The 455017-nt window shown below is 66.8% G+C and carries 411 protein-coding genes, 6 tRNA genes, 1 other RNA gene and 2 pseudogenes (2 of these 420 only partly in view); 239 read left to right on the top strand and 181 right to left on the bottom strand.

The genetic code is table 11. The features are described from left to right. A protein-coding gene (locus KZX46_RS19615) for a PQQ-binding-like beta-propeller repeat protein (protein WP_219775363.1) crosses the window boundary here: on the top strand, positions 1-1248 show its 3' portion. The gene continues 657 nt to the left of window position 1, outside the view; the window shows 1248 of its 1905 coding nt (coding positions 658-1905); its start codon lies off the left edge, out of view; its stop codon occupies positions 1246-1248. Next, positions 1245-1571 (top strand): cytochrome c, encoded by a 327-nt coding sequence (locus KZX46_RS19610; RefSeq protein ID WP_219775362.1) that lies wholly within the window; start codon positions 1245-1247, stop codon positions 1569-1571. Before KZX46_RS19615 ends, KZX46_RS19610 begins: the two co-directional genes overlap by 4 nt. A 13-nt stretch (positions 1572-1584) precedes the next feature. Here KZX46_RS19610 and glcF read toward each other — a convergent pair whose 3' ends face one another. The 3 genes from glcF to KZX46_RS19595 are packed head-to-tail and all read right to left on the bottom strand — an operon-like array spanning position 1585 to position 5514. Then, on the bottom strand, positions 1585-2835 hold the full coding sequence (gene glcF, locus KZX46_RS19605; protein ID WP_219775361.1) for a glycolate oxidase subunit GlcF: 1251 nt from the start codon (positions 2833-2835) through the stop codon (positions 1585-1587). Position 2836: 1 nt separating this feature from the next. Further along, positions 2837-4036: an FAD-binding protein gene (locus KZX46_RS19600; protein WP_219775360.1), complete on the bottom strand. Its 1200-nt coding sequence runs from the start codon at positions 4034-4036 to the stop codon at positions 2837-2839. Continuing rightward, positions 4033-5514, bottom strand: a complete 1482-nt coding sequence (locus KZX46_RS19595; RefSeq protein WP_219775359.1) for an FAD-linked oxidase C-terminal domain-containing protein — start codon at positions 5512-5514, stop codon at positions 4033-4035. Before KZX46_RS19595 ends, KZX46_RS19600 begins: the two co-directional genes overlap by 4 nt. 156 nt (positions 5515-5670) lie before the next feature. Here KZX46_RS19595 and KZX46_RS19590 point away from each other — a divergent pair, with 156 nt between their 5' ends. Then, the gene (locus KZX46_RS19590; protein ID WP_219775358.1) at positions 5671-6402 is read left to right on the top strand and encodes a GntR family transcriptional regulator; all 732 of its coding nucleotides are present in this window, start codon (positions 5671-5673) and stop codon (positions 6400-6402) included. A gap of 32 nt (positions 6403-6434) precedes the next feature. Beyond that, positions 6435-7280, top strand: coding sequence for a fumarylacetoacetate hydrolase family protein (locus KZX46_RS19585; RefSeq protein WP_219775357.1), 846 nt, complete (start codon positions 6435-6437; stop codon positions 7278-7280). On the opposite strand, the gene KZX46_RS19580 is transcribed toward KZX46_RS19585, so the two are convergent. The 4 genes from KZX46_RS19580 to KZX46_RS19565 form a co-directional block, all read right to left on the bottom strand. Further along, on the bottom strand, positions 7268-7633 hold the full coding sequence (locus KZX46_RS19580) for a TPM domain-containing protein (RefSeq protein ID WP_255615170.1): 366 nt from the start codon (positions 7631-7633) through the stop codon (positions 7268-7270). The genes KZX46_RS19585 and KZX46_RS19580 overlap by 13 nt on opposite strands. Before the next feature lie 41 nt (positions 7634-7674). Continuing rightward, a complete protein-coding gene (locus KZX46_RS19575) occupies positions 7675-7812 on the bottom strand; it encodes a hypothetical protein (RefSeq protein ID WP_219775356.1) in 138 nt (45 codons plus the stop codon). Positions 7813-8018: 206 nt separating this feature from the next. Continuing rightward, positions 8019-8747: an SDR family oxidoreductase gene (locus KZX46_RS19570; RefSeq protein ID WP_219775355.1), complete on the bottom strand. Its 729-nt coding sequence runs from the start codon at positions 8745-8747 to the stop codon at positions 8019-8021. A 10-nt stretch (positions 8748-8757) separates the two neighbouring features. Continuing rightward, a complete protein-coding gene (locus KZX46_RS19565) occupies positions 8758-9561 on the bottom strand; it encodes an SDR family NAD(P)-dependent oxidoreductase (RefSeq protein WP_219775354.1) in 804 nt (267 codons plus the stop codon). Positions 9562-9764: 203 nt separating this feature from the next. Between KZX46_RS19565 and KZX46_RS19560 the strand changes: the two genes are divergently transcribed. Genes KZX46_RS19560 through KZX46_RS19530 form a run of 7 tightly spaced genes read left to right on the top strand, consistent with a single transcriptional unit; the run spans position 9765 to position 16997 of the window. Beyond that, positions 9765-11027 (top strand): MFS transporter, encoded by a 1263-nt coding sequence (locus KZX46_RS19560; protein ID WP_219775353.1) that lies wholly within the window; start codon positions 9765-9767, stop codon positions 11025-11027. Between the two features lie 10 nt (positions 11028-11037). Further along, a complete protein-coding gene (locus tag KZX46_RS19555; RefSeq protein ID WP_219775352.1) occupies positions 11038-11793 on the top strand; it encodes an SDR family NAD(P)-dependent oxidoreductase in 756 nt (251 codons plus the stop codon). A gap of 16 nt (positions 11794-11809) precedes the next feature. After that, on the top strand, positions 11810-12655 hold the full coding sequence (locus tag KZX46_RS19550; RefSeq protein ID WP_219775351.1) for a ThuA domain-containing protein: 846 nt from the start codon (positions 11810-11812) through the stop codon (positions 12653-12655). A gap of 4 nt (positions 12656-12659) precedes the next feature. Beyond that, positions 12660-13526, top strand: coding sequence for a c-type cytochrome (locus KZX46_RS19545; protein ID WP_219775350.1), 867 nt, complete (start codon positions 12660-12662; stop codon positions 13524-13526). Beyond that, positions 13523-15139 carry a PQQ-binding-like beta-propeller repeat protein gene (locus tag KZX46_RS19540; protein ID WP_219775349.1) on the top strand — a complete coding sequence of 539 codons (1617 nt, stop codon included), beginning with the start codon at positions 13523-13525 and terminating at the stop codon, positions 15137-15139. The genes KZX46_RS19545 and KZX46_RS19540 overlap by 4 nt, the downstream gene beginning before the upstream one ends. Further along, complete coding sequence (locus KZX46_RS19535; protein WP_219775348.1) at positions 15136-15990, top strand: MBL fold metallo-hydrolase; 855 nt, start codon at positions 15136-15138, stop codon at positions 15988-15990. Before KZX46_RS19540 ends, KZX46_RS19535 begins: the two co-directional genes overlap by 4 nt. Then, on the top strand, positions 15990-16997 hold the full coding sequence (locus KZX46_RS19530) for a beta-propeller fold lactonase family protein (protein ID WP_219775347.1): 1008 nt from the start codon (positions 15990-15992) through the stop codon (positions 16995-16997). Before KZX46_RS19535 ends, KZX46_RS19530 begins: the two co-directional genes overlap by 1 nt. A gap of 407 nt (positions 16998-17404) precedes the next feature. Here the strand turns inward: KZX46_RS19530 and KZX46_RS19525 are convergent, their stop codons facing one another. Next, on the bottom strand, positions 17405-20410 hold the full coding sequence (locus KZX46_RS19525; protein ID WP_219775346.1) for a TonB-dependent receptor domain-containing protein: 3006 nt from the start codon (positions 20408-20410) through the stop codon (positions 17405-17407). Positions 20411-20580: 170 nt separating this feature from the next. Between KZX46_RS19525 and KZX46_RS19520 the strand changes: the two genes are divergently transcribed. The 10 genes from KZX46_RS19520 (at position 20581) to der (ending at position 29442) form a co-directional block, all read left to right on the top strand. After that, on the top strand, positions 20581-21063 hold the full coding sequence (locus KZX46_RS19520; protein WP_219775345.1) for an SRPBCC family protein: 483 nt from the start codon (positions 20581-20583) through the stop codon (positions 21061-21063). 10 nt (positions 21064-21073) lie between these two features. Beyond that, positions 21074-21442 (top strand): winged helix-turn-helix domain-containing protein, encoded by a 369-nt coding sequence (locus tag KZX46_RS19515; RefSeq protein ID WP_219775344.1) that lies wholly within the window; start codon positions 21074-21076, stop codon positions 21440-21442. A 157-nt stretch (positions 21443-21599) separates the two neighbouring features. Continuing rightward, positions 21600-22265, top strand: a complete 666-nt coding sequence (gene modB, locus KZX46_RS19510) for a molybdate ABC transporter permease subunit (protein WP_219775343.1) — start codon at positions 21600-21602, stop codon at positions 22263-22265. Continuing rightward, positions 22262-22891 (top strand): ATP-binding cassette domain-containing protein, encoded by a 630-nt coding sequence (locus KZX46_RS19505; protein ID WP_219775342.1) that lies wholly within the window; start codon positions 22262-22264, stop codon positions 22889-22891. The genes modB and KZX46_RS19505 overlap by 4 nt, the downstream gene beginning before the upstream one ends. A 32-nt stretch (positions 22892-22923) precedes the next feature. Further along, a complete protein-coding gene (gene panB, locus KZX46_RS19500; protein WP_219775341.1) occupies positions 22924-23784 on the top strand; it encodes a 3-methyl-2-oxobutanoate hydroxymethyltransferase in 861 nt (286 codons plus the stop codon). 59 nt (positions 23785-23843) lie between these two features. Then, complete coding sequence (locus KZX46_RS19495; protein ID WP_219775340.1) at positions 23844-24560, top strand: tetratricopeptide repeat protein; 717 nt, start codon at positions 23844-23846, stop codon at positions 24558-24560. Further along, positions 24560-25888: a PQQ-like beta-propeller repeat protein gene (locus KZX46_RS19490; protein ID WP_219775339.1), complete on the top strand. Its 1329-nt coding sequence runs from the start codon at positions 24560-24562 to the stop codon at positions 25886-25888. The genes KZX46_RS19495 and KZX46_RS19490 overlap by 1 nt, the downstream gene beginning before the upstream one ends. Continuing rightward, positions 25888-27012 carry an acyltransferase gene (locus KZX46_RS19485; RefSeq protein WP_219775338.1) on the top strand — a complete coding sequence of 375 codons (1125 nt, stop codon included), beginning with the start codon at positions 25888-25890 and terminating at the stop codon, positions 27010-27012. The genes KZX46_RS19490 and KZX46_RS19485 overlap by 1 nt, the downstream gene beginning before the upstream one ends. Positions 27013-27155: 143 nt before the next feature. Continuing rightward, positions 27156-27956 carry a hypothetical protein gene (locus tag KZX46_RS19480; RefSeq protein WP_219775337.1) on the top strand — a complete coding sequence of 267 codons (801 nt, stop codon included), beginning with the start codon at positions 27156-27158 and terminating at the stop codon, positions 27954-27956. Positions 27957-28023: 67 nt separating this feature from the next. Beyond that, positions 28024-29442 carry a ribosome biogenesis GTPase Der gene (der, locus tag KZX46_RS19475; protein WP_219777108.1) on the top strand — a complete coding sequence of 473 codons (1419 nt, stop codon included), beginning with the start codon at positions 28024-28026 and terminating at the stop codon, positions 29440-29442. A gap of 130 nt (positions 29443-29572) precedes the next feature. On the opposite strand, the gene KZX46_RS19470 is transcribed toward der, so the two are convergent. Then, the gene (locus tag KZX46_RS19470) at positions 29573-29992 is read right to left on the bottom strand and encodes a PEPxxWA-CTERM sorting domain-containing protein (RefSeq protein ID WP_226896068.1); all 420 of its coding nucleotides are present in this window, start codon (positions 29990-29992) and stop codon (positions 29573-29575) included. Beyond that, positions 29989-30267, bottom strand: coding sequence for a hypothetical protein (locus tag KZX46_RS19465; RefSeq protein WP_219775335.1), 279 nt, complete (start codon positions 30265-30267; stop codon positions 29989-29991). The genes KZX46_RS19470 and KZX46_RS19465 overlap by 4 nt, the downstream gene beginning before the upstream one ends. 336 nt (positions 30268-30603) lie before the next feature. Here KZX46_RS19465 and maiA point away from each other — a divergent pair, with 336 nt between their 5' ends. From maiA to KZX46_RS19450, 3 genes are all read left to right on the top strand, one after another. Further along, a complete protein-coding gene (gene maiA / locus KZX46_RS19460; protein WP_216708585.1) occupies positions 30604-31248 on the top strand; it encodes a maleylacetoacetate isomerase in 645 nt (214 codons plus the stop codon). A 137-nt stretch (positions 31249-31385) separates the two neighbouring features. After that, positions 31386-32402, top strand: a complete 1017-nt coding sequence (locus tag KZX46_RS19455) for a low specificity L-threonine aldolase (protein WP_219775334.1) — start codon at positions 31386-31388, stop codon at positions 32400-32402. 4 nt (positions 32403-32406) lie between these two features. Further along, positions 32407-33342, top strand: a complete 936-nt coding sequence (locus KZX46_RS19450) for a DMT family transporter (RefSeq protein WP_219775333.1) — start codon at positions 32407-32409, stop codon at positions 33340-33342. Here KZX46_RS19450 and KZX46_RS19445 read toward each other — a convergent pair. Further along, positions 33339-34124, bottom strand: a complete 786-nt coding sequence (locus tag KZX46_RS19445; protein ID WP_219777107.1) for an SDR family NAD(P)-dependent oxidoreductase — start codon at positions 34122-34124, stop codon at positions 33339-33341. The genes KZX46_RS19450 and KZX46_RS19445 overlap by 4 nt on opposite strands. Before the next feature lie 87 nt (positions 34125-34211). On the opposite strand from KZX46_RS19445, the gene pepN reads away from it, so the two are divergent. Further along, the gene (gene pepN / locus KZX46_RS19440; protein WP_219775332.1) at positions 34212-36776 is read left to right on the top strand and encodes an aminopeptidase N; all 2565 of its coding nucleotides are present in this window, start codon (positions 34212-34214) and stop codon (positions 36774-36776) included. Between the two features lie 130 nt (positions 36777-36906). Here the strand turns inward: pepN and KZX46_RS19435 are convergent, their stop codons facing one another. Genes KZX46_RS19435 through KZX46_RS19420 form a run of 4 tightly spaced genes read right to left on the bottom strand, consistent with a single transcriptional unit; the run spans position 36907 to position 40559 of the window. Beyond that, on the bottom strand, positions 36907-37515 hold the full coding sequence (locus KZX46_RS19435; RefSeq protein WP_219775331.1) for an ABC-type transport auxiliary lipoprotein family protein: 609 nt from the start codon (positions 37513-37515) through the stop codon (positions 36907-36909). A gap of 2 nt (positions 37516-37517) precedes the next feature. After that, positions 37518-38492 (bottom strand): MlaD family protein, encoded by a 975-nt coding sequence (locus KZX46_RS19430; RefSeq protein ID WP_219775330.1) that lies wholly within the window; start codon positions 38490-38492, stop codon positions 37518-37520. A 1-nt stretch (position 38493) separates the two neighbouring features. Continuing rightward, positions 38494-39432 (bottom strand): ABC transporter ATP-binding protein, encoded by a 939-nt coding sequence (locus KZX46_RS19425; protein WP_219775329.1) that lies wholly within the window; start codon positions 39430-39432, stop codon positions 38494-38496. Continuing rightward, positions 39432-40559, bottom strand: a complete 1128-nt coding sequence (locus KZX46_RS19420; protein WP_219775328.1) for an ABC transporter permease — start codon at positions 40557-40559, stop codon at positions 39432-39434. The genes KZX46_RS19425 and KZX46_RS19420 overlap by 1 nt, the downstream gene beginning before the upstream one ends. Positions 40560-40659: 100 nt before the next feature. Here KZX46_RS19420 and KZX46_RS19415 point away from each other — a divergent pair, with 100 nt between their 5' ends. Beyond that, complete coding sequence (locus KZX46_RS19415; RefSeq protein ID WP_226896067.1) at positions 40660-41307, top strand: HAD family phosphatase; 648 nt, start codon at positions 40660-40662, stop codon at positions 41305-41307. A gap of 34 nt (positions 41308-41341) precedes the next feature. Here the strand turns inward: KZX46_RS19415 and KZX46_RS23070 are convergent, their stop codons facing one another. Then, a complete protein-coding gene (locus tag KZX46_RS23070; RefSeq protein WP_226896066.1) occupies positions 41342-42412 on the bottom strand; it encodes a trypsin-like serine protease in 1071 nt (356 codons plus the stop codon). Between the two features lie 94 nt (positions 42413-42506). Next, positions 42507-45215 carry an aconitate hydratase AcnA gene (gene acnA, locus KZX46_RS19405; protein WP_226896065.1) on the bottom strand — a complete coding sequence of 903 codons (2709 nt, stop codon included), beginning with the start codon at positions 45213-45215 and terminating at the stop codon, positions 42507-42509. A 158-nt stretch (positions 45216-45373) separates the two neighbouring features. On the opposite strand from acnA, the gene KZX46_RS19400 reads away from it, so the two are divergent. Beyond that, entirely contained in the window at positions 45374-45991 is a 618-nt protein-coding gene (locus KZX46_RS19400; protein ID WP_219775326.1) for a class I SAM-dependent methyltransferase, read from the top strand. Positions 45992-46145: 154 nt separating this feature from the next. Here the strand turns inward: KZX46_RS19400 and pal are convergent, their stop codons facing one another. The 9 genes from pal to KZX46_RS19355 all read right to left on the bottom strand — a co-directional run bounded on the left by pal (position 46146) and on the right by KZX46_RS19355 (position 52589). Next, the gene (gene pal / locus KZX46_RS19395) at positions 46146-46697 is read right to left on the bottom strand and encodes a peptidoglycan-associated lipoprotein Pal (protein ID WP_219775325.1); all 552 of its coding nucleotides are present in this window, start codon (positions 46695-46697) and stop codon (positions 46146-46148) included. A gap of 45 nt (positions 46698-46742) precedes the next feature. Next, entirely contained in the window at positions 46743-48062 is a 1320-nt protein-coding gene (gene tolB / locus KZX46_RS19390) for a Tol-Pal system beta propeller repeat protein TolB (protein WP_216708597.1), read from the bottom strand. Between the two features lie 173 nt (positions 48063-48235). Then, positions 48236-49075: a cell envelope integrity protein TolA gene (locus tag KZX46_RS19385; protein ID WP_219775324.1), complete on the bottom strand. Its 840-nt coding sequence runs from the start codon at positions 49073-49075 to the stop codon at positions 48236-48238. Between the two features lie 42 nt (positions 49076-49117). Further along, positions 49118-49552 carry a biopolymer transporter ExbD gene (locus tag KZX46_RS19380; protein ID WP_219775323.1) on the bottom strand — a complete coding sequence of 145 codons (435 nt, stop codon included), beginning with the start codon at positions 49550-49552 and terminating at the stop codon, positions 49118-49120. Then, complete coding sequence (gene tolQ, locus KZX46_RS19375) at positions 49552-50265, bottom strand: protein TolQ (protein ID WP_219775322.1); 714 nt, start codon at positions 50263-50265, stop codon at positions 49552-49554. Before tolQ ends, KZX46_RS19380 begins: the two co-directional genes overlap by 1 nt. Continuing rightward, positions 50265-50714, bottom strand: coding sequence for a YbgC/FadM family acyl-CoA thioesterase (locus tag KZX46_RS19370; protein ID WP_304610426.1), 450 nt, complete (start codon positions 50712-50714; stop codon positions 50265-50267). Before KZX46_RS19370 ends, tolQ begins: the two co-directional genes overlap by 1 nt. Before the next feature lie 75 nt (positions 50715-50789). Beyond that, complete coding sequence (locus KZX46_RS19365; protein ID WP_216708602.1) at positions 50790-51317, bottom strand: LptA/OstA family protein; 528 nt, start codon at positions 51315-51317, stop codon at positions 50790-50792. Then, positions 51314-51961 carry an LPS export ABC transporter periplasmic protein LptC gene (locus KZX46_RS19360; protein WP_219775321.1) on the bottom strand — a complete coding sequence of 216 codons (648 nt, stop codon included), beginning with the start codon at positions 51959-51961 and terminating at the stop codon, positions 51314-51316. Before KZX46_RS19360 ends, KZX46_RS19365 begins: the two co-directional genes overlap by 4 nt. A gap of 13 nt (positions 51962-51974) precedes the next feature. Beyond that, complete coding sequence (locus KZX46_RS19355) at positions 51975-52589, bottom strand: ribonuclease D (protein ID WP_216708604.1); 615 nt, start codon at positions 52587-52589, stop codon at positions 51975-51977. On the opposite strand from KZX46_RS19355, the gene KZX46_RS19350 reads away from it, so the two are divergent. Together KZX46_RS19350 and KZX46_RS23335 are read left to right on the top strand one after the other, a co-directional pair. Next, entirely contained in the window at positions 52582-52932 is a 351-nt protein-coding gene (locus tag KZX46_RS19350) for a hypothetical protein (RefSeq protein ID WP_219775320.1), read from the top strand. The two genes, KZX46_RS19355 and KZX46_RS19350, sit on opposite strands and share 8 nt — an antisense overlap. 170 nt (positions 52933-53102) lie before the next feature. Further along, positions 53103-53960 carry a cold-shock protein gene (locus KZX46_RS23335; protein WP_219775319.1) on the top strand — a complete coding sequence of 286 codons (858 nt, stop codon included), beginning with the start codon at positions 53103-53105 and terminating at the stop codon, positions 53958-53960. Positions 53961-54062: 102 nt separating this feature from the next. Here the strand turns inward: KZX46_RS23335 and ubiA are convergent, their stop codons facing one another. Then, entirely contained in the window at positions 54063-54992 is a 930-nt protein-coding gene (gene ubiA, locus KZX46_RS19340; RefSeq protein WP_219775318.1) for a 4-hydroxybenzoate octaprenyltransferase, read from the bottom strand. Positions 54993-55006: 14 nt separating this feature from the next. Here ubiA and KZX46_RS19335 point away from each other — a divergent pair, with 14 nt between their 5' ends. Then, the gene (locus KZX46_RS19335; protein ID WP_216708608.1) at positions 55007-55804 is read left to right on the top strand and encodes a 16S rRNA (uracil(1498)-N(3))-methyltransferase; all 798 of its coding nucleotides are present in this window, start codon (positions 55007-55009) and stop codon (positions 55802-55804) included. Between the two features lie 36 nt (positions 55805-55840). Further along, complete coding sequence (locus KZX46_RS19330; RefSeq protein WP_216708609.1) at positions 55841-56953, top strand: hypothetical protein; 1113 nt, start codon at positions 55841-55843, stop codon at positions 56951-56953. A 27-nt stretch (positions 56954-56980) separates the two neighbouring features. Here KZX46_RS19330 and KZX46_RS19325 read toward each other — a convergent pair whose 3' ends face one another. After that, complete coding sequence (locus KZX46_RS19325; protein ID WP_219775317.1) at positions 56981-58726, bottom strand: amidohydrolase family protein; 1746 nt, start codon at positions 58724-58726, stop codon at positions 56981-56983. Between the two features lie 101 nt (positions 58727-58827). Between KZX46_RS19325 and KZX46_RS19320 the strand changes: the two genes are divergently transcribed. Together KZX46_RS19320 and KZX46_RS19315 are read left to right on the top strand one after the other, a co-directional pair. After that, a complete protein-coding gene (locus KZX46_RS19320; RefSeq protein ID WP_219775316.1) occupies positions 58828-60213 on the top strand; it encodes a glutamate--cysteine ligase in 1386 nt (461 codons plus the stop codon). 14 nt (positions 60214-60227) lie between these two features. Further along, complete coding sequence (locus KZX46_RS19315; protein ID WP_219775315.1) at positions 60228-60710, top strand: DUF29 domain-containing protein; 483 nt, start codon at positions 60228-60230, stop codon at positions 60708-60710. Here the strand turns inward: KZX46_RS19315 and rlmB are convergent. From rlmB to KZX46_RS19290, 5 genes are all read right to left on the bottom strand, one after another. After that, positions 60707-61459: a 23S rRNA (guanosine(2251)-2'-O)-methyltransferase RlmB gene (gene rlmB / locus KZX46_RS19310; protein ID WP_219775314.1), complete on the bottom strand. Its 753-nt coding sequence runs from the start codon at positions 61457-61459 to the stop codon at positions 60707-60709. The two genes, KZX46_RS19315 and rlmB, sit on opposite strands and share 4 nt — an antisense overlap. A gap of 21 nt (positions 61460-61480) precedes the next feature. Then, positions 61481-62068 carry a DUF1989 domain-containing protein gene (locus tag KZX46_RS19305; RefSeq protein ID WP_219775313.1) on the bottom strand — a complete coding sequence of 196 codons (588 nt, stop codon included), beginning with the start codon at positions 62066-62068 and terminating at the stop codon, positions 61481-61483. Then, the gene (gene gntA / locus KZX46_RS19300) at positions 62065-62763 is read right to left on the bottom strand and encodes a guanitoxin biosynthesis heme-dependent pre-guanitoxin N-hydroxylase GntA (protein ID WP_219775312.1); all 699 of its coding nucleotides are present in this window, start codon (positions 62761-62763) and stop codon (positions 62065-62067) included. The genes KZX46_RS19305 and gntA overlap by 4 nt, the downstream gene beginning before the upstream one ends. A 108-nt stretch (positions 62764-62871) precedes the next feature. Continuing rightward, a tRNA-Gly gene (locus KZX46_RS19295) sits at positions 62872-62945 on the bottom strand. 30 nt (positions 62946-62975) lie between these two features. Beyond that, positions 62976-63061 (bottom strand) — tRNA-Tyr (locus tag KZX46_RS19290). Between the two features lie 367 nt (positions 63062-63428). Between KZX46_RS19290 and KZX46_RS19285 the strand changes: the two genes are divergently transcribed. The 18 genes from KZX46_RS19285 (at position 63429) to KZX46_RS19200 (ending at position 84172) form a co-directional block, all read left to right on the top strand. Beyond that, positions 63429-63504: transfer RNA gene (locus KZX46_RS19285), tRNA-Trp, on the top strand. A gap of 92 nt (positions 63505-63596) precedes the next feature. Then, the gene (gene secE, locus KZX46_RS19280; RefSeq protein WP_216708616.1) at positions 63597-63794 is read left to right on the top strand and encodes a preprotein translocase subunit SecE; all 198 of its coding nucleotides are present in this window, start codon (positions 63597-63599) and stop codon (positions 63792-63794) included. Continuing rightward, on the top strand, positions 63794-64336 hold the full coding sequence (gene nusG, locus KZX46_RS19275) for a transcription termination/antitermination protein NusG (protein ID WP_216708617.1): 543 nt from the start codon (positions 63794-63796) through the stop codon (positions 64334-64336). The genes secE and nusG overlap by 1 nt, the downstream gene beginning before the upstream one ends. Before the next feature lie 68 nt (positions 64337-64404). Further along, the gene (gene rplK, locus KZX46_RS19270; RefSeq protein ID WP_216708618.1) at positions 64405-64839 is read left to right on the top strand and encodes a 50S ribosomal protein L11; all 435 of its coding nucleotides are present in this window, start codon (positions 64405-64407) and stop codon (positions 64837-64839) included. 4 nt (positions 64840-64843) lie between these two features. Continuing rightward, positions 64844-65548 (top strand): 50S ribosomal protein L1, encoded by a 705-nt coding sequence (gene rplA, locus KZX46_RS19265; protein WP_370647492.1) that lies wholly within the window; start codon positions 64844-64846, stop codon positions 65546-65548. A gap of 354 nt (positions 65549-65902) precedes the next feature. Further along, positions 65903-66433 (top strand): 50S ribosomal protein L10, encoded by a 531-nt coding sequence (gene rplJ / locus KZX46_RS19260; RefSeq protein WP_216708619.1) that lies wholly within the window; start codon positions 65903-65905, stop codon positions 66431-66433. A gap of 57 nt (positions 66434-66490) precedes the next feature. Next, the gene (gene rplL, locus KZX46_RS19255) at positions 66491-66865 is read left to right on the top strand and encodes a 50S ribosomal protein L7/L12 (protein ID WP_216708620.1); all 375 of its coding nucleotides are present in this window, start codon (positions 66491-66493) and stop codon (positions 66863-66865) included. Between the two features lie 334 nt (positions 66866-67199). Then, a complete protein-coding gene (gene rpoB / locus KZX46_RS19250; RefSeq protein WP_219775311.1) occupies positions 67200-71333 on the top strand; it encodes a DNA-directed RNA polymerase subunit beta in 4134 nt (1377 codons plus the stop codon). Positions 71334-71483: 150 nt separating this feature from the next. Further along, the gene (rpoC, locus tag KZX46_RS19245) at positions 71484-75665 is read left to right on the top strand and encodes a DNA-directed RNA polymerase subunit beta' (protein ID WP_219775310.1); all 4182 of its coding nucleotides are present in this window, start codon (positions 71484-71486) and stop codon (positions 75663-75665) included. 173 nt (positions 75666-75838) lie between these two features. Further along, the gene (locus KZX46_RS19240; protein ID WP_219775309.1) at positions 75839-77047 is read left to right on the top strand and encodes a glycosyltransferase family 1 protein; all 1209 of its coding nucleotides are present in this window, start codon (positions 75839-75841) and stop codon (positions 77045-77047) included. A gap of 165 nt (positions 77048-77212) precedes the next feature. Then, positions 77213-77562: a transfer-messenger RNA gene (ssrA, locus tag KZX46_RS19235) on the top strand. A gap of 278 nt (positions 77563-77840) precedes the next feature. Next, positions 77841-78314, top strand: a complete 474-nt coding sequence (locus tag KZX46_RS19230; RefSeq protein WP_216708624.1) for an SspB family protein — start codon at positions 77841-77843, stop codon at positions 78312-78314. 63 nt (positions 78315-78377) lie between these two features. After that, on the top strand, positions 78378-79772 hold the full coding sequence (fumC, locus tag KZX46_RS19225) for a class II fumarate hydratase (protein ID WP_219775308.1): 1395 nt from the start codon (positions 78378-78380) through the stop codon (positions 79770-79772). Beyond that, a complete protein-coding gene (gene gmk / locus KZX46_RS19220) occupies positions 79769-80422 on the top strand; it encodes a guanylate kinase (RefSeq protein ID WP_219775307.1) in 654 nt (217 codons plus the stop codon). The genes fumC and gmk overlap by 4 nt, the downstream gene beginning before the upstream one ends. 60 nt (positions 80423-80482) lie before the next feature. Further along, positions 80483-81073 carry a DUF4893 domain-containing protein gene (locus tag KZX46_RS19215; protein WP_219775306.1) on the top strand — a complete coding sequence of 197 codons (591 nt, stop codon included), beginning with the start codon at positions 80483-80485 and terminating at the stop codon, positions 81071-81073. Between the two features lie 90 nt (positions 81074-81163). Continuing rightward, positions 81164-82600 (top strand): aldehyde dehydrogenase family protein, encoded by a 1437-nt coding sequence (locus tag KZX46_RS19210; protein ID WP_219775305.1) that lies wholly within the window; start codon positions 81164-81166, stop codon positions 82598-82600. A gap of 134 nt (positions 82601-82734) precedes the next feature. Further along, positions 82735-83169: an endonuclease domain-containing protein gene (locus tag KZX46_RS19205; protein WP_219775304.1), complete on the top strand. Its 435-nt coding sequence runs from the start codon at positions 82735-82737 to the stop codon at positions 83167-83169. Positions 83170-83218: 49 nt separating this feature from the next. Beyond that, a complete protein-coding gene (locus KZX46_RS19200; protein ID WP_219775303.1) occupies positions 83219-84172 on the top strand; it encodes a nitronate monooxygenase family protein in 954 nt (317 codons plus the stop codon). Positions 84173-84180: 8 nt separating this feature from the next. Here KZX46_RS19200 and KZX46_RS19195 read toward each other — a convergent pair whose 3' ends face one another. After that, positions 84181-84720, bottom strand: a complete 540-nt coding sequence (locus KZX46_RS19195; protein ID WP_219775302.1) for a (2Fe-2S)-binding protein — start codon at positions 84718-84720, stop codon at positions 84181-84183. A gap of 29 nt (positions 84721-84749) precedes the next feature. Between KZX46_RS19195 and KZX46_RS19190 the strand changes: the two genes are divergently transcribed. The 14 genes from KZX46_RS19190 (at position 84750) to KZX46_RS19125 (ending at position 96472) form a co-directional block, all read left to right on the top strand. Further along, positions 84750-85568 carry a crotonase/enoyl-CoA hydratase family protein gene (locus KZX46_RS19190; RefSeq protein ID WP_219775301.1) on the top strand — a complete coding sequence of 273 codons (819 nt, stop codon included), beginning with the start codon at positions 84750-84752 and terminating at the stop codon, positions 85566-85568. A 123-nt stretch (positions 85569-85691) separates the two neighbouring features. Next, a complete protein-coding gene (coxB, locus tag KZX46_RS19185) occupies positions 85692-86744 on the top strand; it encodes a cytochrome c oxidase subunit II (RefSeq protein ID WP_226896063.1) in 1053 nt (350 codons plus the stop codon). An 11-nt stretch (positions 86745-86755) separates the two neighbouring features. Then, positions 86756-88402, top strand: coding sequence for a cytochrome c oxidase subunit I (gene ctaD / locus KZX46_RS19180; RefSeq protein WP_219775300.1), 1647 nt, complete (start codon positions 86756-86758; stop codon positions 88400-88402). Between the two features lie 113 nt (positions 88403-88515). Beyond that, positions 88516-89346 carry a heme o synthase gene (locus tag KZX46_RS19175; RefSeq protein ID WP_255615582.1) on the top strand — a complete coding sequence of 277 codons (831 nt, stop codon included), beginning with the start codon at positions 88516-88518 and terminating at the stop codon, positions 89344-89346. Continuing rightward, positions 89343-89480, top strand: coding sequence for a hypothetical protein (locus KZX46_RS19170; protein ID WP_219775298.1), 138 nt, complete (start codon positions 89343-89345; stop codon positions 89478-89480). The genes KZX46_RS19175 and KZX46_RS19170 overlap by 4 nt, the downstream gene beginning before the upstream one ends. Further along, on the top strand, positions 89477-90067 hold the full coding sequence (locus KZX46_RS19165) for a cytochrome c oxidase assembly protein (protein WP_219775297.1): 591 nt from the start codon (positions 89477-89479) through the stop codon (positions 90065-90067). Before KZX46_RS19170 ends, KZX46_RS19165 begins: the two co-directional genes overlap by 4 nt. Positions 90068-90070: 3 nt before the next feature. After that, positions 90071-90907 carry a cytochrome c oxidase subunit 3 gene (locus KZX46_RS19160; RefSeq protein ID WP_219775296.1) on the top strand — a complete coding sequence of 279 codons (837 nt, stop codon included), beginning with the start codon at positions 90071-90073 and terminating at the stop codon, positions 90905-90907. A gap of 4 nt (positions 90908-90911) precedes the next feature. Beyond that, positions 90912-91277 carry a DUF983 domain-containing protein gene (locus KZX46_RS19155; RefSeq protein WP_219775295.1) on the top strand — a complete coding sequence of 122 codons (366 nt, stop codon included), beginning with the start codon at positions 90912-90914 and terminating at the stop codon, positions 91275-91277. A 9-nt stretch (positions 91278-91286) separates the two neighbouring features. Beyond that, positions 91287-91928: an SURF1 family protein gene (locus tag KZX46_RS19150; RefSeq protein ID WP_219775294.1), complete on the top strand. Its 642-nt coding sequence runs from the start codon at positions 91287-91289 to the stop codon at positions 91926-91928. A 364-nt stretch (positions 91929-92292) separates the two neighbouring features. Then, positions 92293-93690, top strand: coding sequence for a threonine synthase (thrC, locus tag KZX46_RS19145; RefSeq protein ID WP_219775293.1), 1398 nt, complete (start codon positions 92293-92295; stop codon positions 93688-93690). Beyond that, complete coding sequence (locus KZX46_RS19140) at positions 93687-94919, top strand: pitrilysin family protein (protein WP_219775292.1); 1233 nt, start codon at positions 93687-93689, stop codon at positions 94917-94919. The genes thrC and KZX46_RS19140 overlap by 4 nt, the downstream gene beginning before the upstream one ends. Beyond that, entirely contained in the window at positions 94916-95776 is an 861-nt protein-coding gene (locus KZX46_RS19135; RefSeq protein ID WP_219775291.1) for a class I SAM-dependent methyltransferase, read from the top strand. The genes KZX46_RS19140 and KZX46_RS19135 overlap by 4 nt, the downstream gene beginning before the upstream one ends. 70 nt (positions 95777-95846) lie before the next feature. Beyond that, a complete protein-coding gene (locus KZX46_RS19130) occupies positions 95847-96128 on the top strand; it encodes a type II toxin-antitoxin system ParD family antitoxin (protein WP_219775290.1) in 282 nt (93 codons plus the stop codon). Beyond that, positions 96128-96472 carry a type II toxin-antitoxin system RelE/ParE family toxin gene (locus KZX46_RS19125; RefSeq protein ID WP_219775289.1) on the top strand — a complete coding sequence of 115 codons (345 nt, stop codon included), beginning with the start codon at positions 96128-96130 and terminating at the stop codon, positions 96470-96472. Before KZX46_RS19130 ends, KZX46_RS19125 begins: the two co-directional genes overlap by 1 nt. 2 nt (positions 96473-96474) lie before the next feature. Here the strand turns inward: KZX46_RS19125 and KZX46_RS19120 are convergent, their stop codons facing one another. Next, on the bottom strand, positions 96475-98013 hold the full coding sequence (locus tag KZX46_RS19120) for a M23 family metallopeptidase (RefSeq protein ID WP_219775288.1): 1539 nt from the start codon (positions 98011-98013) through the stop codon (positions 96475-96477). A 243-nt stretch (positions 98014-98256) separates the two neighbouring features. Here KZX46_RS19120 and KZX46_RS19115 point away from each other — a divergent pair, with 243 nt between their 5' ends. The 6 genes from KZX46_RS19115 (at position 98257) to KZX46_RS19090 (ending at position 103968) form a co-directional block, all read left to right on the top strand. After that, positions 98257-100803 (top strand): helicase-related protein, encoded by a 2547-nt coding sequence (locus KZX46_RS19115; RefSeq protein ID WP_219775287.1) that lies wholly within the window; start codon positions 98257-98259, stop codon positions 100801-100803. 54 nt (positions 100804-100857) lie between these two features. After that, positions 100858-101121 (top strand): S4 domain-containing protein, encoded by a 264-nt coding sequence (locus KZX46_RS19110; RefSeq protein WP_369426582.1) that lies wholly within the window; start codon positions 100858-100860, stop codon positions 101119-101121. A 32-nt stretch (positions 101122-101153) separates the two neighbouring features. After that, positions 101154-101495 (top strand): ferredoxin FdxA, encoded by a 342-nt coding sequence (fdxA, locus tag KZX46_RS19105; RefSeq protein ID WP_216708647.1) that lies wholly within the window; start codon positions 101154-101156, stop codon positions 101493-101495. Positions 101496-101726: 231 nt separating this feature from the next. Then, positions 101727-102227 carry a CarD family transcriptional regulator gene (locus KZX46_RS19100; protein ID WP_216708648.1) on the top strand — a complete coding sequence of 167 codons (501 nt, stop codon included), beginning with the start codon at positions 101727-101729 and terminating at the stop codon, positions 102225-102227. A gap of 182 nt (positions 102228-102409) precedes the next feature. After that, on the top strand, positions 102410-103204 hold the full coding sequence (locus KZX46_RS19095) for an SDR family oxidoreductase (protein WP_219775286.1): 795 nt from the start codon (positions 102410-102412) through the stop codon (positions 103202-103204). Between the two features lie 62 nt (positions 103205-103266). Then, entirely contained in the window at positions 103267-103968 is a 702-nt protein-coding gene (locus KZX46_RS19090; protein ID WP_219775285.1) for a head GIN domain-containing protein, read from the top strand. A gap of 558 nt (positions 103969-104526) precedes the next feature. On the opposite strand, the gene KZX46_RS19085 is transcribed toward KZX46_RS19090, so the two are convergent. Genes KZX46_RS19085 through KZX46_RS19075 form a run of 3 tightly spaced genes read right to left on the bottom strand, consistent with a single transcriptional unit; the run spans position 104527 to position 107362 of the window. Next, positions 104527-104940, bottom strand: a complete 414-nt coding sequence (locus KZX46_RS19085) for a DUF1489 family protein (protein WP_219775284.1) — start codon at positions 104938-104940, stop codon at positions 104527-104529. After that, positions 104937-106349 (bottom strand): magnesium transporter, encoded by a 1413-nt coding sequence (mgtE, locus tag KZX46_RS19080; RefSeq protein ID WP_216708652.1) that lies wholly within the window; start codon positions 106347-106349, stop codon positions 104937-104939. The genes KZX46_RS19085 and mgtE overlap by 4 nt, the downstream gene beginning before the upstream one ends. Further along, positions 106346-107362 (bottom strand): aldo/keto reductase, encoded by a 1017-nt coding sequence (locus KZX46_RS19075; protein WP_219775283.1) that lies wholly within the window; start codon positions 107360-107362, stop codon positions 106346-106348. Before KZX46_RS19075 ends, mgtE begins: the two co-directional genes overlap by 4 nt. Positions 107363-107508: 146 nt before the next feature. On the opposite strand from KZX46_RS19075, the gene KZX46_RS19070 reads away from it, so the two are divergent. Beyond that, positions 107509-108039 carry a GNAT family N-acetyltransferase gene (locus KZX46_RS19070; protein ID WP_219775282.1) on the top strand — a complete coding sequence of 177 codons (531 nt, stop codon included), beginning with the start codon at positions 107509-107511 and terminating at the stop codon, positions 108037-108039. A gap of 31 nt (positions 108040-108070) precedes the next feature. Here the strand turns inward: KZX46_RS19070 and KZX46_RS19065 are convergent. Further along, positions 108071-108157 (bottom strand) — tRNA-Leu (locus KZX46_RS19065). A gap of 156 nt (positions 108158-108313) precedes the next feature. Between KZX46_RS19065 and KZX46_RS19060 the strand changes: the two genes are divergently transcribed. Then, positions 108314-109318, top strand: coding sequence for an SDR family oxidoreductase (locus KZX46_RS19060; protein ID WP_219775281.1), 1005 nt, complete (start codon positions 108314-108316; stop codon positions 109316-109318). 316 nt (positions 109319-109634) lie between these two features. On the opposite strand, the gene KZX46_RS19055 is transcribed toward KZX46_RS19060, so the two are convergent. Further along, the gene (locus KZX46_RS19055; RefSeq protein WP_219775280.1) at positions 109635-110387 is read right to left on the bottom strand and encodes a hypothetical protein; all 753 of its coding nucleotides are present in this window, start codon (positions 110385-110387) and stop codon (positions 109635-109637) included. Between the two features lie 427 nt (positions 110388-110814). On the opposite strand from KZX46_RS19055, the gene KZX46_RS19050 reads away from it, so the two are divergent. Continuing rightward, entirely contained in the window at positions 110815-112224 is a 1410-nt protein-coding gene (locus KZX46_RS19050; protein ID WP_219775279.1) for a reverse transcriptase domain-containing protein, read from the top strand. Positions 112225-112375: 151 nt separating this feature from the next. On the opposite strand, the gene KZX46_RS19045 is transcribed toward KZX46_RS19050, so the two are convergent. The 6 genes from KZX46_RS19045 to KZX46_RS19020 form a co-directional block, all read right to left on the bottom strand. Next, entirely contained in the window at positions 112376-113050 is a 675-nt protein-coding gene (locus KZX46_RS19045) for a PEPxxWA-CTERM sorting domain-containing protein (RefSeq protein WP_219775278.1), read from the bottom strand. A gap of 151 nt (positions 113051-113201) precedes the next feature. Further along, a complete protein-coding gene (locus KZX46_RS19040; protein ID WP_219775277.1) occupies positions 113202-113876 on the bottom strand; it encodes a PEPxxWA-CTERM sorting domain-containing protein in 675 nt (224 codons plus the stop codon). Positions 113877-114005: 129 nt separating this feature from the next. After that, a complete protein-coding gene (bfr, locus tag KZX46_RS19035) occupies positions 114006-114494 on the bottom strand; it encodes a bacterioferritin (RefSeq protein WP_219775276.1) in 489 nt (162 codons plus the stop codon). A gap of 67 nt (positions 114495-114561) precedes the next feature. Beyond that, a complete protein-coding gene (locus tag KZX46_RS19030; protein ID WP_216708661.1) occupies positions 114562-114729 on the bottom strand; it encodes a bacterioferritin-associated ferredoxin in 168 nt (55 codons plus the stop codon). Positions 114730-114783: 54 nt separating this feature from the next. Next, the gene (locus KZX46_RS19025) at positions 114784-115392 is read right to left on the bottom strand and encodes a GNAT family N-acetyltransferase (RefSeq protein WP_219775275.1); all 609 of its coding nucleotides are present in this window, start codon (positions 115390-115392) and stop codon (positions 114784-114786) included. A 16-nt stretch (positions 115393-115408) separates the two neighbouring features. Beyond that, positions 115409-116926: an acetyl-CoA acetyltransferase gene (locus KZX46_RS19020; RefSeq protein ID WP_219775274.1), complete on the bottom strand. Its 1518-nt coding sequence runs from the start codon at positions 116924-116926 to the stop codon at positions 115409-115411. A 240-nt stretch (positions 116927-117166) separates the two neighbouring features. Here KZX46_RS19020 and KZX46_RS19015 point away from each other — a divergent pair, with 240 nt between their 5' ends. After that, entirely contained in the window at positions 117167-118681 is a 1515-nt protein-coding gene (locus tag KZX46_RS19015; RefSeq protein ID WP_219775273.1) for a sulfotransferase, read from the top strand. Between the two features lie 13 nt (positions 118682-118694). Here the strand turns inward: KZX46_RS19015 and KZX46_RS19010 are convergent, their stop codons facing one another. The 4 genes from KZX46_RS19010 to KZX46_RS18995 all read right to left on the bottom strand — a co-directional run bounded on the left by KZX46_RS19010 (position 118695) and on the right by KZX46_RS18995 (position 123987). Beyond that, complete coding sequence (locus tag KZX46_RS19010) at positions 118695-120680, bottom strand: serine hydrolase (protein WP_219775272.1); 1986 nt, start codon at positions 120678-120680, stop codon at positions 118695-118697. 157 nt (positions 120681-120837) lie between these two features. Continuing rightward, positions 120838-122058 (bottom strand): acyl-CoA dehydrogenase family protein, encoded by a 1221-nt coding sequence (locus KZX46_RS19005; RefSeq protein ID WP_219775271.1) that lies wholly within the window; start codon positions 122056-122058, stop codon positions 120838-120840. Positions 122059-122074: 16 nt separating this feature from the next. After that, positions 122075-123028 carry a 2OG-Fe(II) oxygenase gene (locus tag KZX46_RS19000; protein WP_219775270.1) on the bottom strand — a complete coding sequence of 318 codons (954 nt, stop codon included), beginning with the start codon at positions 123026-123028 and terminating at the stop codon, positions 122075-122077. Then, positions 123028-123987: a zinc-ribbon domain-containing protein gene (locus KZX46_RS18995; RefSeq protein ID WP_219775269.1), complete on the bottom strand. Its 960-nt coding sequence runs from the start codon at positions 123985-123987 to the stop codon at positions 123028-123030. The genes KZX46_RS19000 and KZX46_RS18995 overlap by 1 nt, the downstream gene beginning before the upstream one ends. A 394-nt stretch (positions 123988-124381) precedes the next feature. On the opposite strand from KZX46_RS18995, the gene serS reads away from it, so the two are divergent. The 4 genes from serS to rimO all read left to right on the top strand — a co-directional run bounded on the left by serS (position 124382) and on the right by rimO (position 129161). Further along, positions 124382-125662, top strand: a complete 1281-nt coding sequence (gene serS, locus KZX46_RS18990) for a serine--tRNA ligase (protein ID WP_219775268.1) — start codon at positions 124382-124384, stop codon at positions 125660-125662. A gap of 248 nt (positions 125663-125910) precedes the next feature. Continuing rightward, entirely contained in the window at positions 125911-126672 is a 762-nt protein-coding gene (surE, locus tag KZX46_RS18985; RefSeq protein ID WP_219775267.1) for a 5'/3'-nucleotidase SurE, read from the top strand. A gap of 2 nt (positions 126673-126674) precedes the next feature. Continuing rightward, positions 126675-127679 carry a M23 family metallopeptidase gene (locus tag KZX46_RS18980; RefSeq protein WP_219775266.1) on the top strand — a complete coding sequence of 335 codons (1005 nt, stop codon included), beginning with the start codon at positions 126675-126677 and terminating at the stop codon, positions 127677-127679. 153 nt (positions 127680-127832) lie between these two features. Further along, positions 127833-129161 (top strand): 30S ribosomal protein S12 methylthiotransferase RimO, encoded by a 1329-nt coding sequence (gene rimO / locus KZX46_RS18975; protein WP_226896062.1) that lies wholly within the window; start codon positions 127833-127835, stop codon positions 129159-129161. On the opposite strand, the gene KZX46_RS18970 is transcribed toward rimO, so the two are convergent. The 3 genes from KZX46_RS18970 to KZX46_RS18960 form a co-directional block, all read right to left on the bottom strand. Next, on the bottom strand, positions 129158-129880 hold the full coding sequence (locus KZX46_RS18970; RefSeq protein WP_219775265.1) for an LGFP repeat-containing protein: 723 nt from the start codon (positions 129878-129880) through the stop codon (positions 129158-129160). The genes rimO and KZX46_RS18970 overlap by 4 nt on opposite strands. Before the next feature lie 116 nt (positions 129881-129996). Then, positions 129997-130701: a PEPxxWA-CTERM sorting domain-containing protein gene (locus KZX46_RS23055; RefSeq protein ID WP_226896061.1), complete on the bottom strand. Its 705-nt coding sequence runs from the start codon at positions 130699-130701 to the stop codon at positions 129997-129999. Positions 130702-130833: 132 nt separating this feature from the next. Beyond that, positions 130834-132204 carry a hypothetical protein gene (locus tag KZX46_RS18960; RefSeq protein WP_219775264.1) on the bottom strand — a complete coding sequence of 457 codons (1371 nt, stop codon included), beginning with the start codon at positions 132202-132204 and terminating at the stop codon, positions 130834-130836. Between the two features lie 261 nt (positions 132205-132465). Here KZX46_RS18960 and KZX46_RS18955 point away from each other — a divergent pair, with 261 nt between their 5' ends. The 4 genes from KZX46_RS18955 to dksA all read left to right on the top strand — a co-directional run bounded on the left by KZX46_RS18955 (position 132466) and on the right by dksA (position 135761). Continuing rightward, entirely contained in the window at positions 132466-133866 is a 1401-nt protein-coding gene (locus tag KZX46_RS18955; protein WP_219775263.1) for a M17 family metallopeptidase, read from the top strand. 155 nt (positions 133867-134021) lie between these two features. Then, complete coding sequence (locus KZX46_RS18950; protein ID WP_216708886.1) at positions 134022-134354, top strand: MarR family winged helix-turn-helix transcriptional regulator; 333 nt, start codon at positions 134022-134024, stop codon at positions 134352-134354. Continuing rightward, positions 134317-135216 (top strand): NlpC/P60 family protein, encoded by a 900-nt coding sequence (locus KZX46_RS18945; RefSeq protein WP_219775262.1) that lies wholly within the window; start codon positions 134317-134319, stop codon positions 135214-135216. Before KZX46_RS18950 ends, KZX46_RS18945 begins: the two co-directional genes overlap by 38 nt. Positions 135217-135311: 95 nt before the next feature. After that, positions 135312-135761 (top strand): RNA polymerase-binding protein DksA, encoded by a 450-nt coding sequence (gene dksA, locus KZX46_RS18940; protein ID WP_216708675.1) that lies wholly within the window; start codon positions 135312-135314, stop codon positions 135759-135761. On the opposite strand, the gene KZX46_RS18935 is transcribed toward dksA, so the two are convergent. Beyond that, positions 135762-135920, bottom strand: coding sequence for a DUF465 domain-containing protein (locus KZX46_RS18935; RefSeq protein WP_216708676.1), 159 nt, complete (start codon positions 135918-135920; stop codon positions 135762-135764). Between the two features lie 198 nt (positions 135921-136118). Here KZX46_RS18935 and KZX46_RS18930 point away from each other — a divergent pair, with 198 nt between their 5' ends. Then, on the top strand, positions 136119-136316 hold the full coding sequence (locus KZX46_RS18930) for a YdcH family protein (RefSeq protein WP_216708677.1): 198 nt from the start codon (positions 136119-136121) through the stop codon (positions 136314-136316). A gap of 120 nt (positions 136317-136436) precedes the next feature. Next, positions 136437-137126, top strand: coding sequence for a hypothetical protein (locus KZX46_RS18925; protein WP_219775261.1), 690 nt, complete (start codon positions 136437-136439; stop codon positions 137124-137126). A gap of 44 nt (positions 137127-137170) precedes the next feature. On the opposite strand, the gene KZX46_RS18920 is transcribed toward KZX46_RS18925, so the two are convergent. Then, on the bottom strand, positions 137171-137656 hold the full coding sequence (locus KZX46_RS18920) for an Hsp20 family protein (RefSeq protein ID WP_219775260.1): 486 nt from the start codon (positions 137654-137656) through the stop codon (positions 137171-137173). A gap of 141 nt (positions 137657-137797) precedes the next feature. Between KZX46_RS18920 and KZX46_RS18915 the strand changes: the two genes are divergently transcribed. The 4 genes from KZX46_RS18915 to KZX46_RS18900 all read left to right on the top strand — a co-directional run bounded on the left by KZX46_RS18915 (position 137798) and on the right by KZX46_RS18900 (position 140874). Further along, complete coding sequence (locus KZX46_RS18915) at positions 137798-138118, top strand: DUF1465 family protein (RefSeq protein WP_216708680.1); 321 nt, start codon at positions 137798-137800, stop codon at positions 138116-138118. Then, complete coding sequence (locus KZX46_RS18910) at positions 138115-138525, top strand: VOC family protein (RefSeq protein ID WP_219775259.1); 411 nt, start codon at positions 138115-138117, stop codon at positions 138523-138525. Before KZX46_RS18915 ends, KZX46_RS18910 begins: the two co-directional genes overlap by 4 nt. Positions 138526-138552: 27 nt before the next feature. Next, a complete protein-coding gene (locus KZX46_RS18905) occupies positions 138553-139434 on the top strand; it encodes an alpha/beta fold hydrolase (RefSeq protein ID WP_219775258.1) in 882 nt (293 codons plus the stop codon). Positions 139435-139872: 438 nt separating this feature from the next. Then, positions 139873-140874, top strand: a complete 1002-nt coding sequence (locus tag KZX46_RS18900; protein WP_219775257.1) for a hypothetical protein — start codon at positions 139873-139875, stop codon at positions 140872-140874. 132 nt (positions 140875-141006) lie between these two features. Here the strand turns inward: KZX46_RS18900 and mfd are convergent, their stop codons facing one another. The 3 genes from mfd to KZX46_RS18885 form a co-directional block, all read right to left on the bottom strand. After that, the gene (mfd, locus tag KZX46_RS18895) at positions 141007-144603 is read right to left on the bottom strand and encodes a transcription-repair coupling factor (protein WP_219775256.1); all 3597 of its coding nucleotides are present in this window, start codon (positions 144601-144603) and stop codon (positions 141007-141009) included. After that, complete coding sequence (locus KZX46_RS18890) at positions 144603-144965, bottom strand: endonuclease domain-containing protein (RefSeq protein WP_255615147.1); 363 nt, start codon at positions 144963-144965, stop codon at positions 144603-144605. Before KZX46_RS18890 ends, mfd begins: the two co-directional genes overlap by 1 nt. Before the next feature lie 118 nt (positions 144966-145083). Continuing rightward, entirely contained in the window at positions 145084-145362 is a 279-nt protein-coding gene (locus KZX46_RS18885; protein WP_370647490.1) for a succinate dehydrogenase assembly factor 2, read from the bottom strand. 146 nt (positions 145363-145508) lie between these two features. On the opposite strand from KZX46_RS18885, the gene recG reads away from it, so the two are divergent. Together recG and KZX46_RS18875 are read left to right on the top strand one after the other, a co-directional pair. Next, complete coding sequence (gene recG, locus KZX46_RS18880) at positions 145509-147575, top strand: ATP-dependent DNA helicase RecG (protein ID WP_219775254.1); 2067 nt, start codon at positions 145509-145511, stop codon at positions 147573-147575. Between the two features lie 17 nt (positions 147576-147592). Then, positions 147593-148099, top strand: coding sequence for a hypothetical protein (locus tag KZX46_RS18875; RefSeq protein WP_219775253.1), 507 nt, complete (start codon positions 147593-147595; stop codon positions 148097-148099). A gap of 252 nt (positions 148100-148351) precedes the next feature. Here the strand turns inward: KZX46_RS18875 and clpA are convergent, their stop codons facing one another. Beyond that, complete coding sequence (gene clpA, locus KZX46_RS18870; protein WP_219775252.1) at positions 148352-150718, bottom strand: ATP-dependent Clp protease ATP-binding subunit ClpA; 2367 nt, start codon at positions 150716-150718, stop codon at positions 148352-148354. 150 nt (positions 150719-150868) lie between these two features. On the opposite strand from clpA, the gene KZX46_RS18865 reads away from it, so the two are divergent. Both KZX46_RS18865 and KZX46_RS18860 read left to right on the top strand, forming a co-directional pair. Further along, positions 150869-151129 (top strand): antitoxin, encoded by a 261-nt coding sequence (locus KZX46_RS18865; protein ID WP_219775251.1) that lies wholly within the window; start codon positions 150869-150871, stop codon positions 151127-151129. A gap of 5 nt (positions 151130-151134) precedes the next feature. Continuing rightward, the gene (locus KZX46_RS18860) at positions 151135-151533 is read left to right on the top strand and encodes a PIN domain-containing protein (RefSeq protein WP_219775250.1); all 399 of its coding nucleotides are present in this window, start codon (positions 151135-151137) and stop codon (positions 151531-151533) included. Between the two features lie 47 nt (positions 151534-151580). Here KZX46_RS18860 and lepA read toward each other — a convergent pair whose 3' ends face one another. After that, positions 151581-153389 carry a translation elongation factor 4 gene (lepA, locus tag KZX46_RS18855; protein ID WP_216709267.1) on the bottom strand — a complete coding sequence of 603 codons (1809 nt, stop codon included), beginning with the start codon at positions 153387-153389 and terminating at the stop codon, positions 151581-151583. 74 nt (positions 153390-153463) lie between these two features. On the opposite strand from lepA, the gene KZX46_RS18850 reads away from it, so the two are divergent. The 3 genes from KZX46_RS18850 to KZX46_RS18840 all read left to right on the top strand — a co-directional run bounded on the left by KZX46_RS18850 (position 153464) and on the right by KZX46_RS18840 (position 156584). After that, entirely contained in the window at positions 153464-154783 is a 1320-nt protein-coding gene (locus tag KZX46_RS18850; protein WP_219775249.1) for an FAD-dependent oxidoreductase, read from the top strand. A gap of 15 nt (positions 154784-154798) precedes the next feature. Next, a tRNA-Pro gene (locus KZX46_RS18845) sits at positions 154799-154875 on the top strand. 92 nt (positions 154876-154967) lie between these two features. Continuing rightward, positions 154968-156584 carry a diguanylate cyclase gene (locus tag KZX46_RS18840; RefSeq protein WP_219775248.1) on the top strand — a complete coding sequence of 539 codons (1617 nt, stop codon included), beginning with the start codon at positions 154968-154970 and terminating at the stop codon, positions 156582-156584. 37 nt (positions 156585-156621) lie between these two features. On the opposite strand, the gene KZX46_RS18835 is transcribed toward KZX46_RS18840, so the two are convergent. Then, positions 156622-157311: a pirin family protein gene (locus KZX46_RS18835; protein ID WP_219775247.1), complete on the bottom strand. Its 690-nt coding sequence runs from the start codon at positions 157309-157311 to the stop codon at positions 156622-156624. A 146-nt stretch (positions 157312-157457) separates the two neighbouring features. On the opposite strand from KZX46_RS18835, the gene KZX46_RS18830 reads away from it, so the two are divergent. After that, entirely contained in the window at positions 157458-158360 is a 903-nt protein-coding gene (locus KZX46_RS18830) for a UDP-2,3-diacylglucosamine diphosphatase (protein WP_219775246.1), read from the top strand. 105 nt (positions 158361-158465) lie between these two features. Here the strand turns inward: KZX46_RS18830 and KZX46_RS18825 are convergent, their stop codons facing one another. Then, on the bottom strand, positions 158466-158696 hold the full coding sequence (locus KZX46_RS18825; protein ID WP_219775245.1) for a BrnA antitoxin family protein: 231 nt from the start codon (positions 158694-158696) through the stop codon (positions 158466-158468). Next, the gene (locus tag KZX46_RS18820; RefSeq protein WP_226896060.1) at positions 158689-158958 is read right to left on the bottom strand and encodes a BrnT family toxin; all 270 of its coding nucleotides are present in this window, start codon (positions 158956-158958) and stop codon (positions 158689-158691) included. Before KZX46_RS18820 ends, KZX46_RS18825 begins: the two co-directional genes overlap by 8 nt. A gap of 192 nt (positions 158959-159150) precedes the next feature. On the opposite strand from KZX46_RS18820, the gene KZX46_RS18815 reads away from it, so the two are divergent. Continuing rightward, a complete protein-coding gene (locus KZX46_RS18815) occupies positions 159151-160212 on the top strand; it encodes a glycosyltransferase family 1 protein (RefSeq protein WP_219775243.1) in 1062 nt (353 codons plus the stop codon). A 184-nt stretch (positions 160213-160396) separates the two neighbouring features. Here the strand turns inward: KZX46_RS18815 and KZX46_RS18810 are convergent, their stop codons facing one another. Genes KZX46_RS18810 through KZX46_RS18795 form a run of 4 tightly spaced genes read right to left on the bottom strand, consistent with a single transcriptional unit; the run spans position 160397 to position 165859 of the window. Continuing rightward, on the bottom strand, positions 160397-160918 hold the full coding sequence (locus tag KZX46_RS18810) for a GNAT family N-acetyltransferase (RefSeq protein ID WP_219775242.1): 522 nt from the start codon (positions 160916-160918) through the stop codon (positions 160397-160399). Further along, complete coding sequence (locus KZX46_RS18805) at positions 160911-162440, bottom strand: class I adenylate-forming enzyme family protein (RefSeq protein ID WP_219775241.1); 1530 nt, start codon at positions 162438-162440, stop codon at positions 160911-160913. The genes KZX46_RS18810 and KZX46_RS18805 overlap by 8 nt, the downstream gene beginning before the upstream one ends. 38 nt (positions 162441-162478) lie before the next feature. After that, positions 162479-163504 carry a PHB depolymerase family esterase gene (locus tag KZX46_RS18800; RefSeq protein WP_219775240.1) on the bottom strand — a complete coding sequence of 342 codons (1026 nt, stop codon included), beginning with the start codon at positions 163502-163504 and terminating at the stop codon, positions 162479-162481. Positions 163505-163561: 57 nt separating this feature from the next. Next, entirely contained in the window at positions 163562-165859 is a 2298-nt protein-coding gene (locus KZX46_RS18795; RefSeq protein ID WP_219775239.1) for a PAS domain-containing protein, read from the bottom strand. 249 nt (positions 165860-166108) lie between these two features. Here KZX46_RS18795 and KZX46_RS18790 point away from each other — a divergent pair, with 249 nt between their 5' ends. Beyond that, a complete protein-coding gene (locus tag KZX46_RS18790) occupies positions 166109-167311 on the top strand; it encodes an MFS transporter (protein ID WP_219777098.1) in 1203 nt (400 codons plus the stop codon). A 140-nt stretch (positions 167312-167451) separates the two neighbouring features. On the opposite strand, the gene KZX46_RS18785 is transcribed toward KZX46_RS18790, so the two are convergent. Together KZX46_RS18785 and KZX46_RS18780 are read right to left on the bottom strand one after the other, a co-directional pair. Then, positions 167452-169836 (bottom strand): TonB-dependent receptor, encoded by a 2385-nt coding sequence (locus KZX46_RS18785; RefSeq protein WP_219775238.1) that lies wholly within the window; start codon positions 169834-169836, stop codon positions 167452-167454. Positions 169837-170089: 253 nt separating this feature from the next. Then, a complete protein-coding gene (locus KZX46_RS18780) occupies positions 170090-171169 on the bottom strand; it encodes a Gfo/Idh/MocA family protein (RefSeq protein ID WP_219775237.1) in 1080 nt (359 codons plus the stop codon). Between the two features lie 29 nt (positions 171170-171198). Between KZX46_RS18780 and KZX46_RS18775 the strand changes: the two genes are divergently transcribed. The 3 genes from KZX46_RS18775 to KZX46_RS18765 are packed head-to-tail and all read left to right on the top strand — an operon-like array spanning position 171199 to position 174572. Next, a complete protein-coding gene (locus tag KZX46_RS18775; RefSeq protein ID WP_219775236.1) occupies positions 171199-172113 on the top strand; it encodes an aldo/keto reductase family oxidoreductase in 915 nt (304 codons plus the stop codon). Then, positions 172110-173162: an LLM class flavin-dependent oxidoreductase gene (locus KZX46_RS18770; RefSeq protein WP_219775235.1), complete on the top strand. Its 1053-nt coding sequence runs from the start codon at positions 172110-172112 to the stop codon at positions 173160-173162. The genes KZX46_RS18775 and KZX46_RS18770 overlap by 4 nt, the downstream gene beginning before the upstream one ends. A gap of 57 nt (positions 173163-173219) precedes the next feature. Continuing rightward, positions 173220-174572, top strand: a complete 1353-nt coding sequence (locus KZX46_RS18765; RefSeq protein WP_219775234.1) for an FAD/NAD(P)-binding protein — start codon at positions 173220-173222, stop codon at positions 174570-174572. Between the two features lie 146 nt (positions 174573-174718). Here KZX46_RS18765 and KZX46_RS18760 read toward each other — a convergent pair whose 3' ends face one another. Beyond that, positions 174719-175432, bottom strand: coding sequence for a dienelactone hydrolase family protein (locus tag KZX46_RS18760; RefSeq protein WP_219775233.1), 714 nt, complete (start codon positions 175430-175432; stop codon positions 174719-174721). 103 nt (positions 175433-175535) lie between these two features. Here KZX46_RS18760 and KZX46_RS18755 point away from each other — a divergent pair, with 103 nt between their 5' ends. The 4 genes from KZX46_RS18755 (at position 175536) to bchO (ending at position 180310) form a co-directional block, all read left to right on the top strand. Further along, on the top strand, positions 175536-176345 hold the full coding sequence (locus KZX46_RS18755) for a DUF2189 domain-containing protein (protein WP_219775232.1): 810 nt from the start codon (positions 175536-175538) through the stop codon (positions 176343-176345). 235 nt (positions 176346-176580) lie between these two features. Then, positions 176581-177618, top strand: a complete 1038-nt coding sequence (gene bchI, locus KZX46_RS18750; protein ID WP_219775231.1) for a magnesium chelatase ATPase subunit I — start codon at positions 176581-176583, stop codon at positions 177616-177618. Then, the gene (locus tag KZX46_RS18745) at positions 177615-179447 is read left to right on the top strand and encodes a magnesium chelatase subunit D (RefSeq protein WP_226896059.1); all 1833 of its coding nucleotides are present in this window, start codon (positions 177615-177617) and stop codon (positions 179445-179447) included. Before bchI ends, KZX46_RS18745 begins: the two co-directional genes overlap by 4 nt. Next, positions 179444-180310, top strand: a complete 867-nt coding sequence (gene bchO, locus KZX46_RS18740; protein ID WP_226896058.1) for an alpha/beta fold hydrolase BchO — start codon at positions 179444-179446, stop codon at positions 180308-180310. The genes KZX46_RS18745 and bchO overlap by 4 nt, the downstream gene beginning before the upstream one ends. Before the next feature lie 110 nt (positions 180311-180420). Here the strand turns inward: bchO and KZX46_RS18735 are convergent, their stop codons facing one another. Both KZX46_RS18735 and crtD read right to left on the bottom strand, forming a co-directional pair. Further along, positions 180421-181128, bottom strand: a complete 708-nt coding sequence (locus tag KZX46_RS18735) for a hydratase (protein ID WP_219775230.1) — start codon at positions 181126-181128, stop codon at positions 180421-180423. A 185-nt stretch (positions 181129-181313) separates the two neighbouring features. Beyond that, positions 181314-182804, bottom strand: coding sequence for a 1-hydroxycarotenoid 3,4-desaturase CrtD (gene crtD / locus KZX46_RS18730; RefSeq protein ID WP_219775229.1), 1491 nt, complete (start codon positions 182802-182804; stop codon positions 181314-181316). Positions 182805-183070: 266 nt separating this feature from the next. On the opposite strand from crtD, the gene KZX46_RS18725 reads away from it, so the two are divergent. The 10 genes from KZX46_RS18725 to pufC all read left to right on the top strand — a co-directional run bounded on the left by KZX46_RS18725 (position 183071) and on the right by pufC (position 192835). Beyond that, a complete protein-coding gene (locus tag KZX46_RS18725; protein WP_219775228.1) occupies positions 183071-184132 on the top strand; it encodes a methyltransferase in 1062 nt (353 codons plus the stop codon). Positions 184133-184245: 113 nt separating this feature from the next. Next, a complete protein-coding gene (gene bchC, locus KZX46_RS18720; protein WP_219775227.1) occupies positions 184246-185175 on the top strand; it encodes a chlorophyll synthesis pathway protein BchC in 930 nt (309 codons plus the stop codon). Continuing rightward, positions 185172-186164, top strand: a complete 993-nt coding sequence (locus tag KZX46_RS18715) for a chlorophyllide a reductase iron protein subunit X (protein WP_219775226.1) — start codon at positions 185172-185174, stop codon at positions 186162-186164. Before bchC ends, KZX46_RS18715 begins: the two co-directional genes overlap by 4 nt. Positions 186165-186327: 163 nt before the next feature. Next, a complete protein-coding gene (gene bchY, locus KZX46_RS18710) occupies positions 186328-187671 on the top strand; it encodes a chlorophyllide a reductase subunit Y (protein ID WP_370647559.1) in 1344 nt (447 codons plus the stop codon). Next, positions 187668-189128: a chlorophyllide a reductase subunit Z gene (bchZ, locus tag KZX46_RS18705; RefSeq protein WP_219775224.1), complete on the top strand. Its 1461-nt coding sequence runs from the start codon at positions 187668-187670 to the stop codon at positions 189126-189128. The genes bchY and bchZ overlap by 4 nt, the downstream gene beginning before the upstream one ends. A gap of 123 nt (positions 189129-189251) precedes the next feature. Further along, the gene (gene pufB / locus KZX46_RS18700) at positions 189252-189479 is read left to right on the top strand and encodes a light-harvesting antenna LH1, beta subunit (RefSeq protein ID WP_216709295.1); all 228 of its coding nucleotides are present in this window, start codon (positions 189252-189254) and stop codon (positions 189477-189479) included. Positions 189480-189499: 20 nt separating this feature from the next. Further along, entirely contained in the window at positions 189500-189748 is a 249-nt protein-coding gene (pufA, locus tag KZX46_RS23530) for a light-harvesting antenna LH1, alpha subunit (protein WP_370647489.1), read from the top strand. A 74-nt stretch (positions 189749-189822) separates the two neighbouring features. After that, complete coding sequence (pufL, locus tag KZX46_RS18690; RefSeq protein ID WP_216709297.1) at positions 189823-190650, top strand: photosynthetic reaction center subunit L; 828 nt, start codon at positions 189823-189825, stop codon at positions 190648-190650. Between the two features lie 14 nt (positions 190651-190664). Continuing rightward, positions 190665-191636 carry a photosynthetic reaction center subunit M gene (pufM, locus tag KZX46_RS18685; RefSeq protein WP_219775223.1) on the top strand — a complete coding sequence of 324 codons (972 nt, stop codon included), beginning with the start codon at positions 190665-190667 and terminating at the stop codon, positions 191634-191636. After that, entirely contained in the window at positions 191633-192835 is a 1203-nt protein-coding gene (gene pufC, locus KZX46_RS18680; protein WP_226896056.1) for a photosynthetic reaction center cytochrome PufC, read from the top strand. Before pufM ends, pufC begins: the two co-directional genes overlap by 4 nt. A gap of 566 nt (positions 192836-193401) precedes the next feature. On the opposite strand, the gene hemA is transcribed toward pufC, so the two are convergent. The 14 genes from hemA to bchF all read right to left on the bottom strand — a co-directional run bounded on the left by hemA (position 193402) and on the right by bchF (position 208927). Continuing rightward, on the bottom strand, positions 193402-194622 hold the full coding sequence (gene hemA / locus KZX46_RS18675; protein WP_216709299.1) for a 5-aminolevulinate synthase: 1221 nt from the start codon (positions 194620-194622) through the stop codon (positions 193402-193404). A 20-nt stretch (positions 194623-194642) separates the two neighbouring features. Further along, a complete protein-coding gene (gene puhE, locus KZX46_RS18670) occupies positions 194643-195419 on the bottom strand; it encodes a putative photosynthetic complex assembly protein PuhE (protein WP_219775222.1) in 777 nt (258 codons plus the stop codon). Further along, positions 195419-196501, bottom strand: a complete 1083-nt coding sequence (gene acsF / locus KZX46_RS18665) for a magnesium-protoporphyrin IX monomethyl ester (oxidative) cyclase (protein ID WP_226896055.1) — start codon at positions 196499-196501, stop codon at positions 195419-195421. The genes puhE and acsF overlap by 1 nt, the downstream gene beginning before the upstream one ends. Beyond that, on the bottom strand, positions 196498-196788 hold the full coding sequence (locus KZX46_RS18660; RefSeq protein WP_216709301.1) for a hypothetical protein: 291 nt from the start codon (positions 196786-196788) through the stop codon (positions 196498-196500). Before KZX46_RS18660 ends, acsF begins: the two co-directional genes overlap by 4 nt. Next, a complete protein-coding gene (gene puhC / locus KZX46_RS18655; protein ID WP_219775221.1) occupies positions 196788-197300 on the bottom strand; it encodes a photosynthetic complex assembly protein PuhC in 513 nt (170 codons plus the stop codon). The genes KZX46_RS18660 and puhC overlap by 1 nt, the downstream gene beginning before the upstream one ends. Next, complete coding sequence (puhB, locus tag KZX46_RS18650) at positions 197297-197953, bottom strand: photosynthetic complex putative assembly protein PuhB (protein ID WP_216709303.1); 657 nt, start codon at positions 197951-197953, stop codon at positions 197297-197299. The genes puhC and puhB overlap by 4 nt, the downstream gene beginning before the upstream one ends. Next, positions 197950-198735, bottom strand: coding sequence for a photosynthetic reaction center subunit H (puhA, locus tag KZX46_RS18645; RefSeq protein WP_219775220.1), 786 nt, complete (start codon positions 198733-198735; stop codon positions 197950-197952). Before puhA ends, puhB begins: the two co-directional genes overlap by 4 nt. A 12-nt stretch (positions 198736-198747) precedes the next feature. After that, the gene (locus tag KZX46_RS18640) at positions 198748-200229 is read right to left on the bottom strand and encodes a BCD family MFS transporter (RefSeq protein ID WP_304610424.1); all 1482 of its coding nucleotides are present in this window, start codon (positions 200227-200229) and stop codon (positions 198748-198750) included. Beyond that, positions 200226-200945 carry a magnesium protoporphyrin IX methyltransferase gene (gene bchM / locus KZX46_RS18635; RefSeq protein ID WP_219775219.1) on the bottom strand — a complete coding sequence of 240 codons (720 nt, stop codon included), beginning with the start codon at positions 200943-200945 and terminating at the stop codon, positions 200226-200228. Before bchM ends, KZX46_RS18640 begins: the two co-directional genes overlap by 4 nt. Positions 200946-200950: 5 nt before the next feature. Further along, complete coding sequence (bchL, locus tag KZX46_RS18630) at positions 200951-201820, bottom strand: ferredoxin:protochlorophyllide reductase (ATP-dependent) iron-sulfur ATP-binding protein (RefSeq protein WP_219777093.1); 870 nt, start codon at positions 201818-201820, stop codon at positions 200951-200953. A 61-nt stretch (positions 201821-201881) separates the two neighbouring features. Further along, positions 201882-205643, bottom strand: a complete 3762-nt coding sequence (locus KZX46_RS18625; protein ID WP_370647488.1) for a magnesium chelatase subunit H — start codon at positions 205641-205643, stop codon at positions 201882-201884. Further along, positions 205615-207177 (bottom strand): ferredoxin:protochlorophyllide reductase (ATP-dependent) subunit B, encoded by a 1563-nt coding sequence (bchB, locus tag KZX46_RS18620; RefSeq protein ID WP_219775218.1) that lies wholly within the window; start codon positions 207175-207177, stop codon positions 205615-205617. The genes KZX46_RS18625 and bchB overlap by 29 nt, the downstream gene beginning before the upstream one ends. Before the next feature lie 2 nt (positions 207178-207179). Continuing rightward, positions 207180-208448: a ferredoxin:protochlorophyllide reductase (ATP-dependent) subunit N gene (locus KZX46_RS18615; RefSeq protein WP_219775217.1), complete on the bottom strand. Its 1269-nt coding sequence runs from the start codon at positions 208446-208448 to the stop codon at positions 207180-207182. Further along, a complete protein-coding gene (bchF, locus tag KZX46_RS18610; protein ID WP_226896054.1) occupies positions 208445-208927 on the bottom strand; it encodes a 2-vinyl bacteriochlorophyllide hydratase in 483 nt (160 codons plus the stop codon). The genes KZX46_RS18615 and bchF overlap by 4 nt, the downstream gene beginning before the upstream one ends. Before the next feature lie 263 nt (positions 208928-209190). Here bchF and KZX46_RS18605 point away from each other — a divergent pair, with 263 nt between their 5' ends. The 7 genes from KZX46_RS18605 to KZX46_RS18575 are packed head-to-tail and all read left to right on the top strand — an operon-like array spanning position 209191 to position 215611. Then, a complete protein-coding gene (locus KZX46_RS18605; protein ID WP_216709309.1) occupies positions 209191-210033 on the top strand; it encodes a B12-binding domain-containing protein in 843 nt (280 codons plus the stop codon). Further along, positions 209996-211447 (top strand): transcriptional regulator PpsR, encoded by a 1452-nt coding sequence (gene ppsR, locus KZX46_RS18600; RefSeq protein WP_219775215.1) that lies wholly within the window; start codon positions 209996-209998, stop codon positions 211445-211447. The genes KZX46_RS18605 and ppsR overlap by 38 nt, the downstream gene beginning before the upstream one ends. Then, entirely contained in the window at positions 211444-212352 is a 909-nt protein-coding gene (gene chlG, locus KZX46_RS18595) for a chlorophyll synthase ChlG (protein WP_219775214.1), read from the top strand. Before ppsR ends, chlG begins: the two co-directional genes overlap by 4 nt. Beyond that, positions 212349-213656 (top strand): BCD family MFS transporter, encoded by a 1308-nt coding sequence (locus tag KZX46_RS18590; protein ID WP_226896053.1) that lies wholly within the window; start codon positions 212349-212351, stop codon positions 213654-213656. The genes chlG and KZX46_RS18590 overlap by 4 nt, the downstream gene beginning before the upstream one ends. 3 nt (positions 213657-213659) lie before the next feature. Continuing rightward, complete coding sequence (locus KZX46_RS18585) at positions 213660-214859, top strand: geranylgeranyl diphosphate reductase (protein ID WP_216709312.1); 1200 nt, start codon at positions 213660-213662, stop codon at positions 214857-214859. A 21-nt stretch (positions 214860-214880) separates the two neighbouring features. Beyond that, entirely contained in the window at positions 214881-215369 is a 489-nt protein-coding gene (locus KZX46_RS18580) for a TspO/MBR family protein (RefSeq protein WP_226896052.1), read from the top strand. Next, on the top strand, positions 215366-215611 hold the full coding sequence (locus KZX46_RS18575; RefSeq protein ID WP_226896051.1) for a hypothetical protein: 246 nt from the start codon (positions 215366-215368) through the stop codon (positions 215609-215611). The genes KZX46_RS18580 and KZX46_RS18575 overlap by 4 nt, the downstream gene beginning before the upstream one ends. Positions 215612-215630: 19 nt before the next feature. Here KZX46_RS18575 and KZX46_RS18570 read toward each other — a convergent pair whose 3' ends face one another. Together KZX46_RS18570 and KZX46_RS18565 are read right to left on the bottom strand one after the other, a co-directional pair. Further along, complete coding sequence (locus tag KZX46_RS18570) at positions 215631-216050, bottom strand: cytochrome c family protein (protein WP_216709313.1); 420 nt, start codon at positions 216048-216050, stop codon at positions 215631-215633. A gap of 175 nt (positions 216051-216225) precedes the next feature. Next, on the bottom strand, positions 216226-217455 hold the full coding sequence (locus KZX46_RS18565) for an SGNH/GDSL hydrolase family protein (RefSeq protein ID WP_219775213.1): 1230 nt from the start codon (positions 217453-217455) through the stop codon (positions 216226-216228). Positions 217456-217518: 63 nt separating this feature from the next. On the opposite strand from KZX46_RS18565, the gene KZX46_RS18560 reads away from it, so the two are divergent. Next, positions 217519-217659: a hypothetical protein gene (locus KZX46_RS18560; RefSeq protein ID WP_219775212.1), complete on the top strand. Its 141-nt coding sequence runs from the start codon at positions 217519-217521 to the stop codon at positions 217657-217659. Positions 217660-217686: 27 nt separating this feature from the next. On the opposite strand, the gene KZX46_RS18555 is transcribed toward KZX46_RS18560, so the two are convergent. Next, entirely contained in the window at positions 217687-218979 is a 1293-nt protein-coding gene (locus KZX46_RS18555; RefSeq protein WP_219775211.1) for an Hsp70 family protein, read from the bottom strand. Positions 218980-219229: 250 nt separating this feature from the next. Here KZX46_RS18555 and KZX46_RS18550 point away from each other — a divergent pair, with 250 nt between their 5' ends. Continuing rightward, positions 219230-219463 (top strand): hypothetical protein, encoded by a 234-nt coding sequence (locus tag KZX46_RS18550; RefSeq protein WP_219775210.1) that lies wholly within the window; start codon positions 219230-219232, stop codon positions 219461-219463. A gap of 20 nt (positions 219464-219483) precedes the next feature. Here KZX46_RS18550 and KZX46_RS18545 read toward each other — a convergent pair whose 3' ends face one another. The 4 genes from KZX46_RS18545 to KZX46_RS18530 all read right to left on the bottom strand — a co-directional run bounded on the left by KZX46_RS18545 (position 219484) and on the right by KZX46_RS18530 (position 222917). Continuing rightward, positions 219484-220167 (bottom strand): hypothetical protein, encoded by a 684-nt coding sequence (locus KZX46_RS18545; RefSeq protein WP_219775209.1) that lies wholly within the window; start codon positions 220165-220167, stop codon positions 219484-219486. Further along, the gene (locus KZX46_RS18540) at positions 220167-221618 is read right to left on the bottom strand and encodes a PAAR domain-containing protein (RefSeq protein WP_219775208.1); all 1452 of its coding nucleotides are present in this window, start codon (positions 221616-221618) and stop codon (positions 220167-220169) included. The genes KZX46_RS18545 and KZX46_RS18540 overlap by 1 nt, the downstream gene beginning before the upstream one ends. A gap of 36 nt (positions 221619-221654) precedes the next feature. Continuing rightward, positions 221655-222086, bottom strand: a complete 432-nt coding sequence (locus KZX46_RS18535) for a DcrB-related protein (RefSeq protein ID WP_219775207.1) — start codon at positions 222084-222086, stop codon at positions 221655-221657. A gap of 111 nt (positions 222087-222197) precedes the next feature. Beyond that, positions 222198-222917, bottom strand: coding sequence for a metallophosphatase domain-containing protein (locus KZX46_RS18530; protein ID WP_219775206.1), 720 nt, complete (start codon positions 222915-222917; stop codon positions 222198-222200). Positions 222918-223042: 125 nt separating this feature from the next. On the opposite strand from KZX46_RS18530, the gene KZX46_RS18525 reads away from it, so the two are divergent. Then, positions 223043-223837 (top strand): esterase family protein, encoded by a 795-nt coding sequence (locus tag KZX46_RS18525; protein ID WP_219775205.1) that lies wholly within the window; start codon positions 223043-223045, stop codon positions 223835-223837. A gap of 134 nt (positions 223838-223971) precedes the next feature. On the opposite strand, the gene KZX46_RS18520 is transcribed toward KZX46_RS18525, so the two are convergent. After that, entirely contained in the window at positions 223972-226569 is a 2598-nt protein-coding gene (locus tag KZX46_RS18520) for a PAS domain-containing protein (protein WP_304610423.1), read from the bottom strand. 232 nt (positions 226570-226801) lie between these two features. On the opposite strand from KZX46_RS18520, the gene KZX46_RS18515 reads away from it, so the two are divergent. The 8 genes from KZX46_RS18515 (at position 226802) to KZX46_RS18490 (ending at position 239925) form a co-directional block, all read left to right on the top strand. Beyond that, positions 226802-228556 (top strand): DUF885 family protein, encoded by a 1755-nt coding sequence (locus KZX46_RS18515; RefSeq protein ID WP_219775203.1) that lies wholly within the window; start codon positions 226802-226804, stop codon positions 228554-228556. A gap of 100 nt (positions 228557-228656) precedes the next feature. Beyond that, positions 228657-229712, top strand: coding sequence for a DUF5694 domain-containing protein (locus tag KZX46_RS18510; protein WP_370647487.1), 1056 nt, complete (start codon positions 228657-228659; stop codon positions 229710-229712). A 459-nt stretch (positions 229713-230171) separates the two neighbouring features. Then, positions 230172-233345 (top strand): TonB-dependent receptor, encoded by a 3174-nt coding sequence (locus KZX46_RS18505; RefSeq protein WP_219775201.1) that lies wholly within the window; start codon positions 230172-230174, stop codon positions 233343-233345. 92 nt (positions 233346-233437) lie between these two features. Continuing rightward, the gene (locus tag KZX46_RS18500) at positions 233438-235591 is read left to right on the top strand and encodes a glycosyl hydrolase 115 family protein (RefSeq protein ID WP_226896050.1); all 2154 of its coding nucleotides are present in this window, start codon (positions 233438-233440) and stop codon (positions 235589-235591) included. Beyond that, complete coding sequence (locus tag KZX46_RS23040; protein WP_226896049.1) at positions 235588-236358, top strand: hypothetical protein; 771 nt, start codon at positions 235588-235590, stop codon at positions 236356-236358. The genes KZX46_RS18500 and KZX46_RS23040 overlap by 4 nt, the downstream gene beginning before the upstream one ends. Before the next feature lie 3 nt (positions 236359-236361). Next, complete coding sequence (locus tag KZX46_RS18495; protein WP_226896048.1) at positions 236362-238449, top strand: glycosyl hydrolase 115 family protein; 2088 nt, start codon at positions 236362-236364, stop codon at positions 238447-238449. After that, positions 238388-238972, top strand: a complete 585-nt coding sequence (locus tag KZX46_RS23035; protein WP_226896047.1) for a hypothetical protein — start codon at positions 238388-238390, stop codon at positions 238970-238972. Before KZX46_RS18495 ends, KZX46_RS23035 begins: the two co-directional genes overlap by 62 nt. A gap of 164 nt (positions 238973-239136) precedes the next feature. Beyond that, complete coding sequence (locus KZX46_RS18490; RefSeq protein ID WP_219775200.1) at positions 239137-239925, top strand: class III extradiol ring-cleavage dioxygenase; 789 nt, start codon at positions 239137-239139, stop codon at positions 239923-239925. A gap of 67 nt (positions 239926-239992) precedes the next feature. On the opposite strand, the gene KZX46_RS18485 is transcribed toward KZX46_RS18490, so the two are convergent. Continuing rightward, a tRNA-Gly gene (locus KZX46_RS18485) sits at positions 239993-240066 on the bottom strand. Between the two features lie 781 nt (positions 240067-240847). Here KZX46_RS18485 and KZX46_RS18480 point away from each other — a divergent pair. After that, positions 240848-241048, top strand: a complete 201-nt coding sequence (locus KZX46_RS18480; RefSeq protein WP_216709328.1) for a hypothetical protein — start codon at positions 240848-240850, stop codon at positions 241046-241048. A gap of 511 nt (positions 241049-241559) precedes the next feature. Here KZX46_RS18480 and KZX46_RS18475 read toward each other — a convergent pair. Further along, positions 241560-243002, bottom strand: a complete 1443-nt coding sequence (locus KZX46_RS18475) for a mechanosensitive ion channel family protein (RefSeq protein ID WP_219775199.1) — start codon at positions 243000-243002, stop codon at positions 241560-241562. Positions 243003-244039: 1037 nt separating this feature from the next. Here KZX46_RS18475 and KZX46_RS18470 point away from each other — a divergent pair. Further along, positions 244040-244516, top strand: coding sequence for a GAF domain-containing protein (locus tag KZX46_RS18470; protein WP_219775198.1), 477 nt, complete (start codon positions 244040-244042; stop codon positions 244514-244516). Positions 244517-244667: 151 nt separating this feature from the next. Further along, positions 244668-246083 (top strand): coniferyl aldehyde dehydrogenase, encoded by a 1416-nt coding sequence (locus KZX46_RS18465; protein WP_219777089.1) that lies wholly within the window; start codon positions 244668-244670, stop codon positions 246081-246083. Between the two features lie 84 nt (positions 246084-246167). On the opposite strand, the gene KZX46_RS18460 is transcribed toward KZX46_RS18465, so the two are convergent. Both KZX46_RS18460 and KZX46_RS18455 read right to left on the bottom strand, forming a co-directional pair. Then, positions 246168-247145 (bottom strand): cytochrome-c peroxidase, encoded by a 978-nt coding sequence (locus KZX46_RS18460; protein WP_219775197.1) that lies wholly within the window; start codon positions 247143-247145, stop codon positions 246168-246170. A gap of 5 nt (positions 247146-247150) precedes the next feature. Continuing rightward, positions 247151-247675, bottom strand: coding sequence for a homogentisate 1,2-dioxygenase (locus KZX46_RS18455; protein WP_216709967.1), 525 nt, complete (start codon positions 247673-247675; stop codon positions 247151-247153). 104 nt (positions 247676-247779) lie between these two features. On the opposite strand from KZX46_RS18455, the gene KZX46_RS18450 reads away from it, so the two are divergent. Continuing rightward, positions 247780-248370, top strand: a complete 591-nt coding sequence (locus KZX46_RS18450) for a TonB-dependent siderophore receptor (protein WP_219775196.1) — start codon at positions 247780-247782, stop codon at positions 248368-248370. A 228-nt stretch (positions 248371-248598) separates the two neighbouring features. Here the strand turns inward: KZX46_RS18450 and KZX46_RS18445 are convergent, their stop codons facing one another. From KZX46_RS18445 to KZX46_RS18435, 3 genes and pseudogenes are all read right to left on the bottom strand, one after another. Further along, positions 248599-250518, bottom strand: a complete 1920-nt coding sequence (locus KZX46_RS18445) for an AsmA family protein (protein WP_219775195.1) — start codon at positions 250516-250518, stop codon at positions 248599-248601. A gap of 504 nt (positions 250519-251022) precedes the next feature. After that, positions 251023-251270, bottom strand: a pseudogene (locus KZX46_RS23030) (winged helix-turn-helix domain-containing protein); the annotation flags it as partial. 63 nt (positions 251271-251333) lie between these two features. Next, positions 251334-251540, bottom strand: a complete 207-nt coding sequence (locus KZX46_RS18435) for a molybdopterin-binding protein (RefSeq protein ID WP_219775194.1) — start codon at positions 251538-251540, stop codon at positions 251334-251336. A gap of 289 nt (positions 251541-251829) precedes the next feature. Here KZX46_RS18435 and KZX46_RS18430 point away from each other — a divergent pair, with 289 nt between their 5' ends. Continuing rightward, complete coding sequence (locus KZX46_RS18430) at positions 251830-252651, top strand: AraC family transcriptional regulator (protein WP_219775193.1); 822 nt, start codon at positions 251830-251832, stop codon at positions 252649-252651. 11 nt (positions 252652-252662) lie between these two features. Next, the gene (locus tag KZX46_RS18425) at positions 252663-253685 is read left to right on the top strand and encodes a serine hydrolase (RefSeq protein WP_219775192.1); all 1023 of its coding nucleotides are present in this window, start codon (positions 252663-252665) and stop codon (positions 253683-253685) included. A gap of 71 nt (positions 253686-253756) precedes the next feature. On the opposite strand, the gene KZX46_RS18420 is transcribed toward KZX46_RS18425, so the two are convergent. The 4 genes from KZX46_RS18420 to KZX46_RS18405 all read right to left on the bottom strand — a co-directional run bounded on the left by KZX46_RS18420 (position 253757) and on the right by KZX46_RS18405 (position 257812). Continuing rightward, positions 253757-254221, bottom strand: a complete 465-nt coding sequence (locus KZX46_RS18420; RefSeq protein ID WP_219775191.1) for a MarR family winged helix-turn-helix transcriptional regulator — start codon at positions 254219-254221, stop codon at positions 253757-253759. 54 nt (positions 254222-254275) lie between these two features. After that, on the bottom strand, positions 254276-255142 hold the full coding sequence (locus KZX46_RS18415; protein WP_219775190.1) for an ABC transporter substrate-binding protein: 867 nt from the start codon (positions 255140-255142) through the stop codon (positions 254276-254278). Positions 255143-255227: 85 nt separating this feature from the next. After that, on the bottom strand, positions 255228-256394 hold the full coding sequence (locus KZX46_RS18410) for a glycosyltransferase family 2 protein (protein ID WP_219775189.1): 1167 nt from the start codon (positions 256392-256394) through the stop codon (positions 255228-255230). Then, complete coding sequence (locus tag KZX46_RS18405; RefSeq protein WP_219775188.1) at positions 256391-257812, bottom strand: hypothetical protein; 1422 nt, start codon at positions 257810-257812, stop codon at positions 256391-256393. Before KZX46_RS18405 ends, KZX46_RS18410 begins: the two co-directional genes overlap by 4 nt. Before the next feature lie 154 nt (positions 257813-257966). On the opposite strand from KZX46_RS18405, the gene metZ reads away from it, so the two are divergent. The 4 genes from metZ to KZX46_RS18385 all read left to right on the top strand — a co-directional run bounded on the left by metZ (position 257967) and on the right by KZX46_RS18385 (position 262094). Further along, the gene (gene metZ / locus KZX46_RS18400) at positions 257967-259172 is read left to right on the top strand and encodes an O-succinylhomoserine sulfhydrylase (RefSeq protein WP_219775187.1); all 1206 of its coding nucleotides are present in this window, start codon (positions 257967-257969) and stop codon (positions 259170-259172) included. Further along, complete coding sequence (apaG, locus tag KZX46_RS18395) at positions 259169-259573, top strand: Co2+/Mg2+ efflux protein ApaG (RefSeq protein WP_216709956.1); 405 nt, start codon at positions 259169-259171, stop codon at positions 259571-259573. Before metZ ends, apaG begins: the two co-directional genes overlap by 4 nt. 16 nt (positions 259574-259589) lie before the next feature. Next, entirely contained in the window at positions 259590-260378 is a 789-nt protein-coding gene (locus KZX46_RS18390; protein ID WP_219775186.1) for a LysR family transcriptional regulator, read from the top strand. Positions 260379-260447: 69 nt separating this feature from the next. Then, on the top strand, positions 260448-262094 hold the full coding sequence (locus tag KZX46_RS18385; RefSeq protein WP_219775185.1) for an inorganic phosphate transporter: 1647 nt from the start codon (positions 260448-260450) through the stop codon (positions 262092-262094). Positions 262095-262190: 96 nt separating this feature from the next. On the opposite strand, the gene KZX46_RS18380 is transcribed toward KZX46_RS18385, so the two are convergent. Then, positions 262191-262376, bottom strand: coding sequence for a hypothetical protein (locus tag KZX46_RS18380; protein ID WP_219775184.1), 186 nt, complete (start codon positions 262374-262376; stop codon positions 262191-262193). Between the two features lie 88 nt (positions 262377-262464). Here KZX46_RS18380 and KZX46_RS18375 point away from each other — a divergent pair, with 88 nt between their 5' ends. Next, positions 262465-262860 carry a DoxX family protein gene (locus tag KZX46_RS18375; RefSeq protein WP_216709951.1) on the top strand — a complete coding sequence of 132 codons (396 nt, stop codon included), beginning with the start codon at positions 262465-262467 and terminating at the stop codon, positions 262858-262860. A 43-nt stretch (positions 262861-262903) separates the two neighbouring features. On the opposite strand, the gene KZX46_RS18370 is transcribed toward KZX46_RS18375, so the two are convergent. After that, a complete protein-coding gene (locus KZX46_RS18370; RefSeq protein WP_219775183.1) occupies positions 262904-263740 on the bottom strand; it encodes an EamA family transporter in 837 nt (278 codons plus the stop codon). A gap of 868 nt (positions 263741-264608) precedes the next feature. Then, positions 264609-266585, bottom strand: a complete 1977-nt coding sequence (parE, locus tag KZX46_RS18365; protein ID WP_219775182.1) for a DNA topoisomerase IV subunit B — start codon at positions 266583-266585, stop codon at positions 264609-264611. Positions 266586-266857: 272 nt separating this feature from the next. Here parE and KZX46_RS18360 point away from each other — a divergent pair, with 272 nt between their 5' ends. Beyond that, a complete protein-coding gene (locus tag KZX46_RS18360; RefSeq protein ID WP_219775181.1) occupies positions 266858-268054 on the top strand; it encodes an outer membrane beta-barrel protein in 1197 nt (398 codons plus the stop codon). A gap of 60 nt (positions 268055-268114) precedes the next feature. Beyond that, positions 268115-268870 (top strand): TorF family putative porin, encoded by a 756-nt coding sequence (locus tag KZX46_RS18355; protein WP_226896045.1) that lies wholly within the window; start codon positions 268115-268117, stop codon positions 268868-268870. Here KZX46_RS18355 and KZX46_RS18350 read toward each other — a convergent pair. The 4 genes from KZX46_RS18350 to KZX46_RS18335 form a co-directional block, all read right to left on the bottom strand. Then, positions 268854-269351 (bottom strand): RNA pyrophosphohydrolase, encoded by a 498-nt coding sequence (locus tag KZX46_RS18350; protein ID WP_219775179.1) that lies wholly within the window; start codon positions 269349-269351, stop codon positions 268854-268856. The genes KZX46_RS18355 and KZX46_RS18350 overlap by 17 nt on opposite strands. Further along, positions 269348-269995, bottom strand: a complete 648-nt coding sequence (locus KZX46_RS18345) for a hypothetical protein (protein WP_219775178.1) — start codon at positions 269993-269995, stop codon at positions 269348-269350. Before KZX46_RS18345 ends, KZX46_RS18350 begins: the two co-directional genes overlap by 4 nt. Next, positions 269992-270999 carry an alpha/beta hydrolase gene (locus KZX46_RS18340; protein ID WP_226896044.1) on the bottom strand — a complete coding sequence of 336 codons (1008 nt, stop codon included), beginning with the start codon at positions 270997-270999 and terminating at the stop codon, positions 269992-269994. The genes KZX46_RS18345 and KZX46_RS18340 overlap by 4 nt, the downstream gene beginning before the upstream one ends. 653 nt (positions 271000-271652) lie before the next feature. Then, entirely contained in the window at positions 271653-272177 is a 525-nt protein-coding gene (locus tag KZX46_RS18335) for a hypothetical protein (protein WP_219775176.1), read from the bottom strand. 91 nt (positions 272178-272268) lie between these two features. Here KZX46_RS18335 and KZX46_RS18330 point away from each other — a divergent pair, with 91 nt between their 5' ends. The 7 genes from KZX46_RS18330 (at position 272269) to KZX46_RS18300 (ending at position 278115) form a co-directional block, all read left to right on the top strand. Next, the gene (locus KZX46_RS18330) at positions 272269-272610 is read left to right on the top strand and encodes a lysozyme inhibitor LprI family protein (protein WP_219775175.1); all 342 of its coding nucleotides are present in this window, start codon (positions 272269-272271) and stop codon (positions 272608-272610) included. A gap of 18 nt (positions 272611-272628) precedes the next feature. Further along, positions 272629-273588 carry a histone deacetylase gene (locus KZX46_RS18325; RefSeq protein WP_219775174.1) on the top strand — a complete coding sequence of 320 codons (960 nt, stop codon included), beginning with the start codon at positions 272629-272631 and terminating at the stop codon, positions 273586-273588. Between the two features lie 16 nt (positions 273589-273604). Next, positions 273605-275506 (top strand): 2-oxoacid:acceptor oxidoreductase subunit alpha, encoded by a 1902-nt coding sequence (locus KZX46_RS18320; RefSeq protein ID WP_219775173.1) that lies wholly within the window; start codon positions 273605-273607, stop codon positions 275504-275506. After that, a complete protein-coding gene (locus tag KZX46_RS18315) occupies positions 275503-276531 on the top strand; it encodes a 2-oxoacid:ferredoxin oxidoreductase subunit beta (RefSeq protein WP_219775172.1) in 1029 nt (342 codons plus the stop codon). The genes KZX46_RS18320 and KZX46_RS18315 overlap by 4 nt, the downstream gene beginning before the upstream one ends. A gap of 81 nt (positions 276532-276612) precedes the next feature. Then, complete coding sequence (locus tag KZX46_RS18310; RefSeq protein ID WP_219775171.1) at positions 276613-277176, top strand: sigma-70 family RNA polymerase sigma factor; 564 nt, start codon at positions 276613-276615, stop codon at positions 277174-277176. Further along, positions 277169-277606, top strand: coding sequence for a hypothetical protein (locus KZX46_RS18305; protein WP_219775170.1), 438 nt, complete (start codon positions 277169-277171; stop codon positions 277604-277606). The genes KZX46_RS18310 and KZX46_RS18305 overlap by 8 nt, the downstream gene beginning before the upstream one ends. Then, positions 277603-278115 (top strand): periplasmic heavy metal sensor, encoded by a 513-nt coding sequence (locus KZX46_RS18300; RefSeq protein ID WP_216709937.1) that lies wholly within the window; start codon positions 277603-277605, stop codon positions 278113-278115. Before KZX46_RS18305 ends, KZX46_RS18300 begins: the two co-directional genes overlap by 4 nt. A gap of 3 nt (positions 278116-278118) precedes the next feature. Here the strand turns inward: KZX46_RS18300 and KZX46_RS18295 are convergent, their stop codons facing one another. Then, positions 278119-278985: a D-amino-acid transaminase gene (locus tag KZX46_RS18295; protein WP_219775169.1), complete on the bottom strand. Its 867-nt coding sequence runs from the start codon at positions 278983-278985 to the stop codon at positions 278119-278121. A gap of 58 nt (positions 278986-279043) precedes the next feature. On the opposite strand from KZX46_RS18295, the gene KZX46_RS18290 reads away from it, so the two are divergent. The 4 genes from KZX46_RS18290 to KZX46_RS18275 are packed head-to-tail and all read left to right on the top strand — an operon-like array spanning position 279044 to position 282365. Next, positions 279044-280432, top strand: coding sequence for a deoxyribodipyrimidine photo-lyase (locus KZX46_RS18290; protein WP_219775168.1), 1389 nt, complete (start codon positions 279044-279046; stop codon positions 280430-280432). Beyond that, positions 280429-280845: a DUF1810 domain-containing protein gene (locus KZX46_RS18285; RefSeq protein ID WP_219775167.1), complete on the top strand. Its 417-nt coding sequence runs from the start codon at positions 280429-280431 to the stop codon at positions 280843-280845. Before KZX46_RS18290 ends, KZX46_RS18285 begins: the two co-directional genes overlap by 4 nt. Before the next feature lie 54 nt (positions 280846-280899). Further along, complete coding sequence (locus tag KZX46_RS18280) at positions 280900-282129, top strand: class I SAM-dependent methyltransferase (RefSeq protein ID WP_370647486.1); 1230 nt, start codon at positions 280900-280902, stop codon at positions 282127-282129. Positions 282130-282173: 44 nt separating this feature from the next. Further along, complete coding sequence (locus KZX46_RS18275) at positions 282174-282365, top strand: hypothetical protein (RefSeq protein WP_219775165.1); 192 nt, start codon at positions 282174-282176, stop codon at positions 282363-282365. Here KZX46_RS18275 and KZX46_RS18270 read toward each other — a convergent pair. The 11 genes from KZX46_RS18270 to pgmG all read right to left on the bottom strand — a co-directional run bounded on the left by KZX46_RS18270 (position 282362) and on the right by pgmG (position 292324). Beyond that, positions 282362-283579 (bottom strand): ABC transporter permease, encoded by a 1218-nt coding sequence (locus tag KZX46_RS18270; RefSeq protein WP_219775164.1) that lies wholly within the window; start codon positions 283577-283579, stop codon positions 282362-282364. The genes KZX46_RS18275 and KZX46_RS18270 overlap by 4 nt on opposite strands. Continuing rightward, positions 283576-283932, bottom strand: a complete 357-nt coding sequence (locus KZX46_RS18265) for a hypothetical protein (protein ID WP_219775163.1) — start codon at positions 283930-283932, stop codon at positions 283576-283578. Before KZX46_RS18265 ends, KZX46_RS18270 begins: the two co-directional genes overlap by 4 nt. A 59-nt stretch (positions 283933-283991) precedes the next feature. After that, complete coding sequence (locus tag KZX46_RS18260) at positions 283992-284342, bottom strand: hypothetical protein (protein WP_216709929.1); 351 nt, start codon at positions 284340-284342, stop codon at positions 283992-283994. Next, on the bottom strand, positions 284339-285160 hold the full coding sequence (locus KZX46_RS18255; RefSeq protein WP_219775162.1) for a DUF6402 family protein: 822 nt from the start codon (positions 285158-285160) through the stop codon (positions 284339-284341). Before KZX46_RS18255 ends, KZX46_RS18260 begins: the two co-directional genes overlap by 4 nt. Before the next feature lie 46 nt (positions 285161-285206). Continuing rightward, positions 285207-285941 (bottom strand): ABC transporter ATP-binding protein, encoded by a 735-nt coding sequence (locus KZX46_RS18250; RefSeq protein ID WP_219775161.1) that lies wholly within the window; start codon positions 285939-285941, stop codon positions 285207-285209. After that, the gene (locus KZX46_RS18245) at positions 285938-287089 is read right to left on the bottom strand and encodes an efflux RND transporter periplasmic adaptor subunit (RefSeq protein WP_219775160.1); all 1152 of its coding nucleotides are present in this window, start codon (positions 287087-287089) and stop codon (positions 285938-285940) included. The genes KZX46_RS18250 and KZX46_RS18245 overlap by 4 nt, the downstream gene beginning before the upstream one ends. After that, positions 287086-288477: a TolC family protein gene (locus KZX46_RS18240; protein ID WP_219775159.1), complete on the bottom strand. Its 1392-nt coding sequence runs from the start codon at positions 288475-288477 to the stop codon at positions 287086-287088. Before KZX46_RS18240 ends, KZX46_RS18245 begins: the two co-directional genes overlap by 4 nt. Positions 288478-288554: 77 nt before the next feature. Beyond that, positions 288555-289247, bottom strand: a complete 693-nt coding sequence (locus KZX46_RS18235) for an SDR family NAD(P)-dependent oxidoreductase (protein WP_219777088.1) — start codon at positions 289245-289247, stop codon at positions 288555-288557. Between the two features lie 164 nt (positions 289248-289411). Further along, complete coding sequence (gene clpS, locus KZX46_RS18230) at positions 289412-289762, bottom strand: ATP-dependent Clp protease adapter ClpS (RefSeq protein ID WP_216709924.1); 351 nt, start codon at positions 289760-289762, stop codon at positions 289412-289414. Between the two features lie 125 nt (positions 289763-289887). Beyond that, positions 289888-290865, bottom strand: a complete 978-nt coding sequence (phaP, locus tag KZX46_RS18225; RefSeq protein WP_219775158.1) for a phasin family protein — start codon at positions 290863-290865, stop codon at positions 289888-289890. Positions 290866-290947: 82 nt separating this feature from the next. Further along, positions 290948-292324 (bottom strand): phosphoglucomutase/phosphomannomutase PgmG, encoded by a 1377-nt coding sequence (gene pgmG, locus KZX46_RS18220; protein ID WP_219775157.1) that lies wholly within the window; start codon positions 292322-292324, stop codon positions 290948-290950. Positions 292325-292360: 36 nt separating this feature from the next. Between pgmG and KZX46_RS18215 the strand changes: the two genes are divergently transcribed. Next, a complete protein-coding gene (locus KZX46_RS18215; RefSeq protein ID WP_219775156.1) occupies positions 292361-292894 on the top strand; it encodes a pseudouridine synthase in 534 nt (177 codons plus the stop codon). A 218-nt stretch (positions 292895-293112) separates the two neighbouring features. On the opposite strand, the gene KZX46_RS18210 is transcribed toward KZX46_RS18215, so the two are convergent. The 3 genes from KZX46_RS18210 to KZX46_RS18200 all read right to left on the bottom strand — a co-directional run bounded on the left by KZX46_RS18210 (position 293113) and on the right by KZX46_RS18200 (position 295629). Next, positions 293113-294267, bottom strand: coding sequence for a cupin domain-containing protein (locus KZX46_RS18210; RefSeq protein ID WP_219777087.1), 1155 nt, complete (start codon positions 294265-294267; stop codon positions 293113-293115). A gap of 139 nt (positions 294268-294406) precedes the next feature. Beyond that, entirely contained in the window at positions 294407-294799 is a 393-nt protein-coding gene (locus KZX46_RS18205) for a molecular chaperone DnaJ (RefSeq protein ID WP_226896043.1), read from the bottom strand. Continuing rightward, positions 294796-295629 (bottom strand): division plane positioning ATPase MipZ, encoded by an 834-nt coding sequence (locus KZX46_RS18200; RefSeq protein ID WP_219775155.1) that lies wholly within the window; start codon positions 295627-295629, stop codon positions 294796-294798. The genes KZX46_RS18205 and KZX46_RS18200 overlap by 4 nt, the downstream gene beginning before the upstream one ends. A 101-nt stretch (positions 295630-295730) precedes the next feature. Here KZX46_RS18200 and panC point away from each other — a divergent pair, with 101 nt between their 5' ends. Then, positions 295731-296570, top strand: a complete 840-nt coding sequence (panC, locus tag KZX46_RS18195) for a pantoate--beta-alanine ligase (RefSeq protein ID WP_219777085.1) — start codon at positions 295731-295733, stop codon at positions 296568-296570. 285 nt (positions 296571-296855) lie between these two features. Here panC and KZX46_RS18190 read toward each other — a convergent pair whose 3' ends face one another. From KZX46_RS18190 to topA, 8 genes are all read right to left on the bottom strand, one after another. Further along, positions 296856-297992 carry a GNAT family N-acetyltransferase gene (locus KZX46_RS18190; RefSeq protein WP_219775154.1) on the bottom strand — a complete coding sequence of 379 codons (1137 nt, stop codon included), beginning with the start codon at positions 297990-297992 and terminating at the stop codon, positions 296856-296858. A 37-nt stretch (positions 297993-298029) separates the two neighbouring features. After that, positions 298030-298491 (bottom strand): RidA family protein, encoded by a 462-nt coding sequence (locus KZX46_RS18185; protein WP_219775153.1) that lies wholly within the window; start codon positions 298489-298491, stop codon positions 298030-298032. Further along, entirely contained in the window at positions 298488-299102 is a 615-nt protein-coding gene (locus KZX46_RS18180; protein ID WP_219775152.1) for an HAD family hydrolase, read from the bottom strand. Before KZX46_RS18180 ends, KZX46_RS18185 begins: the two co-directional genes overlap by 4 nt. Next, positions 299099-299377 (bottom strand): DUF3572 family protein, encoded by a 279-nt coding sequence (locus tag KZX46_RS18175; RefSeq protein ID WP_226896042.1) that lies wholly within the window; start codon positions 299375-299377, stop codon positions 299099-299101. The genes KZX46_RS18180 and KZX46_RS18175 overlap by 4 nt, the downstream gene beginning before the upstream one ends. A gap of 106 nt (positions 299378-299483) precedes the next feature. After that, positions 299484-299651, bottom strand: coding sequence for a 50S ribosomal protein L33 (gene rpmG / locus KZX46_RS18170; RefSeq protein WP_216709915.1), 168 nt, complete (start codon positions 299649-299651; stop codon positions 299484-299486). A gap of 180 nt (positions 299652-299831) precedes the next feature. Continuing rightward, on the bottom strand, positions 299832-302039 hold the full coding sequence (gene rnr / locus KZX46_RS18165) for a ribonuclease R (protein WP_219775151.1): 2208 nt from the start codon (positions 302037-302039) through the stop codon (positions 299832-299834). 94 nt (positions 302040-302133) lie between these two features. Then, positions 302134-302832, bottom strand: a complete 699-nt coding sequence (locus tag KZX46_RS23025; RefSeq protein WP_226896041.1) for a PEPxxWA-CTERM sorting domain-containing protein — start codon at positions 302830-302832, stop codon at positions 302134-302136. A 201-nt stretch (positions 302833-303033) separates the two neighbouring features. Then, positions 303034-305634, bottom strand: a complete 2601-nt coding sequence (gene topA / locus KZX46_RS18155; protein WP_219775150.1) for a type I DNA topoisomerase — start codon at positions 305632-305634, stop codon at positions 303034-303036. 440 nt (positions 305635-306074) lie between these two features. Here topA and KZX46_RS18150 point away from each other — a divergent pair, with 440 nt between their 5' ends. After that, positions 306075-306299 (top strand): type II toxin-antitoxin system ParD family antitoxin, encoded by a 225-nt coding sequence (locus KZX46_RS18150; protein ID WP_226896040.1) that lies wholly within the window; start codon positions 306075-306077, stop codon positions 306297-306299. A gap of 80 nt (positions 306300-306379) precedes the next feature. Here KZX46_RS18150 and KZX46_RS18145 read toward each other — a convergent pair whose 3' ends face one another. From KZX46_RS18145 to plsY, 3 genes are read right to left on the bottom strand one after another with little or no spacing between them, the layout of a single operon-like run. After that, positions 306380-306988 (bottom strand): hypothetical protein, encoded by a 609-nt coding sequence (locus tag KZX46_RS18145; protein WP_219775148.1) that lies wholly within the window; start codon positions 306986-306988, stop codon positions 306380-306382. Between the two features lie 18 nt (positions 306989-307006). Further along, entirely contained in the window at positions 307007-308092 is a 1086-nt protein-coding gene (gene dprA, locus KZX46_RS18140) for a DNA-processing protein DprA (protein WP_219777133.1), read from the bottom strand. Then, positions 308089-308769 (bottom strand): glycerol-3-phosphate 1-O-acyltransferase PlsY, encoded by a 681-nt coding sequence (gene plsY, locus KZX46_RS18135; protein WP_219775147.1) that lies wholly within the window; start codon positions 308767-308769, stop codon positions 308089-308091. Before plsY ends, dprA begins: the two co-directional genes overlap by 4 nt. Before the next feature lie 161 nt (positions 308770-308930). Between plsY and KZX46_RS18130 the strand changes: the two genes are divergently transcribed. From KZX46_RS18130 to thiL, 13 genes are read left to right on the top strand one after another with little or no spacing between them, the layout of a single operon-like run. Next, on the top strand, positions 308931-309929 hold the full coding sequence (locus KZX46_RS18130; RefSeq protein ID WP_226896039.1) for a catalase family peroxidase: 999 nt from the start codon (positions 308931-308933) through the stop codon (positions 309927-309929). A gap of 56 nt (positions 309930-309985) precedes the next feature. Then, the gene (locus KZX46_RS18125; RefSeq protein ID WP_219777082.1) at positions 309986-311641 is read left to right on the top strand and encodes an NAD+ synthase; all 1656 of its coding nucleotides are present in this window, start codon (positions 309986-309988) and stop codon (positions 311639-311641) included. A 57-nt stretch (positions 311642-311698) separates the two neighbouring features. Further along, positions 311699-312406 (top strand): GNAT family N-acetyltransferase, encoded by a 708-nt coding sequence (locus KZX46_RS18120; RefSeq protein WP_219775146.1) that lies wholly within the window; start codon positions 311699-311701, stop codon positions 312404-312406. Next, positions 312403-313755: a glutamate--tRNA ligase gene (locus KZX46_RS18115; protein ID WP_219775145.1), complete on the top strand. Its 1353-nt coding sequence runs from the start codon at positions 312403-312405 to the stop codon at positions 313753-313755. The genes KZX46_RS18120 and KZX46_RS18115 overlap by 4 nt, the downstream gene beginning before the upstream one ends. 6 nt (positions 313756-313761) lie before the next feature. Beyond that, a complete protein-coding gene (locus tag KZX46_RS18110) occupies positions 313762-314328 on the top strand; it encodes a hypothetical protein (RefSeq protein ID WP_219775144.1) in 567 nt (188 codons plus the stop codon). Beyond that, positions 314328-315323 (top strand): bifunctional diaminohydroxyphosphoribosylaminopyrimidine deaminase/5-amino-6-(5-phosphoribosylamino)uracil reductase RibD, encoded by a 996-nt coding sequence (gene ribD / locus KZX46_RS18105; RefSeq protein ID WP_219777081.1) that lies wholly within the window; start codon positions 314328-314330, stop codon positions 315321-315323. Before KZX46_RS18110 ends, ribD begins: the two co-directional genes overlap by 1 nt. A gap of 9 nt (positions 315324-315332) precedes the next feature. Next, positions 315333-315941 carry a riboflavin synthase gene (locus KZX46_RS18100; RefSeq protein WP_219775143.1) on the top strand — a complete coding sequence of 203 codons (609 nt, stop codon included), beginning with the start codon at positions 315333-315335 and terminating at the stop codon, positions 315939-315941. Positions 315942-315981: 40 nt separating this feature from the next. Next, the gene (gene ribB / locus KZX46_RS18095) at positions 315982-317256 is read left to right on the top strand and encodes a 3,4-dihydroxy-2-butanone-4-phosphate synthase (RefSeq protein WP_219775142.1); all 1275 of its coding nucleotides are present in this window, start codon (positions 315982-315984) and stop codon (positions 317254-317256) included. A 45-nt stretch (positions 317257-317301) separates the two neighbouring features. Beyond that, entirely contained in the window at positions 317302-317718 is a 417-nt protein-coding gene (gene ribH / locus KZX46_RS18090) for a 6,7-dimethyl-8-ribityllumazine synthase (protein WP_216709902.1), read from the top strand. A 42-nt stretch (positions 317719-317760) separates the two neighbouring features. Then, positions 317761-318681, top strand: a complete 921-nt coding sequence (locus tag KZX46_RS18085) for an aspartyl protease family protein (RefSeq protein ID WP_219775141.1) — start codon at positions 317761-317763, stop codon at positions 318679-318681. An 11-nt stretch (positions 318682-318692) separates the two neighbouring features. Beyond that, positions 318693-318896 (top strand): hypothetical protein, encoded by a 204-nt coding sequence (locus tag KZX46_RS18080; RefSeq protein ID WP_226896038.1) that lies wholly within the window; start codon positions 318693-318695, stop codon positions 318894-318896. Positions 318897-318927: 31 nt separating this feature from the next. Further along, positions 318928-319413 (top strand): transcription antitermination factor NusB, encoded by a 486-nt coding sequence (gene nusB / locus KZX46_RS18075; protein ID WP_219775139.1) that lies wholly within the window; start codon positions 318928-318930, stop codon positions 319411-319413. After that, positions 319406-320326 carry a thiamine-phosphate kinase gene (gene thiL, locus KZX46_RS18070; RefSeq protein WP_219775138.1) on the top strand — a complete coding sequence of 307 codons (921 nt, stop codon included), beginning with the start codon at positions 319406-319408 and terminating at the stop codon, positions 320324-320326. The genes nusB and thiL overlap by 8 nt, the downstream gene beginning before the upstream one ends. A gap of 1 nt (position 320327) precedes the next feature. Here the strand turns inward: thiL and KZX46_RS18065 are convergent, their stop codons facing one another. Further along, positions 320328-320819, bottom strand: a complete 492-nt coding sequence (locus tag KZX46_RS18065) for an outer membrane protein assembly factor BamE (RefSeq protein WP_219775137.1) — start codon at positions 320817-320819, stop codon at positions 320328-320330. Between the two features lie 92 nt (positions 320820-320911). Here KZX46_RS18065 and KZX46_RS18060 point away from each other — a divergent pair, with 92 nt between their 5' ends. From KZX46_RS18060 to KZX46_RS18030, 7 genes are all read left to right on the top strand, one after another. Continuing rightward, positions 320912-321427: a ubiquinol-cytochrome C chaperone family protein gene (locus tag KZX46_RS18060; RefSeq protein WP_219775136.1), complete on the top strand. Its 516-nt coding sequence runs from the start codon at positions 320912-320914 to the stop codon at positions 321425-321427. Beyond that, positions 321424-321957, top strand: coding sequence for a DUF177 domain-containing protein (locus KZX46_RS18055; protein ID WP_219775135.1), 534 nt, complete (start codon positions 321424-321426; stop codon positions 321955-321957). The genes KZX46_RS18060 and KZX46_RS18055 overlap by 4 nt, the downstream gene beginning before the upstream one ends. Before the next feature lie 9 nt (positions 321958-321966). Beyond that, positions 321967-322602 carry a YjbE family putative metal transport protein gene (locus tag KZX46_RS18050; protein WP_219775134.1) on the top strand — a complete coding sequence of 212 codons (636 nt, stop codon included), beginning with the start codon at positions 321967-321969 and terminating at the stop codon, positions 322600-322602. Positions 322603-322790: 188 nt separating this feature from the next. After that, on the top strand, positions 322791-323366 hold the full coding sequence (locus KZX46_RS18045; protein ID WP_219775133.1) for an OmpA family protein: 576 nt from the start codon (positions 322791-322793) through the stop codon (positions 323364-323366). A gap of 195 nt (positions 323367-323561) precedes the next feature. Continuing rightward, on the top strand, positions 323562-325370 hold the full coding sequence (locus KZX46_RS18040) for a ShlB/FhaC/HecB family hemolysin secretion/activation protein (RefSeq protein WP_219775132.1): 1809 nt from the start codon (positions 323562-323564) through the stop codon (positions 325368-325370). A 3724-nt stretch (positions 325371-329094) separates the two neighbouring features. Then, entirely contained in the window at positions 329095-339057 is a 9963-nt protein-coding gene (locus tag KZX46_RS18035; protein WP_219775131.1) for a hypothetical protein, read from the top strand. Continuing rightward, positions 339054-341846, top strand: a complete 2793-nt coding sequence (locus tag KZX46_RS18030) for a CHAT domain-containing protein (protein ID WP_219775130.1) — start codon at positions 339054-339056, stop codon at positions 341844-341846. Before KZX46_RS18035 ends, KZX46_RS18030 begins: the two co-directional genes overlap by 4 nt. Before the next feature lie 276 nt (positions 341847-342122). On the opposite strand, the pseudogene KZX46_RS23020 reads toward KZX46_RS18030, so the two are convergent. Beyond that, positions 342123-342395: pseudogene (locus KZX46_RS23020) on the bottom strand (histidine kinase dimerization/phospho-acceptor domain-containing protein); the annotation flags it as partial. A 527-nt stretch (positions 342396-342922) separates the two neighbouring features. Next, positions 342923-343519, bottom strand: a complete 597-nt coding sequence (locus tag KZX46_RS18025; protein WP_216709869.1) for a response regulator transcription factor — start codon at positions 343517-343519, stop codon at positions 342923-342925. Between the two features lie 131 nt (positions 343520-343650). Here KZX46_RS18025 and KZX46_RS18020 point away from each other — a divergent pair, with 131 nt between their 5' ends. The 10 genes from KZX46_RS18020 (at position 343651) to KZX46_RS17975 (ending at position 358135) form a co-directional block, all read left to right on the top strand. Further along, positions 343651-344643: a PEPxxWA-CTERM sorting domain-containing protein gene (locus KZX46_RS18020; RefSeq protein ID WP_219775129.1), complete on the top strand. Its 993-nt coding sequence runs from the start codon at positions 343651-343653 to the stop codon at positions 344641-344643. 514 nt (positions 344644-345157) lie between these two features. Continuing rightward, on the top strand, positions 345158-345247 hold the full coding sequence (locus KZX46_RS18015) for a potassium-transporting ATPase subunit F (RefSeq protein WP_216709867.1): 90 nt from the start codon (positions 345158-345160) through the stop codon (positions 345245-345247). A 16-nt stretch (positions 345248-345263) separates the two neighbouring features. Beyond that, positions 345264-346973: a potassium-transporting ATPase subunit KdpA gene (kdpA, locus tag KZX46_RS18010; protein WP_219775128.1), complete on the top strand. Its 1710-nt coding sequence runs from the start codon at positions 345264-345266 to the stop codon at positions 346971-346973. A 15-nt stretch (positions 346974-346988) separates the two neighbouring features. Continuing rightward, positions 346989-348998, top strand: coding sequence for a potassium-transporting ATPase subunit KdpB (kdpB, locus tag KZX46_RS18005; RefSeq protein ID WP_219775127.1), 2010 nt, complete (start codon positions 346989-346991; stop codon positions 348996-348998). Between the two features lie 11 nt (positions 348999-349009). Then, positions 349010-349600: a potassium-transporting ATPase subunit KdpC gene (gene kdpC, locus KZX46_RS18000; RefSeq protein WP_219775126.1), complete on the top strand. Its 591-nt coding sequence runs from the start codon at positions 349010-349012 to the stop codon at positions 349598-349600. Then, complete coding sequence (locus tag KZX46_RS17995; RefSeq protein WP_219775125.1) at positions 349597-352278, top strand: sensor histidine kinase KdpD; 2682 nt, start codon at positions 349597-349599, stop codon at positions 352276-352278. The genes kdpC and KZX46_RS17995 overlap by 4 nt, the downstream gene beginning before the upstream one ends. Next, positions 352275-352946, top strand: coding sequence for a response regulator (locus KZX46_RS17990; protein ID WP_219775124.1), 672 nt, complete (start codon positions 352275-352277; stop codon positions 352944-352946). The genes KZX46_RS17995 and KZX46_RS17990 overlap by 4 nt, the downstream gene beginning before the upstream one ends. Beyond that, positions 352943-353722, top strand: a complete 780-nt coding sequence (locus KZX46_RS17985; protein WP_219775123.1) for a kinase — start codon at positions 352943-352945, stop codon at positions 353720-353722. The genes KZX46_RS17990 and KZX46_RS17985 overlap by 4 nt, the downstream gene beginning before the upstream one ends. A 94-nt stretch (positions 353723-353816) precedes the next feature. Beyond that, complete coding sequence (locus KZX46_RS17980; RefSeq protein ID WP_219775122.1) at positions 353817-355493, top strand: tetratricopeptide repeat-containing sulfotransferase family protein; 1677 nt, start codon at positions 353817-353819, stop codon at positions 355491-355493. Between the two features lie 113 nt (positions 355494-355606). Next, a complete protein-coding gene (locus KZX46_RS17975; RefSeq protein ID WP_219775121.1) occupies positions 355607-358135 on the top strand; it encodes a TonB-dependent receptor in 2529 nt (842 codons plus the stop codon). A gap of 25 nt (positions 358136-358160) precedes the next feature. Here the strand turns inward: KZX46_RS17975 and KZX46_RS17970 are convergent, their stop codons facing one another. Together KZX46_RS17970 and KZX46_RS17965 are read right to left on the bottom strand one after the other, a co-directional pair. Then, positions 358161-358772: a TetR/AcrR family transcriptional regulator gene (locus KZX46_RS17970; RefSeq protein WP_219775120.1), complete on the bottom strand. Its 612-nt coding sequence runs from the start codon at positions 358770-358772 to the stop codon at positions 358161-358163. 168 nt (positions 358773-358940) lie between these two features. After that, positions 358941-360425, bottom strand: coding sequence for a glycosyltransferase family 39 protein (locus KZX46_RS17965; RefSeq protein WP_219775119.1), 1485 nt, complete (start codon positions 360423-360425; stop codon positions 358941-358943). Positions 360426-360599: 174 nt separating this feature from the next. Here KZX46_RS17965 and KZX46_RS17960 point away from each other — a divergent pair, with 174 nt between their 5' ends. Genes KZX46_RS17960 through KZX46_RS17950 form a run of 3 tightly spaced genes read left to right on the top strand, consistent with a single transcriptional unit; the run spans position 360600 to position 362689 of the window. Continuing rightward, positions 360600-361295, top strand: coding sequence for a class I SAM-dependent methyltransferase (locus tag KZX46_RS17960; RefSeq protein ID WP_216709857.1), 696 nt, complete (start codon positions 360600-360602; stop codon positions 361293-361295). Positions 361296-361298: 3 nt separating this feature from the next. Continuing rightward, complete coding sequence (locus KZX46_RS17955; RefSeq protein ID WP_219775118.1) at positions 361299-361685, top strand: GtrA family protein; 387 nt, start codon at positions 361299-361301, stop codon at positions 361683-361685. Continuing rightward, entirely contained in the window at positions 361682-362689 is a 1008-nt protein-coding gene (locus KZX46_RS17950) for a glycosyltransferase family 2 protein (protein WP_219775117.1), read from the top strand. The genes KZX46_RS17955 and KZX46_RS17950 overlap by 4 nt, the downstream gene beginning before the upstream one ends. A gap of 10 nt (positions 362690-362699) precedes the next feature. Here KZX46_RS17950 and KZX46_RS17945 read toward each other — a convergent pair whose 3' ends face one another. Continuing rightward, entirely contained in the window at positions 362700-364076 is a 1377-nt protein-coding gene (locus KZX46_RS17945) for a glutamine synthetase family protein (protein ID WP_219775116.1), read from the bottom strand. 18 nt (positions 364077-364094) lie between these two features. Then, a complete protein-coding gene (locus tag KZX46_RS17940; RefSeq protein WP_219775115.1) occupies positions 364095-364700 on the bottom strand; it encodes a LysE family translocator in 606 nt (201 codons plus the stop codon). A gap of 75 nt (positions 364701-364775) precedes the next feature. Here KZX46_RS17940 and KZX46_RS23015 point away from each other — a divergent pair, with 75 nt between their 5' ends. Continuing rightward, on the top strand, positions 364776-365228 hold the full coding sequence (locus KZX46_RS23015) for an Lrp/AsnC family transcriptional regulator (RefSeq protein WP_226896037.1): 453 nt from the start codon (positions 364776-364778) through the stop codon (positions 365226-365228). Beyond that, positions 365225-366382 carry a chromate efflux transporter gene (gene chrA, locus KZX46_RS17935; RefSeq protein ID WP_226896036.1) on the top strand — a complete coding sequence of 386 codons (1158 nt, stop codon included), beginning with the start codon at positions 365225-365227 and terminating at the stop codon, positions 366380-366382. The genes KZX46_RS23015 and chrA overlap by 4 nt, the downstream gene beginning before the upstream one ends. Before the next feature lies 1 nt (position 366383). Here chrA and KZX46_RS17930 read toward each other — a convergent pair whose 3' ends face one another. Continuing rightward, positions 366384-367271 (bottom strand): DMT family transporter, encoded by an 888-nt coding sequence (locus tag KZX46_RS17930; RefSeq protein ID WP_219775113.1) that lies wholly within the window; start codon positions 367269-367271, stop codon positions 366384-366386. 249 nt (positions 367272-367520) lie between these two features. Further along, the gene (locus KZX46_RS17925) at positions 367521-368981 is read right to left on the bottom strand and encodes an exopolysaccharide biosynthesis polyprenyl glycosylphosphotransferase (protein ID WP_216709849.1); all 1461 of its coding nucleotides are present in this window, start codon (positions 368979-368981) and stop codon (positions 367521-367523) included. A gap of 248 nt (positions 368982-369229) precedes the next feature. Here KZX46_RS17925 and pgm point away from each other — a divergent pair, with 248 nt between their 5' ends. Continuing rightward, entirely contained in the window at positions 369230-370813 is a 1584-nt protein-coding gene (pgm, locus tag KZX46_RS17920; RefSeq protein WP_255615094.1) for a phosphoglucomutase (alpha-D-glucose-1,6-bisphosphate-dependent), read from the top strand. A gap of 25 nt (positions 370814-370838) precedes the next feature. Here pgm and pyrC read toward each other — a convergent pair whose 3' ends face one another. Then, positions 370839-371855, bottom strand: coding sequence for a dihydroorotase (gene pyrC / locus KZX46_RS17915; protein WP_219775112.1), 1017 nt, complete (start codon positions 371853-371855; stop codon positions 370839-370841). Between the two features lie 27 nt (positions 371856-371882). Next, on the bottom strand, positions 371883-372830 hold the full coding sequence (locus tag KZX46_RS17910) for an IS110 family transposase (protein ID WP_219775111.1): 948 nt from the start codon (positions 372828-372830) through the stop codon (positions 371883-371885). A gap of 296 nt (positions 372831-373126) precedes the next feature. Here KZX46_RS17910 and KZX46_RS17905 point away from each other — a divergent pair, with 296 nt between their 5' ends. The 5 genes from KZX46_RS17905 (at position 373127) to KZX46_RS17885 (ending at position 379065) form a co-directional block, all read left to right on the top strand. Next, positions 373127-374413 (top strand): cytochrome P450, encoded by a 1287-nt coding sequence (locus KZX46_RS17905; protein ID WP_219775110.1) that lies wholly within the window; start codon positions 373127-373129, stop codon positions 374411-374413. Between the two features lie 14 nt (positions 374414-374427). Next, entirely contained in the window at positions 374428-374748 is a 321-nt protein-coding gene (locus KZX46_RS17900) for a 2Fe-2S iron-sulfur cluster-binding protein (RefSeq protein WP_219775109.1), read from the top strand. 273 nt (positions 374749-375021) lie between these two features. Beyond that, positions 375022-376650 (top strand): GMC family oxidoreductase, encoded by a 1629-nt coding sequence (locus KZX46_RS17895; protein ID WP_219775108.1) that lies wholly within the window; start codon positions 375022-375024, stop codon positions 376648-376650. 100 nt (positions 376651-376750) lie between these two features. Next, complete coding sequence (locus KZX46_RS17890; RefSeq protein ID WP_219775107.1) at positions 376751-377185, top strand: ABA4-like family protein; 435 nt, start codon at positions 376751-376753, stop codon at positions 377183-377185. Continuing rightward, positions 377182-379065 (top strand): NAD(P)/FAD-dependent oxidoreductase, encoded by a 1884-nt coding sequence (locus KZX46_RS17885; RefSeq protein ID WP_219775106.1) that lies wholly within the window; start codon positions 377182-377184, stop codon positions 379063-379065. The genes KZX46_RS17890 and KZX46_RS17885 overlap by 4 nt, the downstream gene beginning before the upstream one ends. A gap of 1 nt (position 379066) precedes the next feature. Here the strand turns inward: KZX46_RS17885 and KZX46_RS17880 are convergent, their stop codons facing one another. The 3 genes from KZX46_RS17880 to KZX46_RS17870 all read right to left on the bottom strand — a co-directional run bounded on the left by KZX46_RS17880 (position 379067) and on the right by KZX46_RS17870 (position 379852). Then, positions 379067-379315 carry a hypothetical protein gene (locus tag KZX46_RS17880; RefSeq protein ID WP_216709841.1) on the bottom strand — a complete coding sequence of 83 codons (249 nt, stop codon included), beginning with the start codon at positions 379313-379315 and terminating at the stop codon, positions 379067-379069. A 61-nt stretch (positions 379316-379376) separates the two neighbouring features. Next, the gene (gene infA / locus KZX46_RS17875) at positions 379377-379637 is read right to left on the bottom strand and encodes a translation initiation factor IF-1 (RefSeq protein WP_179870797.1); all 261 of its coding nucleotides are present in this window, start codon (positions 379635-379637) and stop codon (positions 379377-379379) included. A gap of 8 nt (positions 379638-379645) precedes the next feature. Further along, positions 379646-379852: a cold-shock protein gene (locus tag KZX46_RS17870; protein ID WP_179870798.1), complete on the bottom strand. Its 207-nt coding sequence runs from the start codon at positions 379850-379852 to the stop codon at positions 379646-379648. Between the two features lie 182 nt (positions 379853-380034). Between KZX46_RS17870 and KZX46_RS17865 the strand changes: the two genes are divergently transcribed. Continuing rightward, complete coding sequence (locus KZX46_RS17865; protein WP_219775105.1) at positions 380035-380346, top strand: DUF952 domain-containing protein; 312 nt, start codon at positions 380035-380037, stop codon at positions 380344-380346. Here the strand turns inward: KZX46_RS17865 and KZX46_RS17860 are convergent. Then, positions 380315-380926, bottom strand: coding sequence for a glutathione S-transferase family protein (locus KZX46_RS17860; RefSeq protein ID WP_219775104.1), 612 nt, complete (start codon positions 380924-380926; stop codon positions 380315-380317). The two genes, KZX46_RS17865 and KZX46_RS17860, sit on opposite strands and share 32 nt — an antisense overlap. A gap of 108 nt (positions 380927-381034) precedes the next feature. Between KZX46_RS17860 and KZX46_RS17855 the strand changes: the two genes are divergently transcribed. The 3 genes from KZX46_RS17855 to KZX46_RS17845 all read left to right on the top strand — a co-directional run bounded on the left by KZX46_RS17855 (position 381035) and on the right by KZX46_RS17845 (position 384912). Then, positions 381035-382513, top strand: coding sequence for a Do family serine endopeptidase (locus KZX46_RS17855; protein ID WP_219775103.1), 1479 nt, complete (start codon positions 381035-381037; stop codon positions 382511-382513). A 229-nt stretch (positions 382514-382742) separates the two neighbouring features. Further along, the gene (locus tag KZX46_RS17850) at positions 382743-383915 is read left to right on the top strand and encodes a hypothetical protein (RefSeq protein WP_219775102.1); all 1173 of its coding nucleotides are present in this window, start codon (positions 382743-382745) and stop codon (positions 383913-383915) included. Positions 383916-384015: 100 nt separating this feature from the next. Continuing rightward, positions 384016-384912 carry a transporter gene (locus tag KZX46_RS17845; RefSeq protein ID WP_219775101.1) on the top strand — a complete coding sequence of 299 codons (897 nt, stop codon included), beginning with the start codon at positions 384016-384018 and terminating at the stop codon, positions 384910-384912. A 28-nt stretch (positions 384913-384940) separates the two neighbouring features. Here the strand turns inward: KZX46_RS17845 and KZX46_RS17840 are convergent, their stop codons facing one another. The 4 genes from KZX46_RS17840 to KZX46_RS17825 all read right to left on the bottom strand — a co-directional run bounded on the left by KZX46_RS17840 (position 384941) and on the right by KZX46_RS17825 (position 390321). After that, positions 384941-385909: a LysR family transcriptional regulator gene (locus KZX46_RS17840; protein WP_226896303.1), complete on the bottom strand. Its 969-nt coding sequence runs from the start codon at positions 385907-385909 to the stop codon at positions 384941-384943. A gap of 401 nt (positions 385910-386310) precedes the next feature. After that, positions 386311-388329, bottom strand: coding sequence for a PAS domain-containing sensor histidine kinase (locus tag KZX46_RS17835; RefSeq protein ID WP_219775099.1), 2019 nt, complete (start codon positions 388327-388329; stop codon positions 386311-386313). Continuing rightward, on the bottom strand, positions 388326-389813 hold the full coding sequence (locus tag KZX46_RS17830) for an ATPase domain-containing protein (protein WP_219775098.1): 1488 nt from the start codon (positions 389811-389813) through the stop codon (positions 388326-388328). The genes KZX46_RS17835 and KZX46_RS17830 overlap by 4 nt, the downstream gene beginning before the upstream one ends. A gap of 169 nt (positions 389814-389982) precedes the next feature. Further along, positions 389983-390321 (bottom strand): hypothetical protein, encoded by a 339-nt coding sequence (locus tag KZX46_RS17825; RefSeq protein ID WP_219775097.1) that lies wholly within the window; start codon positions 390319-390321, stop codon positions 389983-389985. 215 nt (positions 390322-390536) lie between these two features. Between KZX46_RS17825 and KZX46_RS17820 the strand changes: the two genes are divergently transcribed. From KZX46_RS17820 to KZX46_RS17780, 9 genes are all read left to right on the top strand, one after another. After that, entirely contained in the window at positions 390537-392315 is a 1779-nt protein-coding gene (locus KZX46_RS17820; RefSeq protein WP_219775096.1) for an SLC13 family permease, read from the top strand. A 49-nt stretch (positions 392316-392364) separates the two neighbouring features. Further along, positions 392365-394125 (top strand): chloride channel protein, encoded by a 1761-nt coding sequence (locus tag KZX46_RS17815; RefSeq protein WP_219775095.1) that lies wholly within the window; start codon positions 392365-392367, stop codon positions 394123-394125. 542 nt (positions 394126-394667) lie between these two features. Then, on the top strand, positions 394668-394940 hold the full coding sequence (locus KZX46_RS17810; protein WP_219775094.1) for a hypothetical protein: 273 nt from the start codon (positions 394668-394670) through the stop codon (positions 394938-394940). A 510-nt stretch (positions 394941-395450) separates the two neighbouring features. Then, entirely contained in the window at positions 395451-396314 is an 864-nt protein-coding gene (locus KZX46_RS17805; RefSeq protein WP_219775093.1) for a helix-turn-helix domain-containing protein, read from the top strand. A 129-nt stretch (positions 396315-396443) separates the two neighbouring features. Then, the gene (locus KZX46_RS17800; protein WP_219775092.1) at positions 396444-396809 is read left to right on the top strand and encodes a cupin domain-containing protein; all 366 of its coding nucleotides are present in this window, start codon (positions 396444-396446) and stop codon (positions 396807-396809) included. A 26-nt stretch (positions 396810-396835) separates the two neighbouring features. Beyond that, the gene (locus KZX46_RS17795) at positions 396836-397660 is read left to right on the top strand and encodes an alpha/beta hydrolase (protein WP_219775091.1); all 825 of its coding nucleotides are present in this window, start codon (positions 396836-396838) and stop codon (positions 397658-397660) included. Between the two features lie 24 nt (positions 397661-397684). Further along, on the top strand, positions 397685-398146 hold the full coding sequence (locus tag KZX46_RS17790) for a carboxymuconolactone decarboxylase family protein (protein ID WP_219775090.1): 462 nt from the start codon (positions 397685-397687) through the stop codon (positions 398144-398146). Between the two features lie 75 nt (positions 398147-398221). Beyond that, positions 398222-398482 (top strand): hexameric tyrosine-coordinated heme protein, encoded by a 261-nt coding sequence (locus tag KZX46_RS17785; protein ID WP_219775089.1) that lies wholly within the window; start codon positions 398222-398224, stop codon positions 398480-398482. Between the two features lie 36 nt (positions 398483-398518). After that, positions 398519-399052, top strand: a complete 534-nt coding sequence (locus tag KZX46_RS17780) for a TolC family protein (RefSeq protein ID WP_219775088.1) — start codon at positions 398519-398521, stop codon at positions 399050-399052. A gap of 141 nt (positions 399053-399193) precedes the next feature. Here the strand turns inward: KZX46_RS17780 and KZX46_RS17775 are convergent, their stop codons facing one another. Genes KZX46_RS17775 through KZX46_RS17755 form a run of 5 tightly spaced genes read right to left on the bottom strand, consistent with a single transcriptional unit; the run spans position 399194 to position 405188 of the window. Next, positions 399194-400450 (bottom strand): TolC family protein, encoded by a 1257-nt coding sequence (locus KZX46_RS17775; protein ID WP_219775087.1) that lies wholly within the window; start codon positions 400448-400450, stop codon positions 399194-399196. Then, positions 400443-402872: an ABC transporter permease gene (locus tag KZX46_RS17770; RefSeq protein WP_219775086.1), complete on the bottom strand. Its 2430-nt coding sequence runs from the start codon at positions 402870-402872 to the stop codon at positions 400443-400445. Before KZX46_RS17770 ends, KZX46_RS17775 begins: the two co-directional genes overlap by 8 nt. 11 nt (positions 402873-402883) lie before the next feature. Next, positions 402884-403564, bottom strand: coding sequence for an ABC transporter ATP-binding protein (locus KZX46_RS17765; RefSeq protein ID WP_219775085.1), 681 nt, complete (start codon positions 403562-403564; stop codon positions 402884-402886). A 10-nt stretch (positions 403565-403574) separates the two neighbouring features. Next, complete coding sequence (locus tag KZX46_RS17760; protein WP_226896035.1) at positions 403575-404855, bottom strand: efflux RND transporter periplasmic adaptor subunit; 1281 nt, start codon at positions 404853-404855, stop codon at positions 403575-403577. A gap of 27 nt (positions 404856-404882) precedes the next feature. Continuing rightward, on the bottom strand, positions 404883-405188 hold the full coding sequence (locus tag KZX46_RS17755) for a UrcA family protein (RefSeq protein WP_219775084.1): 306 nt from the start codon (positions 405186-405188) through the stop codon (positions 404883-404885). 201 nt (positions 405189-405389) lie between these two features. Here KZX46_RS17755 and KZX46_RS17750 point away from each other — a divergent pair, with 201 nt between their 5' ends. Both KZX46_RS17750 and KZX46_RS17745 read left to right on the top strand, forming a co-directional pair. Then, entirely contained in the window at positions 405390-406775 is a 1386-nt protein-coding gene (locus KZX46_RS17750; protein ID WP_219775083.1) for a sigma-54 dependent transcriptional regulator, read from the top strand. Then, on the top strand, positions 406765-408099 hold the full coding sequence (locus KZX46_RS17745) for a PAS domain-containing sensor histidine kinase (protein WP_219775082.1): 1335 nt from the start codon (positions 406765-406767) through the stop codon (positions 408097-408099). The genes KZX46_RS17750 and KZX46_RS17745 overlap by 11 nt, the downstream gene beginning before the upstream one ends. Before the next feature lie 165 nt (positions 408100-408264). Here the strand turns inward: KZX46_RS17745 and KZX46_RS17740 are convergent, their stop codons facing one another. After that, entirely contained in the window at positions 408265-409035 is a 771-nt protein-coding gene (locus KZX46_RS17740; protein ID WP_219775081.1) for a hypothetical protein, read from the bottom strand. A 185-nt stretch (positions 409036-409220) separates the two neighbouring features. Here KZX46_RS17740 and KZX46_RS17735 point away from each other — a divergent pair, with 185 nt between their 5' ends. Genes KZX46_RS17735 through KZX46_RS17710 form a run of 6 tightly spaced genes read left to right on the top strand, consistent with a single transcriptional unit; the run spans position 409221 to position 415220 of the window. After that, the gene (locus KZX46_RS17735; protein ID WP_219775080.1) at positions 409221-409853 is read left to right on the top strand and encodes a hypothetical protein; all 633 of its coding nucleotides are present in this window, start codon (positions 409221-409223) and stop codon (positions 409851-409853) included. After that, positions 409850-411097: a DUF4350 domain-containing protein gene (locus KZX46_RS17730; RefSeq protein WP_219775079.1), complete on the top strand. Its 1248-nt coding sequence runs from the start codon at positions 409850-409852 to the stop codon at positions 411095-411097. Before KZX46_RS17735 ends, KZX46_RS17730 begins: the two co-directional genes overlap by 4 nt. After that, on the top strand, positions 411087-412043 hold the full coding sequence (locus KZX46_RS17725; RefSeq protein WP_219775078.1) for a MoxR family ATPase: 957 nt from the start codon (positions 411087-411089) through the stop codon (positions 412041-412043). Before KZX46_RS17730 ends, KZX46_RS17725 begins: the two co-directional genes overlap by 11 nt. Further along, positions 412040-413341 carry a DUF58 domain-containing protein gene (locus KZX46_RS17720; protein ID WP_219775077.1) on the top strand — a complete coding sequence of 434 codons (1302 nt, stop codon included), beginning with the start codon at positions 412040-412042 and terminating at the stop codon, positions 413339-413341. Before KZX46_RS17725 ends, KZX46_RS17720 begins: the two co-directional genes overlap by 4 nt. Continuing rightward, complete coding sequence (locus KZX46_RS17715) at positions 413338-414324, top strand: stage II sporulation protein M (RefSeq protein WP_219775076.1); 987 nt, start codon at positions 413338-413340, stop codon at positions 414322-414324. Before KZX46_RS17720 ends, KZX46_RS17715 begins: the two co-directional genes overlap by 4 nt. After that, positions 414321-415220, top strand: coding sequence for an RDD family protein (locus KZX46_RS17710; RefSeq protein ID WP_219775075.1), 900 nt, complete (start codon positions 414321-414323; stop codon positions 415218-415220). The genes KZX46_RS17715 and KZX46_RS17710 overlap by 4 nt, the downstream gene beginning before the upstream one ends. 199 nt (positions 415221-415419) lie before the next feature. Here the strand turns inward: KZX46_RS17710 and KZX46_RS17705 are convergent, their stop codons facing one another. From KZX46_RS17705 to KZX46_RS17685, 6 genes are all read right to left on the bottom strand, one after another. Further along, positions 415420-416316, bottom strand: a complete 897-nt coding sequence (locus tag KZX46_RS17705; RefSeq protein WP_219775074.1) for a glycerophosphodiester phosphodiesterase family protein — start codon at positions 416314-416316, stop codon at positions 415420-415422. Next, positions 416309-417106, bottom strand: coding sequence for a glycerophosphodiester phosphodiesterase (locus KZX46_RS17700; protein ID WP_219775073.1), 798 nt, complete (start codon positions 417104-417106; stop codon positions 416309-416311). The genes KZX46_RS17705 and KZX46_RS17700 overlap by 8 nt, the downstream gene beginning before the upstream one ends. Further along, the gene (locus KZX46_RS17695) at positions 417103-418386 is read right to left on the bottom strand and encodes an MFS transporter (RefSeq protein ID WP_219775072.1); all 1284 of its coding nucleotides are present in this window, start codon (positions 418384-418386) and stop codon (positions 417103-417105) included. Before KZX46_RS17695 ends, KZX46_RS17700 begins: the two co-directional genes overlap by 4 nt. A gap of 91 nt (positions 418387-418477) precedes the next feature. Further along, on the bottom strand, positions 418478-418606 hold the full coding sequence (locus KZX46_RS23275) for a hypothetical protein (protein ID WP_255615083.1): 129 nt from the start codon (positions 418604-418606) through the stop codon (positions 418478-418480). A 39-nt stretch (positions 418607-418645) separates the two neighbouring features. Further along, positions 418646-421198, bottom strand: a complete 2553-nt coding sequence (locus KZX46_RS17690) for a TonB-dependent receptor (RefSeq protein ID WP_219775071.1) — start codon at positions 421196-421198, stop codon at positions 418646-418648. Between the two features lie 235 nt (positions 421199-421433). Continuing rightward, the gene (locus KZX46_RS17685; RefSeq protein WP_219775070.1) at positions 421434-422291 is read right to left on the bottom strand and encodes a LysR substrate-binding domain-containing protein; all 858 of its coding nucleotides are present in this window, start codon (positions 422289-422291) and stop codon (positions 421434-421436) included. A gap of 235 nt (positions 422292-422526) precedes the next feature. On the opposite strand from KZX46_RS17685, the gene KZX46_RS17680 reads away from it, so the two are divergent. Both KZX46_RS17680 and KZX46_RS17675 read left to right on the top strand, forming a co-directional pair. After that, positions 422527-423417, top strand: coding sequence for a PEP-CTERM sorting domain-containing protein (locus tag KZX46_RS17680; protein WP_219775069.1), 891 nt, complete (start codon positions 422527-422529; stop codon positions 423415-423417). A gap of 312 nt (positions 423418-423729) precedes the next feature. After that, positions 423730-424053, top strand: coding sequence for a glutathione binding-like protein (locus KZX46_RS17675; protein ID WP_219775068.1), 324 nt, complete (start codon positions 423730-423732; stop codon positions 424051-424053). 199 nt (positions 424054-424252) lie between these two features. On the opposite strand, the gene KZX46_RS17670 is transcribed toward KZX46_RS17675, so the two are convergent. The 3 genes from KZX46_RS17670 to KZX46_RS17660 all read right to left on the bottom strand — a co-directional run bounded on the left by KZX46_RS17670 (position 424253) and on the right by KZX46_RS17660 (position 426711). Further along, positions 424253-424867: a rhomboid family intramembrane serine protease gene (locus tag KZX46_RS17670; RefSeq protein ID WP_219775067.1), complete on the bottom strand. Its 615-nt coding sequence runs from the start codon at positions 424865-424867 to the stop codon at positions 424253-424255. Positions 424868-425002: 135 nt separating this feature from the next. After that, the gene (locus tag KZX46_RS17665; RefSeq protein WP_219775066.1) at positions 425003-425986 is read right to left on the bottom strand and encodes an amidohydrolase family protein; all 984 of its coding nucleotides are present in this window, start codon (positions 425984-425986) and stop codon (positions 425003-425005) included. A gap of 11 nt (positions 425987-425997) precedes the next feature. Then, the gene (locus tag KZX46_RS17660) at positions 425998-426711 is read right to left on the bottom strand and encodes an SDR family oxidoreductase (protein ID WP_219775065.1); all 714 of its coding nucleotides are present in this window, start codon (positions 426709-426711) and stop codon (positions 425998-426000) included. Between the two features lie 471 nt (positions 426712-427182). Here KZX46_RS17660 and KZX46_RS17655 point away from each other — a divergent pair, with 471 nt between their 5' ends. After that, positions 427183-427542, top strand: coding sequence for a hypothetical protein (locus tag KZX46_RS17655; RefSeq protein WP_219775064.1), 360 nt, complete (start codon positions 427183-427185; stop codon positions 427540-427542). Positions 427543-427649: 107 nt separating this feature from the next. Continuing rightward, the gene (locus KZX46_RS17650) at positions 427650-427907 is read left to right on the top strand and encodes a glutaredoxin domain-containing protein (protein WP_219775063.1); all 258 of its coding nucleotides are present in this window, start codon (positions 427650-427652) and stop codon (positions 427905-427907) included. A gap of 132 nt (positions 427908-428039) precedes the next feature. On the opposite strand, the gene KZX46_RS17645 is transcribed toward KZX46_RS17650, so the two are convergent. Continuing rightward, positions 428040-431228 carry a DEAD/DEAH box helicase gene (locus KZX46_RS17645; protein WP_219775062.1) on the bottom strand — a complete coding sequence of 1063 codons (3189 nt, stop codon included), beginning with the start codon at positions 431226-431228 and terminating at the stop codon, positions 428040-428042. Positions 431229-431549: 321 nt separating this feature from the next. Here KZX46_RS17645 and KZX46_RS17640 point away from each other — a divergent pair, with 321 nt between their 5' ends. Next, positions 431550-432410 carry an alpha/beta fold hydrolase gene (locus KZX46_RS17640; protein WP_219775061.1) on the top strand — a complete coding sequence of 287 codons (861 nt, stop codon included), beginning with the start codon at positions 431550-431552 and terminating at the stop codon, positions 432408-432410. Between the two features lie 316 nt (positions 432411-432726). Continuing rightward, the gene (locus KZX46_RS17635) at positions 432727-433200 is read left to right on the top strand and encodes a BLUF domain-containing protein (protein ID WP_219775060.1); all 474 of its coding nucleotides are present in this window, start codon (positions 432727-432729) and stop codon (positions 433198-433200) included. Positions 433201-433284: 84 nt separating this feature from the next. Here KZX46_RS17635 and KZX46_RS17630 read toward each other — a convergent pair whose 3' ends face one another. From KZX46_RS17630 to hpnI, 4 genes are read right to left on the bottom strand one after another with little or no spacing between them, the layout of a single operon-like run. After that, positions 433285-434244 (bottom strand): lysylphosphatidylglycerol synthase domain-containing protein, encoded by a 960-nt coding sequence (locus KZX46_RS17630; RefSeq protein WP_219775059.1) that lies wholly within the window; start codon positions 434242-434244, stop codon positions 433285-433287. Continuing rightward, positions 434241-435038 carry a hopanoid biosynthesis-associated protein HpnK gene (hpnK, locus tag KZX46_RS17625; RefSeq protein ID WP_219775058.1) on the bottom strand — a complete coding sequence of 266 codons (798 nt, stop codon included), beginning with the start codon at positions 435036-435038 and terminating at the stop codon, positions 434241-434243. The genes KZX46_RS17630 and hpnK overlap by 4 nt, the downstream gene beginning before the upstream one ends. Before the next feature lie 4 nt (positions 435039-435042). Next, the gene (gene hpnJ / locus KZX46_RS17620) at positions 435043-436464 is read right to left on the bottom strand and encodes a hopanoid biosynthesis associated radical SAM protein HpnJ (RefSeq protein WP_219775057.1); all 1422 of its coding nucleotides are present in this window, start codon (positions 436462-436464) and stop codon (positions 435043-435045) included. Beyond that, entirely contained in the window at positions 436457-437653 is a 1197-nt protein-coding gene (gene hpnI, locus KZX46_RS17615; RefSeq protein ID WP_370647476.1) for a bacteriohopanetetrol glucosamine biosynthesis glycosyltransferase HpnI, read from the bottom strand. Before hpnI ends, hpnJ begins: the two co-directional genes overlap by 8 nt. Positions 437654-437798: 145 nt before the next feature. Here hpnI and hpnA point away from each other — a divergent pair, with 145 nt between their 5' ends. From hpnA to KZX46_RS17575, 8 genes are all read left to right on the top strand, one after another. Continuing rightward, positions 437799-438791, top strand: a complete 993-nt coding sequence (hpnA, locus tag KZX46_RS17610) for a hopanoid-associated sugar epimerase (RefSeq protein ID WP_219775056.1) — start codon at positions 437799-437801, stop codon at positions 438789-438791. Continuing rightward, positions 438761-440044 (top strand): glycosyltransferase, encoded by a 1284-nt coding sequence (locus tag KZX46_RS17605; protein ID WP_219775055.1) that lies wholly within the window; start codon positions 438761-438763, stop codon positions 440042-440044. The genes hpnA and KZX46_RS17605 overlap by 31 nt, the downstream gene beginning before the upstream one ends. Then, on the top strand, positions 440041-440844 hold the full coding sequence (hpnC, locus tag KZX46_RS17600) for a squalene synthase HpnC (protein WP_219775054.1): 804 nt from the start codon (positions 440041-440043) through the stop codon (positions 440842-440844). The genes KZX46_RS17605 and hpnC overlap by 4 nt, the downstream gene beginning before the upstream one ends. Then, on the top strand, positions 440814-441677 hold the full coding sequence (gene hpnD, locus KZX46_RS17595) for a presqualene diphosphate synthase HpnD (protein WP_219775053.1): 864 nt from the start codon (positions 440814-440816) through the stop codon (positions 441675-441677). Before hpnC ends, hpnD begins: the two co-directional genes overlap by 31 nt. A 19-nt stretch (positions 441678-441696) precedes the next feature. Next, the gene (gene hpnE, locus KZX46_RS17590) at positions 441697-442941 is read left to right on the top strand and encodes a hydroxysqualene dehydroxylase HpnE (RefSeq protein ID WP_219775052.1); all 1245 of its coding nucleotides are present in this window, start codon (positions 441697-441699) and stop codon (positions 442939-442941) included. A gap of 103 nt (positions 442942-443044) precedes the next feature. Continuing rightward, the gene (gene shc, locus KZX46_RS17585) at positions 443045-444988 is read left to right on the top strand and encodes a squalene--hopene cyclase (RefSeq protein ID WP_226896031.1); all 1944 of its coding nucleotides are present in this window, start codon (positions 443045-443047) and stop codon (positions 444986-444988) included. Positions 444989-444998: 10 nt separating this feature from the next. After that, positions 444999-445592 carry a phosphorylase gene (locus KZX46_RS17580; protein ID WP_219775050.1) on the top strand — a complete coding sequence of 198 codons (594 nt, stop codon included), beginning with the start codon at positions 444999-445001 and terminating at the stop codon, positions 445590-445592. Continuing rightward, positions 445589-447223 (top strand): amidohydrolase, encoded by a 1635-nt coding sequence (locus KZX46_RS17575; RefSeq protein WP_219775049.1) that lies wholly within the window; start codon positions 445589-445591, stop codon positions 447221-447223. Before KZX46_RS17580 ends, KZX46_RS17575 begins: the two co-directional genes overlap by 4 nt. A gap of 224 nt (positions 447224-447447) precedes the next feature. Here the strand turns inward: KZX46_RS17575 and KZX46_RS17570 are convergent, their stop codons facing one another. From KZX46_RS17570 to ispH, 3 genes are read right to left on the bottom strand one after another with little or no spacing between them, the layout of a single operon-like run. Beyond that, on the bottom strand, positions 447448-447807 hold the full coding sequence (locus tag KZX46_RS17570) for a hypothetical protein (RefSeq protein WP_219775048.1): 360 nt from the start codon (positions 447805-447807) through the stop codon (positions 447448-447450). Positions 447808-447817: 10 nt separating this feature from the next. Then, positions 447818-448963, bottom strand: coding sequence for an adenosyl-hopene transferase HpnH (gene hpnH / locus KZX46_RS17565; protein WP_219775047.1), 1146 nt, complete (start codon positions 448961-448963; stop codon positions 447818-447820). A 9-nt stretch (positions 448964-448972) separates the two neighbouring features. Next, entirely contained in the window at positions 448973-449956 is a 984-nt protein-coding gene (ispH, locus tag KZX46_RS17560) for a 4-hydroxy-3-methylbut-2-enyl diphosphate reductase (RefSeq protein ID WP_216708067.1), read from the bottom strand. Positions 449957-450151: 195 nt separating this feature from the next. Here ispH and KZX46_RS17555 point away from each other — a divergent pair, with 195 nt between their 5' ends. Continuing rightward, complete coding sequence (locus KZX46_RS17555; protein ID WP_219775046.1) at positions 450152-450748, top strand: ABC transporter substrate-binding protein; 597 nt, start codon at positions 450152-450154, stop codon at positions 450746-450748. A 3-nt stretch (positions 450749-450751) separates the two neighbouring features. Here KZX46_RS17555 and KZX46_RS17550 read toward each other — a convergent pair whose 3' ends face one another. Next, complete coding sequence (locus KZX46_RS17550; protein WP_226896030.1) at positions 450752-453301, bottom strand: MMPL family transporter; 2550 nt, start codon at positions 453299-453301, stop codon at positions 450752-450754. 217 nt (positions 453302-453518) lie between these two features. Here KZX46_RS17550 and KZX46_RS17545 point away from each other — a divergent pair, with 217 nt between their 5' ends. Continuing rightward, positions 453519-455017, top strand: the 5' portion of a protein-coding gene (locus KZX46_RS17545; RefSeq protein ID WP_226896029.1) for a transferrin receptor-like dimerization domain-containing protein. Its footprint extends 742 nt past the window's final position; 1499 of the gene's 2241 nt are visible here — the first part of the coding sequence; it begins with the start codon at positions 453519-453521; its stop codon lies off the right edge, out of view.

Below are 455017 nucleotides of genomic sequence, written 5' to 3'. Positions count from 1 at the left end.
GCTTGGGATGCGCGGACGGGGAAGCTGGTGTGGACGTTTCATTCGGTGCCGCGCGCGGGGGAGGTCGGGTTCGACACGTGGAAGAACGGGAGCGGAAAGGACCGCTCCGGTGTCAACGTCTGGGGCTATATGACGATCGATGCCGAGCGCGGCATCCTCTACATGCCGTTCGGCGCACCGAACAACGACCGCGTCGGAGTCGACCGTCCGGGCAACAACTTGTTCTCGAGCTCGATCGTCGCGGTCAGCGCCGACACCGGCAAATACCTCTGGCACTTCCAGGCGGTCCACCACGACATCTGGGACATGGACACCCAGTCGCCGCCGATCCTGTTCGACGTCCACCGCGGCGGCAAGACGATCCCCGCGGTCGCCACTGTCAACAAGAATGCGCTGATGTACATTCTCGACCGCACGACCGGGAAGCCGGTCTTCGGGGTCATCGAGCGCAAAGTGCCGCCGAGCGACGTCCCCGGCGAGCAGGCGTCCCCGACCCAGCCGTTCCCAGTCGTGCCCGAACCACTCGCGCAGAACACGCTGCGGCGCGACAATCTCTACAAGGGGCAGCCCGAGCATCAAGCGTTCTGCGAGAAGCTCGTCGACGACAATAACATGCTGCTTGCAGGTGAGCCGTTCATCCCGACACGGTACAATCGCTATACGGTGTCGCTGCCGGGAACGCAGGGCGGGGTCAATTATTACGGCGGTGCGTATGACCCCAAGCTTGGGCTATTCGTGACCAATATCAATAATCTGGCGCAGCCGATGCGGATCGTCCGCAACGCCGACGGCAGCTTCAGCAATTCGGGGCCGCTCGCCGGTCTGGTTCGCTTCTGGAACCCGGCGACGCATCTGCCGTGCGGGCCGACACCGTGGGGGCAACTCGTCGCGGTCGACGTCAACACCGGCAAGATTGCGTGGCGATCGACGCTCGGCGTGACGGATTCGATGCCCGCCGGGCAGCAGGCGACCGGGCGGCCGGGGTTGGGCGGGGCGATCGTCACCGCGGGCGGCGTCACCTTCGTCGGCGCGACCGACGACCGGCGCTTCCGCGCGTTCGAGACGCGAACCGGCAAGGAAGTGTGGACGTACACGCTCCCGGCATCCGCCGAGGCGACGCCGATCACCTATGCCGGGCAGGGCGGGCGGCAGATGGTGGCAATTGTCGCGACCGGCGGCGGCTTGATCGGTGCCAAGCTCGAGAGCGATGTGCTAGTCGTCTTCGCCTTGCCGGGAGCATCGCATTGATCCGTTTCGCCGCCGCCGCACTTGCGCTGATGATGCTCGCCCCCGCGGCGCTCGCGCTGGATGCGACGCCCGCTGCACCTCCCGCCGCGCCGGTTGCGGGCGATGCCGCGAAACTATTCCCCCCGGGGCCGGGGCACGACACGACGCTGCGGATCTGTTCGACGTGTCACTCGCCCGGAGTCGCGGCGCAGCAGCGGCTCAGCCCCGACGGGTGGAAGTCGATCGTCGAGCAGATGGCGGGCTTCGGCGCGCCCGGGACCGACGCCGAACTTGCTGAAATCACGGCGTATCTGGCGAAGTCGTTTCCCGAACCGGCGAAATAGTCAGGCCCCCCAGCTAAACTCCGACCGGGCGCGGGCCGCCGGTCGCCCAGTCTAGCAGTTCGACGGTGTGAACCATCGTTGCGCCACCTGACGCGAGGTGGCTGATGCAGCCGATGTTGCCGGTGGCGACGATCGCGGCGCCGGTCCGGTCGATCGCGGCGAGCTTGCGGTCGCGCAGCCGGGTCGACAGTTCGGGCTGGAGGATGCTGTAAGTTCCCGCCGAGCCGCAGCAGATATGCCCCTCGCCGATCTCGCGGACCGCGAACCCCGCCGCGGCCAGCAACGCGCGCGGTTCTGCCGTAACCCGTTGCCCATGCTGCATCGAGCATGCCGAATGATAGGCGACTGCGGTGCCGGAGGCGATCACCGGGGGCTGGAGCCCGACCGTCGCCATGACCTCGGTGATGTCCTTCGCGAGTGCGGCGACACGGGCGGCGCGCGATTGCCATTCGGCGTCGCCAGCGAACAAGTGCCCGTAATCCTTTATCGTCGTGCCGCAACCCGAGGTCGTCACGACGATCGCATCGAGGCCCTTGGCGATCTCCAACTCCCACGCGAGGATATTGGCCTTGGCGAGGCGGCGCGCGTCGTCGGACTTGCCCATGTGATGCGCCAGCGCGCCGCAGCAGCCGGTGCGGGCGATGACCACCTCGACGCCGTGACGCGTCATCAGGCGCACCGCGGCGTCGTCGATCGACGGCGCGAGGACCGGCTGGACGCACCCCGACAGCATCGCGACGCGGGCGACGCGCGGGCCGATCGCGGGGGAAACGCCGGGCCTGTCGGCGACGCCGCGGGGTGCGGCGCGGGCGGGGGCGGCGGCTGCCATCGCCTGGAGCTGGCGCGGCAGGACGCCGGCGAAGGGGCGGGTCAGGCGCGCCAGGCTTGTCGCGAAGCGAAAAATTCCGCGTCGGCTCAAGACGTTGGCGAGGAGGGAGCGGAGGAGGCGCTCGCCCGGCGGACGGCGGTAGGTCGCCTCGATATGCTCGCGGGCATGGTCGATCAGGTGCATGTAATCGACCCCCGACGGGCATGTCGTCGCGCAGCTCAGGCAGCTCAGGCAGCGGTCGATGTGCTTGACCGTCGACGGGGCCGGGGGCGCGTCCGACGCGAGCATGTCCTTGATCAGGACGATCCGACCGCGCGGGCTGTCGAGCTCGTCGCCAAGGAGGAGGTAGGTCGGGCAGGTCGCCGTGCAGAAGCCGCAATGGACGCACTTGCGGATGATGCCGGTCGCTTCGCGGGCTTCGGTTTGCGTCGTCATCTCAGGAGGTTGCCCATATCCGGCCGGGGTTGAGGACGCCGCCGGGATCGAACCGCTGGCGGACGCGATCGGACAATGCGGCGAGTGTTGGGGCAAGCGGCTGGAACGGCGCGACGGCGCAGCGGACGGCGTCGGGGGCGCGGACCAGCGTTGCATGGCCGTCGGCTCCGGCGGTCGCTGCGAGAGCGCCGCGTACCATCGCGGCATGGCCGTCGGCGGCATCGGGGAGAATCACCCAGACGAGGCCGCCGCCCCAATCGTAGAACCAGCGCGCGTTGCCGGGAGCGAGCGCGGCGGTGAAGGCGGCGGCGGTGGAGGGGGGCAGGACGACGCGCCAGACGATTTCGCCTGGCTTGGTGAAGCGTTCGATGCCCCCGATATCGCGCCAGATGGCCGCGACGTCGTGAATCGCCTCAGGGACGCCGAAATCACCCAATAGGTCCGTCAGATTTCGCGCATTTGCGGCCACCGCGACCGGAACGCCCGCAAGATGAAGCCGCGTCGCCGCGCGCACACGGTCCGCACATGCCCCGCACCCAGCGGGAACATGAGCAGCTGCCTGAAGCACCAATGGGCTGTTGAGTGCGCGGGTCATCGCCGTGATCGCCGCGCGGTCGTCGAGCCCGAACCACGTCAGCGTCGTCGCGGCGCGCGGCGCGGGGAGGATCTTGATCGTCACCTCGGTCAGGACCGCGAGAGTCCCGAGCGACCCGGCGAGCAGTTTCGGCAGGTCGTAGCCGGTGACATTCTTGATCACCTTGCCGCCTGCGGAGAAGTTTTCGCCGCGCCCGTTGACCGCCGCGAAGCCAAGGAAATGGTCGCGCGGTGCCCCCGCCGAGACGCGTCGCGAGCCGCCGAGGCCGAGGCCGAGCAGTCCGCCGAGGGTTCCGGCTCCCGGTTCGCCGCCCCACAACGGGGCGAGATCGGGGGGATCGAACGCGAGGTGTTGGCCGTGTCCGGCAACCAGCGCGGTGATTTCGGTGATCGGCGTTCCTGGGCGCGCGGTCAGGACGAGTTCGGCGGGATCGTAGTCGACGATGCCGCTGAGGCCCGACACATCGAGGACCGCGTCGGCATCGACCGGGCGGCCATAACCGCGGCGGCTGCCGGTGCCGACGACCTCGAGGCTCCGGCCCGCGGCATACGCTTCGCGCACCGCTTCGGCGACGGCGTCGGCGGTATCGGCATGGATCGTCGTCAAAAGCGCGGCAGCTCGGGGAAGCGCGTCGCGCCGCGATGGACGTGGACGCGGCCCATCTCGGCGCAGCGACACAGTTCGGGGAAGACCTTACCGGGGTTAAGCAAATTGCTGTCGTCGAACGCGCATTTGATCGCGGTCTGCTGCGCCAGATCGACGGCGGTGAACTGGCGGAGCATCAAGTCGCGCTTCTCGACACCGACGCCGTGCTCGCCTGTGAGGACCCCGCCGACGCGGACGCATTCCTCGAGGATCGCCGCGCCGACCGCCTCGGCGGCTTCGAGCTGGCCGGGGACGTCGCCGTCGTACAGGATCAGCGGGTGGAGGTTGCCGTCGCCGGCGTGGAAGACGTTTGCCACCGACAGCCCGCGCGCGGCGGCGATCCGCGTGATTGCAGTCAGGACGGCGGGCAGGGTGCGGCGCGGGATGGTCCCATCGACACAATAATAGTCCGACGCGATCCGCCCGACCGCGGGGAAGGCAGCCTTGCGCCCCGCCCAGAACAGGGTGCGTTCGATGTCGCTCGTCGATGCCTGGATCGTCGTCGCGCCGCCCACCAGCGCGAGCGTGTCGATCGTCGCGATCAGGTGATCGACTTCGGCCGGGGTGCCGTCGACCTCGACGATCATCAGCGCTTCGACGTCGAGCGGGTAGCCGGCGTGGACGAACGCCTCGGCGGCGTGGATCGCGGGGCGGTCCATGATCTCGATCGCCGCCGGGATGATGCCGTCGCCGATGATCGCCGCGACGCATTCGGCCGCCGCGACCATCGTCGGGAAGCCGAGGAGAAGCGCGCGCTGGCATTCGGGTTTCGGCAGGATGCGGACGGTGACCTCGGTGACGACGCCGAGCAACCCCTCCGACCCGCAGACGATGCCGAGCAAGTCGTAGCCGGCGCCGTCGAGCGCCTTGCCGCCGAGCCGGACGATCTCGCCGGTCATCAGGACGAGCTCGACGCCGAGCAGGTTGTTGCTTGTCATCCCGTACTTGAGACAGTGGACCCCGCCGGCGTTCTCGGCGACGTTGCCGCCGATCGAGCAGGCGATCTGGCTCGACGGGTCGGGGGCGTAATAGAAGCCGTCGCCCGCGACCGCGTGGCTGATCGCGAGGTTGGTGACGCCGGGCTGGACGACGGCGCAGCGGTTGGCGAGGTCGATGTCGAGGATGCGGTTGAACCGCCCGAGGCCGAGGACGATGCCGTCGGCGAGCGGCAGCGCGCCCCCCGACAACGACGTGCCCGACCCGCGCGGGACGACCTTGATCCCGACGGCGTGGCAATAGCTAAGGATCGCGGCGACGTCGGCGGTCGTGCGCGGCAGGACGACCGCGAGCGGCAGCTGGCTATATGCGGTGAGCCCGTCGCTGGCGTATGCCGCGAGCTCGGCGGGGTCGTCGATGACACCGTCGCTGACTTTGCGCAGGCCGCGGACCAGCGCGACACGGTCGGCGATCACGGCATCGTCGGGACACGGCATCTTCATCGCAGGCGGCAGGCTCCGGCTAATTAATCAATTCTGTATGCAGTTGGCGTCAAGCGGACAAGGGCTGCCGAAAGCGCCGACACTGTGTCAATGCAACGGCCTTAACGCCGTCACGGTACGGTTGGCGTCGGCACCACTGTATACTATACTCGGCGCATGACCGCGATGATCCCAATTGCCGATGCCACGCCGTCGACGCTGCGCAGCCATGTCGTTCGCAGGCTGCGTTCGGAAATCCTGTCGGGCAAGTACCGCCCCGGCGACCGCCTCAACGAGAGCCAGATCGCGCGCGAGTTCAACATAAGCCGGATTCCCGTGCGCGAGGCGCTGTCGCAGCTCCAGGAGCAGGGGCTGGTGATGAACCACGAGCGGCGCGGGATGTTCGTCATCAAGCTCGGCGACGACGAGGTCCAGCAGATCAACAGCCTGCGGATGGTGCTCGAGGCGGAGGCGATGCTGCTCGCGCGGGCGCGGATGACGCCGGCAATTCTTGCCGAACTGACCGCGCTGGTCGAGCAGATGGATGCGTGGGACGGACCGCTGCTCGACGCCGCCGACCTCGACCGGCGTTTCCACGCGGTGATCTGGCGCGCGAGCGGAAACCCGTATCTCGAACGCGCGCTCGACCAGCTGACGACCGCGCTGTTCGCCCACAAGGCGCTCGAACATTCGAGCCGCGAGATCCGGCGGTGGCGGCTCAATCATCATCGCGCTTTGCTCGACGTCGTCGCAAGCCCCGACGGCGGTGATCCGATGATGGCGCTGCTGACGCATCTGCGGATGGCGTATAGCGAGCCCGAGAAATTCTCGAGCCTCGCGGTGCGCTCGGCGCTGCCTGCCGCCGCCATTCCGGCGCGCGCGAAGGCGCCCGGCGCGATGCCCGCCTAACCTCCCAATCCGACTTACTCCAAGGAAACCCCATGAAATTGTTGCGTTACGGCCCGAAGGGGCAGGAGCGTTCGGGTATGCTCGACGCCGACGGCGGCATCCGCTGCCTCGCCGGGGTGATCGGCGATATCGATCCGGGCGTCCTCGGCACGGGGCTGGCGGCGCTCGCCGGGGTCGACGTCGCGAGCCTGCCGCGGGTCGATGCCGGAGTGCGCCTCGCCGAGCCGGTCGCGCGAGTCGGCAAGTTCATCTGCATCGGCCTCAACTACCGCGACCACGCCGCCGAATCGGGCCAGCCGGTTCCCACCGAGCCGATCATCTTCACCAAGGCGATCTCGGCGATCATCGGCCCGAACGACGACGTCGTCCTCCCGCCGACCTCGGCCAAGTCCGACTGGGAGGTCGAACTCGGCGTCGTCATCGGTAAGGAAGCTCGCTACGTTTCGGTCGAGGATGCGCTGGATCACGTCGCCGGGGTGTGCGTCGTCAACGACTTGTCCGAGCGCGAGTACCAGCTCGAACGCGGCGGGACGTGGGACAAGGGCAAGGGCTGCGACACCTTCGGGCCGTTCGGGCCGTACTTGGTCACGCTCGACGAGGCGGGCGACCTCAATGCGCTCGGCCTGTGGCTCGACGTCAATGGCGAGCGGATGCAGACCGGCAGCACGTCCGAACTGATCTTCGACGTGCCGTTCATCGTCAGCTACGTCAGCCGCTTCATGAGCCTCCAGCCGGGCGACATCATCAGCACCGGCACGCCTCCCGGAGTCGGCATGGGCAAGAAACCGCAGCGCTGGCTGACCGAGGGCGACGTGATCACCCTCGGCATCGACGGGCTCGGCGAGCAGCGGCAGGCGGTGCGGCGCTACGGGGCGTAGGTGCGCGGCCGGGCGGGCGGAACTGCAACCGGCCGGGGCTGGAAGACGGGGAGTCGTGTCGTCCCGATCTTGCCGATGATTGCTCTGATCCCTGCGGCGATCCCACCCGCATAGTCGAGCCTGCGGAAGCGCGGGATCATCGCGCCTGTGAGGAGTTGGTGGCACCACGCGTCGGGCAGGCTGGGTTCGAGGCCGTAGCCGACGCCGATCCGCACTTTGCGATCGGAGGCGACGACGAGGATGACGACTCCGTCGCTATATTTCCTGCGCCCGACGCCCGAGTCGTTGCCCAGTTGCGTCGTGAACGCCTTGATATCCTGTCCATGAAGCGACGGCACCGTGACGACGACCATCTCGTGCCCGGTCGCTTGCTTCCACGCCGCGAGCTGCCGGGTCAGCCGAGCTCGATCGGGGCAGGGAGTACGTGCGCGTCATCGGTGGCCCAGCCCGCGAGGACGAGGGCCGGGCGCGCGGCTGCCGGTCCGCTCGAGACGAAGGCGAGCAGCGCGAGGAGCAGGGGGATTTTTGTCATTGCGGACGGTGGTGCGGGGGCGGGCCTGTGGTCAACTGTCGGCACGGGGCCGAAACAATAACCCGAACAATAATTGTCATCCCCGCGAAAGCGGGGACCCAAGGTCACTGAGGGTGGCGACTTTGGGTCCCTGCTTTCGCGAGGATGACAGTCATAAAAGGGTGGGCACCCGTCAGTGAACCGCGAACCCGATGCGCGGTTACCCCCTAAAGGCTCATGCCGCCGTCGATGACGATGTTCGCGCCCGACATGAAGCGTGCCTCATCGCTCGCGAGCAGCACGGCGATCTCGGCGATTTCCGCCGGGGTGCCGAGGCGGCCCATCGGCTGGCGGGCGACGAATGCGGCGCGGGTCGCGGCGAGGTCTCCCGCCGCGCTCATCCGCTCGGCGAGTGACGGGCTGTCGACCGTCCCCGGGCTAATCGCGTTGCAGCGGACCCCGTCGGCGATGAAGTCGCGCGCGACCGACATCGTCAGCCCGATCACCGCCGCCTTCGACGTCGCGTAGGCGAAGCGGTTCGGCGCGGCTTTCACCGACGACACCACCGAGGCGATGTTGACGATCGACCCGGTGCCGCGCGCGCGCATCGGCGGGAGGAAGGCGCGGATCGTCGTCATCATCGAGACGACGTTGATGTCGAAGCTGCGCATCAGGTCGGCGGGATCGGCGTCGAGGATCGAGCCGTTCGCGACCCACCCCGCGCAGTTGACGAGGACATCGACGTCGTGGTGCGCGGCGGCGACGGCCCCGACTGCAGCGGCATCGGTGACGTCCATCGCCACCGCCGTGACGCCCTCGGCGGCAGCGATCGCGTCGGGGCGCAGGTCGGTCGCGATCACCCGCGCGCCTTCGCGGACGAACGCCGCGACGATCGCCGCGCCGATGCCCTGCGCCGCACCGGTCACGAGGCAGGTTTTCCCTTCGAGCCGTCCCATCGCCATCCCCTTACGCCGCGTACACGCCGTCGCCGCCGTCGACGCGGAGGACCTGGCCGCTGATGAACCCGCTTCGCCCGCCCGCGAGGAAGGCGACGACGCTGGCGATCTCGCTCGGCTGGGCATAGCGGTCGAGCGATGGCCCCTCGCCCATCATCCGCGGGTCGGTCGCGCGCGTTGCGAGGAAGCGCGCGCTCATCGTCGGCCCGGGGCTGACCGCGTTGATCCGGACGCCGGCGGCGCGGACCTCGAGCGCGAGGCAGCGGGTGTAATGGACGATCGCGGCCTTGGCGCAGCCGTAGATGACCTCGGGCGAGACCCCGTGATGGGCGTTAGTCGAGCCGAAGTTGACCACCGAACCGCGGTTGCGCGCGATCATTCCCGGCACGATCGCGCGGCACATGAGGACGGTGCCGATGAAGTTGCGCTGCATCACCGCGGTCGCGTCACTCAGGCTGATGTCGAGCGCGCCGTTGGGCGATGGCTTGGTCCCACCCGCGCCGATGTCGCCGCCGGCGCAGTTGATCAGGATCGACACCGGACCGAGCCGATCGGCGACGTCGGCGGCGATCCGCGCCACGCTCGCCTCGTCGGAAATGTCACCGGTGACCGCGATCGTCCGGACCCCCGGGGTGACGAGAGCGGCGGCGACAGCGGTCAGGTTCGCACCCTCGCCGTATTGCGCTGGGGCATCCTCGCTGATGTCATGGATCGCGACGTCGGCGCCCTGCGCGATCAGCGCCTCGACGATCGTCCGCCCGAGACCGCGCCCCGATCCGGTTACGAGCGCGACGTGCCCGGTCAATTCCCCCAATGCTTTTCCCCTTCTGCATACAGGACGGCAAGCAGCGCAATCGGTGTATCAGCGCCTCTCAATAGGCAGCGCGATGGCTGATTGACAAGCAACATATTGCATTTAGTATACAGACACCGATTACGAGTTCCGTAGATGACCGTCGGCGGTTGGGGAGACGATGTGCGCGACGGGAACAACCAGACGGTATCGGCGCGACGATTTTGAAGCCGACCCGCGTCCGCTACGGGGTCGTCGGCTTCGCGCTGTCGCTGGCGATCCTGTCGTATGTCCAGCGCGTCGCGATCTCGCAGGCGGCGGGGCCGATCTCGGCCGAACTTCATTTGTCGAAGCAGCAAATGGGGCTCGTCTTCGGGGCCTTCGGCCTGTCGTACGCGCTGTTCGAAATTCCGATGGGGCTGCTCGGCGACCGGCTCGGCGCGCGGCGGGTGCTCGCGCAGATCGTCCTCGCGTGGTCGGTTTTCACCGCGCTGACCGGGGCGGCGTGGAATGTCGGCTCATTATGGGTCATCCGCTTCCTGTTCGGCGCAGGCGAGGCGGGGTGCTTCCCCAATCTGACGCGGATGCTCAGCCAGTGGCTCCCGGCCGGCGAGCGCGTCCGTGCACAGGCATTGATGTGGGCGTGCGCGCGCTGGGGCGGCGCGGTGACGCCGCCGCTGGCGCTGCTCGCGATCAACCTGTTCGGCTGGCGGTGGAGCTTCGTGGCCTTCGCCGCGCTCGGCGTCGTCTGGTGCCTCGCCTTCCTTAGCTGGTTCACCGACAGCCCCGCCGACCATCCGCGCGTCAATGCCGCCGAGCGCGACCTGCTCCGCGATTCGCACGCGCTCGTCTCGCACGAGCTGCCGCAGCGCTGGTACCGCGTCATCCTTCAGCCGCAGGTCGCGCTGCTGATGCTCCAGTATTTCGCCTTCTCGTACGTCTGGTATTTCTACATCACGTGGCTGCCGTCGTACCTTCGCGAGGCGCGCGGGCTGAGTGCGGCGGCGTCGGCGGGTTACGCGGTGCTGCCGCTGCTCGCGGGCGGGTTCGGCTCAATCGTCAGCGGCAGCCTGCCGTTGCGCTGGTCGCGCCGGGTTATTGCGTTCGCCGGTTTCGCCGCGACCGCCGTCCTGCTGCTGTTCGTCCCGCATGTCGCGAGCGTCCAGGGCGCGATGGCGCTGATGGCGGCTGCGAGCTTCGCCAGCGACCTGACGATGCCAATTTCGTGGAACACCTGCGTCGAGATCGGCCGCCGCTATACCGCAACCGTCGCCGCGTCGATGAACATGCTCGGCAACCTCGCGGGGTTCGTCGCGCCGGTCGCGGGGGGAATGATCCTCGAGCGGACCGGAGGGAACTGGGCGCTGCTGATCTACACGATGGCGGGGTTCGCCGCGATATCCGCGCTGTGTTGGCTGTTCATCGACCCGGCGCGCGCCGAAAAGCGGGCTCCGGTGCTGCCGATCGAGGCCGCGCCGCAACTATGACTGGAGCACCATGAAGATCGACCTGAGCGGACGGACGGCGGTGATCGTCGGGGCGAGCGGCGGCCTCGGCGTCGCAATGGCGCACGCGCTCGCTGACGCGGGGGCGGCGATCGCGCTCGTCGCGCGCAACCGTGCCAAGCTCGACGTGCTTGCTGTTGATCTGACCGCCAAGGGCGCAAGTGCCGCCGCGTTTACCGCCGACGTCACCGACGAGGGCGACGTCGCGCGGATGGCGGCCGAGGTGCAGACGCGCTTCGGCCATCCGCAGATCCTGATCAACAGCGCGGGGATCAACATCCGCAAGAACCTCGTCGACTTCAGCCTCGCCGAGTTCCGCAGCGTCGTCGATTCGAGCCTGATCTCGACCTTCCTCGCGTGCCGCGCCTTCGTGCCCGGCATGATGGGGACGGGCTATGGCCGGATCATCAACCTGACCTCGATCATGGCGCACGTCTCGCTGCCGGGGCGGACGGCGTATTCGTCGGCAAAATCGTCGCTGCTTGGCCTGACCCGCGCGCTCGCGCTCGAACTCGCGGGAGAGGGGATCACCGTCAACGGCATCAGCCCGGGACCGTTCGGCACCGAGATGAACGCGCCGGTGATGAACGATCCCGTCGCCAACGCGCAATTCCTCGCGAGCCTGCCGGTTGGGCGCTGGGGCAAGGTCGAGGAGATCGGCGCGCTCGCGACCTACCTCTGCTCCGACCTCGCGGGGTTCGCGACCGGAAGCGACATCATGATCGATGGCGGCTGGACCGTCCGCTGATTCTGGGAGAGAGACGATGATCCGTAAGCTGGCTTTCGCGGCGACGCTGCTGCTCTCTACACCGCTGTTTGCGCAGGTGCCGGTCGAGGCGACGATGGCGGTGCCGCGGGTGCCGGGGCAGAACCCGAACGGGATGCACATCTACATCCGCGCCGGGTTGAAGACGCACCTCGCCGGCCAGCACGACTATCCGCAGTTCCTCGCCGACTGGAGCAAGCTGTTGACCGCGAAGGGAGCGGTCGTCGACGGCTCGCTCCATGCACCATCGGCGGAGGAGCTGGCGACGACCGACGTGTTGATCCTCGACCGCGGCGACACCGGCTTCACGACCCCGGTCGAGCGCGCTGCGCTCCAGGCCTACGTCAAGCGCGGCGGCGGCATCGTCGTCCTCCACGACGCCGAATGCGGCCCCGACCCCGCCGACATGGCGAGCCTCGTCGGCGCGGGGAAGAAGCACGGCGAGAAGAATTATACGCTCGAGGCGTCGGTCCCGTACACGATCGTCGACCGCGCCAACCCGATCATGGCGGGGATGACCGACCTGACGCTGACCGACGAGGCGTTCTTCAAGATGACGTGGGCGACGAACCCCGCGCCGCATATCCTCGCCACCGCGATCGTCGCCGACACGCCGAGCGCGGCGGGGCATGCGGGGGAGGTCGCGCCGCAGATCTGGACGTACGAGCACACGCTCCCGGGGGGCAAGCCCGCGCGCGCCTTCGTCTGGATGCAGGGGCATATCTACGCGAACTATGCCAACCCGCAGATCCAGGCGATGCTGCTGCGCGGGATCGCCTGGGCGGCGGGCAAGCCGGTCGACACGCTCGTCGACTATAAACCCGCGCCGCGTCCTGCTGGTTGAGCCGATGATTCGCCGCCTAATCTTCGTCACCGGTGTCGCGCTGACCGCCGCAGTCGCGGTCAGCCAGCCGGTGCCAACCCCGCCGCCTGCGGCTGCGTCGCTCGATGACGCCGGCGGAGCGGTCAAGCCGCGGCGGGGCCAGTCGGCGCAGGCGACGCGCGAGTTCCTCGGCCTCGGCGTCGCCCCCGATGCGGCGGCGGCGAAGCGCGGTGCGCCCATCTATGCGGCGAATTGCGCGGGGTGCCATGGGGCCGAGGCGCGCGGCGGGATCGGGCCGAGCCTGATCTATTCGAACCAGGTCCTCGACGACGATCACGGCGAGAAGCTCGTCGGGTTCCTGAAAGTCGGGCGTCCTGAAAAGGGCATGCCGTCGTTCGCCGAGTCGACCCCGCAGGAACTGACCGACATCGCCGAATTCCTCCATCTGCAGGTCGAGGCGTACGCCAACCGCGGCACCTACGAGAACAAGAACAACATCCTGACCGGCGACGTCCGGCGCGGCGCGGCGTATTTCGCGGCGAACTGCACCGCGTGCCACTCGGCAAGCGGCGACCTTAAGGGCATCGGCGCCCGGCTGCGCCCGCTCGACCTCCAGCGCACCCTGATCGTGCCGACACGCGAGGATCATCTGACGCGGGCGGTCACCGCTACGGTGACGAGCGCGGGGACCACGATGACGGGCCGCGTCGTCAAGATCGACGATTTCGAGGTGGTGATCACCGATGCCGCCGGGGCGACGCACACGATCGAACGCGGCCCCGGGGTCGCCGTTGCCCTGACCGACCCGCTCGCGTGGCACAAGGCGTTTGCGACGCGCGTCAAGGACCGCGAGATGACCGACCTCACCACCTATCTGGCGTCGTTCAAGTGATCGCGCGCTTCGCCGCCATGCTGCTGCTCGCCGCCGGAGCCAATGCCGCCGGGCTCGACCCGGCGACGCTCGGCAGCCCGCCGACCGACCAGTGGCCGACGCACCACGGCGACTATAGCGCGCGCCGCTATTCGCCGCTCAAGCAGGTCGACGAACAGACCGTCGGCGGGCTGGCGGTGGCGTGGTCGGCGCGCTTCAACGACATCGGAGCGCAGCGCGGGGCGCCGTCGCCGGTGGTCAAGGGCACCCCGCTGATGATCGGCGGTGTCCTCTACATGACCCTTCCCGACTTCGTTTTCGCGGTCGACGCGCACACCGGGAAGCGGCTGTGGACCTACCGCTGGACCGACAAGGGCGGGCATCTCGTGGCCAATCGCGGGGTCGGGATGTACCGCAACTGGCTGTATTTCATGGGCCCCGACAATTGGGTGATCTGCCTCGACGCGACGACCGGCAAGGAGCGCTGGCGCAAGGAGATCGCCGACGCGCGCAAGCAGTATTTCAGCACCTCCGCCCCGATCGTCGCCGGCCATCACGTCCTCGTCGGGGTCGGCGGCGACGCGATGGACATTCGCGGCTTTTTGAAAAGCCTCGATCCCGACACCGGCGAGGAGCAATGGACCTTTTACACCACCCCCGGCGCAGGCGAGCCCGGGGTCGAGACGTGGCCCGACGCGGCGACTTCGCTCCACGGCGGCGGGGGCACATGGATGCCGGGATCGTACGATCCGGCGCTCGGGCTGATCTATTGGGGCACCGGCAACGCCAACCCGGTCTATGCCGGGCAGGGTCGGCCGGGCGACAACCTGTACACCGCGTCGATCGTCGCGCTCGACGTCGAGACCGGCAAACTGCGCTGGCATTTCCAGCCGATGCCGCACGACACCCACGACTATGACGGGACCGAGATCCCGGTGCTGTTCGACCGCGTCGTCGACGGCAAACCTCGCAAATTGCTCGCCTTCGGGGCGCGCAACGGCTGGTACGTCACGCTTGACCGGATCACCGGCAAGGCACTCGTGTCGATGCCGTACATGGACGGCCTGCGCTGGGTGAAGGGGATCAATCCCAAGACCCGCGAGCCGATTTCCGACCGCGACAACGACCCCAAGGTCACCGGGTCGATCGGCAACAGCAACCCGACCAACTGGTACAACCCGGCATACAGCGAGATCAGCAAGCTCTTCTATATCAACACCGTCCGCGGCTTCGGCATCTATTACCTGCTCGACACCAGCCCGAAGCCCGCGGGCTACAGCGGCACCGTCGCCGGGGTCGGCGAGACTCAGCGCGTCCTGCTCGCGATCGATCCGCTGACCGGCAAGCACGCATGGGAGCATGTCTACCCGAGCGTCGGCAGCGCCGGAACGACGGTCGGCCCGGGGCTGATGGCGACCGCGGGCAACCTCGTCTTCACCGGCGACGACCAGAAAAATCTGATCGCGTATCGCGCGACCGACGGCGCGATCCTGTGGCACTACAAGGCGACCGCGAACCAGTCGAACGGGCCGATCAGCTATTTGCTCGACGGCAAGCAATATGTCGTGATGGCGGCTGGCGACACGCTCTACGCGCTGGCGCTCCCTGCGGGCGGAGCGGCGGCGGCACCGTGAGGCAGACCCTCTCCGCGCTCGCGCTGCTGTTCGCGAGCGCGGCGACCGCCCAGACTCCGCCGGTGCCGATCGCGCAGGTCCAGCCGCAGACGATCCGCCAGATCAAGCCGACCCTCTACGTCGTCGAGGGTGCGGGCGGGAATTCGACGGTGTGGGTCAGCGACCACGGCTTCATCCTCGTCGACGACAAGATCGCCGGGGCCGCCAATTTCGACAATCTCGTCGCGGCGATCCGCTCGGTGACGCCGCTGCCGGTGCGCGCGGTGTTCAACACCCACCATCACTTCGACCATGTCGGAAACAACGCCGCCTTCCTCGCCGCCGGGGTTCCGGTGATCGGCACCGACGCGCTCGCCGCCGCGCTGGCGAAGACCCCCGGCGCCGCGCCCCCCGACCTCGTCTTCGACCACGACTTCTCGATCGTCCTCGATACCGGCCGCGCCGACGCGCATCACTACCGCCCCGGGCATACCGGCGACGATGCGATCGTCTATTTCCCCGCGGTCAAGGCGGTCGCGATCGGCGGGCTCGCGGTCACGAGAACGCCGACTTTTGACTATGAGGGCGGGGCGAATATCGCTGGCTGGATCGCCACACTCGACGATGTCCTCAAGCTCGACTTCGACACCGCGATCCCCGGGCGCGGGCCGCCGATGACCAAGGCCGACATCCGCGCCTTCCGAGACCGGCTGGCGACGTTCCGCGGCCGGGCGCAGGCGGCGGTGCGGGGCGGGGCGACCAAGGCGACGTTGATGTCGGCGATCCGGGTCGACGATCTCGGCTGGGCACGGCACGCCGAATGGCCGGCGGCGCGGGTCGACGGACTGTGGACCGAAGCGGGAGGCAGATGATGCGGCGGGTTTTAGTTCTAGCGGCGTTCGCGCTCGTCACCGGTTTCGACCAGCCGCCGCCGCAGCGCGTCTTCGTCTCCGATGAAACCGGCAACCGCGTCGTCGTCTTCGATCCCGTCACGAAGAAGGTCGTCGCCAGCATCGACGCCGGCCGTCGTCCGCGCGGCATCCGGCTGTCGCCCGACGGCAAGTCGCTCTACGTCGCGGTCTCGGGGTCGGCGATCGGTGGCCCCGGGGTCGACGAGAGCAAGCTGCCCCCCGCCGACCACGCCGCCGACGGCATCGCCGTGATCGACACCGCGACCCTGAAGGTGCTCCGCGTCCTCCGCGCCGGGACCGACCCCGAGACGTTCGACGTCAGCCCCGACGGCAAGACGCTGTTCGTGTCGAACGAGGATGCCTCGACGGTGTCGGCGGTCGACGTCGCGGGCAAGCTGCACAGCCGCAGCGGCAAGGTTGGCGACCAGCCCGAGGGCGTCGCCGTCACCCGCGATGGCAGGCGCGTCTTCGTCGCGTGCGAGGGGGCCGACCAGGTGGTGATGCTCGACGCGGCGACGTTGAAGCAACGCGGCGCGGTCACGATCGCCGGGCGCACCCGCGGGCTGCTCGCGTCGGCGGACGGGAAATTCATCTACGTCACGGTCGAATTCGGCGGCAAGCTCGGCGTGCTCGACGCGGCCGACGGGCATCTGATCCGCGTCGTCGACCTTGCGCGCGGCGACGACAAGCTCCGCCCGATGGGCATGGCCGAGGCCCCCGACGGCAAGACGCTGTTCGTCACGACCGGGCGCGGCGGTGCGGTGCTCGAGGTCGATCCGTCGAAAGGGGAGATCGTCCGCCGGATCGACGGCGTCGGCGCGCGGCTGTGGGGCATCGCGCGGAGCGGCGGGAGCCTCGTCACCGCGAACGGCCCGTCGGGCGAGATCAGCGTAATCGACCGGGCAACGGGGAAAGTCGCCGCGCGGTACAAGGTCGGCGTCGGGCCGTGGGGCGTCGCCGCGCGCTGAGGCCGGGGGGAATTGAGCTGTCCTACACCCTGCCTGAAGGCATAGCGTCGCCCATTCGAATCGCCACCGGGCGAGGGGAGGGTACGTTTCTCGTCGTGATCGTCACGCGCGTCGGATTAATGTGACGTAATATTCTCATAGTTTGCGAAGATGAGACGCAAGTTCCAAGATGCGTTTAGTGTTACCCTCTGTTACCTTAGCTGCGTTGGCGTCGTTCTCGCCGCTCACAAATCGGAAGCTCACACAAGGCCGTCATCACCGCGAAGGCGGGGACCCATCACCCACATTGTCGGGGTGATGGGTCCCTGCCTTCGCGGGGATGACGAATTAGGAAGTGCGCTGTTCGGAGTGCGCTGTTCTGAGGGGTCGGCACACTGGCGGCTAGCAGCCCCCGACCCCCGCTACCCTCAGAACTTGAACCGCACCCCGCCCGCAACATACCGCCCGACGACATCGTACTGCGACTGGAACGATGGGTAGAACTCGGTCGGCTGGGCATTGACCTGCGGAGCGAAGGCGAACTTGTCGGTCAGGTTCTGCGCGGTCAGGTACAGCGTGATCGCATGGTTGGCGACCTTCATGTCGTACGAGATATTGGCATTGAGGTACGCGATCGCGGGCAGGCGGTTGTTGACGTAGAACTGGGTCGGCACCAGCGAGTAATGCAGGACGCCGATATATTGGACGTCCGCCCCGAAGCTCAGCGGGCCCTCGGTGAACTGCGCCGACACGGTGAACTTGTGGTTCGGCACGCCGGTTCCGGCGACCCCGGCGTTCTCGACCGGCAGGCTCTTGGGCCCGGCGGTCGACGTCAGCCGCGGCGTGTAGTTGCCGATCAGCCGCAGGTCGAGCTGCGCCGGATCGTCGTACAGCATACTGCCGAGGTGGATTCGGTAGTTGACCTCGTAATCTATCCCCTTGGTCACCAGCGACGCCTGGTTGAACGGCACCTGGCTGATGTTCGTCGGGAAATTGGCGATCGTGCGGTTGGCGAACGGGAACGGGCGGTTGATGAAGGCGCAGACCGCATCGGTGCCGCCACTGTCCTCGCAGCGCTGGTTGAGGTCTGTCGTGCTCAGCCGGGTGATCTGGTCCTTGATCTTGATGTAGAAGTAATCGACCGAGACGCTGAAGCCCGGCAGGAAAGTCGGCTGCCACACCCCGCCGACCGTCAGCGTCCGCGCGACCTCGGGCTTCAGCTGCGGATTGCCCTGCGTCAGCGTGATCGTGTTGGTGTTGAGGTTGGTGTGAATGTCGTTGAACAGCCCGCGGGTCGACGACACCCCGGCGAACAGCTCATACAGCGTCGGCGCGCGGATATCCTGCGAATAGGTCCCGCGGAAGCGAAGCTGCTCGACCGGAGTCCACGATGCGCCGCCCTTCCACGCCCAGATCCCGCCGGTGACGCTATAGTTGGTGTAGCGCGCGGCAGCGTTGAGATCGAGGCTGCGGAACAGCGGCTTGTCGCGGAGGATCGGGACCGCGACCTCGGCAAAGCCCTCCTCGACCGACTCGCTGCCGTTGGCCTTGCCGACGTTCGTGCTGTTGAAGGTCAGGTTGTACGGGCTCGTCTGGGCGCGCAGCCCGGTCAGGTCGATCGGGACCGATGGGTCGTTATTGCTCGACTCGTTGAGGCTCTGGTGGCGGAATTCGCCCCCAATCGCGATGTTGACCGTCCCCGCCGGCAAGTCGAATAGCCCGCCGCTGACCGAGACCGCGGCGTCGTCCTGCTTGGTCTTGACCCGGAAGGTCGAGTCGCGCTCGAAATAAGCGTACGACGCCTTCGACGGCGAGCCGTTGCCGAACAGGTTCCACGGCACGCACCCGTCCTGCAGCCCCGGATTGGTGATCGTGATACGGCAGACGATGTTGCCCTGCGGACCGCGGACGGCATCGAGCGCGGCGAACCAGTTCGATTGGTAGAAGTTACCCGAGTGGCGCGTCTTGAGGTCGGACTCGCCGTGCGAATAATTGACGTTCCACTTGAAATCGCCGAACAATTTGCCGTTGAGCCCGGTCAGGATCGTCAGCGCGCTGTTGTTGGTATAGGCGACCTTGGGCGTCTGGTCGGCCTCGACTCGGCCGCCGACGAAGCTGTTGACCCCCTGCGCGAGCATCGCGTCGCGGAAACTCGTCGGCAGGAAGGCGTTGTCGGCGAAGATCTGGAACGACCCGAGCTGGGTGCCCGACGCGACCGTCACATAGCGGGTGAAGGCGTCGGTATAGCTGCCCTGGACGAAGCCGTGGATGTCCGACCCGAAGTCGTAATCGGCGCGGCCGAACCCCTGCTTGGTGTTGACGAGGCTGGTCAGCGTCGTCCCGAAGGTGACCGCGGTGTCGGCACCGCCGATGTTGTAGTTGGTCGTGCCGGTGGGCGTGCCGAGGTCGGCCTTGTGGTAGCCCCCGTTGGCGTCGAACGTCGTACCGTTGAGGGTGAACGGCACCGTCGCTCCGGCGGCGTTGCGCGCCGACTGGACGAGGGTGCCATAGGTGCCGTTGGCGATCCGGACGTTGAAGTTGGGTGTATACGGATTGGTCGCCGAGCCGTTGCCGGTCTCGACCCAGCCGCCGCCGAAGTTGCCGCCGAACGGGCGCTGGTCGTTGGTCGTGATGCCTGGCTGGTAGAACAGGTCGAAGCTCGCCTCGACGTGGAGGCGGTTGTCGAGGAAGCTCGTGCCCGCCGCGAGGCCGAACTTGACCTGGTGATCGTCGCCGCGGCCCGAGATGCCGTATTGCGCCGAGCCCTTGAGGCCCTCGAATTTCTTGTCGAGGATGAAGTTGACGACCCCCGCGACCGCGTCGGAGCCATATGCCGCCGATGCGCCGCCGGTGACGACGTCGACCCGCTGGACGAGCGACTGCGGAATGATGTTGGCGTCGACGGTGCCGTCGAAGCTCGTCGGCGGCAGGCGCTGGCCGTCGAGCAGGAGTAAGGTCTCGATCGCCCCGAGCCGCCGCAGGTTGAGGTAGTTGCCCGCGCTCGGCGTCCCCGCCTGCGAACTCGTCACGTTGGCGCCGGCGGTCGCGGTGAACTGCGGCAGCTTGGCGAGGCCGGCAGCGAGGCTCTCGGGGGCTTTCTTGAGCAACTCGGTCGCGCTGATGACGGTGACCGGGGTCGGTGCCGAATAGCCGTTCGCGACGATCCGCGAGCCGGTGACGACGATGTCGCCCTCGGCCGTGTCCTTCGATCCACTGTCCGCTGTCGCCGCCGGGGCGCGTCCGCTCGATTCGAGCTGGCCGGCGGCGGTCGCGGCGGGGGTCGTCGCGTCGCCCGGGGTCGCAGTCGGGGCTGGCTGGCCGATCGCTGCTCCCGACGGTCCCGGACCCGCCGGAATCGCAACGGTCTGTGCGCTCGCCATCCCTGGGGCGCAACTCGCCAGCAGCAACGCGACACGCCGGGCATCGATGGCCATGATTTTCCTCCCCCAAATATCAGACGACGGGCCGTTATCCGGCCTCGATTGTCAGAACGTGAATACTGTATGCAGTTCCGCTTTTCACCTTGTCAATCCGTAGCGTACATTCGATTGCGGGCGTTGCCGCGATACATCACAAGGGGGGTCGTTAAGGGCGGGAGACAGACATGCGCGGGTTGCACGCCATCGCGGGCGCATTGCTTACAGTCGCAGCGGCACCCCTGCCTGCGGCCGACTTCGTCGTCATCCGCCAAACTCTTGACGTCGATCGCCCGGTCGATGTCGCGTGGCCCCGCGTCGGCGGCTATTGCGCGATCGCCGATTGGCTGAAGGTCACCTGCGAGTACACGCGTGGGAGCGGTGACGTCGGCACGGTACGTCGCCTCAACGCAGCGATCATCGAGGTGATGGTCGCGCAGACGCCCTACTCGTATACCTATCTCCAGACCGACGGGACGATGGCGGCGACGCGCTATCATGGCACGCTCGCGGCCGAGGCGGCGGGGTCGCGAACGCGGCTCGTCTACACTTTGGTCTACGATCAGGCCGCGCTAACGCCCGATGCGCTCCGCGCCTCCGAACATGCCCGGCTTGAGGCTCGCTTCGGCGGGGCGCTCGCGGCGATGAAGTCATTGATCGAAGCCAGATGAGCGTGCGGGCATGGTGACTGGTCTCAAGCTCAAGGCGCAGTTCGTCAGCGGTAGCGAATTCGCGATCGGCCCAGGCAAGGCCGCACTGCTCGCCGCGATTGCGTCAACGGGGTCGATCTCGGCGGCTGGCCGGGCGCTCGGGCTGAGCTATCGGCGGACGTGGCTGATGGTCGACACGATGAACCGCTGCTGGCGCGAGCCGCTGGTCGCAACCGCGCACGGCGGCAATCGTGGTGGGGGTGCCACGCTGACCGTGCTCGGAGAGACTATCCTGCAGCGATATCGCGACCTCGATGCGGCGCTGTCGGATGCGGCGGCGGGTCCGGCCGCGGCATTGCTCGCCGACCTGCTCGACGTGCCGCGACCGCCGAAGGGTTGATGCCGGACTGCGTAAACGATTTGCCGATTGCAGTCCTCGTTGTATCCGGCGACATACGTCGCGGAACGAACGCCCTTGTCTCGGCCCGGAGTAGATCGATGCACGCTTTGGTCCGCTACGCGCCGTCCGAACAGCAAGCGGACATGCTCAGGCCGTCATGAACCTCGTCGTCGCGACGACCGTCGAGCTTGCGCTCGTCACAACTGTCCTGCTCCTCCTGCTGGCGACGCCGCTGGCGTGGTGGCTGGCGCGGTCGCGAACGGGGTGGAAGGAGATTGCCGGGGCGCTGTCGGCGTTGCCGCTCGTTCTGCCGCCGACGGTGATCGGATTCTATGTCCTCGTCGCGCTCGGCCCGGCCAGTCCGCTGATGACGCTGCTCCACCCATTCGGCATCCGCTCGCTCGCCTTCACCTTTACCGGCCTCGTCATCGGCTCGATCTTCTACTCGCTCCCCTTCGCCGTCCAGCCGCTGCGGACCGCGTTCGAGGGCATCGGCGACGCAGCCCTCGATCTGGCCGCGACGATGGGGGCGGGGCCGCTCGACCGCTTCGTCACGACCGCGCTGCCGCTCGCCCGGCGCGGCTTCGTCTCGGCGGGCATCCTCGTCTTCGCCCACACGATCGGCGAATTCGGCGTCGTGTTGATGATCGGCGGCGCGATCCCCGGGCGGACCGAGGTGCTGTCGACCCGGATCTACAGCCTCGTCGAAAGCCTTCAGTTCGGCGCGGCGCACATCATTGCGGGGGCGTTGACGCTGTTTGCCTTCGTCACATTGCTCGCCCTGCTGCTCGTCGAACGGCGTCTCGGCGGGGTCCGTCCGTGATTGAGGCGGCGTTCACCGACCGGCTCGGCCCCGACTTCGCCCTCGACGTCGCCTTCGCCGTCCCATCGATTGGGGTCACCGCGCTGCTCGGCGCATCGGGGTCGGGCAAAACCAGCGTCCTGCGCGCGCTCGCCGGACTCGACTGCCGTCGCGGGACGCTGAGCGTCGACGGCAAGGTCTGGCAGAGCGCGACGGCGTTCGTCCCCGCGCACCGGCGGCGCATCGGCTATGTGCCGCAGACGCAGGGGCTGCTCCCGCACCTGACCGTCGGCGGCAACCTCCACTACGCCGCGCGTCGCGCCGGGGCGGTGGGCGACCGCGCCGATATCGTCGCGCGGACCGGCATCGCCAACCTGCTCGACCGTCGCCCGAAGTCGCTGTCGGGGGGCGAAGCGCAGCGCGCGTCGGTCGCGCGGGCGCTGCTTGGCCAGCCGCAAATGCTGCTGATGGACGAGCCGCTGTCGGCGCTCGATACCGCAGCGCGTGCTACGATGCTCGACCTTCTCGAAGGCGTCTTCGCCGCCGCGGCGATCCCGGTGTTCTATGTCACCCACGACGCCGCCGAAGCCGAGCGGCTGGCGGCGCGCACGATCCGGCTCGACCGCGGGCGCGTCGTGGCGGTATAGGGCGCGACCAACGGCGAAGGTGATCCCCCGAGTTGAGTGCCACCTACACCCTCGATACGTCGACCAGCCGGGCGACGCCGACGCCAGCGCCTATGAAACGGCTGACGGTGCCACAGATCGCCAAGCGCAAGGGTGGCGCGCCGATCGTCATGCTCACCGCTTATACCGCACGGATGGCGCAGCTGCTCGACCCGCATTGCGACCTGCTGCTGGTGGGCGACAGTCTGGGGCAGGTCATCTACGGCCTCGACACGACGGTCCGCGTGACGCTCGACATGATGTGTGCCCATGGCGCGGCGGTGGTGCGGGGATCGTACCACGCCGTCGTCATCGTCGACCTGCCGTTCGGCAGCTACGAGGAATGTCCCGAAATTGCATTCCGCTCGGCGGCGCGGGTAATGGCGGAGACCGGCGCGGCGGGGGTCAAGCTCGAGGGCGGCGTCGCGATGGCGCCGACCGTCGCCTTCCTCGCCCAACGCGGCGTGCCGGTGATCGGCCATGTCGGGCTGACCCCGCAGGCGGTCAACGTGCTCGGCGGCTACGGCGCGCGCGGTAAGAGCGACGCCGAATTCGCCAAGATTACCGACGACGCCAAGGCGATCGCCGACGCCGGCGCCTTCGCGCTTGTCGTCGAGGGCGTCGTCGAACCGCTCGCCCGCGCGATCACTTCGGCCGTCGCCTGCCCGACGATCGGCATCGGCGCGTCGCCCGCGTGCGACGGGCAGGTTCTCGTCGTCGACGACATGCTCGGGATGTTCGAGCGCACGCCGCGTTTCGTCCGCCGCTTCGACGACCTCGCTGTGCGGATCGACAGCGCAGCTGCGGCCTATGCCGCTGCCGTTCGCGAGCGGAGTTTCCCGGGCACCGAGCAGCTGTATGGGGCCCCCGCCTAACGCTTTGCGCTATCACGGGTGCGTCGCTATGGTCCGCCGCGCTTTCACTGGAGACTGACTTGGCGAAACCTGACGTGCGCGACGAAGCGTTCCTCCGCGAGGTCGACGACGAATATCGCCGTTCGCAGTTCGTCGGCTTCTGGCAGCGCTATGGCCGAATGCTGGCGATCGGCATCGTCGTCTTCCTCGTCGCGCTCGCGGCGTTCCTCTTCTGGCGGCAGGACCGGGCGCGTCGCGCCGGCGAGACCGGTGAACGGTTCAACCTCGCCTTGACGCAGGTCGAGGCGGGCAACTTCACCGGCGCGTCGGCGGTCTTCGCCGATCTCGCGAAGTCGGGCACGCCGGGCTATCGCGCATTGGCGCAGCTGATGCAGGCGGCGACCGCGGTCCAGTCGGGCGACATCCCCAAGGGCCTGACGATCTACCGCGCCATTTCGGCCGACACCGCGATCGCCAAGCCGTTCCGCGACCTCGCGACGATCAAGGCGACGCGGCTCGAATACGACACGCTCGCACCCGCGACGGTAATCGAGCGGTTGAAGCCGTACAGCGTCCCCGGCGACCCATGGTTTGCCGTCGCCGCCGAGATGACCGGCATCGCCGAATTGAAGCTCAATCACCCCGATCGCGCGGCGCCGTTGTTCGTCGCGATCGTTCGCGACCAGCAGTCGCCGCCGTCGATCCGCAACCGGGCGGCGCAGCTTGCGATCGCGCTCGGGACCGATCCCGCGAGCCTCATCGTTTCCCGAACTTCGACCAGCGGACTTGCCAAATAATGTCGCGTAACCCGATTATCACGTTGCTGGTCACCGCCGCGCTCGTCCCGGCGCTGTCGTCGTGCAGCATCTTCAAGCCGAGCAAGCCGAAAACGCCGACGACCGGTCCGCGCATCGCCGTGCTCGATTCGGAGACCAAGGCCACCGTCGATCCCGAGCTCAAGGATCTCGCCGTCGTCCTGCCGCCGCCAGCGGTCAACGCCGACTGGCCGCAGCCGGGCGGATCACCGGCAAAGTCGATGGGCCAGCTCGCGCTTCCCGATACGCTGTCGCAGGCATGGGTCGCACAGATCGGCAAGGGCAGCACCGCCACCCGTCGCCTCAATGCCGCGCCGGTCGTCGCCGGCGGCCGCATCTTCACGATGGACACGAGCGGCGACGTCAGTGCTTTCGATATCGCGACGGGCCGCAAGCAGTGGTCGGCAACGCTCAGCTACAAGAAGAAGGACAATGCTGCGTTCGGCGGCGGCGTCAGCGTCGCCGACGGCAAGGTCTATGCCACGACCGGCTTCGGCGTCGCCGCCGCGTTCGACGCCAATTCGGGCACCGTCGTTTGGCGCAAGGAACTGACGACGCCGTTTCGCGGCGCGCCGACCGTCGCCGGGGGGCGCGTCTATGCGCTGACGCAGGACAACCAGCTGTTCGCGCTGGCAGGCGATACCGGCAACACGCTGTGGACCGTCTCGGGCACGATCGAGGTTTCGGGCACGCTCAGTGGCGGTGCCCCCGCGGTCGCGCTCGACACCGTCGTCGTTGGTTATTCGAGCGGCGAGCTCAACGCGCTGCGCGTCGAGAACGGCCGGACGGTGTGGGCCGACGCGCTTGCCCGGACGGGCCGGACGACCGCGCTCAACGCGCTGACCGACATCGACGCCTCGCCGGTGATCGACAAGGGCCGCGTCTTCGCCATCGGCCACGGCGGGCGCATCGCGGCGCTCGAACTCGCCACCGGCCAGCGGGTGTGGGAGCGCAACTTCGCCGGCGTCAACACGCCGTGGGTCGCGGGTGACTTCATCTACCTCGTCACGCTCGACGGCGAGCTCGTCTGCCTGACGCGCGGCGAGGGCAAGGTCAAATGGGTCCGCCAGCTGCCGCATTACGCCAACCCGGCGAAGAAGACCGGCGCTTATGCTTGGTCCGGCCCGGTCCTCGCGTCCGACCGGTTGCTCGTCGCCGGGTCGAACCGGACCCTCGTGTCGGTGTCGCCGTATACCGGCAAGCTGATCTCGTCGGTCAAGCTCAAGCGCCCGGCGTATTTGCCCCCGATCGTCGCGGGTAACATGGTCTTCCTGATGACCGACGACGGCAAGCTGACCGCGTACCGCTAATGTCGGCCGGAGCGGCGAAAAGCGAGTATTTCGCCGGGCTCGACCTGCTCCGCTTCGCCGCCGCCGGCCTCGTCATCGCCGATCACTTCGGACTCTACGCCTGGGCTTACCCCTCGGCGACCGGACCGGCGCGCGACGCCGCGTTCGGCTTTCTCGAACCGATGTCGGCGATCGGCTCGATCGGCGTCGAGATCTTCTTCCTGATCTCGGGCTTCGTCATCGCGGCGAGCGCGGTCGGCAGCACACCCAACGACTTTGCGCTGCGCCGCGCGATCCGGGTATTCCCCGCGTTGTGGATCAGCGGCCTCGTCGCGGGCGTCGCGATGCTGTCGACCGGTGCCCCGCTGTCGTCGGTCGCCGCCGACTATGCCCGCTATGCCGTGCTCTCGCCGGTCGGGCCGTACATCGACGGCGTCGTCTGGACGCTGATCGTCGAGGCGGTGTTCTATGCACTGATCTATGCGGTGTTGTGGCGCGGGGGGACCGCCACCTTCGGCCGCGTCGCCAAGGTCCTCGGCGTCCTCAGCGCGCTGTACCTGATCGCGCTCGTCGCAGCTGAAAGCACGCCCGGCTCTGCTGCCGCGCACCTCGCCAGCCTCCTCGGCCGCTTTCCATTTAAAGTCTTCCTCCTCCGCCACGGCGTCCTGTTCGCGGTCGGCATGCTGATCTGGAGCGGCTTCGACCGCGGCTTCACCCGGTCCGGCAACGGCTGGATCGCGGTGCTGCTCGTCTTCTGCTCGCTCGAAATCTGCATCGACCGCCCCGGCCTCGCCGCGAACCTCGTCAGCCTCGCTTTATGGTGGGTGTCGCTCGGGGTGCTGCTGGTCAGCGTCGCGCGCAGCGGCTGGATCAAGCGCTACCCGCGCCAGGTGCCCATGATCCGCCGCCTTGGGCGCCTCAGCTACCCGGTCTACCTCAACCATTATACGCTCGGCCTCGTCGTCGTGCCCGCGCTCGCCGCGCTCGGGTGGTCGCGCCCGCTGGTGTTCGTCGTTGCACTGGCGATCGTGTTGCTCGTCAGCAGCCTGATCATGGCCTACCCCGAACGCATGCTCCAGACCGCGCTCAAGAACGCCATGCGCGGCTGGCACAACCGCCGCGAGGTCGCCGCGACGACGCCGTGACCGGGTCGCCGCCGATGCGGCCCCGAAACAATTTGCGCCCCACGGCAGTCACTGGCATGATCACAAATGTACGGTAATTGTGGCGTCAGCGTGGACCTATCCGGCTGGCGGATTGCCCCCCGGAGCTAATCGGGGGAACCACCATGAACCGTCTTGCCTGCATCGCCGTTGCGTCCGTCCTGCTCGCCGCCGTCGCGCCCGCCACTGCCGCAAGCAAGTTCGACGGGACGTGGAAATTCGACATCGCCAGCCAGCAGGTCTCGACCAAGCCGAGCGTCTATCTTTTGACCGGCGGCAGCTACACCTGCTCGACCTGCGTCCCGGCCTATACCGTCGTCGCCGATGGCGGCTTCCACCCGGTCGCGGGCAACCCTTATTACGACGAGGTTGCGGTCATGGTCGTCGATCCGCGGACGATCGGTTGGAAGTCGCGCAAGGGCGGCAAGCCCATGGTGGAATTCACCCGGGTCGTCGCCGCCAACGATGCGAGCCAGACCACGACCTTTACCGACATGACCGCGGCCAACGGCGTCGCGGTGACGGGCAAGTCGACCGACAAGCGCGCCGCCGCCGGTCCCGTCGGATCGCATGCCGCGTCGGGATCGTGGCTCGACACGACTGCGGCAGAGGCAGAGGTTAACGACGCTGCCGTATTGGTGACGTTGCACCTCGACGGCGAGGCGATGACGTTCAAGACCCCGACCGGGGTGTCTTACACGACGACGATCGATGGTCCGCAATCGCCGGTCGTCGGTGACGCCGGCTGGACGACGGTCGCGCTCAAGCGGACCGCGCCTGACACGCTCGTCGAGACCGATTATCGCGACGGCAAGGCGACCGGGGTCTTCACCTATGCGATGGCCGCCGACGGCAGGACGATCCGCGCCGACCAGCAGGACCTGCTTCACGGCACGACCTCGGCGGTGACGCTGATCAAGCAATAGCCGTTACTTTCACCGCGGTTCCTATGCGGTGGCCGGGAACGGGGGGCGGTGCTACAGCCCCCCAATGATTGCCCGCCACCCCACCGTCGTCATCATCGGCCGCCCCAACGTCGGCAAGTCGACCCTGTTCAATCGCCTCGTCGGCCGCAAGCTCGCTTTGGTCGACGACACGCCCGGCGTGACCCGCGACCGGCGCGAGGGCGACGCGATGCTGTACGACCTCAAGTTCCGCATCGTCGACACCGCGGGCCTCGAGGAAGCCGACGCGCTCAGCCTCGCCGGGCGGATGCGCGCGCAGACCGACGCCGCGCTGGTCGACGGCGACGTCGCGCTGATGGTGTTCGACGCGCGCGCCGGGATCACCCCGCTCGACCGGCATTTCGCGCAATGGCTCCGCGCCCACGACGTGCCGCTAATCCTCGTCGCCAACAAGGCCGAAGGGCGCGCCGGCGAGGTCGGGGTTGCCGAGAGCTATGAGCTCGGCTTCGGCGAGCCGGTCCAGATTTCGGCCGAACACGGCGAAGGCATGGCCGACCTCTACGAGGCGCTGATCCCGCACCTCGACCCGCTGATCGCCAAGGGCGAGGAAATCATCGCCGAGGAGACCGAGGAGGAGACCGAGGCGCGGCTGGCGAGCGAGCCGCTCAAGCTGGCGATCGTCGGGCGTCCGAATGCGGGCAAGTCGACGCTGATCAACCGGCTGCTCGGCGAGGACCGCCTCGTCGTCGGCCCCGAGGCGGGGATCACCCGCGACTCGATCGCGATCGACTGGGAATGGGAGCGCAACGGCATCCTGTGCCCGGTCCGGCTGGTCGACACCGCCGGGCTGCGCCGCCGGTCGAAGGTCACCGACAAGCTCGAACGGATGTCGGCGGTCGATACCAAATTCGCGGTCGACTTCGCCGAGGTCGTCGTCCTGCTGCTCGATGCGACGCTCGGGCTCGAGGCGCAGGACCTGCGGATCGCCGACATGGTTCTCAGCGAAGGCCGCGCGCTCGTCATCGCACTCAACAAATGGGACGCGGCGCACGACCTGTCGTCGCTGTTCCAGGGGGTCCGCAAGGCGCTCGACGACGGGTTGTCGCAGATCAGGAACGTGCCGCTCGTCGCGATCGCCGGGCTGACCGGGCGCAACCTCGACCTGCTGATGAAGGCGGCGTTCGACGCCCGCGAGGGGTGGAGTCGCCGCGTCTCGACGAGCGCGCTCAACCGCTGGTTCGAATCGGCGCTCGAACGCAACCCGCCGCCCGCCGCCGGGGGCAAGCGGATCAAGCTGCGCTACGCAACGCAGGTCGCGTCGCGCCCGCCGACCTTCGTCATCTTCGGCAACCGGACCGAAGACCTGCCCGCGAGCTATCACCGCTATCTGGTCAATTCACTCCGCGAGGAGCTTGGCTTCGACGGCGTCCCGATCCGCCTCAATTTCCGCGGCGGCAAGAACCCTTTCGATGCCTCGCGGCCGGTGGCGGGAGCGAAGACGCGCTAAGCGGCAGGCAAGCGTATTGATATGTTGCGACGACCCTCGAGCGGATAGATTGCCGGTCGTCGTCGCAATCGGCGCACGGGAGCAAGCGTCAGTGTCGCCTGACAGTTGGTCAGCCCGGCGACAGGAGTTCTCAGGCAGTTGCTCTAGCGGCACCGCGGCGTGCTGCCATTCCGATCAGGCCGAACCCCGTAATCATCATCATCCATGCAGTGGGTTCGGGAACGGCTGCGACAACGGGGGGAACGACGACGTCGGTGACGCTGATCGTGCTGGCCCCGCCGAATGTACCGGAGGCGTAGACACTCGCGCCGCCGATCTCGGAGCCGATTGTGGTGACAACGAATGAACCAAACGTGCTGCTGGACGACTTCGCCAAGTAAGTCGTCGCGAGGGACGATGGAGCATCGAAATAGGCTCCGATTGCAAGTGTATTGACGATCGCCAGACCGTGGGCCTGGTGCGAAGCGTTATAAGCGGTCAGGCCACCTCCGGTTCGGGCAATTCCGGTCGTGTCTGAAGCGAAAGCGACCGAGACGCCGTTGATCTTCAACGAAGCCGACAAGACTGGCGAAGCCACGGCGTAGTTCGAGCCACGTACTGCTCATCGTAGGTCGATCCGAGATGAACGCCCAGCGAGGTGTCATACGTAAACGTCGCGACGTACGAAACCCCGGCGAGATTGCCGGCTGCCGATCCAAAAAGTCCCTTCACATCGGACCCGGTGGATGCAGTCCCGATATAGGTCGCGACTTCGATCACCGCCGCCGCTGGAGCGGCGACAATCAAACCAGCGAGCGTAATCGCCGCAATTATAATATTTCGCATAAATATTGTCCCCGGCGGTCGAGGAAATCATGACCGACGTTTCGGATATGCAACGACTGTGCCGGTTGCTGTTTACAATAATTCTCAACACCTTACCGGGCGGCCTCGGCGTCTGATCACCCGATATGTAAAGAATCCCGACGCTGTGCAAACATCGCTAAAACGCTTGAACGCGCCCATTTGCCCGCTGGTGCGCGACCGCCGCTGCAGCACGAAAGAGATAACGCCGTCCGCCCTTCCGGGCGGGCCGTCGCGTTGTCCTCGACGCGCAAACGCGATACGCCGCTGCGTCACCGTCGCCGGTGAGCACCAGCTACCCGAAGCGAGCCCTCCAACATGACCACCCGCACCCTTTACGGCTATTGGCGCTCGTCGGCGTCGTACCGCGTCCGGATCGCGCTCGCGATCAAGGGGCTCGCGTACGATCAGGTCGCGATCAACCTGGCGAAGGGGGCGCAGTCGGGGATCGGGTTCAAGCTGCTCAATCCGCAGGGCTTCGTGCCGTATCTGATCGACGGCGACACCGGGCTCAACCAGAGCCTCGCGATCATCGAATATCTCGATGAGGTCTATCCCGAGCCGCCGCTGTTGCCGGGCGACCCGATCGGCCGCGCCCGCGTCCGTGGCGTCGCGCAGCAGATCGCTTGCGACATTCATCCGGTCAACAACCTGCGCGTTCTCAATTACCTGCGCGGCCCGCTCGCCCAGCCGCAGGAGGCGGTCGACACGTGGTACCGGCACTGGATCGAGGTTGGCTTCGAGGCGCTCGAGGAGATCGCCGAGGTCGCGACCGGCGAATATCTGTTCGGCGATACCGTGACGCTCGCCGACATCTGCCTCGTCCCGCAGATGTGGAACGCGCGGCGGCTTCAGGCCGATATTGCGCGCTTCCCAAAGCTGTCGGCGATCGATGTCCGGCTCAACGGGCTGCCCGCCGTTGCGGCGGCACGTCCCGAACGTCAGCCCGACGCGGTGAAATAGTCGCTGCAAACGCGGGCAGCGCACGCCGGTGCAGTTCGCGATGCGCGTCGGCGGGAGCACGGTGTCGCGACGGCGTGCGGTCGATGTGCGGGCTGTGTGCGGTTGACCCGTGCCGCGTCGCCGCCTAGCCCCAAACGATGAATTTCCAGTCCGACAACGCCGCCTCGGTGTGCCCCGAAGTCCTCGCCGCCGTCGTCGAGGCCAATGTCTCGACCACCGGGGCGTATGACGCCGACCCGTGGACCGAACGCCTCGACGCGGTATATTCAGAAGTCTTTGCAACGGCTTGCACCGTATTGCCGGTGTCGACCGGAACCGCCGCGAACGCTCTTTCCCTTGCCGCGATGGTGCCGCCGTACGGCGCGGTTGCCTGCCATGCGGAGGCGCACATCCACGTCGACGAATGCGGCGCGCCCGAATTCTTCACCGGCGGCGCAAAACTCCTGACTTGTCAGGGACTTGATGGAAAACTCAGCCCGGAATCGGTCGCCGCGAGCCTCGCTGCGCACCGCGGAGGGGTCCATCAAGTCCAGATCGGTGCGCTATCCATCACCCAAGCCACCGAATGCGGCACGATCTACACCCCCGACGAGGTCGCTGCGCTCTCGGACTACGCCAAATCGCGCGGCTGGAAAGTCCACATGGACGGCGCGCGCTTTGCCAACGCACTGGTTTCATTGGGCTGCCGTCCCGCCGACATCACCAGCAATGCCGGCGTCGACATCCTCAGCCTCGGCGTGATCAAGAACGGCGGCATGACCGCCGAGGCGATGGTCATCTTCGATCCGGCGCTGGTCGAGGCGATCCGCTTTCGCCGCAAACGCGCCGGCCAGATGCCGAGCAAGGGCCGCTTCAATGCCGCGCAACTCCTTGCTTATGTTGAGACGAATGCGTGGCTGCGAAACGCCGCGCGCGCCAACGCCGGCGCCGCCCGCCTCGCCGCTGCCCTTGGCGACCGGATCGCCTATCCGGCCGAGGCGAACGAAGTTTTTGCCGATCTCGGCCCCGGCGGCGCGGACAGTCTGCGCAACGCCGGCTTTACCTTCTACGACTGGGGCGATCCCGCCGACCACATCGCCCGCTTCGTCGTCGCCTGGGACACGCCCGACGGCAACGTCGAGGCCCTCGCGGCGGCGGTGGCCCGGCGCGCTTAACCCGTTGATCGCTCGGTACCTTTCCGCAATCTCGGCGAGAATTTCGGCGTTCGAGTTCGCCCTCGTCTCGCTGATCTGGGGCTCGACCTGGCTGGTCATCAAGGGGCAACTCGGCGTCGTCCCGGCACCATGGTCGGTCGCCTACCGCTTCACCCTCGCTTGTACGCTGATGGCGGTGTTCACCATTGCTACCGGGCGCTGGGTGCGGATGACCCGCGGCGGCCACGCCTTCGCCGCGATCGCCGGGACCGCGCAGTTCGCGCTGAACTTCAACCTCGTCTACGCCTCCGAACGCCATGTGACATCGGGGTTGATCGCCCTGGTCTTTGCGCTGCTCGTCGTGCCCAATGCGCTGCTGTCGCGCATCGTCCTCAAGACGCCGATATCGTTGAGGTTTTTGATTGGGTCCGCCATCGGCATCATCGGCCTTGGGCTTGTTGTCGCCGACGATCGGCACGACCCGGCTGAGTGGAGCACGACGCTCGACGGACTACTCCTGGCAGGCGGCGCGGTGCTCTGCGCCTCGACTGCGAACGTCATGCAGGCGGGCGGCTTCGCCAGATCGCTCGCGCCGTTCCCGACGCTGACGTGGATGATGTTCTACGGTGCGCTGGGCGACATCGCCTTTGCCGCGGCAACGTCTGGACCGCCGGTCCTCGATTTTCGAGCCGAATATGCCATCGGCCTGATTTACCTCGCTTTTGCGGCGTCAGTGGTGGCCTTTACGGTCTATTATCGCCTGATCCGCCGCATCGGTCCCGGCCCCGCCGCGTACAGCAGCGTCATCGTGCCGATCGTGGCAATGACGCTTTCGACCGTCTTCGAGGGCTATCGCTGGAGCTTTATAAGCGCCGCCGGGGCCGCGTTGGCGTTGACTGGCTTGGTCGTGGCGTTGGGCAGTCGGCGGAACAAAATACCGGTCCCAGCCGCGACCCGCTAAAGGCAAGCGCGCAATCCGCTGCGAAAATCTGGGTATGTCAGCCTGATCCCAAGCTCGCGGGTCATCTTGCCCGCCGCGACCTGACGCGATTCGGCGTAAAATCCGCGTGCCATCGGTGACATCCGCGCCTCGTCCAGCGATTCGAGCGGGGGATAGGTCATTCCGAGCAGATTGCAGGCATATTCGATGACGGCAGCGCTTGTGGCCGGCTCCTCGTCAGCGATGTTGAATACACCAGGAGCGCCGCGATCGAATGACGCCTCAACGCTTCGTACGATGTCATCCACGTGGACACGGCTGAAGCGGTGCAACGGCGCATCGATCCGCTGCGCTGCGCCGGCGCGCACCCGATCGATCACCGACCGTCTGGGCCCATAGATTCCGGGCAGGCGAAAGACTCGAACGTCGTCGCGGAGCTGTTGCCACGCGAGATCGGCGGCCATGCGCGCACTCCTCCGGCCGAAACCGACCGGGCTGGCTTCGTCGACCCACGCCCCACCAGCATCCCCATAGACACCGGTTGACGACAGGTACCCGACCCAGTGTGCGGGGGCAGCCGCAAGGCGTGCGCCGTAGCGGGTCAGGACGGGGTCGTGATCATCGACCGGTGGGACGGACGAGAGGATATGCGTTGCGGTGTCGATAGCGGCGGCGACGTCGTCGCTGTCGAAGGCAATCGCGTCGCCGTCGCCCTGCCGCCGTGTCGCGGTGACTTGCCAGCCATTGTCGACGAGGCGCCGGGCCAATCGCGTCGTCGTGTAGCCAAGTCCGAGGATGAGCATGTGCATCGCTGAAGCTTATGGCGCGATGCCACGCTTAACAAATCGGCTGTCGAGGCTTACCTCGATAGGACGCCCTGAGGAAATTATATGCTTGATGCCCCGATTGCTCCGCCGACGATCAGGCTTGCCGACTATAAAGTACCGGATTGGCTTGTTCCGAGCATCGCACTGCGCTTTGAGTTGGATGCGGTCCGGACACGCGTGCATGCGCGGCTGACGGTCGGCCGGAACGGGGCGCATGCGCGACCGCTGGTGCTCGATGGCGAAGACCTGGCGCTCATATCGCTCACGGTCGACGGGGTTGCGCGGGACGCAGTCGTCGCAGACGGCAACCTTGTGCTGACGATCGATGGCGACAGCGCGGTTGTCGACACCGTCGTCGAGATCGAGCCGGCAAAAAACACTGTGCTGATGGGGCTTTACGCCAGCGGCGGCAAGCTCTGCACCCAGTGCGAGGCCGAGGGCTTTCGCCGGATTACCTTTTTCCCCGACCGCCCCGACGTGCTGTCGAAATATAGTGTCCGGCTCGAGGCGGATGCCGCGCTCTATCCGATTCTGTTGTCGAACGGTGATCGCGGCCCGACAGGTGCATTGCCGGACGGGCGGCATTTCGCCGAGTGGAACGATCCGTGGCCCAAGCCGGCGTATCTCTTCGCGATCGTCGCAGGCGATTTAGGTGCGCTGCGCGATCGCTTTGTCACCGCATCGGGCCGTGATGTCGCGCTGGCAATTTGGACCGACGCCGCCGACCTGCCGCGCTGTACGCATGCGATGGCCGCTCTCAAGGCTTCGTTCCGTTGGGACGAAGTCAACTACGGGCGCGAATATGATCTTGATGAATTCAACATCGTCGCGGTGTCCGATTTCAACGCTGGGGCGATGGAGAATAAGGGGCTTAACATCTTCAATTCGAAGTATATTCTCGCCGATCAGGAGACTGCGACCGACGACGATTTCGACGCCGTCGCGGCGGTCGTCGCGCATGAGTATTTCCACAATTGGACCGGAAACCGCATCACCTGCCGCGACTGGTTCCAATTGTCGCTGAAGGAGGGGCTGACGGTGTTCCGCGATCAGCAGTTCTCCGGTGACCAGGGTTCGCGCGCAGTTAACCGCATTGACGATGTGCGGATGCTCCGCGGCGCGCAGTTCCCCGAGGATGCGGGTCCGATGGCGCACCCGATCCGGCCAAATGCGTATATCGAAATCGGCAATTTCTACACGTCGACAGTCTACAACAAGGGTGCCGAAGTGATTCGGATGCTCGCTACCATGTTGGGGGACAAGGCTTTTCGCGCCGGGACCGACCTCTACTTCGACCGCTTCGACGGGCAGGCGGTGACGACTGATGACTGGCTGTCGGCGATGGCTGAGGCGTCGGGGCGTGACCTTGGGTCGTTCAAGGAATGGTATAACCAAGCGGGTACGCCGCGTATCAGTGCCGAACTGGCTTATGACGCGGATGCGAAGGCGGCGACGCTGCGCTTGACGCAGGCGGTGCCGGCGACCCCGGGGCAGCCGGTCAAGGTACCGATGGCGATGCCGTTCCGCGTTGCGCTCTTCGGCCGCGGCAGTGGCGAGCGGCTTGGCGACGAGCGCGTTGTCACCGTCGACGGCGAAGCAAGCGTGCGATTCGAAGGCGTTAGCGAAGCGCCGGTGATGTCGCTCAACCGTGGCTTCTCGGCCCCGGTGATCGTCGATACGATGCAGTCGCGAAGTGATCTCGCCTTCCTCGCGGCACATGACGACGATCCGTTTGCGCGGTGGGAGGCGACGCAGCGGCTCGCGCTCGATGTTCTTTCAGGGGATGGCCCGGCGGACGACCTGGTGGCGACGGTTGCGGCGACACTCGACGCCGGGCTTGATCCGGAGTTCACCGCCGAGGCGATATTGTTGCCGACCGAAAGTGTGATCGGCGACCATGCGGCGATCGTCGAAGTCGATGCGATTCATCGGCGGCGAAAGGCTGCGCGGTCGGCGATCTCATTGACGCTCAACGATAAACTATGGTCGATCTATCGCTCGAACGGGGCCAATCGCTATGAATTGACCCCCGAGGCGAAGGGGCGGCGCGCGCTGAAGAATGCCGCGCTTGGTTACTTGATGGTCGGGGATGCGGCGGAGGCGGTAGCGGCGTGCTGGGCACAGTTCAACGATGCCGACAACATGACCGACCGGATGGCGGCATTGGCCTTTTTGGCTAATTCGTCGGCGCCCGAGCGTGACAAGGCACTCGCGGCTTTCTACGAGCGCTACCGGAGCGATCCGCTGGTGATCGATAAGTGGTTTTCGGTGCAGGCAATGTCGAGCCGTCCCGATACGCTCGACCGCGTGATCGAGCTGCGCGCCCATCCCGACTTCAATGCGAACAATCCCAACCGCTTACGGTCGTTGATCGGTGCCTTCGGGGTCAATCAGGTCCGCTTCCATGCGGTCGAAGGCGCTGGCTATCGTTTCCTCGGTGACGAGATCCTCGCGGTCGGCAAGACCAATCCGGGCGCGGCGGCGCGATTGAGTGTCCCGCTGGGCCGATGGAAGCGCTTCGATCCGGTTCGTTCGGCGCTGATGCGGGCTGAACTCGAGCGGATCATGGCGACGCCCGATCTTTCGAAGGACGTCTTCGAGATGGTCAGCAAGAGCCTCGCGGGTTAAATTTATACCCCACCTAGGTCGGTGGTTCTCGTGCGCACACGGCCCGCACAAGGATGAACGTCTGAGCACTTGCGATGCACTCGCGCGAGCACTTGCCGCGCGGGTAAGACCGGTTGGACGTGCCTAGCGGCTAACGCGCGACCCAGTCGGCGACCTGCCCGGCGACCGCATTCGCGGCGGTGTTAAGCGCGATCGCGACGTCGGCGGGGTTCTGCGTCGCGACCGGCTGGACCGCATCGAACCGCCTGAGCGCAAACGGCGTCTTGGCTGACGCACTCAGTGTCGCGTCATAGCGGACGCGGACGACGGGGGTACTGGGGTTGCGGACGTCAAGGCCGAACTCGAACAGTGTCCCCGATAGCGTCCGCCCCGGCGCGAGTGTGGCCTGATGAGGGTCGATCACCGCGACGCCGCGCGATGCGATCGTATCGGCAAGCACGTGCTGGAACTCGCGATTGGGCTGCTCTGCCCATGTCGCGCCAGTGAGATATGCAACCTCGGTGTCGGACGTCGCCACCGGCACGCGGAGCGTCTGCAGCGTGCCTGGTACCGTCGGCGTCTGCACCAGCAGCGTCGTCGCGCGATCGCTCGTCGTCGCGCCGGCGACCGGCGTGGCGGTCGCGCGGAGCGACATCAGCGCGACCGGCGCCTTGGCGTTGCCGCCGATCTGAACGAGCGGACCACAGGCGGCGAGGCTGCCCAGCGCGACGACGGCGGCGGCGAATGAAATCTGGCGCATCATCACTTCTTGCCCTTCTTCGGCGGCACATAGCCCGGCGCGGCATATTCGGGGAGCTTCCGCCCGCCAAGCAAGGCACCCGCGGGGTCCTCGTCGAGCTTGGCCGCGATCGCGCCGAGCTGCGCGGTGGCGTCACGGGCCTCGCGGATCAGCTGCGCGGTCTCGGGCAACGTCTGGTTCGTCAACGTGTCGACCCCAGGCTGGGCACTGGCAACGAGGCCATCGAGCTTCTGCAGCGTGGCATTGGCATGACCCGCGGTCTCGCGCAGGTCGTGCACCAGCGGCCCGGCGTCGGTCGTTAGGATGGTGTCGGCATGACCGGTCAGCCTGGTCAGTGCCGCCGCCGCATCGGTCGCCTGCTTGAGCGTCGCGCGTGTCTCGACGATCGTCGCGGCGATCTCAGGCCCGCGATCGGCGAGGCTGCCGGTCAACCGGTCGGTGTTCGCGAGGATATTGCCGAGCGACTTGCGGTTCGCCGGGTTGAGCAATTCGTTGAGCGACGCGGTCAGTGCCGAGACATTGTTGAGCAGTTCTGGCGCGCTGGCGAGCAACTGGCCCAGCGGTCCGGCGCGTGGCGGGATCACCGGTCGGCCGAACGGCCCGATCTCGGTTATCGGTGGTGCGCCGGCCATCGCGCCGGTCAACTGGATCTGGCTGACGCCGGTGAAGCCGACGCCTTCGATCGCGGCGGTCGTCCCCTGAAGGATCGGCACGTCGGTGCCGACCTCGATCCGCACGCGGACCGCGTCGGGGGTCTTCGGCAGCAGGGCGATTTCCTTGATCTGGCCGACCGGAACGCCCTTGAACTGGACCGGCGAGCCGATCGCGATGCCGCTGATCGACTGGCGGAAAAAGATGTCGAACTGGCGTTTGTCGGTCCCCGAGAATTTCGCGAGGTACAGGACGAAAACGAATAGCGCGACCGTCAGCGCGATGACGACGCCGCCGACAAGGGCATAGTTGCTCCGGGTTTCCACGTCAGTCCTCGTCCTCTGTCGCCCCGGTGCGTGTCGTGTCGGCGGCTTCCGCCCCCAGCTTTCCCTCACCGGCCTCGAGCGCGCGCGCCGCGTCGCGGTCGGCCTCGGTCGCCTTGTGCGGACCAGCGTCGGTTGCTGCTGCCGCTCGTCCGCGCGGACCCGAGAAATATTCACGGACCCACGGATGGTCAAACTCCAATAGTTCCGGAATCGTTCCGACCTTGAGCATGACACCGTCGCCGAGCACCGCGACGCGGTCGCAGATTGCGTACAGCGTATCGAGGTCGTGGGTGATGAGAAACACCGTCAGCCCGAGCGTGTCACGCATGCCCTTGATCAACTCGTCGAACGCCGCCGCTCCGATCGGGTCGAGCCCGGCGGTCGGTTCATCGAGGAACAGGAGATCGGGATCGAGCGCGAGGGCGCGGGCGAGCCCGGCACGCTTGCGCATGCCGCCTGACAGTTCCGACGGAAATTTCGGCCCGGCGAGTTCGGGCAGGCCGACCATCGCGATCTTATAGCTGGCGATTTCGTCCATCAGGCCCTGGTCGAGCTTGAAGAACTCGCGCATCGGCGCCTCGATATTCTCGGCGACGGTGAGCGACGAGAATAATGCGCCGCCCTGGAACAGCACGCCCCATCGGCGGCGCAAGTCCTTGGCGGCTTCGGGATCGAGGGTGGCGACCTCCTCGCCAAGGACGGTAATCTCGCCCGCGTCGGACTGCTGGAGGCCGATGATCGAGCGCATCAGCACCGACTTGCCGGTTCCGGAGCCGCCGACGACGCCGAGGATCTCGCCGCGGCGGACCTCGAGGTTGACGTCCTTGTGGACGACCTGATCGCCGAAGCTGTTCTGCAGGTGCGACACGCGGATGACGACGTCGTCGTCCTTGTCCTTGCCGGGGGCTGGCTTGGCGGGTGCGGGCGCTGCGGCGGCCATCAAACGTACCCCAGCGCGGTGAAGAAAACGGCGAAGAAAGCGTCGAGGACGATGACGAGGAAAATCGACTGGACCACCGATTGCGTCGTTCGTGCGCCGACCGACTCGGCGTTGCCGGTGACCTGCATGCCCTGGAAGCACCCGGTGACGGCGATGATGAAGCCGAAGATCGGCGCCTTGATCATGCCGATGACGAGGTCGGACAGCGGCGTCACTTCCTGGATGCGCTGGACGAAGCTCGCCGGCGAGATGTTGAGCGAAACCCAGCAGAACAGGCCGCCGCCGATGATCGCCATGATTGCACCGAAGAATGAGAGCAAGGTCAGCATGATGACCATCGCGATGACGCGCGGCAGGACGAGCACCTCAGTCGGCGACATGCCAATCGAGCTCATCGCGTCGACCTCCTCGTTCAGCTTCATCGAGCCGATCTGCGCGGCAAAGGCCGAGCCCGAGCGTCCGGCGACCATGATCGCGGTGAGCAGGATGCCGAGTTCGCGGATGACCGAGCGCCCGATCAGATTGACGACGAAGATCTCGGCACCGAACTGCTGGAGCTGGACCGCGCCCTGCTGCGCAAGGACGATACCGACGAGGAACGACAGCAGCCCGACGATGCCGAGCGCGTTGGCGCCGACGACCTCCATCTGGTGGATCACCGCGTTCCACCGCAGCGGGCGGCGCTCGAAGATCGTCTGAAACAGTGCGACGAGAGTCTGGCCGAGAAAGGCGAGGAATTCGCCGAGCGTGTGCGCGGCATGGACGACCGACCCGCCGATCATCTCGAGCCGCTCGATTGCGCGGTTGCCGTGGGGCGGGCGGCGCGTCGCGGGCTTATCGTTCGCGGCGACCTGGTCGATCAACCGCTTGGCATCGTCGGAGGCGTGATCGAGCGTCGCCGATTTCCCGGCTTTCTCCCAGTCACGAAGCAATTTGTGGACGATCCACGCGCCGGTGGTGTCGATCCGGTCGACGCCGCCAAGGTCGATCTTCAAATCGCGGTCGGGTTGGATCGCCGCCATTTCGGGCGCAACGCTACCGATCGACGCGACCGTCAAGGTACCGCTGAGGTGGAGCGTGCGTGCTCCCTCTCCGGCGTCGTCGAGCGTCATGGTGGCGTCGGTCATCGCATCCGAGTGTTGGGGGATCGATACGGTCCCGGCAAGAGGCAAACGCTGATGGAGCGGTTCGGTTGCGTCATGACCCGGGGTTGGGCATGGGCCAACGATGACCCGCGTGATCTATGACATGGACAAGACGATCACCCGGGCACCGACCTATACGCGGTGGCTGGTGTATTGGGCGTCGCGTGAAGCGCCGTGGCGACTCGGGTTGTTGCCGCTCGCGGGAATTGCCGGGATCGGGTTTCGGCTTCGGCTGATGTCGCGCGGGCGGCTCAAGGAGATCGCGCAATTCCTGTTGATGGGCGACGCTGCACCGCGTGACCGCGTCGATGTGCGGGCCGCCGGATTCGCCGCGACGGTCGTTGCCGGCGGGCTCATGCCGGGCGCGGTGGCTCAGCTCGCCGCCGACCGTGCCGATGGCCAGGAGATCGTCATCGCCACGGCGAGCTACGCATTTTACGCGCGGGCGATCGCGGCGGCGCTGGGGATCGAGCGCGTCATTGCGACCGGGTCGGTATGGGACGGCGACCATCTCCGGGCGCGACTCGCGGGGGACAATTGCTACGGCGCGGCGAAAGCGGCGATCGTGGCGGCGGCGTTCCCCGGCGAGCGCTTCGTCCGCGCCTATTCGGACCATGTCTCCGACGCGGCGCTGTTCGCGCTGGCGGACGAACCGGTCGCGGTCAGTCCGTCGCCCGCGCTACGGCGGCTGGCGACGGTCCGGGGGTGGCGCGTCGTCGACTGGCGTTGATGCGAGAGGGCGGAGCCGAGGCTCTGCCCTTTGCTTATGCAGCGGCGGTGGTGTTCCGCCGGCGACGCTGCATCGCTCCGATCAGGCCGAAGCCGCCGATCATCATCGCCCATGTCGCGGGTTCGGGAACCTGCGTCGTGATGTGGCTCGTGATGAAGTCGTAATAGCTCGACACGCGGGTATCGACGCCGATCTCGCCAAAGCTCGAATTGGTGCACGACGTCGCGCTGTGCGACGGGTCGAGGAAGCCCGCCCCGCACGCGCTCGCGCTGCCATATAGAAATGCCGAGCTGAGGCCGAACGAGGTTACGCCGACGATCTTGCCGTCCTTGAAGTGCGGCGCGCCCGAATCGCCCTCGGTCGCCATCGTGTCGTGATACAGCCCGTCAGCCGAGACATAGCCGAGGCCGGGCAGGCCGAGCGCGCCGAAGACATCGTTCGCTGCCAGCCCGGAATCGAAGTCGTACGCGAGCTCGCTGCCCTTGAGCGCGCCGAGCGCATCGGTCGGCCCGGTGGTACCGAAGCCGGCGGCGGCGAGGATCTGGTCGAACGTCGTCTCGTACTGATTGTAGCCAATCCGCTTGAGCCCATCGTTGGTCGTCACGTTCGTCCCTGTAGCCCCGATGCCGGTGTTGCCGAGTCCGACCATCATCTCGACCCCGAGGTTGCTTTCGACCGAGCCGTGGTCGAGCGGATAGATCGTCGTGCCGTCGGGAACATTCGCCCCGAGCTTGATCACCGCGATATCGGCGCCGCCCGATGCGCTGCCGCTGTAGATCGAGGGAACATAAAAAGCGGTCGCGTTGATCGTCACGCCGAGCGGCGTCGTCAGGTCGGGCAGGACGACGCGCAGGTGAGCCACGCCCGAGCCGTCGATGTTGAGGCAGTGTGCGGCGGTCAGGATCGTGCTGCGGCCGATCACGGTCCCGGTGCACGCCCCGGCATTGCCGGCGTTGGTCTGGACCTGAACGCCGACGACCCCGCTATACTGGCCCTTGGCGACGACCGAGTTCGCGAGGTCGGTCGCAGTTTGCGCGCTCAATGCGAAAGCAGGCTGAGCCGCCGCGAGAAGTGCCGCCGTGCCGAGATATGCCAAAGTCCCCATCGTGCCACCCCGTGCTGCCAAGAAGATCGTTAACGATCCGCTACATTGGGTAACAACGGGATAGCAAGCGAAGAAGCCGTGACAGGTACGTGGGTTAGGCGGCGAGCTTGCGCAGGACGTACGGCAGGATGCCGCCTGCGTAGAAATACTCGAGCTCCTGCTCGGTATCGATCCGGCACTTGGTGTCGAAGGTGCCGGTGGTACCGTCGCCGCGGGTGAAGGCGACCGTCACGACCTGGCGCGGGCGCAGCGATGCCATGCCGGTGATGTCGAAGGTCTCGTCGCCGGTCAGCCCGAGCGTCTTGCGGTCGACGCCATCGGCGAACTGGAGCGGAACGACGCCCATCCCGACGAGGTTCGAGCGGTGGATGCGCTCGAAGCTTTCGGCGATCACCGCGCGAACCCCCAGCAACGTCGTGCCCTTCGCCGCCCAGTCGCGCGACGACCCGGTACCGTATTCCTTGCCCGCGATAATGACGAGTGGCGTCCCGGCGGCGCGGTACTTCTCGGCCGCGTCGAAGATGTCGAGCTGGGCGCCGTGGCCATTGTTATCGCCGCCTTCACCTAGCATCCGGGTGATGCCGCCCTCGACGCCAGGGACCATCTCGTTCTTGATGCGGATGTTGGCGAAGGTGCCGCGCATCATGACTTCGTGGTTGCCGCGGCGCGCGCCGTAGCTGTTGAATTCGGCGCGGCTGACCTGACGGTCGTTCAGATAGCGACCGGCGGGCGAGGCTTCCTTGATGTTGCCGGCGGGCGAGATGTGGTCGGTGGTGACCGAGTCGGCGAAGATTGCGAGCGGGCGCGCCGCGACGATGTCATCGACCGCGTTCGGCGTCATCGTCATACCCTCGAAGTACGGCGGGTTGGCGACATAGGTCGACGCCGGGTTCCACTTGTAGGTGGCGCCGCCCTCGATCTTGATCGCCTGCCAGCGCTCGTCGCCGGCGAAGACGTCCGAATAGCGCGCGCGGAACATGTCTGCGGTGACGTTCGACATCACCATGTCGCTGACTTCCTGGTTGGTCGGCCAGATGTCCTTGAGGAAGACGTTGGTGCCGTCGGGGGTCTGGCCGATCGGGTCGGTGACCATGTCGTTGCGCATCGTCCCCATCAGCGCATACGCGACGACGAGTGGCGGCGAGGCGAGATAATTGGCGCGGACGTCGGGCGAGACGCGACCCTCGAAGTTGCGGTTACCCGACAGGACGCTGCACGCGACGAGGTCGCCGCTGCTGATCGCGTCGCTGATCGGCTCGGGCAGCGGGCCCGAATTGCCGATGCACGTCGTGCAGCCGTAGCCGACGAGGTTGAAGCCGAGATAGTCGAGGTCGTCCTGGAGCTTCGACGCCGCGAAATAATCGGTGACGACCTTCGACCCCGGCGCGAGGCTGGTCTTGACCCACGGCTTCGACGTCAGGCCGAGCGCGCGCGCCTTGCGGGCGACGAGCCCGGCGGCGACGAGGACGTTGGGGTTCGACGTGTTGGTGCACGACGTGATCGCGGCGATGACGACGTCGCCGTGGCCGAGCTGGTATTCTGCCCCCGAGACGTCGACGCGCTTGTGGCTCTCGTCACCCGACTTCTTGTAGCCGCTGGCGAGTTCGGTCTCGAACGCCTCGTCGGCCTGGCCGAGGAGCACTCGGTCCTGCGGGCGGCGCGGACCGGCGAGCGACGGCTGGACGCTGCCGAGGTCGAGGTGGAGCGTGTCGGTGAACACCGGGTCGGGGGCGGTCAGGTCGCGCCACATCCCCTGCGCTCGGCAATACGCCTCGACGAGCTCGATCTGATGCGGGTCGCGGCCCGACAGCTTGAGATAATTGAGCGTCGCCTGATCGACCGGGAAGAAGCCGCACGTCGCGCCGTATTCGGGGGCCATGTTGGCGATCGTCGCGCGGTCGGCGAGCGTCAGTGCGTCGAGGCCGGGGCCGTAGAATTCGACGAAGCGCCCGACGACGCCCTTGGCGCGGAGCATCTGGGTGACGGTCAGGACGAGGTCGGTCGCGGTGATTCCCTCGCTCATCGTGCCTTCCATCTTAAAGCCGACGACCTCGGGGATCAGCATGCTAACCGGCTGGCCGAGCATCGCCGCCTCGGCTTCGATTCCGCCGACGCCCCAGCCGAGCACACCGAGGCCGTTGACCATCGTCGTGTGGCTGTCGGTGCCGACGAGCGTGTCAGGATAGGCAACCATCGAGCCGTCGGCGGCTTCGCTCGTCCAGACGGTCTTCGCGAGATATTCGAGATTGACCTGGTGGCAGATGCCGGTGCCCGGCGGGACGACGCGGAAGCCCTTGAGCGCCGACGACCCCCAGCGGAGGAACTCGTAGCGTTCGATGTTGCGCTTGTACTCGAGGTCCATATTGTCCTCGAACGCCGCCGGGGTGCCGAATTCGTCGACCATCACCGAATGGTCGATGACGAGGTCGACCGGGACCTGCGGGTTGATCTTTGCCGGGTCGCCGCCAAGCTTGGTCATCGCGTCACGCATCGCCGCGAGGTCGACGACGCAGGGGACGCCGGTGAAATCCTGCATCAGCACACGCGCCGGACGATAGGCGATCTCGCGGTCGGACCGGCGGTCGTGCGCCCATTGCACCATCGCGGCGAGGTCGTCGTGGGTGACGGTGACGCCGTCTTCGAAGCGCAGCAGGTTTTCGAACAGCACCTTCATCGAAAAGGGCAGGCGGCTGATGTCACCCAAGGCCTCGGCGGCGGCGGGGAGGCTATAGTAAGAGTAGTCCTTCCCCTCGACCGTCAACGTCCGGCGGGTCTTCAGGCTATCCTGTCCAACGGCGGTCACGGGCGTCTCTCCTGAAATCACGATGCTGCGCTGCGTCGTAGCGTAGTTGACGCGCATGGCAACGTCCGCGGGCACATCTCGCCGCTGACCGGGCTTGCCGCTATCACGCGCGCGCGCTTTCGGCTACGACCCGCGCATCGTCCCCGGAGACCCGATCGATGCCGAACCAAGCCGTCGAGCGCAAGGCACAGAGCAAGCTGGCGCGGCAGGCGGCACGCGCCGATCTGCTGCCCTTCCTGCGCGCGTGGATCGCCGCGCCGCTGCGGGTTGCGGCGATCGCGCCATCGGGTCCGGCGCTCGCGCGGGCGATCACCGCCGAGATCAGCGCCGCATCGATGCCGGTGATTGAGTTCGGTCCCGGCACGGGGGTTTTTACCCAGGCGATCCTCGATGCGGGGGTGACCGCCGACCAGCTCATCATGATCGAGGCGGGGGCCGACTTCGCGGCGTTGCTGCGGACGCGCTTCCCGGCAGTGCGGATCGTCGAGGGCAGTGCGGGCGCGCTCCACGACATCCCGTTGTTCGGCGCGGGCAAGGTCGGCGCGGTCGTCAGCGGCCTGCCGATCTTGTCGATGCCAAAGCCCGTCGTCCTTGCCATCCTCGACACCGCATTCAGCGAGCTCCGCCCCGGCGGCGCGATGTATCAGTTCACCTACGGCTTCCGCTGCCCGGTCGCCGACAGTGTCCTCGACGCGCTCGGGCTTAAGGCCAGCCGTACCTCGACGGTGCTGGTCAATGCCCCGCCGGCGAGCGTGTATAAGATCGAGCGGAAGTAATCCCTCCCCCGTCTTCGGGGGAGGGAGACCATCGCCATTCGCGATGGTGGAGGGGGAAGTCCCATGCGGACGGTTCGTTGCGGAGCGCCCCCTCCACCACGCCTGAAGCGGCGCGGTCCCCTCCCCCGCAAGAGCGAGGGAGGATTTCTAAGGCTTACCTTGCGCCGCTGACGACGACCGTCACCGCCCTGCGGTTCTGCGCATAGGCAGCCTCGTCGGTGCCATCGGCGACCGGGCGCTCCTTGCCGTAGCTGATCGTCGCGATGCGGCTGGAATTGACGCCCTGCGCCGCGAGGAAGTTCTTGGCGGCGCTCGCCCGGCGGTCGCCGAGTGCGAGGTTGTATTCGCGGGTGCCGCGCTCGTCGGTGTGGCCCTCGACAGTGACCTTGACGCTCGGATAGCGCGCCAGCCACTCGGCCTGCTTGCCGAGGACCGCCTTGGCGGTGTCGTCGACGTCGTAGCTGTCATAGGCGAACAGGACGGTGTCCGAGCCGCTGGTCGCCTTGAAGTCGGCGATGCTGCCGGGGAGGTTCGTCGTGCCGACGCCGGTGTCGCCGCTGCCCGAGGTCGACGGCGGTGCCATGGTCGGCGCCATCGGTGCAGTCGCGGGCGGCGGCGGCGGCGGGAGGACCTTCTTCTTGGTCGAGCACGCGGCGGTGCCGACGAGGACGGCGACGATCGCCAAGGTTGATGCGCGATGCAGCATGAAGCAGCCTTTCGACGGTGAAGATGAACCGATAGCCGAAGCTTGTTACGGCAACAACGGCGACCACGCCGGGTCGGACCCATCGAGCGGCGTTTTTATCTGCCGCTCGTTCGCCCCCGACAGGTCGACCGAATGAAGATCGACCTTGCCGCTGCGTCCTGCCGCGGTGCGGAAGAACAGGATGACGCGCCCGTTCGGCGACCACGTCGGGCCCTCGTCCTGATAGGCGTCGGTCAACAGCCGCTCGCCGCCGCCGTCGGGGCGCATGACGGCGATGCGGTGCTTGGCCGACGTCAGGCGGGTGAAGGCGATCAGGTCGCCGCGCGGCGACCACACCGGGGTCCCGGCGCGGCCCTCGCCGAAGCTGATCCGCTGCTGGCCCGACCCGTCGGCGTTCATCGTATAGACCTGCTGGCCGCCGCTGCGGTCGCTCTCGAAGACGATCTTCGACCCGTCGGGCGAATAGCTCGGCGACGTGCTGATGCCGGGTCCGTTCGTCAGGCGGGTGACGCCGCGGCTGGCGAGGTTCATTTTGTAGATGTCGGTCGTGCCGTTCTGGCTGATCGAATAAACCAGTGTCGACCCGTCGGGCGAGAAACGCGGTGACGAGCTCATGTTGCCGGTGTCGCTGATCGCCTCCTGACGCCCCGACCCGATCGTGTAGATCCAGACCCGCGGGCGATTATTGGCGAATGACATATACGTCAGCGTCTGCTGGTTCGGGGCGAAGCGCGGAGTCAGCACAAGCGACTGGCCGTTGGTCAGGAAGCGGTGCCCCGCGCCGTCCTGGTCCATCACCGCGAGGCGCTTGATCCGGTGGGTCTTCGGTCCGGTTTCGGAGACATAGACGATGCGGCTGTCGAAATAGCCGCTCTCGCCGGTCAGCCGCGAATAGACGAGGTCGGCGCATTTATGCGCCGCGCGCCGCCAATTCGCCGCGGTCGTGACGAACCCCTGCCGCGCGAGCTCCTCCGACGAAAACACGTCATAGGCGTAGCAGCCGACGGTGATGCCGCCGTCGGGGTTGGCGGTGACGTTGCCGGTAATCAGCGCCTGCGCCGCGATCGTCCGCCACGCCGCGAACTGCGGCGCTGTGACGTCGGCGGGGGCGACGGTGGTGGTGAACGCGGCCGGGTCGAGCGGGCGGAACAGCCCCGACGAGCCGAGGTCGGCGGCGATGACGCTCGCGACCTGGGCCCCGAGCGCGGCGGTCGTCCCGGCCTCGGTTGCGACGGCCGACGCGGTGGCGAATGCGGGGACCGCGACGGGGAGCGGCTGGGCGGTGCCGGAGTTGATGTCGACGCGGATCACCGCGAGCGCCGGGGTGGTGACCAGCAGGGCGAGGAGGAGGGGGAGGGTACGCATCGGGACTCCTTACGCGTTTTCGATGACGGGGCGAAGGCGAAGAAGGGGTCGCGGCAAAGCTGCGCCGTCGGCCGGGTTCGGCGGGTAGTCCGCCGACCCGCCGCCCGCGTTCGCGCGTCTCCGCGCGCTGCTTACGGATCGAAGGCGATCAGTGCACTGCGCTCGGGCGCGCCTCACGTCATCTCACTCGGGTCGAAATTAATCTCGACCGCCTTCCACTGGTCGTACAATTCCGCCGGCAGCTTGAGCGGCGCGCAGCGGAGCACCGCACGGCGGGCGGTCTCCGCGAAGGCGCGGGCGTAGTCGGCATTGCCGGAAGTGACTCCGGTCTGGCTGACGATGCCGGGGCGCCCGACGATCGTGCCGTCGCGATTGATGTCGAGGTGGAGCAGCACCGTCATCTTCTTGACGTCGGCGCCGCCGATCGGCGGGTTCCAGCACGGCGCGACCTGCGAGCGGATCAGTGCGATCAGCGTTGCCGTCGCGCGCGGATCGACCCGCGCGGTCTTGGGCATCGCCTTCTCGATCGTCTTCGCCAGTGCCGACGTGTCGAGCGGCTTGACCTTCGCCTTGGGCAGGCTCTTGTCGAGCAGGTTCGACAGCGCCTCGGCGTCGAGCAGTTTCGGCGCGGGCTTGGCCTTTTCGGGCTTCGGCTTCTCCGGTTTCGGCTTTTCGGGCTTGGGCTCGGGCTTTTCGACCGGCTCGACCTTGGGCTTCGGCTTTTCCTTGACCGGTTCCGGCGTTGGCTCGGGGGTCGGCGCAGGTTCGGGCTTGGGTGTCGGCGGAGTCGGATCCGGCGGCGCGGTCGCCTCGACGGTCTTTTCGGGCGCGGCGGCCTTCGACGGCTTGGGCGGGGTCGGAATCTTCGGCACGTCGGCGAGCGCGACGACGTCGACGGGGATCGGGTCCTCGGCGGGCAGCGGCGGCGTCACCGACGTCAGCGCGAGCGACAGGACCGCGAGCAGGATAAGATGCGCGAGCCCGACGACGACGAGCGACTGGCGTTCCGTCATCGCGAGTTCCCGCGTTCGGTCATCGAGCCGACTCGCGTGCCGTCATTTCCGTTTCGGTGCGGGGGCGGGCGCGCTGACCAGCGCGACCTTGCGGAACCCCGCCGCCGAGACCTCGCCGACCACCGTCATCACACGGCCATAGTCGAGCGTCCGCGCAGCGCGGACATAGACGCGCGGATCGTCCGTACGCGCGTCGTGTATCGCGGTGAGCTTCGCAGCGAGCGTGTCGGGCGGGATCGTCGCGTCGTCGATGAACACCGCGCCGGTGCCGTCGAGCGAAATCTGGATCGGCTTGTCGTCGGCCTTGAGCGCGCTCGCCTTGCTGTCGGGCAGGTCGACCGGCACGCCGGTGACGAGCAGCGGCGCGGTGACCATGAAGATGATCAGCAGGACGAGCATGACGTCGACCATCGGCGTGACGTTGATCTCGGCCATCGGCGCGCGGCGGCCGCGACGGGATTGCATCCCCATCGCCATCAGCGTTCTTCCATGCCGTCGAGCTGCCGTGACAGCAGGCCGTGGAACTCCTCGGCGAACGCCGACAGCCGCGCCTCGAGCCGGCCGAGGCCGTGGAGCAGGCGGTTATAGCCGATCACCGCCGGGATTGCCGCGAACAGTCCGAGCGCGGTGGCGAACAGCGCCTCGGCGATCCCGGGAGCAACGACGCCGAGCGAGGTGTTCTGTGACGCCGCGATCGCCCCGAACGACCGCATGATCCCCCAGACCGTGCCGAACAGCCCGACGAACGGCGCGACCGAGCCGATCGTCGCGAGGACGCTGAGCCGGTCGCCGAGTTCGTCGATTTCGCGCGCGATCGCGACGCCGAGGATCGACGTCAGCCGCGAGCGGACGCCTTCGCGGTCGATCTTGCCGCGCGCGATGCTCCTCCGCCACTCGTTCATACCCGCGACGAACAGCCGGGCGGATGGATGCTTGGCCTTCGCAGCGGGGTCATACAGCGCGTCGAGACTGTCCGACTTCCAGAACCAGTCCTCGAACGCCTTGGCCTGCTTGTTGATCGCCGACAGCCGCCGGCTGCGCTCGACGATGATCGCCCACGACCATATGCTCGCGGCGATCAGCCCGAGCATGACGAGCTTAACGACGATGTCGGCCTGCAGAAACAGCGCCAGCGGCGACATGTCGATGGCGGTCTTGGCGAGGACGCCGGGAACGGTGACAGTGGGCATCAGTCTTGGGTCGCCTCGGTTAGCAGGTCGGTGAAACGCCGCGCCCAGTCGCGCGGTTGCCGTTGCGGGCGGCCATTCATGCCGAGCCACGCCGCAGTAACGCGCCCGCGGGTCAATTGGGTCGTGCCGCGCCAGACATCCTGCCCGATCACCGTCGCCGCGGCGCGGACCTGGAGAACGCAGCTTTTGACGGTCAGCACGTCGTCGAGCCGGGCAGGGGCCATGTACGTCACCGACAGGTCGTAGACCGAATAATAGCCGTCGCCCGCCGTCATCATCGCCTGCTGCTCGATCCCGAGCGCGCGGAGCATCTCGGTCCGGGCGCGCTCCATGAAGCGCAGGTAATTGGCGTGGTAGACGATACCGGTCAGGTCGGTGTCCTCGAAATAGACGCGTGTGGGCAAGCGGTGGACCCCGCGCTCGAAGCTGCCTGTGGAGGGGAGGGTCATGCCGACAGCGTGTAGGCGAGGGGCGACGACGCGGCTAGTCGCCCTGCCGCATCGGCGGCACGGATGGTCCCCGCGCTATTTCGAGTTACGCTGCGGAACGACGAAGCGGCCGGAGACGCGGCCGCCGGTCGTCGCGGGCTGGCCGGGGGCGGCGGCGGTGCCGGCCCCATCGAGCTTCGAACGCCCGGTCTCGAGGTCGATCGCTAAGCGCTGGCCGTGGAGGACCGACTCGCCGTGGGTCAGCGTCACGCCGCCGACGAGGGTGATGGTCTTTTGCGAGACGTCGTAGATGCCGTAGCGCCCGGTTGCGGTCTCGCTCGGGGTGACGAGCTTGACGTTGTTCTGCGCATCGAGGCGCTCGATCTCGGGGCTGCCACCCTTTTTCGAGCGGCTGTAGAACACTGTCACCGTGTCGGCATTGAGCTTCATGTCGCCCTGGGTGATGCGGACATCGCCGTTGAAGATCGCCTTGCCGTTGGCGTCGAGAACATCGATCGCCTTGGCGTCGACATCGATCGGCGCGTCGGCATTATGGCCCTTGAGCGCGCTTTGCGCCGCGAGCGGGGCCGCGACGAGTGCCAGAATCAACGCGAAACGCTTCATGCGGCTTTCCTGTGGGAAGCGGGGACGATGTGCAAGTGGGTGCCGCCGCCGAGCGTGACACGCTTGCCGCCGATGTCGGCGCGCAGGTTGTTGCCGCGAAAATTGCCGAGCGGGAGGGTGCCGGTGACCGGCAGGTCGCTCGCGACGGTCTGGTCGAGCAGGCTGACACGAACGTCGGCGCCGTTGAGCGTATAGCCTGCTGTGCTGTCCATCCGCACCGGTCCGGCGATGACGAGCAGGTCGTGGTCGATCTCGTAACGTCCCGATGGCGCGGTGACGCGGGCAGGACCGTCGTCGAGGGTGACGTCGGCCGACAGTCGGCTGAGCTCGATCACCGGCACCGCCGACGACCGCTGCACTGCGTTGCCCGCGCGGATTTCGAACGGCTGGTTGTTCGCCGTCAGGCCGCGATACATCGCATTGTCGGTCCGCAACCGCTCCTTCGACATCGCGACCTTGTCCTTGGCCAGCAGGAACGAGAATTCGCGCGCCGAGGTCAGCGGCCAGATGATGATCGTCGCCATCAGGACGAACGCCGCCGCGGGCAGCGCGACCTTGGCGACCGCGACGAAGCGGTCCCAGCCGCCGCCCGGCAGCGCCGCCCGCGCGCGAACTGCGGTCGCGGTCGCTGCGGTCGCGGTCATCGGCGGGTGCCCGTCATAGATGCGCGAAAATGTCCGATTCGGCCCAGCCGGCGAGATCGAGGTCGGCGCGCCAGGGCAGGAAGTCGAAGCACGCCTCGGCGAGCCCGGTGCGCCCCTCGCGCGCCAGCCGTTCGCGAAGCACCTCGACCGCGCGATGAAGGTAACGGACGTCCGATGCGGCATAGTCCTTCTGGGCGTCGTTCAGGACGGGTGCGCCCCAGTCCGATGATTGCTGCGCCTTCGACACGTCGACGCCGATCGTATCGCGCAACAGGTCCTTGAGCCCGTGGCGATCGGTGTAGGTCCGGACCAGCTTCGACGCGATCTTGGTGCAGAACACCGGTCCGGCGCGGACGCCGAGATACGCCTGGATCACCGCGAGATCGAATCGAGCGAAGTGATACAGCTTGAGCCGCGCCGGATCGGCAAGGATGCGCTTCAACACCGGCGCATCGTAATGGCCCGCCGCGAATCGGACGAGATGTTCATCGCCGTGGCCGTCGGCAAGCTGGATCAGGCACAGCCGGTCGCGCGCCGGATGCAGCCCCATCGTCTCGGTGTCGACCGCGATTGGGCCGGGAGCGAAGACGTCTTCGGGCAGGTCGCCCTCGTGCAGATAGATGGTCATCCGCAGCCGCCTAGCAGCGCGCGACGCTCAAGTCACCCGCGGGGATGCTGCTTACGCGGGCAAGCATTACCGCAGCGCAGCGTCAATTGATGATGCGCTGGCCACGATCGCGAGTCTGGCGCTCGAGCCGCCGGCCGTAGCTGCGAAGGACGATTCCCGCGAGCAACGAAGCGCCTCCCGCCACGAGGACGATGAGGTGTTCTATGGCAAAATCTTCGACCGGACCGAGCATGTCGCGACCCTCATTGTGCATCGCAGCATAACATCCATACGCGACGAATGGTATATATTTTCTTATCTTTCAGCTGTCTCCGCCGCAAAACTTCGCACGTGCGGTCGTTAAAGGCGGTTGTCTATAAACCGCTCGCGGCGCGCGCGAATTTCGTATAAGGATTCGCTTGGAGCAGCTTGGCTTGTCCTGCATCCGGGCGTTCGTGCGGCTCCGGGCGTGACCGGTGGGAAGCCCCGAAACGATAGACGACAACGCGAACAATTACGAAAGACTATTCGACGATGAGCTTTGATAAACGCGGGCGTGGCCCCGGCCGTGGTGGCTTCGACAAGCGTGAACGCGGTTTCGACCAGTTTGAAGGCGGCGGCGACCGCTTCGGTGGCGGTGCCGGTGGTGGCGACCGTTTCGGCGGTGGCGGTGGCGGCGGTGATCGCTTCGGCGGCGGCGGCGGCGGTGCCCCGCGCTTCGGCGGTGGTGCCGGCGGCGGCGGCGGCTTCGGTGGACGCCCAGCAGGCGGCGGCTTCGGCGGCCCGCGTCCGGCGCGCGACATGGGCCCCGGGATCAACCTCGGCACGGCCAAGGGTGTCGTAAAATTCTTCAACGGCCAGAAGGGCTTCGGCTTCGTCGTCCGCGATGACGGCGGCGAGGACGTGTTCGTCCACATCTCGGCAGTCGAGCAGGCCGGCCTGACCGGCCTCGCCGACGGCCAGCCGCTCGAATTCACCCTGACCGAGCGTAACGGCCGCGTCTCGGCGACCGATCTCGTCATCGACGGCGAGCCGATGCCGGTGACCGACCGTGCTCCCCCGCGCGAACCCCGCGCTGCGGGCGGCTTCGGTGGTCGCGACGACGGCCCGCGCGGCGGCGGCTATGGCGGCGCGAGCCGCGAGTTCGGCGGCGGATCGGGCGGCGCAGCCCCCGCTCCCGGCGGCCGCGTCGACGGCACGGTGAAGTTCTTCAACGGCACTAAGGGCTTCGGCTTCATCCAGCGCGAAGACGGCGGCCCGGATGCGTTCGTCCACATCTCGGCGGTCGAGCGTGCCGGCATGTCGGGCCTCGACGAGGGCCAGCGCGTGTCGTTCGAGCTCGAACTCGATCGTCGCGGCAAGCAGGCGGCGATCAACCTCACCGCGATCTAAACACTAACCATTTCGTAAGGCGGGGCTGCGGAAACGCGGCCCCGTTTCTGTGTGTGCGGATCACATCGGGCTGCGTCCGAATCGCGGGCCGACGAGACTGTTCTATCGAGTCGCGACGAACGCGCAGGCGGCGAAAATCAGGAAGCCTGCCTCGCGGTTGCTCCGGAACAGGCGAAGCGCGCGCGCCGAGTCGTGGTCGCTCAGCGTCGCGACCTGCCAGCCGAAGTGCGCGGCGGCCGGGAGCAGCGCAAGCAATCCCAGCGGTTCGGGCCGGGTGAGCCACAGCGCCGCTCCACCCAGCGCGATCGTCGCGGCGTAGAAGCCCGCGATTCCCGACCGCGCGCGCTCGCCCAGCGCACGCGCGCTCGACTTGATTCCGGCCAGCGCGTCGTCCTCGATGTCTTGGAGCGCGTAGATCGTGTCGTAGCCGAGCGTCCAGCACAGCCCCGCCGCATAGAGCACGACCATCGCCCACGACGGGTCGGCGACCGCGGTCCAGCCGACGAGGACGCCCCAGTTGAAGGTCAGCCCAAGCCACGCCTGCGGCCACCACGTGATTCGCTTCATGAACGGATAGGCGGCGACGAGGCCGAGCGAGCCGATCGCGACTCCCGCCGCAAGCGGGCGCAACGCCAGCAGCACCGGCAACGCACACAGCGCGAGCACGACGAGCCACACCCACCCGCGCTTGACCGAGATCGCGCCGCTCGCAATCGGCCGCGAGCGGGTCCGCGCCACCGAGCGATCGAGATCGCGGTCGACGATGTCGTTATAGACGCACCCCGCACCGCGCATCGCCACCGCGCCGAACAGGAACAGCGGCAACAGCCACCAGTGGGTGACGAGCCCGCCGCCCGCCGCGAGTCCCCAGCCGCACGGCCAGAACAACAGCCACGACCCGATCGGACGGTCGAAGCGCGCGAGTCGCGCATACGGGCGCGCGGCCGCGGGCAGCGCGTCGACCCACGTCGATGGCGCGCGTTCGGCGTCGGGGGAGGCGGTATCGGCGAGTTTCACGTCGGGGGTGCCCATGCTACGCGCCACCCATGAGCGACCCCGCCGATCTGTCAACCGCGTCCCCGTCGACGACTGGCCCGTCGACGACTGGCCTTTCGACGACTGGCCTGTCGACGACCCCGCGCCTGTTCGTCGACCTCGATCTCGCCGGGGGCTGCACGATCGTCCTGCCGCCGCCGGCCAGTCACTATCTGAGCGGGGTGATGCGCCGCGCCGCGGGCGACAGCATCCGGCTGTTCGACGATCGCTCGGGCGAGTGGCACGGCGTCGTCGTCGAGCCGCACCGCAAGGCGATGACGGTCCGCCTCGTTGAACGCCTGTCGCCGCGCGAGACGGTGCCCGACCTGTGGCTGTGCGCGGCGCCGTTGAAGCGCGGGCGGATCGACTGGGTGGCGGAGAAGGCGTGCGAGCTCGGCGTCGCGCGCTTCGTGCCGGTGCTGACCGCGCGGACGATCGTCGACAAGTTGAACCTCGACCGGCTCCGCGCCCACATGGTCGAGGCGGCGGAGCAATGTGGCCGGACCGCGCTCCCGCTTGTCGTCGAGCCGATGACGCTATCCGCGCTGCTGAGCGGGTGGGAGTCCGACCGCGCGCTGATCTTCGCCGACGAGACCGGCGGTGCCCCGCTCGCCGCGACACTGGCGCAGACCCGCGCGCCTGCCGCGATCCTGATCGGCCCCGAGGGCGGCTTCACCCCCGACGAGCGCGCCGCGATTCGCGCCCTTGCGGCAACCGTCCCGGTCAGCCTCGGCCCGCGCATCCTGCGCGCCGACACCGCCGCCGCGGTCGCGGTCGGGGTGTGGCAGGCGGTGGCAGGGGACGCCTGAAGCCGTTAAGCGGGCATATTAATCGGAGGGTGGGTTGTGGCCAAAGGTCTAATTTATATGGTGGACGCGGGCGGCGCTTTAACCGCGATGGCGCCATCCGCACCACGTAACGAGGACTCGATGCAAGCGCTGGTAGCTCGGCATCCTGAACTGATTAGTGACGAAGACGGAGACTTGCTCTTAGTCCGCCGTGAGCAACCTATCGCTGACAGCATCGACGGCGCGGGTCGGTGGTCGGTCGACCACCTTTTCGTAACACAAACGTCTGTCCCAGTTCTCGTCGAACTAAAGCGTGCCGCCGATCCGCGTCTTCGGCGCGAAGTCGTTGGGCAAATGCTCGACTATGCTGCGAATGCGACGGCCCACTGGCAAGCCGGGCGTATTGCCGACGCATTCGCCAAAACCGCCACGGCGGATGGTCGCGAGCCTGATCTAATGCTTGCTGACTTTCTCGGCGAGGGAATCGATCCTGGTAAATTCTGGTCGCAAGTCGACGACAATTTTCGCAGCGGACGGATCAAAATCGTATTTGTCGCCGACGTCATTCCGAACGAACTCGCGCGCATCGTGGAATTTCTAAATGATCAGATGAGGGCTGACGTACGCGCAGTCGAACTTCGCTGGTTCGAAAGCGCAGCGACGGGTGTAACTGCGCTCAGCCCTCGTATTATCGGTGACACCGAGCGGGGCATTGCGGCGAAGGCAGCGCGAAATGCTCCCCCCGCGATCGAGTGCGATGAGTGGATCGCCATGCGGCTTGCGCCGTTCGGGCAACCAGCCGTCGCAGGCGCCAATCAGTTCGTTGACCTAGTTCGAGTGCTTGGCGGGCGGGCCGAGCCGTCGGTGGCGCAAGCCTCGATTATCGCGAGCTTCGAGGCGCGCGGCAAAACGATCTACCCGATGTTCCTTGTCGGCACTGGCGGCGGCCAGGTCCAGCTGGCGTTGGGCTACCTCAAGAATCGCGAGCCATTCAAGTCGGAGGAGTCGCGCCAGACGCTACTCGACCGTTTAACAGCCATCGTGGGGCCGTTGACGCAGCGTCCGCTGCATGGATTCCCCGCTTTCCCGGTAAGCGCGCTTACCGACGCAGCGATCGTCCGCGACGTAACCGAATTCTTGCGAGAACTCATCGTGCAGAGTCGAGGCTAGGATAATCGCGATGAGTCAACTTGGGCTTCATTCCGCCGCGAGTCGTTCGGCCGCCGCCGCACCGCGCGGACCACGCACCAGCCGCCCCGGCCGCGCGCCGGTCGGGACGCCCTCGCGGAACGTCACCACCCCCGACTTAATCGTCGCGACATACCCTGCGGCGCGCTGGAGCAGCCGCTTGCCGCCGGCGGGCAGGTCGAACGCGATATACGGCTTGGCGAGCTTCAATCGCTTGAAATCGATGAGGTTGAGGTCGGCCATCATCCCCGGCTTGAGCATTCCGCGATCCCCCAGCCCGTACATCGCCGCGGTATCGGCGGTCTGGAGCTTGACCGCCGCCTCGATCCCCAGCCGCGCACCGCGATGCCGGTCGCGGACCCAGTGGGTCAGCATGAAGGTCGGCGACGCAGCGTCGCAGATGACCCCGCAATGCGCGCCGCCGTCGGACAGGCTGACGACCGTCGACGGGTGATTGAGGAGTTCGAGAACGTGGTCGAGATGCCCGTCGGCGTAATTGAGGATCGGCAGATAGATGAACCCGCGCCCGTCGTCGGCCATCATCGTGTCGTACGCGACGTCCTCGGGCGTGCGGCCTTCGCGGGCGGCGATCGCGGCGATGCTGTCGTCGGCGGCGGGTTCGTAGTCGGGCTCCTCGCCGAGCGGGAACTGGATCGTCCAGCCGTGGAGGAGCAGGTCGACGAGAGCGCTGTCGATCTCCGGACGCTCGGCCGGGTCGGCGAGGAGCTGCGCCCGAAACTTCGGGTCGCGCAGCTTCGCGAGTTGTTCATCCCACGGCAGGTCGGCGATCGCCCGCCAGCTCGCGCGGGTGACGAACGGGTGCGCCGTGCCGCGCCAGTTGAGCAGGACGCCGGTGCCGCGTAGCGCGACCTGCGCCGTGACGCGCGCGCCCTCGGCGTTCGCCGCGTCGGTGCGTGCCAGCTGGTCGCGCCAGCCCTCGTCGTCGAGCGGCGACTGGAGCAGCGCGAAGCTGACCGGCATGCCCGTCGCGATCGACACGTCCTTCATCCACGCGAATTCCTCGCCGCACGGATTAAGGTCGGACGCCATTTCGAAGACGCCGTGGCCGGCGCGCGCGATACCTTCGCCGATCCCCAGCAGTTCGGCGCGGTCGGCGTAGGTGCCCGGGACGACGGTGCCGTCGACTGCGCGGTGGAGGACGGTGCGGCTGGTGGTGAAGCCGAGCGCGCCAGCCGTCAGCCCCTCCTCGACGATCTTTGCCATTGCGACGATGTCGGCAGGCGTCGCCGCCTCGTTCGCCGCGCCGCGGTCGCCCATCACATAGGCACGAACCGCGCCGTGCGGCACCTGCGTGGCGATGTCGATCGTTCGCGGCATCGACTCGAGCGCGTCGAGATATTCGGGGAAGCTCTCCCACCCCCACGTCATGCCCTCGGCGAGCGCGGTCCCGGGAATGTCCTCGACGCCCTCCATCAGCCCGATCAGCCAGTCGTGCTTGTCGGGTGCGGCGGGGGCGAAGCCGACCCCGCAATTGCCCATGACGATCGAGGTGACGCCGTGCCACGACGACGGCCCGAGTTCGGGGTCCCACGTCGCCTGGCCGTCGTAATGCGTGTGGATGTCGACGAAGCCGGGGGTCACCAGCAGGTCGGTTGCGTCGATCTCCTCGCGACCCGGGCCGGTGACTTTTCCGACTGCGCTGATTTGCCCGCGGTCAATGGCGATGTCGCCTATAAAGGCCGGATCACCGGTGCCGTCGACGATCGTGCCGCCGCGAATGACCATGTCGTGCATCGTCGCTCTCCCAAGGCTTATTTTCCCGGCAGTATCCGCCCGAACGCGGGTTGAGTCACGATCAATTGCGCGCGCCCTCGCACCCCGCTAAGCGCCGCTCCATGAGCAATCACACCGCCTCCCTCGCCGGCGACGCGCCGATCGAAACCCGCGACCAATTGATCGGGGTCTTCGAAAGCGGCAGCAAGCCCGCCGCCGACTGGCGCATCGGCACCGAGCACGAGAAGTTCGTCTACCGGACCAGCGATCACGCCGCGCCGTCGTACGACGAGCCGAACGGCATCCGCGACCTGCTCAAGGGCATGGAAGCGTACGGCTGGGAGCCGGTGGTCGAGGACCATATCGACGGACCCAACGTCATCGCGCTCAAGGGGCCCGACGGCGCGATCAGCCTCGAACCCGCCGGGCAGTTCGAACTGTCGGGGGCGCCGGTCGACGACATCCACGCGACCTGCGCCGAGTCGAACCGCCATCTGAAGCAATGCCGCGAGATCGGCGAAAAGCTTGGCCTCGGCTTCCTCGGCCTCGGCTTCTGGCCCGACAAGACGCGTGACGAGCTGCCGGTGATGCCGAAGGGGCGTTACGCGATCATGCTCCGCCAGATGCCCAAGGTCGGCGGGCTCGGCCTCGACATGATGAAGCGCACCTGCACGATCCAGACCAACCTCGACTATTCGTCCGAGGCCGACATGGTGAAGAAGTTCCGCGTGTCGATGGCGCTCCAGCCGCTCGCGACCGCGCTGTTCGCCAATTCGCCGTTCACCGAGGGCAAGCCGAACGGCTTTCTCAGCTTTCGCTCGCACATCTGGACCGACACCGATCCGCACCGCACCGGCACGCTGCCGTTCGTCTTCGACGACGGCTTCGGCTTCGAGCGTTACGCCGACTATGCGCTCGATGTGCCGATGTACTTCGTCTACCGCGACGGCGGGTACATCGATGCGGCGGGGCTGAGCTTCCGCGACTTCCTCGATGGCCGCCTGACCCCGTTGTACGGCGAGAAGCCGACCGTCGCCGACTGGAAGGACCATCTCTCCACCGCCTTCCCCGAGGTCCGGCTCAAGGGTTATCTCGAGATGCGCGGTGCCGACGGCGGGCGCTGGGACCGGATCTGCGCGCTGTCGGCGCTGTGGGTCGGGCTGCTGTACGACTCGACCGCACTCGATGCCGCGTGGGACCTGTGCAAGGGCTGGAGTCACGCCGACCATGCCCGGCTGCGCGAGGAGGTTCCGCGGCTCGCGCTCAAGGCGGCAAGCCCGAACGGTGGCACGCTGCAGGACCTGGCGAAGCAGGTGCTCAAGATCGCCGACGCCGGGCTCGCGGCGCGCGCGCGGCTCAACGGGGCAGGGGACAGCGAACAGGGCTTCCTCGCGCCGCTCTTCGAGATCGCCACAAGCGGGCTGACCAACGCCGACCTGATGCTCGCCGCCTACCACGGCCGCTGGGGCGGCGACGTGGCGGCGGTGTATGCCGAGGAGAGCTATTAGGCTATGCTGGCGGCATGAACGAGCATGTCGCCTTGAGGCCAAGCGAAGCCGGGTACGACACCGACTTCTTTGAATGGTCGATGCAGCAAGCGGAGCTTCTTCGCGCCGGTCGGCTCGATCTCGTCGACCGGGAAAACATTGCCGAGGAAATCGAAGGTTTGGGCAACTCCGACAAGCGTCAGGTGGCGACGCGAATGGCGCGAGTGATCGAACATCTGCTCAAGCTGAGATTCTCGACGGCTCAAGACCCTCGTACCGACTGGCGGGTCAGCGCGACCTACCAGCGGCAGGACATCGAGCTAATCTTCGAGGACAGTCCCAGTCTTCGCGCTCGCCGTGATGATTCCCTGCCGCGCGCGTGGAAAATGGGGGTCAACCTCGCGCGGAAGGGTTTGAGCGAGGAAGTTGCAGCATTGGCCCAAATCGACCTTATCGCTGCCGATCCGATCTTCACCGTCGACCAAATTCTGGACGACGAGTTCTTCCCAGGCGACTAACCCCGCCGCGCCGCCGCGTACAACGCAATCGCCGCCGCGTTCGACACGTTCAAACTCTCCATCGCCGCCGTCATCGGCAGGCGCGCGACCTGGTCGCAGTGAAGCGCGGTGTTCGCGCGCATGCCCTCGCCCTCGGCCCCGAAGACCAGCGCCGGGCGCGTTTCGCCGAGTGCCGCTTCGATCGTGACCTCCGCCTTGCCGTCGAGCCCAATCCGCCAGAACCCGGCCTCGCCGATCTCGTCCATCGCGCGCGCCAGATTGACCACGCGCGTCCACGGCACGGTCTCGAGCGCCCCCGACGCCGCCTTGGCCAGCGCCCCCGACTCGGGCGGGGCGTGGCGGTCCTGCGTAACGATCGCCAGCGCGCCGAATGCGGCTGCCGAGCGCAGGATCGCGCCGACATTATGCGGGTCGGTGACCTGGTCGAGGATCACCAGCGGCCGCCGGTTGCCCTCCCCAGCGGCGAAGATGTCGCCGAGCCACGGATTCTCGAGCGGCTCGACCTCGAGGACGAACCCCTGGTGCGGTGCGTCGGCGGGAACCAATCGCCCAAGATCGGAGGCATCGCCGTACTGGACCGCGAGCCCCTTGGGGATGACGATTTCCTTCGCGACGTCGTGGGTGACGTAGAGTTTGCGGAACACCCGCTCGGGGTTGTCGAGCGCGGCGAACACCGCGTGGCGTCCGTACAAACGGGGGTAGCTGCTTTTTTGCCCTGCAGCGTTTCGGGGGTGCGGTCTTCGTCCCATCGCGAGGGACTTAGCCGCGTCCTAGTCGATGCGATAGTGGATCGGCTTGAATGCGTGGTTGTTCGACTGAAGCGCCGAGCACGCGGTCAGCCCGATGATCAGGTCCATGTCGGCCTCGAAGACGGTACTATCGCCCGCCTTGCTCAGTGGCGGCTCGACCGTCAGCGCGCCGGTGGCGGCATCGATCGGCACATTCATGAAGACGTTAAAGGCGGTCGGGATTTCGTCGGGGCCGATGCCGTACGGGGCGAGCGCGGCGGCGAGGTTTCCGAAGCAGCCGCGATGCGGCGCGGTATCGCCGTAGATGATGCGGAAGGTATCGGCCGAGCATGGCGTCAGCAGGAAATCGTGGCGTCCGACCATGTCCTCGACGATCCGCAGCATGATCCGCGAGCGGTTCGAATACAGCGGGTCGCCGGTCGTCAGATAAATCTTGCTCGCATAATCGAGCGTACGCCCCGACGAGATGACCTCGGCGACATCGTCACGGTTGTACGCGAGGAGGTCGGCGACCTGTTCGCCGCGCGGGTCGATTACCGTCAGCCGCTGGCCGCGGTCGAGGGTGAAGGCGACGCCCGACCGCGGCGCAATCTCGTGGACATCGCTCATGCCGCATCCCTTTCGCCGATTGGGCGGCTGTCGAACGGGCACTGCCAGTCGTTGCCGACCTCGCGCCCGCTATACTGACGTGCCTCCGACATCTCGCCGTGGCGCGCGAGCATCGGGTTGAGCGAGCCGGCGACGGCGACATCGCGGTCGAGGATCGCGGTCCGCAGCTTCTCGTAGCGTCCCTCCTCGCGGAGCCGGACGAACTGGTCGTGGAGGTTGAACACCATCGCCGGGCGTTCGAAGCGTCGCGCCGGACGGCTCGCGCCGGGATGGAGCCCGACGACGAAGAACGCCTGCCCGCCGAAGCTCAGCGAGAAATGCGGGTCGTCGGGGTCGCCGCTGACGCTGAGGTCTGGAGCCTGCGCGAACATCGCATCCTTGTCGGTCAGCGACTGCAGCCGCGCCCATAAAGCTGCTTCGAAGCTAGTCTCCGACAGGCCGTCGTCCTGCTCGAAGATGACGATGAGGGTCTGAAACAGGACCGGATCTTCGGCATAGCTTTTGGCGAGGTCGAGGATGCCGGGATAAATCCGGAGGTCGTCCCACGCCGAGCGAATGTCGCGCGCGACGACGATTCGCATCTGGCCGCGGGCGAGCGCCGACTTGGCGCCGACACATGGAAAATCCGCCGCACGGACAAATTCACGGAATCGTTCGGCCAGCGGGTGTTCGTCGTTGGTCGTTGGCGGCAGCATGGGGTCCCTGTTGGTCGTTTCGGGGACTCCATAACCTTACGATGAACCGATTGTTGCATCATGCGGTCACCTGACGCGCCGGCGGCACAGCCTGCCGGCCAAAAGCGATGGAGCGGGTAGCGGGAATCGAACCCGCATCACAAGCTTGGAAGGCTAGTGCTCTACCACTGAGCTATACCCGCGTAGCGCCACCTTAACACGATCGCGACGGCTGGTGGAGAGGGTTGGATTTGAACCAACGTAGGGTTGCCCCGGCAGATTTACAGTCTGCTGCCATTGACCGCTCGGCCACCTCTCCACACGCCGCAGCGACGTGCCCGCGGTCGAAACCGCGGAGCGCGGGGTAGTGGCGAAAGCGGTCGATGCTGTCAACGGCGCGGTTCACGGCAAGTGATCTGACGCACGCCATGAAATAAGCCTGTCCTACACGCCGACACTCTGCCTAGGCTCGGCGGATGAGCTTGACGACTGCCCCTTTCCGCCGCGCCATTCGACTGGTTCGAAGCGGGGAAGGTGCGTTTCATTCTTACGTGGCGTCAGGTTCATCAACTTCGTCAAGCTGGCCTGACACAATTTGCCGGGACGGGCATGTCCGACTCGGCCACGCCAATATCCCCTTGCCGCCGCGTCGCAGCTTCCGTATACGCCCGCCTCTCGGCACTCGCAGGAGTGTAGCTCAGTTGGTAGAGCATCGGTCTCCAAAACCGAGGGCCGGGGGTTCGAGCCCCTCCACTCCTGCCAGCCGGGGCGGTAGTTTCTACCAGTCGCAGGTCCGCAAACGGCGGGTTTGGGCTGGTCGTTTTTGTTTGTCGAAAAGGCGCTGAACGGTTCCGATGGCCAAGACTTCCCCAGCCGAGTTCGTGCGACAGGTGCAGGTCGAGACGGCGAAGATCGCCTGGCCGACGCGGCGCGAGACGATCACGACGACGATCATGGTCCTGATCATGACGACGGTGCTGTCGCTGTTCTTTCTCGGCGTCGACCAGGTCCTCGGGCGCGTCGTCAAGCTCCTCCTGAGCTTCGCCGTCTGATGTCATCGCGCTGGTACATCATTCACGCGTACTCGGGTTTCGAGAACAAGGTCCGCGACGCGATCGTCACCGAGGCAGCCCGCAAGGGCCTCGATGCGTTCATCGAGTCGGTCGAAGTCCCCGTCGAGAAGGTCACCGAGGTCCGCCGCGGTAAGAAGGTGACGTCGGATCGCAAGTTCTTCCCCGGCTATGTGCTGGCGAAGATGGCGATGAACGACGACATCTATCACCTCGTCAAGAATACGCCGAAAGTCACCGGCTTCCTCGGCCAGCAGAACAAGCCGCAGCCGATCACCGAGGCCGAGGCCGCTCGCATCCTGAATACCAAGGCCGAGGAACTCGTCTCGACCGCCAAGCCAAAGCTCAAGGTCAACTACGAGATCGGCGACCAGGTCAAGGTACTCGACGGTCCGTTCGCGTCGTTCAACGGCCTCGTCGAGGAACTCGATTTCGACCACGGCCGGGTCAAGGTTTCGGTGTCGATCTTCGGTCGCGCGACCCCGGTCGAACTCGCCTTCGAGCAGGTCGAGAAGCCCAAGTAATTTAGTCAACGCAGACTGTGGGAGGCGGGGCGACCCGCCGCATGCACCACATTTAGGAGAGTGCCACCGTGGCAAAGAAGATTACCGGTTACATCAAGCTGCAGGTCAAGGCCGGCAGCGCGACCCCGAGCCCGCCGATCGGGCCGGCGCTCGGCCAGCGTGGCGTCAACATCATGGAGTTCTGCAAGGCGTTCAACGCCCGCACCTCCGAGATGGAGAAGGGCACGCCGATCCCGACCGTCATCACCGTGTTCGCCGATCGCAGCTTCACCTTCGCGACCAAGACGCCGCCGGCATCGTTCCTGATCAAGCAGGCCGCCGGTCTCAAGGCTGGCGCGACGACGCCCGGCAAGGGCGCGTCGGCCGGGTCGATCACATCGGCGCAGATCCGTACGATCGCCGAGACGAAGATGGCCGACCTCAATGCCAACTCGATCGAGATGGCGATGAAGACGATCGAGGGCAGCGCGCGCTCGATGGGTCTCGAAGTGGTGGGGGGTTAAGATCATGGCTGCATCGAAGAAGCAGAAGGCGCAGGCCTCGACCATCGACCGCGAGAAGCTGTACGCGCTCGACACCGCGCTCGGCATCGTCAAGGCGAATGCCACCGCAAAGTTCGACGAGACGATCGAGGTCGCGATCGGCCTCAACGTCGATCCGCGCCACGCCGACCAGATGGTCCGCGGCGTCGTGACGTTGCCCAAGGGCACCGGCAAGACCGTCCGCGTTGCGGTATTCGCTCGCGGCGCCAAGGCCGAGGAAGCCACCAAGGCCGGGGCCGACATCGTCGGTGCCGAAGACCTTCTTGAGATCGTGACGTCGGGCAAGATCGACTTCGATCGCTGCATCGCGACGCCCGATATGATGGGTCTGGTCGGACGCCTCGGCAAGGTGCTCGGTCCGAAGGGTCTGATGCCGAACCCGAAGCTCGGCACGGTGACGATGAACGTCGCCGCCGCGGTCGAAGCGGCCAAGGGCGGCCAGGTCGAATATCGCGTCGAGAAGGCCGGGATCATCCACGGCATGCTCGGCAAGGCGAGCTTCCCGGCGGAAGACCTGCGCGCCAACTTCGACGCGCTGATGGATGCGGTCACCCGCGCCAAGCCGTCGGGCGCCAAGGGCAAGTACCTGCAGAAGGTTGCGCTCAGCTCGTCGATGGGTCCCGGGGTCAAGGTCGACACGACGACCGTTCCCGGGCACGGCATCGCTTAACGTTTAGACTGTCATCCCCGCGACAGCGGGGATCCAAGGTCCCAAGGTTCGTAACTTTGGGTCCCCGCTTTCGCGGGGAGGACAGCAAAGAGTTTTGGAGGCGCGTTGCCTCCGATTACCGTCCGAGATTGCAGGTGTCCGCGCCCTTAAAAGCAACGACTTAAGCCCCAAAGGCCTGCATGAGACGGGGATAGTTTTCCGAAAGGCCCGCCGTGCGGTGGCGAGCCTTTAGGGTCTGCCATTCTTGGCGGATGACGACCCCTCGGGCGGGCCAACGGATGGCCCCCGAAAGGCCATCCTTAGGCTCAACCGTGCGTCGGAATGGTCCGGCGCACTATTGGCTAAGGAGAGAGCATGGATCGCGCTCAGAAATCCGAGCAGGTATCCAACCTCGCCAAGACTTTGTCCGAGACTTCGGTTGTCGTCATCGCGCGCAACCATGGTTTGACGGTGGCCCAGGTCACCGACTTGCGGACGAAGATGCGGGCGGCGGGTGCCACCTTCAAGGTAACCAAGAACCGGCTCGCCCGGATCGCGCTGGAGGGTACGCCCTACCAGCCGATCGGGGAGATGCTGACCGGCCCGGTGGGCTTCGCGACGTCGACCGACCCGGTCGCCGCGGCGAAGGTCGCGGTCGACTTCGCCAAGACGAACGACAAGTTCGAACTGGTGGGCGGCGCGATGGGAACCACCGTGCTCAGCGTCGACGGCGTCAAGGCGCTCGCGTCGCTGCCGTCGCTCGACGAGCTGCGGGCACGCATCGTGGGCCTCGTCCAGGCGCCTGCGACCAAGCTCGCGCAGCTGGTCAATGCGCCGGCGGGCAAGCTCGCCCGGGTGTTCGGTGCCTATGCGGCCAAGGACGGCGACCTCGCGGAAGCCGCCTGACCGACCTTCGTTCAACAATCAGACTAGGGGCCACGGCCCCGTACATGGAGAACTACAATGGCTGACCTGCAGAAGATCGTCGACGAACTCAGCACCCTGACCGTGCTCGAAGCCGCCGACCTCGCCAAGATGCTCGAAGAGAAGTGGGGCGTCTCGGCCGCCGCTGCTGTCGCCGCCGGCCCCGCCGCCGCCGGCCCGGCTGCTGCTCCCGTCGAGGAGAAGACCGAGTTCGACGTCATCCTGACCGGCGACGGCGGCAAGAAGATCAACGTCATCAAGGAAGTCCGTGCCCTCACCGGTCTCGGCCTGACCGAAGCGAAGACGCTGGTCGAAAGCGCCCCGAAGGCGATCAAGGAAGGCGTCAACAAGGCTGAAGCCGAGAAGATCAAGGCGCAGATCGAAGCCGCCGGCGGCACCGTCGAGCTTAAGTAAGCTCAGGTCCAACGACGACTGGGAAAGGCGGCTCCGGCAACGGGGCCGCCTTTGCCATGTCGGCGGTAGGGATGGACTGCGGGCGAGATGCCCCCTTCCCAAACGCCGTCCGCTTCCCTATATCGCTCTCTTCACGACATTCAGGCACACCCATTACATGGGCGCGCCGCCTTCCCCGTCCCCGGGTGATCGTCCGCTTTGCTCACGGATTGATCGAGAATGGGGGCAGCGGACAGGACGAACGATGCTGACGGTGCGGTTCCCATCCGGGAATACGCACTTTTTCGCGTTGGGGCCATCCTCGGCGTGCGACAAAAAGGGACGGCACGGCTTTATGGCTACCCAGGCAGTTACCCCCACTGGCACGAGCTTCACGACGCGCAAGCGCGTCCGCAAGACCTTCGGCACGATCCGCGAAGTCGTCCAGATGCCGAACCTGATTGAGGTCCAGCGCGAATCGTACGAGCATTTCCTCCGCTCGCGCCCGGCCGATAATTATGTCTCGGGCCTCGAGAAGACGCTGCGGTCGGTGTTCCCGATCCGCGACTTCGCCGGAACTGCCGAACTCGACTTCGTCCATTACGAGCTCGAAGATCCCAAGTACGACACCGACGAGTGCCGCCAGCGCGGGATGACCTATGCCGCGCCGATGCGCGTCACACTCCGCCTGATCGTGTTCGAGGTCGATGCCGACACCGAGGCGCGGTCGGTTCTGGATATCAAGGAGCAGGACGTCTACATGGGCGACATGCCCCTGATGACGGGCAACGGCACCTTCATCATCAACGGCACCGAGCGCGTCATCGTCAGCCAGATGCACCGTTCGCCGGGCGTGTTCTTCGACCACGACCGCGGCAAGACGCACGCGTCGGGCAAGTTCCTGTTCGCCGCGCGGGTCATCCCGTATCGCGGTTCGTGGCTCGACTTCGAGTTCGACGCCAAGGATATCGTCAACGTCCGCATCGACCGCAAGCGCAAGCTGCCGGTCACGACCCTGCTGTACGCGCTGAACTACAACAGCGAGGAAATCCTCAACGAATTTTACGGTCGTGCGACCTGGGTTCGCGGCGACGGCGGCTGGATCGTGCCGTTCGAGAGCGAGCAGTGGCGCGGGACGAAGCCGAGCTTCGACGTTGTCAACGCCGAGACCGGTGAAGTCGCCTTCCCGCTCGGGACCAAGATCACCCCGCGTCTCGCGCGCAAGGCGCAGACCGACGGCCTCAAGTCGCTGCTGATTCCGACCGAAGAAATCTTCGGGCGGTATTCGGCGTTCGACCTGATCAACGACAAGACCGGCGAGATCTACATTGAGGCGGGTGACGAACTCACCGCCGAGAACCTCGCCAAGATCGACCAGTCGGGGCAGGCGTCGATCGAACTTCTCGACATCGACCACGTCAACGTTGGACCGTGGATCCGCAACACGCTGATGGCCGACAAGGTCGAGGAGCGTGACCATGCGCTCAGCGAGATCTATCGCGTCATGCGCCCCGGCGAGCCGCCGACGCGCGAGACCGCCGAGAGCATGTTCTACGGCCTGTTCTTCGACCCCGACCGCTACGACCTGTCGGCGGTCGGCCGCGTCAAGATGAATATGCGGATGGCGCTCGACGTTCCCGACGACATGACCGTGCTCCGCCGCGAGGATATCCTCGAGGTCGTCCGCACGCTTGTCGGCCTCAAGGACGGCAAGGGCGAGATCGACGACATCGACAACCTCGGCAACCGCCGCGTGCGTTCGGTCGGCGAACTGCTCGAGAACCAGTATCGCGTCGGGCTGCTGCGCATGGAGCGCGCGGTCAAGGAGCGCATGTCGTCGGTCGATATCGACACCGTCATGCCGAACGACCTGATCAACGCCAAGCCGGCGGTCGCCGCGGTGCGCGAGTTCTTCGGCTCGTCGCAGCTGTCGCAGTTCATGGACCAGACCAACCCGCTGTCCGAAGTGACCCACAAGCGTCGCGTGTCGGCGCTCGGGCCGGGTGGTCTGACGCGTGAGCGCGCGGGCTTCGAAGTCCGCGACGTCCACCCGACGCACTATGGACGCATCTGCCCGATCGAAACCCCGGAAGGGCCGAACATCGGACTGATCAACAGCCTCGCGACGTTCAGCCGGGTCAACAAGTACGGCTTCATCGAGACGCCGTACCGCAAGGTTGTCGACCACAAGCTGACCGACGACGTCGTCTATCTGTCGGCGATGGAGGAGGCCAAGCACACGATCGCGCAAGCCAACGCCGCGACCGACAAGGACGGCAGCTTCACCGAGGAACTGATCTCGTCGCGCGAAGCGGGCGAGTTCCTGATGGCGCCGCGCAACCAGATCACGCTGATGGACGTGTCGCCGAAGCAGCTGGTTTCGGTCGCCGCGTCGCTGATCCCGTTCCTCGAGAACGACGACGCCAACCGCGCGTTGATGGGCTCGAACATGCAGCGTCAGGCGGTCCCCCTCGTCAAGGCCGAGGCACCGTTCGTCGGTACCGGCATGGAGGGCACCGTTGCGCGTGACTCGGGCGCCGCGATCGGCGCGCGCCGGACGGGTATCGTCGACCAGGTCGATGCGATGCGTATCGTCATCCGCGCGACCGAAGACGTCCAGGCGGGCAAGTCGGGCGTCGACATCTACACGCTGATGAAGTTCCAGCGGTCGAACCAGAACACCTGCATCAACCAGCGTCCGCTGGTGAAGGTCGGCGACATCGTCACCAAGGGCGATATCATCGCCGATGGTCCGTCGACCGAGTTGGGTGAACTCGCGCTCGGCCGGAACGCGCTCGTCGCGTTCATGCCGTGGAACGGGTACAACTATGAAGACTCGATCCTGATCAACGAGAAGATCGTCAAGGAAGACGTCTTCACCTCGATCCACATCGAGGAATTCGAGGTCATGGCCCGCGATACGAAGCTCGGGCCGGAGGACATCACCCGCGATATCCCGAACGTCGGTGAGGAAGCGCTGCGCAACCTCGACGAGGCCGGCATCGTCTACATCGGTGCCGAGGTCGAGCCGGGCGACATCCTGTGCGGCAAGATCACGCCGAAGGGCGAATCGCCGATGACCCCGGAGGAAAAGCTTCTCCGCGCGATCTTCGGTGAGAAGGCGAGCGACGTTCGCGACACCTCGCTCAAGCTGCCCCCGGGCGTTGCCGGGACGGTCGTCGAGGTCCGGGTGTTCAACCGCCACGGCATCGACAAGGACGAGCGCGCGATGCAGATCGAGCGCGAGGAAATCGAACGCCTCGACAAGGACGCCGCCGACGAACGCGGCATCCTCGATCGCTCGACCTACGCGCGTCTGAAGGCGAGCCTGCTCGACCAGACCAGCGCGGCGACGCCGAGGGGCCTGAAGAAGGGCGCGGTGATCGACGAGGAGCTGCTGGCCAGCCAGCCGCGCCGCGAGTGGTGGAAGTTCGGCGTCACCGACGACGCCGTCCAGTCCGATCTCGAGGCGTTGAAGGCGCAGTGGGAGGAGGCGACGAAGTCGATCGAGGCGCGCCTCGACGACAAGCGCACCAAGCTCCAGGCGGGTGACGAACTGCCGCCGGGCGTGCTCAAGATGGTCAAGGTGTTCGTCGCGGTGAAGCGCAAGCTCCAGCCGGGCGACAAGATGGCCGGACGCCACGGGAACAAGGGCGTCATCAGCCGCATCCTGCCGCAGGAGGACATGCCGTTCCTCGCCGACGGGACGCCGGTCGATATCGTGCTCAATCCGCTCGGCGTGCCGTCGCGGATGAACGTCGGGCAGATCTTCGAGACGCATCTCGGCTGGGCCGCGCGCGGTCTCGGCAAGCAGATCGGTGCGATGCTCGAGGACATCTATGCCAAGGGTCAGGGTCTGGCGACGGCGGACACGAGCGAGCTTCGCGGCAAGCTTAAGTCGATCTACGGACCGCAGTACGACAGCGATATCGCCGACCTCAACGGCGAGCAGCTCGGCGAACTCGCGCAGAACCTGTCGCTCGGCGTGCCGATGGCGACCCCGGTGTTCGACGGCGCGCGTGAGGCCGACGTGTCGGGGATGCTCGAATTGGCCGGGCTCGATGCCTCGGGTCAGGTCGAGTTGTTCGACGGGCGTTCGGGTGACATGTTCGACCGTAAGGTGACGGTCGGCTACATCTACATGCTCAAGCTGCACCACTTGGTCGACGACAAGATCCACGCGCGTTCGATCGGGCCGTACTCGCTCGTCACCCAGCAGCCGCTCGGTGGTAAGGCGCAGTTCGGCGGGCAGCGGTTCGGTGAGATGGAGGTGTGGGCCTTGCAGGCTTACGGCGCCGCCTACACCTTGCAGGAGATGCTTACGGTCAAGTCCGACGACGTCATCGGGCGGACCAAGGTCTACGAAGCGATCGTCAAGGGCGACGACACCTTCGAGGCCGGCATCCCCGAGAGCTTCAATGTGCTCGTCAAGGAAATGCGCTCGCTGGGCTTGAACGTCGAGCTGCAGAACCACGAGAAGGTCGAATAGGACGGAGGTCCCTCTCCCCTTGAGGGAGAGGGACAGGTCGCCACTTGGCGACCAGGGTGAGGGCACGACTGTCCTCACCCGCACCCTGCCGCCGAAGGGCGGCTGTCCCTCTCCCTCAAGGGGAGAGGGAAGGATCGAGAAGGATCAGAGATGAACCAGGAACTGATGAACTTCTTCAACCCGGCAGCGAAGCCGGAGACGTTCGACCAGATCCAGATCAGCCTGGCGTCGCCCGAGCGCATCCGCTCGTGGTCGTTTGGCGAGATCAAGAAGCCCGAGACCATCAACTACCGGACGTTCAAGCCCGAGCGCGACGGCCTGTTCTGCGCGCGCATCTTCGGTCCGATCAAGGACTACGAGTGCCTGTGCGGCAAGTATAAGCGCATGAAGTACAAAGGGATCGTCTGCGAAAAGTGCGGCGTCGAGGTCACTGTCTCGAAGGTCCGCCGTGAGCGGATGGGCCACATCGAACTCGCTGCCCCGGTCGCGCACATCTGGTTCCTGAAGTCGCTGCCGTCGCGCATTGGCATGCTGCTGGACATGCCGCTCAAGAACCTCGAGCGCGTGCTGTACTTCGAGCAGTATGTTGTTCTCGAAGCCGGCATGACGCCGATGAAGAAGTTCGACCTCCTCACCGAGGACGAGCTTGTCACCGCGCAGGATGAATATGGCGAAGACGGCTTCCGTGCTGGCATCGGCGCCGAGGCGATCCGCGAACTTCTCGCTGAGATGGACCTCGAGGGCGAGATGGAGATCCTCCGCGAGGACCTTCGCACGACCAAGTCGGAACTGAAGCCGAAGAAGATCATCAAGCGGATGAAGGTCGTCGAGAGCTTCATCGAGTCGGGCAACAAGCCCGAGTGGATGGTGCTCCAGGTCGTGCCCGTCATCCCGCCCGAGCTGCGCCCGCTCGTCCCGCTCGACGGCGGCCGTTTCGCGACGTCGGACCTTAACGACCTGTATCGCCGCGTGATCAACCGTAACAACCGGTTGAAGCGTCTGATCGAGCTGCGCGCGCCGGACATCATTGTCCGCAACGAAAAGCGGATGCTGCAGGAAGCGGTCGACGCCCTGTTCGACAACGGCCGCCGCGGCCGGACGATCACGGGTGCGAACAAGCGTCCGCTCAAGTCGCTGTCCGACATGCTCAAGGGCAAGCAGGGTCGCTTCCGCCAGAACCTGCTCGGCAAGCGCGTCGACTATTCGGGCCGGTCTGTTATCGTCACCGGTCCGGAACTCAAGCTTCACCAGTGCGGCCTGCCGAAGAAGATGGCGCTCGAACTGTTCAAGCCGTTCATCTACTCGCGCCTCGACGCCAAGGGTCTGTCGATGACCCTGAAGCAGGCAAAGAAGTGGGTCGAGAAGGAGCGCAAGGAAGTCTGGGACATCCTCGACGAGGTGATCCGCGAGCATCCCGTGCTTTTGAACCGCGCCCCGACGCTCCACCGCTTGGGCATCCAGGCGTTCGAGCCGGTCCTGATCGAGGGTAAGGCGATCCAGCTGCACCCGCTGGTCTGCTCGGCCTTCAACGCCGACTTCGACGGCGACCAGATGGCCGTCCACGTCCCGCTGAGCCTTGAGGCGCAGTTGGAAGCGCGCGTCCTGATGATGTCGACGAACAACATCCTCAGTCCCGCGAACGGCAAGCCGATCATCGTGCCGTCGCAGGATATGGTCCTCGGGCTGTATTACCTGTCGATGGACCGCGAGGGTGAGCCGGGTGCCGGCATGGCGTTCGGCAACATGGCCGAAGTCCACCAGGCGCTCCACGCCAAGGCGGTGACGCTCCACTCGAAGATCGTCGCGCGCGTCGAGACGACCGACGAGGCGGGCAACATGGTCCTGCGCCGCGTCACCACGACCCCGGGCCGGATGCTGCTCGGCGAGACGCTGCCGAAGTCGCACAAGGTGCCGTTCGAGACGATCAACCGCCTCCTGACCAAGAAGGAGATCGCCGATGTCATCGACACCGTCTATCGCCACTGCGGCCAGAAGGAGACCGTGCTGTTCGCCGACGCGATCATGACGCTCGGCTTCCAGAATGCGTTCAAGGCGGGCATCAGCTTCGGCAAGGACGACATGGTCATCCCTCCCGAGAAGGAGAAGATGGTCAACGACACCCGCGCGATGGTGAAGGACTTCGAGCAGCAGTATCAGGACGGTCTGATCACGCAGGGCGAGAAGTACAACAAGGTCGTCGATGCGTGGGCACGTTGCGGTGACAAGGTCGCCGACGCGATGATGCGCGAGATTTCGGCACGTCCGATCGACGACGCCGGACGCGAGAAGCCGATCAACTCGATCTACATGATGGCCCATTCGGGTGCGCGTGGTTCGCAGGCGCAGATGAAGCAGCTTGCGGGTATGCGCGGGCTCATGGCGAAGCCGTCGGGCGAGATCATCGAGACGCCGATCATCTCGAACTTCAAGGAAGGCCTGACCGTCCTCGAATACTTCAACTCGACCCACGGCGCGCGTAAGGGCCTCGCGGACACCGCGTTGAAGACGGCGAACTCGGGGTACCTGACACGGCGCCTGGTCGACGTGTCGCAGGATTGCGTCGTCATCGAAGACGACTGCAAGACCGAGCGCGGCATGACGATGAAGGCGATCGTCGAAGGCGGAAACACGATCGTCTCGCTCAGCGAGCGCATCCTCGGCCGGACCGTGCTCGACGACATCGTCGACGCGAAGACCGGCGAGGTGCTGGCGCCCGCCGGCATGCTGCTCAGCGAAGTCGACGTCGCGCGGATCGAGAAGGCGGCAGTTGCCGAGGTCAAGATTCGTTCGCCGCTGCTGTGCGAGACCAAGGGCGGCGTCTGCGGCACCTGCTACGGGCGCGATCTTGCCCGCGGTACGCCGGTCAACATCGGTGAAGCTGTCGGCGTCATCGCCGCGCAGTCGATCGGTGAGCCGGGCACCCAGCTGACGATGCGGACCTTCCACATCGGCGGCGCGGCGCAGGTCAGCGAGCAGTCGACTCTCGACGCGCTCGTCGACGGCACGGTGCTCCTGCGCAACATGTCGACGATCAAGGACAGCCGCGGCCGCAACATCTCGATGGCGCGCAACGGCGAACTCGTCCTGCTCGACTCGGATGGGCGTGAGCGGTCGATCCACCGCATCGCCTACGGGACTGCGCTGATCCACCTCGACGGGGCGATCGTCAGCAAGGGCGACCGTCTGGCCGACTGGGATCCGTATACGCTTCCGGTCATCACCGAGAAGTCGGGTAAGGTGAAGTATCAGGACCTGATCGAGGGCCTGTCGATGTCGGAGAACGTCGATGACGCCACCGGCATCGCGCAGAAGGTCGTCCAGGACTGGCGCTCGGTGAAGCAGAAGGAAGAGCTTCGTCCGCGCATCACCTTGCTCGACGACACATCGGGCGAGAGCGCGCGCTACATGCTCGCGGTCGGCGCGATTCTGTCGGTCGCCGATGGTCAGGATGTCGAGGCGGGCGACGTCGTCGCGCGCATCCCGAAGGACGCCGCCAAGACGCGCGACATCACCGGCGGTCTGCCGCGGGTTGCCGAGCTGTTCGAGGCGCGTATCCCGAAGGACAATGCGATCATCGCCCGGATCAATGGGCGGGTCGAATTCGGCAAGGACTACAAGACCAAGCGCCGCATCAACATCCGCGGTGACGATGCTGAACTCGCCGAATACATGATCCCGAAGGGCAAGCACGTCTCGGTCCAGGAAGGCGACTATGTCCGTCGCGGCGACTATCTGATCGACGGCAACCCGAACCCGCACGACATTCTCGATGTCCTCGGGATCGAGCCGCTCGCCGAATATCTGTGCGCCGAAATCCAGGAGGTCTATCGTCTCCAGGGCGTGCGGATCAACGACAAGCACATCGAGACGATCGTTCGCCAGATGCTCCAGAAGGTCGAGATCACGAAGTCGGGCGACACGACGATGCTCGTCGGCGAGCAGGTTGACCGGCTCGAGATGGAGGAGCAGAACGCGAAGCTCGGCAAGAACGAAGCGGGCGCCGAGGGCAAGCCGGTCCTGCTCGGGATCACCAAGGCGTCGCTCCAGACCAAGAGCTTCATCAGCGCCGCGTCGTTCCAGGAGACGACGCGCGTGCTGACCGAGGCGGCGGTCCAGGGCAAGATCGACACGCTGACGGGCCTCAAGGAAAACGTCATCGTCGGCCGCCTGATCCCTGCAGGTACTGGCGCAGCGATGGCGCGGATGCGGGTGACGGCAACGTCGCGCGACGCCGCGCTGCGGGCCTCGCAGGCGGCGAAGCAGGTGGTGGCGGTGCCGCTGCCGGCCGAGGCCGACATCCTGTCGTCGCCGCTGGGCGAAGTCGCGGGCTAAGCCTCCGCCTTCGACACGACGAACCTGACGAAACCCCGCCGGAGCGATCCGGCGGGGTTTTTCGTGTCCCGTGTGCGTAACGATGCAGCCGGTAGCGTTTTTGTGCGTTGCCCAACCACGGTCATAATGCCCGCGTATCTGTTTGACCAACGCCCGATAGAGGATGCCGCCCAGTGCGCCAGAACGAACTCCGCGTCGCTCTCTTTTCCGGAAACTACAACTATCAGCGTGACGGCGTGAACAACGCGCTCAATCGCCTCGTTGGCTTTCTCGAGCGGCAGGGCGTGGCCGTCCGGATCTATTCGCCGACGAGCGACACCCCGGCGTTCGAGCCGACCGGGACGCTGATCTCGGTCCCGTCAGTCAAGATTCCCGGACGCGGCGATTACCGCTTCGCCTACGCGATGGACGGGGCGACGCGCCGCGACCTCGAGGCGTTCGAACCCAATCTGATCCATCTGTCGGTCCCTGACCGGCTCGCCTTCCACGCCAAGCGCTGGGGGCAGGCACATGGCGTGCCCGTCGTCGCGTCGGCGCACACTCGTTTCGACACCTATCTCGGCTATTATGGCCTCGCCTGGGTCAACAGCATCCTCGGCGACGTCATGCGCAACCTCTATACGGGGCTGCCCGAAGTCTATGCGCCGTCGGAGTCGTTCGCCGACCAGCTCCGCGCCGACGGCATGGCGGATAATATCAAGATCTGGAGCCGAGGCGTCGACGCCTCGGTGTTCACTCCCTCGCGCCGCTCGCTCGACTGGCGGCGCAGCCTCGGCATTGGCGACGACGAGCGCGTCATCGCCTTCGTCGGCCGGCTGGTAATGGAGAAGGGGCTCGATGTCTTCGCCGACACGATCGACCGCCTTGTCGCCGATGGCGTCGCACATCGTGTTCTGATCGTCGGCGACGGCCTTGCCCGCGAATGGGCCGAGTCGCGGATGCCGCAAGCGATCTTCACCGGCCAGCTTGCCGGGGTCGACCTCGCCCGCGCTTATGCGTCGTCGGACATGCTGTTCAATCCGTCGACGACCGAAACCTTCGGCAACGTCACCCTCGAAGCGATGGCGTGCGGCCTGCCCGTCGTCGGCGCGCGCGCGACGGGAACGTCGAGCATCGTCCACCACGGCATTTCGGGGCAGCTGGTAACGCCGGGCGACATCGACGGTTACGCCGCCGCGCTGACGACGTACCTGACCGACACCCGCGCCGCCGCAATGGCGGGGGAGGCGGGCCTCGTTCTCAGCCGCCGCTATGACTGGGACGAGATCAACCAGACGATGCTCGACCATTATATGCGGATCGTCCGTATCCCGACGGCGGTGCCGCAATCGGTGTTCGCCCCGCTGGTCGACCGGGTCGTGACGGCACTAAGGGCAGCGTAAGCCTTCCCTCTCCCCTTGAGGGAGAGGGACGATCGCGCGCTTTCGCGCGATCAGGGTGAGGGTGCGGGTGGCATTCAAGCCGCGCCTTCAATGCCATCCTCACCCGCACCCTGGTCGCCAAGGGGCGACCGTCCCTCTCCCTCGAGGGGAGAGGGAAGAGCAAGCCACCTTTTCAACCCGTCTGCAAACGCCTATATCACTCCTGCATCCCGGAAACGGGCGGCTATGGCGATAGAGGGTGTCGTGCAATAGACACAGCGGACCCGGGGGCGGTACCCGGCGGCTCCACCATTCCAACCCCGTTGTCGGGGGCGGCATGGGGCCGAAATAGGATCGACGTGTGTTCAAAGACGAAGACCTTCGCCCGGCCTGAATAAGCCGTTAAATGGTTCACAACCCAGAAATGCCAACGACAACGAGGCATTCGCAATCGCAGCGTAACCCGGTCCTAACGGACTAAGTTACACTGGCCGAAAGCGCGGTACGGGCCACACCGGGCAACAGAAGTGGACACCGGCGGTACGGGGAGCACCGAGCAACAGAAGCTCCCCACTTTTGGAGGCTGATCAATGCCGCGGCTGAGACCTTTCGCTCTCTGGTTCCGGCCGAAGGTGATCGGTTACGGTTTCTCGCCCGCAAGTTGGGAGGGATGGGTCTGCACCTTGGTGGCCGGACCGGCAATTCTCATTGCGGTCAAGCTGCTGTTCGACAGCTTTGTAAAATAGCTTCTCGGCCCATGGCTTGACCAAGCGAAGGTTGCGCGCCACCTATGCCGTCAACCCGGAGCCCTCGCGTGAACGATACGACCGCCGACAGTCTGATTCCGTACGACGAGATCGTGCAGACCGCATTGCGCTCGGTCGTGCAGCGGGTGCTCGAACGGATCGATGCCGAGGGCGGGTTGCCCGGGGCGCACCATTTCTACATCGCCTTCCGCACGCGCTACCCGGGCGTCGACATGCCGAAGCATCTGCTCGAGCGCTATCCCGAGGAGATGACGATCGTCATCCAACACCGCTACTGGGACCTCGCGATCAACGACGAGCGCTTCACGATCGGGTTAAGCTTCAACCAGGTCCCGGCAAAGCTGTCGATTCCGTTCGCCGCGGTGACCGGCTTCGTCGATCCCGCGGTCAACTTCGCGCTCCAGTTCGTGCCGAATACCGACGTTGCCGAGCCGGAACCCGAGCCGGTGGCACCGCCGCCGCCGCTGCCGATCGAGGACGGGTCGAACGTCGTCACGCTCGATCGCTTCCGCAAGAAGTAGCCGCGCTTCCAACTGCGGCCCTGCTCCGATAGACAGCGCGCACACTGCGTTCCGGAGCCAGACATGACCACCCGTACCGAAACCGACAGCTTCGGCCCGATCGACGTCGACGCCGACGTCTATTGGGGCGCGCAGACGCAGCGGTCGATCGGCAATTTCCCGATCGGCACCGAACGCATGCCGCTGCCGCTGATCCACGCGCTCGGCCTCGTCAAGCAGGCGGCGGCGCGGGTCAACGCGCGGCTCGGCGTGCTCGACGACAATCTCGCGCCGTGCATCGAGCAGGCGGCAGGCGAGGTCGCGAGCGGCAAGTGGGACGACCAGTTCCCCCTCGTCGTCTGGCAGACCGGCTCAGGCACGCAGTCGAACATGAACGCGAACGAGGTCATCGCCGGGCGCGCCAACGAGCTGCTCGCGGGTAGGCGCGGCGGCAAGACCCCGGTCCACCCCAACGACCACGTCAACGCCGGGGCGTCGTCGAACGACACCTTTCCGACCGCGATGCACGTCGCCGCCGCGATGGAGATCGACGCGCGGCTGATCCCGGCGTTGAAGCACCTTCACGCGGCGCTCGCGGCGAAGGTCGCGGCGTGGCACGACATCATCAAGATCGGGCGGACGCACCTCCAGGACGCGACCCCGGTCAGCCTCGGCCAGGAGATGTCGGGCTATGCGCGGCAGGTCGAGGACGGCATCGCGCGCGTCGAAGCGGTGCTGCCGCGGCTTCACCGCCTCGCACAGGGCGGGACCGCGGTCGGCACCGGGCTCAACACCCGCACCGGCTTCGCCGAGGCGATCGCTGCCGAACTCGCGACGCTGACCGGCATCCCTTTCGTCACCGCGCCGAACAAGTTCGAGGCGCTCGCGACCCACGACACGATGGTCGAGCTGTCGGGGGCGCTCAACGTCCTCGCGGTCAGCCTGACCAAGATCGCCAATGACTTCCGGCTGTTGGGGTCGGGCCCGCGCTCGGGACTCGGGGAACTCAGCCTGCCCGAGAACGAGCCGGGCAGCTCAATCATGCCGGGCAAGGTCAACCCGACGCAGGCCGAGGCGCTGACAATGGTTGCCGCGCGGGTGATGGGCAACCACGTCACGGTCACGATCGGCGGGCTGCAGGGGCACCTCGAACTGAACGTGTTCAAGCCGGTGATCGCCGACGCCGTGCTCCAGTCGATCCGCCTGCTCGCCGACGCCGCGGTCAGCTTTACCGATCGCTGCGTCGCCGGGACCGAACCAAACCGCGACCGCATCGCCGAACTCGTCGAACGCTCGCTGATGCTCGTCACCGCGCTCGCCCCCGCGATTGGCTACGACAACGCCGCGAAAATCGCCAAGCACGCCCACCATAGCGGCGGCACTCTGCTCGAGTCGGCGTTGGAACTCGGACTGATCGACGAGGCCCGCTTCCGCCGCATCGTCCGCGCCGACGCGATGCTCGGCCCCGACCCGGCATGACGCAATTCGCCACCCCCGCACGGACCGCCCCCGCCCGGCGAGGGCTGATGTTCGTCCTGTCGTCGCCGTCCGGAGCGGGCAAGACGACGATGTCGCGGCGATTGATTGTCGATGACCCCGAGATTGTCATGTCGGTGTCGGTGACGACGCGCCCGCCGCGCCCCGGCGAGATCGAGGGGCGTGACTATCGCTTCGTCGACGATGCTGGCTTCGATGCGTTGCTCACGGACGAGCAATTGCTCGAATGGGCGACGGTGTTCGGGCATCGCTACGGGACACCGCGCGGGCCGGTCGAGGATACGCTCCACGCCGGGCGTGACGTGCTGTTCGACATCGACTGGCAGGGGACGCAGCAGCTCCAGCAGACCGACGCCGCGAGCGACCTTGTCCGCGTCTTTATCCTGCCGCCGACGATGGCCGAACTCGAGCGTCGCCTGCGCGGGCGCGGCACCGACAGCGAGGAGGTCGTCGCGCAGCGGATGAAGCGCGCCGCGACCGAGATCAGCCACTGGGGCGAGTATAATTACATCCTGATCAACGACGATCCCGACGTTTGCCTCGGCGAAATCCGCGCGATCCTCAAGGCCGAGCGGATGCGGCGTAAGCGCCAGCTGGGGCTCGCGAATTTCGTCCGCGACATGCTGGCCTAAACCAAGATTCAGCGCACTGCCGCCGCGAACTTCATGCTACGGTAAGACATGCGCAGGGGTGTGCTCTTACTGACGATCGCCGCGCTGTGCGCGGGCACCGCCGCGCGTGCCAGGAACGCGACGACGTGGCGCGCCGTGATCCACCCCGACGATCGCGTCCGCCTGCTCGGATTGTGGCCCGCATGGACCAGCGCCAAGGCGAAGGCGATCGTCCACGGCGAGACCGCCGACTGGGCTGCGCTCGGTCGCCTCGCCGATCCTGCAGCGGCTCCCGATGGTGCGTGGCCCGCGGCGGGGACGTATCGCTGCCGCGTCGTCAAGCTCGGCGCGACCCTGCCGGGCCAGCCCGACGTCACCCCGCTACGCGACTTTCCGTGCACCGTGACCGACGACGACGGCGTCATCGGCTTTGCCGGGCATAATGCCTTCCAGTCGTCGACCGGGCGGCTGTATCCCGACGGCGAGCGGATGGTCTTCCTCGGCGCGATGACGTTGCGCGGTGACATGTCGCAGTTCGCTTATGGCGCCGATCCCGACCGCAATGTCGTCGGTGTGCTCGAGCGGATCGGCCCGGCGCGGTGGCGGCTGGCGCTGCCGTGGCCGCGCTTCCAGTCGACCCTCGACGTCGTCGATATCGTCCCCGCAAGCTGACCCGGCGACGGGTTCACCATAACGTAATCCTGCGCTGGCTTGAGCATCCGGCTCTGCTAGAGTGACTCCAGATCAAAAGGAGTCCTTGGGATGCGCGACTACACCAAATTCTACATCGACGGCGCGTGGGTCGAGCCGCTCGGCAGCGCCCGCCTCGACGTCATCAATCCGGCGACCGAGGCCGTCGCCGGGGTCATCGCGATGGGCACCGTTGCCGATGCCGATCGCGCGGTGATGGCAGCGCGCAACGCGTTCGATTCGTTCGCCGCGACGAGCCGCGAAGACCGCGTCGAGCTCCTCCAGAACATCCTCGCCGAATATCAGAAGCGCTACGCCGACATCGCCGCCGCGATCACCGAGGAGATGGGCGCGCCCGGCTGGCTCGCGATGCAGGCGCAGGCGGCGATCGGCGTCGGCCATTTGATGACCGGGATCGAGGTGCTCAAGAATTACCGCTTCGACGAGCTGCGCGGCGCGACGATGCTGTCGAAGGAGCCGATCGGCGTCTGCGCCTTCATCACCCCGTGGAACTGGCCGATCAACCAGATCGCCTGCAAGGTCGTCCCCGCGATCGCGGTCGGCTGCACGATGGTCCTCAAGCCGAGCGAGATCGCGCCGTTCAGCGCGCAATTGTGGACCGAGGTGATGCACGCCGCGGGTGTTCCGGCAGGCGTGTTCAACCTCGTCAACGGCGACGGGCCGACCGTCGGCGCGGCGCTGAGCAGCCACCCGCAGGTCGACATGGTCAGCTTCACTGGCTCGACCCGCGCCGGGATCGAAGTCGCGCGCAACGCCGCCCCGACGGTCAAGCGCGTCGCGCAGGAATTGGGCGGCAAGTCGCCGAACATCGTCCTCGACGACGCCGACCTCGACGCGGCGGTGACCCGCGGCGTCGTTGCGATGATGAATAATTCGGGCCAGTCGTGCAACGCGCCGTCGCGGATGCTCGTCCCGGCGGGCAAGATGGCGCAGGCCAAGACGATCGCCGCCGCCGCCGCCGAGAGCGTGACGGTCGGGCCGCCTGACGGCAACGCCAAGATCGGCCCGGTCGTGTCCGAGGCGCAGTGGCACAAGATCCAGGGGCTGATCCAGAAGGGCATCGACGAAGGCGCGACGCTCGTGTCGGGCGGCACCGGCAAGCCCGAGGGGCTCGAGACCGGCTATTACGTCAAGCCGACGGTCTTCGCCGACGTCACCAACGACATGACGATCGCCCGCGAGGAAATCTTCGGCCCCGTCCTGACGATGCTGGGATACGCCGACGAGGAGGAGGCGATCGCGGTCGGCAACGACACCGTCTACGGCCTCGCCGCCTACGTGCAGGGCGAACTCGGCCACGCCCATGCGGTGGCGAAGAAGCTCCGCGCCGGACAGGTGTTCCTCAACGGCACCGGCGGCGACCTGATGGCCCCGTTCGGCGGCTACAAACAGTCGGGCAACGGCCGCGAATGGGGCGACCACGCGTTCGCGGAATTCCTCGAGGTCAAGGCGGTGCTGGGTTGGGGCGCGAAGGAAGCGGCGGAGTAGGACGACCGTGCGGTAGAGCGCGGCCTCTCCCTCTCCCCTTGAGGGAGAGGGACGGTTGCGCCCTTCGCGCAACCAGGGTGAGGGCGAGTGGTGACGGGGGCGGCCCGAGTTGAGTGCGTGCGAGCGTCGATGCGATGGCTTCACCCGCGGCCATCGCCAAACATCCCGGCGGAACCCACATGCCGCATCAACCCGACTACGACGCCCTTACCCTCGTCCCCCGCGCCCGCGTCCTCCGCGCCGACGCCACCCCAGCAGAGCGCGACCTGTGGCAAATCCTTCGCGGTGGCAAACTAGGCGCCCGCTTCCGCCGCCAGCAGCCGGTCGGGCCGTTCATCGTCGACTTCTACTGCGCGGCGGCGGGGCTGGTGGTGGAGCTCGACGGGACGGGGCATTTCGCCAAGGCCGAGTATGACGTGCGGCGGACGGCTTGGCTGGGAGCTAAGGGGCTGACGGTTTTGCGGTTCGCGAATGCCGAGGTGATCGATCGGCCGCAGGCTGTGTTCGTTAAGATTATGACTGTGCTTCAGGGGCTTATCTCCCGCACTCACCCTCACCCTGGCGCGTGAAGAACGCGCCGTCCCTCTCCCTCAAGGGGAGAGGGAGGAAGGATTTTTTATGACCATCCCTACCCGCATCACCACCCTCCTCGGGGTCGAGCACCCCATCCTCCTCGCCGGCATGGGCGGCGTGTCGTACGCCGAGGTCTGCGCGGCGGTCAGCGAAGCCGGCGGGTTCGGTTCGCTGGGCATGGCGGGCCTCCCCCCGTCGGCGATCCGCTCCCAGATGCGCCGTGTCCGCGAGCTAACCGGCAAGCCGTTCGGGGTCGACCTCCTCACCGCCCAGCCCGAGACCCTCACCGCCTCGGTCGACGTCATCATCGAGGAAGGCGCCAAGGCGTTCATCGCCGGCCTCGGCGTGCCGGTCGCGATCATCGAACAGCTCAAGGCGGCGGGCATCGTCGTCATGTGCATGGCCGGGTCTGTCCGCCATGCGGTCAAAGCGGCAGAGGCCGGGTGCGACGTCGTCATTGCGCAGGGCACCGAGGCGGGCGGGCACACCGGCTCGGTCGCGTCGGTCGCGTTGTGGCCGCAGGTGGTCGACGCGGTCGACGTGCCGGTGATCGCGGCGGGCGGGCTGTTCGACGGGCGCGGGCTCGCGGCGGCGCTCGCGTTCGGCTGCGACGGCGTGTGGATGGGGACGCGCTTCATCGCCTCGACCGAGGCGCACGCCGCCGACGTCTACAAGGACGCGATCGTGAGGATGAGTGAAAGCGACACCGTCATCAGCCGCGGCTTTACAGGCAAGACGCTCCGCGCGATCGCCAACGACACGACCCGCGACTGGGCGGGGCGCGAGCCGCTGCCGTTCATGGCGCAGGTGGCGAATTCGGCGCGGCTTAACTTGCTCGGGCCGATCGCCGGGGTGGTCGATGACGTGAATCCGGTGACGCAGTGCCTCGCGGCAGGGCAGGGCGGCGGCGGGATCACCGAGATCCTGTCGTGCGCGGAGATCGTCGCGCGGACAATGGCGGAGGCGGAAGCGGTGATCGCGCGGCTGAGGCGCGGGTAGGGCGCGCGTCAGGCGACGCGCTTCGGCTCCGCGACCATCGATGGCGCGCGCCGTGCCGCCTCGCTCGGGGTCGTTCCCGGCGGGGCGATGCCGGCGTCGACGACCCCGGCGGCGGCGGCATGGATCGCCTTGCGAATGCGCGGGTAGGTGCCACACCGGCAGATGTTGGTGATGCCGGCGTCGATCTCCTCGTCGGTCGGGTGCGGCGTCGCCTTGAGCAGCGCCGCGACCGCCATGATCATCCCCGACTGGCAATAGCCGCACTGGGGGACCTGGCCCGCGATCCATGCCGCCTGGACGATGTGGCTGCGGTCGGCCGATAGCCCCTCGATCGTCGTGACGAAGCTGCCCTCGATGTCGCCGATGCTCGTCTGGCACGATCGCTTGGCGACCCCGTCGATATGGACGGTGCACGCGCCGCACAGCCCGGCACCGCAGCCGAACTTGGTCCCGGTCAGGTTCGACGCGTCGCGCAGCGCCCACAGCAGCGGCGTCTCGGGGGCGAGCAGATAATGGACGGGGTTGCCGTTGACGGTGAACTTGGTCATGCCATGGTTATACTCTGGGGAGAGAAATCGTGGAACTGGAGACTTTGGCGCTGGCGGTCGATGCCGGGATCGCCACCGTGACGCTGACCCGAGGGGCCCAGCTCAACACGATGACCGAGGCGTTCTGGACCGACGTTCCCGCCGCCTTCGCTGCGATCGACGCCGACCCGACCGTCCGCGCGGTCGTCGTCGCCTCGACCGGCAAGCACTTCACCGCTGGGCTCGATCTCAACTGGGCCGGGCAGACGCTCGTCGGGGCGGGGGCCGACGCCGGCCGCGCGCGCGAAGCCTTCCGTCGCCACGTCCACCATCTCCAGGAAACGTTCAGCGCGGTCGACCGCTGCCGGGTGCCGGTCATCGCCTGCGTCCAGGGCGGGTGCATCGGCGGCGGGGTCGACTTCGTCACCGCGTGCGACCTCCGCGTCGGGACAGCCGACTGCTTCTTCACCGTGCAGGAGATCAACATCGCGATCGTCGCCGATGTCGGCACGCTCCAGCGCATCCCCCACCTCCTGCCGCAGGGACTCGTCCGCGAGCTGGCGTACACCGGGCGGCGCTTCGGCGCGGCGGAGGCGAAGCACTATGGCTTCCTCAACCGGGTCGAGGCCGATCACGCCGCCGCGCTGGCATCGGCGCATGCCCTCGCCGCCGAGATCGCCGCCAAGTCGCCGCTCGCGATTACCGGGATCAAGGCGGTGCTCAATCACGGCCGCGATGCGACGATCGCGCAGGGGCTCGACTATGTCGCGACGTGGAATGCCGGGATGCTCCAGGGCGACGACCTTCGCGCAGCGATGACCGCGCAGGCGGCGCGGACGACTCCGGTGTTCGCCGACCTCGTCGCGTGAAGGCTTATGCCGCAGTGCGGCAGTTGTACGCTTGCCGCTAGAGACCCCGGGGCATATAGAGCGTGCCACGCGCCAAGGTCCCCGAACCGGGCGCGCTTTGACAAAGTCTTGCGAAGGGGCACGATGCGCGCGACCGTAAAGTTGGTATTGGCGATGACCGGGTTGCTCCCGCTGGCCGCCCGCGCGCAGGACGCCGCAGTCGCGGCCGCGCCCGTTGTGCCGGTAACGACGACGGCAATGCCGGCAGCGGCGACCGTCGCGCCGGTGCTCGGCACCCCCGGTATCGGCCAGCCCGGTGGCGGCTGGAACCTTCAGGAAGCGATGACCCCGATCGCGGTCGAAGCGCGCCATATGGCGACGACGATCCTCGATCCGCTGATGCTCGGCGTCTGCATCGTCGTCTTCGCATTGCTGTTCTACACGCTGTTCCGCTACCGCGCCGCGCGCAATCCGGTTGCGTCGCGGACCTCGCACAATACCGTCGTCGAGGTGATCTGGACCGTCGTGCCGGTGCTGATCCTCGTCTGGATCGCGGTGCCGTCGTTCCGCCTGCTCGCCAACCAGTATGAGCCGCCCAAGGCCGGGCTGACAATCAAGGCGACCGGCCACCAGTGGTATTGGGAGTATGAATACCCCGACCAGGGCGGCTTTAGCTTCGATTCGATCATCCTGTCCGACGCCGACGCGATCAAGAAGGGCGACCCCGCCAAGCTTGGCGTCGACAACCGCGTCATCGTTCCGGTCGGCACGACCGTTCGCGTCCTGACCACCGCCGCCGACGTCATCCACGCCTGGGCGATGCCGTCGTTCTGGGTCCAGATGGACGCGGTTCCGGGCCGCATCAACGAGACGTGGTTCAAGGTCGATCGCCCCGGCGTCTATTACGGCCAGTGCTTCCAGCTGTGCGGCACCAAGCACGCCTTCATGCCGATCGCGGTCGAGGTCGTCTCGAAGGAGCGCTTCGCCCAGTGGGTCGCGGCGAAGCAGAAGGAAAACGGCATCACGCCGCCGGGGGCGAAGACCGCCGCCGCGCTGACCGCCGGTGCCGTCGCCGGTGCCGAGACGCCTGCTCCAGCCGCAGGCAATGCCCCAGCAGAGGCTGCGACCGCCGTTGCTCCCGCCGTCCCGACCGAGACCGCTCCCGCCGCGCCCGCCGCGCCGGCCCCGACAAAGTAAGGGCTTTAGTAATGGCCACTTCCGCCTTCGACGCCGGGCTCGCCCACGACGATCATAGCCATCACGTCGAACTGTCGTTCGCGCAGCGCTGGCTGTTTTCGACCAATCACAAGGACATCGGCACGCTCTACCTGATCTTCGCGATCTTCGCGGGGACGCTGGGTGGGGCGATCTCGGGCATCATGCGCGCCGAACTCGCGCACCCGGGCATCCAGTATCTGACGTGGTTCACGCACGGCAATCTCGATGCGTCGTACCACCTGTGGAACGTCTTCATCACCGCGCACGGCCTGATCATGGTGTTCTTCACCGTCATGCCCGCGATGATCGGCGGCTTCGGCAATTGGTTCGTGCCGCTGATGATCGGCGCGCCAGACATGGCGTTCCCGCGGATGAACAACGTTTCGTTCTGGCTGCTCGTGCCGTCGTTCCTGCTGCTGCTCGGGTCGATGTTCGTCGAAGGACCTGCTGGGTTCAACGGCGTCGGCACCGGCTGGACGCTTTACGCCCCGCTCAGCACGTCGGGCCACCCTGGGCCGGCGGTCGATATGGCGATCCTGTCGCTCCACCTTGCCGGTGCGTCGTCGATCCTCGGCGCGATCAACTTCATCACGACGATCTTCAACATGCGCGCGCCCGGCATGACCCTCCACAAGATGCCGCTGTTCGTCTGGTCGGTGCTGGTGACGGCGTTCCTGCTGCTGCTCTCACTCCCGGTTCTCGCTGGCGCGATCACGATGCTGCTGACCGATCGTAACTTCGGCACGACCTTCTTCGACCCTGCCGGTGGTGGTGACCCAATCCTGTACCAGCACCTGTTCTGGTTCTTCGGCCACCCCGAGGTCTACATTCTCATCCTCCCAGGCTTCGGCATGATCAGCCAGATCATCTCGACCTTCTCGAAGAAGCCGGTGTTCGGTTACCTCGGCATGGCGTACGCGATGGTCGCGATCGGCCTGATCGGCTTCATCGTCTGGGCGCACCACATGTTCACCAGCGGCCTCGACGTGAACACCAAGATGTACTTCACCGCCGCAACGATGATCATCGCGGTGCCGACCGGCATCAAGATCTTCAGCTGGATCGCAACGATGTGGGGCGGGTCGCTGACCTTCCCGACGCCGATGCTGTGGGCGATCGGGTTCATCATCATGTTCACCGTTGGCGGCGTTACCGGTGTCATCCTGTCGAACGCCGGCATCGATACCTACATGCACAATACCTATTACGTCGTCGCGCACTTCCACTACGTGCTTTCGCTCGGGGCGGTGTTCGCGATCTTCGCCGGCTTCTATTACTGGTTCGGCAAGATGTCGGGGCGCCAGTACAACGAGACGCTCGGCAAGCTCCACTTCTGGATCTTCTTCATCGGCGTCAACGTCCTCTTCATGCCGCAGCACTTCCTCGGCCAGCAGGGAATGCCGCGGCGTATTCCCGACTATCCGGCGCAGTTCGAGCACTACAACTATATCTCGAGCATCGGCTACGGGATCATGGCGGTCGGCATGGTGTTCTTCTTCATCAACGTGATCTACTCGCTCTTCGCCGGACCGAAGGTTGGGGACAATTACTGGGGTGAAGGCGCAACGACGCTCGAGTGGACGCTGTCGTCACCGCCGCCGTTCCACCAGTTCGAGACGCTGCCGGTTATCAAGTAGCGGCGATGAGTGCCGCTGCCGTCCCTTTGCCTGACAGGCTGATCGTCGCCGCGCCCGAAGGGGTCAGCTTCGCCGATTGGCGCGACTATCTCGCACTGCTGAAGCCACGGGTGATGTCGCTCGTGATCTTCAGCGCGGCGTGCGCGCTGCTGACCGCGCCGGGGCATGTCCACCCGTTCATCGGCTGCGTTGCGATCCTCTGTGTCGCGATCGGTGCCGGGGCTTCGGGTGCGCTCAACCAATGGTATGAGGCCGACATCGACGCGCTGATGAAGCGCACCGCGAACCGGCCGCTGCCGGCGGGCCGGGTCTCGCCCGACGAGGCACTGGCGTTCGGCGTCGCGCTCGCGGTCGGGTCGGTCGCGGTGATGGGCCTCGCGGTCAACTGGCTCGCGGCGGGCATCCTCGCCGGGTCGATCCTGTTCTACTCGGTCGTCTACACTGTGTGGCTCAAGCGCCGGACGCCGCAGAACATCGTTATCGGTGGTGCCGCCGGTGCTTTCCCCCCGTTGATCGGCTGGGCGGCGGTGACCGGCGACGTCACCGCGCTGCCGTGGCTGATGGTCGCGATCATCTTCCTGTGGACCCCGCCGCACTTCTGGAGCCTCGCGCTATTCATGGAGGCGGACTACGCCAAGGCCGGGGTGCCGATGCTCCCCGTCGTCGCGGGCGAGACTGCGACGCGGCAGCAGATACTGCTCTACACGCTCGTCCTCGTGCCCGTGACGATCCTGCCGTGGGCGCTCGGTTTGACCGGCTGGGTTTACGGGAGCGTTGCCGCTGTCACCGGCGCGATCTTCATCGCCCGCGCAGTCGCGGTCTACCGCAACACCGCGACGCTCGCGGCGGAGATGGCGCCTGAAAAGCGCCTGTTCAAATACTCGCTCCTCTACCTGTTTCTGATCTTCGCCGCGCTCGTCGCCGACCATTGGCTCGTCGCGTGAACGTTGACTGGACCCCCGAGCAGACCGCCGAGTTCAACCGCCGCCGCCGCGCGCGTAACCTCGCGCTCGGCGTCGTCCTCGGCGTGCTCGTCATCCTGTTCTTCGGGATCAGCATCGTGAAGATGGTGCCATGAGCGGAGCCACTGCGAACCGGACGACCGCGCTGTGGGCTGCAGGCTTTGCTGTCTCGATGATCGGCCTCGCCTATGCCAGCGTGCCGTTGTACCGCGCCTTCTGCGCCGCAACCGGGTTCGCGGGCACGACGAGTCGCGCGATTGCGGCGCCGACGGCTCCGGTCGCCGGGCAGACGGTCAAGGTCCGCTTCGACGGCAATACCTCGCCCGGTATGCCGTGGCTGTTCAAGCCGGTGACGGTCGAGACGACGGTCCCGATCGGCGGGCGGCGGATGGCGTTCTTCCGTGCGACCAACATCAGCGGCGCGACGACGACCGGGCGCGCGGCGTTCAACGTCTCGCCCGACCTCGCCGGTAAGTATTTCAAGAAGATCGCCTGTTTCTGCTTCACCGAGCAAACGCTCAAGGCGGGTGAGACGGTCGACATGCCGGTGACCTATTTCATCGATCCCGCGATCCTCGATGACCCGCAGGCGCGCAAGATCGACGAGATCACTTTGTCCTACACTTTCTTCCCGGTCGACGCCGAAAAGGTGGACCGGGCGGGGGCCGATCCGGTAAGCCCCGCCGTACGAACCCAAGGATAGACCATGGCCGGCGCCAAGACCCACAACCACGACTACCACCTCGTCAACCCGAGCTCGAAGCCGATCCTCGGCTCGTTCTCGGCGCTGATTCTCGCTGCCGGCGCGATCGGCTGGATGCACAAGATGGCGTGGGGCCCGTGGGTGTTCTTCCTCGGCGTCGCGGCGGTCCTCGCGACCTTCTTCTTCTGGTGGTCCGACGTCGTCCATGAGGCGAATACCGGCGACCACACCCCGGTCGTCCAGCTTAGCCACCGCTACGGAATGATCCTGTTCATCGCGTCCGAAGTGATGTTCTTCGTCGCGTGGTTCTGGGCGTATTTCAGCTCGTCGCTCTACCCGAGCAGCGCCGCTGCGATCGGCGGCGTCTGGCCGCCGAAGGGGGTCGAGGTGCTCGACCCGTTCGCCTTCCCGCTGCTCAACACGATGATCCTGCTGCTGTCGGGAACGACCGTGACATGGGCGCACCACGCGCTGATCCACGGCGATCGCGAGGGGCTCAAGAAGGGCCTGTGGTTCACGATCATCCTCGGCGCGACCTTCAGCTGCATTCAGGCGTTCGAATATAGCCACGCCGCGTTCGGCTTCGCCGGCAACATCTACGGCGCGACCTTCTACATGGCGACCGGCTTCCACGGCTTCCATGTCTTCGTCGGCACGATCTTCCTCCTCGTCTGCCTCGTCCGCGCATATCGCGGCGACTTCACCCCGACCCACCACTTCGGCTTCGAAGCGGCGGCGTGGTACTGGCACTTCGTCGACGTCGTCTGGCTGTTCCTGTTCATCGCGATCTATTGCTGGGGCAGCAAGTTCGGCGCGCTGGTGACTGCGGCTGCGGGATAACGACATGACCCGCCCTTTGGCGCAGCCGGCGCTGCAGGGTGCGGTTCTCGGACTCTGCCCCCGCTGCGGCGCGCCGGGGTTGTTCAAGGGCATCGCCAGTTTCGCTTCTGCCTGCCCGAAATGTGGCCTCGACTATGCCGCGTTCGACGTCGGCGATGCGGCCGCTCCGTTCCTGATCTTTATCGTCGGCGCGGTCGTCGTCGTCGGCGCGATCTGGCTCGAACTCAGCCGGTCGCCGCCGTGGTGGGTCCATGTCATCATCTGGGTGCCGCTGACACTCGGGCTGACATTGGCACTGCTGCGGGTGGCGAAGGGTATCCTCCTCGCGCTCGAATATAAGAACGACGCCCGGCTGGGTCGCTCGGAATAGATGGGTCAAGTGAAGCGGCTTCCCCTCGGCGCGACGCTCCTGACGCTGCTGATGATTCCGGTCCTGATCGGCCTCGGGGTTTGGCAGCTTCAGCGGCGCGACTGGAAGCACCAGCTGATCGCCCGGCTTGAGGCGGCGAAGACGCTGCCGCCGGTCACCCCCCACGACTATTACCGCGCGATGATCGGCGTCGCCGACCTCCAATACCGTCATGCCGAGGTCGACTGCCGCCCCGGCCGCATCGCGCCGTACGACGTCAAGGGCGGGACAAGCGCGGGTGGTGATGACGGAGGGCAAGGCGGCTTCCTCGTCCTCGTCGACTGCAACGACCCGGCGCGGCACGCCAAGCCCGACCTCGTCGTCGTCGCCGGGTGGACGCTGCGCCCCGATACCGTCAAGCAGCTCGACCTCGACACGCATTTCAGCGGCACGCTGATCGAGCGGCCCTACGGCACCGAGCCGGGGCGGCCGCTGTTCATGCTCATTCCGACGACCGCCGCGCCCGGGCTGCTGCCGTCGCGCGTGCCGGTGCCCGACGACCTGCCCGACAATCATCTGAGCTATGCGATGCAGTGGTTCGCCTTCTCGGCGACGCTCGGGGTGATTTACGCGATCTATGTCCGGCAATGGCGGCGGCGGCAGCTGAGCTGAACTGAACTCCGGTCGAGGCGCGGCGCGAAGGGCCGGCCCGTCTGCGCCGCTTGAATTGGGTCTGTCCTACAGCCCCCGGCGTGTGTCAGGGTCGGATGCGTAACCGGCCCAAGGCAGCCGCATGTTCTTTCTCATTGCTGGTGACGACATGATTGCGGGCACTCCCCGCCGCTGCAAACTGGCAATTTTCGCCTGAGGCGCGTGCGGCGTGGCGCCTTGCTGAACGCAGGAGAAGGACATCGCGAAAGCAAATCCGATGTCCAAAACCGTGAACTTCGTGTGACCTTTCGCGACCGACGAGCCCGCGACACATCCCGCCCCCCGCCTTGCTCCCGCCACGCCCCGCCGCTAGACCGACGACCCGATGAACTATGTCAGCACGCGCGGGGCCGCGCCTTCCCTCGATTTCGAAGCGGTGACCCTCGCCGGGCTCGCTGCCGACGGCGGTCTTTATGTTCCCGCAGTTTGGCCGACGCTGTCGCGCGCCGAGATCGCTGGGCTCGCCGGGCTGAGCTATGTCGAGACCGCAGTCCGCGTCTGCACGCCGTTCGTCGGCGACGCGCTGAGTGAGGATGACCTTCGCCGCCTGCTGACGACAGCCTACGCCGGGTTCAGCCACGCCGCGGTCGCCCCGCTCAAGCAGCTCGACGACCGCCACTGGCTGCTCGAACTGTTCCACGGCCCGACGCTCGCGTTCAAGGACGTCGCGATGCAGGCGCTCGGGCTGTTGTTCGAGACCTTCCTCGGGCGGCGGACCGAGCATCTGACGATCATCGGCGCGACGAGCGGCGACACCGGGTCGGCGGCGATCCACGCGCTCGCCGGCCGCGCGCACCTCGACGTCTTCATGCTCCACCCGCTTGGGCGCGTCACCGATGTCCAGCGGCGGCAGATGACGACGGTGCAGTCGCCGAACGTCTTCAATATCGCGGTCGAGGGGAATTTCGACGACGCACAGGCGCTGGTCAAGGCAATGTTCAACGATCCGGGGTTCTCCGGTACATACCGGCTCGCGGCGGTCAATTCGATCAACTGGGCGCGGCTGATGCTCCAGATCGTCTATTATTTCTACGCCGCGGTCCGCCTCGGCGCGCCCGAGCGCAGCATCAGCTTCAGCGTTCCGACGGGCAATTTCGGCGATATCTTCGCGGGCTATGTCGCGGCAAAGATGGGCCTGCCGATCGGCAAGCTCATCGTCGCGACCAACACGAACGACATCCTCTACCGCGCGCTGAGCGCGGGCGACTATTCGGTCGGCCATGTCGAGGCGACCGCCGCGCCGTCGATGGATATCCAGGTCAGCTCGAACTTCGAACGGCTGTTGTTCGACCTGTATGGGCGCGACGGCGCGGCGACGGCGGCGGCGATGACCGGGTTCGAGGCGACCAAGCGACTCGACCTGACGCCGGCGATGCGCGCCGAAGCGGCGGCGCTGATGACCAGCGCACGGGTCGACGCCGACGGGATGGCGGAGGCGTTGCGCTGGGCAGCGTCGGAATGCGGCGAGCTGGTCGATCCGCATACTGCGATCGGGCTGGCGGCGGCGCGTGATCTGGCGGGTGAGATCGACGGCCCGATCGTGACACTGGCGACGGCGCACCCCGCCAAATTCCGCGATGCGGTCGAGCGCGCCTCGGGCCAGCGTCCGGTGCTGCCGCTGCGCGCCGCCGGGCTGTTCGACCGCGAGGAGCGCTTCGCCACGCTCCCCGCTGAATTGCACGCGGTCGAGGCGTATATCGCCGAGCGGGCGACGGCGCGATGACGACCCGGCTCACCACTCTCGCCAACGGCATCCGCGTCGTCACCCGGTCGATGCCGCACGTCGAGACCGTCGCGCTCGGGCTCCACGTCGACACCGGCGCGCGGTCGGAAACCGAGGCGACCAACGGCGTCGCACATCTGCTCGAGCATATGGTGTTCAAAGGCACCGCGACGCGGTCGGCGCGACGGATCGCCGAGGAGATCGAGGACGTCGGCGGGTCGCTCAACGCCTATACCGCGCGCGACATGACGGTGTTTCACGCGCGCCTGCTCAGCGCCGACACCCAGCTCGGCATGGAGATGATCGCCGACCTCGTCCGCGCCCCGCGCTTCGACGAGGAGGAGCTCGAGCGCGAAAAGGCGGTCGTTCTGCAGGAACTCGGCGAGGCGCGCGACACTCCCGACGACATTGTCTTCGACCATCTCCAGGCCGCCGCCTTCCCCGACCAGTCGATCGGCCGGTCGATCCTCGGCTCCGAAGCGAGCATCGCCGCGCTGACCTCGCGCGACCTGCGCGACTGGCTCGACGTCCAGTATCGCGGCGGATCGTGCATCGTCGCGGCGGCGGGCAAGGTCGACCATGACGCCTTGGTCACGCTGAGCGAGGCGTTGTACGGCGACCTTGGCCCCGGGGTCCGGCCCGGCACCGCCCCGGCGGTATTCGCCGCCGGCGTGATCCACGACCGGCGTAAGTTCGAGCAGGCGCACCTCACCCTCGGGCTCCCCGCTCCGGGGCACCATGACCCCGACTTCGATGCGATCGCGCTGTTCGTCACCGCGGCGGGCGGCGGGGCATCGTCGCGGCTGTTCCAGGAACTCCGCGAGGAGCGGGGGCTGGCATATTCGGTCTATGCCTCGACGACGCCCTACGCCGACGCCGGGCTGTTTTCGGTCTATCTGGCGACGGCGAAGAAGGACGCCGGGCGCGCAATGGACCTTGCGGTCCAAGTACTCGCCGACACCGCAAGCGGGTTGCGGCCCGACGAGCTTGCACGGGCGAAGGCGCAGGTCCGCGCGGGTGTCCTGATGAGCCTCGAATCGCCCGGCGGTTGGGCCGAATATCTTGCGCGGCAGTTGCTCGCACATGGGTACGTCAAGACGCCCGCCGACATCGTCGCGCGGATCGAGGCGGTCGACCTCGACACCGTCCGCGCCGCCTCGGCACGGATGGTCGCCGGGCCGTATGCGGTCGCCGATGTCGGCGCGGCGGCGGTGCGGCGGGCAGCGTGAAGCTCGATGTCCTGACTGCCGAGCCGTGGGCCGACTATGGACTGGTCGATTCGGGGCACGGGCGAAAGCTCGAACGCTACGGGCCGTACCGTTTCATCCGCCCCGAGCCGCAGGCATTGTGGTCTCCAGCGTTGCCCGACTGGCAGGCCAATGGCGAGTTTGTCGGCGGGTCGGAGGAGGACGGCGGCGGCCGGTGGAACCTCGACAGCACGGTGCCGCACGCGTGGCCGCTCGCCCGCGGCCCACTGAAGTTCCGCGCGAATAACACCCCGTTCCGCCACCTCGGCTTCTTCCCCGACATGGCGGTACATTGGGACTGGATGGCGGAGCGCGTCGGCGCCGGGTCGGAGGTGCTCAACGTCTTCGGCTACACCGGGGTCGGCACGCTGGCGTGCGCCGCGACGGGAGCGGGGGTCACCCACCTCGATGCGTCGAAGAAGGCGGTCTCGGCGGCGGTCGAGAACCAGCGGCTCAGCGGCCTCGCCGACGCGCCGGTCCGCTGGGTGGTCGACGACGCGCTCAAGTTCATGCGGCGCGAGGTCCGGCGCGCGCGGCGCTACGACGGCATCATCCTCGACCCGCCGAAGTACGGGCGCGGCCCGGAGGGCGAGGTGTGGGAATTGTACCGCGACCTGCCCGAATTGCTGGCGTTGGCGCGCAGCCTGCTCGACGAGCGGTCGGCGTTCCTCGTCCTGACGGTCTACGCAATCCGCATGTCGGCGGTGGCGATCGCCGAACTTGCGGGCGAGGCGTTGGCGGGACTGGGAGGGACGATCACCGCAGGCGAGATGACGATCCACGAGGAAGCCCGGGGGCGGCTATTGCCGACCGCGATCTTCGTGCGGTGGGAGCGTTAGGAGGCCATCTCTGCAGCTATTGGCGGTTGGCAAAAATTGCCAATGCTCGGGAAACGGGTAAGGTGTCGCCATGCCTACTCGCAATGTCAGCCTGACCGACTTCCACGATCGCTTCGTCGGTGAGATCGTCGCGAAAGGGCGCTTCCAGAACGCCAGCGAAGTCGTCCGTGAGGGCTTGCGGTTGCTCGAGAAGCGCGAACTGGAGGAGGCGGCGAAGCTCGCCCGGTTCGAGATGCTCGTGGCCGAAGGCGACGCTGCCTATGCCCGGGGAGAGTATGAGGAGGTCGCAACCGAAGACTTAGCCTCATGGCTGGCTGGCCTCGGTCGAACGGGCCGCGGTAAGACAGCTTGATGAAGCGGCGCATCAGCGTCGCGGCCCAACATGATATCGCAGCGATTCTCGATTGGAGTGCGGATCACTTTGGCGCTGCTGCGCGAGCCCGGTACGAGCGACTGATCGAACGCGCACTTACGATGATAACGATCCATCGCGATCCATCCGGGGGGCGCATCATCTCGGGCGTGTTTGCACGGCGCCTTTATCACTTACGGAACTGCCGCGCCGATAGTGTCGGCGAGACTGTTGGCAATCCGCGTCACGTTATCGTCTATCAGATAGTCGAACCCGATCTCGTGGTCGTTGCCCGCATCCTGCACGATGCAATGGACCTGCCCGCGCACTTCACCGACGGCTGATCTTACCCCCGCCGCCGCGCCTTCGGCTCGTCCGCAACCGCGACCTCGCTGCCCGCCGCGCGCAGTCCGCGCATGTGCTCCATCTCGCCACGGAAGCGCCCCATCTCGCTCGCGGCGAGCGTCGTGCCGCCTAGGAACTTGATGCCGGTCGGGTCGACGGGCTTTTCGTTGACCCAGACTTCGTAGTGGAGGTGGGGGCCGGTCGACAGGCCGGTCGAGCCGACGTAGCCGATCACCTGCCCCTGCGCGACGAGCGTGCCGGGCTTGACTGCGAATTTGCTCATGTGGGCGTAGGCGGTCATCAGCCCGGGGTGGTGGAGGATCTGGACGTAGTTGCCGTGCCCGCCGTGCCACCCGGCGAAGGTGACCTTGCCCGCCGCCGCCGCCATGATCGGCGAGCCCATCGCCGCGCCGAAGTCGGTGCCCTGGTGGAGCCGCGAGAAGCCGAGGATCGGGTGGAGGCGCATGCCGAAGCCGCTCGTCTCGTGGGCGCCATCGACCGGGGTCCGCATCAGGCCCTTCTTGGCGCTCTCGCCGTTGGCGCGGAAAAACATCGCCTTGCCGCCATAGGTCCAGCGCATCAGCTCGACCGGGTCGCCGTGTTCGGGGCGGAGTGCGGCGTACAGCAGCCCGCCGGTCTCGGTCTCGCCGGTCGCAGCGCGGCGGTGTTCGAGGACGACGTCGAAGCGATCGCGACGTCCGACCTGCCGCTGGAGGTCGAGGACATACGCAAGGTTCTGGCGATAGTCGGCGACCTGGCCTTCGGGGACCCCGGCGGCGCGGACCGCGCGGACGAGGTTGGTGCCGACGAGGCCGGTCACGCGGAGGGGCGTGCTGTCGACTGCGATCGGGATGCGCTTGAGGTCGAGCGACCCGTCGGCGCTCCGTCCGACTTCGAGGCGGAGGTCGAACGCGGCGCGGAAGCCGAGGCTGGTCAGCGGGCGCGGGACGGTGCGGGTCTCGCGGCGGCCGAGGACGAGGTCGATGCCGGTCCCGGGGGCGATGCCGTGGACCGCGCCGCCAACGAGTTGCGCGACGGTCGAGGCGTCGTCGGCACCAACCCCGGCACGGCGCAGCGCAGCACCGATGCCGTCACCGCGGCCGATGCGCGCGGTCGTCTCAATTTGCGGACGTTCGGGAATTTCGCTTAGCGCTTCGACGAGTTTGGTCGGCGGCGTCGTCCGGCCGGTCGTCGCGCCTGATGCCAAAGGCGCGATCGTGTCGGGGCGGGCGTCGTCGTACTGGACCGGGGTCAGCGTCGCGCGGACCGTCTGCGGCAATGGGGCAATGCGGTATCCGGCGACGAGCGCGGTCGCGCATAATGTCAGGACCAGCCCGAGGCCGAGCCACCAGTCACGGCTGCCAATCGCCTGCCCGAGGTCGACGCACAGGTCGAGGTCGGCGAAGCGGTCGAAGTCGAAGCGCGGCGCTTTGGGCCGCTCCGCCGTTGGGCGCGGCAGAAGGATAACGCGGCCCGGCCGTAATGCGACCGCGCCGCCACTGCCGGCACCGCCGAAGCTATTGATTCCCGGTTGATACAAACCGAACCCCCGCTCTGTCGCTCACCGTACCCGTGTGCCGCGATTAACCCCAAGTCAACGGCGGGGCGGACTGGCTGGTGCGACGATGCGGCGAAGCGATGACTTACAAGGTTCACTTGAATCGGCTTCGCAGCCATGGCATCAAGTCTCAGCCCATTATCCGTCAAAGGATGCAATGAGCCGAGCAGTGTTCCGCCGTACGCCCGTCTTGTATCCGGGCACCTCCGACCTCAGTTCGAGGTCATGAGCGGATTGCTTCGCACTTCGGAGAACGCCCGCGAGGTTGGGCCCCGGGTCACTGCGGTTCTCGGTCCGACGAACACCGGCAAGACCTTTCTCGCGGTCGAACGGATGTGCGGTCACGCCAGCGGCATGATCGGCTTTCCGCTTCGCCTGCTCGCCCGCGAGGTCTACGACCGCGTCGTCGCGATCAAGGGGGCGGGCCAGGTCGCGCTGATTACCGGCGAGGAAAAGATCGTCCCCGAGGGCGCGCGCTATTTCCTATGCACCGCGGAATCGATGCCCTTGGACCGTGAGGTGGCGTTCGTCGCGATCGACGAGGGTCAGGTCGGCGCCGATCCGGTGCGCGGCCACGTCTTTACCGATCGCATGCTCCATATGCGCGGCTATGCCGAGACGATGATCCTCGGCTCGGAGACGCTGCGGCCACTCATCCGCAAGCTGTTGCCGCGCGCCGAGATCATCACCCGCCCGCGTTTCTCGACGCTGACTTATGCGGGGCCGAAGAAGCTGTCGCGGCTGCCGAAGCGGACCGCGATCGTCGCCTTCACCGCGCAGGAAGTCTACGCGCTCGCCGAGATGCTGCGGCGGCACAAGGGCGGCGCGGCGGTCGTCATGGGGTCGCTCAGCCCGCGGACGCGCAACGCCCAGGTCGCGATGTACCAGTCGGGCGAGGTCGATTATCTCGTCGCGACCGACGCGATCGGCATGGGGCTCAACATGGATATCGCCCATGTCGCCTTCGCTGGCTTGAGCAAGTTCGACGGCAAGCGCCACCGGCGGCTGACGACGCCCGAGATGGCGCAGATCGCCGGGCGGGCGGGGCGCTTCCAGAAGGACGGCAGCTTTGGCGTCGTCCAACTTGGCCAGGACGCGGTGTCGACCTTCGAGGCCGAGGAGATCGCAGCGATCGAGGGGCACGTCTTTCCGCCGCTGACGCAATTGACGTGGCGCAACACCCACGCCGACTTCAACACGCTGCCGCGGCTGATCGGCTCGCTCGACGAACGGTCGCCGCGCGCCGAGCTTGTCCGCGGCGACGATGCGATCGACCTCGCGGTGCTCAAGCGGCTGGCTGGTGAACCTTGGGTGATGGAGCGCGCGCACGGTCGCGGGCGGATCGCGCGGCTGTGGTCGGCGTGCAGCCTGCCCGATTATCGCAAGACCGGGGCCGAGCAGCACACGCGGCTCGTCGGGCGGGTGTTCCGTCACTTGAGCGAGGGCGACGGGACGCTGCCGGCGGCGTGGATCGCGAGCGAGGTCGCCGCGCTCGACAATGTCGCGGGCGACATCGGCACGATCGCCGACCGGATCGCGGCGGCGCGGACGTGGACCTATGTCGCACATCGCCCCGGCTGGCTCGCCGACGGGACGCTGTGGGCCGACCGCACGCGCGAACTCGAGGACCGGCTGTCGGATGCGCTTCACGTTAAGCTGACGCAGCGCTTCGTCGACCGGCGAACCGCGGTGCTGCTCCGCGATCTCAAGATCAAGGGTGAGCAGCGCGTCGAGGTCGACCCAGATGGGTCGGTCGCGGTCGAAGGCGAGATTATCGGCACGCTCGATGGCTTCCGCTTCACGCCCGACCCGGCGGCGCGTGCGGGCGAGAAGCGGATGCTCCTCGCTGCCGCCGAACGCCATTTGCCGAAGGAGTTCGAGCGCCGCTGCACCGCGCTCGCCGCCGCCCCCGACGGCGAGTTCAGCCTGTCGTTCGACGGGGCGCTGCCGCCGCGCATCCTGTGGAACGGCGCGCGGGTCGGGTTGCTGCGGACCGGACGGGATGCGCTGAACCCGCGCGTCGAAACCGACCGCGCGTTAGAGGGCGTCGCCTTCGCCGATCGCCGCCGGGTCGCCGATCGGCTGACCGCGTGGTTCGCCGCGTCGCGCGACAAGCATCTCAGCTCGCTGATGTCGGTCGCCGCGCTCGTCCCCGAGGTCTCGCCCGCCGCGCGTGGACTGATCGTTCGGCTGGTCGAGACGATGGGCTGCCTGACGCGCGCGGCGGTCACCGCACAGGTCGACGCGCTGACCCGCGCCGACCGCAAGGCGCTGCTCGCCGCCGGGGTCAGGATCGGTGTCATCCATGTCTTCATCGCCGCCGCGCTGCGCCCTGAACCGACCCGCTGGCGCCTGGCGCTGTGGGCGGTCGCGGAGGGCATCGCCATCCTGCCCGCGCCGCCGGTGCCGGGCCTCGTCACCGTCGATGTCGCCCCCGGCATCCCATCCGCTTTCTACGACGTCGCCGGCTTCTGGAGCATTGGTACGCAGGCCGTCCGCATCGATATGGTCGATCGGCTGGCGCGCGCGATGCACGGCCAGCGCGATGGCCGCAGTCCGTTCGTGCCCGACGCCAACTGGATCGCCAGCGTCGGCATGAGCCGGGAGGGCTTCGCCCGCCTGATGCGCGCGCTCGGCTACCGGCCGAAGCTCGTCGACGGCACGGCGGCGTTTGCGTGGGGGGGCTCGCGGATCGAGCCTCGTCGCGTCGAGGTCGTCGACGATGCCCCCGATTCTCCCTTCGCGATCCTTCGGCAAATGAAAGGACGGTAGCTTTTGGTCCATGGTCAGGGTTTGCGGCTCGACAAATGGTTGTGGTTCGCAAGGTTGACGAAATCGCGCAGCGATGCGCAGCGGCTCTGCGAGAGCCGTCACCTGCGCCTCGATGGCCGGGTGATCGATCGCCCCTCGGCGCTGGTGCGCGCCGGGTCGGTGGTAAGTTTTCCCAAACATGACGATGTCGTCGTCGTCAGGGTGCTCGGGATTGCCGAACGGCGGGGGCCGTTCAGCGAAGCCCGCGAGCTCTACGCCGACCTGACGCGTAGTCGCGGGGCCGACCCACTGTTGACGGGAGCGCTTGCTGCCGTCTAGCAGGGGGTGGTTAGGCGACCTGGGGTTCGACAATGACGTACGTGGTGACCGAGGCTTGCATCAAGTGCAAGTACATGGACTGTGTCGAGGTGTGCCCGGTCGACTGCTTCTATGAAGGCGACAACATGGTCGTCATCAACCCGTCCGAATGCATCGACTGCGGCGTGTGCGAACCCGAATGCCCGGCCGAGGCGATCCTGCCCGATACCGAGGGCGGCCTCGACAAGTGGCTCGAACTCAACGCGACCTTCTCGGCGTCGTGGCCAAACATCACCGTCAAGGGCGCGACCCCGCCCGACGCCGAAGCGCACAAGGGCGAAGAGGGCAAGTTCGACAAGTATTTCTCGGACAAGCCCGGAACCGACGGCCAATAGGTCCGCCCCCCGTTTGGGGGAGGGTGCAGGGAACACAAAAGCGTGGAAAACCGCGCCTTTTTGTGTTACAACTTCGGTCGCGTCGCTCGTTCGTGACGCGGTTCCGGGTCGTGGCGCGGTGCGTCGGACCCGATTAGCGAAGGCACGCACGCAACCGTCCGCAGCCCCGATGTGATGCCGCCGTGTCCCCTCACGGATGGCCGCGCGACGCGGACCCAGAAAGGAACTTACATGGCAGCCAAGCCGCTCAATTTCGTCGTCGGCGATCACGTCGTCTATCCCAAGCACGGGGTTGGCCGGGTCGTCGAGGTGCAGAGTTCGGAGATCGCCGGGACTAATCTCGAGCTCTACGTCCTGCGCTTTGAAAAGGAGCGGATGACGCTGCGGGTCCCGACGAACAAGGCCGAAGGCGTCGGCATGCGCAAGCTGTCGAGCCAAGCGACGTTGCTCGAGGCGCTCACCACCCTCAAGGGGCGCCCGCGGATCAAGCGGACGATGTGGAGCCGCCGTGCGCAGGAGTATGAGGCCAAGATCAATTCAGGCGACCTCGTCTCGATCGCCGAGGTCGTCCGCGACCTCCACCGTGCCGAAGATCAGCCCGAGCAGAGCTATTCCGAGCGCCAGATCTACGAAGCGGCGATCGGCCGCCTGGCGCGCGAACTGGCGGCGATGGAGAACATCGACGAGCCGGCGGCACAGGCGAAGATCGAAAGCGTGCTGAAGGCAGCGTGAGCGACGGCGCGGCTGCGCGTAGCGAAACCGACGCCCTTCGCGTCGGTTAGCTGCGCGCAGACTCGCGCCGAGCCGGCCGGCGGGGCGGGCGGCGATGCCGTCCGAACCCGTCCGACGACGCGGGCTTTGCCCGCGTTCTATCCGAATTTCCCGCACGCGGCGGCCCGACAAAAGGACCGCTCATGCCCCGCCTCGCCGGCAAGATCGCGCTCGTCACCGGTGCCGCGCAAGGCATCGGCGCAGCGATCGTGCGCGCTTTCGTCGACGAAGGTGCGATCGTCTGGCTGACCGACCTTGCAATCGAACCCGCCGAGCGGGAGGCGGCATTAGTCGGCCACGGCGCAACTGCGGCAACGCTCGACGTCCGCGACGAAGCGGCGTGGATCGCGACCTACGCCCGCATTCTCGATCGCGACGGCCGGATCGACATCGTCGTCAATAACGCTGGAATCACCGGCTTCGACACGCCCGGCGCGCACGATCCCGAGAATGCGGCGCTCGATGATTGGCGCGCCGTCCACGCGACCAATCTCGATGGCGTTTTTCTCGGCTGCAAGCACGCGATCCGCGCGATGCGACCGGAAAGGCGCGGGTCGATCATCAACATGTCGTCGCGTTCGGGTCTCGTCGGGATCCCGGGAGCCGCAGCCTACGCTTCGTCGAAGGCGGCAGTCCGCAACCACAGCAAAAGTGTCGCCCTGTGGTGCGCGCAGCAGGGCCTCAACATCCGCTGCAACTCGGTCTACCCGGCGGCGATCATGACGCCGATCTGGGATGCGATGCTCGGAGACGAGCCTGGCCGCGACGCCCGGATGGCCAGGCTCGTTGCCGATACGCCGCTTCGCCGCTTCGGCACGGTCGACGAAGTCGCGGCGATCACGGTCTATCTTGCATCAGATGAGTCGACCTACACCACGGGGGCAGAATTCGTCATCGACGGAGGATTACTTGCGGGATCGGCGGCAAGCCCCGGATAGCGGCTGGACAGGCCGATCGCCCTGTGTATTATGCAAATAACACACAGTATGGGGATACTTCGATGACTCGCCTGCCAACGCTCTCCGTCATTGCCGCCGCAACTTTCCTCGCTGCCGCAGCGCCCTCGCTCGCCGCCGAGCGCGATTTTCCGGTCGGTAGCTTCGACCGTCTCGCGGCAGGCGGTTCGGCCAACATCACCGTGACCACCGGCGCGCGACCAAGTGTCCATGCGACCGGCGAGGCAGCGGCGCTCGATCATCTTGATATTCGGGTCGACGGCGAAACCCTCAAGATCGGCACCAAGCGCGACAGCATGTGGTCCGGATGGCGCGACCACGGGCGCGTCCAGATTGCGATCACCGTGCCGATGATCCGCGCGGTCGACCTCGCCGGTTCGGGAACGGTCACCGTCGATCGGATCAAGGTCCGCGACTTCGATGCCTCGATCGGCGGCTCGGGACGCCTCGACGTCGCCCTGCTCGACAGCGACACGGCCAAATTCGACGTCGCCGGGTCGGGTGACATGGCGATCGCCGGTCGCTGCGGTTCGGCCAAGGCGAGCATCGCGGGCTCGGGCGACCTCAAGCTGACCGGGCTCAAGTGCGCGACATTCAGCGCCAGCGTTGCCGGGTCGGGGCGGATCGATGCCTACGCCAGCCAGACCGCGACCCTGTCGACGATGGGGTCGGGCGACATCAACGTGTCGGGCGGCGCGCGCTGCTCGGTGTCGACCGCGGGCAGCGGTAAGGCGCGCTGCAGCTAACGGACGTGTGACGGCGGCATTCTAATCGGCCGGAATTTGCCGCTGTCCTACATGCCGCGGTATCGATTAGGCTCGGGTATCGTGTCGGCCAACGGGCCAATGTTTTGCTCTTTCTCATTGTCGGTATCGTCGTCGCCCGCGGGCCGGGCACTATCCCGCTCGCGCAGACCTTGTGGACTTCCGCCGAAATCGTCGCGATCGACGATGTGAAAAGCTGGTCGTTGCGTGGACTTGTGTCACCTTTCGCGCTTCGATCGAGCCGATCGGCCCGCGAACAACGGTGTGCAAAAGCCGGTCGTTGCGTGGACTTGTGTAACCTTTCGCGCAGCGGTCGAGGTGATCGGCCCACGAACAATGGGGTGCAAAAGCCGGTCGTTGTGTGGACTTGTGTAACCTTTCGCGCTGCGGTCGAGGTGGTCGGCCCGCAAAGAAAGGCGCGATTCAAATGTGCTTTTCCCTGACCTTATCGTGACCTTAGCGAAGAGTTGTACCGGATAGGCTAAATCCACTATGACGCTGTCCGCGTGCCGCAAAATCCTTGGTTAAAAATCTAGTCCCTCAAACCAGCCACAGCGCAGCAAGCTCGCGGAGCATCGCGGGCGGCACGGCATCGAGGTCGGCGTCGCCCGCATTCATGTCGCGCGGGGCGTCGTCGGGGTTGAGATAGCGCCACCCTTGATGCGCCCGGCGCGGCGTCGCCAGCACGGGCACCGGCTCGGTCGCCAGCGCGATCCGGCACTTCGTCCCCCACTCGGTCTCGACCATGTCGAGGCCGATGATCGCCTGCCGCGCGACGAGCGTGTGCTTGATGATCCAGAACAGCGACCCGCCGCTCATCTCGGCGGCGCGCTTCGGCATAGAGCGCGTCAGGCAATACGCCTGTCCCTCGCTCGCCGCACGCAGCGCATGGCGCTCGGCGAGCGCCTCGACGCTCGCGCAGCCGACCGCGACCTTGGTGAGATGGAGCGTCACGACAGGTGAAACAACGCCGCCAACCCGAGGAAGGCGAAGAAGCCGATGACATCGGTCATCGTCGTGACGAACACCGTCGAGGTTACCGCCGGGTCGATGCCGAGCTTTTCGAGCACGAGCGGGATGACGATCCCCGAGAGCCCGGCATTGACGTGATTGATCAGCATCGCACTGAACAGGACGAGGCTGAGCGCGCTGTCGTGGTAGACAAGCTGGCAGCCGACCGCCATCAGCGCGCCGAGCCCGAGGCCGTTCGCCAGCGCGATCCACAGTTCGCGGCGGATCATCCGCGCGGTGTTCGAGCTCGTCAGCTGGTTCATCGCCAGCGCGCGGACCGTCACCGCCATCGTCTGCGTCGCGGCATTGCCGCCCATGCCGGCGACGATCGGCATCAGCACCGCGAGCGTGACGAGGCGGCTGATCGTGCCTTCGAACGCCGCGACCACCGACGAGGCGAGGATCGCGGTGCCGAGGTTGATCAGCAGCCACCACATCCGCACCTTGATCGTCTCGACGATTGGCTCGTTGATGTCGCCGTCGCCCGCGCCCGACAGCTTGAGCGCGTCCTCGCCCGCTTCCTCCTGGATGATGTGGACGATGTCGTCGACGGTGATGACCCCAACGAGCCGCCCGCTGGCGTCGACCACTGCCGCCGAGATCAAGGCGTATTTCTGGAACTGGAGCGCGACCTCCTCCTGGTCCTCGTCGACCGGGATCAGCGTCTGGTCGCGCTGCATCACTGCGGCGACGAGCGCGTCGCGCTTCTGCGTCAGCAGCCACGACAGGCGGATCGTGCCGGTCGGATGGTGCGCCGGATCGACGACGAAGACTTCCCAGAAGTCGGTCGGCAGGTCGGGCTCGCTGCCGATAAAGTCGATGATCGCGCCGATCGTCCAATGCTCGGGAACCGCGACGAGGTCGCGCTGCATCAGCCGCCCGGCCGACTCCTCGGGATAACCCAGCGCAGCCTCGATCGCGGCGCGGTCGTCGGGGTCGAGCGCACGGAGCACCTCGCGCCGGTCGTCGTCGTCGAGTTCCTCGATAATCGACACGGCGTCGTCGGTGTCGAGTTCGGAAACGACCGCGGCGACTTCGACGGGGGTGCGGACGTCGAGCAGGGCCTCGCGGACCCAGTCGTTCATCTCGGCGATGACGTCGGCGTCGAGCTTGTCGCCGAGCGCCTTGGCGAGATCCTGGCGATAGTCGCCGGGGATCAGTTCGAACAGGTCGGCGATGTCGGCTTCGTGGAGCGGATCGACGAGCGCGCGGGTCGCGGCGGCGTCCTCGGCATCGAGGCTGGCGACGACCTTGGCGACGAAGCCGCGGCGCAGGCGGCCGTCGTCGTCGAACACGCCACGCGGCTCGCTCACCGCGACGGCGGGCGGCTCGAGGAGGTCCTCGGGGGTCACGCGGCCTCGGCGGCGGGATAGTCTTCGGTGTCGATCGCGGCGTTCATCGCCGGCGAATAGCGATGGCCGTGAACCGTCGACTGGTTGATCAGCGCGTCGAGCGCCGTCATCGTCGCCGGGTCGAGCACGATATCGCGCGCTGCCCAATTCTCCTCGAGATGCGGGACGCTCGCGGTGCCCGGGATCGTGACGAGATCGGCGTCCCGATTGATTAGCCATGCCAGCGACAGCTGCGCCGGGGTGTGCCCGAGATCGGCAGCCATCTGCGCAAACGCGGTGAACAACGCATTGTTCGCGGCGAAATTGTCGCCCTGAAAGCGTGGCATCGTCCGGCGAATGTCGCCATCGGTGAGCGCTGCCGGATCGGTGACGCCGCCCGCCAGGAAACCGCGGGCTACGGGAGAGAAGGCGACGAAGGTCGTGCCAAGCTCATGGCACGCCGCCAGCACGCCGAGTTCGGGATTGCGCGTCCACAGCGAGTATTCGGTCTGGAGCGCGGCGATCGGGTGGATCGCGGCGGCGCGGCGCAGCGTCGCGGCACTCACCTCGGACAGGCCGATGCTGCGGATCTTGCCCGCCGTGACCGCATCGGCGAGCGCCCCGACCGACTCCTCGATCGGCGTCTTCGGGTCGAGCCGGTGGAGGTAGTACAGGTCGATCGTGTCGACGCCGAGCCGCGACAGGCTTTCGTCGAGCACCGCCATCACCCCGGCGCGGCTGCCGTCGAGGACCCGCGGTCCCTTGATGCCACCCTCGCCGAGGCGGATGCTGCACTTCGACGCCAGGATGAATTCGTCGCGGCGCGACTTGAGCGCCCGCCCGATCAGCGTCTCGTTATGCCCGACGCCGTACAGCGCGGCGGTGTCGAGGAAGTCGTAGCCGAGGTCGAGCGCGCGGTGCAGCAGCGCCTCCCCCTCGGCATCGCCCGGCGGCGTGCCATAGGCATAGCTGAGCGACATGCAGCCGAGCCCGACGCTCTCGACCATGAACGGCCCGAGCTTGCGCTTTGCCATGTGCGGTCTCCTTCGATGTGATGTCGCTCCCCGATTGGCCGGGGACGGCCAGAATGCCAAGGGATTATTCACTTATCCGGACGAAGCATGGCTTTCGCCGCCGCCGTGCCTTGTCGCGGCCCGGCCACCGCAGCAGTATGCCACGTATGTTCACCCACCGCCTCGCCACCGAAGCCGACCTCGACACCCTGCGCGGGCTGATGCTGGCGGCGATCGAGACCAACCAGCGCGGCTTCCTCACCCCGGCGCAGGTCGCCGCGAGCCATAGCCTGATGGGCCTCGATACCCAGCTCGTCGCCGACCGCACTTATTTCATCGTCGAGTGCGATGGCCGCATCGCCGGCTGCGGCGGGTGGAGCTACCGCGCCGGGGTTTATGGCGGCGACCACAGCACTGCGCTGCGCAACGCGACCCCGCTCGACCCGGCGACCGATCCGGCGCGCATCCGGGCGATGTACACCCACCCCGATTTCGTCCGCCGCGGCGTCGGCCGCCTGATCCTCGAGGTGTGCGAGGCAGCGGCGCGGGCGGCGGGGTTCCGCCATGTCGTGCTGATGGGGACGCTGTCGGGCGAGCCGCTGTATCGCGCATCGGGCTATGCCGTCGCCGAGCATCGGGCGGACACCGTCGGCGATGTCGAGGTGCCGCTGATCCGGATGACCAAGCGGCTCGACTAGCCGGGGTCGGGGCCCCCGCTCAGGGGGCGATTGGTGCGGCCAAGAAGACTCGAACTTCCACGGCCTTTCGGCCACAACGACCTCAACGTTGCGCGTCTACCAGTTCCGCCATGGCCGCACGACCATCATGTCCGGGGCGTGCCCCAGCCGGTAGGAGGGCGCGATTAGCAGAGGCCGGTGGCGGGTGCAACCGGTGTCGCGCACCCGATGTCGCAGCCTGAACCTTTGACCGCAGCACGAGTTCGCCTCCCGACCCCAAATCAGGAGCGATCTCATGGACTCGAACGACAATGGACCCTCGCGCCGCCAGGTCGTCGGCGCCGCCAGCATCGGCCTCGCTGCGATGGCGGCGGCCCCCGCCGTCGCGCAGTCGAGCGGCAGCACCCCCGCCGGCCCGGCGAAGATCAGCGACCCGCGGACCAAATACCCCAAGCCGCCGTTCAAGGAGCAGAAGCAGCCGTGGCCCGGCCTCCAGTCGAAGATGGACCCGGTCCCCGACTGCGGCGAGACGAGCTACAAGGGCAACAACCGGCTGACCGGGCGCAAGGCGCTCGTCACCGGCGGCGATAGCGGCATCGGCCGCGCCGCCGCGATCGCCTTTGCTCGCGAAGGTGCCGACGTCGCGATCAATTACTACCCGTCGGAGGAATCGGATGCGCGCGAGGTCATCGACCTGATCCGCCGTGAAGGCCGCACCGCGGTCGCGATCCCCGGTGACCTCCGCGACGCCGCCTTCTGCCGCCATCTCGTCGCCGAAGCGGTCAAGGGCCTCGGCGGGCTCGACATCGTCGTCAACAATGCCGGTCGCCAGCAGAGCCAGAAGTCGATCCTCGACATAACCGACGAGGCGTTCGACGCGACGATGAAGACCAACATCTACGCGCCGTTCCACATCATCAAGGCGGCGCTGCCCCACCTGCCCCCCGGCGCGGTGATCATTGGCACGACGTCGGAGCAGGCGTACGACCCGAGCGAGGACCTGTACGACTATGCCCAGACCAAGGCGGCGACGATGAACTACGTCAAGAGCCTCGCGAAGCAGCTCGCGCCGAAGGGCATCCGCGTCGTCGGCATCGCCCCCGGGCCCTTCTGGACCCCGCTCCAGGTGTCGGGCGGCGCGCAGCCCGACAAGCAGATGTCGTTCGGCGGCAAGACCCCCGCCGGGCGTCCCGGCATGCCCGCTGAGATCGCCGGGCTGTACGTCCGCGCGGCCGAGGACGGCGGCAGCTACACCACCGGCAACGTGCTCGGCGCAGGCGGCGGACAGGGCCAGCCGTAGGTCGAGCCCGCCCCGGCCTCGCTCCCCGATGTCATCCCCGCGCCGGCGGGGGCCCAAGGTCACTGCCGATTGTGACTTTGGGTCCCCGCTTTCGCGGGGATGACAAGTTTTGACGGTCCGCCCAATCTGCCTCCTGCCGTCCTGTCCTCTCTCCCCTTTGTCATCCCCGCGTAGGCGGGGACCCAAGGTCACCACCCGACAGTGACTTTAGGTCCCCGCTTTCGCGTGGATGACAATGAATGAATGGTCACGCCTGCTATCTGCTCGACATCTCGCTAATCCTCCACGGCCGCACCGCCCTAAGTTCAAAATAAGTTCACACAAACGCCGGCGCTTTTTCGCTCCGCCCGCCGCCGGTCGTCCGCCCCCCGCGCTCCCAGCAATCCGCCGCGCACGACGTCCTGATATCCTCGTCGAGATCGGCCATCGACGCCGCGTCGTCGAGGTCCGCGCCGGTCAGCTCCTCGCCCACGACATCCAGCCAGCGGTCGGCGCGGCGTTCGTCGCGCATGAGCACCGCCGTCAGTTCGGCCTGCGTCGGCCCGTGGTCGGGTCCGGTGCCGTCGTCGACGCGCGGGGCAACCGGCTCGTCGCCGGTTTCGAGCGCGCCGGTATAGGCGTCGACCGTCGCGGCATAAGCGATGGCGGGGTCGGGCACCGGGCGGCGCGCGCCGTTCGCCGCAGGAGCGCCGGCGACCGGCTGCAGATGCTTGAGCAGCTCTTTCAGCAGGCGGTCGCTGAAGATCGCCCTGGTCCCGACGATTTCGCCGCGATACATGACCGGCACCGTCACCCCGCGCGTCACCCGCGCGATCGCGAGCTCGCGGATCGCATAATAGGCCATCGCCGAAGCCGCCCGCCAGCCGACCGCAAAGGCCCCCTCGGCATCGCGCGCGCGCAGGCGGTACGCCGACGAAGCCGACATATCGGCCGCCGCCGCCGCCTGCTCGACATTGCCGTGCGCCGCGAGTTCCTCGAGAAAGTCGAGCTGCCGCTCGGTCGTCCACCCGTCGCTGCGCGTCGCGCGTGGGGTGGGCGAGGTCGGCGTGGCGTCGTGTGTGTAGGACATTGAACCGCTCCTGTTTAGAACGGGAGATCAGTTAACCAAATAAGTCCTACAAGTCAAGGAGAGAATAAGGTCGCTGACGTCTGATAGCAGATCGAAGAGGTTGACGGATCGTTTAAGATCCGTTATGGTCTGGCATCCTTTAGCTTAAGCGACGGGAGTAGTTAGTTTATACCGTCAACAGCTAATTTCAGGTCGGTCGGGTGCATAGTCGCCTCGCTCGCTTGGATGAAGGTTGAGGTGTCAGCCGGGACGTGAGTCTCGACGATACACACTGTGACAGTATACTCGATTTCGTTCGAAAACGTCCCAATAGAGTGTAATCGACGCTCGATAGACAGCAGTGCTGGGGGAAGAACCTTTCCGTAAGGAATATTCCGCATGGGGCGCGGATGTTCTTCCCCCCTCTCGTGGAGGGAGGTGTCATGGATTGGGTTCCCAAGTTAAAGCACTATCGCACTTTGATAAATCAATTCGTTTAGTTGATATCAACAAACTGGTAGCTGATCCTATAGCTGTTGCTCGTAATAGCTTTTACCCGTTCATGCGCTTTGAGGAGCGGTGGCAGCCCTTTCGGGGACAGGAGGGGGGGAAGCCAGATAAGGACAAGCGACAACTGCGATTTGCGAGCAGACGCGACGCGTACATCTATTCATATTATAGGAACATTCTGCGTGAACCCTACGAGGCCGCGCTGGCGGCTCGGGGGCTTGCGGAAAGCGTCATCGCTTATCGGAAGCTCACGACTGCCGGTGGGAAGGGAAAGTCGAATATCGACTTCGCACTGGATGCCTTCAACGTCATTCGAGAATTTGGCAATGCGGCAGTTGTTACGCTCGACATCAGCAAATTCTTTGAGAGCATCGACCACGCATTATTGGTACAAAAGTGGTGCGGTATACTCGGCGTGACGAAGCTACCGCACGACCACCTTGCGGTCAGCAAAGCTATTACAAGATATTCGATAGTCGATCGCGACGCTGCCTATGAACGTCTCGGCTATTTGGCATGGCAGGCTAAAGGGTTAAGTAGGATTCCGATTTACACCACCGGGTTTAAGGATATGCCCCGCCAATTATGTACAAATAAAGATTTCCGAGAGAAAATTTGTGGCAAGAATGGTAAGTTTAATAGCCTAGTTGAGGTTAACAAGAACGATTTTGGTATTCCTCAGGGATCACCTATATCTGATATGCTAGCAAATATTTATCTAATTGACTTCGACAGCGCCATAAAAGAATATGTTAATAACATTGGTGGAGTTTTCTTTCGATACTCCGATGATATTATAATAATTATTCCTGGTAGTGAATCAGCTGCGCTCGCAGCACGGGATTTTGCGATATCGGAAATTACTAAGCATGGATCGAGAATCGTTATAAAGGCAAGTAAGACCTCGGTACTGAAATACTTTCCAGTTGATGGCGGGCAGTCCTTTGCAAAACTTCACGGGGATCTTGGCAAGAATGGGTTAGAATATCTTGGGTTTCGATACGACGGAAAGGCCGCTTACTTGCGTGATGCAACGCTGTCGCGCTTGTACCGAAAGGTGTCTCGCTCATTACGTGCTGAAGCCCGGGCGTTGGTGCGACGATATCCGGGAAAGGACAAAGCATATGTCGAGGATAGATTTGATGCGCCCAAGTTTCTGCAGCGTTACGGAAGGGTATCTGACTTTGATCCGAGTGCTACCTACGATTCATGGACTTTCTGGACGTACGCTAAACGTGCGATCGACGCATTCGGCCCGCTCGGACACACTATCGGCCATCAGCTGGCGAACTACGGACTTATAGTTCGTACGCGAATGAAGACTGAGATCGCCAACATTCTCTTATAAAATGACTAGTGGTAGTCGAGCGCCTGCGGCCACCGGTAACCGATGGTCCGGCGACGGTTAGTGGCGGCGATGATCTGGTCGCCCCTGAAGACGTCGTTTTGGGTACCAGTACGCGCCGGGCAAGGTCACCAACCCTGACGCTTGGTTCGCTCTACGCCGCAACGACCACGCGCCGCCGCCGAGCAGCCACGCCAACCACCCCGAAGCCGGCGATCATCATCAGCCACGATGCGGGCTCGGGGACGGCGACCGTGACCGAGTCGATGTTGAGAGTGCCCTGTCCTTCGGACTGATACTGGGCGTGATCGAAATCATAGACGGTATAGGAATAATACCCGGTCGACAGTGAAGCCGAGGCGGTCCGCGGGACATCCTCAAGGCTCGCCGAAGCACCAAGGCCGGTTCTGTTCGTGTAAATCCCGTAGGTCATCAAGGTGGATGAAGCAGACGTGTTGATGGCATAGGAGTTCAGGTCAAGCGCGCCACCGATGAGATATGCCGCCGAATCGACTGCGCTGCCGAAAGCGGTCTGCTTGACGCCGGCGACCGTGAAGACGGTCGTGACCGCCAACGTGGTACCGCTGTTGGGCCCGCCATATACCCAGTCATAGGCGGGCCCGGTCAGGCGATGGCCCTTGCCGGTGTCGACCGTGTACGTCGCCACGAACGACTGGCCGTTTTGAAAGCCGGATACCGGATTGGCGCTACCGCCAGAGCTGACGTTGCTCAGCGTCCCGGAGTAGGTGAGCGTGTAGATCGCTGCCGCCGATGGCGCCGCGACGGCGAGCGCAACGAAACTCGCGGCCCAGATGATGATCTTGCGCATACCGATACCCCGCCGCAGCCCGCACAGCGCATGACTAACGTTCCACTTATGTAACGATATCACCGGTGCGGCAATCCGCAATTTCGCGTCGGCCGACCCCGGGAGGCGGACCGGCGCGTCGCGGACTCAGGCGATCTGCGCGACTGCCGGTTTACGCCGTAAGGACCAGGCGGCGGCGGCGGGCGGTGACGCCGACGAGGCCGAAGCCGGCGATCATCATCAGCCATGACGCGGGCTCGGGAACGGCGACGGCGACCGAGTCGAAGATGAAATCACCCGTTGCGCGGGACACCGTGCGGTTCGTGTCGTAATTATAGGTATAATTGATGTAATGACCCGATGACTGCGAAGACAAGGCGCCCCGCGGGATCTGGTCGAGATTGGTCGCGGCGAGCGACGTGGTGGTCGCGTAAATTCCGTAATAGGTCGTCGCGGCCGACGATGCATAATCATCGACGGCGGCGACGTTCAGGTCGAGCTCGCCAGAGTAAAGCGCGACCGCCGAATCAACCGCACTGCCGAACGCGATCTGCTTGATGCCGTTGACGGTGAAGACGACCGTGGCCGCCAGCGCGTGCCCGTTCTCGGGCCCGCCATGGAGCGAGTCGTACCCGGGACTGGTCGAGCGGCTGCCGTTGCCGGTGTCGACCGTGTATTTCGCGACGAACGCGTCGCCGTTCGCAAAGCCGGACGAGGAATTCGCGGCACCGCTGAGCTGAACGTTCTGGATCGTGCCCGTGTAGGTCAGCGTGTAGATCGTCGCTGCCGACGGAGCGGCGACGGCGAGCGCGACGAGGCTCGCGGCCAGACTGATACTCGTGCGCATACTGATACCCCCCCAGGCCGCGCTAAAAACGCGGCCAACGTTTCGCCCATGCAACAATTCCGTCGCTGCGGCAAATACTATCGCAAGTTAGGGGTCGGCGGTCGCGGGCAGCGGGCCCGCGCTGGGGGGTCAGCTGATCTGCGCGTCGGCGGGCTTCGACTGGAGCTGGATGTAGTTGTGAATGCCCATCCGCGCGATCATGTCGAACTGGCGTTCGAGATAATCGACGTGCTCCTCCTCATTGTCGAGGATGCGCTTGAACAGGTCGCGGCTGATATAATCGCGGACGATTTCGCAGTGCGCGATCGCGTCGCGCAGCAGGGGGATCGCGTCGCCTTCGAGCGCGAGGTCGGCTTTCAGGACCTCCTCGACCGTCTCGCCGATCCGCAGGCGGCCGAGCGCCTGGAAGTTGGGCAGGCCGTCGAGGAACAGGACGCGCGCCGACAGCCAGTCGGCATGCTTCATCTCGTCGATCGATTCATGGCGCTCGAAATCGGCGAGCCGCTCGACGCCCCAATGGTCGAGCAGGCGGTAGTGCAGCCAATATTGGTTGATCGCGGTCAGTTCGTTGCGCAGCGCCTCGTTGAGGAACTCGATGACCTTGGGGTCGCCCTTCATGTGCCGTCCTTGCGCTGTTCGACCCCGGGTCTAGCCGAGGGTACGCTATCTGGCAAAGGCAACAGCTTCAGGCGGCGAGTTCCTCGGCGATGATCGCGCGGGCGAACGGGAGGCATTGGCCGCACTTCGGGCGGCGGCCGAGGCTGGCATAGGCGGCGCACGGCGTCGCGCAGCCTCCACGAGCGGCGGAGCGCACGTCGCGCTCCCGAATGGCATTGCACACGCAGACGACCATCGGCGACTCTCCCTCGCCGATCAACCTAGTGATGATGCGACTTAGTCGCAATAGCTATTGTGCGGGGAGCACCGCCGTTGACCACGGCGACACGACTGTCCAGCCGAGCGTGGTGTAAAGCGCCTCGCCGTCGGCAGTCGCGGTGAGAATTTCGCGCTCGCCCTCGCGCCGATGGCTGCCGAGCGTGGCCATGACGACGCGGCCGAGACCGCGGCGGCGGTGGGGCTCGGCGGTGACGATCTGGTCGTAGATGAAGACGCCGTCGTGCCGCGCTGATCGCCCGCTCGCGGCGATGCCGCCGTCGGGGGCGAGGATGCGGAGCACGACGACGGTGTCGCCGGGCTCGACCTCGATGCGATAGCCCGGCGGCAGCGGCGCGGTGCGGGGGGCCATCGGGCCGGCCATCACGCTCGCCACGCTGTCGATCCGCCACCGCGGCGGCAGCACCGCGAGCAGGGCTGCGGGGGTGTCGGTGAGCTTGACGAAGACGCGGGGCTCGGTCGTCGCCGCGCCGAGGTCGCGCAGCCCGGGGCCGATCGCGGTGAAGACGTGGCGGCGGGTCTCGCTCGCCGACCCCGTGTCGACCCGCCACCCGCCATGATCGGGCACCGGGAGCGGCAGGCCGCGCGAGAGCGACCGGGCGTGGAGCCATGCGGCGATCATGTCGGGCTCGACCACCTTAAGCGAACACCGCGCGGTTGACCGGATCGCCGGTGGTGACGGTGAAGCGACGTCCGACGACTTGCGTGTCGATCAGCGCCGCGAGTCCCTCGTGCGCCTGCGCGAGGAAGCGGCGGTTGTCGCTCGCCTGCCGCCCGACGATGATCGCGAAGGCGGGGACGCCCTTGTCGTGGACGACGGTGAACGCCTCTACCGTCGCGGCGCCGTCGGGAGTCTCGGTGAAGCCGGGGCCAGGCTCGGCGTCGATCTCGGCCTGATAGGTCGCGGGGTCGGTGCGGGTCCACGCGCCTTCGGTCGGGCGCGCCGAATAGACGCCGAAGCTCGACTTGGTCAGGTAGCCGCCGTTGGCGAAGACCAGCCCGTAGGCGTCGCGGTCCGACCGGCATCGCGCGACCATCTCGGCGATGCCGTGCATGCTGTAGTTATTCCCCGGGCCGCCGAAGTACGGCAGGCCGCCGGTCAGCGTCAGCCCGCGCGCGTCGTCGTGGGCGAGCCCGATCATGTCGGCGGCGATCTCGACCGCGACGGGGAAGCACGAATACAGCTCGATGGGGCCGAGGTCGGCGACCCCGATCCCGGCGTGGGCGAGGGCGTGGGCGGCGCCGATGCGGATCGACGGCGAGGTGCTCAGGTCGACGCGGTCGCTGACGAGGATATGCTCGTGGGTGTCGGCGCAGCCGTGGAGGTAGACGCGCTTCGCTTCCGGGACCCCGGCGGCGTCGGCGGCGGCGGTCGACATCATCACGACGGCGGCGGCCTGGTCGACGAACATGTTCGAATTCAGATACTTGGTGTACGGATAGGCGATGTAGCGGTTGGTCTCGGTCGGGGTGATGAGCTCGGCGGCGGTCCGCTCGACCGGTAGCGCGGCATGGGGGTTGGCGGCGGCGACGCGGGTGAACCCGGCCATCAGCGCGCCGATCCGCTCGCGATGCCCGACCGGCGTGTCGCCGTAGCGCGCCGCGACCGCGCTCTCGAACAACGGATAGACATTGACCGGCATCGCGACGCCGTGCGCCATCTCGTGGCGGCTGACGAGGTGGACCTCCTTGCCGAGCGTGTCGGGCGCGCCACCCGGATCGTCGGACCAGTCGAGCGTGATCTTCGCCTTCGCCGCGTGTGCCTGCGTCCGCAGCGCCTCGACCCCCGCGAGCAGCACCGCGTCGGCCTCGCCGTTGGCGATCCGTGTCGCCATCAAATTGACGAGCATCTGCGGCGTGTTGCCCCCGACCGGGCCGTACAGGCACGTACCGGGCGACACCCCGAGGCGGTTGGCGAGCGACTTCGGCGAATTGGCATAGCGCCCGAACGGAGACGCGAAGGCGGGCGACGAGTCGGCGAACAGCCGCACGACCGCGATCGTGTCGAGCGCGATGCCGCTGCCGCCCGCATCCGCGAGCGCCGCCGCCCCGACCCGCGCGAGCAGGTCGAGCGGCGACCCGGCGTCGGCGGGCGCGGAGTCGCGGTCGGTGAACTGCGCGACGCCGACGAGGACGGGGGTGCGGGGGTCGATCATGCGCGGGCTTCCGACAGGGACGATTGCGATGATGTATAGCGTTGCGGTCGGCTCGTCTCGCGCTGGCGGTGCGACAGCGCGGACACGCGTGCTGCCAGCGCCGGCGATTTGTCCGCTCCCGTAGCCGAATCGCCGCAACTATCTTCGGATCAATACGAAACGGTCTTTTTCAGCGCCGAAGCGCGAGGGCTTTGCCGCTGCCGAGTCGTTCCTTGCACAGACTTTAGTGCGGGTGAGTAGATGGCGACAGTGCGTGAGCAAGCGGCCAAGACCGCAGCTGCCGAGGCGATGAGCCTGTGTTTCAACGCGTACTGGCGGCAACAGGCGGGGGACCAGCCAGCGGCGCTTGCGCTGTTCGCGCGTGCGGTCGAACTCGCTCCCGACGACCCCAATATCCTGACGACTGCCGGCGATGCGCTGCGTTTTACCGGCCAGCTCGATGGGGCGCTGGCGTTGCTCGACCGCGCGATTGCGGTCGATCCGTCGATGGTAGCGGCGTGGTTCGGGCGTGCGCTTGCGCTCGACGCCAGCGGCCGGACCGAGGACGCGCGCGCAGGCTATGCGAAGGTCGCCGAGCTCTCGCCCGCGACCGCGCCGGGGTTCGCGGGCCTTGCGGCAATGGAATTCCTGCTTGGCGAGGTCGACGCCGCGCGCGACCATGCCGCGCATGCGTTGGCACTCGCGCCGGGCGACGCGATGACGGTGATGACCGTCGCGCGTTGCGACATGGCGGACGGGCGCCACGCTGCCGCCGCCGAGCGGCTGCGTGGGTTTATCAGGCAGACCGGTGTCACTGCCAACGACGCGATCGTCGCGCTCGGTCTGCTCGGCGACGCCTTCGACGCGATGGGCCGGACCGACGCTGCGTTCGACGCTTACTCTCGTGCCAATGCGCGCTTCGTCGAGAGTCATGGCGGCCACGACGCGGCAGCGCGGCACGAGGTCGAGGCGATCGACGCGGCGGTGGCGCGGCTCGCACCGGGGGCGCTAGCCGGGCCGGCTCCGGCGGTGGCGGGAGAGGCGGCGCGCCACATTTTCCTGCTGGGCTACCCGCGGTCGGGGACGACGCTGACCGAACAGGTCCTGGCGACGGTGCCGGGGGTGACGACGCTCGAGGAGACGCCGACGCTCGCTGCATCGACGGGGTATCTCGCGCCTGGCGGCATTGCGGCGCTCGCCCGCCTGAGCGCGGACGAAGCGGCGGCGTTGCGCGCCGATTACTGGGCGCGGGTCGCGGCGGCGGGGATCGACGTCGCGGGCAGCACCTTCGTCGACATGGACCCGTTCAAGGCCCCGGCGCTGCCGCTGATCGCGCGGCTGTTTCCCGATGCCAAGGTCGTGATCGTCCAGCGCGATGCGCGCGACGTCGTTTGGAGCTGCTTCCGCCGCAGCTTCGTCTATTCGCCGGTGACGATCGAATTCACCACGCTGCCGCGCGTGGCACAGCATTACGGCGCGGTGATGCGGCTGATCCGCCGTTGCCTCGACACGCTGCCGCTCGATGCGCACGTGTTGAATTACGAGGACCTCGTCCACGATTTCGACGGCGCGACGCAAGCGCTGTGCGACTTCGCCGGGCTGCCGTGGTCGCCGGGCCTGCGCGACTTCGCCCGCACCGCGAGCGCCCGCCCGGTCAAGACAGCGAGCGTCCACCAGGTCCGCCGCCCGCTGTTCGACGGGTCGGGGCAATGGCGGAAATATGCGGCGCAGCTCGAGCCGGTGATGCCGGTGCTGGCGGAGTGGGTCGCGGCTTGACCGGGGTCCGGCCCTAAAGCGGTGCCATGCCGTAGCTTGTCGCGAACAGGTCGCCCGGTCCCCAGGCGGCAGATTTCGCAATCGCCATGACGGTATCGTAATAGGGGTACCACGCCGCGTCGGCGGCGGACGGCGGCGATGCCCACGCCATCACCAATCCCCATTGCCCGTCGAACGACAGGACGTTGTTCGAGGTCTGCAGCGAGCCGCCCTTTTGTGCGCGATAGCCGCCACCGGCGAGTTTGGTGATCGCGTCGAAGCCATAGCCGGCGCGGGTCCCGGTTGCGTTGACCGCGGCGCCGGCGTCGAGCATCGCCATAACCGATGCCGCCTTGAGCATGGCGGTGTCCTTGCCGACCAGCAGTGCCGCGATCAGCCGCGCCTGGTCCACAGGTGACCCGCTGAGCCCGCCGCTACCATCGGCGATCGATAGCTGCTCGTCGCCATATTCGGAGGGAACCAGCGGCCGGTCGTTGGTCATGTCGCTCGTCGCGAGCGCCAGTGTCGCCGACTGATAGCGCGCCTCGCCGGGAGGTTGTGCCGTGACGAGGTTGCCCGCACGACCGATGTGCTGGATGCCGAGTGGTGCGAAGATCGTCTGCTGGAACGCGGCGACCGGCGTCGCCGTGCCGCGAAGCTTGGCGACGACGCGCGCCAGCAGATAATAGCCGCAGTTGTTGTACACCGCGGTCGCGCCGGGGGTCGTGTCGAGCGGCAGGCTGGCGACATAGGCATCGGTCTGCTCGGCCGTAACCGGGAGCGTGATCGAGTGCCCGGCAGCGGCGAACGCCGACTGGACAAGGTCGCCGGCGATAAAGTTGTTGGTTTTTACGCCGCTCTTGTGTTCGAGCAGGTGCTGGATCGTGATGCTGCCGAAGCGGCCGTCGGCGGGCGCTCCCCCGCCCGGCGTCTTGAGCTGGAGCTTGTCCTGCAGCTTGTCGCCGAGTTGGAGTTGCCCGGCGTCGATCAGCTGGCGGATCGCGATCGCCGTCACGGTCTTCGACACGCTCGCCATGCGGAATCGCGTCGTCGGCTGGGCGATCGGCCAGTCGGCTTCGGCGAAGGTGTAGCCGCGTGCATAGACCAGCCGCGTGCCGTGGGTGATCGCGAGGCCGGCGTGCTTGACCGGGCTGGCCTGCATCGCCGCAAGGATGATCGCATCGATCGCCGCGTTGGTGACCGGGCCGGTCGGGGTGAAAACGCGCGGGGTGACCGCCTCGGTCTTGACCCACAGCGCGGTGAAGCGGGCGTTCGCTGCCGACGTCCCCGCCGCCTGGACGCAGACCGGGTAGAAGCCCGCCTGCTTGTGCGCATCGAATTCGGTTTGATACCCCGCTGGCGTCATGTCGTGGCGCGCGATCCATGGCCCGGTCTCGCGATCGGTGAAGACCGAGAGATACCGGCTGCCGGCATCGAGCGTGACGAACGACGGGCGGCACCACGCCGAGGTCTGGGCGTTGAACCGCGCCTGATATTGGGCGGCGGTATCGGCAACGCCGTCGGCATTCCACAGGCTATGGTCGGTGACCGGCACCCAGATCGCGGCATAGCGCGGGTCGGCCGGGTCGCCGTACGATGCCGCCCAATGGAGCATCAGCCCCTGTTTGCGCGCGACGGCATTCATGCCCTGGATCGTGCCGGCGTCGGCGGGATCCCCCGAACGCAGCCCGCCGCGCGTCAGCGGTATCGGGTTCATTGGCTGGAACACCGCGGCGAAGCGCGGGTCGGCCGCCAAGCCGGTCGCCGCGATCATCACCGGCCCGTACCCGAGCTTCGCCTGGTCGTTGAATGTCTGCTGCCACTCGGCGCTGGTCATCAGGGGCCAGTCGCGCTGGGCGACGACCGTCGCTCGCTTGATCATGACCGCCGCGTAGACGGGCGATCCGACCGCGCCGTACAGGCTGAGCGACAGGAAGCGATACCCAGTCGCGGCGGCGGCGTCGCGCAACGCGACGTGCTCGGCGAACGACTTGCCATGCCATGCGGTAAAGTCGGTCATTGAAAGATCCCCCCGGTCACCGCCGCCGGAAGCGCTACGGCTTCTCGGCGACTTCGGATGACGCAAGGCAATCTACACGAAGACAGTTACGACGGAGTTACGACCTTCGTCATGACTCCGCCGCAACAACTACTCTCTCGTGTCCGGCAGAGCCGCTTTAGTTGTACCGCCGCAGTTCTTCCTTTGCGATCGAGGCGCGATGGACCTCGTCCGGGCCGTCCGCCAGTCGCAGCGTCCGCTGCTGGGCATAGCCGCTCGCCAGCCCGAAGTCCTGGCTGACGCCGCCGCCGCCGTGCGCCTGGATCGCCATGTCGTGGATCATGCAGCTCATGTTCGGCGCGACGACCTTGATCATCGCGATCTCGCGCTTGGCTGCCTTGTTGCCGACGGTGTCCATCATGTACGCCGCCTTGAGCGTCAGCAGGCGGGCCTGCTCGATGGCGATGCGGGCGTCGGCGATCCGCTCGTGCCAGATCGACTGCTCGCTGATCGGCTTGCCGAAGGCGACGCGCGACTTCAGGCGCTTGCACATCTTTTCGAGCGCGCGCTCGGCGGCGCCGATGCTGCGCATGCAATGGTGGATGCGGCCCGGCCCGAGGCGCCCCTGCGCGATCTCGAAGCCCGCGCCCTCGCGCAGGACGATGTTCGACGCGGGGACGCGGACGTTGTCGAGGATCACCTCGTAATGCCCGTGCGGCGCGTCGTCGTAGCCGAACACCTTCAATGCGCGGACCTTGACGATCCCGGGGGAGTCGAGCGGCACGAGGATCTGCGACTGCTGGAGGTGCTTCGCCGCATTGGTGTCCGACTTGCCCATGACGATCGCGATCGCGCAGCGCGGGTCGCCGACGCCGCTCGACCACCACTTGCGCCCGTTGACGACATAATCGTCACCGTCGCGGACGATGCTCGTCTCGATGTTGGTCGCGTCCGACGACGCCACCGCGGGCTCGGTCATCAGGAACGCCGAGCGGATTTCGCCGTCCATCAGCGGGCGCAGCCACTTCGCCTTCTGCGCTTCGGAGCCGTAGGTGCGGAGGACCTCCATGTTGCCCGTGTCGGGGGCCGAGCAATTGAACACCTCCGACGACCAGCCCGCGCGGCCCATTTCCTCAGCCAATGGGGCGTATTCGAGGTTGGTCAGGCCGGGGCCCTTCCACTCGGCGGTGTCGTGTGCGGAGATGTTGAGGAACAGGTTCCACAGCCCGGCGGCGCGCGCGACCGGCTTCAATTCCTCGATCACGGGCAGCACCTTCCAGCGCTCGCCCTCCGCCGATTCCTTCTCGTAGCGCGCTTCGTTGGGATAGATGTGTTCGTCCATGAAGCCGCGGAGCTTGTCGATCAGTCCCTTGGACTTGTCGCTGTAGTCGAACATCATGGCCGTCTCTCCCTCATTATGGTTGCGACCAGATGTCATGCGCGGCCGATCTAATCCAGCGCGAACACAGATATTTCGTACCGCGCGTCACCGGCGCCCCGGCGTGGCGGGTCATCGGGTCGGGGCGTCCGGCGGCGTCGAGGGTCTGGAACACGATTGCGTCACCGGTCCGCGGCGCGACGCTCAACCCGGTTTCGCTGAACACCGTCGCGCCGCCGTCGAAGCCGTCGTTGAGGTAGGTCAGCACCGTCACCGCGCGCTGGTTGGCGAGCCCCGGGATCGTGTCGAGGTGGGGGCGGTATTCGTCGCCGGGGTTGTAGCGGAGGACCGCGAGCGGCTCGACGCGGTCGATTCCGGTATTGCTCGCGGCGGCGATGCGCAGCCCGATCGCGCGGACGGCGAGGTCTTCGTCGAGCGGCCCGAAGCTCATCGCCCCGGCGCGGCGGACGGGGTCGGCAATCGGGCGTCCCGAGCGCGGGTCGACGACGAGCGACGGCGCGATTCCCGGCTCGGCGGCGGCGATCAGCCAGTCGCATTCGGCCTGGCTGAGCAGGCCGGGAAAGCGGACGACGTTGGGCGAGTCGGACAGGCGTTCGGGGGCGGGCAGCGGGCGGTCGAGGGCGCGGACAAGGGTGAGTTCAGCGCGCGACTTCGTATCGGTCGCGGCGGCGCGTTCGAGCAAGATGATCGCCGCGCCCCAGCCCGCCGGGCCGCACGCGCTGTTGCCGGTGATCCGCGCGAGCAAAGTCAGCGCGGGGAGGTGCCCGGCATCGGCGGCGCGGGCGAGCAGCGCCTTCGCCGCTCCCGGATCGCGCGGCCCATCCATCCCGAACAGCTTCCACGCCGCGGTCGCCATCATCGCCTCGGGGTCGCCGCGCGCGACCGCGGCGGCGACGAGCGCGTGCGCCTCGGCTTCGCGCCCGGCGTTCGCCAGGGCCTCGGCCTGCGCCATGACGGTCGACCCGGCCATCAGCGGGCGAAGGCGAGGTCGAGGCGCTCGGCGTTCGGCGGATAATTCGCCGCGGTCGATTCGAACGGGACCTCGTGGTGCGGCGGCAGCGACGTGACCGGCGCCGAGATCCGCCAGCGGTACGCGACCTTGCCCGCCGGATCGAGCAGCCGCGCCTCGATCGCCGGGACCGGCACGAAGTTCGCGGTCGGATTGACGATCCTGCCCGACAGGACGAGCACCGCGCCGCCATTTGCCAAATGCCGCCGCTCGCCCGCGACGGTCATCGTCAGCGGCGACGGCGGCGCGGCGATCGGATGGGCGATCGCGTCGAGCCGCGCGCCGACGATGGGGATCTTCGTCAGGTCGAGCGGCGGCAGGTCGAGCTTGGGCAGCGCCAGCTTCGGGAGGACGAGCGGCGGCAGGTCGAGCGGAGGAAGGTCGATCGCGGGCAGGCCGAGCGCCGCCGGGGCGGGCAGGCCGAGGCGCGGCGGGTTGAACGTCGACGCCGGGGCGAACTCGACCACCGCGACCGCGCCGAGCGCGATGATGACGAGCAGCAACGGCACGATCCATCGCCACCGCCGCGGGCCGCGATCGTCGGCTTCGGGCTCGGGGATGCGTTGGCGGTACGCGCCGATCGTCGCCGCGGGGGACTCGTCGATGATCGCGGCGCGGTCGGGTTGGGGGGCGAAGGCGCGGGCGGGTGCGACGGTACTGTCGCGAGCGGTTGCGCCTGCTGCTGCGGTCGGGCTGATCGCGGGACCGCCGATCGGGTCGGCTGGAACGGTCGGCGCGGCGAACGACGACGGCGGCGGCGTGAACGGCAGCCCCGGCTCGCGGTCGATGGCGGGCGGCGGCGCGGGGAAGGCGGTCCAGCCGTGGCCGCACGCGGCACAGCGCACGCTCCGCCCCTCGGGCGGGACCGCGTCGTCGGGCAGGCGGTAGCGTTTGCTGCACGCGGGACAGGTGGCGATCATGGTTGATGAGTAGCGCGAGGGGAGGGGCGGGGACAATGCCTCGCTTGATCGGCATCGCTTGCGGTGGGATGCGCCGGGCTTCACCTTCTTGATCCTCCCCGCCTTCGGGGAGGGGGACCGCGTCTTCGCGGTGGAGGGGCGGCGGAGCAGGCTTTAAGTGTGAGTTCGTTCCCCCGCCCCTCCACCATGCAAGGGCATGGTCCCCCTCGAAGGCGGGGAGGATCTAGAGCGTGCCCGCCCACCCGCGCTCACTGTCCCGTCATCCCCGCGCAGGCGGGGACCCATCAACACGAACGGTTGGGGTGATGGGTCCCCGCCTTCGCGGGGATGACGGGGAGGTTGCAGCGCCTCGCGCTTGCCTCCCGCCCGCCTCGCCGCCATAGCCTCCCGCATCATGCACGACATCAAAGCCATCCGCGCCGACCCGGCAGCCTTCGACGCGGGACTCGCGCGCCGGGGCTTATTCGCTAAGTCAGCGCAGATTACCGACGTCGATGCCACTCTTCGCTGGGTTAAAACCGAGTACGAAAAGGGATTAGGAGAGCGAAACTCAGCCTCCAAAATGATTGGTGAGGCGAAGGCGCTTGGCGATGAACTCCAAGCCCAAATGGCGATTTTCAAGGTCGGCGAACTCAAAGCACGATTGCCCGCTTTGGAAGCGCGCGAGACAGAACTTCAGATCGCCTTGGAAGTTGAATTATCGGGCCTCCCCAACCTCCCCGCCCAAGACGTCCCCGACGGCCTCGACGAGTCCGCCAACGTCGTCGTCCACACCCGCGGCACCCCCCCCACCTTCGACTTCACCCCCCGCGAACACGACACCCTCGCGCTCAAGTTCGGCTACGACCCCGATACCGCCGCGACCATCGCCGGTGCGCGTTTCGCTGTCCTCAAGGGTCCGCTCGCCCGCCTCCACCGCGCTCTCGGGCAGTTCATGATCGACCGGCATGTCGAGACCGGGGGCTTCACCGAGGTCGCGCCGCCGCTGCTCGTGCTCGAGAAAGCGGTGTTCGGGGCCGGGCAGCTGCCGAAGTTTGCCGACGATTTGTTCAAGACGACCGACGGCCGCTACCTGATCTCGACGGCGGAAGTGTCGCTGACCAACCTCGTCCGCGAGAAGATCGTCGACGCCGCCGACCTGCCGCTGCGCTTCACCGCGCTGACCCCGTGCTTCCGGTCGGAGGCCGGGTCGGCGGGGCGCGACACGCGCGGGCTGATCCGCCAGCACCAGTTCGACAAGGTCGAGCTCGTCGCGATCGTCGCCGATGCCGAGGCCGCCGCTGCCGAGCACGAACGCATGACCGCGCACGCGGAAGGCATCCTCGATGCGCTCGGCCTGCCGTATCGGCGGATGCTGTTGTGTGCGGGCGACATGGGGTTTTCGGCGCGCAAGACCTACGATCTCGAGGTCTGGCTGCCGGGGCAGGGCGCATATCGCGAGATTTCGAGTTGTTCGGACTGCGGCGACTTCCAGGCGCGGCGGATGGACGCCCGCTACAAGACGCGCGGCGAAAAGGGGACGAAATTCGTCCACACGCTCAACGGCTCGGCGCTCGCGGTCGGGCGGACATTGGTCGCGGTAATCGAGAATTATCAGCGGGCGGATGGCTCGGTCGCGGTGCCCGAGGTGTTGGCGCCGTACATGGGCGGGGTGACGGAGCTGGTGCCCGGTTGAGTGCTTCCCCTCCCCTTCAGGGGAGGGGCGAGAGACGGCGCGCTTGCGCCGGCCCGGGGGTGGGGAAAGCACGGGCTCGGTGCTCGCGGCGACTGCCCCACCCCCGACCCCTCTAAAGGGGAGGGCAGCAGAAAGAGCGACACCGTAGGGGCTACCGCGCCGCGCCGTCCGCCCGTAAAGCCCCCTCCACCATGCAAGCGCATGGTCCCCCTCCCCCGCAAGTGCGAGGGAGGATTTAAGGAAGCAGCATGCGCATTCTCCTGACCAACGACGACGGCATCGAGGCTCCCGGGCTCGTCGCGCTCGAGGCGATCGCGCGCGAATTGTCCGACGACGTCTGGGTCGTCGCGCCCGCCGAGGAGCAGTCGGGGACCGGGCATAGCCTGACGCTGACCGCGCCGATCCGGCTGCGGCAGCTCGGGGAAAAGCGCTTCGCCGTGCGCGGGACGCCGACCGACAGCGTGATGATGGCGATCGGCCATGTGATGAAGGACCACCGCCCCGACCTGTTGCTGTCGGGGGTCAATCGCGGGCCGAACATGGCCGAGGACGTGACCTATTCGGGGACCGTCTCGGCGGCGATGGAGGGGTGCCTTGCCGGCGTCCGCTCGATCGCACTGAGCCAGGCGATGGGCGACTATACCGTCGGTAACGAGGACTTCGCCCCGTCGATCAAGCACGGTGCGGAGATCATCCGGCGGCTCAACGGGACCGATTGGCCGGCGGGCGTTCTGATGAACGTCAATTTCCCGGCGGGCGAGGCGAAGGGCGTCCGCGTCGCCGAGCAGGGGTTCCGCGACTATGGCAACATCAACATCGTCGGACGGACCGATCCGCGCGGCTTCCCGTATTTCTGGTTCGGCTATGGCCGCGAGATCGAGACGCCGCGCCATGCGACCGACCTCGAGGCGGTGCGCGGCGGCTGGGTGTCGGTGACGCCGCTCCACCTCGACCTGACGCATTATCCGACGATGGCGGCGTTGCGCGAAGCGATGGCGGGGCTCGAATAGCGATGCGGCGCGCGGCGGTCCTTCTCACCGCCGGGCTGCTCGCCGGATGCGGCGGGCGGGTCGCGGCCCCGCGCTATGTCCCTGCGCCTACGCCACGCCCGATCGCCGCCCCTGCCGTCGCCCCCGCGCCGAAGCCGCCGTGGCAGGCGCACAGGGTCGTGACCGACGCGGTCGCGGTTCCCGGCGGGCGCATCCACACCGTCAAATACGGCGAGACCGGCATTGCCATCGCCAGGGCGTACGGCGTGTCGTGGAGCCGGATCATCGCCACGAACCATCTCAAGGCCCCGTACACGATCGAGATCGGCGACCGCCTGCTCCTGCCGAGCGCGAAGCAGGTCGCGGCGATGTCGGTCGAGGACCGCGCCAAGGCGTTCAAGATCGACATCGACGACCTGATCACCGGGGCCGAACCGGCAGGGGGCGACCCGGTGACCGCGAAGCCGCGGCCCCGGCCGCGCCCCGCGACGCGTGCGCCCGTCGCGCTCGCCGCCGCACCCGAGGCACCGTCAACCGCGCCGAAGGCCACACCCAAACCCGCCGCGAGCAGGCCGTTCGTTCCGAGACCGACCCCTGCGCCCGCAACCGCCGCGCTCGCCCCGCTCCCCGCGCTGCCGACCGGAACGCCGGTGTTCGCGTGGCCGATCGAGGGGCGCGTCCTGTCGAGCTTCGGGCCGAAGCCGGGCGGCCGCTACAACGACGGCATCAACCTCAAGGCGTCGCCGGGGACCGCCGTCCGCGCCGCCGCCGATGGGGTGGTGGCGTATGCCGGCGACGCGGTCGCGGGGTTCGGCAACCTGATCCTGATCAAGCACGCCGACGGCTGGGTCTCGGCGTACGGGCATAACGAGACGCTGCTCGTCGCGCGCGGCGCGAAGGTTGCGAAGGGTGACGTCATCGCGCGGTCGGGGGCGACGGGGGCAGTCGACGAGCCGCAACTCCATTTCGAGTTGCGGCGCGGGCGCGCGGCGACTGATCCGGTCAAGCTGCTACCGCCAAGGTCGTAACCCGCTCGTCACCCCGGCGTAGGCCGGGGCCCATAGTTGAGCAAGCGACGAACTGCGCGTTGCGGGGAGAGTTGGGCCCCGGCCTGCGCCGGGGTGACGGGTGCTGCGGGATGACGGCTCGAAGTTTTTCGATTTATCCCCTACAGGCCCCCGATGACCCTCATCCTCGAACCCGCGCCGAAAATCGGCATGGTCTCGCTCGGCTGCCCCAAGGCGCTGGTCGATTCCGAACGCATCCTGACCCAGCTCCGGTCGGACGGTTACCGCATGTCCCCCGACTATGCCGGGGCCGACGTCGTGCTGGTCAACACCTGCGGCTTCCTCGACTCAGCCAAGGCCGAGAGCCTCGCCGCGATCGGGGAGGCGATCGCCGAGAACGGGCGCGTCATCGTCACGGGCTGTCTCGGCCACGAAGCCGACATGATCCGCGCGGCGCACCCCAAGGTCCTCGCGGTGACCGGGCCGCAGCAATATGCCGATGTCGTCGCTGCGGTCCACGCCACCGCGCCCGCGCCCAAGTCGGCGTATCTCGACCTCGTCCCCGACATCGGGCTCAAGCTGACCCCGCGCCATTACAGCTATCTCAAGATTTCGGAGGGCTGCAACCACCGCTGCAAATTCTGCATCATCCCGTCGATCCGCGGTGACCTCGTCAGCCGCCCGGCCAATGCGGTGGTGCGCGAGGCGGAGAAGCTCGTTGCTGGGGGCACGAAGGAGCTGCTCGTCATCAGCCAGGATACGAGCGCCTACGGCGTCGACATCGGCCACGCGGTGTCGGTGCTGGGCGGGCAGCCGATCCGCGCGCATGTCGTCGATCTAGCGCGGGCGCTCGGGGCAACGGGCGCGTGGGTGCGGCTGCACTACATCTACCCGTATCCGCACGTCGATAATCTGATCCCGCTGATGGCCGAGGGGCTGGTGCTGCCGTACCTCGACATCCCGTTCCAGCACGCGTCACCGGCGGTGCTCAAGGCGATGCGCCGTCCGGCGAACGAGGCAAAGGTGCTCGACCGCATCCGGCGGTGGCGGAGCGTGCAACCCGATCTCGCGCTGCGCTCGACCTTCATCGTCGGCTTTCCGGGCGAGACCGAGGCCGACTTCGAGTACCTGCTCGACTGGCTGAGCGAGGCGCAGATCGACCGCGCGGGATGCTTCAAATACGAGGCGGTCGCGGGTGCGGCGGCGAACGAGCTGCCCGGAGCCGTGCCCGAGGAGGTCAAGTCCGACCGCTGGCACCGCTTCATGGCGCACCAGTCGGCGATCAGCGAAGCCCGCCTTGCGATGAAGATCGGGCGCACGCTCGACGTCCTGATCGATGCGGTCGACGAAGACGGCGGCGCATCGGGCCGCTCGAAGTACGACGCCCCCGAAATCGACGGCGAGGTCCACCTCCGCGACGCAGGCGGCCTCGCGGTCGGCGATATCGTCACCGTCCGGGTCGAGGACGCCGACGAGGTCGACCTGTTCGGCGTGCCGGTCTAGTGCGGCGCCGCCGCTGAGCTCAACGTCATCTGCGCGCCACTCGCCATCGACCAGTCGATCAGGCCATGCTCGAAGTCCTGCCGCCGAATTACCCCGGCCTGATATTCGTCGCTCGTCGGATAGCCGAGCGGGCCGACCTCCCAGCCGCTTTGTGCCCATTTGAGGCGGATCAGGCCCTGGATCGCATGTGGGCCGAGATCGGGTCGCCAGTAGATCGAGCGATCCTCGCGGAGGCCGTTCGGGTAGACGAACAGGAAGTGATTGAAGCGCCCGGCACCGTCGGGCGGGGTCAGCTCGTCGGTCGTCGGGTAGCCGAAGCTCGGGCCGCCGAGGTCGCGATATTTGTCGCGGATCGCCCCGTGCACGGTGAAGGCGGCGGTCGAGGGGTGCCAGTAGATCGAGCCGTTGGTGAAATCGCGCGCGCGGCCGCCGCCGGGGGCGTCGACTTCGGGCCCGGTCGCCGCGCCAAGGCTCTCCTTAAACGCGGGATCGCCGTTTAGGCGTGTCGCGATCGCCCCGGCCGGTTCGTCGGCCGACTTCGCCGCTGCCGGTCCATCGGGCAGGGTGGTTTCGATCGCCTGAGATGCCGGTGCGCGCGCTGATGGCGTACCGCCATGAAGCAGCGCGTAGGCCGCCACTCCTGCGGTGACCAGCGCCGCCATCCCGCTCAGGATGCCGGGCAATGTCGTCCAGAAGCTGCTGCCCTTGTCGTCGGCCATCGCCGGTCCCCCACCGCCAAGCCCGGGAAATTACCCGAAGCCGTGCGTGGTGTCATGTCGCTTCGCGGCAGGCTGGCGGCGGCGCCCGGAGGTTCCGGTCGCCGCCGCTTCCCCGCTCAGGCCGCGACGCTGACCGTGCCGGCACGGCGCCGCATGACGCCACCGATCAGGCCGAACCCGGCCAGCATCATTGCCCAGCTCGCCGGCTCGGGAACCGTTCCGCCGATCGCCGCGACCCCGGTCGCACGAACATTGTCGAGCCCGTAAAACTCGTCGCCGGTGCCCTGATTGGTGTTGCTGGTGAAGCTGATCTGCGTCGTCGCGCCATGGACGGCGAAGGTCTGCGAGAAGCCGTAGGTCGCGTCGCCCGAATTGCCGTAGCCGAGCGTGTTGATCGCGCTTGCCCCGCTCTGGTCGGGGCTGCCGACGACCGGATAGTTCTGCGTGTCGCCCGCGAAGTTGGCGAAGCTGTTGTTGAGCAGGCCGGGGCCACCGACGACACCGACGACGAACGAGTCGGGGTTGGCGACGCTGTTGCCGCCGAAGGGCCCGTCGCCATCGACTGTCATGATCGCGTACAGGTCGTACGACAGCGTCACCGACGTCAGGCCTGCAGTATTGAGGGTGAGTGTCGCGGTGCCGCCGTTGGCGAGCGGCCCGAGCAAATGCTGGCCCGACGGCGCGGCGACGATGCTGCCGGCTCCGGTGAAGCCCGTCGTGCTGACGTGCTCGAAATCGTTCGAATAGACCGACACTGCTCCGGCGGGGAGCGCCGATCCGATCAGCGCCATCGCGCCGCCAAGCAACCAAAGCTGTTTCATTGACTATCTCCTGTTAGCGATCTGCCGCCGTGCCGCCTCGGCACACAGGGTTAATGTCGCATTGACGAAGATTCGTATTCCGGCATGAACCGGCACGAGCCTGCATCTTGCTGCAGCGCCGCGTAATCAGGGTCAGACGGTGCCGTCTGCCCCGGTGGCGAGCGATGCGCGCCGCCGCATCGCGTCGAACATCGGGTCGCCCGCGAGACTGCGGAGCATGACCTCGCCCGGCAGGCCCGCGATGCCCGTCTCATGCGCAGCGGCTGCCGCACGCAATTCGGCGAGCGCGAAATCGCGGCGGCCCTGGAGCGCGGCGATCCGGGCGCGATCGAAATGCTGGCCGGTCGCCGCCATTCGTGACGCGATTTCCTCGAGCAGCCCGGCTTCGCCACCGCGTTGAAACGCGACGCGATCGCTCGCGAGCCCGGCGGCTTCACGAGCGTCGCCTTTCAAGCGGCACGCAATTGCTGCCTCGGCGAGATACGTCGCGCCGTCGCCGCGCGCGAGGGCGAGATCGGCAAGGTAGCGGTGGCTCGACATGTGCGACGGCGACCCCGCCGCAACCGCGTGCAATGCCGCGAGGCCTTCGTCGCGACGCCCGGCGAGGTAGGCGATCAGGCCATAGTCGGCGGCGATCGGGGTCGACTGCGGCTCGAGCCGCCGTGCCTCGCCAATCGCGTCCAATGCCGCCGCCGCCTCGCCGTTGGCGCTGAGCGCGGTCGCGTACCAGTGCCACGTCTGGGCGTCGCGGGGAGCGATCGCGCGGGCGCGGGCGAACTCGGCGCGCGCGGTGGCGAGGTCGAGGTTGCCCCAGAAGGCGACGAAGGCGAGGACGCGATGCGCCGCGAGCAGCCCGGGATCGAGCGCGACCGCCGCCCGGGCGGCAGCGGCGGCGGCACGGTACGCGGTATCGCTCGGGAACGCGGTGTACTCGCGGAGCATGAGGTAGGTCTCGCCGAGCGCCGCGTACGCCGGGGCGGCACCGGGATCGCGGGCGATGACCGCGCCGAACTCGCCGACCGCGCGGTTGAGGCTGGCCGGAGAGCGCAGGTCGAGGTCGTACGTTGCGGCGAGATAGTCGCGTTCGACGGCGGGATCGGCGAAGGCGGGGCGGGATGGAGAAGCGACCGGGGCACGCATCGAGATGACGATGGCCGCGACCACAGCGCCGGCAACGGCCACGGCACCGGCACCGGCATAAGCCAGTCGCCGCCGTCGACCCCCCCCGGCAGTGCCGACTGGCGCAGGGGGTGCGGCGATGTCGGTCGCGACCGGCGTGATGTCGGCAGGGGTCGCCAATGCCCCGCCCGGCCTCTCGCTCTGGAGCCACGCGGCGAGTTCGTTGGGCAGGGCATAGATCGACGAGCGCCCCGCGCCGGGCATCCGCCGCACCGGCAACCCGCGCTGCGCCGCCCAGCGCATCACCGTGCTCTGGTCGCGGCCGAAATAATCGGCGATCGACTTCCAGCCCTTGAGCGCGGTGTTTGGCGGCGAATCAGCCATTCTGCTTAGCGGCCCCCACGCCTGCACTGCGACGATCATTGTTACGGCGTAGCAGAGGGTTGCGCTACCCCAAGCGACGAACGAGCCGACCGCAGGCGCGCTGCATATTTCGCTGTCGCAAAACATGCGGCGCGGGTTAGCGTGTCGAATGAAGCCAATCAGCACCGCCAGCAGCACGCCGCGTACCCACCATTCGGCGGCAACTCACCGACCGTTGAGACATGCTGCGAGATTTACCGGTCGCCTTGCGATGGTGACCTCATGACCGACTTCACCTCGCTCCTCGTCGCCGACACCGGTCAACCCGCGCGGACGATCGCGCTCGTCGACTCGGCGGGCCTCGCAGACTGGCTGGCGGCGGCGAGCGACCGGGCGCGGGTGGCGGTCGATGCGGCGGGTTTCGTCGGCGGTGCGGGGGAGGTCGTGATCGTCGGCGGGGATGCTGCCGGCGACTGGTCGGTGCTGGCCGGCGTGGTCGATCGCCTCGATCCGTGGGCGCTGGCGGCGGCGGCGGAAAAATTGCCGGCAGGAACCTACCGGCTTGCCGACGCGGCACCGGGGCCGGCGGCGTTCGGCTGGCTGATGGCGCAGCATCGCTTCGACCGCTACCGCGCGCCAAAGGTGGCAGCCCCTCGCATCCTGTTGACACCCGACACCGCGAGCATCGACGCGACGGTCCAGCTCGCCGAGGCGACCGCGCTCGTCCGCGATCTCGTCGACACCCCGGCGGGCGACATGGACCCCGCCGCGCTTGCCGATGCGATCCGCGCCGAGGGCGAGCGCTTCGGCGCGATCGTCGACGTGATCACTGGCGACGACCTGCGCACCGGCTTCCCCGCGATCGATGCCGTCGGCCGCGCCGCCGCGGTTGGCCCGCGCTTGATCGACCTGACGTGGGGCGACCCGGCGCACCCGAAGCTGACGCTCGTCGGCAAGGGGGTGACGTTCGATTCAGGCGGGCTCGACATCAAGCCGGCGAGCGGCATGCGGTTGATGAAGAAGGACATGGGCGGTGCGGCGCATGCGCTGGCGCTGGCCCGGCTGGTGATGGGCGCGGGGCTGCCGGTGCGGTTGCGACTGATTGTCCCGGCGGTCGAGAACGCGATCGCGGGAAATGCCTTCCGCCCCGGCGACGTGCTGCGGACGCGCGCCGGAATTACCGTCGAGGTCGGCAATACCGATGCCGAGGGGCGGCTGATCCTCGCCGACGCGCTCGCGCTGGCGCAGGAAGATGCGCCCGACCTGCTGCTCGACATGGCGACGCTGACCGGCGCGGCGCGGGTCGCGCTCGGCCCCGACCTGCCTGCATTGTTCAGCCATAGTGATGGTATCGCTGCCGAAATCCTCGCTGGCGGCGTCACCGCGCGCGATCAATTATGGCGGATGCCGCTGTGGGCGCCGTATGCCGAGATGATCAAATCGGGCATCGCCGACATCGATAATTCGGGGGAGGGAGGCTTCGCCGGGTGCATCACAGCGGCGCTTTTCCTCGACCGATTCGTCGCGGCCGGAGTGCCATGGGCGCACGTCGACCTGTTCGCATGGAACCCGGTGGCCAAGCCCGGGCGGCCAAAGGGCGGAGCGGCAACGGGCTTGCGCGCCTTGTGGTCGATGCTCCAAAATCGTTTCGCCATAGACGAGTTTGGTACACCTTCGTACTGAACTGGTAAGAAATCATATCAGCGAGGAAACAAGTACCGACCTCAAACAGTTAATGACTTTAACGCCCGCGTCGGTGACGGCGCGCCCAGTGCGAGGATTGCCAAATGAGTGCTGCCGCCGACCATGATATGACTGGCGAACCACTCGCCGCCTGGATGGGAACGCTGATCGACTATGTTCAGTCGGCGCGACCTGACCTCACCAACCGCCAGATGGCGCTGCTTATGGTGGTCTATCTGCTCCCCGGGCCCCACACAGTTCGCGGACTTGCCGCCCGTCTTCACGTCTCGAAGCCGGTCGTGACGCGCGCGCTCAATACTCTGGGCGCGCTCGGCTACCTCCGCCGCCAGAAAGACGACAGCGACCTGCGCAACATTTTCGTCGAGCAGACGCCGACGGGCCTTGCCTTCCTCGAGGAGTTCGCCGAACTGATCGAGCGGACGGAGGGGCATGATCACAAGCGTACCGGACGGCGGACGTCGCATTAGACAGGCGCACCTCGCGGGCCCGTCGCGACGGCTCGACCCGCGAACCCATGCTGTCCGGCCCGATCTCGCCGACATCGGATTGGCGGGGATCGTCGTCGCGCCGCGCTTTGCCGATGGCGTCGTCATGCATGCCGTGGTCGCCGCGGCGATGCTACGGACCGCGCCCGAAGATAATGCGACCGCTGTCAGCGCCGTGTTGTTCGGCGAGAAGTTCACCGTATTCGACGTCGCGCATGGCTGGGCCTGGGGTCAATGCGACCACGATTCGTACGTCGGGTGGGTGCGCGCAAGTGCGATCAAACCGGGTATGGTGTCGCCGACGCACCGGGTCACCGCTCCGACTGCCGCGATTTTCGCCCGGCCCGACATCAAGACGCGGGTTGTGGGGTCGTTACCGCTCAACGCCCGGCTCGCGGCCAGCGCAGCCGGGGCGGACTTCGTCGCAGCGGGCGGAGGGTTCGTTCACCGCCGTCACGTCAGCGAACTGGGTAACCCGATAGCCGAGAGCCTCGATCCCGTGACGATCGCGCTCGGCTTCATCGGTACGCCATACGTTTGGGGCGGCCGGACACGCGACGGGATCGACTGTTCCGGCCTGACCCAAGCTGTTCTGATCGCACACGGAATCGCCTGCCCGCGCGATTCGGACCAGCAGCGCGACGCCTTCGCCCCGGTCGACCCCGCCAACCGGCGACGCGGTGATCTCGTGGTCTTTCCGGGCCATGTCGGGATTCTCGCCGACCCGCTCACGCTGGTCCACGCCAACGCCTATTGGATGGCGGCCGTCGTCGAACCGCTCGCCGATGTCGTCGCCCGGATCGAGCCGGTCGGATACCGGCGGTCAATGGTTGACGCCCGGTAATCTCAACCACTTGTTCCGCCGCATGATCCTCGCTACAGGCCGCGTCGGGGCGGTTTCGAATAGCGTTATGCGTTCCAGGCGGGAGTCGAGGGTCGATGTCAGGGTCACCGACAATTCAGATCGATGCCACGTTGTCGCCGCCGGACACGCGCTACGTGCCGTCGCCCGACGAGGCGTTCATGAATCCGCGCCAGCTCGCGTATTTCCAGCGTAAGTTGCTGGATTGGCGGGAGGCAATCCTTGCCGAGGCGCGCGAGACGCTCGCCACGCTGCAGGTTGAATCGCTCCGCGAACCCGATGTCACCGACCGCGCCGCTACCGAGACCGACTGGTCGATCGAGCTTCGCACCCGCGACCGCCAGCGCAAGCTGATCTCCAAGATCGAGGCCGCGCTGCGCCGGATCGATACCGGCGACTACGGCTGGTGCGAGGTCAGCGGGGAGCCGATCTCGCTCCAGCGGCTCGAGGCGCGCCCGATCGCGACGATGACGCTCGAAGCGCAGGAGCGTCACGAGCGCGCCGAGCGCGTTACCCGGGACGAGTAGCTACGCCGGCTGGACGAGCTGCTCCTTCAATCGCAGCTTTTCCTTCTTCAGCTTGGCCATCCGCAAGGTATCGGGGAGGGGGGCGAGCGCCTCCCGGGCAAGCTGGGCTTCGAGCGAAGCATGTTTGGTCGACAGCGATGCGCGGTGGACATTGGTCATGTCGTTCCCTTCGACTGGCTGGTGGGCAATGAAACAATCACGGGGCCGGGAAAAAGTCGCATCATTTTTCCTGTCGTGCGCCGGACTGCGTATTCTGGGCGGCGGACGGCGCGTACCTACCAGCGGTAGATTGCGGATAGCGCGGCGGACCAAGCTGCTATGCTGACCGGCGACGACTCGGGTGCGGGAGGACGGCGGATGGATGAGACGGAACTGCAGGCGCGGCTCCATATCCTGACGCAGGAGCACCGCGACCTCGACGCCGCGATCGATGCACTGCGTGGGTTGCCAGGACACGACCAGATTCAGCTGGCGCGGCTCAAGAAGCGGAAACTGCGGCTGCGCGACGAGATCGCGGTGGTCCACGACTGGCTCGTCCCCGACATCATCGCCTGACGCCGCTTCATCGGGACAGCACGGTTCTCACCATCGGCTTGCATCGGGCGCCGTCGCCAGGCCATTGTCCTCGACGGTCGGGGCCATCGCTCCCGCCTGCTGCCGGGGGGAATCGCGACATTGGCACGAACGGGGTCGGCCTACATCTTCTTCCTCGCCGGTTTTGCGGCGATCCTCGCCGGCTTTTGGCCGACCTTTTACGGCGACCCTGCGAGCAACGACGTCTGGCACACGCTTCACGGCATCGCCTCGACCTTGTGGGTCGTCCTGCTCGTCGCCCAGTCGCTGCTGATCGGCCGTCGCAATCACCGCCTGCACGAAAGGCTCGGCTGGCTGTCGCTCGGCCTGTTCGCGGTCCTGATGGCGACCAGCGGCTATATGGTCTGGGTTGAGCTCGTCGGGGTCGAGCCGTTTCCGCGCGACCTGCGGCTCAGCCTGTTGTTCCTCGACGTCATGCTGCTGCTGCTGTTCGTCGCGACCTATGGCCTGGGCCTCGCCTATCGGCGGCAGCGGCGGCTGCATGCGCGGTTGATGGGGTCGACGATCCTGATCGGGCTCGGGCCCGCGCTTGGCCGATTGTACGGCGAGCAGATCCCGGCGCTCCACGGCCTCGCCGGTGCCCTGCCGTGGATGTTTTGGACGATCGAAGCCGTCCTTGTGGTCGCGATCGTGCTCGACCTGCGCGGCGGGCGGCTGGCGTGGCCGTTCCCGGCGATGCTCGCTGCCTTCGTCGCGATCCAGCTCGGGAGCGACTGGGCGGCCGGGCCGACCTTCGCGGCGCTGGCCCGGACCGCCGGGGCGCCGATCTGAGCGACGTGTGACGGGGCCGGCGAACCGGCCCCGTCGATTGCGGCTTACGCGGCGAGCTTCGCCGGCTCGGCCTGGGCGTCGATCGCCGGCTGGGTCGCGGCGACATCGCCGATTTCAACCTTGCGCGGCTTCTTGTGCTCGGGGATCTCGCGGACGAGATCGATGTTGAGCAGGCCGTCGGCGTAGCTCGCGTTGGTCACCTTGATCGTGTCGGCAAGCTGGAAGCGGCGCTCGAACGCGCGCTTGGCGATCCCGCGGTGGAGATACTGGCGCTCAGGCGACGCGGCCTCCTCCGATGCGTTGCCGGTGACGATCAGCGTGTTCTCCTGGACGGTCAGGTCGAGTTCGTTGCGCGCGAAGCCCGCGACCGCCATAGCGACGCGGTAGCTGCCGTCGCCGGTCTTCTCGATGTTGTACGGGGGATAGCCGTTGTCGCTGGCATCGCCGCGCGAGGCGAGGTCGACGAGCCGGTTGAGGTTCTCGAACCCGACCGAGGCGCGGAGCAGCGGGGAAATATCGAACGTGCGCATGGTTCATCCTTTTAGCAAAGCAATGATCCTCCCGCCCGATGGGCCGGGAAGCGCCGCCCCCCGATAGGCGAGGCGACCCCCGGAATCTGGTGAGGCGCAGTGGGACTTCAAGGCCCTCGCAAACCATGCCATGCTCGAAAAATGGAGCCTGCCGCGGAAACATTATACGCCGAAGCGATGACGCTCGCGGCGCAGGCACGCCAGTATTTCGACCCCGGCGGGGAGGGGGACGCCGCGCGCGCCCGGCTGCGCCCCGAAAGCCGTCTTGCCGTCGCGACCGAATCGCTGCGGGTGACGTCGCGGCTGCTCGAGGTCGTCAGCGCGCTGATCGTCCGCGAGGCCGGGGGCACGCCGCTGGTCCGCCCGCGCGATTTCGCCCCCGTCCCCGAACGCATGGGCGGCCCCGGGCGGGCGATCGTCGCTGGCGTCCGCGACCTGTACATGAGGACCTTCGCCGAATGACGCCGCGCTTCCACCTCGCGTTTCCAGTCGACGATCTTGCCGCCGCGCGCGGTTTCTACGGCGGCGCGCTCGGCTGCGGCGAGGGCCGGTCGGCCGAGACGTGGGTCGACTTCGACCTCTACGGCCACCAGCTCGTCGCGCACCTCGCCCCCGGCTCGCTGATCCATCGGAATGCCGTCGACGGCGACGCGGTGCCGGTGCCGCATTTCGGGCTGGTCCTCGGCTGGGACGACTGGGAAGCCCTGCGCGACCGGCTCGTCGCGGCGAACCAGCAGTTCGAGATCGAGCCGCATATCCGCTTTAAGGGCGAGACCGGCGAGCAGGCGACGATGTTCCTGTTCGATCCGGCGGGCAACGCGCTCGAGTTCAAGGCGTTCAAGGACATTGGCCAGCTGTTCGCCCGTTAGCGGCCACGTCACGCCTGAGGAGCCCCGATGTTCGACGATTTCACCCGCGACACGTTCGACTCCGACGGCGTCGACATCGCCTATTGGACCGCCGGGAGCGGCCCGCCGCTGCTGCTGATCCACGGGTACCCGCAGACCCACGTCATGTGGCACAAGCTCGCCCCGGCGCTGGCCGAGCGCTTCACCGTCGTCGCCCCCGACCTGCGCGGCTACGGCGACAGCGCCAAGCCCGCGGGCGACACGGACCACGGCAACTACTCCAAGCGCGTGATGGCCAACGACCTCGCCGGGGTCATGGCGAGCCTCGGCCACGACCGCTTCGCCGTCGCCGGGCACGACCGCGGCGCGCGGGTCGCGTACCGCATGGCGCTCGATCACGGGGATTCCGTCGAGCGTGTCGCCGTACTCGACATCGTGCCGACCAAGAAGGTCTACGACGCCACCGACCGCGCGCTCGCGACGGGCTATTTCCACTGGTTCTTCCTGATCCAGCGGCAACCAATCCCCGAAAACCTGATCGGCGGCGCGGTCGACACATGGCTCGACATGGCGTTCGGCAACTGGGCCGGGGTAAAGGACGCCTTCACCCCCGAAGCCCGCGCCGAATACCGCCGCACCTTCGCCACCCCCGAAAGCGATCCACGCGACCTGCGAGTGCTACCGCGCCGGGGCAACGATCGACTACGCCAACGACTCGGCAACGATCGCCGCGGGCGACAAGATCGCCGCGCCGCTGCTGGCCTTGTGGGGCGAACACGGGCGGGTTGCGGCGCTCGACCCGCTGGCGACATGGCGCGACTACGCCGCCGACGTCCGCGGCCACAGCCTCGACTGCGGCCATTTCCTCCCCGAGGAGCGGCCCGAGGAGACGCTGGCCGCGCTGCTCGACTTCTTCGGATGAGGGGCTAAGGTAACAGAGGTAACACTAAACACGTGCTGGAAATTGCGCCGAACTCACTTAGCGCGAAATAATATGCCCGATTTGAAATGTTTGAGGCGGCACGAATGAACTCGCCACGCACGAGGTGGCAACGGCGGCAGGCTGGGCTGGGGAGAGGGTGCGGACATCGGGCGAGCCTGACGTATCTGCCAGGGTGTAGGACAGCGGTTTGTTTGTCGGGTGTGACGCGCACGTGTAGATTACGAACAGGCCTTAATAGGGAAAGTTGAGGCCGTTCTCAACGACGGGGGAGAGAAGCCGCCGACATTGCCTATGGGCGCGCGTTAGTGAATGCTGCCTCAATCTAATTGAGGTCAGTTTGCAACACGAACCTGCTCCACTTGTCCGAACGTTTATAAGAGGGATTCGGGTGGCGCATCCTGGAATAACGGCGATTAGGATGGGCTATGCAGTTCAAGTCTCGTAATCTCAGACTTATAGCCGAAATGGTAGTGGGAAACGAAAATCACAAATGGTTTCACTACAGAACTAGTCAATATATCACTCGTTTCTTCGAAGAATGTGAACTCGAATATTTCCACGATGGCTCATCAAGAGTGCCATGGACCGAAGCGGTGCTCGCTGAGCTGCTGAACGACTCACTGCCCGGGGCCAACCAGTTGCCCGAGCGTTTCGCTCTCGTGCTGCGTACGCTGATGGACAAAAGGGAAGCGCAAACGGGCGACGATGGCCGCATTCTAGCGCTGGCGGCCTTAAATGTTCCACTGAATCGTGAAGGATTCGAGGGGTACTACGGGGAGGACAGCATTTTCTATGTCCGCCACACTGAGACTAAGACCGTCTCAGTAACAGTAAATCTTTATCGACCGCTCACGCCCGCAGAGGTTGAGAAACGGGAACTCTTAATCGTGTATCTCGACAAATGCTCAGAGGACGAGCTAATTGAAGAAGTGCTTCTGCCGACGTTTCGATATCTTGGCTATCAGAGAATTACTAGCGTAGGTCACAAAGACAAGGCGCTCGAATATGGCAAAGACTTGTGGATGAGATACAAGATGCCAACTGAACACGTGATCTACTTTGGCATTCAGGCCAAGAAGGGTAAACTTGATGCGGCAGGTGCGTCGAAGGGTACGAACGCAAATATGGCCGAAATCTATAATCAGGTTCTTATGATGCTAGGACATGAGGTTTTTGACAGCGACACCAACAAAAAAGCGCTCGTGGATCACGCCTTTATAGTAGCTGGTGGAGAAATAACCAAGGCAGCGCGGAACTGGCTTGGCGGAGTATTGGATAAATCACAACGGAGCCAAATCATGTTTATGGATCGAGACCACATCTTGAATCTTTATATTGCGTACCGGCTCGAAGTGCCGAAGAAAGCCAAGCTCCCCAAGACAAATTATCCGTGGTCACTAGACGATGACGCCGACGTCCCGTTCTAAGTACATCTATCGGCCTGCGATGATGACTGCTGGGCCGCGGTGCGAGGCACGTACAGCTTGCAATGACAGCGACTTTCGGGCGAATGTCGTTGGTCCGGATACTAAGATGTTTATCCATCCTAACCTGCGACCCTACCGCCGCCCCTTCGCCTTGAACACGCTCGGCCGCGCCGGCATCGGCGCAGGCTTGCTCGCCAGTTTCGGCTTCGCCGCCACCGCCTTCGGTTCCGCCGGCTTGACGCTCGCCCCGCCCGCGATCCGTGCCAGCCCCTTCGCCAGCGCCATCGCGCCCTTAAGCCGGGCCGCGGTGTCACTCCATTCGCCGCCGACGAACAGCTTCTGGTCGGGGCGGAATTTGGCGCGGTCGCCGAGCCTCGCGACATAGTCCATCAGGCCGCCGCCGTTGGGGAAGTTGTCGTTCTGGAAGGTGACGAGCGCGCCCTTCGCCCCGGCGTCCAATTTGGCGATGTTGGCGCGGACGCAATATTGCTTGATCTCGATGACCTGGATCAGGTTGGCGACTTCCATCGGCAGCGAGCCGAAGCGGTCGATCATTTCCGCGGCGAAGCCGTCGATCGCGGCGCGGTCCTCGAGCTCGTTCAAGCGGCGGTACAGCGCCATCCGCAGGTTGAGGTCGGGGACATAATCCTCGGGGATGAGGATCGCGGCGTCGATCGTGATGGTGGGGGAGAAGCCTTCCTCGGGGACCTTGAGCCCCGCCGCGCCCGCGCGGGCCTCGACGATCGCGTCCTCGAGCATCGACTGGTAGAGTTCGAAGCCGATCTCGCGGATGTGCCCCGACTGCTCGTCGCCGAGCAGGTTGCCCGCGCCGCGAATGTCGAGGTCGTGGCTGGCGAGCTGGAAGCCCGCGCCGAGGCTGTCGAGGCTCGACAACACCTGCAGGCGCTTTTCGGCGGTCTCGGTGATGATCCGGTCGGCGGGGGTCGTCATGTACGCATACGCCCGCGTCTTCGACCGCCCGACGCGCCCGCGCAGCTGGTAGAGCTGGGCGAGGCCGAACCGGTCGGCGCGGTGGATGATCATCGTGTTCGCGCTCGGGATGTCGAGGCCGCTCTCGACGATCGTCGTCGACAGCAGGACATCGTAACGGCGGTCGTAGAACGCGCTCATCCGCTCCTCGACCTCGCTCGGCGCCATCTGGCCGTGCGCGGTGACGAAGGTGACCTCGGGGACCGACTTGCGGAGGAATTCCTCGATGTCGGGGAGTTCGGCGATCTTGGGGGTGACGAAGAAGCTCTGGCCGCCGCGGTAATGCTCGCGGAGCAGCGCCTCGCGCAGGACGACCTCGTCCCACGGCATGACGTAGGTGCGGACGGCGAGGCGGTCGACCGGCGGGGTGGCGATGATCGACAGTTCGCGCAGGCCCGTCAGCGCCATCTGCAGCGTCCGCGGGATCGGCGTCGCGGTCAGCGTCAGGACGTGGACGTCGGTCTTGAGGTTCTTGAGGCGCTCCTTGGCGGTGACGCCGAAGCGCTGCTCCTCGTCGACGATGACGAGGCCGAGGCGCTTGAACTCGATCGACTTGGCGAGGATCGCGTGGGTGCCGACGACGATGTCGACGGTGCCGTCGGCGAGGCCCGCGCGCGCCTCGTTCGCCGAGCCGGCGGTGACGAGGCGCGACAGTTGGCGGATCTCGACCGGCAGCCCGGCGAAGCGCTCCTTGAAGCCGGAGAAATGCTGGCGTGCGAGCAGCGTCGTCGGGCAGACGATCGCGACCTGCTGGCCGCTCATCGCCGCGGCATAGGCGGCGCGGAGCGCGACCTCGGTCTTGCCGAAGCCGACGTCGCCGCAGATCAGCCGGTCCATCGGGCGCCCCGACGCGAGGTCGCCCAAGACGTCGTCGATCGCCTTCATCTGGTCTTCGGTCTCGGTGTACGGGAAGCGGTCGGCGAACTCGGCATAGCCCTGCGGATCGGGGACGGCGGCGTCGGCTTCGCGGAGCGCGCGGGCGGCGGCGGTCTTCATCAACTCACCCGCGATCTCGCGGATGCGGTCCTTCATCTTCGCCTTGCGCGCCTGCCACGCGACGCCGCCGAGCTTGTCGAGTGCGACGCCCTCGGACTCCGACCCGTAGCGCGACAGGACGTCGATGTTCTCGACAGGGACGTACAGCTTGTCGCCGCCGCCGTAGCTCAGCATGACGCAATCGTGCGGCGCGCGGCTCGCCTTGGTCGCGCCGATGTCGACCGCGAACAGGCCTTCGTAGCGGCCGATGCCGTGGTCCTTGTGGACGAGCAGGTCGCCGGGCGACAGCATCGCCAGCTCGGCCATGAACGCATCGGCCTTCTTCGCCGAGCGGCGGCGGCGGACGAGGCGGTCGCCGAGCATGTCCTGCTCGGTGAGGACGGCGACGTCGCGCTGCGAAAAGCCGTGATCGAGCGGGAGGACGGTGAGCGCGACGCGGCCGTCGGCGGCGATCCCCAGCGCCTCCTGCCACGAATCCGCCGTCGCGACCTTTTCGACGCCGTGATCGCCGAGCAGCCCGCTCAGCCGCTCGCGCGAGCCGTTCGAATAGCTCGCGAGGATGATCCGGCGCTTTTCGACGCGGAGCCGGTCGATGTGCGTCTTGACCGCCTCGTAGACGTTCGATTGCGCGGTCCGCTCCGGGGTGAAGTCGCGCGGCGGGGTGGTCTCGCAGTCGATCGTCCGCCGGGTGCCGTCGGGGACGCCGAACGGCGAGGTCAGATGTGCGCGGCTCCCGGCGAGCAACCGGGTCCACTCGTCGCGCCCGAGATAGAGCGCGGCGGGTTCGAGCGGGCGGTAGCTGCCCTTCTTCGCCGTCAGCGCCGCCTTGCGGTTGTCGTGATACTCCTCGATCGCCTCGAACCGCGCGTCGGCGGCGGAGTCGGTCCCGGCCTCGCGGACGACGACCGCGCCATCGCCGAGATAGTCGAACAGCGTCGACAGGCCCGGCTCGAACAGCGGCAGCCAATGCTCCATCCCCGCCAGCCGCCGCCCGTCGGAGATCGCTTCGTACAAGGGATCGCCGGTCGCGGTCGCGCCGAACGCGTCGAGATAGCCCTTGCGGAACGCCTTGATGCTGTCGTCGCTGAGCAGCACCTCGTTGACCGGCAAAAGCGAGAAGCCCTTCGCGGTTTCGACGGTGCGCTGGGTGGCGGGGTCGAAGCGGCGGACGGTCTCGATCTCGTCGCCGAAGAAGTCGAGGCGCAGCGCGTAGGAGTCGCCCGCGGCGAACAGGTCGAGCAGTCCGCCGCGAACGGCGTATTCGCCCGCCTCGAACACCGTGTCGGTGCGGACATAGCCGTTCGCGGTCAGCATCGCCGCAAGCTTGTCGCGGTCGATCCGCGCGCCGGGCTTAATCTCGGCGGTCAGGTCCTTGATCCGCGCCGGGGGCAGGGTGCGCTGGAGGACGGCGTTGACCGTGGTGACGAGCAACTGCGCTTTGTCGGTCGGGGCGGCCAAAGCGGAGAGCGCCGCCAGCCGATCGCTCGACACGCGCATCGACGGCGACGCACGGTCGTACGGCAGGCAGTCCCACGCCGGGAAATACACCGTCTCGATCTCGGGGGCGAAGTAGGTCACCGCGTCGAGCATCCCGCGCGCCGAACTGTCGTCGGCAGCGATGAACACCGCGCGGCCCTTCGCGGCGCGCGCGATATCGGCCATTAGCCACGGCTGGTAACCTGCGACGCAGCCGGCGAGGGTGAGCGACTCGCGCGCGGAGATGAGGGATTTCAGGTCGAGCATTACTGCCCCCCCGCCCCTTCAGGGGAGGGGGCCGGGGGGTGGGGCAGGGGCCCGAAGCGAGGTGGCATCGCCCGCGCGGTCACGAAAATCGCGTCGAGGACACGATCGATGTCAGCGGAGACCTCCGCATTGCCGAAGCGCAAAACCTTGAAACCTTTTTGAAGTAAGTCGTCATCGCGGCGGATATCCTGTTCGGCGCGATGCGTCGCCCCGTCGAGTTCGACAACGAGTCCGACCAGCGGGCAGAAGAAGTCGACGATGTAAGACTCGATGACCGACTGCCGCCGGAACTTGTAACCCGTCTGCGACGCGCGAAGATGACTCCATAACACGGCTTCAGGCTTCGTCGGGTCGTTGCGCATGCTGGTCGCAAAGCTACGGAGGCGGGGGTCCAATCGGGCGGTCATTGCGTGGCGACTGCCCCACCCCCGGCCCCTCCCCTGAAGGGGAGGGGAGGCAGAAAGAGAGGGGAGGCCGCGCTCACCGCATCGACCGCGCGATATAATCGAGCTTCCGCATCTCCGCCATCTGCTCGCCCTCGAAGCGCTCGGGGGGCACGGCTTTCCCGATCGCCCATGCCATGATGTCGACATCCTGCTCCTCGAGCAGCGCCTCGAACCAGTCGATCTCCGCGATGCCCCACGACGCGGCGTGGCGGTCGGCGAACCCCCCGATCATCAAGTCGGCTTCGCGCGTGCCGCGGTGCCACGCGCGGAAGGCGAGGCGGCGCTGGCGGAATTCGAGATCGTTCATTGCCATTCCAGCCTCCACCAGCGGGCGCGAGCCCGGCACTCTAACACCGGGCGCAAGCCCGGCATCCTGACACCGGGCGCAAGCCCGAAACGCCAATACGCGCCCGCCGGTTCACCCCGCGAGCGCGTTCGTCTATGCGGTGTGACATAGCCATGCGCCCCGCCTTGCTCAACCCGCTGTTCGCCGAAGCCGGTGCCCTCAAGGGCGTCGGGCCGACGCTCGTGCGGCAATTGGCGCGGCTCAAGCTGACGCGGGCGATCGATCTCGTCTTCCATTTGCCCGTCATGGCGATCGAGCGAGTCCGGCTGGCGGCGCTCGACGAGGCGTATGTCGACCGGACGATAACCATCACCGTGACCCCGGTCAGCTACGAAAGCGGCGGCGCACGCGCGCCATTCCGCGTCCAGTGCGTCGATGCGGTGAACATGTACATCGCGCTCGTCTATTTCGGACAGGGCGGGGGCTATGCGCGCAAGCTGCTCCCGGTCGGCGAAGCGCGCGTCATATCGGGCAAGCTCGACCGCTACGGCCAGTGGCTGCAGATGGCGCACCCCGATTTCGTCGTCGCCCCCGAGGCGGCGAACACGATCCCGCCGCGCGAGCCGGTTTATGGGCTGACCGAGGGCGTGACCAACCGGCGGATGGCGTCGTTCGTCGAGACCGCGCTCGAACGTGCCCCCGAGCTCCCCGAATGGATCGAGCCGAGCGTGCTCACGCGGACCCGCTGGACGCCGTGGCGCGCGGCGCTGGCGGCGGCGCACGCGCTGCGCGACGACAGCAGCGCGCACGACCGGCTGGCGTACGACGAACTGCTGGCCAACCAGCTCGCGCTGCTGTTGGTCCGGGCGAGCACGCGGCGGCGGCGCGGGCGGGCGCTGCCGGGGACAGGGGCGCTGACCGGGGCGCTGGTCGCGCAACTGCCGTGGCCGCTGACAGGGGCGCAGCGCCGGTCGATCGAGGAAATTCGCGGCGACCTTGAGCAGTCGGCACCGATGCTGCGGCTGCTTCAGGGCGACGTCGGCGCGGGCAAGACGATGGTCGCGCTGGCGGCGATGCTGACCGCAGTCGAGAGCGGGAGCCAGGCAGCGTTCCTCGCGCCGACCGAAATCCTCGCGCGCCAGCACCACGCCAAGCTGACCGAGCTGCTCGGAGACCTGCCCGTCCGCGTCGCGATCCTGACCGGTCGCGACAAGGGGCGCGAACGCGCCGCGCTGCTCGAGCGGCTGGCGACCGGCGACATCGATATCTTGATCGGCACCCACGCGATCTTCCAGGAGGCGGTGGCGTACCGCGACCTCGGGCTCGTCGTCGTCGACGAGCAGCACAAGTTCGGCGTCCACCAGCGGCTGATGCTCAGCGCCAAGGCTGACACCCCGCCGCACCTGCTGGTGATGACCGCGACGCCGATCCCGCGGACGCTGGCTCTGACCGCGTACGGCGAGATGGACGTGTCGAAACTCGACGAGCTGCCCCCCGGGCGCCAGCCGATCGACACGCGCGTCGTCGCCGCGAACCGGATCGAGGATGTCGTCGCCGGGCTCGCGCGCCACGTCGAGGCGGGGGGGCAGGCGTATTGGGTCTGCCCGCTGGTCGAGGGAACGGAGACCGGCGACGAGGCGGCGGCGACGACCCGCGCGGCGATGCTCCGCGCGCGCTTCGGCGACACCGTCGGGCTCGTCCACGGGCGGATGAAGGGGCAGGAGAAGGATGCGGTGATGGCCGACTTCGCCGCCGATCGGATCAAGCTGCTCGTCGCGACGACGGTGATCGAGGTCGGGGTCGACGTGCCGAATGCGACGCTGATGATCGTCGAGGCGGCCGAGCGCTTCGGGTTGGCGCAGCTCCACCAGCTGCGCGGGCGGGTCGGGCGCGGGAGCGCGAAGTCGGTCTGCCTGCTGCTACGCGGCGACGTCGTCTCGGAAACGGCGAAGGCGCGGCTGGCGCTGATGCGCGAGACCAATGACGGCTTCCGCATCGCCGAGGAGGATTTGAAGCTGCGCGGCGCGGGCGAAATCCTCGGGACGAAGCAGTCGGGCGATGCCGCCTTTCGCCTCGCCGACCCCGAGCGGACCGCGCGGCTGATCGGCATCGCCCGTGACGACGCCCGGTTGCTGCTCGACCGCGACGGCGGGCTCGACAGTCCGCGCGGGCAGGCGGCGCGGGTTCTGCTGTATCTGTTCGAGCGCGATGCAGCCGTTGGGTTGTTGCGATCGGGCTGAAGGTTTAAGCCACCTGCATGCCGTTTATCTTCCTCCTCGCCGCCGCCGCGCTCGCCGTGTCGCCCGCGCCCCCTGCGTCGACCCCCGTCGCGACGGCGCTCGACGCGGGTATAGACGCGTATCGTGCCGGGAATTTTGCCGCGGCGCGAACCCAGTTCGCCGCGCTCGCCGACCGCGATTCGGCGGTTGCGGAGACGATGCTGGGGACGATGTACGCAAGGGGCGAGGGCGTTCGCTCCGACGCCGCGACGGCGGTAACCTATTATTATCGCGCGGCGCAGCGCGGCTATCCGCCCGCGCAGCTCGCGCTCGCGCAGGCGATGGCGGCGGGCAAGGGCATCGCCGCGGATCGCGACACGGCATGGCTGTGGGCGCGGCGAGCGCAGCAGCGCGGTGACCAGCGGACGATCGCGGCGGCAACGGCGGTCGCGGCGGCGCTCGCGGCGGGCCGATCGCCGACCGACCTGGCGGCGCTGGAGAATCGCCTTGACGGCTGGCGGCCGTGGGCGAGCGGGCGGGATTAGCCGAGCGGTTCAGAGTGCGCGATTTGGTAGCGGATTCATATTGTCATCCCCGCTTTCGCGGGGATGACAATATGCCGACACTGTGATCCAGCTGAAGGTCTAATTACATCCCAAACCGGCAGCGAGGGGCACGTCTGCTGGTGCAGGCCTCAGAGGCGCAGTGTCGCGTCGCATCGGCGGGCCGTTTCGCTCGCCGCGTACGGCGCCGATTCCCCCCCGCGCAACGGTCCGCCGCGCGGGGGAGACAGGTCTTTACGCTTCGACCAGCGGTTCGCCGGTCTCTGCTGCGGGGGTGGCATCCGGGCCGGCGCCCTTCTTGACCCGCTTCGGCTTAGGAGCCGCCTTGATGATCTCGAACGCGAGAGCATCGTCCTTGACATGGACCCGGACCTCGCCGCCGCGGACGAGCTTGCCGAACAGCAGTTCCTCGGCGAGCGGCTGCTTGATCTTCTCCTGGATCAGCCGTGCCATCGGCCGCGCGCCCATCGTCTTGTCGTAACCGCGTGCAATCAGCCATTCCTTTGCCGGCTCGTCGAGCGCGATGTGAACGTCGCGCTCCTGAAGCTGGAGTTCGAGCTGGAGCACGAACTTGTCGATGACGCGCATGATGACCGATGGCGGCAGGCTTTCGAATGGCACGACCGCATCGAGCCGGTTGCGGAATTCGGGGGTGAACATCTTCTTGATCGCCTCCTCGTCCTCGCCCTCGCGTGACGCCGCACCGAAGCCCAGCCCCTCGCGCGCCATGTCCGACGCCCCGGCGTTGGTCGTCATGATCAAGATGGTATTTCTGAAATCGACGGTCTTGCCGTGGTGGTCGGTCAGCTTGCCGTTATCCATCACCTGCAACAGGATGTTGAACAGGTCGGGATGCGCCTTCTCAATTTCGTCGAGCAGCAGCACGCTGTGCGGGTTCTGGTCGACCGCATCGGTCAGCAGACCGCCCTGGTCGAACCCGACATAGCCCGGCGGCGCGCCGATCAGCCGGCTGACCGAGTGACGCTCCATATACTCCGACATGTCGAAGCGCGTCAGCGGGATGCCGAGGATGTGCGCGAGCTGCTTCGCCACCTCGGTCTTGCCGACACCGGTCGGACCGGAGAACAGATAGTTGCCGATCGGCTTGTTCGGCTCGCGCAGGCCGGCACGGCTGAGCTTGATCGCCGACGACACCCGCTCGATCGCCTTGTCCTGCCCGAAGACGACGCGCTTGAGGTCGGCTTCGAGCGTACCCAACGCCTTCTTGTCGTCGGTCGAAACCGACTTCGCCGGAATCCGCGCCATCGTCGCGATGACCGCCTCGACCTCCTTGACCCCGATCACCTTCTTACGCTTGGCGAGGGGGACAAGCATCTGCGACGCGCCCGTTTCGTCGATCACGTCGATTGCCTTGTCGGGCAGCTTGCGGTCGTTGATATAGCGCGCCGACAGCTCGACCGCCGCCTTGATCGCCTCGGGGGTGTACTTGAGCTGGTGGTGCTTTTCGTAGCTCGACCGCAGGCCCATCAGGATCTTGATCGCATCCTCGACCGTCGGCTCGTTGACGTCGATCTTCTGGAAGCGCCGCAGCAGCGCGCGGTCCTTCTCGAAGTGATTGCGGAACTCCTTGTAGGTCGTCGAGCCGATGCAGCGGATTGCGCCGCTCGACAGCGCCGGCTTAAGCAGGTTCGACGCATCCATCGCGCCGCCCGACGTCGCCCCGGCACCGATGACGGTGTGGATCTCGTCGATGAACAGCACCGCGTGCGGCAGCTTCTCGAGCTCGTTGACGACGTTCTTGAGCCGCTCCTCGAAGTCGCCGCGATACCGCGTACCGGCGAGCAGCGCGCCCATGTCGAGTGAATAGATCACAGCGGGCTTCAACACATCGGGGACGTCGCCCTCGATGATCTTGCGCGCGAGGCCCTCGGCGATCGCGGTCTTGCCGACGCCCGGCTCACCGACATACAGCGGGTTGTTCTTCGACCGGCGGCAGAGGATCTGGATCGTCCGGTCGACCTCGGCATGACGCCCGATCAGGGGGTCGATCTTGCCGATCTTCGCCTTCTCGTTGAGATTGACGGTGAACTGCTTGAGCGCGCTCTCGGCGCCGCCTTTCTTCTCGCCCTTCGCCGGCTTCTCCTCGGGCTCTTCATCCTTGGCCGGACCGCTACCCTTGACCGCGCGGGTCTCCGACTGGCCCGACTTGGCGATGCCGTGAGCGATGAAGCTGACGGCGTCGAGGCGCGTCATGTCCTGCTGCTGGAGGAAGAATACCGCGTGGCTCTCGCGCTCGGAGAACAAGGCGACCAGCACGTTTGCGCCGGTGACTTCCTCGCGGCCCGACGACTGGACGTGGAGGATCGCGCGCTGGACGACGCGCTGGAAGCCCGCGGTCGGCGACGGATCGACCGAGGCGTCGGCCTTGAGGGCATTAAGCTCGGTGTCGAGATACTTGGTGACGTTCGAAGCCAGTTCCTCGACGTCGACCGAGCATGCCTTCATCACCGCGACGGCATGGCTGTCGGCGGCAAGGGCGAGCAGGAGGTGCTCGAGGGTGGCATATTCGTGATGACGGCGGCTCGCCTCGGCGAGGGCGTTATGCAGCGTGTGTTCGAGTTCGCGCGTGAAAGCGGGCATGGACTTCTCCCGGGGCGGCCGCTGAGGGGCAGCGCCGCCTGCCTCCACAATGTCATCCCGGTTAGGGCAGAGTGCAAGGGGGTGGTTTCGGGGGGGTGGTTTCGTCGCGGGGAGGGGGTATATACCGGCTATACCGAGGAGTCGCCGACTGTGACCGCAACCGTTCGAAGCAAGGTTTTTCGCAGCGGGAACAGCGTTGCCGTTCGCTTGCCGAAAGCGTTCGGGCTCGAGGAGGGTGCCGAGGTTGAAATCGAGCGACTTGGGCGTCAGGTGGTGATCCGCCAGGTGTTCGATGCGGCTGAGGAAAAGGCCAAGCTCACGGCATTCATCGCCGAACTACGGTCATTGCCAGCACCGGGCGTCCTCGAAATTCGCGATACCGACGAAATCCCCGAGCGGCCTAATATGTAGTGTCGATGTTTCTGATTGACACGAATATCGCGATCCATCTTCGCGACCTGCACGACGCGGTGACCGAGCGGGTCGCTTCGCTCGACAGCCTGCCGCTATTGTCGATCGTTTCGCGCGTCGAACTGGAGGGCGGCGTCATCCGCTTTTCCGAACTCCGCGAGTTCCGGCGATCGCGCGTCGACTCGATCACCCGCAATCTTACGGTTCTCGACTTCGGCGTTCCCGAACTCGCCGCCTATCGCCGGATCGTCGAAGTGGCGGGGTATTCGCGACCGCGCATCCTCGATCGGATGATCGCCGCGACTGCCTTGGTCCATGACCTGACAGTGATCACGATGAATGGCAGTGACTTCCGCGATGCCCCCGGCCTCAAGCTCGAAATTTGGCCGTCGCCGGCAGAATGATGCACCGCTGCGCAGTCAAGGTTGGCCAAGTGGACTAGCTTACGACCTCAGTTCGCATCCCCCATTCGCAGCGCCGCAATAAACGCCTCCTGCGGAATATCGACGCTGCCATACTGGCGCATCCGCTTCTTGCCTTCCTTCTGCTTGTCGAGCAGCTTCTTCTTGCGGCTGATGTCGCCGCCGTAGCATTTCGCCGTCACGTCCTTGCGCATCGCGGCGATGGTTTCGCGGGCGATGACCTTGCCGCCGATCGCCGCCTGGACGGGGATCTTGAACAGGTGCCGCGGGATGAGGTCCTTCATCCGCTCGCACATGTGACGCCCGCGCGCCTCGGCGGCGTCGCGGTGGACGATCATGCTGAGCGCGTCGACCGGTTCGGCGTTGACCATGATCGTCATCTTGACGAGGTCGCCCTCGCGGTAGCCGATCTGGTGGTAGTCGAAGCTGGCATAGCCGCGGCTGATCGACTTCAGCCGGTCGTAGAAGTCGAATACGACCTCGTTCAACGGCAGTTCGTAGATCACCTGCGCGCGCCCGCCGACATAGGTCAGGTTGGTCTGGATGCCGCGCCGGTCCTGGCACAGCTTGAGGATACTTCCAAGATATTCGTCGGGGGTAAAGATCGTCGCTTCGATCCACGGCTCCTCGATCAGCTCGATCGTGCTCGGATCGGGCATGTCCGACGGGTTGTGGAGCTCGATCAGGCTGCCGTCGCGGATAAGCATCTTGTAGACCACCGACGGCGCGGTCGTGATCAGGTCGAGGTCGTACTCGCGGGTCAGCCGCTCCTGGATGATCTCGAGGTGCAGCAACCCCAAGAACCCGCAGCGGAAACCGAAGCCGAGCGCCGCCGACGATTCGGTCTCGAAGCTGAAGCTAGCATCGTTCAACCGCAGCCGCCCAAGGCTGTCGCGCAATTTCTCGAAGTCCGCGGCGTCGACCGGGAACAGCCCGCAGAACACGACCGGCTGGACGGTCTTGAAGCCGGGCAGCGCGACCGCCGCCGGGCGCTTGGCGTCGGTGATCGTGTCGCCGACGTTGGTCTGCGCGACTTCCTTGATCTGCGCGGTGATAAAGCCGATCTCGCCCGGCCCGAGCGTGTCGAGCAATTCGATCTTGGGGCGGAAGACGCCGACGCGGTCGACGAGGTGCTGGGTGCCTTCGGCCATGAAAACGATCTGCTGGCCCTTGCGCAACGACCCGTCGATCACCCGGACGAGGATGACGACGCCGAGATACGGGTCGTACCACGAATCGACGAGCATCGCCTTCAGCGGCGCGGCGGGATCGCCCTTCGGCGGCGGGATGAGCCGGACGATCGCATCGAGAACGTCGTCGATGCCGATGCCGGTCTTGGCGCTGGTCAGCACCGCGTCGTCGGTCGAGATGCCGATGACATCCTCGATCTGTTGCTTGACCCGCTCGGGCTCGGCGGCGGGCAGGTCGACCTTGTTGATGACGGGCACGATGACATGGTCGTGCTCGATCGACTGGTAGACGTTCGCCAGCGTCTGCGCCTCGACCCCCTGCGCCGCGTCGACGACAAGCAACGCGCCCTCGCACGCGGCAAGGCTGCGGCTGACCTCATAGGCGAAGTCGACGTGCCCCGGCGTGTCCATCAAGTTGAGGACGTAATCGAGTCCGTCCTTCGCCTTGTAGTCGAGCCGGACGGTCTGCGACTTGATCGTGATGCCGCGCTCGCGCTCGATATCCATGTTGTCGAGGACCTGCTCGCTCATCTCGCGCGCGGTCAGCCCGCCGGTCTGCTGGATCAACCGGTCGGCGAGGGTCGACTTGCCGTGGTCGATATGCGCGATGATCGAGAAATTGCGGATGCGGTCGATGGGGGCGGTCATCGCCACGCTCTAGCAGAGGGGGCTTGCCAAAGAAACCGCCGCGCCGCCACATGCTGCTCAGGGGAGACACGCCGATGTTGCACGTCGCCATCGTCGGAGCTGGGCCGGCGGGTTTCTACACCGCCGAGGCACTGGCAAAGCGGCTCGGGACGGTCGCGATCGACATCATCGACCGGCTGCCGACGCCGTACGGGCTGATCCGCGCCGGGGTTGCGCCCGACCACCAGTCGATCAAGGCGGTCGACCGGCGGTATCAGGCGGTCCTTGCCGGGGGCGTCCGCTTCGTCGGCAATGTCGAGATCGGAGAGGACGGCGTTTCGATCGGCGAACTGACCGGGCTGTACGACGCGGTCGTCCTCGCCACGGGGGCACCGCGTGACCGCCCGCTCGGGATACCGGGCGAGGATTTGCCCGGCGTCCTCGGCTCGGCGGCGTTCGTCGGCTGGTACAACGGGCACCCCGATTTCGCCGATCTCGACGTCCCGCTCGGGCAAGCGGGGGCGTGCGTCATCGGCAACGGCAACGTCGCGATCGACGTCGCCCGGCTGCTCGCGAAGACCTCTACCGAGCTCGCTGCGTCGGACATCGCCCGCCATGCCCGCACCGCCCTCGCCGCGAGCGCGGTCCGCGACATTCACCTCATCGGACGGCGCGGGCCGTATCAGGCGAGCTTCACCCCGAAGGAGATGGGCGAACTCGGCCTGCTCGAACGCGCCCAGCCGAAGGTCGACGCCGCCGACCTGCCCGATGCCGCAGGCGATGCCGCGCTTGACCCGGGCTTGCGGAAAGTCGTCGGGCACTTGCGGAGCTTCGCCGCAGCACCGTGGGCGGGCAAGCCGATCGCGATCGACTTCGACTTTCTCACCCGCCCGGTCGCGATCGAGCGGCACGGCGACGCGTTGCGGCTGATCGTCGAGGCGACCCGGCTCGACGGCGATGTCGCGGTCGGCACCGGGACGATGCGGTCGATCGACTGCGGGCTGATCGTCGGCTGCATCGGCTACCGCACCGCCGAGATTCCCGGCGTGCCGTTCGACACCGCGCGCGGTCGCTTCGTCAACGATAACGGGCACATCGCGCCGGGGCTGTACGTCACCGGCTGGGCGCGACGCGGGCCAAGCGGAACGATCGGCACCAACCGCCCCGACGGCGGCGAGGTCGCCGAGGAAATCGCGACCGAGATCAGCCCCGGCAGCCGTGCCGGGGGCGGGGGCCTCGACGCGTTGCTTGCTGCGCGCGCGATCCGCCCGGTGACCTTCGCCGGCTGGCAGGCGATCGACGCCGCCGAGATCGCCGCCGCGACCCACCCCGCGCCGCGCGACAAGCACGTTACGCGCGCCGCGTTGCTCGCCGCCGCAGACGGCGGTTGCGCTGGCGGAACCACCCCGCTATAGCCTCGCGCCTTGCGTCGGGGCGTAGCTCAGCCCGGTAGAGCGCTGCCTTCGGGAGGCAGAGGCCGGAGGTTCGAATCCTCTCGCCCCGACCATGAATTTAACGATCTATTGCTTATTCCTCTCGCCTTTTTTGGCGATTGTTAAGCCGTCGTTATGGCTCATAACGTACAATCGCACGATGAATATGGAGAATGGGTCCAGTGCGACGCTGGTGGCGCTGTCGATATCCGTTGCGGTTTTCGGCTCGTTTACGGCACTGAACCTCGCGGGCCGCATCGCCACCGCCGAAGCGTCCGCCCGGCGCTGGTGGATATTCGCCGCCGCCACCGCGCTTGGGGGCGGCACGTGGGCGATGCACTTCGTCGGCATGCTGGCGATGGACCTGCCGGCGGTCTACGGCGTCAACCTCACCCTCGTTTCATTTCTGCTCCCGATCGTCGTAAGCGGCATTGGCCTCCATGTCGTCGCACGCTTCCCCGGGAACCGGGTCGCGCTCGCCTGTAGTGGACTGTTCGTCGGCTGTGGCGTCGCGACGATGCATTATACCGGCATGGCGGCGATGAAGATCCCGGGGGTCTTGGTTCGCTACGACGAGCGGCTCGTCGCCGCGTCGATCGGCATCGCCATCGCTGCCGCAACCCTGGCGCTGTGGCTCGCCTTTCGTGCACGCGGGAGTTTCCAGCGGCTCGTCGCTGCCGTGGTCATGGGCGCGGCGATTTCCGGCATGCACTATACCGGGATGGCGGCGGCGGAGTTCGTCGTCACGCATCAACCTGCTGCCGTTGCCGGCCCGGTCATCCCGCGCGCGGTCGTCGCCTTCATCGTCTCGGGTGCCGCGACGTTCCTGCTGCTGCTCGCGCTGGTGACCGCATTCTTCGATCGCAAGCTTGCCGCGCTGACGATTCACGAGGTCGAAGCGCTCAAGGAGAGCGAGACGCGGTACCGCCTGCTGATCGAAAACGCCTCCGACGTCATCGGCGTTCTCGATAGCAATGGGCGGTTTGTGTACGAAAGTTCGAGCGCATTGTCGGTGCTCGGCTATGCCACCGACGAGATCATCGGCCGCCATTTGACCGACTTCGTTCCCGTCGATAGTCGCGATGCGGCGCAGCGCTTCCTCGGCCGGGTGTTCGAGCGCCGCGACGGCCCGGCCACTTCGGAGCTACTGCTTTTTCAGAAATCGGGTGACCGCCGCGTTTTCGAGGTCGTCGCGACCAACCTGCTCGACACCCCGCCGATTTCCGGGATCGTCGTGAACCTCCGCGATATCACCGAGCGGACGCAGCTTGTCGCGCAGCTCGAGGCGCTGTCGGAGACCGATCTTCTGACGGAGACGCTCAACCGTCGCGGTTTCGGCCGGTGTGCCGAACGTGATTTCGAGCGGGCCCGGCGCGACGGCGAGATGCTCACCATCGTGATGATGGACCTCGACCATTTCAAACGGGTCAACGATCTCTACGGCCATGCGGCCGGCGACCTGGTGCTTGCGAAGGTCGCCAGCGCCTGTGCCGCGGAAATTCGGGGCGGCGACCTTCTCGGACGGATGGGCGGCGAGGAGTTCGCGCTGCTGCTCGCCGGCGGCGACATGGCTGCGGCGATACAGATCGTCGACCGTCTGCGAACCTTGGTCAGCGCGTGCACGGTCTCGACGATCCGCGGCTATGTTTCGGTCACCGCAAGCTTTGGAATCGCCCATGTCAGTCCGCCTATATCCGAGCTGAGCGACGCCCTGAGCCTCGCTGATGAAGCGCTGTACGAAGCCAAGAACGCCGGGCGCGATTGCATCAGGATACGAGCCTGACGGCCGGGGCGCTGCTCTCGCCCCGGCTCGCGCGCGTTTACGCCATGTCGAACACGAGCAGCTCGCCGTCGCCCGCGATCGCCAGCGCGGTCTCACCGGTAATCGCGGCTGCGTCGCCCGCGCTCAGGCCGACGCCGTTGATCGTCGCGTCGCCGCGCACCGTCTGGACCCAGACGCGGCGTCCGGCGGCGACGGGCAGAATGATCGGCGCGCCCTCGCCCGGGGTTGCGCGGTACAGGTCGACGTCCTGGTGGATCACCACCGCATTGTCGTGGCGCTGGCGCGACGCGATCAGGTCGAGTCCTCCGGGGCGCGGCGCGGCGATCGTCACCTGCTCATAGCCCGGCGTCAGGCCGCGGCGCTCGGGGAGGATCCAGATCTGGAACGAGTGGATCGCCTCGGTCCGGCTCGGGTTCATCTCGGCGTGGCGAATGCCGGTCCCGGCGGTCATCCGCTGGATTTCGCCGGGGCGGATGATCGTCGCGTTGCCCATCGAATCCTTGTGCGCCATCGCCCCCGAGACGATGTACGAGACGATTTCCATGTCGGCATGGCCGTGCTCGCCGAAGCCGGCGCCGCCGGCGATATGGTCCTCGTTGATCACGCGCAGCGGCCCGAAGCCCATGTGCGCGGGGTCGTAGTAATCGGCGAAGCTGAAGCTGAAGCGGGCGTCGAGCCAGCCGATGTTCGAATGGCCGCGCTCGGCGGATTTACGGACTTTGATCATGGGGGCGTCTCCGGTCGCGCGACGACGGTCGCACGCTTGCCGGTGCGATATGGGACGCCGGAGACGTGGCCGCAATCGGTGTGTCGCCAAACGGTAACAGACTAAATGTAGTGGGTGATCAGTATTGGCAGGCGGATGCTGGCCCGATGGTGACCCTTCCACTCAGAGCCTTCGCGGCGGGCGTCGCAGTCCCGGCGGAAGTGACGTCGGCGACGTCGCGCACATGGACCGCCGACGACGACGACGGCCACCCCAAGCGCAAGCTCAAGTTCCGCACCGTCTGGATTTCCGACACGCATCTCGGCACGTCGGGGTGCAACGGTGATCTGCTGCTCGATTTCCTCAAGTCGATCCAGCCCGAGACGCTGTATCTCGTCGGCGACATCATCGACGGCTGGCGGCTGAAGCGCGGTTGGTACTGGCCGCCGCGCCACAACGACATCGTCCGCCGCGTCCTCAAGCTGGCGAACAAGGGCGTCCGCGTCGTCTATGTCCCCGGTAACCACGACGAGGTGCTGCGCGACTACACGGGGCTGAGCTTCGGCGGGGTCGAGGTCGTGTCGGAGGCCATCCACACCACCGCCGACGGACGGCGGCTGCTCGTCCTCCACGGCGACGAGTTCGACGGCGTCGTGCTGTATGCCAAGTGGCTCGCGTTCCTCGGCGACTATGCCTACGCCGCGCTGCTCAAGTTGAACGTCGGCTTCAACATCGTCCGCCGCCGCTTCGGCCTGCCGTACTGGTCGCTGTCGGCGCACGTGAAGAAGAAAGTCAAGAACGCCGTCTCGTTCATCTCGCGCTTCGAGGAGGCGGTCGCCCACGCCGCCATCGAGCGCGGCGTCGACGGCGTCGTCTGCGGTCACATCCACTCGGCCGAGATCCGCCAGTTCGGCGGCGTCACCTATTTCAACGATGGCGACTGGGTCGAAAGCTGCACCGCGCTCGTCGAACACACCGACGGCCGAATGGAGATCATCGACTGGGCGAAACGGACCGCGGCGCGCCGTGTGGGGGCAGAGGCGAGCGAGCCGGAGTTGGAGCTGGTTTAGGGCGACAAAGCTTCGCAAGCTTCCTCCAACTGCCACAAATATTCGGCGGCCATGCAAAGCGAGAATTTGGTCGTACCGTGCCATCACGCGACGTACGGTCTGTCGTCAAATCTGGCCGTTCGCCACGAGTTGACCCAACACCGCATTGACGCGCGTCTGCCATCCCGGACCACTGCCACGTAGATACTCCACGGTATTCGCATCAAGCCGGATTTTTACCTCGACCTTGGGGGTATCCAATTTAGGGCGCCCGCGGCGGGAAGGCTTCATTCCCGCCAGAAAAGCCGCATCCATCGGTGGATTGTCATCGTGAATCTTTGAATCAAACTTATCCATGATAGAACCTCGTTTCATGCTTCTCTGCCGGGCGCAGGCTGATGACCCGCACCGCGTCGTCATCGGAGCCCTCCGTGAAGACCATCACGAAAAGCCGTGTATCGATCATCCCGATCGCGACAAAACGGACTTCTTCGTAGTTGAACCGGTCGTCTTCGCGCTCGAGTGCGGTGTCCCAATCGAAGCTGACTGCAGCGTGCAAGGAAACCCCGTGCTTGACCCGGTTGACGTCGTCCTTGGCCGGATCGAACTCTATTTTCACCTGTTTTATGTGCACCCAAAAAATATGCTGCGCAAGGCTGGACGGATAGCGGACCTTGAAATCCGCCCGACGGCGTAACGTCGCCGCCGCCAGAGAGTGCGGTGCCGCTGTTCTACACGGTGTTCGGTCGGGTAGGGGTGGGCGGCTCGATCACAAGGAAGCCGATCCGTTGACCCGCGCCACGACCCTCCCATGCGCCTGACCGTCGTCTCCGACGCGTGGACCCCGCAGGTCAACGGGGTCGTCCGCACACTGACGACGACCGTCGCGCAGTTGCAGGCGCGCGGGCATGTCATCCAGACGATCACGCCCGACCGGTTTTTCTCGGTGCCGTGCCCGACGTATCCCGAGATCCGGCTGGCGCTGACGACGCCGCGGCGGGTGGGGGTGATGATTGCAGAGTTTCATCCCGAGGCGGTCCATATCGCGACCGAGGGGCCGCTTGGCTGGCTCGCGCGGAATTGGTGCCTCAAGCGCGGGGTGCCGTTCACGACGTCGTTCCACACACGCTTCCCCGACTATGTCGCGGCGCGGACCGGCTTGTCGCCGGCGTGGCTGTGGCGCTGGCTGGTGCGGTTTCACGGCGCGGCACGGCACATCCTCGTCGCGACGCCGCGGCTGGCGGAGGAATTGCACGGCCACGGTCTCGCTGCGACGCGGCTGTGGTCGCGCGGCGTCGACCTCGCGCAGTTTAATCCCGGGGTGCCGCCGCCCGCAGCCTATGCCGGGCTCGCGCACCCGATCATGCTCAGCGTCGGGCGGGTCGCAGTCGAGAAGAACATCGCCTCGTTCCTCGATGCGAAAGTCGCGGGAACCAAGGTCGTCGTCGGCGACGGCCCCGCGCTCGCGGCGATGCGCGCGCGGTACAAGGACGTGGTGTTCCTCGGCAGTCTCCAGGGGGCCGCGCTCGCTGCTGCTTATGCGGGGGCCGATGTGTTCGTGTTTCCGAGCCTGACCGATACATTCGGGTTGGTGATGATCGAGGCGCTGGCGAGCGGGGTGCCGGTCGCGGGGTTCCCGATCGCGGGGCCGCTCGATGTCATCGGCGCGGAGGGGAGCGGGGTGGTGCCGGGGTTCGACGCGCGGGTCGGGGCGGTCGATGATGATCTGGCGACGGCGATCGCGGCAGCGCTGATGACGAACCGGGCGGATTGTGCGGCGTATGCCGCGAACTTTCGCTGGGAGGTGTGCGTCGATCAGTTCCTCGCGGGGCTGGCGGATATCGAGGGGCCAATCGATCTGACGCCGGTGTGAGGGTGAGCTTTCTAAATCCTCCCTCGCGGTTGCGGGGGGGACCGCGCCCTTCTTGGGGCGTGGTGGAGGGCGCGGTCCACGCCAAATTTTCGTTGCGGAAGACCCCCTCCACCATCGCAAGGGCGACCGTCCCCCTCCCCCTAAGGAGGGGGAAGATTTAGAGGATGCCCGCCCGATTAAGAGTTTACCCCGCCGCTCGCTCGTACTTCATCGTGATGCTCCCCTTGTACCGCACAGCCCCCGCCTCCACGAACCCGCAGCGGCGGGCGACGCGGATCGATGCGACGTTCTCGCGGTCGATGATGCATGCGGTCTTCGCAAAACCGTGGCCATCGCCCCACGCCAGCGCGGCGCGAATGCCCTCGCTCGCCAGCCCGCGACCGTGCGCGGCAGCGATGAACGACCAGCCCATTTCGGGGACTTCGATCGGCGGGGCGATTGCGCGCTCGAAATTGGCGAAGCCGAGCTCGCCGAGATAATTGCCGTCGTCGCGGTCCTCGACCGCCCAGAAGCCATAGCCGAACCAGTCCCAGTGCCCGGTGTAGCGGAGCAGCCGCGCCCAGCTTTCCTCGCGGGTGAACGGGCGGCCGCCGGTGAAGCGCGTGACGACGGGGTCGGCCCACTTCGCCGCCGCGGCGTCGAGGTCGCTCGCGCGGTGCCCGCGCAGCCGCAGCCGCGCGGTCTCGAGGACGGGCACGTCAACCACGCCAGCCGTCCCGCAACTCGCGCTTGAGCACCTTGCCGATCGCGCTGCGCGGCAGGGCGTCGAGCGCGACGATCGCCGCAAGCCGTTGGGTCTTGCCGAGCCGCTCGTTGGTCCACGCCCGCGCACCTTCGGGGTCGGCGCCGTCGCGCATCACGACGAAGCCGACCGGGGTCTCGCCCCAGGCGTCGGATGGGACGCCGACAACCGCGCCCTCGACGACTCCGGGTGCCTGCGCGAGGACGGCTTCGAGGTCGGACGGGTAGATGTTGAACCCGCCCGAGATGATCATGTCCTTCTTGCGGTCGAGCAGCGTCAGGAACCCCTCGTCATCGAAGCGCCCGACGTCGCCGGTGCGGATGAAGACCTTGCCGTCGGGACTGGTCCAGCGCGCGTCGGCGGTCTTGCCGGGCTGGCCGTGGTAGCCGGTCATCATCGCGGGCGAATGGCCGACGATCTCGCCGGTGGTGCCGGGGGGCACCTCGACGCCAGCGTCGTCGATCAGGCGAATGTCGTGCCCGGGCGCGGGCTGGCCGACGGTGTGGAGCTTGTCGGGATAGAGATGCGCGATGAGGATGCAGCTGCCGCCGCCCTCGGTCATGCCGAAATATTCGACGAGGCCGCCCGGCCAGCGCGCGAGGACGTCGGCCTTGAGCGCCGCCGCGAAGGGGGCGCTGGTGGCGAACTTCATCTGGTAGCGCGACAGGTCGAACGCATCGAAGTCGGGCAGCTCCATGATCCGGCGGTATTGGACCGGCACGAGCATTGCGTGGGTGACGCCGTGGCCGACAGACAATTCGAGCGCGCGGCGGGCGTCGAACTTCGCCATCAGCACCAGTGCGCCGCCGTTGGCCAGTGTCGGGATGACGCTGACGAGGGTGGTATTCGAATAGAGCGGGGTCGAGACGAGCGTGACGGTGTCCGCCGCATAGCCGAGCATCGTCCCGCGCCCGACGTGCGCCCAGCGCATCGCGTGGCTTTGGACGATGCCCTTGGGCGCTCCAGTCGTCCCGCTCGAGTAGATGATGTTGAACGGCATGTCGGGCGTGACGTCGACCGGGGCGGGATTGTCCGCCGAAAGCCACGCGGCGAAATCGGCGAAGCGGGTGACCGGGGCGGGGAGGCGGCGGTCGCCGATCGCGGCGGCGTTGTCGGCGTCGAGGAAGATCCGCGCCGCTCCGCTGTCGGTCATCATCGTCACCAGCGCGTCGGGCGTCGACGACGGCGCGAGCGGGGCGACTGCGACCCCGGCGCGCAACGCCCCCATGAACAGCACGACATAATCGGCGCTCGTGCCCGCAGCGATCGCGATCGACCCGCCGGGGCCGATGCCGTCGCGCTGGAGGCTCGCGGCGACGCGGTCCATCGCGGCGTCGAGGGCGTGGTAGGTCAGCCGCCGCTCGCCATCGACGATCGCGACGCGGTCGGGCGCGGCGGCGGCGTGGGCGGCGATCAGGTCGGCGAGGTGGCCGAATGGCTGGTCGAGGGCGGTGGCCGGGAAGGCGGGTGTGGCGGCGGAGGTCATGCCGCTTTCGTAGCGCGGATTTCGGGCGCTTGCTCCGCCTATTTCATCAATCCCGCCGAGCGCAGCGTGTCATGGATCAGGCCGGTCACATCGAACTTGGGGTGCCTGTGCGGGTTGGCCGGTTGCGGCCGGGGTTCGGCCTTGTGCGGGGCGTGTGCGCGTGGCGCAGCTGCTGCCGCCAAGCCCCAGAATGCCGCGATCCGGGCGCTCGAGCCGATCCCGACGTCGAGCATGAATGGCGCGGCGGCGCTGCCATCGAGCCCGTCGATCGGGGTGCCATGCCCCATGCCGTCGACCGTCACCATCTCGACCACCGCGACCCCTGCAGCATTGCGCCAGACATCGCCGTCGCGGGTTGCGCCATGGACATCCGCCCACTGGAGGGCGACCGCGTCGCCATTCCTGACGCTGACGGTGCGGTCGACGTCACCGTGCCACACCGAGACGATCGGCCAAGGCCCGGTAAACGTTGACGCGGCGCGGACCCGATTGCCCAACAGCCGGGGCGACGTTTCGGTCGGGCGGGCCATCGCCTGCATCGCTTCGGGAACGCCATGCGCCGCACCGAACGGCAGCCCGGCGATCACCGCACCACCGGCAAAGACATCGGGGTAGGTTGCCAGCATCACGCTCGCCATCGCCCCGCCCGCCGACAGGCCGGTGACAAAGACCCGCGCTGAATCGAGCCGGTGGTGCGCGACCATCGCTGCGACGGCATTGGCGATCGACGCCGCCTCACCGCTGCCCCGCCGGATATCCGACGACTCGAACCAATTAAAACAAGTGTTTGGATTGTTCGCCCGCGTCTGTTCGGGAAAGAGCAGCGCGAAGCCGTGGCGCTCGGCAAGCGTCGACCAGCCGCTCCCGGCGTCATAGCCCGCAGCGGTCTGGGTGCAGCCGTGGAGGACGACAACCAGCGGTGCAGTGTCCGGCAGCCCGGCAGGGACGAAGCTCAACATCCGCAAAGCGCCGGGGTTGTCGAACGATCCCGTAAACTCGGTCAGGGCGATGTTGACCGGCTCGGGCGAAGACGCGCGGCGTCGCGCGGGATTGGGTCGGGGCATCGAAACCTCGTTATGCTGCAATGCAACATAACACGCGAAGCCTTCATAAGTCTCGCTTCAGGCGCGTGCGAAAGCATCTTTTCCCATTGTCGCCGCGACGGCAGCAGCAAGATCGGATTGGTGAAACGGCTTTGCCAGGCGCGGCATCGTTGGGTCCAGCGTGTCGCCCTCGGCAAATCCGGTGATGATCAGCACCGGCAGCCCCGGGCGTTCGAGCCGCAACGCCGCAGCCAGCGCCGCGCCGTTCATCCCCGGCATCAGATAATCGGTGATGACCAGAGAAATGCTGTTTCGAACCAGATGCAGCGCCTCGGCGGCGGCGTCGGCTTCGACGACCTCATAGCCGAGGTCGACGAGCATCGCCGCAGTGACCGACCGCACCAGCGGCTCGTCGTCGACGAGGAGGATGCGCTGCCCGGTGCCGCGCTCCTTGCCACCCTCGTCGGCCGCGGGTTCGCCGTCGGCCGCGCGCGCTGCCGGCAGCCACAGATGCGCGCGCGTCCCTTCGCCCGGCGCGCTATCGAGTTCTAGCCAACCCCCCGATTGTGCGGCGAGCCCGTGCACCATCGACAGGCCAAGCCCAGTGCCGCGACCCACCGCCTTGGTGGTGAAGAATGGCTCGATCGCGCGGCGCCGTGTCGGTTCATCCATGCCGCTGCCGGTATCGGCGACGGTGATGCGGATATAGTCGGCGTCGGCGTGGCGCATCGGCGCAACCGCGATCGTCAGCGTGCCCACGCCGTTCATCGCATCGCGGCCATTGATCGCGAGGTTGAGGATCGCCAGTTCGAGCTGCGCCGGGTCGACTTCGGCAAAGCTGTCGTCGCCGGCGGTGATCGCGATCTCGATATCGGGGCCGAGCGAGCGCGCGAGCAGGTCGCGAACGCCGTCGATCAGCGCGACGATGTCGACCGACCGCGATGTCAGGACCTGACGGCGCGAGAAAGCGAGGAGCCGGTGCACCAGTGTCTTCGCGCGTTCGGCGGCGGTCAGCGCGCCGTCGATCAGCTTTGCCGCGCGGGGTTCGGGGGTCCGCCGCGAGAGCAGGTCGAGGCTGCCGATGATCGGGGTCAGCAGGTTGTTGAAATCGTGCGCGACGCCGCCGGTGAGCTGACCGATCGTCTCGAGCTTCTGGGCCTCATGCAGCTGGGCCAGCGCGCGCTCACGCGCCGTGACGGCTTCGGCGACGTTCGCCTTGAGCGCTTCGCCGGCGGTGCGTGCGTCGTCGATATCGGTGTGAACGCCGACCCACTCGCGAACTGTGCCGTCGGCAATAACCGGCAGCGCGCGTACCTTGAACCAGCGGTAACTGCCGTCGGCGACGCGGACCCGGTGTTCGAAGACGAACGGCGCGCGTGCGGTGACCGCGACGTTCCACGCATCGACCGTCGCCGCGGCGTCGTCCGGATGGATCGCGGCGGCCCAGCCATAGCCGCGATACTCGTCGGGGGCCTGGCCGGTCAGCGCGCTCCACCCGCGTTGCTCGCCGATCATCTCGCCTTCGGGCGAGTTGGTCCACAGGACGCCCGCCATCGCATCGACCGCAGCGCTGAACCGCGCGACGGCGGCACTCATCGCCTCGGCAGCAACGCGGGACTCGGTGAGGTCGAAGTTGATTCCGACGACGCGCTCGGGGGCGCCTGCAGCATCGCGGATGAGGCGTGCCCGCGCGCCGAGCCAGCGCCAGCCGCCCTCGACGCGGACCCGGAAGTCGGTCGAATATGTCGCGACGCCAACCGTTGCCGGCGACGGTTCGGCGGCCGCCAAGTCATCGGGATGAACTCGTGCGCGCCATTCATCATACGTCGGCGTCGGTGTGTCGGCCGGCAGATCGTAGAGCCCAAACATCTCGCGCGACCAGATCAGCCGCCGGTTGGCGAGGCGCAGTTCCCACGCGCCGGCGTTCGCCGCTTCCATCGCCAGCCGGTTCCGCTCGCGGTCGTCATGCGCGGTAACGGCAGCGGCGCGCGTGCCGGTCAGGTCGCGAATCAACGCAATCGAACGGCGGACGACGCCGTCGTGGTCGGGGACGCATGCCGATGCGACGCGTACCCAGACGATCCGCCCGTCCTTCGCCAGCAGTCGCCCCTCGTGGTTGGGCGAGCAGTCTTCGATGCGCTCGGCGTGAAACATGCTGCTCGTGACCGTGTCGGTCGGATCGATCAGCGAGTCCGTGGTGACCCCCGTCAGCGTCCCCGGTGCATAACCGACGATCGTGCAGAATTTGGCATTGGCGGCGATAATCCGATGCGTGTCGGTCGTGAACCGCACCATCCCGACGTCGGCGCTGCCGAACAACGCTCTGAAATCGCTGGCAAGGGTTGAGTCATCGGTGCCGCCAAAATCAGGTCTCATCCGCCGAAACGCCCTCATGTCCGCGAATGTGGCACGAATATTTCAAAAACGCGCAATGATCAGCCCGGTTCCGACATTTTAACAGCTGCGTAGCGATGCATCCGGTCGACGTGGTTTTACAAGGAGTTCGGGCGCCACCGATTGACCCGCCGCGCCGCTGCCGCCAGGGTCGACGTCAACGCGAGGGGAGAGACGATGCACGACGCCGTGTCGACCGACGACGCTGCCGTGCAGCCCGAGGCCGCAGCAATGCAGGCGCGCCGCCGCACGCTTATCGCGCTTTTGTTCGTCGCGATCACGCTCAATTACGTCGACCGGCAGGTGCTGGCGCTGCTCAAGCCGACGCTCGAGGCGGAGTTCCACTGGAGCGACCAGCAATACGCCCACCTCGGCTCGACCTTCCAGATCGCGGCGGCGGCGGCATTGCTGTTCGTCGGGCCGTTCGTCGACCGCGTCGGGGTGCGGCGCGCGCTCGGCATCGGCGTCGCATTATGGAGCCTTGCCGGGATGGCGCACGCCTTCGCGTCGTCGGTCCAGCAATTCGTCGTCGCCCGTGTCGTGCTCGCGGCGGCGGAATCGATCGGTACGCCGGCGGCGGTCAAGGCGGCGGCGGTGTATCTCCCGCTCAAGCAGCGATCGCTCGCGCTCGGCATCGGCAATATCGCGCCGAACATCGGGGCGATCCTGACCCCGCTGCTGATTCCGCCGCTCGCGCTCGCGTTCGGCTGGCGCGCGGCGTTCATCATGACCGGTGCGCTCGGCTTCGCGTGGCTAATCGCGTGGATCATCGGCACGCGGCGGCTGGTCCCCGTCGACGCGGTCCCGGCGGTGCGCCCGCGGGTCAATTGGAGCGAGATGCTGCGCGACCGGCGGACGTGGGCGATCGTCGGGGCGAAGGCGCCGACCGACTGCGTCTGGTGGTTCGTGCTGTTCTGGATGCCCGACTTCTTCCACCGCGTCTTCGGCATGAGCCAAGGTAAGCTTGGGCTGCCGATAGTGCTGATCTACGCGATGGCGGCGGCAGGGGCGCTGTCGTCGGGTTTGCTGTTCCCCCGGCTGCTCGACCGGGGGTTGAGCATCGACGCCGCGCGCAAGCGGTCGATGCTGTGCTTTGCGCTGCTGATCCTGCCGATGCCGCTTGCACTGTGGAGCAGCAGCCCGTGGGGCGCGGCGCTGGCGATCGGCCTCGCGCTGTTCGCGCACCAGGGATTTTCGACCAACATCTTCGGGTTGGCATCGGATGTGGTGCCGACCGCGCGGGTGGGGACGGTAATTGCGCTTGGCGCGGTCGCGGGAAATTTGTCGGGAAGCGCGATGCTCGAGCTGACCGGGTGGTCGCTGGGAGCGGGACAAGGGTATTGGCCGATGTTCGCGATCTGCGCGGGGGCGTATCTGGCGGCGACGTTGTGGGTGCATGTGCTGTTGCCGGTGATCCGGGTGGCGCACGCGTAAGAACGGCGCGGGCAAAGCCCGCGCTGTCGTCGGACGAGTTCGACTGCGGTCGTAGCCGCCGCCGTCCGGGCTTGCACGAGTCGTCGACCAGCTACCGAACGTGAAGGACGTTCGCCTCGCTGGTCGACGCCGCGCCGCGCCTAGAAGTTCACCCGGCCGGTCACCCCGTAATAGCGGTCCGCATCGCGCGGAATCTGGTACCGGTACGACCCGCCCGGCCCGCCGTTGGTGATCGCCGCGGCGAACGCCTTGTCGAACAGGTTCCGCACCTGGAACGTCAGCTTATACTTGTCGGCGTGGTCGGTGATCCCGGCCTGGAGGTTGACCAAGCCATACGCCCCGATCGTTCCCAGCCGGCGCTGAACCGCGTCGGCGGCGAACAATGCGAGCTCGCTCGACTGGAAGGACCCCTGCGCGCCGACGAAGAAGTCGACCGGCAGACTGTCGGTGCGGATACGATAGTCGGCGCCGAGGCTGCCCTTCCACTTCGGCGCGAAGCCGAGCGGGGTGCCCGGCGCGATGACCGCCGGGGCGGCGGCTCCGGGGGCGACGGCGGGGATCTTGAACTTGTCGACGTGCGCGTCGGTGTAGGCGAGGCCGCCGGTGACGCTGAGGTCGCGGACCGGGCGATACAGCAAATCGAGCTCGCCGCCGCGGGTCGAGACATCGCCCGCATTGGTGAAGCGCGTGACGACGACGCCGCCCGCGAGGTCGGGGTTGTTCGCCTGGAAGTTGTGATACTTGGCGAGGTAGCCGGCGAGGTTGACCGTCAGCTTGCCGCCGAGCAGCGTGTTCTTCAGCCCGATCTCATACGCGTTCGACGTCTCGGCCTCGATCACGTTGGTCCCGGTCGTCGTCAGGTTGTAGAATACGTTATACGCCGGGCCCTTGTAGCCGCGCGCGTAGGTCGCGTACGCCGTCGAGCCGTGGCTGATGTCGTACTGCACGCCGGCCTTTCCCGAGACATTGTCCTTCGACGTGCCGGTGCGGAACGGGACGCCGTTCGGTGCGCCGCCGGCGAACACCCCCGCATCGAAGCTCGGGTTGATCCCCGGTCCGGCGAGCGTTGTGACGCGCGTCTCGAAGACGTCGAGCTTGTCGTGGGTGTAGCGCAGCCCGCCGATCAGCCGGAGGTTGTCGAGCAGGCGGTACGTCCCCTGGCCGAACAGCGCGAGGTTCTCGAACTTCGAGCCGAAGTCGGCGGTCCCGGTCGGGAAAGTCGACGGCGCGGCGAGCGGGCTCGTGCATGGCGTCAGCACCGTCGGCGCGGGAGCGACGAGTGCGCCGCAGACCTGGTCGGTGCGGGTGAAGATCCGCTCCGACTTGGCGTTCGAATAATAGGCCCCGAGGACATAGGTCAGCGGCTTGTCGGCGGGCGACGTCAGGCGGAATTCCTGGCTGAACGTGTCCCCGGTCTGCGGCCCGTCGTCGTGGAGTTGGTTGAAGCCGATATACGCCGCGGGCAGGAAATCGCCGTCGCGGATCTCCTCGTTCTTGTAGTTGCGATACGCGGTGATCGACGTGACGACGAAATCGCCGAGGTTAAGGTCGCCCTGGAGCGAGAAGCCGTAGCCGGTCTCCTTCGTCCGGGTGACGAGGTTCTGGTCGATCGTGCGGCTGTTGACGCCGAGCGGGGCCGGCAGCACCGCGGTCGTCGGGTTGGCGATGACCTGCCCGGCGGCGTTCAAGGGCGGCGTGGCGATGACCTCGGCGCAGCAGTCGTCGTTGTTGCGGTGATAGTCGCCGATCGCAGTCAGCTTGAGGGTTTCGGTCGCGTCGCCCTCGACGATCGCGCGGACGCCGTAATGCTCGAAGCCGTTGACCTTGCGGTTCACCGTCGGCGCGACGTTGAAGATGTTGCCCTTATAGTCGTCGTAGAACCCGTTGACCCGGGCGCGAACGGTCGACGAGAACGGCACGTCGACCGCGGCGCGCAGGCGGTATTCGGCGGCGCTGAAATAGCTCGCCTCGACATAGCCGCCAAGGACGTCGCCGGGCTTGACCGAGACGATGTTGATCACGCCCGCGCTTGCGTTCTTGCCGAACAGCGTGCCCTGAGGCCCGCGCAGGACTTCGATCCGCTCGACATCGACGAGGTCGCTGAACGCCTCGCCGGCACGGCTGAGGACGACGCCGTCGAGGACGGTCGACACCGACGGCTCGCCCGCGATCGAGAAGGTCGCGGTGCCGACGCCGCGAAGGAACAGCGACTGGTTGAGCGTCGTCCCCGACTTGAGGAAGTTGAGCGACGGCACGAGATATTGCGCACCCTCTAGGTTGACCTTGCCGGTCGCCGCGAGCGCCGCGCCGTTGATCACCGACACTGCCACCGGCACGTCCTGCAAGCGCTCGGGGCGCTTTTGCGCGGTGACGATGATGTCCGCGCCGATGTCGTCGGCGGCGGCAGCCACCGCCGCCGTGGTGTCGACTGCCGGGGCAGGGGTCGCGGCCTGCTGTGCAGTCGCCGCGAACGGCAGCGCCACCGCCAGTATAGTCCCAGCCAGCATCAACGAGCGCAGCGACATTCAATATCCTCCCCGAAATAACCGGCGGTTTGCCGCCTGATTGCGTTGCCGCTTTGGTCGCCCCGGGTCGCGAAAGCAATTCGCTGTGGCGGTAAAGCGTGTCTTCGGACCGGATATGTAACTTTTGTGCCACGGTGGTCCGGTTCCAACCGTCACCCCGGCGCAGGCCGGGGCCCACCTCACCCCGCAACACGAAATCCGGCGCTTGCACGGCCATGGGCCACGGCCTGCGCCGGGGTGACGCGCGTGGGAGCTAAAGCCCCAACTCCCCCATCTCGACCACGCGATGCTCGCGCGCGCTGATCTCCGCCGCGATCCCGATCGCCACCGCCCGCAGCCCGTCGTCGGCAGTCACCGCGACCGGCCCGTCCCCTCGGACCGCAGCGGCAAAGGCCTGGTGCTGGTAGAAGGTCGCGCCGTGGTGCTGGCCCGCGCTGAGCGCCGCCGGGTCGACCGCGACGTGGCTGCGCTCGACGCGCTTGGGGTTCATAAATCCGACGCGGGGGGAGTAGACGATCTCGCCCGCCGGAATCAGGCAGTCGAGCCGCGCGGCGTCGCCGACCGCGACGATCTCCTCCTGGTTCTCCGCGCCATCGGCAAACATGCTGAGGTCGAGCATCGCGCGGACGCCGTTGGCGAAGTCGACCGTGGTGAAGCTGTTGTCGATGATGTCGGGGACCTCGCCGCCGTATGTCTCGTCGCGGTGGTTGACCCCCGCCGCGCCCGAACAGAACACGCGGACCGGCTCGCTTTCGACGATGACGCGCATCAGGTCGAAGAAGTGGCAGCATTTCTCGACCATCGTCCCGCCGGTGTTGCGGTTGAAGCGGTTCCAGTCGCCGACCTTGACGAGGAACGGGAAGCGATGCTCGCGGATCGACAGCATCTTCAAATGCCCGACGCGCCCGCGATGGACCTGCGCGATGAACTCGGCGGCGGGCGGCATGTAGCGATATTCCATGCCGGTCCAGAACACCTTGTCGTACCCCGCCACCCGCGCGGCGATGTCGCGGGCATCGTCGAGCGTCGTCGCCAGCGGTTTTTCACACAGGATGTTGAGGCGCGCATCGAGCAGCGGCCCGAGGACTTCGTGATGCGTGAAGTTCGGCGACGCGATCAGCACCGCGTCGACCGTTCCGCTCGCCGCGAGCGCCGCCGGATCGGCATAGACCGTGACGTCCGCCCCGATCGCCGCCTGCGCCCGCTCGATCGACGTCGCCACCGGATCGACCAGCGCGACGATGCTGCTTCCGGGTGTCAGCTTGAGGTTGGCGATATGCTCGATCGCCATCATCCCCGCGCCGACGATACCCCAGCGGATCGTGTCTCCCATTCGTCGCGTCCCTGTGCCAAAAGCCGGTGATGACCGAAATCATCCTTTCGTCCGAACCGCGCCTTCTGGGCAAGTCCGGGATGCTCGTCTCGCCCCTCGCATGGGGCATGTGGCGGTTTTCCGGCGACGACGTCGCTGCCGCGCGGGTCCGGGTCGAGGCGGCGTTCGAGGCGGGGATCACGCTGTTCGACACCGCCGACATCTACGGCCCCGACAACGCCGAGCGATTTGGCGCTGCGGAGGATCTACTCGGGCGCGTCTTCACCGAAGCTCCGGCGCTGCGCGATAAGATGGTGCTGGCGTCGAAGGGCGGGATCCGGCTGGGCGTGCCGTACGATTCGTCGCCCGCCTACATCATCGAGGCGGTCGACGCCTCGCTCAAGCGGCTGCGAACCGAACGCATCGACCTTTGGCAAATCCACCGCCCCGACCTGCTCGCGCATCCGGCTGAGACAGCAGCGACGCTCGAGGAGCTGGTGCTACAGGGCAAGATCGTCAGCGTCGGGGTTTCGAACCATACCCCATCGCAGACGGCAGTCCTCAAATCATATCTGAATATTCCGCTGGCCTCGACCCAGGATGAGTTCTCGCCACTTAGTCTCGCGCCGCTGTTCGATGGACGGATCGACCGGGCGATGAAATACGGGATGGCAGTGTTGGCTTGGTCGCCGCTAGGCAAGGGGCGGCTGGCGAGCAACGATGCCGCCGACGACCGGGTAACTGCAACCCGAGCCGCGCTCGACACGCATGCCGATAAATACAACGTGAGCCGCGCTGCGGTCGCCTATGCATGGATCATGGCGCACCCGGCCAAGCCGATTCCGATCGTCGGCAGCCAGAACCCGGCGCGGATCGTCGAGGCGGCGGACGCGTACAAGGTGCGCTTCGAGCGCGCCGAATGGTATTCGATCCTCGAAGCGAGCCTCGGCGAGCGCCTGCCATGAGCTGCGAAGTCAGCTGGTTCTCGGCATTGTGCGACGACGATTATGAATTCCTCGGGGTGCCGGACGCCAAGCTGAAGTCGAGCTGGGAGCATTGCCGCGACATCGTCCTCGGCGCGGAGACGGGCGGATTCGACAACGTCCTGCTGCCGTCGGGTTATGCGCTCGGGATCGACGCGACCGCCTTCGCCGCCGGGATCGCGGTGCTGACGCGACGGATACGCCTGCTCCTCGCGGTGCGGGTCGGGGAGACGTGGCCGCCGCAACTCGCGCGGCAGATCGCGACGCTCGACCGGATGCTTGGCGGACGGTTGACGGTGAATATCATCAGTTCCGACATGCCCGGTGAGACGCTGGCGAGCGCGCCGCGCTACGCCCGTACGGTCGAATTGATGAGCATTCTCAAGACTCTGCTCAACGGCCAGCCGCTCGATCATCAGGGCGAGCATTGGCAGCTCAAGCTCGATCCTCCCGCCGCGACGACGCTCAGCGGCAAGTGTCCTTTGCTGTATTTCGGGGGCCTGTCGCCCGACGCGCGCGAAGCCGCCGCCCGCCAAGCCGACGTCTATCTGATGTGGCCCGACACGATGCCTGCCGTGCAGGCGATTCTCGACGACATGCGCGCTCGCGCTGCGAACCACGGCCGCACGCTCAAGTTCGGCTACCGCGTCCACGTCGTCGTCCGCGACACCGAGGCCGAAGCGCGCGATGCCGCCTCCCGCCTGCTGTCGAAGCTCGACGCCGCGACCGGCGACGCGATCCGCGCCAAGTCGCTCGACTCGCATTCGGAGGGCGTCCGCCGCCAGGCGGAACTCCGCGCGAGCGCCGGCAACGAGGGCTATGCCGAGGATAATCTCTGGACCGGGATCGGCCGCGCGCGCTCGGGCTGCGGCGCTGCCATCGTCGGCGATCCCGATCAGGTGCTCGCGAAACTGCAGGCGTATGAGGCGATGGGGATCGAGGCGTTCATCCTGTCGGGCTATCCGCACGCGGCGGAGGCGGATCTGTTTGCGCGGCATGTGCTGCCGAGGATGACGCATGGGCCGCTCTGATTCTCCAAGCAGCACGGCGCTCCTTCTCCCCTCTCCCTCAAGGGGAGAGGGACGGCTATGATCTACAAATCGGTCGCGATCGTCGGCGCGGGCTTCTCCGGCTCGCTCCTCGCGATCAACATCCTCCGCCACGCCGGGCCGCAGGCGACGCTGATCGAGCGGCGCCCGGTGTTCGGGCGCGGGACTGCTTACTCCGCGCCGCACCCGTCGCACCTGCTCAACGTCCGCGCCGGCAACATGAGCGCGCTCAGCGACCGACCCGCGCATTTCGCCGAATGGTGCACCGCGCGCGGGCTCGGCGACGGCGGCAGCTTCGTCCAGCGCCAGCAGTACGGCGAATATCTCGGCGAACTCCTTGAACGCTCGTCGGCGCGCGCTGGCGACCGGCTTGTGCTGGTTCGAGACGAGGCCATCTCGGCGACGGTATCGGACGACGGGGTAATCGTCGGGCTCGCCGACGGGCGGAGCCTCCCGGTCGACGCGCTCGTCGTCGCGGTCGGCAACCTTCCGCCGCACGCGCCCCCGGGACTCGATCCCGACGCGTTGCCGGGCGACATCTACGCCCCCGACCCGTGGGACCCGGCGACGGTCGACGGGCTGACCGCCGACGACACGGTGATGCTGATCGGCACCGGGCTGACGATGGTAGACGTCGCGCTGTCGCTCGATGCGGCAGGATTCCGAGGCAAGATCGTCGCGCTGTCGCGGCGCGGATTGCTGCCGCGCCCGCACGTTCCGCCGGGGCCGGCGGGGGATCGTAACGAGAAGCCGACGACGGTCGCCTCGGCGCTCCTTGCCGAAATCCGCGAGCGCGCCGGCGACATCGGCTGGCGCGCGGCGGTTGACGAACTGCGTCCGTTTACGCAGGGCCTGTGGCTGTCGGCGAACGGAGACGAACGCGCGCGCTTCCTCCGCCACCTGCGCCCGTGGTGGGACGTCCACCGCCACCGCCTCGCCCCCGCTGTCGCCGCCAAGATCGACGCGATGGTCGCGCGCGGGCAGCTGAGCATCGTCGGCGGCAAGCCGTCGGCGTACGTCCCCGAGGGCACCGGCGTCGCGGTCACCTACCGCCCGCGCGGGGCCGACGCCGAAACCACATTGCATGTCCGCCGAATCGTCAATTGCACCGGGCCGCAGGGCGACCTCGCGCGGTCGTCCGAGCCGGTGCTGCGGTCGCTGATCGAGGCCGGGCACGCCCGCGCCGATCCCGCCCGGCTCGGACTCGACGTCGACTCGCAGTCGCGGCTGATCGGCGCGAACGGCGAGGCGCATCCGCGGCTGTTCGGCCTCGGCCCGATGACGCGCGGCGCGTTTTGGGAGATCGTCGCGGTCCCCGACATCCGCACGCAGGTTTGGACGGTGGCGCGGCGGCTCGCGCAGGCGCACTGGGTGGGCGGCGAGGGGCTCTAAAATCCTCCCCGGCTTCGGGGAGGGGGACCATCGCCCTTCGCGATGGTGGAGGGGCGGTGGAGCGGGTTCGATCTGCGAGCCCGCTCCACTGCCCCTCCGTCGCGCAAGCGCGCGCCACCTCCCCGAAGTCGGGGAGGAGCTAAGCCCTACCCGAAGACTTCCTCGAAATGCGTCGTCATCGCGCGCCATGACCGGCGGTTCGCCGCCTCGTTGAACTTGAGCGCGGGGTTGGCGCTGCCGTCCTGGTCGGGGCGGGTGAAGGCGTGGACGACGCCGGTGTAGGCGATCGTTTGGCAATCGGCGCCGGCGTCGCGCATCTCGCCGAGGAACCCCGACAGCGCGGCATAGTCGATCATCGGGTCCTCGGCGCCGTGGCAGATCAGCAAATGCGCGTGGATGCCGCCGGGGGCGACCTTGGTCGACGTCTGGAGCGCGCCGTGCATGCTGACCCCGGCCGCCATCAGCGGGTTACTCGCGCGCGCGAGTTCGAGCATCACCGCGCCGCCGAAGCAGAAGCCGACCGCGCCGATCCGGCCGTCGCAACGCGGGTGCGCCTTCAACGCCTCGAGCGCCGCTCCCGAACGGCCATTGAGCAACGGGATGTCGCCGCGCAGTTCGCCGATCCACTTGAGCCCCTCGTTGAAGTCGCCCGGAGTCCGCCCCTCGCCATAGACATCGGCGGCGAGCGCGACATAGCCGAGTTCGGCGGCGATCCGGTCGGCCCAGCCCTGGTTGTGCGGGCCGACGCCGTTGATGTCGTGGAACAGCGCGATGCCGGGGACGCGGGCGTCGCCGGCGGGGAGCGCGATGCCGCCGCGGCAGGTCGTTCCGGCGTGGTCGTAATCGAAGGCGACGGTCATGCTTGGTCTCCTGGAAAGGCCGCCGGTCCATGCCGCCGAACAAGCGACTCGACAAGTCTGCTGCGACGACGGACACTCGCGCCAATCTTTGGGAGGACGTGCCATGGCCGAAACCCTGACGACGCGCGGCGACCCCGAGCCGCAGAGCCGAACGACCAGCGAAGCCGAGCCACAGATCCGCACGGTCGGCACCGCCGACCTGACCGACTCGCTCCGCAAGGGGCTCGACGACTTCAAATTGATGCCGACGTATCTCGTCTTGCTGACGCTGATCTACCCCGCAGTCGGGCTGATCGCGGCGCGCGCGGCGCAGGGCAACGATGTAGTGCCGCTGATCTTTCCGCTGATCTCGGGCTTCGCGCTCGTCGGGCCGTTGGCGGCGGTCGGGCTGTACGAACTGAGCCGCCGTCGCGAGGCCGGGCTCGACACGCGCTGGACGCATGTCTTCGACGTCCTCAAGGCGAAGTCGATCTCGACGATCATTGGCCTCGGCGTGATTCTTGCGGTCCTGTTCGCCGCGTGGCTGGCGTCGGCGGTCGCGATCCAGCAGTGGGCGATGGGGGCGCAGAGCGCGGGCGACATCCCGACGTTCCTCCACAACGTCGTCGCGACCTCCGGCGGACACATGCTGATTGTCGTCGGCAACCTCGTCGGGCTCGTGTTCGCGGTGGTGACGCTGGCGATCGCAGCGTTCTCCTTCCCCCTCGCGCTCGACCGCGACGTCTCGCTGCCGACCGCGATCTCGACGTCGGTGCGGGCGCTCGTCGCGAACCCCGGGCCGATGGCGCTGTGGGGGCTGATCGTCGTCGGCGGGCTCGTGCTGGGGGCGATCCCGCTGTTCGTGGGGCTGGCGGTGGTGATGCCGATCCTCGGGCATGCGACGTGGCATTTGTACCGGCATGTCGTGGTCTAAATTCCCCCCCCTTGTCCTCCCCGTCTTCGGGGAGGGGGACCATCGCCCTTGCGATGGTGGAGGGGCGGTCGAGCGAACTCGAACTGCGTGTTCGCTCAACCGCCCCTCCACCACGCCTGAAGCGGCGCGGTCCCCCTCCCCGGAGACGGGGAGGATCTAGCTCCGACTCCGTGCCGCCGGGAGGGAAACGACGCACCCTCTAGCCGCCCGTCCCCCGCATGCTAAACCCAACGCCATGAGCAAATATTTCCCCTTCTCCGCGATCGTCGGCCAGTCGGAGATGAAGGCGGCGCTGCTGATCGCCGCGGTCGACCGCTCGATCGGCGGGGTGATGGTGTTCGGCGACCGCGGGACCGGCAAGTCGACTGCGGTCCGTGCGCTCGCCGCGCTGCTGCCGCCGATCCGCGTCGTCGCCGGATCGCGCTACAACGCCGACCCCGACCGCCGCGCCGATTATGCCGCCGACCCTGCGGCAGCGAAGGGCAAGGCGATCGACGGCCCGGTGCCGTTCGTCGACCTGCCGCTCGGCGCGAGCGAGGACCGCGTCGTCGGCGCGCTCGACCTCGAAGCCGCGCTAACGCAGGGGATCAAGCGCTTCGAACCCGGGCTGCTCGCGCGCGCCAACCGCGGCTTCCTCTACATCGACGAAATCAACCTGCTCGAGGATCACATCGTCGACCTGCTGCTCGACGTCGCCGCGAGCGGAGAGAATGTCGTCGAGCGCGAGGGGTTGAGCGTCCGCCACCCGGCACGCGTCGTCCTCGTTGGCAGCGGCAACCCCGAGGAGGGCGAGCTCCGCCCGCAATTGCTCGACCGCTTCGGCCTGTCGGTCGAGGTGCGGACCCCCGACAACCTCAAGGAGCGCATCCTCGTGGTCAAGCGCCGCGACGCGTTCGACCGCGATCCCGCCGCCTTTGCCGCCGAATGGGCCGCAGAGGACGCGAAGGTGCTCGACAGCATCGCCGCCGCGCGGGCGTTGCTGCCGCAAGTCACCGTCGACGACAGCGTGCTCGAAGCGTCGTCGCGGCTTTGCATGGCGGTCGGGGCGGACGGGTTGCGCGGGGAGTTGACCATGCTCCGCGCCGCGCGCGCGACCGCCGCGCTCGACGGCGATGCGCACGTCGACGAGGGGCATCTGATCGAGGTCGCGGCGATGGCGCTGCGCCACCGCCTGCGCCGCAACCCGCTCGACGATGCGGGCTCGACCGCGCGCATTGAACGCGCGCTCGCCGAGCAATTCGGTCTGGGCGAACGCACGAAATCGGCGGCGTGAGCGAGGCTGGCGGGTTGGGCGAGGGCGGCGGCGAGGTTCCCCCGGCCGCTCCCGATCGCTGGGCCGACGCGCTGCTTGCCGCGCGACTGCTCGCGGCAGACCCGGGGCTGGGCGGCATCGTCGTGCGGAGCGCCGCCGGACCCGCGCGCGATGCGTGGCTGGAGGCATACCGTGGCGCGCTGCCCTCCGAAGGCAGCGCCTCGATCATCCGCCGCATCCCGACGAGCATCGATGACGAACGCCTGCTCGGCGGCCTCGACCTCGCCGCGACGTTGAGCGCTGGGCGTCCGATCGTGCTGCGCGGGGTGCTCGCCGAGGCCGATGGCGGGACGATCGTCGTGCCGATGGCCGAGCGGATCGACGTGGGCCTCGCGGGGAAACTCGCGGCGGTGATCGACGCGGGCGAGGTCGCGGTCGAGCGCGACGGGGTCAGCTTGCGGCTGCCGGCGCGGGTGACATTCGTGCTGCTCGACGAGGGGATCGACGACGAGGCGGTGCCCGCGGCGCTGGCGGAGCGGTGTGCGTTCTGGGTGGATTTGGCGGGCGTGCGCGCCCCCTCCACCACGGAAACGGCGCGGTCCCCCTCCCCCGCAAGCGCGAGGGAGGATTTTTCAGGTCCTCCCCCGTCTTCGGGGGAGGGGGACCATCGCCCTTGCGATGGTGGAGGGGGTGTCGCGCTCCCCGACTCCGCACTTGAAACGCTTACCGCGACCGCACTCGCCTTCGGTATCCACTCCGCGCGCGCGACCTTGTTCGCGCTGCGTGCGGCGCGGAGCTGCGCCGCGCTCGCCGGGCACGCGGCAATGACAGAGGACGACGTCATCACCGCCGCGCGCCTCGTCCTGATGGCGCGCGCGACCCGCATGCCCGCGCCGCCGGAAGCCGAGGCGGAGCAAGCGCCGCCCCCGCTGGAGAAGAATGACGGCGAAGACACCAAAACCGACTCGCCCGACGACAACGAACTCACCTCCCAGACCGACATCGTCGTCGAGGCAGTCCGCGCCGCCCTCCCTCCCGGCCTCCTCGCCGCGCTCAGCGCGGGCACCGCCAGCGCGGGCAAGCGCGGCGGGGCAGGGGCGAAGCGCAAGGCGGCGACGCGCGGGCGCCCATCGGGCAGCCGCGCCGGAACCCCCGGCGCGGGGCAAAGGCTCGCGCTGATCGACACCATCCGCGCGGCCGCCCCATGGCAAAAGCTGCGCCGCACCGGTGCGGAGGGCTCGACCCGCGTCATCGTCCGCCGCGACGACTTCCGCATCCGCCGCTTCGTCGAGCGCGCCGAATCGACGACGATCTTCGCGGTCGACGCGAGTGGCTCGGCGGCGATCGCGCGGCTGGCCGAGTCGAAGGGCGCGGTCGAACTCCTGCTCGCCGAGGCGTACGTCAAGCGCACGCAGGTCGCGCTGATCGCGTTCCGCGGCACCGTCGCCGAGGTCGTCCTGCCGCCGACGCGCTCGCTCGCGCGCGCCAAGCGCTGCCTCGCCGACATGGCGGGAGGGGGCGGCACCCCGCTCGCCGCCGGGCTCAACGCCGCGATCGACCTCGCGCGCGCCGCGAAATCGCGCGGACGGACCCCGTTCGTCGTCGTCCTGACCGACGGCCGCGCCAACATCGCGCGCGACGGCACCGCGAGTCGCGAGCGCGCCGGGGCCGACGCGCTGACCGTCGCGCGCGGCTTCGTCGCCGAGCGGATCGCTGCGGCGTTCATCGACACCTCGCCGCGCCCGCGTCCCGAAGGCGCGGCGATCGCGGCGGCGATGGGCGCGCGCTATGCCCCGCTGCCTGCTGCCGGAGCGGCGGCGATGGCGGGCGTCGTCCGGGCGCTGTCGTGATTCCGCCGTCACGCTGGCGGACCGAGGGCGGCGACTGGCCGAACCGCGAGGCGAGCCGCTTCGTCGCGGCGGGCGGGGTGCGCTGGCACGTACAGGTCGCGGGCGAAGGTTCCGTCGTGCTGCTCCTCCACGGCACCGGGGCCGCGTCGCATAGCTGGCGCGATATATTTCCCGACCTGTCTCGTGATTACACCCTCGTCGCCCCCGACCTGCCGGGACACGGCTTTTCGAGCGGCATCGGCGCGCCGACCTTGCCCGCGATGGCGCGCGCCGTGGCGGCGTTGCTGGTGGAACTCGACCTCTCGCCCGCGCTGATCGTCGGCCATTCGGCGGGCGCGGCGATCGGACTGCGGCTGGCGATCGACGCGTACCCCGTCCCCGTCGTCAGCTTCAACGGCGCGCTGCTTCCTTTCCCCGGGATCGCGGCCAAGCTGTTCCCGGCGATGGCGAAGCTGCTGTTCGTCAACCCGCTGGTCCCGGCGATCTTTGCGCTCCAGGCGCGGGGCCCGGGGGTTGTGGCCGGCTTCCTCGAACGCGCGACCGGATCGAAAATCGATGCGCGCGGGGTCGACCTCTACGCCCGGCTATTCCGCCGCCGCGAGCATGTCGCGGGAGCGCTGGCGATGATGGCGAACTGGGACCTCGCCGCGCTCGCCGCCGACTTCGGGCGTGTCCGCGCCCCGGTGCAACTCGTCTACGGCGACCGCGACGCCGCGATCCCGCCATCGGTCGCGACCGAAGTTGCCAAGCGCATCACCGGATCGACGACGCTCGCAATGCCGGGCCTCGGCCACCTCGCGCACGAGGAGGACCCCGCTGCGGCGATCCGCATCATCCGCGACGCGATGGCGGGAAGGGACTGAGATCGTGGAAAATTACTACGGCGCGATCGAGGGCGTCATCTTCGCGGTGATCGTCCTCGGCCTCGCCTTCTGGCAGCTCTGGTCGCTCAGGGACCGCAACAAATAGGCCCTCAGCCCCGTCGCGGCATCCGGAACGGCAGCATCAGCCGCACTACCGGTGACCGGAAGCGGTCGAGCGACAGGCTCTCGTGCACCGCGTCGCACGCCTCGCCGAACAGGCGGGTGCGGAGCGCCGAGCGGACGTAGAACGGACTGTCCTCCCACGTCCGCGCCACCGTCGCCGTTTCCCCGGCATCGACCCGAGTCCCGCGCGCCATCCGCCACCCGCTCGTCGGCAGGCGGAAGCGTGGCGGCGCGTCGACGTGCTCGACCGTCCCGTCGGGGGCGATTCGCAGCGCGAGCGCGAAGCTCGACCCGTCGCGCCGCACCCCGTCGTACAGCACCACCGTGTCGCGGCTGAGGTGCGCGCGCGACCAGTCCCAGTCGGCGAACCCGTCCTCGAGCGCCTCGGTCCCGGCGTTGCTGTCGAGGTAGCCGGTCCCCGACCACGACACGCCGGGCCGCTCCATCGTCACCTCGACGCGGGCGCGCGGCGCGATCGGCCGCCAGCGGTGGCGGCCGCCGGGGTCGAGCGCGAGGCTGTCGGCGACAAGCGCCTGCGGGGTCAGCCGCACCGTGCCACGAACCCGCGACGGGATCGGCGCGCTGACTTCGTCGATCGTCGCGACGAGGCTATCGCCGTCCCAATGCAGAGAGCTCGGTCCGATACTCAGCGATCCGGCGTCGCGGTCGAGCGCCGCGCGTCCGCGCTCGGTCATCGTCCAGCGCTTGGTGCCGGGGCCATACAAAGCGACGTTGACCGCGACGTGATCCGCCGGGTCGCCGCGCCCGCTCCACGCGTAATAGGGTGAGAAAACGCTGCCGATGAAGGCGATCAGCGTCAGTCCGTGGCGTCCGTCGTCAGACAGAGCGTCGATGTACCACCAGCGATAACCGCCCGGTGCTACCGCCCCGTCGAACGCCGGGCCGACAACAAGGCTCGCGCCGCCAGCCGCCCCGACAACGCTGCCATCGGCACCCCCGCCCCCGGATGCGTCGCGCCGCCCGCGAGGTACAACCCGGGTATCCGCGTCGTCGACCCCGGGCGCTGGAACGACGCCCGCCAGCCGTGCGACGCCCGCCCGTACAGCGCGCCCCCCGTCGCCGGGAACAGCGCAGCGAAGTCCGCCGGGGTCGTCCGGACCGTCGCGTCCGCCGTCGGCGCGACCGTCAGCCCGCTGCGTTCGAGCATCGCGAAGGTCGCCTGTTCGCAAGCGTCGATCTCCCCGGGAGTCAGGCCCCGCGCGTCGGCGGTGGCGGGTGCGTTGACGATCATGTGCAGCCGTTCACGCGCGTGTCCAGTCGGCTTGTCACCGCGGTCCTCCGCGCAGATGTACACGCTCGGGGTCGCGGGGAGGCGGTGCTGGTCGAAGATCGCGTCGAATTCGGCGCTGTAATCGTCGGCGAAAAAGACATTGTGGTGGCTCAGCTCGAACCCCGACGTCTCGGCGACGATAGTCCACGTCAGCGCCGACAGCGACCGGTCGCGCGCCGGCATCTTGGCCACCGCACGCGATGCCGCCGGTCCGAAGCGGCCGCTCGCCAGCGCTTGCGGGTCGGCGTTGACGACGACCGCCGAGGCGTCGATTCGCTCGCCCGACGCGAGGACGACGCCCTCCGCGCCGCTGCGTCCGACGACGATTTCGGCGACCGGGGCGGCGTAGCGGAACGCGGCTCCGCGACTGACCGCGAGCGCTTCGAGCGCGCGGGCGATCCGGTGCATGCCGCCGTCGACCTGCCACACCCCGCTGTTCTCGACGTGGGCGATCAGCATGAGAGTCGCGGGCGCGAGGTACGGCGACGCCCCCGAATAGGTCGCATAGCGGCCGAACAACTGGCGCAATCGGGGGTCGTGGAAATAGCCGCCGAGTGCCCCCCACAAGGTCTCGAACGGGCGGATGCTGAGCAGGTCGCCGGGGCGCGACAGCCCGATCCGCGCGGTCAGTCCGAGCGGATTTGTCGCAGGCGCATCGAGGAAGCTCGACTCGAGCGTGGTGTAGGTCCGCTTTGCCTCGGCGGCGAAGGCGCGAAAGCGCGTCGCCTCGGCGGCTCCGGCAAAGTCGCCGATCGCGTTGGCCGAGGCGTCGATGTCGGCGAATAGGTCGAGTCGCGCGTCGGGTCCCCAGGCGTGACGCGCGAGCGTCGTCACCGGGCGCAGCGTCAGATAGTCGTCGAGGCTCGCCCCGGCCGCGGCGAAGATCGCCTCGAACACCCAGCGCATCGTGAACACCGTCGGCCCGGCGTCGAGCGCGCGCCCGTCGATCGTCAGCTCGCGGAGCTTGCCGCCCGGGGTCGCCGCCGCCTCGCAGACGACGACGTCCTCGCCGGCCGCCGCGAGCAAGGCCGCCGCGGTCAGCCCGCCGACGCCGGCTCCGATGATGACGATAGGGCGCATTGCGCGTTCATACGGCGAAGCGGCGGCTGACCGCAAAGCCCTGTCCTACACGCGACGATTCGGCCTAATCTCGCGGCTTCGGGTCTCTTTGGCGAGGCGCGTGCGGGAAAGGATCGTGTCGAGAATGCCAATCACAAATCGCACTGTCGCAAGATGATTACAATTTCGGCAAGATTTCAGCACTTTTCAAAATGCGTTTTGTGTGGACTTAGTGGACTTAGCCGGTTTGGTTCGCATTCGAACCGCCTCCCGACTCGGTTTCCGCAATGACTACCTTCCACGAGCGGTGGATCATCTGGCGCAACCGCCGCCTTGGCGATCCGGCCTTCCAGCGGTGGGCGGCGAAGTTCCCGCTGACCCGCCCGGTCGCCCGGCGGCGGGCTCGTGCGCTGTTCGATATCGTCGCGGGCTTCACCTATTCGCAGGTCGCTTACGCCGTCATCGAGGTCGGGCTGCTGCCGTTCGTCGAGGGCGCTAAGCGCTCGCTCGCCGAGGTCGCGGCGCATACCGGCCTGCCGCCCGTGGGGGCCGAGCGCCTGCTCAAGGCGGCGATCGCGCTCGACCTGATCGAGGCGGCGGGGGGCGGGTATCTGCTCGGCAGCGCAGGCGCGGCGATGCTCGGGAACCCGGGCGTGCCCGAGATGATCGCGCACCACCGCTACCTCTACGCCGACCTCGCCGACCCAGTCGCGCTGCTCCGCGGCGGGGCGGGATTGCTTGCGGCATATTGGCCGTATAGCGCGGCGAGCGACGAGCGGACGGCGGCGTATTCGGCGCTGATGGCGGCGTCTCAGCCGATGCTCGCGGGGCAGATCCTCGACGCGTATCCGCTGAGCGGGCACAAGCGGCTGCTCGATATTGGGGGCGGGGCAGGGGTGTTCCTTCGCGCCGCGGGCGCGCGGTTCCCCGCACTTAGGTTGACACTTTTCGATTTGCCCGCGGTTGCCGCGCGGCTTGCCGACCCGGCAATCGACGCTGTCGGCGGCAGCTTTGTCGACGATCCACTGCCCGCCGAGGCCGACGTCATCAGCCTCGTCCGCGTCCTCCACGACCATGACGATGCGGTGGTCGCGGCGCTGCTGGCGAAAGTCCACGCAGTGCTTCCGTCTGGAGGAACGGTGCTCGTCGCCGAGCCGATGGCGGAGACTCCAGGAGCCGCGCCTATCGGCGACGCATATTTCGGGATGTACCTGCTCGCGATGGGGTCGGGTCGCCCGCGGTCGGCGGTGGTGCTTCGGGCGATGCTGGATGTTGCCGGGTTTTCCGAGGTTCGCGAGCATGCGACCGCAATCCCGATGCTCGTCAGGGTGTTGACCGCTACCCGATAAATCCTTGTTGACACTCCCGACCGTCAACCTAGACTGACACTTATGAGCTGTCAGGACAGACTGACAGTCAGCGGCGGTTAAGGGGATCATCCCGACCGCCCCGGGGTTGGTCGATGCAGACGATGGCAGTGGTTTTGGAGGCTCCCGAGCGGTTATCGCTCCGGCCCCTGACCTTGCGCCCGGTCGAGGCGCACGACGTTGTCGTCGAGGTCGACCACAGCGGGATTTCAACCGGGACCGAGCGGCTGCTCTACACCGGCACGATGCCCGCCTTCCCCGGCATGGGCTATCCGCTCGTCCCCGGTTACGAGTCGGTCGGGCGCGTCGTCGCCGCCGGAGCCGAGGCGCAGGACCGCATCGGCGACACCGTCTTCGTGCCCGGGGCAAACTGCTACACCGACGCCCGCGGCCTGTTCGGCGGCGCTGCCCGCCGGGTGATCCTGCCCGCCGCCAAGGCGCTGCGCGTCGACCCGGCGCTCGGCAGCCAAGCCGCACTGCTCGCGCTCGCCGCCACCGCCTATCACGCCCTCGCCGGGGGCAAGCCCGCCGAACTCATTGTCGGTCACGGCGTCCTCGGCCGCCTGATGGCGCGGATCGCGGTCGCTACTGGAGGGTCGCCGACCGTCTGGGAAACCAACCCCGCCCGCGCCTCGGGGGCGATTGGCTACGCGGTCACAGACAGCGCCGCCGACGACCGCCGCGACTATGCCGCGATCTACGACGTTAGCGGTGCCGCCACCATGCTCGACCCGCTGATCGGGCGGCTGGCGAAGGGCGGCGAGGTCGTCCTCGCTGGCTTCTACGACCGGCTCGACTTCGCCTTTCCGCCCGCCTTCATGCGCGAGGCCACCATCCGCATCGCCGCCGAGTTCAAACCCGCCGACCTCGTCGCGGTCACTGCGCTGATCGCCGAAGGCCGCCTCTCGCTCGACGGGCTGGTGACGCACGTCGTCCCCGCCGCCGCCGCCAACGACGCCTATGTCACCGCCTTCGGCGACGCGTCGTGCCTCAAGATGGTTCTCGACTGGAGTGACGTCGCATGAGTTTGGATGTCCTCGACCGCGTCGATGTGCTCCGTGAGGAGGCCGCCCTCGAGCCCGATCCAGTCCACACCGGGGAAGTCACCAAGGAGACGCAGATCATCGCGATCTACGGCAAGGGCGGCAGCGGCAAGTCGTTCGCGCTGTCGAACCTCAGCTACATGCTCGCCCAGCAGGGCAAGCGCGTCCTGCTGATCGGCTGCGATCCCAAGTCCGACACAACCAGTTTGCTGTTTGGCGGCAAGTCGTGCCCGACGATCATCGAGACCAGCGCCAAGAAGAAACTCGCCGGGGAGGAGGTCCGCATCGAGGACGTCTGCTTCATGCGCGACGGCGTCTTCGCGATGGAATTGGGCGGTCCCGAGGTCGGTCGCGGCTGCGGCGGGCGCGGCATCATCCACGGGTTCGAACTGCTCGAGAAGCTCGGCTTCCACGACTGGGGCTTCGACTATGTCCTGCTCGACTTCCTTGGCGACGTCGTCTGTGGCGGCTTCGGCCTGCCGATCGCCCGCGACATGTGCCAGAAGGTCATCGTCGTCGGGTCGAACGACCTCCAGTCGCTCTACGTCGCCAACAACGTCTGCAAGGCGGTCGAATACTTCCGCAAGATGGGCGGTAACGTCGGCGTCGCGGGCATCCTGATCAACAAGGACGACGGCTCGGGGGAGGCGCAGGCCTTTGCCGAAGCCGTCGGCATCCCGGTCCTGATCTCGATCCCGGCCAACGAGGACATCCGCAAGAAGAGCGCCAACTACCAGATCATCGGTACGCCTGGCTCGCAGTGGGGCGGCCTGTTCGAGGAGCTCGCGGTCAACGTCGCCGAGGCCCCGCCGGTCCGCCCGACGCCGCTGACCGCCGACGGCCTGCTCGGGCTGTTCTCGCCCGAGGACACCGGCGCCAACGTCACGCTCCAGCCCGCGACCCAGGCCGCGATGCGCGGCGTCGCCTTCGTTCCCAAGGTCAGCCTCGAAGTGGTCTACGATGCTGTCTGAGGCTACCTTGCCTCTGGTTGCTGACGCTGGATCGGCTCCGGTCGAGGGTGGCTGCGCGTCGGGCAGTACGCTCGTTACCGCCGCTCGGGCTGCGGGCAAGTCGGAGGTCCTCGACCGCTATGCGGCGGACTATCCGAAGGGTCCGCACGACCAGCCGCAGTCGATGTGCCCGGCGTTCGGCTCGCTCCGGGTCGGTCTGCGGATGCGCCGCACCGCGACCGTCCTCTCGGGCAGCGCCTGCTGCGTCTATGGCCTGACTTTCACCTCGCACTTCTACGGCGCGCGCCGGACCGTCGGCTACGTCCCGTTCAACTCGGAGACGCTCGTCACCGGCAAGCTGTTCGAGGACATCCGCGACGCGGTCTTCGACCTTGCCGACCCCGCGCTCTACGACACGATCGTCGTCACCAACCTCTGCGTGCCGACGGCCAGCGGGGTGCCGCTCCAGCTCCTGCCGAAGGAGATCAACGGCGTCCGCATCATCGGCATCGACGTCCCCGGCTTCGGCATCCCGACCCACGCCGAGGCGAAGGACGTGCTTGCCGGGGCGATGCTCGCCTACGCCCGGCGGGAAGCCGAGGCCGGTCCCGTCGCCGCCCCGGCGTCGCGCCCCGACCTGCCGACCGTCACCCTGCTCGGCGAGATGTTCCCCGCCGACCCGATGGGCATCGGCGCGATGCTTGCCCCGATGGGCCTCGCCGCCGGTCCGGTCGTCCCGACCCGCGAATGGCGCGAGCTGTACAGCGCGCTCGATTGCGCCGTCGTCGCCGCGATCCACCCGTTCTACACCGCCAGCGTCCGCGAGTTCACCGCCGCCGGGCGGAGCGTCGTCGGCTCGGCCCCGGTTGGACGCGACGGCACAGCCGCATGGCTCGACGCGATCGGCGCGGCGACCGGCACCGCTCAGCGTCTGACCGACACCGCCAAGAACAAGGTGCTGCCCGCGATCGGCGTGGCACTGGCGAACGCCCCGATCAAGGGCCGGATCACCGTCTCGGGCTATGAAGGTTCCGAGCTGCTCGTCGCGCGGCTGCTCGTCGAGAGCGGCGCCGATGTCCAATATGTCGGTACCGCCTGCCCGAAGACGCCGTGGTCCGAGCCCGACCGCGCATGGCTCGAGGCGCACGGCGTCCCGGTCAAGTATCGCGCCAGCCTCGCCGACGACCTCGCCGCGGTGGATGCCTTCAAGCCCGACCTTGCGATCGGCACGACCCCGGTCGTCCAGCACGCCAAGGAGCGCTCGATCCCGGCGCTGTATTTCACCAACCTGATCTCCGCCCGCCCGCTGATGGGCGTCGCCGGAGCGGGCAGCCTCGCCACCGTGATCAACGCCGCGCTCGGCAACCAGGCGCGCTTCGACAAGATGAGCGCCTTCTTCGAGGGCGTCGGCACCGGCGACACCGCCGGCGTCTGGGAAGACACGCCGCGCCTCCGTCCCGAGTTCAAGGCCAAGTACGCCGGCCAGCGGATCGCTGCGGCGAAGGCCGAGGAGTCGGTCGGGTCATGACGCTGGTTCTCGATCATGACCGCGCCGGCGGATATTGGGGGGCGGTCTACGCCTTCACCGCGATCAAGGGCCTGCAGGTCATTATCGACGGTCCGGTCGGGTGCGAAAACCTGCCGGTGACGTCGGTCCTCCACTACACCGACGCGCTCCCGCCGCACGAATTGCCGATCGTCGTTACCGGTCTCGGCGAGCAGGAGCTCGGCCGCGACGGCACCGAGGGCGCGATGAAGCGCGCGTGGAAGACGCTCGATCCCGACCTGCCCGCGGTCGTCGTCACCGGCTCGATCAGCGAGATGATCGGCGGCGGCGTCACTCCCGAAGGCACCAACATCGCGCGCTTCCTGCCGCGGACGATCGACGAGGACCAGTGGCAGGCCGCCGACCGCGCGCTGACGTGGCTGTGGACCCAGTTCGGCGCGAAGAAGGTCGCCCCGCCGCGCCCGCTCAAGGAAGGGCAGAAGCCCAAGGTCAACATCATCGGGCCGCAATATGGCTGCTTCAACCTGCCGAGCGACCTCGCCGAGATCCGCCGCCTGATCGAAGGCATCGGCGCCGAAGTCCACATGGTCTTCCCGCTCGGCAGCCACCTTGCCGACGTCAAGCGGCTCCCCGAAGCGGCGGTCAACGTCTGCATGTACCGCGAGTTCGGTCGCGGCCTCTGCGAGACGCTCGAGCGGCCGTACCTCCAGGCGCCGATCGGCCTCGAGTCGACGACTTTGTTCCTCCGCAAGCTCGGCGAGCTGACCGGCCTCGACCCCGAGGCGTTCATCGAGCGCGAGAAGCACACGACGATCAAGCCGGTGTGGGACTTGTGGCGGTCGGTGACGCAGGACTTCTTCGGCACCGCGAGCTTCGCCGTCGTCGCCACCGAGACCTACGCCCGCGGCATCCGCGCGTTCCTCGAGACCGACCTCGGCCTGCCGTGCACCTTCGCCTTCAGCCGCACAGCAGGGGTCAAGCCCGACAATGCCGCGGTCCGCGAGGCCATCCGCACCACGCCGCCACTCGTCCTGTTCGGCAGCTACAACGAGCGGATGTACCTCGCCGAGCTCGGCGGCCGGTCGATCTACGTCCCCGCGAGCTTTCCCGGCGCGGTCATCCGCCGCCACACCGGCACGCCATTCATGGGCTATTCGGGCGCGACCTTCATCATCCAGGAAGTCTGCAACGCGCTGTTCGACGCGCTGTTCAACATCCTGCCGCTATCGACGACGATGGATGCGGCCCGCCCCGCTGCCGACGCGACGCTCTCGCGGATCCATAAGGAACTGGCGTGGGACGACGCCGCCCGTGCCGATCTCGATGCGCTCGTCGAGGCGCAGCCGGTCGTCGTCCGGATCTCGGCGGCCAAGCGGCTCCGCGATGCTGCCGAGCGCAGCGCGCGGGCTGCGGGCGAGACCGAGGTCACCCCCGCCCGCGTCGCATATGCCGCGCGCCTCGAGGCGCAGGCAGCATGAGCCACGGGCACACTCTTTCGGCCGCTACGGCCAACCCATTCTTCGCGGCGGCTGGCGCCGCGTTGAACTCCGCCTCGCCGGCTGGTCGGCGACCCTTTCAGGCGGGCATCAAGGAGGCGACGAATGATTGAAAAAGACGACGGGATCGGGGTGCGGACATACCTCACCGCCGAAGAGGCCAAAGACTTCCACAAGCTGTTCATGATGAGCTTCATCATCTTCACGGTGATCGCGATCATCGCGCACTTCCTCGTGTGGCAATGGCGCCCGTGGCTGCCCGGCCCGAACGGCTACGCAACGCCGACCACCACCGCGAGCGTCGTGACGCCCGCCGCTGCAACCCATAGCTAAGGGGACCGACCATGTGGAGAATGTGGCAGACCTTTGACCCGCAGCGCGTCCTTGCCGCGCTCGGTATCTTCCTGTTCGTGCTGGCGCTGTTGATTCACTTCATCCTGCTCAGCACCAACCGGTTCAACTGGCTCGACGGTCCGAAGGCCGGTCCGGCAGCGATGGGCGTCGCTGCACAGGCCGACCCCGCGGCCGCGACCCCGGCTGCAGTCGTTGCTGCCGATCCGGCCGCTGCACCCGCGGCTGCCCCGGCGGCGGTCTCGCAGTAGTCGACCAAGCGCGACGGGTGGGGACACGTTGGTCCCCACCCGCCGCTTAACCCTGAAGGGGTTGGAGATCAGGCATGGCACTGCTGAGTTTCGAGCGGAAATACCGCGTCCGTGGCGGGACGCTGATCGGCGGCGATCTGTTCGACTTCTGGGTCGGACCGTTCTTCGTCGGGTTCTTTGGCGTCACGACGATCTTTTTCTCGATCCTCGGTACCGCCCTGATCTTTTACGGCGCATCGATCGGCGACACGTGGAATCCGTGGCTGATCAATATTGCGCCGCCTGACCTGAAATACGGCCTGGCACTCGCACCGATGACCGAAGGCGGCATCTGGCAGATCGTGACCATCTGCGCGATCGGGGCGTTCAGCTCGTGGGCGCTGCGTGAGGTCGAAATCTGCCGCAAACTGGGCATCGGCTATCATGTGCCGTTCGCCTTTGCGGTTGCGATCTTCGCCTATGTCAGTCTCGAGGTGATCCGCCCGATGCTGCTCGGCGCATGGGGCTACGGGTTCCCGTACGGCATCTTCAGTCACCTCGATTGGGTGTCGAACACCGGCTACCAGTACCTCCATTTCCACTATAATCCGGCGCACATGCTCGCGGTGAGCTTCTTCTTCACCACGACGCTTGCACTCGGCCTCCATGGCTCGCTGATCCTGTCCGCCGCGAACCCCAAAAAGGGTGAAGTGATGAAGGCACCGGAGCATGAGGATACGTTCTTCCGCGACCTCATCGGTTACTCGGTCGGAACGTTGGGCATCCACCGTGTCGGTCTGTTCCTCGCCCTATCGGCGGGCTTCTGGAGCGCGGTTTGCATCATCATCAGCGGACCGTTCTGGTCACGCGGCTGGCCCGAATGGTGGACGTGGTGGCTCGATCTGCCGATCTGGCGCCAATAGGGGAGGACTGAGACATGGGTTATCAGAATATCTTTACCCAGATTCAGGTCCGCTCGGCGCCTGAGATGGGAGTCCCGCTGCCCAAGGGTGACTGGGCGCGTGACGGTCGGCCGGGCGAGTCTTATCTTATGGGTAAGCTCGGCGAGGCGCAGATCGGGCCGTTCTACCTTGGACGACTTGGCCTCGCGTCGCTGTTTCTCGGCTTTCTTGCCTTTGAAATCATCGGCCTCAACATGTGGGCCTCGGTCAACTGGGACCCTGTTCAGTTCCTGCGCCAGCTGCCGTGGCTCGCGCTCGAGCCACCCGCGCCGAAGTACGGCCTCAAAATCCTCCCGCCACTGGCGGAGGGCGGATGGTGGCTGATCGCCGGCTTCTGTATGACCGCATCGGTTCTCCTTTGGTGGGCACGCACTTTCGTCCGGGCACGCCGGCTCGGGTTGGGGACGCATGTGGCCTGGGCTTTCGCCAGCGCCATTTTCCTGATGCTTTCGCTGGGCTTCATTCGCCCGGTGCTGATGGGGAGCTGGTCGGAGGCGGTGCCGTTCGGGATTTTTCCGCACCTCGACTGGACCGCTGCATTTTCGATCCGCTACGGCAATTTGTTCTACAACCCGTTCCACTGCCTCTCGATCGTGTTCCTATACGGTTCGACCCTGCTGTTCGCGATGCACGGCGCGACGATCCTGGCGGTCGGGCGCTACGGCGGCGAGCGCGAGCTCGAGCAGATCACCGATCGCGGGACTGCGGCAGAACGCGCCGGGCTGTTCTGGCGCTGGACGATGGGCTTCAACGCGAGCTATGAGTCGATCCACCGCTGGGCATGGTGGTTCGCGGTGCTGACGACGCTGACCGGCGGCATCGGCATTCTGCTAACCGGGACGGTTGTCGACAACTGGTTCCTGTGGGCGCAGCAGCACGGCTATGCACCGCATTATCCGAGCACCGGGGTGGTCGACCCGGCGACGCTTCCGGGGGCACCGAAATGAGCAACGCGCGCGTGAAGACGGCGATCGGGATCGCGGCAGGAACGGCAGCATTGCTGTCGGCTTGCGGCGAAGCCCCGCCGATGAAGGGCGCCCAGCTCGGGTTTCGCGGCACCGGCCTCCAGCAGGTGTCGAACCCTCGGCTCGAAGCGGCGCTGCGCCCGGACAATCTGATCCCGGCCACGCCGTACGCGCTCGACCCCGACACCGGTGGCGAGCGCGCAAGCCACGCGTACCAGAACGTCCAGGTTCTTGGCGATCTGAGTACCGACTCGTTCAACCATCTGATGGCGTCGATCACCCAGTGGGTCGCGCCGCCAGCGCAAGGGTGCAACTACTGCCACAACCCTGAAAACATGGCGTCGGACGCGATCTACACCAAGGTTGTCGCGCGCAAGATGTTGCAAATGACGCGGAATATCAACGCCAACTGGACGAGCCACGTCCAGCAGGTCGGCGTCACCTGCTACACCTGCCATCGCGGCAATGCGGTGCCGAAGTATGTCTGGAACGAGGATCCCGACGTCGTCCGAAACGCTGGCCAGCTACGTGGCAACAGTCGCGGGATCGCCCGCGCAGGCCAGGCTTCGGTCAAGTTCGCTTCGCTGCCATACGACCCGTTCACGCCGTATCTGCTCGGGTCGTACCCGATCCGGGTTCAGTCGAAGGTGCCCGACGGCGGTCCCGAGGTGCCGATCAAGGCGACCGAGGCGACCTACGGCCTGATGATGCACATGGCAGGGTCGCTCGGGGTCAATTGCGACTATTGCCACAACAGCCGGGCATGGTCGGATTGGTCGCAGAGCCGGCCCCAGCGGGTCACCGCATGGTACGGCATCCGCATGGTTCGCAACATCAACAACGTCTACATCAACAAGGTCGCGTACGCGATGCCAGCGAACCGCAAGGGTCCGCTCGGCGACCCGTACAAGGTCAACTGCAACACCTGCCACCAGGGCGTGAATAAGCCCCTGTATGGCGTCAGCATGCGCAAGGAGCATCCGCAGCTCTGGGGTCCGGTAACGGCCGACACGAGCCACCAGATGGCTCCCGGCGTGCCCGCGGCTGCGGTACCGACCCCGACCGGGGCAGCGCCGAAGGTTGCTGCGGTAACCGCTCCGGCTAAGGCCGCGACGGCTGCCGCGACGCCGCAGGCGAATGGCAAGACCGCGTCGGCTCAGGGAGCTGTTCCGGCAGGCTGAGCCAAATGGTAACTATCCGGGCCGGTCCGCCGATATGGCGGGCCGGTTTTTTTGTGTCTGGAGGTTCCGCCGATTCTCCAAACCGGCTGCGAGCAGACGGTAGAATGTGCGCTATCGGCAGGTCGTGTAGCTTGGGCCGTCGCGCGCACATGGTGCCGCACATGCCCGCACATCGTCGCGATCGGCCTGCTCGCGCCAAGGCACATTTCGCGCGAGGCGATTTGGGTTAGGGCAGGGTTTCCTGAACCAGCGAGGCGTTATCGGAGCGATAAACGAATTTGCTAAGCGTGTGGGCTCCAAGACGGACCGGGTCCTGGCTTTCGCCTGGATGACGACGTCGTGTGAGTTCGTACGAACCGTCGCGGGCGTCGGATTCGAGCACGCCTCACGGACTTGCCTCCATCTGCGCAGCACGTCCAAGGCGCTAAGTTAGTATGTAGCGGTCATCCCGCGTAGGCGGGGACCCATCACGAATGTTGGAATTATGAGTCCCCGCCTTCGCGGGGGGGATGACGATTTATGGATTGCTTGTCGGGCCTCGTAGCGAACGGCAATCCGCCTCTACCTCACGCGGCGGCGGCGACCCGGGCCAGCGCGCACTGGCTCCAAATTTCCGACAGCGCGCGGACGAGCTTGTCGATGTCGTCGTCGCTGTGGACCGGCGACGGCGTGATGCGAAGCCGCTCGGTGCCCTTTGGAACGGTCGGGTAGTTGATCGGCTGGACGTAGATGCCGTGGTTGTCGAGCAGCCAGTCGCTGATCATCTTGCAGTGGCGCGGGTCGCCGACCATCACCGGGATGATGTGGCTGGGGTTGTCCATCACCGGGATGCCGATCGCGTTCAGGCGGCGGCGGACCTTGGCGACGCGCTCCTGGTGGGCAGTCCGCTCGGCGGACGACGCCTTGAGGTGGCGGACGCTCGCGGCGGCGCCGGCGGCGATCGCCGGGGGCAGCGCGGTGGTGAAGATGAAGCCGCTGGCGAAGCTGCGGACGAAATCGACCATCGGCTTCGACCCGGCGATGTAGCCGCCCATGACGCCGAACGCCTTGCCGAGCGTGCCCTCGATCACCGTCAGCCGGTCCATCAGACCTTCGCGATCAGCTATCCCGCCGCCGCGCGGGCCGTACAGGCCGACGCCGTGGACCTCATCGAGGTACGTCATCGCGCCGTGCATATCGGCCACGTCGCAGAGTTCCTTGATCGGGGCGATGTCGCCGTCCATCGAATAAACGCTCTCGAACGCAACGAGCTTGGGCAGCGACGGATCGAGCCGCGACAGGCGGCGGTCGAGATCCTCGGGGCTGTTGTGGGTGAAGACCTGGCGTTCGGCGCGGCTGTGGCGGATGCCCTCGATCATCGAGGCGTGGTTGCCGGCGTCGGACAGGACGACGCAGCCGGGCAGGCGCGCGGCGATCGTGCCGAGCGCAGCCCAGTTCGAGACATAGCCGCTGGTGAACAGCAGCGCCGCGTCCTTGCCGTGAAGGTCGGCAAGTTCGTTCTCGAGCAGGACATGGTGGTGGTTGGTGCCGCTGATGTTGCGCGTGCCGCCGGCACCGGCACCGCACTGGTCGAGCGCGGCGTGCATTGCGTCGAGCACGATCGGCGACTGGCCCATGCCGAGATAGTCGTTTGAGCACCAGACGGTGACCTCCGACTGCTCGCCATCGAGGTGGCGAGTCGCGCGCGGAAACTGGCCGTTTCTCCGCTCGAGGTCGGCGAATACGCGGTAGGCCCCTTCGCCGCGCAATGCGTCGAGCTGGTCCTGGAACAGTGCGTCGTAGTTCATCACAATCCCCATTCTTCTTCTTACTTGGCTTGTCCAGCCTTAGATGTCATCGCCCAACGCCAAAGTGCCGCATCGGGCAGCGGCAGCACCAGAAACCAGTGTTCGAGAATCGCCAACGCGACGAGCGCGAACAACAACGTCAGGCCGACGGCTTCGGCCCCGGCAGAGACCGCGCCGAACGCCGCTTCCGCCAGCCCGACGGCAACGATCGTCGACGCGACGATCGACACCGGGAACAGCCAGTTGAAGCGCTTGGTGCGGAAATAGCTTTTCAGATAGCCGAGGTGGTCGGGCAGGAAGTCGACCGTCAGGTTCGGCACGCCGATGAAGATGTTGAGCTTGGTCGACAGCCGCATGACGAACAGGATCGCGAAGGTCGCGGCGGCAGTCTGGTTCGGCCTGCCCCAGCTCAGCGCGACGAGCACGGCGGCGGTCAGGGCGAGCGCGATCTCGTGGTAGATCAGCGTCGCGGCGGCGAGCTTGAAGCGCGTCCAGCCGGTCGCATGCGGCGGGCAGGGGGCTTTGCGCGGGCCGGTGATGATGCCCATCAGGAAGCTCATCTCGTGCCAGCCCCAGACGGCGAGGGCGCAGGTGAAGCCGAGGTACGCGCCCATCGCGCTCGGGTCGGCGGCGCTGCGGGCGACGCCGAACAGCGCGGCGACGGCGACGACGCTCGCGGCGGCGAAGCTCCAGCGGAAGGTACGCTTCGGCAGCCCGTCGAGCCAGATGATGACCCCGGTGCTGACGAACCAGATCAGCAGCGCGTAAAGCACGGGAAGGCCGTCGCGTGCGGCCATCAGTAGGCCGGCTGCAGGCGGATGGTGGCGGGAAGCGGGTTCTCGACGCTGCGCGAGGTCATCAGCCGGACGAAGGCGGCCCCGGCCGCGAGCATCCAGCCGGCGCGCTTGACCGCGCCGCCGATCCCGCCCTGCGCCTTGGCGCGGCCGAGACCGTCCGACGCACGGAGCATCGCGTCGAGCCCGGCGCGGAACGCGGGAGCGTCGGCGTCGAGCGTGATCGGGAAAACCTGGCGGCTGATCTCGGAGGTCACGCGGAAAACCTTATAGTCGTAATCGTCGATATCGACCCCGAGTGCCGTGTGGAATGCCGTCCGGCCATGATCCCGGACAAACATCGTCGCATAAACCGAGACGAGGAAAAAGCGCACCCAGAAGCGGTTGAACCCGGTCAGCAGCTTGGGGTCAGCGCGCATCAGCAGGGCGAAGGCGTCGCCGTGGCGGAACTCGTCGTTGCACCACCGGTCAAAGAACTTGAAGATCGGGTGGAAGCGATGCTCGGGGTGCTGCGCGAGGTGGCGGAAGATCGTGATGTAGCGCGCATAGCCGATCTTCTCCGACAGATAGACCGCGTAGAAGATGAATTTCGGCCGGAAGTAGGTGTATTTCTTCGTCTTGGTGAGAAAGCCGAGGTCGACGCCGATGCCGGCGTCCTTGAGCGTGTCGTTGAGGAAGCCGGCGTGGCGGGCTTCGTCGCGGCTCATCAGCTTGAACAGGTTGCGGATGTCGGGGTTGGTCACGCGCTTGGCGATCTCGGCGTAAAGGATGCAGCCCGAGAACTCCGACGTCATCGACGAGACGAGGAAGTCGATGAATTCCTTGCGGAGTTCGGGCTCGAGATTGTCGAGGACGCCGTCGAATTCGGGGGTGCGGCGGAAGTGGCGCTTGTTGGTGTCGGTCCGCATCTCGGCGATCAGCGAATCCCATTCGTGGCGGACCGGCTCGACGTCGATCCGGTCCATCGCCGCGAAATCGGTCGTGTAGAAGCGAGGGCTGAGGACGGTGTCCTCGGTCGCCATGCCGAACGTGTCGGTGACGCGGGAGCCTTTGGCGGCACCGTCGATCTTCGTGTGGGCGTTCACAGGCCCCTCCCGGTAAAGCTGACTTCGTAGAGTTCGCTCATGCCGAAATGCCCGGCGAAGCGCGTCCAGGCGCGGAGCAATGCCCCGGCGCGAGTGAGCGTGGCGTCACGGCGGACGACGATCTTCTCGCCGAACGCGACGCGGATCGCCGCGCCGTGGACAAGGACGCGGTCGCCCGGGCCGATCGCCGGGTTGCCGTCGAGCGCGACATGCGCGTGAAGGCTTTCGTTGCTGTGCTCGACCTCGACGGTGCAGGCGATCGTCTCGGCGGTGCTGAAGACGCCCATCACAGGTCGACCTTCCCGAGCTCGGCTTCCTTGCTCGCGACCGGGCGGTGGGTCAGCAGCAGGTCGGCGAACGACTGCTTGTTGGTCGGGCCGAACGAGCCGAGCTCGACGTTGCGCCCGGTCGACGGGTCGAACAGGGTCAACGCGCCGTCGCTGAACAGGGTCAGACGGAACGGCGGGCTCTTGCCGATGCCGCGGAGCAGCCGGTCGCGCGCCATGCCGCGAAGGACGCCGCGGATGAAGCCGTTGTTGGTGCCGTGCGGCAGGACCGCGGCGACGGTGCCGCGGGTCGTGTCGTCGATCACCAGCGCGCCGTCGGTGCGATCGGTGAAGCGCAGGTCGCGGGTCTCGACGACGGTGACGTGATGCGCCGCGCGCTCGGTCGTCGCGGTCTGGATCGGCGGCAGATAGCCCAGCCGCGGGCCGGCGGCGAACAGGATCGTCACGCCGACGAGAAGCCCGGCACCGATCAGCGGCGCCTTGGGAAATGGCTGGGAGTCGATCTCGCTCATGCCGCCAGCGATCCCTTCGACGCAGCGGGAGCGAAGACCTGCGCGGCAGTCGGCTCGGCGAAGCTGCCGCGGCGGCCGGGGACGGCGGCGGCGAGCGCCTCGCCGAGGATGCGGGCGACGGCACGCGGCTCGGGGAGCGAGCGCAGCATCGGCTCGGGCTTGCCCACCCGCCACGGGCGGACGTGCGGCCAGAGGTGGATGTAGCCGAGGCGGGTCTCCTTGACCGCGAGCGGCAGGTCGCCGGTGCCGTCATTGTGGATCTCGAGCCCGGCGGCGGCGATCTGGGTGAAGGGCAGGTTGACGCATTTCGGCAGCGCGATGCCGAAGCGCAGGACGACGCGCTTGTTGGTGATCGTGTAGACCGTCGCGCGCGCAGCCATCCAGCCGAGCAGCGTCAGCAGGCTGAACGCCGCCGCACCGACGCCGAGCGTGATCTCGAGACCGGGCAGCGCGCTCGCGAAGGTCTTGTGTCCGGTCGCGACGTTGAGCAGGCTCCACGCGATCAACACCGCGAAATAGCCGCCGACGAGGTACGTGTGCATCGCCTTGCGCGCGAGCGACCGCCACGCCGGGCTGCCCTGCCAGACGATATGCTCGCCCGGCGGCAGCAGCCCCGGCAGGCCGCGGATCGGTTCGTTGGCGTATTCGCTCACAGGAACGGCTCGATGCGCGAACGCTTGGAATAGAGGTACCCGCCGCCGAAGTAGCCGATCACGCGCTCCTCTTCGTTGAAGGTGATCTGGCTATCGCTGGCGAGCGCGGGCGCGGCGGCGAACTGGTCGGCGCGGATCGCATCGACCTTGACCGTGCCGCGCCGCGAACTGACCTGGCACATCGCCATCGGCGCGGTGACGGTCCGTCCGGCGCCGCCGGCGTCACCCATCAGCCGGACCTCGATGTAGCGGATGACCCGCTCCATCTGGTCGACCCAGACGTTGCTGACGACACCCGCCATGACGTTGTCGCAGCCGAACACCGGCATCCCGATCGGGTTGCGGTCCTGCCGGGCGATCCAGAAGCCGTGGCTTTTGTCGAGCGGCACGATCTTGGGGCTACCGTCGAGCATGATGTCGGGGGCATGTGCGCGCTCGGCCCACGCCGCCGGGCCGACGCCGTCGATCAGCGGGTTGCCGGTCGGCTCGATCGGCGCACCTTCATACGGCGACATCCGGCGGGTCTTGGGGTTGGGGGCCTCGAAGACGCGCTTGCCAGGGGCGTGGACGACGCCGCGGCCGTTCGACAGGACGAAGGTCTTGTCATCGGGGCGGAACAGCCAGCCGGGGTTTTCGAGGCGGCCGGTGACATCGCTTTCGAGCGGATAGCCCTCGCGCCGGTCTTCGCGCCGCAGGTAGATGATCAGCCCGATGAAAAACAGGAAGAAGGCCCAGAGCGCCAGTTCGGCAAGGTCGGTGTTACCGACGAGATAATAGTTCACGGGCGTCTCCCCTCAGGCTGGAAGTTCGGACATGCCGAACTTCCGGTTTGCATTTTGCGGCGAATAGTTCGGCAACGCCAGCGGTCCGATCGCCGCAAGCGTTGCAAACAACAGAATAATCTCGATACCGTACAAAAGTCCGTAGGCGCTCGCCGGGCCGGTCAGCGCGGTGCCGAGATCGCCGCGCATCGCCATGCCGGTGACAACGTCGCGGAAGATGCCGGCAAGCGCGATCGCGACTCCGGCGCACGATGCCTGCACCGCGCCCCATGCGCCGATCGCCAGCCCCGATTGACCATTTGTCGACAGCGCCATCGCTGCGGTCAGCGTCCCCACCGAGAACAGCCCGCCGCCGAGGCCGATGCCTGCGACGCCGATCGCGAGCAGCCAGGGCGACCCGAGCGGCCCCGACAAAGCGACCGCAGCGAACGCGATCAACCCCGGCACGACGCCGTAGCCCGCGAGGCGGCTCGGATCATACTGACGGCCGAGCAGCCGCGCGGCGATGCCCAGCCCGATCAAGGTGCCGAACGCCCACAGCGCGGTCAGCGCGGTCGTCTCGCCGACGGTCATGTGGAGGACTTCGCCGCCATAGGGTTCGAGCAAAACGTCCTGCATGTTGAACGCCGCCGCGCCGAGCCCGACCGCCACCAGTAGCCTGACGGTACGCGGCTGGGCGATGAAGTCGGCCCATGCCCCTGAAAACGCCTGCGCCTCGCCGACCGTGTCGACGCGGGTCGCGGCGGGGTTGCGTGCCTCCTGCTTCCACAGCGCGATCAGGTTGACCACCATCGTCAGCGCGCCCGCACCCTGGACGACCTTGACCAGCTTGAGCGCATCGAAGTGGTGGAGCAACGCGCCGATCACGAGGCCCGAGATCAACATGCCGATCAGCAGCATGACGTACATCAGCGCGACGACCCGCGGCCGCGAATGTGCGGGAGCGAGGTCGGTGGCGAGGGCGAGGCCGGCGGTCTGGACGGTGTGCATCCCCGCGCCGGTCATGAGGAAGGCGAGCGCCGCGCCGATCTCGCCGACCACCGGCGAACCGTGGGTGTCGCCCGACATGATCAGCAATGCGAACGGCATGATCGCGAAGCCGCCGAACTGGAGCAGCGTCCCGAACCAGATGTACGGCACGCGCTTCCAGCCGAGGATCGAGCGGTGGTTGTCGGACTTGTGGCCGATCAACGCGCGGAGCGGCGCGAAAACCAGCGGCAGCGACACCATCATCGCGACGAGCCACGACGGGACGTGGAGCTCGACGATCATCACGCGGTTCAAGGTGCCGACGAGCATCACTGCGGCCATGCCGACGGTGATTTGGAACAGCGACAGGCGGAACAGACGGGCGAGCGGGAGTTCTTCGGTCGCGGCGTCGGCGAACGGCAGGAACTGCGTCCCCATCCGCTGCCAGAACTTGCCCTTCGGTGCCGCGCCCTCGCCAAGCAGCGGCATCGGCGGAACGCCGGGGAAGGACGAATGCGCGGTCACGGGCGGACCAGCTCGAGCGCCTGGCTCTTGTAGAAGCCGCCCGAGATGCGCTCGCACCGCGGCTGGCCCCAGCCCGGCAGCGCGGCATCGAAGCGGCGGCTCAGGTCGTCGGCTCCGGCGGGGATAATCGCCGGCGCGCGATCCGAGCGCGGCAGCAGCTTGCCGACATTGTGCATGACCGTCAGCGCCGGGGTGCGCGGGGCGAAGGTGAATTCGACCGAGCGGTGCGTCCGGGCGGCGAGCGCGGCGACCGTCGCGACGATGTCGACGACCGGGTAGTGGATCAGCGAGTCCATCGCGACGACATGGTCGAAGCTGCCGAGCGCGGGGTCGAGCATGTCGCCGACGCGCCAGTCGATGCTGCCTTCGCCAAGATCGGCGGGTGCGCGGTCGCGGGCGATGCCGACGAGCTGCGCCGAAATGTCGATCGCGGTGACGCGCGCGCCGCGAAGCGCCGCCTCGACCGCGAGCGCGCCTGTGCCGCAACCCGCGTCGAGCAGCGTCAGCCCGGTCATGTCGCCCGGTAGCCAGTCGAGCAGCATCGTCCGCATCGCGTCGCGCCCGGCGCGGACGGTGGCGCGGATGCGGCTGACCGGGGCGTCGGTCGTCAGCGTCTTCCACGCGTCGAACGCGGTGCGGTCGAAATACGTTTCCAGGCGGCCGCGGTAACGGTCCCAGTTGGCGCTTGGAGCGGGGGTGGGGGCGAGGCTGGCCATGCTGTTCACTCGAATCCGAGGAACTCGAAGATGTCGCGGTCTTTCATCGGCATCGCGTCGAGCGGCTCGGTCCCGGCGTAGAGCGTTGCCGCAAGGCGCATATATTCGAGCTTCACCGCCTCGAGTTCGGGGGTCGAGTCCATCTCGAATACCGTGCACTTCTTGAGCCGCGAGCGGCGGATCGCATCGAGGTCGGGGAAATGCGCGAGCCGCTTGAGCCCGGTGGCGGCGTTGAAGCGGTCGATCTCGTCGGTCGCGGCGCTGCGGTTGGCGATGACGCCTGCCATGCGGACCTCGTAGTTCTTCGACTTCGCCTTGATCGCCGCGACGATGCGGTTCATCGCGAAGATGCTGTCGAAGTCGTTCGCGGCGACGACGACGGCGCGCTCGGCGTGCTGCAGCGGCGCGGCGAACCCGCCGCAGACGACATCGCCGAGGACGTCGAAGATGACGACGTCGGTGTCTTCGAGCAGGTGGTGCTGCTTGAGCAGCTTGACCGTCTGGCCGACGACATAGCCGCCGCAGCCGGTTCCCGCCGGCGGGCCGCCCGCCTCGATGCACATCACGCCGTTGAAGCCCTCGAAGCAATAATCCTCGGGGCGGAGTTCTTCCGAGTGGAAGTCGACGGTTTCGAGGATGTCGATAACCGTCGGCATCAGCTTCTTGGTCAGGGTGAAGGTACTGTCGTGCTTGGGGTCGCAGCCGATCTGGAGGACGCGCTTGCCCATCAGCGACAGCGCCGCCGACAGGTTCGAGCTCGTCGTCGACTTGCCGATCCCGCCCTTGCCGTACACCGCGAAGACCTTCGCCGCGCCGATCGTGTCGGCGGCATCAAGGTGAACCTGGACGCTGCCGTCGCCGTCTGCCCCGCGCATCGCCTTGAGCAGCGACGAGGAAACCGGGCGTTCGAGTTCGATGACTGCCATAATCTAATTCCTAAGCCGCGAGCGCGTGGGCTGGGGCGGCGGTGATGCCTTCGAGCCGGTCTTCGAGGTCGTCGCTCGCGGCACGCAGCGCGGCGAGGGTGGCCGCATCGGGCGACCAGAAATTGCGATCGTGGGCTTCGAGCAATCGGTTGGCGACGCGCATCGCCGCCTTCGGGTTGAGGGAGGCAAGCCGCTCGCGCATCGTGTCGTCGAGGACGTAGGTCTCGCTGATCCGCTGGTAGACCCACGGCGCGACGTCGCCGGTGGTCGCCGACCAGCCCATCGTGTTGGTGACATGGACCTCGATCTGGCGAACGCCTTCGAACCCCGACTTGAGCATGCCCTCGGTCCACAGCGGGTTGAGCATCCGGGTGCGGGTTTCGAGCGCGACCTGCTCGCCAAGCGTGCGAACCTTGCCCTCGCCCTGCGTCTGGTCGCCGATATAGACCGGGGCCGCCGACCCCTTGGCGCGCGCGATCGAGCGGCTGATCCCGCCGAGGCTGTCGACATACTGATCGACCGAGGTCACGCCGAGTTCGACCGAGTCGAGGTTTTGGTACGTCAGGTCGACCGTCGACAGGTTGCTGCTGAGCATCTTCGCCTGCCGCACCGGCGCACCGCTGCGGCCGTAGGCGAAGCCCTTGCGGGTCTCGTACGCGTCGGCGAGTTCGTTCTCGTCGTTCCACACCCCGGCGTCGATCATCAGATTGACGTTCGCGCCGTACGCGCCCTCGGCGTTTGAGAAGACGCGGAGCGCGGCGGTGTCGAGGTCGCAGCCGAGCTTCGCCTGGTGCGCGAGGCTGTGCTTGCGGATGAAGTTCATGTCCTCGGGCTCGTCGGCCATCGTTGCGAGATACGCCGCCTCGGCGATCATCCGCGTCTGCATCGGCAGCAGGTCGCGAAAGATGCCCGACAGCGTGACGACGACGTCGATCCGCGGGCGGCCGAGGTCGGCGAGCGGGGTCAGCTCGGCCCCGCACAGGCGGCCGTAGCCGTCGAAGCGCGGGCGCGCGCCCATCAGCGCCATGACCTGCGCGATCTGCTGGCCCTCGGTCTTGAGGTTGTCGGTGCCCCACAGGACCATCGCGATCGATTCGGGAGCCGCCGCGCCGTCGGCCATGTGGCGGTCGATCAGCCGCTGCGCCTGCTGCGCGCCGTCGCGGCAGGCGAAGGCGCTCGGGATGCGGAACGGGTCGAAGCCGTGGATATTGCGCCCGGTCGGCAGGACGGCGGGGGTCCGCAGGACGTCGCCGCCGGGGGCGGGCATGATGTATCGGCCGTCGAGCGCACGGACGATCGCGTCGAGTTCGGTGTCGACCGCAAGGAGCGCGTCGGTCGCGGCGAGGTCGGCGAACAACGTGTCGCCGACGGCATCGTCTGGGACGTGTCCGGCGACGAGGCTTTCGACCTGGTCGCGGTAGACGATGCGGCCCTTGGCGTCGGCGATCGCAAGGAGGAGGTCGACCCGCTCGGCGGTGGTGCAGCCGCGCCCGACGATGTGGAGGCCGTGCGGGATCAAGGTCTGTTCGAGCTCGTATATCCGTCCCGCGAGCGTGAGGACCGCTTCGCTCGCGTCACCCTCCCACGTCGGCTCGGCGGGGACGAGGTCGAGTCCGGCGGCCTGCTCCTGGATCAGCAACGCGAGCATTGCGCGCTCGTTGACCGCGTCGGGAGTCGTCGCGCGGAAGCGTTCGATCGAGGCGTTGAGGTCGAGCAAGCCCTTGTAAAGCCCCGACTGGGCGATGGGCGGGGTCATGTAGCTGATCAGTGTCGCGTTCGACCGGCGCTTGGCGATCGTGCCCTCGCTCGGGTTGTTCGAGGCGTAGAGATAGAAGTTCGGGAGGTCGCCGATCAGCCGGTCGGGCCAGCATTTCGCCGACAGCCCGGCCTGCTTGCCCGGCATGAATTCGAGCGCGCCGTGGGTGCCGAAGTGGAGCGCGGCATGGGCACCGAAGTCCTCGCGGATCCAGCGGTAGAAGGCGCTGAAGGCGTGCGTGGGCGAGAACGTGCCGTCGAACAGCAACCGCATCGGGTCGCCCTCGTAGCCGAACGGCGGCTGGATGCCGATAAAGACGTTGCCGAAAACGCCGCCGAGGACGTTGATGCCGTGGCCATCGGCGAGGCTGCGCCCCGGCGCTGGCCCCCATTGCGCTTCGATCTCGGCGAGATACGGCTCGCGGCGGACGTGGTCGTCGGTGGCGATGCGCGCGGCGACGTTGGCGTCGGCACCGTACCGCTCGGCGTTGCCGCGGAGGATCGTCTCGCGCAAAGCGTCGACGCTGGCGGGCAGGTCGACTGCGTAGCCCTCGGCCTTCATCCGCTCCAACGTGTTGTAGACGCTGTCGAACACCGACAAATACGCGGCAGTCCCGACTGCGCCGGCGTTCGGCGGGAAGTTGAAGATGACCAGCGCGACCTTGCGGTTGGCGCGCTCGGCGATGCGCAGGTCGATGAGCTTGTGAGCGCGGGCAGCGAGGGCTTCGGCGCGCTCGGGGCACGGCTGCATGACCCGCGTTCCCTCCGCAGCGGGAAACGAGCAGCCGCGCGCGCAGCCCGCGCACACGCTGCCCACGCCGTCCGAACGTCCGCCGAACACTGTCGGCACGGTTGCACCGTCGAGTTCCGGAATTGCGACCATCATCGTCGCTTCGAGCGGGAGCAAACCCTGGCTGCCCGCGCCCCACGCCTGGAGGGTCTGGAACTCGAGCGGGTGCGCCGCGAGGTATGGAATGTCGAGCTTGGCCAAGGCTTCGGCGGCGGCGGCGGAGTCGTTGTACGCGGGGCCGCCGACGAGGCTGAAGCCGCTGAGCGAGACCATCGTGTCGATCACCGGCTTGCCGTCGGCCATGAAGAACGCATCGATCGCCGGGCGCGCATCGAGGCCGCTCGAAAATGCGGGGATGACGCGCAGGCCGCGTGCTTCGAACGCTGCGATCACGCCGTCGTAATGGCCGGTGTCGCTGCCGAGGACGTACGACCGCAGGACGAGCAGCCCGACGGTGCCGGTGACCGGCACTGCGGGGAGCGGCAGGTCGGCGACGCGCTCCGACATGCGGGCCGCCATGCGCGGGTGATAGACGCCGAGCTCAGGATAATCGGCGGGTGCGGCGGCGGTCATCGTGCCGCGAAGCGCGCGGCGCGGGCCGTCGGCGTAGCGGTCGACGAGGTTCTTGACGAGGTTGGTGAAATTCTCGTCCGATCCCGCCAGCCAATATTGCAGCGTCAGGAAATAGGCGCGGACGTCCTGCGCGGTGCCGGGGATGAAGCGGAGGATCTTCGGCAGGCGCTTGAGCATCGCCATCTGCCCCGACCCCGAACTCGACGTGCCGGGCTTCGACGAGCCGCGCAGCTTCTTGAGCAGCGCCAGCGGGCCCTTGGCGGGCTTGTCCATCCGGTATGCGCCGAGGCGGGTCAGCTTGACGACGGCGGCGTCGCTCATCACCCCGACCATCGCGTCGCACGCATCGCGGCGCGCTTCGAGGGCGGGCATCACTGCCTTGATATGGTCGTCGAGGAACAACATTGAGGCGATGACGATATCGCCGCGGCCGATGTCGTCGCAGCACTGGGCGAGGCTCGCGGGCGAGCTTTCCCAGTCGGCGGCGGCGTGGAATTGGAGGCTCAGTCCGGGATGTTCGCGGCGCAGAGCGGCCTCGGCGCGGCCGGCGGCTCCCGACAGGTGATTGTCGAGCGTGACGATGACGACGCGAACCGGGGTCGCCCCCGACGCGTCGATCGCTGTGTCAGCGAGCGAAGTGCGACTTGGCATCATACAGCGTCTCGATGTTGATGGCGGCGAGCCCGCGCTCGCTGGCGAAGCGCTCGGTATTGCGGCGCGCCTTGCCGCGAACGAAGAACGGGATCTTGGCGAGTTCCTTTTGGGCGTCCGCAGTCCATTCGATGTCGTTTGCTGCGACCGTCGCCGGGGTCGCGGGATCGGCAACCAACTCGGGCGTCGCGACCGGCGCAGCGGCACCGTGGCCGCCGAGGTGCGAGGCCCCGGCGGCGTCGTTGAATTCGAAATCGTCGCGGAACATCACCAGCAGATGCTCCTCGAGCCCCATCACCAGCGGGTGGACCCACGTGTCGAACAGCACGTTCGCGCCTTCGAAGCCCATCACCGGCGAATAGCGCGCGGGGAAATCCTGGACGTGGACCGGGGCGGAGATCACCGCGCACGGGATGCGCAGGCGCTTGGCGATGTGGCGCTCCATCTGCGTGCCGAGGACGAGTTCGGGGTGGAGGGCGGCGATCGCTTCCTCGACCTCGAGATAGTCGTCGGTGATCAGCGGCTCGATGTTGTATTTCTTCGCGGCGACCCGGATATCGCGGGCGAACTCGCGGTTGTAGCAGCCGAGCCCGACGACCTCGAAACCCATCTCTTCAGCCGCGACGCGCGCGGCGGCGATCGCGTGGGTCGCGTCGCCGAAGATGAAGACGCGCTTGGCGGTGAGGTATGTCGAGTCGACCGAGCGCGAGTACCACGGCAGCCGCGATGGGTTGGCAGCGATGAACGCCTCGGGGTCGATCCCGGCGACGCTCGCGACTTCGCGCACGAAGTCGATCGTCGCGCCATAGCCGATCGGGACGGTCCGGACGATCGGCTGCTTGAAGGTCTTTTCGAGCCAGCGCGCGGCGGTGTCGCCGGTCTCCGGGTAGAGCAGGATGTTGAAATCAGCCGCGCCGAGGCGCTTGAGGTCGGCGGGCGATGCCCCCATCGGCGCGGTGACGTTGACGTCGATCCCCATGCTGCCGAGCAGCTTGGTGATTTCGACGATATCGTCGCGGTGGCGGAAGCCGAGCGCGGTCGGCCCGAGCAGGTTCGCGAGGGGGCGACGCCCCGCCATCGGGGTGCGCTCGATCGACGTGTCGGCGAGGGTGCGGACGAGCGCGTAGAAGGTCTCCGCCGCGCCCCAATTTTCCTTGCGCTGGTACGACGGCAATTCGAGATTGATCACCGGGATCGGCAGGTCGAGCGCCTTCGCCAGTCCCGCCGGATCGTCCTGGATCAGCTCGGCGGTGCACGACGCGCCGACGAGCAACGCCTGCGGCTCGAACCGCTCATACGCATCGCGGATCGCCGACTGGAGCAGCTCGGCGGTGTCCTTGCCGAGGTCGCGCGCCTGGAACGTCGTGTACGTCACCGGCGGACGCGCGTCGCGGCGCTCGATCATCGTGAACAGCAGGTCGGCATAGGTGTCGCCCTGCGGCGCATGGAGGACATAATGCACCCCCGTCATGCCGGTGGCGACGCGCATCGCCCCGACGTGCGGCGGTCCTTCATAGGTCCAGACGGTGAGCTGCATGACTACACCGCCAGCCGGTCGCGGCGGTTGAGCGGCCGCGCGAAGAGTTCGGCGAGGTCGCCCGCCTGGTCGAAGCCGTGGACCGGTGAGAAGACGAGCTCGATCGACCATTTGGTCGTGACGCCCATCTTTTCGAGCGGGTTGGCGAGACCGAGGCCGCAGACCGCGATGTCGGGGGCGGCCGCGCGGCAACGGTCGAGCTGGCGGTCGACGTCCTGCCCTTCGCTGAGCTGGGTGCCAGCGGGCAAAGCGGCGAGTTCGTGAACCAGATGCGCGCGGTGGAGGTACGGCGTGCCGACCTCGACCGGGATCATGCCGAGTTCGTTCGACAGGAAGCGCGCCAGCGGCACTTCGAGCTGCGAGTCGGGGAAGAAGAAGATGCTGCGTCCGCCGAGTTGCGCGCGGTGGCGCTCGATCGCGCGCTTGGCACGCTCGCGTCCCGGTGCGACGACGCGGTTGAAGTGCATCTCATCGATGCCGAACGCGACCGCCGCCGCACGCAGCCATGCCGTCGTGCCTTCGGCGCCGAACGGGAACAGTGCCGGCAGGTGCGATGCGCCGCGATCTTCGAGCGCGCGCGCGGTGTCGCCGAGGAACGGCTGGGCGAGAAGGAACACCGTGTTCGGCCCGACCGGCGCGAGGTCGGCGGCACGGCGCGGGGGCAGGGTGAAGACGTGGGGAATGCCGAGTTCGCTTAGCAGGCGGCGGAACTGGTCCTCGACGACATCGGGCAGCGCGCCGACGATCATCAGCGACCGCGCCGCTCCCGGGGCGGTGTCGGGCATCGACGGGACGAGCGCTGCGAGGCAGGCGTCCTCGCCCTGGGTGAAGGTCGTCTCGATGCCGCTGCCCGAGTAGTTTAGGATGCGGACATCGGGGGCGTGCTTGCTTTCAAGGCGGCTCGCCGCGCGCGACAGGTCGAGCTTGATGACCTCCGACGGGCACGATCCGACGAGGAACAGCAGCTTGATCTCGGGGCGGCGGGCGAGGAGGCGATCGACGACTCGGTCGAGTTCTTCATTGGCGTCGGCGAGGCCCGCAAGATCGCGTTCCTCGATGATCGCGGTGGCAAAACGGGGTTCGGCGAAGACCATGACTCCTGCGGCGGATTGCAGCAGGTGGGCGCAGGTCCGGCTGCCGACGACGAGGAAAAAGGCGTCCTGGATCTTGCGATGAAGCCAGATGATGCCGGTCAGGCCGCAGAAAACCTCGCGCTGGCCGCGCTCGCGGAGGACCGGCGGATTTGTACGGTCGAGGATTTCGACACTCATGCGGCGGCCATTCCGGCGGTCGCATCGGCCGCCTGCGCCGCTGCTCCGAGCCGTGCCGCGCGCAGTTTGAGGATGAACTGTCCGGCGTTGATGACGTACGTCGCATACGCCGCGAGCGCGAGAATGAGCCGCGCGCGGTCGGTGCCGATGTCGAGCAGCAGCGCCGCGACATACGCGGTGTGCAGCGCGATCACGAGCATGCTGAAAACGTCTTCCCAGTAAAATGCCGGAGCGAACAGGTAGCGCCCGAACACGACCTTCTCCCAGATCGCGCCGGTGACCATGATCGTGTAAAGCGCAATGGTCTTGGCGATGACCGATCCGGTCGCCAGCCCGAGCCCCTCGCCGGTCGCGAGATAGCGAACCACGAGAGCGAGGCTAACCGCGAAAATCAGAAACTGGATAGGGGCGAGAATGCCCTGGACGAGGGTCCAGACCGACGCGTCGCGGCGCTCGCGTTCAGCGGGAGTGTACAGCATAGTACCTCCGCCTCGGCGTCCGTTCAGCTTGCCGTCACCCGACTGCATTCTTGTCGCCTAACCCGTCACTGCGATGCCGAAAGTTACGTCGCGAACGGGATGACTGTCAACACGGCTTTACGTCCAAAAAATTTGACACTACGGTGTGGGGATAGCACTCATGAAGCGTTGCAAAATGCCCAAGCTTTTTATAGCGTCGACAATATTGGGAGAAAGCGGTCGTTCAGACCGCTGTCCAATGGCGGCGACAGGGAATCGTTGTGATGGCCTCGATGCATCAGTACGAACAGCATCGCGGGCCCGACCCGCGCCGATCGCCAGAGGCGTCGCCGTTGCGAATGGCGCGGCTGATCGAGGGCGAGATTATACCGCGGCTGCTGATGGCGCATCGCGGCGATCAGGCCGAGCCGATTCAGCCGCAAGCACGGTTCACCATGGTCGAGCCGACCGAGCTGGCGCACATGACGCTGCGGCTCGAAGTGTTCAGCCTGTTGGCGCACATCGACGGCTATTTGAACAACGGCGTGGCGATCGAGTCGATCTACCTCGACCTGCTGGCCCCGACGGCGCGAGTGCTGGGCGATTTTTGGGACAACGACGTTTGCGACTTCGTCGATGTGACGATGGGGTTGTGGCGTCTTCAGCAGGTGGTGCACGAGCTTGGCAGCCGGGCACCGTGTCCGAGCGTGCGGACGCGTGCCGACCGGCGGGTGCTGTTTACCGTGCCGCCGGGCGACCAGCACAGCTTTGGGCTGGTGATGATCGAGGACTTTTTTCGCCGCGCGGGATGGCGGACGTGGAGCGCGCCGGACGCTGGTCTGCCCGAACTTTGCGCGATTGCCGGACGCCAGTGGTTCGAGCTGATCGGGCTGACGGTGAGCAATGTCGACAATCTGATGCAACTGCCCGCGATGTTCCGCGATCTGCGCCGCGCATCGCAGAATCCCGCCGTCGGGATCATGGTCGGGGGCAAGATCTTCAGCGACAATCCCGAGCTGGCGGAACGCGCCGGGGCGGATGCAACGGCGGCCGACGGGGCTTTGGCCCTGCTCGCAGCGGAGCGGCTCGTTGACCGTCTCGCTCATCGCGGCGGCGCCCCCGCCTGAACCGCGGATCGATTTCGCGACTCCCGAGGCGACGCTTGGCAGTTTCGATCCCGACCTCGCTGCCCGGCTGACCACCGTCTCGGCGGACATCGCGCTCGTGATCGACGCGGCGGGGGTCATCCGCGATTATGCGATCGGCGACCCGGGCCTTGCTCGCGCCGATCTCGTCCCGCTCGTCGGTCGGCGCTGGGTCGACACCGTTGGTGCCGACAGCCAGTTCAAGGTCGCCGACATGCTTCGCGAAACCCCGCCGCAGGGGGTCGGGCGCTGGCGCATCGTCAACCAGCTTTCGGTCAGCGGCGACGCCGTGGTGACGCTGCGCTTCATGACGGTTGGCGCGGGCGAGGATGGCAAGATCATCGCGATCGGCCGCGACCTGCGCTCGACCGCGGCGATGCAGCAGCGGCTGCTCCAGGCGCAGCAGTCGATGGAGCGCGACTACATGCGGCTCCGCGCCGCCGAGTCGCGCTACCGCCTGTTGTTCGACCTATCGAGCGAGGCGGTGCTGATCGTCGATGCGACGACGAGCCGCTTTGTCGAGGTCAATCCGGCGGCAAAGCGCCTGATCGGCAACGACGCCGCGACCGGAGCCAACGCCGCTTTCGCCGGGGTGTTCGACCCCGCGAGCCGCGACCGGGCGGGTGCGCTGATCGCTGCGGCGATGAATGCGGCAACAGTCGACCCGGTTGACGTCCGGCTCGCCGGCGGGCGCGAATGTCTGATGTCCGCGACGCTCTATCGCCAGGACAAAGCGACCTACGTCCTCGTCCGCCTCGCGCTCGCCGCGGGGGCCAGCGAAGTTGTCTCCGACGGGCGGCAGATGCTGATCGACGTCCTCGAGCGGCTGCCCGACGCGTTTGTTGTTACCGACGAGTCGCTTAACATCCTCGCCGAGAATGGTGCGTTTCTCGATCTCGCCCAGCTTGCCCGCCGCGAACATGCGCGCGGCCAGTCGCTCGCGCGTTTCCTCGGGCGCCCGGGGATCGACGTCGACCTGCTCATTGCGCATCTCCGCGAGCACGGTTCGGTGCGCAACTTCGCGACGGTGTTCCGCAGCCAGTTCGATACCGTCGACGAGGTTGAGGTCTCGGCGGTCGCGGTGCGTGACGGCGAGCAGCCGTGCTTCGGCTTCACGATCCGCACCGTCGGGCGGCGGCTGCGCGACGATCCGGCGGTCGGTCGCGATCTGCCGCGCTCGGTCGAACAACTCACCGAACTCGTCGGGCGGGTGTCGTTGAAGGAGATTGTCCGCGAATCGACCGACCTGATCGAGCGGCTGTGTATCGAGGCCGCGCTTGCCTACACCGGCGACAACCGCGCCTCGGCGGCCGAAGTTCTCGGGCTGAGCCGCCAGAGCCTGTATTCGAAGCTCCATCGCCACGGCCTCGGCAATCTCAGCGGTGAGGAGCCGTGAGCCCGACGGCGGCCCTGACCCGGACGGCACCCGCCCCGGCGGCGATCCTCGAGCTCGCCAAGCCGGTGACGTGGTTCCCGCCGATGTGGGCATTCATGTGCGGCGTCGTGTCGTCGGGCGTCGCGCTCGGCAGCCGCTGGCCGTTCCTGATCGCCGGGCTGCTCCTGACCGGGCCATTGGTTTGCGGCACCAGCCAGGCGGTCAACGACTGGTTCGATCGCCACGTCGACGCGATCAACGAGCCGAACCGACCGATCCCGTCGGGGCGCATTCCCGGGCGCTGGGCGCTGTGGCTGGCGATCGGCGGAACGCTGGTCTCGGCGATCGTCGCGGCGCTGACCGGACCGTGGGTGTTCGTCGCCACGCTCGTCGGGCTCGCCTCGGGCTGGGCGTATAGCGCGCCGCCGTTCCGCCTCAAGACGAGCGGCATCTGGGGCCCGGCGGTCTGCGCGCTGAGCTACGAAGGGCTGACGTGGTTCACCGGCGCGAGCGTGATGGCGGGCGGGCTGCCCGACACGCGCATCCTGTGGCTGCTCGGCCTGTACAGCCTCGGCGCGCACGGCATCATGACGCTCAACGACTTCAAGGCGGTCGAGGGTGACCGTGTCATGGGCATCCGCTCGCTGCCCGTCGTCCTCGGCACCGACCGCGCGGCGCGGGTTGCGTGCATCGTCATGGCGGTGCCGCAGGTCATCGTCGTCGGGCTGTTGTTTCACTGGCAGCTCTACTGGCACGCCGCCGGGGTCGGCGCGCTCGTTCTCGGGCAGCTCGGGCTGATGGTCCGGCTGCTCGGCGACCCGCTCGCGCGGACGCCGTGGTATAATGCCACCGGTACATCGCTCTACGTCTTCGGCATGCTCGGCTCGGCGTTCGGGGTCGGCGAGATGATCAGGGCAGGGTTGTGACCGGACTTGGCTGGCCCTCGATTATCCGCCTCGGGCTCGTCCAGAGCGCGATCGGCGCGATCGTCGTGCTGATGACCTCGACACTCAACCGGATCATGGTCGTAGAATACGGTCTCGCCGCGACGGTCCCTGCGGGCTTCGTCGCATGGCATTATGCGGTGCAGCTGTCGCGCGCGCGCTGGGGGCATGGCTCGGACGGTGGATCGCGGCGGACGCCGTGGATCGCCGGCGGCATGGCGGTGCTGGCGGTTGGTGCCTTGCTCGCGACGGTGGCGACGACGCGGCTCGCCGGATCGCCCGCTTTCGGCGTCGCCCTTGCGGTTGTCGCCTTCGCGCTGATCGGCGTCGGGGTCGGCGCAGCGGGAACGTCGCTCCTCGCGCTGCTCGCAAGCCGGGTCGCGCCGGCACGTCGCGCAGCGGCGGCGGCCATCACGTGGATCATGATGATCGTCGGCTTCATCGTCACCACTGCGATCGCCGGCAAGCTGCTCGACCCGTTCTCGCCCGACCGCCTTCTCGCCGTCGTCACCGGCGTCGTCGTCATCGCGTTCATCGTCTCGCTGGTCGGTATCGTCGGCATCGAACGGCGCGATGCGATGCCCACCAGCACGCGCCCTGCGATCCCGTTCGCCGTCGCGCTCGCCGAGATTTGGTCTGACCCGCAGGCACGGCGCTTCACCGCTTTCGTCGCGGTGTCGATGCTCGCGTACAGCGCGCAAGAGCTCATCCTCGAGCCGTTCGCCGGGCTGTTGTTCGGCTTCACCCCGGGCGAGTCGACAAGCCTCGCTGCGCTCCAGCACGGCGGCGCGCTCGTCGGCATGATCGCCGCCGGAGTCGCGGGCAACGCGTTTTCAGGGCGCGCAGGCTGGATGCGCGGCTGGACGATCGCCGGGTGCATCGGCTCGGCGGCGGCGCTCGGCGTCCTCGCCTTCGCCGCGACCGCCGGGCCAGCCTTCCCGCTCCGCCCGACCGTTTTCGTCCTCGGCCTCGCCAACGGCGTCTTCGCGGTTGCCGCAATCGGCTCGATGATGGGCCTCGCGGGCGGCGGCGGAGCGGGACGCGAGGGCGTGCGGATGGGTGTCTGGGGCGCGGCGCAGGCGATCGCCTTTGCGGTCGGCGGTTTCGTCGGCGCAGCAGGCATCGACGTCGGCCGACGCCTGTTCGGCTCGACCCCCGATGCCTTCGTCGCGGTCTTCGCCGCCGAAGCCGCAGTTTTCCTGATTGCCGCCGTCCTTGCCGCGCGGATCGATACGCAAGTCTCGGTGCGGTCGCCGCGCCTCAACCCCTCGTTCGCCAAAGGATAGATCATGCTGGACACCGATATCGTCGATGTCGTCGTCGTTGGCGGCGGGCCCTCGGGAGCCACCGCTGCCGCCGATCTCGCCCGCGCCGGTCGATCGGTCGTGTTGCTCGACCGCGCCGGGCGGATCAAGCCGTGCGGCGGCGCGATTCCGCCGCGGCTGATGAAGGATTTCGCAGTCCCTGAGTCGGTCCTCGTCGGCCATGCCAAGGCGGCGCGGATGATCGCCCCGTCGGACCGCGCGGTCGATATGCCGATCGAGGGCGGCTTCGTCGGGATGGTCGATCGCGGCGACTTCGACGAGTGGCTGCGCGAGCGCGCCGCCGCCGCCGGGGCAACCCGCCGGACCGGCACCTATGAGGCGATCGAGACCGATCCCGACGGCACCACCGTCGTCGTCTTCCGTCCCAAGGGCGCGGCGAAGCACGACGCGCTCCAGCGGCTGCGGACCCGGTCGGTGATCGGTGCAGATGGCGCGCGCTCGGGCGTCGCCCGCGACACGCTCAAGGGCGCCGAGCGCATCCCGTGCGTCTTCGCCTATCACGAGATGATCGCGACCCCGGTCGACAGCGCCTTCGACCGCGAGCGCTGCGACATCTATTACCAGGGCAAGCTGTCACCCGATTTCTACGCATGGATATTTCCTCACGGCGATACGACGAGCGTCGGCGTCGGCAGCGCAAACAAGGGCTTCTCGCTCAAGGACGCGGTCGCGACGTTGCGAGCCGATACCGGGCTCGACACCTGCGAGACGATCCGCCGGGAAGGCGCGCCGATTCCGCTCAAGCCGCTCAAGAAATGGGATAACGGCCGCAACATCGTCGTCGCCGGTGACGCCGCGGGGGTCGTCGCCCCGGCGTCGGGGGAGGGCATTTATTACGCGATGACCGCCGGGCGCTATGCCGCCGAGTCGGTCGATGCCTTCCTCGAGACCGGCAACCCGAAGGCGCTCGCGGGCGCACGCAAGAAGTTCATGAAGGCGCACGGCCGGGTTTTCTGGATCCTCGGGATGATGCAGTATTTCTGGTATTCGAGCGACAAGCGCCGCGAGCGCTTCGTCAAGATTTGCGACGATGCCGATGTTCAGCGGCTGACATGGCAGGCGTATATGAACAAGGAGCTTGTCCGCGCCGACCCGATGGCGCATGCGCGGATATTCTTCAAGGATCTCGGTCACCTGTTCGGCATCGGCACGACGGCGGCATGAGTCGGGACGGGGCCTGAGACCGTGAGCCGGGCGCGACCGTTGCTCAAGCCGATCGCTGTCGGCATCGGCGCGGCGTTTGCGGTCGCGGCAGTCGGCTCGACGATTACCGATCTCGGCCCGTGGTATCGTAGCCTGCGCCAGCCGGAGTGGGCGCCCCCCGACTGGGCGTTTCCGGTCGGCTGGACGACGGTTTACGTCTTCACCGTCGCCGCCGGGGTCACGGCATGGCGCGCGGCGATCGGTGACCGCGAACGAACGCGGGTCGTCGGCTTGTTTGCGTTCAACGTCTTTCTCAACGTCCTGTGGAGCCTGATCTTTTTCCGGCTCCACCGCCCCGACTGGGCATTCATCGAGGTCGGCGTCTTCTGGTTGTCGATCATGCTATTGATCATCGTCGCCGCCGAGCGATCGTTGACCGCTAAATTCCTGCTGCTGCCGTATCTCGGTTGGGTCAGCTTCGCGAGCCTGCTCAACCTCGCGGTGGTGCGGCTCAACCCGCCATTCGCATGAGTTCATTGTTCGCGACCGGCCATGCGGTCGACATCGTGCTCGCGGTGATGCTGGTCGAAATGATCATCCTGATCAAGCGGCGAGGGCACGCCGCGACGATCATCTTGGCGTTCCTGCCCGGGGCGCTGATCCTGCTCGCGGTGCGCGCGGCGCTGACGGGAGCGGGCTGGCAGTGGGTCGCGCTGGCGCTCGCCGCGTCGTTTCCCGCACATCTTGCCGATCTGCGCCGGCGCGGGTTGTAACCCGCGCCGGCCGAAGATCTTACGAGGTCGGCTTCGACTTCAGGTAAGCGATGACGTCGGCGCGCTTCTGCGCATCCTTGAGGCCCGGATAGGTCATCTTGGTGCCCGGGACATACTTCTGCGGCGCAAGCAGATATTGATACAGCACCGGCTCGGTCCAGACGATGTGGCTGTTCTTATTCGCGGCCGAATAAGTGTAGCCCGGAACCGAGCCCGAGGTCCGTCCGACGACGCCGTACAGCGACGGCCCGATCCGGTTCTGCCCCGGCGTGATGACGTGGCAGGTCTTGCACACAGTGAAGACAGCCTTGCCTGCAGTCGCGTCACCCTTGAGCGACGCATAGGCAGGGGTGCCGGGCGGCAACGGCGGCGGCGCGGCAACAGCGGCAGTTCCCACCATCGCGGCGGCAACTGCGGCGACTTTCAAAATCTTGGTCATTATCTCTCCCACGAACGACTTCCCCAGCACAGCGGCAACATACACGTATCGTTTCGGGCATCAACGGCGCGAAGCGACCATGCGGCATGACGCCGTAAACGATCTACGCTCCGGCGGCTTGCGTGTTCCTGAATGACGGTAGTCTGTGAAGCCGAACAATATTATCTTTGCGCGTTCAGCGGCTAAAATACTCGAGCGGGACGGCGTTCGCCATCGCCCGATAGCCGATCGCCGACGGATGCAGGTGATCGCCCGAATCGTATTGCGCGAGCATCCGGTCGGGGTGCGCGGGGTCGCGGGCAACGCGGTCGAAGTCGATGACGGCATCGAAATGGCCGGGCGTTCGGATCCACCGATTGACGGCCGCGCGGTCGGCCTCGGTTTCCGGACCGGGGTGATAATAGTCCGATCCAACGAACGGCAGGATGGTGGCGCCGATCATTCGGATGCCGTGCGCGTGCGCGCGCTCGATCATTTGGGCGTAGGCGTCGATCAGACGGGCAACCAACGTGGCGTGAGCCTCGGCAGAAATCGCATGCTCCCGCGTCGCGCCGCCGATGTCGTTGATGCCCTCGAGCATGATGACGAACCGGACCCCGGCCTGCGCCAGCACATCGCAATCGAAACGGGCCAGTGCGTTGGGGCCAAGGCCGTCGGTCAGAAGATGGTTGCCGCCGATCCCGCCGTTGACGACTCCGGTTTGCCGGCCAGCGGCACTCGCCTGCAAGCGGGCGGCGAGGACATCCGGCCAGCGATCGTCGCCGTCGGTCGTTGCGCCGTGGCCGTCGGTGATCGAATCGCCGAAGGCGACGATCGTGGAGGATTTTGCTGGCGCGGCAACGTCGACGCCCGCGATCTGATACCAGTGTTCGACCGGCTTGGCGCCGGCGAGCTCGGAGTCGTCCGAGCGCGTACCATGGGCGATGTACGAGGTGGCGCGCGACCCCGGGTGTCCCGTCTGCACCGTCGGCGCTGCGTCGAGGTGCAGGCTGATCGCCAGCCGCGCTAGCGCAGGCGTGCTCATGTCGATCGGATCCGACCAATAATCGGCTCCCGCCGGTATCATGACCGACGATTTGCCGCCGAACAGAGCCGGCTTTTGCGATGATGAGATGATCGCCGACCCCTTGCCGGCGAGGGCGACTCGGACCGTATCGATCATCAGCGGCTGCGTACCGAAGGCGTTCGACAGGCGAACCCTCAGGCGCGGCCCGCCGACAGATAGCCGGATTGTCTGCCGCAGGGTGACGTCGGTCGCGTCCTCGCTGGGCAGCGCGTTCGCCGGTTCAACCGCGAGCTGAGACGCCGCCCAGGACGCGCTCCACTCGGACCGTGCGACGTCCGCCGGCGCCGCCAGCGCGGGGGTCGACAGAAGGATGCTCGCGAGGAGCCAGGTGACTTTCATCGGGTAAACATGCGCCCGCGTTTCCTTTGATTCCAGCGATGAATGGCGTGTCGTGCGCGGGCAGTGATCTTCGCCCCGTCGGCGGAACAGCTCGAAGTCATCGACATCCTCCGGCGCAACCCGACAGGCAAAATCCTCAAGCGCGTGCTGGCGCTGCAGATCGCGGCCGCGGATGGCGTGGAGCCGCCCGTCGGCGCCCCCTGAACGGGACGTCTATGCGATCACGGGCATTCACGCCGTCCACGCCGCCAATTCGGCCTGCTCGCCGATCAGGGCGAGACCGTGCGCGATCGACGTCAGCTCGTTCCCCTTCGCAAGACGCTCGGCCCCGAAGCGCTCCTCGAACAACCGGACGATCCGCGGCGTCAGCGAGGTGCCGCCGGTAAGAAAGACATGGTCGATTGCCCCGGGGGTGGTCGATGCCATCGCCAGCGCCCGGTCGATTGCCGCCTCGATCCGCTCGATATCCGGGGCGATCCAGCCTTCGAACGCCGCGCGGGTCACGTCCGCCTCGATCGTCAGGCCCGCGCCGCTGAAGCGAAAACAGGCCGTGTCCGCCGCCGACAGGTCGCGTTTGACCTGCCCAACCGCCTCGTGGAGGCGAAAGCCAAGTTCCTGCTCGATGACCGCGATCACGCGGCCGATCGCGTCGGGGTCGAGTGCTGACCGGCGGAGCGATTCGAGCTCGGCAAGCGTCCGGCGGTTGCGCATCAGTGCCAGTCGCGACCAGTCCGCGAAGTCGGCGAAATAACCGCCGGGGATTTCGAGAATCTTGCCGAACGATCGATAGAAGCCGCCTTTGCCGAGCAGCGGCATGACCAGCTGCTCGACGATCCGCGCATCGAATCGGTCGCCGGCGATGCCGACCCCGGCGTGACCGAGAGGGACACAGCGCCGCGTCGCCCCAGGTGCCTCGATCCGCACCACCGAAAAGTCGCTCGTCCCGCCGCCGAAATCGGCAACGAGAACCGTTGCCGGTTCGCTGACCCGCGACGCGTAGCTGAACGCAGCGCCGAGCGGCTCATAGACGTAGTGCAACGTCGCGCCGATGCCGGCGAACATTGCGTCGTAGCGCCGGCGCGCGATCGCTTCGTCGGGCGCATGTCCGGCATAGACGACGGGACGCCCGACGACGACGCGCGCTGGCCCGGAAAAGGCTCCGTCGGCGCGCGCGGCCATCTTGTCGAGGAACAACCGCCCCAGGTCTTCGAACTTGAACTGTCGCTCAAAGATCGTCGCACGCTCGAAGGTCGCGCTCGCGGCAACCGACTTGAACGACTGGATGAAGCGGCTCGCTCCTGGAAATTCGAGATATTCGGCGATCGCCCATGGCCCGCCCGCGCTCGCGATCCCGCCGCGGACCGTGTCGTCTTCCCAGAAGCACAGCGCCGACCGAAACACCGCCGCAGTGCCTGCAGGTGATTCGAGTTCGACGAGGCTCGAGTGTCCGTCGCGCGCGATCGCCGCCACGGAGTTCGTGGTGCCGAAGTCGAGTCCGAGAACATAAGGGGCCGGGCTGGACATTGACGCCCTCCGCTACACAGGCCGCGCGCGTTACGCAAAGCCGGCGTTGCTGGAGCGGCGTAAGGACCTGGCCTTGTGATCGCCGACGGATGCACCCGGGCGGCGCTACGTCCTGCAGCATCGACCTTTTGTCGGATCAGACATCCATCCCCGGCCACCTTACCGCCGGTGACCAAGATCCTTCATTTGCCCGCATTCTCTACTACGCGGTGCCCCGGTCAGATCCGGGTTGGAGGATCAGGCGATCGTCGTGCTGCTGTCGACGGCAAGCATCGGCGAAGGCGGCCGCGAGCGCGCGATCGTCGACGAAGCGGGAAAACTCTTTTGGGTCGAGGCGATAATATTCCTCATAATCGATCTTCCCGTTGGCGACTGGAATCGAAAGATAATCCGATCCGCCAACCTCGTCGTGACCGAGGCTATAGCGATCTGCCCGGGACGATGTCGCGTCGACGAAGCGCTTGGAAGGAATACACGGGCGTGACACTCGCGGTTCTCGCTGGTCTACGGCATCTTCCCTTCCAGAGCGGGCGGAAGCGGTGGCGCACGTTCAGGCAAGCCCGCGACGGGCGCGGGCAAGGGGGGCTTGCGTGCAGGCCAAGGCCGGCGGCCGCCGAAGAGCGACATGTTGATCGATCGCAGGCGGTTCGAGCCATTAGGCACACCCTGTTCCAGGGCGTCGCTCGCCAAAGCTGAAAATGTGTCCTGGGGACGCCTTGCGGCGGGCATCACACCGCGTTGGAGCTCGTGTGCAATCGTATTTAAATCAGCAAGAATCAGGCGATCGCTTTCGGGCAGATTGGATCTGATTTTTGCGGCATCATCGAGAAACTCCTCGATCATCGCAACGACGATAGGAAGATGACGCGGCTTGATCAGCCCGTCGCCATCGAGGACCCGCGCTAACCGGACAATCGCCGGTTGGAACCCCGGGTAGTTGGCGAGTTCATTCGAACCAACAAGATAATAAATCGTATGGACGTAGCTCTTGTCGACTGGGATCGGCAGGCGACGCGTGGCGATTTCCTGCTCGACCCATTTGATTTCCATCGACACGCGGCCTTCGGGTGTGTGGTTTGTCAGCGGTTGCGGCCCGAGCGCGCGTTGCATGTCGTGGACTGCAGAAAGCGCGTCGGCGTATTCTTCCTCGATGCCAGGCCCCATGATCTCCGGCGTGATCGGGATCATCAATGTCCTCCTGCATTATAGGGGGTGAGACCGCCGACCCCGCCCGAAGCTGGCGTCACCTGACCGCCACCACCGGTCATCTCGCGGGTAAAGACCTTGGCGACCGAGCCGTCGGGGTTGAGTTGGTGGACTGTCTCCGAAGCGGGGTTCGTCGTCGACGTGACCAGCGGCTGGTCGCTATTTAGCGTACCGCGCCAGACAGCATCGGCCGCATTGTAGCATGGCAGAGCGATGTCGTTCTTCACCCCCTTGCCGTTCCAGCTGTCGGTTGCTTCGTCATAATGGGCTGCCTTTAGCTGGTCGAAGCCCTCCTGATCGGCGTAGTAGGCGCTCGGAGGTGCCCCCGCTTCGTCGCGTCCGGCGCTGCTGAACTTGTATACCGGGTCGCCTTGCTGACCGGCTTTGACTCCGAATCCATCGCCCGAGTTGAGCACCTGCTTTTGCATGCCGTCATCCCAGCCGCCCTGGCTCATGGCCTTGGCCGCCGCGGCATCTTTAGGCGACAGGTTATCCATATTGACGCCACCCGGCCGGTTGGCAGAAAAGTCGAGCTTGTCCTTGCCGCCCGCAGGTAGTGGGGGTTCCTGATCGAACGGCGCGCGTGACACGAAAGCGTCGTCTGCCGCTGCCGCAGCGGGCGCTCGCGCACCCAACCCCGCAATAGCTCCTTCGCCGGCCTGCATGCCCTTGACCCCCGCGACGCCGCCGGCGAAGCCGCCAAGAAACTGCCCGCCCGCTTCCATCGAGCGGATGCCGGTTTCGCTCATGCCCATCGCGGTGCCGAGCGCGCGGCCGGCCTTGCCGCCGTATTCGCCGCCGAAATAGCCTGCGATGCCGCCGCCGATCGTCGCCGCGACGCCGACCGTGGCGATCGCGTACGGCAACGCCATAACCGCGCCGGCGATGCCGAGCACCTGCAGGCCGGTCACCGCCCATGCCGGGACCTCGGGCTTGACGACGACGTTCGGGTCGGCGACGCTCGGGCCGCCGATGTTGACGTTGGGCGAGCACGGCGCGACGACCAGCGCGCTGCAGCCGAGCTTCTCGCCGATCCGCCCCGCCGGCAGGCCGTTGACCTTGACCGTCGCCGCCCCAGTCGCGAGCGGAATCTGCCCCGAATGGTCGCTGCACGTCGCCAGACCCTGCTCGGTCATCGTCGCGAAGCGGCCGTTGATCTTGACGTTGAGCGACCCCTTGACGAGGTTGCCGGTCGGCGGTCCCATCGAGGCGCCGCCGATGTTCATTCCCGACAAGCCGCCGAACGAGGTCAGCCCCGCCGCACCGCCGACCGCCGCGACGACGGCGAGCGCCGCGCCGCCGGTAGCGATCGTCGCACCGACCAGCACCGCCCCTGCCGCGAGCCCGATCAGCGCGCCGACGAGCATGCCGGTGCCGGCGTTGCTGTGCGCGATCGGGTCGCCGACGCGGGCGGCGGGAACCCCGCCGCTCATTGGTGCGCCGTCGCGAAGAGGGCGGGCGACAGCACCTTAGTCGTTTGCCGCGGTATCGATCTTGAGCGCCGCGAGCTGGCGATGGAAGAGGTCGCTGTGCGCCTCGAAGTCCTGCTCTGCCGCCGACGCCGTGAAGTTGACCACCACGCCTTGCCCGGCATCGATGAACACGACCTCCTGACGCAACACGCCCGCCCCCGAGGTCCAGTTGAACGTCATCCGCATCGCCGCCCGCTCGTTGAGCTGTCCCGATTCGCGGTCATCGCCCGCGAACCCGGGAAGATTGTCGCGAAAGACCGCTGCCTGCCGGTCGCAGAAGCCGGCAAACGTCTCGCCGTCGATCAGCGCGTCGCGGCCGACGACGATGTTGGGCGCCAGCGCACGCGTCGCATCGTGCGGCGCACTATGGACGATCATCGTCTTGTCCACCCAGCCCGGCGGCGGTGGCATCGTTGTCGTCACCGTCACATGGATCTCCATCTCCACTGATCATCAGATAGACTCGAAGCCGTTGATCCGGAAGAGGCATCGATCAAGCAAAGCCGGTCGCTTCGTGTCAGCTCGAATATCCGAACAGTGTTACGGAACAGCGCTAGCGCTGGCAGTGCCCAGCAAGCGTTGCGCGATCCGCGCTCCCCACGATGCGGATGGCTGACGCTCGCCGATCGACGACAGGGTGAACATCACCGGCGCGCGCATCGTGCCGGTGTCGCCGTCGAGCGATGCGGCGTTGAGGTACAGCGTCTTGCCGACCCGTCGACGGCCTGCCGCCGCATGAACATGCCCGAAGCAGTGAACGCGTGGCGCAATGCGCTTCAGTTCGTCGGTAAGTGATGGGCACCCGCACGACCGGCCCCTGCTCGACGTGTCGAGAATGCCCTGCGGCGGCGTATGCGTGATCAGGATGTCGATGTCGGCCGGAACCTGTGCCCACGCCGCGGCGAGGCCCGCTCGATCCTTGAAGAAGGCATGGGTCCGCAACTCCGGCACCCACGGCGCACCGAAAATCTTGAGTCCGCGAAACTCGACGACTTCGTCCTTGATGAAGTGCGCATTGCGAAACGGCTGCGGTCGTCGCTGCAGCTCGGCTTGGAGCAGACGGTCGTGATTGCCGCCCGTGCACAGGATCCGCGCGAACTTCTGCCGCCCGAACCACTCATCCATTGCCGCAAGTTGTTGCGGTGCCTTGCTCGACAGATTGAACATGTCACCGCAGTGGATCAGCAAGTCGCCAGCGGGCAGGTCGATCTCGTCGTGCCGGCAATGCGTATCGCTGATGACCGTAACACGCGTTTCCATGCGACTGCTTACCAGCGCGGGTGCACGTTGCATAATATAACGCCGCGGTTTCGATCGAATCTGGATCGGTTGGCAGCGTGACGGGCAGGGCCGTGCTAGACCGTGCGCGGACGGGGAGAACCATGATGCGGGCAATGATCTTGGCGCTGCTGCTGGCGACGGGGGCTGGTGCTGCGGAACCCATCGCTCCGCCGGAGTCCGCAGTTCAAAGCGCGCCCGCGGCGCTCAAGGGGCGGCTCGAGGGTCCGCTCGAACTCCAGTCGCGGGTCTATCCCGGCACCGTGCGGCGTTACTGGGTGTATGTTCCGGCAGGCTACGACGCGTCGCGGCCGCCCAACTTGCTGGTGTTTCAAGACGGGCAGCGCGCGATCAATCCGGGCGGGCCACTCGCAGTCCCGGCACTGCTCGACAAGCTGATCGAGCAGCAGGCTATTCCGTCGACGATCGGCATATTCGTGACGCCGGGCAATGTGTCGGCGCACTATCCCGACACCCTCGGCACGCAAAACCCGGATCATCGGGTCGAAGAATATGACGCACTGTCCGACGCCTATTCGCGCATGACGCTGGAGGAGTTGCTGCCGGCGGTGGCGCGGAAATGGCGGTTTGCTGCGGATCCAAAGCGGCGGGCGATCGGCGGCACCTCAAGCGGCGCAATCGCGTCGTGGACGGTGGCGTGGCGGCATCCGGGGGCGTTCGGCAACGTCATCAGCTTTATCGGCAGCTACACCTCGATCGGCCTGAAGCTCGGGGCGGATGGGTCGCCGCTGGTCTATGGCGGCGACACCTATCCGGGCCTAATCCGCAAAAGCCCGATCCGCCCCTTGCGCGTTTTTCTGCAGGACGGACGCAGCGACCTCGATAACGAGCACGGCAACTGGTTCCTCGCCAACCAGCAGATGCTCAAGGCGTTCGACTGAGCGAATACGCACGCCGATGCGGAGGGCGACAAGGGCGCGCGCTACGACGTGGATCATGCCTGGACCGAAGGCGCGCATTCGGATGCCGACGGCGGTGCGATCCTTGGCGACGTGCTCCGCTGGATCTGGCGCGATCAGCCGGCCAGCTGACCCGTGCCGCCGGCGGTGACCTTGCGCAACACCTTCGCCAGCTCGTCGATTGAATATGGCTTGTGCAACAGCTCGAAACCGTGCGCCCCGTCCTGCGCCAGCACGGTGCTGTAGCCGCTGGTCAGGATCACGGACAAACCGGGGTAGAGGCGGCGGATTTCCTGGCCCAACTGGATGCCGCTCATGCCCGGCATGACCACGTCCGAGAACACCACGTCGAACCGTGCCCGGTCTTCGCGCAGCCGGACGAGCGCCGTCATCCCGTCGGGCGCGAGGACCGCCGTATAGCCCATCTCGCTCAAGGCTTCGGTGGCGAAGGTGCCGACTTCGGGGTTATCCTCGACGACAAGGATGCAGGCGCCGCGAGCCAGCGGCAGCCCGGTGTTGGTTGCGACGATCGGGGTATGGGCGTCGCTCGCGGATGCGGGAAGATACATCGTGAAGATCGCGCCGGCGCCAAGATCGCTTTCGACGAGGACATCGCCGCCCGATTGCTTGGTGAACCCGAACACCTGGCTGAGCCCGAGGCCGGTCCCTTCGCCGACACCCTTGGTGGTGAAAAAGGGTTCGAAGATCTTGTCGATCTGGTCGCGTGCGATACCGGTGCCGGTGTCCCGAACAGCGACCGTGACAAAGCGGCCCGCTGCGGCCGGGTGCGCTCGAACAGCGGGCTTTCCGTCGGCGAGCCCCACCGTCATCGTCAACGCTCCTTCGCCGCCCATCGCGTCGCGGGCGTTGACTGCCATGTTGACGAGCGCCGTGTCGAACTGGCTCCGATCGGCATCGACGACGCAGGCGTGATCCGGGATGTCGAGCGTAATCGCGATGCGTGATCCGACCAGCGTCCGGATCATCGGCTGGATCACGCGAAGGCTGTCGCAGGCATCGAACGCTTCGGGCTTGAGCGCTTGCCGCCGGGCGAAGGCAAGCAATTGACTGGTGAGCTTGGAAGCGCGCTCGGCCGTGTCGGCAATCGCGTCGATATAGCGGGTACGGCGCTCCTGCGAGACATCGGTTCGCCGCAGGAGGTCGACCGATCCGCGGATCACCGTCAGCAGATTGTTGAAGTCGTGCGCGAGACCGCCGGTGAGCTGCCCGACAGCTTCCATTTTTTGCGACTGCCGCAACGCTTCCTCGGCGGTCATCAATTCGGCGGTGCGATGCGCGACCTGCTGCTCGAGCGACGCCGCAAGATCGGCCAGCTCGCGTTCGGCGCGGCGCCGCTCCCGCGCGGCATGGGTGCGCTCGGCAACCTCGCGCATGAATTCGAAATCTTCCGGCTGCCAGCTCCGCGGCTTGGTGTCGGTGACGAACAGCAACGCCGCCATCTCGCCCTGATCGGAGACCGGCATGTTGATGAAGGCCCGCGCCGAAATGCCCTCGAGCGACGACGCGGAGCCGATTGTCCGCGGATCTATCCGGGCATCCTCGACGATGACGGTGTCGCCATGCTTGAGGTCGTCGATGTACGAGCCATAGTCACGAAACGACAGTGTCCCAGCGAGGCTGCTGAGGCCGGGTCCTGTCCAGTCGCGCGCAATGACGATCGTCTCGGATTCGCGATAAACCGTGCCATAGCCAGCCCGGCTGACCTCCATCGTCCGGCCGAGCACCTCGGCCGCGACATAGGAAATGTTGGTCGCGTCATCGAGATCGCGCAACGTGTCGCTCAGCTCCGAAAGAGCCAGGCGGCGACGCTCGGCCCGCTTGACGTGCGTAATGTCGAGCGACACGCCCGCGAGCCGCTGTGGCTGTCCTTGCGCATCGAAAAAGGCCTGTCCCCGTGTCGCGAGCCAGCGCAAGCTGCCATCGGGCAACGCGATGCGGTATTCGACCTCGTAATCTGCCCCGTCCGCAATGGCGCGGGCGAGCGCATCTTCCGCCTTCCCCCTGTCTTCCGCGATCACTGCAGCGCTACGCTCTTCCAGGGTGAACGGCGCTTCCGGCGGGAGTCCGAACAGCGCCTTGCACTGGTCGGAACTGGTCAGCGTCTGCGTATGCAGATCGAGACTCCACGTCCCGAACCGGCCCGCCTTGAGGGCGAAATCGAGTTCGCGCTCGTGCTCCTGCTGTGTGCGGAACCGCGTCGTCAGTTCGGCCATCAGCGCGGCGTTATCGCTCTCGAGGCCGGCGAGCCGCTCGCGCTCCAGCGTGACATCGACCTGGCTCGCGAAAAAATAGGCGAGTTGGTGATCGGCATCGTAGACCGGTGCCATCAGCAGCCGGTTCCAGAACGGCTCCCCGTCCTTGCGGTGATTGCGGATATCGATCTCGAGCGCATCGACCCGGCGGACGGCATCGCGGATCGCCTGTGTCGTCGCCGGATCGGTCTCCGGCCCTTGGAGGAAGCGGCAGTTACGCCCGATAATTTCGTCCCGGGGATAGCCGGTCAGGCGACAGAACGAGTCGTTCGCAAACACGACCGGATTGTCGGGCAGGCGCGGATTCGTGATGATCATCGGCATCCGCGTTGCGTGGACCGCCGCGACGAAAGGATCGGTATGCCGGTCGATACCGGCGATCTCGGTCGAGATCCGCTGTTCGTCCCTGAGACTATTCTCGGACGGAATCTGATCAGGCACGCGCTGCTCCACTCGGTTGCCGTCCCTTAAATGCACGCGGCGTCGTCGCAAACCTTGAACGCGGCCAGCCGGTGTATCGACGCGTGGCCGCTCCCCGAAATCGGCGGCCGGTTCAAAAAATACGTTCCTGGCCCGTATCGTTCGCTCGATTGGTTATTTCGCATTGCCGCGGATATGACAGCCATGGCTGCGGCGCGCGCGTGCGCAAGATGCCGCGCAAGGGGTGGGCGACATGAAGCTTCTCGGTTTGGCATTGACCTTGGGCATCATCGTGGTGTCGCCGCCATTGGCTGGTGCCGCACCGGCTGCGGCCGCCGTCGCCAGCCCCGCCGATCAGCAGCTCAAGGCAATCTACGATGCCGAATGGGTGTGGCGCCAAAAGGAGTTCGCGCAGGTCAGCGAGGGGCTGCGCAGCAAGGACGACGATCATTTCCCCGCGGTTACCGCCGCCGACTGGACCCGTCGCCGCGCGTATTGGCAGGACGTGCTCGACAAGATCGGCCGCATCCCGGCCGCCCAATTGTCCCCCGAGCAACGGCTTAACGCTGCCGTGCTCGCCGAATCGCTCCGCGCGCAGGTCGCCAATATCTACTACCGGACCTACGAGGCCCCGCTCAACAGCGATTCCTATTTCTGGGGCGATGTGAAGCCGTATTCGGCGCTCGAAACCGCCGCCGAGTATCGCCGCTACATCGGCCGGCTCAAGGATGTGCCACGCTGGTTCGACGAGAATATCGTGAACATGCGCGCTGGCCTGCAACGCGGTTTCACCCCGCCACGCGTCACGCTCGGTGGGCGCGACGCAACGATCGCTGCTTTTGCCATGGCCGGTCCGGCCAACCCGCTCAACGACCCATTCAATGCGATGCCGGCGTCGATTTCGGCGAGCGAGCAGGCGGCGCTACGCGCGGAAGCCGCCGCGGTGATCGATGCGCAGACGGCTCCGGCGTATCGCAAGCTGCTCGGATTTTTCCGCGACACCTATCTGCCCGGCACGCGCCAGACGCTGGCTGCCAGCGCGCTGCCCGACGGCAAGGCGTTCTACCGCAGCCAAATTCGTGAATACACCACGCTCGACCTGACGCCCGAGGCAATCCACGCGATCGGCCTCAAGGAAGTCGCGCGGATCGATGCCGACATGAAGGCGACAATCGCGCTGACCGGCTTCAAGGGCAGCTTCCCCGAATTCCTCGCCTTCCTGCGCAGCGACCCGCAATTCTATGCGCGGACGCCCGACGAACTGCTCGGCTTTTCGGCGCTCGTCGCCAAGCGGATGGATGGGCGGCTGAAGGACGTCTTTACCGTATTGCCGCGTTACCGCTTTACCATCCAGCCGGTGCCCGATGCGATCGCGCCGGTATACACCTCGGGCCGTGGCGGGCTCAGCGCCTGCCTGATGAACACCTACGATCTCAAGTCGCGGCCGCTGTATAATCTCGTCTCGCTGACGCTCCACGAATGCGTACCGGGGCACAGCCACCAGGCGGCGATGGCGCTCGAGGCCCCCGATCGCCCGGCCTTCCGTCGCGAAACCTATTTCTCGGGTTATGGCGAGGGTTGGGGCCTATATTCGGAATGGCTCGGGACCAAGCTCGGCATGTACCGGACGCCGTATGAGGAGTTCGGCCGCGAGACCTTCGAGATGTGGCGCGCGTGCCGTCTGGTCATCGACACCGGGCTGCACGAGGATGGCTGGACCCGGCAACAGGCGATCGATTATCTCGCCAGCCATACTGCGCTCGCCAAGCTCGATATCGAGATCGAGGTCGATCGCTACATCAGTTGGCCGGGCCAAGCACTCTCTTATAAGCTTGGCGAGATGAAGATGCGCGAGCTGCGCGGCAAGGCCGAAGCCGAGCTTGGCGACCGCTTCGACCAGCGACGCTTTCACGACACGCTGCTCAACATGGGATCGGTGCCGCTGCCCGCGATGGAGAGCGAGATGCTGGCTTGGATCGCGGCGGAGAAGGGCAAACCGGCACGATGATCGTCGGGCCACAACGGCTTTCCTTTTCCGATCAGCTGTATTACCCGCATAGTACAGGTGTCTAAAAAGGGGTTGCCGGATGCGGGTTTGGAAATTGTTCGTGGCGATCGCGGCTGTCGCAGGGACATCGGTGGCGATGGCACAGGCCTATCGTCCATTCGACACCAGCCAGCTCAAGGGCCCGCAGCATGGCCCGAAAAACCAGTTGCTCGTCCTCGGCAGCCCGCATCTGTCGAGCATGCCAGCGGCGTTTCAGGCGGGGCAATTGCAGCCGGTCCTCGACAGGCTCGCCGCTTGGGCACCGCAGGCGATTGCCGTCGAAGCGCTGTCGGGCGCGCAATGCGATTTCATGCGGCACTACCACGATCGCTTCAAGGACAGCGTCCAAACCTATTGCTGGGATCCGGCGCCCGCCGCCAAGGCGACGGGGCTCGATGTGCCCGCCGCAACCGCCGCGTGGGGCCGCCTGCTGGCGACGTGGCCCGCATCACCAAAGGCAGCCGATCGCCGCCGTCTCGCGGCGATGTTTCTCGCCGGCGGTGAAGGCGCGTCGGCGCTGGTCCAGTGGCTTCGGCTTCCCGAGGGTGAGCGACATGCCGGGGAGGGCCTCGACGACACGTTGGTTGCGCGGCTCGAAAAGCTGCGCACGAGACACGACGAGAGCTTGCTGATCGCCGCTGCGCTCGCCGCCCGGCTCGGGCTCGAGCGGGTATATTCGATGGACGACCACACCGCCGACGCACCCGTTGCCGACGAAAAGCTGTTTGAGGCGGCGATCTCGAAGGCGTGGGACAACCCCGCCACCGCCAAGCGCAAGGCGATGAGTTCGGCGCTCGACGCCAAGCTGGGCGAGCCAGGCGCGATGCTCGCGCTGTACCGCGCCTACAACGCTCCGGGTGAAGAAAAGCTGACGTTCGACAGCGACTTCGGCGCGACCCTCGAAGAGCCGTCCGCAGCGCGCTTCGGCCGCAATTATCTCGGCGGCTGGGAGACCCGCAACCTGCGCATGGCATCGAATATCCGTGACATGTTCGCCGAAGCCCCGGGCATCCGTGGCCTGGTCATCGTCGGTGCCTCGCACAAGGGCTACCTCGAAAGCTACCTCAACCAGATGCACGACATGACCATCGTCGATGTCGAAAAAGTGCTCGAATAACGCCGCGCCTGTCTTTGTGGTTTACCCGACCTCGCTGTGGGGTCGGGTAACCAAGAGGATAAGGTCGTTTGCCGCTTGCCGTCGGCCATGCGCTGACTCGCCACCGCCTCTGATCACACCGAAAAAGCCCCTACCACGCACGCGCTAATTGGTCTGGCAGATTATACTTGACTGTGTGACCACATCTCACTCATGTTACCGCTAACATGCCGAAAACGGCGGATGGTCGGGGAGGCGGGATGATGCAGTCCATTGATGTACGGCCATCGCTCCGCAATGGGCCGAGCGTGGCTGCCATGCGCGCCCAATCAGGCCGGCAGCAACATCGACCTCGTAAGGCTCGCAAGTCTCCAACATAAGTTGGAATAATTCTCAAATTTGTTGGTTGGCACCAAGTGCAAGCCAATAGAATCAATTGAACTAATCAAATCTAAAGACAAAATCCAAGGGGAGTCAGTTATGACTGGGTATGCAATTCGACGCGTTCGGATCGCCGCGCTGCTCTGCGCGACGACGGCGGCCGCGATTTCTAGCCTTGCCAATGCGCAGACCGTGGCGCCGCCGGGACAGTCTGTTCCGGACGGGCAGGACAAAGGGCCGTCGACGGCGCCGATCCCACAGACACTTGCAACGCCGGGAACTCCCGCCGGGGACTCGTCGGCGAATGACCCCGAAAGTGGCGACATTATCGTGACGGGATATCGCTCCAGCCTGGCGCAGTCGACCAGCGCCAAGCGCGCGTCGACCGGCTTTACCGACTCGATTTTCGCCGAGGACATCGGCAAGTTTCCCGACACCAATATCGCCGAATCATTCAATCGTATCCCCGGCATCACGATCACGCGCGACATCACTGGCGAGGGCACCAATGTCGCCATCCGCGGACTGGGATCGAACTTCACCAACGTAACGCTCAACGGCACGCCGATTGCAGTCGCGTCGTCGGGGGCTACCGATGCGCAGGGCACTGACCGCTCGGTCGACCTGAGCTTTTTCCCAACCGATCTGTTCACCAAGCTCACGGTCAACAAGAGCTATACTGCCGATCTGCTTGAAGGCGGCGCGGCGGGTAACGTCGATTTGCGGTCGGCGCGTCCGTTCGACCGCGACAAGAATTTCCTAAACTATAATATTCAGGGCACGCAGCAGGGCGTCGACAATCACCTCGGCGTTCGTGGATCGGTTATCGGGAGCTGGCATAACGATACGATCGGCATCCTCGCCGGCGTTTCGGGCCAGCGGCTGCACACCGAAACCCGCGGTTACGAGACGATCGGCTACACGAATCCGGCGCTCTCCGCTGCGCAGTGCGGGGCGACGACGGGATGTAATTCGACGGGCGGCGGCAACTGGACGATCCCGTCGACCGTGCCGGTCGGCGCGGGCGCGGGTCTGGTTGCCGGCACTGTCATTGATCAGGCGTTCCTGCTCGCGCATAATCCCGGCGCGACGATCCAGCAGATCGATAACGCGTTGCTGCCGCGGCTCGGCCGCCCTTCCGACGAGCGCGGGACGCGCGACCGCGTCAATGCGATCCTCAGCGTCGAATGGCGGCCGACCGACACGCTTCATTTCTATGTAGACGGTCTTTACGGATACAAGCACAACAACTTGATCCGTGAAGACTTGGCCTGGATCGTCCGCAACAGCGCGATCATTCCGCTCAACCTGAAATTCGACAAGAGCGATTGCTCGGTCGGCTGCTCGGTTACCAGCGGTACCTTTGCCAATGCCCAGTTCTTCGACGAGTTTCGGCCGTATATCGAAACGACGAAGCTGTTCAACATCAACCCCGGCGGCGAATGGGATATCGCCGATAATCTGAAGCTCAACGTGCAGGGGAACTACTCGCGCTCGACCTTCCACCGCGAAAACCCAACCGTCGGCGCAACAACGCCGCTCGGGGTGGGCAACACCGTTACGTACACCAACAATGGTAGCGGTATCCCTGGGATCACGAGCAATCTCGACCTGAACAGCCCGGCCAATTTCGGCTGGTACACCGGCAGCCGCGTCAGCGTGAACGACGAGCGCCGGATCAACGAGACGAAGGGCGGGCGGGGCGACCTGACGTGGGGCGGAACGGCGCTGAACCTCAAGGTCGGCGCGGCGTACGACGACGTTTCGCGCCGAATCGACGGCTTCGACAATAGCCAGGCGTGGCAGAATGCGGTCTGCGGAAACAATCCGAGCGCGTTTGTGCCGTCGCCGAACACGCAGCCGCCGTGCGCAGGTCTGTCGGCTCCCGGAGTGGCCCCGGCTGGCTATCCGACGTATCCCGGCTACGGCACCGGATCGACCGCGGGTGCAACCGGGCCGGTAACGTACGGCGGTTCGCTCGTCCCCAATGCGGCGTTCCCAGGCTATCTGTCGCCGGGCCCGGGCGGGTTCGTCACCGTCAATTTCCCGGCGTTTGCCGGCGCGACGAAATACGGAACGTTCCATGCCACCGAGCCGCTCGCCGGCTCGTCGACGACCGGCGCGAACGGCGGGTCGATCAGGGAGGTCGCCAAGTCGGCGTTCGCCACGCTCAACGGCGCCCAGCCGCTCGGCGACAGCACGCTGCGGTTCGATGTCGGAGTGCGTTATGTCGACACGATCCAGACCATAGCCGGCATGGTCTCGCTGCCCGATCCGCGCAACACGAACGCGGCGGGGGTCAGCCTCGCCGATGGCGCGCGGTATCCGAATGTCGTCGGCATCGTGACGACCCGGAACCATTATTCGAACTGGCTCCCCGCCGCGACCTTTGCCTATGATCTCGGCGATCACGCAGTGGTTCGTGCCGCAGCATCGCGGACGATGACGCGGCCGGATCCGTCGGCGCAGCTTCCCGGCGTCGGCTTCAGCGCGCCGTCGGCCGATCAGGCCACCGTTGGCAACCCGGCGCTCAAGCCGTACCTGTCGACCAACCTCGACTTCGGGTTCGAATATTACACCGGTCGCGAAGGCGTCATCAGCGTCAATGCGTTCCGCAAGTCGATCGACGGCTTCACGACGACCAACATCACGACGGTGCCGTTTTCGAGCCTCGCCCAGTACGGCATCAACTATGACTCGATCAATCAGACGCAGCAGATCGCGATCAATGCGCGCGGCGGCCCGACTGTCGCGCAGGTGCAGTTAACGTCGCAGGTCAACGTCCCCGACACGTTGACGATCAACGGCCTCGAGTTTCAGTGGGTCCAGCCGCTCGACTTTCTGACCCGGCGGATCGGTATCACCGGTTTCGGCTTCAATGCGAACGCGACCATCGTCGACCAGACGAGCAAGGGTGCCGCGATCGCTTATGGTGTTGCGCCGTCGACGTATAACATCACGGCCTACTATGAGAAAAAGGGCGTCATGTTCCGGGTGTCGACGACCTCGCGCCAGGGCTCGCAAAGCAGCGGCGGCGCACAGAACGGTATTCCCGCCGCCGCTCTCTTCACGTCCGCCTATACGACGTACGACTTCTCCTCGTCGTTCGACCTCGACAAGATCTTCAAGATTGCCCATGCGCCGCAGCTGACGATCAACGTGTCGAATTTCACCGACGCGACGCTGCGGTCATACTTCCAGTTCAGCAACGACACCTTCACCCAGTATAAGCCGGGCCGGGAGGTTCTGATCGGGCTGCGCGGAACCTTCTAAGCGCGCGGGCAGGTACCGGGACACGCCCGGTGCCGCTGTGGGGTCCGGCCGCCCGTGCGGCGACCGGTGCCTCGACAGAGTGAAAGGAGCCGATGTTTACCAGGCGCAACGTGCTCGAAGGCGCGATCGCGAGCGGAGCCTTCGCTTCCCCGCTCGCCGCGGCGATGCGGTTCGATCGGCGCGCGCCCGGTTTCGATATCACGCTGCCCGACGGGGGCGTGGTGCCGGTCTTCGTCGATGCGGCGGAGCCGGCGAGCGTCCGGCGCGTCGCGGCCGATCTCGCTGCCGACATCGGCCGGGTAACGGGGACGCCCGCCCGCATCGTCAACGATCGGCGGCGGCTTCCCGCTCGCTTCATCCTCGTCGGGACGCTCGGCAACAGCCCGCTGGTCGACCAGCTCGTGGCGGCGGGCAAGCTCGACGTCGCTGACATCCGCGGCAAGTGGGAGTCGTTCAGCATCCAGACGATCGCGCAGCCGATGCCCGGCGTGACCGAGGCCTTGGTCGTCGTCGGGAGTGACCGGCGCGGCGCGATCTATGGCGCTTACGATCTGTCGCGCTCGATGGGCGTTTCACCGTGGTATTGGTGGGCGGACGTCCCGGTGGTGCGGCGGAGCCAGCTTCGGCTGCGCTATGGCCATTATGTTCAAGGACCACCGGCGGTGAGGTATCGCGGGATTTTCCTCAACGACGAGGCACCCTGCCTGTCGGGCTGGACGACCGAGAAGTTCGGCGGAATGAACGCCCAATTCTACACGAAGCTGTTCGAGCTGATGCTTCGCCTCCGCGCCAACTACCTGTGGCCGGCGATGTGGAACAACGCATTCGCCATCGATGATGCGGCGCATCCCGCACTTGCCGACGACTATGGGATCGTCATGGGCACTTCGCACCACGAACCGATGATGCGGGCGCACAAGGAATGGACCGACAACCGGCAGCATTACGGCAACGGCGAGTGGAATTACGCGACCAATCGCGCCGCCATCCGCCAGTTTTTCAACGAGGGGATCAAGCGGAACGCGGGCAACGAAGTCGTTGTCACCGTCGGGATGCGCGGCGACGGCGATGTCGCGCTCGAAAGTACCGGCAGCCTGCAGTCCGACGTCAAGCTGCTTGAGGAGGTCATCGGCGACCAGCGCCGCATCATCGCCGACGGCATGCACATGCCCGCTGACAAGGTCCCGCAAGTATGGGTCCTCTTCACCGAGGTCTATAAATATTACGACGCCGGGCTAAAGCTGCCCGACGACGTCACAATCATGTTCGCCGACGACAATGTCGGCAATCTCAGGTGGTTGCCGCTGCCGTCCGAACGCGGGCGATCGGGCGGGTTCGGCATCTACTTCCACATGGACATGCACGGCGGTCCGTTTGCGTATCAGTGGATCAACTCGAACCCGCTGCCGAAAATCTGGGAGCAGATGAACCTTGCCAACCGATATGGCGCGAACGAGACCTGGATCGCCAACGTCGGTGACCTGAAACCACTCGAATTGCCGATCGAGTTCTTTCTCGCGATGGCATGGAATCCGGCCGATGTCGGAAAGGACAAGATCGCCCGGTGGACGCGCGATTGGGCCGAGCGCCAGTTCGGCACCGAACACGCCGACGAGATCGCTTTTCTCGCCTCGCGCTATGCCAAATATAACGCGCTGCCCAAGCCCGAGAAAATCACCCCCGGCACCTACAGCCTCGAACATTATGGCGAAGCCGAACGGGTTTGCGAGGCATGGGCCGGGCTTGTTCGCCGGGCAGATGCCGTCGACGCCGCACTGCGCCCCGACCAGCGCGACGCTTTCTACCAGTTGGTCCTGTATCCCGTCCGCGCCTGCGCCAACCTTACCCAGATGTACGTCGCGGCGGCACGCAACGCGCGCTTTGCCGAGCAGGCGCGTGCCAGCACCAAGGTCGAGGCGGACGAGGTTCGCCGCCGGTTCCGCACCGACCACGACCTGCGCGACACCTACAATCACGTAATGGCCGGCGGCAAATGGAACCACATGATGGACCAGACGCACATCGGCTATTTCGACTGGTACCCGCCCATCGCCGACATCATGCCGCCGGTCGCCGACCTCGACCTCGATAGCGCCTCGGGGTTCGGTGTTGCCGTCGATGGCGATAGCCGGTCGTGGCCCGGCTATTATTGCCGCCGGCATTTCCCACGCTCGACAGCATCTCGCGGCGTCCGACGTGGCTCGAGGTTTTCCCGCGCGGAAACGGCGCGGCGCCGTTTACCGTGACGGCCGACCAGCCGTGGGTGACGATCCGCGAAGGCAAGGCGTTCAGCGCATCGCCGCGCGACCGCCGGTTCTGGATCGATATCGACTGGGCGAAGGCACCCGAGGGCAAATCGAGCGCCACCGTGACGATCAAGGGCGAAGCTGTGATCAAGGCGCAACTGACCGCGATCCGCGCGACGGCGCAACAGGAGCGCGAAGCACGCGGAGCATTCGGTGGTCTGGCCGGGGAGTTCTCGGTGCCCGCCACAGCCTTTACCCGATCGGTCGCGGTCGACGGCGTCCGCTGGGAAGCGATCCCCGATTACGGTCGGGTCGATGCCGCGATGTCGATCTTTCCGGTCGATGCACCGTCGTTTACCGACCCGGCTCGCGCACCCCGGCTCGACTACGCGATCTATTTGGCGACCGCGGGAGAGTATCGCGTCGAACTCGTCACGAGCCCGACGCTCGAGGTTATCCCAGGCCGCAAGCTGAGCGTCGCGGTCGGGCTGAATGACCAAGCGCCGGTCGTCCAGACGGTCTTCACGCCGCAGGATACCGCGGCGCAAGATTTTCTCGGGGCCAAGCACGCCGTCAACAGCGCGAACAACGCGCGCACGATGCACTTCAACGTCATGGTCGACCGCGCCGGACGCCACACGCTGAAAGTCTGCATGATCGACCCCACCGTGGTGATACAGACGATTATCGTGTCGAACGAAGAGCCGAAGAAGACATATTTCGGGCCGCCAGCGGCCGATCATCTTGCGGCACCGACAGGAGCGTAGAGAATGGCTGACGACACGCGTGCGGCTCTCTCGCGCCGGACATTGATGGGCAGTGCGGCCTTGAGCGCGGCGCTGGCGGCATTACCCGCGCACGCCCTGGCGGCGCTCGAACCGCGGACCGGCACCGATCCACGCGCGGGCTTTCGGCTGATCGCCGGCGGCATCCCGGCGACGGTCGTGATCGACGCCGACGCCGACAGCGCGGTGCGCCACGTCGCGACCAACTTCGTCGCCGATCTCGAACGGGTAAGCGGTACACGCCCGCGGCTGGTCGAGGGCAGTGGACGGCTCGCGGGCCCGGTGGTGATGATCGGGGTGCTCGGGCAAAGCGCCATGATCGACCGGCTGGTCGCCGGCGGCAAGATCGATGCCGGCGACATCAAGGGCGAATGGGAGGCGTTCCGCCAGATCGTCGTCGACGACCCGATGCCAGGGGTGGCGCAGGCGCTGGTGATCGTCGGGTCCGACCGCCGCGGCGCCGTGTTCGGCACGTACGACATTTCCGCCCGGATCGGCGTGTCGCCGTGGCACTGGTTCGCCGACGTGCCCGTCCGCCGCCAGCACGAAGTGACGATCCCGTCGGACACCCGCCGCGACCAGCCGAAGGTGCGCTATCGCGGCTTCTTCATCAACGACGAGGACCCCTGCCTCAGCGGCTGGGCGAAGAAGGCCTTCGGCGGCGTCAATTCGGCAATGTACGCCCACGTCTTCGAGCTGCTGCTGCGGATGAAGGGCAATTACCTTTGGCCAGCGATGTGGGGGAAGGCGTTCGCCGACGACGATCCGAACAGCTTGATCCTCGCCGACGCAATGGGCGTGGTGATGGGCAATTCGCATCACGAGCCGATGCTCCGCGCGCAGGCCGAATGGCATCGCCACAAGGAAAGCGGCATCACCGGCGGCGCGTGGGATTACAGCAAGAACGCCGCCAATCTGCGCACCTTCTGGCGCGGCGGCATCGAGCGCATGATGTCGAAGGGCGGCGGCAGGCACTATGACTCGCTCGTCACGGTGGGGATGCGCGGCGACGGCGACGAGGCGATGGCGGAGGGTACCGCGACCGGCCTGCTCGAACGGATCGTCACCGATCAGCGCCAGATCATCGCCGATGTCACCGGCAAGCCGGCGGCGGCGACCCCGCAGGTCTGGGCGCTCTATAAGGAGGTTCAGGATTATTACGACCACGGCATGAAGGTGCCGGACGACGTCACCTTGATGTTCTCGGACGATAATTGGGGCCAGATCCGCCGCTTGCCCGACCCCGCCGCACCAGCGCGCAGCGGCGGTTACGGCATCTATTATCACTTCGATTATGTCGGCGTGCCGCGCAATTATAAATGGATCAATACCAACCAGGTCGAGAAGATCTGGCAGCAGATGGACCTCGCCTACCAGCGCGGTGCGCGGACGATCTGGATCGCCAATGTCGGCGATATCAAGCCGATGGAATATCCGCTCGGCTTCTTCCTCGCGCAGGCGTGGAACCCCGAAGCGATGACCCCGGCGGCGCTGGCCGACTACCCGGCGACGTGGGCAGCGGCGGCATTCGGGGCCGATCACGCCGCGATCGGCGAGATCATCACCGCGTACAGCCAGTATACCGCGCGCCGGAAACCCGAACTGATCGACCAGGACAGCTTTGCGCTCGGCGGCATTATGCCCGACGGGCTCGATGGCGGCGAATTCGGCGCGATGATCGCCGAGTGGGATGCGCTGGAGGCGAAGGTACAGGTGGTCCGCGCCCAGCTCCGGCCCGAACAGCTCGACGCCTATTACCAGCTCCTCGAATTTCCGGTGCTCGCGATGGCGAACCTGTATCGCATGTATTATTGCACCGCTTGGGACCGGATGCTGGGAAAGCCGAACGACCCGCGCGCGAACTACTTCGCCGGGGAGGTCGAGACCGCGTTCAGGCGCGATTCCGAGCTGACCCGCCGCTACCACACGATCAACGGCGGCAAGTGGGACGGCATGATGGCGCAGGTCCACATGAACTATGTCCTCTGGAAACGACCCGACGCAGCAGTCCTTGCCGAGCATCGTTCGCGTCGGCGGCGAGTCTGCGGCCGCGGAACGCCATGTCGCGCCTAAATTCGTCGCGGCGCGCGCGGCGTCCGAGGGCATCGTGACGATCGAGGCACCGGCGTTCACCCGCGCAAACAACGCGAAGGGGCTGCGGTGGTCGACCATCCCGCATCTTGGGTCGACTGCCGCTGCCGTGCTCGCCATGCCGCAAGGTGCGCCTTCGACCAGCCCGGCTGACGGGATGAGCCTCGAATATGACGTGACGGTGCGCAAGGCTGGCGCGGCGACGCTCACGCTGTTCCTGACGCCGACGCTCGATACCATGGGCCATCGCGGCGTGCGGATCGGTGTCTCGCTCGATGGCGGCCCGGTCGAGGTGTTGACGGCGCAGCTCGAAGCAACCGGCGGCGATCAGGACACCCCGGGCAAAAAGCGCTGGGCCAAGGCGGTCTGCGACAATGTCGTCCAGCTATCGGCGGACATGCACGACGTCACCGTCGGTCGTCATACGATCAAAATCTGGCGGATCGACGATAACGTCGTGCTGCAGCGACTGGTGCTCGATACCGACGGTCCGGCACCCGCTTAGGGACTGCGGTCGGTGGCGGATGCGACAGCCGCGCCGAACCGCGATCATCGCATTCTGCGCAACAGTCTGTCGATCCGGCCAGCTATTCTCCCTCTGTGGCGGAACGACTAGATTACCTGCGACAAGCCCGACGGCGAAACCGCCGGGCAGGCGGACGCGCAATCATGGCGACACAGCCGAGTTTCTTCATCCCGCACGGCGGCGGACCGTGCTTTTTCATGCCCGATCCGTCGGGCACCTGGACCGGCATGAGCGCTTTCCTGCGCGGCCTGTCCGGCACCCTCGCCGAGCAGCCGACGGCGATCATCGTCGTGTCGGGACATTGGGAAACCGACGGTTTCGCCTTCACCGGCACCGAGCACCCGACGCTCATCTACGACTATGGCGGGTTCCCGCCCGAGACGTACCGGCTGCGCTACGATGTGCCCGGTGCTCCCGGCCTCGCGCGCCGCGCCGCGCAATTACTTCGCGATGCCGGCCTTGCTGCGAACGTCGATCCGGCGCGCGGTCTCGATCACGGCGTCTTCGTGCCGCTCAAGGTCGCGTTTCCCGATGCCGATATCCCGTTGATCGAGATGTCGGTCGACCGCACTCTCGACCCGGAACTTCACATCGCCGCGGGGAAGGCGCTTGCGCATCTTCGCGACGAGGGCGTGCTGATCCTCGGGTCAGGCATGAGCTTCCACAACATGCGCGGCTACGGCGATCCGCGCGCGACGGCGCCGTCGCAGGCGTTCGACGCATGGCTGACCGCCGCGGTCGAACAGCCCGGTGCGGCGAGGGCGACGGCGCTGAACGCATGGGCCGATGCTCCCTCGGGCCGCTTCTCGCATCCGCAGGCTGAGCATTTGCTGCCGCTCATGGTCGCCGCCGGGACATCGCAGGCGGCAGGCGCGCGCGTCTACAGCGAGCTCGTGCTCAAGACCGCAATCTCCGCCTTCCGCTTCGACTGACGGCCGTGCGCCGAACCCGGCACGAACGTGCCGGGATGAACTGCAGACTTTTACTCTCTGAGATAATTGGAGCGGGCGAAGGGAATCGAACCCTCGTCGTAAGCTTGGGAAGCTTCTGCTCTACCATTGAGCTACGCCCGCATTTCAAAGGCATGTCGCCTTCAGCACGATCATGTTGCAACGTGTTTTGCAAAATGTTCCGGCCGTTTATACCGTCAATTCGTCGGGTGACAAGGCGATGCCTCGGCGTTTATCCGCTCGATGCCGCCAATCGCTCTCCGATCGAGACGACGACGCGCATACCGTCGACGTATACGCGGAGGATATATGCCACGCGCGCGGTGACCATCTCACGATTCCAGCAATTTCGGCTTCGGTCAGGCCTGCCGGGCAGAGCTTGGTCACGAATGTCCTGGGTAGTCGTGTAGATGCTTATCGAAGCCGATGCTCGTCAGAGCATCAGCGAAACTGCTGCTGAACCCGTCGCCAGACGGCGCTCAGATTGACGTATGCGCTTTCGGGCAGCCATAGCCGCTCGCACGCAGATGGAGCAGGCGGGGGCGGGCAACGATCGCGATGTGCGGTCGGAGCTACTATTTCCGTCGATCTTCGAGGCTGTTGATTGCGACGGTAACGATTGCGCGGCGTACTAAGCATGATTGCTAACGCCTCATGGATCAGGCTGTTGGTGTTATCGCCGACGGATCGGCGCGCATCAGTAGCCAGCGCGCAAGGCGTTTGTCGGCAGGGTAGCGGGCAAAAGCGATCGCTGACGTCGCCATCTGGAGGGTAATACCCCGACGTATTTCCGATGGAACGGGCAATTCACCGGTCGAGCGACATAAGACACTTTGCACCCGCCGCCCGGATATGGCCGTTCTGCGATTACCGGAAATAAATCCGGATTGGGAAGGAAGTCATCATGGCAGCAGCAAGCCACACGAAGGCCGCCGAGCATCACGAAGCGGCAGCCAAGTCGCACAAGGCGGCCGCAACGAAGCACACGTCGGGCAGCCACGACGAGGCCCATGCTGAGTCGACCAAGGCCCATGGGCATTCGGACGCGGCCCACAAGTCCTCGACCGAAGCTCACGGTAAGAGCGCCGCTACCGCAAAAAAGTAGCACGGTCATTCTTGGAGCGGCGGCGTCACCCGACGCCGCCGCTCTCTTATGCGACGTCGCTGGACGAAACATCCGCGTCAGGTCGGTGTTTCGGACGAGGTGAGGGGTCTCGTCACGCTCAGTAAATAAGCGGTGTCGGCAATGGCCAGCTACGAAGTCACGAAATACACAGCTGTCGTATTGTTTGCGCCCAATCTGCTCAATCGGGCTTTCGTTGGCCCAATTGGTGAGATGCCCGTACGCTGCAAACCGAATATCTTGGCCAAATACGCCAGACGAGTGTAGTCACGCCGCCATGTCGATCTAAAATTCTTAAGGTATCGACCGGCGCGCAAATTGCTTTCAATACCAAGCGCGAGGACGCGGCCACACCGCAGCGCAGCAACTTGGAATTGGTTGTGCTTTCTATCCGCGATGAGTTGGCAACTCATGAATCCGCCTTAGCCGAGGACCGGCGATACCCGAAATGCAGCCGCCGCAGGCTCGAAGACGTGTCAGCCCGCCTTTGTACCTAGCGCGGCTGACCCCGGCTTATTCCAAGAAACGTGACAATGCGGCTGAGCAGGTTGCCGTGGACGTCGAGCGGCTCACACGTCCGCGCCGCGGTGTCGCGGTCGAGAAGCGCTAGCCCGCGCTCGACCGACCGTTCAAGGGCCGCGCTCAATTCGGGGTTATCGCGGAGGAGACCCTCGAGGACGGACTTCGGCAGCTCGAGCGCGCTCGCCTTGGTCAGCGCTTTCGCCCCAACCGGGCGCGGCTCGCCGCTCATCATGCTGATCTCGCCGAGATACTCGCCCGGTCCGATTTTGCCATAGACGTGCGACGGGCAGGCTGCGGTGTGGCTTGCGATCTCGAAGATTCCCGAATTGACGACGAACAGCGACGACCCGACGCCGCCTTGTTCGAACAGCACTGCGCCGGGTTCGAGTATGTGGTGATGGAGCCCCGCGGCGAGGACGCCGAGCTGGGTGTCGTCGAGCGATTCGAAGAGTTCGATGCTCCCGAGCAGGGCTTTATCGGTCGGCTGCGCTCCGTCCTGGATACCGGCGTGGCGGAACAGACGGCGAGTTTGGCGGAGCAACTCGCTTCGGGCCAATGTCATCGCGCTGGTCGAAGCGACGAAGTAATTGACCCCGAGCATCGTGGTCCGCGTGCCAATATATTTGACGAAGACGCTTGGCGTCGGGGTGTCCAACAGGCTCGGACAGAGCATGATCGCCTGGCGCACCAGCTCGATCAGGTGCTCGGAACGCGCTTGCGACAGCGTCGGAATATCGAGCGAAACGGCGCGGCGGGCGGTCGGAACGCTGCGGTTAATGATCTGGCTGCGCGCGACGATACTGTTGGGGATGATCGCGACATCCTCACCGTCGGTCTGGATGCGGATCGATCGCCAATTCATCTCGACGACGATGCCCTCGGCGTGATCGGCCAGCGTGATCCGGTCGCCGACGTGGAACGGCTGCTCCAGTCCGACCGCCACGCCCGAGAACACGTCGGCCAACGTATTCTGCAAAGCCAGTCCCAATACGATCGCGATGACGCCCGACGTTGCCAGTAGTCCTTTGATCGGTAGGCCCAGAACCGAATTCAGGATTATCAAGATTGCAGTCAGATAGATCGCGCCGGCCAAAAGATCTGAAAACAGCCGAGCGTGCTTCGATCGCGCGTCATGACCGAGACCGAGCGTCGTTAGTATCGCGATCGCACGCGCCGCGACGAGCCACCAAACGACCGCGAGTGCGCGCAGAAGTGGAGCGTCGGCGTTCCGCGTAAAAGCGAGGTTCCCCGGCAGAGGGCTCAGACCGCGACTGAGGAGCAGGCCGCCGATGAGTCCCAGCAGCACGACTTCGGTGCCGAGCTTTATGGCGGTCGAGCGGGTGCGCACCACGATGACGCAAATGAGCGTCGCTACGAGCAAAATCGCCGGTGCAAGCGCTAGCCCAAGCGGCATCCCCATCCCCCAGTTTGTTCAAAAAGGTCGGTCGCGGTCGGCTGATCTCAATCGTGTACATCGCGCCGATCAAGCAAGCCACTGGGCATGCGGTCGAACCACGTCAGGAGATGATTGATCGCGGAAGCGATGTCGCTGTTCTGACCCGTGGCATGAAACCAACGAATCGGGCAGAAAATAACGATCGAAGCAGAACTTAAAGCGTGCCGTGAGCAAGATTGGCAGGAAGAAGCGCAGTTGTTCATACTGCGCACTAAAGGAATATTTGCGTGATCCGGAGACTCGATGACGACGAGGTGGTTTGCCAGCACGGTATACGAGTATCGCTTAGCGACCTTGTACCGGTAGATTCCACCTTCCTTCAAGGCCCCCGTGCACCAGCTGGGCTGTAAGGCTTTTAACGCACTACTCAATCTTGAGTTGACTGAATTATGATCTTGAATGCTGGCCGCCCGGCATCACGCTCCTCGCTGCCCGAATCTGTTGCAACTCAATTGCACAAGTGGGAACGAAGCCGACGCCTTCAGTGAGCGCCGCAGACATGTGCCACTTCGAAAGTTCCCGGTGAGTATTTCGAGCCTCGAATGATGTCGCCGTCTCGACATTTCCTAAATGCGCCGATGCGCGTTGAACATGATAATCGAAGCGGTTCTCAAGCATCATGTTGCCAACCCTTATAATTAGCGGTTGGTTAAGATACGGCGTGCTCGCAGACAAGGTTATTTAAAGGTTAATGACTAGCTGCCATTCGGGTCGGGACGACTACGCGAAGGTTCTGGCCGTCCGGACGGGCAGCGGGTTTTGCGCTGGGGGGCGATACACCCTCCGCTGCTGCGGCGTGGTCAAAATGAAGATCGGTGACCTCGTCAGTGGTGGCCAGTTTCGCAGCCTGACGATGGTTGTCCGAAAAAAGACCGGCAGACCGGTCCAGTTCGAGATTGTCGAGCTGGCAAGGACAACATTAATCAAGTGGCTCGAGCTGAGAGTGATATGCTAACAGCCACCGTGCGTTCGAGGAGCCGACCATCTTTCAGTCTATGCCGATCAGCGCCGCGACCAAAACCGAGTTCTACGCCGACCTCGCCGCGCAGTTGCGCGGCCTGCTCGGTGACGAGACGGATCCGGTCGCCAACGCGGCCAATACGGCAGCGCTCATCTTTATGAGCCTGCCCGACCTCAACTGGGCGGGCTTCTACTTCCTGCGCGGCGGTGAACTGGTCGTCGGGCCGTTTCAGGGCAAGCCGGCGTGCGTCCGCATCGCACTCGGCCGCGGGGTGTGCGGAACGGCGGCGGCGGAGCGCCGGACGATCGTCGTCGCCGACGTCCACGCCTTTCCCGGTCACATCGCCTGCGATGCGGCATCGCGGTCCGAGATCGTCGTGCCGCTGATACGCGAAAACGTGCTGATCGGCGTCCTCGACCTCGACAGTCCGCTGCCCGGCCGCTTCGACGACGATGACCGCGCCGGCATCGAGCGGCTGGCAGCGATCTATTGCCGGCAGCCCGCTGGATGAACAAGGCGTGGCTGCTCACCCAGGGTCTTTGCCAGCGTTGACGCGGCGGTCACCTGAGCCGACACAGATGTCATAGCCCGGCGGGCTGATCTGGGGAGGAGCGGCAGTGGCGACAGCGATCGACGCATGGGATCAGCGCGATGCGGCGGCAATGCGTACCGCGCTCGACCTCCAGCGCGCGGCGTTTACGGGCGAGTTGCCGGTATCCGCCGCGATCCGCACCGACCGACTTCGCCGCGCCGAGGCGCTGCTGATCGACAATCAGGACGCGCTGGTCGCGGCAATCTCCGAGGACTTCGGCCACCGTTCGACCGAGATGTCGCTGATGACCGACATCATGTCGTCGGTGAAGCCGCTGCGCCACGCGACCAAGCATCTCGCCGCGTGGATGAAACCCGAGAAGCGCAGCCTCGACTTTCCGCTTGGCCTGCTCGGCGCGCGGGCCCGCGTCGAATTTCAGCCAAAGGGCGTCGTTGGCATCATTTCGCCGTGGAATTTCCCGGTCAATCTGACCTTTGGACCGCTCGCCGGTGTTTTGGCGGCGGGTAACCGGGCGATGATCAAGCCGTCGGAGTACACGCCGGCGACGTCGACATTAATGGCGTCGCTGATCGCTGCCGCTTTCGACCCGGCCGAGGTGACGGTCGTCACCGGCGGCCCGGCGGCGGGCAAGGCCTTCGCCGAACTGCCGTTCGACCATCTCGTCTTCACCGGCGGCACAGCGGTCGGTCGGCATGTCATGGCAGCGGCGGCGGCAAACCTCGTGCCGCTGACGCTCGAGCTCGGCGGCAAGTCGCCGACGATCGTCTCGCGCTCGGCCGACGTCGCACGCGCAACCGACCGGATCGCGCTCGGCAAGATGATGAACGCCGGGCAGATCTGCCTCGCGCCCGACTACCTGCTCGTGCCGCGCGAGCACGAGGATGCCGTCGTCGCCGGCTTGCAGAGCTCGGTTGCGGCGATGTACCCGACGTTGCTCGCCAACCCCGACTATACCTCGGTTCTCGGCGCCCGCCACCGCGAGCGGCTCGAGGCGCACGTCGCCGACGCCCGGGCCAAGGGTGCCGAGGTCATCGTCGTCAATCCCGGAAACGAGGACTTCGCCGCGCAGAACGGCAACAAGATGCCGCTCCATATCCTGCGTCGGGTCGACGACAGCATGACCGTGATGCAGGAAGAAATCTTCGGTCCGCTGCTGCCGATCGTGCCGTACGACACGATCGACGAGGCGATCGACCGGATCAACCGCCGCGACCGGCCACTCGGACTTTACTGGTTCGGCGACGATACAGGTGAGCAGCGGCGCGTGCTCGACCGGACGATCTCGGGCGGGGTGACGATCAACGACGTTGTGTTTCACGTCTCGGCTGAGGATCTGCCGTTCGGCGGCGTTGGCCCGGCCGGAATGGGCAGCTACCACGGCCACGACGGCTTCCGCGCGTTCAGCCACGCCAAGGCAATCTACGCGCAGCCGAAGATCGATCTTGCCAAGCTCGCGGGGTTCAAGCCGCCGTACGGCGACAAGACACGTAAGGCTCTTGCGCGCGAGTTGACTCGCCGTCGATAGATCTCCGTCGCGCTGGATTCCTAAATTGCGAGGATCTTCAAAAGCATTCTACAGTTAGAAATCCTCGCTCCCGCCGGGCATGGGTCACTTGCCGCAAGTAAACTCCGGCAAGGAGAAGCGGGCGTCCATCGTAAAATGTCGATCCGTCAGCGAATTCAAGAATGCTACGATCTGCATCACCTGCGCGTCGCGCAGATCGCTCGTCCGCGGATGCAGGCGAACGGCATCGGCAATCGTCTTCGCCGAGCCGTCGTGAAAATAGGGGCCTGTCAGTTCGACGTTGCGTAAGCTGGGCGTCCGGAAGCGCCCCACGTCTTCCGTCCGTCGCGTGATTTCGCCGAGACCCGCGTCCGGCCCCGGCGTCGATCGCATCCGATGAAATTTCTGGTCGGTGAGCAGCGGCCCAGAATGGCATGACCGGCAGTGGCGATCGAACAGAGCGCTGCCGGCAACCGCCTCGGACGGCATTGCCGTCCGACCGCCGCGACCATTGGCATCATAAGCGGTGTCGAAGGAGACCAGCGTCCGCTCGAACGCGGCCAGCGCTTTGGCGACATGCTCGAAATCGATCGTCCCATCGCCGGGAAAGGCGTTGGCGAACATCGCTGGATAGCAACTGTCCGTGCTCAATCGCCGGGCAATCTCGGCATCCTGGCCCGCCATGCCCATCTCGACCGGTGCCGTCCCGGTGACAGGAATTGCGGCCTGCGCTTCGAGCGATCCGATCCGGGGATCACCCCACGTCAGTGGCCGCAGCCATGCGACGTTCGCGAGCCCCGGCACGTTGCGGCGTCCGGGGTCGCCATGGACGCCCGCATGCGCCGCATTGCCGTCGGCGAACGCGCGATGCTGTTCGTGGCATGTCGCGCACGCCATGGTGCCGTCGACCGAAAGGTCGGCATCATAGAATAGCCGCCGGCCGAGCTCGACCTTTGCTGCCGACATCGGATTGCCCGAAGACACGCGCGGCGGCCGGAGCCCCGCTGGCGATCGCCAGTCCCACGACGGCGCCGCGGCCATCAGGATCAGCGCGGCGATCGCCAGTCCGAGCCGGCGCGCCATCGCTGTCAGGGCAGCTTCGCGACGAGAACCGGGATTCGCGCCTCGCCGTTACCTGCGACCTGCAGGATGTACGATCCCGGCTGCAGCGCGAAATCCACCATCTTGCGGATGCCCGAGCAATTCGGTCCATGGCCGTGCCCGACCGACTCGAGCGACGTCTTGTCCTTGATGAGATCGACCCATGCGCCCGACCCGATGGCGACGCGGTAGGTGCCGGCGGTGGCGATGACGAGACCTGTCATGCCACCATGGCTGACCGATCCGCCGGGATGCGACGGACGGACGACGTATTGCACCGCCGGTGTGCCGGCGAGCGCGAGATCGACGGCAACGCCGGGCACGAGATTGGCTTGCCCGACCGATGCCGCATCGTTTGCCGCAGTCATCGGCGTCCTGTTGCTCCAGCCGGCGAGACCCGCTGGGATCGGCTCGGCGTCCCTCGGGCAGACCGGCGTCACCATCGGCATTCCCTGCGCCAAGGCAGGCACCGCGAGACTGGCTAACACAGAAAATACGAGCACCTTCATCATTCACCGATCCATTCCTGTGGCTATATTCATCTATATACAGCCCGTAATATTCCACCATATACAACGCCTGGTTCGCGGGCGACAGCGATCCGTATGGGGGACACATGCGTCGCTATCTGGTTGCGACCGTGGCCGCGCTATTGCCCGCAATGGCCTACGCGCAGACCTCGGTGCCCACTGTCGCGGCGACGCCTGCAGCCGAAGACAGCGCCTTTGGGCTCGGGCAGATCGTAATCACCGGCCATCGCGCCGAGGGCGTATCGATCGGCGGCGACACGATCGGGCAGGAGGCGATCTACAGCTTCAACCGGCTCGGCCTCGACGACGCAGCGAGCCTGATCCCGGGCGTAACCTCGGGCAACAGCGGCGGGTCGCGCAACGAGCGGCTGATCTTTGTGCGCGGCTTCAACCGCTTCCAGGTGCCGCTCACCGTCGACGGCATCCGAGTCTATCTGCCCGCCGACAACCGCCTCGACTACGGCCGCTTCCTGACTCCCGACATCGCCGAAATTCAGGTCGCCAAGGGGTATGTCTCGGTGCTCAACGGCCCCGACGGCATGGGCGGCGCGATCAACCTCGTCACCCGCAAGCCGACCAAGGAACTGGAAGGGGGAGGGTCCGGTGGGTCGCAAGATCAGGATCGAGATGGCCGGGCTGCGCTACGGACGCCTCGTTGGGATCGAGTTTTCGCATAGCGGCGGGCATGCGTATTGGCTCTTCGCCTGCGACTGCGGCAACGAGACGGTCGCCGACGGGACCGCCGTACGCGCGGCACGACAGCCAGCTGCGGTTGCCTCACCGCGAGATCTCGGCGGCGCGGTTGCTCAAGCACGGCTATCGTGCCGCCGGCAATTACGATGGACCCCAGCGATCAGACTCAACCGGCACTTCGCTTATGTTCTCGGATTGTCCATTTTGGCCGGTCAATTGGGATGACGGTGCGCCCAGTCCTGGCCGAGGGCGGCGACGCGAAGCTTGTCGCACGGAGCATCGGGCGCAACATCGCCGCGGTCGGCGTCGCTGTGCACCTTCAAGCTCTTCAGCACGTCGCCGACGCGGCCGAGCAGGCTCCGCTTCGGCGCCGAGTGGTCAACCGGCACGACGTCGAAGGTCGCCTTCGCCAGCGTGCCACCGATATGAATTGGCACCGTCGACTGAATGACGTCCGGGTGCTTCGATCGCCCCCGCAATGTCAGCGCCAGCGTCTCGTCGGGCAGGCGCAGCGTGCCTTCGCCGTCGGCGCGCATGACCATAGTGTCTAGAATTAAGTCGCGCGCCGTGAACACGCCATCGCGAGCGACAAAGCGAGCGTCGATGCAGCGGATCGGCGTGAGGCGATCGCTGTCACCGCTGATAGCGAGGCCAAGCCCGCGAACGACGTCGCCGGCGGCGAGGGTCGCCACCTTATCGTCTATCCCGCCACCACGGCCCGACAGGTCGAGCGTCCCGCTTCCCCGGCCAAGCGCGGCACGCACGGTGTCGCCGCTACCGTGCAGGCGGATGCGGCCATCGACCGGCACGGTCGCGCGTTGCGGAGGAATGTTAAACAGATCCTCAATCCGCGCGCCGACCAGGTCGAGGGTCGCTGTCAGCTTCGGGCTGCCGCGGCGGTGATCGACGACAATGTCGCCGGTCAGCATGCCGTGGGTCAAGCGCGCCGTCAGCGGCTTCACCACCAGCCGGCGGTGGTCCATCACCAGCGTCGCATCGAGGGCGACAAACGGGCTCGGGCTCTTGCTCAGCAACTTTCCCGCATGGAAACGAATAACGCCGTCGGTCTGACCGAGCTTCTCGAAGTGGATTGCGGTAGCCGGCACGATCCGCTTGCCGATACGTGCCTCTTCGGCCTTGCCACGAGCGAGCTGCTCGTCGGAGGCGAGGTCGTCGAAGTCAAATGCGTTTGCTGTCACCGCGCCGTCGAGCAGGCTCCGGCTCTGCCGCCGCTTGACGCTCAATCGGCCGGCGAGGTCGGACCGCCCGATCGTCCCGGTAAGATCGGTGATCGTCCAGTCGTAATCGTTGTGACGAACGGTAGCGGTAAGGGCGAACGCTTGGGTCGCCGGTACGCCAGCCTCGATAATGTCATCGAGATCGATAAGATCGTGGCCGTGTGTCGTGAGCCGCACCGTGAAGTGGCTGGCGTCAAGCGCATGATCCATCGTTCCGCGCCCGACGATGTTCACGAGTGGCGACGCGATTTCGACGGCAAACGGATAGCGCGTCATCGGATCGATCCGCTCGAGCGCGCCGCCGTGTGCTGTCACTCGCAGCGGCTGACCGCGCTGTGTGCCGGCGCCGATGATGGCCAGGCCGTGGCTATCGGAGGCGATGGTCGCGGTGATGTCGACGTGACGCTTGAGATCGTGCAGCCGAACCATGGTGTGAGCGATGCCGAGATGGCGCAGACGCAGCGGCGTCGCGGGGCGAGGCTCGCCGCCAACGGCGCGGCTCGGCTCGCCGGCCCAATTCGATCGACCGGAGGCGTCGCGCACCAGCGCCACTTGCGCTCCGTCGATATCGAGCGACAGCGGAACGAGATGGCCGCGGAAAAGGTCGGCGACGGCGAAGCTGATACGGGCGTCGGCGATTGTCGCCATATCGCCTGGACCCGCCCACGTTGGCTGCGCAATCCGGATGCCTTCGAGGCGGACGATAGGCGAGAGCGAGAAGGTGTTGAGCCGGGCCATGCCGGCGATCGTCACCCGCCGGCCAAAAGCATTCGACGCCGCCCGTTCGACCGGACTGCGGACCCAGTTCAACGGCAGTACGGCGACGACGACAAGCGGAATGAAAACGACAGCAGCGACTGCGGCGGCGGCCAACGCCCAACGACGGCGAGACAAAATGTTCGTGACGTATCCGCTCCTTGAGGCTTGGGCTAATCAACGACTGTCGGCGCGCCGATCGGTTCCGCCGTGTCCGATCGCCGTCACGTTTGAGACAACGCCCGACCGGTCGACCAGCAGCCGCCAACGAGTCAGATCGATCTTGGCAGTCGTGGACGGGAAACTGGCGCGCTGCGTCGAGAGAGCCGCACCCAGACGTTCGCGGCGCCATCGCCGCGTCCCGAAACCAGGCGTTCATATACGTCACAAGTGTGGGGATAGCTCCAGCTGGCCTCATAACGGCGCAAGAACTGTAAAAACGGTCCGACAGCTGTTGACCTATTCCTGCGCGATTGCTGCCCCCCCCTGAGCACGACGGTTGCGCGCGAATTGTTGAAACCTGCCGTTCGCACATAGTCGAGCGCGGTCCGCCCGTTGCGATCCCGGGAATGGACGTTTGCACCGCCCCTTATAAGTGTCGTTTTGCATCATCTCGAATTGCGCGAACCCGGCATGAGCGCGCGCGGTCTTTAACAACGCCAATTGGAGTTCGCGATAGGCCGCCAATACGGGCCTGCCATGATCGGTTACAACAGCGCCGCGCCGCGCCCGCCGGCCGTCACGTCGACCAGCTCCTTGTCGAAACACCGGTTCATCCCGTCGACCTGAAGCCACGTGTAGCGATAGCTCATACCAAGCGCCCGGCCGGCGGCGGAGATCGAGCCGTGCGCCGATATGGCGTCGAGCAGGTCGGCCTTGCCCGGTCCCATGGCGCGCTCGCTGCCGCAGATCAGCTGCGGTTTGAGCTTCAACGCGCCAACCCGGGGAACCACTTACTTGCCGATCAGGACGTCGCTGGCCTTGACGATCACGGTGACGTCATCGCCTTCGGCGAGGCCGAGGTCGGCGACGGCTTCCTCGGTGATGCTCGAGGTGACGACGTTCCCGCCGCCGATGTCGATCTTGACCGTGGCATTGACCGCGCCCGGTGTCACCGAGACGATCCTGCCCCTGATCTGATTGCGCGCACTGATCTTCATGTTGGTCTCCTCTGGTGCGCCTATATCATCACTTCCTGTCGAGAAGGAGCCGTTGCTGCCGCAACGACGGCACTATGCTTCCGGCGACGGTATCCGAAACTGTTAGGCGGCTACCGGCCATTTCGTGTCGACAGGCCGCACCCCATTGGCCGCAAACCGTACGTTGGCCTGCAATCCCGACGAATTTTTGCGCCTAGTCGACGAAAGCCGCTTTTCGGCTCTAAGAGCGCTTTGCGAGGCGGATCGATCGTAGTTGGTGCAAACGCAGATGGTGCTCAGACGAGCGAGGATGGATTTCTGGGGGAGCGGCCCGAAGGCGCGTGAGGCGGGGGGGTACAGTTTCCATCTGCTGAACGCGAACGCTCCCGAAGAGGAGGTTAGACGGCATAGCCACGACGAGGCGCATTTCGTCCTTGTCCTCGCCGGCGGATATATGTCGTCGGCCGTTGGCGCCCCGCTGGTGTCCGATACGCCGGTGCTGATCTACAATCCGCCCGGCACGACGCATCAGGATCGGTTTCATGGCGGAAGAGGTCGATTTCTCGCCATATCCGGCGGGACGGGCGGCGACGCGGCGGCGCTTTGCATGCGCGAGCCCTATGCCTACCGACTTGCCCACAGCATCGCGCAAGACATCGACTTAATGACGCCGTTCAGGCTGGAGGCGCGCGCCCTACAGCTTCGCGGTTTCGTCTTGCCGCTCTCATCCGATGAGCCGCGCGCTGCCGGACGCCCGCCGGGCTGGCTTAATCGTGCCGTCGAGATGATCTTTACCAGCGACGATCCTGATCTTTCGGTCGCTGCGGTCGCATCCGACGCCGGCGTTCATCCGGTCCATCTCGCCCGCGTGTTCCGACGTTTTCTCGGCTGTTCACCCGGTGATTATCTGCGCGGCCACAGAATGGAACGTGCCGCAGCCATGCTTGGAAAGGGCATCGCCTCGCTTGCTGCCGTGGCGCAGTCGACAGGCTATGTCGATCAGGCACATCTAAACCGGACGTTTCGATCTCGTCTCGACACGACGCCAGCCCGGTGGCGAAAAATGCGGTATGTTGCGCCGATACAAGACGCGGAGGAGAGCATGCGTCAGGAGCCCGCTGCATCCCTTTAGGAATACAGCCAGTGAGACCTTTCAAATTCGCCAGCCTTGCGATCGGCGCTATCGGGCTGTGCGCGGCTGCCCCTGTACCGCAACTCGATCACGCTATCACTCAGGCCCTTGCGGCCTTCGATCATGACGAACATCCTGACCTGCGCGGGGTCGTGGTGCTTTGCCATGGACGAGTGATCGCGGAGCGCTACTACAATGGCGAGACAGCGACCGACATCCACGACATTCGCTCCGCCGGAAAGAGCGTCACGTCCCTCCTCGTCGGAATAGCGATCGACCGAGGTAAGATACGTAGCGTGGACGACACGGTCGCAACCTATTGGCCAGAAGCCGAGGGCAGTGCGATCGGCGACGTTGCCCTGAGGGATGTCCTGACGATGCGGTCCGGCCTCGCCGCTTTCGATGCGGATCCCACATCGCCGGGCAACGAAGACAAACTCGATGCGGCGTCGGATCCACTATTGTTTCTGCGTTCGGTTCCACGGGCCGAGCCGCCTGGGACGCAATATAGCTACAACTCGCTCACCGCCTATACTGCCGGCGTCATAGTAGCGAAAGCAACCGGTCGGTCGATGGCTGAATTTGCCCGCACATCGTTGTTCGATCCGCTGGGCATCCATCGGTGGCAATGGGCATCGGATGCTGCCGGTTATACGAAAGGCCAGGGAAACCTGTCTCTCACGCTCCGCGATTTCGCCGCGATCGGGGAGATGGTGCGAGGAGAAGGTCGGTACCGAGGGCACCGGATAATAAGTGCGGGTCGGATACGCGACGCGCTCGCGCCCAAAATCGCGATCTTCGCCAGCGACCCGTATGCCGACGGCTATGGCTATTTCTGGTATTCGAAGGTTCAACAGATCGATGGCAAGCCCGTCGCGGTATCTTTCGCGTCGGGTAACGGCGGCAACAAGATTTACGTCGTTCCGAGCCGCAATATGGTTGTTGCCATCACATCGAGCGCCTACGGCCATGCGTATGGACAGCGGCGTTCAGAATCGATCCTGAGGGCCGTCCTCTCAGCTGACCGACCTTAGCGAGCGCCTGGTTTATATCCGGTCTGGGTAAGCCGATCCCGTGTGCAGGCACCGCCCTTCTAATCGGGTGCTCAGTCGGCGATGATCCGCAGTAGCATGTCGATCAACACGGCCTGCTCGCTGGCTGTAAGCGGTGCGAGCGTTTGCTCGGTCGAACCCGCGAGCCTCGCCTCCACCTTGCTCGTCATCACCTGCCCGGCGGCGGTCGGGTCGACCAGCAGCAGTCGCCGGTTGGCTGGATCGGGGCGCGTTGCGACGAGCCCCGCGGCGACCATCCGCTTGATCAGCGTATGCGTGTTGGCGGATTCCATCCCGATTTGCCGGCCCAGCTCGGCCTGGGTCAGCGCGCCGCTTGCCAACGTAATCAGCGCCGTTGCCTGGACCGGCGACAGGTCGCCGAGGTCGGCGAGCGCCGCCGAGGAATTCTTACGAGCCACGGCATAAGCGCGCCGCAGCAGGTGGCCGACATAGCGCTCGACGCCGACCGCCGTCGCGTCGTTGCCTTTGCCTATCTGTGATCGTCTGGTCGACGCCATGATCGTCCCTCCTTGATCAGGGCATCGCGGCTTGTCCAGTCCTGGGCGGCGGCGTCACCCGGCGTTGAGCGCGGCCGCCGCATAACTTGCCTGCCCGATCTTCGCGTCGTCGAAGATTGCCCGGTCTTCGACCCACTGGTGGGTCTTGTCGTACATCGCCGGCGAATAAGTCTCGAAGACGATCCGTTCGCCCGGACCGAAGGCGCCGACGTTGATGCGGTCGTGGTAGATCGCGGGCACTTCATTCAAATAGAAATGCGCGTATTGCTGATGATGCAGGTCGATATCGTGCTGGGCACGACGCAGCGCTGCATAGTATTTCCTCACGTCATCCGCATCGACCCCGTCGGGCACCAGGCCGATGATCATGAAGCTGGTGTCGGCGATCTTGCGAAAGCCCAATTGCTCGGCGATGTAGAGCTGGATGCCGAACAAGGTCGACGCGGCAGCCTCGCCGCGGTCGAGCCGGGCGAGCCGCTGGTCGGGCGACCCGGCGAAGTTGAGCTTGATCCGATCGGGCGCAATCGCGGTTTCGAGCGCCTGGATCGTGGCATAGTGGCTGCCCGACTGATACCCGACATCGATGGTCACGCCGGCAAGGTCGCCGAGCGTGCGGATCGCGGAATCGGCGGGGACGAAGATGCCGCACGGCGAGACCGAATAGGCGTCGCCCCACAACCGGCCATGCGCGTTCGACGCGGCCATGTTGACCGTCCAGTGACACGCGCAGCTGATGCTCGCGTCGCGGCCCTTTTCATAGGTCTGGTAGGCGCCCGACGGATCGTCCTGTGTCGAGGCATCGAAGCTGGCAACTTCGACCTGCCCGAGCGTGTAGTCGGTCAGGCCGGCATCAGCGAAATAGCCATTGGCGTCGGCGATCCATTCCTGCAGCCGGCCGTGGGTGTGAATGCGAAACGTCATGGGTCGTCTCCTGTCCAGCCAGCTCTCGCGGCTGTTATGCTATGATCATAATGTTATGATCATAGCAAGACAGAATTTCACCTGTTCAAACGGGGCGGCGGCGCTTTGCGGTGAGCAGCAGCGTCGCGGCATAGGTCCATGTCACCGCGATCACCGCTCCGGCGAGCGCCGCGACCCACCATGTCGAGCCATCGCGGAACAGCAGCGTACTGACGAAGATGTTGCCGATCGCGCCGGGTGCGCACACCGCGGCATAGCCGACGAAGCCGCGCAGGAACGCTGCCCCGCGCAGCCGAAGGTCGCGATACGTCAGCGTGTTGGCGAGGAAATAGTTGAACGCCATCGCCGCGATCACGCCCGCCGGCAGCGCGACCGCGAACGAGATGCCCGCGTGACGGAACAGGCTCCCGATCACCATCAGGTTGATCGCCAGTCCGAAAAGCCCGGCCCCGGCGAACATGAGGAAGCGCACCGGCACATAGCGGCCGAGCATCTTCTCGAGGAGCAGGACGAAGAATTCGTGCGCGACACGTGGGTCGAGCTTGCTCGTGCCGGCGTGGCGCGGGCGGAAGGTATAGGGGATCTCCCGGATTGCCAGCGGCGCGGGGCTCGACGCGACGACGTCCATCAGGATCTTGAAGCCGATATTCGACAGGTGTGGCGCGCTCGCCATGAACGCGTCGTGGCGAGCGGCGAAGAAACCGCTCATCGGGTCGGCGATCGTCGTCCGGAGCGTCGCGTTGGTCACCCGCGTCGCGGTGCGGCTGATCAGCTCGCGGACGCCGGTGAAGCCCGATGCCGCGCCGCCGTCGACGTAGCGACTGCCGATCGCGAGGTCGCAACCGCCGCCGCCGTCGTCGCCGGTCACCGCCTCATACATCTTGGGGAGCAGCGCCTCGTCGTGCTGCATGTCGCCGTCAATTACCGCGATTACCGGCGCGGCGGTGGCAAGCACGCCCTCGGTCACTGCCGAGGCCAGGCCGCGCCGTCCGAGCCGCTGGATGACGCGGATGCGGCGGTCGTACGCGCCGATCTGGCGGAGCAAAGCGGCGGTGCCGTCGGTCGAATCGTCGTCGACGAAGATCGCTTCCCACGCCAGCCCGTCGAGCGCGCGATCGAGCCCGGCGACCATCGCCGCGATATTGCCCGCCTCGTTCAGCGTCGGCACGATCACCGCGAGCGCGAGCGGTGACCCGAGGTCGGGGGACGGCCGCGTCGTCTGCCGCTGAGTCGTGAGCGAATGAAGCGTCATCGAGATTTACTCCGGGGAAGCAGCAACGCGGTGTCGTCGGGCGCGGTCGCGACGGGGGCATATTCAGCGTCGATCAGCCGCGGCAGCGGTTGCGGCAGGCGTTCGCCATCGCTCGACAAGAAATCGGGATGGCGGGTCAGGACGATCGCGCCAAAGCCGTGGCTGGCGATCCGGCTCGCGAGCGGGGCGAGCGGCGCGCCGAGCCGGACACGCTGGCCTTCGTTGAAGAAGTCCCACGCGAATGGTTTCCCTGCCCAGAAGCAGGCGGCGAGCAATTCGCAAGCGACCGGCCCGGGCGTCGCCGCGATCTGCGTCTCGATTGCCCCCCACGCAGCGGTCCGCGCACCGAGGGTGTCGAGCGCGGTCTTCTGCGCAATCGCATAGAAAGGCAGCATGATCGTCACCGGCAGCAACGCCGCGGCGAGCGCGACGCCGGTCCGGCGCGTCTCCGACAGCGCCAGCCCGGCGGCGATCGACAGCGCGATCAGTGCCTCGAACTGCGCGTTGTAGCTGACGCCTTCACCGCCGCGCTGGGCCAGCCCGAACGGCAGCGCGATCGCGACGAACAGTAGGGCGAGCGCGGTATTGCGCCGCCAGCGGATCAGCAGCGCGACGCCGAGCAGCGGCATCATCAGCGCGGTCGACCAAGACGACTTGACCACCCGCGTAACGTCATAGACCCGGCCGTGATGGAGAACGCTGTCGACCAGCGCGTCGCCGAACAGGGTGTAAGCGATAGCTGCCGCAATGATCGCGGCACCGGCTCCGCAGGCGCACCAGATCAGCGCCGCGCGCCGGTCGGTCGCCGCCAGCCACAGCGTCGCCGCTGCGGGCAAGGCAAGAAGGTTGTGCTTGATGAACAGCGCCGCGACGACCAGCGCCGCCGCCGCCGCGATCCCGGGAACGCGCAGCGGACGCAGGCTCGCGAGCAGCATCGCCACCCCGCCGAGCATCACCGCGTGTGCGAGCCACTGCGGATCGTTCGTCGCCACATACTGGCCAGCGAAGATCACGACATACGCGACGAGGATCAAGCCCGCCGCCGCCGCCCAGGCGGGCCGGCCGCCGAGCTGCCGGACGATCACCGCGACGAGCGCGCCGCTCACGAGCAAGGCGAGCAATGCGACGACCCGCCCGGCGACGATCGGATCGCCCGCAAGTTGCCCCGCCGCGCCGATCAGATAGAAAGACAGCGGCGGATAATTATTGCTGATCAACTCACCCGCCGCCGGGTACAGCGGCCCGATCGCCGGGGCCATCGCCCGCGCGGCAAAGTAACCGTTCCAGCCTTCGTTGTAGGTCAGCGGGATGTGTCGCGGAATCGTCAGCACCGGCACGGCTAGGCACGCCGCGAGGATGAGCGCCCCCCCGGTGTGCCACCGCGACCAATATCGACTGTCGGTTCGAGGGGCTGACACGTCGGCTTACGCTTTCCGCATTGAAATCCCCCGCGACGGTTTAAAGCGATGAACCCCGATCCGGGTCCGGGCCGCGCGCGGATTCGCGTTCCTCCGCCCGATGGAGGGGACGGCGCGTTGACGCGGCCAAGCCCCGACCGCTAAGCCGACGCCCATGAAACGCTTCACCGGACAGGATCGGGCGGTCACCGCCACTTGGCACCCCGCGACGCAGGCCGTTCGCGGCGGCACCGCGCGGTCCGAATATGGCGAGACGTCGGAGGCGATCTTTCTCACCTCGGGCTATGCCTATGACAGCGCGGGGCAGGCGGCGGCGCGCTTCCGCGGCGAAGAGCCCGGCATGACCTATTCGCGGCTGCAGAACCCGACGAACGCGATGTTGGAGGAACGCCTGTGCCTGCTCGAAGGCGCGGAGGCGTGTCGCGTCACCGCAAGCGGCATGGCGGCGATGTCGACCGCATTGCTCAGCCATCTGTCGGCGGGCGATCACCTGGTGGCGGGCCGCGCGTTGTTCGGCTCGTGTCGCGTGCTCGTCGATACGATCCTGCCGCGCTTCGGCATCGAGACGACGATCGTCGACGGGCGCGACAACGATGCGTGGGCGAAGGCGCGGAAGCCGAACACCAGGGCGTTCTTCCTCGAAACCCCGGCGAACCCGACGCTCGACATCGTCGATATCGCCGCCGTCGCCGACATCGGCCACGACGCCGGCGCGCTGGTCGTGGTCGACAACGCCTTCGCCTCGCCGGTGCTGCAGCGGCCATTCCTGATGGGCGCCGACGTCGTCGCGCATTCGGCGACGAAGCACATGGACGGGCAGGGGCGGGTCCTTGCGGGGGCGGTGCTCGGCTCGGCGCAGTGGATCAACGACGTCTATCTGGCGATGGCGCGGCACACCGGCCCGGTGCTCAGCGCGTTCAATGCGTGGGTCGTCCTCAAGTCGCTGGAGACGATCGACCTGCGCGTCCGCCGCGCGGTCGAAAACGCCACCGCCGTCGCCACCGCGCTCGAACATCGCGTACCGAAATTGCTCTACCCCGGGCTCGCCAGCCACCCGCAGCACGATCTCGCAATGCGCCAGATGTCGGGCGGCGGGACGATCATCGCGCTGTTCGTCGCTGACCGGGTCCAGGCGCACGCGCTGCTCGACGCGCTCGAACTGATCGACATTTCGAACAACCTCGGTGACTCGCGGACGTTGATGACCCATCCGGCGTCGACCACCCACGCCAGCGTCGCCGCACCGATCCGCGAGGAGATGGGGATCACCGAGGGCATGCTGCGGCTGTCGGTCGGACTCGAGGACCCGCGTGATATCATCGCCGATCTCGACCAGGCGTTGACGAGGGCCGGGCTGTGAAGGCGTTCTTCCCCTACGCCGCGACGACAGCGGGCGTGACGGTCCGCGTCGCCCCGCGCTACCTCGACGAACAGTCCGACCCGGAAGCGAGCGAATATGCGTGGAGCTACCACGTTCGCATCGAGAACGAGACCGAGGAGGACGTCCAGCTCCTAGCCCGCCACTGGATCATCACCGACGGTCGCGGGCGTGTCGAGGAAGTCCGCGGCGAGGGCGTCGTCGGCGACCAGCCGATCATCGCACCGGGCGGATCGTACGATTATGTCAGCGGTTGCCCGCTGCCGACGCCGCACGGCACAATGGTCGGGACTTATGCGATGGCGACCCGCGAGACGCTGTTCGAGGTCGCGATCCCATTGTTCTCGCTCGACCAGCCCGATCCCGACCGGGTGTTGAATTGATCACGGTCCCGGCCCGGTGAAGCGGACCCATCTTCCGCTCAACGCCCTTCGTGTGTTCGACGCCGCCGCGCGGCATTTGTCGTTCACCAAGGCGGCCGACGAGCTGGCGGTGACCCCGGCGGCAGTCGGGCAGCAGGTTCGCGCGCTGGAGGATGTGCTCGGCACCGTCCTGTTCAAGCGGATGACGCGCAACCTCGAACTGACTCCCGAGGCCGAGCGGGCGCTGCCGGCGCTGCGCGCAGGGTTCCTCGAATTCGAGGAGTCGGTCCGCATCCTCCAGGACGCGCAGGGGTCGAAGGTGCTGACGCTCGCCGCGCCGCGCGACTTCACCGCGCGCTGGCTGACGCCGCGCCTCGCCGCTTATGCGCGCGATCACGACGTGCGCTTCGTCGTCACCGCCGCCGACGACGGGGTCGACTTCACCCAGGCGAACCTCGACCTCGCGGTCACCTTCGGCCCGGTTCCCGACGTCGAGGGCCTCCACGGCAAGCAGCTCGGCGACGCGGCGATGGTCGTCGTCGGCGTGCCCGATGCCGACCCCGAGCGGCGGATCGATCACCCGGGCGCGGGATGGCCGACGGGCGGCAGCTTCGCGCTGACCGTCGCCGACGCCGGGCTGGCGATCGACGCGGCGGTGGCGGGGTTCGGCGTCGCGCGCGTCCCGGTCCTGCTTGCTGCCGCGAACACCGGCGTCGTCGCGCTCGGCGATCCCGAACCCGCGCTCGCTGGCTACTGGCTCGTCGCCCCGACCCCGCAGTGGCGGCAGGCGAAGGTCCGCGCGCTCGTCGAGGCGCTGACGCGCTAAATGATTAACGCCGTCATCTCACTGTAATCTTTGCCAGCCACAGTGCCGCGACTCGAGGGAGCTCCGGCGATGGCAACGACGGCAACGGCAACGACGCACGATGAGCCCCACGCGGCGCGGGTGGCGATGGACCACAAGGTTCACCCCGTCGGGGTGATCGGCTTCCTCCTCGTCCTCGTCGCCGGCCTCGCCTTCGCCGGGTACAGCATCTTCATCGATACGCAGCAGGTCGGCGAGACGCTCGCGCTCGGCGCGTTCGCCTTCCTCGGACTCGCGCTGGTGATCGCGCTCGGCTTCGAATTCGTCAACGGCTTCCATGATACCGCCAACGCGGTCGCGACGGTGATCTACACCCACTCGCTGAAACCGGTCTTCGCGGTCATCTGGTCGGGCTGCTGGAACTTCGTCGGCGTGATGACCTCGACCGGCGCGGTCGCCTATACCGTCATTACCCTGCTCCCGGTCGACCTGATCCTCAACGTCGGCAGCGCGGGCGGGTACGCGATGATCTTCGCGCTGTTGCTCGCGGCGGTAACGTGGAACCTCGGGACGTGGTGGTTCGGCCTGCCGAACTCGTCGAGCCACGCGCTGATCGGCTCGATCCTCGGCGTCGGCCTCGCCAACCAGTTGCTCGCCGGACCGGGCGGGACCTCGGGCGTCGAATGGAGCCAAGCCACCAACGTCCTGCTCGCGCTTCTCGTCAGCCCGGTGATCGGTTTCGTCGGATCGTATCTGCTGCTCAAGCTGATGAAGAAGGTCGTCCCCGACCCCCAGCTCTACGCCGAGCCCAAGGGTGACGCGCCGCCGCCGAAGGGCATTCGCGCGCTGCTGATCTTCACCTGCACCGCGGTGTCTTTCGCGCACGGCGGCAACGACGGGCAGAAGGGTATGGGGCTGATCATGCTCATCTTAATCGGCGTCGCCCCGACCGCGTACGCGCTGAATCGGACGATGCCAGACGCCTCGACCCCGCAGTTCGTCCAGGCCGCCGCCGCCGCGCAGACCGTGTTTCATACCAAGTCCGGCGGCATCACGATCGCTCCCGACCAGGCGAACGAAACCCTGCGCGATGCGCTGCGGACCAAGAAGACCGACGATCCCAAGGTCTTCGCCGCGCTCGACGCGACCTCGTCGCAGATCACCGCCGACCTCAAGAACTACGGCTCGATCAAGCACGTCCCGGCAGCGGCGACCAAGAACCTGCGCAACGAGATGTACGTCGTCTATGACACGCTGCGGCTGATGACCAAGGACGAGGACAAAGCCAAGCAGGCCTTCCCGAACGGCGGCGACAAGACGCTGAAGGACTACCAGAAGCTGCTCGAGACCGGCACGCGCTTCATCCCGCCGTGGGTCAAGATCACCGTCGCGCTCGCGCTCGGCCTCGGCACGATGATCGGCTGGAAGCGGATCGTCGTCACCGTCGGCGAGAAGATCGGCAAGACGCATTTGACCTACGGCATGGGCGCGGCGGCCGAACTAATGGCGGCATCGACGATCCTGCTCGCCCAGTTCAAGGGAATGCCGGTGTCGACGACCCACATCCTGTCGAGCGGCGTCGCGGGGACGATGGTCGCCGACGGGGCCGGGTTGCAGGCGTCGACCGTCCGCAACATCGCACTCGCGTGGGTCACGACGCTCCCCGCCGCAATGGCGATCGCCGGGGTGCTGTACTGGGTATTCCTCGGCATCGTTCACACGATGGGGATGAAGTAGCGCTGCTCAGTCGAGCGTCGCCCGCCAGATCGCCAACATCGCCGGAAGCAGTGCGATGACGAAGACCGGCACACGAACGAAGCTCGACCGCACGGGTTAGTAAAGCGCGGCGAGCACGACGACGGCGATCAGCGCGATGCCACCGATGCCGCTCTGCAGCCCCTTGCCGGCGGCGTCCTGACCACGGTCGCTGGCGAAGATCAATGCGAAGCAGAAAGCCGCGTCGATAAGCGACACCGCCCAGAATCCCCACTCTGCGCCGACCGGACGCCCCACCGACATTGACCGATCCCGATCGTTACGGCTCCGACCCTATCCCGGTCCGTTGTCGTACGCTAGTGTCGATCAACGGCAACGAGGGACATCGGCAATGGCAGCACGAGGAACGAACGCGTACGCACCGATGATGCTCGCGGCACTGCGGATCATGACGGCGTTGCTCTACATCGAACACGGCGCGATCAAGCTGTTCGGCTTCCCCCCTGGTGCCGCCCCCGGCAAGGTTCCGCTGATGGGACTGTTCGGCGTCGCCGGGGTGCTCGAATTCATCGGCGGCGGCCTGATCCTGCTCGGCCTGTTGACCCGCCCGGTGGCGTTCCTCCTCGCCGGGCAGATGGCGGTCGCCTATTTCATGGCGCACGCCCCGTCGAGCCCATTCCCCGCGATCAACCACGGCGAGCCCGCAATCCTGTTCTGCTTCATCTTCCTGTATCTGGCGGTCGCCGGGCCGGGGGCGTTGAGCGTCGACGGTGGGCGTCGACGGTAGGCGGAGGGAACGGTCGCCGAACTGTTGTCGCGATCTGCTTCGGTCATGCAAGGCGGAGCAGAATTGCCCCGGTGGCGATGATGCCGACACCTACGATCCGCGCGCGACCAACCCGCTCGTGGAGCAATAGTGCGGATATCGCGGTGCCGAACAGGATCGAGGTCTCCCTGAGCGCCGCGACCACGGCAATGGGCGCGACCGTCATCGCCCATAAGGCAAGACCGTATGAGCCGACCGTGCCGGCTCCCCCGATCAGTCCGAGGTGCCAGTTGCGCCCAACATAGCCCCCGAAGGACCGGCGTGACCGCGCCAGCGCCCAAGCCGACAAAGCGGTGCCGCTCAACAGGAATATCCAGAGTGTATAGGCTGCCGGTGCGTGTGACCGGCGGACACCGGCGCCATCGATCAGCGTATATCCGGCGATGACGACGGCGTTGCCGAGGGCGAGGACGATGCCGGCCTTGTTCGCGCCGCGCGGGATCGCGCCCGCCATGCTCAAGATGCCTGCGCAGATAACGCCCAGACCAAGCCAAGCGGAGGCTGACAGCGGCTCGCTGAGCCAGATCACACTCGCCAGGGCAACCAACAGCGGAGCCGTCCCGCGCATCAGCGGATAAGTCAAGCTCATGTCCGCGAGATGGTAGGCGCGCGCCACGAGCACGAAATAGACGATTTGGAACACCGCGGAGGCCGCGATGAACGGCCAGCTCTCGCGCGCTGGAGCCGTGAGGAACGGCAGGCAGACGGTTGCCAGCAACGCCGCGGCTCCGGTCACGAGCACCGTTGTCAGAAGCGTGTCGCTGCCACCCTTCACGATCGCGTTCCACGTCGCATGGAGCGCCGCAGCGAAGATGACGATTGCGAAGACCGATATGTCCATCGGGCAAATGCTAGACGGGCACCGCGCGAATGTCTGCCGCTGCGACGGCAATTCTGGTTCGCGCTAGGACTGTAACCGGGCGCAAACAGCCTTCACCGTCATGGGGCTTGGCAAAGTTCGCGCGTCTCCCTGCAGGTGTTCGCGCTGTCCTACACCCACGCGACTGGCGTATGTCTCCTGGTCGAGTCGTGCGTCGTGTTCTTTCTCATTGTTGGTCGCGATCTTCTCCCGTCTCTCCACTTTAGAGCGGTCGGGGGCGGGGGAGTCGCCGTGCGCTATCCGCCCGAGAAGGCCCCACCCTCAGGCCACGCCAAGCGGCGCGTCTCTCGCCCCTCCCCCTGAGCCGAAGGCCGCCCGAAGGGCAACGGAAGGGGAGGCAGCGAACTGCCTCGCTCGTGTGGACTTAGTGGACTTCCGCCGTGCAGCGCTGCACTCCACCCCAAACCGTCAGTCCCTCTGACGATTTCGGGGCTAAAAACCCGGTCGTTGTGTGGACTTATGTAACCTTTCGCACCCCGACCTGCCCATCATACAGCGACTCGCTGCCGTGTGAACGTCCCCGCAAACAGCGACTCGCTGGCCCGTGGACTTCCGCCGCGCAGCATCGCGCTCCACCCCAAACCATCATTCCCGCGCAGGCCGGGGGCCCATCAGCCCGACGCTCCGTGGTGCTGGGTCCCGCCTGCGCGGGGATGACGAGAGTAAGTTGGGACCGACGTTTCCAGGGCGAAAACCCGGTCGTTCCGCGGACTTGTGTAACCTTCCGCCCAGAAAGGGGCGCAATGGATCACCACGAGAGGTGCAAAACCCGGTCGTTGTGTGGACTCGTGTAACCTTCCGCCGTGAGCTGGGTGCGGACTTGCAAGGGTCAGGCGTCGATTGCCTCGGCCTCGACCTGTCGCGCGCTCGCCTGAATGAAGGCGAAGCGGTGTTCGGGGTGGCGGCCCATCAGCCGCTCGACGAGATCCTTGACGTCGGCGCGGGCGTCATAGTCGGCGGGCATCGTCACCCGCAGCAGCGTGCGCTTGGACGGGTCCATCGTCGTTTCCTTGAGCTGCGCCGACGCCATCTCGCCGAGCCCTTTGAAGCGGCCGATTTCGAGGTTCGTTTTGCCCTTGAAGACCGTCCGCATCAGTTCCTCGCGGTGCGCGTCGTCGCGGGCGTAGGCCACCGTCCCGCCATGGGCGAGGCGGTAGAGCGGCGGCTGGGCGAGGTACAGATGCCCGTCGCGAACCAGCCCGGGCATTTCCTGGAAGAAAAAGGTCATCAGGAGAGTGGCGATATGCGCCCCGTCGACATCGGCGTCGGTCATGATGACGACCTTCTCATACCGCAGCGCCGCCGGGTCATAGCGGTCGCGGGTACCGCAGCCGAGCGCCTGGATCAGGTCGCCGACTTCGGTGTTGGCGAGGATCTTGGCGGTGTTGGCGCTGGCGACGTTCAGGATCTTGCCGCGGATCGGGAGTACCGCCTGGGTCGTCCGGTCGCGCGCCTGCTTGGCCGACCCGCCCGCCGAGTCGCCCTCGACAATGAAGACCTCGGTACCGACGGGGTCGCTGCGGGTGCAATCGGTCAGCTTGCCGGGGAGGCGGACGTTGCGCTTGTTGGTTGCAGTCTTGCGCAGGTTGGCGAGGTCGGCGCGGCGGCGCAGGCGGTCGTCCATCCGTTCGAGGAGGACGCCGAGCAGGGTTCGCGCGCGGCCTTCGTTACCAGTTAGCCAGTGGTCGAAATGATCGCGGACCGCGGTCTCGACGAGCCGGGCGGCTTCGGGGCTCGTCAGTCGGTCCTTGGTCTGGCTCTGGAATTGCGGGTCGCGGATAAACAGCGACAGCATCAGCTCGGCGCCGGTCATGACATCCTCGGGCGCGAGGTCGGTCGCTTTCTTCTGGCCGATCAGCCCGGCGAAGCCTTTTATTCCCTTCGCAAGTGCAGCACGAAGTCCCGCTTCATGCGTGCCGCCGTCGGGCGTCGGCACGGTGTTGCAATAATAGCTTGTCGCGCCGTCACCCCACATCGGCCACGCCACCGCCCATTCGACCGAGCCGCGGTCCTCGGGAAGGTCGGCCCGCCCGGCGAACAATTCACCGACGACGAGCTCGCGGTCGCCGAGCTGTTCGGTGAGGTGGTCGGCGAGGCCGCCGGGGAACTGGAAGGTCGCCGTCGCCGGGGTCGCGTCGCTGATGAGGTCGGGGTCGCACTTCCAGCGGATCTCGACACCGCGGAACAGATACGCCTTCGACCGGGCGAGCTTGTACAGGCGGGCGGGCTTGAAGTGGGCGTCGTCGCCGAAGATCTGGGTGTCAGGGGTGAAGGCGACCGTCGTCCCGCGCCGCCCGGTGACCGCGCCGACACTGTCGAGGCCCGACGTCGGCAGGCCGCGCGAGAAGGTCTGCCGGAACAGTGCCTTGTTGCGCGCGACCTCGACGGTCAGGTCGGACGACAGCGCGTTGACCACCGAAATACCGACGCCGTGGAGCCCGCCGCTGGTGGCATAGGCCTTGCCGGAGAACTTCCCGCCCGAATGGAGCATCGTCATGATGACCTCGAGCGCCGACTTTCCGGGGTATTTCGGATGCTCGTCGACCGGGATGCCGCGGCCGTTGTCGACGATCGTCAGCCGGTCGCCGGCGTCGAGCGTGACTTCGATCCGGGTCGCGTGACCGGCAACCGCCTCGTCCATCGCATTGTCGAGGACCTCCGACGCGAGGTGGTGGAGCGCGCGCTCGTCGACCCCGCCGATGTACATGCCGGGGCGGCGGCGAACCGGTTCGAGGCCCTCGAGGACCTCGATGTGGCTGGCGTCATAGTCGGTCGAGGCCGCAGTTGCGGCGAACAGGTCGCTCATGGGGTAGCTATAGAACGGACGCGGAACGTAGCCAAGCATGGCCGGAACGTGAAAATAGTTCTTGCAAATGCCTTTGCTGCAGTGCACAACAAACTTGCCGAAAGGCGATCCTCCCCAAGGATTTTACTAGGCCGGTGGTTCGCCACCGGCCTTTTTTTTACGCCGCCCTTATGCGGGCCGCCAAAGCTCTCCCTGTCTGGCACGGTTGTTGCAGCGCACAAGCCGTTAAACTCGGCGCTTAGCCGGAGCCAACGCAGAGCAGGGAGAGAATGATGAACAAGCAGATTTTGGCCGGGACAATGCTGACCCTCGCGGTCGTCGCGCAGCCCGCCATCGCGCAGGACGCACCGGCCGCCGCCACGCCACCCGCCGCCGCCCCCGCTGCGCCGGTCCTATCGCCGGCCATCACCGGGCCGCTCGCCGGGAATAGCGCGCCGACCAACTTCGACCTCGGCGACTTCGGCAAGGTCTATGTCACCGGCGTGGCCTCGGGCATCGCCCGCTTCCAGGATCACGCCGTCACCGGCGCGGGCGACCACGGCTCGTACGGCGACCTCAGCAATGCCCAGATCTTTATCCAGAAGATCGATGGGGTCTTCCAGTTTTTTGTCCAGGCCGGTGTCTATTCGCTGCCCTCGCTCGGCACCCCCTACACCCGCGCCACCCGGGTTACCGACTCGACCTTCGGGCCGCTGCCGCAGGCGTTCATCAAGATCGCCCCGACCGCCAACTTCTCGATCCAGGCCGGTAAGATGCCGACGCTGATCGGGGCCGAATACACATTTACCTTCGAAAACATGAACATCGACCGTGGCTTGCTGTGGAACCTCGAGCCCGCCGTCAGCAAGGGCGTCCAGGCGAACTACACCGCGGGGCCGCTGGCCTTCTCGGTCTCGCTCAACGACGGCTTCTACTCGTCGAAGTACAGCACGATCTCGGGATCGGTCGCCTACACGATCGACCCGAAGAACGTCCTCGCCTTCGCTGCCAGCGGCAATACCAAGACGACGACCAAGTCGACCTTCTCGACCCCGGGCATCCTCAACAACAGCTCGGTCTATAACCTGATCCTGACGCATACCGACGGGCCGTGGATCATCCAGCCGTACGTCCAGTACACCCATGTCGACAATCTGGTCCCGCAGTTCGGGACGACGTCCGCCTCGACGATCGGCGGCGCGATCCTCGCCAAGTACAGCTTCACCCCCGAGTTCAGCCTGCCGGTCCGCGGTGAGTATGTCAGCTCTTCGGGTACCCGCGGCGGCACCGCGGCGAGCTTCTTGTACGGCACCGGGAGCGACGCCTATTCGATCACCGTCAGCCCGACGTACCAGTACAAGATCTTCTTCGTCCGGGCCGAAGGGTCGTACGTCAAGGCGATCCATGCCACCGAGGGGGCGGCGTTCGGCAAGTTCGGGAACGACACTTCGCAGCTCCGCGGGGTCCTCGAGCTCGGCGTCCTCTTCTAGGGTCTGAGACTGCGCCGCTGCTTGCTTTTTGAGCCAGCGCGGCGCAGTTGCCTGTTAATTATGCATGCTATCGCGGTTCGAAGTCTTCGTCGTGCTCAACCGCTGTTGCGTCCCGGCAACACTACTCGAGCCATATGCGCGATCCTTGTCGCGACAGGGGCAGCCAGCCGGGCACAGGCGGTCGAGTTCGACGCCTCCGCTGCTCTTCTCACCGATTATCGCTCCCGGGGAGTATCGCTCAGCGACCGGCAGCCGGTGGCCGATGCGAGCGTCCAGGCCAGCTTGGCCGGGTGGTTCGCCGGGGCGGAGGCGGTGTCGACCGCCCGCCCGCGCGACCTGCGGCAGGACCGGGGGACCGATGCCGAGGTCGACCTGTCGGCGGGATACAGCCGACAAGTCGGACTGTTCACCCCATCTGCCGGGGTCATCGCCTACATCTATCCCCGTCACGGCCCGACCGAGGCCGAGGTGTTTGGTTCGGTCGCCGGGTCGCTTGGTCCGGCGACGGTGACGCTCGGGGCGAACTATGCCCCCGATCAGGCGGGGGTATCGGGTGGCAATCTCTATACCTATGCCAAAGCGGCGGTCGGTATCCCGTTGACGCCGGTCACCATCAAGGCGTCGGTCGGGCGCGAGAAGGGGGCGTTCGATCTTGGACGAACCAAGATCGACTATAGCGCCGGGGTCGACTACCGCATCAGCATCGTCACCATCGGGGTCAAATACGTCGGCAACGATGTACCAAGAAACGTCGCCCCGTTTATCCGCCACGCCACCGCCGACACCGTCGTTGGCAGCGTCACGCTGGCGTTCTAGACCCGATCAGCCCGGCAAATTCGGCAAGGACCGCCTCGTACAGGTTGCGCTTGAACGGCACGATCAATGATGACAGCTCGGGCAGCGTCGACCAGCGCCAGCTGCGGAACTCGGGATGCTCGGTCGCGATATTGACGTCGGCATCGGTGCCGGTGAAGCGCATCGCGAACCACTTTTGCCGCTGCCCGCAATAACGCCCCTTCCAGATCGTACCGATCAGGTCGTCGGGCAGGTCGTAATATAGCCAGTCGCGTGATTCGCCGAGAATCTCGGCCTTGGTGATGCCGGTCTCCTCGGCGAGCTCGCGGAACGCGGTCGTAATCGGCTCCTCGCCCGGATCGATCCCGCCCTGCGGCATCTGCCACGCCTCGAGCTTCGAATCGAGCCGCTGGCCGGTGAACACCTTGCCCTCGGCGTTGAGCAGCATGATCCCGACCCCGGCGCGGTACGGCAGCCCCGATGGGTGAACCCGGTCGCTCATTTCGCTGCTCCAGTCGCGGGGCTTAGGGGGATTACCGCCGGGGCGAGCGCGTCGAGGCGTGCCACGGCCTGTTCGGGTGAGAAGGGCGGCTTGCCGTGATTGCGTTCAGCATATTGGACGGTCCAGCTGTCGGCGGTGTCGCGATAGACGCCGATAACGCCGTGCTCGGCTCCCGCCTGGTCGGGCGCGCCGCAGCCGATCACGACCATCCGGCCGGTGACCCCGGCGAACGACTTCGTCGGCCCGAGGTCGCGAAAGATCTTCGCGGGACACGCCGGCGGCTCGAACTTCGCCGCAAGCTGGGCGTCGGTCACATGCGCCGCACCGCCGCCGCGCGTGCCGGTGACGGTAATCATCCGGGTCCAGTTGTCGACCGTCTCGCCGTCGGGGACATATTCGGCGATGAAAAATCCGCGCTGCTCCTGACGGTCCGCCAGCACGAACGGTCGCGGCAGTTTGAGCCGGACGACGCGGCCATAGACGCGCTGGACGGTTTCGACGGTGTCGGCCTTCTGCGTCCGCCACAACTGCCGCATCACCACGTCGCCGCCGGGCGCGCCCTCGGCCGCGGCGGTGGTGGATACCGCGAGCGACAACGGGGCGAATGCCGCGATGATCAGCGCGGTGGTCAAAGCCCGGTTCATTCGGCGGCCGCCGTCGTCTGCGGCTGCACCGCGGCGGCCATCGCGGATTGCGTAGCGAGCGCCTCGTCGACCATCACCCGCAGGGCCGCGAGGCAGGCGTGGAGGTCGTCCTGCGTGCTTGGGATCGCCAGCCGCAGCGTCATGCAGCCGTGGATTTGTCCCGCCGCCTCGCGGAAGACGACCGGCACCCCCGCCGAAATCAGCTTGGCGGCGTACGCCCGGCCCTGGTCGCGGAGCGGATCGAGGCCGCAGGTGAAGACCATTGCCGGGGGCAAGCCGGCGAGCGAGTCCGCATGAATCGGCGAGGCATAAGCGTGATGAAGGTCGGGCTCCGACCCCATATAATGCTCGGTGAACCAGCGCATGCCGCCGTTGGTCAGCAGATAGCCCTCGGCGAATTCCTGCATCGAGCCGCTGTTCGCGGTCATGTCGACACCGGGGTAGATCAGCCATTGCGCGACGATCGGCACCGGCAATTTGCCGCCCAGCTGCTGCGCGACCACCGCGGCGAGGTTGCCGCCGGCGCTGTCGCCCGCCGGGATCAGCCCGGTGACCGTGTGACCGACCGGCTTCGGCGTTTCGGCGAGCCAGCGCATCGCGGCGAGGCAATCCTCGGTCGCGGCGGGAAAACGGTGCTCGGGGGCGAGGCGGTAATCAACGCTGACGACGGTCATCCCGGCAACGCGGGCGATCTCGGCGCAGAGCGAATCGTGGGTCTCGAGGTCGCCGATCACCCAGCCGCCTCCGTGGAAATAGACGAGGACCGGTCCCGGGCCGGGGTCGGCGGCAGCGCTATACACGCGCGCCGGGATCGCGTGGCCCTGCGGCGAGGGGATGGTGACATCGGCGACATGGGCGAGGTCGCCGCGTGGCAGCTCGGCGACCTGCGCCAGCATCCGCATCATCTCGCGCGCCGGCCCGGGCTCGCCGTCTTCCATCTTCGGGCCGGGGGCGCTGCTGAGCATCGCCAGCAAATTGGCAACGTCGGGTCTGACGAACGGCACGGCTCTTCTCCCAAGGTTTTGCGGCAACATAGACGTGGCGGGCCGCGGTCGCCAAGGGGCGACCCTGATCGGTGGCGCACCGCGGAAGTCCACGAAGTCCACACGAAGCGCGGGTATTTTGCGGTCATCTTGGAGCGACGTACCACCGGTGCTGTCTGACCTGCGCATTGCCGGAAGTCCACGAAGTCCACACGAAGCGCGTGTTTTTGCGGGCGACCATTTCGTGATGACAGCCTGCTCGAAAAAGCGGCGCGTCGGCGGAAGTCCACGATGTCCGGAGGCGGCGGAGGTGTTTTTGAACGACCCGTCGGTGAGCTCGAAGAGGCGGCGCGACGGCGGAAGTCCACGAAGTCCACACGAAGCGGGACTAGTTTGCAGCAGTCTTTCAACCCGGCCTAGTCCTGCGCGACCGAGCGGGTCGCGATTGGCGCGGTGAAGGTCGTCGATCATCATCCAGCGAGGCTAAGCCATTCAACTGCCTGTAGGACAGGCTTTTCGCGCGCGACTCTGTCACCACGACCCGCAACTCTTTGATCGCAACCAACGTTACTAATTCGATAATATTGCGCGGGTGCGGAGGGTCGGTCGATGGGGACAGAGGATTGGCGTCGCCGCCGCGCCGAAGAGCTTTTTGGGGCCGATCGCGGTCCGGGTCAGCACCCTAATCGTCGGGCCGCCGGCAATGACCGTCGTGTCGCGGGCAACGACGGTGTCCTGCCGATGGCAGCGACTGCGGGCCAGACCGGATCGCCGTCGCCGACCGCTCTCGAGCGACCGGCCGCGCCCGCATATCGCGCTCGCCCGGCCGCGAGCGCCGCGGCTGCAGCGACGCCTTCGGTTGCATCGCGTCCGGGGTCGACGCCGGTTGCCGCACCGGCATCGTCCCGGCGCTTCCCGATTTTATGGACACTGCTCGCGGCCGTCGCTTTAGTCGCGGCGGGCGCGGTCGGTTGGCTGGTGCGAGGCAATACCGGTACGCCGGTCGCGTCGCCTCCTGCACCGGTCGAGGCACCAGCCGCGCCGGTAGCGTCGCCCGCACTACCGCTCGCGCGCACGCCTTCGCTGCCGACAACGACCAGATCATCGGAGCCAGCAACGAATGCGCCGCCCATAACCGAAGCGCCGACGAGCGCCGAGCGCCCAGCCGCGCCCGCGCCATCCTCGACGCCGCCTGTCACTGAGCAGCCGCTCCCTGTTCTGAAACGCATCCCGAGCCTGCAGACCGGCGAACGTGCACGGTCCCGCGAACGGAGGCTCGAGGAGCGCACAGTGGAAGCGCGGCGCGCGGTCGTGCCGGTCGTCGCGACGCCCAATCGCGCCACACGGACCATCCGTCAGCAGAGCGCGGCGCAGGCACCCGGCTTCAATTGCCGCCGCGCGCGCAACGACATCACCGCGGCGATCTGTTCCGACGCCGGGCTGGCGGCGCTCGACCGGCAGCTGACGTCGCGATTTGCCGCGCTTGACCGCAGCGCCGATCCGGCCACGGTGCAGCGGATCCATCACGGCGAGACGACTTTCCTGAATGCCCGGCAGACGTGTCCCGACCGCGATTGTATCGCCGACGCCTATCGCCTGCGTCTGCGCGAGCTTGACGAGGTCGGCCGCTAGCGGGCAACGCGCGGGGCGATGACCGTCGCGCTCGTCCATCATCCCGACTATGTCGCGCCGCTGCCGCCGGGGCACAGCTTTCCGATGGATAAGTACGGCTTGCTGATGGTCGCGCTCGAGCGACTCGCTGCGGATTTCGAGGCGCATACCCCCGATCCGGCGCCGCGCGCGTGGATCGAGGCGGTGCACGAGCCCGCCTATGTCGCGGCGGTGTTCGACGGCACGCTGACCCGGGAACAGGAGCGGCGGATCGGCTTTCCGGTGACCGCGGCGATGGTCCGGCGATCACGACTTGTCATCGGCGGGACGTATCTCGCGGCGCGGATCGCGGTCGAAACGGGCTTTGCCGCCAACACCGCCGGGGGGAGTCATCATGCGCTGCCCGATGGCGGGGCCGGGTACTGCATCTTCAACGACCTCGCCATCGCCGGCGCGCAATTGCTGGCGGAGGGCCGGGTGGCGACGCTCGCGGTGGTCGACCTCGACGTTCATCAGGGCGACGGGACCGCCGCGATCTTCTCCGGGCGTAACGACGCGGTGACCTTCTCGATGCACGCGGCGAAGAACTTCCCGGTCCGCAAACAAGTTTCGACGCGCGATGTCGCGCTGCCCGACAAGATGGGGGACGACGACTATCTCGCGGTCCTTGCCGACGAGCTGCCCGCATTCCTCGACACATATTGTCCCGGGCTGGTGCTGTATCAGGCCGGGGTCGATCCGCACGCCGACGACCGGCTCGGACGGCTGTCGCTGAGCGACGACGGGCTCGCCGCGCGTGACCGCTTTGTCGTCGAGACGTGCGCCGCGCGCGGCATTCCGGTCGCGTCGACGCTCGGCGGCGGCTACGGCGCCGACCGCGAGGCGGTCGCGATGCGGCATGCGCGGTCGATAGTCGCGATGGCCGACGCGCTGGGCCACGTTACAGAAAAACTACTTGGACCCGCCGCGCCGCGGGGAGTAGACCGCCTCGCATCATGACATCCGGAAACTGTTAATGGCGACTGCGCTGCAGACTGTCGACGAGCCGACGACCAAGCCCGCTCCCCCGAAGACCCACTCCGAAACTATGGTCGTCCGTTTCGCCGGCGATAGCGGCGACGGCATGCAGTTGACCGGCGGGCAGTTCACACTGTCGACTGCGCTCGCGGGCGACGACTTCTCGACCTTCCCCGACTTCCCCGCCGAGATCCGTGCGCCGCAGGGGACAACCTTCGGCGTCTCGGCATTCCAGATCAACTTCGGCGCGAACGGCATCGAGACCGCGGGCGACGAACCCGACGTGCTCGTGGCGATGAACCCGGCGGCGCTCAAGACCAATGTCGTCGATCTGCGCCCCGGTGGCTTGGTCATCATCGACAGCGGCGAGTTCACCGCGCGCAACCTCGCCAAGGCGGGCTATACGGCGAACCCGCTCGAGGATAACAGCCTCGCCAAGTGGCAGGTGATGGCGTTCGACATCAGCCGCCAGACCCTTGAAGCCGTCAAGCCGTTTGGGCTCGGCAACAAGGAAGCGCTGCGCTGCAAGAACATGTGGACACTTGGCCTCGCGCTGTGGATGTTCGACCGCGAGCGCGATCCGCTGATCGAGTGGCTGAAGAGCAAGTTCTCGAAGAACCCGGTCCTCGCGCAGGCGAACGCGGCGGCGCTCAATGCCGGCCATGCGTACGGCGAGACCGCCGAATTGGACGGCCCGCTCAAGCAGTTCGCGGTCGATGCGTCGCCGTCGGCTCCGGGATTCTACCGCACCGTGACGGGCGGCGAGTCACTCGCGCTCGGGCTCGTTGCCGGGGCGCAGCTCGCCAACCTGCCGATGTTCTTTGGTTCGTACCCGATTACGCCCGCCTCGCCGATCCTCCACGCGCTGGCGCGGTTGAAGGAGTTCGGCGTCACCACCTTCCAGGCGGAGGACGAGATTGCCGCGATCGCATCGGCGATCGGCGCGAGCTATGCCGGCAGCCTCGGCGTGACGTCCTCGTCCGGCCCCGGCATCGCGTTGAAGGGCGAGGCGCTCGGTCTTGCGATCATCACCGAACTGCCGCTGGTCATCGTCAACTCGCAGCGCGGCGGCCCGTCGACCGGCCTCCCGACCAAGACCGAGCAGAGCGACCTGTACCAGGCGGTCTATGGCCGCAACGGCGACGCGCCGCTGGTCGTGATCGCCTCGCGGTCGCCGTCGGATTGCTTCGAGGTCGCGATCGAGGCATGCCGGCTGGCGACGCAGTTCATGACCCCGGTGATGGTCCTGACCGACGGCTATATCGCCAACGCCGCCGAGCCGTGGCGCGTCCCCGACATGGCGAGCTTCGCGCCGTTCCCGGTCAAGTTCCACACCGAGGTTCCCGCCGAGGGCCGGATCAACCCGTACAGCCGCGACCCCGACACGCTCGCGCGCGTCTGGATCAAGCCCGGCACCCCGGGCCTGACCCACCGGATCGGCGGCATCGAGAAGGGTGTGAAGACCGGCAACATCAACTACGAAGCCGACAACCACCAGGCGATGACCGACATCCGCCGCGACAAGATCGCCAACATCGCGCGGCACATCCCGCTTCAGGACGTCGACCAGGGGCCGTCGTCGGGCAAGCTCGCGATGGTCGGCTGGGGCTCCACCTACGGCCCGATCCGCAAGGGTGTCCAGCGCGCCCGCGCGAAGGGGCTCGACGTCGCCCACATCCACATCCGCCACATCTGGCCGCTGCCGTCGAACCTCGGCGAGCTGCTGCGTGGCTACGACAAGGTGATCGTGCCCGAGATGAACACCGGGCAGTTGAAGACCGTGCTGCGCGACCAGTATCTCGTCGACTGCCAGCCGCTCAACAAGGTCAGCGGCCACCCCTTCAAGATTTCGGAGATCGAGGCGGCGATCGACGCGGCGCTCGCAGGGAACGACCGATGAACGACATGACCCGCATCACCGTCCCCAAGGACTGGGAGACCGATCAGGAAGTGCGCTGGTGCCCCGGGTGCGGCGACTATGCGATACTGAAGGCGGTCCAGCGGACGATGCCCGAGATCGGGACGCCGCCGGAAAAGACGGTGTTCGTTTCCGGCATCGGCTGCTCGTCGCGCTTCCCGTATTACATGGAGACGTACGGCTTCCATACGATCCACGGCCGCGCACCCGCGGTGGCGACGGGGATCAAGCTGGCGAATCCCGAGCTCGATGTGTGGATCATCACCGGCGACGGCGACGGGCTGTCGATCGGCGGCAACCACATGCTTCACCTGCTGCGTCGCAACCTCGACTGCCAGGTCTTGCTGTTCAACAACGAGATCTACGGCCTGACCAAGGGGCAGTATTCGCCGACCTCGCGGATCGGGACGCGCTCGCCGTCGACCCCGTTCGGCTCGGTCGACCGCCCCGCGTCGCCGTGCGGTTTCGCGCTCGGCGCGGGCGCGCGCTTCATCGCGCGGACGATCGACACCGCGCAGAAGACGATGCCCGAGATCCTCAAGCGCGCGCACGGCCACAAGGGCACGAGCTTCGTCGAGATCTTCCAGAACTGCATCGTCTACAATGACGCGGTGTTCGACGCCTTCACCGACAAGAAGGCCGCGCCGATGAACCAGCTCAATGTCGTCCACGGCCAGCCACTGGTCTTCGGGGCCGGCACAAAGGGAATCGTGTTCGACGCCGCTGCGATGGCGCTCAAGGTGGTCGATATCGTCGACGGCGACACCTCGGCGCTGATGGTCCACGACGAGATGAACCGCGTCCAGGCGCAGCTGCTGATCGACATGGAGTTCGGTCCGTTCCCGATCGCGCTCGGCGTCATCTGGTGCAACCCGGCGCCGTCGTTCGAAGCTGCGGTCGTCGAGCAGAATATCTCGGCGAGCGTCGGCAAGCCGACCGACCTCAACGCGCTGATCCGCAAGGGCCAGAGCTGGGAGATCGCGGCGAAGGAACTCCACGCGGTTTGAACGGCCACCCCGGACAGGGCATGTCCGGGGTTTAGCCGGGGGTTTTCAGGCATCGCGCGCGTAACCGCGGGAATGCTGCAGATGGTCGATGATCCCGCAATCCTGATGTCGCGCGTCGCCACCGGCGATCGGCGCGCGTTCGAAGCGCTGGTGAGCCGACTCTATGGCCCATGCCTCCGCATCGCGACGCGCGTCCTCAACGATCGCAGCGAGGCCGAGGACGCGCTCCAGGGCGCACTGACCAAGATGTGGACCGAAGCGGCGCGCTTCGACCCTGCGCGCGGGTCGGTCGACGGCTGGTTCCGCCGCATCCTCGTCAACCAGTGCCTCGACCGCCGCCGCCGTTTCAAGGTCGTCGCGCCGATCGAAGCGGCGGCGACCGTCCCGAGTGACCTGCCCGATCCGTTCGAGGCGAGCGTCGCCAATGCCCGCGCGCGCCGCGTCGATGCGGCGATGGCGAGCCTCAATCCGCGCCAGCGCACCGCGATCACACTGTTCCACGGCGAGGGCGCGAGCATGGCCGAGATCGCGGTGATCCTCGAGACGACGCCCAAGGCGGTCGAGGGATTATTGGCACGGTCGCGTATAGAACTTGCTAGGTTGCTCGACAGCGACCGACCCGAAACCCGGAACCCCCATGACTGAGCCCCTGCCTTTTTTTCACGATCGCGCCGCCGAGATCATCGCTGCTTACGGCGGCGATACGGCGCGCTGGCCCGATGCCGAGTGCGCGACGGCGCTGGCGGTCATCGCGGCCGACCCTGCGCTGACGGCGGCGCTGGACGAGGCACGCGGGCTCGATGTCGACCTGACGAATTGGGCACGCCGCCCGGTGCCGGTCGGCGATGCGCGGACGGCAGCGGCAGTCGCGATGCGGCCGACCCGTTTCGTCATGCGCTGGGCCGCCGGCGGGAGCATTGCTGCGTCGCTTGCGGCGGCGATCGTCTTGCTGACGCCCGCTCCGATCACGCCGTCGACAGCTGCGCCGCGCACCGCGGCGGTAACGACCTTATCCGACGAGACCGCGTTCGAGCAGGTCTTCACGCCCACTCCCGACGAGGAACATTTGCTATGAAGCGCGTTCTTGCCGCCCTGTTGCTGCTCGGGGCGACGGCTCCCGCGATGGCGCAGATGCCGCCGCCGCCGGGTGATTCGATGCCCGATGGTCCCGGGCCCGGTGGCCGTTCGATGCGCGGGCCGCACGGAATGCAGCAGATGTTCGCCTCGATGAGCCCGGCCGGCCGGGCGACGATGATGGCGGCGTTCAAGAGCGCCGACCCGCGGATGTCGCATGAAGCGAGCAACGCCGCGCGTGACCGGATGCTCGCGGTGCTCGATGCCGACCGGCTCGATCCGGTCGCGTTGAAGCGCGCGATGGACGAGGAGCGAGAGGCTTCGAGTGCCGCGAAGCTGAAGCAGCAGGGCGCGATGCTGGTGGCGTTCCAACAGCTTTCGGTTACCGATCGCCGCGCTTTCGTGGCGGATGCGCGCGCGATGCGGGCGCGGATGGACGCCCGGATGGCCGAGATGCGCAAGCGTGGCGGCGGCCCTGATGGAATGATGCCGCCCCCGCCGATGGAGTAGGTCCTAGGGCCGGTAGCCGGTCTGCGTCGCGATCCGGTTCCAGATAGCTTTAGCGAGCAGCGCCGCGATTGAACCGGGCTTCCCACCTCCTATCGCATGCCCGTCAATCCGAATGACGGGCAACACCGGCACCGTCGTCGAGGTGATGAACGCCTCATTGGCACCCCGCGCTTCGTCGAGACTGAACGGTCGCTCGACCAGCGGTATTCCCGCAGCAACCGCCGCCTCGATCACCGCCGCGCGCATGACGCCCGGGAGGATGTGCGGCGACTGCGGATGAGTGACGATCGTGCCGGCATCGACGATCCACGTGTTCGTCGAACCGCCCTCGGTGACGGTGCCGTCGTCGCGCACCAGCCACGCCTCGAATGCACCGGCGTCGCGCGCCTCCTGCTTTGCCAGCACGTTCGCGAGCAGCCCCGTCGTCTTGATATCGCAGCGCCCCCAGCGCTGGTCGGCGACGCTGATCACCGCGACGCCTTTCGACTGTTGCGCGACGCGCTGCGCGAAATCGAACGGGCGGACGGTCATCACCAGTGTCGGCGCGCGTGCGCTGGGGAAGCCATGGTCGCGCTTCGCCGTCCCGCGCGACACCTGGATATACAGCAATGCCTCGGTCACCCGGTTCGCCGCGATCAGCCGCTTCGCGACGAGGCTGAGCGCCGCGTCGGCCATCGGCGCGGCGATGCTCAGTTCGCCGAGGTTGCGCCCCAGCCGTGCGAGGTGGAGCGGCCAGTCGAGCAGCCGCCCGTTGAGGACGGCGCACACCTCATAGACGCTGTCGGCGAACTGCAGCCCGCGATCCTCGACCGGGACTGACGCACTGGCGAGCGGGATAATCTGGCCATCGACATAGGCGAGACGCGGCATTTGGCGCTTTCACGGTTGCGGAGAGTTGGGGGTAGACCGCGCCGGAGAGGGAGACAATATGGCCGAGCCGCAGATCATCTGGTTCCGTAACGACCTCCGCCTTGCCGATCAGGCGGCGGTGCGCGCGGCGGCAGCGGCGGGGCCGGTAATCGCGGTCTATGTCCTCGACGACGAGACGCCGGGCAAATGGCGGATCGGCGCGGCGCAGCGGTGGTGGCTGCATTACAGCCTCGTCGCGCTCGCCGCCGATCTCAAGAAGATGGGCGGGGCGCTGGTGTTGCGGCGCGGACGTCCCGCGGCCGAACTTGCCGCGGTGGCAAAGGCGGCGAATGCGACCGCGGTCCACGCGCTTCACCACTACGAGCCGTGGGCGGTGACCGAGGAGGCGGCGGTTGCGAAGGTGCTCGACCTGACGCTCCACGACGGGGCGTATCTCGCGCCGCCGGGGACGACAAAGTCGGGGTCGGGAACGCCGTACCGTATTTTCACCCCGTTCTGGAATGCGCTGCAGCACGCGATGCCCCCTGGCGATCCCGAGCCCGCGCCGATGATCCGCTTTGCCAAGCCGCCCAAGAGCGACGACCTCGACGACTGGAAATTGCTGGCGGCCGATCCCGACTGGTCGGGCGGGTTCGACGTCTGGACTCCCGGCGAGGCGGGGGCGCACGCCGCGCTCGACACATTTGCCGATGTCGCCGCCGACTATGAGCACGGCCGCAACTATCCCGCCAAGCCGCTGACCTCGCGCCTGTCGCCGCACCTCCACCACGGCGAGATCAGCCCGGCGCAGGTCTGGGCGGCGATCAGCGGGCGCGGCGAGGGGCCGGTCAGCTACCGCCGCGAGATCGGCTGGCGCGACTTCGCGATCAACATCGTCCAGCAATTCCCGCGCCTCGGCGACGAACCCAACCGCCCGCAATTCGCCGACTTCCCGTTTCGCGACGACCCGAAGGGGCTGCGCGCGTGGCAGCGGGGGCGGACCGGCTACCCGATCGTCGACGCCGGAATGCGCCAGTTGTGGACGACCGGCTGGATGCACAACCGGGTGCGAATGATCGTCGCGTCGTTCCTGACCAAGCACCTGCTGATCGACTGGCGGCACGGCGAGCGCTGGTTCTGGGACTGCCTCGTCGATGCCGATTACGGCAACAACAGCCTCGGCTGGCAGTGGATCATGGGCTCCGGCGTCGACTCGTCGCCGTTCAACCGCATCTTCACCCCCGTCGGGCAGAGCGAGAAGTTCGACGGGGGCGGGGCGTATATCCGCGAGTGGGTGCCCGAATTGGCAAAGCTGCCCGACGACGCAATTCACGCGCCATGGGACGCATCGCCGATGGCGCTGAAGGCGGCGGGGGTCGACCTCGGCAAGACCTATCCGCACCCGATCGTCGATCATGCCAAGGCGCGCGCGCGTGCGCTGGCGGCGTATGCCGAGACGAAGGGGTGAGCGGCGAGCTCGACCGCTTCGTCGACGCCCAGCGCGACACTTATGCCGCCGCGTTCGCCGAGTTGAAGCGCGGGCGCAAGACGAGCCACTGGATGTGGTTCGTGTTCCCGCAGATCGCCGGGCTCGGCCACAGCCAAACCGCGAAATTCTATGCGCTGCAATCGCTCGACGAAGCGCGGGCGTATCTCGCGCATCCGGTCCTCGGACCGCGGTTGCACGAGTGTATCGCCGCGCTCGCCGCGCTGCCACCCATAACGGCGGACGCGGTGTTCGGCGGGATCGATGCGATCAAGCTGCGGTCATCGCTGACGCTGTTCATCGCGGCGGGCGGTGGCGATGACGTCGTCGCCGCGCTCGACCACTGGTACGGCGGGCGATCCGACGACGCCACGCTTGGGCTGCTCGGGTCGTGAGGCGATCGCGCCGTTGCGGTCCGCGCGGGCGTCGTTAATAGCCGCGCGATGGACATGCCGACTTCACGGGGCGCGCACCTCGTCGCGCGCGACCGTCGCCTCGCGCTCGGCGGCGGGCTGCTCGGGCGCTTTGCCGCCGGGCGGGCCGAGGCGGTGGTGGCGCGGATCGATGCCGGGCTAGCGACGGGGTCGCTCGACGCGACATTGCCCGATGGCCGGCGGGTGCTGCTCGGCGGCCGGGCACCGGGGGCGGCGGCGGCGATCAGCTTGCGCAACTGGCTGCCCGTCGTCCGCCTGATGCTGTCGGGATCGGCGGGGTTCGCGCGCGCGTATTTCGACGGCGACTGGACCTCGCCCGACCCGGTCGCGATCTTTGAATTGTTCGTTGCCAACCGCACGACCCTTGGCAGCGCGGCACGAGCGCAAGGCGCGACGCGGCTGCTCAACCGGCTGGTCCGCGCGGTCGAGGAGCGCGTGCATTCGCGCCGCAACATCGAATTTCACTACGACCTCGGCAACGACTTCTACGCCGCTTGGCTCGACCCGGGCATGACCTATTCGAGCGCGCTGTTCGACGGCACCGACGACCTCGAGGCGGCGCAGACCGCGAAGATCCGCGCACTGCTCGACGCGGTCGGGGTCAAGCCGGGCGACCGGCTCCTCGAGATCGGTTGCGGCTGGGGCAGCCTCGCCGAAATCGCGACGCGCGACTACGACGCGACCGTCCACGGCATCACCCTCTCGGCCGAGCAGCTCGCTTACGCCCGGGCACGGGTGCCGGGGGCGACCTTCTGCCTCACCGACTATCGCGCGGTCACCGGCACCTACGACCATGTCGTCAGCGTCGAGATGTTCGAGGCGGTCGGCGAGCGGAACTGGCGGACCTTCATGGACGTCGTCAGCGCGCGGCTCCGCCCGGGCGGACGCGCCGGGCTGCAGGTCATCACCATCGCCGACGACGTGTTCGACGCCTATCGCGCCTCGACCGACTTCATCCAGGCGTACATCTTCCCCGGCGGCATGCTGCCGAGCCCGAACCGCCTGCGCGGCGTGGCAACAGCGGCGGGATTCAGGGTCGCCGCCGAGCGTAACTTCGGCGGCGACTACGCGCGGACCCTCGCGTGCTGGCGTACACAGTTCGATGCGGCAGCGGTGGCCGGGCGGCTGCCCCCAGGCTTCGACGATCGTTTCATAACCCTTTGGCAGTATTACCTGATGTATTGCGAGGGCGGGTTTCGCGGTGGCGGGCTCGATGTCGTACAGACAGTGCTGACAATTGTCTGAACTCGTACAGACCGCGTCCGTAACGAGGCGCGTAGCAACTCCACATGGTGGAGTACCGCTTCTACTTTCTCGACCACGAGGACAAGATTCTTCGCCGGGAGGATGCTGTCTGCGCGGATGATCCGTCGGCGGTCGCCACTGCAACCAAGCGCGACCATGCCCATTCGATCGAGATCTGGGCGGGCAAGCGGATCGTCGCGACGGTTTTGCCGGGGCGGACCCGGCACGAGGACTAGGACCGTAGCGCCTCGATAGGGCTGAGTTTCGCCGCGCGGGTCGCGGGATACCAGCCGAAGAAGATGCCGATCGACGCCGACACCGCGAAGGCGACCATCACCGCGCTCGGCGTCACGCTGGTGTCGAAGCCGATCGCCCCGCTCGCCAGCGTCGCCAGCCCCCAGCCGAGCGCGACGCCGATGCCGCAGCCGAGTAGCGACAGCATCAGCGCCTCGAGCAGGAACTGTAGCCGGACCGCGGCGCGGCTCGCCCCGATCGCCATGCGGATGCCGATCTCGCGCGTCCGCTCGGTCACCGACACGAGCATGATGTTCATGATCCCGATCCCGCCGACGACGAGGCTGATCGACCCAATCGCCGCGAGCAGCAGCGAGATCGCCGCCGTCGTCGACGACAATGTGTCGGTCACCGCAGTCAAATTGTTGACGGTGAAATCGTCCGGCGCGGTCTTGTCGATGTGGTGCGCCCGCCGCAGCAGCGCGGTGATCCGCTCCGACACGTCATCGAGGTTCTCGGCGGCGTCGACCCCGACCGAGATCGCGCGGATCGACCGGCGGAAGGCGTTACCCTGCAACTGGCGGAGCGCGGTGGTCAGCGGCACGATGATGACATCGTCGCGGTCGATTCCGCCGAAGCCCTGGCCGCGCCGCGCCATGATGCCGATGACGGTGAAGCTGATGCCCTTGACGCGGACGCTCCGCCCCATCGGGTCGTTGGCGCCGAACAGATTGTCGGCAACCGAATGGCCGATCAGCGCGACACGCGCGCCCGCACGGTCCTCCATGTCGGAGAAGGTCCGCCCATCGTCGGGGCGCCAGTCCTGCACGGTGAAATACGACGGGGTCGTGCCGGTGACGGTCGTCGCCCAGTTCGACGCCCCCGCAACCGCTTGCGCCGGAATCTGCGTCGACGGCGCCGCCGCGACGACGTTCTTGAGCCGGGCGATCTCGTCGCCGTCCTCCAATCGCAACGTCGCCCCGGTCCCCGCGCCGCTGTTGAAGCCGCCCTGCTTGCTCGAGCCCGCAGTGACGATCAGCATGTTCGAGCCGAGCCCCGAAATCGCGTCGGACACCTGCTTCTGCACGCCCCCGCCGATCGCCAGCATCAGGATCACCGCGGCGACGCCGATGATCATGCCGAGCATCGTCAACGCCGACCGCAGCCGGTTGGCGACGAGCGCGGACCACGCCTCGGCCAGCATCGCGTCGATCATCGCTCGACCTCCCACTTGCCGGTCGCACGGCGGTAGATGGCGACGGTGCTCACCTGGACGACGTCCTTTTCCCAGAAAATCTGACCGCCGATCCCGCCACCGTATTCGAAGACCCGGCTTTCGGCGACAATGCGGTCCTCGGTAAGCGAGGTCAGGCGGGCGAACGCCGGGATGATGCCCTGATCAAACCACGGACGTTGCCAGCGCCTTGGCGTGTAGAGCTCGAGCTGCTCCTTGCGGTCGGGCGAGGTGTAGACGCTGATCAGGTGCGAGCCGCCAGCGAGCCACACGCCGAGAAAGGTGCCTAGAAGCATTCCGGCGGCGAGTGCCGCCGTCACGCCGCGGGCGATCAAGCGTCCGCCTCGACGGTAACTGCCGTCGTCAACCCGCGGCGTCGGCAACGCTGCCGCATTCACGCGTCTACCTCCCAGCGCCCGGTCGACCGGCGGTAAAGGGCGACGCTGCCGACCTGGACGAAATCGCGCCGCCAGATGACCCCGGCGCTGCCGCCGCCGATGTCGACGACCCGGCTTTCGCCGACAACGGCGTTGTCGCCCGTCGTCGTCAGGCGGATGACGACGGGCATGATGCCGGAATGAAAATACGGTCCCTGCCAGCGCGCCGGCGAATAATATTCGAGCCTCTCGCGGCCATCAGGCGAGACGACGATCCCCTGGAGCGTTGATCCCCCGGTCGCCCAAATCCCGAGGTACGCGCCAACAGCCATGCCGGCGAGAACAGCAGCGTACCACAGGCTCCTCATGGCGCGACCGTCACGACGACCGGTGCGGGCAGCTTCTTCCGCTCGACATCGCTATGGACGAAGAAATCGCGACCCTTTCCGAACATCTGACGATATTCGTTGAATGAACCGTTGCTGACGTAATAAAAGTTGCCGCGGCTCCAATCACCATCGTTGTCAGCAGTTTTGGGATCGATCGGAATTCCGATCGGCGGGAATAGCACTTTCTGGACGCCGTAACGGCTCCAGAAGCCCAGCGGTTGGGAGCCGATGAAATCATAGGTGTCGCGCAAATAGGTCCCGACCTCGTCGATCGCGAGCCGGTATTTTCCATCGGCTTGCGGCGTGACCATTCCGGTGACCGCGAGCTTGACCGAGCCTTCGCCGATCGCAGCATAAAAATCGTCGAGCGGATCCCAGACGCCGCTGGGGACCGGGTCCAAATTCATCTGACACGTCGCTTCGATCGTCGCGACCGAGGCACCAAGGTCGCCGAAGCGGAAACTACGCGTCCGATCAGCGGGGTGGGAGAGAAACCACGCCCGGAACTGTTCGCTCAGGCGGTTGACGCCTCGTTCCAGGCGAGGCGGCGTCGACCAGCTGTTGAGCAGATGATGCTGGGCACTGGTGAAACGGCCGAAGCCCGATGCCCATCGCATCGTCGCGAGCCGGATGTCGATCTTATCGCCGGAAATGGCCGCGATCGAAACATCGCCGCGCTTTTCCGGTATCGTCATCGTCCATGCGTCGCCGCTGAACCAGCGGTCCATCATCGCCGCGCCGACGGTCATGCCGCGGAGCCGCATCGTCGCCGGGATATCGCGGATCGTGAACGGCATTCTTTGCTCCCCCTCTGCGCGATAACGCGCAGTTGGCCAGCCGGGTTCATCCCACCACCTCCGGCGCGTGCCCGTAAAGCGCCGCCTCGGTCGGGGGGCCGTCGTAGAATACCAGCCCGTCCTGAATCCGCACGACCCGGTCGGTTGCTTTCGCCACTTCGGGGTCGTGGGTGACGATCACCACCGTCACGCCCTGCTCGCGGTTGAGCGTCTTGAACAGGCCCAGCACCTCGGTCCCCGTCTTGGTATCGAGCGCGCCGGTCGGTTCGTCGGCCAGCAGCAGCTTCGGGCTGTTCGCGAGTGCGCGCGCAACGGCGACGCGCTGCTGCTGCCCGCCCGACAGCTGCGACGGGCGAGAGCGCGGCTTGTCGCCGAGTCCGACCTGTGTCAGCAGCGCCTGTGCCTTGGCCTCACGGTCGGCGCGGCTGAGCCCGGCATAGACCAGCGGCAGCGCGACGTTGCCGAGCGCGCTGAGGCGGGGGAGCAGATTGAAGCTTTGGAAGACGAAGCCGATGCCGCTGTTGCGCATTCGGGCGAGCGCGCGTTCGGACAGCGTCGCGGTGTCGACGCCCTCGAAGCGGTAGACGCCGGTCGTCGGCGAATCGAGGCAGCCGATGATGTTCATCAGCGTCGACTTGCCCGATCCGCTCGGCCCCATGATCGCCATCAGCTCGCCGTCGGCGACGTCCATGCTGACGCCGTGGAGCGCGCGGAACGACCCCGCCTCGCCGACATAGTCCTTGACGACGCTATCGAGCGAGAGGACCGGGGGCGCGGTCATTTCTTCTTGGCGCTGCTCGGCGGCCCGAGGACGCTGCCCTTCGGCTTGTCCTTGAGCGTGTCGGCGATGATGATCTTGTCGCCGACCGCGAGCGGCCCGGCGGTGACGATCGAGTTGTCGGCGTCGGACGCGCCGATCTTGATCCGCACCGGTTCGGGGGTCGATCCCTTGAGGACGAACACCGTCAGCCCGTCGCTGAGCGGCTCGCCGGGCTTGCGCTTGGCGGGCTTGTAGTCGGCGGGCTTGTAGCTGAGCGCGGCGTTGGGGATCAGCAGCGTATCCTTGTGGTCCGACACGAGGAACGACGCGTTCGCGGTCATCCCCGGCAGCAGCGCGCCGTCGGGGTTCGCGACGCCGACGATGACGGTGTAGGTTACGACATTCTGCTGCGTTGTCGGGTTCAATCGGATCTGGCGGACGCTGCCGGTGAAATTGCGGTTGCCGTACGCATCGACGGTGAAGCTGACCGGCTGGCCGATCCGCACCTTGGCGACATCGGCCTCGGCGACCGCCGCCTCGATCTGCATCTGTGTCAGGTCGCGGGCGATAGTGAACAATGTCGGGGTGCTGAACGACGCCGCGACGGTCTGGCCGAGGTCGACCTGGCGGCTGATGACCACCCCCGATACCGGCGAGCGGATGATCGTATAGCCGAGGTTCGTGCGGTCCTGCTTGATCTGCGCCTCGGCCGCCGCGACCTGCGCCGCCGCCGATGCCTCGACCTGCTGCGCGGTCTCGTAATCCTGGCGGCTGATGTAATTCTGCTTGAACAGCTCGGCAGATCGGCGCGCGTTCGCGGTCTGGAGCGCGAGGCTCGAGCGGATGTTGGCGAGGTTGGCCTCGCTCGCCGCGAGCCGCGCGGCATAGACCGACGGGTCGAGTTCGAGCAGCAGTTCGCCGGCGGTGACGCGCGAGTTGTAATCGACCAACAGCTTGGCAACCGTCCCCGACACCTGCGTCCCGACGCTGACGACGCGGACCGGGTTTATCACGCCGTTCGCGGTGATCGCCTCGCTGAGGTCGCCCTTGGCGATCGGCTGCGTCGTGTACGCGGCGGCGGGATCGGGACGGTGGGTCGCCTTCCAGCCGAACCACGCCGCCGCGGCCAGCCCGAGGACGAGGAGGATGATCCAGCGGCGGCGCGTCATCGGCTGCTCCTGTTGGCATCGACTGCCGTGCTGACGTCGCCGATCGCGCGCGCGAGCCGCGCCTGAGCGTCGCGGACCCCGAAGTCGGCGCTGACCAATTGCTGGCGCGCACTCGCGAGCGCCGACTGGGCGTTGAGCAGGTCGGTGAAGGTGCCGACGCCCGCCTTGAAGCGCCCCTGCGCGATATCGGCCGAGGCGGTCGCGCTGTTGATCAACTCGCGCGCGGTCGACAGCACGCTGATCTGGGTCTCGAGCGCGGTCGCCTGGGTGAAGACGTCGAGCCCGGCTTGCTGGCGCGTCTGTTCGAACAGCGCCGCCTGGCGATCGGCCTCGGCGCGCGCGGCGGCGACGCGGTAGGTTCGGTCATAGCCGTTGAAGAACGGGATCGTCACCGTCAGCCCGACGCTCGCGCGGTTGCTGTCGCTCGTCGAATTGGCATAGCCAAGATTGTCCTGCGCGCTCGCGGCGAGCGATGGCAGCAGGTCCGACCGCGCCGCGCGGATCTGCGCGGTCGCCGCGTCGCGGTTGGCGGCGGCGATGCGGAGGTCGGGGCGGAGCTTCTCGGCGTCGGCGATCAGCACGGTGACGTCGCGGTTGAGCTTGTCGGCCGACGCAAGGACGGGGGCAGGGGCGAGCGGCAGGACGGTGGTCGGCGGCAGGCCGATGACGACCGCAAGCTGTCCCGCCGAGGTCCGCGCATTGCCGCGCGCCTGCGCCAGCGTGAGTTCGGCCTGCGCCAGCGAGGTCCGCGCCTGCAACTCGTCGGCCGGCGTTGCGACACCGGCGCGGGTCCGGCCGGAGGCGAGGTCGAGCGACGAGCGGTTGAACGCGACGGTCGACTGCGCCGCGGTCGTCGCCGCGATGTTCGCCTGGAGGCTGTTGTACGCGGTGACGGTGTCGAGCGCGACGGTCTGCGCGGTGTCGGCGACCTGCCCCAATGCGGCGCGCTGGCTCGCGCGGGCGCTGTCGATCCGTGCGGCGCGCCCGCCGAAGTCGAAGATCAGGTAGTTGAGCGCGAGGCTCGCCGACGAGCCGAAGTCGGTCGAGTTCGACGTCGCGCTGAAGCTCTGGCCGTTGCCGAGGACGAACTGCTGGCTGCTCAGATAGTCGGTGCGGCTGAGCGTCGGACCGACCGTCGCCGACAGGCTCGGCAGTTCGGCGGCGCGGGCGATACCGACCTGCGCCGCCGCGCTCCGGCTCGCCGCCCACGCCACCGCGGTCGCCGGATTATGGCACAGCGCGAGGTCGACGAGGTCGGGCAGCGTCAGCGGGCCGACCGGATCGGCGGCGCACGGCGCAGTCTGCGACGGCATCAAATGGCGGGGATCCTCCGACGCCGCTGCCGGGACTGCGAGCAGGGCGGCGATGAGCATTATTGCGCGGAGCATGTCGCTCAGCAGATAGCGTGCCGGAGGCGTAACGTCGAGGGCGGTCGTGGTCGCACGCCCCCCGAAATTCGGAGAATTCAGAACGGGATCGGCGCTCCGTCCCACGCAAACAATCCACCGCTGTCGCCGGGAGTCAGGCGGTCGAGAACGCTCAACATCGCCGCCGCCGAAAACGCTGGGGTGAACAGCTTGCCGGGCGCGACGCCGCGTTGAAACGGGGCCGAAAGGCGGGTGTCGACCGTCCCGGGGTGGAGCGCGGCGACGACGCTCAGCGGGGCGCGGCGGGCGTGCTCGATCGCGGCGGTGCGGAGCAACTGGTTGAGCGCGGCCTTCGATGCGCGATACCCGTACCAGCCACCAAGCCGGTTGTCGGCAATCGACCCGACCCGCGCCGACAACGCCGCGAAGGCAGTCTTTCGGTCGATCCGGAGGAGCGGGAGGAACGCCTGAGCGATCAGCGCCGGGCCGATGGCGTTGACTGCAAAGCTGTGCGCCAGGCGGGCGGGGTCGAGGTCGCGCATCGATTTCTCCGGCCCGCCGGCGGCGTCGTGGAGCAGCCCCGTGGCGACGATGACGAGGTCGAGCGGACCACCGATCCGCGCGGCGGCGGCGGTGATCGATGCGGGATCGGTGAGGTCGAGGTCGGCGCGAGTAAGGGCGATGATTTCGCCGCGATCACGGAGGAGGTCGACGAACGCTGCGCCGATACCACCGGAGGCGCCGATGACGACGATGCGGGGGTCGGGGGCGAAGCTACTTAGAAGGTCCATCATCTCTGACGTGTTTCGCGGGCCGCTTTAAATTCGTCATCCCCGCGAAGGCGGGGACCCATCACCACAACCGGTCGGGATGATGGGTCCCCGCCTTCGCGGGGATGACGAACTGAATTCGGAGCATGGAGCAAGATGCGGTCGAGCACGCAAACGCGACCGGCTCAATCCTTCTCCAGCGTGCACTGCAGCGGATGCTGATGCTCGCGGGCGAAATCCATCACCTGCGTCACCTTCGTCTCGGCGACCTCGTACGTGAATATCCCGCAAATCCCGACGCCGCGCTGGTGGACGCTAAGCATGACCCGCGTCGCATCCTCGATCGTCATCCGGAAGAAGCGCTGGAGCGTCAGGACGACGAACTCCATCGGGGTGTAGTCGTCGTTGAGCATCAGCACCTTGTACAGCGCCGGCTGCTTGGTCTTCGGCTTGGTCTTGGTCGCGACACCGGCGCCGCCGCGGCGGTCGCGGTCGTCATCGTCGTTGCCGGGGCCGGCGTGGGGGGTAAGGTTCATGGGCGCAATATACGGGCGCGGCCCCATCGCGTTCAAGGGGCCAGACATGCAAACGGGCGGGGGATCGCTCCCCCGCCCGTTGCAGTTAGTCGCAGCAAACCCAGCGCGGACGCCGGGAGCGCGGCTTAGAGGCCGACCTTGCCGACCATCGACTTCATCGAGTCGGCGGCGACGGTGGCGCGCGCCTGCATCGGCTCGAACACTTCGCCCATCAGCTTGACCATCGTCTCCGACAGCTTCGACATTTCGGCGACGGCCGCATCGAACTGCGTCTTGGCGAAGTCGTTCTGGAGCTGCATCAGCTCGTTCGGGGTCTTGACCGTCGTCATCGCGCGGGCGGCGGCGGTGGTCTCTTCGAACGACTTGCGGGCGAAGTCAGAAACTTCACGCGCGATCGCTTCGATACCCTGCGCGGCGGCGCGCGACGAAGCGAGCATCGCCTCGACGTTGCCACGCGCCATGCCGGCCATCTCGTCGACCGACTTCATGCCGTGCTCGATCGCTTCGCGCGACTTCGACGCGACCTGTTCGAAGGTCGCCTTGCCCTGCGCCATGGCGTTTTCGGTCTGGTTGGCCATCGTCGACTTCATCTGCTCGGCGCCGTTCTTCATGGCGTCGGCGGCGGTGGTGTAGGCTTCGGTCATCTCGGTATCCTTCGACTTGAGGGGCTCCGGTACGGGTACGACCGGAGGCAGGGGTTGGTTACTTATTGACGAGGGGTTAACGACCGGCGGCGGCGGCGGTGCCATCGGCGGTGAAGCAACTGGCGGCAACGGCAGCGACGCGACGGGCAGAACCGGCTTGGCGGCGACGACCGGGGGCACCGGCTGTGCGGCGATGACCGGGGGAACCGGCGTCGTGGCAGCGACGGGCGTAACCGGTTTTGCAGCGATCGGCGGCGCGGGTTGAGCGGCCAGGACCGACGGCACCGGCTTTGGCTTCGGCGCGGCGGGCGGCGCTTTCATCACAGGTTTCGCAGCGATGATCGGCTTGGCAGGAGCCATGACCGGCGGGGTTACGGGTTTCGGTGCCAAAACCGGCGGCACGATCGCCTTCGGCGCGGCGACCGGAGGCTTCGCGATGGTCTTTTTGTCGACGGCCATTCCGCACTCCACGAGCTATGCTGCAGTGCAACATAGTCCCGCTTTGTGACAACTGCAAGCGTCTCGATACGACCGGCGCGGATTAGTGGCCCCCTGCCGCACCAACTCCCGAAGCCGCCAGCGCGCCGTTGAGATCCGCCATCAGCCGCGCCAATGCGGCATCGCTCGTCGCTTCGGCGCGCGCGACCAGCACGTCCTGCGTGTTCGATGCGCGGAGCAGCCACCAGCCGTCGGGGGTCGTCACGCGGACCCCGTCGGTCGCGTCGACGGTTGCGCCCGACGCCGCGAGCCGCGCGCGCACTTCCTCGACTACCGCGAACTTGCGTGTGTCGGCGCAGGGGAAGCGCAGCTCCGGCGTGTTGACCAGCGCCGGCATCGCGTCCTTGAGCGCCGCGAGCGACTTGCCCGATGCGGCGACTGCGCCGATCAACCGGACCGCGGCGTACAGCCCGTCGTCGAAGCCATAATAATCGTGCTTGAAGAACAGGTGCCCGCTCATCTCGCCCGCCAGCGGCGCGCCGGTTTCCTTCATCTTCGCTTTGATCAACGAGTGACCGGTCTTCCACATCAACGGCTTGCCACCCAATTCGGCGACGCGGTCGAACAAGGCCTGGCTCGACTTGATGTCGCCGATGATCGTCGCGCCCGGCAGCGCCTTGAGCACCGGCTCGGCGAGCAGCCCGAGCAACTGGTCGCCCCAGACGACGCGCCCCTGACCGTCGATCGCGCCGAGCCGGTCGCCGTCACCGTCGAACGCCAGCCCCATGTCGCAGCCGTTCGCTGCAACCGCGGCCTTGAGGTCGGCGAGGTTATGCTCCTCGGTCGGGTCGGGATGGTGGTTGGGGAAGTCGCCGTCGACGTCGGTGAACAGCAGGATGTGCTTGCCCGGCAGCCGCGCGGTCAGCCGCTCGACGACCGGCCCGGCGGAGCCGTTGCCCGCGTCCCACGCGATCGTCATCGCCGGCGGCGCGAAGCCCTTCATCAGCCGGTCGACGTAGCGGTCGATCAGGTCGACGCTGTGCGAGGTGCCCGCGCCGTCCTCCCAGTCGCCCGCCGCCGCCATCGTGCCTAACCCGGTGATGTCGTCGCCGTAGAACGGGCCGTGGCCGAGCATCATCTTGAAGCCGTTGTAATCGGGCGGGTTGTGCGAGCCGGTGATCATCACGCCGCCATCGCATTCGAGCTCGTGGACCGCGAAATACAGCATCGGCGTCGGCCCGAGGCCGATTCGCACCGCGTCGACCCCGCTCTCGTTGAGCCCCGCGACGAGTGCCGCCTCGAGGGCGGGGGACGAGTGCCGTCCGTCGTAACCGACCGCGACCTTGCTCCCGCCGGTGCGCCGGATGCGCGTGCCGAAGCCGCGCCCGATCGCGTGCGCATCGGCCTCGCCGAGGGTTTTGCCGATTACCCCGCGAATGTCGTATTCGCGGAGCGTGGTCGGATCGAAAACATGGGTCATCGCAGGGACTCGTCTGCCGGAGGATCGAATGACGCCATGCCGCGATTGATCCTGCTGAACAAGCCGTACGGCGTTCTAGCGCAGTTTACGGATGATGAAGGGCGCGCGACGCTGGGCGATTATGTCGACGTCCCGGGGGTTTATCCCGCCGGACGCCTCGACCGCGACAGCGAGGGGTTGCTCGTCCTGACCGACGACGGTGCTCTCCAGGCGCGCATCGCCGACCCTAAATACAAGCTGGCGAAGACGTATCTTGTCCAGGTCGAGGGCGACCCCGATACGGCCGTGCTCGACCGGCTGCGACGCGGCGTCACACTCAACGACGGCCCGACCCGCCCGGCCGAGGTCGAGCGGATCGACCCGCCCGACCTGTGGCCGCGCGACCCGCCGGTCCGCTTCCGCAAGACCGTCCCCGACTGCTGGCTGCGGCTGACGATCCGCGAGGGCCGTAATCGGCAGGTGCGGCGGATGACGGCGGCGGTGGGGTTGCCGACGCTGCGGCTGGTGCGGTGGGGGGTCGGGGAGTGGACGGTCGCGGGGCTGCAGCCGGGGGAGTGGCGGGAGGGGTAGGGGGTTGCGTTGTTTGAGCGGTCATCGCTGCTCAAACGGTCATTCCCGATCAAATGCCGTCGTCCCCGATAATTCCGTCATCCCCCCACTGTACTTCCGTCATCCCCGCGAAGGCGGGGACCCATCATCCACACTGTTCGGGGTGATGGGTCCCCGCCTTCGCGGGGATGACGTGTGTGTAGCTGGCTTCGCGCTTTTAAGCGCAGCATCGGCCGGCGCTAATCGTCGAACGCGATGCTGCCCTGATCAATCAGCGCTGCGATCAGCGAGAGCGCGCTGTCATGCACCGCCCCCGGGTCGATCACAACGCAGGTCTCCGCACACAACTGCTCGGCCACCACACCGGCCTCGCCCCCGCAATAGAAGCTCCGCCCGTCGACGAAAAGCACGATGCTTTCCCCCAACGCGCCGTCCCCGCTCCGCACGAACGAGAACCGGCTTGCCGGATTGCGCCTCAACACAGCGCCGCCCGAAAGCGCCTTGCGCAGCACACCCGGATCGACCTGCTCGTCAGGCGACCAGTCGATATCGGCATTCTTCGGCGCGCTCGTATATTCCCCGAACCAGCGTGCAAACGCATCGCGGTCGCCGAGCGCGTCGGTCACCATCGCGTGCAGCCGCGCAATCGCATAGGGCGCGATCTCACCGGGGTTAGCCTGCGCCGCCAGATCCGGATCGGCATACCTATCGTCGTCGGCCAGCCCGTCGAGCAAATGATCGCACCAGTTCGACACCAGCTCCGCCCGCGACGGCGCACGAAAGCCGATCGAATACGTCATGCAATCGTCGCCGACCGCGACCCCGTCATGCGCGATCCCCGGCGGCACGTAGAGCATGTCGCCCGGCTCGAGCACCCATTCGTCGGTCGGCGTGAACTCCGCCAGCAGCCGCAGATCGTCGTGCGGCAGCAGCGCGGTGGTGGCGTCGCACCGCCCGCCGACCCGCCAGCGGCGGCGGCCGAGTCCCTGGATCAGGAAGACGTCATACTGGTCGAAGTGCGGTCCGACCCCGCCGCCGTCGGTCGCATAGCTGACCATGACGTCGTCGATCCGCCAATTCGGCACGAAGCGGAACGGCTCGATCAGTGCGGCAACCTCGGGGACTGCCTGATCGACCGCTTGAACGAGGAGCGTCCATGGCTTCTTGCCCGGGTGAGCGAAACGCTTCGCCTTGAACGGGCCATGTTCGAGCTTCCACGTCTTTTTCGTCCGCGTCACGATCCGCGCCTCGACCCCGTCCTCCCCCGCGAGCCCGGCAAGGTCGTCGGGGTGACACGGGTTGCGCCACGCCGCGCCGTCGCCGCGTATCAGCAGCGGCTTCTTCTGCCAAGTGTCGCGAAGGAACGCGGCAGTGTCGAAGCCGGTCAGCAGCATGGGGAATACCAAGTGTTGTGATCGCCGCCCAACGTCCTGTCATCCCCGCGAACGCGGGGACCCAAGATCACTGCCGATCGTGACTTTGGGTCCCCGCGTTCGCGGGGATGACAAATGATCGGCCTGCAGTTCACCACGCCTACCGCCGCGCCAGCAGCAAATCGCGCGCGGCCGTCACCCGCCGCGCCAGATCGGCCGTTCCCCCCTTGTCGGGATGGACCTGCGCAATCACACGCCGCCACGCCGCATTGATCGCCGCCGCATCGTCGCTCGGCGCAACCCCAAGGACCGCGCGCGCCTCGGCAAGCTCGGTCGGGGCGGGGGCAGGGGCCTTGCGCTTGCTCGCAAACCACCAGCCCGCGAGCGCCACCCCCGCCGCCGCCGCGAACAGCACTTGCCCGGTTTCGAGCAGCCGCGCGATCAAGACCCCGCCGCCGCCGAGGACCGCGAGCCGCTTGAGGTTGGGCAGCAGCACGCCCTCCTTGTGCAGCCACCACGCGAGGCCCGCCGCGAGGAGGATCGCGAGGATCATGCCGCCGCGCTGGCCTCCGCCGCACCCGCGTCGCCCGCGCTGTCTGCGGCCCCCAAGGCCTTCGCGGGAAGGTTCAACCCCGCGACCAGCGCGCGCAACTCCGCCCGCGCCGCGACATGGCTCAGGCTGAAATCCTCGAGCGCGTCGACATCGAGCAGGGTCAGCCCGCGCGGGAACAGTTCGCGGAAGATGACGCGCTCCGACAGTCCGGGCACGACGCGGAAGCCAACGCGCTTCGCCAATTCGTCGAGCGCGCCGCCGACGCGCTTCATATTGCGCGCCTCGAGGCTCGACAGGCGGTTGCGCAGCACGACCCAGTCGACCGTGCCGCCGTCGACCCGCCCGCGGGCCTTTCGCGCGTCCCACACCATCTCCGAATAGAAACTGAGCTTGCGGACCTTGAAGGTCTCGGGGTCGACCTGGCCGATCAGGTCGAAGTCGACGAATGAGTCGTTCATCGGCGTGACGAGCGTATCGGCACGCGCCAGCGCGGCGCGGCCCATCGCCGAATCGCGCCCCGGCGTATCGACGACGACGTAATCGAGCCCGCTCCACGCATCGAGGCGTTCGCCGAGCGCAGCGACGTCGCCGTCTCCGTCGGCGATCACCGCGATCTCGGGCTGGACGAGCGCCAGCTCGCGCTTCTTCGCGAACGCCGCCCGGTTTTCGAGATAGCGCGCGACCGTCCGCTGGCGCGAATCGAGGTCGACGACGCCGACGCGGTGCCCGTCATGGGCGAGCGCGACGGCAATATGGACCGCCGTCGTCGACTTGCCCGACCCGCCCTTCTCGTTGCCGAGCACGATCAGATGTGCTTGCTGCGCGCGCATTGCCTCGCCCTAAACCGCCCCGGCGCGGTGTTTCGTGTACCCGTCCGCCCAAGTCAAACCCGGAGCCCCTGCCGTTGACCCTGCCCACCGCGCCCTCGACCCTGCCGATCGTCCGCTCCGTCGCCGACCTGCGGAGCCACATCGCCGGCTGGGGTGGCGCGCGTGTCGGCCTCGTCCCGACGATGGGCGCGCTCCACGCCGGACATCTCGCGCTGGTCGCAGCGGCCCGCGCGGCGGGGGCCGAGCGGGTCGTCGCGAGCCTGTTCGTCAACCCGAAGCAGTTCGGCCCGGCGGAGGATCTCGACCGTTATCCGCGCGACGAGGCCGCCGATGCGGCGGCGTTGACGGGAGCTGGATGCGACCTGCTGTGGGCTCCGTCGGTCGCCGACATGTACCCGCCGGGGTTCGCCACGAGCATCGCGGTGGCGCGGCTCGGCGATGGTCTCGACGGCGCGGCGCGGCCCGGGCATTTCGACGGCGTCGCGATCGTCGTCACCAAGCTGCTCCTCGCCGCCGGCCCGTCGATCGCGGTGTTCGGAGAAAAGGACTGGCAGCAGCTCGCCATCATCCGCCGCTTCGTCGCCGACCTGACGCTGCCGGTCACGATCGTCGGCGCCCCAATCGTCCGCGACCCCGACGGCCTCGCGCTGTCGTCGCGGAATATCTATTTGACGGCCGACGAGCGCCAGCGCGCGCTGACCTTGCCGCGAGTGCTGGCGACGGCGCGCGATGCGATCGTCGGGGGGGCGGAGGTCGCCGGGGCGCTGGCCGAGGCGGCGGCGGCGATCACCGCGGCGGGGTTCGACGCGCCCGATTATGTCGCACTGGTCGACGCGGATCTGTTGCCGATGACGACGTTGAGCGGCCCGGGGAGGCTGCTCGCAGCGGCGCGGATCGGGACGACGCGGTTGATCGATAATGTGGCGGTCGTGCCGGGCTGAGAGGGCAGCTGTCGCTGTCGCTTTCGCTTTCGTTGCTGGCGTTGCCGGCGTCGCTGTGGATTCATCTCGAACAATTCCCTGTCATCCCCGCGAAAGCGGGGACCCAAGGTCGCTACCCTCGGTGACCTTGGGTCCCCGCTTTCGCGGGGATGACAGTTTATTTAAAGGTTACTTCACTCCCACCCACGAAGATCGCTCGCTAATAACAGTGCGCCCGACGCGCGCCCCTAGATCGCAGCGGATCGCATCGAAGTGCGGCCATGTGCGGGCCCTGTGCGGCACCCGTCACCCCTTGCGAAATGGCCCCTCTTCATCAAGCATTTCAATACCTTCGACTACCGCTTCACGCTCCGCTGCGAGGAAGTCGGCGACCGCCCGCCGGAACCCCTTGTCGGGGATAAAATGCGCCGAATAGGTTGGTGTCGGACGGTAACCGCGGGCGAGTTTGTGGCTCCCCTGCGCCCCCGCCTCGACCCGCGCCCGGCCGTTGGCGATCGCCCAGTCGATCGCCTGATAATAGCAGAGTTCGAAATGGAGGAACGGCACGTCCTCGCTGCATCCCCAGTAACGGCCATACAAACAGTCGTCGCCGATCAGGTTGAGCGCCCCCGCGATGATCAGCGGGCCACGCCGCGCGACCGCGAGCAGCACCCGGTCGGCCATGCGTTCGCCGAGCAATGTGAAGAACTTGCGCGTCAGATACGGGCGCCCCCATTTGCGGCTGCCGGTGTCCTGGTAGAAGTGCCAGAAGGCGTCCCAATGCTCCTCGGTGATCGCCGCGCCGGTCAGCAGCTCGACGGTGATGCCGTCCGACAGCGCGCCCTCGCGCTCCTTGCGGATCGCCTTGCGCTTGCGCGATGACAGCGCGGTGAGGAAATCGTCGAAGGTCGCATAGCCCTCGTTGACCCAATGGAACTGCTGGTCGATCCGGATAAGCCAGCCGGCGGCGTCGAACAAAGGAACCTGATCGGGTACGATGAAGGTCGCATGCGCCGAAGACAGCTTGTTCTGCACCGTCAACGCCTCGGCAGCCCCCAGCAAGCTCGCGCCAAGTGATTGATCGCGCAGCAATAATCGCTCGCCGGTAGCCGGCGTGAACGGCACGCACGACTGCAGCTTCGGATAATAACGCCCTCCCGCCCGCGTCCACGCATCGGCCCAGCCATGGTCGAAGACATACTCGCCCTGGCTGTGCGATTTCAAATAGTTGGGCATGATTGCTGCGGGTTTGCCGTCGTTGCCGTCGATCACGAGATGGACCGGCTGCCACCCCGTCCCCCCGACCGCGCTCCCCGAGTCCTCGAGACACGTGAAAAACGCATGCTGCAAGAACGGGTTACCCGACCCGGCGCATGCATTCCAATCGTCGGCGGCGATCTCGCGAGCGTGCGAAACGATGCGAGCGGTAACGGTGTCAGCCATGCCCAACCCTACCGCGCCACCGCGATCAAAAGCACCCTCAGTCGCGCACCGCGACAATCGCGTCGACCTCGACCGCGACCCCGAGCGGCAGCGCGGCGACGCCGACCGCGCTCCGCGCATGACGCCCGATCTCGCCGAACACCGCGACCATTAGGTCCGACGCGCCGTTGCCAACCTTCGGCTGGTCGGTGAATTCGGGCGTGCAGGCGACGAATACGCCAAGCTTAACAACGCGCTCGACCCGGTCGAGGTTGCCGAGGACCGCCTTCATCTGCGCGATCAGCCCAACCGCGCAACGCGCGGCGGCGGCGGCGCCTTCCTTGGTCGTCATGTCGCCGCCGAGCTTGCCGCGGATCAGCGCGCCGTCGGCATCGAACGGAATCTGCCCCGAAATGTGGAGCAGCCCGCCGTGGACGACTCCCGGGACGTAGTTCGCGGCGGGGGCGGCGGCGTGCGGCAGGACGATGCCCATGTCGTTCAGGCGGGTTTCCGGGTTCATCGCGTCACTCCCAAGGCAGCTTGCAGGATCGGCAGCGCCGACGGCCAGTCGTCGACCCGCGCATCGGCATCGCGGCTCGCCGGGATCAACGCGTGCAACCGCGGATCGGCGACCATGTGAAGGCGGAACACCTCGGGCGCGGCGCGCTTGACCGAGCCATGATGCGGCGGCAAGTCGTCGACGAACGCGCCCTTGGTCGCGCCGTATTCGTCCATCAGCGCGCGCACGGGGCGGCCCTTTGGACCGTTGTTAGTCACGACGCGATACGGCATACCGAGGCGGGCGAGTTCATTCGTCCGCACGGTGTTGTGGCGATCGTCGACGTTGGTCAGGATGACGACGTCGCAGTCCTTCGCCAGTGCCGCAAGCGCGTCGGCGGCTCCCGGCGAGGGCGTCTGCGTCGGCATGTGGGTGTCGAAGAAGCCATTGAGCAGCGGCAAGAAATTCTCGGGCTCGACCGCCGTGCCGTCGGCGCGGCGGATGTTGCCCGACAGCGCGAAGCTTTCGAGATTCAGCGTGAGATCGTGCTGGGCGGCGAGGTAGTCGCCGAACGGGCCGACGAAGTGCAGCAGGACCTCGTCGCAGTCGCAGATCACCAGCGGGCGGCTCATCGCGCCAGCGCCCGGTTCGCTGCGGTCAACGCGGCGGGGGGGACGTCGAGCGCGGCTGCCGTCGCGATCAGGCTCGGCTCATGCGCTTCGAGGAAACCGAGCACCGCCGAAAGGACCGCGGGCGAGTCCGCCTGCGCGCGGAGGGTTGCGACGTCGAGCCCCGTCAGGTCGAGGAAACGCGGGCCGAGGTCGGTATCGCCGACGATATGGCCGAGCGCCCGCAGCCCGAGCATCTCGGCGGCGGCAAGCGATAGATCGGATTTCAGTGTTTGCATCGGCACGCTCTACCGGGCAAAGCGGCAGCGCGTCGAGCGAGAATTTTTGTTATCAGCCGCCCCGACGAAGCTGCGGTCAGGCGGGTAGCGAGCCGGCTTCCAGCAGCTACTTGATCTTGGCTTCCTTGAACTCGACATGCTTGCGCACGACGGGATCGTACTTCTTGAACATCAGCTTTTCGGTCTGCGTGCGCGGGTTCTTCTTGGTCGTGTAGAAGAAGCCGGTGTCGGCGGTGCTGATCAGCTTGATCTTGATCGTAGTCGGCTTGGCCATGACGCGTCCCGTGTATTGCTAGAAGCGCGTGAACCTCGGGGCCATCGCGACAGACCGCGCTCTCTGACGGCAGGGGGCGTGAAAGTCAACCACTCAGCTGTCATTCCCGCGAAAGCGCAAACCCCAAAGTCTCGACCGTCGATGACCTTGGCTCCCCGCTTTCGCGGGGATGACAGCTGATTAGTTGCGCCGCCCGCGACGGATGCCCGGTGGAATGCGGCTCTGGCCGGCGCGACGCCCGGTGCGGACACGGTCGTTGCGCGGGCCGGGGCTTTCGCCTTGGCCAAGCGGCAGTTCAAAGCGGAGCGCGCCGGTGATCGGATTGGCTTCGGCGAGGCGCAGGTCGAGCTTCTGCCCGGCGGCATAGCGCGTGCCGCTGCTGCTGCCCTCCAGCGTCCGCGCGTCCTCGTTGAACACGAAATATTCGGCGCCGAGCGTCGACACCGGGACCAGCCCGTCGCCGCCGATGCCCTCCACCGTCGCGAAGAAGCCGAACTTGGCGACCCCGGTGATCCGGGTCGGCAGCGTCTCGCCGACGCGCTTCGACAGGTACGCGGCGACGTAGCGGTCGACGGTTTCGCGCTCGGCCTCCATCGCGCGGCGCTCGGTCATCGAGATATGCTCGCCGGTCCGCGCCATCAGCCCGGCTTCGGCGTCGCTCAACCCGTCGTCGCCGAGCTTGTACGCGCGAACCAGCGCGCGGTGGACGACAAGGTCGGCGTAGCGGCGGATCGGCGAGGTGAAATGGCCGTAGCTGCGCAGCGCGAGACCGAAGTGGCCTTTGTTCTCAGGCGAGTAATATGCCTGGGTCTGTGTCCGCAGCACCTGCTCGCTGACCTGCTGCGAATAGGTCGCGTCCTTCACCGCCGCGAGCAGCTTGTTGAACGTCTTCGGCGCAATAACCTGGCCGAGCGCGAACGGGATGCCGAAGGTTTCGAGATAATCCTTGAGCGCCACCAGCTTCTCGCGGCCCGGCGCTTCGTGGACGCGGTACATGCACACCGTCCGCTTCGCCTCGAGCGCCTCCGCCGCGGCGACGTTGGCGGCGATCATGAAGTCCTCGATCAGCCGATGTGCGTCGAGGCGTTCGCGGGTGACGATCGCGGTGATCGTTCCGGTCGGATCGAGCTCGACGCGGCGCTCGGGCAGGTCGAGATCGAGCGGTGCCCGGGCATCGCGCGCCTTCGCCAGCGCACCCCACGCCCCCCACAGCGGCTCCAGCGTCGCAAGATGCTCGCCCGCCTTGGCGTCGATCGTCGCCTGCGCCTCTTCGTACGCGATGTTGGTCGTGCAGCGGACGACGGCGCGGGTGAAGCGGTGAGCTGCAAGGCTGCCCTCGGCAGTGATCGTCATGTGGCAGGCGAGGACTGCTCGGTCCTTGTGCTCGACGAGCGAGCAGGCGTCGGCAGACAGGATTTCGGGGAGCATCGGGACGACGCGGTCTGGGAAGTAGACCGAGTTGCCGCGCTCGCGGGCGGCCCGGTCGAGCGAAGTGCCCTCGCGGACGTAGAAGCTGACGTCGGCGATCGCGACGATTGCATCCCAGCCGCCGTCTTCACGCGCGGCGGCCCAGACGGCGTCGTCGTGGTCGCGCGCGTCGGCGGGGTCGATCGTCAGGATGGGCAGGTGGCGCAGGTCCTCGCGTTCGCCGAGCGGCTGGTGTGCGGCCTCCTCCGCCTGCTCGGTCGCGGCGTCGGAGAAGCGGTGCGGCAGGCCCTTGGCGTGGATCGCGATCAGCGAGAAACTGCGCGGCGCAAATGGATCGCCGAGCACCTCGACGACGCGCGCCGACTGATGCGGCGCACGCCCCGACGGCTCGGCGAGGACGAGGTCGCCGACCTCAGCATCGCCCGTGTCGAGGACGGAGAAGTCGATCCGCGCCTTCTTGTCGACGGGCACGAGGCGGTACCCGGCGGCGTCCTTGCGCAGGATGCCGAGGACGAATTCTTCGGTCTTGGCGAGCAGCTTCATCGGGAAGCCGGTGTAGCCGCCGCCAGTCTCCTCGATGCGCGCCAGCACCCGGTCGCCGATCCCGAGCGCGCCGCGGCGCTTACCCTCTATGATCCGGACCTTCGGCGGGACGCCGGGATGGTCCCAGCGGTCGGGGGTCGCGACCGGCGGCCCGTCGCCCGCCTCGATCACGCGGAGGACGGTGACCTTGGGCAGGCCGCCGCCCTTGTGGACCTGGCGCTTGGGGCCGACGTCGAGCTGCCCCGCGTCGGTCATGTCGCGCATCAGGCTTTTCAGCGCGATCTTGTCCTGCGCGTGGAGGCCGAAGGCGCGCGCGATCTCACGCTTGCCGACCGGCGTTGCGCTGCCGGCGATGAAGCCGAGGATCTGCTCGGCGGTCGGCAGGCCGGGGGGCGGAGGCGGGGGACGACGCGGCATCACGCAAGCTTGTGAGGCCACGCCCGACCTCCCGCAATCAAAAAGGGCTGCCCTTGCGCAGGGCAGCCCTTTGCGATGCCTGTCGTGCCGAGGATCAGGCGAGAACGACCCGCGTCGGTGCGCGGCGCAAACGCAGGCCGACAAGCCCGAAGCCCGCGAGGAGCAGGAGCCACGATGTCGGTTCGGGGATGAGCCCGACGGTATTGTTGTCGTTCTCGAACATGCCGCCGTAACCCTGGATCAGGCGAACCTGATCGAAGCCGCCTAAGACGTGATAGTTGATGAATGCGAACGCCTGGGCCCGGTCCTTGCCGAGAAACGAGGCGTTCGGGTTGCCGAGGTAGCTCGCTTCAAGCCCCATCGCCAGCGGCGAGATGTGATCGACCTCGACACCGCCGCGCCAGAATTCGATCGCGTTGTTCGTGTCGATCGCCGATGCCCAAAGCCCGAAGTAATTTGCCGGACCGGTGATGTCGATCGTGACGGTGCCGTGACCCATCGTGAAGTAACCCGATCCGCCGGCACCGCCATACTGCGTGCCAGTGGCAATAACGTCGTGCGCTGAGTAGACACCGCTATAGCTGCTGCCGCCGAAATTGGTTGCTAACGTCACGTTGGTTCCGGCCGGTCCCGAAAAGGTTTCGACGCCCGACCGCGACAGCGCGACAGTGGTGTTCTGTATGCCGGCCGCTTCCACCGAAATGACGGTGACGGCGTTGGCCGATCCGGCCGCAATACCGGCGAAGGCGAGGACGGTCATGGCGGCAAGCTTGGTGGTGGTGAGCTGGGTCATCACAAATCCTCGTTTCGATTACGTAACGAGAACGATGCAAAGACAGTGCCAAGTCAACACCCGACGCCATTCCAGGGGGTTGGACAATCTACCTATAAAAAGCGCGCGACAACTGTAAGATATCCCGACGATATCGGAATAATGGATGATTAACTCATCGATAAATTCGAGTAATCTACCAGAACCGACTGTGATTAAAGGTTACTTTTTCACGGATTTTGTAGCTTTCGGCTTGGCGGCGGCGGTCTTGGCGGGCGCCTTCCGAGCGGGGGCTTTCGTGGGGCGTTTCTTGCCCTTGGCCGGCATCGCCGCGCGTGCGTCGATCAACGCTGCCGCGGCGTCGAGCGACAGCGCCATGCCGTCCTCGCCCTTCGGCACGTTGGCGTTAATCGTTCCGTCGGTCAGGTAGGGTCCGAAGCGGCCTTCCATCAGCTTGATGACGCTGCCCGACACCGGATGCGGTCCGACTTCACGCAAGGCCTGTGGGGCATTGCGGGCCCGGCCCGGGTTTGCCGCGGCGTCGGCGAGCTTGGCCACCGCCGAGTTCATGCCGGTCTCGAACACCTCCGCGCTCGACGTCAGCCGGGCGTATTTGCCGGCGTGGGCGAGGTAGGGGCCATAGCGGCCGATGCTCGCGGTGATCGGGCTGCCGGTCTCGGGGTGGAGGCCGACTTCACGCGGTAGCGACAGCAGCTGGATCGCGGTGTCGAGGTGCTCCTCGCCGGTTACCGGCATGTCCTTGGGGATCGACGCGCGCGGCGGCTTGGGGTCGCCCTTGGCGCCGTCCTCGCCGAGCTGGACGTAAGCGCCGAAGCGGCCGGAACGCAGGCTGACTGGCTGGCCGGTCGTCGGGTCGTCGCCGAGCACGACCGGGCCGGTCGATTCCTTGAGCTCGCCGCCTTCGCCGAACTGGCGGGTGTAGCGGCAGTCAGGGTAATTCGAGCACGACACGAACGCGCCGAACTTGCCGGTCTTTAGGCCGAGGCGGCCGGTGCCGCACGTCGGGCACAGCCGCGGGTCGGAGCCGTCTTCCTTCGGCGGGAACAGGAACGGCGACAGGAATTCGTCGAGCGCGACGGTGACGTCCGACGGGCGGATCTCGAGGACCTCCTTGGTCTTCGGCGAAAAGTCCTTCCAAAAGTCACTGAGGACGGTCAAATAATCGAGGTCGCCTGCCGACACCTCGTCGAGCCGCGTCTCAAGCTCGGCGGTAAAGTCGTAGCTGACGTACTTCTCGAAATAGCGTTCGAGGAATGCGGTCACGAGCCGCCCCTTCTCCTCGGCGAAGAAGCGGTTCTTCTCCATCCGGACATACAGCCGGTCGCGCAGCGTCTGGAGGATCGAGGCGTAGGTCGACGGGCGGCCGATGCCGAGTTCTTCGAGGCGCTTGACCAGCGAGGCTTCCGAATAACGCGGGGGCGGCTCGGTGAAGTGCTGGTCGGCGCGCGCGGCGGTGACCTGCGGCTTCTCGCCCTGCACCAATTTGGGCAGGCGGCGCGTGTCGTCGGCGTCCTCCCCGTCGACCGGGGCGTCGTCGCGGTCCTCGGTGTAGACCGCGAGGAAGCCGGGGTGGAGGATGACCTGCCCGCTCGCACGCAGCGTCGCCTTGCCCGCGGCGTCGGTCAGGTCGACCGCGGTCCGCTCCATCTTCGCCGACGCCATCTGCGACGCGATCGTCCGCTTCCAGATCAGCGCGTACAGCTTGCCATTGTCGCCCGAGATGCCGCTGCCCGGACGCCGGGTCAGGTCGGTCGGGCGGATCGCCTCATGCGCTTCCTGCGCGTTCTTTGCCTTGGTCGCATAATGGCGCGGCTTGGCGGGCAGAACGTTCTCGCCGCCGCCGAAATCCTTGGCGATGACCGCCCGCGCTTGTTCGATCGCCTCGCCAGCGACCTGGACGCCGTCGGTCCGCATGTAGGTGATGTGGCCGTCCTCGTAGAGCGACTGAGCGACGCGCATCGTGTGGCTGGCGGTGAAGCCGAGCTTGCGCGACGCCTCCTGCTGGAGCGTCGACGTCGTGAACGGCGGGTAAGGATTGCGCGTCGCGGGCTTTGTCTCGACCGCGCTGATGGTGAACTTGCCCGCCTCGACATCGGCGCGCGCCTGTTGCGCCGCGACGACTTCGGACAGGTCGAAGCGGTCAAGCTTTTTCCCATTCCAGTGCGTCAGCCGGGCGACGAACGAAGCCCCGGCGACAGTCGCGAGCGTCGCTTCGACGGTCCAGTATTCGCGGTTGACGAAGGTCTCGATCTCGCGCTCGCGGTCGACGACGATGCGCAGCGCGACCGATTGGACGCGCCCCGCCGACTTGGCACCGGGCAGCTTGCGCCACAGCACCGGCGACAGGTTGAAGCCGACGAGATAGTCGAGCGCACGCCGCGCCCGGTACGCATCGACGAGGTCGCCGTCGACCTCGCGGGGCTTGCCCATCGCGGCGAGGATCGCGGTCTTGGTGATCTCGTTGAAGGTGACGCGGGTCGCGCCGCCCTTGGGCATCAGGCCCTTTTTGCCCTTGATCCATTCGAGCAGGTGCCATGCGATCGCCTCGCCCTCGCGGTCGGGGTCGGTCGCGAGGATGACATGGTCGGCCTTCTTGACCTCGTCCGAGATCGCCTTGAGCTGCTTGGCTTTGTCGCCGTACAATTCCCAGTGCATCGCGAAGCCATTCTCGGTCTCGACCGACCCGTCGCGCGGCGGCAGGTCGCGGACATGGCCATAGCTCGCGAGGACGACGTAGTTCGACCCGAGGTACTTGTTGATCGTTTTGGCCTTCGCGGGTGACTCGACGATCACGACGTCCATGCAATGTTCTCCCGGGCCAAACGCGGCGGCCCCTACGCGTTATATGGGGGCGGTGGCAAGGGGAGCGTACAATTACGGACACGATCTTTCGGTAAAGATTTTATTAACGGTCTGGTCGGTCGGCGCGAAAGGTCACACGAAGTTCACGGTTTTGAACATTGAAATCGCGATGACCAGTGTTTCGGGAACGATGTGGATAACGTCTGCACGGGGTGCGACCGTGGGGAGGCAGATGGCTGACGATGAGAAAGAGCGCGACCGCCGCCCGGTGGCGACTCGAAGGCTCGATCATACGCTGAACGCCGGGGTGTAGGACAGCGGCGAACACCGGTGCGTTGAGACTTGGACGCTTACGGTCTATGTTCGTTCTGCGATCCCGGAAGATATGCCATGGCGACCAAGAGTTAACGCTTACCTTGCCCGATCACATGGCCGAACTTGTGCGAAGCAGGGTCGCGACGGGAGAATACGACAGCCCAAGCGAGGTCATCCAGGACGACCTCGAAGCGCTGATTGAGTCTGGTCCGCGCGTTGAGAAGTGGCTGCGCGATAAGGTCACCCCGGCCTATGATCGATATAAGGCTGATCCGATGAAGTGCGTTCCGATCGACGTCGCCGTCGAGGAATTGGCAGAGCGCCACGTCCAAGCGACCGCAGGGATGTGACCGGATACGAAGTCCGCTTATCTATCAAGCGAAACGCTTGCCCGTAGGTCTATTCGATTACATCGCGGCGGTCACCTCTCTCACTGTTGCAGTGAGATCGTCGGCTCGGATGTATCTACTACCTGGAGAGTATCGGCTTTTTCTATAAGTCGGAGTTCGTTTTTTAACACGTCCCATTCTCGTTTCAATATTCTTTGACAAACCTTCACAAACCTAGGATTTGCTGAATACTTCTCAAACGTAGATTTCGCAGATAAAAAACCATAAAGTACATCTGTCAGGGCTTCATAATCTGGATCATCTGGATTCATAAATAGTTCGATACGTGTGCCTAGTCTATAAAATTCCTGATTATTGCCATGGTCAAGGTCTGGCGTGACGCCAAAAGACTGAAATGCCGACATATCGTCACGCAGGTTATTAATCCATACTTGACGCATATCAGCGAGCTTAATTGCGGTGGCTAGTTGCGCCTCCAATCGGGAATTTTCCCGATCTTGAGTTAGCGATAAATGCATATTGTCACGTACGATGTCATTTTGAAGCTTTGTGTTCGATCTATTTATAAGATGTCCAAAAAGTGCTATTAAGGCTCCAATTACTGCTGAAATAACAACTGCGCCGGCCGTCCAATACGCCAGTGAAAGAGACGACGTTACCGGTGGAGCTGTTTGAATGATCTCGATCACAATTCTTCCCCTGTAGTCTTATGTCCTGACCACGCGCCCCCCGGCATGGCGCACCAGTCCCCCGCATAGCTCCAGATCGAGCAACACCCCCGCGACCGTCGCCGCCGGGCAGCCGCTCTGGCGGACGAGTTCGTCGATAGCGACCGGCGTCGGGGACAGCAGTGCGATGATGTGATCTCGGGTCGTGTCGTCGGCGTCGAGCGCGACCGGGCCGGGGTCCCATGTCGTACCCGGCGATAGCAGGCGGCCGCCGATCTGGCCGCCGACGGTGCCGAGCGCTTCGAGGACGTCGGCGGCGGTCTGGATCAGCGTCGCGCCCTCGCGGATCAACTGGTTGCACCCCTGCGCGCGCGGGTCGAGCGGCGAGCCAGGCACCGCCATGACCTCGCGCCCGGCCTCGGCGGCGATCCGCGCGGTGATCAGTGAGCCCGACTTCAATGCGCCCTCGACGACGATCGTCCCGGCGCACAGCCCGGCGATGATGCGGTTGCGGCGGGGGAAGTGGCGCGCCTGCGGGCTGGTGCCCAACGGCTGTTCGGCGACGACCAGCCCCGAAGCCCCGATCGACGCCTGCAGGCTGGCGTTCTCGGGCGGATAGACATTGTCGAGCCCCCCGGCGATGACCCCGATCGTGCCGCCGTCGAGCGCCCCCTGATGTGCCGCCGAGTCGATCCCGCGTGCGAGCCCCGATACGACGACGAGGTCGGCTTGCGATAATTCAGTGGCGAGTTCGCGGGCGAAGCGCACCGCCGCCGCGCTTGAATTGCGCGCGCCGACCATTGCCACGCACGGGCGTTCGAGCAGGCCGAGGTCGCCCTTGACCGCGAGCGCAGGGGGCGCGGTTTCGGTCTGGGCGAGGAGCCACGGGTAGAGGCCGGTGCCGATGAAGACGAACTGCCCGCCGAATTTGGCGACCGCCGACAGCTCGGTTTCGGCGTCGGCGACGGTCGCGATCCGCGCCGCTCCGCCACCACGGCGGACGAGGTCGGGTAGGGCGTCGAGAGCGGCTTGCGGGGTGCCGAAGCGGCGGAGGAGCTGGCGGTAGGTAACGGGGCCGACGTTGTCGCTGCGGATCAGGCGGAGGCGCGCGACGTCGTCGCTCACCGGGTGCCGTGGGTATCGTCGAGCGCTGGACCGCCGTTGTGACCAAACGGCGGGTCGGGGTCGCCCGGCGGACTCTTCGCGCCGATCTTGCTCTCGGTCCCCGCGCGCAAACGCCGGATATTGTCGCCGTGCTTGAGCATCAGCAGCGCCGTCATCGCCCATGCCGTAAGCGTCCATGTCGCATCGAGCGGCACCGTCGTCCGGGCGACGGTGAACAGGACCGCGCTCGCGACCGCCGCCATCATCCCGCCGACCGAGGAATAACGCGTCACGACCGCGCCGATCAGCCAGACCAGCAGCGCCGCGACTCCGGCAGGCCACCAGCCGGCGAGGCTGACACCGAGCATGGTCGCCACCCCCTTGCCGCCGCGAAAGTTGAGCCAGACCGGAAACAAATGCCCGCCGAAAGCGGCAAAGCCGGCGATCGCGGCGATGTGCTCGCTGCCGGTAAAATGCCGCGTCAGCAGAACCGCCGCCGCGCCCTTGCCGCCATCGAGCAGCAGCGTCGCCGCCGCCAACCCCTTGCGCCCGGTCCGCAGCACGTTGGTCGCGCCGATATTGCCCGAGCCGATGCTCCGCAGGTCGCCCGCGCCGAACGCCCGCGTTAGCAGCAGCCCGAACGGGATCGCGCCGAGGACATAGCCGATCAGCGCGCAGATGATCGGTGTCGGCCCCATTTAGAGGTTCGTAGCGGGTTCGGTTAACCGCGTCACCAGTTTGATCCAACCATCTCGGTGCTGATTGCCATTCTGCAGCAATGTCGACGGGCAGATAGTAATCGAACGGTAATCGACGTCGGCTATGGTCTCAGCTTATCGATACGCTGGGGGGCGCAAAGATGTTTGAAGATCGGTCGATCAATCGCCGCTGGTTTCGTGGCAGCCGGTGGATGCTCGGTGCGCTCGCTGCACTGGTGATGTCGCCTGCCACGGCGCAGGATGACTTGCCCGCCAAGTTGGTCAGCGACTTGCACAGTGCATTCGGTGAGCATCAAGCGCGCGCGGTCCACGCCAAGGGCATCGTCCTGACGGGCAACTTCACCCCCGATGCTGGCGCGCGCAGCTTAAGCAAGGCCGCGATCTTCACCCGGCCGATCGCGGTGACCGTACGCTTTTCCGACTTTACCGGCATCCCCAACATCCCCGACGCCGACCCCAATGCCAGTCCGCGCGGCATGGCGATCAAGTTCGGGCCGGCCGACGACGCAACGATCGACATCGTCGCGCACGGCTTCAACGGCTTCCCGGTCAAGACCGCGGCCGAGTTCGGCGAGCTGTTCCACGCCGTCGGGACGAGCGGCCCCGGGGTCGCGAAGCCGACGCCGCTCGATCGCTTCCTCGGCACGCATCCGATCGCCGCGACGTTCCTGACGACGCAGAAGCCTGCTCCCGAAAGCTATGCGACCAACGCCTATTTCGGGGTCAACGCGTTCAGCTTCACCGACGCCAAGGGGCATGCGAACGCGGTTCGCTACCGCTTCGTCCCCGCCGCGGGCGAGCATTACCTCGACACCGCCGCGCTCAAGCAGCGCGCCCCCGGCTATCTCGCCACCGAGATCGCCAAGCGGGTCAAAGCCGGTCCGATCCGCTTCGACTGGTTCGCGCAGGTCGCCGCGCCCGGCGACAAGATCGACGATCCGTCGATCGCGTGGCCCGACGCACGACGGCTGATCAAGCTCGGGACGATCACCATCACCAAGCTGTCGACGGATCAGGCCAGGGATGACAAAAGGCTGATCTTCCTGCCTAACAATGTCCCCGCCGGGATCGCTCCCGCCGATCCGATGATCGCGGTACGGTCGGCGGCGTATCCGATCTCGTTCGGCGAGCGCCAATAAAGGCGTGACGTCGACGCGGGGATGACGCGTCCGTGCGCTTCGCCTACATCCCGGGCATGACCGATACGCTGACGATCGCCCTCCACCAGTCGAACGCGAGTGTCGGCGACCTGCGCGGCAATGCCGATGCGATGCTCGCGGCGCGGGCGGCGGCGGGCGGGGCGGACCTGCTCGTCACCCCCGAACTGTCGCTGATCGGCTACCCGCCCGAGGACCTCGTGCTCAAGCCCGCGGCGGTCGAGCGTTGCGCGGTCGAGCTCGACCGGCTTGCAGCGGCGACCGGGGATGGCGGCCCGGGGATGCTCGTCGGGCTGCCGTGGGTCGCGGATGGGCGGCTGTTCAACGCGATGGCGCTGCTCGACGGCGGCAAGGTCGTTGCCGTGACGCGCAAGCACGACCTGCCGAACTATGGCACCTTCGACGAGAAGCGCGTCTTCGCCAGCGCGCCGCTGCCGGGGCCGCTGGCGTTTCGCGGGGTCCGGCTCGGCGTGCCGATCTGCGAGGATATCTGGACCCCCGAAGTCACCGAATGCCTCGCCGAGACCGGGGCGGAGATGCTGATCGTCCCCAACGGTTCGCCGTTCGAGGTCGGCAAGGATGACCGGCGGCTGTCGCTCAGCGTGTCGCGCGTCGTCGAAACCGGGCTGCCGCTCGCCTATCTCAACCGCGTCGGCGGGCAGGACGAACTCGTGTTCGACGGCGCGAGCTTCATCCTCAACGCCGACCGCTCGACGGCGTGGCAGTTCCCCGACTGGGACGAGGCGCTGGTGACGACGCGGTGGACGCGCGGCGCGAGCGGCTGGGTCTGCGATCCGGGCGAGCGTGCGACGATCGACGACGATTTGCCCGGAATCTATTACGCGATGGTCGTCGGCCTGCGCGACTATGTGAACCGCAACCGCTTCCCCGGGGTCGTCCTCGGCCTGTCGGGCGGGATCGACAGCGCGTTGTCGGCGGCGGTCGCGGTCGATGCGCTCGGGGCCGACCGGGTGTGGTGCGTGATGCTGCCGTCGCGCTTCACCGTCGGCGACAGCCTCGACGACGCCGCCGAATGCGCGCGGCTGCTCGGCTGCCGCCTCGACACCGTGCCGATCCTGCCGGCGATGACGGCGTTTGACGACATGCTCAGCCCCCTGTTCGAAGGGCGCTCGCGCGACATCGCCGAGGAGAATATCCAGTCGCGCATCCGCGGGCTGAGCCTGATGGCGCTGTCGAACAAGTTCGGGCCGATGCTGCTGACGACGGGCAACAAGAGCGAGATGTCGACGGGTTACGCGACGATCTACGGCGACATGGCGGGCGGTTATTCGGTGCTCAAGGACGTCTACAAGACGACGGTGTTCAAGCTGTGCGAGTGGCGCAACGCGCACTTCCCGCGCCTCGGCCTCGGCCCCAAGGGTCCGGTCATGCCGCAGCGCGTGATCGACAAGCCGCCGACCGCCGAACTGCGCGAGAACCAGCGCGACGACGACAGCCTGCCGCCCTACGACATCCTCGACCGCATCCTGATCGGGCTGGTCGAGAACGAGCAGTCGGTCGCCGACCTTGCCGCGACCGGGCTCGATGCGGCGCTCGTGGCGAAGATCGAACGCCTGCTCTACGTCGCCGAATACAAGCGCCGCCAGGCCCCGCCGGGGGTGAAGATCGGGCGGCGCAATTTTGGGCGGGACCGGCGGTATCCGATCACGAATGCGTTCCGGACGAGCAGTTAGCGCTGGTCCGATCCCATTTTTCATCCTGTCGTCGCCGAGGCATGCTAGACTCCCGACGTGTTGACCCTCGCCACCCTCCGCCGGACCATAAATTTTACCACCCAGTTCGAGGGCGAGAGCGTCGATGGCCGTCCGGTCTACATCCGATGCAAGCACGGCGAGCTTCGGGTTCACGCGGGCGAAGCGGGCGGCACCGTCCTTCGGGCCTTGGACTTCGAACCGCTGGTCCATGTCGAATTCGAGGATGATCATCGGTCCGAACTCGACTGGATCGAGATCGAAGCTTTGACCGGCGTACGATATGAACGCGCGATCGGGGGTGCCGAAATCGCCGACGCATCGGTCGCGGACGTCGACGAGATCGCCGCGTTCATGCGCCGGGTCCGCGATACGGCAATGCCCTACCTCCCCAAGCTGCATGATGCCGAAGCCGACCGTGCTTTCATCAGCGGCCTCATCGGGTCATCGGTCGTCAGGGTGGCGCGCGCCGAGCGCGTCATCGGATTTTGCTCGCGGCGGCCCGGCTGGGTCGACCAGTTGTACATCGATGCGGATTGGCACGGCCGCGGGATCGGATCACGCTTGCTCGGCGAAGCGCTATTGGGTGCGGCTTTAGTCCAGCTCTGGACCTTCCAGCGCAACGAGGCGGCGCGCATTTTCTACTGTCGACGCGGCTTCGACGAAGTTGAGCGGTCCGATGGCGCTCGCAACGAGGAAGGCGAACCTGACATCCTGATGCGTTGGCGGCCGGGGTTACGCCCATGACCGTCACCCGTTTCGCCCCATCCCCGACCGGTAGTCTCCACGCCGGGAACATCCGCACTGCGCTGGTCAACTGGCTGTACGCGCGGCAGCAGGGGGGGCGGTTCGTGCTGCGGCTCGACGATACCGACCTCGCGCGGTCGTCGGAGGCATCGGCGCAGGGGATTCGCGATGATCTCGACTGGCTCGGGCTGACCCCCGATGCCGAGGTGCGCCAGTCGGACCGCTTCGCGCTTTACGAGGCGGCGCTCGCGCGGCTGGCGGCAGCCGGGCGGGCATACCGGGCGTACGACACGCCCGAGCAGCTCGACCTCAAGCGGCGGGTGCAGGCGTCGCGCGGGCTGCCGCCGGTGTACGATCGGACGGCGCTCGCGTTGACCGACGCCGACCACGCCGACTTCGCCGCGAAGGGGGTCGCACCGCACTGGCGCTTCCGGCTCGACACCGCCGCGCCGGCCGTCTGGGACGACCTCGTTCGCGGCGCGTGTCACATCGACCCGGCGTCGCTGTCCGATCCCGTCGTCCGCCGCGCCGACGGATCGTGGCTGTATATGCTGCCGTCGGTGGTCGACGACATCGATCTCGGCATCACGACGATCGTTCGCGGCGAGGACCACGTCACCAATTCGGGGGTCCAGCTTCAAATGTTCGCCGCGCTCGGGAGCCAGCCGCCCGCGCTTGCGCATTTGCCGCTGCTGACCGGAGCCGACGCGGCGCTGTCGAAGCGGTTGGGGTCTGCCGGGGTTGCCGAATGGCGCGACGCGGGGTTCGAGCCGGGGGCGGTGCGCGCATTTCTCGCCCGGCTCGGAACCAGCGCGGCGACCGAGCCTGCCGACGATGCGGCGTTGATCGCTGGCTTCGATTTCGCCGCGTTCGGGCGGTCGACGGTGCGCTTCGATCCCGCTGAACTCGCGGCGCTCAATGCGAAGACGATTCATGCACTGCACTTCGATGCGGTGGCCGACCGGCTGCCCGACGGCATGACCGCGGCGGCGTGGGACGCGGTGCGCGGCAATGTGGCGACGGTGGCGGACGCCGAGGGCTGGTGGCGCGTCATCACCGGGCCGGTCGATGGTGTCGCCGACCCCGCCGACTGCGACTTCATCGCCGCCGCGCACGATGCGCTGGCCGCGCTAGATTGGACCCCCGACATCTGGCCGCGCTGGACCGCCGCGCTCAAGGTGTCGTCGGGGCGCAAGGGCCGGGGGCTGTTCCACCCGCTGCGCGTCGCGCTGACCGGCCGCGACGCCGGTCCCGAGATGGCGGCTCTACTGCCCTTGATCGGCCGGGGCGCGGCGCTGGCGCGGCTGGCGGCGGCGGCGGCACCCGCTTATATCCGGTGTCAGGAGTAACCGCCGATGAAGTTGTTTTCGCCGTTGCCGCCCCCGCGACTGCTGCCGTCGAAGGCGTCCGAACCCCAGGCCCGGCCCGTGGCGCGGACTCCGCTCGAAATGGCCCGCCGGGCGTGGCGGCCGGATCCCGAATTCTCACCGCCGTCATCGCCGTCGCCGGGGTCGTTGGTCGAGCGGATGCGCAATATACCGAGATCCCGGCTGATCATCGGCGGTGTGGCGCTGCTGATCGTCGGCGCGATCATGGCGTTGTTCCTGCTCGAATCGCGTTGGGGCTATTCGGGCAAGGTCGTGCCGGTGGTGTTCGTCAAGAGCTGGCCCGCGACCCGCAGCGACGCCGACATCCAGCGCGAGCGCTCGGCCGAGGAAGCCGCCGCGCACGCCGATGCGGCCGCTTCGCGCGCGTATATCGCGACGCTGCAGGGGCCGGCGCGCGTCAAGGCGCAGAACCAGTACGACGCGTTCGTCTCGGCGCAGCCGAAGAACCTTCAGCCCGAGGGCTATGTCGCGCCGGTGCCGCCAGCGCCGCCCCCGTCTGCAGCCGCCCCCACCGCCGCCAAACCCAAGGCGTGATCGACGCCCGCGACGCGCGATGGCTGGGGGCGTCGCTCGCCCTCGCCGAGCGTGGTGTCGGACGGACCAGCCCCAACCCGAGCGTCGGCTGCGTCATCGTCGCCAACGGTCGCGTCGTCGGGCGTGGCTGGACCCAACCCGGCGGCCGACCCCATGCCGAGGCGGTGGCGCTCGCTGCTGCGGGTGACGCCGCGCGCGGAGCGACCGCCTACGTCACGCTCGAACCCTGCGCGCATATCTCCACGCGCGGCCCGGCGTGCAGCGACCTGTTGATCGCCGCCGGGGTCGCCCGCGTCGTCACCAGCGGCATCGATCCCGATCCGCGCACCGCCGGAGCCGGGGTCGCCCGTCTGCGCGCGGCGGGGATCGTCGTCGATGTCGCTGCCCCGGCGCTCGCTGCCGCCGCCGAGCGGGTCAACCCGGGCTTCTTCACGCGGCACCGGCATGGCCGCGCGCACATCACGCTCAAGCTTGCGGTCTCGCTCGACGGCTGCATCGCGCTTGCCGACGGGACGAGCCGCTGGATCACAGGCGCGGCGGCGCGGCGTCACGCGCATCTCGAACGCGCGCGCTGCGACCTCATTATTGTCGGGGGCGGGACTTTAACCGCCGACGATCCGGCGCTCGATGTCCGTCTCGACGGGCTCGAGGACCGCGCCCCGCAACGAGCGGTGCTGAGCGCGACACTCGAGGCGATCCCGGCGGAAGCGCGGATCGGCGACGCGCGCCTCCTTCGCGACCTGTCCGACCTTGATGCCGATCCGCGCATCCTGGCCGTGCTCGTCGAGGGCGGGGCAGGAGTGGCGACTTCGCTGCTCACCGCCGATCGCGTCGACCGGCTGCTGATCTATCGCGCGCCGATCATAATCGGCGGGCGGCGCGGAATCGGCGATCTTTGCCTGACCGACCTCGGCAGCGCGCACGGCCGGTGGCGGCTTGCCGCGGCACTGACGCTCGGCTTCGACCGGGTTGAGGAATACGACCGGGTCCGATAGGCAGGGTCCATGTTTACCGGCATCATCACCGACATCGGCACCGTTACCGCGGTCGAGCCGCGCGGCGACCTTCGCGTCCGCATCGCCACCGGCTACGATACCGCCGGCATTGCGCTCGGCGCGTCGATTTCGTGCTCGGGGGTGTGCCTGACCGTCGTCGACAAGGCCCCCGGCGAATTCGCCGTCGACGTCAGCGGCGAGACGCTCCGCCACAGCGCTGCGGCGCAATGGACGGCTGGGGCGCTGCTCAACCTCGAACGTGCGTTGAAGGTCGGCGATGAGCTCGGCGGCCACATCGTCACCGGTCATGTCGACGCGGTCGGGCGGGTCGCCGCGCTCGACCGCGAGGGCGGCTCGATCAAGCTGACGATCGAAGCGCCCGCGTCGGTCGCGCCGTTCATCGCGGCCAAAGGGTCGGTCGCGCTTAGCGGCGTGTCGCTGACGGTCAACGGCGTCGGTCCGGGAGCCGACGGCGGAATCCGTTTCGACCTGAATATCATCCCGCACACGGGTGAATGGACGACCTTCGGCGGGCTGGCTGTCGGCGACGAGGTCAACGTCGAGATCGATGTGCTCGCGCGTTATCTCGGCCGCATGCGCGACGTGTTGACATTGTGATGTGATCGGCGCTTGCATGTTTCACATTGAGGTGTGAAGCATGACAACGATCGATCGAATTCGGATGCTGGTCGGCGACAGTAATGAGAGCCGCTCGGGCCTTGCCCGCGCCGCTGGGCTCCACGCCAACTCGCTGCGCAATCTCGACGAGCCCGATTGGAACCCGACGAGCGACACGCTGCGCAAGCTCGAAACCTATCTCACCCGACGGAACTCGCCGCGCGCGCTTGTCGGCATCGAGGAGATCATCGACGAAGCGAAAAACGGCCGAATGTTCATCCTCGTCGACGACGAGGACCGCGAGAACGAGGGCGACCTGATCATCCCGGCGCAGATGGCGACCCCGGCGGCGGTCAACTTCATGGCGAAATACGGCCGCGGGCTGATCTGCCTCGCGCTCGCTGCCGACCGGGTCAAGTCGCTCGGCCTGCCGCTGATGGCGCGGCACAACGGCACTCGCCACGAGACCGCCTTCACCGTGTCGATCGAGGCGCGCGACGGCGTCACCACCGGGATCAGCGCCGCCGACCGTGCGCGGACCGTCGCGGTGGCGATCGACGCTTCGAAGGACGCGAGCCACATCGTCACCCCGGGCCACGTTTTCCCGCTCGTCGCGCGCGACGGCGGCGTGCTCGTCCGCGCTGGGCACACCGAGGCGGCGGTCGACGTCTCGCGGCTCGCCGGGCTCAACCCGTCGGGGGTGATCTGCGAGATCATGAACGACGACGGGACGATGGCGCGGTTGGATGATTTGCTCGGCTTTGCCGCGGAGCACGATCTCAAGATCGGCACGATCCGCGACTTGATCGCCTATCGGATGAAGCACGATAACCTCGTCGCCTGCCTCGCTGAAACCCCGCTCGACAGCCGCCACGGCGGGCGCTGGACCGCGAAGGCCTACGTCAACAAGGCCGAGGGGACTGAGCACATGGTCCTGCAGAAGGGCCATATCGACCCGGCCAAGCCGACGCTGGTGCGGATGCACACGATGTCGATGTTCACCGACCTGTTCGCCGAGGACGACAGCCGCTCGGGCCAGTTGCAGCGCGCGATGGACATCATCGGCGACGAGGGCGCGGGGATCGTCGTCATCATCCGCGACGGGCGGTCCGACGCGATCTCGACGCAGATGCTGGCGCGCGGGCATGGTGAGTCGGTCGCGCTCCGCGATTATGGCATCGGCGCGCAGATTCTCGTCGATCTTGGGGTGACCGACATGGTCCTGCTGACCAATTCGCACCGGACGATCGTTGGCCTGACCGGCTATGGCTTGACCGTCGTCGGCGAGCGGCCGATCCCCGGCGCAACGGATTAGCTGTCTTCCCCCGATGGGGAGGCGAAAGTAAAGAAAGCACAAGACATGCCGCACATCCTGATCGTCGAAGCACGCTTCTACGATGCGCTCGCCGATGCGCTGCTCGACGGCGCACGGGCAACGCTCGACGCCGCGGGGGCGACGCACGAGACCATCACGGTGCCGGGCGCGCTCGAAATCCCGGCGGCGATCGGGCTGGCGTCGGATGTGTTCGACGGTTTCGTCGCGCTCGGCACCGTCATCCGCGGCGAGACGTATCACTTCGAGGTCGTCGCGTCCGAGAGCGCGCGCGGGATCATGGCTCTAACCCTCGACGGCCTGGCGATTGGCAACGGCATCCTGACCGTCGAGAACGAGGCGCAGGCGTGGGCGCGCGCGCGGAAGTCAGAGAAGGACAAGGGCGGGGAGGCGGCGACGGCGGCGCTGGCGATGATAGCGCTGCGCGAGCGCTTCGCCGCCTAGGCGCCGCTTGCGGATCGTCCTCAAACGGACCAATGCGGCAGCATGAGTATCGCGATGCTCGCCGCGCTCGCGGCCCTTTCGACCAATGCCGCGCCGCCGATCCTGCCGACGATCCCGCCGGCAACGATCGACGAGACGCTTGAAATCACCGGTGACGCTGTCGCCGCCGAGCAATCGAAGACGCGGATGTTCATTCCCGTCGAGGTCAACGGCAAGGGGCCGTACCGCTTCCTCGTCGACTCGGGGGCCGACCGCTCGGTGATTGGATCGGGTCTCGCGGCGCAACTCGCGCTGCCTGCCGGGAACATCGTCAAGCTCCAGGGGATGGCCGGAGCCTCGCGCGTCGGCACGGTCCGGATCGAGACGATCAAGCTCGGCCAGAGCGTGATCGACAACATTGCCGCGCCGGCGCTGCCCGAACGCTATCTCGGCGCACAGGGCCTCGTCGGGATCGACGCGCTCGCCGACCAGCGGCTTATGCTCGATTTCGACAAGAAGACGATCACCGTCCAGGATTCGCGCAGGCCCGAGTTGGTCAGTGGCGGCGACGAGATCGTCGTCACCGCGCGCCGCCGCAACGGCCAGCTGATCCTCACCGCGGCGCGCGTCGGCAACATCCCGATCTACGCGGTGATCGATACCGGGTCCGAGATCACGATGGGTAATCTCGCGCTGGAGGCGCGCGTGTTCGGGACGCGGCGGCCGCCGGTGCCGGTGCCGGTGATCCTGACAAGCGTCACCGGCCAGACGCTTACCGCGAACCTCGCGACGGTCGCGAATATCCACCTCGGCGGCATCGACCTTGCTAACGTGCGGGTCGCCTTTGCCGATGCGCCGCCGTTCCGCCTGTTCGGGCTCGAGCATCAGCCGGCGCTGCTGCTCGGCACCGATGTGCTGGAGGCATTCCGCCGCGTCGCGCTCGACTTCCGCGCGCGGCGGGTCCGGTTTACGCTGCGCCGATGACACAGCAATCATTGACAACCCAGCCCCATTTTCTCTCGGTTCCCCAACGTGCCGAGGCGAGCCTGCGCCTCGGGCGCGGGGTGCAGCTGCGCGCACGGGTCGAGACGACTCCGGCGGGGCTGCTGGCGATCGGCGGCCTCGTCGCCGCGATCCTCCTCTCGACAGCGCGCATCGTCGAGGCGGCGCGGAGACCGCGACAGCTCCCGCGAGGGTGACATATCGGCCCTGCGCGGCTACATCGCCGCCATGGCACAGACGAAGATGAAGAAGGCGCGGGTCGGTAACGCCCGTTCGGCGGCGCGATTGGCGGCAGTGCAGGCGCTTTATCAGCGCGATATGACCGGCGGGACGGTGCCGGGCCTCCTGACCGAATTCCACAATTACCGGCTCGGTGCGACGATCGGCGACGAGCAGTATCGTCCTGCGGATGCGGCGTTCTTCGACGACCTCGTCGCCGGCGCGACCGTCCGCGGGAGCGAGATCGACGCGCTGATTTCAGCGAACCTCGCCGACGGCTGGGCGCTCGACCGCCTCGACAAGCCGATGCGCGGGCTGCTCCGTGCCGGGGTCTATGAGCTGATCGCGCGCATCGACGTTCCGGTGGCGACGATAATCGACGAATATATGGACGTCGCCCATGCCTTCTACGATCCGCGCGAGGCGAAGTTCGTCAACGGCTTGCTCGACGCGGTTGCGCGGTCGGTGCGGTCCTCCGCGACGACGGGTGCGTGAGCGCGACCTGATTGCGCGGCTGCTCGCGCCGCTGGCGACGAGCAGTACGGCGCGCGGTCTCACCGACGACGCGGCGGTATTCAGTCCGCCGATCGGGCGCGACCTCGTCTTCACCCACGATGTTCTGGCGAGCGGGGTCCACTATCTTCCCGGCGACAATCCCAGCGACGTCGCGTGGAAGCTGCTCGCAGTAAATCTGTCCGACCTCGCGGCGATGGGCGCGCGCCCGGCGGGGGTGCTGCTCGGCCTCGGGTTGAGCGCGGCAGAGGACGAGGCGTGGGTCACTGGATTCGCCGCCGGGCTGAAGCGGGCGATGGACCGCTGGGGCGTTGCCTTGTGGGGCGGCGACACGGTGTCGGGGCTCGCGGCGGCAGTGCTCGGGTTGACCGCCATCGGGCAAGTCGAGCCGGGGCAGGCTTTGGCGCGCAGCGGTGCTAATCCGGGCGATACCTTGTGGGTTAGCGGGACGATCGGCGACGCCGGGCTCGGGCTAGCGATCGCCACGGGCGAGGCGGCTCCCGATAAGTTTCTGCTCGACCGCTATCGCCGCCCCGAACCGAGGCTGGCGTTAGGCCAATTGCTGGTCGGGCAAGCGACGGCGGCGATGGATGTGTCCGATGGCTTGCTCATCGATTCCGAACGCCTTGCGTTGGCCAGCGGCGTCGCGATCACTATCGACCTCGCGCTAATGCCGGTTTCTTCCGCCGCCGCCGCACGCACAGCCCGCGACGATGCCGGGCTAGCGGGGCTGGCGAGCGCGGGAGACGATTACGAGCTGCTGTTCACCCTGCCGCCGAGCTTGACGATGCCCGGTGCGACGCTCGTCGGGTCGGTCGGCAAAGGGGAGGGGCTGATCGTGCTCGGCCTCGACGGACAGCCGTTTGCGCCGTCGAAGCTAGGCTACGAACACTAAGCTACTTCGGCCCGTCGCGTCCGGTCGAGGTACCGCCTGCCGAGTCCGTCGGGGTGTTGGCGCTGCCGAACGCGCCGACGCCACCGAAGATATCCTCGAAGATGCCGGTGTTGCGCCCGAGCGTCGGGGTCTTCTCGCGGAGCGGGCGGACATTGACGACTTCCTCGAGCCCGCGGCGCTCGATCTTGGTGACGTTGCCGCGTGGGTCGAAGCTGATCTTGATGATGCCCTGCGACTGCGCCTTGGGGTACAGGAACGCGATCTGGCGGGTGTTGCGCGAGATGTAATACCATTCGTCCGCGTCGAACTGTGCCGCGAAGGTCGGACGCCCGAGCGTCTTCTGCACCGAATCCTTATTGTCGACGCCCGGCTGGACCGACGTCACCAGCGCCTCGTCGACGATATAGCCTTGGTTCTGCTTGATCGTCGAACAGCCCGAAATCACCAGCAACGCCGCGGCGATCGTGGCCGCAATCGGAAACGTGAAACGCATCGTTGAACTCCCGTGACGCCGCGGCACGTTGCGCCCGGCGTCGATCGCCTCAATATGCCGAAAGCCGCTATCCCGACAAGGCTTCGCCACAGATGACGTTTTTCGACCGCCTGTTTCGCTCTGCCCGCTCCGCTCCGCCGGGCGACGCGCTGTATCGCGCGATCGTCGCCGAGGCGCGAACCCCCGACTGGTATCTGGCCGGAGCTGTGCCCGATACGGTCGACGGGCGCTTCGATGCGGTCGCACTTGGTCTGGCGTTGGTCCTGCTGCGGCTGGAGCGAGAGGGGGAGGGGCAACGGCAGTTTTCGGCCGACCTGACCGAGCGCTTCATCGCCGATATGGACGGGTCGCTGCGTGAGCTCGGCATCGGCGATCCGACCGTCGGCAAGCAGGTCGGCAAGATGGTGTCGGCGCTCGGCGGCCGGCTCGGAGCGTATCGCGATGCGCTCGCAGGCGGCGAAGCGCTTGAAATTGCACTCGCACGCAACCTTTATCGCGGTGCCCAGGTCGATCCGGCGGCGGTCGACTGGGCGGGTCGACGGGTGCGGGCGCTGGCGGCGCGGATCGATGCGGTGCCGCTCGACGCGCTCGTCGGGGGCCGCCTGTGACCCCCGAATTCTCCCGGATCATCCGGGCGCACGACGTCGGCACAAGCCCGCGCGGCGAGGCGATTGAGGCGAAGCCGCTCGAGCGCATCGCGCTCGCCACCCGCTTCGACCTGCTGACGCTCGACCGGCTGACCGCCGACCTGACGATCGTCCGCGACGCCGGCGGCATCCGCGTCACCGGCAGATTCGATGCGGCGGGCGAACAGGCGTGCGTCGTCTCGGCCGAGCCGGTCGCCTTCACGCTCGCCGAGCTGGTCGACCTCCGCTTCAGCGACGACGTCCCCGAAGGCGACGAGATCGAATTGGGCGACTCCGACCTCGACGTCGTCCCGCTCGACGGTGATCACCTCGATCTGGGCGAAGCAATCGCCCAGTCGCTTGGTCTCGCGCTCGATCCGTATCCGCGCGCGCCCGCCGAGATCCGCGCCGCTGCCGAGCGCCTGCTGACGACCGAGGCCGAGGCCGTGGCGATCGCGGCGGCGGACAAGGCGCGCGCCAACCCGTTTGCCATGTTGCGTCCGCCCAAGTAATCGTCGGGGATGGAATTCTTCGCCGACGTCTTCACCGCCGGCGGGCTTGCCGCACTTGGCCAGGTCATCATGATCGACCTGATGCTGGCGGGCGACAATGTCGTGATCCTCGGCACGCTCGCAGCGGGGCTTCCCGCCGCCGAACGCAAGCGCGTCCTCACGCTCGGCGTCGGCATCGCGCTCGTCTGCCTCGTCGGGTTCGCCTTTCTTGCGGTGCGGCTGCTCGACGTCGTCGGGTTGCGGCTGGCGGGCGGACTGCTGTTGCTCTGGGTCGGGTGGAAGCTGTTTCGCGAACTTCGCGGCGAGCGGGCTCCCGCCGCCGAGACCGGAGCCGCGGAGACCGGCGCCGTCGCGGTCAAGCCCGCGAAAAGCTTTGCCCGCGCCGCAATCCAGGTTGCGATCGCCGACCTGTCGATGAGCCTCGACAATGTCCTCGCGGTCGCAGGTGCGGCGCGCAATCATCCCGCAGTGCTGTTCTTCGGCCTTGCCCTGTCGGTGACGCTGATGGCGGTTGCAGCGAACTACATTGCGCGCATCATCGAGCGTCATCACTGGATCGCCTATGCCGGGCTCGCGGTGATTGTTTATGTCGCGGGCTCGATGATCGTCGACGGCGGCCGTCAAATGATGCCGCTGATTGGCTAAGAGGCAAAAATCGGCACTTACTATGGTTATTGTAACGCTACCGTAACGTCATTGTTCGACTTTTCGTTTCTGTCGCGAATCAGGCGTTTCGGCAGTCGGGACGCACAATTTAATTGACGAAACACTTGCGACCATCTTACACGGCAGCCGCGCTGATATTGCGCGGGGCAATCGTGTTAGGATAGATCGTGCGGACGTTTCTCGCATTCGCCGCTGCCGGCCTGATGGGCTTTGGCGCGGTTTCCGTTCACGCGCAGGATGTCGAAGGACTGGCCAAGAGCCTCGCCGCAAAGCCGAAGCCCGAAGAGCCGACTTGCCCGAAAAAGCTTCCCGACGGCTCGTGCCCCGATACGGTCGAGACTCGCCAGATGCGCCTGCCGGGCGCAGCCTCGGCCGGCACCGCGATGTCGAACGCCGCGAGCAGCATGTCACGCGCGATCCGCGCCGATATCAGCATGACCTTCGTCAAGGGCTCGGCCGATCTCACCGCCGCCGCCAAGGCGACGCTCGATCGTTTCGCCAAGAGCCTTGTTGCCGTCGGCAGCTACCGCCCGTTCACCGTCGAAGGCCACACCGACAGCTCGGGCCCGCACGACGTCAACATGGCGCTCAGCCAGGCGCGCGCGCAATCGGTCGTCAACTATCTGTCGAGCAATGGCGTCGACAAAGGCCGCATGACCGCGAAGGGCTTTGGCTCCGACAAGACGCTCAAGGGCCATTCGCCCGAAGACGCCGCCAATCGCCGAGTCGAAGTTAGCGCTTAGTATTTCGGGGTTCGTATTTTCGAGCTTGGCAGTCCGGGCCTTGTAAACCGGGCCTTTTAACTCTGATCGCTACTGCGACGCCAGAATCGCGGGATCGAACATCATAACTGTGTAGGATCTAGTCAGCCGTCGGATGCGGCCAGACGGGGGAATTTGCGAATGTTGGGGGGCGTGCAGCGTCACGGGCGAGGCCCGGTGTCGGCCATCGTGGCCGGTGCGATGCTCGTGGCTCCCTTCGTCACCGCTCTGCCGCTATCCGCCCAGATCATCGGCTCGGGCGGAGCGATGCCAGCCCCCGGACTGATCAACGGCGGGCTGCCGACCTCGCAGGAAGTCCGTCGCCAACCCGAAACGCCGCCCCCCGCTGCCGCGGCGGTCACCGTCCGCGCCCGGGGCGCGGTCGCCGCCGGGCCGTGCCCCGCTGCGATTGCGACGTCGGCGCTGTCGGCCCCGCTGGTCGCGATCGATTTTACCGGACCGGGTAGCGCTGAGCTCGACCCTCGAGTCCGTGCCGCGCTCGGCGGGGTCGGCAGCGGGCTCGACGGTAGCCCGCGACCGATCCGGGCGATCTGCGATATTCGCGATGCGGCAAACGCCGCGCTTGCCCGCGCGCACTTTGTCGCGACGGTCCGCGTTCCCGAACAGACGATCGCCGGGCACCTCCACCTTGAGGTCATCACTGCAAAGATCGTTGCCCTGCGCGTGCGCGGCGATCCGGGCCGTTCGGCGAAGCGGATCGCGGCGCTGCTCGAGCGGCTGCAAAAGCTCGATCCGCTCAACGAGATCGATGCCGAACGCATCCTGCTCCTCGCCGGTGACATCCCCGGCGTCGCGGTCACCCTCGAACTGCGGCCCGCGCCGTCGGGCAAACTCGGCGAGGTCGTCGGCGAGGTCGCGGTCGAACGCACGCGCGGGGCGCTGTTCTTCAATGCGCAGAACTATGGGTCGACGCAGATCGGGCGCTATTCGGGGCTGGTTCGCGGCGAGCTTTACGGGCTGACCGGGCTGGCCGACCGGACCTTCCTCGGCGTCTTCACCACCGGCGATTTCAAGGAGCAGCAGGTCGTTCAGGTCGGGCACGACTTCGAGCCGTTCGCCAAGTCGCCGCTGCGGATCGGCGGCCAGTTCACCTATGCGTGGACCAAGCCGACGCTGGCGAGCTCGGGGGTCGGTCTCAACCTCGAATCGCGATCGTTGCTCGGCACGCTGTCGGGATCGTATCCGCTGATCCGTCGCGCCAATCGTAATCTCCGCGTCGATGGCGGCTTCGACTTCATCGAACAGCGGACCCGGTCAAACGGCAGCCCGATCAACACCGATAAATTGCGCGAGCTGTACCTTCAGGCCAATGGCGACGCCGTGGCGCGGTCGACCGGCGGCCTCGCTCCGCTCTGGCGCATCGCGGGCGGCGTCGAGGTTCGCAAGGACATCAACGTCTTCGGCGCAACCCGGCTCGGTCAGACATCGGGCGGCGCGATCCCGACGCGTTTCGAAGGTGATCCGCAGGCATTCATCGCCCGCGCCAATGCGGTGATCGAGGGCCGGATCCGCTTCGGCCTGCAGTCGCCATTCGCTGCGACGGTGTCGGTCGATGCGCGCGGCCAATACGCCGACCACCCATTGCTCGCGTTCGACGAGCTTGCGGTCGGTAACCTGACAATCGGGCGCGGCTATGATCCCGGCGCGACTTCGGGCGACCGGGCTTACGGGGCGGCGACCGAATTCCGCATCGGCAAGCCGCAGCCGCTGTCGCGCAACGATCTCGCGTACGAGGCGGTCGGCTTCTACGACGTCATCCACATCCGCAACCTCGATTCGAACCAGTTCGAGGCGAACCGCACGCTCCACAGCGTTGGAGGCGGAGTCCGCGCGACCTGGGGCAGTCACGGACGGGTCGACGTGCTGTACGCCAAGCCGCTCGACAAGGGGCTGGCGATCGACACGGTCAAGCCGCCCGCGCGCGTGCTTGTGTCGCTGACCATCCGCGCGCTCCCATGGCGTTGAGGAGCTAGGATCGTGACCAGCCTGCGCAGCCGCCTGTTCCATGGGACCGCCGTCGCCGCGCTGGCGTTGCTGCCGAAGGCGGCGCAGGCTGCGGGCGCGTTGCCGAACAACGGGACGATCGCGAGCGGTAATGTAGCGGCGGCGATCGGGAGCGCGAACACCTCGACACTGACCACCGCCGGCGGTGGTGCGGGGGCGACGATCGTCCTCGGCGGCACGATCGGGACCGCCGACACGCTAGGGCTGACCGTCGGCACCGGCACTGCAGGCCAGAGCGCAGTCGTCAACTGGGGCAACTTCGATATCGGCGCAGGCAACGCCGTGACCTTCAAGGGCGCCGGCGACGCCGCCTTCTCCGTGCTCAATCGCGTCACCGGCACTCTCAGTCCGTCGACGATCGCGGGGACGCTGCAGGGCAATTCTTCCGCCGTTGCAGGGAGCAGGGGAACGATTTTCGTCGTCAACGAGGGCGGCATCTCGTTTGCCAATTCGGCGACCGTGACCAACCTGACCGGCTTCGTCGCCAGTTCGCTCGGCGTCACCGACACCGACTTCGCCAATTTTGCCAGCGGGGCGACGCGCTTTACAGGCACCGGTGCCAATGCGGTGTCGGTCGATGCCGACGCCGGCTCGGTCAAGGCAACGATTGCGCCCGACAGCGTGTTACTTCTCGTCGCCCCCAAGCTCGACATTCAGGGTGGCGTGCTGTCGGCGGCGGGCGGCGACGCGGCACTCGTTCTCGCCAGCGATGCGACCGTTGCGCTCAATTCGACGAGTATCATTTCGATCAAGATCGACGCGGGCACCTCGGTCGCAACCGCACAGACGCTGGCTGGCACCATCAAGGGTCAGCGCGTCCTCGTCGCTGCCGCGACCTCGGCGGACCTAATCGGGACACTGCTCAACGTTACCGGTGACCTGACCGCGACGACCGCAACTGCGACCGACAAGGGGATCGTCATCGCCATCGGCCGCGATGCGCCGATCGACGGCGGCGGCAACGCGATCACCTTCAGCGGGCCTGCGCAGTTCGGCGGCGACCTCGCGGTGACCGGGACGCTGACGAGCAGCGGGCGGATCGACACCGCGATCAAGGGCGCGACGAGCATTGCCCTTGTCGCGGCGACCGGCGGCGCGAGCTTTGCTACCGGCGGCGCGCTCAATTTCATGGGCAATGTCTCGGTTGGTGGCGACCTGACCGGAGCGGGAACGAGCATCGTCCTCGGCGTCGACGGCGCGGCGCATAATTTCACCTCGACCGCTGGGGCGCTCGGGCTGATCGCCAGCGGCGGCACGATCACAACACTCGGCGACTTCACCATCTCGGGCAGCAGCGCGGTGACGCTCGAATCGGCGGCGGGAGTCGCGGCGAACGTCAGCCAGGACGGCTCGCTGGCGATCGGCGGGTCGAGCATCTTCGCCGGGAATATCGCGAGCAACCCGGCCGGCACGCTTGCCGGGACCGGCGATGTCGTCCTCACCGCCAGCAGCGCGATCACCGCAGGAACCGTCGCTGCACAGGGCGCGGTCACGGCATCTGCCGCCGCCGGGGCGGTGACGCTCGCCGGGGCGACCTCGGGCAGCGCCGGTTCGGCAGGGCGTGCCGTCACTGTCTCTGCGACGGGGCTTACGACGGTGTCGGGCGCGGTGACGTCGACCGGGAATTATACCGTCAAGGGCGGTGCTGTTTCGCTCGGCGGCGCGCAATCCGCCGCGGGCGATGTTCTGATCAAATCGACGACCGGCGACATCAGCACGACCGGAGTCCTGACCGCCGACAGCGGCGGCGCGGGCGACCGCAAGCTTGTCCTCGACAGCGCCGCGGCGATCAGTGGTGGCGGAAGTCTTGCCGGCGGCACCGCGCGCCAGTCGGACATCCTCATCGCGGCGGCGGGCGACATCACGCTCGGAAACGTCGCCGCGCGATCGCTGGCAGGTACGGCGACCATCGCAAATCCCGCAGCGGCGACCGATTACAGCGCGACGACCGACGACACGCTCGCGACTGCCAACGCCATCTTGTTCGGCTCCGTCACGACGACACACGACAACTCCATCGGCTCGACCGGCACCACGCCCGGCCACCGCGACGTCACCATCGGCGGCGACACGAGCACGCTCGGCGCGCTCAACATCGGGGCGTCGAACGGCGACGTGACGCTGACGGGACCAATTTCGGCGAAGACGTTCGCAATGCTCCACGCCGATCTCGGCACGCTATCGGTCGGCGACGTCAGCGCGTTCGGCGGCAATGCGACGCTGACCGGCAAGACCGCGATTGCCGGATCGAACGGGACGCGTGTGATCGCCGCATCGGGCGGTGTCGCGCTGAAGTCGGACGGCGTCATTGCGGTCGACGCGGTCCGCGCGGGCACGACGATCACCGTTGGCGGTTCGAGCGGAGCCAACGCCGCGTCGCTGACCGGCGACAGCCTGCGCAGCGGTGGCGCGGTCACGGTCAACACCGGCGGTGCGATCACTTTGGCGGGGCTGAACGCCACGTCGGCCAAATCGACCGGTGCGGCGCTCGACCCGACACTCGCCACGTTCACCGGCGGGGCGGTCGCTGCGGCCGACGTCACCCTGACGGGCGGCGGCGCGGTCACGGTCAACGATGTCGCCTCGACCGCCAACATCACCGGCACCGGCACGACCTTCACCCTCGGCACCGCGAGCGCGACGCATTCGCTTGGCGCCGCCGGTGCGGTGACGCTGACCGCAAGCGATACCGGCGCTGCGGCGATCACCGCGCTCGGCAATTATACGATTTCCGGCGGAGGCGCGGTCGCGCTCCAGCGCTCGGCTGGGGTCGGGGCGAACGTCACCCACGACGACACGCTGACGATCACTGGCGCGAACATCCTCGTCGGCGACATCGCGCTCGCCACGACGCTGCCGCCGCTGGTCGGGACGGGCAACGTCGCCATCAGCGCGAACGATGATGTCACCGCCGGCGTCGTTACCGCGCGCAACGCGGTCAGCGTGAGCTCCGCGAACGGAGCGGTCCTCCTCGGCGGCGCGACTTCGGGGGGCACGGGAGCGGTCACGGTCACCGCGACAACAAGCTCGGCCAACGTGACCGGCGCGGTGTCGTCGGCGGGCGACTATACGGTAAAAGCGCAAAGCGTGACGTTGGCACCCGGTGGCGCGACCCAGTCGGCGGTGGGAAATATTCTCGCCCAGGCGGACGCTAACATCTTCGCTAGCGGGACGCTCGTCGCGGACAGCGCGGGTTCGGGCGGCAAGCGTCTCGTCCTCGATGCGCCGGGCACCCTGTTCACTACGGGCGGTCCGCTCACCCTGATCGCGGGCGCTGGCGCAACGGCGACGGCGGCAAATCGGTCGGATGTGCTGCTGAGCATCGGCGGCGGGCCCATCGGCCTCGTGCTCGGTTCGGTCGATGCCAACGTCTTCAGCACCGCGACCGCCGGCGCCGGAGCGGCGACCGTCGCCGACTACACACCTGACGTTCAGGCGGGCACGCTGATCCCGACGTTGCTCCTCAACCGCGCGATATCGAGCACGGGCACGATCAAGACGATTCAATCGATCATCATCGGCTCGACCGGACTTCCCCCGGGTAACCGGGAAGTGTCGCTTGCCGGCGTGACAAGCGCGACCGGGAGCGTCGAGGTGTCCGCGACACACGGCACCGTCGCTCTGACCGGCCCCGTGTCGGCCGCGACCTTCACGAAACTGCATGCCGACGCCGCGACGCTGACCGTTGGCGACGTCAGCGTTTGGCGGCGACGCGACGCTGACCGGGACCGCGATCGCCAAGGCAAGCGGCACGCACGCGATCGCCGCGCTCGGCAATGTCCTGCTCGCCTCGTCCGGCGGGGTGACGGTCGACGTGGTCCGCGCCGGGGGCACGGCGACGGTGCGCGGCCTGACCAACGGCAGCAGCGCCGCGTTGCTGACGGGGACGAGCATCGCCGCGAACGGCGGGGTCGCGATCTCGACGGTCGCGGCGATCAACCTCACCGGCGCAGGCTTGACCGTCGCGACACCACGCGAGGCGATCGACGCGAACCTCGGCGGCTTCGCCGGCCCGGCCACCGTCCCCGATGCCAATATCGCGCTGACCTCGACCGGCAGCGGGGTGACAATCGGCGCGATCGCGGCAACGGGCAATATCCTCCTCACCGCCGCGACGACCGCAACGGTATCGGGCAACGCCGAGGCGGGCTTCGGCGGCGGCAGCGGCGACTATGTCGTCAAGGGCGCGAGCGTGTCGCTCGGCGGCGCGGGAACGACGCAGAAGGCAACCGGCAACGTCTGGATCCGCGCGAGCGGAACCTCCGGCATCGCCGCGGCGGGGACAATCATCGCCGACGATAACGGCTTCGGCGGACAGCGCCTCGTCCTCGACAGCGCGGGGCCGATCAGCGGCGGCGCGAACCTGATCGCCGGGGCAGGGGTCGGCCCGACGACGGGGAACCGCTCGGCGATCCTGATCGCGCTCGGCAACACTGCGCAGCCGGTGACGTTGGGCAGCATCGACGCGCTCAGCCTGTCGCTCGCCAACCCCGGCGCGGCAACGTCGGTCGCGAGCTATACCCCGATCGTCGCCAATCGCTTCGAGACCGCGGGTACGATGTCGCTCGACGCGGTGTCGACTGTCGCTTCGAACATCATCGGCACGACCGGCACCGCCGTCGGGCAGCGCGACGTCACCCTCGGCGGCGACACCAGCGTCACCGGCAGCGTCGAAGTCCGCTCGGCGGCGGGGGCCGTCACTGTGGGGCCGGTCGTCGCCGCGACGGGGGTCAACCTCCACGCCGACTTCACGCCCGTAGGCAGCGATCCGACGCAGGGACTGCTGACCGTAAGCAACATTACGGCAGCCGGTGGCGACGCGACACTGACCGGTGGCGGCGCAATCAGGACGGCGTCGACCGCAAACCTGATCGCCGCAACCGGCAACGTGCTGCTCGCCTCACCGGGGGCGATCGGCATCGGATCGGTGCAGGCTGGCGGCACCGTCACCGCGCGCGGGCTGAGTGTCGGGTCGAACGCTGGCTCGCTGAGCGGGGTTGGCCTTCAGGCGAACGGAGCAATCAGCGCGACGACGACCGGCGCAATCACGCTCACCGGAACCGGGCCGCAGGGGACCGCGACACGGCGCGGCGCCTACACGATCGTGAGCGGATTCGCCGGGGCGAACGTCGCCGACGCCGACGTCACGCTGACCTCGACCGGCAGCACAGTGATGCTCGCCGAAGCGGGATCGACCGGCAACCTGTCCATCGTGGCGAGCGACCTCGCGGGGGTGACCGGCACCGTCACTGTAGGCGACGCCTTCACAGCGGGTGGCAGCGGCAACTATTACGTGACTGGTAACAGCATCACGCTCGGCGGAACCGGCGTCGTCCAGAGCGCCACCGGAGCCGTCGCGCTGTCGTCGCCCGGAACGGTGACCGTTGACACGGTTGAGGCAGGCAAGAAGATCACCGTCGGTGGCCTGACGGCAGGCAGCAGCGCCGGATCGTTCGCGGGCACCGCGCTGCAGGCAAACGGCGCGATCACCGTTCTGACAGGCGGCACGATCTCGCTTACGGGGACCGGCGCGGCTAGAACCGCGACCGAGCGCGCGCTGTTCGACCCGACGCTGCGGACGTTCACTGGCGCAACGACCGCCGCCGATGCCGATGTCACCCTGACCTCGACCGGCAGCACGGTTACGATCGCCGACGCGGCGACGACCGGCAATCTATCGATCTCTGCGGCGGGTGCGGCCGGCGTAACCGGTACGGTTGCTGCGGGCGACGGCGCGACGGCCGCCGGGCATGGCACGTACACCGTCGCGGGCTCGAGCATCGCGCTCGGCGGCGGGGTCGCGGGGCAGGCGGCGCTCGGCGATATCCTGCTCAAGACGCCGGGCACGATTACCCTGACCGCGCTCCGCAGCGGCGGGACGATCACCGCGCGCGGCCCGACTTCGGGGAGCAACGCGGCGTCGCTGACCGGCGACAGCATCCAGGCGAACGGCGCGATCGACGTCGCGACGAACGGGCTGATCTCGCTCGCCGGGGTCAACGCGACGAGCATCGAGACCCAGCGCAAGACGATCGATGCCGACCTTGGCGGGTTCAACGGCGCTGCGACCGTGCCCGACGCAGGGATCACCCTGACGACGACGGCTGGGTCGATCGGCGTCAACAACGGCAGCTCGACCGGCTCGACGACGCTCACTGCCGGTACCGGCGGCGTGTCGGGCGGAATCACGGCGACTGGTGTCCTTACTGCGGGCGACGTTGCCACGATCACCCCGCTCGCCGACCTCGTGCTCGACGCCCGCGACTCCGCGACGCTCACGAACGGCACCGCAACGCACAACATTGGCGTCACCAGCCATGCCGGCGACGCGACAATCACTGCCGCGACTGCGGGAACCAACACCGCCGTCGGCGGCACGATCACCGCGCAGAGCCTCGCCACTGGCCACACTGCGACGATCGTCTCGGGCACGACAACGCACGGCGACGTCAGGGCGTTGGCAATGGCGGCGGGCGGCATCGCACTGATCGCTTCCGGCACCGCGATGGTTGGCGACATCCTCGCCGACGGCGACGCCAGCGCAACGATCACCAACGGGACGACGCTCGGCGCGGTTTCGACCGGCAACGTCAACGCGCATAGCCTGTCGGGCGATGCGACCGTCACCACCGGGCGGGCGCGCGGCTCGATCGTCGCCGATGCCTTCAACGCCGCGCTCGTCAGCGACGGCATATCGGTGGCGGCCGACGTCGGCGCGACGAGCCGCTCGACCACTGGCGGCAGTGCGACGATCACGCTGGCCGACGCGCACAACATCACCGCCGACGCGCAATTCGGCCCGGCGAGCGTCGTCAGCGGCCAGTCTTTGGTGTCGGGCAATATCACCGCGACGGTCCACACCGGCGGCAACCTCGCTTCAATCGGGACCGCCACCGCGAACGGCGGCAACATCGCCGCGACGCAGTCTGGCAGCGGCAACGCGACGATCGGCACCGCGACGGCGAGCGGTAACGTCACCGCAACGGCGGGAGGGCTCGCCAATATCACCACCGGCACCGCGGGCGGGAACGTCGTCGCGACGGGGGCGACCGCGCACGTCGCGTCGGGCCACGCGACCGGCAGCGTCCGCGCGTTGGCGAGCGGCGGGACGGCTGTGGTCGATTCCGGGACCGCCGATACCGGCAATGTCGACGCGCTCGCGAGTACGGCCGCGACGATCACCTCGGGCACAGCGACGCTCGGCAACGTCCGCGCGACCTCGACCGGCGGCGGACTGGCGACGATCGCGACCGGCATTGCCGGGACATCGGTCGTCGCGACCGGCGGCAGCGCGACGATCGGCACTGCGACCGCCGGCGACGATATCATCGCCTCGGCGACCTCCGGCGCGGTCACCGCGACAACGCTGACTGTCACCGGGCTCGGGGCTGACACCGCCGCGACAGACGCCAGCGGTACCCTGCTGACCGGCGTGCTGACCGGGCTCGGCGGGTCGAACGCCATCATCCGCGCGACGACCAATGCGACGATCGGCGGAGTCGTATCGATCGCGCAGGCGAACGCCGCGAAAACCGCGAACTTCGATGTTGGCGCGGGGTCGGTCACGCTCGGCACCGCCGCGACGTCGTTCGACCAGCACGCCGCCGGCCGCGTCGGCATCGTCGCGACCGGCGGCGGCGTCACCTTCGCCGGAAGCAGCGGCACGCTCCAGTCGAACGTCGGTGGAGCGCGGACCGCCAACGCGGTCGCCGACGCATCGACCGCTGGCGGCGGCCTGTCGATCAGCGCGGCGACCAGCATCGACGGTGCAACGACCGATCTCGTCGCCAACGCCGAGACCCTTGGCGGCGGCTTCGATACGCAGGCACGCCAGCCGGGCATCGTCCTTGCGGCGGCGGCAGGCGGCGGCGGGTCGGTCCGGTTTGCGACGCTGACCGGCGGCGCGGTGACCGTCACCGCACCCGGCACGATCGCCATTCCGACGATCACCGCAACGGGCAACGTCGCGCTTGCCGGCAATGCGACGAGCGGCAACGATACGGCGACGATCAGCCCGGTGGCGATCACGATCGACGGCCTTGACAGCGGCTATGGCCGGGTCGATGTCACCGCCGCCGGCGGGGCGGGGGCCGAGGTCGCCTCGCTCGCCGTCGCAAATGGCGGGCAGGTTGGCGCGCTCCAGATCCTCAGCGCCACCGGCGCGGCGACGCTCCGTGCGACGCCGTCCGACCCGACGAAGATCAATTCCATCCTTGTCGAATCGCAGACCGGTGCAGCGAGCATCCTCAATACGGCGGGCGGCGCAGCCAGCATCGCTAACCCGGACACCGTCGCCGCGCGGACGATCGTGTTGCGTGGGCGCCAAGCCGGGTCGAGCGTGCTCGCCACCGGCCCCTTGCTCGCGACCGGATCGATCCTCGCGACCGGACCGAGCGTCACGCTCGGCACGGTCGTCGTCGCGGGCACCGCCGCCGACGGAACGGGCGACATCTCGATTGCCGCGACGAACGCCGCGTCGCTTGCCGCGGGAGCGACCGAGACCGCAGTGGCGCGGCGCTCGATCATTGTCACCGGAGGCACCGCGCTGCTCGGCGACGGCACCGCGACGGGTGGCACCCTCGCGGTGTCCGGAACGAGCGTCGTGGTGACTCGGAGCGCGGTCGCGGGTGACGACATCCTGCTGACCAGCGGCGGCGCAATCACTGCGACCAACGCGACGATCATGACGACCGGAAGCGCGGACTTGCAAGCGGGCGACGACACCGCGGGCATCGGGCTCATCTCGACCGGCGCGGCCGCCGGAACCGGTTACGGGGCGGGTCATACGGTCATCACCGACGCAATCGTCGCCGGAACCGATGCGACGACGAACGGAGCGCTGACCCGGCTTGCAGGAGCGAATATCGTCGCCACCGCCGCCGGCAACATCGACTTCAGCGCTGCGACGCTCAGCGCCGCTAGCGGTATTGGGCGCGATATCCACGTCGAATCGGACAGCGCGATCGCCCTCGCCGGTGCAACCGCGGCCCGCGGGATCGTCGTCGCCAGCAATGGCCTGCTGTCCCCGACCGGCACGCTGACCGCGGGTGACGACCTCGTCCTTGTTTCGACCGGCGCGATCGACGTCACCGGTGCGACCCTGCGAACCGTCGGATCGCCGAGCGATCTCACCGACGCGCGCCGGGCCGACGGATCGCTGCTGACGAATGCCGCAGGCGGGGGCGCGTTGACCGCACTCGGCGGGAGCAACATCGCGCTCGCGGCGGGCGGCACGATCGATCTCGGGCTCGTCGAGACCATCGGCGCATCTCCATCGTCGCTTCGCGCGTTCTCGGCGGCGGAGATCACCGCCGCGCAGGCGATTACGACGAGCGGCAGCATCGTCCTCGTCGGCGCCACCGTCACCGCGCCATTCGCGCTAACCGCCGGAGACGACATCGTCGCGGTCGCGCGCGGCGGCTCGGCGAAGCTCGACGGTGTCCTGACCGCAACCGGAGCCAACGCGAGCAACGCCGGCCTGACCGATCTCGCGGGCAGCGGCATCGCGCTTCCGGGTGAGACCGCGCTTGGCCGCACCGACGGCGCGAGCATCCTCGTCGCCGCGACCGGGCTGTCGACGGTGTCGGCGGATGTGGCCAGCGCGGGACGCTACAGTGTCTATGGCCGCGGCGGCATTGTCCTCGGGACGGACGCGGCGGCCGCGCCCGGAACGACGCAGAACGCGGCGCGCGATATCCTGCTCGAGGCGTCGATCGGGACTGCTCCGCTGCCCGCATCGATATCGCTCGCGAACAACATGGTGCTGACCGCCAATAGCGACGGCGTCGAAACTGCGTCGGGGAGCGGCTTCATCGCCGAATCGCTCGTCGTCCGCCTCGGCAATGGCGACCTCAATGCCGGGGGCGCGACATTGCGCGCGCTGCGGACGTCCGCCGCTTCGCTCGGCGACCAGGCGACGGTTCAGGTTCAGCCAGTCGTTACCGACGGCGTCAAGTCGATCACCATCGCGACCCTAGACAGCGCCAGCGCCGATCTTCGCGCGCTCAACGACGTGACGATCGACAGCGCGACGGTCGACGGTGGCCTGACGCTCGCATCGACCGCCGGGGCGGTTTCGCTCGCGACGCTAACGGTCAGCACGGGAACGCCGCTGATGACGTCGGCGCAGGTCGCAGCGATTGACCTCAAGCTTAGCGGCGCAACCGGGGCGACGCTCGGAACCGTCGCCGCTGCCACGAACCAGCTTCGCGACATTACCGTCGCAACGAGCAGCGGTACTGCGAGCATCACCGGTGCGGCGTCCGCGCGCGATGATATCGTCGTGGCCTCCACCACAGGCACGGCGAGCGCTTCCGACCTCAGCTTCGTCGGCACCGCCTCCGACTCCGAAGCCGGGGTCGCTACCGTCGCGGCGACCGATGCCAACGGCGTTGCGCTTACCGATGCGTATCAGGTCAGCGGCCCGACGATCACCGGGCTCGCCGGGCGTAACATCGTCATCTCGGGGGCGACCGGGGCTAGCCTCGGCACCGTGACGACCAATGCGACCGATTCCCTCGGCGACGTTCGCGTCGTGGCGGCGGCTGGGCCGGCGACGCTCGATACGGTCACGAGCGGCGGCGCCGGGCTGCCGGCGCGCGTCATCGTCGCGACGCGCAACGGCGCAGCGACCGGAACCACGCTCAACGCCAGCGGCGACATCATCGTCGACGCGACGCAGGGCAGCGCGACGCTGACGACCGGAAATGCCGGACGCGACGCGATCGTCGTCGGACCGTCGGTGTCGATCGGGACGATCACCGCGGGCGACGACATCGTTGCGGTGGCGACGGCGGGGTCGCTCATCGCCGGGACGCTGACCTCGACCGGCGCGAACAGTGGCGACGCGGTCGCGACGATCTTCCGCGTTGATGGCTCGTCGATCATCGATCCGGTCGCGGGTGGTGTGGTCGGCGGCCTGACGGGCGGGAATGTCGTCGCACTGGCCAGCGGCAACCTTGCCGTCAACGCCGCGACCGCTCCGGGTCTGGTGCGGCTTGCTTCGCTCAACGGGACGACGACGGTCACGACGATCACCGGGGGCGATGTCTTCCTGACCGGCTTCGGCGTCGCCGCCGGAACGGTCACCGCTGAACGTGACGCGACCGTGGTTTCGACGGGCGGCGATATCGCGATTGCGACCATTGCCGCGTCGCGCGACCTCATCCTCAACAGCGCGAACGACATCGCCGTTTCCGGCCTGTCATCGGCGGGGGGGAACGCGACGCTGACGGCAGTACGCGATATCAACCTAGGCGCAACCGCCGCCGGCGACGCGCTCGACGCCACCGGCCACGCCACCCTCACCGCCGGGCGCGACATCGTCGTCGTGCAACGCACCAGCGCTGGAACGGCTTTGACCGCGACAGCTGGTGGCACGGCAACCTTTGCCGGGACGGCTTCGGGTGGAGCGACGTCGCTTGCGGCACAGGGCGATTTGACCTTGACCGCCGACGCGGCGGCCAACGGGGCGATGACCCTCGTAAGCGCCGCCGGCTCGATCAGCGCGCCGAACGTGTCGGGCAACGGTATCACCCTGACCGCTGCGAACGCGGGTACGATATCAGGCGCGGCGACGTCGACCGGAGCCTTGACCGCAACCGCCGGAAGCCTCGCGTTCGGTTCGATCACGACCGCACTCGACGCGACGCTCCATGCTGCGGGCGCGATCACGGTAACCGGCGCGACGACCACTGGCGGAGCGCTCACGGCAACGTCGGACAGCGCCACGATCCACACGGGCGCGGTGACGACCGGCGGACCGGCGGCGATCACCGCCAACAACGGCGCTATCGTCGTCGCGAGCCTTGCCGCGACCGGAGCGGCGACGCTCGGCGCCAGCCAGTCGATCGAAGTCACCGGTGCCGCAACCACGACCGGCGCGCTCACCGCGACCGCCACGACTGGTAATCTCCAGTTCGGCTCGATTGCGGCTGGCGGAGCGGCGACCCTCCGCGCCAGAACCGCGCTCATCGTTGTCGGGCTGGCGAAGTCGGGAGCCGCGCTCGATGCCTTGTCTAGCTCGGGCGCACTAAGCCTCGGTTCGACGCAAGCCGCGACGACGGTGATGCTGCGTGGCGCGACCGGAGTTGCGGTTGCCGGCGGCACGACGGCGGGCGGCGCGGCGACTATAACCGCCGACACCGGGCCGATCGCGACGGGCGACATCAATGCCGGGGGCGATGCGATTGTGACCGCAAGCACCGGCAGCGCGACGCTCGCCGCGGTCAGCCGCGGGGCCAAGCTGACCGTCACCGCCGCGACCGACGCGACGATTTCGGGGGCGGTGACGACCACCGGTGATACGTCGATCACCGCAACGAACGGCTCGGCAACGATCGGCGGTGCGGTCAGGACGGCGAACTACACCGTCAAGGCGAACAACGGCACGATCACACTCGGCGGGGCGACGCAGGCAAGCAGCGGCACGATGACGCTCGACTCGCAGCGGCTGTCGATCGGGGCGGGGACTACGCTTGTCGCGGCGACGCGGATCCAGCTCGACGTCACCGGGAACGCTGCCGGCGTGTCGCTCGGCGATGGTACCGGGGCGGCGGCGGGAGCGACGAAATACACGCTGTTGAAGGCCGACCTTCGCAAATTCCAGACGCCGATCCTCGAAATCGCCGCCGTCGCGCGTCCCGTCGATATCGGCGACGTCGACCTCGACGGCGTCACTGCGGTGAGCGGGGGGCTTGCGGGGGTCACCGGTGCCTTCGGCATTCGCACCACCGGCGATATTCGCATTGCCGACCGCCTGACATTCACCAGTGCGGCGGCTGCGACGCCGCCGCGGGTGCTGACGCTCGGAGGTGCCGCGGGCGGTGCCGATCTCGACAAGACGACGACGACGGCGAACGCGATCAAGGTCCTCGCAGTGTCGGGTCTCGACAATTCGGTGACCGGCACCGGCGGCCAGATCAACGCCGCGGGATCGACCGTTCAGCTCCGCGCGACCTATGTCGCGCTCGGCGAAACCCCGTCTCCCGCAGCCGGGCGGCCGTTCATCGACGAGCTGCTGCCGGCGTCGGGAGCACCGCTGACCGCCGCCGAGGCGCGGACCCAGTTCGTCAACAATTCCGCTTCCTCGCTGTACCTTGCGACCCCGCCGTATTCGAAGCAGGCTCCCGCGCCGCAGGCCTTGGTCAAGGCGGGGACGCTCGTCCTTGCGCCGGGCCAATGGGCGCTGATCCAGAATACCGGTCCGACGGCGACGCCCGGCGGCGGGATCGAGGCGGGGACGCTAAAATTCAACAAGGTCGCTGGGGCGACGGCGGCGGATCCGGTCATCGCGGTATTCGGTTCGATCGCCGGCAAGACCGGTATCGCCTCGGCGATCAGCATCAATGCCAATAATCTCGACGGGATCAGTCCGAATAATATCCGGGTCAATGGCTGTGTCGCGCTATCGACGTCGGGCTGCATCCAGTCGGCGGTCTCGATCCCGCTGATCAATCTCGCCGATCCAGGCCGTACGCTGCTGATCTCGAGCGCGCCCGACCTCGCGCTGTCGATTGAGCTGATCACCGGCGCAACCAACGAGGCGCTCTGGCGCGAGGACGACGACGATTGCGCGCCGGGGACTGGTGCAGCGCGCTGCGCCGTGACGCCCACCCAGACTCGTTCGCGAGGGGAGAGCCGGCCATGATGCGCATCGTGCGGTTAATCGGGCTCGCGGTCGCGCTTATGGCGGATATTTCAGCTTCGGCGGCGCTCCCCGACACGATCGATCTTGGGCGCGGACCGCAGGGCGAGCTTTGCCGTGCCGAGCGGACGTGGAGCGATCCTGCCGCGCCCGGCCTGTTCGACACCAGCTTCAACGTTCGCTGTCGGGGTTGGACCGAGACCGCTTCGGTTGGTCGGTATCACGTCGTTGCCGCGACCGCCGACGCGACGGCGCTGCTCGATAAATCACGCGATGCCCGGCTAGCGTGCGGCGCGCCCATCGCGGTGACTGTTGCCGGTCTTGGCACAGGCACCGCGCGGCGCTGCGTCGCGCGTGAGGCGGGATATGAGGCCATCGCAGTTCAGGTCGTGCATGGCGGCAAGATTTACGCAGTCGATGGCCTGAAGCGTTTCGCCGACAATCTTGCGACCGGCCTGCGCTCGGTGGGCGGGGCGAAGATTGGCGCCAAGGGGGCCGGCAAAGGCGCTGCGCTCGTTCCCGCCAACGCGCCGCCACCGCCCGCGGGTGTCGCACTCGCTGCGGTGATCGCCGACGAGTCGGCGCTTGGCGACCAGCGGACCGAGGTGCTCGACTATTCGATCCGCGGACAGCACGGCGAGGCGCGCGAGATCGTGACGCGGTATCTCGCCAAGCTCCCGCTCGAAGCGTCGCGGTCGGACCGCATCGACCTGACGCTCGATGCGGCGCTGTCGGAATCGAACCTCGGCTATCGCGACGTCGCCAAGGTCTATCTCGACCAGGCAGCGGCGTTGCTCGATTCCGCCGAAGCGCCTCGCGGGCTGTCCGGCGATCGGCTGCGGAGCAAATTGCAGGTCTATCGGGCGATCGACGCGCTCAATCGTCGCGACTATCCCGCCGCCGCGACGCTGTCGCAGGCCGCGCTCGCCGAAGATCGTGATCCGGTTCGCCTCGCGTCGCTCGACAACGCGCCGCTGCGCGACCCCGCGGTCCTGCGCCAACTCAACACCAACGGGGCGTCGCGCGGACTTGGGTCGCGCGACCTTAGCTGGATCGGGCCAGTGGTCCTCCAGGCCGAGGCGCTATATGTTCGTTCGGCCGCGCTGGTCGCAACCGGGGCCTTCGCTGAAGCCTCGGTCGTGCTGGCGCAGGATGAGAAGCTGCTGTCGCGCTTCGATAACGCGAACCTGGAAACGTCGAACCTGTTGTGGCTCCGCAGCGCGGTGGCGGCCGAGCGCGGACGGATCGCGACGCATCTCGGTGACTTCGCGACTGCTCGCAAGGCCTATGCCGAGTCGACCGATCGCCTCGATCGTTCGACGATCTACACCGATACGCCGCTCGTGGCGCAGCGTCGGCTAGACTATGCCGGCTTCCTTGCGCGTCAAGGCGACCGAAAGGAGGCGCGGGTCCAATATGAGCGCGCACTCGACGTCCTCAAGCGGGCTGGTCCATCGACGTCGTCGGGTGTCTCGGGACTCGAGGGCTATTTCGGAGTCCTCGCGGCTGATATTGCGGCGGGCGGCACCGGGGCAGATTCGGCACGCGCGCAATTCTTCCTCGCCTCGCAATTCATCGCGCCCCCCGCCGTTGCTGCGCAGATCGCCCAGATCGAGAAGATTTTCGAGAGCGGATCGAGCGACGCGGCGGTGCGCGCGAAGGCGCTGCAGGATCTCGACAGGGAATCACGCGTGCTTGCAACGCGTCTCGCCAGCCTGCCCGAGACGGCAGCCAAGGACCGCGCCGCCGTCCGCGCCGAGCTGGACGTCGCCGAGGCGCGCGCGGTCCAGGTCCGCACCGAACTCGCCGGCGACCAGCAATATCAGCAGGCGAGCGATACGATCGCCACGCTTGGGGAGCTTCAAGCCGCGCTCAAGCCGGGAGAGGCCTATGTCAAGCTCCTGACACTGCCGGCGACAACATATGTCATCGTCGCCACCCACGGCGCGTCGGCGGTTTATCCGGCCGGGCTGCCGACCGCAGAATTGGCCAAGCTCGCAGTCGATGTGCGGTCGTCGATCGACGGCAATATCGCCGCCGACGGCCGGGTCATCCCGCTGGTTTTCGACATTCCCGGCGCGTTCAAGTTGCACGAGGCGTTACTCGGGCCCGGGCGTGATCTGCTCGCCGGTGTCACGACGCTCATCACCGAGCCGACCGGGGCGATGACCCAGCTTCCGTTCGGTGTCCTCGTCGTCGATCAGGCGAGCGTCGATGGATTTGCAATTTCGGTAATGAAAAACTCGCGCGACTATAGCCAGGTGAAGTTCCTTGCGAGCACTGTCGACCTCGATACGACGGTGTCCCCGCGGTCCTTCCTCGTCGCTCGGACGCAAAAGGCGTCACGCGCAACGCTGCCGTATCTCGGCTTCGGCTATCACGCTGTGCCGAATGCGACCGAACTCGCTGCGGTTCCCAATCGTGGCTCGTTCGCCGGACGCTGCGCCGGCCGCGCTGACGCGCTCCGCCAGGGTTTCGCCTCGCTCCGCCCGATCGGCGCGAAGGAACTGGCAGCGGCGGCAGCGGTGATGGGGCCAGGAAGCAAGCTTGTCGAAGGCGCGGACTTTTCCGATTCAGCGCTCACCGCGAACAATGCGTCGACCAAGGCGTATCGCGATTACGCCGTGATCCACTTCGCCACGCACGGGCTCAAGGAAGGCGAACTCGATTGCGACAGTCCGCCGGCGCTGGTCACGTCGATCTCCGACTCGCCGAATTCTGACGGGCTGCTGAGCTTCGAGGAAATTGCCAACCTCGGGCTCGACGCCAATCTCGTGGTGCTGTCCGCGTGAACACCGCCGCCGAGACGACCGCGTCGCGCGCGAGCGGGTCGGGCATCCGGGTCCGGCAGGGGCAGGCGCAAACTCTGAACGGCCTCGTCCGCGCATTCCTCGTCGCAGGCAGCCGCGCAGTTTTGACGACGCACTGGGCGAGATCGGCCGCAGATAATGATCGAGCCGGTCGAACAGCGTGTCGGTCGCGATTGTCTCGGGCTTGATCGTGATCACGCCCGCCTCGAGCCGCGAGATGTCGAGCAGCCCGCTGAACAGGCCTTCGAGCGCGTCGAGGTTGGTCTTGACGTGCCCGACGATCTCGCGCGCATCGGGCTTGAGGTCGAGCGACTGGAGCGTCGCCGAGAACAGCCCGAGTGCGTAGAGCGGCTGGCGCAGGTCGTGGCTCGCGGCGGCGAGGAATTGCGACTTGGCGAGGCTCGCCGTTTCGGCAGCAGCGCGCGCGGCGACCGCGACCTCGGTCTGGGCGCGCAGCGCGTCGACGAGTTCGACATTCTCGTAGCGGATGCGGACCCCGGCGGCGAAGCTTTCGGCCTGGAGGCGGCACATCAGCACCAGCGCGCCGGCGAACGCTGCCAGCAGCACGCCGAACAAGTGATAGTCGGTGCCGGAGAAGGTCAGCAGCCGGATGACCATCGGGACGTAGGTCGTGAAAAGGTAACCGAACAGCGCCGGCGGGTTGTATGACTGGCCGGGAACCGCGCCCGCCGTCAGCAGGATGATGACACACGCCGTCGTCGCCACCGATATCGGATCGGCCGGATGGGCGAACAGGAACATCGTCGCGCCCCAGACCACTCCCAGTGTCGTCTGGTAGATTGCGTGATGCCGCGACCAGTAAGCGGCGAAATTGACCGCGGGGATGCCTGCGGCATAGCGATGGAGCATCCGGAACTGGCGGTAGACCTGCGTGCCGACCTCGACCGCCGCCCATGCCGCGACGATCCGCCAGTCGGTGCGAAGCAACGCGGTGGCGACCATGAAGACGAGGCACGCGTTCTCGATGATGATGTTGTTGCGCGCCTGCCGATACTGCGTCTCCATCAGCTCGGCGTGGACGCGGTCGCTGCCGCCGTTCAATGGATCAAGCCGATTTCGCGGGCGCGGATAATCGCGTTGACCCGGGTCTGGACCCCCAGCGTGGCGAACAGCTCGGTCAGATGCGCGCGGACGGTGCGCTCGGCGATGTTGAGCCGAAAGCGGATTTCCTTGTTGGCGTGACCCTCGGCGAGCAAGGTCAGCACGTCGAGCTGGCGCGGCGACAGGCACGGCATTGCCGCCGCCGTCTCGGTCGCGGCGAATCCCGACCGCCCTGCCGCGACCTCGTCGATCACGGCGATCATCCGCTCGGCCGACAGGCTTTTGACGATGAAGCCGCTGGCTCCCCCGACCTGCGCGCGCATCCGCGCCGCCGCATCCTCGCGCCCCGAGATGACGAGGCGCGGCAGGTGCGGGCAGACCGCCGCGATCGCCGCAATCGTCGCGAAGCCGTCGCGGTCGGGCAATTGCAGGTCGACGATGACGAGGTCGAAATCGGGATCGGCGACGAGCCGCGCGACCCCGTCGATCGAGTTGTGCGCAAAGTCGAAACGCCAGTCGGGACGAACCTGCGCGATCATCGTCGCGAAACCGTCGACGAACAACGGATGATCGTCGATCAGCAGTAACCGCACCTGACTGTCCCCCGATCGCAAGCACTAACGGCAAAGTCGGGGCAAAGTCCACATGCCTCAATAGGCAATCGACGGCCGTCGCAGATGCCGTTAGCCGAACATGAAATCGTCGTCGTTCAAAGGGGCATAAAATGCGCGCGATGCTGTTGACTTCACTCGCCACGGTTGCACTTGTCGCATTTGCCGCGCCGACTGCCGCGCTCGCCGATGACTGCGAGACCAGTTCCGACGGCTGCGGCGGCGGCGGCGGTTCGCCGACTCAGCCGTCGCTCGGGGCGGCACAAAGCGTCAACGGTCTCTATTTCGTCTTGACCGACAGCTCCTACGATTACCGGTACGGTTTCGTGACTAACGGAACCACCGGCTATAGCGGCGGCGGCCCGTTTCACCCGATTGGCGGCGATGGCACCGTGACCGACGGCTTCGCGGATTCGACCGTCTCGTTGCGGGCAACGAGCTCCCCCGACGACCCGTCGTCGGCAACGACTGCCACTGCCAGCGCCGCTTTTTCATCGCGCGCGAGCCTGACCAACGCGTATCTCGTCGAACTCCATGCGAGCAGCGCCGCGGCGTTTGCCGCGCTCGAACCAGCGCTCACGACGAGCGGCGCGATCGCCACCATCCACGGCCATTACACTCTGGCGGCGACTGGCACCGCTTATTCGACGGCCAACGTTGTGACTGGCGTCGGGTTCGGCGGCGGCACGAGCCTCGACGACGGGCTGCAGAGCGGAGCCGGATCGACGTGCAACTTCACGGGGCCTCCGGGCACCGGCTGCGGTTCGGCGAATTATGACCTCGCTTTGAACTTCATCACAGGCTCGACATTCGCCAATGGTGATCCGCTGAGCATCTACGGCTTCATCTCGTTGTCGACTTCGGTTAGCGCCGGAGGGTTCGACGCCTCCGGGCTGGCCGGGACCGCGTCGGCGTTCATCGATCCGACGATCACGCTCAACTCACGCTTCAACAACCCGCTCTATTCGCTCAGCGTCGGCAACGCGATCACGCCGTATGTCGGCGGCGCGGTTCCGGAGCCCGCGAGCTGGGCGTTGATGCTCGTCGGCTTCGGCCTGACCGGCCGGGCTGCCCGGCGCGCGGCACGGAAGACCGTCCTCGCTTAGACGAGGGGAGCGTCGGCTCGACATGATTTGATCCAGGCGAAGGCCGGAACCAATGAATTCAACCGGTTGTGTTCTTGGGTTCCGGCCTGCGCCAGGATGACACCAGGCCTGACGCATCCTCGCACCGCTCAGTCGTCGCCAAATCCAACGCTAAGTTCAAAATAAGTTCACACAAACGCACATTGTTTTTCACTTCGCATTTCTTGCGCGAAACGCGATCACAGACGTTGCCAACAATGAGAAAGAACGCGGGCCGCCCGGTGGCGGCTCGCGATAATCCTATTCCTGTTGGTCCACTGTAGGACAGGACGAACTGCGGCGATCTTTACGCCGCCTTTATGCGCCCAGCTCGCTATCGCATGGAGCGGCATGCGCCCCACGCCTACCTCCGGCCTTCAATGTGCCGAGGAGCGCCACCATGCAGGATTTGATCTGGATCGGCATCGCCATCGGGCTGGCGTTGCTCAGCCTGCTTTACGTGTCGCTCGCCGACCGCGCCTGAGGGGCAAATTCAATGACATTCGCCATGTGGCTCAGCGCGGCGACCGCGCTCGGCCTTCTTTTGTATCTCGTCGCGGTGCTCACGCACCCCGAAGACTATTGATCGCCGGAGAGCGTCGATGACCTTCCAGGGCTGGCTCCTGATCGCGCTGTTCACGGCGTGCATCATCGCAATCACGAAGCCGATGGGCGCGTGGTTGTTCGCATTGTACGAGGGGCGGCGGACCCCGTTCCATGTCGTCCTCGGCCCGGTCGAGCGCGGCTTCTACGCGCTCGGCGGGATCGACCCCGACGAGGACATGACGTGGCGGCGCTACGCGGTCCACGTCCTCATCTTCAGCCTCGCCGGCGTGCTGCTGACCTACGCTTTCCAGCGGTTGCAGAACGTCCTGCCGCTCAACCCGCAGGCGTTCCCCGCGGTCGATCCGCACCTCGCGATGAACACCGCGATCAGCTTCATCACCAACACCAACTGGCAGTCGTACTCGGGTGAAACGACGATGAGCCACCTGACGCAGATGGCGGGGCTTGCAACGCACAACTTCCTGTCGGCGGCGACCGGCATCGCGGTCGCCTTCGCGGTGATCCGTGGCTTCGCCCGGCGCGAGAGCAAGGGGCTCGGCAATTTCTGGGCCGACATGACCCGCGTCACCCTCTACCTGCTGCTGCCCGCGTGCATCGTCTATGCGGTCGTGCTCGTCGCCGGCGGTGTGCCGCAGACTTTTGCCGGGACCGCGGTTGCGACGACGCTCGAAGGGGCGAAGCAGACCCTCGCGCTCGGCCCGGTCGCGAGCCAGGAAGCGATCAAGATGCTCGGCACCAACGGTGGCGGCTTCTTCAACGCCAACTCGGCGCACCCGTTCGAGAACCCGAGCGCGTGGACCAACTTCCTCCAGATGGTGTCGATCTTCGCGCTCGGTGCCGGTCTGACATGGACCTTCGGCAAGGCGGTCGGGAATACCCGGCAGGGCTGGGCGATCTTCGCCGCGATGCTGCTGCTGTTCCTCGCCGGGACGACGGTCGCCTATTGGGCCGAGGCGGCGGGCAACCCCAACCTCCACGCGCTCGGGCTTCACGCTGCCGACGGCAACATGGAGGGCAAGGAAGTCCGCTTCGGCATCGCCGCGTCGGCGCTGTTCGCCACCGTCACCACTGACGCCTCGTGCGGCGCGGTCAATGCGATGCACGACAGCTTCACCGCGCTCGGCGGGATGGTCCCGCTGTTCAACATCCAGCTCGGCGAGATCATATTCGGCGGCGTCGGGTCGGGGCTGTACGGCTTCCTGATCTACTGCATCGTCGCGGTTTTCGTCGCCGGGCTGATGGTCGGACGTTCGCCCGAATATGTCGGCAAGAAGATCGAGAGCCGCGAGGTCAAGCTCGCCGTCCTCGCCATCGCCGTCCTGCCGCTGATCATCCTGTCGTGCACCGGCATCGCCGCGATCGTTCCGGCGGGGCTGGCCGGGCTCAACAACAAGGGGCCGCACGGCTATTCGGAGATCCTCTACGCCTTCTCGAGCGCGGTCGGGAACAACGGGTCGGCGTTCGCCGGGCTGACCGCGAGCACGCCGTTTTACGACGGGTTTCTGGGCGTCGCGATGTGGTTCGGGCGGTTCTTCGTGATCATCCCGGTCCTCGCGATTGCCGGCAGCCTCGCTGCCAAGCGCGTCGTCCCCGAATCGTCGGGCTCGTTCCCGACGACCGGCCCGCTCTGGGTCGGCCTGCTGATCGGGGTCATCCTGATCCTCGGCGGCCTGACCTTCCTGCCGTCGCTCGCGCTCGGACCCATCGCCGATGAACTGGCGATGGTTCGCGGCCAGCTGTTTTAATCCGGAGTCCCGATAATGGCCCGCGCCGTCGCCCCCTCGTTGTTCACGCCAGCCCTGATCGGCCCGGCCGTGATCGATGCCTTCCGCAAGCTCAACCCCGCGCAGCTCGTGCGCAATCCGGTGATGTTCACCACCGGCGTCGTCGCGCTGCTGCTGACGATCCTGCTGTTCGCGGGCGGCACCGGCCTCGCCGTCGGCTTCCAGATCCAGCTCGTCGTCTGGCTGTGGCTGACCGTGCTGTTCGGCAATTTCGCCGAGGCGATCGCCGAGGGGCGCGGCAAGGCGCAGGCCGCCTCGCTCCGCCAGACCAAGGGCGAACTCACCGCCAAGCGCGTCTCGGGCGAGCAGGTCGCAGCGTCTGCGCTCAAGGTCGGCGACCTCGTCCTCGTCGACACCGGCGACCTGATCCCCGCCGACGGTGAAGTCGTCGAGGGCGTCGCCTCGGTCAACGAAGCCGCGATCACCGGCGAAAGTGCGCCCGTCATCCGCGAAGCAGGCGGCGACCGGTCGGCTGTCACCGCGGGCACGCGCGTCATCTCCGACAGGATCACCGTCCGCGTCACCGCGGGTCCGGGCGAGGGCTTCCTCGACCGCATGATCGCGCTCGTCGAAGGCGCCAGTCGCCAGAAGACGCCGAACGAGATCGCGCTGACGATCCTCCTCGTCGGATTGACGATCATCTTCCTGATCGCGGTCGGGACGATCCCGCTGTTCGCGACCTACGCCGGGGGAACGGTGTCGGTGGTGCTGCTCGCGGCGCTGCTGATCACGCTGATCCCGACGACGATCGCGGCATTGCTGTCGGCCATCGGTATCGCCGGGATGGATCGGCTGGTCCGGTTCAACGTGCTCGCGAAGTCGGGACGCGCGGTCGAGGCGGCGGGCGACATCGACGTGCTGCTGCTCGACAAGACCGGGACGATCACCGTCGGCGACCGCCAGGCGACCGAGTTCCGCAGCGTCGCCGGTGTCCAGATGGGCGAACTTGCTGAGGCGGCATATCTGTCGAGCCTCGCCGACGAAACCCCCGAGGGTCGCTCGATCGTCGTCCTCGCCCGCGAGAAGCACGGCCAGTCGGCGACGATGCCCGCCGGGGCCGAAGTCGTGCCATTCTCGGCATCGACCCGGCTGTCGGGGCTCAAGTTCGGCGCGACCTTCATCGAGAAGGGTGCAGTCGACTCGGTCCTCAACAAGCTCCCCGACAGCGCCTCGGCGAGCGAGCTTCGCCGCATAACCGACGAGATCGCGCGCTCGGGCGGCACCCCGCTCGCCGTCGTCCGCGACGGGCGCATCCTCGGCGCGGTCCATCTGAAGGACATCATCAAGGCGGGTATCCGCGAGCGCTTCGTCGAGCTGCGCCGGATGGGTATCCGCACGGTGATGATCACCGGCGATAACCCGCTGACTGCCGCGAGTATCGCCGCCGAGGCCGGGGTCGACGACTTTCTCGCCCAGGCGACGCCGGAGGACAAGCTCGCGCTGATCCGCAAGGAGCAGACCGGCGGCAAGCTCGTCGCGATGTGCGGCGACGGCACCAACGACGCTCCGGCGCTCGCACAGGCCGATGTCGGGGTGACGATGAACACCGGCACGCAGGCGGCGCGCGAGGCGGGCAACATGGTCGACCTCGACAGCGACCCAACCAAGCTGATCGAAATCGTCGGCCTCGGCAAGCAGCTCCTGATGACGCGCGGGGCGCTGACGACCTTCTCGATCGCCAACGACGTCGCCAAGTATTTCGCGATCCTGCCGGCGATCTTCGTCGTGCTCTATCCGGGTCTGGCGGTGCTCAACGTGATGGGGCTGGCGTCGCCGCAGAGCGCGATCCTGTCGGCGATCATCTTCAACGCACTGATCATCCCGGCGCTGGTGCCGCTCGCTTTGAAGGGCGTGAAGTACCGCCCGGCGGGGGCGGGGACGCTGCTCGCGCGCAACCTCGCGGTCTATGGATTGGGCGGCATCGTCGCGCCGTTCATCGGCATCAAGCTGATCGACATCGCCGTTTCCGGCCTCGGTCTGGTCTAAGGAAGTTCACCATGAACGCTGAATTTCGTTCCGCAATCCGCCCTGCGCTGGTCATGCTGGTGCTGTTCACCATCCTGACCGGACTGGCCTACCCCGCACTCATCCTCGGCATCGGCCAGCTGGTGTTTCCGGTCCAGGCCAACGGCAGCCTCGTCCGCGACGGCGGCAAGGTCGTTGGCTCCGAACTGATCGGGCAGAGCTTCGCCGCGCCGAAGTATTTCCACGGACGCCCGTCGGCGGCAGGCAAGGGGTATGACGGGCAGGCGTCGTCGGGGTCTAACCTCGGGCCGACGTCGAAGGCGCTGATCGATCGCGTCCGCACCGACGTCAAGGCGGCGCGCGCCGACGGGTTGACCGGCGACGTCCCCGGCGACCTGTTGACGACCTCGGCATCGGGGCTCGATCCGCACATCTCGCCGGCGTCGGCACGGGTCCAGATCGCCCGCGTCGCCAAGGCGCGCGGGATGACCGAGCCGCAGGTGCAGGCGATCGTCGAGGGCGTGGTCGAGGCACCGCTCGCGGGGATTCTCGGTGAACCGCGCGTCAACGTCCTGCTGCTCAATCGACAGCTCGATGCCCAAGGCGCTAAAACCACCGGGTGACCGCTCGCGACCCAGACCGCCCGGCTCCCGAGGCCTTCCTGCGCGCCGCCGCGCAGGAGGGCCGCGGCCGTTTGAAGGTCTTCCTCGGAGCAGCCCCCGGCGTCGGCAAGACCTACGAGATGCTGACCGACGCCGCCGCGCGGGTCCGCGAAGGGGTCGACGTCGTCATCGGCGTCGTCGAGACCCACGGTCGCATCGAGACCGAGGCGCTGACCCGGCCGTTCGAGATCATGCCGCGCCGCCACACCGAAGGCTCGGTCCGCGCGCTCGACGAGATGGACATCGACGCGATCCTCGCGCGCAAGCCCCGCCTCGTGCTCGTCGACGAACTCGCCCACACTAATGCCCCTGGGTCGCGCCACCCCAAGCGCTATCAGGACGTCGACGAGCTCCTCGCCGCCGGAATTGATGTCTTCTCGACGGTCAACGTCCAGCATATCGAGAGCCTCAACGATGTCGTCGCGTCGTTTACCCGGGTCCGGGTACGCGAGACGGTGCCCGACCGGATGCTCGACGACGCCGATATCGAGGTCGTCGACATCCCGCCCGACGAGCTGATCGAGCGATTGAAGGCGGGCAAGGTCTATGTCCCCGACGAGGCGGCGCGGGCGCTCGGGCACTTCTTTTCGCGAACAAATCTCCAGGCGTTGCGTGAGCTGGCGCTGCGGCGCGCGGCGCAGGCGGTCGATGCCGAGATGCTCGGTGACCTGCGTGCGCGTGCGCTCGCGGGGACCTTTGCGGCGGGCGAGCGCGTCCTCGTCGCGGTCGATGCCGCCGCCAGCGCCGCCGAATTGGTCCGCGCCGCCAAGCGCCTCGCCGATGCCCTGCGCGCGCCATGGACCGCGCTCCACGTCGAGACCGAGCGGACCCGCCGCCTTGATGCCGCCGGGCAGTCGCGGCTGGCAGCGACGCTCGCGCTCGCGGTCCAGCTCGGCGGCGGGACCGCGACAATCCCCGCGGCGAACGTCGTCGACGGGCTGTGCGACTTCGCCGCCGAGGCGCGGATCACTCAGATCGTCGTCGGCAAGTCGCTCCGGTCGTGGTGGTTCGAGCGACGCTACGGCTCGGTTGTCGACGCGCTGGTCCGCGGCATCGACGGCGTCGCGGTCCACGTCCTGCCGACCGGCAAGGGCGCCGCACAAGCCACCGCACCGCGGCGAACGATCACCCGCCCGATGGACTATCTGTGGACGCTCCTGATGGTCGCGGGCGTCACCGGCATCGCCGAGATCGTCACCGGGCCGAAGACGGTCAACAGCGTCGACATGATGTACCTCGTCCCGGTGCTGACCGCCGCGACGATCTGGGGGCTGCGCGCCGGGGTCTTCGCCGGGGTGCTGTCGGCGCTGGCGTACAACTTCTTCTTCCTGCCGCCGCTCTACACCTTCACGATCGCCGATCCAGCGAACCTCGTCACCGTCCTCGTCCTGCTGGTCGTCGCGGTTATCGTCAGCCAGCTTGCGGCGCGGACGCGGGTCCAGGCCGATCTTGCCGCGTCGGGCGCGCGCGCCAACGCCGCGCTTGCGGGTTTCTCGCGGCAGCTCACCGGGGTGACGACGGTGCCCGAACTCGCGCAGTCGATTTGCGCCGAGATCGCGCGGCTGTTCGACGTTCGCGCGGTGATGATGCTGCCCAAGCGCGGCGACCTCGTCCTCGTTGCGGCGGTGCCGCCGGGCGACGAACTCGGCGCGGTCGAGCTCGCGGCGGCGCGCTGGGTCGCCGACAAGGGGCGTCCGGCGGGGCGCGGGTCGGACACGCTGACGGCAGCCGACTGGCTGTTCCACCCGCTCAACACCGGGCGCGGGACGATCGCGGTGATCGGCATGGCGCGCGACGACGGGCGCGATCCGCTGCGCCCCGACAGCCTCGCGCTGCTGACGAGCGTCCTCGACCAGTCGGCGCTCGCGCTCGACCGCATCCAGCTCGAGGCCGAGATGGCCGATGTCGCCCAGCTGCGCGAGCGCGACCGCCTTCGCGCGACGCTGCTCGCGAGCGTCAGCCACGACCTGCGGACGCCGCTGACGAGCATCGTCGCCGCCGCGAACGAACTCCGCGCGACCGCGGCGACGACCGCGAACACCCCGCTGTTCGACACGCTCGACGCCGAGACCCAGCGGCTCCGGCGCTTCGTCGCCAATCTGCTCGACATGGCGCGGATCGAGGCGGGGGCGCTCAACCTCAATATCGTGCCGACCGACCTGACCGACGCGGTCGCAGGCGCGGTCCACGACGTCCGCCGCGCGCTCGCCGACCATCCGATCGCGCTGGCGGTGCCGCCCGACCTGCCGCTGGTGCGGATCGACCCGCAGCTGTTCCACCACTGCCTGATCAACCTGCTCGATAATGCCGGCAAATATGCCGACCCCGGGTCGACGGTGACGATCGCCGCGACGCGTCGCTACGACGGCATCGAGCTGACCGTGACCGACGAAGGGCCAGGCCTGCCGCCGGGGAGCGAGGCGCGCATCTTCGACACGTTCCTGCGCGTCGAGGGTTCCGACCGGACCAAGGACGGCACCGGGCTCGGCCTCGCGATCGTCAAGGGCTTTGCCGAGGCGATGGGGCTGACCGTGGCCGCCGGCACGCGCAGCGATCCCCGTGGCGCGCGTTTCGCGGTCCTGTTCCCCGAGGCGCTGCTCGTCCGTGCCCCAGCCGTCGCGACCGAGGCGGCGGAATGAGCGCGGCGACGATCCTCGTCGTCGACGACGAAGCCGCGATCCGGCGGCTGGTGCGCGGCACGCTGACCCGCGCCGGGTACGACGTCGTCGAGGCCGATACCGCGCGCGCGGCGCTGAGTTCGATGACGATCGACAAGCCCGACCTCGTCCTGCTCGACCTCGGCCTGCCCGACCGCGACGGGCTCGAACTCATCCCGCTGATCAAGGGCAAGGCGGCGCTGATCGTCGTCTCGGCGCGCGACCAGACCGGCGAGAAGGTCGCCGCGCTCGACCTCGGTGCCGACGATTTCGTGACCAAGCCGTTCGACAGCGACGAACTCCTCGCGCGCATCCGCACCGGCCTGCGCCACCGGCTGGCGAGCGAGGCCGAGGCCGAGGTCGTCACCGTCGGGCCGATCACGATCGACCTCGCGCTGCGCCGGGTCCGCCGCGGCGAGGAGGAAGTGCGGCTGACGCCGAAGGAATATGTCTTCCTCGCCGAACTCGCCAAGCATCCCGGGCGCGTCCTGACCCACCGGCAGTTGCTTCGCGCTGGCTGGGGTCCGGCGCACGACGACGACGTCGAATATCTCCGCGTCGTCGTCCGCAGCCTGCGGCAGAAGCTGGGACCGGAGGGGATGACGCTGATCCGCAGCGAGCTGGGCGTCGGCTACCGGCTCGGCGGTTGACCGCCGCCGACCTTGTCGAGGCGGCGGTTCGCGAAGCGCTGGCCGATGTCACGCGCCGCCCCTTGGTGATCGGCGTCTGTGGCGCGCAGGGGAGCGGCAAGTCGACCGTGTCGGCAGCGGTAGTCGAGGCGCTCACAGCGAGCGGTATCCCTGCGGCGACGCTGTCGCTCGACGACCTGTACCTGCCGCGCGCCGATCGCTTGCACCTTGCCGCGACGGTCCATCCGCTTCTTGCGACGCGGGGCGTGCCCGGAACCCATGATACCGCACTCGGACTGGCGCTGCTTGCCGCGCTCGACCGGGGCGCGGCAGTTCGCCTGCCGCGCTTCGACAAGGCGAGCGATGACCGCGCACCCGAGGATTACTGGACGCCGATTGCTCCCGTGCTTGACGTCCTGATCTTCGAGGGCTGGTGTGTCGGCGCGATACCGCAATCTGCCGCCGACCTCGGCGCTCCGGTCAACCCGCTCGAACGTGACGACGACCCCGACGGTCGCTGGCGGGCGTACGTCAACGCCTCGCTTGCGGGCCCCGGCTACCGCGCGTTATTTGCCCGAATCGACCGGCTGATCCTGCTTGCTGCGCCAGGGTTCGAGGTCGTCCGCGATTGGCGCATCGAGCAGGAACGTCGTGGAGTAGCGATCATGACCGATGCCGAAGTCGCGCGCTTCGTCGCGCACTACGAGCGGCTGACGCGGCACGTTCTCGCCGAGATGCCCGACCGCGCCGACGTCGTCATCCGCCTCGCGCCCGACCGCTCAGTCTCCTTCGCCTAGCGCATGTCGACAAGTTGGGGTCGAGGACGCGCTTCGAAGCCGGGTGGCTGCGGTCGCCATTGACAGTATCGCCGCATCCCGGGAGTTATCGGCGATGGCAAATTTGCGACCACTGACCGCGGAGGCGTGGCAGGACCGCGGCGACCGTGCCATCGCCGCTGGCGACCGCGCTGGTGGCGATGCCGCGCACTGCCACGCGGTCGCAGCATCGGTACACGACAGCGAATTGATCGACGCAGCGATGGCGCTGGCCGAGGCACGGCTTGCGGTCGCCGAGCGGATCCTGAGACCCCGGCTCAAGCGGCGGCCGACCGACGTCGCGGCGATGCGGATGCTCGCCGAACTTGCCGGGAGGTTGGGGCGCTACCGCGATGCCGAGACGCTGCTGCGCCGCGCGCTCGACCTTGCGCCGTCGTTTCGCGAGGCGCGGTTCAACCTCGCAACGATCCTCCATCGGCGTACCCGCTCGGCCGAGGCATTGGACGAAATCGCCCGGCTGCTCGCGCTCGACCCCGGCAATCCGAGCTATCGCAACCTGCGCGCGGCGGCGCTCGCCCGGCTCGGCGACTTCGACGCGGCACTCGCGGTCTATGCCGACCTGCTCGCCGACCATCCGCGCCAGCCGAAGGGGTGGATGAGCTATGGCCATGCGCTCAAGACCGTCGGGCGGCAGGCGGAGGCAATCGCGGCGTATCGCGAGGCGATCGCGCAGGCCCCGGCGCTCGGTGAGGCGTACTGGAGCCTCGCCAACCTCAAGACCGTGGCATTTTCGGACGAGGACGTCGCCGCGATGACTCTTGCGCTGGCCGATGCGCGGCTCGCGGTCGAGGACCGGCTCCACCTCCACTTCGCACTCGGCAAGGCGCTCGGTGACCGTGGCGACCCTGCGGCGAGCTTCGCGCAATACGTTGAGGGCAACGCCATTCGCGCAGGCCAGCTCAAATACGATGCCGCCGAGACGACCGCCGCGGTGGCGCGGGCGCGCGCCTTCTTTACCGCCGAGATGTTCGCCGCCCGCGCCGGGCAGGGCGACCCCGCCACCGACCCGATCTTCATCATCGGCATGCCGCGGTCGGGCTCGACGCTTATCGAGCAGATCCTGAGCAGCCACCCAGCGGTCGAAGGCACGTCCGAACTTCCCGACATTCCGGCGCTGGCGTGGCAGGTCGGCGAGCGCGACGGGGCGAGCAGCGTGACTGGATATCCCGAGGCGCTGGCGACCGCCGACCTCGCCGCGCTCGGAGCCGATTATCTCGCGCGGGCGAAGGTCCAGCGGAAGACCGCGCGACCGCGCTTCATCGACAAGCTGCCGAACAACTGGCTTCACGCCGGGATGATCCGGCTGATCTTGCCAAACGCGACGATCATCGACGCGCGGCGGAGCCCGATGGCGTGCGGCTGGTCGAACTTCACCCAGCATTTCGCGCGGGGGCAGGGGTTCAGCTATTCGCTCGCCGACATGGGGGCGTACTATCGCGACTATGTCGGGCTGATGGACCATTTCGACGCCGCTCAGCCGGGCGCGATCCACCGCCTCGACCACGAAGCTCTCGTTGCCGATTCCGAGCGCGAGGTTCGGCGGCTGCTCGACTATTGCGGCCTCGATTTCGACCCGGCGTGCCTGCGCTTCTGGGAGACCGAGCGCGCGATTCGGACGCCGAGTTCGGAGCAGGTCCGCCGCCCGATCAGCGCCGCCGGGCTCGACCAGTGGCGCGTGTACGACCAATGGCTCGGCCCCTTGCGCGAAGCACTCGGACCGCTCGCCGACTGACCGACTGACGCCAAAATGCAACAGTCGCGCAACCGTTTTGCCGCGATGCAGCACGCCGCTTGACGTCGGCGGTGCCGGGGACGACCTTTCGATCGCAGCCGGGGGATTGGTTCATGCTTAACAACGAGCCTAGATTGATCGTCGCGATGCTGCTGGCGACGACCGCGCTCGGCGCGCCGGCACTGGCGCAGGACGCTCCGGCGCAGATCGCTGCCGCCGACATTCCCGTCGCCGACGAGATCATCGTCACCGCGCAGAAGCGTTCCGAGAATTTGCAGAACGTGCCCATCAGCATCCAGGTGCTCGGCACGAAGAAGCTCGACCAGCTCGACGTGTCGAACTTCAACGACTTTACCAAGCTGCTGCCGAGCGTGACGTTTCAGACGCTCCAGCCCGGGCAGACCACGGTCTACATCCGCGGCGTTGCGAGCGGCGGCGACGGCAACCATTCGGGCCCGCTGCCGAGCGTCGGCGTCTATCTCGACGAGCAGCCGGTGACAACGATTGGCGGCACGCTCGACATCCACATCTACGACATCGCCCGGATCGAGGCGCTCGCCGGGCCGCAGGGCACACTGTACGGCGCGTCGTCGGAAGCGGGGACGATCCGCATCATCACCAACAAGCCCGATCCGGGCGGGTGGGCCGGAGCGATCGACGTCGGGGGCAATACCGTTTCGCACGGCGGGATCGGCGGCAAGGTCGAGGGCTTCGTCAACGCGCCGCTGACCGACCGGTCGGCTCTGCGCGTCGTCGGCTGGTACCAGCACAATGCCGGCTTCATCGACAATGTCGCGGGGACGCGCACCTTCCTCCCCGCGAGCGACGGCAGCGTCATCACCAAGAACAACGCCGCCTTCGTCAAGAACAACTACAACACCGTCGACATCGCCGGCGGTCGCGCCGCGCTCAAGATCGACCTCGACGACAATTGGACGATCGAACCCACGGTGTTCGGCCAGTCGCAGATCAACCACGGGGCGTTCGGTTTCGACCCGAGCCTCGGCGACCTCAAAGTCCAGCATTTCGCGCCCGAATATTATCGCGACCGCTTCATTCAGGCGGCGCTGACAGTCACCGGCAAGATCGGCAATTTCGACCTAACCTATGCCGGGGCGTATCTCGACCGCAAGATCCACAGCTCGCAGGACTATACCGACTATGCCGAGCAGTATGATTCGCTCTACGCCGGATCGGGAGGCATCGCCCAGTATTTCAGTTTCCACGACGCCTCGGGAAAGACAATCGACCCATCGCAAACGATCGTCGGGGCCGACCATTTCACCAAGGTCAGCCAGGAACTGCGCCTCGCGTCGCCGGTCGACCAGCCGTTCCGCATCGTCGGCGGGCTGTTCTATCAGCGCCAGACGCACCTGATCCATCAGGACTATCAGGTCGCAGATCTCGCCGCCGATGTCTCGGTCAACGGCCATCCGGGGACATTGTGGCTGACCCAGCAGGACCGCGTCGACCGCGACTATGCGGTGTTCGGCGAGGCGAGCTACGACGTCGTTCCCGCCGTGACGCTGACGGCGGGCGGGCGCTTCTTCAAATACGACAACAGCCTGATCGGTTTCTTCGGCTTCGGCCGTAATCTTGCCGCGACCTCGGATAACGGCATCCCGTTCAACGCCGCGGGCAGCTCGCGGACCGGCGTCGCCGGGTGCTACACCTCGACCGGTGCCACGCTTCGCGACAACCCCACCGGCACGATCCTGCCGGTGAACGTCCCCGGCGGCCCTTGCACCAACCTCGGTGATTTCAAGAACGGCACTGTCGTCCCGAAGGACGCGAGCGACACCGGCTTCACGTGGAAGGGTAACGCGACGTGGCGGATCGACTCCGATCACCTCGTTTATGCCACCGCGTCGCGCGGGTTCCGCCCCGGCGGCATCAACCGCCGCGCCGGCATCGCGCCCTACGCCTCGGACTTCCTGACCAATTACGAGCTCGGCTTCAAGACCAGCTGGTTCGACCGCGCGGTCCGTTTCAACGGTGCGTTCTTCTGGCAGGACTGGGACAAGTTCCAGTTTGCCTTCCTAGGCGCGAACAGCTTCACCGAGGTCCACAACGGGCCGAACGCGCGGATCAAGGGAATCGAGGCCGACCTCAACTGGACCGCCGCGCCGGGCCTGACCTTCGTCGCCGCGGGCGCATACACCGACGCCAAGACGCGCAAGAACCTCTGCGGCATCGACGACCCGACCTACACCTGCAGTCCCGACAGCGGGAACTACATCGCCGCCCCGGCGGGAACCCGCCTGCCGATCACGCCGCAGTTCAAGATCAACGGTACCGCCCGCTACGAAGCCCCGCTCAACGAGACGCTCAAGGGGCATGTCCAGGCGGTCGTCGCTCACCAGAGTTCGGCGGCTTCTGATATCCGGTCGGTGGCGTTTACCCCGACCGCGATCGCCTATGATCCCGCAACCTCGCTTGGGCGGCTTTCGGCGTACACGACCGTCGATTTCGCGGTCGGCGTCAACTGGCCGTTCCTGTCGGCGGAGATCGTCGTCGAGAATGCCTTCGACGAGCGCGCGCAGCTGTCGCGCTACGCCGAATGCGGCTCATGCACGATCCGCCCGTACATCGTCACCAACAACCCGCGGACGATCGGCCTGCGGCTGGGGCATAATTTCTAGGCGGCACTGGTGTGACGCCAGCGGTTCACGCCGCGCGGGTTTGAGCCGATAGGACGCGCTCGACCTGGCGTTCGATGATGCGACGGGCGTTCTCCGGGCTCAGCGCCTGCACCAGCCGCAGACGTTGCCACGTTTCGGGGCTGACCAGCAGGTCGAGCGCTTCGAACCCGTCGGCGTCATCGACGAAGGCATTGTCCACGACCATCGCCAGCCGCGCCCGCATGACCGTGCGGATCCGGCCATGCTCCTCGTAGATTGATGCCGACCGGTGCCGGTGGACGTCGGCGGCGCGCATATACGGCAGAAGCTGTTCGTAGGTGCTGAGACGGCGGTCAATCAATTCGTCGAGCTGTCCGCGCCAGCCGACCGCCGAAAATGGGATCAGCCAGACCTGGTAGATCTGGGCAAGCCGCATCTGCATCGCCTGGAACAGGCTTTCCATATCGCGGAAGTGCCGAAAGACGCTGCGTAGGCCGACACCCGCGCGCGCCGCGACTTCCTCGGCGCTCGGGCTGATCGCGCCCGCCGCGACGAGGTCGAGCATCGCGGTGACAATGCTGTCGCGCGACCGTTCGGACCGGCGATGGCGGCCGTCGGTGGCGCGCGCGGGAACGGCGGAAGCCGGCGACGACGCCATCAGGCGATGACCGACGTGGGGCGCGCTGCCGGCATCTTGGGCACGTCCGCACATAACTGAAACGAGCCCTGCGGCCCATAGTTTATCGAAAGCTGCATGAACCTCCCTCCCGAAGGTCGAGGATCAATGCAGTGCGGAACATCGGTCGTCCAGTCTTGATACGGTCGCTCAGCGCTCGGCAAGGATGCAGCCCGCCCCCGACCAGACCACCCGCCCGTATTCCGCGACGTGATCGCGGACGGCGGGGTCGCAGCTCCCGAAGGATCGCGCGCCGCCAAGCCGATCGAAGTCGGTGGCCTGACTGACCGTCACTCCCGCCTGCGCCGCCGCAAGCGCATAAAAGCGCAGCGTCGGGGCGTAATGGGTCATCCCGGCATCGTTCGCGAAGCCGGTGTCGACGACGATCAGCGGAACCATCTTACGATCGCTCGCCGCATTGATCAGCGTGCCAAAGTCACGAGGCGGCGTCGCTGGAATGAACTGCTTGGTATAGCGATGCCGGACGGCGTCGACCGCACACAGGACAACGACGGCTGCGAGGGCGATCTGGACGCCGGTCCGGACCGCAGGGGGAAAGCGCTGCGCGCCGTGGACGAGGCCAAGTCCGGCGAGCGCGATCGCGGTGGCGACAAAGGGCATGGCGGGGACGAGATACCAGGCGATCTTGGTCGCGGCGCTCGAATAGACGATCAGGACGCAGGCAATCTGGCACAAGGCGAAGATCGCCAGCCGTCGTGGCGGACCGGCGGCGAGCAGCGGCGAGGCAATGATCGCTGGCCATAATTTGCCCGGGAAATAGATCGTCAGTTCACGGACGTAGAACCATTTGCTCCCGGCATGCTGGTCGAGGGCGGTTTCGAAGCGGCCGCCGAGTTCGTTCAATGCGACGGCGGCGAGGTAACCGTCCCCTGCCGACCCCCGCAGCCAGTAGAACACACCGCCGATGACCCCGGCGGTCGCGGCGACGATGGCATAGTCGGCGATCTTTCGCGGCAGTGTCCGGAACCCGAAGACCAGCGCATAGACCGCGATGCCGACCCCGGGGATGATCCCGGCGATGCCTTTCGTCAGGATTGCCAGCCCCACGAGCACACCCGCGCCGAGGGCAAGCCCCGCCGCCGGGCGATCTCGCTCGATCAGATCGAACAGGGCAAAGCCGTATGCGGTCGTGAACAATGTCAGGATCGCGTCGTAATCCCCGGTCTGGCCGGCATGGTAGCCGTAGAACGACGGTGCCGCCGCGAGCAGAGTTCCGGCGGCGATGCCGCAGCCGAGCGCGCCGGTGATCCGGCGAACGGCGAAGACCACCAGCGCTACCGTCGCGCACGCCGCCAGCGCCGCCGGCAGGCGTGCCGCAAAAGGCGTCGGGCCAAGCAACTCCATCGACCACGCCATCAGGTTGATCGCCAGCGGCGGCTTGGTGTTCCACAAGTCGGGCCGATAACCATACGTCGTCACGAAATGCCGGCCGCTGTGCATCATCTCATAGGCATTGACCGCAAGGCGTGACTCGTCCCACGCCTGGAGCGGAGCCCAGCCGAGATCGAGCAGCTGGAATATCGCCACCGCGACGGCGAACGCGACGAGCACGACGACGGTCGCGACACGCGACAGTCCGGCCCGGCGATCGGTCGGCGCGAGGGTGGGGGGCATGGCGATCCTGTCCGTGGACGAGTGCGGGGGCGAGAACGCAACAAGCTCGCGTCGCTTAGCGGGGTCACCACGCGAAGTCACGCCGATGCTGCAGTGCAACCGTGACAACGTTAGCCCCGCCGCCTATACGCTGGCGGCAGGCGCGGCCGGGGCCGCGAATGCGGGAGTGACGCGATGGACCGGTCCGAGTTCGATCAGTACGCCGACGAGTATCTCGCGCAGCATCAAGCCAATATCGCCGTCACCGGCGAGAACCCCGAATTTTTCGCTCGCTACAAGATCGCGCTGACCCGGCAATTCGCGGACGCCGCGCGGTTGGCGGTTCGCCGCACGCTCGACTTCGGCTCGGGGATTGGCGCGTCGGTGCCGTGGTTCCGCCACTATTTTGACGGTGCCGAACTCACCTGTGCCGACGCCTCGCCGCGCAGCCTCGCGCTAAGCCAGTCGCGCTTTCCTGGCGGGGGGGAGCGCTATCTCGAGGTCGATGGCGACGCGCTTCCGCTGGACGACGCGAGCGTCGACCTCGGCTTCTCGGCATGCGTCTTCCACCACATCGGCCATGACGAGCACGTCGGCTGGCTGCGCGAGCTGCGCCGTGTCATCGCGCCCGACGGCCGCCTCGTGATCTTCGAGCACAACCCGTATAACCCACTCACCGTCCGCGCGGTCAACACCTGCCCGTTCGACGCCAACGCCCGGCTGATCACCGCGCGCAAGCTCGCGGCGGCGATGGTTGCCGCGGGCTGGAAGACGGTCGAGACGCGCTACCATTTGTTCTTCCCCCACGCGCTTGCGGCGCTGCGCCCGGTCGAGCCGGCGCTGGCGTGGCTGCCGCTCGGCGGCCAGTATTCGCTCGTCGCGAGCCGATAGCGCGTGCAGCTTCTCCGCTTCCTGACGGTCGGCGTCGCCAACACGCTGCTGACGCTCGCGATCATCTACCTGCTGATGCACCTTGGCGTCGATTACCGGGTCGCCAATGCGGTCGGCTATCTCGTCGGCTTCGTCGTGTCGTTCGTCCTCAACCGCAACTGGACCTTTGCTCATGAAGGCCACTGGGTCGCGAGCCTTGCACGCTGGCTCGTCGTTGCCGGGGTCGCGTATGGCGGCAACCTCCTGACCGTCGTGGTTCTCCACCAGTGGCTCGGGGTCGATGCGCGGCTGGCGCAGCTCGGCGGGATGCCGGTCTACACCCTGATCTCCTACGCCGGAGGGCGCTTTTTCGCCTTCACGCCGTCGCCGATGTCCGAGGAGACGCGATGACGCTTCGAGCCGCCCCGTCGCTCGATATCGTCGTCCCCTGCTACAACGAGGAGGAGGTGCTTCCCGAGACGGCACGCCAGCTCACCGCGCTGCTCGACAACCTGCTCGCGGCGGGGAACGTCACCTCCGCGCAGGTGCATTTCGTCGACGACGGTTCGCGCGACCGGACGTGGGCGCTTATCGAGGAACTCCACCAGGCCGACCCGCGGCTGTGCGGGATCAAGCTGTCGCGCAACCGCGGCCACCAGAATGCGCTGATGGCGGGGCTCGGTGCGTCGACCGCCGCCGTCGTCGTGTCGATCGACGCCGACCTGCAGGACGATCCGGCGATCATCGCCGACATGGTCGATGCCTATCGCGGCGGCGCCGAGATCGTCCTCGGCGTGCGCAGCGACCGTGGCACCGACAGCGCGTTCAAGCGGCTGACCGGGCAGGGGTTTTACCGCTTCCTCAAAGGTATGGGGGTCGAGATCGTCTACGACCATGCCGACTACCGGCTGATGAGCCGCCGCGCGTTGAACGCCCTCGCGCAATATACCGAGACCAACCTGTTCCTCCGCGCGCTCATCCCCCAGCTCGGTTTCAGCGTGGCAACGGTCCCCTACCGCCGCGCCGAACGATTTGCCGGTGAGTCCAAATACCCGCTGAGCAAGATGCTCGCCTTCGCCCTCGACGGGCTGACGTCGTTCTCGACCCGCCCGCTGCGGCTGATCACATTGCTCGGCTTCCTCGTCTCGACCGTGTCGTTCGCGCTCGGCCTATGGGCGCTGTCGGTCGCAGTGTTCACCACCCAGGGCGTTCCCGGCTGGGCGTCGACCGTCGTGCCGATCTATTTGATCTGCGGGGTCCAGCTCCTGTGCATCGGCATCATCGGCGAATATGTCGGCAAGATTTATTTCGAGACCAAGCGCCGCCCGCGCTTCATCATCGACCAGATGCTCGGGGACGACGAGGCGGTCGTGCAGTCGGCGAAAATGTCTGCCATCCACACGATGGCCGACTGAACCCCGGCCGTCACGCCGACCGGAGCACCCAGTCATAGTCGAGCGGGGTCACGACGGCCGTGTAGCGCTCGTGCTCGACGCGCTTGACCGTGGCGAACATCTCGACCGCCTCCTCGCCGAAATAGTCGATGAGGACCTCGGACCGGGCGAAACGTTCGATTGCATACGCCCAGTCGGTCGGTAGCCGCTCACCGGTCTCGCCGTAGCCGTCGCCCGCGATCGGCGGTCCCGGATCGGCGCGGCGGGTCAGGCCGTCGTGCATTCCCGCAAGGACGGCAGCGACTGCGAGATACGGGTTGGCGTCGGCCCCGGCGACGCGGTGCTCGACATGGCGGCTCGACGGCGGGCCGGCGGGGATTCGCAGCGGAACGGTGCGGTTGTTGAGCCCCCAGCCGGCGCGGACCGGGGCATAGCTGTTGCGGCGGAAGCGGCGGTAGCTGTTGGCGTTCGGCGCGAAGATTGCCATGCCGTCGGCGATCAGGTCGGCGGCTCCCCCAACCGCGTGGCGCATCGCGGCGGTGCCGGTCAGTGCCGGATCGGCAAAGATATTCGCGCCGCGCGCGTCGTCGATGCTGACATGGATGTGGAGCCCGCTGCCCGAACGGTCGGGGTAGGGCTTGGCCATGAAGGTCGCGACCTGCCCGCGCGCCGCCGCGCAGCCCTTGGCGGCGAGCTTGAAGCGGACCGCGTCGTCGCACGCCGCGAGCGCATCGGGCTTGTGCGCGAGGGTGAGTTCGAACTGGCCGGGGGCGTATTCGGAGATCGCCGCGCCCGCCGGAACCCCCATCGCGTCGCACGCCGCCCACAGGTCGCGGAGGAACCCGGCGTCGGCGTCGAGCTGGTCCATCCCATAAACTCGCGGGTGCGGGTCGCGGCGGCCGTCGGGACCGGGCGGCGGCTGGATGCCGCCGTCTGCGGTCCGTGTCGCGTCGAGCAGGTAGAATTCGAGCTCGCACGCGACGACCGGGGTCAGGCCGTCGGCGGCGAAGCGTGCGAGGACGCTGCGGAGGATTTCGCGCGGGTCGAGCGCGCATGGACGGCCGTCGAGCTCGTGCATCCCAAGCATCACGCTCGCGCTGTCGTCGCCCTGCCACAAGGCGCGGGCGAGGCTCCCCGGCACCGGCCACGCCGAGCGGTCGGCGTCGCCGTCGGCCCAGACCATTCCCGATTCCTCGATGTCGAGCCCGGTGATGTCGACCACCAGCACCGATCCGGGCAGGTAGCGGCCGATGTCATAAGCGCTTTCGATTTCATGCCGCCGCAGCCGCTTGCCGCGCGGGACGCCGCTCAAGTTAGTGTAGAACAGGTCGAAGAACGCGACATCGGGGTTCGCCGCGAGAAAGGCGGCGAGTTCGGCGGGGTCGGCGGCGGTGGCGGGGCGGGTCATCGCTCCGGCGTACCCGCGCTAATGCCCGAACACCACCGGGTAGAGCGTGGCGACCAGCGTCAGCGCGGCGACGACGTTGAACACACGGAGCCGCCGCGGGTCGCTGAGGAAGCGGCGCAGCGACACGCCCATCGCCGCCCATAGCCCGACGCTCGGCAAGTTGATCGCGCCGAACACCAAGGCGACGATTGCCAGTCCGTTCCGCGGATCGCTTGCCGGGATATACGCCGACACCGCGGTCAGCGCCATCGTCCACGCCTTGGGGTTGATCCACTGGAACAGCGCCGCCTGGACGAAGGTCATCGGCTTGCCGCCCGCCTTGCCCGCGACGAGCGGCTTCGGCACCGCGGTCGCGATCTTCCATGCGAGATAGAGGAGATAGGCGATGCTCAGCCATTTGATCGCGACCAGCGCGCCGGGGACCAGCCCGATCACCGTCACCAGCCCGGCGCCGACGAGGACGATCATCAGCGTGAAGCCGATGGCGACGCCGAGCATGTGCGGCACCGTCCGGGCGAAGCCGAAGTTGGTCCCCGACGCCATCAGCATCAGGTTGTTCGGCCCCGGCGTGATCGACGAGACGAGCGCGAAGGCGGCGAGGGCGAGGAACAGCGATTGTGTCATGGTCCGCACAGTATAAGCGAAGGCGTAACGAACGTCATTGCGAAGATCGTTGTGAACCTGCTATCTCTGCAACTTATGACCGATATTGACCCGATCAACCGCAAGATATTGCGTGTGTTGTCCGAGGATGGTCGGATCAGCAATCTCGATCTCGCCGCCAAAGTCGGGCTGTCGCCGTCGGCGTGCCTGCGCCGGGTGCAGGATCTCGAGCGGTCGGGGACGATCACCGGCTACCGCGCGGTGATCGACCCGGCGGCGCGCGGGGCGGGGTTCCTTGCTTATCTCACCATCGGCCTCGCGACGCATACCAAGGCGGCGCAGGCTGGGTTCGAGGCGGCGATCGCCGATGCGCCCGAGGTTCGCGAATGCCACAACGTCACCGGCGGCATCGAATATCTGCTCCGCGTCGAGGTCCGCGACCTCGCCGCGTACAAGTATTTCCACACCGAAGTGCTCGGCGTCATCCCCGGGCTGGCGAGCATAACCTCTTATATTGTCATGGATTCTCCGAAGGACGAGCGGGCGTGATCGAGGTTTTTCTCGCCTTTCTCCGCCTCGGTCTCACCTCCTTCGGCGGGCCTGTCGCGCATCTGGGGTATTTTCGCCGCGCGTTCGTCGGGCGGTGGCTCGACGAGGCGCGGTTCGGCGAGATCGTCGGGCTGTGCTCGTTCCTCCCCGGGCCGACGTCGAGCCAGGTCGGCGTCGCGATCGGGCTCGACCGCGCTGGGGTCAAAGGAGCGCTCGCGGCGTGGCTCGGCTTCACCCTGCCGTCGGCTATCCTGATGATATCCTTCGCCTTTATCGCACGCAGCCTCCACGGACCGGTGGCAACGGCGGCGATCCACGGGCTCAAACTCGCGGCGGTGGCGATCGTCGCGCAAGCGGTCATCGGCATGGCGCGGAGCCTGACGCCCGACCTGCGGCGGCTCGCGATCGCGGTCGTCGCGGTGGCGATCGTCGCGGTTGCGGGTCGCTTCGGCCAGTTCGCGGCGATCGCCGCCGGGGCACTTCTGGGGCTGATCCTGACACGCGAACCCGGTGCACACATGCCCGCACACAGTGCCGCACCGCGGCGCCCCACGGTCGCGCGCCGGACGGGTGGTGCGTGCCTCGCGGTCTTCGCGATTCTGCTCGCCGGACTGCCGTTTCTCCGTGCCGCGACCGGCGATTTGGGCGTCGCGGTTGCCGACAGCTTCTACCGGTCGGGGGCGCTGGTCTTCGGCGGCGGGCATGTCGTCCTGCCGCTGCTCCGCGCCGAAGTCGTGCCGCCCGGCTGGATCGGCGGCGATGCGTTCCTCAGCGGCTATGGCGCGGCGCAGGCATTGCCGGGACCGCTGTTCGCCTTCGCCGCGTATCTCGGCACGGTGATTGGCGGGGTCGGGGTCGCGGTGCTCGCGCTTGTCGCGTTGTTCGCGCCGGGGATGCTGCTGCTGTTCGGCGCGTTGCCGTTCTGGTCGGCACTTTCAGCGCAACCGCTCGCGCGGGCAGCGCTCAAGGGGACCAACGCCGCGGTGGTCGGCATCCTCGCCAGCGCGCTCTACGATCCGGTCGGGACGGGGGCGATCCTGACGTGGCGCGACGGCGTCATCGCGCTCGCAGGGTTCACTGCGCTGACCTGTGCTAAGGTGCCGCCCCTTGCGGTCGTCGCGGCAACGGTGGTCGCGGCGGTCATCCTCGCCTGAATCAAGGATGCTCGGTGCGGATCAGCATCGGCGTCACCGGGGTTCGCCGCAGCGCGACGATCAGCACGCCGGTCAGCGCGAGCACCGTCCCCGCGATCATCCGCGCATCGAGCTGGTCGCCGGTCAGCATCACCCCGAACGAGATCGTCGCCAGTGGCGTCATCAGCGTCAGCGGCGCGAGCAAATTCGCCTCGTAGCGCGCGATCAGCCCGTAATAAGTCGTGTGCGCGATCAGGCTGACGACGTACGCCGAGAACAGCATCGTCACGATGAACGGCCAGCCGACGGCGACCGCGCTTGCGACCTGGCCGTGCTCGAACAGCGCCGACGCGACGGCGAGCGGAGTGAACGAGACGAGCGCGACCCACGCCTGGAAGCGCAGCGGTGCGACATTCTCCATCTGCTTCATCAGGATCGCGCCGAGCGACCCGGCGGCGGCGCAGGCGACGATGAACCACAACCCGGTCGACATCGCGATGCCTTTCGGGTTCCACACGACGAGGATTACCCCCGCAAGCGTCAGGCTGATCCCGAGCCCGCGGCGCCAGTGGATTCGCTCGCCGAGGATGACGACCGACAACAAGGTCGTGAACGGGACGCCGAGTTGGATGACCACCGCCGACGCCGACGGAGTTGCCGTCTGCAGCCCGATAAACAGCAACGCGAAGTTACCCGCCCCCATCAGCAGTCCGACCGCGACGATTCGCCAGAACGGGCGCGGCACCGGGCGCAGCCACGGCAGGGTGACGACCGCAACCATGACGAAGCGCAGCGCGGCGAAGAACAGCGGCGGGACATGCCACTGCCCGACGACGATCTTCGACACGACGTTGCTCAGGCCCCACGTCAGGCAGACGGCGACGAGGAGGAGGAAATCGCGGGGGCGCATCGGGAGGGTCCTACGCGTGCTGTTACGGCGGCGAAACCCGTGGCGTGATTATCGCGCGTGAAGGGGCGTCGTTGGAGCGGGGGGAGTGGATAGAAGCGACCCCTCTCTAAATTGTCATCCCCGCGAAAGCGGGGACCCAAAGTCACCGACGGCAGTGAGCTTGGGTCCCCGCGTTCGCGGGGATGGCAAGATTGAGATCGGCTACGATTAAATGGATCGGGCGGCGACTGCGCAAAGCGCTCCTCGTCCTCAATAAGCCCCCGACTGGAACAGGAACACCGCCGCCGTCCGCGCGATGATCTGGATGTCGAGCGCGGGGGTCCAGCGGTCGATATATTCGATGTCGCTTTCGACGCGGTTGACGATGTCCTTTTCCTCCTCGGTGTTGCCGCGGAAGCCGCGGACCTGGGCGAGGCCGGTGATGCCGGGAAGGACGCGGTGGCGCGCCGGGTAGCGCTTGACGACTTCCTCGTACAGCCGCGCGTCGGCCTTTGCGCCATAGGCATGCGGACGCGGGCCGACGAGCGACATCTGCCCGAACAGCACGTTGACCAGCTGCGGCAGCTCGTCGATGCTCGTCTTGCGCAGGAACGCGCCGACTTTGGTCACCCGGCTGTCGTTCCGCGTCACCAGTTTGTCGGCATTCGCATCGGCGCTGGCGACATACATGCTGCGGAACTTGAGCATGTCGAACGCCTCGTTGTTCATGCCCCGGCGCTTCTGGCGGAACAGCATCGGCCCCGGCGAATCGAGCTTGATGATCAGGCCGACGATCAGCAGCGGCAGACCGATGATCAGCAGGCCGATCGCGGCGGCGGTGCGGTCGAACACGACCTTGGCGAGTGCCTGACCGCCGGTCATGCGGCGGCGATACAGCGACAGCGTCGGCCGCCCGCCGACATAGGTGACCGACTGCTTCGCGTTCTCGAGGTCGAGCGTCGCCGGTGCCATCGAGATGTTGACGCTGATCTGTTCGAGCGACTGGACGACATCGTCGATCCGCGATCCCGCCGACCACGGCAGGTCGATGATCACGGTGTCGATCTTCTTCGCCTTGATCTGGCTGACGAAGTCGTCGAGGTCGTGGCCGACGACCATGCCGTTGTAGCTGGTCTTGCCGCCGCGATTGCGCCGGTCGGACATCAGCAGCACCTTGGCGACCGGCCCCGAGCCGTTTTCGATCAGCGAGATCAAGGCTTCGGTCTTTTCGGTGCAGCCATAGATCGCGATGCGCTCGCCGAGCGACCCCTCGCGCGACCGCTCGGCAATTCGATACCGCGCGACCGCGCCCGTCACGCTGATCGTCACGATGCCGGCGACGAAGGTGGTGAAGACCCAGGCCCGCGAGGTGACCTTGAGTTCGGCGAGCATGAAGCCGACGACCATCGTGATGATGCTCGCCTTCGTCCAGTCGTAGAAGGCCTGCTTGAGCCGGTCGGTCCGGACGACCTGCGCCTCGATCGACCGGTGATATAACGACAGCAGCGCGAAGGCGGCGATCCAGCCGACCGCAATCGGAAGATGCGACGTCCCCGGCAGCCGCCCGCCGAGGTCGGTCGAGGCCATCGACACGACGACGACAGCGAGCCACAGCAGCTCGGCGACCATCCAGAGATCGAGGGCGACGTTCCAGCTGAGATGGCCCTCGACGGCCGGCTCCGCGTCGGGCGGAGACTCTTTTGCGAGACGTTGGTCAAAGATTACGCCCAAGCCGCCGTCCTTCGCTACACACCGGTACACGCCGATGCCATATTGCAGGCACCGAGCCAATTCGGCTTGCGCCCAGAAGGTTAAGGTCTGGTATTAAACGGCGTGGAAACCGCCGCGTTAACGTTCATTTCCCAACAGTCATTACGTTGTCGATGTGTGGAACGCTCCAGAAACGATATTCGCGCGCCAGTTGTTCGGGAGCGGCTGTGCTCTTTCGCCGCGACCACCGGGCACGTAAAGGGTGGCGCATGACAGATCCGATCGACATCGCCGCCCTGCTTGCCGCGTATCCCGCGCAGGTTCCCGATCCGGCGATCCCGGCCCAGCGCGTCGCCTTCGGCACCTCGGGCCATCGCGGCTCGGCGTTCGATTCCGCGTTCAACGAGGCGCATATCCTCGCCGTGACGCAGGCGGTGTGCGACTGGCGCAGCAGCGAAGGACTCGACGGGCCGCTCTTCGTCGGGCGCGATACCCATGCCCTGTCCGAACCCGCGTTGGCCTCGGCGCTCGAGGTGTTTGCGGGCAACGGCGTGACGGTGATGGTCGATGCTGCGGGCGGCTACACCCCGACCCCGGTGATCAGCCACGCAATCCTGACGTACAATGCCGGGCGCAGCGATCACATGGCTGACGGCGTCGTCATCACCCCGTCGCACAACCCGCCGCGCGACGGCGGCTTCAAATATAACGGCCCCGACGGCGGTCCCGCCGACACCAACGCGACCGGATGGATCGAACGTCGCGCGAACGACTTGCTGGCGGCAAAGCTTGTGGGGGTTCGGCGCGCCGCGCCCGCCGGAACGCCGTTCGACTACGTCGGCCATTATGTCGGCGACCTGAGCAACGTCATCGACATGGACGTCATCGCGCGGTCGGGAATCCGCATCGGCGTCGATCCGCTCGGCGGGGCGGGGGTCGGCTATTGGGGGCCGATCGCCGAGCGCTACGGGCTCGACCTGACCGTGGTCAACACGGTCGTCGACCCTGCGTTCGGCTTCATGCCGCCCGATTGGGACGGCAAGATCCGGATGGACTGCTCGTCGCCGTTCGCGATGGCCGGGCTGATCGGGATGAAGGACCGATACGATATCGCCTTCGCCAACGATCCCGACGCCGACCGCCACGGCATCGTCACCCCGGCAGGGCTGATGAACCCGAACCATTATCTCAGCGCTGCGATCGATTATTTGCTCGAGGCTCGGCCCGGCTGGAGCGCGACCGCCGCGGTCGGCAAGACCGTCGTCACCAGCGCGATGCTCGACCGCGTCGCAGCCGCGCACGGCCGGAAGGTCGTCGAGGTTCCGGTCGGCTTCAAATGGTTCGTCGGCGGACTGCGCGACGGCAGCATCGCGTTTGCGGGGGAGGAGAGCGCGGGGGCGTCGTTCCTCCGCCGCGACGGCAGCGTCTGGACGACCGACAAGGACGGGCTGATCCTCGGTCTCGCCGCCGCCGAGATGACTGCCGCGACCGGCGAGAGCCCGAGCACACGCTACGCTCGGCTGACCTCGGCACTCGGCGAGCCGTTCTACGCCCGCACCGACGCTCCCGCGAGCCCGGCGCAAAAGGCCGCGTTTAAGACGCTCGACGTCGCCACTTTCGAAGGCAACCTCGCGGGCGATCCCGTCACCGCCGTCACCACCACCGCCCCCGGCAACGGCGCGGCGTTCGGCGGGGTCAAGGTCGCCACCGCCAACGGCTGGTTCGCCGCCCGCCCGTCGGGAACCGAGAACGTCTACAAGATCTATGCCGAAAGCTTCGTCGACGCGGGGCATCTCGCGCGGATCCAGGAAGAAGCGCAGGCGAAGATGGCGCGGGTGTTCGCCGCCGCTTAAATCCTCCCCCGAAGACGGGGAGAATTTAGACGGCGATCCGCCAGCCCAGCGTTTCCCCCGCGTGGAAGGGTACCAGCTCGCCGAACCGCTCCGGCACCACCACCGCCGCGCGCTCGAGCGTCATCCGCGCCTCGTTCACCGGCAGGCGGTAGAATGCCGGACCGTTGAGCGAGGCGAAGGCCTCCAGCCGGTCCATCGCCCCCTCCTCGTCGAACACCGCGGCATAGCTTTCGATCGCGAACGGCGCGTTGAACACCCCCGCGCAGCCGCACGCGGCTTCCTTGGTGTCGACCGCATGCGGGGCCGAATCGGTGCCGAGGAAGAACTTCGTGCTCCCCGACGTCGCCGCCGCCCGCAGCGCGAGGCGGTGCGTCTCGCGCTTCAAGATCGGTAGGCAGTATAGATGCGGGCGGATGCCGCCGGCGAACAGCGCGTTGCGGCTGTGGTGGAGGTGGTGCGGGGTGATCGTCGCGGCGACGTTGGGGCCGCTCGCGGTGACGAAGTCGGCGGCTTCGCGCGTCGTAATATGTTCGAGAACGACCCGCAGCTCGGGTAGCCGTGCGACGAGCGGGGTCAGGATGCGGTCGATGAACACCGCCTCGCGGTCGAAGATGTCGATGTCGCCGCTGGTGACCTCGCCGTGGATCAGCAGCGGCAGCTCGGCTGCGGCCATCGCCTCGAGCACCGGCATGATCGCGGCGATATCGGTAACCCCGGCGGCGGAGTTGGTCGTCGCGTTCGCCGGGTAGAGCTTGGCGGCAGTGAACACGCCCGCAGCGGCACCCGCGATCAGGTCGGCGGCGTCGGTGGTGTCGGTCAGGTACGCGGTCATCAGCGGAGTGAAGCCCGGCGCGGCGGAGACGATGCGCTCGCGGTATTCGTGGGCGAGCGCCGTCGTCGTCACCGGGGTCTTGAGGTTGGGCATGACGATCGCCCGGGCGAACTGCGCGGCGGTAAAGGGGACAACGGCCGCCAGCATCGCGCCGTCGCGGAGGTGGACGTGCCAATCGTCGGGGCGGCGGATCGTGATGCGGTCGGTCATCGGCATTGGTTAGAGTATCCGTTGTGATCAAGCCATGTTTTGGGTCCATGGCCGATTTGCGCGCAGGAGTGCATTGGCGAGGATGATGAGCTTTCGCATGATGGTTGTGATGGCGACCTTGGCGGGTTTTCCCGCAGCGGTCATTGCCTGATATTTGGCTTTCATGTCGGCGTTGTAGCGTGTGGCAACGAGGGCTGGCATGTATAGAGCTTGCCGCAGGACAGCGCGGCCACCGCGGATGTGACGCTTGCCCCGATGCTGTCCACTGTCGCGGGCTTGCGGCGCCAGACCAGCGAGGCTGGCGGCCTGCTTGTTATCGAGTTGGCCGAGCTCGGGCATTTCAATGAGCATGGTGATGGCGGTCAGCGTGCCGATGCCTGGGATCGAGACGATGATCTTGAAGCGAGCCGCAAGGTCAAGGTCGCTGTGCAGGCTGGCGTTCAAAGCAGCATCGATGGCTTCGATCTGCCGGTTGATCTGCGCCAGCCGCTGCGCGGCGTGGCGTTTGAGCAAGGGTGACCGACAAGCGTGTTCGCGGTTCTTGGCGGCGGTGCGATCCTTGACCAATGCAAGCCGCGCGATGTGCAACTCCTTCATCTCGTCGATGATCTGGCTGTTGATAGGCCGCACTGGCGGCGTCAGCAGCGCCCCCATGCGGGCGAGCATGGCGGCATCGATGGCATCGGTCTTGGCGTGGGCACCGGCGGCCTGAGCGAAGCGTCGTGCCTGCAGCGGGTTGACCTTGGCCAGCGGCAAGCCGGCCTCGCCGAGACGTCGTTCAAAGCCATGATGGTATGGCCCGGTTGGTTCAAAGACGACGCGGGCAATGGCATGGCCATCGAGCCAGGCGAGCAGCGCCTTGATGCCCTTGGCGTCATTGATGAACTGGCGAGCGTTGCCCGCCGGGTGAAGATAGACATCGAGTGTCGCTTTGCAGATGTCGACGCCAACATTCTGGGTTATGATGTGAGTCATCTTTTCCAGGTCCTCTGCTTGTCATGCGGGCCCCAAGCCCGCGTATCCGTTCAGGCCACAGGAAAAGAGAAGGGCGATCATTCTCTAACACGGCCCATCACGGCCTGTCCGTTCGCGATCCCACCCTTCCCGCCGCCGGCGAGTTTGCGGCTCGCCGGCGGCAGCCTATCCTCGCAGAAAGACCGGTACCTTCATAAGACAAGTCTCGGCCGCTCCAGCGATAGTCCATTGCACTTTGCGTAGTCGTAGTGCACGTTCCTGAGTGAGACTCGATAACGGGCGCTTGGGAGACGGACATGGCGACACGGGCGATCGATTTCGCGGCGGCGCGCGCAAACGAGCCGCCGCACCTCGCCGCGGCGCGTGAGCGGGCGTATGCGATGCCGCTCGACGACTTCGACATGCTCGATCCCGACCTGTGGGTGAACGACACGCACTGGCCGTACTTCGAGCGGCTGCGCGACGAGGACCCGGTGCATTATCACGCCAACGGACGCTTTGGGCCGTATTGGTCGGTCACGCGCTACGCCGACATTATGGCGGTCGACACCAATCATGCCCAATTCTCGTCGGACGCGCACCTCGGCGGGATCACCGCGAAGGACATGGACAAGGATTTCATCCTGCCGATGTTCATCGCGATGGATCAACCCAAGCACGACGTCCAGCGCAAGGCGGTGTCGCCGATCGTCTCGCCGGGCAATCTCGCCAACCTCGAGGTCCTGATCCGCGAGCGCGCGCAGGCGATCTTCGACGGGCTGCCGCGCGGCGAGGTGTTCGACTGGGTCGACCGCGTCTCGATCGAGCTGACGACGCAGATGCTCGCGACTTTGTTCGACTTCCCGTGGAAGGACCGCCGCCTGCTGACCTATTGGTCCGACATGGCGACCGCCGACGAGACGATCCCCGGCAACCCGACCAAGGCCGAGCGCGAGGCGATCATGCTCGAATGCCTGATCTATTTTACTGGCCTGTGGAATGCGCGGGTCAACGAACCGCCGCGTGGCGACCTCGTCTCGATGCTCGCCCACAATCCGGCGACGCGCGACATGATCCCGATGGAATATCTCGGCAATCTGCTGCTGCTGATCGTCGGCGGCAACGACACGACGCGCAATTCGATCACCGGCGGGCTGACCTTCATGGCAGCCAACCCCGGCCAGTGGACCAAGCTCAAGGCGAACCCGGCGCTGATCGAATCTGCGGTGAGCGAGATCATCCGCTACCAGACCCCGCTCGCGCACATGCGCCGGACCGCGCTGGTCGACGTCGAAATGGGTGGCAAGACCATCCGCAAGGGCGACCGCGTCGTCATGTGGTACGTCTCGGGCAACCGCGACGAGCGCTCGATCGCCGACCCCGACAGCTTCATCGTCGACCGCGCCCGCCCGCGCCAGCATTTGTCGTTCGGCTTCGGCATCCACCGCTGCGTCGGCAACCGGCTGGCGGAAATGCAGCTCAAGATCGTTTGGGAGGAGATTCTCAAGCGCTTCCCCACGATCGAGATCATGGGACCGCCGGCGCGGGTTCCGTCGGCGTTCGTCAAAGGCTATGCCAGCCTGCCGGTCCGCATTCCGGCCTGAAGCGAGGACGAGCATTGGCGAAGATCACCTACGTCGCGGCCGACGACAGCGCGCGGACGCTCGAGGTCGAGGACGGCTACTCGCTGATGGAGGCTGCGGTCTCGAACGGCATCCCCGGGATCGACGGCGATTGCGGCGGCAATTGTGCGTGCGCGACGTGCCATGTCCATGTCGATGCCGCGTGGCTCGTGCTGGCGGGGACGAAGTCGGACATGGAGGAGTCGATGCTCGACTTCGCCGAGGGGGTCACGGCCGACAGCCGCCTCGCGTGCCAGATCTACGCGTCGCCCGCGCTTGATGGGATGATCGTCCGGACGCCGGTTTCGCAACACTGAGCGGCGTCGCGCCGAGATAAGAAATCGCGGAAGTCAGGTTAGAGCCGTCATCCCGGCGAAGGCCGGGACCCACTGTCGAGCGCAACGCGAATTTCGGAGCTTGCCACGACCGTGGGTCCCGGCCTTCGCCGGGATGACGGCTGAGGGGGGATCGCTCCCCGCCGATGGTCAATCGCCCCCGCAAGCATGACCATCTGGGGGTCTAGCCTCGCCGCACAACCTCCCGCATACTCGCCCCGTCGACCGGCAAAAGCCGGCGTGGGGAGAGAGCGCATGGAAGTCGATTACATCATCGTCGGCGCGGGCAGTGCGGGGTGCGTCCTCGCCAATCGGCTGACCGAGGACGGCACCGCGACCGTCCTGCTGCTCGAGGCGGGCGGCAAGGACTCGAGCCCGATGATCCATATCCCGGTCGGCTACGCGCGCACGCTCAAGGACCCCAAGGTCAACTGGCTATACCAGACCGAGGAGGACCCCGGCAGCGGCGGGCGTCCGCACGTCTGGCCGCGCGGCAAGGTGCTTGGCGGGTCGTCGTCGATCAACGGGCTGCTCTATGTCCGCGGGCAGGCGGCGGATTACGACAATTGGGCGCAGTCGGGATGCACCGGCTGGAGCCACGCCGACGTCCTGCCGTACTTCAAGCGCGCCGAGCATAATGAGCGCTTGAGCGACGACCACCACGGCACCGACGGGCCACTGAACGTCTCCGACATCACCGAGCACCACCCGGTTTCGGACGCGGTCATCGCTGCCGGGACCGAGGCGGGGCTGCCGTTCAACGACGACGTCAACGGTGCTAGCCAGGACGGCATCAGCTATTTCCAGCTGACCGTGAAGAATGGCCGACGCTGGTCGGCGGCGATGGCGTATCTCCGCCCTGCGCTCGCCCGGGCAAACCTGACCGTGGTCACCGAAGCGCACGCCGAGCGGGTCATTATCGACAACGGCCGCGCGACCGGGGTTCGCTTCCGCAAGGACGGCGCGAGCGTCAAGGCGACCGCGCGGCGCGAGGTGATCCTGTCGGGCGGCGCCGTCAACTCGCCGCAACTGCTTGAACTGTCGGGCATCGGCGACCCCGAGGTGCTGCGTGCCGCCGGGATCGATGTCCGCGTCGCTGCCCCCGGGGTCGGGACGAATTTGCAGGACCATTATGTCGTGTCGATGCAGTACCGGCTGAACAACTGCGTTTCGGTCAACGAGCTCAGCCGCGGCTGGCGCTTGGTCCGCGAGGCGGCGCGCTATGCCGCGTCGCGCAAGGGGCTGCTCACCATGTCGGCGGCGCATGTCCAGGCGTATGTCAGGACGCGGCCGGGGCTCGACGGGCCCGACGTGCAGTTCCACATCCTGCCCGCGACGGTCGACGTCGAGAAGTTCGTCGCGAAGCAGATCTGGGAGCTCGAGAAAAAGCCCGGCCTGACCTTCGCCGCGTGTCAGCTTCGCCCCGGAAGCCGTGGGACGATCCACGTCAAGTCGGCCGACCCGTTCGCGCCGCCGTCGATCCGCCCGAATTACCTCGCCGACCGGCTCGACCAGGATACGATCGTTGCCGGCCTGCGCTGGGGGCGGGTGATCGCCGGGCAGCAGGCGCTGTCGCCGTACATGGGCGACGAACTCCTGCCGGGGACTGCGGTCGAGTCCGACGCCGACCTGCTCGAATTCGCCCGCCAGTCGGGGAGCACGATCTACCACCCGGTCGGGACCTGCGCGATGGGCCGCGCGGGCGACCCCCGCGCCGTCGTCGACCCCGAATTGCGGGTGCGCGGGGTCGACGGGCTGCGTGTGGTCGATGCCTCGGTCATGCCGCGGCTGGTCAGCGGCAATACCAACGCGCCGACGATCATGATCGCGGAGAAAGCGAGCGACATGATCCGGGCAAGCGCGCGGGCAAGGATGGCAGCGTGACTTCTCTGAATTGTCATCCCCGCGAACGCGGGGACCTAGAGTCGCTGCCGTTGGTGACCTTGGGTCGCCGCGATCGCGGGGATGACAATTAGGCGTGACGATGCCCCTCGACCTCCTCTTCCGCATCGCCTCGACGATCGCGCTTGCCGGGTGGATTATCCTCGCCCTCGCTCCGTTGCAGCGTCCGCTCGCAGTGCTGGTGGCGCGCACCCTCGCAGCGGTCCTGTGCGGCGGTTATCTCGCGGTCCTGATCCACGCGCTGAGCAATGGTCCGCCGATCCCGGGGGCGAGCTTTAATTCGCTCGACGGGGTGATGGCGCTGCTCAAGACGCGCGAAGCGTTCCTCGCGGGCTGGGTGCATTACCTCGCGTTCGACCTGTTCACCGGGGCGTGGGAGGCCGAGACCGCGCCCGCCGCGCGCGTGCCCCACTGGCTGCTGCTGGTCTGCCTCGCGCTGACCTTCCTCGCCGGGCCGATCGGGCTGCTGACTTATCTCGTGCTGCGCGCGGCGCGGCAAAGGAGCCGCGGATTATGACCGACGCAGACATCGATGCCGCGGTCGAAGGCGCGCATATCCCGTCGCTGCTCGTGGCGATTGCGCACCTGACCGGCAACGCCGATCACCTGCGCGACTTCGACCGCCCGGTGTACGAGTTCTTTGGCGACGGGCAGGGCAATCTTCCCCCCGAGCAGCAGGCGCGCGCGCGATCGCTCGCGGCGGAGGAGATGCGCGCGCATCGCGACCGCGGCGCGAAGCTGCCGCCGCGCCCGCCCGAGGCGGCGATCCGCGCCTGCATGGATTTCATCGCCGGGGCCGATATTCCCGAGCCGTATGTCCCGTTCCTGACCGAGGAACTCGCGCTCGACGGGCCCGAGGCGCGCGAGCTGCGCGTCGCGATCGACGCCCCCGCCGCGGCCAAGGCCGATTTCCCCGTCGTCGTCATCGGCGCGGGCATGTCGGGGCTGCTGATGGGGCTCTCGCTCGTGCAGGCCGGGCTGCCGTTCACGATCGTCGAGGCGAACGCCGACGTCGGCGGGACGTGGCTGGCGAACCAGTATCCGGGAGTCCGCGTCGACACGCCCAACCACCTCTACAGCTATTCGTTCGCGGACGATCACGCCTGGCCGAAGCTGTATTCGACTGGCGACGTCCTCCACGGCTATTTCGCGAAGGTCGCCGACAGCCACGGCCTGCGCGAGCACATCCGCTTCAATACACGGGTCGAGGCGGCGACATGGGACGCCGCCGCATCGGTCTGGCGCGTCCGCCTAAGCAGCGGCGAAACGCTAACCGCACGCGCCGTCGTCAGCGCCGTCGGGCAATTGAACGTCCCGAAATATCCCGAGCTGCCCGGCGTCGGCGACTTCGCCGGACCGGCGTTCCATTCGGCGCGCTGGGATCACGGGGTGAACCTGACCGGCAAGCGTGTCGCGGTGATCGGCACCGGCGCGAGTGCGTTCCAGTTCGTCCCTGAAATTGCCGGCGACGTCGGCCATCTCAGCGTCTTCCAGCGGACCCCGCCGTGGCTCGGACCGACGCCGGACTATCACGACGCGGTGCCGGCGGCGACGCAATGGCTGATCGACCACGTCCCGTTCTATGCCAATTGGTGGCGCTTCTGGCTGTTCTGGATGCTGACCGACGGCATCCTCGGCGCGGTGACGCGCGATGCCGAGTGGAGCGGAGAGGGGGCGATCTCGGCGGTCAACGACGAGCTGCGGCAGGCGCTGACCGGCTATATCGCGTCACAGGTCGAGGACCGCCCCGACCTGCTGTCGAAGCTGATCCCCGCCTATCCGCCGGGGGCGAAGCGGATGCTGCGCGACAACGGCGTCTGGATCGGCGCGCTCAAGCGCCCGAACGTCGACCTGATCGATGAACCCGTCGCGCGGATCGTGCCGGAGGGGGTCGAGCTCGCGAGCGGGCGCGTCGTCGGCGCCGACGTGCTGATCTACGGCACCGGCTTCCACGCCAGCGATTTCCTCGTGCCGATGACGGTGACCGGGGAGGGCGGGCGCGACCTCCACGCGACATGGGACGGCGACGCGCGCGCGTATCTCGGAATGACGATGCCGGGCTTCCCCAACTTCTTCACGATCTACGGCCCGAACACCAATATCGTCGTCAACGGCAGCATCATCTTCTTCTCGGAATGCTCGGTGACGTATATTCTCGGCGCTCTCAAGCTGCTGATCGAGGCGGACGCGAAGGCGATGACGCCGAAGCAGGATGTCCACGACGCGTTCAATACGCGGGTCGATGCGGCGAATGCCGAGATGGCGTGGGGGTCGCCCGGCGTGTCGAGCTGGTACAAGTCGAAGTCGGGGCGGGTGTCGCAGAATTGGCCGTTCGCGCTGGTCGATTACTGGAACGCAACGCGGGCGCCCGATCCGGCGGATTTCGAGCTGCGCTAAATTAGCGGCGCTTTTCCTGGACGCGGAGGCTCGATCCGTCGGGCATGCGGACGAGGACGTGGTCGCTGAAGCGGTTGATCACCGGGGCTTCGACGTCGCGGCTCGACACGCTACCGGTGCGGTAGTCGGTCTCGCGGAACGGCACGATGCGGTAATCGAGCGCGCGATCCTCGATCAGCTTGGCGTCGGCGATCTCGATTTCGGCAACGTCGGTTACCGGTACGGCGTTCGTGACGATGGCGTCGCTCATGGCACGAACCCTCGGAGAAAGAGTGTGCCCCGGAGCATTGCTGCCCCGGGGCGTGTTATCGTCAGCGGCGGAAGAAGCGGCGCTGGTTCATCGGCGGATTGACCGTCTTTTCGCGGAACACGATACGCCCCTTGTCGAGGTCGTAGGCGGTCATTTCGACATGGACCCGGTCGCCAACGATCGAGCGGATACGGTTCTTGCGCATCTTGCCCGCCGTGTAGGCGATGATCTCATGGTCGTTTTCAAGCTTCACGCGGAACCGGCCATCGGGCAGGATCTCGGCGATCGTGCCCTCGACCTTGAGTGCTTCTTCCTTCGCCATACGGGCTGTTAAGCCAGCTGGAGGTTGACGGCCGAGCTGCGGCCCTGGCGGTCGTTCTCGACGTCGAAGCTGACCTTCTGGCCTTCGTTAAGACCGTTGAGGCCCGAACGCTCGACTGCCGAAACGTGGACGAAGACGTCCTTGGAAGCGCCGTCCGGAGCGATGAAGCCATAGCCCTTGGCGCTGTTGAAGAATTTGACGGTACCGATCGCCATGTAGAAAAGTCCTTAGATCGTTCAAGAGGTCCGGACGCAAAACCGCGCCCGAACGCCTCGGCAGCAAGAAAACGAAAGAGGGGGCGTGAAGCGCCGCTCGACGGTTGCAGGCAACTTCGGCTGGCTGCTATGTGCGCGCTTTGCCGGGCAAATGCAAGGCAGAGCGTAAATCGGGACTAACCATGCTCATCTACAAGATTTTGCGCAGTCCCGAATGGATGGCGTTCGAGCGCGACGGGGTGTTCGCCGGATCGGCCGACGATCTCCGCGACGGCTACATTCATTTGTCGACCGACGCCCAGACGGCGGGGACCATGGCGAAATATTTCGCCGGCGAGGCGGTGACCGTAGTGACGCTCGATACCGACGCGCTCGGCGACGCGCTGCGCTGGGAGGAGTCGCGCGGCGGCATGCTGTTCCCGCATTTATACCGCGCGCTTGACCGCAGCGACGTGATCGAAATTAGCGACGCTCCGCCGCCACCGCCCGCGTGAAGCCATCGCGCGCCTGCAGCCGCGTCCAATAGGCGATCAGCGACGGCGCGAGCCCGGCGAGCAGATCGAGGCGCTCGGCGAGAAGCAATGCATAGCCCACCGAGATATCGGCGGCGGTAAAGCGCCCGGCGCAGAGATAGTCGCGGGTTTCGAGCGCTGCGGCGGCGAGCACCGTCCGCTTGGCGAACCACTTGGCATAATCGTCCGCCGCCGCCTGCAGCCCCTTCGCGGGTTCGAACACCCGATAGCGAAGCACGAGCGTCTGCGGAAACGTCAATGTCGCCTCGCCGTGGTGGAGCCAGTTGAGATACGCGCCATAATCCGGCTCGTCCGGCGTCACCGCGAGCGAGGTCGAACCGTATTTCGTGACGAGATATTCGCAGATTGCCGCCGACTCCGTCATCGCCGCCGGCCCGTCTGTAAAGAACGGGATCGTCCCCAGCGGATTGATGTCGAGGTAGCCGGGAACCGTGAAGCGCGGCGGGAACGGCATCGTCTCGAGGATGTAGTCGAGGCCGAGCTCCTCGAGCGTCCATAACGCGCGAAACGATCGCGCCCCGGCGCAATGGTAGAGTTTCATCTGGCAGCCCCTCGCGCAGTTCATTGCGGCTTCAGCGATCTAGTCCCACATGCGCGGCGATGAAATCCTCGCTCGCGTGCGGGGGAGTATCGAGAACGCGGAGAGACTATGCGACCGATGATGCGAACTGCAATCCTGCTTGGCGGGGGCGCTATCGGTGGCCTGGCCCTTGCGCTCGGGATCGAGAACGGCGTCGGTTACGCGCCCGTCAGCGCCGATGTCCTCGCGCCGCCGCCAGCCGTCACCGTCACGCGTGCCGCCCCCGCCGACCTCGGTCAGGTCCAGCTGTCATTCGCCCCCGTCGCCAAGCGCGCCGCCCCGGCGGTCGTCAACGTCTACTCCGCTCGCGTCAATCGCAGCCGCGCGACGATGATGGACGATCCGTTCTTCCGGCAGTTCTTCGGCGGCGGCGCGCCGCAACCGCGTGTCGAGCAGTCGCTCGGGTCGGGGGTTCTCGTCCAGTCCGACGGGCTAATCGTGACCAACAACCATGTCGTCGCCGGTGCCGACGAGATCCTCGTCGGGCTTGCCGACCGTCGCGAATATAAGGCGAAGGTGGTGTTCGCCGACGCCAAGTCCGATCTGGCGCTGCTGCGGATCGACACCAAGGGCGCAAAGCTGCCGGTGATCAAGCTCGGCGACAGCGACCGCGCCGAGGTCGGCGATGTCGTCCTCGCGGTCGGCAACCCGTTCGGCGTCGGCCAGACGGTGACGCACGGCATCGTCTCGGCGGCCGCGCGCACCGGTGTGGGTGTGTCGGACTATCAGTTCTTCATCCAGACCGATGCCGCGATCAACCCGGGCAATTCTGGCGGCGCACTGCTCGACCTGCGCGGTGACCTCGTGGGCATCAACACCGCGATCTATTCGCGCAGCGGCGGGTCGCAGGGCATCGGCTTTGCGATCCCGGCGAACATCGTCCGCGTCTTCCTCGCCGCCGCCGGGACCGGCAAGCTCGTCACCGGCTGGATCGGCGCGGAGGGCGAGACTGTCACCGCCGACAGTGCGCGGCTGGCGGGGCTCGATCGGCCGGGGGGCGTGCTCGTCACCGCGATCACGCCGGGGTCGCCCGCCGCGAGCGCCGGGATCAAGGTCGGCGACGTGATCACCACGATCGACGGCAAGGACGTCGCCGACCCGGGAATGCTGCGCTACCGCATCGCGACGCAGGGGGTGGGCACCAAGCTCGACGTGACGCTGCTCCGTGCCGGGAAGACCGAGCGGGTCGCGCTGACGCTCGCCAAGCCGCCCGAAACCCCGCTGCGTGCGCTGTCGACCGTCGGCGGGGACAACCTCCTCACCGGCGTTACCGTCGGCAATCTGTCGCCCGCCTTCGCGCAGGAACTCGGGGCAGGGCTACCCGAACGCGGCGTCGTCGTCACCGCGATCGACCCGGGCGCTCCCGCTGCTCGCTTCGGTTACCTTCAGCCGGGCGACGTGATCGAGGCGCTCAATGGCGTGACGGTCGGCACCGTCGCGGCGATTCCGCAAGCCGCGCGCTCGGCCCCGGCGAGCGTCCGCATCAACCGCGGCGGTCAAAGATCGGAGTGCGGAGTGGTGCAAGGGCAGTTGGCCTGCCGGTCGTAAAGGAGGCGCGGCCCTATTATTCCCGCGCAAGCGGGGACCCGCGTACGATACTCGCGAGTTGATGTGCATCACGCGCCGAGCGCACGCCCTGTGCGTGGCACGATTGGACCGATATATACGTAGGGTCATAGCGATACCCTATCGAACCGATAGCGCTTAGGTATTTCCGCAGGTCGAGGCATCGGCCTACCCATCATCGCAGGACATAGAACCTGATGGGAATATTGCTATGAATTTCAAGACATTGGCCCTCGCTTTCGCCGTGCTGGCGCCGGTTGCCGCCGGGGCGACGACGACCGACGACATTCGGTCGATCCAAAGCGAAGCCGCCAAGGAATCGGGCCGCCAAGCTTATACGATCGGTCACGGCACCAAGTTCAAGCCGACCGATCACGTCTTCGTGAAAAGCGCGCTGGCGATCGATTTCACCTTCCGCAAGGCGAACGTCACCCTGCCGCTTTACCGCGGCATCGGCCCGAGCGGCGAGCCGACTTTCTTCATCATCACCGAATCGTCCGACTTCGACGTCGCTCGTTCGATGGGTATCAATTACGCCCCCAAGCTCGCCAAGGGCGCGCAGTCGGACGGCGCGATGCAGGTGACGATCGTCAAGGGCGTCGTGCATCTGCCGGGCGACGTTGACTTCTCGCCGGTCTATGCGGTTGCTCCCGGCGCCGGTGACAAGCCGTTCCCTCCCAGCGTCGCAACGCCGGGTGCGCTCGGTGACGCGAACTATTCGTCGCTCGCGGTTCTGCCGAGCGGTGTCGTCCTCAATATCCAGGTCGTTGCCAACGCGAGCGGGCAGCACGACCGAGCGGTCGCCGTCGATCTCAAGAAGCGGACGATCACGATGTCGCTCCTCGACGGAATGCACGACGGCAAGCAGTGGTTCTACCACATGGTGACCGACGTCTCGGCGGCTGTGCCGTCGGTGCTGGAGAAGGGAGTTTATGCGCCCCGCCTCGAAAAGCTGCCGACGTTCGGGAGCTCGACGCCCGAGGACAATTCGGCTTTGCTGGGCTTCTCGCCGGTGCTCAACGGGCCGCGTGATGCGAACTCGAACCAGTCGCAGGGTTTCGAGATGTCGCTCGCCAATGGTGGCGTCGATCCGATCAACGTCTTCCCGGTCGGGCCGCAGAATGACAACCGGTCAGCATCGAACAACTACAGCCCGATGTGGGACGCCCACGTCAGCCAGTGGACCGCCGCCGCAATTCGTGATGGCAAGGTTCGCCGCATCGTCTCGTTTGCCGATCTCAAGGAACTGATCGGCGCGGGTCTGGTCGAAAGCGCATTCATCAACCCCCCCGGTTCGGGCAATGCGTTCGTCGGCGGCCTTCGCCCGACGCGTGCGATCGTCAATTGCCCGGTCATCGCCCAGCCTGAGCTCGCCTCTCGCTGAGTCGCCTTCAGGGCCGGGCGCCCCCTCCCGGCCCTGATTGCCATCCCACACGCCACTCGCGGACGGCCTGCCGAATGCGGTGCGGCGTACCCGACGGCAATTGCAAAGGCTCGAGCATGATTCCGTCGGTGAAATCCCGAAACCGGCACTAACCCGCCGCGTCGCCTTCCTTGCTGCCCTCGCAGTTCTAGCCGTAGCGGCCGCAGCGCAGGAGGCCCCCTCGCTCGCCGCGTCCGCCGATCCGGCCTGGTCGCCCTTGAGCTCGACCGCATTCGGCTCGGAATTGTTCGAAAAATGGATCCCGGTGCCCAACGGCGATGGCGGCGCTCCCCGGCAGGGCTGGCTCGCGACCGCCGATGGCTTCTTCACCCGTGAAGTCCACCTCGCCTACGACTACACCGATGCCAAGGGTCCGGACACGCACGAGGGTCTCGCCCGCTTCAACTATCCGCTGTCGCGGCGCCTGTGGGCTGGCCTCGAGGTCCCGTTCTATCAGGAGTCGGGAGGCCGCAGCAATTTTGGCGACATCACGCTGACGACGCAGCTGATGATCGCGGAAACCAAGAACCTGTCGATCAACACCGGCGTCGGCTGGCGGCTCCCGACGGGGTCGAGCCGCCTCGGGAACTCAGTGTTCGCGGCGCAACCGCAGATTAATTTCTGGAGCGACGTCGGCAAGGGCTTCTCGCTCCGCGGCCGGGTTGCCTACGAGTTCGCCGATGGCCGCCTCCCCGATTCCTTCGCGCTCAACGCGGCGGTCGGCCGGACGATCACGCCGCACAGTGACGCTCCCTTCGGCGACCTTACACTCTATGTCGCGGGTAACTGGCGCGAGCCCACCACCGGCGTCGGCAAAAGCTTCGTCAGCATCACCCCGGGTATGCGGACCCACGTCGGCGGAAACCTGTTCCTGCTTTCCGGCGTCGAGTTCCCCGTCACGGACAACCGCAACTCATTCCGGGAAAAATACATCGTTCAGCTCGTTCAGGGCTTCTGACCGTCGGCGGTTGAATAATCGAGGCGTGTCAAACCGGAACGCGGCGGCGGCGATGGGGCAGTGCGACACCACCAGGGCAGACTGGTGCGCGGGTTTCCCGATGGTACTCGACCGCCTTGTCCCGCCCTCGTGGCCACACGAAGGCGCGAGCCTCGGCAACGAAGGCGCCGACCGCAGGTGAATGCGGTCGGCCGCGAACGGTGACAAGCTGGACGCGACGCTGGAAGCTCGGCTCGACGAGCGGTTTTACGACAAGGCTCGGATCGGTCACGCTGAACTCGGGCAAAAACCCGAGGCCGACCCCGGCCTTGATCATCCCCTGGACCCAGTCGTCGCGTTCGCTGGTGAAGACCTGATTTAATTTCACTCCCATCGCGGCAAATTCGAGCTTGGCGATGTCGGCATATTCGCAGCTCGCCCGATTGACGTATTTTTCGCCGTGCAAATCCTTGCCCGTGACGGCGAGCCGATCCGTCAGCGGATGATCCTCCGGTAGCGCGATGACGAAGCTTTCTTCGAACAACTCGACCGCGTGGAAGCGGTGGTCGAGCTTTTCCGGCATCCCGAACAGCGCCAGATCGAGCTCGCCGCCGGTCAGCATGTCGATCAGCGACTGCGCCGTGCAATCTTGTACGCAGAAACTCACGGTCGGATAGTCGTGGCGAAACTTGATGATGAGGTCGCAGATAATCGCCGGCCCGACAGTGCACATCGCCCCGATCCTGAGCGGAACCGAACCCAGCCGACGATAGGCGTCGGCGGCAAGCTTTGCAGTCGCAGTCTGCTCGGCGGCGGTCGCGAGGAAGGGCGACATGATGCGCCCGAGCTCGGTCAGATGCGTATTTCCCCGCTCGCGATGGAACAGCGGTCCGCCGAATTCAGCCTCGAGTGCCTGGATGGCCCGGGTCAGCGAGGGCTGAGACACGTTGCATTGCTTCGCGGCACGCGTGAAATTCAGCGTTCGTGCCACGGCTAAGAAGTAGCGAACCTGCTGCATTTCCACGCGCTTTACCTTCTATCGCAGGCGCAGCGAGCGGCGTGCCGAATTGGAAAGACCCCGCCCGCTGCAGGCGCAGCGAGCGGCGTGCCGAATTGGAAAGACCCCGCCCGCAATCGTCGCCAGCTTTTTGCACGAGTTAACTTTAGACCACCGACGCACGCCGTGCTTAGCACTTTGGCAGTAGAGCGTCTCGATAAGGCCAAGTCCGTCGCGGGTGCGCGAAAGCGTACGTGGTATTTTCCGTCCGGTTCGCGCTCATGCCGCCAATAATTCGCCCATCATCATGGCAGCTTTCGGCAGGGTGCACCGCCGAGTTACACACGATAACATATCGACCTCGACGATCGGAAGGTCGAGCAAGTAACCGTCAACGCATTCGAGTGCGCGTCGCTGAGAAGCTAAGATGCAGGCTGCGCCCGGTCGCCGACCACGTCGAGCAGGGCTGCGGCGAGCTCCGACTGCCGGAACGGCTTGGCGAGGACGCGGATTCCCGCCACTTCATACGCGTCGCCGATATATCCGGTGACGATCAGGAGCGGGAGGTCGGGCCATTTCTGATAGACCTGCTCAGCCAATTGCGCGCCGCTCATCCGCGGCATCTTGAAGTCGGTTATCAGCACGTCCGGCATCAGCCCGGCGTTAAGCTTTTCCAGCGCTTCGGAGCCACCTGCAGATTCGGTCACGCCGTGGCCCATGTCCTTGAGCATCGCCGTCGTTGCGCGCCGGACCACATCCTCATCGTCAACGAGCAAAATGTTCAACGGCGACATGGCGATATCCGCTGCGTCACCCGATGGGCGCCGAATGCCGGGAGCGTCGGCATCGGCCAGCGCGAGATAGAAAGACGCAGTCGTGCCCGTGCCAGGCGTGCTTTCCAGTTTGAACGCTCCGCCAAGCTGCGCCGCAAGGCCGTGGACCATCGACAGGCCGAGCCCGGTTCCGCGACCCTGTTCCTTGGTCGAGTAAAATGGCTCGACCGCACGCGCCAATATTGCTGGATCCATCCCCATCCCGGTGTCCGCGACCGCCAGGTGAATATACTGGCCGGGAGTCAGCCCGGCGATGGTCTCGCGCGCTGCGTCGATTATCTCGATCGTTATCGTGATCTTGCCGCCTTCGGGCATCGCATCGCGCGAGTTGATGCAAAGGTTCAGGATCGCAAGCTCGAGCTGATTGGGATCGGCGAGCGCGAGGGGGAGGTCATGCCCGGCCTCGACGATCAATTCGCTCGTCGCGCCGATCGAACTGCGGATCAGATCGCTCATGCCCGTGATCAGGTCGGCGACGTCGACCGCGCGGGTTTCGAGGACCTGGCGGCGGGCGAATCCGAGCAGGCGCTGGACGAGAACGCGCGCGCGTTCGGCGGATTGAATTGCCCCGTCGAGAAGGCGGAGCGTCCGGGCGTCGTCGCCCTGGGTTTTGCGCTGGAGAAGATCGAGCGCACCGATGATCGGGGTGAGCAGGTTGTTGAAGTCGTGCGCGACCCCGCCGGTCAATTGGCCGATCGTCTCGAGCTTCTGCGCCTGATGCAGCTGGTCGAGCGCCTGTTCGTGCGCTTCGGTGCGCTCGGCGACCCGATGTTCGAGATCGGCGGCGAGCTCTCGGAGCGCGGTTTCGGCGGCCTGCTGGGTCGCGATATTGGTATTTGTCCCGAACCACCGGACGATCGCCCCGCTCGTGTCGCGCACCGGTCGCACCCGGGTCAGGAAGGGTTGATAGCTGCCGTCGCGCGAACGCAGCGGGAAGGTCATGTCGAGCTCTTCACCGCTCGCGATCGAATGCTGCCAGCGCGTCAATACGTCGGGCAGGTACGACGGTTCATGGACCGATTGCCAGCCCCAGCCGTCCATCTCGGCCGGCGTGGTCCCGGTGTAATCGTACCACTGCTGATTGTACCAGAAGATGGTGCCATCGGCGTCAGCCATCCAGCACAGTGTGGGGATCGAGTTGGCCAGCGTGCGGAATTGCTGCTCGCTCTCGTTGAGAGCGAGCAGGCGGCTGCGCGCCTCATACTGGCGGCGGCGCCCGCGCAGTGCCGAATGCGTCAAGGTCACCAGCGTGGTCGGGTGGAACGGACGCTCGATCACGGTCACGTTGCCGAGCAGTTCGAGGTAGCGCGCGGCCGCAGGGTTGCGCTCGATGCCGCCGCCGCGTTCGGTCAGCAGGATGAAGGGGAAGTCGGACCACTCCGGCTGCGCCGCGAGGAAGTCGCTGAGCGGGCTCAGGTCGGTCGATCGAAGTGCTTCTTCGGTCACGAGCGCGAAGCCGGCCCCGGCCTCGATCTGTGCAACAAGGTCGGCAACCGTATCGCAGATCGCACTCGGCACCCGTGCCTCGACCAAGATGGCCTGCGCCAGCACCGCATCGCGCCCGCGCGGCGCGAGCACCAGCCCGCGTTCAGGCGCGGCGGTCGTCAAATTGAGTTATCGAGCAGGATGTTTTCAGTGCCCACGAGGATCGGCACGCCGCGCAGGACGCCCTGAAAATTCGTGAGCGGCTCGCCGAGGGTGATGCCTCGGTGGTCAATCCGGAATTCGCGGATCGAGTCCTCGTGAAACCCGGTTCGTTTCTTGACCACCGACACCGCGCGCCGGACACGGCCAGTCGCTTCGAAGTAACGGAGCAATATCACCGTGTCGGCGAGGTACGTTAAGTCGACCGGTGATTTCATGTCACCGACAAGCCCATGTTGCGCAACGGTAAGGAAGGTCGTCGCCCCCTGCCGGTTCAAATACTGGAGGAGCTCGTGCATGTGAAGGATGAGCGCATTCTCTTCCGGCATCGATGCCTGATAGCCGTTGAGGCTATCGATCACGACAGTGCGAGCCTGATTGACCTCGACGCAACGACGTACCCGCGACGTCAGTTCCCCGGGCGACAGTTCGGCGGCGTCGATCTGCTCGATCAGCAAATTCCCGCTGTTGACCATCTTCTCAAGATCGATGCCGAGGCCGAGTGCACGCGCGAAGAGAAGGCCGAGCTCCTCGTCGAAGGCGAACATCACTGCCTTCTCGCCGCGGGCAATTGCGCCGACGACGAACGTCAGGGCGAGCAGCGATTTTCCGGTGCCTGCCGGTCCGAGGATCAGCACGCTCGACCCACGCTCCACCCCGCCGCCCAACAGGATGTTCAGCTCGGGTGACGCGCTGGCCAGCTGGTTGCGCTCGAATTCGGACTTGTGCTCGGCCGCCACCAGCCGCGGAAAAACTTCGATGCCGCCGGTGCGGATGACGAAGTCATGGTAACCGCCGCGGTAACGCTGGCCGCGATATTTGACGACGCGGAGCCGCCGCCGCTCGGCACCGTAATCGGGGGCGAGTTCCTCCAGTCGAATGACCCCATGAGCAACGCTGTGGACGGTCTTGTCGTTCGCATCCGTGGTCATGTCGTCGAGCAGCAGGACCGTCACGTTCTGCTTCGCGAAATAATGCTTGAGCGCGAGAATTTGCCGCCGGTAGCGTAGCGAGCCTTGAGCAAGCAGGCGGATCTCCGACAGGCTGTCGAGAACCACGCGCGACGGACGGACGCTCTCGAAAGCCTCGAAGATCCGCCGCGTCGTTTCACCGAGTTCGAGATCAGACGAATACAACAGGCTTTGCTGCTGCTGCTCGTCGAGCAGGTTCTCCGGGGGAATGAGCTCGAAAACCTCGATCCCGTCCATCGTCCAGCCATGCGACGCGGCGCTGGCGCGAAGCTCGTCTTCGGTCTCGGACAAGGTGATGTACAGGACCGTCTCGCCGCTCGCGGCTCCGGCCGCGAGGAACTGGATCGCGATCGTCGTCTTGCCGGCGCCCGGGCTTCCCTCGAGCAGGAAGATGCGCCCTCGGGCGAGACCGCCGCCGAGAACATCATCGAGGCCGGTCACTCCGGTGGCAGCGCGGTCAATTCTCGGTATGTCCATTGCCCGGGCCCCGCTCGTTCGATGTTCGTGATTGCTAAGCGAAACCATTGACTTTCGCTAGCGGTGGCCAAGCCGGAACGGCACTGCGTTCGTAATACGCGCGCCGGGCACAATTGGTTCACCGAAACTCATCGGGCACCTCTGGGTGCTGTCACGCTATCGAGATCGGTCAGCGCTGTTTCTTGGTCGTCGCAGCGGTGAAATCGGGGTCCTTCTTCGCGACCCAGGCGACGAATTTGCTTACGGCGTCGTTTGCCAGCAGGCCGGTCACGTCCATCCCATGCCGCTCGAGTTCGGAGTTCGTGAAGTTGGCGGTCACCGTCTGCTGGCAGATCGGGTGCATCGGCACGACATCGCGTCCGCCTCGGCTTTTCGGAACGGGGTGGTGCCATACGATCGTCTTCCCGGTCGGCCGGCCACAGAGCCAGCAGGGCGCCAACACCACCGGCGTCTCGTCTTCGGAAGGACGGGCATCATCCGCGGCGTATTTCGAGTGCTTTCGAGCCATGCTGTTCTCTGGTTCCGGTATTCGGTCGGCCACCACGGACGGTGACGTCGGTAGCGTACACGTGCACCCGGTCGATACCGAGCGAGAATGACCAGCACCGCAACTGCACGTCGTCGTGCCAAGGCGCGGCATGATGACGTCGTGCCTGTACAGAGTGCAATCGCGGCGTCGATCTGTCATCTGGGGACGATGCTTCATGTCCCGCCGATGCCCCGATGACCGCTGCACAGGCGCTTTCCTTTGCCGTAATCGGCGGGGCCGTCGTCGCATTTGCCAGCGGCCGGTTCCGCTACGACGTCGTTGCGCTGGTCGCGCTGGTTATTGGCGTCCTGACGCGCGACGTACCGTATTCCCAGGCGTTTACCGGCTTCACCAGCGACGTCGTCGTGATCATCGCCTCGGCGCTCGTTATCGGTGCCGCCGTAGCGCGCTCGGGTGTCGTCGAGCTCATCGTCACGCCGGTGCTGCCATGGCTGACCACGATCCAGCGCCAGGTCCCCGCGCTCGCCGGTGCGACTGCACTCCTGTCGATGCTGACCAAGAACGTCGGTGCGCTCGCCATCCTGATGCCGACCGCGATCCGCCTAGGGCGTGAGCGCAACAGCAGTGTGTCGGCGCTGCTGATGCCGATGGCGTTTATGTCGCTGCTCGGTGGGCTCGTGACACTCGCCGGCACGTCGACCAACATCATCGTCAGCCAGGTGCGCCAGGAGACGCTCGGCAAGCCGTTCCAGTTCTTCGACTTCGCGCCGGTCGGCCTTGGCCTGACCGCGGTCGGCCTTCTGGTCGTCTCGGTTGCGTGGCGGCTGCTGCCGCGCGACCGTACCGGCAAGGAGCCGCTGAGCGAGGTCGCGGCGCAAACCAGTTATGCGACCGAGGCGACGGTACCGGCGGGCTGGCCGGTGGCGCTCGCGACGGTCGCCGCGCTTGGGCTCGCTCAGGACGGCGTCGCTCTTGCCGCCGTGGTCGGCACCGATGGCGTGCGGCATGAGCCTGACGACGACCTGCCGCTCACTACCGGAACGGTGCTGGTGCTCGAGGCCGACGACGCCGCGCTCGACCGGCTGTTCGCCCGCGTGCCGCTCGCCGGCGCGCGCGCCGCCCGGCCGGTCGAGACCGAGTCGACGCACGAGGAGCTGCGGTCGATCGAGACCGTCGTACAACCCGAGTCGCTGCTGATCGGCCAGTCGGCGGCGCGGACGGCGTTGCAGGACCGCTATGGTGTGAAACTTCTCGGCGTCGGCCGCAGCGGCACGCGCATCGTCGATCGCCTGCGCGATATCCGTTTCCGCGCCGGCGACGTTCTCATCCTGCAGGCGGGCGAGCGCGCGCTGCCCGACATCCTGCGCGAATTGTCGCTGCTGCCGCTCGCCGAGCGAACCGTGAAGCTGGGCAGCCGGCGGCAGCGCTTCGGACCTGCCGCGATCCTCGCCATCGCCATCATCCTCATCGCGCTCAAGATCGTGCCAGTCGCGCCCGCGTTCTTTGCGGCGGCGGTGGCGATGGTCGTCGTCGGGTCGCTGTCGATGCGCGAGGCGTACGGCGCGCTCGAGCCCGAGGTGCTCATCCTGATCGGCGCTCTGACGCCTCTAAGCGAGGCGGTGTGGCATACTGGGGGCACCGACCTGATCGCGCATGCGCTCGCAGCGGCCCTCGTCGGCGTCACGCCCATGCTCGTTCTCGGGGCGTTGATGCTCGCGTCGATGGCGTGCGCGCCGTTCCTTCACAATGCGCCCACAGTGCTCGTTCTCGGGCCGATCAGTGTCGCGGTGGCGCGCGCGCTGCACCTCAGCCCTGACCCGCTGCTGATGGCGGTCGCCACCGGCGCAGGGTGTGACTTCCTCACGCCGATCGGGCATCAGTGCAATACGCTGGTGATGGGTCCGGGCGGCTACCGCTTCGGCGACTATTGGCGGCTCGGATTGCCGCTGTCGCTGATCGTCGTCGTACTCGGCGTGCCGCTGATCGCGTGGTTCTGGCCGCTGACCGGCTGAGCCGCACGACGCCTTCCGCAAACACGAGGCTTTGCCTATGGCGCACGGCATGGTGACCATCGCTGCCCCCCTCGTTGCTCGTGGCAACCTGCTCGCGTGGGTCCGGCAGCAGTTCCGCGCGAGTGAGGCGTGGTTTATCGGCCTCGCTGTCATTGTCGGCTGCCTCGCCGGGGCAGCGACCGTCGCCCAAGGCGCGATCGCCCGCACGCTGCAGCACATCCTGTTTTCCCTGCCCTCGTCGACTCGCCTGAGCGGGGTTCCGACGCTTGGGATCTTGCAGCTGCTTGTCTTGCCGATCGGCGGTGCGGTGCTTGCGGGGTTCAGTCACCTCGTCCGGGCACGTCGCCGCCCGCTGGTCGACGCCGTCGAGGCCAATGCCCTCCACGGCGGCCGGATGACGGTGCCGGATTCGCTCGTGGTTGCCGCCCAGACGTTGATCTCGAACGGCTTCGGCGCGTCGGTCGGCCTCGAAGCGGCATACGCCCAGACCGGCGGTGCGGCGGCCTCGTTCATCGGCCGCAGGCTCAAGCTGCGTCGGGCCGATCTCCGCGCGCTTGTTGGCGCGGGGGCAGGGGGCGCAATTGCGGCAGCATTCGGTGCGCCGCTGACCGGAGCCTTCTACGCCTTCGAGATCGTCATCGGGGCCTATACCCCGTCGACCATCGCGCCGGTCGCAGCTGCGACGGTGGCGGCGACGCTGACCGGACAGGCGCTCGGCTCGACCCCGTACCTGATTGCGTTCGCCAGCGGGGCGCCGGTCCACACCATTGACTATGCCGTCTTCGCCGGGCTCGGCAGCTTGTGCGCGGTGCTCGGCATCGTCCTGATGCGCGGCGTCGCGTTGGTCGAAGCAGTGCTGCATCGGACGCGGGTCCCTGTTTGGGCGCGCCCGGTGATCGGCGGCTTGTTGCTGATGCCGCTCGCAGCAATTTCGCCGCAGGTCCTGTCGGCCGGCCACGCTGCGCTGCGGCTCGACCTCGCCGCCGGCGCGACTTTGGGTTTCATCCTGATCGTCATCCTCGCCAAGAGCCTGGCGTCGATCGTCTCGCTCGGGTTCGGATTCCGCGGCGGGCTGTTCTTCGCCTCGCTGTTTCTCGGCTCGCTCGTCGGCCACGCCTTCGCCGACATCGTCAACAGCCTGAGCGGGTACGTCGTCGTCGATCCGACCGGTGCCGCGCTCGTCGGCATGGCGGCGCTCGCCGTCACCGTCGTCGGCGGCCCGATGACGATGGCGATGCTGGTGCTCGAGGCGACCAGCGACTTCGCCCTGACCGGAGCCGTGCTGGCGGCCGCGCTGGTCGCGTCGCTGATCGCGCGCGAGACATTCGGCTATTCATTCTCGACGTGGCGGCTGCACCTCCGCGGCGAGACGATCAAGAGCGCGCGCGATGTTGGCTGGATGCGTACGCTCACCGCCGGCCAGATGATGCGGCGCGAGACCGTGGCGACGTCTCCCGAAATGACGGTCGCCGCATTCCGCGAGAGATTTCCGCTCGGTGCCACGAGCCGGGTCGTGCTGACCCGCGGCGACGGCACCTACGCCGGCATTGTTGTTCCAGCGCTGGCCTACGGCGCCGATGTACCCCTCGACGCCCCGGTCGGCACCCTCGCCACCGCCACCGACATCTCGGTCCCGGCGGATGCCGACGTCCGTCGCGTGATGCACACCTTCGAAGTCACCGAAAGCGAGCAACTCGCGGTCGTCGACAGCGAATGCCATGTCCTCGGCCTCCTGTCCGAGGCCTACGTCCGCCGCCGCTACGCCGAGGAACTCGAAAAGGCCCAACGCGACATCTTTGGCGAAAGGTAGTGAGCGCCGCGGCTGAAGATCACGACGCTGCAACCCCTGCGATTACGCCCGCAACTTATTCTGGTTTCCAGCATCCTCGACTGCCTTCGCGGCGGTTTGCGTCGTGATGAGCGTGATGAGGAATGCTGATCAATTTGACGTGCCAAAACCGATGATTTCGCGGGCTGTACGGTGGGAAAAGATGGGCACACCCTACGCAGCCAGCATTGAAAAATTATCAAGCAAATCAATGCCGCGACTCGCGACCGGAAGGGGAGTCGATGCCTGTTCTACGCTGTGTTAGCCCCCGAAAATGCCGATACCGCAATGACTTGGCCACCACCAAGCAAGGCCTATGTTGGCTATTTGGTACCTCCACCATCGAAAGCCGCCAATCGCGCTCATCTGACGGGCACAGTCGCGCGCAGACGCAATAGCTCGACATCGGGAGACTGCATCTTGTAGGACGATGAGCTGGCTGAGTTTGGCTCCGTTTGCGCAAGCAGGTTGGGGTCAGCGGCAGCTGGATCGCCACGCTCAGAAGCTGCGGCGATACGCGTCGCGTGACCTTCGGTTGGATCGAAGACATGAATGCGAGCGAGACGCGGGCGCAACGGCTGCCCGCTTCCGCTGCTCTCGACGGGTTGCTTAAGGGCCCAGAAACACAAAAGATACGAACCTTCGCGGCCTATTTCGTCGAACTCTGGCACGACTATTCACGCGATTGGAAGCCCGCGACGCAGAAGACATCGGCGCGTGCTCTCCGCCGCGATCTGCAGCCGTTTTTCGGTGCGATGAACCTCGCCGCGATCGGGAGGAGTAACGTCGTCCGTTGACGCAACGCTTTGCCGGATCGCACGAAGTCGTGTTCAATCGGGCGGTCCCGATCTTGTCCGTAATGCTCAATTATGCCGAGCTTCTCGGGTGTCGGCGCAAGGGCGCCAAGGCATTGCTCGGTACAAGCGCGAACTTCCTGAACGTTACCGATCGTCACTCGAATATCTACGGCCAGCGGGTCGGCGTACTCGACCTAACCGGAAACATCGCGATCTCGCTCCTGTCGAGCTCGAACCCCAACTGCGACTTTACCGTGAATACTCCGCGTCGACCTCGGCGCGGCGACGCTCAACATAGCCTAGGTCGCTAAGGCGGCAGCAATATTCCAGTCGCAGCTCCTTGTTCGTCCATAAGATCGCCCCGAGCCAAGCCTGCCTCCAAGAAACAGGCTTGAAACAGAGATCATACCGAACGGGAAATATACGATGTCAGCCGACCGTAGATGTACTAAGGTTCTATATCGACCTACGGAGCGGCTCGTGTCTCAGAGCGCAACCAGCAACCTCGACATGGCGTATTTCGAGGCACCCGAGACACAGACCGTTATCGCCAACACACTCGATCGTGGCGTCGTCAGTTTCTCGCGGGTCCGCGCTCTGCATGCATTGGGCTATATCACAACGCCGGTCCGGGAAGATGCCATCATGTTGGGCTTCCAGCACCGCGACGTCCAAGCCGACCTCTTCCTCGATAACCGCAAGGTCGCCGTGCGCGGACCGAATTATGGCGCCTTCACGATGTACGATTACCGGCGCGAGTGGGCGTGCTCGATCAACACCGGCTTCGAGGCGACAAACCTCTACGTGCCTCGAGCGGTGCTGGACGCTGCCTTCGACGACGGCCGGTCGGGCGACTTGGTCATCGAGGCCGGCGTCTGCGTCGTCGATCCTGTCATCGCCGGCCTCGTGATGGCGCTGGGCGGCGTCTTCGGCGGCAGCAGTCGACCAACGACCCTCTTTCTTGATCATCTCGGCTGGGCGCTGGCCGCGCATTGCGCGAGCAATTTCCTCGCTGCCCGCGGGCCCGTGACCGTGCCCACGGGCCAACTTGCGCCTTGGCAATTGCGCATTGCCAAGGACTTGATGGCCTCACGGCTAGACGGTGACATTCGGCTGAGCGAGATAGCTGCCGCCTGCGGCCTGTCGGTCAAGCACTTCGCACGGGCATTCCAGCGGTCGACGGCTTCACCGCCGCACCGCTGGCTGATGCAGCGTCGGATCGAGCGAGCTGAGAGCCTGTTGCTGTCGACGACCCGTCCACTGGCGGCGATCGCACTCGAGTGCGGCTTCACCGACCAAAGCCATTTCACGACGGTGTTCCGGCGGATCGTTGGCGTCCCACCAGGTGCCTGGCGTCACATCAGAAGAAACTGATCGACACCGCGGCTTTCGTGCAAGTCGAGCGCCTTTCCTGAAAGATCGGGTGGCACCGTCAAGCTAGGTCCCCGGAATGAGACGTACGGTCGGGGCGCCTATTCCATGAATGCTAAAAGTCTTTCGGTCATGCTGCTGCTTGGCGCAGGCTCGTTAGCGTCGGCGGAAGAGCGGGTGACGCCACTTGCCGCTTATGATCTGATGGACGGTGCCAAGCGCTCCACTGCGGTTGAGGTCAATTTCCTGCCCGGCGCGCGTGCCGCGCCGCACCGGCACGGCAGCGCGTTCCTCTATGCTTATGTGCTGGAGGGCGAGGTTCGCAGTCAGTTGGAAGGCGAGCCGCTGCGAACCTACCGAGCCGGGCAGAGCTGGATTGAGCGACCGAGTGCTCATCATCTGGTCACGGAAAATACGAGTGGCACCCGCCCGGCCCGCATCTTGGTGACCTTCGTCTCGCAGGGCGGCGAGCCGCTTAAGGTTCCCGACGTCCGATAGAGGCGCATGGCGAGGAGCAAAACCGCATGACGGATCCGCAGAAATTCTTGAGCCGCGATGGGGGCCGTATTGCCTTCCGGCGCTGGCAGCCTGCCGCGGCCGCGCGAGGCATCGTCATCATCGTTCCGGGATTTAATTCCCATAGCGCCTATTATGAATGGGTTGCGGAGCAGCTGAACCACGACGCCTTATTGGTCTTTGCGATCGACTTGCGGGGTCGCGGACAGTCAGACGGTGAGCGTTTCACGGTCGCGTCATTCGCGGAGTATGTCGGCGACGTCGACCAACTGATCGCGCTTGCCAAGACTCAGGAACCGGGGCTGCCGCTGTTCTTGCTCGGCCACTCGGCGGGCGGCGTGGTCGCGGCGCTATACGCGAGCGAGCGACAGGACGAGTTGCAGGGGCTGATCTGTGAAAGCTTTGCCTACGAGCTACCAGCCCCGGACTTCGCGCTTTCGATAATTAAGGGCCTGAGCCACGTCGCGCCGCACGCGCATGTCCTCAAACTCAAAAATGCGGACTTTTCGCGCGATCCTGCAGCTGTCGCCGCCATGGACGCTGACCCGCTGATCGCGAATGAGGCGCAGCCGGCCGAGACGCTCGCCGCGCTGGTGCGGGCCGATGACCAACTGCGGCAGAGTTTCGGCCGGATCGTCCTGCCATTGCTCATCCTCCACGGCGTCGAGGATAAGGCCGCCAAACCAAGCGGCAGTCAGTATTTCTTCGACGCGGCCGGGGCCACCGACAAGACGCTCAAACTCTACCCGGGGCGGTACCATGACTTGCTCAATGACATCGGACGCGACGAAGTCATCGGCGACATCTCAAACTGGCTCGATCTCCACCTTTAGCCAGTCCTTACGATGGAGGCAGGAATGACGGCACGACTGGACTATAACACCGCCAGCCCGCTTGGCATGAAGGCGCTCGGGCACGTTTATGGATACGTCCGGCAATCTGGCCTTGATGCGGGACTTGTCGACCTCGTCTATCTCAGGGTCAGTCAGATCAATGGCTGTGCCTATTGCATCGATGCCCACACCCGCGACCTGCTCAAGCGTGGCGTCGCACAAGACAAGCTGACGCTGCTTCCAGTATGGCGCGAGGCCGCCGCATTGTTTGGTGGCGAGGAACAGGCGGCGCTGGCCTGGGCCGAGACTGTCACGCGGGTCGCTGTCACCGGCATACCCGATGCGGACTACGAAGCGGCGCATCGCAGTTTCGATCCGCAGCGCCTCACCGACTTGACCATCGCGATCGGCCTGATGAACGCCTTCAACCGGCTCGGCGTCGGCTTTCGGGCTGTGCCGGCCGCCGCCCAGCAAGGCGCGGGCTGATCGCCTCGAAGACGCCGAATATCCCTGTCCGGGGGCCGCCGTATGACCCTCCCATCTCGAAACTGGAGATAGATCGTGACCCAAGTACCCCAACGCCCTCTTATCCCCGAAAACAGCCTGCTGACGAGGACGCCTGAGGACGGCCGGGCGCTCGCTATCATGCTTGCCCGCAACTCAATTCACGCAATGCAGGGTGAGCTGGAGACACTGAAGACAGGTCGTCCTCAGTACGCGCACGATCCCTATGGCCTGATCGCGGCAAGCCATGTCATCGCTGTGGAATTCGCGACGATCGCTGCGGCGAACAACTACTGGCGGCAGCCGCCGGCGTCATGAGATCGCCGCAAACCCGATCCTGTGTGCAGACGGCACATGCGATCTCGTTTGCCGGCCGCAGCGTTTCTACCCGACTTTGAGCTGACCGCCGCGGCGGGATATGTTGCACCCACTCTGCTCGGCAATCCGATCGGCGTATTCGCGCTCGGCGGCAATGTGCTCGCGCCGCTCGTAAACGGTGGGCGGTTGCAAGCCCAGCAGCAGATCGTAGCGGCGCGGCGCGATCAGGCATCCTTCAATTATCGCCGGGCCGCGCTTGTAGCATTTCGTGAGGTCGACGACGCGCTCGCAGCGGTCCGCCGACTCGATGAGCAGGAGCATACGATCGTGCTGCAGCGCGTAGCGTTGGCCCAATCCCTTCAGCTGGCCACGAACCGTTACCGCGCGGGCTATTCACCGTATCTTGAGCAACTCGACGCACAGCGGGGGCTCCATGCTGCCGACCTCGTGCTGGTGCAGGTTCGCGGCGACCGGCTGACCGCGGTAGTGACGGTTTTCCAGGCGCTTGGCGGCGGATGGAGTTCCGCAAAACTGGAGGCGAACGCAGCAAACGAACAGCTAAGTCGATGACTATAAGATGCGGTGAAGCGGGATACCTGGTCTTTGGACCGCACGAACGAACGGCGGGAGTCGCGAGCCCAAGAATGCGCTCGGCCGCGAGGACGACCTCATCGCCGATCCGACTCCTAAGCTCCTGCTCGAAAGTGATGGCTAGATCGGAGCTAGGAACAAGCTCACGTCGAGCCTGCCGGTCGCGCGAAGGAGTGCCGCTTCGGCTTCGAGCGCGCGGCTGTGGTCGCCGGCCAGCGCCAGCTGCGCCGCGCGCAGGCTTTCGTCCGCGACCAGAATGTCGAGCGTCGTGCGCAGGCCGAAGGCATATTCGGCGCGAACCCCTTTCAGCGCCACGTCCGCCGCCTCGACCCGGCCCGCATCGGCCCTGATCCGGGCGCGGGCACCCGCGAGCGCGGCCCAGGCGGCATCGACGCCGCGCAGCGTCTCGCGCTGTTGCGCGTCGGTATCGAACAGGTCGGCCCGATGTGCGGCGCTCGCCTGCCGGACCTGCGAGGCGACCAGCCCCCCGGTGAGCAGCGGCACATGTAGCCCGATCGTCACCGCCGTTGCCAGCGGATAGCCGTGCGTGCCGCCATCGGCGAAGCTTCCCGCATAGCCATATTGCGCCCCGAGCGCGACGCTTGGCGCGCGGTTGGCGCGCGCGACATCGACCCGCGCGGCGGAGGCGTCGGCGCTTCGCAGGCTTGCCTGCAGCAATGGATTGTCGGCGACGGCGCGGCTGCGGGCCTGGTCGAGCGTGCCGGGGAGCGCCAGCAGCGCTCGGTCGGGCAGCGCCAGTTTGCCCGGATCATGGCCGACGGTCGCGCGATAACGCGCTGCGGTGGTGATCAGTGTTGCATCGGCATCGGCGAGCGAAGCGACGGCGGAGGCGTGCTGTGCGTCGAGCTGCGCGACATCGGTGCGGGTCGAAGTGCCGAGCCGGAAGCGGGCTTGCGCCTCCGCCACCTGCTGCTGCAGCAGCGCGATGTCGGCCTCGGCGATCGCCACCGCCTGCTGGTCGTATAGCAGCTCGGCGTAGGCTGCGACGACGACCGTCAGAAGCGCCGCCTCGCTGTCGCGAACATTTTGATCGCCTGCGGCAACGTCGGCCTTGGCCGCGCGGACAGCAGACGGAACACGGTTGCCCGTCCAGATCGGCAGCGCAGCGGCAACAGTCGAGCTCGCGCCGCTGGAGTAGCCGAGCCGGTCATAACCCGCCGAAACATCTGCGGCGGCGGTCAGCCGCCCCCCGGCGCGAGCCTGCTCGACCGTCTCCCTCAGCGCCTGCTGCCGGGCCTGGGCGGCGGCAAAGGTCGGATTGGTCGACCGCGCCGCGAGTACCGCCTCGCGCAAAGTCTCGGCGGCGGTGGGGGAAGCGACGAGGATCGTGCCGAGCAGGAGCGCCCGCCTAATCATGCCGCAACGCCCATGCCGGGGTCGAGCGCGCCGCCCGTAGCGATTGGGCGAACACCGTCAGCACGGCGATGACGAGCGCCAGCAGTGTCGACGCGATGAAGAACAGCGGCGACAGGTCGATCCGGTCGTTGAACCCGGCCAGCCAGGTCCGCATGGCGAAATAGGCCAACGGCCACGCGAACAGGTTGGCGATCAGCACCGGGCGCAGGAACTGCCCGACGAGCAGCCGGACGATGTCGGTGGAGGACGCGCCCAGCGTCTTGCGGATGCCGATCTCCTTCACCCGCCGCGCGGTGTTGAATGAGGCGAGTCCCCACAGACCGACGCAACCGATGACCACCGCCAGCACCGCGCCGATGGTGAACAGCAGCGCGGAATGGTCGTCGCGTTCATAATATTGGTTGAGCGCCTGCACCACCGTCTTGGCCTGGAACGGCACCTCGGGTGCCTCCTGCCGCCATGCCTGCTGCACCGCCTCGAGCATCGCCTTCGGGTCACCTGTGAAGCGCAATATGGCGATCGGCTGCCGCATGTCGCGCAACTGGAAGTCGTACATGGTCGGTGGCACCGGTGCGCGCGGGCTGGTGAAGCGCATGTCCTCGACGACGCCGATGACCGTGCGCGGGTCCTTGCCGCCGACGGTCTTGCCTATCGCCACCTGTGGGCTGGCGAAATGCAGCGCCGTAACGCCCGAGCGGTTGAGGATGATATTCGAGGGGATCGTTCCATCTTTCCCGACGACGTCGAGGTTGGCATTGATGTCGCCGGGTCGGGCCGGATCGAACATTCTGCCGGCCACCAGATGGCCGCCGAGCGCCTCGAAGAAGCCGGGCGAAATCTCGAAAAAGGAGACCGATGGGCCATGGCCCGGCTCCCCGGGAATCTCGACGTTGGTTTGCGCGCCGAACAGGCCGCCGCCGGGTACGCCATTGGCGACCGTGACGGCCTGCGCGCCGGGGAGGGAACGAAGGTGATGAACGATCGATTCGCGTTGGCCAGCCGTCAGGCTGTCGCTGCCAAGCGAGCGCACGAGCAGCAGGCCCTGCCGGGTGTAACCCGGATCGGCCGAGCGGATATGGTCGGTCTGCGCGACCAACACGCCGGTGCCGATCATGAAGGCGATCGCGATGGCGAATTGCAGCACCACCAGCGCCTCGCGGACCCGCGTCCCCCAGCGCCCGCCACCGGGCGACCGCGCCGAGGCGAGTACCGCCGCCGCCGGAAACCGCGACAGCACCAGTGCGGGATACAGTCCAGCACCGACCCCGACCAGAATCACCAGCAGCAGCCACGGCAACAGCGTGCCGTCCCAGCCGAAATACTGGATCGACAGTGACAGGCCCCCAGCGGCATTGACCAGCGGCAGCCCGCTTTCGGCCAGCGCGAGGCCGATCACTCCGGCAATAGCCGCGGTGGCGACCGCCTCGCCGACATAATGGCGCGCGAGGACGGCACGGCTGGCACCCAGCACCTTGCGCATCGCCACCTCGCGCGCCCGCAACCCGGCTCGGGCCGTCGCCAGGTTCACATAGTTGACGGTGGCGATCAGCAGGGTCAGCACGCCGACGATGCCGAGCGTCGCCACCGCGAGTCTTGCACCTGCGGTCTCGAAGTGCACGTCGGCGATCGGCTGGAGCGAGATTTCGAAAGTGTTGTCGGGATCGTCTGGGGTTTCGACCCGGCTGTGCCTAGCCGCGACGGCGGTCAACTGGCCGATCGTCCGGCTGATGTCAGCGGGAGAAGGCAGCCGGACATAGGTCTGCGCTTCGAAGTAATTCCAGTAATGCGTACTGTTGAACGTGACGGGGGCAGGGGCCTCGGAAATGACTAGCCGCGCCAGCATGTCGAATTCAAGGTCGGTATTCCTCGGCAGGTCGGCGATCACCGCGGCGACGCGATAGGCGTGCGATGCCCCTTCATAGGTGATCGTCATCGTCTTGCCGATCGGGCTCGCCGTACCGAAATATTTCGTCGCGGTTTTTTGCGTCACGACGACGGCGGTCGGGTCGACCAGCGCCGCCGCCAGGTCGCCCGCCACGGTCGGCAGCCGGAAGACGGTGGCGAACGCCGGATCGACCAAGGCGAGCTGTTCATGCACGCCGATCCCGTCCTTGAGCACAGTGGCGCTTCGGGGCACGAGGCGCGTGCCGACGATGCCGGGCACGTCGCGGTGGACCGCGCTCCACATGGCGATCGGGGAGTATTGGCCCGGCCGGGGATCGAGCGCCTTTTGCCGGGCCTCGACCAAATAGACCTGGTCATGGCCGGGCAGCCAGCGCTCGTAGCTGGTCTCGAAGCGGACATAGAGCCCCAGCACGACGAACACTGCGATGCCCACGGCGAGCCCGCCGATGTTGAGCGTCGCGTAAAGCTTGTGTCGGGTCAGCGAGCGATAGAAGGTAAGGAGCGCGAAGCGGTTCATGCCGTCCCCCCTCAGATCGCGCGGGCGACGGAGGCGACGATGCGGCCGTCCAGCATGTCGATGCGGCGCCCCGCGGCGTCGGCGTGGGCGGGCGAGTGGGTGACCATGACGATCGTCGCCCCTTCGGCATTCAGGGCTTCGAGGATTCCCATCACCTGCGCGCCATTCTCGGTATCGAGGTTGCCGGTCGGTTCGTCCGCGAGGATCAGGCTGGGGTTGCCGACGATGGCGCGGGCGATGGCGGCGCGCTGCTGCTGGCCCCCCGACAACTGGTGCGGAAAGTGGCGGGCGCGGTGCGAAATGCCGACCCGGTCCATCGCCGCCGCGACCCTTGCCTTGCGGTCACCGGCGCCGGTCTTCCGATAGGTCAGCCCCAGTTCAACATTCTCGGCGATCGTCAGCTCGTCGATCAGGTTGAACGACTGGAAGACGAACCCCAAGGTCTCTGCGCGCAACTGCGCCAGTGCCGCCTCGTTCAGCGTCGCCAGATCGCGGTCGCCGAACAGATACGCGCCGCCGGTCGGACGATCGACGGTCCCGAGGATGTTGAGCAAGGTCGACTTGCCGCATCCCGACGGACCCATGATCGCCAGGAACTCGCCCTTGACGACGTGCAGGTCGATGTCGGCGAGCGCAGTCGTCTCGACCTCGTCCGAAGCATAGGTGCGTTGAATATTCTGGAGCCGGATCATGGGGCTGTTCCTAGCGAATGTTGATCATGGCGGCCTTGTTGAAGGCCGTGGTGCTGGAGGTGACGATGCGGTCACCGGCAATGAGACCCGACAGGATTTCGGCGCTTTCCGGGTTGCGCCGGCCGACCTTGATAACGCGGCGGCGTGCCGTGTGGCCGCCGGGGTCGAGGACGAGCGCCGAGGTACCGCCGCCGCTGTCGAGCCAGCCACCGACCGGGGCCAGCAACGCGGGGCGGGTGCTGCCGAGCGTCACGCGCACGTCGAGCGTCTGGCCGCGGTTGAGCCCGGCGGGCGGCTGCCCGTGGAATGCCAGCTCGACGCGGAAGCGCCCGTTAGTTACGGCGGGCAGCATCTTGGTGACGGTGAGCGCCGGCCCGGCATCGCCCGACGCCGGTTGCCCGACGGCGACGCGGCCGAGGTAATATTCGTCGACATCGGCGACCAGCTTCCAGCTATTTTCGCTGCCGATCTGCCCGGCCGGGTCGCCAGCCTTGAGCATCTGCCCCGGCTGGATCGTGAAGTTGGTCAGCCGCCCGGCGACCGGCGCGTGGATCGTCAAGGCATCGAGCCCCGCCTGCACCGCATTCAGGGTGCCGGTTAGGCGACCGCGCGTGTCGGCCAGCCGCGACGCCTGGAGGGCGGCAATCCGGTCCTCCGACGCTTTGCCCGCCTGAAGTTGGGCGAGGCGCTTTTGCTGATAGTCGGCCTCCTCCGAAAAGCTTGCGACGCCAGCATCCGAGACGAAGCCCTGGTCGTGCAACTGCTGGCGGATCGACAGGTCGCGACGCGCCTTGATGAGGTCGTAGCTGGTCGAGGCGGTCTGGCTGGCGCGATCGAGCCGGTTTCGCTCGAGCGTCAAATCCTGCCCCGAGACGTCGCCCAGCCGCCCGGCGATCTCCGCCTCCCGTGACAGGATATCGAGCTTCAACTGCGGGTTGGCGAGCGTCGCCAGCGGCTGGCCGGCGGCAACGCGCGCTCCGTCCTGCACCAGCAGCGCGGCCACTTGGCCGCCGGACTGCGTGCCGACGAAGGTCGTGATCCCCGGCGCCACGGTCGCGCGAACCGGCAGGTAGTCTGCGAACGGACCGCGGGTGACCGTGCCGGTCTCGATGTCGGCCGTCGCGACATCGGTCGAACCGCTGGCCGGCAGCAACCACCAGCCGATCCCGGCGGCGACCACGATCACCAAGCCGACGGCGATCCGGCGTACCCATTTGGGCACGCCGGCCGCGCGGACGACACGGCGGTCCATTCCGGCACCGCTCTCGGCTGGGGTGGTCGTTGGGGTCACGCGAGCCTCACGCTTGCCGATTTAACGTCACGACGCCGACTGGATGCGCTGCATCATGATGCGCGCATCGACGAGCGCGGCGCTGCGACAGGCCTTGGTCGCGATCGGCGCGTTGGCATCAAGGCACACGCTGTTTGCTGCAGAGCGCAGGCGGTGATCGAGCGTGTCGCGACCGGCGGCGCTGGAAAGGTCGAGGTCGGCGTACGACACCGTCTTTTGCTGGACGACGATTTCGGGGGAGATGGCGGCAGCGGCCGGGGCAACGGCCACTGTGCAGGTCAGCACGCTTGCAGCGGCAATCAGGGAGCGGGCAAATGAGTTCGACATGGTCATGTCCTTGCAGGAAGGCCGACACTGCGCCGGCCTCTGACCTGATCAGCGCAATCACCGTGCCAGTTATCTAATCACGCGTGTTTTCAGCGAGTTGACTACATCTGCCGTTATTCGAGCGTTTTTGGAGTGTCCACATACGGACACTTCGCTGTCCGCGAGCGGCCATTGGCACGCCCTGTGATTGCTGGCAGTCAGGCCGGCATGACGGTTTTGCCGAAGCTTTATGGCCTGTGCATCGTGGTCGACGACGACGATGATATCCTGCTGGCCGCCCGCCTGCTGCTGCGTGACCTGTTCGCCGAGGTGGTGACATTATCGTCGCCACAAGCCGCCTTCGACCTGATGGCGACGCGGTCGCCCGACGTCATCCTGCTCGATGCCAATTTTGCGCGCGGCGCGACCGACGGCGCGGAGGGGTTCGCCTGGCTGGGGAGAATCCTGGCGCACGATCCCGATGCGGTGGTCGTGCTGATCACCGCGCGCGGCGGCGTTCAGGTCGCTGTCGCGGCGATGAAGCAGGGCGCGACCGACTTCGTCTCCAAACCATGGTCGAACGATCGGCTGCTGACGACGGTTCGGACTGCCGCGGCGTTGCGCAGCTCGCGCCGGGCGACGTCGGTCGAGCGTGGCAAGATGGCGACGATCGCGTCCGTCCCCGGCGAGACGCCGCTGCTGGGCATGTCACCGGCGATGGCGCGTGTGGTGTCATTGATCGAAAAGGCGGGCCCGACCGATGCCAATGTCTTGATCCTCGGTGAGAATGGGACCGGCAAGGAGCTTGTCGCGCGGGAGTTGCACCGCCTGTCGCGTCGCGCGGCGGGGGTGATGGTGTCGGTCGATCTCGGCGCAATTTCCGAAAGCCTGTTCGATGCGGAGATGTTCGGCCATGTGAAGGGTGCCTTCACCGATGCGCGGGGCGACCGGATCGGGCGGCTGCAGGCGGCGGATGGCGGCACGCTGTTCCTCGACGAGGTCGGCAACCTGCCGCTCCACCTCCAGCCAAAGCTGCTGTCCGCGCTGGAACAGCGGCAGGTGATGCCGGTCGGCGCCAACCGCCCGGTGCCGATCGACGTCCGCGTCGTTTCGGCAACCAACCTTGGCCCGGCGCAGCTTGGCGACCCGGCAAGATTCCGGCAGGATTTGCTGTTCCGCCTTAATACAGTGGAGATCGAGTTGCCGCCGCTACGCGGTCGACGTGAGGATATCCCCTTGCTGCTGCAATATTTTCTCGACGTCTACCGGCGCAAATACGGTAAGCCGGAACGCTCGCTGCCGGCCGATGTGCAGGCCGAGTTGGTCGCCTATGACTGGCCCGGGAATGTTCGCGCTCTGCGTCATGCGGCCGAACGCGCGGTCATCCTGGCCGAGGGCGACCGGTTCACCGCCAGCGACTTCCCGCTTGCCCGCGGGTTGCCGACGACCAGCCTTCCGGCACCGGCACCATCCGACCTCAACCTCGACCGGGCCGAGCGGCACTTGGTCGAGCAGGCGCTGAAAAAGCATGCGTTCAACATCTCGAACGCTGCCGCCGAACTCGGCCTGACCCGTGGCACCTTGTACCGTCGCATGGAAAAACATGGGCTTTAGCCGCCGCTTCGACCTCCGGCTGGCGCTGCGGTTGGCGGTCTTCGCGGCGTCCATATTGCTACTTGGTTGGGTGCTGTCGCTCGGCAGCAGGCCTGCCACGACGCTCGTCATGGGCGGCGTCGTGATTTGGTCGGGGGCGGCGGTGTGGTCGCTCGCCCGCCGCACCAACCTCGAAGTCGCGCGCTTCGTCGCAGCGCTCGGACAGCGCGACCTCGTCCAGTCGTTCGCGCAGGCGGGTCGGGGCAGCGGCTTCGACGAGTTGGGACAGGCGTTCGATGCGGCGATCCGGACGCTGCGCACGGCGCTGGCCGAAAGCGCCGGCCAGAACCGCTTCGCCAGCGCCTTGGTCGACGGTACTCCGACTGCGCTGCTCGCTATCGACGGCGACGACCGCGTCGAAATGGTCAACAAGGCGGCGCGGCGGCTGTTTGGCGGGGTCAAGGGTGTCCGCATCGCGGATTATGCCCCGCTCGGCGCCGCCTTTACCGAGGCGTTGCAGGCGACCTCGGCGGGGCGGCAATCGACGCAGCTGCTCGTCGATGGCCTGCCGCAGCGCGCGATGCTGGCGGTCACCAGTGTCGAGCGCGGCGGTGCCCCGTGGCGGATCGTCTCGATCCAGATTATCCAGCACGAACTCGACGTCGCCGAGGTGCGGTTGCAGTCCGATCTCGTCCGGGTCCTGACGCACGAGATCATGAATTCGATGACGCCGGTGACCTCGCTTGCCGCCAGCGCGGCCACGCTGATGGCTGGGCTCGACGGCTGCGCGGACACTCGGATCGCGGATGCGCGCATCGCGGTCGAGACGCTGGCGAAAAGGGCGGCTGGCATCATGCACTTCGTCGAAAGCTACCGCGCTTTCGCGCAAGCCCCCGCGGTCACCATCGCCCCGTTCGACGGCCGGGCGTGGACCGACCAGCTGGCCCGGCTGTTCGCGGCGACCACGCTCGGGCCAACCGTTCGGCTCGAGGTGATGCCGATCGTCGCCGATCCGATTGTCGTGGGCGACATCGAGCTGCTGACACAGGTCGTGCTCAACTTGCTGAAAAACGCCGCCGAGGCGGCGTCGGATCACGGCGACACGCCGCGCATCGTGCTTTCGCTCGCTGCACTCCCGGACGGTCGCACCAAAATCGCGGTGTCGGACAATGGCCCCGGCATACGAGCGGAATATCAGCAGGACGTTTTCCTGCCCTTTTTCACAACCAAGCGCGCTGGCACCGGCGTCGGGCTGACCTTTGCCCGGCAGGTCGTTCTGCTGCACGGCGGCGCGGTCGGAATCGTTCCAACGGCCACCGGAGCCTGTGTCGAAATCGTTTTTTGAAGATACGCGTGTCCTGGGAAGAAGTCTCTAGGCGGGCTTAGACCGGCTGCGGCATGTCCCGCTTTCGGCGCCAATTCGAAATATTCAGGACACTCCGCGCTTCCGAGGCGAACATGGTGCCGGACTGCTTTGCGACCCCGCGCAACAGCTTGCGTCAGCAAGCGCTTAGTCGAAGACGGCGGCGAGGCTTTCGACCGTTGCGCCTTCCTTGACCGTGCGCAGCTCGACGTAGGTCGCGGCGATGATCGTCGCGAGGAGCATCGCTGCCAGTGCGCTGAGCGAGCCCGCCAGGAGGACGGCGGGACTGAGCGGGGAAGGAATGCCGCCCTGAAGGCGCGCCGCGATCCCGCTGATGAGCGCCGGCGGCACCAGCAAGATCAGTCCCGCGACAAGGAACAGGCCGAAAAGCCGCCAGCGCGACCCCTTGGTCAGCGCCCTGCTGCGGCCCATGCTAGCCAGAACGCCGCGGCGTTCTTCGACGAGAGCCGGGACCGACACCGACCACATTAGTGCGAAGATGATGCCGGGGACAAGAAGAAGCATCATGCCGAGCACGATGCCGAAATAGACGAAGATCCCCACGCCGATCAGCGGCAAAATGAGCGGTAACGCCGTCTTGAAACAGTTTCCGAAGGTCGGGCGGCTGCCGTTCAAGTCGGTGACCGTCGCGTGTGCCAGCATCGCCTGCGCGACGACGTTTAGGATTAGGCCGAACAAGCCCCCCGCGAGCGTATAGGGCAGCAACGTCAGCGGCTTGAGCGCCATGCCAGCGGCGATTTGCGAGGTCAGGGCGACCCGGATCAACTCGCCCGGGATGAATAGGCAGACGATGGCAATGCCAATATAAAGTAGCGGATTACGCCCGATCGCCCTGAACGAGTGGCTGAGAATTCGGCCGATATCAATCTTTTCGGCGGCAAACGGAGTCGTGGCCATAGTCTGAGTCCCCACCCTTGGCGTTGTCGCCAGTTTTCCCGAGATCGGCAGCGAAGTCCAGTGGCGGCTGCGGCAATCGCTCGCCGGGCGACGACACCCAAACCAATGAAGCGCGGCCGCAGGAGCGCCCCTTGCGCTGTCACGGCGGGGCTGCGAAACCATGAGCCTAAGCGATCGGGGACAGGATGGGGGAGCGGGCGACGACGGCGATTGACCGCATTGCGGCTGCGCACCAGCGGCTGCTCGCCGACGGGTCGACTCAGGTCGAACTGCCCGCATATCACGCGCCCGAGCCGCCAGCTTGGGCGAAGGCGCTTGGCGAGTGGCTCCATCGCCACGCCAGCGAGTTCGCCGCGCTCGGCCCGGTCGTCAAATTTGCCTTCTGGGGCGGGCTTGCGCTTCTCGTCGGCCTGCTTCTTCTCGGCGTATACCGCTGGCTCGCGCCGCGGTTTCGCCGCGACTCTACTGAGGCGGTTGCCGACGTAGGCTGGCGCCCCGACGCGGCCCCAGCACGGGCGTTGCTCGCCGAGGCTGATGCGCTCGCCAGCCGCGGCGAATTTGCCGCCGCCGCGCGCCTCGTCCTCCTCCGCAGTGTCGAGCAGATCGAGGCGCACCGGTCCGACAGCCTTGCTCCAGCGCTGACAAGCCGCGACATCGCCCGGTCGCCTCGCCTGCCCGGTGACGTCGCCACCGCCTTCGCGCTGATCACCGAGGTCGTCGAAACCGGGCTGTTCGCCGCGCGCCCGGTCGGGGCGGACGCGTGGACCCGCGCGCGCACGGCGTACGAAGGCGTAGCGTTTCCGGCGGCATGGGCATGACCGAACCCGCTGTCGGAGCAGCATCAAACCCCGCCGCCGGAGCGGCATCGGGCAAAGCCGCCCCGTTCAACCGCGTCGTCCTGTTCGTCCTACTGTCCGTCGGCGTTGTCAGCGCGGTCGCCTTCGCCTTCCTCACTGCCTACGCCCCCGCACTCGACGCGGCGCATAACCGTGGCGGCCATGCCCTATCGCGCGCCGGGACCGGCTTCAGCGCGATCGTCGACCTTGCGACGGCGAGCGGGACGCCGACCCGCTTGTCGCACGATGACCGGCCCGGCGACGCGGGGCTGCTCGTCCTTACCCCCGAAGCCGGCACCAGCCCGGCGCAAGTGGACCGGCTGGTCCGCGCGCGTGACGGCGAGCCGACGCTTATCATCGTCCCGAAATGGGAGACCTCGCCGATTCCGATCCGCCCGACGTGGATCGAAACCCACGGCCTCGTCGCCGCACCGGACGCACCGCTATCGACGGTCGCCCCCGGTGTGGGCGTGACGACACGAGCGGCGCGGCGTGGCGAGCGTCTGACCGCGCCGGGCATCGCCGGGGTCGACACGTTTCCCGCGCCGGCAGTCCTCCAGCGCCTCGAGCCCGCCGCCGGCCTCGACGCGATCGTGACCGCCGCCGACGGCAGCGTCGTTCTCGGCTGGCAGACGAAACATAATATCTTCATTCTTGCCGACCCCGACCTGCTCGACAACGCCGGGATGCGCGATCTCGCCGGCGCGCGCATTGCCATCGCGCTTCTGCGCGACCTCGGTGCCGCGAAGGACGGCGGACTTGTCTTCGACGTCACGCTCAACGGCTTCGGCGGCGGCCGCGACCTGCTGCGGCTGATGCTCGAGCCGCCGTTCCTCGGGCTGACGCTCGCGCTCGTCGCGGTCGCCGGGCTCGCCGTCTGGCAGGCAGCGATCCGCTTCGGGACGCCCGTCGTGCCGGGCCGCGCGATCGCCTTCGGCAGTGCCGCGTTGATCGACAACATCGCCGCGGTGATCGCGACGGCGAGGCGCGAAGGCGCAATCGCCCCGCGCTACGCGGCGCTCGCAGGCGCGACCGTCGCCGCGCACCGGCATGCTCCGACGGGATTGACCGACCGCGAGCGGGCCGCATGGCTCGACCGTGTCGGTACCGCGCCGCGCTTCAGCGTCCTCGCCCACGACGCGACCCTCGTCGAGACGCCCGCTGCGGCGCTGGCCAGCGCGCGTGCCCTTCACCGCTGGCAGATGGAAGCCGTTCATGACCGTTGACGACGTCAGGGAGCTCGCAGCCAGGATCGAGGCCGAGGTCGGCAAGGCGGTCGTCGGGCAGGGCACCGCCGTCCGCCGCCTGCTCATCGCGCTGTTCGCGTCGGGCCACGTGCTTCTTGAGGGGCCGCCCGGCGTCGCCAAGACGCTGCTCGCGCAGTGCTTCGCTGCGGCGACCGGCCTCGCTTACGGCCGCGTCCAGTTCACCCCCGACCTGATGCCCGGCGACATCATCGGCGCGAACCTGTTCAACTTCCAGACGAGCGCGTTCACGCTGACGCGCGGGCCGATCTTCACCGAGCTGCTGCTGGCCGACGAGATCAACCGCACCCCGCCCAAGACGCAGGCCGCGCTGCTCGAGGCAATGCAGGAACGCCAGGTCACGATCGACGGCACGACTTACCCGCTGGGGGCGAGGTTCATGGTCGTCGCAACGCAAAATCCGATCGAGAACCAGGGCGTCTATCCGCTGCCCGAGGCACAGCTCGACCGCTTCCTGTTCAAGTACGTCCTCGGCTACCCCGACGCCGCCGACGAGCGCGCCATCGTGATCGCCCACGGCAACCGCTTCGGCGTCGCGACGCCGGCCGGGTGGCATGTCGCGGCGCAGGCCGACGCGGCGTTGCTCGGCGAAGCCGTCGCGACGGTGGAGGCAGTCCGGCTCGTCGACGAGGTGGTCGACTATATCGTCGCTCTCGTCCGCGCGACGCGCACCACCGCCGACCTGTCGTCGGGAGCGAGCCCGCGCGCCGCGGTCATGCTCGCCGGCGCGGCGCGGGCAGCCGCCGCGCTCGACGGCCGCGACTATGTCCTGCCCGACGACGTCAAGGCGCTCGCCCCCGACGTCTTGCGTCACCGCGTCGTCGTGTCGCCAGCGGCCGAAATCGACGGGGTCCCGGTCGACCGCGTCATCGCCGGTCTGATCGAGGCAACGGCGGCCCCGCGGTGATCTATCCGACGCGGCGCCTCGTCCTCGCGGCGGCGCTCGGCGCGCCGGTGGCGCTGCTCGTCGGGATCCTCGCGCCGGCTTTGTGGCTGCTACCGCTCGGTTGGGTGTTGCTGTTGCTGCTGCTCGCCGCCGCCGATGTCGCTGCCGCGGTGACGCCGGGCACGCTCACACTCGCGGCTCCGGTATCGGTGGGCGTCGGCGAGCGCTTCGGGCTCCCCTTGTCGTTGTCCCAGCCGCACTCGCGACGCGCCGAGGCGTCGGTTGGCGGCGACGCGCGGCTCGACCTTGGCGGCGGCCGCTCGCGGCTCGCGGCGGGGGCGACGGTTTCGGAGACCGCGCTGATCCCGGCGACGGCGCTGCGTCGCGGCATCGCGATGCTCGGTGAACTGACGTTGCGCTGGCAGGGGCCGCTCGGACTGGTCTGGCGGCAGCGGGCGACGCGCCTCGACCGCAGCGTGCTGGTCACCCCCGACGTCCGCAGCGTGCGCGGCGAGTCCGTAGCGCTGCTTAGCCGGGAGGCTCGAACGGGCTCGACGGTGTGGCGTGAAACCGGCCAGGGCGGTGAATTCGACGCATTGGCCCAGTATCAGCCCGGCATGGACCGGCGGCGGATCGACTGGAAGGCGTCGGCGCGGCATTCGGCGCTGTTCGCCAAGGAATATCGCGCCGAGCGCGACAACAACATCGTCCTCGCCTTCGACTGCGGGCGGACGATGGTCGAGCCCGTCGCCGGCGTCGCGCGGCTCGACAGGGCGATCAGCGCCGGACTGCTCATCGCATATCTCTCGCTCAAGCTCGGCGACCGGGTGACGCTGTTCGGCTTCGACTCGCGGCCGCGGCTGGCGAGCGCGGCGCTGACCGGCACGCCGGCCTTCGCCGACGTCCGCCGACTGGCGGGCAGGCTCGACTGTAGCTCCGACGAGACCAACTTCACGCTCGGCCTGTCGACGCTCGCGGCGCGGCTCGAGCGCCGGTCGCTGATCATCCTGTTCACCGATTTCACCGACGCGATTTCCGCGGAGCTGATGCTGCGTTCGGTCGGAAGGCTGCTCGAGCGTCACGTCCTGCTGTGCGTCGTGCTGAACCACGAGGTGCTCGAGGCGCTCGTCGCCGCCGAGCCGCTCACCGCCGACGACGTCACCCGGGCCGTCATCGCCGCCGACCTGCTCCGCGAGCGGCGCATCGTCCTGACGCGGCTGCGGCGGATGGGGGTCGAAGTCCTCGAGGCGTCGTGGCGCGACCTCGGCCCGGCGCTCGCCGAACGCTACCTCGACGCGCGCCGCCGGCGGTTGCGATGACCGGCCTCGTCGTCGGCAGCCGCCGCTTCCGCGCCGACCGTGAGGCCGACTGGTCGGCGCTCGAGGCCCTGCTCGACCGCGCCGACAAGACATCGCTGCGCAGGCTGTCGGACGACGATCTTCTGGCGCTGCCGCGCCTGTATCGTGCGGCGGTTTCGTCGCTGTCGGTTGCGCGCGCGACGTCGCTCGACGCCGACCTCGTGGCCTATCTCGAGGCGCTTTCGGCGCGCGCGTATTTCTTCGTGTACGGGGTGCGTGGCGGGCTGGCAGCCCGGGCGGCGCGCTTCGTCCTGCGCGATCTCCCGGCGGCGGTGCGCGGGCTCGCGGTCGAGACCCTGGTTGCGCTTGCGCTGCTCGCGCTCGGCACGGTGATCGGGTTCATCCTCGTGAACCGCGACCCCGCATGGTACGCGTCGTTCGTGCCGGAAGCCCTCGCCCACGGCCGCGATCCGCAAGCGACGACGGCGAGCCTGCGGGCGACGCTGAGCGGGGGCGGCGACCAGCCGCTCGCGCTCCTCGCGGGCTTCCTGTTCACGAACAATGCGCGCGTTGCGATCGGCGCGTTCGCGCTCGGCTTTGCCGCCGCGGTCCCGACGGCGCTGCTGATGCTGTCGACTGGGACCATGCTCGGTGCGTTCTTCGCGTTGTTCGGCGGGCGCGGGCTCGGCATCGAACTCGGCGGCTGGTTGATGATCCACGGCACGACTGAATTGTTCGCCGTCGTTCTCGCCGGGGCGGCGGGGCTGCGGATCGGCGGCGCAGTGATCTTTCCCGGGGCCTCGACGCGGATTGCCGCGGCGCAGGCTGCCGGGCGGCAGGCAGCGACGGTGATGATCGGCGTCGCGGCGATGCTGTTCGTCGCCGGGCTGCTCGAAGGCTTCGCCCGCCAGCTCGTTACCGGGACGGTGGCGCGCTACGCGATCGCGGGCGCGATGTTCGCGCTCTGGTCGGGCTACTTCTATCTTCCGCGGCGAACGCGATGAGCGTTCGCCGGGCCGACGACGACGCCCGCGCGCTGGTCACGCCCGAGGGCGTCGTCCTGACACTTCAGCTCGCTGGCAGCGGGCAGCGATTGTGGGCGTTCGTCCTCGATCTCGCGATGATGACGGGCGTGCTTGTTGCGCTCACGATCGCGGCGCTGGTCCTCGCGGGGTCGCTCGCGCTGACGCTGCCCGGCGGCGGCTCGGTCATGTTCCAGATCGTCGGCGTCATCTGGCTGCTGGCCGCCTTCGTCCTGCGCAATCTGTGGTTCGTGCTGTTCGAGGCGGGGCGGCGAACGGCGACGCCGGGTAAGCGGATCGTCGGCCTGCGGGTCGCTGCGCGCGACGGCGATCGGCTGACGATCGACGCCCTCGTCGCGCGCAACCTCGTCCGCGAGCTCGAATTCTTCCTGCCGCTCTCGTTCCTCGCGTATCAGGCGGGAGCCGGGCAGGCGAGTGCGTGGACCGCGCTCGCCGGCATCGGCTGGACGATCGGCTTTGCAGTGCTGCCGCTGTTCAACCACGACCGGCTCCGCGTCGGCGACATCCTTGCGGGCACCTGGGTGCTGCGCGCGCCGCGCCGTCGCCTCGGCGTCGATGTCACCGAACGCGGCGCGGCCACCGCCGGCCTGATCTTCACCGACGCGCAACTCGCCGCCTACGGCGTGTTCGAACTCCAGACGCTCGAGGACGTCCTTCGCCGCAGCGAGGTCAACCCGATGCGCCGCCGCCCCGACGATCCCGTGATCGCGGTCGCGGCGAGCATCCGCCGCAAGATCGGCTTCAAGGGCGGCGACGACTTGGCCTTTCTCACCGCTTATTACGCGGCGCTGCTGGCCCGCCTCGAACGGCAGAACCTGTTCGGCAAGACGCGGCGCGACAAGCACGAAGTGATGTAATCCGGCGACGCACAACCGGCGCAATGTGTCAGCGCTTTCCGTGAAATTTTAGATCGTGATGAAGACCTTACTAGAGCCGGACTACTGTGCTCTCTCGTTTATATTGACCGTGAAGGGGTGTCCGATTTCAGGACGCCACCGAGCCAGTTGGCAACTATATAATTTACGAAGTAAAGTATTGAATTGCCGTCGCAGTCGATCAATCGAGATCTGCACCCCAGTCGAAACCCGATACCGTGCTGCTATAGACTCCAAGTTCTGCCATTCGCCGCACGTCATCGCCGAGTGCGAGGCCCCACGGGCCGACGCGCAGGCCGTGCGATTCAGCCTCGACGATGCGGTCGGCGGTGACATCCTTGAAGTATGGCGACCATTCCATGCCGCCATGCGCCTTGATCGCGGCCATCTCCGATCCGAACTCGGCGGGATCGTGACCGTCGCGCCAAGGCGAGCGACCTTCGGCATCAAGCTTCGCCTGCGGGGCAAGTGCGGCAGGAATGGTGAGATGCGCCGTCATCACGCCAGGGCTGCGCAGGGCGGACAGGCGCAGGACTTGCCAGTCGAACGCGATAATCTTGGCATGGTCGACATAGCCGGCAGCTTCCAGGTCGCGGAATACCGCCTCGACGATCAGCTCGGGAGCCGGCGCCTCAGCAAGGTTCTGCGGGTCGGTCTTGATCTCGACATACAGCAGCCGACGTGGACCGGACGCTGCCGTCAGCGCGGCCAGCAATTCGGGCAGGGTCGGTACGTGGACGCCGTCCATCTGTTCGCGATCTGGATACTGCAGCGGCGTGGCGAGATCGGGCCGGGTCCGACCGACGTCGTACCGGCGCAGCTCGGCGAGGGTCATGTCCTTCAGCGGGCCGCTGGCCGCATCGAGCCAGACACCATCCAGCCGGGTATGGTCGGCACTGAACCGATAATCGTGGTGCGCAACGACGTGGCCATCTGATGTCAGTTGCACATCGATCTCGATGCCGTCGATGGGCAATTCGAGGCAGCGCAATGTTGCCTCCAGCGTGTTGGCGGGCCACAGCGCATATCCGGTTGCGCCTGCGATCAGAAGGGGCTTGGGCGAAACGGGCTCAGACATCGGAATTCCTTGCGTCTAGGGATGAAAGAATTTGCAGCATGGCATCGGGCCGATCGGTGGTGACGGCATCGACGCCAAGCGCCAAAACGCGAGCAAAATCGTCTGCGGAGTTCACGGTCCACGCCCATACGGCAAGACCGAGGACCCGTGCGCGGGCCACCGCCTGCGCTGTCAGGTCCCGATACTGGCATGACCAGATCGTCCCGCCGGCGGCGTGGATACGGTCCAGCGCGGAAAGCGCTTCCATGCCCGGTCCCGCCTCCTGCCGCCAGCGTTCGAGATAGGCGAGATAGTCGCGGGGGTCGGTCATTCCCGTCTGCTCCTGCGTCAGTCCGGCCAACCAGCGCACCGCCATCGTGTGGAATGCGGTGGGGTATTCGGGCAGGATCGCGCGGGCGTGGGTCATCGCACCGAGGTCGAACGACGCAAGCGTGACCCGTTCGGGCCGCCCGTGCTTTCGCAGCAGCGGCGCGGCACTTTCCAGCACCCTGCGCCCGTGGTCCGCCAGACCGTCAGCCCAGGGTGTTGCCTTGACGTCGATGACCAGCCCCATGTCGGGCCGGATCTCGGCGACCAGCGCCAGCACGTCGGCGAGCGTTGGTGCCCCGTCGGCGACGCTGGCCGGGCCGAGCAAGTCGTGGCGCGCCACCAGCGATCCATCGCCCAGCAATTGCAGGTCGAACTCAAAGGCATCGGCGTCCGACCGCATCGCGCGGGCAAAGGCAGCGAGCGTGTTCTCCGGCGCATGTTCCAGCCCGCCGCGGTGCGCGATCAGCAATGGACGGCTCATCGTGCCGCCACCAGCGCAAGGCCGTCGAGCCGCCGCCGGATGGTCGACAGCGCGCGGGCGTCGAGCGGGAACCGCCAGATCAAAGCGATCGCCCCGAACTTGAGCAGCGACGGCAGGTAAAGGTGCGACGCCTGCAGGCCGAACACCGCCAAGGCATTGTGAGTGTGACTGCCCGGATCATAGCCGAACGCGCCGAGCAGCATGAACGCCAACCCTGCGCCGAATGCGATGCCGAACTTGTTGATCAGCGCCTGCACCGCGAAGAAGGTCCCGGCCTTGCCCGATCCGCTGCGCAGCATCTCGTAGTCGACGACGTCGCCGAGCACCGCCGGCGATGCAACGTTGGCGATCGAATACGTCGCGCCGGCAAGCGCCACCAGGACGAGCATCGGAATAAGCGACGCTTCGCCTGGGGGCAGCAGCGCCATCGGCGGGTAGCACAAGGCGGTCAGGAACAGGCCTGCCGCCCAGGCACGGTGCTTGCCGATCCGGGCGATGACCCGCGTCCACAGCGGCAACGCGAGGAAGTTCGCGCCGACATAGACGACGAGCACCAGCCAGATCCAGCGGCCGAAGCCCATGTAGCTGGCCTGGTAAATGAAGACCAAGGCGCTGAAGACGCCATCTGACAGCCCGTTCAACGTCGCCGAGCCGATATAGATCTGCAACGGCCGGTTGCGGCGCAGTGCGGTGACGAAGCTACGCAAAGCTGCGGGTTGGCGCAGGGTTGTTTGACGCTCCCGGGGCACCAGAAACAGCGCGAGCGGCACGGTAACCAGCAGCAGTATCGCCACCGTCCAGACGATGAAGATTAGAACTTCGGGCGAGTATTCGGTGCTGCGAAAGATCGGCAGTGCAGGAATGAGCGAAAACACCAGACTGCCGACATAACCGGCACCGGCACGATAGGTGAACAACGTGGCGCGCGTTTGATAGTCGCCGGCAAGTTCACTGCCCCAAGCGTCATAAGGAACGCTGAACAAGCTCCAGCCCAAGAAGAACGCCATCGACGCCCAAAGGAAATAGGCGACGCTCGCACCCTGTTCCGGCATCACCAGAGCGGCAAAGGCGATGTACAGCACGACCGCGCCGGCGATTAGCCAGGGTTTACGCCGCCCGATTGGCGACCGCGTCGCGTCCGACAGCGCGCCCGCCCCAAAATCGAACACCACGTCGGATAGGCGGGTGACCAGCAGCACCAGCCCGATCGATGCCGCCGACAGCCCGACGAACGTGCCGTAAAAACCGGGGACGATGACCCCGGCGGCATAGATCATCATTGTTGCCGGGACGCCGGGCGCCGAATAGCAGAGCAGTTGCCAGGCGGAGAGCTTAGACCGGGCCACAGCCGGGGGTACGGACATTCCGGCCTCAGAACCGCTTGCTGATGCTGAAGCCAAACAGGCGCGGATCGAGCAGCACCACCGAACGGGATACCCCGAGCGTTTCGGAATTGACGCCAATGCCGGTGACCACCGTCTTGTCGAAGACGTTCTTCACGTACATCTGCACCTGCAGATCCGTGTCGCGAAGGTTGAATTAAACACTCAGGTTGACGGTGTTCCAGCCGTTCAGCCGATTGTCCTCGTTGTTGTAGATATCGGTGTAGAAACTCGACTGATGGTAGACGTCGCCGCGCGCGACCGCCTGCCAGTCGTGGCCGAGGTCGAGCGCATATTGCGCGCCGAGCGTGGCGGTGAAGCTCGGCGCATTGGGCAGGCGCTTGCCCTTCAGGTTGACCGGATCGCCGGTGCTGGTCGGCAGGACGATGCCGAGCGCGGCAAGCGAATTCTTGCTCGGATCGCGGCTTGCATAGGCGCCGTTGGGCGCTGCCTCGGTCGGGCAGGCACCGGTCAGTACGTTGGCTGCGACCTTGCCCGCGTTGATCAGCGTGATCAGCTTGGCGACATCGGCGACCGCTGCGACGCAGCCCGAAGTCAGCGACTTCAGATAGATCAGCGACGGGTCGCCTTGGAGCCGGTCATAGGTATCGACCGACGATCCCGCGCCGATCGAGCTGTGCAGATAGCCGGCCTGCGCGTTGAACCGGAGGCGATCGGTCGGCGACCAAGTGGTCTCGACCTCGACACCATAGATTTTCGCATCGACGTTGGCGGTCGCTTCGTTGAGCCCCTGACCCTGGGAGATCTGGTAGCCCTTGTAGTCATAATGGAAGGCCGTCAGGTTCAGCGTCGCGTGATCGTCGAATAGCGTGTTCTTGGTACCGATCTCGAACGAATTGACGAACTCCGGCGCATAGATCGGCGGTACTTCGACGACGTTTGGCGGATTGAAGCCGCCTGCCTTGTAGCCGCGCGAGAAGGATGCATAGACAAGCGTCTTGTCGGTGAACGACAGCATCGGCCGCCAGTCGACATTGGCGCGCCCGGTCAGTTCGCCGAAATTGGCACGCTGCTCGACAAGCGTATCCGGAAAGCCCTTGCCGTCGGTCAGGATCGTGATCGGATAGTTGGTATAGTCCTTGTGGTCGCTGGTGTAGCGTAGGCCCGCAGTGACCCGCACCGTGTCGCTGGCCTGCCAATAAATCTCCCCAAAGGCGGCTCGCGAGTTCAGCGTATACGGATTGTAGGCATCGAAGTAATTATGCCCCTGGCTGTTCGGATTGGCATTGGGATCGATGTAGGAGTTACCACCCAACAGATTGCGGATCGCGGTGACCGCAGTCTCCCCGTTCGATAGAATGAAAATGTTATTGAAGCGATTTAGGTGCATGTAGAACGCACCGAGGTTGAAGTTGACTGGTCCCGAAAAGGACGATTGCAACCGGATTTCCTGACTCCACTGCTTGGTGCGGTAGACATCGTAGTCGGTGTCGAGGTTGAGGAAACGCGATGTGCCGGTCTGGGGGTCGGTAAAGACGCCGCCGGGCGTCACGACCGTATTGTTGAACGGGATGGTAGCGCTCTGGAATTCGGCGCGCGTGTCCAGCCGGTCATTGGAATATGCAGTCAGCGAGGTGAGCTGCAGGTTGGGCGTGACATCCCACTGCAAGTTCAGCTGGAACAGGTCGTTGCGCGCCTTGTAGGTCGGATCGATGTTCTGCGAGAGGGTGCGCTGGTCGCCCGATTGGCTGCCCCCGTTCACATCCCCGGACACCAGGCCGTAAAGGTAGGACAGCGACCCGCCGAGCGTCGCCACGCTGTTGACGTTGCCGGTCTGCGACGACTGGCTGTGGATCGAGTCCTTTAGGCAGCCGCGGCTAAGGAAGTTGCGCGCTGCCAAGGTGTTGACCGTGACGCCGCCGACGCTCGATGGGCCGACGTCCTTGCTGCACAGGAACTTCTGGCCACCGAACCGCGAGTCGTCCTCGTTGAAATGTTCCCACATCGCAAAGGCGTGGAAGTTCGAACTGGGAGTGAAGGCGAGCGTGGCGCGGGTCGAATACAGGTTACGTGCGTCGATATCGTTGCCGGTCACCGAGTTCTGCTGGAACCCGTCTCGCTTTAGCGCGCTGCCAGCGACGCGCAGGCTGAACACCGGTCCCAGCGGCACGTTGATCATGCCCTGCAGCTTGCGGCTGTCGTAATTGCCATAGCCGCCGCTGAGGCTCGCTTCGAATTTGTCGACCGGCTTGTTGGTGATGACGTCGATGACGCCGCCGGTGGCGTTGCGACCATAGAGCGTACCCTGCGGCCCGCGCAGCACCTCTATCCGCTGGACGTCGAAGAATTCGGCATCGGCAAGCCGGTTGACCGCCAGCGGTGCATTATTCTCGTCCACCCCGACGCCGGTGTCCGCCGTCGTCGAGACGACCTGATAACCGACGCCGCGGATCGAATAGTTGGTCGACCCAAAGGCAGCGCGCGTGAACGACATGTTCGGCACAGCCCGTTCCAGATCGGACCCGTCACTCACCTGGCGGGTCTTCAGGTCGGAGCCGGATAACGCGGTGATTGCGAGTGGCACATTGTTGATCAGCTCTGATCGACGCTGCGCGGTGACGACGATTTCGCCGTCGCCGCCTGCCTCGGCCTGCGCCGCCGCGACATCCTGCGCCGACGCGCCCTGCGGCACCGTCAGCGCGAAGAACGATAAGGCTGCCGTCTGTAGAACTGTAGACTTCATGGTCATTGCGAGCCCCGCGATTGCAAAATATGCGATTAGATAATCTTGGGCTGCGAATAGGCAGGAACGCTGCTGGCGGAAATCGCAATTTCTGGCGCTGGAGTTGAGCTAGATGCAACGCGCAACACAGAAATACAGTGATTCTGACGCAAATTAATATTACGATTGACGTAATTCGGTAACATCAGCCATTTGATATTTGCTGACGTGAGGCGAGCACGACCTCTGCTTGAGCGAAAAGCTAGCTACGAAAGCGACGGACCATCGGTTTGTCGACGTCGCGTTTGCGGCAGACGAAATACATCGATCGCGCACTCACCAGGCGCTGCGGAAACGGTGCGACCAAGCGGCCCTTCTGCAGGTCGCGATGACAGATGATGTCGGTGCCGATCGTCAGCCCAAGTCCGTTGACTGCTGCGTCGAGTGCCAGCGAGAACGTGTCGTAGCGGTGCCCGCGTCCTTCGAGCAGGTCCGGGCGCCCGACAAGCTGCAGCCATTCCGCCCAGATCGACGGCATCGTGTTGAGATGCAGCAGCCGGTGGTCGGCAATCTCGTTGAGCACCGCCGGATGACGGCTTAGCAAAGTCGGACTGCACACCGGAAAAAGCTCCAGGCTCAACAGCCGTTCGGCGTGGAAGCCCGGCGGCGGTTCCTTGGCGACCTGCAGGACGACGTCGATTGCCTCGCTCTCGAGCAGGTTGAAGTAACCCAGGCTGTCGAGCCGCAACTCCGTATTTGGATATTGCTCGTAGAACGAGGCGACCCGCGGCAGCAGCCAATAGGACGCGAACGATTGCGGCAGGGCGACACACAATGTGTTGGCCTGGCGCGTCCGCTTCAATTGCGCCCCCGCGGCGCGCAGCGAACCGAAGGCGGGACCGGTCAGCTTATAATAGGTTTCGCCGTCCGGGGTCAGCATTAGCGCCTTGTTGCCGCGGATGAAGAGCTGCACCTCCAGGTCTTCTTCGAGACTCTGGATGCGGCGGCTGATTGCCGATTTGGTGATGTTGAGTTCGCCGGCAGCCTTCGTGAAACTGAGCGATTCTGCGACAAGGACAAACGCCTCGATGGCGCGCAACGGGGGAAGACGCTGAACCAAGCGCGTACCTGACTGGAAACTCGATAATCGCAGCCTGCCTACGTCGATCGTGTGACAACTTCGCACCAAGCTCGAAAGGGGAGGTCCGCTTTCGGGAAATGGCCTAGCGGCTTGGAACGGTTGAGATTGCGTCCATCAGCCGGCCACCTATCGATTAGTGCTCCGGATAGCATCCTTGAGCAGGCAGCGCGATCCGCGCATTAGGTGGCAAATCGAGCTATCTCAGGAACGCCTCATGCCATCTTTGCTGCGACGTTGCGTCAGCCGAATTGCCAGCATGTTGCTGCTCTGCATGATGATTTCCGGCAGTCCGGCGCCGGGTCGTACGATCCTGTTCGTCGGGAACAGCTTTACCTTCGGCGCGAACTCGCCGGTCATGCGTTATCATCCCGAGCGGGTTGCCGATCTTAACCGCGAAGGGATCGGCGGCGTCCCCGCCCTGTTCAAGACGTTTGTCGATGAAGCCGGGCTGGACTGGACAGTGAGCCTGGAGACGTCGCCGGGCAAGGATCTGGCGTGGCACCTGGTCAGCAAGCGTGGGTTGATCGACCGACCTTGGGACGTGGTGATCTTGCAGGGTTACAGTACGCTGGACGCGGAGCGGCCGGGCGATCCGACGCGCCACATCGCCGCCGCACTGACCCTGGCCGCCCTTTTTCACGCTCGAAATCCGCAGGTGCAGGTGGATCTGATGGCAACCTGGTCCCGGGCCGACCAGACCTATCTGCCGGATGGTCACTGGTACCATCAGCTGATCGCTCAAATGGCAGACGATCTTCTCGCCGTCAGTCGTCAGGCGCTGACGACTGGCTCGGGGCTGCATGCGGTCGTGCCGGTCGGGACCGCGTGGAACCGTGCAATGCGCGACGGCCTGGCAGACCCAGACCCGTATGATGGATTGGCCTTTGGGCAGGTAAGCCTTTGGACTTGGGACCAATACCACGCCAGCGCCGAGGGATATTACCTCGATGCTCTGGTCGTTTTTGGAACGGTGACCGGCCTTGATCCGCGCAACTTGCCTGAAAAAGAGCGTGCCGCTGACGACCTCGGTCTCAACCCCAAGGTGGCGGCTCAGCTGCGCAGCGTCGCTGCAGCGGAGCTCGCAGCCCAGCGAAACGCAACGTGACCAGGTGTGGAGGCTCACCGGTCGACGAGCGCCCGTTTACCGGAACCGGCATGATAGGGTTGAGCGTTCGCAATTGGGTCGTCCCGGCGGACGGCGGTTGATGGAGGGAGAACGTCGCGCCGGAACCAACGTCCAGTGCCTGGGAGCGAATAATTGCCCTGAGCGGTCGGCATTGGGTCCAAGCCGCCAACATATCGCTGCTGGGCAGATGGCGGGATCGCTAGTTTCGATGGCAAGCGCCTCCAACGCGGCCGCGTTGTCCTCGCGATAGCGCCTGGCGACCGCAGCGCCGAGATCGGCCTTGCTCGGAAAATGATGCTAAATGCTTGCGGCTTTGATCCCGACGTCGTCCGCGAGATCGCGGAAATTCAGCCCGCCATAGCCGCGCGCCTGGACAAGGCGCTGCGCGGCGCGCGTTTTTTCGATGGAGTCCTTACAACCCAGCCGTTTGTGGCGGGCGAAGCCTTTTCGATGGCGGACATCACCGTGATCGCGGGATTTGTCTTCGCAAAAATCGTGGGTCTAGAGATCCCGACCGAGCTGGTCAGCCTTCATGCCTGGTATGTTAGGATGCGCGAACGTCTGAGCGTGATACACTGGCAGGAGATGCACTTGACCGATCGGCGGGCAGCCTGATCAGACCCGGCGGTCTAGGCGGCGTAGACCGCAAGGGCTTCCAGCGCCGCACATTATGCGCATGCAGGTATGGATCTATGGCGTAAATCCGGTGGAAGCGTCGGTACGTAGACCTGCCGGACTGTCATCGGCCAAGACCAAACTGTCGCCCGATATCTGCCAGGCGGCAACCGACCCCGCGCTGATAGCTGACGTGCGATCAGGCTCGGCTGCGTGTCGGCCGGATGCCGAGAGCGACCGTCGCATATGCTGCACCGATCAGGACTGCGGCCCCATGGATGTCGTACCGAAAGCAGAGCGCGACGGCGATCATCAAGCCAATCACGCCGCTTATTCGTGGCCGGAGCAAGCGCGCGTCCTTGAGCGTTGATACAAGCAGCGCGCCTGCCAAGCTCATGTAAGCAATTGAGTTGCCAGCGCCGATGGGTTGCCAGCGGATGGCGATCAGCTCGGTTAGGATGCCGCCGCCGAAGTAGATGAGGCTCCAGTGCAGGCGACCAAACTTATTCTCCGCTACCCGTCCGACGACCACCATCATCATAATGTTGAACAAGCCACCGATCAGCCAATGATCCTGTACGAAGAGGGAGGCGACGACGCGATACCATTCGCCCGATCTAATTGCCCCCGCATTCCTGCCCAAAAGTGCCAGCAGCGTCGGGTATACGAGTTGCCCCAACAGGCCTGCTGCAACCAGCGACGCAAGGGAGATTGTGAGTACCGGTAAAGCTTGGCGGCGGGTTGCAGCAGCCCCCGAATTACCGACGCTGCAGAAAACGATGGCGATCAGGCTCAGGACACCGACGAAATCCATGCTGGAACCTACGACAAGTCCAGCTCGACCGGAAAGGGGGGGGTGATCGAGCGGCGGACAAAAACTCGGTCGCGATGCACCCGATAAGCAACAAGCGTCCGTTCTCAGGGAAAGCTTTGATCCTCTGATCGATCGCTACTGGAGGCACGAAGCCGTTAGCCGGAGCCAATTGCCGTGAGCGAACGCGGCCTTGTCAGCATCGCCCAGCCCGCATTCAGAAAGGAAGCGACGGGCGTCCTCGCCGGGGCGGTACTGGTAGGGATAGTCGGTCGAGAACAATAGCCGGTCCGTGCCGACAATCGCCACCGCTCGCTCGAGATAGTGCGGAAGAAACATGCCGCTGGCGGTCACGTAAAGATTGTGGCGCAGGTAGTGCGCGATCGGGTGCGACAGACCCGAAACGCGGTCCATCACCGCAAGACGCTCGGCGTAGAAAAGGACGAGCTCGCCCCAATGGCCGAGGATCACCTGAAGGCCGGGCAAGCGATCGAAGGTGCCAGCCAGGACCAGCCGCAGGAACTGTATGCCGGCATCATAGTGCCAGCCAAGCCCCACGGTCGCGAAGCCGGCATCGACGAGCGGCGAGAAGCCTGAATAATAAGCGTCGCGCACCGCCATTGGCGGCGTGCGGGGATGCAGCAGCACGGGCACGCCTAGCATTGCCGCACAATCGAGGATTGGCGCAAACGCCAGATCGTCGAGATGGCGCGCGCCCACCCGGCCACACAGCATCGTGCCCTTGAAGCCTAGCGTCGAGATGCAGCGGTCGAGTTCGAGCGCTGCTTCATCGGGTATGGACACCGGCAATGTCGCCATCGCCTGAAACCGGGTCGGGTGGCGCGCAACCGCCTCCGCCACGGCGTCGTTGGTGCGCTGCGCCAACTCAACGCTTTCCCGGCCGAGATCGTGCAGCGCCGGCGTGGTCAGCGACAGCACCTGGATATCGAGGCCGCTTTCATCCATCAGCGCCAGCCGTTCGCCGGCGAGGTCCGCAAGGCGTCGCCCGACCACGCCTTGATTGTAGCCGACACTCGGATCGGACATTTCAAGACCGATCGCATTCCAGGCATTCGCGACCGCGGACGTGAGAAAGTGTTCCTCGATGCCGATCAGCTTCATCGGTGGCTCGATCACCATGGGACCGTGTTCCCGTTGCGATCGAGGAAGGCGAGGCCTGGTTGACCCTGACGGCCGAGCAAAACGTCGACGATCAGCGGAACGCTCTCCTCGATGCCGAACGGCGCCTTCGGACCGCCGAGCTGGGTTCGGATCCAGCCAGGTGCGATCAGTACGAGCGCGCGCGGATCATCGGCATGGCGTGCGGCGTAGCTTCGAAAGAGTTGGTTAAGGGCCGCCTTGCTGCTTCGGTAAACCTCGTGGAGTCCGTTGGTGTTGTTGGTAATACTGCCCTGGCCCGAAGACATGACTCCGATCAAGCCGTCGGCGCGAACGAGGTCGCGGCAAGCTTCGATCACGCGCAAGGGGCCGAGCGCGTTTGTCACCAGCACGCGCGCATATTCGTCGGTCGCGATTTCGCCGGCGATCTCGTCCTGCATGTTCGCGGTTCCGGCGTTGACGAACAGTACGTCGAATTGACGTCCAACGAGGCGATCGTGCAGCGCGTCGATCTGGTCCGGCTGCGCGATATCGACGATCTCGATCTCGACGCAATCGGGATGAGCGTCGGCGAGTTCGTGCAGTTCAGTCCGCGTTTCACCGCGCACCGTGGCGACGACATGCCACCCACGCTTAGTGAACTCAGTGGCCATGCCGAGGCCGAGGCCGCGGGATCCGCCAACGAGCAGGATCGTGCTGACGGTAGGCTTCGTCGTGTCTGGCGTCATACTGTGCTCCGAATATGTGTCGGCTAGATAGCGTCTCCTCTAATCACTGCGCCAGACGCAGCGAATGCATTGTATAGTTGCATGAGGCGCAGGTATTACCGTCACCGGATAGGCAGCGACGGATGCCGTAAACGATCTCGATCTCAACCCCTCGGTGCGCTGCTGACAGCCGCAATTACCGCCGCCTGCCGATACGTCGCGGCCTCCCACCGTGGAGCATTCATCGGCCTGGTCGATGCCGCGCTGGCTGAGCTCGGCCTAAGACGCAACACGATGGTCGTCGTGCGGGGCTTCTCCAACGCGATGCGGATCGCGAGGCAGTCAAATCTGGCAAATTCCTTCTGCTTGTCAGCAAGTGGATGTTTAAACGCCAACCACCGGTTCTTGATACGCTTCGACCGAAGGGTGCTCGTCCTCGCCCGCCTGAGCGGTTAGCGATACGTGTCGCCGCAGCAGGACTGGCCAGTACCGATGCCCGCACCATCATGGATGAGGAACGCCGAGCGAGCCGCTCGCGCGCTTGGTGCATCCACGGCGGGCCATGCCAGGGCCCGACACTCGGTCTACGTCGTCCTGCTCGATAACGCCGCGCGACGCGACACATGGGGCCTTTATGTGGGCCAGACGTCGCGGGATCCGGACTGGCGGTTCGATCAGCACAAGGCCGGCTACAAGGCGAGCAGCGCGGTCCGCCGCTTCGGCGTCCGCCTGCTGCCGGACCTCGTTCGGCACCTCAACCCGCTCCAAGGCTGGGAGTCGCTCGAGCTGGAGGCAGCGCTCGCCGACGCCTTCCGCGAAGCGGGAGTCGACTGGGTCGAGGGCGGCCATTGACCACGGCTATGCGATCGGGTGCGGCGGCACGACGAGGATGCCAGCGGGAACGCCATGCCGCTTAACTCGCTGTAGCGGCGCGGGCGCTTGTGTCCGAGGAGGCTGGTATGGCTCAAGAACAGACGGCAACGCTCTATCGTATGATCCTGCCCGACCACACCTGCCCATTCGGCGTTCGCGCCAAACAGATGCTGGAAGAAGCCGGGTTCCACGTCGACGACCGTATCCTGCGGTCACGCGAGGAGGTCGATGCGTTCGAGGCGAAGCACGGTGTCGACACGACCCCGCAGGTTTTCATTGATAATGAACGGATAGGCGGCAGCGACGATCTCGAGCGCTATTTGGGGCAGGGCAGGGGCCTCTAACGGTCGACTTCTCACATCAACTGGTGGCCAGCCGGACGAACGCCAGCTGTTTGCGACTAAGCACGCTGAACGATGCCAGTCGAAAACCGCCTCTTGGCTACCGACTAGATCAACACATGTCGCGCGGAGCGGTCACGTCTCCATCTGGGCGAGGAGTTCGCGGGTTCGCTCGACCCGCCTGGCACCGTCGTCGAGCGCTTCGGTCAGTAGGTAGCGTCCCTTCTTCCCCACCAGTCCAGCCGCAGCCGCGTCAACGCGCGAGTGCGGCCGGAGCGTCATCGCTATCGCCGCTGGCCCGGCTTCGACCTTGGCGATCGCCAAGGCGCGGGCCATTGCCCGAACCCGGGCGATGTCGAGCAGGACGGCGGCATCCGACGCGATCGGGCCGAAGCGGTCTTCGAGTTCGGCCTCGAATGCGTCGATTGCGTCGGGGTCGAGCAGACGAACGAGGCGACCGTAGAGCGACAGTCGCGCCTCGACGTCCGGAATCCAGTGTTCGGGCAGACGGCCGGCGAAGCCCAACCGCAGATCGGGCACCCAGTGGTCGACTGCCTCGCCGCGCGCAGCGCGCAAGGCAAGGCTCAAGAGATGCTGATACAGGTCGACGCCGATCAGCTTCAAATGGCCGGCCTGCGTGTCACCGAGCAGATCGCCCGCGCCGCGCATGTCGAGATCGCGCGCACTGATCGCAAAGCCCGCCCCTAGCCGATCAAACGCCTGCAGCGTGCGTAACCGCTTGAGCGTTGCGGCGACGATCGTCGCGCCCGGCTCGGTGACCAGCAGGACCTGCCCGCGTCGACCGCCACGCCCGACCCGCCCGCGCAACTGGTGCAGCTGCGACAGACCGAAACGGTCGGCGCGCCAAACGATCATGGTATTCGCGCGCGGAACATCGAGCCCCGCCTCGATGATGTTCGTCGCAAGCAGCACGTCGCCGTCGCCGTCGCCAAACCGCACCATCGCCTCGTCGATGTCGATCGCCGCCATTTTGCCGTGCGCTTCGCGGGTCGACAGCTCGGGGGCGATTTCGGCGAGCCGTGCGGCCATCGCAGCCATATCCTCGATCCGAGGAACGACGACGAAACTTTGGCCGCCGCGGCTCTTCTCGCGGAGCAGCGCGGTGCGAACGGTCACCGCGTCGAACTCGCCGACGCTTGTGCGGATCGGCTGCCGCCGCGCTGGTGGCGTGGCGATAACCGATAACTGCTGCAGCCCGACCAACGCGGTCTGAAGCGTTCGCGGGATGGGAGTCGCGGTTAGCGTCAGGATGTGCGCGTTTTCACTCAGGGCGCGCAGCTTCGCCTTGTCGGCCGCGCCAAAGCGCTGCTCCTCGTCGACGACGACGAGCGCAAGGTCGGCGTAGGCGACGCCTTTGCCGGCGACTGCGCCGGTGCCGACGACGATGTGCACCGTGCCGTCGGCAAGACCGGCCTTGACCGCCTTCTTTTCGGCGGCGCTCGACAGGCGAGAGAGTCCGGCAACCACCACATCGGTCCCGGCGAACCGCTTGCGGAAGGTGTCGAGATGCTGGCGGACGAGTACCGTCGTCGGCGCTGCAATCACAACTTGCCGACCGGCGAGCGCAACCATCGCGGCGGCACGAAGCGCAACCTCGGTCTTGCCGTAGCCGACGTCGCCGACGACAAGCCGGTCCATCGGATTGCTGCCAGCAAGATCATCGCGGACGGCGGCGATCGCGCGGAGCTGATCGGGCGTTTCGGTAAACTGGAACCCGGCGACAAAGCGTTCATAGGCCGCAACGTCGGGCACGATTGCGGGACATTTTCGATCAGCGCGCGCGGCGGCCAACGCCGTCAGTCCGCGTGCGCTCTCGGCGATCGCGGCATCGATCTCACCGCGCCGCTTTTGCCAGCCTGCGCCGTCGAGGCGATCGAGGGTAACAGCATCGGCGTCGGCGCCGTAGCGCCAGATGCGGTCGGCGTCGGCAACCGGCACGAGCCGCCGCGCACCAGCGGCGTATTCGAGCACGAAGGCATCGCCGTCGTCGCCGGGCAGCGCTTCCAGCCCGGAAATTACGCCGATCCCGAAATCCTCGTGGATCACAACGTCGCCGAGGCGCAGTTCGCTGATTTCCGCCAGCAGCGGGCTGCCGCCACCTGTAAGCGCATCGGCCGTCAGAGCGCGGCTGCCGAGCACGTCGGCCGCGGCGATAACGAGCAAGCCGGGCGCCTTCCAGCCGCGGTCGACCGGCATCTCCAACATACCGACCGCAGCTACATCGAAGGCTGTAACGGCTGACCATGACGCGGCTGCGACGGTTTCGATCTTTGCCTTGTGCAACTGGCGAGCGATAAACCGGTTGTCGCGCGCGGCACCGGCGATGACGACGCAAACGTCGTCGGAGAGGGCCGCCCTGATCGCCCGAACGAGGCTGCGCAGCGGGGACTTGCCCTCGACGAAGCGCGGTGCGTCGGCTGCGTCGGCGTCATTGAGTTCGATCTTGCATCTGCCAGCAAGAGCCGTCGACCAGCGCGATTCGTCAGCCACCGGCTCGACGCGTTGACCAGGCCGCGCACGGGCGGCGTCGGCGACGAGCGCGACGAAGCGGTCGCGGCGGCTTGCGACATTGGGATCAAGCCCGACGTCAGCGCCGGGAAGATGATCGAACAGCGTCACCGGGCAGTCGCCAAGCGACGGATCGGCGCTGCGTCCGATCTCGACGGATTCGAGTTCATCGCTGCTCAACTGGGTCGCGGGATCGTACACGCGAAGCGCCGCAATGCGCCCGTCGGCAATCTCCGCGCGCACGGGAAGGTCGGAGTCGGCCGGGAAAAGGTCGACAACTTGACCACGCACGGCGAACTCGCCCGGTTCATCGACGCGGTCATCGATCACGTAGCCGAGGCCGCCGAGCACGGTGCCGACGGTCTCGAGATCGCAGACTTCGCCGACGCGGAGAACGGGCAACGCAGCATCGAAGGCTGCGACCGGCGGGTACAGCCGTGTCGCGGCCTCGGCGCTGGCGATAAGTGCGACGCGCTGCTCGCTGTGTGCCGCCCTGGCCTTGTATAGCGCAGCGACGCGGCGACCGATATTCGCAGGCGACGCCGGCGCATCGTCACCCGGCAGCGCGTCGCTCGAAGGCACGTGTAAGATCAATGCCTCTGGAGCAGCCTGAGCCAGCGCGCTGGCGACGGCACCAGCGCGCTGCTCGTCGGTCGCGACGTAGATGACGTTCCCCTTGGCGAGCACTTCTGCAAGCCGCGTCGCAACCAGGCCTATGGATGCCGGTGTCGACCGATGCTCGACAGCCTCGCCGATATCGGCCGCTACGTCGCCCTCGTCACCCGCTGCTTGCATGAAGATCGAGAGCCTTTGCGTTGGAAGACAACGGGACACCGGGCCTGACCACGGCGTGCTTGGTGAAACGGAGTTGCCCGAGACGTCGTGTCCGGGTGGGCCGTTTGAACTGCGCCGCGCGCATCACCCGATCAACGGTCCCGGTTGACGCAGGGCCGACCCGTCGCATCTCGACTAACTTCGCACGACGGTCCGAGGCCCTACCAACTTTCGATAGAAAGCATTCCGATGATGCACGCTGCCGGGCGGCGATCGAAAGGGCCAAAGCAGCCTCGACACGACGGCGGTCCGCCGAGTGCGCGCGAACCAGGAGCAGCCGTCATGACCACCCAAATCCTTCACCGTACCGCCACGGTGAATGGCCGCACCATTTTCTACCGCGAAGCGGGTGACCCCAGCCGGCAGACCATCCTGCTGCTCCACGGGCTGCCGACCAGCAGCCAGATGTTTCGCGATCTGATGCCGGCGCTGGCCGACCGGTTTCATTTGATCGCGCCGGATTACATCGGCTTTGGTCACTCCGATGCGCCGTCGCGGGATGAATTCGCCTACACCTTCGACAATCTCGCGAGCCATGTGGCGGGCTTGGTCGACGCGCTGGGGCTGGCGTCCTACGTACTCTATATGCAGGACTACGGCGGCCCCGTCGGCTTCCGCCTCTTCACCGCCCGTCCTGACAAGGTCGACGGCTTCATCATCCAGAACACCAACGCCTATATGGAAGGCGTTGGAGACGGGCCAAAAGCGGTGCTGATGCCGCTCTGGGAAAACCGCACGCCCGAAACCGAAAAGGCAGCGCGCGACTTCGTCAGCCTGGCGGGGACCAAATATCATTGGCTGGTGGGCGCCAAGAACCCCGAAGCGATCAACCCGGACAATTGGGTGCTGGATCAGGCTTTGCTCGACCGGCCCGGCAATGAGGATTGCCAAGTCGATCTCCTCGAGAACTACAAGAGCAACATTGCGCTCTATCCCGAATGGCAGGCGGCCTTCAGGGCGCATACGCCCAAAACCCTGATCGTCTGGGGGGAGCAGGACCCCTTCTTCATTCCGCCCGGGGCCCGCGCGTATCTGAACGACTTGCCCGACGCCAAGCTGGTCTGGCTCGATTCTGGCCACTACGTGCTTGACGAAAACGTCGTGCAGGTCGCAGCCGAGATCAAGACCGTGTTCGCCGCCTAACCCCAACTGCCGGCGGCCCGCGAGCGTCATCTTCGTTGAACGTCCACTTCGGGCTGCCGGTATTTGCAGCTTCAAGTCGCAGAAACCGTGGTTCGCGGCCAAGCTTACTCGCTCTTCGAGCGTTTGGCAGTCCGGCCGCTATCGGAATCTACGGCGCTCGACGTCTACGCTTCTTTCGTCATGCCCGTCGGGCTGGCGGACGGTGGAGACGGACGGCATCGCGAGCGTGCGGGTTACGCAGATAAAAAAGATGCGCTAACTCGGCCTGATTCACCGGGCGATACGGCTGCCTGGCATAGACACAGCGAGCCATCCCATGTTCGATGAACCCGGTTTCCCGCGCGGCGCTGACCAAGACGACGCCGCGCCCATGCTTTATACGTTCGTCTACTGCAGCCGTGCCGCCGAAGGCATTGACGACGTTGCGGTCGATCGGATCGTCGAGGCGGCACAACGCAGCAATCTCGCCCGTGGCATTACCGGGGTGCTGGTTTTCGGCAGCGGCGTCTTCTTCCAGTGGATCGAAGGGCCCGCCGCCCACGTGCAAAATCTGATCGCGAGCCTGCGTGGCGATCCGCGCCATTACGATGTCGTTTCGCTCGATTGGAGTGAGGAACGGCGCGAGCGGCTCTATCCGAACTGGGAGATGGAGCAGGTCAAGGCCGAGGACATCCGCGCGGTACTGCAGGACGCGCTCGGGAGCGCCGAAGACGAGACCAACGTCGCGGCGCTCAATCGGATTTTGGAACACCTTGATTCGGGGCCGCTAGCGTCACTTGGCCGAAGCTGATCGAAGCTTGCAGATCGAAACATCGAGCCAGGCGCATGGCTGGCGCGGCGATGTGGCCTTGGCCACAGCCGCAGACAGCAGGAGCTAAGCCAGTAACTTCCGCCCCTCGCTTGCCTGCCACCATAATAAAGCTGGCACCCCGATCGTCAGGTCGCGCGCGCGCTTGAGCAGCGACAGCGCCACCGCGACCTGCGGGTCGAGCCCGAACAAAGGGGCGAGGAGGAGGTACGCGCCTTCCTGTACACCCAGCGCGCCGGGGACGACGAAGGCGATCGAGCGGACGGCGAAGATCAGGCTTTCGATCGCCAGCACCGCGACCGGACCGATCGCGACCCCCATCAGCCGCAGCGCGAGCCACGCGCCGATGCCGCTCGCAACCCACGCCGCGAGGTTGAAGCCGAACGACCACGCCAGCGCGGCGCGGTCGCGGTAGATCGCCGCGAGCCGCGTCTGGACGGCGGCGAGGCCGGTAACCGACGCGGGCAACAGGCGCTCGCCGATCCGCGCGGCGGCGCTCAGCATCGGCTGCTGCCCGAACGCCAGTGCCGCGAGCAACGCGCACGTCAGGCCGAGTCCACCGAGGACGAGCTTGAGCACCCCGACGCTGTCGAATCCGCCGCCGAGCGCGAGGAGCAAAGCGCCGACGCCGAACAGGGTGAAGATCAATTGCGACGCCATCTCGGTCGTTAGGTCGGCGATCATCGAGGCGTAGGCGAGGTCGCTCGGCACGCGTTGCGCCGTCAGCGCGCGCCCGCCGACGACGAGGCCGCCGATCTGCGCAAAGGGGAGAACGTCGGTCGCCCCCTCGCGCACCGTCCGCGCCCATATGTACGCTCCGATTGGACCGCCGCCGGGCGCGACCGCACGCCATGCCGCGCCGAGCAGCCCGAGGACGATCGCGGTGTAGGCGACGTACACGACATAGCCGCCGACGCCGATCGCGCGGATCGCGGCGATGACCGGCTCGACCCCGACCGAACCGACGATCAGCGCGGCACCAATCAGCCCGACGACGGTGAGGAGGAGGATGATGACGCGCGTCATGCCGAGGCGAAACTTCCCAGCCGGGCACCCGCCGCGACGACTGCCGCGCGCACTTCGGGATCGATCAACGCGGCGAGTTCGTCGCGGTGGCGGTAGTCGAGGCCATGCCCAGGATAATCGTCGCGCGTCGCCGGATGAAAATAGATTTCGCTCAGGCCGTCGGGGAGGTGCTGGATAATTTCTCGAACGCGGTCGGCGGTCATCGCTCCCGACCAGCGCAGCCCGAACACCGCGTCGGGCACGGCGATCCCGTGCCCGCGGAAGCGGCGGCGAACGAGCTTCGCCCACGGGTCGGTCAACGACGGCGCCCCCGGCTCGATCGGCGCGCGCACCGCCTTGAGCCCGTAGCGTGCGCCGACGCGCGCGATCAGCCCGGCGATCGTCGGGTGGAGGTGGAAGTGCTTGTGCGCGTTGACGTGGTCGAGCGGCAGCCCAGTCGCGGCGAAGGCGGCAAACTGCGCCTCGATCTCCGCCGCGAGCTGGCTACGGGTCGCGGGGAGGAAGAACATCGCCGCCCCCGCGAGTGCCATGTTGTCGCGAAACCGGCCGTTGCGGTCGACGAGGCCGGGGACCTGCTCGGGAGGCAAGACCGGCGTGCTGTCAACGAGGACTAAATGAAGGCCGACTCCAAGATCCGGCATCGCTTTCGCCCGCCGAAGCGCATCGGCGGCAGCGGGCGCGCCGACCATCAGGCTTGCGGCGGTCAGAATGCCGCTGCGGTGCGCGATCTCGACCGCCTCGTTGACCGCAACGTCGTTGCCGAAGTCGTCGGCGGTGACGACAAGCCGCTTCAAGCGGTTACGCCGCCTCTTTCCGATGGCGCAGGAACTCGAAGAACTCGACGCCTTCGCGCAGGCGGCGCTTCATCATGTTCCAGTCGCGCAGCATCTCCCAGACGATGTCCTTGATCTTGCTAAAGCGGAAATAATAGCGGCGGTAGAAATCCTCGACTGCATCGAAGATCTGCGCGGCGGGGAGGTGGGGGTAGCTGAGCTGGGCAATCTGCTCGCCGTCGTCGTTGAGCAGGTCGGTCGAATTGTCGAACCAGCCGTTCTCGGTCGCCTGCTTGTACAGGAACGTCCCCGGATACGGCGCGGCGAGCGACACCTGGATCGTGTGCGGGTTGAGCTCCTTGGCGTAGTTGATCGTCTCCTCGATCGTCTCGGCGGTCTCGCCGGGCAGGCCGAGTATGAAGGTGCCGTGGATCACGATGCCGAGGTCGTGGCAGTCCTTGGTGAACTGGCGCGCGACTTCGGTGCGCAGGCCCTTCTTAATGTTGATCAGGATCTGCTGGTTGCCGCTCTCATAACCGACCAGCAGCAGCCGCAGCCCGCCTGCCTTCATGATTTCCAGCGTCTTGCGCGGGACATTGGCCTTGGCGTTGCAGCTCCACGTCACGCCGAGCTTGCCGAGTTCGCGCGCGAGCGCCTCGACGCGCGGGGCGTTATCGGTCAGCGTGTCGTCGTCGAAGAAGATTTCCTTAAGGTCAGGCCACGTCTTGATCGTGTACTTGACCTCCTCGACGACGTTTTCGATCGACCGCGTCCGGTAGTTGTGCCCGCCGACGGTCTGCGGCCACAGGCAGAAGGTGCAGCGCGATTTGCACCCGCGCCCGGTGTAGAAGCTGATGTACGGGTGGAGCAGGTAGCCGCCGAAATACTTGGTGTGGTCGAGGTCGCGCTTGTAGATCGGCGTGACCCACGGCAGCGTGTCCATGTCCATGATGACGGGGCGGTCGGGGTTGTTGACGATCTCGCCGCTCGCGTTCCTGAAGCTGATCCCGGCGATATCGGCGAGCGGAATGCCGTCGGCGACATCCTTGATCGTGAAATCGAATTCATTGCGGCATACGAAGTCGATCGCGGTCGACGCCTCGAGCGACTTCTGCGTCTCGACCGCAACCTTCGCCCCGATCATGCCGATCAGCGCCTTGGGGTTGCGCGCCTTGATCAGCTCCGCAGTGCGGATGTCCTGGCGAAAGCTCGGCGTCGAGGTGTGGAGGACGACGAGGTCCATGTCGTCGACCTCGTGCGCGATATCGTCCCACGACAGGTCGTGCGCCGGAGCGTCGATCAGCTTCGATCCCTCGACCAGCGCGGCGGGCTGCGCCAGCCACGTCGGATACCAGAACGACTTGACCTCGCGCTTCATCTGATAGCGCGCACCGGCGCCGCCGTCGTAGCCGTCGAACGACGGACCCTGGAGAAAGAGACTACGCATCGGACGTGCCTTCGTTGTGTGTGGTCGAGCGACCACGGGCGTTGTGTGATCGGGCGACCACGGGATCTTGACCAGAAATGCTGCCGTCGCGGGCGACCTTCAAGCGGGCACCACGCCAGTCGACCGATTGCACCAGAAACCCGGCAATAAAAAGTCCGAACGTCAAGAAATCGCGCGCCGGTAGCCACCAATACGGCGCAGCGCGGCTCGCGGTTACACGGTCGACCGCCGCGACGACGAGTGCGCGCGCCGCCAGTGCCACCGGCAGCAGGGGCCACGCGACGGGATGGACGAGCGTCGCCGCGACCGCGAACGGCAGCGGATTGACGAGGCCGTGGCCGAGATACCCCAGCGGATCGAGTCGGCGGATCGTGACGTTCCAGCGTAGTTCGTGGCGCATCAGCGCGCGCAGGCTCGGGTCGACGCAGCCGTGCGCGACGGTGAACGGCGGCACGGCGACATGGAGGCCGGGGACGCGGACCGCGACGCCGATCGCATGGTCGTCGGCGAGGACATCGGCGAACGCCGAGAATCCGCCGATTGCGTCGAGCGTCTCGCGGCGCAGCGCGATCGTGGAGCCCATGCATGGTTCGGCGAGGCCCAGCCGCAGGCCGACGACGACCGCGGGCAGGAAGCCGTAGCTGATCCCCTGCGCCGCGAGCTTCGACCAGCCGCCGGAGTCGCCGCGCCCGTGGTAGAGGCACGTCACCGCGCCGATGCCGGGGAGCGCGAGCGCGCCGACGACGCGCGCGAGATAGTCGGGGCCGACCGCGATGTCCGAGTCGCTGACCACGAGGATATCGTGCTTCGCCGCCGCCATCATGTTGACGAGGTTCGACACCTTGGCATTGCTGCCATGGCGGACGCCGTCGACGACGAGCGCGATATCGGCGTTGCTCTCCGCGCGGAGTGTCTCGACCGCGCCGATCGCGCCGTCGTTGCCGGCGCTGACGCCGCAGACGATCTGACACCGTCCGCCATAGTCCTGGGTGAGGAAGCCGCCGAGGTTTGCCGCGAGCCGGGGCTCGGCGCCGTACAGCGGCTTGAGCAAGGTCACCGACGGGGCTTTGCCGATCCAGATCGGTTGCGGGGCGGGAGCGATCGTCCGCCAAACCGCGAACGCCGAAACCAATTGATAGCCGATGCCCGCCACCGCGAAGGCGATCAGCACCGCGGTCACCGTCGCCACGCCGATCATCGTTGAAGTCGAAACTGAGTCACGCGCGGCTCCATAGACCCGCGCGCGCGACTTGTCGCGTGGTTGCACGATAGTATTCCGGCCGCGCAGCCGGTGACACTATCCACGCCGCGCGCTTCGCGGCTAGGGAGGCGCGATGAACGGTGAGACGATCCTGGTAACCGGTGCGGCGGGGTTCGTCGGCGCGAGCGTGGCGCGCGCGTTCGGCGCGGCGGGCTACCGTGTCCGCGTCCTCGTCCGGGCGAGCAGCCCGCGCGACAACCTGCTCGGGCTCGACGCCGAGATCGTCACCGCCGACCTGATGGATGCGGGCGCGGTCGCGGCGGCGTGCACGGGGGCGGCGGGAGTCGTCCATGTCGCCGCCGACTATCGGCTGTGGGCGCGTGATCCCGAGGAGATCGTCCGCAACAACCGGACGCAGACCGAGAACGTCATGCGCGGCGCGCTCGCGGCGGGGGTCGGCCGCGTCGTCCATACCAGCTCGGTGGCGACTCTCGGCCTCGACCGGCTACCGGCCGACGAGACCGATCCGCTGACCCCCGACCGCGCAATCGGCGCGTATAAGCGGAGCAAGGTCGTCGCTGAACGGCTCGTCGAAGCGATGATCGCTGCCGACGGACTCCCCGCGGTGATCGTCAACCCGTCGACCCCGATCGGCCCGCGCGACGTCCGCCCGACGCCGACCGGGCGGATCATCGTCGAGGCGGCGACGGGGAAGATCCCGGCGTTCGTCGATACCGGGCTCAACCTCGTCCATGTCGACGACGTCGCGCTGGGCCATGTCCTCGCGTTAGAGTGCGGGCGGATCGGCGAGCGCTATATCCTCGGCGGGCAGGATGTCAGCCTGCGGACGATGCTCGGCGATATAGCGCGGCTGGTGGGGCGCAAGCCGCCGACGATCGCCCTCCCGCGCGGGCCGCTGTTCCCGTTGGCGTGGGCGGCGGAGGCGGTGGCGCAAATCACCGGGCGCGAACCGTTCCTTACCGCCGACGCGCTGCGAATGGCGGGACATCATATGTATTTCACGAGCGAGAAGGCCGAGGCCGAGCTCGGCTACACCGCGCGGCCGTACGGCGTTGCGCTTGCCGACGCGCTGGCATGGTTCGGCGCGGCGGGGATGCTGCGGTGAGCGGCGTTATCGGCGGGCTGGTCGTCGTCATCTGGGGCATCTTGCTGTTCGCGCGCGGCGGCTGGTGGCGGATGGGCGAGCGTGACGCCGGCATTCCCGCTCCACCGGCAGCGTGGCCGAGCGTCGTCGCGGTCGTCCCCGCGCGCGACGAGGCGTCGGTGGTCGGGCGCGCGATCGCCAGCCTCGCGGCGCAGGATTACCCGGGGGAGTTTCGGATCATCCTCGTCGACGATGCGAGCAGCGATGAGACGGCCGAGGTCGCGCGGCGGGCGTACGCTGCCTCTGCGAGTTCCCAAGGCGCTGCGTCTGCCCCCCTCCCCTTCGGGGGAGGGGCCGGGGGTGGGGCAGTCGTTCGGGATGAGACCCGAGTGCGCGGCGTACTTCCCACCCCCGACCCCTCCCCCAAGGAGGAGGGGAGGTTTTCCGTCCTCCCCGCATCCCCGCTCGCCCCCGGCTGGACCGGCAAGCTAGCCGCCGTCGCGCAAGGCATCGCCGCCGCGGGTGAGCCAACCTACCTCTGGCTGACCGACGCCGATATCGTCCACGCCCCCGACACGCTCCGGTCGCTCGTCGCCCGCGCGGTGACTGAGCAACGCGTCCTCGTCTCGCTGATGGCGCGCCTCCGCTGCGACAGCGCCGCCGAGCGCTTCCTCGTTCCCGCCTTCGTCTGGTTCTTCGCGATGCTGTTCCCGTTCCGCGCAATCGCGCGCCCGGGGAAGGTCGCGGCGGCGGCGGGTGGGGTAATGCTCGTCGATCGAGCCGCGCTTGAGCGCGCCGGGGGGATCGCGGCAATCCGGGGATCGCTGATCGACGACTGCGCGCTGGCGCGGGTGATGAAGGCGCAGGGGCCGATCGCGCTGCTGCTGACCGATCGCTCAGTGTCGCTGCGCGCGTACCCGCGGATTGGCGATATTGGCGCGATGATCTCGCGCTCGGCGTACGCCCAGCTCGATTATTCGCCGCTGCTGCTTGCCGGGACGCTGGTCGGCCTCACGCTGACCTTCGTCGCGCCGCCGCTGCTGACGTTCGTCGGCTCGGACGCGGGCAAACTCGGCGGTGCGCTGGCGTGGGGGATGATGTCGGCGGCGTTCCAGCCGATGCTCCGCTTCTATCGCCGCTCGCCGGTGTGGGGCGCGGCGGTGCCGCTGATCGCCTTGGTCTATGGCTGGTACACGCTGGTTTCGGCGGTGCAGACGTGGCGCGGGGCAGGGGGCCAGTGGAAGGGCCGCGCCCAAGCGAAAGCGAGCGCATGACCCCCAACCGCACCGCAACAACGGAAAACTTCCCTGTCGCCTCATGGCTGATCCGCCCCGCCAACCGCGCGCCGATCATGGCGTTCTACCGGTTCGCTCGCGCTGCCGACGACATCGCCGACCACGCCCCTATCCCTCCCGCAGCCAAGCTCGACCGGCTCGAGGCGATGCGCGCGACGATCGCCGGGGAAGCCGAGGCCGAACCCACCTCGCTCGCGCTGCGCGAAGCGATGGCCGCCCGCCGCCTCGACCGCGACCACGCACTCGACCTGCTGAAAGCATTCGTCCGCGACGTGACGACCCCCAGAACCGCCACTTACGACGATCTCCTCGACTATTGCGCGAAGTCGGCGATGCCGGTCGGGCGCTTCGTCCTCGATGTCCACGGCGAAGACCGGTCGACGTGGCCCGCGTCGGACGCGCTGTGCGCCGCGCTCCAGATCATCAATCACCTCCAGGATTGCGGGAAGGACTTCCGCGAGATGGGCCGGGTGTATATCCCCGACGACATGCTCAACGCTGCAGGTCTCGATATCGACGTTCTCGGTGGCACGCGCTCGCCGCCCGCATTGCGCACGATCATCGCCGAACTCGCCCGCCGCGCCGAGGCGCTGCTGGCGCAGTCGGCACCGTTCGCGGCGATGCTCCGCGACCGGCGGCTCGCGGCCGAGGTGCGTGTGATCCAGCGCCTCGCCGAGGATCTCGCGTGCCAGTTGCAGGTCCGCGACCCGCTCGCCGAACGTGTCGCGCATTCGAAGCCCCGCGCCGCATGGCTCGCCCTGACCGCGGTGGTCGCGTGACCGACGACGACCGCGTCGCGCTCAACGGCCAGATTTCGCGGAGCTCGTTCTACGCCGGGATGCGCGTGTTGCCGAAGGCCGAGCGCGAGGCGATGTTCGCGGTCTATGCCTATTGCCGCGCGGTCGACGATATCGCCGATGACATCGACCGCGGCCGCAGCGATCGTGCCGCCGCGCTCGCCGCATGGCGCGGTGATATCGAGGCGCTCTACGCCGGGGGACCCCCGGGGCGCGCGTCGATGGTCGCCGATGCGGTCGCGCACTTCGGCCTCGCCAAGGACGACTTTCTCGCGGTCATCGACGGGATGGACATGGACGTCGCCGCCGATATCCGCGCCCCCGATGTCGCCACGCTCGACCTGTACTGCGACCGCGTCGCGAGCGCGGTCGGGCGGCTGTCGGTGCGGATCTTCGGCATGACCGGCGAGCCGGCCATCGCGCTCGCGCATCATCTTGGCCGCGCGCTGCAACTGACGAATATCCTTCGCGATATCGACGAGGATGCGGCGATCGGGCGGCTGTATCTGCCGCGCGAGCATCTGGTCGCGCACGGGATTCCCGGCGACGATCCGTTGCTGGTTGCCGCTGACCCGGCGATCGACGGCGTCGCGCGTGACTTGGCGGCGCTCGCGCACAAGCATTATGCTCACGCCAAGGCGATTCTCGCCGAAAGCCCGGCAGGCTATCTGTTCGCGCCGCGGCTGATGGCGGGGGTCTATTCGAAGACGCTGTCAATGATGGAGCAAAGCGGCTGGCATCGCCCGCGCTCGCGGATCAAGCTGAGCAAGGCGGCGCTGCTGTGGACGGTGATCAAGGTCGGTCTGCTGCGGTGAACGGTTCGCGGGTGTTGCGGTGACCATCCACGTCATCGGCGCAGGCCTCGCGGGCCTGTCGGCGGCGGTCGAACTTGCCGCCGCGGGCCACAAGGTCGTGCTGTCGGAATCCGCCCCGCAGGCCGGCGGGCGGTGCCGGTCGTACGCCGACGCCGCGACCGGGCTGACGATCGACAATGGCAATCACCTCGTCCTGTCGGGCAACGGCGCGGTGATGGCGTATCTCGGACGGATCGGCGCGAGCGATCAGCTGCGTGGCCCCGAGCATACGGCGTTCGGCTTCGTCGACCTGAAGAACGCCAGCCCGGACAAGGGCGCCTTCACCGTCGCGCCCAACGACGGGCCGGTACCGTGGTGGATTTTCTCCGCCGCCCGGCGCGTGCCCGGAACCGGCCCGCTCGATTATCTCGCGCTCGCCAGGCTGCTGCGCACTCCCGCCGGAGCGACGGTCGGCGAGGTCGTCGCGACGCACGGCCCGCTGTGGGACAAGCTCCTCGAACCTGTCCTCCTCGCCGCGCTCAACACCCCACCCGCAGCAGCGTCGGCGACCCTCACCAGCGCCGTCGTCCGCGGCTCGCTCGCGCGCGGTGGTGCCGCCTGCCGCCCGCTGATTGCGCATCCGACGCTCGCCGCCGCGTTCGTCGACCCGGCGCTCGCGTACCTTCGGGAAAGGGGCGCGGACATCCGCACGCGGCGACTGACCGCATTAGAATTCGGTGGCAAGCAGCTGACATCGCTGACGTTTGCCGATGGCATCGAACCTGTCGACGGCGCGGTGATCCTTGCGGTCCCGGCCCCGGTCGCGGCGACGCTGCTCCCCGGCCTGCGCGTGCCGACCGCGTTCAACCCGATCGTTAGCCTGCACTTCGCGGTCCCGCCGCCCCCAAATGCCCCCGCGATCCTCGGCGTCCTCGGCGGCATCACCGAGTGGATCTTCGCCTTCCCCGATCGCATCTCGGTGACGATCAGCGCGGCGAACGCCGTCGTCGACCGCGACCGTGCCGACCTCGCCGCCGCGATCTGGGCCGAGGTCACCGCCGCACTCGCCCTGACCGCGCCGATGCCCGCGTGGCAGGTCGTCAAGGAGCGCCGCGCGACCTTTGCCGCGACGGTCGAGCAGGACGCGTTGCGCCCCCCGGCCGCAACCGCGACGCGCAACCTGTTTCTCGCGGGCGACTGGACGCAGACCGGCCTGCCGTCGACGATCGAGGGCGCGATCCGCTCGGGCGTGACCGCTGCGACCCTGGCGCAAGCCAAGTCCTGATCCCCCAAGTCGAGCCCTGACCTTACAAAGTTTGGCGTTTCGACTCCTTCGGCTGTAAACAGGGGCAATGTCAGTCATTAACCATCCGGCATTCGCGTCCGCCGTGACCACGGCGACTGGCTCCGCCGTCACGATCGCCGAACTCGACGCCGCCGTCGGTCGCGCCGCCGATGCGCTTGCCCGCCTCCAGCAGCCCGACGGGCATTGGGTGTTCGAGCTCGAGGCCGACGCGACGATCCCCGCCGAATACATCCTCCTCCGCCATTTCCTCGGTGAGCCCGACGACCTCGACCTCGAGGCACGCATCGGGCGCTACCTGCGGCGGATCCAGGGCGATCACGACGGCTGGGCGCTGTTCCACGGCGGCGCGTTCGACATCTCGGCGACGGTCAAGGCGTATTTCGCGCTCAAGATGATCGGCGACGCCGTCGACGCGCCGCATATGGCCCGCGCCCGCGCCGCGATCCTCGCCCATGGCGGGGCGGCGGCGGTCAACGTCTTCACCCGTATCCAGCTCGCTCTGTTCGCTGCCGGGCCGTGGCAGACAGTGCCGACGATGCCGCCCGAGCTGATCCTCGCGCCGCGCTGGTTCCCGGTCCATTTGTCGAAGATGGCGTATTGGGCGCGGACGGTGATCGTGCCGCTGCTCGTCCTCGCGGCGCTGCGCCCGGTGGCGAAGAACCCGCGCGGGATCAAGGTCGACGAGCTGTATTTGCCGCGCGCGACGGTCAAGCCGAAGTCGAACGTCGCCGGGGCGAAGGCGTTCTGGAAGGCGGCATTCGGCGCGCTCGATGTCGTGCTCAAGGCGGGCGACGGCTTGTGGCCGAAGCGGTTGCGCGCGCGCGCGATCGACCGCTGCCGCAGCTTCGTGATCGAGCGGCTCAACGGCAACGACGGGCTCGGCGCGATCTACCCGGCGATGGCGAACAGCGTGATGATGTTCGATGCGCTCGGCGACCCCGAACACCGCGACATCGCCCGCGCAGCCGTCGAGAAACTCATCGTCCGCCGCGAAGATGGCGAAATCTATTGCCAACCGTGCTTTTCGCCGGTCTGGGACACTGCGCTGGCGGCGCATGCGATGCTCGAAGTCCGCAGCCCCGCTGCTGAGGCGGCCGCCGACGCCGGGCTCGACTGGCTGATCCCGCGGCAGGTCCTCGACGTCAAAGGCGACTGGGCCGAAAACGCCCCCGACCTGCGCCCCGGCGGCTGGGCGTTCCAGTATAACAACGCGCATTATCCCGACCTCGACGACACCGCCGCCGTCGTCTGCGCGCTCGACCGCGCGCGCGGGCGGGTCGGTGCGCGCTACGACGAGGCGATCGCGCGCGGCACCGAATGGACCGTCGGGCTCCAGAGCAAGGACGGCGGCTGGGGCGCGTTCGACGCCGACAACAGCTACCACTACCTCAACAACATCCCGTTCGCCGATCATGGCGCATTGCTCGACCCGCCGACCGCCGACGTCTCGGCGCGCTGCGTCTCGATGCTCGCGCAGCTCGGCGAACCGGTCGGATCGGCACGGATGGCGGCGGCGCTCGCCTATCTCCGCAAGGAGCAGGAGGCCGACGGCAGCTGGTTCGGGCGCTGGGGGGTCAATTATATCTACGGGACGTGGTCGGCGCTGTGCGCGCTCAACGCCGCCGGGCTGACCGGAGCCGATCCGGCGGTCCGGCGCGGGGCCGACTGGCTGATCGCGGTGCAGAACCCCGACGGCGGCTGGGGCGAGGGGTGCGACAGCTATGCGCTCGACCGCACTGGACATGTTCCCGCCGACAGCCGCGCATCGCAGACCGCTTGGGCATTGCTCGGGCTGATGGCGGCGGGCGAGGCTGAATACCCCGCAGTCGCGCGCGGCGTCGCGTGGCTCGCGGCCAACCAAAGCGATGACGGCGTCTGGCCCGAGGAGGACTACACCGGCGGTGGCTTCCCGCGCGTCTTCTACCTCCGCTACCACGGCTATGCGAAGATCTTCCCGTTGTGGGCGTTGGCGCGGTATCGCAACCTGCGCGCGAGCAACAGCGTCCACGTCGCGCACGGGCTTTGACCCCGGTTTTATGATCCTCGTCGCGACCGGACTGCTGCGCGAGGCGAAGTTGATCGCGCGCGACGGGGTGGTGGTCATCGCCGGTGGCGGCGACGCGGCACGGCTCGAACGCGAGCTGTCGGCGCTGGCGGGGCAGGCATCGGCGATCCTCAGTATTGGTCTCGCGGGCGCGCTCGTCGGCGGCCTCAAGCCCGGCGACTGGGTCGTCGAGGGCAAGGTCGCGCCGTTCATCGTTCCCCCGGGAGCACGGCGCGGGCGCATTACCGCGAGCGAACGCCCTGTCGCCGACGCGATCGCCAAGCGCGCGCTCTACGCCGCGACCGGCGCGATCGCGGTCGACATGGAGAGCGGAGTCGCCGCGCGCGTCGCCAAACGCCACCGCCGCCGCTTCGCCGCGCTACGGGTGATTTCCGACAGCGTCGAGCACGGCCTCCCGCCCGCCGCGCTGCTCGGGATGCGGCCCGACGGGGCGATGGACTTGCCCGCGGTTCTGCGGTCATTGTGGCGCCAGCCGGGGCAGCTCGGCGCGCTGATCCGCACCGGCTGGGCGGCAGAACGCGCATTCCGGGCGCTGGGACGGCTGACGACTGGGGGGGCGAAATGACGATCTGGCGCTTGAGCATCGCGGCGGCACTCGTCATCGCCGCCCCGCTCACCGCGCGGACGGTGGTGGTCAACGCCAACGGCTATACGCTCGACAATGCGGGCAAACTGGCGCGGTTCGGCACGCTTGTCGTCGGCGACGACGGCCGGGTCGAGGCGACGCTGGCGAAGGGGGTCGCTGCGCCTGCCGGGACTGTGGTCGATGCCAAGGGCGCGACCGTCCTGCCCGGGCTGATCGACGCGCACGGCCACATCATGGAGCTCGGCTTTCGCGCGCTGTCGGTCGACCTGACCGACACGAAATCGCTCGCCGAGGCGCTGACGCAGATCAAGGCGTACGCCACGGCGAATCCGACCGCGCGCTGGATCGTCGGCGGCGGCTGGAACCAGGAGATATGGAAGCTTGGGCGCTTTCCGACCGCAGCCGAACTCGATGCCGCCGTCGGCGACCGCCCGGTCTGGCTCAACCGCGTCGACGGCCACGCGGGGTGGACCAACTCGGCCGGGCTGCGCGCGGCGGGCGTGACCGCCGCGACCGCCGATCCTGCCGGAGGGCGGATCGAGCGAGGCGCGGGCGGCGCGCCGTCGGGGGTGTTCGTCGACGGCGCACAGCAACTCGTCGACAAGCACCTGCCGCAACCGACCCCCGCCGAGGCCGCCGCGGCGCTGACCAAGGCGCTCGCGATCATGGCGTCGGTCGGGCTGACCGGGGCCGCCGACATGGGCATCGATCCGGGGACGTGGACGCTGTACCGCGCATTCGAAGCCAACCACCGCCTGACCGCGCGGATCACCGCGATGGCGGGCGGGATCGATGCGCTCCACGCGATTGCGCCGAACGGACCGGTCGGCTGGAGCGGCGACGAATTTCTGTCGCTGCCCGGGGTCAAGCTGTATGACGACGGCGCGCTCGGCTCGCGCGGGGCGTGGCTCAAGGCGGATTACAGCGACGCGCCGGGCAATCGCGGGCTGCAATTCCACAGCGATGCCGAGTTGCACGGATGGATCGACGAGGCGACGCGTCACGGCTTCCAGGTTGCGACGCACGCGATCGGCGATGCGGCTAACGCGCAGGTGCTCGACGCGTATGCGCGGGTCCCGGCGGCGACGCGGCAGATCCTGCGGCTGCGGATCGAGCACGCGCAGATCGTCGACCCCGCCGACCTGCCGCGCTTCGCGTCCCTCGGGGTGATCGCGTCGATGCAGCCGACGCACGCGACGTCGGACAAGAACATGGCGGAGAACCGCCTCGGCGCGGCGCGGCTGGCGGGGGCTTATGCGTGGAAAACGCTGATCGACAGCGGCGCGCGCTTTGCCGGCGGGTCGGACTTCCCGGTCGAATCGCCGAACCCGTTCTACGGGCTCTATTCGGCGGTGACGCGGCAGGACCACGAGGGCAATCCGCCGGGCGGCTGGCGTCCGGCCGAGAAATTGACCCCGGTCCAGGCGCTGGCGGCATTCACCACCGGCGCCGCCTACGCCGCGCACGCCGAGACCCGCGTCGGCACGCTCACCCCCGGCAAATGGGCCGACTTCATCATCGTCGACCACGACCTGTTCGTGGGTGACCCCGCGACAATCTGGCGAACGAAAGTCAGCCAGACGTGGGTCGGCGGGAAGCGGGTGTTTTAGGGTTCGACGACGGCGCGACTACGGGGTCGTTGTTTGCCGCAGCAAGTCTATGCGGGCAACTTAGCTATTAGTCCTTCGCTGAGTTTAGCCGCAACAGGACGCCATTCGCGACTTCCTCAACAATCAATTCGGTATTCGCAGTCCAACCCGCAGTTTGCGCAAGTTGGCGGGCAAGGTCAGCCTACCGCTCTCAAGTAAAGTAACGACACGGAGACGCTCTGTTCTCATTCAAAACCCCGTTTATCCCGCATGAGCTTCATAGCGGTTACGGAGCACATGACGATTCTGGTCGTCAGAAATAAATAATATATAGCTAATGTCCCAGCAGTGACGGCGAACAGCGGAGCTATCAACAAGCCGAGCCCTGGTGGACCATCGCCGTCATCATGTGCAGACCAAAAGATGAGCTGGACGCAGCCCAATTCGACCACGCAAATTACCGGGCCGGCAATCAGATGAAGCCACCACCTTTGCGGGCGGTTGGTGGCCTCGCGCCAGAAAAACTTCGCGAGACCGACCGGCGCTGCCAAGCCACCAAACCAACCGACCAATCCTGCCAAAATGGCCGGAATGGCGTTGATCATCGGTCGACGGCTAAGCCGCGCGCTGAACCCGCTTCCACCCCTCGGGGTCCGCCGTCTTGATCCGCTCCAGTTCCTTCTCGACATGGTCGGAGAAGTTGTCCTTCGCGGGCCGCGCGTGCGACAGGTCGATGTCCGCCGCCATCGGGCCTTCGGTGCGGATGCCGTTGCGGCCGATGCCGAACATCTTGAGCGGGTGCTTGATCGAGTCGGTCGCGGCGGTGCCTTCGAAGCCGCAATGGACCATGCAGTTCGAGCATTTGGCGTACTTGCCGACGCCGTACTGGTCCCAGTCGGTGCCCTCCATCAGCTCGGCGAAGGTCTGCACATAGCCCTCGCCGAGGAGGTAGCACGGCTTCTGCCAACCGAAGACGGTGCGCAGCGGCATCGACCACGGGGTGCACTCGTAGCTCTGGTTCCCCGCGAGGAAGTCGAGGAACAGCGGCGAGTTGGTGAACTTCCACGCCTTGCCGCCGTCGCCGCGGCGGAAGACGTCGCGGAAGAACGTCTTGGTCCGTTCGCGGTTGAGGAAATGCTCCTGGTCGGCGGCGCGCTCGTACGCGTATCCGGGCGACAGCGTGACTTCGACGTCGCGCCGGGTCATCTCGTCGAAGAAGCCCGCGAGCCGCTCGGACGACGCGCCGTCGAAGACGGTGCAGTTGACCTGGACGCGGAAGCCCTTCGACTGGGCTAGCTCGATCGCCTCGATCGCGACTTCGTAGGTGCCGTCCTGGTCGACCGCGTGGTCGTGCATGCCCTTATCGCCGTCGAGATGGATCGACCACGTGAAGTAAGCCGACGGCGCGTAGTCGTTGATCTTCTTCTTGAGCAGCAGTGCGTTGGTGCAGAGGATGACGAACTTCTTCTTGGCGATATAGCCCTTGACGATCTTCGGCATGTCGCGGTGAAGCAGCGGCTCGCCGCCGGCGATCGAGACGGCGGGGGCGCCGCATTCGTCGATCGCGGCCATGCACTGGTCGTAGCTCAGCCGCTGGTTGAGGATCGCATCGGGATAGTCAATCTTGCCGCAGCCGGGGCACGCGAGGTTGCAGCGGAGCAACGGCTCGAGCATCAGCACGAGCGGATATTTGCCGCCCTTGATATGCTGCGTCACGGTATAAGTACCGATGCGGAGGAGGGGGGCGAGGGGAAGGGTCATGACGCTGTCCTAGACGCTTGCGGCGGTCGACGCCAGTTCGGCCCCAACGCCGCTACGGTGCTGCGGTGCCGCACGTTCGAGGCTCGGGGGCAAGCGGAACGACTGGTGCTCCTCGATCCCGGCCATCGTCGACACTTCGACGTCGCCGAGCGCGCGGAGCGCCGCGATTACCCCCTGGACGAGCTCCTCGGGGGCCGACGCACCCGCGGTCAGTCCGACCGTGGCGATGCCCGCGACCCATGCTGGATCGAGCGCAGAACCGTCGGCGATGAGGTAGCTCGGCACGCCCATCTCGACGCCGATCTCGCGCAGCCGATTGGAGTTCGAGCTGTTCTTTGCGCCGACCACGAGCAGGACGTCGACCGCCGCGCACAGGTCGCGGACCGCGGTTTGGCGGTTCTGGGTAGCGTAGCAGATGTCCGACACATCGGGACCGACCACATCGCTGAAGCGTACCGACAGCGCCTCGATGATGTGGCGCGTGTCGTCGACGCTGAGCGTCGTCTGGGTGACGTAGGCGATCGGCGTATCGAGCGGCAGGTCGAGCGCGGCAACATCCTCGATCGTCGAAACGAGGCGCACCGGGGCGTCGATCTGGCCGATCGTACCGTCGACCTCGGGGTGGCCGGCGTGGCCGATTAGGACGATCGTCCGACCGCGCGCGGCATAGCGGCGGCCCTGAATATGAACCTTGGTAACGAGCGGGCACGTCGCGTCGATCACCGGCAGTGCGCGGCGAGCGGCCTCGTCGACGATATCGCGAGCGACGCCATGGGCGCTGAATACCGTCAGCGCGCCTTCGGGAACCTCGTCGAGCTCCTCGACGAAGATCGCGCCCTTTGCCTTGAGCTTGTCGACGACGTGCGCGTTATGAACGATCTCGTGGCGGACGTAGACCGGCGAGCCGTGCATCGTGAGCGCACGATCGACGATTTCGACCGCGCGGACGACGCCCGCGCAAAAACCGCGGGGCTGAGCGAGAATTAATCGCATCCGGTAACCTTCTATGCCTATCCTCCGGGCTACTGAAATCCCGGTCCAGCAGCAACCCCGCACGTCGGGTTCACCATCAGACTGTGTCTTTCGCGCCGCGTGCGGATAATGTTACGCAGCGCCGGGCGTTCAGCCCCCGTTCGTGCGTGCAACGGCACTGCGACGCTGCCGATGCGATATGAGGAGATGAAGCACGTGAACAAGGTCTGGACCCTCGCCCTGTTGCTGGCGTGTGCCACGGGTGCGGCGGCAGCGCCAGCACCAAGCGACCCGGCGGCGGTCGTCGGTGCGTTCAATGCGTCGCTGCTGGCAACGATGAAGGAGGGCAAGGGGCTCGGGTTATCGGGGCGGACGGCAAAGCTGCTGCCGCTGGTCAAGGCGACCCACGACATGCCGGCGATGACGCGGCTCGTGGCCGGCCCGGCGTGGGCGACGACGGCTCCGGCCGATAAGACGGCGCTGACCGATGCGTTCACTCGCCACTCGGTCGTCGCTTATGCAACCAACTTCGCGAGCTTCGACGGACAGCGCTTTACCGTCCAGCCAAAGGTCGACATGCGCGGCGAGGATGCGCTGGTCCACGCCGCGATCGTCGCGAAGGATGGCACGACCCCGCTCAACTACCGGCTCCACAAGACCGACGGCGGCTGGCGGATCGTCGATGTCTACGCCGACGGCATCAGCCAGATCGCCGTCCAGCGCGCCGAGTTCGCGGGGACGATCAAGGCGGGGGGCGCGGCGGCGCTGGCGGCGAAGCTCAATGCGGGGGACGAGGCGAAGCTGGCGAAATAGCCGTCAGCGGTGATCTGCGCCGGAGCGCTTTGCCGGTCCGAGCAGCGCCGGTTCGAACACCAATGCGCAGACCAGAGTCCACGCGAGCGAGATCATCAGGATCTTGCCCATGCTCGCGGTGCCGGGGTGGTGCGACAGCCACAGGCTGCCGAACGCGGTCCCGGTGGCGAGCGCGCTGAACAGGACGGCGCGGGCGAGGCTCGACTGGAGCAGGTTCGCCGCGCCGTCCTTCCACGCCATGACGAAATAGATGTGGAAGGCGACGCCGACGCCGAACAGCAAGGGGAAGGCGATGATGTTGGCGAAATTGATCGGCTGGCCGATGACGACGCACGTCGCCAGTGTCAGAAACCCCGACAGGACGACGGGGGCGAGAGTGAAGAGCACCTCGCGGACCGATCGCAGCACGAAGAACAGCAAGAGCGAGATCGCTGCGAGGCCGTAGATGCTCGCGAGCACGAAGGCGCGGGCGATCGTCGCCGCCGCCGCCTGGGTCGAGACCGCCGCGCCGCTTGCGTGCGGCGCGACCTTGAGCACTGCCGCGACGAAGCGCTTGAGGGTGGCGTTATCGTCGGGATTGCCCGCCGGGAACGCCTCGACCCGCGCGCGCCCGTCGGCGGTGATCCAGTCGGCGCGGAGGTCGGCGGGCAGCGTCGCGCGGGTCACCGGCTCGGCGAGGAGCAAGGCGCGGGTCTGGTCGAGCAGGACGTTGAGCGGGGCGACGAGCAGCGCCGACGCGCGGGCGCGCAGGGCAGGGGGGCCGGCGGCGATGCGGTCGAGCGCGCTTGCCAGTCGCCTTGCGGCAGGGTCGGCAGGGGCGACCTCGCGAAGCTGCGCCGCGGTGTGGCGCAGCGCGGCGATCGTCGCGGCGTCGTCGGGGGCGGGCGCGACGTCGAACGGGTTGAGCGTCAGGTCGAGCAGGTCGCGGGCGTCGGCGACGAGCGCGAGCTTGGCGGGCTGGTCGTCGGGGACGAAGCTGTCGAGGCTCGCGACCTGCCGCACTTCGGGGAGGTGGCTCAGTCGCGCCGCGACCGCCGCCGGATCGCGGGTCAGCAGGTCGATCGTGTTCGGGGTCCGGTCGGGGTCGCGGGTCAGGTCGGTCAGCGTCGCCATCGCCTCGCCGTCGGCGGCGCGAAGGTGGTACGGGTTGAAGTCGAAGCGAACCAGCGGCAGCAGCGCGATGCTGATCGCAAGCGACCCCGCGAACGCCCACAGGACCGCGCGGCGGTGCGTCAGCAGCCACGTCTCGGCGCGCGCGAGCGGGAGCCCGGGGTTGCCGCGCGCTGCCGGACGAAACAGCAAGAGCAGCGCGGGCAGCAGCGTGACGTTGAGCGCGAGCGCGACGACCATGCCGCACGCCGCGATGATGCCGAGCTCGGACACGCCGACATATGCGGTCGGCAGGAACGCCGCGAAGCCGAGCGCGACCGCGGTTGCCGCGAGCGCCAGCGCGCCGCCGAGGCCCTTCGCTGCCGCACGGAGCGCCGCCGCCGGCTCGATATTGCCCTCGGCGCGGAACCGGATGCTGAGCTGGATACCGAAATCGACCCCGAGCCCAACGAACAGCGGGATGAACGCGACCGAGATCAGGTTGAACTTGCCGACCGTCGCCAGCCCGATCGCGCTCGTCACGACGAGCCCGCCGAGCGTCACCAACGTAATCGCGGCGACGATCCGCAGCGACCGGACTGCCCACCACAGGATCACCAGCATCGACCCGAGCATCACGCCGCCGACGAGCCACGCGCGGTCGGCGAGGCTGGCGAACTCCTCGTCGGCGAGCGGGACCGCGCCGGTCAGGCGGATACGTGCGTCGAGGCCCTTGGCGTCGGCGCGGATCGCATCGCCCGCGGCTTCGCCGGGCTCGAGCGCGCCATAGTCGAGGCGCGGCTGGACGAGGACGATCCGGCGGCGCGGCGGGGTTAGCTTGCCGTTCCCGGCGTCGAACAGGTCGATCCACGAGAAGGTCGTGGGACGCCCGTTCGCGACCGCGTCGAGCGCGGTGCCGAGTGCGGCGACGGGCTTGGCGATGTCGGACAGCTTGGCGGTCCCCGCGCCGACCCCGGTCAGCACCGTCGACAGGCTGGTCATCACCCCGCGCAACGACGGATCGGCGGCGAGCGGGCCGAGGAAGGGTTGCGCGGCGATCAGCGCTGCGGTCGTCGCCCGAACTTCCTCGGTCGAGCCGAGCAGCAGGCCGTTGCGCTGGAGGAACGGCGTCGCGTCGGGGCGGCGGACCGTCTCGAAATGCACGGTATCGCCTGCCAGCCGCTTCGCCAGCGTCGCCGCGGCGATCTCTGCGGCCTCGGGGGTTGCGCCGTCGACGACAACCGCGATCAGGTCGCGGTTCTGCGGGAAGGCGGTGTCGACCGCGATCTCGTCGCGCCGCCAGTCGACCGTCGGCGCGATCAGCGTCGCGGTGTCGGTGTTCATCGCGAAGTGTGTGGAGGCGAACCAGCCCGCGCCGAGCACGACGGCAAGCGCGACCGCGATCGTCGTCCACGGGCGGCGAACCGAGAAAGCGACGGCGTCGGGGACGAGAGACAGGGTCAAACGATTGTTCCAATACGCGACCGTCATCCGCGGGAGAGCGGGGCCATCTCCAGCCGCCGGAGGTGGGCTCCTGCTTTCGCGGGGATGACGGCGTTGTTCAAGCACCGATAAGCGAACCGCGGACGCGTGCGGCCACCGGGCCTACGAAAGCGGATTGCCATACCCCCCGCTTTCATCGCACGTTCATCGCCTCAACGAACCACGGGGCCCGACCAGAATGAACCTCAACATCCGCGTCTTCGGAATTGCCGCGCTTCTCGCCTCGACCGCTTATGCCGCACCGATGACGCAAGCGGCGCGCGAGGCGCAGTTCGACGCGGGGATCAGCTCGGCCGACCAGATGACGTGGCTCAAGGATTTCTCGTCGGAGCCGAACCATGTCGGGTCGCCGCACGACAAGGTCATCGCCGACAAGACGCTGGCGATGTTCAAGTCGTGGGGCTGGGACGCGCACATCGAGCAGTATGACGTGCTGTACCCGACGCCGATCTCGACGACGGTCGAGATGGTCACGCCCAAGCGCATCGTCCTCGGCGGGCAGGAGCCGGCGATCCCCGAGGATTCGACGAGCGGCAACACCAAGAACGCGCTGCCGCCGTACGTCGCGTTCCAGGGCGACGGCGACGTCACCGCGCCGCTCGTCTACGTCAATTACGGCCTGCCCGCCGACTATGAGGCGCTCGCCCGGCGTGGCATCGACGTGAAGGGCAAGATCGCGATCGCGCGCTACGGCGCGGGTTGGCGCGGCCTCAAGCCCAAGCTCGCGCAGGAGCATGGCGCGGTCGGCTGCATCATCTATTCCGATCCCGCCGACGACGGTTACGGCCAGGGCGACGTCTATCCGAAGGGCGGCGCGCGCCCGCCGTTCGGCGTCCAGCGCGGCTCGGTCGCCGACATGACGACGTACCCCGGCGACCCGACGACTCCGGGCGTCGGCTCGGTTCCCGGCGTGACCGGGCGGCTGACGCGCGAGCAGGCGATCACGATCCTCAAGATCCCGACGCTGCCGATGTCATACGGCGACGCGCAGCAGCTGCTCGCCGCGCTCGCCGGGCCGATGGCGCCCGAGACGTTCCGCGGCGGGCTGCCGATCGCCTACCATATCGGCGGTACCGACGCGGTCACCGTCCACCTCGCGGTCAAGTCCGACTGGTCGCTGAAGCCGCTGTACGACGTCGTCGCGACGCTCAAGGGCGCGAAATATCCCGACGAGTGGGTCGTCCGCGGCAACCACCATGACGGCTGGGTGTTCGGTGCGGCCGATCCGCTGTCGGGCAACGTCGCGATGCTGTCGGAGGCGAAGTCGCTCGGCGAAATGGCGAAGAAGGGGTGGAAGCCCGCGCGGACGATCGTCTACATCAGCTGGGACGGCGAGGAGCCGATGCTGCTCGGCTCGACCGAATATGCCGAGACCCACGCCGCCGAGCTCAAGGCGAAGGCGGTCGCCTACATCAACACCGACGGCAACGAGCGCGGCTTCTACAACGCCGGCGGCAGCCACGAACTCCAGCACCTCGCCAACGCGGTCGGCAACGACGTCATCGACCCGCAGACCGGAACCAGCGTCGGTGCCCGAGCGCGGGCGAAGCTGCTCGCCGATAGCTATGAAGGACATGGGCGCAGCGACGATGCGGCGGTCAAAGCGGCCGAAAGCGGCGGCGACCTGCCGATCGCCGCGCTCGGGTCGGGGTCGGACTATTCGACGTTCCTCCAGCA

Source organism: Polymorphobacter sp. PAMC 29334 (assembly GCF_019431245.1).
Lineage (GTDB): Bacteria > Pseudomonadota > Alphaproteobacteria > Sphingomonadales > Sphingomonadaceae > Polymorphobacter_B > Polymorphobacter_B megasporae.
This window is presented reverse-complemented; position numbering and strand designations above follow the sequence as displayed.

What these genes read in the sequence shown, in the direction of transcription:
- KZX46_RS17940 (WP_219775115.1), bottom strand. Translation starts at nt 364,700, where the DNA reads ATGACACAATCGCTGTTCCTCGCCCTCGCCGCCTTCGCGCTCGTCTCG.
- KZX46_RS18385 (WP_219775185.1), top strand. Translation starts at nt 260,448, where the DNA reads ATGGCAACGACGGCAACGGCAACGACGCACGATGAGCCCCACGCGGCG.
- KZX46_RS18290 (WP_219775168.1), top strand. Translation starts at nt 279,044, where the DNA reads ATGGCCGAGCCGCAGATCATCTGGTTCCGTAACGACCTCCGCCTTGCC.
- KZX46_RS18875 (WP_219775253.1), top strand. Translation starts at nt 147,593, where the DNA reads ATGCCGTTTATCTTCCTCCTCGCCGCCGCCGCGCTCGCCGTGTCGCCC.
- KZX46_RS18200 (WP_219775155.1), bottom strand. Translation starts at nt 295,629, where the DNA reads ATGCGCGCGCAGCAAGCACATCTGATCGTGCTCGGCAACGAGAAGGGC.
- KZX46_RS18100 (WP_219775143.1), top strand. Translation starts at nt 315,333, where the DNA reads ATGTTTACCGGCATCATCACCGACATCGGCACCGTTACCGCGGTCGAG.
- tolQ (WP_219775322.1), bottom strand. Translation starts at nt 50,265, where the DNA reads ATGCCCACTGTCACCGTTCCCGGCGTCCTCGCCAAGACCGCCATCGAC.
- KZX46_RS17795 (WP_219775091.1), top strand. Translation starts at nt 396,836, where the DNA reads ATGACGGATCCGCAGAAATTCTTGAGCCGCGATGGGGGCCGTATTGCC.
- KZX46_RS18345 (WP_219775178.1), bottom strand. Translation starts at nt 269,995, where the DNA reads ATGAACCGGGCTTTGACCACCGCGCTGATCATCGCGGCATTCGCCCCG.
- KZX46_RS19130 (WP_219775290.1), top strand. Translation starts at nt 95,847, where the DNA reads ATGCCTACTCGCAATGTCAGCCTGACCGACTTCCACGATCGCTTCGTC.
- crtD (WP_219775229.1), bottom strand. Translation starts at nt 182,804, where the DNA reads ATGCGCCCTATCGTCATCATCGGAGCCGGCGTCGGCGGGCTGACCGCG.
- KZX46_RS18270 (WP_219775164.1), bottom strand. Translation starts at nt 283,579, where the DNA reads ATGATCGACGCGATGCTGGCCGAGGCGTGGTCCGCGCTCGTCGCCAAC.
- bchB (WP_219775218.1), bottom strand. Translation starts at nt 207,177, where the DNA reads ATGCAGCTCACCGTCTGGACCTATGAAGGACCGCCGCACGTCGGGGCG.
- KZX46_RS19385 (WP_219775324.1), bottom strand. Translation starts at nt 49,075, where the DNA reads ATGACGGAACGCCAGTCGCTCGTCGTCGTCGGGCTCGCGCATCTTATC.
- KZX46_RS19520 (WP_219775345.1), top strand. Translation starts at nt 20,581, where the DNA reads ATGCGCGGGTTGCACGCCATCGCGGGCGCATTGCTTACAGTCGCAGCG.
- KZX46_RS19455 (WP_219775334.1), top strand. Translation starts at nt 31,386, where the DNA reads ATGAATTTCCAGTCCGACAACGCCGCCTCGGTGTGCCCCGAAGTCCTC.
- KZX46_RS18775 (WP_219775236.1), top strand. Translation starts at nt 171,199, where the DNA reads ATGACCGAAATCATCCTTTCGTCCGAACCGCGCCTTCTGGGCAAGTCC.
- ribH (WP_216709902.1), top strand. Translation starts at nt 317,302, where the DNA reads ATGCCGCACATCCTGATCGTCGAAGCACGCTTCTACGATGCGCTCGCC.
- KZX46_RS18890 (WP_255615147.1), bottom strand. Translation starts at nt 144,965, where the DNA reads ATGCGCAACGACCCGACGAAGCCTGAAGCCGTGTTATGGAGTCATCTT.
- KZX46_RS17655 (WP_219775064.1), top strand. Translation starts at nt 427,183, where the DNA reads ATGCCCGCACCATCATGGATGAGGAACGCCGAGCGAGCCGCTCGCGCG.
- KZX46_RS17840 (WP_226896303.1), bottom strand. Translation starts at nt 385,909, where the DNA reads ATGCAGCAGGTTCGCTACTTCTTAGCCGTGGCACGAACGCTGAATTTC.
- KZX46_RS18585 (WP_216709312.1), top strand. Translation starts at nt 213,660, where the DNA reads ATGCTGGACACCGATATCGTCGATGTCGTCGTCGTTGGCGGCGGGCCC.
- KZX46_RS18325 (WP_219775174.1), top strand. Translation starts at nt 272,629, where the DNA reads ATGACCGTCGCGCTCGTCCATCATCCCGACTATGTCGCGCCGCTGCCG.
- KZX46_RS19195 (WP_219775302.1), bottom strand. Translation starts at nt 84,720, where the DNA reads ATGACCAAGTTCACCGTCAACGGCAACCCCGTCCATTATCTGCTCGCC.
- KZX46_RS18495 (WP_226896048.1), top strand. Translation starts at nt 236,362, where the DNA reads ATGGCTGACGACACGCGTGCGGCTCTCTCGCGCCGGACATTGATGGGC.
- KZX46_RS17660 (WP_219775065.1), bottom strand. Translation starts at nt 426,711, where the DNA reads ATGACGCCAGACACGACGAAGCCTACCGTCAGCACGATCCTGCTCGTT.
- KZX46_RS18530 (WP_219775206.1), bottom strand. Translation starts at nt 222,917, where the DNA reads ATGGAAACGCGTGTTACGGTCATCAGCGATACGCATTGCCGGCACGAC.
- KZX46_RS18050 (WP_219775134.1), top strand. Translation starts at nt 321,967, where the DNA reads ATGGAATTCTTCGCCGACGTCTTCACCGCCGGCGGGCTTGCCGCACTT.
- KZX46_RS18930 (WP_216708677.1), top strand. Translation starts at nt 136,119, where the DNA reads ATGGATGAGACGGAACTGCAGGCGCGGCTCCATATCCTGACGCAGGAG.
- KZX46_RS17755 (WP_219775084.1), bottom strand. Translation starts at nt 405,188, where the DNA reads ATGACCATGTCGAACTCATTTGCCCGCTCCCTGATTGCCGCTGCAAGC.
- KZX46_RS17820 (WP_219775096.1), top strand. Translation starts at nt 390,537, where the DNA reads ATGACCGCTGCACAGGCGCTTTCCTTTGCCGTAATCGGCGGGGCCGTC.
- fumC (WP_219775308.1), top strand. Translation starts at nt 78,378, where the DNA reads ATGACCACCCGTACCGAAACCGACAGCTTCGGCCCGATCGACGTCGAC.
- KZX46_RS18715 (WP_219775226.1), top strand. Translation starts at nt 185,172, where the DNA reads ATGAGTTTGGATGTCCTCGACCGCGTCGATGTGCTCCGTGAGGAGGCC.
- KZX46_RS19005 (WP_219775271.1), bottom strand. Translation starts at nt 122,058, where the DNA reads ATGATGTTCGACTACAGCGACAAGTCCAAGGGACTGATCGACAAGCTC.
- KZX46_RS23335 (WP_219775319.1), top strand. Translation starts at nt 53,103, where the DNA reads ATGAGCTTTGATAAACGCGGGCGTGGCCCCGGCCGTGGTGGCTTCGAC.
- KZX46_RS18475 (WP_219775199.1), bottom strand. Translation starts at nt 243,002, where the DNA reads ATGCCGCTTGGGCTAGCGCTTGCACCGGCGATTTTGCTCGTAGCGACG.
- rpoC (WP_219775310.1), top strand. Translation starts at nt 71,484, where the DNA reads ATGAACCAGGAACTGATGAACTTCTTCAACCCGGCAGCGAAGCCGGAG.
- KZX46_RS18190 (WP_219775154.1), bottom strand. Translation starts at nt 297,992, where the DNA reads ATGGCTGACACCGTTACCGCTCGCATCGTTTCGCACGCTCGCGAGATC.
- KZX46_RS17730 (WP_219775079.1), top strand. Translation starts at nt 409,850, where the DNA reads ATGACCGAACCCGCTGTCGGAGCAGCATCAAACCCCGCCGCCGGAGCG.
- KZX46_RS18180 (WP_219775152.1), bottom strand. Translation starts at nt 299,102, where the DNA reads ATGAGCCGCCCGCTGGTGATCTGCGACTGCGACGAGGTCCTGCTGCAC.
- KZX46_RS17630 (WP_219775059.1), bottom strand. Translation starts at nt 434,244, where the DNA reads ATGACGCGCGTCATCATCCTCCTCCTCACCGTCGTCGGGCTGATTGGT.
- hpnD (WP_219775053.1), top strand. Translation starts at nt 440,814, where the DNA reads ATGGCTCGCCCTGACCGCGGTGGTCGCGTGACCGACGACGACCGCGTC.
- KZX46_RS18275 (WP_219775165.1), top strand. Translation starts at nt 282,174, where the DNA reads ATGGTGGAGTACCGCTTCTACTTTCTCGACCACGAGGACAAGATTCTT.
- pgmG (WP_219775157.1), bottom strand. Translation starts at nt 292,324, where the DNA reads ATGACCCATGTTTTCGATCCGACCACGCTCCGCGAATACGACATTCGC.
- KZX46_RS19445 (WP_219777107.1), bottom strand. Translation starts at nt 34,124, where the DNA reads ATGCTCATCCTCGGACTTGGCTACACGACGACGCGATTGGCCCGGCGC.
- KZX46_RS18235 (WP_219777088.1), bottom strand. Translation starts at nt 289,247, where the DNA reads ATGGACCTTCTAAGTAGCTTCGCCCCCGACCCCCGCATCGTCGTCATC.
- KZX46_RS19040 (WP_219775277.1), bottom strand. Translation starts at nt 113,876, where the DNA reads ATGCGCACGAGTATCAGTCTGGCCGCGAGCCTCGTCGCGCTCGCCGTC.
- KZX46_RS18545 (WP_219775209.1), bottom strand. Translation starts at nt 220,167, where the DNA reads ATGATCCCGATCACGCCGGAGATCATGGGGCCTGGCATCGAGGAAGAA.
- KZX46_RS23015 (WP_226896037.1), top strand. Translation starts at nt 364,776, where the DNA reads ATGACCGATATTGACCCGATCAACCGCAAGATATTGCGTGTGTTGTCC.
- KZX46_RS17860 (WP_219775104.1), bottom strand. Translation starts at nt 380,926, where the DNA reads ATGAAACTCTACCATTGCGCCGGGGCGCGATCGTTTCGCGCGTTATGG.
- KZX46_RS18955 (WP_219775263.1), top strand. Translation starts at nt 132,466, where the DNA reads ATGACCGACTTCACCTCGCTCCTCGTCGCCGACACCGGTCAACCCGCG.
- KZX46_RS17800 (WP_219775092.1), top strand. Translation starts at nt 396,444, where the DNA reads ATGCTGCTGCTTGGCGCAGGCTCGTTAGCGTCGGCGGAAGAGCGGGTG.
- gmk (WP_219775307.1), top strand. Translation starts at nt 79,769, where the DNA reads ATGACGCAATTCGCCACCCCCGCACGGACCGCCCCCGCCCGGCGAGGG.
- KZX46_RS17690 (WP_219775071.1), bottom strand. Translation starts at nt 421,198, where the DNA reads ATGACCATGAAGTCTACAGTTCTACAGACGGCAGCCTTATCGTTCTTC.
- metZ (WP_219775187.1), top strand. Translation starts at nt 257,967, where the DNA reads ATGAAACGCTTCACCGGACAGGATCGGGCGGTCACCGCCACTTGGCAC.
- KZX46_RS17880 (WP_216709841.1), bottom strand. Translation starts at nt 379,315, where the DNA reads ATGAGCGACGCCATCGTCACGAACGCCGTACCGGTAACCGACGTTGCC.
- KZX46_RS17890 (WP_219775107.1), top strand. Translation starts at nt 376,751, where the DNA reads ATGCCCCTCGACCTCCTCTTCCGCATCGCCTCGACGATCGCGCTTGCC.
- KZX46_RS17775 (WP_219775087.1), bottom strand. Translation starts at nt 400,450, where the DNA reads ATGATTAGGCGGGCGCTCCTGCTCGGCACGATCCTCGTCGCTTCCCCC.
- KZX46_RS18085 (WP_219775141.1), top strand. Translation starts at nt 317,761, where the DNA reads ATGAGTATCGCGATGCTCGCCGCGCTCGCGGCCCTTTCGACCAATGCC.
- KZX46_RS19200 (WP_219775303.1), top strand. Translation starts at nt 83,219, where the DNA reads ATGACCATCCCTACCCGCATCACCACCCTCCTCGGGGTCGAGCACCCC.
- nusB (WP_219775139.1), top strand. Translation starts at nt 318,928, where the DNA reads ATGGCACAGACGAAGATGAAGAAGGCGCGGGTCGGTAACGCCCGTTCG.
- serS (WP_219775268.1), top strand. Translation starts at nt 124,382, where the DNA reads ATGCACGACATCAAAGCCATCCGCGCCGACCCGGCAGCCTTCGACGCG.
- KZX46_RS18885 (WP_370647490.1), bottom strand. Translation starts at nt 145,362, where the DNA reads ATGGCAATGAACGATCTCGAATTCCGCCAGCGCCGCCTCGCCTTCCGC.
- KZX46_RS17830 (WP_219775098.1), bottom strand. Translation starts at nt 389,813, where the DNA reads ATGGACATACCGAGAATTGACCGCGCTGCCACCGGAGTGACCGGCCTC.
- KZX46_RS18115 (WP_219775145.1), top strand. Translation starts at nt 312,403, where the DNA reads ATGACCGTCACCCGTTTCGCCCCATCCCCGACCGGTAGTCTCCACGCC.
- maiA (WP_216708585.1), top strand. Translation starts at nt 30,604, where the DNA reads ATGACCACCCGCACCCTTTACGGCTATTGGCGCTCGTCGGCGTCGTAC.
- KZX46_RS17580 (WP_219775050.1), top strand. Translation starts at nt 444,999, where the DNA reads ATGATCCTCGTCGCGACCGGACTGCTGCGCGAGGCGAAGTTGATCGCG.
- KZX46_RS17850 (WP_219775102.1), top strand. Translation starts at nt 382,743, where the DNA reads ATGAATTTCAAGACATTGGCCCTCGCTTTCGCCGTGCTGGCGCCGGTT.
- KZX46_RS17980 (WP_219775122.1), top strand. Translation starts at nt 353,817, where the DNA reads ATGGCAAATTTGCGACCACTGACCGCGGAGGCGTGGCAGGACCGCGGC.
- KZX46_RS17645 (WP_219775062.1), bottom strand. Translation starts at nt 431,228, where the DNA reads ATGCAAGCAGCGGGTGACGAGGGCGACGTAGCGGCCGATATCGGCGAG.
- KZX46_RS17975 (WP_219775121.1), top strand. Translation starts at nt 355,607, where the DNA reads ATGCTTAACAACGAGCCTAGATTGATCGTCGCGATGCTGCTGGCGACG.
- KZX46_RS19465 (WP_219775335.1), bottom strand. Translation starts at nt 30,267, where the DNA reads ATGCGAAATATTATAATTGCGGCGATTACGCTCGCTGGTTTGATTGTC.
- KZX46_RS18060 (WP_219775136.1), top strand. Translation starts at nt 320,912, where the DNA reads ATGACGTTTTTCGACCGCCTGTTTCGCTCTGCCCGCTCCGCTCCGCCG.
- KZX46_RS17780 (WP_219775088.1), top strand. Translation starts at nt 398,519, where the DNA reads ATGCGATCTCGTTTGCCGGCCGCAGCGTTTCTACCCGACTTTGAGCTG.
- bchI (WP_219775231.1), top strand. Translation starts at nt 176,581, where the DNA reads ATGAGCAAATATTTCCCCTTCTCCGCGATCGTCGGCCAGTCGGAGATG.
- clpA (WP_219775252.1), bottom strand. Translation starts at nt 150,718, where the DNA reads ATGCCCGCTTTCACGCGCGAACTCGAACACACGCTGCATAACGCCCTC.
- ctaD (WP_219775300.1), top strand. Translation starts at nt 86,756, where the DNA reads ATGGCCACTTCCGCCTTCGACGCCGGGCTCGCCCACGACGATCATAGC.
- KZX46_RS18410 (WP_219775189.1), bottom strand. Translation starts at nt 256,394, where the DNA reads ATGACGCTTCATTCGCTCACGACTCAGCGGCAGACGACGCGGCCGTCC.
- KZX46_RS18760 (WP_219775233.1), bottom strand. Translation starts at nt 175,432, where the DNA reads ATGACCGTCGCCTTCGATTACGACCACGCCGGAACGACCTGCCGCGGC.
- KZX46_RS18905 (WP_219775258.1), top strand. Translation starts at nt 138,553, where the DNA reads ATGTTCGACGATTTCACCCGCGACACGTTCGACTCCGACGGCGTCGAC.
- KZX46_RS18185 (WP_219775153.1), bottom strand. Translation starts at nt 298,491, where the DNA reads ATGAACCCGGAAACCCGCCTGAACGACATGGGCATCGTCCTGCCGCAC.
- glcF (WP_219775361.1), bottom strand. Translation starts at nt 2,835, where the DNA reads ATGACGACGCAAACCGAAGCCCGCGAAGCGACCGGCATCATCCGCAAG.
- KZX46_RS18505 (WP_219775201.1), top strand. Translation starts at nt 230,172, where the DNA reads ATGACTGGGTATGCAATTCGACGCGTTCGGATCGCCGCGCTGCTCTGC.
- KZX46_RS18310 (WP_219775171.1), top strand. Translation starts at nt 276,613, where the DNA reads ATGGTCGATGATCCCGCAATCCTGATGTCGCGCGTCGCCACCGGCGAT.
- hemA (WP_216709299.1), bottom strand. Translation starts at nt 194,622, where the DNA reads ATGAACTACGACGCACTGTTCCAGGACCAGCTCGACGCATTGCGCGGC.
- KZX46_RS17905 (WP_219775110.1), top strand. Translation starts at nt 373,127, where the DNA reads ATGGCGACACGGGCGATCGATTTCGCGGCGGCGCGCGCAAACGAGCCG.
- KZX46_RS19350 (WP_219775320.1), top strand. Translation starts at nt 52,582, where the DNA reads ATGGTCATCCGCAGCCGCCTAGCAGCGCGCGACGCTCAAGTCACCCGC.
- KZX46_RS19480 (WP_219775337.1), top strand. Translation starts at nt 27,156, where the DNA reads ATGAACCGTCTTGCCTGCATCGCCGTTGCGTCCGTCCTGCTCGCCGCC.
- KZX46_RS18450 (WP_219775196.1), top strand. Translation starts at nt 247,780, where the DNA reads ATGCGTCGCTATCTGGTTGCGACCGTGGCCGCGCTATTGCCCGCAATG.
- KZX46_RS18935 (WP_216708676.1), bottom strand. Translation starts at nt 135,920, where the DNA reads ATGACCAATGTCCACCGCGCATCGCTGTCGACCAAACATGCTTCGCTC.
- KZX46_RS18210 (WP_219777087.1), bottom strand. Translation starts at nt 294,267, where the DNA reads ATGCTGCTGACCGGCTTCGACACTGCCGCGTTCCTTCGCGACACTTGG.
- KZX46_RS17885 (WP_219775106.1), top strand. Translation starts at nt 377,182, where the DNA reads ATGACCGACGCAGACATCGATGCCGCGGTCGAAGGCGCGCATATCCCG.
- ubiA (WP_219775318.1), bottom strand. Translation starts at nt 54,992, where the DNA reads ATGGGCACCCCCGACGTGAAACTCGCCGATACCGCCTCCCCCGACGCC.
- dksA (WP_216708675.1), top strand. Translation starts at nt 135,312, where the DNA reads ATGTCAGGGTCACCGACAATTCAGATCGATGCCACGTTGTCGCCGCCG.
- KZX46_RS17825 (WP_219775097.1), bottom strand. Translation starts at nt 390,321, where the DNA reads ATGGCTCGAAAGCACTCGAAATACGCCGCGGATGATGCCCGTCCTTCC.
- pal (WP_219775325.1), bottom strand. Translation starts at nt 46,697, where the DNA reads ATGCTGCATCGCGCATCAACCTTGGCGATCGTCGCCGTCCTCGTCGGC.
- bchF (WP_226896054.1), bottom strand. Translation starts at nt 208,927, where the DNA reads ATGCTGTACACTCCCGCTGAACGCGAGCGCCGCGACGCGTCGGTCTGG.
- kdpC (WP_219775126.1), top strand. Translation starts at nt 349,010, where the DNA reads ATGAACGCTGAATTTCGTTCCGCAATCCGCCCTGCGCTGGTCATGCTG.
- KZX46_RS18375 (WP_216709951.1), top strand. Translation starts at nt 262,465, where the DNA reads ATGGCAGCACGAGGAACGAACGCGTACGCACCGATGATGCTCGCGGCA.
- rnr (WP_219775151.1), bottom strand. Translation starts at nt 302,039, where the DNA reads ATGCCGCGTCGTCCCCCGCCTCCGCCCCCCGGCCTGCCGACCGCCGAG.
- KZX46_RS18920 (WP_219775260.1), bottom strand. Translation starts at nt 137,656, where the DNA reads ATGCGCACGTTCGATATTTCCCCGCTGCTCCGCGCCTCGGTCGGGTTC.
- KZX46_RS18250 (WP_219775161.1), bottom strand. Translation starts at nt 285,941, where the DNA reads ATGACCGCGCCCCCGGTCCTCTCGCTCGATAGCGTCGTCAAGGACTAT.
- KZX46_RS18020 (WP_219775129.1), top strand. Translation starts at nt 343,651, where the DNA reads ATGCGCGCGATGCTGTTGACTTCACTCGCCACGGTTGCACTTGTCGCA.
- pgm (WP_255615094.1), top strand. Translation starts at nt 369,230, where the DNA reads ATGACAGATCCGATCGACATCGCCGCCCTGCTTGCCGCGTATCCCGCG.
- KZX46_RS18615 (WP_219775217.1), bottom strand. Translation starts at nt 208,448, where the DNA reads ATGAGTGTCGAAATCCTCGACCGTACAAATCCGCCGGTCCTCCGCGAG.
- KZX46_RS19595 (WP_219775359.1), bottom strand. Translation starts at nt 5,514, where the DNA reads ATGAAGATGCCGTGTCCCGACGATGCCGTGATCGCCGACCGTGTCGCG.
- KZX46_RS19090 (WP_219775285.1), top strand. Translation starts at nt 103,267, where the DNA reads ATGACTCGCCTGCCAACGCTCTCCGTCATTGCCGCCGCAACTTTCCTC.
- rpoB (WP_219775311.1), top strand. Translation starts at nt 67,200, where the DNA reads ATGGCTACCCAGGCAGTTACCCCCACTGGCACGAGCTTCACGACGCGC.
- pufB (WP_216709295.1), top strand. Translation starts at nt 189,252, where the DNA reads ATGATTGAAAAAGACGACGGGATCGGGGTGCGGACATACCTCACCGCC.
- KZX46_RS18030 (WP_219775130.1), top strand. Translation starts at nt 339,054, where the DNA reads ATGATGCGCATCGTGCGGTTAATCGGGCTCGCGGTCGCGCTTATGGCG.
- KZX46_RS17870 (WP_179870798.1), bottom strand. Translation starts at nt 379,852, where the DNA reads ATGGCGATCGGTACCGTCAAATTCTTCAACAGCGCCAAGGGCTATGGC.
- KZX46_RS18295 (WP_219775169.1), bottom strand. Translation starts at nt 278,985, where the DNA reads ATGCCGCGTCTCGCCTATGTCGATGGCCAGATTATCCCGCTCGCCAGT.
- rimO (WP_226896062.1), top strand. Translation starts at nt 127,833, where the DNA reads ATGACCCTCATCCTCGAACCCGCGCCGAAAATCGGCATGGTCTCGCTC.
- KZX46_RS17910 (WP_219775111.1), bottom strand. Translation starts at nt 372,830, where the DNA reads ATGACTCACATCATAACCCAGAATGTTGGCGTCGACATCTGCAAAGCG.
- KZX46_RS18245 (WP_219775160.1), bottom strand. Translation starts at nt 287,089, where the DNA reads ATGACGCGCCGCCGCTGGATCATCCTCCTCGTCCTCGGGCTGGCCGCG.
- KZX46_RS17750 (WP_219775083.1), top strand. Translation starts at nt 405,390, where the DNA reads ATGACGGTTTTGCCGAAGCTTTATGGCCTGTGCATCGTGGTCGACGAC.
- KZX46_RS19580 (WP_255615170.1), bottom strand. Translation starts at nt 7,633, where the DNA reads ATGGTCGTCGTCACGGTGCCGTCGCTTCATGGACAGGATATCAAGGCG.
- KZX46_RS18125 (WP_219777082.1), top strand. Translation starts at nt 309,986, where the DNA reads ATGACCGATACGCTGACGATCGCCCTCCACCAGTCGAACGCGAGTGTC.
- KZX46_RS19160 (WP_219775296.1), top strand. Translation starts at nt 90,071, where the DNA reads ATGGCCGGCGCCAAGACCCACAACCACGACTACCACCTCGTCAACCCG.
- KZX46_RS19030 (WP_216708661.1), bottom strand. Translation starts at nt 114,729, where the DNA reads ATGGTCGTCTGCGTGTGCAATGCCATTCGGGAGCGCGACGTGCGCTCC.
- bchC (WP_219775227.1), top strand. Translation starts at nt 184,246, where the DNA reads ATGCAGACGATGGCAGTGGTTTTGGAGGCTCCCGAGCGGTTATCGCTC.
- KZX46_RS18660 (WP_216709301.1), bottom strand. Translation starts at nt 196,788, where the DNA reads ATGGGCGTCTTCAGCACCGCCGAGACGATCGCCTGCACCGTCGAGGTC.
- KZX46_RS18455 (WP_216709967.1), bottom strand. Translation starts at nt 247,675, where the DNA reads ATGATGAAGGTGCTCGTATTTTCTGTGTTAGCCAGTCTCGCGGTGCCT.
- KZX46_RS18350 (WP_219775179.1), bottom strand. Translation starts at nt 269,351, where the DNA reads ATGAGCGACCGGGTTCACCCATCGGGGCTGCCGTACCGCGCCGGGGTC.
- KZX46_RS18860 (WP_219775250.1), top strand. Translation starts at nt 151,135, where the DNA reads ATGTTTCTGATTGACACGAATATCGCGATCCATCTTCGCGACCTGCAC.
- KZX46_RS19125 (WP_219775289.1), top strand. Translation starts at nt 96,128, where the DNA reads ATGAAGCGGCGCATCAGCGTCGCGGCCCAACATGATATCGCAGCGATT.
- KZX46_RS19015 (WP_219775273.1), top strand. Translation starts at nt 117,167, where the DNA reads ATGGCGACAGTGCGTGAGCAAGCGGCCAAGACCGCAGCTGCCGAGGCG.
- KZX46_RS19335 (WP_216708608.1), top strand. Translation starts at nt 55,007, where the DNA reads ATGAGCGACCCCGCCGATCTGTCAACCGCGTCCCCGTCGACGACTGGC.
- KZX46_RS18980 (WP_219775266.1), top strand. Translation starts at nt 126,675, where the DNA reads ATGCGGCGCGCGGCGGTCCTTCTCACCGCCGGGCTGCTCGCCGGATGC.
- ispH (WP_216708067.1), bottom strand. Translation starts at nt 449,956, where the DNA reads ATGCGATTAATTCTCGCTCAGCCCCGCGGTTTTTGCGCGGGCGTCGTC.
- KZX46_RS19550 (WP_219775351.1), top strand. Translation starts at nt 11,810, where the DNA reads ATGATCCGTAAGCTGGCTTTCGCGGCGACGCTGCTGCTCTCTACACCG.
- KZX46_RS19590 (WP_219775358.1), top strand. Translation starts at nt 5,671, where the DNA reads ATGACCGCGATGATCCCAATTGCCGATGCCACGCCGTCGACGCTGCGC.
- KZX46_RS17605 (WP_219775055.1), top strand. Translation starts at nt 438,761, where the DNA reads ATGGTTCGGCGCGGCGGGGATGCTGCGGTGAGCGGCGTTATCGGCGGG.
- KZX46_RS18280 (WP_370647486.1), top strand. Translation starts at nt 280,900, where the DNA reads ATGCCGACTTCACGGGGCGCGCACCTCGTCGCGCGCGACCGTCGCCTC.
- KZX46_RS23070 (WP_226896066.1), bottom strand. Translation starts at nt 42,412, where the DNA reads ATGGGGACTTTGGCATATCTCGGCACGGCGGCACTTCTCGCGGCGGCT.
- KZX46_RS19435 (WP_219775331.1), bottom strand. Translation starts at nt 37,515, where the DNA reads ATGCGCCAGATTTCATTCGCCGCCGCCGTCGTCGCGCTGGGCAGCCTC.
- KZX46_RS18300 (WP_216709937.1), top strand. Translation starts at nt 277,603, where the DNA reads ATGAAGCGCGTTCTTGCCGCCCTGTTGCTGCTCGGGGCGACGGCTCCC.
- KZX46_RS19420 (WP_219775328.1), bottom strand. Translation starts at nt 40,559, where the DNA reads ATGACCGACGCCACCATGACGCTCGACGACGCCGGAGAGGGAGCACGC.
- KZX46_RS18825 (WP_219775245.1), bottom strand. Translation starts at nt 158,696, where the DNA reads ATGGATAAGTTTGATTCAAAGATTCACGATGACAATCCACCGATGGAT.
- KZX46_RS17930 (WP_219775113.1), bottom strand. Translation starts at nt 367,271, where the DNA reads ATGCGCCCCCGCGATTTCCTCCTCCTCGTCGCCGTCTGCCTGACGTGG.
- KZX46_RS18555 (WP_219775211.1), bottom strand. Translation starts at nt 218,979, where the DNA reads ATGTCCAGCCCGGCCCCTTATGTTCTCGGACTCGACTTCGGCACCACG.
- KZX46_RS17725 (WP_219775078.1), top strand. Translation starts at nt 411,087, where the DNA reads ATGACCGTTGACGACGTCAGGGAGCTCGCAGCCAGGATCGAGGCCGAG.
- KZX46_RS17650 (WP_219775063.1), top strand. Translation starts at nt 427,650, where the DNA reads ATGGCTCAAGAACAGACGGCAACGCTCTATCGTATGATCCTGCCCGAC.
- bfr (WP_219775276.1), bottom strand. Translation starts at nt 114,494, where the DNA reads ATGAAGGGCGACCCCAAGGTCATCGAGTTCCTCAACGAGGCGCTGCGC.
- KZX46_RS18835 (WP_219775247.1), bottom strand. Translation starts at nt 157,311, where the DNA reads ATGATCAAAGTCCGTAAATCCGCCGAGCGCGGCCATTCGAACATCGGC.
- KZX46_RS18605 (WP_216709309.1), top strand. Translation starts at nt 209,191, where the DNA reads ATGGCCTCGATGCATCAGTACGAACAGCATCGCGGGCCCGACCCGCGC.
- KZX46_RS18175 (WP_226896042.1), bottom strand. Translation starts at nt 299,377, where the DNA reads ATGCAAACACTGAAATCCGATCTATCGCTTGCCGCCGCCGAGATGCTC.
- KZX46_RS17640 (WP_219775061.1), top strand. Translation starts at nt 431,550, where the DNA reads ATGACCACCCAAATCCTTCACCGTACCGCCACGGTGAATGGCCGCACC.
- KZX46_RS18850 (WP_219775249.1), top strand. Translation starts at nt 153,464, where the DNA reads ATGTTGCACGTCGCCATCGTCGGAGCTGGGCCGGCGGGTTTCTACACC.
- KZX46_RS19530 (WP_219775347.1), top strand. Translation starts at nt 15,990, where the DNA reads ATGCGGCGGGTTTTAGTTCTAGCGGCGTTCGCGCTCGTCACCGGTTTC.
- KZX46_RS17680 (WP_219775069.1), top strand. Translation starts at nt 422,527, where the DNA reads ATGCCATCTTTGCTGCGACGTTGCGTCAGCCGAATTGCCAGCATGTTG.
- KZX46_RS23025 (WP_226896041.1), bottom strand. Translation starts at nt 302,832, where the DNA reads ATGACCCAGCTCACCACCACCAAGCTTGCCGCCATGACCGTCCTCGCC.
- KZX46_RS17805 (WP_219775093.1), top strand. Translation starts at nt 395,451, where the DNA reads ATGGCGTATTTCGAGGCACCCGAGACACAGACCGTTATCGCCAACACA.
- KZX46_RS17815 (WP_219775095.1), top strand. Translation starts at nt 392,365, where the DNA reads ATGGTGACCATCGCTGCCCCCCTCGTTGCTCGTGGCAACCTGCTCGCG.
- puhE (WP_219775222.1), bottom strand. Translation starts at nt 195,419, where the DNA reads ATGGCCGCACGCGACGGCCTTCCCGTGCTTTACGCGCTGCTGATCTGG.
- KZX46_RS19515 (WP_219775344.1), top strand. Translation starts at nt 21,074, where the DNA reads ATGGTGACTGGTCTCAAGCTCAAGGCGCAGTTCGTCAGCGGTAGCGAA.
- KZX46_RS17705 (WP_219775074.1), bottom strand. Translation starts at nt 416,316, where the DNA reads ATGTCTGAGCCCGTTTCGCCCAAGCCCCTTCTGATCGCAGGCGCAACC.
- KZX46_RS18785 (WP_219775238.1), bottom strand. Translation starts at nt 169,836, where the DNA reads ATGTCGCTGCGCTCGTTGATGCTGGCTGGGACTATACTGGCGGTGGCG.
- bchL (WP_219777093.1), bottom strand. Translation starts at nt 201,820, where the DNA reads ATGCGCGGGGCAGACGGCGACGGCAGCGTCCAGGTTCACCTTGATGCC.
- KZX46_RS17735 (WP_219775080.1), top strand. Translation starts at nt 409,221, where the DNA reads ATGGGGGAGCGGGCGACGACGGCGATTGACCGCATTGCGGCTGCGCAC.
- KZX46_RS18370 (WP_219775183.1), bottom strand. Translation starts at nt 263,740, where the DNA reads ATGGACATATCGGTCTTCGCAATCGTCATCTTCGCTGCGGCGCTCCAT.
- KZX46_RS19175 (WP_255615582.1), top strand. Translation starts at nt 88,516, where the DNA reads ATGTCGCTCGTGATCTTCAGCGCGGCGTGCGCGCTGCTGACCGCGCCG.
- KZX46_RS18255 (WP_219775162.1), bottom strand. Translation starts at nt 285,160, where the DNA reads ATGCCGTTCACGATCCGCGATATCCCGGCGACGATGCGGCTCCGCGGC.
- KZX46_RS18815 (WP_219775243.1), top strand. Translation starts at nt 159,151, where the DNA reads ATGCGCCTGACCGTCGTCTCCGACGCGTGGACCCCGCAGGTCAACGGG.
- KZX46_RS18460 (WP_219775197.1), bottom strand. Translation starts at nt 247,145, where the DNA reads ATGGCGCGCCGGCTCGGACTGGCGATCGCCGCGCTGATCCTGATGGCC.
- pepN (WP_219775332.1), top strand. Translation starts at nt 34,212, where the DNA reads ATGCTTGATGCCCCGATTGCTCCGCCGACGATCAGGCTTGCCGACTAT.
- KZX46_RS18525 (WP_219775205.1), top strand. Translation starts at nt 223,043, where the DNA reads ATGCGGGCAATGATCTTGGCGCTGCTGCTGGCGACGGGGGCTGGTGCT.
- coxB (WP_226896063.1), top strand. Translation starts at nt 85,692, where the DNA reads ATGCGCGCGACCGTAAAGTTGGTATTGGCGATGACCGGGTTGCTCCCG.
- pufM (WP_219775223.1), top strand. Translation starts at nt 190,665, where the DNA reads ATGGGTTATCAGAATATCTTTACCCAGATTCAGGTCCGCTCGGCGCCT.
- nusG (WP_216708617.1), top strand. Translation starts at nt 63,794, where the DNA reads ATGTCATCGCGCTGGTACATCATTCACGCGTACTCGGGTTTCGAGAAC.
- hpnJ (WP_219775057.1), bottom strand. Translation starts at nt 436,464, where the DNA reads ATGCGTAGTCTCTTTCTCCAGGGTCCGTCGTTCGACGGCTACGACGGC.
- KZX46_RS18540 (WP_219775208.1), bottom strand. Translation starts at nt 221,618, where the DNA reads ATGAGCGGCGGGGTTCCCGCCGCCCGCGTCGGCGACCCGATCGCGCAC.
- mfd (WP_219775256.1), bottom strand. Translation starts at nt 144,603, where the DNA reads ATGCTCGACCTGAAATCCCTCATCTCCGCGCGCGAGTCGCTCACCCTC.
- KZX46_RS18900 (WP_219775257.1), top strand. Translation starts at nt 139,873, where the DNA reads ATGCAGTTCAAGTCTCGTAATCTCAGACTTATAGCCGAAATGGTAGTG.
- KZX46_RS18355 (WP_226896045.1), top strand. Translation starts at nt 268,115, where the DNA reads ATGCATGCTATCGCGGTTCGAAGTCTTCGTCGTGCTCAACCGCTGTTG.
- KZX46_RS19025 (WP_219775275.1), bottom strand. Translation starts at nt 115,392, where the DNA reads ATGATCGCCGCATGGCTCCACGCCCGGTCGCTCTCGCGCGGCCTGCCG.
- KZX46_RS18205 (WP_226896043.1), bottom strand. Translation starts at nt 294,799, where the DNA reads ATGATCCTCGCGATCCTCCTCGCGGCGGGCCTCGCGTGGTGGCTGCAC.
- KZX46_RS18320 (WP_219775173.1), top strand. Translation starts at nt 273,605, where the DNA reads ATGGCGACTGCGCTGCAGACTGTCGACGAGCCGACGACCAAGCCCGCT.
- KZX46_RS18570 (WP_216709313.1), bottom strand. Translation starts at nt 216,050, where the DNA reads ATGACCAAGATTTTGAAAGTCGCCGCAGTTGCCGCCGCGATGGTGGGA.
- puhC (WP_219775221.1), bottom strand. Translation starts at nt 197,300, where the DNA reads ATGAGCGAGATCGACTCCCAGCCATTTCCCAAGGCGCCGCTGATCGGT.
- KZX46_RS19060 (WP_219775281.1), top strand. Translation starts at nt 108,314, where the DNA reads ATGGACTCGAACGACAATGGACCCTCGCGCCGCCAGGTCGTCGGCGCC.
- clpS (WP_216709924.1), bottom strand. Translation starts at nt 289,762, where the DNA reads ATGAACCTTACCCCCCACGCCGGCCCCGGCAACGACGATGACGACCGC.
- KZX46_RS17960 (WP_216709857.1), top strand. Translation starts at nt 360,600, where the DNA reads ATGGACCGGTCCGAGTTCGATCAGTACGCCGACGAGTATCTCGCGCAG.
- KZX46_RS18840 (WP_219775248.1), top strand. Translation starts at nt 154,968, where the DNA reads ATGGAGAATGGGTCCAGTGCGACGCTGGTGGCGCTGTCGATATCCGTT.
- KZX46_RS17710 (WP_219775075.1), top strand. Translation starts at nt 414,321, where the DNA reads ATGAGCGTTCGCCGGGCCGACGACGACGCCCGCGCGCTGGTCACGCCC.
- KZX46_RS18415 (WP_219775190.1), bottom strand. Translation starts at nt 255,142, where the DNA reads ATGACGTTTCGCATTCACACCCACGGCCGGCTGCAGGAATGGATCGCC.
- pyrC (WP_219775112.1), bottom strand. Translation starts at nt 371,855, where the DNA reads ATGACCGACCGCATCACGATCCGCCGCCCCGACGATTGGCACGTCCAC.
- KZX46_RS18910 (WP_219775259.1), top strand. Translation starts at nt 138,115, where the DNA reads ATGACGCCGCGCTTCCACCTCGCGTTTCCAGTCGACGATCTTGCCGCC.
- KZX46_RS17575 (WP_219775049.1), top strand. Translation starts at nt 445,589, where the DNA reads ATGACGATCTGGCGCTTGAGCATCGCGGCGGCACTCGTCATCGCCGCC.
- KZX46_RS17965 (WP_219775119.1), bottom strand. Translation starts at nt 360,425, where the DNA reads ATGCCCCCCACCCTCGCGCCGACCGATCGCCGGGCCGGACTGTCGCGT.
- KZX46_RS18260 (WP_216709929.1), bottom strand. Translation starts at nt 284,342, where the DNA reads ATGAGGAGCCTGTGGTACGCTGCTGTTCTCGCCGGCATGGCTGTTGGC.
- KZX46_RS18240 (WP_219775159.1), bottom strand. Translation starts at nt 288,477, where the DNA reads ATGCTCCGCGCAATAATGCTCATCGCCGCCCTGCTCGCAGTCCCGGCA.
- KZX46_RS19545 (WP_219775350.1), top strand. Translation starts at nt 12,660, where the DNA reads ATGATTCGCCGCCTAATCTTCGTCACCGGTGTCGCGCTGACCGCCGCA.
- KZX46_RS18765 (WP_219775234.1), top strand. Translation starts at nt 173,220, where the DNA reads ATGATCTACAAATCGGTCGCGATCGTCGGCGCGGGCTTCTCCGGCTCG.
- KZX46_RS18795 (WP_219775239.1), bottom strand. Translation starts at nt 165,859, where the DNA reads ATGAGACCTGATTTTGGCGGCACCGATGACTCAACCCTTGCCAGCGAT.
- KZX46_RS18430 (WP_219775193.1), top strand. Translation starts at nt 251,830, where the DNA reads ATGGATTTCTGGGGGAGCGGCCCGAAGGCGCGTGAGGCGGGGGGGTAC.
- KZX46_RS17745 (WP_219775082.1), top strand. Translation starts at nt 406,765, where the DNA reads ATGGGCTTTAGCCGCCGCTTCGACCTCCGGCTGGCGCTGCGGTTGGCG.
- KZX46_RS19115 (WP_219775287.1), top strand. Translation starts at nt 98,257, where the DNA reads ATGAGCGGATTGCTTCGCACTTCGGAGAACGCCCGCGAGGTTGGGCCC.
- pufC (WP_226896056.1), top strand. Translation starts at nt 191,633, where the DNA reads ATGAGCAACGCGCGCGTGAAGACGGCGATCGGGATCGCGGCAGGAACG.
- KZX46_RS18420 (WP_219775191.1), bottom strand. Translation starts at nt 254,221, where the DNA reads ATGGCGTCGACCAGACGATCACAGATAGGCAAAGGCAACGACGCGACG.
- KZX46_RS18490 (WP_219775200.1), top strand. Translation starts at nt 239,137, where the DNA reads ATGGCGACACAGCCGAGTTTCTTCATCCCGCACGGCGGCGGACCGTGC.
- KZX46_RS19380 (WP_219775323.1), bottom strand. Translation starts at nt 49,552, where the DNA reads ATGGCGATGGGGATGCAATCCCGTCGCGGCCGCCGCGCGCCGATGGCC.
- KZX46_RS18995 (WP_219775269.1), bottom strand. Translation starts at nt 123,987, where the DNA reads ATGATCGCCACCTGTCCCGCGTGCAGCAAACGCTACCGCCTGCCCGAC.
- bchZ (WP_219775224.1), top strand. Translation starts at nt 187,668, where the DNA reads ATGACGCTGGTTCTCGATCATGACCGCGCCGGCGGATATTGGGGGGCG.
- KZX46_RS18380 (WP_219775184.1), bottom strand. Translation starts at nt 262,376, where the DNA reads ATGTCGGTGGGGCGTCCGGTCGGCGCAGAGTGGGGATTCTGGGCGGTG.
- KZX46_RS19415 (WP_226896067.1), top strand. Translation starts at nt 40,660, where the DNA reads ATGACCCGCGTGATCTATGACATGGACAAGACGATCACCCGGGCACCG.
- KZX46_RS19365 (WP_216708602.1), bottom strand. Translation starts at nt 51,317, where the DNA reads ATGAAGCGTTTCGCGTTGATTCTGGCACTCGTCGCGGCCCCGCTCGCG.
- KZX46_RS18770 (WP_219775235.1), top strand. Translation starts at nt 172,110, where the DNA reads ATGAGCTGCGAAGTCAGCTGGTTCTCGGCATTGTGCGACGACGATTAT.
- KZX46_RS18830 (WP_219775246.1), top strand. Translation starts at nt 157,458, where the DNA reads ATGGTGACCCTTCCACTCAGAGCCTTCGCGGCGGGCGTCGCAGTCCCG.
- bchM (WP_219775219.1), bottom strand. Translation starts at nt 200,945, where the DNA reads ATGGCCAGCCTCGCCCCCACCCCCGCTCCAAGCGCCAACTGGGACCGT.
- KZX46_RS19575 (WP_219775356.1), bottom strand. Translation starts at nt 7,812, where the DNA reads ATGACAAAAATCCCCCTGCTCCTCGCGCTGCTCGCCTTCGTCTCGAGC.
- bchY (WP_370647559.1), top strand. Translation starts at nt 186,328, where the DNA reads ATGTGCCCGGCGTTCGGCTCGCTCCGGGTCGGTCTGCGGATGCGCCGC.
- rplJ (WP_216708619.1), top strand. Translation starts at nt 65,903, where the DNA reads ATGGATCGCGCTCAGAAATCCGAGCAGGTATCCAACCTCGCCAAGACT.
- KZX46_RS17670 (WP_219775067.1), bottom strand. Translation starts at nt 424,867, where the DNA reads ATGGATTTCGTCGGTGTCCTGAGCCTGATCGCCATCGTTTTCTGCAGC.
- KZX46_RS18360 (WP_219775181.1), top strand. Translation starts at nt 266,858, where the DNA reads ATGAACAAGCAGATTTTGGCCGGGACAATGCTGACCCTCGCGGTCGTC.
- KZX46_RS23055 (WP_226896061.1), bottom strand. Translation starts at nt 130,701, where the DNA reads ATGAAACAGCTTTGGTTGCTTGGCGGCGCGATGGCGCTGATCGGATCG.
- KZX46_RS18575 (WP_226896051.1), top strand. Translation starts at nt 215,366, where the DNA reads ATGAGTTCATTGTTCGCGACCGGCCATGCGGTCGACATCGTGCTCGCG.
- topA (WP_219775150.1), bottom strand. Translation starts at nt 305,634, where the DNA reads ATGGACGTCGTGATCGTCGAGTCACCCGCGAAGGCCAAAACGATCAAC.
- KZX46_RS17790 (WP_219775090.1), top strand. Translation starts at nt 397,685, where the DNA reads ATGACGGCACGACTGGACTATAACACCGCCAGCCCGCTTGGCATGAAG.
- KZX46_RS19315 (WP_219775315.1), top strand. Translation starts at nt 60,228, where the DNA reads ATGAACGAGCATGTCGCCTTGAGGCCAAGCGAAGCCGGGTACGACACC.
- recG (WP_219775254.1), top strand. Translation starts at nt 145,509, where the DNA reads ATGCGCCCCGCCTTGCTCAACCCGCTGTTCGCCGAAGCCGGTGCCCTC.
- KZX46_RS17895 (WP_219775108.1), top strand. Translation starts at nt 375,022, where the DNA reads ATGGAAGTCGATTACATCATCGTCGGCGCGGGCAGTGCGGGGTGCGTC.
- KZX46_RS19070 (WP_219775282.1), top strand. Translation starts at nt 107,509, where the DNA reads ATGTTCACCCACCGCCTCGCCACCGAAGCCGACCTCGACACCCTGCGC.
- kdpA (WP_219775128.1), top strand. Translation starts at nt 345,264, where the DNA reads ATGACCTTCCAGGGCTGGCTCCTGATCGCGCTGTTCACGGCGTGCATC.
- KZX46_RS17865 (WP_219775105.1), top strand. Translation starts at nt 380,035, where the DNA reads ATGCTCATCTACAAGATTTTGCGCAGTCCCGAATGGATGGCGTTCGAG.
- KZX46_RS19320 (WP_219775316.1), top strand. Translation starts at nt 58,828, where the DNA reads ATGAGCAATCACACCGCCTCCCTCGCCGGCGACGCGCCGATCGAAACC.
- KZX46_RS17770 (WP_219775086.1), bottom strand. Translation starts at nt 402,872, where the DNA reads ATGAACCGCTTCGCGCTCCTTACCTTCTATCGCTCGCTGACCCGACAC.
- tolB (WP_216708597.1), bottom strand. Translation starts at nt 48,062, where the DNA reads ATGCGTACCCTCCCCCTCCTCCTCGCCCTGCTGGTCACCACCCCGGCG.
- KZX46_RS18110 (WP_219775144.1), top strand. Translation starts at nt 313,762, where the DNA reads ATGAAGTTGTTTTCGCCGTTGCCGCCCCCGCGACTGCTGCCGTCGAAG.
- KZX46_RS19555 (WP_219775352.1), top strand. Translation starts at nt 11,038, where the DNA reads ATGAAGATCGACCTGAGCGGACGGACGGCGGTGATCGTCGGGGCGAGC.
- KZX46_RS18960 (WP_219775264.1), bottom strand. Translation starts at nt 132,204, where the DNA reads ATGGCTGATTCGCCGCCAAACACCGCGCTCAAGGGCTGGAAGTCGATC.
- KZX46_RS17740 (WP_219775081.1), bottom strand. Translation starts at nt 409,035, where the DNA reads ATGGCCACGACTCCGTTTGCCGCCGAAAAGATTGATATCGGCCGAATT.
- phaP (WP_219775158.1), bottom strand. Translation starts at nt 290,865, where the DNA reads ATGGCCGTCGACAAAAAGACCATCGCGAAGCCTCCGGTCGCCGCGCCG.
- KZX46_RS19210 (WP_219775305.1), top strand. Translation starts at nt 81,164, where the DNA reads ATGCGCGACTACACCAAATTCTACATCGACGGCGCGTGGGTCGAGCCG.
- KZX46_RS18805 (WP_219775241.1), bottom strand. Translation starts at nt 162,440, where the DNA reads ATGACCTCCGCCGCCACACCCGCCTTCCCGGCCACCGCCCTCGACCAG.
- KZX46_RS18800 (WP_219775240.1), bottom strand. Translation starts at nt 163,504, where the DNA reads ATGCCCCGACCCAATCCCGCGCGACGCCGCGCGTCTTCGCCCGAGCCG.
- KZX46_RS19000 (WP_219775270.1), bottom strand. Translation starts at nt 123,028, where the DNA reads ATGGCCGGGTCGACCGTCATGGCGCAGGCCGAGGCCCTGGCGAACGCC.
- KZX46_RS19020 (WP_219775274.1), bottom strand. Translation starts at nt 116,926, where the DNA reads ATGATCGACCCCCGCACCCCCGTCCTCGTCGGCGTCGCGCAGTTCACC.
- KZX46_RS18470 (WP_219775198.1), top strand. Translation starts at nt 244,040, where the DNA reads ATGCCGATCAGCGCCGCGACCAAAACCGAGTTCTACGCCGACCTCGCC.
- KZX46_RS18515 (WP_219775203.1), top strand. Translation starts at nt 226,802, where the DNA reads ATGAAGCTTCTCGGTTTGGCATTGACCTTGGGCATCATCGTGGTGTCG.
- thrC (WP_219775293.1), top strand. Translation starts at nt 92,293, where the DNA reads ATGAACTATGTCAGCACGCGCGGGGCCGCGCCTTCCCTCGATTTCGAA.
- KZX46_RS18565 (WP_219775213.1), bottom strand. Translation starts at nt 217,455, where the DNA reads ATGAAAGTCACCTGGCTCCTCGCGAGCATCCTTCTGTCGACCCCCGCG.
- KZX46_RS18065 (WP_219775137.1), bottom strand. Translation starts at nt 320,819, where the DNA reads ATGCGTTTCACGTTTCCGATTGCGGCCACGATCGCCGCGGCGTTGCTG.
- KZX46_RS17675 (WP_219775068.1), top strand. Translation starts at nt 423,730, where the DNA reads ATGATGCTAAATGCTTGCGGCTTTGATCCCGACGTCGTCCGCGAGATC.
- KZX46_RS17945 (WP_219775116.1), bottom strand. Translation starts at nt 364,076, where the DNA reads ATGACCCGCCCCGCCACCGCCGCCGACCCCGCCGAACTCGCCGCCTTT.
- KZX46_RS19055 (WP_219775280.1), bottom strand. Translation starts at nt 110,387, where the DNA reads ATGTCCTACACACACGACGCCACGCCGACCTCGCCCACCCCACGCGCG.
- KZX46_RS19165 (WP_219775297.1), top strand. Translation starts at nt 89,477, where the DNA reads ATGAGCGGAGCCACTGCGAACCGGACGACCGCGCTGTGGGCTGCAGGC.
- hpnH (WP_219775047.1), bottom strand. Translation starts at nt 448,963, where the DNA reads ATGACCCTTCCCCTCGCCCCCCTCCTCCGCATCGGTACTTATACCGTG.
- KZX46_RS17700 (WP_219775073.1), bottom strand. Translation starts at nt 417,106, where the DNA reads ATGAGCCGTCCATTGCTGATCGCGCACCGCGGCGGGCTGGAACATGCG.
- KZX46_RS17950 (WP_219775117.1), top strand. Translation starts at nt 361,682, where the DNA reads ATGACGCTTCGAGCCGCCCCGTCGCTCGATATCGTCGTCCCCTGCTAC.
- secE (WP_216708616.1), top strand. Translation starts at nt 63,597, where the DNA reads ATGGCCAAGACTTCCCCAGCCGAGTTCGTGCGACAGGTGCAGGTCGAG.
- KZX46_RS19075 (WP_219775283.1), bottom strand. Translation starts at nt 107,362, where the DNA reads ATGGCAAAGCGCAAGCTCGGGCCGTTCATGGTCGAGAGCGTCGGGCTC.
- KZX46_RS18780 (WP_219775237.1), bottom strand. Translation starts at nt 171,169, where the DNA reads ATGGGAGACACGATCCGCTGGGGTATCGTCGGCGCGGGGATGATGGCG.
- KZX46_RS18945 (WP_219775262.1), top strand. Translation starts at nt 134,317, where the DNA reads ATGATCACAAGCGTACCGGACGGCGGACGTCGCATTAGACAGGCGCAC.
- KZX46_RS19490 (WP_219775339.1), top strand. Translation starts at nt 24,560, where the DNA reads ATGTCGCGTAACCCGATTATCACGTTGCTGGTCACCGCCGCGCTCGTC.
- KZX46_RS19425 (WP_219775329.1), bottom strand. Translation starts at nt 39,432, where the DNA reads ATGGCCGCCGCAGCGCCCGCACCCGCCAAGCCAGCCCCCGGCAAGGAC.
- KZX46_RS17695 (WP_219775072.1), bottom strand. Translation starts at nt 418,386, where the DNA reads ATGATGATCTATGCCGCCGGGGTCATCGTCCCCGGTTTTTACGGCACG.
- infA (WP_179870797.1), bottom strand. Translation starts at nt 379,637, where the DNA reads ATGGCGAAGGAAGAAGCACTCAAGGTCGAGGGCACGATCGCCGAGATC.
- KZX46_RS19095 (WP_219775286.1), top strand. Translation starts at nt 102,410, where the DNA reads ATGCCCCGCCTCGCCGGCAAGATCGCGCTCGTCACCGGTGCCGCGCAA.
- gntA (WP_219775312.1), bottom strand. Translation starts at nt 62,763, where the DNA reads ATGCTGCCGCCAACGACCAACGACGAACACCCGCTGGCCGAACGATTC.
- rpmG (WP_216709915.1), bottom strand. Translation starts at nt 299,651, where the DNA reads ATGGCCAAGCCGACTACGATCAAGATCAAGCTGATCAGCACCGCCGAC.
- KZX46_RS19370 (WP_304610426.1), bottom strand. Translation starts at nt 50,714, where the DNA reads ATGACCCTCCCCTCCACAGGCAGCTTCGAGCGCGGGGTCCACCGCTTG.
- KZX46_RS18130 (WP_226896039.1), top strand. Translation starts at nt 308,931, where the DNA reads ATGTTTGAAGATCGGTCGATCAATCGCCGCTGGTTTCGTGGCAGCCGG.
- KZX46_RS17970 (WP_219775120.1), bottom strand. Translation starts at nt 358,772, where the DNA reads ATGGCGTCGTCGCCGGCTTCCGCCGTTCCCGCGCGCGCCACCGACGGC.
- KZX46_RS18915 (WP_216708680.1), top strand. Translation starts at nt 137,798, where the DNA reads ATGGAGCCTGCCGCGGAAACATTATACGCCGAAGCGATGACGCTCGCG.
- KZX46_RS19305 (WP_219775313.1), bottom strand. Translation starts at nt 62,068, where the DNA reads ATGAGCGATGTCCACGAGATTGCGCCGCGGTCGGGCGTCGCCTTCACC.
- KZX46_RS19485 (WP_219775338.1), top strand. Translation starts at nt 25,888, where the DNA reads ATGTCGGCCGGAGCGGCGAAAAGCGAGTATTTCGCCGGGCTCGACCTG.
- fdxA (WP_216708647.1), top strand. Translation starts at nt 101,154, where the DNA reads ATGACGTACGTGGTGACCGAGGCTTGCATCAAGTGCAAGTACATGGAC.
- KZX46_RS19325 (WP_219775317.1), bottom strand. Translation starts at nt 58,726, where the DNA reads ATGCACGACATGGTCATTCGCGGCGGCACGATCGTCGACGGCACCGGT.
- KZX46_RS19205 (WP_219775304.1), top strand. Translation starts at nt 82,735, where the DNA reads ATGGCTTCACCCGCGGCCATCGCCAAACATCCCGGCGGAACCCACATG.
- KZX46_RS19585 (WP_219775357.1), top strand. Translation starts at nt 6,435, where the DNA reads ATGAAATTGTTGCGTTACGGCCCGAAGGGGCAGGAGCGTTCGGGTATG.
- KZX46_RS17855 (WP_219775103.1), top strand. Translation starts at nt 381,035, where the DNA reads ATGCGACCGATGATGCGAACTGCAATCCTGCTTGGCGGGGGCGCTATC.
- pufA (WP_370647489.1), top strand. Translation starts at nt 189,500, where the DNA reads ATGTGGCAGACCTTTGACCCGCAGCGCGTCCTTGCCGCGCTCGGTATC.
- plsY (WP_219775147.1), bottom strand. Translation starts at nt 308,769, where the DNA reads ATGGGGCCGACACCGATCATCTGCGCGCTGATCGGCTATGTCCTCGGC.
- KZX46_RS17665 (WP_219775066.1), bottom strand. Translation starts at nt 425,986, where the DNA reads ATGAAGCTGATCGGCATCGAGGAACACTTTCTCACGTCCGCGGTCGCG.
- KZX46_RS19570 (WP_219775355.1), bottom strand. Translation starts at nt 8,747, where the DNA reads ATGGGACGGCTCGAAGGGAAAACCTGCCTCGTGACCGGTGCGGCGCAG.
- KZX46_RS18735 (WP_219775230.1), bottom strand. Translation starts at nt 181,128, where the DNA reads ATGACCGAGCGCGGACGCGCGGCGCTCGACCGCGACGCCGGATCGCTG.
- KZX46_RS19045 (WP_219775278.1), bottom strand. Translation starts at nt 113,050, where the DNA reads ATGCGCAAGATCATCATCTGGGCCGCGAGTTTCGTTGCGCTCGCCGTC.
- KZX46_RS18480 (WP_216709328.1), top strand. Translation starts at nt 240,848, where the DNA reads ATGGCAGCAGCAAGCCACACGAAGGCCGCCGAGCATCACGAAGCGGCA.
- KZX46_RS19155 (WP_219775295.1), top strand. Translation starts at nt 90,912, where the DNA reads ATGACCCGCCCTTTGGCGCAGCCGGCGCTGCAGGGTGCGGTTCTCGGA.
- KZX46_RS18950 (WP_216708886.1), top strand. Translation starts at nt 134,022, where the DNA reads ATGGGAACGCTGATCGACTATGTTCAGTCGGCGCGACCTGACCTCACC.
- rplL (WP_216708620.1), top strand. Translation starts at nt 66,491, where the DNA reads ATGGCTGACCTGCAGAAGATCGTCGACGAACTCAGCACCCTGACCGTG.
- hpnA (WP_219775056.1), top strand. Translation starts at nt 437,799, where the DNA reads ATGAACGGTGAGACGATCCTGGTAACCGGTGCGGCGGGGTTCGTCGGC.
- ribB (WP_219775142.1), top strand. Translation starts at nt 315,982, where the DNA reads ATGACAACGATCGATCGAATTCGGATGCTGGTCGGCGACAGTAATGAG.
- rplA (WP_370647492.1), top strand. Translation starts at nt 64,844, where the DNA reads ATGGCTGCATCGAAGAAGCAGAAGGCGCAGGCCTCGACCATCGACCGC.
- KZX46_RS19140 (WP_219775292.1), top strand. Translation starts at nt 93,687, where the DNA reads ATGACGACCCGGCTCACCACTCTCGCCAACGGCATCCGCGTCGTCACC.
- KZX46_RS17990 (WP_219775124.1), top strand. Translation starts at nt 352,275, where the DNA reads ATGAGCGCGGCGACGATCCTCGTCGTCGACGACGAAGCCGCGATCCGG.
- KZX46_RS18970 (WP_219775265.1), bottom strand. Translation starts at nt 129,880, where the DNA reads ATGGCCGACGACAAGGGCAGCAGCTTCTGGACGACATTGCCCGGCATC.
- lepA (WP_216709267.1), bottom strand. Translation starts at nt 153,389, where the DNA reads ATGACCGCCCCCATCGACCGCATCCGCAATTTCTCGATCATCGCGCAT.
- KZX46_RS19525 (WP_219775346.1), bottom strand. Translation starts at nt 20,410, where the DNA reads ATGGCCATCGATGCCCGGCGTGTCGCGTTGCTGCTGGCGAGTTGCGCC.
- KZX46_RS18725 (WP_219775228.1), top strand. Translation starts at nt 183,071, where the DNA reads ATGACTACCTTCCACGAGCGGTGGATCATCTGGCGCAACCGCCGCCTT.
- pufL (WP_216709297.1), top strand. Translation starts at nt 189,823, where the DNA reads ATGGCACTGCTGAGTTTCGAGCGGAAATACCGCGTCCGTGGCGGGACG.
- KZX46_RS17570 (WP_219775048.1), bottom strand. Translation starts at nt 447,807, where the DNA reads ATGATCAACGCCATTCCGGCCATTTTGGCAGGATTGGTCGGTTGGTTT.
- KZX46_RS18315 (WP_219775172.1), top strand. Translation starts at nt 275,503, where the DNA reads ATGAACGACATGACCCGCATCACCGTCCCCAAGGACTGGGAGACCGAT.
- KZX46_RS17715 (WP_219775076.1), top strand. Translation starts at nt 413,338, where the DNA reads ATGACCGGCCTCGTCGTCGGCAGCCGCCGCTTCCGCGCCGACCGTGAG.
- modB (WP_219775343.1), top strand. Translation starts at nt 21,600, where the DNA reads ATGAACCTCGTCGTCGCGACGACCGTCGAGCTTGCGCTCGTCACAACT.
- KZX46_RS18465 (WP_219777089.1), top strand. Translation starts at nt 244,668, where the DNA reads ATGCGTACCGCGCTCGACCTCCAGCGCGCGGCGTTTACGGGCGAGTTG.
- KZX46_RS18755 (WP_219775232.1), top strand. Translation starts at nt 175,536, where the DNA reads ATGGCCGAAACCCTGACGACGCGCGGCGACCCCGAGCCGCAGAGCCGA.
- KZX46_RS17765 (WP_219775085.1), bottom strand. Translation starts at nt 403,564, where the DNA reads ATGATCCGGCTCCAGAATATTCAACGCACCTATGCTTCGGACGAGGTC.
- KZX46_RS18215 (WP_219775156.1), top strand. Translation starts at nt 292,361, where the DNA reads ATGCCGCGATTGATCCTGCTGAACAAGCCGTACGGCGTTCTAGCGCAG.
- KZX46_RS18500 (WP_226896050.1), top strand. Translation starts at nt 233,438, where the DNA reads ATGTTTACCAGGCGCAACGTGCTCGAAGGCGCGATCGCGAGCGGAGCC.
- KZX46_RS17635 (WP_219775060.1), top strand. Translation starts at nt 432,727, where the DNA reads ATGTTCGATGAACCCGGTTTCCCGCGCGGCGCTGACCAAGACGACGCC.
- rlmB (WP_219775314.1), bottom strand. Translation starts at nt 61,459, where the DNA reads ATGGGACGAAGACCGCACCCCCGAAACGCTGCAGGGCAAAAAAGCAGC.
- parE (WP_219775182.1), bottom strand. Translation starts at nt 266,585, where the DNA reads ATGAGCGACCTGTTCGCCGCAACTGCGGCCTCGACCGACTATGACGCC.
- KZX46_RS19400 (WP_219775326.1), top strand. Translation starts at nt 45,374, where the DNA reads ATGCCGAACCAAGCCGTCGAGCGCAAGGCACAGAGCAAGCTGGCGCGG.
- kdpB (WP_219775127.1), top strand. Translation starts at nt 346,989, where the DNA reads ATGGCCCGCGCCGTCGCCCCCTCGTTGTTCACGCCAGCCCTGATCGGC.
- KZX46_RS18790 (WP_219777098.1), top strand. Translation starts at nt 166,109, where the DNA reads ATGCAGGCGCGCCGCCGCACGCTTATCGCGCTTTTGTTCGTCGCGATC.
- KZX46_RS19010 (WP_219775272.1), bottom strand. Translation starts at nt 120,680, where the DNA reads ATGACCGACTTTACCGCATGGCATGGCAAGTCGTTCGCCGAGCACGTC.
- KZX46_RS18015 (WP_216709867.1), top strand. Translation starts at nt 345,158, where the DNA reads ATGACATTCGCCATGTGGCTCAGCGCGGCGACCGCGCTCGGCCTTCTT.
- KZX46_RS19355 (WP_216708604.1), bottom strand. Translation starts at nt 52,589, where the DNA reads ATGACCATCTATCTGCACGAGGGCGACCTGCCCGAAGACGTCTTCGCT.
- KZX46_RS19100 (WP_216708648.1), top strand. Translation starts at nt 101,727, where the DNA reads ATGGCAGCCAAGCCGCTCAATTTCGTCGTCGGCGATCACGTCGTCTAT.
- KZX46_RS18305 (WP_219775170.1), top strand. Translation starts at nt 277,169, where the DNA reads ATGACTGAGCCCCTGCCTTTTTTTCACGATCGCGCCGCCGAGATCATC.
- KZX46_RS18625 (WP_370647488.1), bottom strand. Translation starts at nt 205,643, where the DNA reads ATGATGCCAAGTCGCACTTCGCTCGCTGACACAGCGATCGACGCGTCG.
- KZX46_RS18435 (WP_219775194.1), bottom strand. Translation starts at nt 251,540, where the DNA reads ATGAAGATCAGTGCGCGCAATCAGATCAGGGGCAGGATCGTCTCGGTG.
- surE (WP_219775267.1), top strand. Translation starts at nt 125,911, where the DNA reads ATGCGCATTCTCCTGACCAACGACGACGGCATCGAGGCTCCCGGGCTC.
- KZX46_RS19360 (WP_219775321.1), bottom strand. Translation starts at nt 51,961, where the DNA reads ATGACCGCGACCGCAGCGACCGCGACCGCAGTTCGCGCGCGGGCGGCG.
- hpnC (WP_219775054.1), top strand. Translation starts at nt 440,041, where the DNA reads ATGACCCCCAACCGCACCGCAACAACGGAAAACTTCCCTGTCGCCTCA.